Source organism: Kineosporia mesophila (assembly GCF_021129235.1).
Lineage (GTDB): Bacteria > Actinomycetota > Actinomycetes > Actinomycetales > Kineosporiaceae > Kineosporia > Kineosporia mesophila.
In genome coordinates this window covers 56,530-517,902 of record NZ_JAJOMA010000001.1, presented here as the reverse complement: position 1 = coordinate 517,902, position 461,373 = coordinate 56,530, and the positions used below count along the sequence as shown (strand labels likewise).

The window sequence follows — 461,373 nt, the reverse complement described above, 5'->3', positions numbered from 1 at the left end:
TCCGGCTCGGCGGTCTCCGTGGCCCTCGGCCAGGTCGACTTCGCCCTCGGCACCGACACGGCCGGCTCCGGCCGGGTACCCGCCGCCCTGAACGGCATCGTGGGCGTGAAGCCGACCCGCGGCCTGATCCCCGCCACGGGCGTCGTCCCCGCCTGCCGAAGCCTGGACTGCGTCACGGTTTTCGCCCGGCGCCTGGACCTGGCCCGTCTGGTGGCGGAACTGCTGTCCGGCCCGGACGAACAGGACCCCCTGGCTCGCGCCACCCCTCCCCCCGTGATCAGGCAAAGTTTCCCCGGGGACACTTTGCCTGATCACGAACGAAGTAGTGGTGGTGGCGAACGAGGTAGTGGCGATACTTCCTCCGTGATCATGCAGACCTTCCCCGGGGAAAGTTTGCATGATCACGAACAAGGTGGGGGCCTCCCCCGCTGGGCGGGGGTTTTGCGGGTTGCTGTTCCCACCGCCGAGCACCTCGAAGGGCTGGCCGAGGGGTGGGCGCAGCGCTTCGCCGTTGTCGTCGACGAACTTCGCCGGACAGGGGCACAGATCGTCGAGGTCGACATCGCACCGCTGCTGGAGGCCGCGACCCTGCTCTACGGCGGGGCTTTCGTGGCTGAGCGGACCGCGGCCGTGGGTGACCACCTCGCCGCGCACGCCGACCTGATCGGCGCCGACCTCGACCCGACCGTGGCCGGGATCATCAACGCCGGGCGGGACATCACCGCGGTGCAGGTGTTCCACGACCTGGAGAAGCTGGACCGGCTCGGGCAGGCCGGGCGGCGGCTCTTCGAAAACGTCGACGCGCTGCTCACCCCCACCACCACCTGGCACCCGACGCTGGAGGAGGTGGCGGCCGACCCGGTCGGGGCGAACAGCCGGATGGGGCGTTTCACCAATTTCGCCAACCTGCTCGACCTGGCCTCGCTGGCGGTTCCCGCCGGAGCGGTGAACGGTCTGCCGTTCGGCGTCATGTTCTCCGGCCCGGCGTTCAGCGACCAGCGGCTGGCGCAACTGGCCTCCCGTATCGGCGCGGACGACATCGACCTGCTCGTGGTCGGAGCGCACCTGTCCGGTCAGCCGCTCAACGGTGACCTGGTGCGCGCCGGTGGCTCCCTGGTCGGGCCGGTCACCACCGCGTCGTCCTACCGTCTCTACGCCCTCTCCACCACGCCGCCGAAACCGGGCCTGGTCCGGGATATTTCCGGCAAGTCGGTGATCGGTGAGGTGTGGCGCCTGCCGGCCGCCGGGTTCGGTGCGTTCGTCGCCGCCCTGCCCCGGCCGATGGTGATCGGCAAGGTCGACCTCGACGACGGGACCCAGGTGAGCGGGTTCCTCTGCGAACCCGCGGCGCTGGAGGGCGCGACGGAGATCACGCCCCACGGCGGCTGGCTCAGCTACCTGAATGCGCTCAAAGGGCACTGAAACTCATGGTGATCTAGCCGTGGCGGACCGTACAGTTACCTGATCGACTGTCCGTCACGACTAGGTTGACCAGGGGCAATGATCACCGAGTTGATCCTCGTGGGAGCGGCCACGGCACTGCGCGCACTGACACCATGGCGGCGGCGCAGCGACCTGGGCTGCCTGAACACCGACCCCTTCGAGGCCCTGCGGGTGCAGATGCGCCTCCAGGCCCTGGCCGACGAGATCCGCCGCCTGCACCACGACGAGTCGGTCTTCGCCCGCGCCGCCCGGCTGGAGGCCAGCGCCCGGGCCTACGACGACCTGCTCGGCTGCGCGTGCCGCCTGGCCGGGGTCAGCGAGACCCAGGAGACCACTGCGGTCAAGGGTTTCGCCACGCCCACCCCGGCCCGGCTGGCCGGGCGCGACCGGCGCGCCCGGCGGGAACTGCTGCTCGCCGAGCGCGGCTGGTCGTGGTGATCGCCTGACCGGTAGAACTTTTCAGTTCTGCTTGATCAGGTTCTTCCCCGGCCCACGGGACAGGGTGTCATTGCCCGGGCCGCCGTACAGCCGGTCGTTGCCGCTGTTGCCGTAGATCAGGTCGGCTCCCGCGTCGCCGTAGAGCCGGTCGTCACCCTTGCCGCCCCGGATCACGTCGATGCCGTCGCCGCCGTGGATCAGGTCGTCACCCTCACCGCCGTCGAACCGCTGCTCGCCGGCGCCGCCGGTCATGGTGTCGTCACCGGCACCGCCCAGGGTGGTGGCGAAGCCGTAACTGCCCTCCGAGAAGATCGTGTCGTCGCCGTTCCCCCCGTCGGTGAAACCGATGTCACCGGCCTGGTGCTTCACGCTGATCGTGTCCTTGCCGGTGCCGCCGTACACCCCGTTGCCGTCGATGTACTTGCTGGAGTAGGTGTCGTCGCCCGGGCCGAGGTAGACCCGGGCGTCCCAGTACACGTCGCCGGTGAGGTTGCGCCACCGGAACCGGTCGTTCTGGTCGCCCAGCCAGAAGTTCGCGTCGAAGAAGGGGTCCTGCCGCTCCAGGTAGGGCTGCCGGCAGACCACGACGGTACGGTCGCCGGAGTCGGGGTACACGCACCCCTCACCCGCCGAGATCGGCACGACGTCGTCGATCCGGAAGATCGCCTCGCCGGAGTCCGAATCGCTGGTCTTGGTCACCAGGACGTCGTTGACCTGCCCGGCGGACGCCGTGTAGGTCATCCCGTGGGCGGTGTCGGCCGTGGCCGGAGCCGGGGCCGCCTGCGCCGGGCCGGCCAGGAGAACCAGCGAGATTCCCACCGCCGGCAGCGACACCACGATCGTCGAACGGTACGGGGATGTGACCATGAGACCCGGCCTCCAGTGGTCGAGGTGCCTGCTGACACCAGCACACTGCCAGATCGTTCACACCCACGAAACAACCGAACGGCGGCCGCCTCTCGTCCGTACAGCCTCCCAACGACACCAAAAGACCGAGGACGCCGTAGAGACTGGGTCTCGGCGACGTCCTCAATTCTGTTCAAAAGGTCAGTAACCCCAGCGCTCGACCATCGGGCGCAGCTCGGCCGGCACGTCGGAGAGGTCCGGGAGAGGACGACCCTGCTGAATCGTCCCGGTCCGGATCTTGTCCTTCCAGTCCCCGATGCCCTTCACGAAGTCGCCGTGATCCTTCTTGCCGTACTCCAGCATCGCGGGTTCCCACTCCAGACCCAGGAACTCGCAGATCGCCTGGGTCTGCCTCACCGGGTCGGAGGTGAGGTCCTCGTAGCGAAGCGTGAGACCGGCCCGCTTGTTCCGGGCCTTCTCCAGGTACTCCATGTAGTTCAGGGTGTGGGTGATGGCCATCTTCACCGGCCGCCGCTCCGGATCGCCCTCGTGCCAGGACTGCGCGATCGACCAGGGATGACGGATCAGGTAGATGAACTTGCCCTTGGGCCACGCCGTGGCCAGCCGGTCGGCGACGAACACGTTGCTCGGAGTCTTCTCGACCAGCACCGACTTACCGCTCATCGTGAGCTCCCGGTGAAGCAGGCGGTCCCAGAGCAGGTGCTCCAGGTCGCGCTCGTTGAGGTCGACGTGCTCGAGGGCCTGCTGCACCGGGGTGGTGTACGCGATCACCTGAGTGCGCCGGAAGTGCATCTCGTGCGGCGCGTGGATCTGCGAATGACTGTTGAGAATAACCCGGAGGAGAGTCGAACCGGAACGCACCGACGAGAGCACGAAAACCGGCCGCTGGACCAGACGGTCACGCGGATCGGACGGCCGGCGCACGGGAACCCGGGCCGCCTTCGGCTCCTCGATGGCCTCGATGGCCTCGGCCTCGTCCTTGATCCGGACCACGCGGAACCCGAAGCGCTCCTCGAGTTCCCGGTTGACCGCTGCTACCACCTTGCGTCGCTGTGCCACGCGAGCAGAGGTTACGCAGTTTCTCTGTGCGTTGTACATGGAGAACCTGTGCCGAGACGGAATTGGCGCACAATTTGAACACTCCCTGAACGAACGCCGGTGCCGGCTGTCCGTTCGGTGGACGGGAGATGACGAGCGAACGGACGTCGGTGACGAGCGGGTGAACGCGTCACGAGGGGCCAGACGGGCCGACGACAGCGATGATTGGTCCCATGGAGCACCTCGACGTCCTGATCGTGGGGGCCGGACTGTCCGGGATCGGCACGGCGTGCCACCTGACGCGATCGTTGCCCGACCTGTCCCTCGCGGTGCTGGAGGCCCGGCCGGTGAGCGGCGGTACCTGGGACCTGTTCCGGTACCCGGGAGTTCGATCCGACTCGGACATGTTCACGCTGGGGTACGCGTTCCGGCCGTGGACCTCGCCCACCGCGATCGCCCAGGGACAGGCGGTGCTGCAGTACATCCGAGAGACAGCCGAGGAATACGGGATCGCCGCCGGTATCCGGTACGGGCACCGGGTGGTGTCGGCGTCGTGGTGCAGCGAGCGGGCCACCTGGGTCGTCCGGGTCGCAACGGACGCGGGTGAGCTGGTTCTCAGCTGCGGTTTCCTTTATCTGAACACGGGTTACTACGACTACGACGATCCACACCGTCCGTCTTTTCCGGGGCAGGAGGGATTCACCGGGCGTGTGGTGCACCCGCAGTTCTGGCCCGATAACCTGACCTGGGACGACCAGGACGTGGTGGTGATCGGCAGCGGCGCGACGGCCGTCTCCCTGGTGCCCGCGCTCGCTCCCCGGGCCCGCAGTGTGGTGATGCTGCAGCGCACGCCCGGTTACGTGATCTCCCTGGCCCGGCGCAACGCCGGGGCCCGGTTCGGCCGCTTGCCCCCGCCCTGGACCTTCCGCTGGGAACGGACCCGCCGGGCCACGGTGACGAGTCTCTTCTGGCACCTGTGCCGGCTGGCGCCCCGCAGCACGGCCGCGTGGCTGATCGGCCGGGTGCGGGCGCTGCTTCCGCCCGGCTATCCGGTGGAACGGCACTTCACGCCGCCGTACCGGCCGTGGGACCAGCGGCTGTGCGTAGTCCCGGACGGCGATCTGTTCACCGCGATCAGCGCCGGCGACGCCGAGGTGGTGACCGGGCGGATCGCCTCGTTCGGCGCGCGCTGCGTGGTGCTGGACGACGGCACGGTGCTGCCCGCGGATCTCGTGGTGACCGCGACCGGGCTGCGCGTAAGGCTGCTCGGTGGGATCGCCCTGGAGGTGGACGGCTCACCGGTGGACCCCGCGGCCGTCGTCATGCACCGGGGCACCATGCTGTCCGGTGTGCCCAATCTGGCCGTCTCGGTGGGCTATGCGAACAATTCCTGGACGCTGAAGACCGAGTTGTCGGCCCGCCTGATGGTGCGGACGCTGCACTACCTGCGCCGGAACGGGTACCGCACGGTGGTGGCCGCTCCCCCACCCACGGCGGACCGCACGCCCCTCATGCCCCTGAGATCCGGGTACCTCCAGCGGGCTCAGGGGGTACCCACCCAGGGGCGACGCTGGCCGTGGCGGCTGACCTCATCGTACTGGGTCGACGCCCTGCTGATGCGGGCCGGACGCACCGACGGTCGGGGCCTGAGCTTCAGGCCCTAGGGTCCCGGTGGGCACCGGGAGTCAAGACCAGCACCGAATCCGCCGACATTGCGCAGGTGAAGACGGGGGTTGACCGCAGCGGACCGGGTCTTTCGCTGCTGGTGTGCGGGACGGGTGATCAGACCTTCGCCGTTCCGCTGACGAGTGTGCGGGAGACGCTGCGACCGCTACCGGTAGCACCTTTTCCCGGGATGCCCCCTTTCGTACTGGGAGTCGCACGGATCCGGGGATCCGCGGTTCCGGTGGTCGATTCCGGGGTCCTGACCGGAGGGCCGCCGGTGTCCGCCGCCCGCTGGATCACCTTGCACACCGACGACAACCGCTCGGTGGCCCTGGCGGTGGAGAGCGTCACCGGGATCCGCACGGTGGACGAGGGTGAGCTGGAGGAGCTCCCGCCGCTGCTGGACGGCCAAGGCCCACAGCTGTTCTCGGCCCTGATCGCCCGCGACTCGCGTCTGCTGCTGGCCCTGGCGGCCTCTCACCTCCTGCCGGAGGAGACCTGGCAGCGGCTGACGGAGGTGACCTCATCCTGACCGACAACCGGCCGCGGGACGCGGTGGTGGACCGGTTCGCCGACCTGGTCTCACGCCGGCTGGGACTGACCTTCGGCCCGGGCGACCGGGACCGGCTGGGCCAGGCCCTGTCGCACCGTCTCCCGGCCCACCAGGACGGAACCCGCTACCTCGACGACCTGGAGAACAACTGCGAGGCCGGACGTTCCGGCGCCCGGGACGAACTGGCCGCACTGGCCTCCGAACTCACGGTGGGCGAGACCTACTTCCTGCGTCAGCCCGATCAGTTCGCCGTGCTGACCGGGACCGTGCTGCCCGACCGGATGTCCCGACCCGATCGGGCCCCGATCCCCGCCCGTCTGCTGTCGGCCGGCTGCGCCGGGGGCGAGGAGGCCTACTCCCTGGCCATCGCCCTGGCCGAGGCCGGTTACGAGGAAGCGCAGATCACCGCGATCGACGTGAACCCGACGGCTCTGGCGAAGGCCCGGGCCGGCCGGTACACCGAGTGGTCGATGCGGGCCGTGCCACCGGCGGTGCAGGACCGCTGGTTCCAGACCGTCGGGAAGCACTACGAGGTGGACCCGAACCTGCGCGCGAACCTGGACTTCCGCGCCGCCAACCTGGTGGATCCCGATCCCGGGCTCTGGCGGCCGGCCTTCGACGCCATCTTCTGCCGCAACGTGATGATGTACTTCTCCCCGCCGGTGATGGCCGCGGTGGTGCGCCGGCTGGCCTCGGCCCTGATGCCGGGCGGGTACCTGTTCCTCGGGTCGGCCGAGACGCTGCGCGGGGTGTCGGAGCAGTTCGACCTGCGCGAGACCAACGGGACCTTCTACTACCGTCTCACCGAATCGTCCTCTGCGCATGGCCTTTCGAAGACCGGGCCGCGGCCGGTGCCGTCCCCGCCCCCCGCGCCGGACCGGGAGTCGCTCGACCGGGTCCTGGACCTGATGCGGGCCGAGCGGTTCGGCGCCGCCCTCGGCGTGGTCGAGGTCATCGACGTGCCCACCTCACCTCCCGGAACCCCCTGGGAGACCGAAGTGGTTCTGGTGCGGGCCATTCTCCTGAGCCACGCCGGTGATCTGACCGCGGCCGCCCGCGACGCCCACCGCCTGCTCGGCCGGGGTCTGGTGTCGGCCGACGCCCACGCCGTGCTCGCGAACTGCCGGGAGGCGGACGCCGACAACCGCGGGGCCGTGCTGCACTGGCGGGCCGCCGCCGACGCCGACCCCCGGTTCGCCCTGGCCCATCTGCACCTGGGCCGGCTCAGCCGGACCACCGGCGACCGTTCCGGGGCCGGACGCGCCTACGACCGGGCCGTCGAGCTGCTCCCCTCCGAGAGCGACCGCCGCATGCTGCTCTTCGGCGGCGGCTTCGACCGGCAGGCGCTGCTCTCGGTGTGCCGCACGATGTCCCGCGACGACCGCAGCCTGCACGGTGGTGAAGCCCGATGAGCCCGAACCGGGGTGAGCTGGCGGACCGCGCCGCGGAACTGCGGGCCGAGTTCGACGCCTCCTTCGCCGAGAACCCGGCACCGGTGGTGCTCAACATCGAGGACGTCCTGGCTGTGCGGATCGGAGACGAGGAACGGGTGATCTTCCTGGACGAGGTGGCCCGGGTGATGTCCCGGCCGGTCCTCACCCCGCTGCCGACCGCGCACCCGGCCATGATCGGTGTGGTCAGCGACCGCGGATCGGTGGCGGCGGCCTGGGACCTCGGCCAACTGTCCGGGCTGCCCGCGCAGAACCCCTACTGGCTGGTGGTTCCCGCGGCGGAGCCGGGAGTGGCCATCACCTTCGAGCATTTCACCGGATTCCGCCGGGTCGACCCGGCCCAGATCGGTGACGACCAGAGGCTTCACCTGAGCGACCTGATCGAGACCATCCGTGGCCTCGTCGCGGGTGTCGCGGCGGACCGAGAGGGCTGACATGAATTCGAGCTGGACCTTTGGCCGGACCCTGGCGGTCGGCTTCGCCGTGGTGCTGCTGCTCAACGTGGTCGGCGGCGCGGTCGCGCTGTACGGCCTGGGTGAGGTGGTGCGGGCCAAGAACCGGGTGATCGAGGTGGACAACCGGCTGGAGCTCGTGGCCCAGAGCATGCTCGCGGCCCGGGCCGAGCGGGCCGCCGACGTGCGCGCCTACCTGCTCACCCGGGAACCCCAGTACCGGGCGGCGGCGCAGGACAGCACCGAGCGGTTCGAGGCGCTGATCGATCAGGCCGGCGGGCTGGTGTACACCGCCCGCGGCCGGACCCTGATCGCCACGATCAAGGCCGCCGAGACGGAGGCCCGCACGGCCCAGAACAATCTGATCGCCGTGCGCGCGGACGGCAGTGCGAACGACGCGGCCGAGGCCTTCCTCAACGCCAACCCCACGCGAATCGCCCTGCAGAGTTCCCTGACCGCGTTCGCCGACTACGAGCACCAGCTCGCCGTCGACGGGATCCGGGCCGCGGACTCGGCCGAGCGGCGCGACATCATCACCATCGTCTCGGTGATCGGCGGCGCCGTGCTGGCCACCGCCCTGATCGGCGTCTGGATCACCCGCCGGTTGCGGCAGCGCATCGGCACCGCGGTCGGTGAGGTGCAGACCTCCTCGGCCGAGCTCCAGACCACCGCGAACCAGCAGGCCGTGGGCTCGATGCAACAGGCCACCGCGATGAGCGAGATCTCCACCACCATCACCGAGCTACTGGCCACCTCCCGGCAGATCACCGAGAGCGCCCAGCGGGTCACGGTGGTCGCCGAGCAGACCAAGGACGCGGGCGGCACCGGGCGCGGCAACCTGGCCACGGCCCAGCAGTCGATGACCGAGATCCGCGATCAGGTGCAGGAGATCGTCACCCACATGATGGCGCTGGGCGAGAAGTCGCAGCAGATCGGCGCGGTGCTGGACATTGTCTCGGAACTGGCCGAGCAGACCAACATCCTGGCGATCAACTCGACCATCGAGGCGGCCGGCGCGGGCGAGTCGGGGCGGCGGTTCGGTGTGGTGGCCGACGAGATCCGCAAGCTGGCCGACCGGGTCGCGGAGTCGACCAAGGAGATCCGCTCGCTGATCGACGTGGTGCGCGACTCCGTGCACACCACCATGATGGCCACCGAGATCGGGGCCAAGTCGGTGGACGCCGGCAGCGCCCAGTTCGCCAGCGTCGCCTCCCAGTTCGAGCAGATCGTCGAGCTGGTGCAGACCACCACCGAGGCCGCCCGCGAGATCGAGCTCTCCACCAAGCAGCAGAGCACGGCCGTGGAGCAGGTGAACTTCGCCGTCGCCAACGTCACCCAGACCACCCGGGAGACCGAGGCCAGCTCCACCCAGACCCTGGCCACCGCGTCCCAGCTGGCCGAGTTGTCCGCCCGGCTGCGGCGTCTCATCGAGCCGGAGACGTCCGGTGTTCTGGCGCCCGCCGGTTCGGCGCACTACGGGGCCGCGTCGGGCTGGTCGACCGACCGGCCCGACCGTACGGACTCGGGCGACTGACCCGTGAGCGATCTCCTCCACTACTTCCGGATCGAGGCCCGCGAGCTCATCGACGAGCTCGCCGGAGCCCTGTCCGGCCTGGCCCGGGGCGGCCCGGCGGCCGGGCTGGCCGGCACCGGTCTGCGGCACGCCCACACCCTCAAGGGTGCGGCCCGGGTCGTGGGGTTCACCGGGATGGCCGACCGGGTGCACGAACTCGAGGAGATGCTCGGGCCGTACCGGACCTCGGCCGGACCGGTGCCGGGCGAGCTGGTGCAGCAGATGCAGGCCCTGGTGGACCTGCTGAGTGACGAGCTGGCAGCGGCCGAACCGGTGGCGCCGGAATCCGTTCTCGAGGCCGGCGGCGTGGTTCCGGCCCCCCGGGCCGAGACCGGGACGGTCGACCTCGTTTCTCTCTCAACGGTATCGGCCCCGTCCACCGCCGTCGAGGCGACCCGCACCGAGGAACCGGCCAACACCGTCCAGACCGCGCGGGCGTCGCTGCTGGAGATCGACAGCCTCATCGACGGGGTGGGCCAGACCCGCACCCAGCTGGGGACCGTGCGCGAGGGCGCCCGGCGGGCCCGGCGGCTGCGGACGACGGCGCAGGACCGTCTCACCGACGAGCAGGCCGACGAACTCTCCTGGCTGGCCCGGAATCTGGAGACCAGCGCGGACCGGATCGAGCGGGAGCTGCGCGAGGTGTACACCACCGCCGAGCGGCTGCGCCTGATCCCGGTCGAGACCATCGTGCCCGACCTGGAACGGGGCGTGCGGGACGTGACCGCGGCCCAGGGCAAGCGGGCCCGGCTGGAGGTGCACGGGGCCGAGCTCTCGGTGGACGCCACCGTGCTGGCCGGGGCACAGACCGCGCTGCGGCAGATCGTGCGCAACGCGGTGGCACACGGTGTGGAGACCCCCGAGCAGCGCACGGCCGCGGGCAAGGACCCCGTCGGAGTGGTACGGGTCGAGATCACGCACGGGGCGCACGGGGTGTGGTTCCGGTGCGCCGACGACGGGCGCGGTGTCGACCTGGCGGCGGTACGGAGCCAGCTGGTGCGGGCCGGGCGGGCGGCCGAGGCGACCCTCGACGACGAGGCCACGCTGCGGCTCCTGCTCGGCAGCGGCATCAGCACTGCGACCACCGTCAGCGAGATCTCCGGCCACGGCATCGGTCTCGACGTGGTGCAGGACGTGGTGCGGCGCATCGGCGGGCGGATCGAGATCAGCACCGTGCCGGGCGCGGGCACCACCATCGACCTGATCGCCCCGGCCTCGATGACCGCGCAGGAGGTCGTGCTGGTCCGGGCCACGAGCGACCCGCCCGGGGAACCGGCCGGGACCGGACACGGCGGGTCGGTGGTGGCGGTGCCGTTGCGCGCGGTCCGGCAGGCCCGGCGGATCGGCGCCCAGGACTTCTCCGGACCCCTCGCGGTGATGCACGAGGGCCGGCGGATCCCCTGGATGCCGCTGGTCGACGTGCTGGGACTGGCGGTGGCGCAGCCGGACGGATCCGGCCCGACGCGGACCGTGCTGGTGCTCGACGGCCAGGACGGACCGGTCGCGGTCGGGGTCGACCGGCTCGTCGGTACCGCCGAGGTGGCGGTACGCCCTCTTCCGGCCCTGGCTCCGGTACCGCCCCTGGTCTGCGGCATCTGGATCGACCTGGACGGCCGCCCCCGCCCGGTGCTCGATCCCGCCCACCTGGCCACCGCGGCGGCCGCGCGACGCGTGCGTCGTCCCGCTTCCCTCGCGCCCGTCGTGCCCCGGCGCACCAGCATTCTCATCGTGGACGACTCACTGACCAGCCGGATGCTCGAGCGCACCATCCTGGAGAGCGCGGGATACCAGGTGGACCAGGCCGGTTCGGCCGAGGAGGGCCTGGCCATGGCCACCCGCAAGCGGTACGCGGTGGCGGTGGTCGACGTCGAGATGCCCGGCATGGACGGCTTCGGATTCATCGAGCAGACCCGCACGCGACGCGAACTACGCCATATGCCCTGCATTCTCGTCACCACGAAGGCCTCCCCCGCCGACCGCGAGCGGGGCCGGGCGGCCGGGGCGCGGGGGCACATCGACAAGGGTCAGTTCCATCAGAGCGCCCTGCTGGACGCGGTGGGCGAACTGGTGTCCGAGGGAGACAAATGACTACGGGCAGAACCATCCGCGTGCTGGTGGTGGAGGACTCGCGCACGGTGCGGGCCCGGATCGTCGCCGCCCTGCGCTCGGACCCGGCGATCGAGGTGGTGGGCGAGGCCGCCGACGGCACCGCCGCGATCGACGAGTGCACCCGCCTGCGGCCCGATGTCGTGACGATGGACATGATGCTGCCCGGGATGACCGGCCTGGCGGCCACGGAACACCTGATGCAGCACTGCCCCACGCCGATCCTGGTGATCTCCAGCGCCGACAACCGGGCGGGGTTCATCGACACCATCGCGGCGCTGGACGCCGGGGCGGTGGACGTGCTGGAGAAACCGGTGGGACGGGACCCGGACGGCGGCAACGACGCCTGGGACCGGGAGTTCCTGCGCACGGTGAAACTGGTCTCGAAGATCAAGGTGATCCGGCGGGTCGGCCACCGGGGCCTCCCGGCGCCGCGCCCGGCCGAGGCCCCCACCCCGGATCCCGCTCACCCCTACACCGTGGCGGCGATCGGGGCGTCCACCGGTGGCCCGACCGCCGTGGCGACCGTACTGCGCACCCTGCCGGTCACTTTCGCTCTGCCGCTGCTACTGGTGCTGCACGTGCACGAGTCGTTCGGCGTGGCCTTCGCCAACTGGCTGCAGGAGGTCACGGAGCGTCCGGTGCACCTCGCCATCAGCGGTGAGCCGCTCAGCCGGGTCGGGCCCGGTGAAGTGGTGATGGCTCCGCCCGGGCAGCATCTACGGGTGCAGGGCAGCACGCTGATCCTCACCTCCGAGGCCGAGAGACATTCCTGCCGGCCCAGCGTCGACATCCTCTTCGAGTCGCTCGCGCTGTCGCACGGTCCGCGGGTGGCGGCGGTCCTGCTCACCGGCATGGGGCGGGACGGGGCCACCGGGCTGCTGGAGATCGACCGTCAGGGTGGTCTGACCATCGCCCAGGACGAGGCCACCTCGGCCGTGTTCGGCATGCCGGGCGAGGCGGTCCGGCTGGGCGCCGCGCAACACGTACTGGGCATCGACGCGATCGGGCCGGCGCTGGGCCGGCTCACCGTTCCCTCCGATCTGGCAGCCAGGGTGAGGTACCGATGACGACCAAGGAACGACAGGAGACTGTCGGCACGGTCCTGATCCTCGACGACAGCCTGACCGTGCGGATGGATCTGGTGCACGCGTTCGAGGAGGCCGGCTGGATCACGGTGCCCTGCGCCACCGTGGCCGCCGCCTGGGTGGAACTGGCCGCGCAGGAGGTGGACTGCGTGGTGCTCGACGTGGTGCTGCCCGACGGCGACGGGGTGGACGTGCTGCGGCAGTTGCGCACCCAGGCGGCCACCGAGTCGCTGCCGGTGCTCATGCTCAGTAGCGAGGCCGAGGTGAAGGACCGGATCCGGGGCCTGAGCACCGGCGCGAACGAGTACCTGGGCAAGCCCTACGACTCCGGGTACCTGGTGGCGCGCGCGCAGGAGCTGATCACCTCACCCGAGCCGGAGTCCGCCGATCACGTGGTGCGGGTGCTGGTCATCGACGACAACCCGCAGGTACGCGACCGGTTCGCGGACCTGTTGCAGCGCAGCGGTTACGAGGTGTTCCAGGCCGAATCCGGGCTGGCCGGGCTGCGGCACGCGGCGGTGCGCCGACCCGACGCGGTGCTGGTCGATGCCATGCTGCCGGACATCGACGGGGCCACCGTGATCCGCCGGATCCGGCTGGACTCGGCGCTGCGCGGAATCCCCTGCCTGCTGCTCGCGGCCTCCGACGACGCCGGGGCCGAGCTGACCGCCCTGGACGCCGGGGCGGACACGTTCGTGCAGGTCGGGACCGACGACGACGTGGTGCTGGCCAAGCTGACCGCGGCGCTGCGGCAGACGTCCATGGCCCTGCCGGCGGTGGACACGGCGAGCCTGCAGCGGCTCAAGAAGGTCGTCACGATCGGCGTCTCGGCACTGGCCGAGCACGCGGAACACCTGCGGGGTGAGGGTTTCGACGTGGTGCAGGCCCAGACCGGGCAGGAGGCACTGGAACTGCTGGCGTTCCAGCGGTGCGACTGCATCCTGATCGAGCTGGAGGACGACGGGGCCGACCGCCTGGACGTGTGCCGCCAGGTGAAGGCCGCGCCCGGGGTACGGGACGTCCCGCTGATCGTCATCGGTGACGACGATCAGCGCCAGACCATGATCGACGCGCTCGACTCGGGGGCCGACGACTACGTGAGCAGCACGGCCGACCCTCGGATGCTGCTGGCCCGGATCCGGGCTCAGCTCCAGCGCAAGCAGATCCAGGACGAGCACCGGCAGATCCGGGAGAGCTTGCTGCGTAAGGAGATCGAGGCCGCACAGGCCCGGGCCGACGCACAGATCGCGCAGACCCGGGCGGCGATGGTGGAAGAGCTGGAGCGCAAGAACCAGGAGCTGGAGTCGTTCAGCTACTCGGTCTCGCACGACCTGCGCAGTCCACTGCGGGCCATCGACGGTTTCACCACGATGCTCATCGAGGTGGTGGACGAGCACCTGGACGACTCGGGGCGCCACTACTCCGAGCGGATCCGGGCGTCGGTGAAGCGGATGAACGAGATGATCGACGACCTGATCGAGCTGTCCCGGGTGGGCCGGGCCGCGTTGTCGCGCCGTCCCACGGACGTCGGGGCGATGGCCGCCGAGATCCTCAGCGACCTGGCGGCCGGCTCGCCCGGCCGCACCGTGGAGACGGTGATCGAGGTGGACCTGAGTGCCTCGGCCGATCCCCGTCTGCTGCGCAACGTGCTGGAGAACCTGCTCGGGAACGCCTGGAAGTTCAGCGGCCAGGCCGACCGGGCGCGGGTCGAGGTGGGACGCGCCCCGAACGGGGATTTCTTCGTGCGGGACAACGGTTCCGGGTTCGACATGAGCCAGGCCGGCCGACTGTTCTCACCCTTCCAGCGGTTGCACAAGCAGAGCGAGTTCCCCGGCACCGGTGTCGGTCTGGCCACCGTGCACCGCATCGTCGAGCGGCACGGCGGGCGGATCTGGGCGGAGTCGGCGCCGGGCCAGGGAGCCACGTTCTGGTTCACGCTGCCGGAGTGAGTCGCGCCGGGGTACCGGGGCGACGAGCTCGGACGGGGCGTCCACGACGGTCACCGGCACCCCGAGCAGGGCCCCCAGACGAGCGGCGAAGTCACCCAGGCCGGCCTCCTGAGCACCCCCCGAGATCCGCTCCCCCGGAGCCGTGACGATCAGGACGGGCCGCTCGTGCAGCCCGGCGGCGAACAGGTCGAGCGCCATCTCCTCCGGCCGGATCCGGGCCGTGGCGCTCCAGGGCTGCCCGCACCAGCGGTGGGCCCAGACCGTCGTCGACCCGGGAGGGAAGGACCCGGCCCCGATGTTCGGGACGTACCGCAGCCCCAGGACCTGACCCGACCGGTACACCCGGGCCGGCTCGACCCGGCGCACCGCCGGCCCGGCCGTCACCCGCAGGCGACACGGCTCGACCGCCTCGTCCCGGATCCACACCGGCTGGCCGGGGCGGTTCAGGCCCGCGCCCAGCCATCCCCGCGGACGGTGGTGGGGCACCAGCATCGCCTCGGCCTCCGGGGGCAGGTCCACGATCTCCATCCGGCCCTGGTCGTCCCAGCGGCTGTGGGTCACCGACGTCACCCGCCGCACCTCACCCGCCGTCTGCAGACGCGCCGTCTCGGTCAGCACGGCGATCCAGGCCGCAGCCGGATCGGGCAGCGTGCGGATGATCGGGGCCACCTCGGTGAGGAAGAGGTTGCCCGGGCGGTTGATGAGCTGCCGGGCCAGGACGCTGACCGCGTCGACGAGCCGGTCCAGGATCTCCTGGGTCCCGGGGACCTCCACCACCTCGGGCAGCCGGCCCGGGGCCCAGGTGAGCTCGCTGCGGTGCTCGATCGACGGGGCGATCCGCACCAGGCGCTCGCGGTGCGGGGCCAGCCCCAGGGCACCGAGCATGTCGTGGTGCCGGCGACCGGAACGCAGCACGACCGAGTACCGCAGCAGGGAGGCCCGGGTCAGCACGAAGCGCTCGGTCATGCGCAGCTCACCGCCGTAGAGCTCGTGCTGGCCGATAAGGTAACGCAGCCGGGCAAACTCGCGCCACAGCAGCAGGGCGGGGTGCCGGGCCGGGGCCATGATGATGTCGTTGTTCACACCCCGGTCGCCGTCCTGCACGTTCAGCGTGAAGGCGGTCTCGGAGGCCGCGACCGCGTCGAAGACCTCGATCAGGGCGTCACCCGGGGCGAAGTGGTCGTCCCCGTCCGCGTAACTGCCGCCGAACGTGGTGACGAGCTGCACCCGCAGATGGTCGACGGCCGCACCGTAACCGAGGGGGGTGCGCTTGGCCCACTCGGTTACGGTCTGCGACCAGAGGGGGAAGTCCGCCTCCTCGTGGTACACCTCGCCGAGATCAACTACCAGGATGCCGTTCTCCCGGGCCCAGTCGAGCATCGACCGGACCCGCCAGATCCGTCCGCCGTACTCCGGGTCGGGGTCCGCCGCGGCGGCGGCCGCCTCGGCCCGGGTGACGTCGGTCCACAGCACGAAATCCACCCGGCCGGCGTACTCGCGCGCCGCACCGCCGAAGTTCGCCCGGAACCCGCCGGCCTCGGGCAGCGGGCCGCTGATCCAGATGCCGTGCACCAGGCGTGGAATCACCACCTCGGCGGGCAGCCGGGGGGTGTCCGGATCGGTCATGCCCCAGGTCCGGGCGCGGTGCGGCCGCCGGGCGGAGCTCACCGGCCCGCCGTCACCGCGCCGGCGGGCGGCGTCCAGCTCCTGCGAGTCCGGCGTCGTGCCGGGAGTGGCCTGAACCAGGTCGAGCCAGCGCAGGAACGGCGACACCTCGTGCGGAAGAAGGCCCAGCGGGTCGACGGTCTGCCAGGCCGGGCGCGGGGTGCGGGCGCGGCGCCGGTACGGGTCGGGACCGATGCGGCGCTCCATCTCGGCCTCGAAATCATCGGTGTAGAGCCGCTCGTCGGCGAGCCGTCGTAGCCAGGCCAGCGGCAGGCCGGACGGGGAGGGACGGGGTGCGGTGCCCGGCGCGGGCAGCCGTCCGGCCAGCTCCTGCGTCAACCGGGCGGCGGCCCGGAGCCGGTCCCGCTTCTGCGTCGCGAGACGCGAACGCAACGCGTCCGCGGTGGTGCCCACGTCGTCCTTCATCGGCTGCCCCGTCTCGTGGGCGACGGTCACCGGCCGGCCGAGCAAGCCGCTCAGACGGCGCGCGAACCAGGCCGTCCCGTTCTCGGGGCCACCCGACATCCGCAGGAGCACGGGTGCGCCGGCCGGACCGGAGCCGGACAGGCGCAGCGCGACCTGCTCGGCGGTGACCCGCCGCGAGTCGGCCCAGGCACTGCCCAGCCATCCCTGCAGCGTCACCCCGACGAACCCGGCGGGGAGCCAGGAGGCCCGCGTGACCACGGCCTGGGACGCCGGCCCGGCCACCGGCTCGGGCTCCGGGAGAAGGTGGGCCGGCACCACCATCTCGTCGAGGATCCAGGCGGGCATCCCGGGGAGGGCGGTGCTCTGGCCGAACCACGCGTCGGGATCGTCGGAGAACAGGTCGGGAACCGGGATGGTGTGCGAATCCGTCCGCGGTATCAGCAGACTCTCGGCCTGGGCGGGGAGCCCGACGTAGTCGGGAGTGCCGTCGTCGGACCAGCGGAACCGGGTGACGCTGGTGATCTGGGGCGCCTGCTTCCGGTCGGCCAGCACCGCGAGCATCCGCAGCGCGGCGATCCAGGCGGCGTCGGGATCGGGAAGTGCCCGCACGACCGGGGCGACGGCCGTGAGCTGGAGGTTGCCGGGGCGACTGTGCAGAAGGCCCAGCAGTGTCTGGATCACGGCGGCCACCCGATCGACGACGTCCGCGGGCCCGGACGTGAAGGTGTCCCGCGCCCAGCTGCGCACGTGCCGCCCGCGGATCGCCCCGGCCGCACGCACCAGCCGGCGGTCGGACGCCGTCAGCTCCAGCCGGCGCATCATCTCGCTGTGCACCAGCCCGGTGCGCTTGGACACGTCGTAGCGATGCCAGAACCGGCTGTCCGAGGCTCCGGCCCGGCGGATCGCCGTATCGACCTGGCCGAACAATCGGTCCTGGGTGAACGAGCAGGCCAGACGGTCGATCTCGCGCCACAGCAGGATGGCCGGGTGCCGCGCCGGGGCCACGATCACGTCGTTGTCGACGTGATCGGGATCGCTGACGTGCGGGGTGAAGGCGAACTCGGACGCCGCCACCGCCGAGAACAGTTCGGGAAGCCCGGCCAGGCCGTTGATCTCGTGCGGCAGACGCTCCTGACCGGGAAGCAGGAAGTGGTTGTCACCGTCGACGTAGGCACCCCCGAAGCGGGCCAGGATCTCCTGCCGCAACCGGTCGCTGGCCCCGGCGTAGCCGCGGGGCAGGAGTTTCGTCATCTCCGCCGTGTACTGCCACCACAGTCGCATGGGCGCGGCCGCGTGGAAGACCTCGGCCACCGACACCACGGCGATGTCGTGTTCCCGGGCCCAGTCGAGCATCTCGTGGATCGAGCCGGCCGGAGTGACCTGATTGACCTGGGCGCGGGTGATGTCGGTCCAGATCACGAACCGCACGCGGCCGGCGTAGTGCCGCGCCGCGGCCCCGAAACTTTCCCGGAGAACTCCGTTCTCGGGAGCCGGACCGCCCAGCCAGATACCGTGCACGAGATGCGGGATCGCGGCCCGGGACGGCAGGCGAGGAGCTCCCGGCACACCCCAGTCACCCCCCGGCCGCACCCGGCTGACCCGGCCGAGGGCCAGATCCCGCGGGTCCAGATCGCCGGGACGGGGGGTCCCGGGCCGGGTCAGGCTGATCCCGGCCAGGAACGAGGCCACCCGGTTGGCGGGCAGGCGGAGCTGGTCGATGCCGTGCAGGAAGTCCGGTTCGGGCAGCAGGCGGCGCAGGCCGAAGAGGTCGGGGGCGAGGCGGCCCAGCAGTCGCCGCTCGTGTTCGGGGTCACCGATCGGCACATCGAGGGTACGGCGCAGCCAGGCCAGCGTGGTCGCACCGGAGGTACCCCGCAGATCGGGAACGGCGACGGGCAGGGGAAGGTCGCGCTCCGGGCCGGCCGCCTCGAGGCGGCGGACCAGGACGGGCAGCAACTGCGCGGCCGCGTTCTCGGAAACCACCACCGCCCCGCGGATGTCGGGAACCCGGACCGGGCGGGCCGGAACCGGGCCGGTACCGAACCGGGCCGGTACCGTCAGTTCGCCCAGACGCCACACGCCGGTGGCCGGATCACCCCGGTACAGCAGCGCGTCGACCTCGGGCGGGAGCCGGACCTGACCGCCCTCCCCGGAGTCGGCGATACGCACCTCGGTCACCGTGGTGACAGCCGGAACACCTGGCTTCCCGGCCAGTTCCGCGATCCGGGCGATCAGCGCGACCCACAGCCGGCCGGGCTCGGGCTGCCCGGCGATCACCGGGGCGACCGCGGTGAGCTGCAGATCTCCCTCGCGGCTGATCAGCCGGCGCACGGTCGTGGCGACCAGGTCGTTCAGCACCTCGCCGGGCTCGGGCGCCACCCCGCCGGGGTTCACCGGACGGGTCTGCGCCCAGGAGCGCTCGTGGGCCGGGCGCACCGCGCCGTCGACCCTCACCAGGCGCTGGTCGTCCAGCCGGAATCCGATCACGGACAACGTCGTGCCCAGGTTCCGGCCGGCCCGGCGGGCCACGACGGAGCGCTGCCAGTGCTCCCGCTCCGGGATCCCCGGCCCGAGCGAGGCCATCACGTGATCACCACCGAACAGCTGCCGCTGGGTGAGGCCGTAGCTGGTGCGCGCGGTCTCCTGCCACAGCCGCAACACGGGATGACCGGCCGGGGCCACGATCAGGTCACCGTCGACGCCCTCCCCCTCGATCACGTGCACGGTGAATCCGGCCGGGCCCGCCGCCACGGCGTCGATGAGACCCGCGATCCGGCCCGGCTCACAGGCATTGTCACCGTCGAGGTAGAGGCCGCCGAACCGGTCCAGCACCTCCAGCCGCAGATGGTCGGAGGCGGCCGACAGGCCCCGGGTGAGGCGTTTGGCCACCTCGAGGCCGTACTCCTCGTGCAGGAGCATCGGGGCGTCCGCATGGAACACCTCGTCCACGTTGACCAGCAGCACGTCGTTCTCGGCGGCCCAGTGCACCCACTCCGTCGGGGCCCCGGCCCGGGGTACGTCCGTCCAGACGACGAACTGGACGTCCCGGTTGTGCCGGGCCGCCGCCGCGATGTTGGCCCGGAGAACGGCGTCTTGCGGGGCGGGGCCTCCCAGCCAGACGGTGTGGGCCAGGTAGGGGATGCCGGGCAACGAGGTCTCGGGGAAGGGCGGAGAAGTACGGACGCGGGTGGTCACCGGGCCGGTGCCGGTCAGGACGGCGTCGACGTCACCGGGGACCGGCGACGTCAGGCTGATCCGGCGCAGGAACGGCACGACCGACTCGGCGGGGAGCGCGGTCAGGTCGAGGTGACGGAGGAAGCCCGGGGCCGGGCGAGGTGCGCGGTGGCCGAGCAGACCGGGACCGAGAGCGGCCGACAGCCAGGCCTCGAAGTCGTCGCGGTACAGGTCGGCGACACAGTTGTCGCGAAGCCAGGTGAGCAGCGAGGCATTCTCCTTCACACCCGGATCCACGGCCCGGGGTGACGGGACGTTCACCCCGGGTCCCGCAGGGCCGGGCTCAGGCTCCGGCGGGGCGCACCGTGTTCACCGTGTTCACCGGACCGGTTCACCGAGGCCGGGCCAGCGCACGCGGGCGCTCTCCGGCAGCGGGGCGTCGACCGCCGTCACCAGCACCCCGAGCAGACGGGCCAGCTGCGCGGCGAACGACCCGAGACCGATCTCCGCGGTTCCACCGGCGTTCCGGCTCCCCGGCACGGTCACGATCATCACCGGCCGCTCGTGCAGCCCGGCCTCGATCAGGTCTTCCGCCATCTGCTCCGGGGTGATCCGGCCCGACCCGCCCCACGGCGATCCGCACCAGCGGCGCGCGCTGACCAGTGTCTGTCCCGGGGGAAGGACACCCTGGAGCCCGAGATCGGTTTCCTCGCCGTACCTCAGGCCCAGCGGTTCCCCGTCGGCCGGGGGTGCCGGGGTGACGGCGGCCGGGCGCTCCCGCGGTTCCCGGGCTCCGGGCAGCCGTAGCCGCGCGGGCTCGACCATCTCGTCCAGCAGCCAGACCGGCTGGCCGGGCCGGTTCAGGCCGTCGCCGAGCCAGGTGCCGGGGTCGGGGTCGGCGTCGCTCCGGATCAGGGCCTGGGCCTCGGGCGGCAGTGCGACGGTCTCCAGCTCACCGAGCTCGTTCCAGCGGTAGCTCGTGACCGAGCGGACCGGCGGCAGCCGCTCGGCGGCACCGAGCTGGGCGATCCGGGTGAGCACCGCGATCCAGGCCCCGTCGGGGTCGGGCAGGACACCGACCGCCGAGGCCACCTCGCACAGATGCAGGTCGCCCCGGCGGGCCACCAGTTCGTGGGAGAGCACCGTGATGATGTCGACCAGTCTTTCCGCCGGGTCGATCTCGTCCGGACCGGCGGGCAGCGGCACGGTCTCCCGGTACCGCTCCGGGGTCGGGAGGCACTCCACCGCGGGGGCCACCGGAACCAGCAGGCCGGGGTCCAGGTCGAGTGACTCCAGCAAGCGCGCGTGCAGGCCCTGCGCCCGCCGGGCCACCGGGTGCCGGCGCGGCCCGGCGGCCACACCCCGGAACCGCTCGGTCATCCGGTGCCGGCCGCCGTACAACGCGGGCTGGTCGGAGAGGTAACGCAGCCGGGCCGACTCCCGCCACAACCGCAGCGCGGGATGCCCGGCCGGGGCGACGATGACCCCGTCGTCCAATGCTTCGTCCAGCTCCTGCACGGTGAAACCCGCCGCCGACCAGGCAACCTCGCCGAACAGGCCGGGAAGCGTGGTGCCGCTGCCGAACCGGTGGCCGTCGGGCACGGCGGCCCCGCCGATCAGGGAGACGATCTCCGCGCGCAGGTAGCCGGCGGCCACGCAGTGGCCCAGCGGGGTGCGCCGCGCGCACTCGGCCGCGATCTGCTCCCCCAGCACCAGATCGGCCTGGCCGTGGAACACCTCCGCGACCGGCACCACCAGTACGCCGTTCCCCCGGGCCCAGGCGAGCATCGAGCGGATCCGGGCGGACCGGCCCGTCGGCTGCGAATCGGGGCCGGTGACGGGGCCGGTGAGGGCGGCGGCTGCCTCGGCGCGGCTGATGTCGGTCCAGAGCACGAACTCCACGCGCCCCAGGTACTGCCGGGCGGCGTCCCCGATCCGGGCGCGCAGGGGGTCGTGCTCGGGCACCGGGCCGTCCAGCCGCACGACGTGGACGAGATGGGGCACGGCCCCCTCGGCCGGTAGCAGGGGGGCTCCCGCGGGCTGTCCCCAGGCACGGGCGGCGCGGTCGCGGTTGACGGTACTCACCGGTCCGGTGGCGCCGAGCATCAGCCGGACCCCCAGCTCCCCGCCGTCCGGGTCGGTGCCGGCCGTCTCCGGGTCGAGGCGGGCCAGGTCGAGCCAGCGCAGGAACGGGGCCACGCCCTCCACCGGCAGGGTGGCCGGGTTCATCGTCAGCCAGGCCGGGCGGGCCGGGCGGGCGCGGCGCCGGTACGGGTCGGGGCCCATCTGCCGGGCCAGGTCGGCCTCCAGGGCGGTGGTGTGCAGCCGCGGTGTGGTCAGTCCGCGCAGCCAGGGCTGGATCTCGCGGACGGCCGCGGACACCGGAACGTCTTGCTCGGGACCGTCCGCCGGGCTGCTGCCCGGGCCCGGGGACGGCGGCAGCGGCGCGAGCCGTTCCAGATCGGCCAGGAGCCTCGCCCCGTGCCGGGTGCGCCGGGCCCGGGCGCTCTCCTCGCGCGCACGCAGTTCGCCGGCGGACCCCACCGGGGCCGGGGCCGGGGCGGGGCCCGCAGCGTGGGCCGCCACCACCTGCCGGTTCAGCAGGACGGACAGGCGGGCGGCGAACCAGGACCGCCCGTGCTCCGGGCCTCCGCTCATCCGCAGCAGCACCGGGCCGGTGAGGGCACCGACGCCGGACAGCCGCACGGCGATGTCCTCCGGGGTGACGCGGTGTTCGGCGCCGTCGCCGTCCAGGGCCCAGGCGGTGCCGTGGCGTCCGGTCAGCGTGACGCCGACGAAGCCCGGCGGCAGCCAGCCGGCCGAGGTGACGACGGCCCGGCCGGCCGCGGCGCGGCGCCCGCGCGAGCGCCCCCGGGCCTGTTCGGGGGCGAGAAGCCGGACCGGTGTCACGGTCTCGTCGAGGGCCCAGCCCGGGCGGCCGGGGACGGAGGTGTGTTTCAGGAACCACTGCGGGGCGTCCGGGGCGGGCTCCAGCACGGCCTCGGCCTCGCCGGGCAGACCGAGGTAGTCCGGGCTGCCGTCGTCGGCCCAGCGGAAGCGGGTCACCGAGGTCGTCACCAGAGCGGGGTGCCGCTCGCCCAGGAGCGAGAAGAACCGCAGCACGGCCACCCAGACGGCGTCCGGGTCGGCCATCGCGTTGATGACCGGCGCCACCGCGCTGAGATGCAGGTTGCCGGGGCGGGCGATCATCCGGCGGATCAGCGAGGCGATGACCGAGGCGGTGCGCACGGTGATGTTGCCGGTGGTCGCGGCCACCCGGCGGGGAGGACGGTCGGAGCCGGACCAGCTGCGGGTGCTCGTCTCCCGGATCGCCCCCAGCACCGGCACCAGCCGGGGGTCACCGGGGGCCACGCCCAGCAGGCCGAGCATGCTGTTGTGCACCGTCCCGACCCGCTGGGCCACGGTGTACCGGAGCCAGAGCCGGTCGGGCGAGGACCCGGCCCGGCGCTGGAGGAGCTCGTTCGTACCGAACAACTGCTGCTGCGGGAGCGAGCAGGCCACCCGGTCGAGCTCGCGCCACAGCAGCAGGGCGGGGTGCCGGGCCGGGGCCACGATCACGTCGCAGTTGATCCGATCGGGCGGGATGGAGTGCGGGGTGAAGGCGAGCTGTGACTGGGCGACCGCGGCGAACATCTCCGGAAGGGTCTGCACGGTCTCACTTTCCGGTGGCGTGCGCCGGTCGTCGTGCAGCAGGAAGCGGTTGTCACCGTCCACGTAGGCGCCGCCGAAACGGGTCATGATCTCCAGCCGCAGCCGGTCGCTGGCTCCGGAGTAGCCGCGCGGCAGCAGTTTCACCATGTCGGTGACGTACTGGTCCCACAGCCGCATCGGCGCGTCGGCGTGAAACACCTCGGTCACCGCGACCACCGAGATTCCCTGCTCACGGGCCCATTCCAGCATCGACACGATGCCGGCGGCGCGACCGGACGGGTTCGGGGCGGACAGCGCCCGGGCCGCCTCGGCCCGGGTCAGATCGGTCCAGACGACGAACCGCACCAGGTCGGCGTAGTGCTGGGCGGCCGACCCGAAACTGGCCCGCAGCAGGCCGTGCTCAGGGGCCGGCCCACCCAGCCAGATGCCGTGGACGAGGTGCGGCACGGCCGAGTCCGGGATCAGGCCGGGGGCGTCGGGCACGCCCCAGTCGCCCCCCGGTCGCAGAGCACTGACCGGGCCCGGGGCGAGCCGGTCCGGCGCCAGATCCTCCGGTGCGGGGGCCAGGAAGGAGCCGTCCAGACGGGTCAGGCTCAGGGCGTCCAGGAACGAGGCCACCCGGTCGGCGGGCACGGCGCGGCTGTCGATCCCTTCCAGGAACGCCGGCGCGGGCTCCGGACGGCGGAATCCGAACAGGTCCGGCCCGAGCTGGCCGATCAGCTCGTGCTCGTGCCCGCTCTCGCCGACCGAGGAGCCGAGAAGCTCGCGCAGCCAGCCGAGAACGCCTTTCCCCCAGTCGTCATCGAGGTCGCTGACCTCGGTGGACAGGGGTGCCACGGGCATCGTGCGGTGCTGCTGCACCATCTGCACGAGCCCGGCGACAATACTGGACGAGGTCTGCCCCGACACCCCGGCCACCAGCTGCGACCGTTCCACCGGGATCCGTACCGAACCGGAAACTTCGTCCTCCTCGTCGTGCGCCGGCAACGCCGCCGGCGACAGCAGCGCTGGTTCGACCAGCTCACCCAGCAGCCAGACCGGACCGTCATTCACCGCGATCCGCGCACCGAGCCATCCCTGGCCGTGTGGGCCGTGGCGCAGCATCTGCTCGACCGGGGCCGGCAGCCGCACCGTCACCGGAATCCCCTCGTCGTCCAGCCGGGCTCCGGTCACCGACCGTACCGGGCCGGGCCCGGGTGAGTCCGCCAGTTTCGCGACCTGGGTGATCACGGCCGACCAGAGTGCCCCGGGGTCCGACGCGGCCTCGATCACCGGCGCGAGGGCGGTGAGGTGCAGGTCGCCGTCGCGGTCGGCCGCCCGGCGGAGCGTCGCGGCGACCAGGTCGCGGGCCAGGGCCACGTCGTCCGGGGCCGGGGACCCGATCGGGAGACCGGCCGGCCGGCCCGGCACCGCCGGGGTGATCGTGGACCGTTCCGGGGTCAGGTCCAGGGTCTCCAGCAGCCGGCGCAGGACGAGCCCCGCCCGGTACTGCTCGGGGTGGCGGCCGGGACGATGTTCGGGCGGCAGGCCCGGGCCGAGCCCGGTCATGCGTTCCGGGCCGCCGAAAAGTTCTCGCTGCGGATTGATCTCGTGCACCCGGACGAGTTCGCGCCACAGTCGAAGCACCCGGTGCCGGGCCGGGGCCACGACCCGGGTGGGGGTGAGGTCCTCCGGGCCGTCGCCGGACACCTCGATCACGAACCCGGCCTCGCCGGTGCGGGGGGCCGGCATCGACGAGGCGGTCCAGGTCCCGCCGAACCGGGCCAGGACCTCCAGGGCCAGGTGACGCGAGGCCGCGGCCTCACCGGGCGCGGTGTGCTTGGCCAGTTCCAGCCGGAAGTGGCGGTGCAGCAGCATCGGGGCCCCGGCGTGGAAGACCTCGTCGACGTTCACCAGCAGGACGCCGTCCTCGGTGGCCCGGGCCAGGAAGGAGGCCACGACCGGGTCACCGGACCGGGCCCGCTCCCGGGTGATGCCGGTCCAGACCACGAACCGGAGCCCCTCACCCGGAGCGCCCGGATGCCGGGCATCCTGCGGGTCCGGCCACGGCACGTCGTTGGGGCCGCCCGCCGTCGGTCCGACGATGTGCACCAGGTGCCCGGGATCCGGTGCGTCCAGCAGGGCCCGCGGGGTCAGGCCGGCCGCGGTCGGGTCGGGGCCGGTCAGGCTGATGGCCCGCAGAAAGGGCGCGAGCGCCGCGACCGGGAGTTCATCCACGTCGAGGGCGGCGAGGAAGTCCGGGGCCCGCCGGGGAGCCGGGAGACCGAGGGGGCCGGGGACCGCGGCCAGGGACTGCTCGAGGTCATCCGTGTACAGCTGCGGGTGCGCGTGTTCCCGCAGCCAGGAGAGCAGTCCGGCCTCCGGGGCCGCGAAGCCGGGGACGGCGGGAACCGCGCTGTTCGTCGTCCGCAATTCCGCCCGGAGCCGCCGCAGAAGGTGAGCCGCCCGCCCGGCTGCGTCGCCCACCGGCCCCGCGGTCTGCGCCCCGGCGGCAGCCCCCTCCTCGGAAACGTTTTCCTTCACGACCGGTACCACGGCTGGAGCGTCGGCTGACGTTCACCCATCCCTCGCGGACGGCCCGCGCGCGAGCTAAGGTTCCGGCGAGATCCGCTCCCTTTCACCCCGGGTGAAAGGTCATGCGGTGCGCGGACGCACCGTGACGGAACGCGGACAGGACGGGAGTTCGATTGCCCCACCAGGCCGCCGGCCGCACGCCGCCGACCAGGCCGGCCGCGACACCCGACGCCCCTGCGACACCGTCGGCGATACCGGTCCTTCCCGAGCCGGAAGCGGTGGTCACGGCCCGGTCGGCCTACGCCGCCCTGGCCGGGTTCGACACCCGGCTTCCCGTCTCCCTGGCCCGGCGCGCACTACTGCGCCGGCTCGCCGAGGTCACCCGCGCCGGGCACGCGCGCCTCTGGCTGGCCGTGCCCGGTGATGCCGATCGACTGCGTTCGGTCATGTGCTGGCCGCCCGACGCCGCCCCCTCCGAGGACGAGGCGGTCGAGGAGTTCGTCCGGCGGCCCGACCTGCGGTCCCAGGTTCTGCTCCGCGACGGCGAGCAGGTGCACACCGCGCTGACCTTGGCCCCGGGGCGCCGCTCGACCCGGCGACAGCGCCGCGAGCTGAACGACACGGCCAACTGCCTGATGGTGCTCCACCGGCGCGAGCAACTGCAGACCGATCTACGCCGCCAGGTCGCCTACACCACACAGCTGGCCGGTGAGGTGCTCGATTCGTCCCGGCGGCTGGCGGGGGTGCGGGAACTGGAACGCCGGCGGGTGGCCGTCGAGGTGGTCTCGTTCAGCCAGGGCCGCCTCACCCCGCTGCAGGCCGCGATCGACCGGCTGGTGCAGCAACCCGACCTCACCAGCCGGCTCGACGACCTCCGGGCCCAGCTCGACCGGCTGGTCGCGGACTTCCGTTCACTGGTCCGCGGCATCCACCCGGAGGTGCTGCACCGCCGCGGTCTGCGCGCCGCCCTGGCCGAGGTGACGGCCGCCCACCCGGGACCGGTGCGGATCACCGGGTCGATCCCGGCCCGGGTGGACCAGGAGGTGGCCACCTCGCTCTACTACCTGATCGCCGCGGCCCTCAACGCCCTCGGTCAGACCGGGACCAACCTCCAGATCACTCTGGAACACCGCCTCCTGGAGACCCTTTCGTCCGGCCTACAGGTCACGATGACGGCTTCGGCCGGGCCCGAGCAGGCGGCGATGCAGGCCGCCCTGGCGGTGGACGCCGACCGGCTCGGCGTGCTCGGCGGATGGGTCCAGGTGGAGGCCTCCCCGCCGGGGATCCGGGTGATCGCCTGGGTCCCGGACCAACTGGAACCGGTGGCCCGGGCCACCCTGGTCGCCCATGTGAACCTGCATGCCCGGGTGCGCGCCCAGGCTCTCGGGCTGGTCGCCCGGTACGCCGAGGGGCCGGGCTCGGCGCGGGCCCGGCGCCTGCTCAGCCGCCTGGACGAACCGGTGCACGTGGCCGTCACCGGTCTCGAGCAGAGTAGCCGCCGGGCCGAGCGGATCACCGAAATCGTACGCACCCGGCCGGATCTGGTGCTGGTTCCGGTGCTGAGCGGGAACGACGCCACCCCGGCGGGCGGCCTGCCCGGCCTGCGCGGCGACCTCTCGATCGGCATCATCGACACGGTGCCCGACGTGGTGGTACGCCCCTCCCCCGACGCCCCCGACCAGAGGTTCGACGTGGTGCTGCCCGGAGCCGGTGTCCTCCTGGCCGGCACCGACTGGCGCGACCTGCCGGAGACCCTGACCACCGAGGTGGTGGCCCGGGCCGACCTGCTGCGCGCCCGCACCGCCCTGGGCACGATCCTGCGGCTGGCCCGGCTCTACCCGCCGCCGCCTCAGCGGCTGGGATCGCTCGAGCAGGACCTGGAGGAACTGCGGCTCGGGGCCACCGAGCTGGCTGATCTGGAGCAGCGTGTCTCCCGTCCGGCGGCGCTCAGAAGGGGATGAACCCGTGCACCGCGGTGCCCGCCCCGGGCGCCGAGCGCACCTGGAGGCGACCCCCGACAGCCACGATCCGCCGCCGGATGTTGGCCATGCCCGACGATCCCTGCAGATCGCCCGCCTCCAGGCCGGGACCGGTGTCGGTGACCGAGAAGGCCAGCCCGGCGGGCGAATTGGCCAGGCGCACCACCACCTCGGCGCCTCCGGCGTACTTGCGCGCGTTGTTCACCGCCTCCAGGCAAATGAAGTAGACCGCCAGCTCCACCGCGACCTCGTAGCGCCGGGTGGTGTCCCACTCCGACACCTCCAGCCGGATCTGGGCTCCCGCGTCGTTGAACTCGGCCGTCAGCGCCGGATAGACCCCGGCCTCCTGCAGCAGCGGGCTACCCCCGGTCGCGGTGAGGTAGAGCGCGTTCTCGGCCCGGTCCAGCCCTTTACGCAGACGCCGCAACTGGTTCTGCTGACCGGCCGGATCATTGTTGCGGGCGTACAGCTCCAGCAGCCCCAGCGTCATGCCGAGGGCGACCAGATGGTGCTGGGCACCGTCGTGCAGGTCCCGCTCGATCTCCCGGCGCTCGGCGACGCGCTCGCCGAAGGCCCGGCGGCGCACGGCGGCCACCCGCTCGGCGTGACCGCGGGCCGATTCCAGCGAGCGGTCGAGTTCGTTCTGCACCACCACCCCGCGCAGCATCGGGCCGAGCAGATCGCCCACCTCGGTCAGCAGCCGTTCGCGGCGCCGGCCGAGCGACCGGAACCGGTGCTCCAGGTACAGGTCACCGGCCTTCTCCCGGCCGGCCGTCAATCGCACCCAGCGCCGGTGCCGGCCGGCCGGGACGGCGTCACCGGGCCAGGCGAACTCGCTGCCGTCGGTCAGGACCAGCCGCACCCGGGCCACCCCGAGTCCCGAACGCAGCCACTGACACAGTTGTACGAGATGAACCCCACCGGGCCCCGGGCGGATCGCCGCGACCCCGGCCAGGAGGTCGTCGCGACCGGTGGGGAGAACACTCACCGTTCCCGCCGGGCCCGCAGATACGTGAGGACCGCCAGGACCCGGCGATGGTGTGACGTGGCGTCGGTGGGCAGGTTCAGCTTGGAGAAGATCGCCGCGACGTTCTTCTCCACGGCCTTCGGGGAGAGGAACAGCTCACGGGCGATCCCCGAGTTGGACCGGCCCTCGGCCATCAGGCGCAGCACCTCGGCCTCGCGGCCGGTCAGCGACCCGAGCTCGTCGGGCTGCCCGGCCGCCCGGCCGACCAGCTGACCGGCGACCAGCGGCTCGATCACGATCTCCCCGCGGGCCACCCGGTACACCGAGTCGCGCAGGGCGTCGGCACTGGAGATGCGATCTTTCAGGCGGTAGCCGATCGCCTCCGTGCCGATCTTCAGCACCTCCATCAGGTAGTGCGCCTCGGCATAGTGCGACAGCAGCAGCAGGCCGGTCTTCGGGTGCAGCTCTCGCAGCCGGCGGGCCGTGACCAGGCCGCCGTCCGGTTCGGGCGGCATCCGGATGTCGAGCACGGCCACGTCGACAGGGGTGTGCCCGAGCAGGGTCACCAGCTTGTCGCCGTCGTCCACCGCTCCCACGACCGTGTGGCCGGTGGCCTCGAGCAGGAGCACCAGCCCCTCGCGGAACAGCGCGCCGTCTTCCGCCACCGCCACTGTGAGCGGAGCGGACTCATCGTCGCCGGGGTCGGTCATGTGATCGCCATAGGTCTTGTCGATGAACCTTCGGGTAGCCGTAGCGGTACAGCCGGGCAGGTTACCGGTTTGGATTATCCTAAAGGCGACTAAATGATTCACGCATTGCACACGAGGGGCGTCCATTTGAGTTACGGCCTCGGCCTCGACCTCGGCACTGCGTTCACCGCCGCGGCGATACACCGCGCCGATCTCACTCAGATGGTACGACTGCGCTCGCACTCCGTCCTCCTGCCTTCCGTCGTGCGGGTCGCCCCGGACGGTTCACTCACCACCGCGAACACCGGCGGGCCCGAGATCGCCGCTCACCTCTTCCGCCGGCGACTCGGCGATTCCACGCCGATCCGGCTCGGCGGGCACGACTGCACGGCCGGCGAACTCCTCACGGCCCTGCTCGTCAGCGCCCTCGGCCGGGTGACGGCGAAGCACGGCGGAACCCCGCCCGGCCACGTGGTGGTGACGTTCCCCGCGGTCTGGGGTCCTTACCGGCGTGAGCAGTTCGCCGAGGTCACCCGCCGCGCCGGGCTCGCCCGGGGTCAGGTGACCCTGCTCGCCGAGGCCGAGGCGGTGACGGCCTGGCACCTGGGTCACCGGCCGCCCGCCGGCCCGGAGCCGATCGCCGTGTACGACGCCGGGGGCAGCACGTTCGACGCCACGGTGATCCGCACCTCACCGAACTCGATCGGGGTGCTCGGCGTGCCCGAGTCGCTGGAGTGGTTCGGCGGGGTGGACCTGGACGACGCGGTGATGGCACACCTGGACCTGGCGTCCGACGGGGCCGTCGGTCTGCTCGACTCCGGGCGGCCCGACGACTCGGCCGCCCTACGGCAGGTGCGGGACGCCTGTGTCCAGGCCAAGGAGACGCTCTCCACCGCCCGGCAGGTGGTGGTCGAGGCGGAGCTACCCGGAACCGGGCACCGACCGACTCTGGATCGTGACCAGCTGGAGCAGTGGATCCGCCCGCAGCTCACGGCCGGCCTGCCCGCGTTGCGCCGGGTCCTCGACTCCGCCGGGGTCCGGGCGGCCGACCTGGGCGCTGTCCTGCTCACCGGCGGTACCGCCCGGATCCCCCTGGTGTCGGCGATGCTGGCGGAAGACCTGGGCCGACCGGTGACGGTGCTGGCCGACCCGCAGTACAGCGCGGCGCTGGGGGCCGCGGCGCTGGCGGGGCGGATCATCTCGGGCGCCGGGCCCGGGCTCTGAGGCCCGGGCGCGGCGTCCGTCTCAGCGCCGGCCCAGCGCGGCCGTGATGTCGGCCTGGGTCAGCACCTGCATGTCCCGCAACGACGGGTTCGGGATGGTGCGCAGCCGGCTGGCCTGCCGGGTGATCGCCTTGTCCAGCAGCTGCCGCGCGTACCGCCCGTTGCCGAAGGTCTCGCCCCGGTCGACCTTGGCGAAGTGCCGGCGCAGCACCTGCATGGTGTCGCCGCCCGCCTCGTAACCACCCAGCGCCGCCAGCGACTGGAAGATCGCCACCAGCTCGTCCGGGCTGTACGAGGCGAAGTTGATCTGGTGACTGAACCGGGACGCCAGGCCCACGTTCGCGTCCAGGAACTGCTTCATGTCCCCGGTGTACCCGGCCACGATGACGACGATCTCGTCGCGGTGGTCTTCCATCAGCTTGACCAGGGTGTCGATGGCCTCCCGGCCGAAGTCGTTGCCGGCGCCGGGCGGGGCCAGCGTGTACGCCTCGTCGATGAAGAGCACACCACCACGGGCCCGGTTGAACACCTCCAGCGTCTTCTGCGCCGTGTGACCGACGTACTGACCGACCAGATCGGCCCGCGCCACCTCGACCATCTGACCGGTGTCCAGCACACCCATGGCATTCAGCAGCTGACCGTAAAGCCTTGCCACCGTGGTCTTACCGGTACCGGGCGGACCGGCGAAGACCAGGTGCCGGGACATCGACGGCGCGGGCAGCCCGGCCTCGACGCGGGCCTTCGCCGAGGCGATCAGGTCGACCACGTCGGCCACCTCGCGCTTCACCTCGGCCAGGCCGATCATGCCCTCGAGCCGGCGCATCAGGGTGTCGACCACGGAACCGGCCGCCGACTGCTCGCTCTGCGACTTCTCGGAGGAGTCGTTCAGGTCTTCGGGCAGCAGCCGGGCCAGTTCGATCTCGGCCACATCGGGTGTCGCGGCCAGACGGTAGGCCTGGCGCCCCAGCATCTCCTCGAACACCAGCCGCGCCGCCCGCGCGTTACCGAACGTCTCCGTCCGGGGCATCTTCTCGAAGACCCGGCGCAACGCCTCCTGCGTCTCGTACTCCAGCGCATAGTGGTTCTTGCGGCACAGCCGCTCCACGATCGTCACCAGTTCGTCACTGCTGTAACTCTCGAACTCGATCGTCTTCGAGAACCGGGAATCCAGACCGGGGTTCTGGCTCATGAACGCACGCATGTTCGGCGCATAACCGGCCACGATCACCACCAGCTCGTCCCGGTGGTCCTCCATCAGCTTCACCAACGTGTCGATCGCCTCACGACCGAAATCCTGACTACTACCGTCCGGCGGAGCCAGCGTGTACGCCTCGTCGATGAAAAGAACGCCACCGATGGCCTCCTCGATCTTCTTCGTGGTCTTCACCGCCGTACCACCGATGTGCTCGGCCACCAGATCCGCCCGGGCCACCTCGACCATCTGACCGGTCTTGAGCACGCCCAGCCCGGCCAGGATCTTTCCGTACAGCCGGGCCACCGTGGTCTTACCGGTACCGGGCGGGCCCGCGAACACCAGGTGCCGCGACATCTGCGGAGACTGTAGTCCGGCGTCGGCCCGGCGCTTGGCCACCTGGTGCAGCCCGACCAGCGTGCCCACCTCGCGCTTCACCGCGTCCAGCCCGACCAGCGCGCCGAGGTCCTCGAGCAACTGCTTCACCGGGTCGGCGCCGCCCTCGTCCTCCTGGGCGACAGTCTCCGGGGCCGGCTTGTCGTACGTCGACAGCTTCGGCTGGTCACCGGAAGACGTTTCCGGTGAACCATTTCCGGTGCCCGGAGAGGTGACGGGAGGACGCCCGCCGGCCGGCCTACGGGGTTCGGCCGGCTCAGTGGACTCAGTGGGATCGGTGGGTTCAGTGGGATCGGTGGGTTCAGTGGGACGCGCCGCCGGCGAAGGACGGACGCCGTTGTTGCCCAGGTCGACGTCCGAACTGTCCACGACGATGCCCGGGTTCGCGGTGGCCAGGCCCTCGCCGCCGTTGCCGCGCAGCGTGCAGCCGCGGATCGAGACCTGACGGTTGGTGTGCACCTCCACGCCGTCCCGCACGTTGGAGACCACTTCGCAGTCGGCCAGGGCCCCCTGGCTGCCCGTGGCCCAGACCACACCGCTGCCCTGGGTGTCCCGCACCCGGCAGCCGGTGAGCTCGGCGACCGCGCCGTCGCCGATCAGGACACCGGTGTGCCCGGACCCGGCGACGTCGGTGGCGCTCACCGTCGACCGCGATCCCGCCGCCAGGTCGAGACCGGCGCGGTTGCCGAGGATCCGGGAGTTGTTCATGACCAGCACCGACTCACCGGCCAGACGCACACCGGCCCGGGTGGCATTCTCGATCGTGCTGTCCTCGACCGTGACGACGCCACCGCCCAGGTGGAGACCGTAGTGGCCCCCGGTGATCGTCAGGCCCCGCAGAAGGGGCTGGGAGGCATCCTCCACCGACACCCCGACCCGGTTCCCGGTCAGGGTGAGGCCCTCCACCGTCGCACCCGAGGAGCCGAGCAGCAGCAGCCCGACACCCGCCGAACCGGAGACCGTTCCACCGCTGAGAACCGGTGCGGCCGAGTCGATCACCGCCAGACCCGGCGCCCCGGAGCCGATGAACGCGCAGTCCCGGAAAGTGCCGGTGGCCGAGCCCGAGACGTGCAGGCCGTGCCCGGCCGGGTCCTGGACGGTGCAGTCGGTCAGCAACGGGTCGGCGGTGTCACCCAGCACCACACCGTGGGCCCCGGCACTCCTGAAGATGCTGTTCTCGATCTCCGGCGAGGCCTCGCCCCCGACGTAGAGACCGATCTTGGCGTCGTCCACGGTGGTACGGACCAGCCGCAGTCGGGCCTCCTGCTGGACGACCACCCCGACGCCGTCCACCTCACTGATCCGGCAGTCGCGCAGCACCGCGGTGCTGGTGCCGCCGGCCATCACGGCGCTGCCCTTGATCCGGGTGAGGGTGCATTTCTCGAAAACCGGTGCGCCGTCACCGGCGAGCACCAGCCCGCCGTTGCCGACGTCCTCCAGAGTGACGCCGCGGAACTCGCCCCCGCCGTCCTCGACGATCACCCCGGCACCGGTCAGGTTTCGGACCGTGCCGCCGGCCATCCGGATCTGGCCACCCAGCACGTGCAGGGCGGCCACCCCGTCGACATCGATCTCGCAGTCGGCCAGCAGCAAATCCCCGCCGACCATCTGGACGGCGGGCAGGTCCGGATCGCCGCCGCGGATGGTCAGCCCGTTCAGCTCGACCTTCCCGTGGGCCACGAGAATGCCCTGCCCCCGGGGAACCTCGATCACGACCGAGCCGGGACCGTCCTCGGCGACCACCGTGACGTCATGGCGCAGGGTCAGCGACTCCCGGTAGGTCCCCGGCCGTACGGCGACGGTCGCCCCCGGCCGGGCGCGGGCCAGCGCCTTGGCGATCCCGCTGACGCATCCGGTGTCGGTCGCCGAGACCGACAGCACCGTGACGGTCATGGCCTGGCTCCCTCTGACGATTCGAGCGCGAAAAGATCGCCCTCGGAATGCATGCCGATCGGGTACCGCCACTGTTCCGGAACCCGGGTGATCGGCCTGGCAACGTTCTTGATCGACTCCCGCAACCGTTCCCGCATCCGCTCGTCCGCCGCCTCGTTCGGCGGCTGCCCGGCCGCCGAGGCCGGGATCTCACTGAGCAGCACGCGCAGCTGGTCGCCGTCCTCCGGCTGGAAGACGTCGAGAACGACGAACTGCGTACCGGGGGCGAACAGCACCCGGGGGGAACCTTCGTCGTCGATCCCCATCACCCGGTCGGTGCGGCGGGCCGTCCGCGACCAGATGGCGTATTCCACCGTGCTTTCGGACGCCGGTGTCGGCGCCAGCCGGGCCTCGGTGAAGGCCGGCTCCACCAGGCGCACCCCGGACCGGTAGCGCTCCAGCTGGCTGGTGTCCGGGCTGCCCGCCCGGAACACCGGACCGATCACCGCCGGCAGCCGACTCAGCCCGGACCGGGCGCACCGGGCCAGCAGGGCGGCCCCGGCCGCGTCGACCTCGGCGAAACCACCGTCGGAACGGATCTTCTCGCCCCGCAGCACGGCGTCCACCACCGTGCTCGCCCCGGCCAGGTGGGCCCGGACCGCGACCAGGCCGACCATCAGGTCGCCCCGGCCGGAGGCCGCGCGCAGGCCTGGTTGCAGGGCGAGGACGCCGGTGACGGCCCGGGAGTGCGCCTCGTAGCGCCAGCCGAGCAGGGCCCGGATCAGTTCCCGGTCCTCCCGGGTACCGTCGCCGGAGATCGAGGTCCAGGGGACGCGCCGGTGTTCCGGTTGCCCGGATCCGGCCGGCTGATCCTGCGCAGCTTCTTCCTCGGCTGCCGACCCGGCTGCGGCCAAGGCCTCCGCGGTGGCCGCCAGGTAGGCCTCGAGCGGGTCTTCGTCAGGGATGGACGAGGCCTCGGCGAGCGCGGGAATGTCCGGCTCGGAGAGCATTTCGAGTAGACCGGTGGCGAGGGGGGCCACCGCTGCGGGCAGGGTGGGCTCGGGCTCGGCGGGCGGGGTCGATGCGGTGGCCTGGTTCGATGTGGCCGGGGTGGTGGCAACGGCCGGGGCGGAGGACGATGTGGTGGCGGCGACATCAGTGGTACCAGCTGCTTCAGCGATACCCGCCGAGGGAATCATGGTTCCGGCGCGCTTCAGCCAGGACTTGGCCCGGGTGACACCAGAGGACGATCCAGTCGCCAGACCTTCTGGTGGACGGCTGCTTTCAGTCGTCTCAGGAACTTCGGCGAACCGCGGGTCGTCGACAGTTTCCGGCGTACTGCCCGAACCGGCATCCGGGATGCCCGGGGCCGGGCCGGAGGCGGCGGCCCGAACCGGTTCAGCGTCACGGACCGGCTCAGCGTCACGGACCGGCTCAGCGTCACGGACCGGCTCAGCGTCACGGACCGGCTCAGCGTCACGGACCGGCTCAGCGTCACGGACCGGCTCAGCGTCACGGACCGGCTCAGCATCGCGAACCGGCGTGGCCTCACCGGGCGGCACGGCGTTACTGGCCGACTCGGCGTCACCGACCGGCGCGGCGTTAGGCATCGGCGCGGCGTTCACGGCAGCACTGTCCGGCACGGCAGCACTGTCCGGCACGGCAGCACTGTCCGGCACGGCAGCACTGTCCGGCACGGCAGCACTGTCCGGCACGGCAGCACTGTCCGGCACGGCACCACTGGCCGACACGGCAGCACTGTCCGGCACGACGTTACCCACCGGCTCGGCGTCACCCACCCGCGCGGCGTCGCTCACCGGCGCGGTCTCACGGGCAGACTCAGTGTGGCCGACCGGCGCGGAGTCCCGGGTGGGGTCAGGGGCCTCGAACGACCCGGAAGATGTCACCACCGGTGGGATTCGGGTGAACTGCAGGGCACGGGCGATGCCCTCGATCTGCAGGAGGCTCGGATCGCTCAGGATCCGTACGGGCCGCATGCCAGAAGGGGATTCGGGGTACGCGGAGGTGGGATTCGGCGGTGCCGTACCGCCGGCACGAACAGGTTCCGCCGGCTCCGGGACCGTCCGGGGCGCTACCTCGTCCGGAAGGGACGGGTGTCGCCCGTCGGCGCTTCCGGCGACATCGTGCGCGGCGGTAACCCCGGCGGCGTCCTGCGCGGCGGATACCGAGGCAGCGTCGTGCGCAGCGGTTACCGAGGCAGCGTCGTGCGCGGCAGTGGTTTCGACGTCCTCGCGCGCGGCAGCGAACCCGGCGGCGTCCTGCGCGGCGGATACCGAGGCAGCGTCGTGCGCGGCGGTGGTCTCGACGGCGTCCTGCGCGACAGCAACCGAGGCAGCATCGTGCGCGGCAGTGGTTTCGACGGCGTCGTGCGCGACGGGGGCGTAGGTGGCCGCTGCGGCGTCGTGCGCTTCGGTGGCCGCGGGGGTGTCGGTGGCGGTGGGGGTGTTCTCCTCCTGCTCGGCGGCGTCCTGCTGCGCGGCGACCAGGCGGAGCATGTCCTCGAAGGAGTCGGACGCCCCGGTCTCCCGGCGGGCCGGACGGCGGCGCTGCGTGTGCGGGGATCCCCAGACCGACTTGGTCTGTCGTTCCGCCCCTCCCGCCGGTGTTCCCCACACCGGTCCCGTCGACTGCTCCGTCGACCCCGGCGTCTTGCTCGGCGTGGGTGCGCTTCCCCAGACGGGTTTTCCGGTGGCATCGGGATCACTGGCGGCAACGGCGTCCTGCGTCGTTTCCTTCTGCCCGGACGCCGGGGCGGCCCCAGGCCGGGCGCTCAGATCGGGGAGCGCGAGATCTGCCGCCGGGAGCCGGAACTGGTCGGCCGAGACGGAGGACGCCACCGGGGCGGACGGCTCGGCCGGAACCGGTTCCGCACGGGGCTCCGGCCACGGAGCCGCCTCCTCGGCGAGAAGGGACAGGGCCTCGGTGGCCGACGAAGCAGCAGCCTCGACCGGGCCGGAGGCGGGGGCCGGGGCGGACGCCGCCGCCGGGAGGGAGGCAGGTGCTGAGGCGGAGACGGGGGCCGGGGCGGACGCCGCCGCCGGCGCGGAATCCAGGGCCGCGCCTGCAGCGACCGGGGGCATTGACAGGGGCGGCGCCGGAACGGCCGCGGCCTCCCGGGCGGCCCGGGCCCTGTCGCGGACCGGGATCCGCGGGCGGCGCATGGCGGGCAGCACGCGTCCCAGATCGACCGACCCACTGCTGCCGGGCTGACGGGACACGAAACCCGCCTCGGCGAGCATGATCCGGGGTCCGAGCAGGATCGGGCCGGAGCTGCTGATCACCATCACCCCGAGCGCCGAGGAGAGGCTGCCCATCACGGGTGCCAGCAGGACGGCGGCGAAACGCCCGCTGACGGCCAGCACCACCGGACGACGGCCCCAGTCCGGGCTGCAATGGATGGCCTGGGCCAGCATCCGCACCGACACCGGGCGCCCGGCGACCCGGAAACCGCTGCGGCCGAACGGGATGTGCACGACGAAATAGGGGTCGGGGGCGGCCGGCAGCTCTTCCACCGGCACCGGCAGGGGCAGGAAGAACCAGCCGGCCCGGGTGGCGGTGCCGGAGGCCAGGACCCGCTCGGTCGCAGCGTCGGCCGGAACGTCCGGAGCGGCCGCTCGCACCCGGCTGGGCGGGGCCGGGCGGGTGGACGGCGCCAGTTCCCATCCGTCGGCCGGAGGCGTCACGGACGGCGCCCCGGTGAGGTCGAACCGCAGGTTCCCGCCGCCGCGCAACAGGGCCCAGCCGGGCCGGTTCAGCATCCACGGGCGGGACCGGCGACGGACCCGGCGCATCGGATCCGTCGCCGGGGACCGGTTCTCCATCAGGCGCTCACCTGGGGCACGGTCCAGACCGGCTCACCCTCGTCGGGACGCTGCAGGAAGCTCAGCACCCGGTGCAGGGCCACGTCCGACACCTCGGGCCCGGCGTCCTGCGTCAGCCGGAGGTAGGAGAGCAGTTCCGGCTCCGGGGCGAGACCGTAACGCTCGAGGTAGTAGCTGATCGTGTCGGTCCAGACCCAGTGGCCGTCGGTGCGGAAGGTCAGCGGCACCACGTCGGGCTGGTCCGGGTCGAGGATGTCCCCCATCGTCGCCGAGGTGGTGAGCACCGGCAGGCCGTTGCCCAGGTACTGCAGCAGCCGGGTCAGCTCGCCGAGGTCTTCGATGAGCGGGTGGTCCTCGGCGAACATCGGGCCGAACTTCGGGTCGACGGCGTCGAACACCCGCGCCATCCGGACCGGCACGGCCGGCTCCTCGGCCCAGACCAGGGCCGCGTGGGCGCAGGCACTGCTCTGGTAGCCGGGCACGGGTGTCCCCGGGCCGCAGACCTCGACCTGCGGGTCCCGTTCCCCGGCCCCGGCCAGGGCGTCCTGGATGCGCGCGGCGACCGCGACCAGGTTCTCCCCGGTCACCTCCGGGCCGGTCTGCACGACGAACACGCGACGCGGTGCGGGCCAGGGGGCGCCGTCGGCCGGGGTGCGCCAGGCCCGCCAGACCGCGACCAGCCCGGATTCCTGACCGGCGGCCAGACGGATCGCGTGGTCCACGTCGTCCGCCGTCGGGTCCAGGTCACCGGAGGTCAGGTCGATCGGGCCGGGATGATCGTGGAGGTCGTCACGACGCGGGTCGACCGGGGCGAAGACCCACGGCATGGGCAGGATCACCGACTCGTCCACCCGGTCGAGCGTGTCGACCAGCTCGGTGTCCTCACCGGCCTCCCGCAACTGCGCGGCCATCAGGTCGGCGTCCGAGGACAGCACCGGGACCCGGCCGGTGGCGGCCGCGAAGGCCACGGCCTGCGCCACGTCCACCTGCCCACCCTCGGCCAGCCAGCCCCGGGCCTCGGTGATCAGGTCGTCGGGCAGGACCCCGGCCAGGCGCAGCAGCATGTCGTGCCAGGCCTCGATGCCTTTCGCGACGGGCGCCGGGATCGGCAGGGTGGCGTCGTCGTCCGCCGACCCGAAAGACTCGAACCCTCCGCGCTGCCGATGGGCGGGCGGCCCCCACAACGTCTCGTCCGTCCCAGACTCTGACACTGCCGCCTCATTCCTCGTGCTCACGACGTCCGGCCGCGTCCGGCCGGCTTGCCTTACCCTTCACGGCTGCGCCCAAGGGCAGGGTTCACCGACCGGGAGGCCGGACCCCTGATCCGCTCAATCAGTTCAGACCCGGGCCAGGGCCCCGCTCACGTCCTGGGGCCCGAGCATCTGCATGTCCTCGATCGACGGGGAGGCGATGGTGCGCATCCGGCTGGCCTGACGGGTGATGGACTTGTCCAGCACCTGCCGGGCGTACCGCCCGTTACCGAAGTGCGAGCCGCGGTCCACCTGGGCGAAGTGCTGGCGCACGATCTGCAGGGCCTGCGGGGCGGGCTCGTAACCACCGGCCACGGCGAGCCGCTGGAAGATCGAGACCAGCTCGTCGGGCTCGTAGGAGGGGAACTCGATGCGATGGCTGAACCGCGAGGCCAGGCCCACGTTCGCGTTCAGGAACTGCTCCATGTCCCCGGTGTACCCCGCGGCGATGACGACGATCTCGTCCCGGTGGTCCTCCATCAGCTTGACCAGGGTGTCGATGGCCTCCCGGCCGAAGTCGTTCCCCGCGCCGGGCGGCGACAGGGTGTACGCCTCGTCGATGAAGAGCACACCGCCGCGGGCCCGGTTGAACACCTCCAGCGTCTTGCGCGCCGTGTGACCGACGTACTGACCGACCAGATCGGCCCGCGCCACCTCGATCATCTGACCGCTCGACAGCACCCCCATCGCGCTCAGCAGCTCGCCGTAGAGCCGGGCCACCGTGGTCTTGCCGGTGCCGGGCGGCCCGGAGAAGATCAGGTGCCGGGACATCGACGGCGCGGGCAGCCCGGCCTCGATCCGCGCCTTGGCCGAGGCGATCAGGTCGACCAGGTCGGACACCTCGCGCTTCACGTCGGCCAGGCCGATCATCGCCTCCAGCTGCTCCAGCAGGGCGTCGACCAGGCGGCGCCGGTTCACGGTCGCCTCCTGGCCGCCCACCTCGTCGGAGAGGTCCTCGGGCAGCAGCCGGGCCAGCTCGATCTCCGCGATGTGCGGCGTGGCGGCCAGACGGTAGGCCTGACGGCCCAGCATCTCCTCGAACACCAGCCGCGCCGCCCGCGCGTTACCGAACGTCTCCGTCCGGGGCATCTTCTCGAAGACCCGGCGCAACGCCTCCTGCGTCTCGTACTCCAGCGCATAGTGGTTCTTGCGGCACAGCCGCTCCACGATCGTCACCAGTTCGTCACTGCTGTAACTCTCGAACTCGATCGTCTTGGTGAAGCGCGAATCCAGACCGGGGTTCTGGCCCATGAAGGCACGCATGTTCGGCGCATAACCGGCCACGATCACCACCAGCTCGTCCCGGTGATCCTCCATCAGCTTCACCAGCGTGTCGATCGCCTCACGACCGAAATCCTGACTACTACCGTCCGGCGGAGCCAGCGTGTACGCCTCATCAATGAAAAGAACGCCCCCGATGGCCTCCTCGATCTTCTTCGTGGTCTTCACCGCCGTACCACCGATGTGCTCGGCCACCAGATCCGCCCGCGCCACCTCGACCATCTGACCGGTCTCGATCACGCCCAGGGCCGCCAGCACCCGGCCGTAGAGCCGGGCCACCGTGGTCTTACCGGTACCGGGCGGACCGGCGAAGACCAGGTGCCGCGACATCCGCGGTGACTCCAGGCCCGCGTTCGAGCGGCGCCGGGCGATCCGGTGCAGCCCGACCAGGGTGCCCACCTCACGCTTCACGGCGTCCAGGCCGACCAGCGCGTCCAGTTCGGCGAGCAGGGAGCTCACCGGGTCGTCCGGGGCTCCTCCCCCGCCGCCCGGAAGAGCTGACGGCCCCCGGGGCCCGGACGGCCCGGACCCGACCGCGCCGGGGCCCACCGGCGTCCCCTGTTCGAAGCCCCCCGGAGCACCGGACCGGGATCCGGGACCCGGCCCCGCCCCGAAGGATTCGGGTTCCGGTTCGGGGGCTGCCCCGGTGTCCACGTCGATCGCGGTGAACGCCTTCGCCGGGACCATGAGATTGACCGGCTCACCGCCGTTCCCGCGGATCGAGAGGCTGCGCAGCAGGATGTCCTTGGTACTGCTGACCACGATGCCGTCACCGCCGTTACCGACGATCTCACCGTGCTCGAACGTCCCGCCGGACCCGGGTTCGAAACGCACTCCGGCGCCGCCGCAGTCGATCACCCGGCCGCGCTCCACGGTGACCCGGGCCCCGATCTCCACCTGGAGGCCGGTGCCGGACACCTCCAGCACCTCGGAGGAGATGATGGACGGGGTGGCCGTCTCGGTGACCAGGATGCCGGTGCGGCCACCGCGGACCCGCGACCCCTGCACCGTGGTGGCCGCCGTACCGCCCAGCCGGATGCCGTACTGGGAGGCTCCGATCACCTCGGTCTGCTCGATCCGGCCGGCGCCCGCGGTCGCGTGCACACCGGTCTGGATCTCCTCGATCCGCAGGTCGCGCAGAGTCGGCGCGGAGGTCTCGTCGATCGCGACGCCCACCGGCGTCCGGCGGATCGTGACCCCGTCCAGCATCGGTGTGGACGAGCCGGTGCAGATCACCCCGGCCGCGTCGTTGTCGGAGATCTCGCCCCCGGACACGACGGTCACGGCGGTGCCGGACATCGCCACCGCGATGGCGCCGCCACCGGTGATCCGGGTGCGCCTCAGCTCGCCCCGGGCCCGTCCGTCCGCCCGTACCGCGTGCCCGGCCGGTGCGTCGATCACACAGTCGGTCAGGACCGGTGCGCCCTGGTCGAAGATCATCACGCCGTGTGCCTCAGCGCCCCGGAACTCGCAGGACTCCGCCGTCGGGGTGCCCTGCTCGCCGACGTAGAGCGACACCTGACAGCCCTCGGTCACCGTGCGCCGCAGCGTGATCCGGCTCGCGCCCTGGGCCACCACGGCGGGCCCGGTGGTGCCGGAGATGTGGCCGTTCTCGAACACCGCCCGGCTCTGCCCCGCCGAGGCCAGGCCGATGCCGCGCACGTTCGAGATCGTGCAGTCCCGGAACACCGGCGCGCAGTCGCCGGACAGCACGATCCCGTTGCCCTCGATGTCGTCCACCGTGGTACGGGTGATCTCGCCGGAGCCGTCCTCGACGATGATGCCCGCACCGGCGGAGTTACCGACCCGGCAGCGGTCCATCATCAGCCGGCCGCCCCGCAGGTGCACGGCCGCCACCCCGGAGGTGCGGATCGTGCAGCGTTCCAGGCGCAGCAGACCACCCGCCATCTGGATCATCGGCAGGTCGGCGTCGCCGCCCCGCAACTCCAGGTCCCGCAGCACCACCGCGCCCCGGGCCACGAGCAGACCGCCGCCCTCGGGGACCTCGATCGTCACCGTGCCCGGGCCCTCCTCGGCCACGACCGTGACGTTGGAGGTGATCACCAGCTTCTCCCGGTACACGCCGGGGCGCACCGCGATCGTCGAACCGGGGGTCGCCGTGGCCAGGGCCCGGGCGATCGTGGTCAGGCAGTCGGGCTCGGTCGCGGAGACCGAGATCACGGCCGCGGTCATGACCCGGCCCCTTCGACACGCTCGCCCACCAGGAACCGCGGCAGCACCAGACCGTCCTCCGTCATCCGTACACGGGGACGCCGGCCGGGGAGCGGGCGTCCTCTCATCGCAGACACGAGCAGGTCAGGCCGCAGGGTTCAGCCGCCCTTTAGGTTCGGCGGTCACTGCCAGGTCGGGTGCCCGGTCGGGGTGAAACCCGCCGGGCCCATGGACTGCGGCTGGAACGAGGCGGGCAGGCCGAGCCGCGCGGCGACGAGCCCACGGATGGCGGCGGCCAGCCCCCCGTTCTCCCGGGAGAGGGTACGGGCCTCGTCCGCGAGGTCGAACGCCTCCTGGGTCCAGTCCATCGCCATCCACATCAGGGTGTCCGAGGCCTCCATGCTGAAGAACGGGACGCTGACCTGGGTCCCGTTCCGGCCGGTCACCTGGTTGGTCGGCAGCAGACGGGACTCCTCGGCCGCCAGGGACCGGCCGTCCGGTGCCATCTCCAGGTCGACCAACGTCATCAGGCCGAACACCTTCTGCAACCCGATGGCACCATCCACGTTCTGCCTGAACGCCGAGGTGACGAAGTCGTACGGGGTGAAGTGCTCGGGGCCTCCGAGGATGCGGTACTGACCGTCGCTGAGCTGCATCCCCAGCCAGGCACCCGGATGGGCGCCCAGGTCCGGACGGCCGGTCAGGGCCTGCTCGCGTTGGCCCGCGAAGGCCCCCAGGTAGCGGGCCTCGAGGTCGGCGTTGCGCCGCAGGTAGTCCTGGGCCTGCGCCGGCAGCTGGCCGACCAGCGTCAGCAGCTCGTGCCGGCTCAGCTGCACGACCGAGTTCTTCCCGAGGATCTGCGCACCGTTCGTCGGCGAGGGCTGCACCTCGGTCCAGGCCGCGCCGGCAGCGTGCGTGTACGCGGTCAGGAGCACACCATGCGTCTCCAGGCTCTCCTCGAAGGCCCGGAAGTGGGTCAGCTCCTGCGCCGACAGGGTGAGCGCACCCGGCGCGTACACGCCGGGACCGGCCAGCTCGTCAACGGCGATGTTCACCTGATCCTGCAGGAAGCGGTTCACCCCCTCGTTCGCGTACTGGGCACCGTTCTCCACGCTGCGTACGGCGAACCGGACCTGCGAGACGTCTCCCGCCCTGGCCGCGGCGGCCATCTGGGCCAGCGCGGTGCGGCCCGCCAGCGGGACGCTCTCGGTGATCTGGAGCTGGTTGTCGTGCTCGTAGGCGGGCTGGGTGTAGACCAGCCGCTGGTTGGCGAAGGCCGGGCTGACCGTGACGTCGTCACCCGTCAGTTCCGCCCACAGACGCTGGGTGGCATCGGCCGCACCGCCCTGCTGACGCGCACCCCAGCTCTGGAAGTACCGCGCGGTGCCCTGGCTGAGCGGGGCGATCGTCTGGGCGACCGTCAGACCCTTGCTACCCGCGTACTGCAGCCACGACACCAGGGCCTTCTGGTTCTCGTGCAGTGTCCGCACCTGCGGGCGCGGCATCCCCTCCTCCTGGTCCGCCGCGGTGCCCGGGGCGGTCTTCACCTCGATGATGAAGGCGTCGCGCGTGCCCTGCGGCTGCTGGCCCGTGACCCGCCCCAGTACGTGCCGGTGCGGATAGGTCGTGCCGTCCGGCGCCAGTGCAATCCCGGGCCGCCAGTCGATCTTCATCGTCAGCCCGAGGCCGCTCAGCACCGCGACCTCCAGACCCTGCACACCCTGCCGGACAGACCCCGGAGGTGGCTGGATCCCGACGCCAGTCTCCGTCTCGAAGCCCATGAGCCCCGGTGTTCCCGAGCTGGGGTCGAGAACAGCGTCCGCCGTACTGCTCACCGCATCGCCGGAAACATCGCCCGTGGTCTCCGGACCGAGGTTCAGCACCAGGCCGTCGGGACCGACCACCAGAACCCGCGCGTCCACCGGGTACAGCGGGGCGTTGGACGCCGGCAGCCCGTCCGGGCCTGTCGTCCCGTCCACGGCCGGGGCGAGCCGGGCTCCGGGCGCGTTCTGCAGTTCCGCCCAGAACAGCTGCCCGCCGCGGTTCATCAGCGCGAATGCGTGCGGGGGCCGGCCCGGCTGCCGGGAGTACATGAACGCCGTCGAACCCGGGCCACCCGCACGCACGGCCCGGGCCACGGGAGCCCACGAGGAACCGGCCCGGTACCAGCCCTGCGCGCCCATCTGCTGCGCCGCCTGCATCTCCGGGGTCAGGGCGTCGTCCATCATCGCCGGCCTCTGCGACCGGGCCCCGTACAGGTTCCGGTGCAGGTACTGGATCCGGATCAGGCAGTCCGGCGTACCGTTCCAGGCCTGCGGGAAGAGCCGGTTCAGAAGCGTTTCCGTCGATTCCCGGACGCCGGACGGGGCCACGGCCGGATCGGTGCCGATCACCGGTGCCGTATCCGCGGGGTCTGTGGTCACCCCGGCCGGAACGGTGGACGAGCTGGTGGCCGGTGGGGCGGTCGCCCGGTCCGAGTAGGCCGGGGGGTCGGTCCGGTCCGAGTAGGCCGGCGGCTCGTCGGCGGGCCGGGTCTCGAGCTCGGCGACCGCCTCGGCGACATCGCCGCGCAGGGAGGCCAGTTCGCGATTGTCGTAGGCGTTCGCGTACATCCACTCCAGGCGGTCGGACAACCCCAGCCCGCGAGCCCGCTGGAACAGGTCGATCCCCAGCACCACCGGCAGCGCGGTCTGGGCGGAAGGACGCCGGTTCTCGTCGGTCCAGAGTGTGTAGAACCCCGGTTGCTCCTCCCGGGTGATCTCGAACGGGATGTCGACGGATTCCTGCGCCGGCAGGTCCCGGGCGGCGGCCGGGCCCAGCGCGGTGTTCCACTGCCGGGTCTCGAGCCGCACGACGACCCGGTCGAGAGCGACCGTGCCCGCGGTCCCTTCGCGCTGTTCCCGGGTGAGATGCAGCGTGCCCACGGTGGTCACCGTCTCCACCCGGCCCGACCGGGTGTAGCGCGACGTGGTCATGGGCGGCAGCTCGATGCTGCTGCGGCCTCCCTGGGCCAGACGGATCAGCCCGGGCACGGACACCGCGTCGCGCAGCCCCTGCTGGAAGGCCTGTACCTGGGCGGCGTTGAGCACCACCCGGCCGCCCGGGCGGGTCACGTCGGCCGTGGCGTTTGCGTCCGGCTGCTGGTCGTTAGGCGCGATCTCGCCGAAACCGGCTGTCGTCAGTTGTGTCCGGGCCAGGTCGAGCAGCCGTTCCTGGTCGCTGCGGCCGGCGTCGACACGGGCGGGCCAAGTCAGCCCCGCCGCTGCGGCCGACGGCGGGAAGCTCGGCTCGGCGATGCTGTGGTGCTGTTCGGCGTAGTGGGTGACCGTGCCATCCGCGAGCACCTCGGGCGCGGCGACCACACGCCGCCAGGAGCCGCCCCGGGTGCTCACCGGGAAACCATCCGTCTCCGGCCGGGTCAGCTCGCCCGGCGAGTACACCAGGTCCAGACCGTGCCGAATCGCGAGGTACTGGGCGGTGGCCGCCGAGAGCCCCGCCACCAGCAGCCACACCTGTCCCTGTCCCGGACGCGGCAACTGGCCGCGCATCCCCTCGAGCACCGCGTCGATGTCCGCCACGACGGCCGGGTCGGCCTCCGGACGGCCGGAACTGCCGACCCACTCCACGAAAACCGGCGTTTCGGTGGGAAGCTGGGTGGTCGAGGCCTCGGCGAGAGCCTTGGGCGACTCGGCGATCCGCACCCCTCGCCGGGCGCCCGGCACCCAGCCGACCCGGGAGGCGGCCGGTACGGGCAGCGGGGCGAGCGATGCCGTGCTCCGCCGGGCCTCGAGGTACGACTGCTCCCGGGCACCGTCGGTGGTCGGGTCCGAGACGGCGTGGCCCAGGGCCACCTCCGTCTGCACCTCGCCGCTGCGCCCCAGCCACTCGATGCTGCGCTGCACCGAGATCTCGTAACGGGCTGCCTGGCCCGGGTTCGGGGTGGTGCGGGCTAGGGACACGAATACGGCTTCCTGGACCCGCTGGTCGCCGCGGACGAGAGGCCGGCTGAAACTCGAGCGCCCGCCACCGGCCGCGACCTCGCCCAGCGACCTCGGGGAGAGCCAGGCGTGCAGGTCCATCTGCATCTGCTGGGCCTCCCGGAACGAGGTACCGGCCCGCGGCGGCAGAGCGGGCCGGCCGTTCGCGACGAAGTCCTCCCAGCCCTGGACGTCCGAGCGTTCCGGAAGCACCCAGTTCACACCGGCGTTCTCGAACGCGGCGCGCAGCAGGTGCAGTGCCCGTTCGTGGTCCGCCCAGGCGGGATCCGGCTGATAGCCGGCGTCCCACCACTGTGGCTCGCCCGTGGGATCGGTCCCTTCACCACGCATCGGCGGGAAGCTGCGCAGGTGGGTCTCGCCCTGCCGGAACACGTTCGCCCCCGGCCCGAACACCTGGGTCTGGACCCGGCGGAACCGGCCGCCGTCGGCCGGCTCGATCCAGTGACTGAGCCCGGAGACACGCAGTTCCAGACCGCCGGCCAGGTACAGCAGGTCCAGCCCGAAGTGCTCGGCCAGATGAGCCGCCATGGTCGGCGTGACGTTCGGGAAGGCCAGGGTCATCGGCAGAATCTGCCCGGCCGTGGTGCGCGGGGGCAGACTGTCGATATACGCCCGGATCTGCCCGCGCAACTGGTCAAGGTATCGGCCGGGACGACTCTCGAGCGCGGCCGGGTCACCGCTCCAGACCAGCAGGTGACGCCGTCCGGCCGGGAGGCTGCTCTGGAAGACATCATGTCCGGGCAAAGGTGAGTCGTCCCGGCCGGCGTGCACCACGGCGTAGCCGGGGGCGGTGTTGGTCATCCGCCACTGGCGGGCCTGGAGGGCAGCCAGGCCCCGGGCCACGATCCGCCCGCCCGATGCGGCGGCCGAGGACGGACCGGCGGCGCTGCTGCTCCCGGCTCCTTCCGTTCCCGGCACCGTTCCCGGCACCGTTCTCGGTTCCGGGCGGCCCCCACCCGGCAGCCAGAACTTCTGCCCGACGTGGGCCTCGGCGACCTCCTTGACGAAGTCCGCCATCGTCCGGCGCCCAGGCACGGACCGCAGCATCAGACGAGCGGCCAGCGCGTTCACCCGGTCCCGCGAAGGGACCGCCACGCCTGGGGCACTGTGATCGAGATACGTGTATACCCGGTTGTAGAAGTCGCTCGGCAGGCCGTCCCGGAAGACCCGCTGCTCCGAGGCCAACTCCTGGCCGGTCTGGGCCAGCCTCGACGGTTCCGGTGCCGCGAACGGGCGACCGCCGGCTTCGGTCAGTACCACCCGGGGAACGTCCAGGCTCAGCGGGTCACCGTCGGGAACCCGCATCCGCAGGGGCAGCTCACTCAGAGGACGCCAGACGGCACCACCCTCGGCACCCGCGTCGAACCATTCCGAAGCCGCGTCGTCACGCCTACGCACCCGGATCGCTGGGCTCCCCTCGACCGGAACCGGGGACACGGCAGGGCCGTTCCCGCTCGGGTGCGTGGGGACGGAGGGGAGGATCCAGGCGGACGAGCCAACTCCCAGCGCGGTCAGCAGAGAATTGAGACCGGTGAGCGACCAGACCGACGCCATCGACGTCACCTGGTCCTGCGTAACCCCGGCCGGGGCGGTCTGGAAGCCGGAAACCATCGTGAGAGATTCGGTTTCGGTCGGTCGCTTCTCACCGGGCGGGTTCGTCCCGGCCGTGACCCAGGGGGCGACAGCAGGCTTCACCTCAGACTCGAACGCGGGATTCACATCGGACTCGACCGCAGAATTCTCCGCCGCCGGTGCCAACTCTCCGGACTCGTCCTCCTCCGTGATCGTCGTCATCGGCGGGGCCGGGCGCTCCGGACGCGGGGCGAGCGCCGGGGCGTCGTGGAAGAAGCCGTCGAACTCGTCCATCGCCTTGAACCGCTCCACGTCGGCGGCCAGGAGCCGCCCGATGAAGCCCTGATTGACGTCCACAGCGAGATGGGCGTTGTCGGGGCCGTGCAGCGCGACAGTCACGTCGAACGCGTAGTACCCGAACTTCTGGGTCTGTTCCTCGTTGCGCTCCAGTACGTTCCGCGAGTCGGCGGCGTAGCCGGACGTGTGCTCGGTGTCCCGGGCGAAACCACCCTCGCCCTCGTCCGCCCGGTGGGCGTGATGGTTGTGGTAGCCGACCAGCGCGTCGATCTTGAAGTGGGTACCGGCCGAGCGTTCCCGTTCGTGCTCCTGATCGCGCGCCGTCTGGACATAGTTACGGGCCTTGATCTCCGCCTCGGTCAGCTTGACCGCCCGGTTCAGCCGCAGGCCGGTGATCACATTGCCCTTGGCCAGCGGGATCTTGTGCTCGTGCGTCAGCAGTCGCGGAACCCGCGCCCGCAGGCTGGTGCTGCCCGCGGCCTCCGCCAGCACCGCGCCGCGGGCCGTGGCCAGCTCGAACCCGGGCGGGGCGTTGTCCGGGTCGAGCGCCAGGTGCGCCTCCTTCACCGTGACCAGCGGTGCGTGCGTCGCGATGATCCGGTCGGCCGGCAGGTCCACCGGCTGAACGACGCGGGCGATCTGCCGGCCCCGGTCGTCGGCGGTGACGTTCTCCGCCCGTGAGTTCAGCGGTGTCACACCGAGCCGACCCGGCGCCGGACGCAGTCGTACGAGGTTCGGATTCTGCTGCCGGGTCACGTGTTCCGGAACCAGAAGGCTCACCGATCCGGTCGAGTTCACCGGAGCGGCACTCCAGAGGGCCCGGCCGGAGTACCAGAAGTCGGCTGCGTTCAGGCGCAGCGCGTCCTGGCCGGTGAGCGCGCTCATCGCCTCGGCCAGGCCGAGGAATCCCCGCCGGGTCCCCGACAGCAGGTGCCGGATCCCGGCCGGTAGCTCCAGCGTGCCGACCGCCGTGACCTTGAACCGCATCCCGTGCCGGAACTCGTAGGAGCGGTCCCGCATCGTGGCCCGGGCGATGTACTTGGCGTCGATCTTCTCCGAGTCCTGCTCGCCCCGGCCCCAGTGCGCGCCGGCCTCGACCGAGCCACCACCCAGCCAGCTCGGGGCGAAACCGGCCGCGTAGCCGATGCCCTCGACCCCCGCCGAGGTGTGCACCGAATGCTTCTCGGTAGCGCCTTCCAGCCCCTGGCTGCGCAGCATCAGTTTCACGTCACGACGGTGGTGCACCTCGTGGGCGGGGACCAGGTCCGCGGTCACCCGCACCCCGACGTACCGCACCGCCCCGAACCCGGCGTCCATCGGGATCCACGCCACCACACCGGTACCGAGCAGCAGCAGGTGCTGGCGCTCCAGGTTCTCCTCGGAGAACCGGGAGCGCAGGATCTTCATCGTCGCGGTACTGGTCAGATGCTCGTTCTTGGCCAGCACCTGCTTGTCCCGCAGCATTTTCACTGCCCCGGACAGCACGTCCGGCGCGCTCAGCGTCTCGGCGTGCGATGAACCGATGGCCAGGTTCGGGTGGACGTAGGTGCGGTCGTCCACCAGCGTGGCATCGGCGGGCCGGGCGTCGGCGGGCCGGGGCAGGCCCAGCTCCACGGCCACCCGGTCGGGCACCACGAAGTCCAGAGCCTGCTCCACGTGCAGGAATCCGGCGACGCCGGGACGCACTTGGTGACCACCCGGCTTGGACCGCACAATGCTCGTCTCGAACACGACCCCCGAGTTGTAGGAGTGGCTGACGCCGCCGTAGGTGGCCCGCGCGACGTCGGCGCCGCCGGCCCGCTCCTCACTCTCGTTCGTCCACTTCCTGATGGTCTGCGCGGCGGCCTGAAGCTTGACCGCGTCGGTACCGCGCCGGGCCTCGTCCTCGATCATCTCGCCGGTGTCGGTCCCGTCGTCCGGCGTCTTCTTCAGCCGCACCCGCGGGCCGACCGCCGCACCGGCCCCCAGGTTCCAGTTCGAGGACCGGCCCCGACTCACCTTGCTGATCGAGCTGGCGTAGAACTCCAGCTCCACGTCCTCACCGGAGCGTTCCCGGGTCAGGTCGACCACGTGCGCCTTCACGGTCAGCGTGTAGTCGTAGCCGTCGTGCGAGGGCAGGTCCGTGCTCGCGCCGTCCTTACCCGTGTACGCGCCGAACTGGGCCTCGATCGCGCTGGAACGGGTGGCGTCCAGAATCTCCTGGGGCACGTCCCACATGGCCTGCGGCTCCGGAAGTCCGGTGCGGCGCGCGTACTCCCGGCCGATGAACATGGCCAGATCGGGCATCGCGACGAGCTTCGGCATCACCGTCGGCGCCGACGCGCCGAGCCGGGTGACGCGGGAGACCGGCGGTGCGATCAGCAGCTCCCGGGTGCGGCCGACGTTCATGATCTGTCGCAGAGTCGGTGCCTGCGACGGCTGATGCGGTTCCGGCACCGCGACCCGGCCGGTCACACCGTCGCCCGACACCTGACGTCGGAAGATCGTGCCCTGGGTGCGCACCACGTCCGTCGCCGTGCGCCTGACCTTCGAGATCCGCACCGCCACCTCGAACGTCAGGCCCTTGACGATCTCAGCGACGGAACCCTCGGTCTCGGTGCGACGGTAGCCCTTGGCGGTCGTCCCCAGGCCCATCTTGCGAGAACTGTCCCAGCCACCCGCGAAGAGGACGCGGCCGAGCTCGACGCCGACGCTCTTGGGGCCCAGCCGGGCCCGGCCGTCCACGATGAACTCGAACCCGGCGCCGTCGCTGCGCTCGACCGACACGGTCTGGCCCGAGGTCACCCGGGAGTTGACGGTGAGGTCGTGCTCCTCCACACCGAGCGTCGGCCCCTGATGGCCCCGGACGAAGACGTCGATCTCGAACCCGTCGAACGTGGTCCGGTACACCACACCGGTCAGCGTGTGCGTGTAGTCGTCCTCCAGACCGGGAACCCCGAAGCTGAAGTCGAGTTCCCGGTCGATCTGGGCCCATTGGTCGGTACGGGTCAGCTTGTCGCCGAACCGCCTGAGAATCGAGGAGTGGATGAGGGGCAGCACGCCCTCGCCGCCGGTGATCCGGGTGCTGTGCCCCAGGCCGGTACCGAGCCCCGAGGCCACTGCGGCGGGCTCGCGCGGGTCGGGCGTACGCATCACCCGGTCGGCCGGGAAGAGCCCGGCCACCGAGCCGTCCGCGGCCACGACCACCTGGAAACGCGGTGTGATGTTCGCGAACTCGTACTCGGCCGGAGTGAAGCCACCGTTCTTGGCCCGGATCAGCGACCGGTCGGCGGCGTACAGCTTCGCCCGGCCGTGGGCGGCCATCTCCTCCGCCAGCCGCCAGGCCGCCGAGGTCTCCGCCGTCACCGAGTCGTCCAGGCGCTGGACCACGATCGGCTCGCCCAGCGTGGCCACGGCGAGCCGCAACTCCTCGAGCGTGTACAGGTTCTGACTCAGACGGCCGCTGGCCGGGCGCCATCCCGACGGCGACTCGGTGCCGTAGCGCACCCGGTCGAGAGCCGCTCGGGTGAGACCGTTCTCGATGGGATTCAGCGGGTGCACCGGGCGGGATCCGGCGGACACCTCGATCGTGGGCAGCTCCGACACCGTCCGGCCGAACAGGGCCTGCTCGAACGCGGCCATCTCCGACACCGGCACGGCCATCTCAGCGACCGCCGGCACCACCAGGGCCGGGATGTCGTGCAGCGTTCCCGAGAACTTGATCGTCATCTCACCGAACGCCCGGTACCGGGCCAGGTTCACCGTGCGCGTCAGCGTGGACTTGGGCATCAGCCCGAGGTCGTGGCCGACGTTGTGGGACCGGGAGAACGGAATCGTGAATCCCCCGTGCAGGTAGCCCTTACCGCTCAGGTCGCCCGCCTCGATACCGCCGAGCTGCGCACCGTAGCCCTGCCGGAAAGAGCTCTTGAAAGACTCCCCCCGCAGGGTACTCTGGCTCATCCCCCGGTCGTCGCGGATCGTGCCCTCGACGAAACCCTCGAACTCCATCTGCCGGAGCTGCCAGCCGAGCCGGGGGTGTGACATAAGAGTCTGCCGCCAGCCCGTCCTGGCCGAGATCGGATCGCCGGCCAGAGTGCGGCTCGTCCACCAGGGTGCCCGGTTGATCAGTGCCGACTCACCGAGGTAGGTCGTGAGCACCTCGTCCATGATGGCCGCCACCCGCTGCGGCCTGACCCCGGTATCGAGCAGTAGCCGCGAAATCTCCAGGGCCATTTTCTCGATGTCGATGGCCGTGACCAGCGAGTGGAAATGACTGATCTTGCTCGCGTTCGCCTCCGGCACCAGGTGCCGTGGGGGCGCGACCGGCCCGTAGGGCTGCGCACCCTCCAGCGGCGGGCGCATCAGCGCGTCGGGCAGGTGGACGGTGACGAGGTCGGGCAGCACGTGGTGGACCGAGGGTAGCGGCTGCCCGTCTTGGTACACCCGGAACGCCAGGCCCGCCTGATACTCCGACTCGTCCATCAGAAGAAGTTTTCTACCGGCAACAATCTGAAACTTCGTGGTAACTTTAGAACCTGAGGAGGTGGACGACGAGAAACGCGGTGCGCCGAGCATTACGGTGCGCGCCGGAATCGACGCGGCCAGCCCGAACAAAATATTGACGAGCGCCTCGACCTGCTTGCTGGTGTCCCGATGCGCCATCCGGCTGCCTGACGTCCCGCCGAACGACACATGGTACTTCCGGGCCGCGCCTGGGGTGGCCGCGACCTTGCTGAAGCCCGTCAGTTGTGGGCGCACCCAGAACAGATGCCCACCGGCCTCGAAAGAAATACCCCGATGCAGGATCTCGGTCCAGCGGTCGATGTCGGAGTCGGGGTTCGTCATCAGCTCGGCGGCGCTGCCGCGGCGCAGCTGCGCCGCCAGACGGCCCACGGCCTCGGTCCGCACGCCGGGGGGAAGCTCCACCCCTGAGAGTGCCCGCGTGGCCATCGCCAACGCGACCAGCTCACTGCTGGGCAGAGCGGCCGAGTACACGGCCATATTTCCCATCGCCCCGAAATCCATGTACCAGGGGGCGATCTTCTCCGGCGAAGGCGCTTCGGTCTCGCGGTCTCCGGGGGCTTCATCGACGTTCGGGACGGCCTCGGTACCCGGGACGACCTCACCCGAGCGGGTGAGGACATCGAGCTGGATATCGTTCTGCGCCGCCAGTTCCCGGGTGAACGCGGCCGGGGCTTCGTCCATCTGCAGCACCATCGAGGCCCGCTGCTCCGGCTTCAGGCCGTCCACAACCAGCCGCACCAGGTCCTGCACCTCGAGGTCGCGGCCGCTGCCGATCACCGACAGCACCAGCTTTCCGGCCCGCGGGGCCGGCATCGCCACCGCACCGCTGTCGGCCGGTTCCAGCTGCATCACTCCGTTCTCCGCCCGTACCAGCCATTCCGGTCCGGACTCCAAGGCGATCCGCATGACCTCGGGAGCGGGATCGGTGACCGGCTCCGGCGTGAGCACCGACGGTCCGGCGAGCAGGGCGTCGAGCGACGCCACCGCGTCCTGGGTCACGTCGGCCGAGAACACCTCGCGATCCGCGACCGCGCGCACCGACGAATCGGTGACCACCTCGTCCGTACGCCCCGGCGGACCCGCCAGCACCCCATCAAGGGACGCCACCCCGTCCTCAGCCACATCCGCCGAGAACAGCACATCATCGACGGGCGGGGTGATCGGGGCCTGCTGCGCCCGCCGGGCCCCGTCGGCCGACGACTCGGCGATCGTCGTGTCCGGCGTCGTAACGTTCTCCCGGGCGCCACCGGGCAACCGGAACTCGCTCCCGGTGTGCTCGTTCGAGATCTCCTTCAGGAAGTCAGCCATCTGCGCGCGGGTCTGCCCCGGCCGCAGCAGCAGACGGGAGACGATGGCGTTCACCCGGTCGCGGGACGGCACCGCGGACGGGTCGGCGACCACTCCGCGCATCCAGGTGACCACGTTGTTCGGCAGCTCGTTCGGCACCACCCCGCCGGGGAACAGCCGCTGTCCCGAAGCCGCCTGCCCGGTGGCGAGATTGACCGCGGTGTCGAGCTCGGCCGGCGAAAGTAGCTGCCCGTCCGACCTCCGCACCTGGACCTCGATGCTCTCCAGGCTGACCGGCCCGTCCTCGGCCGGAATCGTGAGCGGCAGTTCGTGCAGCGGACGCCAGCGCGAGTCCTGGGCGTCGAGCCATTCCGCCGGCCGGCCCGCCTGGCCACGCACCGGGATCGCCGCACCGCCCTGGGCCGGGGTGATCTGGGCGAGTGAGTCGTCGCCCAGATCCCGCAGCACCGTGTCCAGGCCGTAGAGCGACCACGCCGTGCCCATCGGTACGGGTTCGTTCGGCGCATCGGTGGACGTCGTGCCCTGGGTCCCGGGAGCGGTGTCCGCCGGGATCGTGGAGGAACCGTCACCGGTCCGGGGAGCCGGGCCGGGCTCCGTCGACACCGGCCGGTCCGGATCGTCGGGCCGGGGCCGCGGCACGGACGGTTTGCCCAGAGCCTCGAAAGAGATTTCTGTGGAATAAGAATCACCATTAGGCAAGGTGACAGTGACACCAGTGGGGGCGGTACCGGCAAGCGCGGCCCGGACGTACACGGCCGAGGCCACGCCTTGTCCCGGCACGGCCACGAGCACACCTGAGTTCATCAGGCCAAGGACCGCCGGGCGACCGCCGGCAGTCTGCTCGGACGCCAGTTCGCTGAGCGGCCGCCAGCGCGGGCCGCCCCGGGCCTGCGCGTCCAGCCACTGCGGCGGGCGACCAGTTCGGCCGCGGACGACGATCGCCGGTCCTGCGGGTGAGGGGTCCGTGGTGACCGTCCTGGGAATGATCCAGGCGACGGCACCGTCCCCGAGACCGGTCATCAGGGTGTTCAGCCCGGACAGGTAGGACGGGTCGAACGGGACCAGGTCGTGCGAGGTGACTCCCGCCGGGACCGGCGGCGGCGTGACCGTCATCGAGCCGGGCAGAGGCACATTCGTGACCAGGGCCCGCACCAGCGGCTGCATCCGGGCACCCAGGGCCGGGGCGAGTGTCAGCAGCCGACGCGATGCCTTGCCCTTCCCCTTGCCCGCCGGGTCCGCCGGCAGCGCGCCCCGGTCGTCCGCAGTCGCCTCAATCACCGCGGCGGCGACCAACGGCACCATCCGGCTGCGCAGAACGGCACTGCGCAGGTCGGTTCCCGAGACCAGTGCCTCGGGCCCGTCCGTGTTCGCGCCGACCAGCTGAATCGCCAGGTCGGTCGCGTCCTCGACCAGCTGCGCGTCGGCGATCTGCGACAGGGCCCCGTCCGCCAGGTCCGCACCGGCGTCGAACCACTCCGCGGCCACCCCGTCGACCTCGGCCGGCGCGGTGGTTCGCAGCCGGGCGAGCTGTTCCAGCCCGCGCTCGATCTGGGCGGGAGCGAACCCGTGCGTGACCGAGACCTCCGGGGCGGTTTCGTTCGAACCCCTCTCGTCGACGATGTTTTGCGGATCCACCCAGCTCGGCGCGTCGACGGGCAGGATCCGGCTCAGCGGCAGCCGGGGGCGGGGCCGCAGAGCGCCGGTGGAACCCCGGCCCTGCCGGGAGTCCACCGCCGCGGCGCTCGCCTCGAAGACAGTGCCGTCCGTCACCAGGACCCGGTCGTACCCGGACCGGACGACCTCCCAGGTGTTGCGGGCATCGGTGACACTGCTGACCGGGTACTCGCCGCCGATCCCCTCCGGGCGCGGCACCCGGGTCGCGCCGGCCGGCGGTTGCAGGGGGCGGACCAGCCCGATCAGGAGGACGTCGTCCGGCATGGAGTCGGCGTTCGCCATCTCCAGAAGGGTGTCGCCGTGCGCGTCCAGGTTGCTGCTCACCAGGACGAAAGCCGCGAGCGAGGGCTCTTTCTCGCGGATCGGGACGATATAGCGGTCGACGAAGTCCTCGGGCGACATCACCTGGCCGTAAGCGATCACCGACTGCCGGTTCGTGGGCGAGGGGGCGAAACTCACGTGCAGGACCAGGGCGCCGGGTGTCGGCAGAGCAGGGAAGGCGGACACCGCGGCCAGTTCCCCCTCCCGCTGCTGCGGAGCCACGCCGCCGGTGAGATCGGGGAAGTACCAGCCCGAGGCGACATGGATCGGCACCTGTTCCCCGAGCCCGTCGGAGCGCATCAGGGCCTGGGGCGACAGCCGGCCCTCGAACAGGTTGCGGACCCGGAACGTCAGATCCAGTTCGGTCCCGCCGTAGGAGATCTTGTCGCGCTGGTTGCGCGTGTCCAGGCCGATCGTCACCACGGCGTCGAGATAGGCCGGGCCGTACCAGTCGGCCAGTAGCGATCGGGACGTCGGGATGTCGGTCGCCTGCCGGTACGCACCGCCGTTACCGGTGCGCAGATTGCTGCTGTAGTAACCGGACGGGATGCCCAGCGGCTGGGCCGGCGGGTTGGTCTGGGTGACGGCGGTGACCTCGGCGAGGGGCCTCTGCTCCAGGTTGAAGTTGAACCAGAGTTCCGGGCCGGTGCCCCGCCCGACACCGCGACCCACCGAACGACCGCTGAGCATCGTCCGCAGTTCCATCAGGTCGGCCTGGGCGGGCGTCTGCGCGTCGGCGAAGTTGGGGGTGACCGAGGGGGAGAACAGCCGGATGCTCACCGACAGCGCACCGGTCGTACTGGTGATCACGCTACCGAGAGCCCGCGCCGGGGGCGCGATCACGGTCTGGTCTCCGGTGGCCCCGGTGCCGGTGGCCTGCAGGTGGCTCTCCAGCATCGACGCGTCCATCAGCGTCCGCAGCTCGTCCTGGCCGAGCTGCCCCCGGGCCATCAGCAGACTCGGGGTGCCGCCGTGCTCGCTCACGGCCTTGGCCCAGGCGTCGAACAGCACGCGCAGTCGCGGCGGGTCGATCCTGAGCACCGCCAGCTGATCCTGCAGGTCCTGGGCCGTGAACGAGACCTCCAGCTCCCCGGCCGGGACCGATCCCGGGGCCATCGGCTGGAGGATCGGGCCACCGACCGGGAGCGGCATCGGCCGGGTCAGGTCGACCGTCGGCGTCATCATGGCCACCCCGAGCGGGATCGAGATGCGATCGAGCAGCCGCGACGTCGAGGGGTCGACGTTCGGGTCCGTGACCGACTGGACCGCCCGGGCCGCTGCCATCGGTACGCCGAGCAGCGTGGTGTTCACCATCCGCGACGGGTACCAGGTGCGGCGCAGGGTGACCTCGAGGCGTCGCCCACCGACCATCCCGCTCATCCCGCCACCGACGGAGAAGCCCTCGAACCGGTAGGGCCCGAATCCCAGGCTGCCTCCCTCGGCCTGGCTCCGCACCCGCCCGAGGTAGTTCACGAACTGCTGCTGTTGCAGGGTCGGGCGCGCCGGGCCGTCCGTGATCACCGCGAAAGAGCCCAGCAGCGACCAGGATCGCGCTGCGGACCAGCTCCGGCCGCTGCGGGTGTCCACCCGGTTGTACGGGTAGACGCTGCCGTTCTCGAGGTCCTCGACCGAGACGAACCCTGACTCCCAGTCCTCGGTCAGCCGGAACTCCAGCTCGTAGGTGGGGCGCATTCCGGCCTTGTTGACGGGCTGGAGGGTCAGCAGCAGCCCACCGGCTCGCATCACCGGCTCCTGGGTGCCGAGCATCCACGGCGTCAGCATCGCGTCGAGACCGTCGGTCAGGGTCGCGCCGTCGGCCTTCAGCTCCCACATGGCGCTGACGGCGTGCTTGTCACGCGCCCGGACCATGTCGATGGCCTGACGCACGGCGTTCTCCAGGAACTCCATCTGCGCGGCCCGTAGCGCCGCCTCGCTCAACCGAGGGTCGCTCATCGACGGGTCGTGAGCCGGAAGGAAGTGCTCGGCCACCGAGAAGAGCGACAGCGGTGGATATTCCGGCATCAGGGTGGGGTCGTCCGCGCTGACCGGGACCATCGGCACCAACCGCTCCGGACCGAGCTCACCGGACGGGAACAGCAACTGGGGCGACGAGGCCGGACCGGCATCGCCCCGGATCAGACGAGGCTGCCCCGGGCGCAGCGGCGGCAGGACCGGCGTCCGGCCGCCCAGTGCGGTATTGGTCCGCAGATGCTCGAGTTCGGTCAGGGTGATCCGCGTGCGCTGCGGCTCGAAGTAGTCGACGCCGTGCGGCACGTCCACCTCGAAGCCGTCGGCCTTCGGGGCGAGGTTCTCGTCCACGTGCCGGCTCTCGGTGATCCGCCGGTGCGACACCGCCACGACCCGCCAGCGGACGTCCGCGAACTTCTGCTGGTGCGGCAGGTTGAGGAACAGGAGCCAGCCGGGGTACTGGTTAACCGACGAGTACTCGCCCTGGGTGCTGGTCGAGGTGTACCCGGGGCCGAACCGGAAGTACCCGTTGGAGCCCTGAATGTTCCCGAACTCGTCGGTGTCCCGGACCTCGGCCGACCCCATCCGCCAGTTCGCGTCCACGGAGAAGCCGGCCGACGTCCATTCCGAGGTCGTCACCGAGGCCGCGTACTCCATCCGGAGCACGTTGTTCAGCGTCGTCGTGACCCCGGTTCCGTCCGCGTTGTAGAACGTCGGGAGCATCGCGAAGTGAACCTCGCGGTCTCCGAACGTGCGCTTGTGAAAAAGCCTCCCGGCCGTTGCCGTCGAGGTCCGCACCGGCACGGCCCGCAACTGCTCGTCGGTCGTGAGGGCCCGGGCCCAGAGCTTGGCCACCGGCGCGTCGACACCGACGTTCGTCAGCACCCGGATCAGGCCGTCCCGGATCTCCTTGCCCCCGTGGACGTTGGTCACCCGGTCACCGGGCTGGATCCGGAAGCTCCCCGGAAGCTGGGTGGCGGTCCCGAAATCCCACCGCGGGTCGAACTTCCACCACTGCGACGATCGCTGCGGGACGACCGTGGACGCCGGGTCGCTCGTTCCGGCGAGCACTGTCAGGCGTTGTTCGAGCAGATAGGCGACAGCGGCCCCGATCGCGGCCGGGTCCGGCGCGGGAACCGGGGGTGCGGGTAGCCGCACCGGGGTACTGGCGATCAGGACCGGTGGGGTGGCGGTCGTCATCGGCTCGGGAACCAGGGATACGGCGGTTGTCGGCTTCGTGACCGAGTACTCGGCGTACCGGTTGGGCTGCGAACGCCCCACCACCTTGCGGCCGGCCTTCTCGACCTGCTGCACCAACCGGGAGGCCAGATCCTTCGAGAGCACCCGCTCCACCGACACGCTCAGGATTCTCTCGGCCGGGTAGTGGAAGACCCAGGCCGGACCGTTGTACGACACCGGCTTGGCGAGGAATCCGTAGTGATAGATGTCCTTGTCGTCACCGTGGGTGCGGTTGGCGGCGGAGCCGGCGGCGAAACGGGCGGTGAACCGGCGGTCGGTGAACGGGATCGGAACGGCCAGGTACCAGCGGGTCCCGGCGGACAGGCCGAGCATCGTGGCGTCATCGCTGCTGACGGTGGAGTCGATGTAGGTGCTGGGGGCGATCCACAGCGTGGCCTGGCGCACGTACGTGGCCGACTCCGGCATCGTCTGTGTGCGGCGCATGGTCATCCGGAAGGTGATCAGCTCGGCGTCACCGGTGTTCAGCTCCTGGACGTAGGTCTCCTCCACCCCTCGCGAGCTCAGCAGCCTCTCCTGAAACATCAAGGAGTCGGGTTCGCTGAACCAGGTGTTGACCTTCTCCTCCAGGTCCAGCCGCTGCTGCCGGGTCCGGGCGTCCACCCGGACGGTCGGCGGCGCACCCGGAGCGGGGGCGGGGCCCTTCCGGGTGGTCTCGATCTGGTCGAGGATGTCCATGAACTCCGTGGTGAGGTTTTGCGCCCCGCTCAGACCGAGGTTCCCGGAGAAGGCGCTGGCGCCGGACGCACGGGTGAACGACATCGGCGGGTACCGCAGCAGCGGCTGTGGATCCGGCCGGACAGCCGTCGCCGGGTTCACCAGGTCCCGCAGGGCCTGCTCGAAATGGCCGGTCATCTCCTCGGGCACCCAGACCGTGGCCAGCAGGTCCTGTTCGACGGACGGCTCCGGTGACCTCAGCCGGCGGGCCTGCGCGTCCTGGTCCTGTTCCCGCCGGCGCAGGATCTCGCTGCCGGCGACCATTCGGGCCTGCACCTGATAGGGCACGCTCCGGCCGCCGAAGACCACCCGGTGCACGCCGCCCTGGCTGTTGCCCTGTGCCACCGAGACGCCCTGCGACGTGCCCATCGAGAATCCGGTCATCACGTACGGCAGCAACATGGGCAGTAGGCCGGGGCTGACCCAGATACCCGGGTTGAACGTGAACGACCCGGAGCCGCCGCTACCGGCCCAGTGGGTGCGCCAGGACAGCTTGTCCGTCTGCACCGGGATGTCGACGGCGGGCCCGATCCGGCGGGCCGCCAGCACCGAGACGCCCAGGTGGTGGAGCATCAGTTCCTGGTTCGGCAACGGCAGCGGGGGCGTAGGGACGCTGGTGCCGAGCATGCGGGGCAGCTCGGTCATCATCGAGACCTCGGAGAACCGCTTGCTCTCGGCCAGGTGCACGTCGGGGCTGGTGCGGGCGGGCAGCTGGCTACGGATCTGCTGCGAGACGGCGCCGAGGCCGCCCAGGTCGCTGACCACCGGGAAGACCGTCTCCAGCGCCGAGGTGAGCGGCGCGGCCGGGGTTCCGGTGATCCAGGCCTGGGGCTCGAACGGGACGGTGGCCAGGCTCTGCGGGAACGACACCCGCAGCAGCTGTCCCGCACCGGCCGGTGACTGTCCCCGGGAGACGACGGCCGGTGAGCCGGTGGCCCGGACCTCGGCGACCAGGTCGGCCGACAGGTCGAAGTAGGTGCGCCGGCCGCCGGTGCTGAGCAGTTGCACCGTGTCCGACTCCAGCACGGTGCCCTGGTTGCGCGTGCTCGTGGACCCGCCGGTGATCCCACCGCTCGGGTACAGGATCACGTTGCCCTTGGAGATCGAGATCCAGGCGGCCAGGTCGAGAGAACCACTCTTGGAGAGGGTCTGGGAGAAGCTGGCGAAACGGTTGGCGAGCGAGTCCAGAAGGTCGCTGTCGAGCTCGCCGGAGCGTTGCAGCGGCTGCTGGGTCGGCATGACCGGACGGGCACCGGCCCGGTCGGCGTTGCGCAGGGAGACCGTCAGGGTGTGACCGGCGGCCGCCACCTCGATCCCTCCCTCCAGCATCTGCTGGACGGCCGAGGCCGTGCCCAGATCGTCGATGCGAGCCGTCAGGGCCTGCTGCAACGCCGTCGCGACACCAGCCGTCGGCCTGGGCGTCGTCAGGGCCAGAGTCATTTCGGCGAAGGCGTTCTCGGCAAAATTGACGCCGTCGAAGCTGTGGGCGCGGCCCTGCTGCCCGAACGCGAAGTAGGTGACCTGGGCCGATCCCGAGGTGGGGGCGACCGGCAGCGTGACCGGCCGGGCGAACCCGGTCGGCAGCGTCGGGGCGACCGCACCCGGCTCGGGAGTGGCCGCCACCTCCTGAGCCAGGTTCACCGCCGCCACCGTGAGCGCCTGCGCCTCGAGCCGGTCCGCCTTCCGGGCGAGCTCGCTGGTGATGCGCACCATCGCCATCGCGCCGGCGAGGTCGGGCAGGGACAGCAACCGTTCCTGCGCCGCCCGGCTCACGGCCTCGGTCCACCCGGCCAGTTTGCGATCCGCGGCGGTGAGCGGTTCCGGATCCGCCCCGATCAGGTCCTCGAGCTGGTTCCGCAGCCCGTCCAGCTGCTGTTTCAGGACGGGGTCGAGGTCGGAGCGGTCCAGCGCCCGCTGGAGCTGGGCGGCCACGTACGGCGCGGCGGCGAGATCCTGCGCCAGCTCGAGCAGGTTGTCGATCCGGTCCGCGTCCGCCTCGGACAGCGGGTCGATCCCCTCCGTCGTCAGCACCTCCCGGTCGGCCAGGAACTGCTGCCGGGCCACGTCCCGCAGACCCTCGACCGTGTTGTGGTAACCCGGGTCCCCCAGCACCTCGGCCACCCGATGAAGACCGGCGAGTCGCGACAGGGCGCCGCTCTCCCCCAGCAGCGTGCTGACGAGCAGGCTGCCGACGAACTGCTCGGCGGCGGGCAGCTCCTGCTGGAACCATTGGCTGCCGGCCGGGGAGTCCGAGCCGGTGGGGAGCAGGTCGCCGAGCTCGCCGTCGAGCTCTACCAGCCCGTTGATCAGGGTCAGGGCCTGTTCCGGGCCGGCGGCGGAGATCTCGCCCAGCGAACGGGATGCCGGTGCAGGCCGGTTGGCGAGACCCGTCGCGCCGGTGAACGGCGCTGGGCGCCCCGAGCTGTCGAATCCCAGGCCCAGCCCGAAACCACCGTCCCCGAAGGAGAGCCCGAGACCCCCACCGAAACCGGCCGGGCTCGACGGGACAGCCGGCGAGCTGCCGCCGGAGGGCGGTGAGGTGCTCGCGCCGAACGGCAGGCCGAGAGAGAGCCCCAGGGGCGAGGTCGAGGCGAATCCACTGCTGAGGATGCCGAAGCCGAGGCGGTTGGCCAGCGGGTCGTGCGGCGGACGCGGGTCGGTCGGATCGGCCTGGCGGGACCAGGTGGTGCCCCGGCTGTGGTACTTGCCGCCGTCGCTGTAGACCGTCGACTGCTCCCGGAAGGCCGGTTGCAGAGCCCGGATCAGGTCGCGGAGGTTCTCCCGCTGACCGTCGTCCAACTGGTTGACGCCCGGCACGTGGATGCCGACCATGCCCGAGGTGATGTCCCGCCGGTGCGGGTCGTACCCGACATGGGGCAGTTTCGTGCTGCCGGGGAAGGCCACCGACACACCAGAGGCGACCACCTCCACCCGCAGGCCGCGCAAGGAGAAGACCGTGTCGCTACCCGGCTGCCGGGTCAGGGCTCCGGGGACGAACCAGTTCTGCGTCACGTCGAGCAGGACCGGCTGTGGGTTCCCGTCCGGGGCGACCTGAACCGCCCGGGCCATCGCGACGTCGTGGTACGAGGCCGGCCCCGGATGGGCGGCCGGGTGGAGCTCCATCGTCACCCGGGACCCGACGCCATCGGCCAGCTGGTCCAGGGTGCTCAGGGCCGGGCGACCGAGGATGCCGCCGTCCCAGGTCACCGCGTGGGCGCCCGAACCGTCGGGGGTCAGCCGCACGCCGTCGGGCGCCTCGATCACCGGGTGCCCGGCGGCCTTCGCGAAGCGCAGCACCTGCTGCCCGGCGAGTTCTCGCTCCTCGTTGAGCCTTTCCCGCTGCCGGACCAGACTGTTGCGGTCCGCCGGGGTCCGCGGTTCGGCGATCCGCGCGTCCAGGTCACTCACCAGCCGGTCGAGTGCCCGGATCTGGCCCTGCCAGGCCTCGTGCGCGTCCTGCGCTGCGATCCGCAGCCCGGCCGCCGTCGCCAGACCGTCGGCGACGTCCTGCTCAGCCTGACGGAAGCCCGCGACGCGGGGAGCGACCTGAGCGCGGTACCGCGCATTGGCCTCGACCACGGCCGGGGACGGGGCCCGGTCGCCGTCGTGCACGGCCTGGATGATCATGATCAGGTCGCGGGCGGTGGGCCGGATGCCCCCACTGGTCATCAGCGTGCCCGACGCGTCGAGATACGTGCCCGGCCGGGTCGCCGGACGGGTCGGCCCCTCCCCCTCGCGACGGATCCGGATCTCGGGACGTCGCAGCGGGTCGCTCGACTGCTTGGTCTTGGTCGTGTAGCGGTCGGGCAGTCCCAGATGGTGCCCGCGTTCGTGCTGAATCGTCCGGCCCGACGCGTCGGCCCGGATGTCGATCTCGTCCTGCTCGAGCATCTCCCGGCCGTCGGCACCGATCACCGGGCGCAGGTTGATGATGCGGTGGGCGTCGCCGTTGTTCTCCACCCGCTCCACCAGCACCCGCACGAAGACCGGCTCGCCCTCGAAGAGCACAGGGCCGGTGGTGTTCCAGTGCCGCTCCAGGGTGTCCTGGTCGCGCAGCAAAGCCGCCTCGACCTCGGCCTGGGTGACCGTACCCCGGGCCTGGTACTTGACCCGGGTGGTCACCTCGACGACCGACGGGCGGCCGTCGTCGAACCGGATGATCTGTGCGTCGTAGGCCGAGGACTGGTAGAACCCGAAGTGGTCACCCAGCGCCGATCGGGCCTCGGCCTGATCGACGAGCCGCTCGACGTCGTGTCCGGCGGTCCTGACGTCGTTCAGGACCGTGTCCAGCTCCGACCGCAAGTCCCTGGCCGCGTTCTCGTCGACCGGCCGGGGCCGCGTCACCCCGGGGGCGAGGACGGGAAGGTTCTGGATCAGGGCCCACGCCGTCGCCTGTTCCTCGACGCTCAGGACACCGGTGCCGGCGATCAGGGCACCCAGACCGGTGAACCACCTCAGGGTGCGGGGCTCCGGGTTGCTGCGGTTGGTCTCGGCGGAGCTGACCGGGATGACGCGGGCCTGGCGCCGGTCCTCGTCCGTGACCGCCGGCGTGTCACCCCTCCATCGGGGCAGCTGCGTCCGCAACGCGGTTCCGGAGGCGAACGGCTGACGCCCGGCCCGGGAGTACCCGGGGGTGTGGGGCCGGCTGACGTGGATCAGGCGCAGACCGGGTGACTGCCGCAGGAGGTGCGCGATCTGGTCGCTGGCGGTCCGGGCCAGACGCGGGTCCGCCATCTCGTAGACGACCTTCATCGCGTCCGCGGTGGGACGCACCTGGTCAGCGTGGGAGGTGCCTCCGGCCCGGTCGGACAGCAGCAGCCCGGACGGGGTACGGCGCACGTGGATGACGTGCTCCAGACCCTGCGCGTCGAGTACGTACAGCTTCGGGGTCACCGGGTTCTCGGCCAGCCAGTTCTCCCAGTGCACCGGCAGGAACACCGATCGTCCGGTCTCCGAGAGCCCGGCCGGGTCGCCGTCCCGCGGCGGGTACGCCTCCATCCACCCACGCATCCGGCCGGTGAGCGTCTCCGGCGCCACCGTGACCCACTGGTCGGGTGTGAAGGCCGAGGTCCCGCGGGCCGGTGTACCCGTGAGCAGCTGATCGGCGCTGAAGCCGAACTCGAACCCGTAGGTCTGCGCCAGGTGCTGCGCGAAGTACGTCGGCAGATTGCTGACGAGGAACATCGCTCCCGTGGCGACCAGGTCGGCCTGATTCGCCCGGACGTAGGTCTCCAGTTCGCGGCGCACCGAGAGCTGTGACCCGTCCGGCACGGTCAGCTGCCCCCGGTCGTCCACCCAGGCGACCTCGACCGAGTCCGGACGCCGCACGAATCCCCGGGCCGCCGGGGCCGGGGCCCAGCCGGTCAGACCCAGGGCGACGGGCTCGACCGGACGCGTCCCGCCGGGCCGGTCGACGAGTTCCGGGGCGGTTCCGGCCGGCCGGAAGCGGTACCAGCCGTCACCGTGACCGTCGCCGAGATCCGCGAGCACCGTCACCGGGGTCCGGCCGAGAACGGCGATCTGCTGGGCCAGGATCGCGGCCTCGGGCAGCACCGCCTGGTCTGCCGGGCGCTCGTCCGGAGTCCCCAGCACCAGGCCGCCGGTGTCGTCCCGGGAGATCTCCCAGCGCTGGTCCAGCCGGACCGGGATGCCGTCCGGGCCGGGCAGCAGATCGCCGGTCATTGTGTCCGGGGTGGACGAGCCGGACGTGATCAGCCGGTTCGCCTTGTCCAGCAGACCGTCGCGTCGGTCGATCCGGGCCTGGGCCGCGGCGATGTCCGGGGCCGCCCGCCAGGTCTGTGCCAGTCCGGTCAGGGCCGGGAACTTCGCCGCCGCCCGGCTGCGGGCGTCGAGCGACTGATGCACGGCGGCCAGGTCGTCCCGGGCCGTGTCGCGGGCGGTGGTCAGGTCGGTCAGCAGTGGCTGCGTCGCCAGAGAAAGGGCCCGGGCCGTCAGCGGGGACAGCTGATCCGGACGCCGTGGCATCGCCGACAGGATGGCGTCGGTGCGCGGAAGACTCTTGATCCGCGACAGGTTCGTCGAGCCCGGCCGGACCTGCCGGTCCAGCCAGGTCTGCAGGCTCGTGGTGCCGCGGCCCGGCTCGCGGATCATCAGGTCGGCCGACCGGTCGGCCGGGAGCAGGGCGAGCAGGTCCCGGACCCGCGGGAAGTCGGCGCCGGAATACCACGCGCCGAGTACAAGCTCGGCGCGCTGCCCTCTCGGGGTACTGCCTGTCGTGGCCTTCCAGGCCTGGAGGTAGCGACTGCCGAACTCGCGCATCGTGGCATCGAAAGCAGCTGTTTCGGTGAGGCCCTCGGCAGCCGCCGCCCGGGCGGCCCGGAAGCTGGTCACGATGTCGCCGAGTTGCTCCAGATAGGTCGTGTAAGCACCGCTGAGCTGACGGCCGGCCGCCTGGATCCGCTGGTCGTCGCCACTGTCCCGGGCCTCGTCCAGCTCGGTGATCGCGGAGCGCAGGAGGTTCTCGTACTCCTGGTCCGCCCACTGCAGGAAATCGGCCGGATCGGTGGACTCCGGCGCCGGCCGCCCGGTGACCGGCTGCTGGAAGGCGGTCTCGACGGACGAGGCTCCTGGGCTGTCCCAGTCCGGGCCGGAGAGACCGCTCTCGACGGCAGTATCCAGTCCCAGTCCCATTTCGAGGCCCGAATTTTCGAGACCGGCCGGCCGGTTGACCGGTCCCAGGGCGCGAGCCGGACCGGTCCCCGAAAGCACCTCCCGCAGTCCGGCCCCCGTCACCAACCGGCCCGCCGGGTCGGCCACGAGCACCCGGATCTCCCCGGCCCCGAAACTCTGGAGGCCGGCCGGCCGAAGGCGCGTGCCCGAGGGGCGTCCCTCGTCCCAGATGTGGGGCGCCTGGCCGTCGACGCCCCACAGGGTGGTCACCGGCGTTCCGGTCCCCGGCAGGAAGAGCCAGGCCACGCTGCCCGTACCCATCTCCCTGAGCACCCGGTCCAGCTGAGGCAGTGCCCGCTCGGCGGAGAAGGAGGTGAACGCGGCCGGAACCGTGCCGAGACGGCGGGCGATCCGGGCCTGCGGGTCGACCGGTTCCGCACCTGGGTGATGCGACGGCCGGCCCGAGCGCCGCAGCGTGTCGACGGCCGCCCGCTCGGCGCGCTCCTGGCCGGTGGTCGCGTTCCCCAGGTCGAACTGGGTCTGGAGGTACTCCTCCTGGATCGCCCGCGCGCCGGGGGCGTCGAGCAGTGCGGTAGGGACGGACTCCCCACCGGGGACCAGGTTCGCCCGCAGACCGATGTCGCCGGCCGTCCGCGCCAAGTCGGCCCACCGGCCACCGAGACCACGGGCCTGCTCGATCACCGCGTTCGAGGCATCGACCCGGGCCGACCAGGCGGCTTCCCGGTCCGGGCTGGCGATCCCTTCGGCATCAGCCGCATCGGTCGCGTCATTCGGCAGAACGAAATCGCTCTCGGGGGAGAGCATGTCGAGGCCCTCGAAGTTCAGCGGGCCCTGCGGGCCACCGGGGGCCGAATCTACGAAGAGCGGTCGGCCGACGCTGTCGAAGGCGAGTCGGCCCGGCATCCGCCGGCCGTCCGGCCGGAAAAAGGGGTCCCGCGCCCCGCCGGCCAGCAGGAGGGCATCGCTCTCGGGGTCCAGGTGCAGAATTTCCCAGGCCATGCCACGGGCGTCCGTGGGCGGGTCGGTGACCTGCGCCATCCGGTCGATCACGATGTCCAGGTCGAGGAACCGGACGCGTTCACCCGAGGCGGCCAGCTCACGCAGCAACTGGTTGGCCTCGTTGGTCACTTCCTGGGGCGAAAGTCCCTCGGCGACGCCCTGATCGGTGAACTCCAGGCCGACCTCGGCCTCGGACGAGGTGACGTTGGCGGGCACCCGGCGCCGGGTCATCAGTTCGGTGCGGTCGCGGAAGGAATCGAGGTTGTCGGTGCCCATCCGGTAGAACTCGGCCCCGCCCGATGCACCCACGCGATGCTGGAACAGGTACGGGATGTGGCTGTCGCCCATCCCGACGTACCGGGTTCCCCCGGCGATGGCGGCGCGGGCGGTGACCAGCAGCGAATGGTTGCGCCACTGCGCGAACATCGTGGCGTCGTCCATCGCGGCCAGCTGTTCCACGTCCGACGGGGACAGGTCCGGGTCCTTGGCCAGCCGGGCCCGCATGGCCTCGACGAAGGCCCCGGTGAACCTCTCCAGCTCGGGTAGGAAGCGGTTCTGGAACTGCTCGGGGCCGATCCGCCGGGCGTGCGCCTGCAGGCTGGCCCGCAGGAATCCCTGCGCCGTCAGCGAGTCCATGAAAGGTGCCAGCACGGAATTCGTCTCGGACCGCACCAGACGCAGGTTCACCTTGGTGGCCCGCACATCGGCCCGGCCTCCCCGCAGCAGCGCGTCACGGGCGCTGGCCTTCACCTCACCGGCGTAAGCCCAGCCGATCTTCAGCAGGTTCTGCCACGGGCCCTCGACGTAGGCGGCTCCGGCCGGGGTCGGGGTGATGTTGCCGTCGCGCACCAGGTTCTGCACGTCCAGCATCGCGACACCCAGCTTCGGGTAGATCGACTCACCGCCGAACTTACGGATCTCCCGGTCGCTCACCGCCCCCAGGACAGGCTGCCAGAGGTGCTGGTTCATCTGCCGGAAGGCCGCCAGCGTGGCCGGATGGCTGCTGAGGTCGTCCTTGGGGAACAGCTCGTAGACGAAGCTGCGCGAGCCGACCGCCTCGAGAATGTCGAAGAGGGTGACCCGGGTGTGGTTCTCACCGATGACGTTCGTGGTGCCGGGCGGGCTGAACCGCACCCAGACGCGGGACACCCGGGACTGACCACCGCGCGCCGCGAGGTTGCCGACGTTGTCGGTCCGGCCCGTCGCGTGGTCCCGGAACTCCCGCACGCTCTCGTAGTCGTGGAACATGCCGTCGGTCGCGAGAACTCGCATGTCGGCGGTCTCGCCCTCGGAGAGGGCACCGACGGTCGTCCACTGCTCGCCGGCCACCATGGTGACGCCCACATAGGCGTACGAGGGAGCCCCGCCACTGAGACCCCAGGTGGACGTCGCCGGTACCCGGGACGATCCCGCGGGCGTCCGGGACGTCCCGGACGGCTCCCCCGCCCTGGGCGTGTCCCCCGAGCCACTTCCGGGACCCTCACCGTGCAGCCCGAACCGGCCTCCGACGTGCTCGTTCGCGATCTCCCGGAGGAAGTCCGCCGGAGAGCGCCGACCCTGCACGTCCCGCAGCAGAAGCCGCGCGGCGATCGCGTTGACCCGCTCCCGCGAGGGCAACGCCGCGTCCTGTCCGCCGTTGACACCTCGCATCCACCGCCACACGCTGTTCGGCAGGTCGTCCGGCACCGCTCCTTCCGGGAACAGCTGCTGTCCCGCTGCCGCAACACCCCGCCGCACGTTGACGGCCGCGGCCACCTCGGACGCCGGAACCGGCTGCCGGTCCGGCGTCCTCACCTGGACGCGGGCATTCTCCAGGCCCACGGTGCCGGACTCGGCCGCCACCTCGAGCGGCATGTCGGCCAGCGGATGCCAGGCACCGTCCGGGTCCAGCCACTGCACCTGACCGGAGCGGTTCTGCGCCAGGACCGCCGGGCCGTCCGGACCCGTGTCCTCGGGCAGGATCCGGGCGGCCGCACCGTCTCCCAGTCCTGTCAGCAACGCGCTCAGCCCGTACAGGGACCACACCGAGGTCATCGCCACCGGCTGCGGGACCACACCGCCCGCCCAGGCCCGGTACAGGTCCCGGCTGTCGGGGACCACCGTGGACGTCGCCAGCGTCCGGGCCGCGTCCGCCATCTCCCGGACCGTCAGGTCATCGACGACCCGCCAGGCGGGCGTGCTGGCGCCGGCCGACCCGGTCTGCGGGAGCACGGCCACCTGACCGTTCGCCGCCAGCAACTGCAGGTGCCCGAACGCCACCGTGTGGTCGGGGGTCCGCAGCCCGGTCGCGCCCAGCAGCGTCGGATCACCGGCGACAATCTGATAAAGCACTGCGACGGAACGCATTTCCTCACGGCCGAAGTCCGGTCCGTAGACCTGCTCGGTCAGCACGGCGATGTCGAGCAGGTCCCGGGCCGGTGCGCCCACCTCGCCGGCCAGAACCTGCGCGGAGGCCCGGTCGGTCATCCCGAGCGCCCCCAGACGCCCCATCCCGCCGATGTGCTGCGGCAGGAACCGGCGTGCCTGTGCGGAGGCCCTCTCCCCGTCCGGGGCGGTCGGGCGGTCGAGCCACTGCACCGCGTCCTGCCGCAGTTCCTCCGCGCTGCGGGAGACGGCGGGGCCGTCCCCGGGGGCGCCACCTCGCCCACCGCCGGTGTTGTCCGCCTCCAGGTGCGCGATCGTCTCGGGCAGAAGCAGTTCCAGCTGACTCCGGACGGCCTGGTCGACCCGGCCGCCCGGGTAACCGCCGGACAGCAGAACGGCCGTGACCAGTGGCAGCACCTGCTCCCGCAGGACCTGCCCGCGCACACCGCGGACCTGGGACAGGTTCCGGGCACCGGCCACCGAGCCGACGAGGTCCCGCGCGTCCTGCTCCGCCCGGACCGCCTGCTGCCTCCACGGCCCGCCCAGCTCCCGCATGGTCTCCAGAGTGGTGCGGGCGGAATCGACCCGGGCGGTCAGCCACTCCGTGCGCAACCCCTGGTCGATCTCCCGGCTCAGCGAGCCCGTGGTGACACCGGTGAACAGCGGCCCGTCGGCCGGGACCGGCAGTACGGGGGCCTGGACCGGACGGCGCAGTTCCCCGAGCCGCCATTCCCCGGACGGCTGAGTGCTTTCCGGGTCGGCCGGCCAGAACCGCTGCCGGACGCTCGCCGGCAGGTCGATCGTGTCGATCCGGGCGAGCGGGACGTACTGCGTCAGCGGCCGGTACTCGGAGGGGTCGGCGTGACCGAACACCATCGTACGGTCGGTCACCGACCGCAGCTGGGCCACGATCACCGGGGACGAGAGCAGAAGGTCGGTGAGGGCCGCCCACCCGGCGGCCGGGGACGGCAGGGAATTGACGATCGGGGCGACCGAGACCAGGTGGAGATCTCCGCGACGACGCGGGAATTCGTCGATCAGCCGGTTTGCCGCGTCGTGCAGGGCCGCGGTGGCGCCCTCCGGGGTGGTCCACTTCCGCAGCGCCAGCGGGCTCGAGGTGCCCCAGCTGTTGGCGCTCGCGAACCCGGTCCCCCGCAGGAGACCGTAGTCCGCCTCCGGCGCCCGGCCCATGTCCTGGTTCAGGCGCTGCATGTCGAACGTACCGGTGAGCTTGATCACCAGCGGCCGCATGTTGTGGTTGCGACGGTCCGACCAGTACGTCTCGTTGCGGTCCCGGTCGGCGTGCTCCCAGGCCTCACCGTACAGCTGCTCCTCGGAACGCCCCAGGTGGTCTGCGATCTGGTCCAGGTAGCCCTGGCCCATCGGATGACCACGGCTCGTCAGGAACGCCGTGTTGCTCGGTGCGCCGGGAAGCGGCTGGGCCATCGCCAGGCCGTCCGGGAGCGCGGAGGCGAAGAACTGGTCGATGTCGTGGATCCGCATGTCCGGATCCGCGTAACCGGTTCCCAGCCGCGGGATCCAGAGCCGGGTCAGGTCACTCAGGGCGGCGTAGCCCTCACCGGTGCGCCAGTCCCGGAAGGCCTGTGCCTGAGCGTGCAGCTGACGATTGTCCCCCGGCGGGAACAACTCGCCCAGACTCACCAGGACGATGCCGTTCTCCAGGGCCCAGTTCCGCATGTCCCGGATCCGCGGGTCACCCTCGCCCCGGGCCGCGGCCTCGAACGCCGAGCGCGGCTGGTCGGTCAGCAGGACCGGCGGCAGCACCGGTCGCGACCCGGTGTTCTCGCCGCGGCCACGCGCCGCCTCGGCGGCGGAGTTGTGGGCGCGCAGGTAGGCGGCGCGGTCGGCCAGATTGTCGGCGAACCCGCGGGAGACCGGGTTGGCCGCGGAGACCGGGTCCCCGGCCCAGATCGAGAACACCGACCGCAGAAGCTCGCGACCGTCCCCCGTCGGCATGACGAACTCGGGGGTGTCGGTCAGTGCGGCGGTGTTCTGCGCCTGGTCCGGGTGGCGCAGGTCCAGTCGCTCGAACAGGCTCGGCAACTGAGCCGTGGGAATCGAGTCCAGACTCAGGCCCTGATGCCCCAGGGCGACGAGCACCGGCGGCGGGGGAACGTCGAAGACCCCGGTGTCCTCCCGGACGAAGGCCCCCTGTCCGACGACACCCGTGGGCGGGGCATCCACGGTGAGACGCAGTGCCTGCGTATAACTCTCACGAGCCCGGCCGATATCCCGCGGCGTCGAGAACACGCCCTCGAGCACCTGCCCCAGCGGCTTCACCGTGCCGTTCTGGTCGACGGTCGACAGCTCCAGGTAGTGCAGGCCGGCGTCTTCCAGCGCCACCTCGAACGCCTCGTGGTCGGCGAGGATGTCGTCCCGCACCTCCATCGCGATGTCACCGCGATTCGTGTACAGGAACGTGGCGGCCGGGGTCGACAGCGTCTCCTGGGCGCCGGCCCAGACGTCCGGGGGCAGCAGGAGATCGCCGTTGCGGTTCCGCTGGAATCCGGCTTCCACCCAGGAAGCCAGGCGGCTGTGCGTCCGGTTGACGAAAGCCACGACCTCCTGGGCAACTCCGGCGGACAGACCACGACCGGCGACCACCTGGCCGCCCACCCCGGGCAGCGGTGCCCCGTCGCTCTCCCGCGAGCTGTAGTCGCTGTCGGAGTCGTCCATCTCCACGTCGCTGCCCTCGGGGACAGCCCGGGACCCGGTGAGCGATGTCTGCACGGCCTGCGGATCGGCCAGGTAGGCGTCGTAGGTGGCCTGGGGAATGCCCAGCTCGGCGGCGGAGGGCAGAGCCGGGATCGTCGGGGTCGCAGCCGTCGAAGGGCCCGCCGTCGAGGGTCCGGCGGCCGAGGGGTCGAAGAACGGCTGCCGCGGCATCGGGGCGCCACCGAGCAAGTAACCGGACAGTCCCTCGTCCACCATCACCCGGCGTGCCACCGAGTTGATCGAACCCATGTCGGTGCCCCGGGGCCGCACCTTCAGGTAGCCGTCGATCAGATCCTTGATCCGGTCCTGGTCGGGCATCTTCCGCGGGGACGGCTGCTTCCCCGCCGCCTTCCGGCTGCGGGTCTGCTCGTGGGCCATCCGGTCACCGTGGCCGGCGTCGAACAGTTTCCTGACCTCGGCGTGCACCTCGCGCGGGGTCGGAACGCCGGGAACGACGCGGCGGATGATGATCTCGTCGGCGAGGTCGGTCACGTTGCTCACCCGCGCCACCACCTTGAGGGCGGCCGTGGCCACCTCACCCGGTCCCATCGGAGGCAGGCCGCGCAACTGCAGTGCCCGGTTCACCGCGGTGTGGAGCTCGGAGTTGGGAATCTCCTCGAGGTCAGCCGCGATGACCGGGGTGCCCTGGTCGTCCGCGACCGGCGGGGCGGACCCGTCGTCCGTGGTCGGGGCGAAGGTCGTGATCGTGCGCCGGCCGTCCGCGTGGAAGGCGACGAGCTCGACGCTCTGCCCCAGGTCGGTGGCGAGGAACTGGGCGAACCGGGTGTGCTCACCGGTGCCGTCGGTGAGGGTGGACAGGCGCACCGTCTCGTCCACCAGCTGGGCCCGGCCGCCCGGCACGTCCTGGAGCAGCCAGTCCCGCAGGGCCGGGAAGTCGACGGCCGCCTCGTGGTCGGGCGTGGTGTAGTCCATCACCTCGTCGAGGTGGAACGGGGGACGCTCGACCGCGTCGAACTCCTGGCTGAGGGCGTGCCCGTACGAGGCGGGCATGATGCCCTTCAGCCCGTCGGTCATCGTGCCGCGGACGCTCACCCCGCGCGGCCCGGTCAGGACGTAGTCGCCGTCCACCGCGTAGTAGTCGAAAAGGCCCTTGCGCTCACTGTTGTACTCGACGTAGGCGGCCGCCGAGGTGGTCAGCTGCTGCTTCTTCTCGGTGCCCCGGTCGGCGCTGGCGCTGCCGGTCATCAGCGTCGACTCGTGCGCCCCGAGAATCGGCCGGCCGGCGTTGTGCCCGGCGGCGACCCCGGCGTCGATCGAACTGCCCTGGAACGCCTCGGAGTCCGACTCCGGCTCCAGGGTGTTCTGCGGGAAGGTCAGGGCACTGCCGTAGTTCCCGCGGGTGATCCAGCGCAGTTTCGTGGGCAGGAACTCCAGCACACTCTTGGTGCCGTCGCGGTGGGTGATCTCGTAGCGGGTCGGCTCCACGACCTTCTGGCCGTCCCGGAAGACCTCGCTCTGCGCCGATCCCAGGATCGCACCGACGCTCGAGCCGATGCTCCGCGGCGACATCCGGGTCGTGGCCGTGCCGTGGTCGATCCCCCCGGGCGCGAAGTCGGACCCGAAGTTCGGCAGCGGCCGGTTCGGCGAACGGCCCATCAGGCCGGGCCGGTTGGCGGCCACCTGCACCCAGGGCGCCACCTCGTCCGTGCGATTGACGACATGCACCTGCATGATGTCGCCGACGGCCTTGCCCAGTTCCCGGGAGGCTGCGTCAGGAGCGGCCGGGAAGGGGTTCTCGCTGGTCCTGAACACCGTCGGGGTGAAGGCGGCCGCCGGTGTCACGGGAGTCGCCGGGGCCGCCGTGGTCAGGTGGTTCGGGACCAGGAACCGGTACGAGCCGTTGACGGTGTCCGAGCTCAGCTTCGTCGACGAGCCGATCTTCCCGGCCCACCAGTCACGTACCTCCTGGCTCCAGACGTCCGGCAGCCTCTTCTCGATCGCGGCGCTGAAGTCCCCGATGTTCTGCAGCACCTCCGGCCCCTCGGTGGACCGGTAGATGTCGATGGAGAACTGCAGATCCTTGCGGAACTCCTGCGAGGCATCGGCCGGCGTGGCCCGCCGGATGTCCCGGGAGGTCTGCTTCTCGCCCTTCTTCACCAGCGTGCCGGACATCTTGGCGCCGGCGATCTGGACCGGCACCCGGGCACCGTTGTCACCGCCCCAGCGGGCCTGGAAGTGCCCGCTGCGGTGGCGGATGCTGACTGTCTGCTGGGACTTCCCGTCCTGGACGAACAGCTGACCGCCGGTGGTGACCTTGGCGTCCTTGCGGTCGCGTACCCAGGCCGCCGGGGCGTGTCCCTCGTGGGCCTTCACCACGATGGTGGTGAAGGTGACCCCGCCCGGCTTCGTCGGGGTGGTGATCACATAGACCAGGCCGACGCTCTCGGCCGTGTGGTGGTTGGACTGAATCGCCTGCTCGTCGAAGAACGCTTCCAGGCCCCGCATCACGTCCGACGCGGCGCGATCGCGGCCGTCCCGCATCGGGTTCCGGTCGGCGACGATGCCGTGGAGCCAGGCCGCCGACCGGTCCCAGTAGCTGCCGGCCCGGTCATCGGCCGCCAGGTCGCGGAACCGGTCCAGGATCTGCGGCAGCACGTCCTGCGCGTCGTAGGTCTCGATCGGCTGATTGCTGCCCTGGAAGTCCTCGTCGATCAGCCGGAGCGGCACCCGCGGGTCGGCCGTCGGCGCCGGGGCGAAACCCGCCGGCACCGGCAGGCCCAGGTCCAGGGCGCGCACGTGTGGCACGTAGAGCTCCGCCCCGGCGTCCACCCGTACGTTCGTGGTGTCCGACTGCGTCACCTGGAAGCGCCGGAACGTCGGGTTCCGCCACTTCACGTGGTGCAGGCTCGCGATCAGATCGGCCTGGTAGACGTGCGTCGGGTACTGCGCGCTCCCGGCGTAGGTGATCAGGCTGAGCACGAGCGCACCGTCGAGGTGGCTCTTCGCCGAGCCCCGCGCCAGCTCGCCCCCGGCCCCCACAGCGCCGCCGGCCTGAGGGCCACTGGCCTTGTTGTCCGGCACACCCGACTGGGAGTGCTGGCTGTCCCCCGTCGTCGCGCCCGCGCCGGGCCGGACCACCACACCGGCCGAGGCCCCGATGTGACCGGCGACCGACCAGTCGTTCACGTAGGTGACCCGCAGATCGCCCTCGGTGTACTGCTCCAGTGCCACCGACGGCGAGGCGATGCGGTGCCGCAGGTCGTAGAGGCCGAACCGCACGACGACGGCGTGGTCGAACCCGTCGTTGCCACCGGGAACGTGGATGGTCAGCCCGCGCCCACCCAGTGCCCGGCGGGTCAGGGCCTCCAGGAAGGTCGGGGTGCCCGACCGGAGAATCTGTTCCGGGGTCCCGTACCGGGAGTTGGAGTCCGAGAACGCCGTCAGCTCACCGGGCGCCTGCGGTCGGCGGCGGTCCAGCAACGGCGTGCCGACCATGGCGTGCTTCAGCATCTCGACGAAACCGGGCTTCGGCACGGTGTTCTGCCGGGCCAGCTCGGAGATCTGGTCGGTGATCTCCTTGGTCCCGGCGATCGCCAGCATCATGCCGGTGTAGGCGCGGGGCGGGATGTCGACAAGGTTGGACGGCGCACCGTCCGGGGCGGTGAGGATCCCTTCGGCGGCCCCGTCGAGCTCGCCGACCATGACGGTGACCTGACCGGCCCGCAGAACGTCGTCGATACTCAGCGGTTCCGGGGACTTCAGGTGGTGGGACAGCGCCAGCACCGCGGTGGTGTCGTTGAACTGCCGGATACCGCCGGAGATGATGTTCCCGTTCCGGCTGGCCGCCCAGGTGGTGGTGACCAGGTACCGGGCCTCCATCCGGTCGACCTTCCCACCGGTCCGCATCCGGTGGTATTCCTTCGATGCGTGGGCGTTGAGGATCCCCTTGTCCCGGGATCCTCCGGCGCTCATCTCGGGCCCGCCGAAGTCGAAGTACAGGATGCTGAACATGTGGGCCCGCAGGTGCATGCCGGCCTCGGTCCCGGCCTTCCAGTCGTGGCCCTCCCCGGTGTCGACCGAGATCGTGCTCTTCGCCTGGACGTCCAGGCCGAGGCTGTCCTCGACGATCGGGTCGCCGAGCATCTCCTGACGCTGCCAGGCCATCGAGAACGTGAAGTTCACGTCTCCGATGTCGTACGAGTGGTCGATGCTGGAACCGGTCTCCAGAGTGCGGCCCTGGGCCTCGATGCCGGGCCGGCCGAACCGCAGGACCAGGGCCCGGTCGTGCCAGTTGTCCTGCCGGACGTTCGTCCGGTGCTCGACCCCGGCCACCCGGCGCATGTGGTCGGTCACGTTCCGGAAGTGCTGGAGGATCGGTGTCACCCCGACGAGGGCGTCGACCACGACCGGGCCCAGGCCCTTACCGGCCGCGAAGATCAGCGGTTCCCGGTTCTCCGGGCGGAACTCGCGGTTCCACGGGCTCTGCGGCGCCGAGGCGGTGACCACCCCCACCGCGTCCTGCGTCAGGGAGGCCAGCTGGGTGCGGAAGTCCAGCACGATGCGGTGCCGCGGGGCGATACCCGGATTGGAGAGGTTCTGGCCGTGCGGCTCGATCACCTGCACCACCGGGCTGTTGCTGAGCACCTCGTGCACGGCCGCCCACTGCCGACCCTGCGGGGTACCGGACTGCCGCAGGTCGTTGAACGCCTGGCTGTAGTGGATCTGCACCATTCCGTCCGCGCTCAGCTGCTGCTGAAGCACTCTCAGCTGCGGCTGAAGCCGGGGCGCGACCGCGACCAGGTCTCCGATCGTCTGTTCGAGAGCGGACGTGGCGGCGAGCGGGGCATCGGGCTGCACGTCCAGGGTGATGTGGCTGGGAGGGGTGATACCCGCCTGCGTGACCGGGGTCCCGTCCGCCGCCAGCAACTGCACCACCGGGCTGGCGCGCAGCACACGGTTCACCAGTGACCACTGCTGGCTCTCGAAACTGTTGCCGTTCAGCATCTCCCGGAACGCCGGGGAGTAGCTGACCTGCACCTGCCCGCCGGTGCGGATCGCCTGCCGGAGCCGGTCCAGCTGCGACAGCAGTCTGGGCGCAACCGTTTCCAGATCGTCGAATGCCCGGACGGAATCGGGAGTGGCAGCGGCCGGCGAGCCGTCGGGGTTGGGAGTGACCGTGGTGGAGACCGTGCTCGTCCTCTCCACGGACAGGGGCTCCCGCGGGATGCGCTGCACCTGGTTCAGCACGGCCCGGGACGGCCGGGCGGAGACCAGCCGCAGTGCGGGGTTGGCACTCCAGCCCGCCTGGGACCGCTGCTCCGTCGGCAGTACCCGGCCGTCCGGAAGGTAGATCCGCCCGGCGGAGACCCGCATGTCCCGCGCACCGTGGATCTTGCCGTCCGGCCCGACCACGTACCGGTCCACCACCGACGTCAGCCGGACGGCGTCCTGCGGGTTCAGCAGGGTCGGCGCCGCCGAGGCGCTGTCCACGAAAAGGACGTTGGGGGGTGGGTTCTCCCTCAGCTGGTTCCAGGCCCGGGCCGCCCCCGGCTCGAATTCGGCCGGCACCTCGATCTCGAAGGTGCTGCCCGGACGTCGGCCGGCCAGGCTCCGCAGATGGTCCGCGGTCAGCAGGGGCCCACGGGAGAACGGCGTGGTCCGGCCCAGGGCGATGCCCGGCCCGGAGACCGGCACACCGTCCTGGTCCAGGCGGTAGCGCAGATCGATGTTCGGGATCGGGCCGGGCTGGTTGATGAAGACGTTCTTGGCGTTCCGCAGTTTGCGCCACTGGTACGACGTGCGCGGGGACCCCCCGCGGTGGGACCTCAGGCTGTGCCCTTCGGGCACGGTCAGTTCGATCCGGACCTTGGGGCCGCCGGCCAGCTGGTGCCGGATCGTCCGCAGCGGCCCGGTGAAGGTTCGGGCCACCCGCGTGCTGAGCTTCTGGCCCGCGGTCGGGGGCGCCGGCGTCGGAGGGCTTTGAGGACGCCGTTGGCCACTCAGGCGGACCAGGTCACGGATGTTGCCGACCGGCTGCCCGATCAGCGGTCTTGCCTTGCCGAAGCGAGGTTTCACCGTGACCGGGGCGGGCAGGGTGGTGTCGGCCCGGCTCGCCGTCGGCTCGAACGAGAACGCGTGCGCCGGAACCGGCGGGGCCTGGCCGTCGCCCACCCGGACCCGGCCGGTCGCGGTCCCGTTCAGGGCCTGCGCCTCGAACCGGTCGGCGTGGTTCTGCCCGATGCCCAGCTCGAGCGCGTTGCTCACCTGGAACACCGGGATGTTGTGGGCCGACCGGATGTCCACCGTGAAGCGGAACATCGCCTTGTAGCGCACAAGATGGTCCGGCCGCATGGTGGCGACCTTGTTCTGCCCCTGCAGTCCCGCCGTGCGGTGGAACTTGCTGCTGGTCTCCAGGGTGGGCAGCGTCACCGTCGGGGCGAACAGGTTCTCCCCGACCTTGAAGCTGAAGTTCACGCCGATCGCCGCCCCGGCGTGCAACGACATGTCGTTGCCGTCCTTCTGAGTGTACGTGTCGGCCTTGTCGGCGCGGATGAAGACCTTGTCCGCCGTCGTGGCCACGTACTGGATCGTCTCCGGCACCGCACCGACGCGCAGGTACCCGGAGAAGTTCAGCTCGGCGTTGGTGAAGAGCGGTGAGACGTAGCTGTCCGACTGCCACCACTCGGTGCGGTCCTTACCCGTGGCCTCGCTGAGGAAGTGCTCCTCGATCTGCGTCATCAGGTCGTCCAGGGCGGCGGTGTGCCCGCCGAACGTCCGCTCCAGCTGGTTGCCGATCTCGTCCAGGACCGCCTGGAGGTTCACCGCGTTGACGGTGGACGTGAGTCCCTGCAGGACCTCAGGTTCCGCCACCGTGACGACCGGGTGCGGCGAAGCGATCGTCATACCGGGCAGCGTCGAGAACGTCTTGGCGAAATCGGCCTGCAGACCGGGCAGGTCGAGCGTTCCCGGAGGCGTCACGGCCGGGGCGGACCCATCTGCCGGTGGTGCCGGGATCACCACCGGGGCACCGTTCCTGGACACCTCCGCGCTGACCTGCAGCGAGACCCAGAACTCGTCCCGGGGATTGACCAGGGGCCGTAGGCCCGACTGGACCTCGCTGGTGGTGCCGTAGCGCATCGTGCCGCCGGAGCCGCCACTGATCCGCAGCATCGGCAGCACGTGGCCCAGCGGGCCGGCCGTCGCCAGGAAGATCAGCGGGTCGAGCACCAGGGACAACCCGGTCCTGTACTGCTTGGCCTGGCCCTGGGCCACGGTCAGGTCGCCGTAAGCGCTGATGTACCGGACGAGGAACTCCTCCAGCGGTTCCTGGGGGTTGTAGACCATGGTCGCGGGGTCGAACTTCAGCTTCACCGAGACGTCGCCCCGGGTGACCGTGACACCGCTCTGGATCAGCCTCTTCCAGGCCATCGGGTCGGGATCCGTCAGGGCCCTACGGATCTGTGCCCTCAGCTTGGCGGCGTCCCGCGGCCCCAGCCCGGCGGTGGCCACCACCTTGTTGACCCAGTCGGCCGTCTCACCCGTCCGGGCCGTAGTGCGGTCGAGCACCGCGTCCACGTTCAGGACACTACCGTCGCCGAAAGCCTTCATCTCGGCGAAGAACGACGGCGGCATCGGGTCTTCCGGCGTCGGCCGCAGCCCCGCCTGCATGACCATCTCCACGGCCTGGCGCAGATCGGTGTGCTGCACCAGGGCCCCGCGCACGAACTCGTGGATCTCGGCCAGGCTCAGGGAGGCCGGGTCCCGTGCGCCCAGCGACGTGTCCGGGATCGTCTGGGTGATTTCGCGGGCATTGACATCGCCAGAGGCGTTGAACCGGACCCGGGGGGCGCCGGAGGCTTCCGGCGCCTGGTTTGTCTGCGGCACGTCCGGCTGCGGCACGTCCGGCGCCGGGGCGCCCATGACGGTGAGAACGTCGCGCACCACCTGGCCCAGCGTGGTGCCGTTCCCGTTAGCCGTCGGGACCGGGAGATTGAGCACATTGCCGAGTCCGGCGTTCCTGTCGAGAATCCCGTCACTCAGGAGCCCTGGCAGGACGGGCGCGTTGGCCGCCAGCCAGGACCGGGTCTCCGGCAGCAGCGACGCACTCAGGTGCGGCAGGCCGGTCAGGGCCGAGACGTTCGGCCCGGCGGAACTGCCGGCCCGGACCACGGCCTGGCCGAATGCCGCGGAGAGGTCGGTCAGCACCGTCGACACCTCGGCGAGGGCGTCCGCCGGCAGGCCGGCGTCGTCGATGAGGTGGGCCACCGTCGGCGGGACCGGGGCACCGCCCTTGAGTCGACCGCCGAGGCCGATGTCCCGCATGATCTGCCGGGCTATCGAGTTGGCCGAGCCCAGGTTCATGCCCTGCGGCCGGTTCGCCCGATACTGCGTGAGCCGGTTCGTCACGTCGGTCAGCTCCGGCATCGGCGGCAACGCCGTCTGCTTGCCCGCCGCCTTCGCACTACGCGTCGGGGTCTGCGCCAGGCGGCTACCGGTCAGAGCGTCGTACAGCTTCTTGACCTCGCCGAGAACCTCCCGCGAGGTCGCCCCGGCCGTTGCGACGCGCCGGGCGATGATCTCCTCGGCCAGCTCTTGCGGGGTGCTGACCGCGGCCACCACCCCGCGGGCGGCGATGGTCACCTCGTCCGGCGACATCTCCGGCAGCCCCAGCCGGGCCAGCTCCTGGTTCACCAGGACCCGCAGATCAGCACGGGGGCCGTCGTTGATACCGGCCGTCCCGCGTCCGGTACCCCGGCCGTCGGTCACCGTGCCGTCCACCGCGGCCGGGGCGAAGTGCGTCATCAGACGCTGCCCGTCGGCGTGGAAGGCGACCAGGTCGACAGTCTGACCGAGATCGTCGGCGAGAAACTGGGCGAAGCGGGTGTACTCACCGGTGCCGTCAGTCATGGTGGACAGCCGCACGGTCTCGCCCGCCAGCGTCGACCGCCCGCCCGGCACGTCCTCGAGCAGCCAGTCGCGCAGGGCGCGGTAGTCCGTGGCCGCCTCGGTGTCGGAGTCCGGGGTGGGGTTCGGGTCGAGCACCGAGTCGAGATGGAACGGCGGCCGCTCGACGCCGTCGAACTCCTGGCTCAGGGCATGGCCGTAGGTGTGCGGCAGGATGCCCTTGAACCCGGAAATCATCGTGCCGCGGACGCTCACCCCGTGCGGTCCGGTGAGCACGTAGTCACCGTCCACGGCGTAGTAGTCGAAAACGCCCTTGCGCTCGGCGTTGTTCTCGACGTAGCTGGCCGCGCTGTTGGACTGCGTCGTCTTGGTCTGGGTGCCCCGGTGGATGCCCCCGCTGGCCGTCATCAGGGTTTCGTTCTCGGAGTGCAGCACCGGCTTCCCGGCGTTGTGCCCGGCCGCGACGTCGAACTCGTAGGTGGTGCCCTGGTACCGCTCCGAGTCCGACTCCGGCTCCACGGTGTTCTCGGGGAAGTTCAGGGCGCTGCCGTAGTTGCCCCGGGTGATCCAGCGCAGCCGGGTCGGCAGGAACTCCAGCTTGCTGCTGGTGCCGTCACTGTGGACGATCAGGTACTCGGTCGAGATCGTCTTACGGACACCGTCCTCGAACACCTCGGCCTGAGCCGACCCGAACACCGCGCCGACGTTCGACCCGAGGCTGCGCGGTGACAGCCGGGTGATCGCCGTGCCGTAGTCGTTGCCCCCGGGCGCGAAATCGGTGCCGAAGTCCGGCCGGTTCTCGTGCGGCCGACGTGTCATCATCCCCGGTCGGTTGGCCGATACCTGCACCCAGGTGGCGACCTCGCGGCTGCGCGGCGTCGCCTTGATCTCCATGATCCCGCCGACGGCCTTGCCCAGCGCCTTGGCGATGAGGTCCGGGGCGGCCGGGAACGGGTTGTCGCGGGTCCGGAAAACCTGTGGGACGAAAGGAGCCAGAGGCGCGGCCGGGGTCACCGGGGCCGTGGTGGTGAGGTGGCTGGGGACCAGGAAGGTGTACGAGCCGTCGACGGTCGTGCCATCGATAAGCGTCGAGGTGTGCCGTTTCTGGGCCCACCAGTCACGCACCTGCTGGCTCCAGAGGTCCGGCAGCCGCCTGGAGACCGCTTCGCTGAAGTCACCGATGTCCTGGAGCACCTCCGGCCCCTCGGTGGTGCGGTAGATGTCGATCGAGAACTGGAGGTTCTTGACGAACTCCTGGGAGGTGTCGGCCGGGGTGGAACGGGCGATGACGCGCTGCGTCTCCTTCTCCCCCGTCTTGACCTTCACGCCCGACGCATCCGAGCGGGTGATCTGGAACGGCGTCCGGGCGCCGTTGTCGCCGCCCCAGCGGCCCTGGAGATGGATGCTGCGGTTCCAGGCGGTAACGCTCTCCTGGGACCTCCCCTTCTGGATGAACAGCTGCCCACCGGTCGTGACCTTGGCGTCGGGGCGCGGCGCCACGTGGGGGGCAGCGGCGCCGTCCTCCACGGCCCGGACCACGACCGTGGTGTAGGTGGTGCCACCGACCTTCGTCGGCGTGGCCATGACGTAGACCAGGCCGACGCCCTCGGCGGTGGGATGATTGGCGCGGATCGACTCCTCGGCGAAATAGGCCTCCATGCCGCGCATCACGTCGGTTGCGGCCCGGTCTCGACCATCCCGCAACGGATTCCGGTCGGAGAAGATGCTCGCCAGCCAGGCCGCACTCCGGTCGGCGCCGCTGCCGGCCCGGCTGTCTGCCTCGATGTCCCGGAACAACGTCTTGATGGCGGGCAGCACCTGGTCGGCCGTGTAGGTCTCGATCGGGTGGTCGCTGCCCTGGAAGTCCTCGTCGATCAGGTGCCGGTCCGGATCGGCCCCGGGCAGCGCGGGGTAGTCGTAGGTGCCCGGGAGTCCCAGCCGCATCGCGGGAACGTGCGGGACGTAGAGCTCGACACCGTCGCTCACCTTGATCTGCGTCGTGTCCGACGGCACGGTGATGAAGGAGCGGAACGTCCGGTTGCGCCATTTCACGTGCTGCAGGCCGGCGAGCAGGTCACCCTGGAAGACGTGGGTCGGGTAGTCGGCGCTGGGGGTGTACGTGATCAGGGTGAGGGCCAGGGCACCCTCGAGCCGGGACGTGTCCCCGCCGATCTCCTTCTCGATGCCGAAGTTCGCGCCGCCACTGATCTGCGGACCGCTGCGGCGGTTGTTGGCCGCGCCGGACTGGGTGGCACCCTCCTGGTGCTCCTCCTCCTCGGACCTCGTCGCCACCGGCGGCCGGAGCACCACGCCGCCCCCGGCGCCGGTGTGACCGGCCACGGACCAGCTGTTCACCGAGGTGATCCGCATGTCCCCCTCGGTGTACTGCTCGAGAGGGATGTCCGGGGAGGCCAGCCGATGTTTCAGGTCGTAGATGCCGAACTTGACCACGACCGCGTGGTCGAAGCCGTCGTTCGCGCCCGGCAGGTGCACGGTCAGGCCGGTCCCGCCCAGCGCCCGCCGGCTCAGGGCCTCCAGGAAGGTCGGGGTCCCCGAGCGCAGAGCCTGCTCGGGCGCGCCGAAGCGGGATCCGGAGTCGGTGAACGCCGTCAGCTCACCGGGCACCATCGGCCGGCGCCTGTCCTTCACCGGGGTGCCGGTCAGCGCGCTCTTCAGCTGGGCGAGCAGGCCGGTCTTGGGAACCGTGTTCTGCCGGGCCAGTTCGATGATCTGGGCGGTGATCGAGTCGGTGCCGGCGACCATCATCATCATGCCGGTGTACAGCTGGGCCGGGATGTCGGTCCGCGTGGCCGGCTGCCCGTCGGGACCGAGCAGCATCGAGCTCGCGGCGCCGTTCAGGTCGCCGACCATGATCGTTACCTGCCCGGCCCGCAGCACCTCGTCGATGGTGAGCGGTGTCTGGGGCAGCAGGTGCTCGGACACCGACGTCACCGACGTCGCGTCGTCGAACTGCAGGGTCCCCCCGCTGAGGAAGTTCCCGTCCGGATCGGTGGCCATCCAGGTGGTGGTGACCAGCATCTGCTTCTCGAACCGGTGCACCTTCCCACCGGTCCGCATCCGGTGGTACTCCTTCGACGCGTGAGCGTTGACGATCTGCCGGCCCGAGGAGTAGTCGGCGCTGAAATCCGGTGCGGCGAGGTCGAAGTAGAACATCCCACCGGCATGGGCCCGCAGGTGCAGCCCCATGTCCGACCCCGCCTTCAAGTGGTCGGCCACGCCGGTGTCGATCGAGACGGTGCTCTTGGCCTGAAGGTCCAGGGAAACGCCGTCCTCCACCACGGGGGTCCCGAGCAGCCGCAGGGGCCGCCAGGCCATGGACAGTGAATAGGTGACGTCTCCGACCTGGAACGTGTGGTCGATGCTGGAACCGGAGAACAGGGTCTTTCCCTGGGGCAGGATGCCGGGAAGGCTGTACCGCACCGCGAGCGTCCGGTCGATCTGGTTGTCCTGCCGGGGTGTGGTCTTCCCCTGTGCCCCGGTGACATCCATCAGGTGCGGGAGGAACCGGTCGCGGAAGTTCTGCAGGACCCGGGTCATCCCGACGGCCTGGGTCAGCACCCCCGGCCCCAGCGCCTTACCGGCCGCGAAGAGCAGCGGCTCCCGGTGCTCCGGACGGAACTCGTGGGTCCACGGCTGCTGCGGCGCCGAGAGCGTCACCTGACCGGACGACGGGAAGTCCAGGACGATCCGGTGCTGCGGGCTGATGCCCGGGCTGGTCCGGGGACGGCCCTCCGGTTCGAGCAGCTGCACCACCGGACTGCCGCTCAGGACCTCGTCCACCCGCGCCCAGCGCCCGGCCTGCTGCGTTCCGGCCGTCAGCATGTCGCGGAACGCCGTGGTGTACTGCACCTGTACCTGGCCGTCGTTGCTGAGCTGGCGCTGCAGCACCTTCAGCTGCGGCTGGAGCGCCGGCGCCACCGCGATCAGGTCGTTGATCGTGTCTTCGAAGGCATTCGTGGTCGAGACCGGCGCGTCGGGCGCGACATCCAGAATGACGCGGTGGGCCGGCGGGTCAAGATCGGCCTGGGTGACCGGGGTGCCGTCTGCCGAGAGCACCTGCACGCCTGGGTGGTCCCGCAGCTGCGCGTCCACCTCGGCGAGCTGACGCCCCTGGATACTGTTGTGGCTCAGCATCTCCCGGAACGCCGGGGTGTAGTGCACCTGCACCGAACCGTCTGTGCGCAAGTGGTTCGACAGCGCCTCCAGCTGGGCCTGGAGTTCGGGCGTCGGTGCGGTCAGCGGAGCGCCGGACACCACGGGTGCCGGGGCCGGGGCCGGGGCCTGGGCCTGCGGATTGGCGATGCTGACCGCGGAGATCGCGACGGGCCGCTGGACGGCCAGCGGCTCGCGCTGTTGCTGCACCTGGTCCCGCACCGTCAGGGGCGGAGCCGGATCGGTGGACGACGTCAGAGTCAGGGAGGGGTTGGAGACGTACCCCACCGGCATGCGCTGCTGGACGTGGTGCCAGCTGCCGTCCGGCTGCTGGACGGTCCGGCGGGGTACCACCCGCATCTCCCGGGCGCCGTGGATCCGCCCGTCATCCCCGATGACGTAGCGGTCGACGATCGGGCTCAGGTCGGCCACGCCCCGCGCGTCCAGGTCCACCGCGGTCACGGACCCGCTGTCCACGAAGCGGATGTTGCGAGGTGCCCGGGCCTGCAGCAGGCGCCAGTCGCGGGCCGCCCCGGTCCGGAAGCCCGGCGGCAGCTCGATCTCGAACGTCACGCCCGGTCGCTTGACCGCCAGGTTCGCCAGATCCTTGGCCGCGACCAGCCTTCCGAGTCCCAGCGGGCTGGCGACGGGCAGCCTCCGGAGACCGAACGGCGTGTTCGGCGGCAGCTTCCCGAGACCGAACGGGGTCGCTACCGGCAGCGGACGCCCGGGGCCGGCGACCGGGTTGCCCTGGGTGTCGACCTCGAACCGCAGATCGGCGCCGCGCGTCGGGTCGCTCACCGGGATGATGCGAACGCTTCCCCCGGCCACGTACTTGCTCAGCCGGCGCCACTGGTAGGACGTCCGTAGCGGCTGACCGCGGCGCGGTGCCAGGTCCAGACCGGCGGGCGCCGTCAGCTCGATCCGGATCTTCTCGCCACCGGCTATCCGTTGTCTGGCCGACCGGAAGTGCCGGGAGAAAGGTTTCGCGAGACGGGTGCTCAGCTTCGACCGGACCGGTACCGGCGACGGCGCCGGCGGGGCCGCCGGGCGCCGCAGCTCGCTCAGGCGCACCAGATCCTTGAACGTTCCCACGGGCCGGACGATCGGCGGGCGGGCCTTGCCGAAGCGGGTCTTCACCATCAGCGCCGGCGGCACGGTGAACGAATCACGACTTGCGGTGGGGCCGTAGGTGAAGTTGTGCGCGGGGACAGCCGGCTTGTCCTCCGGCTTGCCGACCCAGGTGCGGCCGGTCGAGGTCCCGCCCAGGGCCAGCTTCTCGAACCGCTCGGCGTGGTTCTGCCCCATCCCCATCTCCAGGGCACTCGTCACCTGGAACGGCGGGATGTTCTGGGCCGAGCGGATGTTCACCGTGAACTGGTAAACCGCCTTGTAGCGCACGAGCTTGTCGAACCGCATCGTGGCGATCTTCTGCTGCCCCTGCAGACCGACCGTACGGTGGTCGGTGGTCCCGCTCTCGACGACCGGCAGCATCAGCGACGGGGAGAACAGGTACTTGTGGTGATCGACGTCGAAACTCCAGTCGATACCGATACCGACACCGGCGTCCCGTAGCCGGTCGTCACCGTCCTTCACGGTGAAGGTGTCGGCCATGTCGTCGCGGATCGGCACGTTGTCCGGCGTGGTCGAGATGTACTGCACCGAAACCGGTGTGGCCCCGACCCGGATGTGACCGGTGAAGTTCAGGTCGGCGTTGCTGAACAGGGGTGAGACATAGCTGTCCGAGGTCCAGTACTGGGTACGGTCCTTGGCCCGCGACTCCCCCAGGAGCTCCGTCTCGATCTGGGTCATCAGCTGGTCCAGCTCCGGCGGGTGGCTGCCGAACGCCTGCTCCAGCTGGTTACCGATCTCGTCCAGCACCGACTGCAGGTTCGCCGCGTTGATGGTGGGTTTCAGGCCGTGCAGCACCTCGGGTTCGGCGACCGGCACGACGGGGTGCGGCGAGCTGATCGTGGTGCCCGTGGTGACACCCGCCGAGGTGCGCGCGAACGCCGACCACAGGTCGGGGGCGGCTGCGAACGCCTTGGCGACCTCCGGCCACAGCTGAGGGTCCGTCGACAGCGCCCCGGTGAACTCGGTCCAGAACTCCGGCGTCGCCGAGAACGACTTCGCGAAAGCGGTCCACACCGGAGTGGTTCCGGGCGACGAAAGCGTGTTCAGGAGGCCCGGCGTGGCCGCGAAGTTCGCCCACGCCGTGGGCGTACCGGCCGCCGACGCCTGGACGAATGCGGAAATCACCGCCGGCGATCGCGAGAACATCTGCCTGATCGCGTCTTCCAGCTCCGGTGAGGGTGTGAACCCCTGGGCGAACTGGTTCAGCAACTGCGGGTTCGCCGTGAAGGCCTGGGCGAAGGCGGCGCTCAGCGCCGGAGTCGCCGTGAACGCCTGGACGAGTTGCTCCCACACCTGTGGCGTCTCGGAGAACACCCGGACGAACTCGGCCCGGGACTCCGGATCTGTCGACCATGCCCCCACGAACGTGTCCCAGGCCTGCGGCGTGGTCGAGCGGGCCTTCGCGAAGTCGGCCCGCACCTGCGGGGTCGTCGAGAAGGCCTTCGCGAACTCGGCCTGCAGGCCGGGCAGATTCAGGCTGGCCGGTGTCGTCGTCACGGCCGGCGGCGGCAACGGCACGCCGTTCCTGGTGGCCTGCGCGTCCACACGCAGGCCCACCCAGAACTCGTCCCGGGCGTTGACGAGCGGCCGGGTGCCCGACTGCACCTCGCTGGTGGTGCCGTAGTGCAGCTTCCCGCCGGCCCCGGCCTTGATCCTCAATATCGGCATGATGTGGCCCAGCGGCCCGGCCGTCGCCAGGAAGATCAGCGGGTCGATCATGACCGACGCCCCGGTCTTGTACTGCTTCGCCGTGCCCTGGGCCACCGTCATGTCGCCGTAGGCGCTGATGTACCGGACCAGGAACTCTTCCAGGGGTTCCTGCGGGTTGTAGACCATGGTGGACGGGGTGAAGTTCACCTTCACCGACACGTCGCCCTGGGTCACCGTGGCACCGGTCTGGATGAGTTGCTTCCAGGCGACGGGATCCTCGTTGGTCAGCGTCGTACGGATCTGGGCCCGCAGCTTCGCGGCGTCGCGCGGCCCCAGCCCGGAACCGGCCACCACCCAGTTGATCCAGTCGGTGGTCGGGCCGGTGTTCGGCCTGGTGTGGTCGAGCACCGAATCGACGTTCACCACGGCACCGTCGCCGAAGGCCTTCATCTGGGTGAAGAAGGACGGCGGCATCGGGTCGTCCGGGGTCGGCAGCACACCCGAGGCGATGATCGTCTCCAGCGCCGCGCGCAGATCCGGATGCGCCACCAGCGCACCACGCAGTTCCTGGCGGATCTCGTCCATCGTCATCGTGAGCGGGTCCGGGATGGTGTCCGGAGCGAGCTGCGCGAGATCGGCGTGGGTACCACCCCGCACTTTGTCCGCCCACCGGACCCGCTGCCCCGTTTCGCCAACCTCTTCGGTGACCGGCGGCGCCTGGTGGGTCTGGTGCGTGTCCAGGTCCCCGCCTCGCACAGGGGCCCGGTCGTCACCGGAATCCGCTGCGGAGCCGGACGAATCGGAGTCATTCACCGACGGCATCGCCTCATCGCTCATTCCCGGCCCCGCGATGGGTGACTCACCGGCGACGAGGGTCTGATGCAGAGCGGCCACGTTGAGCCCACGGACCCGGATCGCCCGGTTCCAGGCTTCGCGACCAAGGTTTCGCACCCGCGCGGCGTCGGCCGCGTACTGGCCGAAGGTCTCCGGGCGGTTCTTGCCCCAGGCCCGGAACTCCGAGACCATCAGGCCCAGCGGTAGCGCCCCGTTGTGTGTGTCCGGCCCGTCCAGTGTCGTGTGGACATCAAAATTCGGCGCCACTGAAACCAGATTGCCCGAATCATCGAAACTCACGACCGGCTGCAGATGACTCCAGCGGGTGACCGGTGCCCTCAGCAGTACCTGGTCCAGGCCGGCCCCCATCTGCCCTTCGAAGGTCTCCTGGTCCCACTCGGGCGCATTCGTCTCATCGTCAGAGTAGTCGGCGTCAACCTCCATGCCGTCCATGACGTCGTCCGCGATTTGGTCCTGCGCCTGGGCGAACAGCTGCTGGGCCTGCTCATGGGCCTCGATGAGGGCGGACCCGAACATGGTCCGGATGGACGCCGAGTGACGTTCCAGGAAATTCTGCTGCGGTTGACTCAGAAGGTCGTGGACGACAGTAAATTCCTGCCGATACACCAGCGGGGTGAAGTCCTTGAGGAGACCGTCGCCGCTTGAGGTTCCGTGCAGCGCCGCGAAATGGCTGAATGCCACGGCGAGGTAGTCGGCCAGCGTCTCCTTCTCGGCCGGGGACAAGGACAGATCGGCAGCACCCACCTGGGTCATGATCTGTGCGCCGAGAGCCCGGCCGTTCTCCAGATTCTGCAGTCCCTGGATGTAGTGGAACTCGTCCGTCAGCGACCAGTGACCGTCGTCCCGGTTGCCTTGTGCGTCGTGCAGCAACGCGTCCACTACCACCGGCAGCCCGTCGACCGGGTACCCGAGGGTGTGATGAGTCCATTCGTCCTGGACCTCGGAAGACGGGAACAAAACGAAATCTGCTGCGCCCTCCGCGATCTCCCATCCGTCAGAGGCGCGGAAGACATCGGCCAGCCGGGCACCCGAATCAGGCAACCCGTACAGCTTCTCCGAAACGGCGCGATCCTGCCGCTCCACCGCCCGCGGCTCCGGAAGTCCCACCTCCAGGGAGAGCACCTTCGACTTGTTCTGCACGATCTCGACGACCGCTTCGGTGTTGAAGTTCTCCACGTTCAGGCTGACCAGATGATTCCGGACGATCCAGCCGTCGTCGGGCTTCTCCCCCGCGGCCGTCTCGATCCGGGCCTTCGTCTCGCGTTCGCCGCCGTACGCCGCCAGCGCCGACATCAGCGAGATATCACCAGCGGCCACCCGGGTCGATCCCTGCGGTACTCCCAGACCGGGGGTGAACGGCAGGAACTCGACGCTCGCGATCTGCTCGGGCAGCGAGGGCAAACCGCCGCGCTGACCGTCCACGAACCACACCTGAGGCGGTGAGTCCTTGGGTGCATCGGGGTCTTTCACCTTCACCACGTTGAAGGCGTGCCCGTAGCGCGACCCCACACCCCGCACGATCACCGTGCCGCGCGCCCCGACCGGCGTGGCCGGGTCGTTCATCAGGGCCTCGACCGGCGCCAGATCCTGGGTCCGGAAAACCCGGGACCCATTCGGCCCCAGCTCGGCCTGACTCAGGAACTGCTTCTGATGCTCAATCAGATCCGACGTCGGCCGCGGATCCGACCCCGGCGCCTGGAATCCCTCGAACTGACCCAGCCGACCCCCGTTCGCCAGATTCGACGCCCGCAGCGACATGTCCGTCGTGATCACGGTAATGACGCAGTTCACCGCAATCTGACGCTCCAGCTCCAGCTGGATCGAGGGATCCTCGTCCCGGGTCACGCCGTGATACGGGTTCACCTCCGGCGCCCAGGGCATCATCCTCAGAAGCTGCGCCGACTGGAACGCCGAATACATCGGAACCGCGAACATGCTCCGGTTCACCGGGCGCAGGGTCTCGCCGGTCTGGGTGACCGGGGTGGATGGGGTGACCGGAGTCGGGGAGCTCATGTCCACCGGCTGCTGGGACGGCCTGACAGCCTCAGGCACAGCCAGTTCCGGGACCTCCTGGGTCCCGAGGCGACTCAGGACCGCACGGCCCAGATCAGGAGACGAACCGACCGGGCGAAGGTCACCGGTGCGGATGTCCTTCTGGACCGAGGCCAGCGCCTGGCCGATGTCCTGCGCCCGGGGCACCGGCAGCTGACCTGTCTTGAGGGCACCCGACTGCTCCAGCTGCGTCAGGACCTCGGTGTGCACCTGCTGCAGAACAGCTGGCGAGACAGCGATCTCGGGCAATGCGGTGACCGGTATCAGCTCGGTACCATCCGGCTTACCGATCCCAGGACTCAGCGGGATCAGGTCGACACTGCTCAGATTCCCCGGCACGAAAGGCAACCCGCCCCGCGTGCCATCCAGCTGACGCATCTTGCCCTGGTCGTCGACGACCACATTGAACACGTTCGCGGTCGGCTGACCAGTAACCTGGAACACCACCGCAGCCTGAGTCCCCGGGACCTTGCCCTGCAGTGACTGCTGGACAAAAGCCAGATCCTTGCCACGGAACACCGGCGCGACCTCGCCCGGCTTCAAATTCAGCTGCTGACCCTGCCACTCCAGCAAATTCTGCGTCGTCGCCGAGGCCGCCACCACCGAGCCAGGAGCCATCGGCGGCACCACCACCGAGGGCAACTTGCCCTGGTTGATCTGCAGCGTGCCGCTGATCGCAACCACCGACTCCACCGGCCCCGCCTGCGCGAACCTGGTTCCCGGGCCGGTGTTGACCAAACCCGTGAAGTCCTGACGCAGAGACGCATCGGGCGTCACGACCGAACCACCCAGCGGGACCCGGGACTCCAGGTCCGCCGCGGTGAAACCGTACGAGGCATCAATGTCGTACTTGGCCGGGCGCATCGCCGGCGACGTGCTCTGCAGCAGATCGGCGGTCTGATCCACGGTCAGGACCTGACCGTCCAGGTTAGGACGCAGGAACAAGGTCTTGCCCGTCACCTCCGGCGAGAAAACCGGTGCCGCGGCGACGAAGTCCCCGCCGGACTCCACCGAGATCTCACTGGCATCGGTCACAGACGCACTGTCGGACTCCAGATCCGTGAAAACCGAGTCGCTGCGCGTGAACTGGGTCGAAACCGTCTCGGACCGCATCTGCGGCTGCGCACCGTTCGCCGGGCCACCCGGCACCTGGCCCGGGTTCGCCGCTGCGGGCCGCACGACCGCACCGTCCGCAATCGCGACCGACGTCACCGGAACCACCGGCGACCCCGTGGCCAGCACCTCGGTCAAGGCCTGACCATACGTGATCTGACCCTGGTCGAACCGGTCGATGATGCCCTGGACCGCTACCGGAACCTGACCACTCGGCGGCGCGATCTGCGTCAACTCCGGCGAGACGGCCACATCGGTCTCGCGCACCGGCGGCGGGGTGGACGACTGACCTGAACTCCCCTCCAGCGGGGCGATCTCGGGCGAGGTCACCGGTACGTTCGTGCGCGCCGGCGGCGTGGCCGAGGTCTGGCCCGAAGTTCCGTCCACCTGCGCCATCTCGGGCGAGATCGTGGAGTCGATCGGACGCGACGGCGGCAGGGCCGACGACTGGACGCTCGCATCCCTCTCGATCTGCGTCATCTCCGGCGAAACCACCGGAACGTTCCCGCGCGACGGCGGCGGGGTCGAGGACTGACCCGAACTCCGATCCACCTGCGTCGTCTCGGGCGAGATCGTGGAGTCGATCGGACGCGACGGCGGCAGCACAGACGACTGGGCGCTTGAATTTCCCTCGACCTGAAGCATTTCCGGCGAGACCACCGGAACGTTCCCGCGCGGGGGCGGCGGGGCCGAGGACTGACCACTCGACTGCTGACCACTCGACTGCTGACTGCCGGCCAGGTCGGGAGCATTCACCGACGAGGAGTCCCGCAACGGCGGCACCGCCGAGGACTGCGCACTCGACTCCGAAACACCCTCGAACTCCGGTGTCTCCACCGTCGAATGCTCAATACCCAGAACATTCGTATCAATGACAGGGACATTGATGTCCGGCGCCGTGATGTTCGGAGCCGTGAACGACGGCGCGGTGAACGACGGCGCGGTGAACGACGGCGCGGTGAACGACGGCGCGGTGAACGACGGCGCCGTGAACGACGAGATCGGGACGTCCGGGAAATTCACCCCCGGCGCAGCGAACGACTGATTCGCCACGAACCCGTCCAGCGACTGGAACCCGATCGAGGGACCATCCGCCCCCAACGACGGAACCCGATCGAAATCAAAGCCCTCCGCACCGATCTCACCGTTCAGCGACCCGTCGATCGTCAGACCGCCATTACCGATGAAGTTCCCCGCCGCACTCGGCGAGAACGTGAACCGCGGCACCGCCCCCGGACCACCCGCCACGCCCGGCGTGTACTTGTTCTTCCCCGGAACTTCCGGACCCACCCTCGAGGTATCCGGCGCGAACTTACCACCCTTACCATCCGCATCCGTCCCCGGAGGCGTAATCTTCAAATCCTTGAAGTCCGGCAGACCATTCAGAACATCCGGGGTCAGGATGTTCTTCAGACCCTGACCACCCTTACGACCACCAATATCAGCAGCCGCCTCCGACCAACCCGACGTCGCATCGAAAATCGACACCGACGGCGGAGAACTCGGATCGGCGGCGAAACCACCCACCGCACCACCACCCACCTCACCCAGACCCTCGGAGGTGAAGTGCTCCATGATGCCGACCCACTTGGTCACGGTCTGCTTGTCCAGACCGGACTTGATCAAACCGTCTTTCAAACTGGCGAAACCGGCCCGCAAAGCCGGACCCATGATCGTCGCGATGAAAGCACCCGCGGCAGCGCCCATGACGGCCGCCTTACCCGTCGACTCCCCATCCCACTCATAATCACCCGGGTGTTCCAGCATCGTCCACAATTGCGAACCCACATCCAGTGCCACCTGGAACACCGTCATGTGGGCAATCATCTTGGCGGCGCCGATCACCTTCTCCACCAGCAACTTCAAAACGGTCTTGGCGGCCTGCTGCGCGGCCACCGCCTCCCCCGCCGAAGCCCCACCCGTGAAAAAGGCCATAATCGCAGCCTTGATCAGCTCAATCATCAGATAGATCAAGGTCAACTGAGCCATGTGCTTCATGTACTCGACCTTGTACGCCATCTGACGCAGACCCTTGGCGTTCCCGCGGTACAACTTCGCACCCACGTCCATGTACCGCGGGTTCTCAGCGATGAACTGATTCATCGCCCGCTCGATCGCCGCCCCGGTCTTCCCCCGGGTCGTCGCGCGCAGAGCCCGCAACGCATCAGCCATCGTCGTCGGGACCGGCCCCTCCAGCAGAGCGGCATCACGATCCACCGCATCAGCCTTCGACAGCATCTTCTTGCCGTTCGCCGACGGCCAGGGCACACCGGTCAGAACGAGATACAGCATCTTGACCCAATAGGGAACGCCGTCAGATCCCATGTCTCGTCCTCCTTTCGTGCCCTGGCCTCGGTTTCACCTCTTCCTGGATGTCACCGTGGGGATGTCAGTACCGGCCGCCGCCGTGGAAGTCGGCGGACGAGGTGTTCTCACTCTCGGCCGCCTCGTTGATGTCGTCCGTCAGCTTGAGCTGCTCGCCCTGGAGCCCGGACGCCAGACCGAGCCCCTGGGCGAACTTCATCTTCAGTTCGTCCTGCTCCCCGAACATCTTGCGCAGTTCCGGGGTGAAGTCACCGGGCACGTTGTGGTCGCTGTCCCACCAGGGCTCGTTCAGCGCGGCGCGCTGGGCGATGCCGAGACTCTCCTGCTGCAGCACTCCGAAGATGGGCAGCTTGTTGATGATTTCGCCGCTGTTCCATTCCATGCTGTCGTCGTAGCTCACAGCGACTCACCCCTCCAGCTCTTCTCGAACGCGTCGATCTCTTCCTGGCTGAACTCGTCGCCGGCCACCTTGAGCAGCCCGGTCATGAAATCGTCCATGTTCGAGGTGCTGGTCATGTTGTCGAAATTGCCCAGCGCCTCGGGGAAGACGTCGCCCAGAACCTTGGCCGCCTTCTCCTGGGCACCCTCCCGGGCGTCGGAGACCGTCTCCACGATGATCGCGGCCAGCTCGACCGGCGACAGCTTGCGGTACGCCTCGCCGTGGAAGGCCAGGCTCTGCAACTGCCCGGACAGCCCGACGGTCACGCTCAGCAGCTTGCGCTTCGAGACCTGGGTGTGACTCGTCTCGTTGAGGGACTGGGTGGCCTCGTCGGCCGCCAGCCGGACCTCACTGAGCCGGGTCAGCGCCGCCTGCATCTCTTCGTCCAGTGCCATCTGCTCTCCCTTTCGTGAGTGGTCCGTCAGTAGCCGCGGGCAGTGCGCCGCGCGCGCCGGGGTGCGCCGGGCTGGTCCGGAGTGACCTCCTGGCCGTACTCCTGCTCATCCTCGTCATCGGCTGCGTCACTGCGCCCGATGACGGCGGCTCCGACCAGCGGGTCGGTGCCCCAGACGTCGTCGTCCTCGGTGAGCCAGGTCTGGCGTTCCCGGTCCTGGCCGCCGCCCTGGCTGCCACCACCCTGGCCGCCCATGCCGCCACCCATCATTCCAGGCATCATCGGCATACCGCCCATACCAGAGGATGCCATGGAGCTGCTGCTGCCGTTGGTGAGGGGGTCGTCCGGACCACCGATGGCTCCGCTGCCGGCGGCGATCGGCGCGTTGGTGCCGAGGTCACCCTTGTCGAAGTCCGCGGGCATGTTCATACCGACGCCGGAGAATCCGGTCGTGCCGGAGCCACCCGGCACCCCACCGGAAAGCTTCTGGGTGATGTCACCGACAGAACCGGAGGGGTCGGTGCTCTCCGGGGTGATGTCCAGCCCGTCGATGTTGGTCGGGAAGGCGCTGCTCGGCGTGCTGGAGCCGAGACCGCCCAGGTTCATCCCGCTCGTGTCCAGCCCGCCCAGGCCACCGGCCCCGAGCGCCGAGCTCTGCTGACCGGTGAGCGGCACGTCGTCGAGCAGACCGGCATCGTCCAGGGCGTCCAGCTGGGCGGCGTTCAGGTCGCCCAGCGAGTCGATCCCCGCCGTGCTGGACAGCAGGCCCTGGTCCTTCAGGGAATCGAGCTGGGCCTGTGTGATCGGTGTGTCGTCGAGCAGGCCGTTCGTGTCGAGTGACGAGAGCTGGGTGGAGGTCAGGTCTCCCAGGCTGTCGGGTGACCCCAGGAGGCTGCTGGACTGGTCCTGGGTCAACGGCACGTCGTCCAGCAGGCCGGCCTGGTTCAGAGCGTCGAGCTGGTCGGAGTTCAGGTCGCCCAGCGAGTCGATCCCCGCCGTGCTGGACAGCAGGCCCTGGTCCTTCAGGGAATCGAGCTGGGCCTGTGTGATCGGCGTGTCGTCGAGCAGGCCGTTGGTGTCCAGAGCCGAGAGCTGGGTGGAGCTGAGGTCTCCCAGGCTGTCGGCCGACCCGAGCAGGCTGGTCGACTGGTCCTGGGTCACCGGCACGTCGTCCAGCAGGCCGGCCTGGTTCAGGGCGTCGAGCTGGTCGGTGTTCAGGTCCCCCAGCGAGTCGATACCGCTGAGGTCGGAGCCCAGCAGGCCCTGGTTCTGCAGCAGTTCGATCTGGTCGCGGGTGATGGGGTTGTCGTCCAGCAGCCCGCTGGAGTCCAGACCGGCGAGCTGGTCGGAGCTGAGGTCGCCGAGACTCTGCGACAGGTTGTCCGGCGAGCCGAGCAGGCCGGCCGAGTCCAGGTCGGACAGCTGGTCGGTGGTGACCGGCACGGAGTCGAGAAGGCCGTGCTGGCGCAGGTCGTCGAGCTGGGCCGAGCTCAGGTCACCGAGCGAGTCGATACCCGTGGTGTTCTGGCCGAGCAGGCCGTCCTGCTGAAGCTGCTGAATCTGGTCCTGCGTGATCGGGGTGTCGTCGAGCAGCCCAGCCGAGTCCAGCTCGGACAGCTGGGCGGGGCTGAGGTCGCCGAGGTTCTGGATCGAGCCGTCGGTGGCCCCCAGCTGGCCGGCCGCGTCGAGCGCGCTGATCTGCTGCTGGGTGGTGGGGACGTCGTCGAGCAGACCGGCGTCCGCGAGCGACTGCAGCTGGTCGGCGTTCAGATCGCCCAGGTCGCTGAGCCCGGAGGTGTCGGAACCCAGCAGGCCGTCCTTCTGCAACTGCGCCAGGTCCTCGTCGGTGAGCTGGACGCCGTCCAGCAGACCGTCGTCCTGAAGGGTCTGCAGTTGCTGACGGCTCAGGTCGCCGAGGTCGTCCACGCCTTCACCGGGGTTGAGCAGCCCGGAGCTGATCAGGCCGGAAGTCTGGCCCGGGGTGATCGCCGTGTCGTCGAGAGCCCCCGACTCCAGCAGGGTCTGGAGCTGCTGATCGTCCAGGTCGCCGAGCGTGGTCCCGGCGCCGACGTCGAGACCGGCCTGGGACAGGATGTCCCGCTGCTCGTCGGTGAGGGGCGTGTTGTCGAGCAGCCCCTGGTCCGACAGGGCCTCCAGCTGGGTGCTGGTGAGGTCGCCGAGAGTCTGCGGGTCACCGGTCAGAGTGTCGCCGAGTCCGCCGAAACCAGTCTCGGTGTCGTTCTGGCTGTTCGGGTTGAGGCTGCGCATGAATGACGTCGTGGGCGTCAGCGTGCCGAGGTCACCCAGGCCGCCACCAGCATCACCGCCGGTGAGGGAGCTGAGCCCGTTCAGGCTGTCACTCGTGCTGGTGGCCAGATCGTTGAGCCCGTCACCGAAACCGGTGGACAGCGTGCTCATGTTCCCGCCGAGCTGGTTCAGGCCACCACCGAGCTGGTTCAGCCCGTCACCGAAGTTGCTCCCCAGCGAGTTCAGGTTGCCGTAAACGTCATTGAGGCCACCGCCGAAACTGTTGCCGAGCTGGTTGAGGCCGCTGCCGAAGCTGTTGCCGAGCTGGTTCAGGTTGCCGTAGACGTCGTTGAGATTCTTGCTGAACCCGTTGCCGAGCTCGTTCAGGTTGCCGCCGATGTTGTTGAACTGACCGCCGATGCCCCCGAAGGCGTCATTGATGTTGTTGAAGGCACCGCCAATGTTATTGAAGGCACCACCGATGTTATTGAAGGCACCACCGATGTTGTTGAACGCGCCCCCGACGTTGTTGAAGGCACCACCGATGTTATTGAACGCGCCGCCGATGTTGTTGAACTGGCCATTGATGTTGTTGAACTGGTTGTAGACGTCGTTCAGACCGCCGGTGCCCGGGGGCTTCGGGGTCTTGGCCGGCTCCATCTCCTTGAGCGAGGCGCCGAGACCGGCGGCACTGATGGCGTCGACCATCGCCTGCACCGCGTCGACGGAGGGCTGAAACACAGTTTTCACGCGGTTCACCCATGCAGCCTGGGTTTTCGTGTTCACGACGTCCCAGCTCGGTGGCTTGAGAACGTCGAAGCTGCCGTCCACACCCGACCACTTCGGGAACTCGATGATCATGACTTTGTAGCCGGCGATGCTGGTGCTGCTGGTGCCGTCGGAGTTGGTGGTGGTGTCATAGAGGACGCTCTGGTCACCCCTGATCCGGCCCGCCTCCCAGAGCCCACCGGAATGGTTGTTGTTGTTGTCGGCCGCGGCCGTCAACTCCGAGACCCGGGACTGATTGAACATGTGGATGATCAGGCGCAGCGGATGCAACCAGACGTCCGCCGGACTGCCGTTGTACGGGGCCCGCCAGTCGGTGACGCTCTGATTCAGGGCCTTCACGAAAGTCCAGGACTTGTCCACCGCGTTCTGCAGGTTCGTGTCCCAGCCGTCGTTGGACGCATTGAGGACGCCGGCCATCCCGCGCTGGGCGTCCATGACCAGGTCCCGGAATCCCTGGGCCGCGGTGCCCTCGAAGTTGGCCGCCTTGGAGTCGATACTGCTGATGTCGTTGTTGAGGTAACCCCAGACCTGGTTCGTCCACGATGCGATCGCGACCAGCGTGTCGTGCAGAAGCTGCAGCGTCCCGGGATCGAAAGGTGTGTTGGATCCGACCATTTTCGGGATCTGAAGGGCGATCGGCTGCCAGGCGTTCCCGATGGTGTTCACCGGGTCCGTGGTCTTGGTGTCCGTCCCGTCCGTCACTCCCGGGGCGGACTCGTTAACCCCTTTGTCGCCGTCCTTCTTCGTGGCCGTGATGCCGACCATGAGGTATTCCCAGTTGGCGAACGCGTCGCTACCCATCCGGCGCCAGAAGGTGAGAGCGCCGGTCTGGGTGCCCGGCTTGTTCCCCTGGTTGGCCGACCAGTACTCGTTGTGGTCGATCACCGTGAACCACCGCCCGGCCTTCCCTTCCAGGACACCGTTCAGGGTCAGGCCCTCTGCGACCTTCGGTACGGTCTTACCCGTGTAGTTGGTCGCGTTGGGATTGTTGTCACCGCTGGTGCTGGAGGATCCCTGCTCCCCCGTACCGACGGTGTAACCCACATACTGGGACAGGACTGTCTCAATGTCCTTGGGGACCGGCGCGTTCGCCATCGTTCGTCAGCTCTCCGTCGGCGCGAGGGAGGCGGAGCTCTTCTGGATGTAGGCCCCGAACTCGTCAGCGGTCATGCCGTTCAGTTCCTCCGCGAGGTCGGTCTCGGCGAGCAGCGACTTCAGCCCGACCGACAGACCGTCGGCGTCGCCGTAGGTCAGCTGGAACCGCTCCAGAAGGTTGCCCCGCACCTTCTCCAGCGCCTTGATCAGGCTCTTGGCCTCCTCGAACGAGGCGCCACCCATCTGGAGGTAGAACGGGTAGGCAATGGTCACGTTGCCCTTGTCACTCCACCCGTACTCACCGGCCCGCTTCTTGAACTCGGCTGCGAGGTCCGTGTACTCGGACTGCAGGCGCCTCAGGGCGCCTTCGTCGATCTTGATCGTTAACGTGCCGTCGTTGTACTTCTCGTTGGCCATTGCCGTCTCCCGTCATGGCTTGAAGATCATCGAGGGGCAGACACCCGATGCGCCCGGCACCGACATGGCGGTACCGGGCGTGGGTGTGAGGTGCTGGAGGCCCGGTCGCCGCCCGTTCCCGGGCGGCGACCGGCCACGATCAGAGGTTCGCCTGGAAGACCGAGGCGCCGCGGTTGTCGGCCAGCACGTACTGGGCGTGGATGTTGTCGAGAGCGGCGACACCCTTCGCCAGTGCCTGGTTCATCTCGGCCTGGCCCGCGTTCCAGGTCGCCTGAGCGGCGTTGTAGCTGTCCCGGCTGATGCTCTGGTTGGCAGCCAGGAACGCCTGGACGTAGCCCCAGAGTTCTTCCAGCTGGGCCTGCAGCTGACCGGTCACGAACTGCAGTTCGGCACCGGTGTCCAGTGCGGCGTTCGGGCTGAAGTTGTACGTAGCCATGGGGTTTTCCTTTCAGGAGGGAGTGGGGACGATCAGCTGACGGTGGCCCAGCCGGTACCCTGGACGACGTTGTCGTCTTCAGTGGTGCCGGTGATCTGGGCGTACTGCACCATCGACTCGTTGAGCATGTTCAGCGCGGAACGGACCTTGGTGAAGCCCTCTTTCCACTGGACCATGCTGTTGTCGTAGGCCCCGGCCGCGTTGCCGCCCCACTGCGCCATCAGGGCGCTGTGAGCACCGTCGACCAGCTTCTGGATCCGGTCGCAGTCGTCCTGCGTCTCCGCGAACGACTTGATCATGTTCGTCGTTGTGGCTTCATCAACGATCTTGGAGTCGCCTGTTGCCATGGCTGCTTCCTCTCAGAGGTGGTGACGCACCCGACCCCCTTTGGCCGGGCATCTTGGGTGGTGGCGCCTGCGTTGCCGTCCGCACGGGTCAGGGTGTGCGGCGGTGCTGTCACCCCTCTCCCGGTGTGGTGAGACGGGGCCCCTGAGGCAGCAACTGCAGCCACCCCGCCGGGATGTAGGCCGCCTGGTCGGCGGCGAACCCGAGGGCCGTGATCGCGTCCTCGGACAGCGAGTACGCCGTCCCGGTGTCGTCGACCAGGGTCTGAGGCTGGTCCCGGGCGGCCAGGGCCGCGGCGGTCCCCACCTGGGCACCGCCGCCGGAGACGACGCTCACCGAGACCGCGGCGGAGCCGGCCTCGGGGCGCTCGGTCTCCGCGACGGTCGCGCGGACCACCTCGGCGCTGCCGTCCTCGGACGTACCCGGGTACTCGAGGCAGGGCGAGGTGGTGGTCATCGACTGGTCGAGGGCCGGCGGCTGGGCCGGCACCTGCTGCTGGGCAGCGGGCAGGGTGTCACGCGGTACGGCAGCCAGGTCGGCGGCAGTGATCTGCCGCTGCTGGGGAGTGCCGGGGGCGGCCGAGGCCAGCGCATACTGGGTCTCGCTCAGCGCGGCCAGTCCCTTGGCCGTGACCATGTAGTGGGTCTCGGTACCGGCGCTCTGCACGGTGACGAGCTGCCCGATCACCATCCGGTCGGCGCCGATCTTCGGCCCGGCCCGGCCCGCATCCTTCAGGGACACCGGCCCCAGCGTCGGGCCCGCGGACATCAGCGCCAGCCAGCGCGCCGGAACCTTCAGCGGCGTCGCCGTGGCGTAGCCGAGAACGTCCGCCACCCAGGGTTTCTGGACCAGCAGATGCTGGTTCTTCCAGATCAGGTATTCCTTGCCACCCGAGGTGACGAGGAAACCGGTGTCGTCGCCGGGCCGGTCGGTCGCACGTTCGACGCCGATCTGGACGTTCAGACCGAGCTCGCCCGCACTGCCGACGGCGGTGCCCGAGAGCACGGCGGCCGCCGCCCCCTTGCCCCCGGTGGAACCGGTGGCGCCGGTCGTTCCGGTGGACACCGTTGTCGTCAGGCAGACACGCCAGACCCCGCTGTTCAGCAGACTCGCGTCGGGCAGCATGTCCGGCGCACCGGGAATCCCGACCGGGGTGCCGTGCGGGACCTCGTTCAGCTTGCTGGTCGAGACCGACGAGGTGGTCAGGTCAGACCCCACCAGCAACCGCGCCGAGGACGTGTTCAGCACCGGGTGCAGCTTGTCGTTGTTCATCAGGTACCGGCTGCCGGTGCTCTTGTCCACGATCAGTGTCCCGGGCTCTTTCCAGGCCAGGGAACCGCTGTCGAACAGGAGGGCCCACCCGGCCGTACCGCCGAGGGCGAGCGCCATCACCACCAGGCCGATGACGAAGGCCCGGGTGTCCCGTCGGCCGGGCGGCTCGATGGCGTCCGGATCGGCCCGCACCAGAGCACTGTTCAGCCGGGCCAGCAGATAGTTGTGCGCCTCGACCTGATCGCGACGGGCCAGCATCTCAGCCCACCGTCCGGCGGATCAGTTCGAAGAGACCCCAGATGCCCAGCGCCAGGCCCATCGCCACGATCACGCCGAGGGTCTGGACCCAGTCGCCGACCCGGCCCCACATCGGGGTCAGCCGCCGGTGTGGCAGGGTGTGCGCCGCCGTTCCGGCGGCCACCGCCATGAGCAGCAGTACGGCGACCACGAAGACGCGCCCGTCGATACCGGAGCGGGCGGTGATCGCGACCGCCGCGGTGGCCACCCCGGCGACGGCCGGGATGCCCAGGGCGAGGCGATGCCAGGTGCTGGTCATCGGGCGCACCCCGAGCAGCTGCGAGAGCGCGGCGAGCGCCAGGGTCAGGAGCACCAGGACACGGTCGGACAGGGCCATGGTGACCAGGGCGAAGCCCGAGACCGTGCCGTAGGCCAGGTAGAGGGCGGTCATGTGCCGGTCCGCGGCGGCGGTGCGGTCGAGTACCGCCTGGCCGGGCTCCGGCTCGATGTCCTTCTGCAGATCGTCGGCCTCGACCGGAAGGGCGGGCAGCGCCATCCCGGCGAGTTTGAAGGCGCTCAGCGGCACGGTCGGCCGCATGCCGATACTGATGAGCAACGCGGCCGTCGCGACCTGGGCCCAGTCCAGCCCGGCCAGGCGCAAGCCGGCCGAGATCGCGGCCCCGGCGGCCATGACCGTCATCGCCACGACGCCCGGCCCGGCGCCGGACCGGCCCGTCACCAGCATCACCGTCGCGGAGCCGAGGAGACCTCCGACACATGCGGCGACCAGCAGGCTCATCCCGCCCGAGGCGCCGGCGGGGCTCGCCCCGGAGGCACCGATCAGGGCCGCCTCCAGGGCGAAACCGACCGCTCCGGCAGCGACGATCCGCCCGGACTGCGGGTCTTTCAGCACGTGGACCACCAGTGCGGTGGCCCCCAGCAGGATCACGCCGCAGACCCCGGCGAGCACGGCCCGCGAGGAGTCCGACACACCGGTCAGCGCCGGCACGGCCAGGACCACCGCGATCCACAGGGCCAGCGCGCACAGCGAGACGAAGCGGGTGGTGGTCGCGCGCCACAGCCCGGACCGCCCACCGATCCCGTTGGCGATGCCGTCGACCAGGTCGTCGAAGTCCAGCGGGGGGATCTGCTCCGACCGTGGCCGCAGGTGCACCACGTCGCCGTCCACCAGACCGAGGTCGGCGGTGGTGGAGTCCTCGTCGAACGCCGGATGGCCGAGCCGCTGCAGGATCCAGCCGCTGTGCTCCAGCCCACGGTCGGCGAGATCGGTCCCGAGGCTGCGCAGCAGGGCGGGCATCAGGTCGGTCACCGGCACGTGCACCGGCACGGAAAGGTCGACCCGGCTGGTCGGTCCCACGACCACCAGCCGACAGACCTCGCCCAGGGACGTCTCGCTCATGCTCCGTACACGCATCTACCTTGAAGAGGGTTCACGATCGTTCGATCAGAAAGAAAGTGGAGAAAGAACGGGCCGGAGGCGACCCTTCCGGGGCCCTTCATCCGTGCTCAGAGGCATGAGCACGATTCCCTTCCGGCGGCCCGCCCGCCGCACCGGGCCGGAGATGCCGCACGGCGAGGTGACCCTGCAGGAGCCGCCTGGCCTGCCGGAACACCGCCCGGCCGGGATGCGGGTCCTCATCACCACGGTGCCGATGCTGCTGATGATGGGCGCGATGATGTTCATGTACCGCCAGCCCAGTGGCGGTAATAGTGGCGGAAGCCACAACTACATGATGATGGGCATGATGGGGGCCGGCATGGCCTTCATGGGGGTCGGCCAGATGCTCACCCAGGGCGGCGACCGCAAGTTCAAGGTCTCCGGAGACCGGCGTGACTACCTCCGGCACCTCTCTCAGATGCGCCGGCAGGTGCGCGGGTTCGCGGAGAAGCAGCGGCAGGCCCTGGCCTGGCGGCACCCCGACCCGGAGTCCCTGTGGTCGCTGGCGATGACCAGCCGTCTGTGGGAGCGCCGCCCCACCCATCCCGACTTCGGCGAACTGCGCATCGGCACCGGCCCGCAGCGCCTCGCGGTGCGGCTCTCCCCGATCTCGTCCAAGCCGGTCGAAGATCTGGAACCGGTCTCGGCCAAGGCGCTGCGCCGCTTCACCCGGGCCTACACCAGTGTTCCCGCCCAGCCGGTGGCCCTGTTCATCCGCGGCTTCGCGCACATCACCGTGGGCGGCGACCGCGAGCGCTCCCGGGCCCTGGTGCGGGCCATGGTCGCCCAGCTGGTCACCTTCCACGCCCCGGACGAACTGCGGCTGGCGATGTGTGTCTCGTCGGGGAACGAGAAGCACTGGGACTGGACGAAGTGGCTTCCGCACTCCCAGCACGAGAGTCAGCGGGACGCGGCCGGCGCGATGCGGCTGACCGGTGCCTCGCTGGAGGATCTGGAACGTCTGCTCGGCGCCGAGTTCGGGGGCCGGGCGCGGTACGACTCCTCGGCGACTCCCTCACGCGAGGAACCGTTCGTGGTGATCCTCAACGACGGCGGCCGGATCTCGCCCGGTTCCCGCATCCTGGACTCGGGTTTCAGTAACACGGTGCTGATCGACCTGGATGTCGTGAGCGGGATGACCGGCAAGGAGCTGCTCACCCTGGAGCTGGCCGACGACGGTGTCGAGATGGTCAAGAAGGACCGGGTCGGCCGGCCCGTGCGCAGTCGCCTGGCCGAGCCGGATTCGCTCTCGCAGCGCCGGGTCACGACCCTGGCCCGGTTGCTGGCCCAGTTCCACACCGGTGAGGGTGGTGACGGTGTCACCGACGGCCTGACCGCCGACCTCGACCTGCCGCGTCTGCTGGGGATCGGCGACCTGGAGAAGTTCGACGCCCGGGCCGAGTGGGCCGGGCGTTCCTCGCCGGACCGGCTGCGGGTGCCGGTGGGGGTGGCGGCCGACGGCTCGCCGATCATGCTGGACATCAAGGAGTCCGCCGAGGGCGGCATGGGTCCGCACGGGATGCTGATCGGTGCCACCGGTTCGGGCAAGAGCGAGCTGCTGCGCACCCTGGTGCTGGCCCTGGCCGCCACCCACTCCTCGGAGACCCTCAACTTCGTGCTGGTCGACTTCAAGGGTGGCGCCACCTTCGCCGGCCTGGACCGGCTGCCGCACGTCTCGGCGACCATCACCAACCTGGCCGACGAGGCCGCGCTGGTCGACCGGATGCGTGACGCGATCCGCGGCGAGCTCGTGCGTCGCCAGGAACTGCTGCGCGCAGCAGGCAATTTCAGCTCGGTGCGCGATTACGAGCAGGCCCGGGTGAAGGGTGCACCGCTGGACCCGCTGCCGACCCTGTTCGTGGTGGTCGACGAGTTCAGCGAGCTGATCGCGGCGCACAGCGACTTCATCGAGTTGTTCGTGATGATCGGCCGGCTCGGCCGGTCGCTGGCCGTGCACCTGCTGCTGGCCTCGCAGCGTCTGGACGACGGGCGCATCCACCAGCTCGAGGGTCACCTCTCGTACCGGATCGGTCTGCGGACGTTCTCCGCGATGGAATCACGGTCGGTGATCGGTGTCCCGGACGCCTACGAGCTCCCTTCCGCGCCGGGTAACGGCTATCTGCGCTCGGACGTCGCCACCATCACCCGGTTCAAGGCCGCCTACGTCTCCGGCGCCTACCGGCTGCGCTCGACGAGGGTGCACCAGGACATCATCCAGAGCCAGGTGGTGGCCTACTCGACCGATCACCTGCCGATCCCGAAGCAGGTGCGGCTCCAGGCCACGGAGAAGGAGGCCCCGGCCGAAGGGCCGGTGGCGACCTCGGTGATGGACGTGCTGATCTCCCGGCTGATCGACCAGGGACCGCCGGCTCACCAGGTGTGGCTGCCGCCTCTGGACCAGTCGCCCACGCTGGACCAGGTGCTGCCGCCTCTGCTGCCCGACCCGGAGCTGGGCCTGCGGCCGGTCGATGCGGGTCCGGCCGATCGCCTCAAGATACCGGTGGGGCTCATCGACAAGCCGTTCGAGCAGATCCGCGACCTGCTCACGCTCGACCTGGCCGGCGTCGGCGGTCACGTCGGCATCGCGGGCGGTCCGCAGAGCGGTAAGAGCACCCTGCTGCGATCGGTGATCAGCAGCCTGGCGCTGACCCATTCCCCGAAACAGGTGCAGTTCTACTGCCTCGACTTCGGTGGTGGAGGCCTGGCGGCGGTCGGTGACCTGCCGCACGTCGGTGGGGTGACCGGGCGCCACGACCCGGACCGGGTGAACCGGACGGTCGCCGAGATCGTCTCGGTGGTGGCGGCCCGTGAGCGCCGGTTCGCCGATCTGGACATCTCCAGCCTCGACATGTATCGAGAGAAGGTGGATGCCGGGGAGATCCCGGACGAGGAGTTCGGTGACATCTTCCTGGTGGTGGACGGCTGGTTCACCCTGCGCCAGGAGTTCGACGCGGCCGAGGCCGCGGTGCGGGACGTGGCCGCACGCGGTCTGGGCTACGGCGTGCACCTGCTGATGACCTGCGGTCGCTGGTCGGAGCTGCACCACACGATGCGCGACAAGATCGGCACCAAGCTGGAGCTGCGGCTCGGTGACCCGGTCGAGTCGGGTATCGACCTGCGGGCCGCGGCCCAGGTGCCGAAACTGCCGGGCCGTGGTCTCACCGACGGCAAGCTGCACTTCATCGCGGCGCTGCCCCGGATCGACGGGCTGCAGGAGATCACCGATATCGCGCACGGCACCCGTGACCTGGTCAGCACCGTGGTGGACTGCTGGCCCGGGCCCACGGTGCGTCCCGTCCGGACCCTGCCGGCGGAGCTGCCGGTGGAGGAACTGCCCGGGCCGACCGGAGAGATCCGCGTGGCCCTGGGGATCGACGAGACCCAGCTGCGGCCGGTCTGGCACGACTTCCGGTCGCTGCCGCACCTGACCGTGCTCGGGGACAACGAGAGCGGGAAGTCGAACCTGCTGCGTCTGGTCGCCCGGGCCGTGGTCGAGCGGTTCTCTCCGACCGAGGCCCGGATCATGGCGGTGGACTACCGGCGTCAGCTGTTCGACGTGATCCCGGAGGAGTACCGGCTGGGGTACGCGGTGTCGCTGGACAGCACCAAGGCGGCTGCGGCCGACGCCGTGAGCGGCCTGAAACCGCGGCTGCCCGGTGCCTCCATCACTCCCGACCAGCTGCGCCGCCGGGACTGGTGGAAGGGCCCCCTGCTCTTCATCCTGGTGGACGACTACGACCTGGTCGCCGGGCACGACAACCCGCTGGCCCCGGTCGCACCGCTGCTGCCGCAGGCCGCCGACATCGGGCTGACGATGGTGCTGGCCCGGGGCGCCTCCGGGGTGATGCGGATGTCGATGGATCCGCTGCTGCGCCGGTTGCAGGAGCTCAACACTCCGGACCTGGCGCTCTCCTGTCCTCCCTCGGAGGGACAGCTGCTGGGCGGTACCAAACCCCGGCACCTCCCGCCGGGGCGGGCCCTGCTGTGCACCCGCCGGGGCAGCCGGATGATCCAGACGGGGTTCGTCCCCCTGCCCGAGCGGGAAGACGCGGAGGCAGACGCGTACTGATCACCGATCCGGCCCCACCGAACCACGGTGCGTGACCGAAAGGGTCTCTGGAGCAGCGTAGATCGCCGATGCACCGGACTCGTCCCCGGGACAATAGGGTTCTCCCCCGTCTTGGACGGGGGAGCAACCCCCCGGGGAGGGGGCGCTCCCCATATCGAACCCGGCTCTGGTTTTGCGAATGTCGAAGCATGTCGCAGACAGCGGAACTGACCCGGCCCGCGAGCGCCCACCTGCGCGCCGTTCCCACCGCGAGCCGAAGTGACCAGGAACAGCGGTTCGCCGAGCTGGTCAGTACTCAGTGGCGTCCTCTGCTGGCATTCGTCACCCGCCTGGTCGGGGGTGACACCGGCCGGGCCGAGGACATCGTGCAGGAGACCTTCGTCCGGGCCTGGCGACGGATCGACCTGCTCACCCCGGAGTACGGCTCGGTGAACTCCTGGCTCCGCCGGGTCGCCTCGAACGTGGCGATCGACAGCCACCGGATGCGGCAGGTGCGGCCGACGGAGGTGGAGCTCCAGCACCACGACACCCCGATGCGGCCGGACGGGTCCGACGGCACCGACCAGATCCTGGTCGGGATGGTGGTGCAGGACATGCTCAGCTCGATCTGGCCGGAACACCGGGCCGTTCTCGAAGAGGTCTATCTGAGGGACCGCACGGCGGCAGAGGCCGCGGCGGTGCTCGGGATCCCGGTCGGCACAGTGAAGAGCCGGCTGTTCTACGCGCTGCGCACGCTGCGGGGCAATGCCCTCGAGAACGGGCTCCGGGCCAGCTGAATGATCACGGTCGCGATCATCCTGATCCTGGTCGGGATGGTGCTGATCGGCCTCGGCACCCGTCCCGGCCCGAAGCCCACCTATCAGCTCGTGGAGGAGACGGACCCCTCCCGGCCCACGACCGGTGAGGCGCCGGAAGCAGCGACCCCCGACCACCCGGCCGAGGCCGATGACCCCACCGAATTCACATACACCGACGACCTCACCTACCCGGACGACCCCGGCGACACGGACGACCCCGGCGACGCTGACGCCCTGGCGGATCCCGCCGACCCGCCGGAAGAGATCGCCGCCCCCACTCCCCCGCTCGTCATGGTGACGACCCGGCCGTTCGTGCCCCTGGTGCCCCCGGGCCACGAGAGCACGGCCGCCGAACGCCGGAAGTGCCGCGAGCAGGCGGGTTCCGAGCTGGACGCCGATCTGGCCGAGGTGGTCCGGCTGATCGAGAGCAAGCCACCGGAACTGCGCGGCATGCTGATGAACGCGTCGTCCTCGGTGGTGGCCCAGGAACTCTCGGTGCTGCGCGCCTATCTGCGCGGTGCCCTCACCGGGCTGGACGTCAGGCTGCGGACCGGTTCGCCGGACGACTTGCGGTACGACTCACAGCACGAGGAGGACCGGGCCACGATGGCCTGCCTGGTGTCCGGCCTGGGTCGACTGCCCACGCACCACGGGGTCTGCTTCCACCGCACCCACCGCGGTGAAGTGCCGATGCGCGCCTTCTTCCCCGGCAGCGTCCTCACCGAACCCGCCTTCACCCGCGCCGAACGCACCACCTTCCCCGCCGCCGGCGTCAGCCCCGGACCCCTCATCAACTACGTCATCTGGTCCGAATCCGGACGCCGCACACCCCTCCTCGTCGGCCACACCGACACCGTCCTCTTCCCCGCCGCCACCCGCTTCCGCGTCCTGGCCCTCGACCACCAACACGGCGACGCCACCGTCTACCTCGTCGAAGAAACCACCCGCCCCACCGCCCGCAACCGCCGCGAACACCAAGTCCTCGAACACCTCCGCAACCAAGCCCTCACCGCCGGCGTCGGACCCATCGACGGACCCACCCCGTCACCGGTGCCCCATCCCGGACTCGACAACCAGGGTCATCCCTTCGTCCTGTCCACCGGGAACGCCACCGGGAACACCGACGCCGAGGCACCGACCGTCGTGTAGGCCGACCGGCCCGGAACCGCCCCGTGCTCCCCCTCAGATCACGCTGGTGATCTTGTGCCCGGCGACCAGATTCGTCTCCAGCCGCGACTCGGCGTTGTTCGCGAAGTACTTCTCCACCCGCTCGTGCCAGATTCCGGGGTCACCCCAGGTTCCGTAGAACTTCATGCGCGACAGGCAGATCGGCTTCAGGCCGGCGGTGAACACCGCCTCCCAGGTCGCCGCACCCACCTGGGGCATCCAGAACGAATTGACGTCGTCGAGCGCGACCAGGCCGTTCTCGGGCAGCAACAGGTCCCGGGTGTTCCCGATGTCGGCCTTGACGTTGTGGTAGAGGTGCGAGGCGTCGATGTGCACGAACCGGCAGCTGCCCGCTTCCATCTCGTCCGGCAGCACACTCGTCGGGGCCTGAACGATGCGCGGGAGGTGATCGTAGAACTGCAGGAAGTTCGACTCGAACCCCTGACGCGTCAGTTCCTCGTACGTGGCCTTGTTCTCCGAGATGTTCATATCGTCACCGGGCGGTGACTCTCCGAACAGGTCGCAAACGGTCAGCCCTTCGCCCGTGGCCAGGTATCTCGCCATGAAGATGGTCGATCTCCCGAGGTACGAGCCCATCTCGAGAATGTCGCCGGTCACCCCGATCTCCCGCTGGGCCCCGAGCAGACAGTCGAACAACAGGGCGTCCTGGCGGTAGAACCAGCCCGGTACATCCTCAAGATCCATGCTTCCCCATCCGTGGTCCCGGTCGCCGACGATGACAGGCGTGGCGAAACAGGCTATCTCCAGATAGCTTTGATGACGGCCGCAGAACGGTCGGCATTGTTCGGGGAATGTTCACCTCGCCCCACCCGCACACCGGTACGACCTGCACGCGAACACGAACCGGTGACCCGGCGATCGCACCGGGTGACCTCGGTTCCGCGATCGACGCTCCCCCGGGCCCGCCCCGCGAGGCCGGCCGGTCAGGAACCGCAGCACCGTGACATCCCATGCGGCAAGATAGGACAGACGGGACAGATCAGATCCTCGTCGGGATGGTGGTAAACGTCATGCTCAGCTCCATCTGGCCGGAACACCGGCCAGCTCGCCCAGCGTTCCACGCGCCGCGGGGGAACACTCCCCCGAGCGGGCTCCGGGCCGGATAGATGTCCGCACAGCAGGTCGCGATCGTCGCCGCCATCACCCTGATCTTCCTCGGCGTGCTGCTGATCGGTCTCGGCACCCGCCCAGGCCCCCAGCCCGCCCCCGGCCCGGTGGACCACGCCGACCACGCCGATCAGGTGGAGTCGACCGACGAGATCCCCGAGCTCGACGCCCTGGATGCTCTCGCCGATCCGGCCGACCCGCCCGAAGACGTCGAGGACCCCACTCCCCCGCTGATCATGATCGAGACCCGGCCGTTCGTGCCCCTCGTGCTGCCCGGCCACCAGAGCACCCCGCAGGAACGCCAATGGTGCCGCGAGCAGGCCGGTTCCGAGCTGGACGCCGATCTGGCCGAGGTGATCCGGCTGATCGAGGGCAAACCGCCGGAACTGCGCGGCATGCTGATGAACGCGCCCACCGCCGTGATCTCGCAAGAGCTTTCGGTGCTGCGCGCCTACCTGCGGGGCACCCTGACCGGCCTGGACACCAGGCTGCGCGACGGGCAGCCCCACCAGGCCGACCGGCCCACGGTGGCCTGCCTGGTGTCCGGCCTGGGCCGGCTGCCGGTGCACCCCGGGGCCTGTTTTCACCGGGCACCCCGCGACAACATGCCGCTGGACGCCTTTTTCCCCGGCAGCGTCCTCACCGAACCCGCCTTCACCCGCGCCGAACGCACCACCTTCCCCGCCGCCGGCGTCAGCCCCGGACCCCTCATCAACTACGTCATCTGGTCCGAATCCGGACGCCGCACACCCCTCCTCGTCGGCCACACCGACACCGTCCTCTTCCCCGCCGCCACCCGCTTCCGCGTCCTGGCCCTCGACCACCAACACGGCGACGCCACCGTCTACCTCGTCGAAGAAACCACCCGCCCCACCGCCCGCAACCGCCGCGAACACCAAGTCCTCGAACACCTCCGCAACCAAGCCCTCACCGCCGGCGTCGGACCCATCGACGGACCGGCCCCGTCACCAGTGCCCCACCCGGGGCTGGACGACGCGGGGCATCCCTACGCGCCGCTCACCGAGAACGCCGCCGCCGAGCCCGAGACCGTGGCCTGATCAGGGTGGGGCCGACGCCGGCCCCACCCTGAGTTCCGGCCTTGCTCAACTCCACCGCGACCTGTAGCGACTGCAGCAGCGCGTAGCCTTCGAGGCATCCGGCAGGGACAGGCCGGTGAGCTCGTCGAGCAGCTTCTCCTCCCGCAGCACGTTCGCGCGGCAGCAGCCAGTTCTGTTCGGAATTGGCGCAGAAAGACTTCCGCCGCGCAGGTCACGACGCCCCGCCGGGGCCCCCGCCGAACACTGCCCGAAGATACTCCCGGAATTGCCCGGAACCGGACCGTGGATCACGAAGTGACGAAGTTCCAGATGTGGTCGTCGGTCGGCGAGCACGGGAACAGGGTCAGCACCTGCTCCAACTTGTCGTTGCCACCCGCGTTCGAAATGTCAAGACATAGGCCGCTCTTGACGTTGACGAGATAGAAGCCGTTGCCCTGCGCCTGCTTCTTGAACATCTGGTTGTCCTGCGCACCGAGCAGGCAGTCGCTGATACCGATCTCGGTGCCGGAAGCGTCCGCGCCCCGGCCCGGTACGTCCAGGCAGTAGTGAGACTTGACGTTACGCAGCAGGAACGTGCCGTTCGCCTGCGTGATGGTCTCGTACTCCTGGTTGTCCGTGCTGCCCGGGTAACAGACCAGCGACACCGGCTTGGTGCCCAGGGCCACCCCGTCGACACCGGCCAGGTCGATGCACCGGTCGGCGACCACCTCGTTCTTGACCAGGCCGACCCACTGCACGGTGGTGTTCGGCGACGCCTCAGCCTTCTTCGCGGCGGTCACGGCCTTCTTCTTCGCGGCCGACGACTGCTTCTTCGCCGTGGCCGTGCCGGTCGGCGCGGCGGTCTCGGTCACCGTCCGGGTGCGCACCGGAACCGCTTCCTGCGTGGCTGTCTTCCGCTTGCGCGCCGTCGGCGTGGCGGTCGGGGTAACCGTCCCGTCGGCCGCGGTCGCCGAGCTGATCGGGGCTGCCGTCGACTGCACGTTCGAGGCGGCCAGCGAGGCGTTCTGCGGCTCCTGACCACCGGAGTTCGCGACCGTGCTGACGGCCGCCACACCGCCGATCACGACGCCCGCCACCACCGCGAGCGACCCGGCGATCACGGCCACACCCTGCAGGCCCCGGGTGGGCACGGCAGCCATCGGGTGCCGACCCGTCACCGACCCCTTCCAGGAGCTCAGGAACTCCGGGCGGCTGCCGTTCTCGTCCTGTGCGGGTGGCCCGGTCGTCGGTTCGCGGTTCACGGTCTTCTCCTAAGGAGAGCGGATGCTGTCACGAGGCGAACAACATCCGAAAGTACCTCAGATCGAATGCGGCGGGATGTCCGCGGGATCGATGCGCTGCAGCAGCTCGTTCGACGATTCCGACAGGTCCGTGTCAGCCAGTCGCGACGCCTGACGCTCCGTCATCGACTGGAACAGCTGACGGGACACACGTCCGTTGCCGAAACCGGCGGTGCGCCCGATCGCGTCGAAATACTCCACCAGCGCCGTGCGGGTGCTGGCGGTGATGACGTACTCGTGATGCGCCGCCTGCATCTCGACGATCCGCGTGAGTTCTTCCGAGGTGTAGTCCACGAACTCCAGGGTGCGCGAGAACCGGGACTTCAGGCCGGGGTTCGAGCTGAGGAAGTGGTGCATCTCGCCCGAGTAACCGGCCACGATCACGACGATCTCGTCGCGGTAGTCCTCCATCAGCTTCATCAGCGTGACGATGGCCTCCTGACCGAAGTCGTTCGGCTGCCCGGGCGGCGACAGCGAGTACGCCTCGTCGAGGAACAGCACACCGCCCAGAGCCTTCCGGAACACCGCCTCGGTCTTCGGCGCCGTGTGACCGACGTACGAGCCGACCAGCGCACCCCGGTCGGCCTCGACCAGGTGCCCCTTCTCCAGCACCCCGAGCCGGGCCAGCAGACCGCCGTAGAGCCGCGCCACCGTGGTCTTGCCGGTGCCCGGGTTGCCGGCGAACACCAGATGCCGGTTCAGCGGTGGCGCCGCCAGTCCGGCCTCCTGCCGCCGCCGCACCATCTGCATGAGCTTGACCAGCGCGTTCACATCGTTCTTGACCAGCTCCAGGCCGACCAGCCCGCTCAGCTGGCCGCGCAGCTCGTCCAGCGATTCCTCCGGTTCGGCCGTCGCCGCCGCCCCCGCGCCCCGGTCGGCCCCGGAAGGCCCGTTGGCCGTAACCTTCTCGAGCCGCGCGCCGGTGCGCGCGGCCGCCGGGACCGTCGACGTCCGGACGTTCGCAATGGTGATCTTCGCGAAATCCGGCTGCGCGTCCTCGTCCTGGCTCAGGTCGGCCTCGGTGTCGTGGATCCGCCAGCCCGTCACCGTGGGCGTGGCCTTCTTGCCCACGTGCAGGGCCGGGAACCCGCTCGCCGAGACGTCGCAGTCCTCGTAGGTTCCCGAGGCGCCGTCGCCGACGAAGACGCCGTTCTTGGTGGTGTCCCGCACCGTCAGCCGGGTCACCGTGGGACTGGCACCGGTCCAGACCACCAGGCCCGAACCGCCCGCCCCCTCGATGTGGCACTCCTCGATCGTGCCCCGGGCGTCTTTCTCCAGCACGATCCCGGCCGTACCGGCCCGGCGCACGCGCACCTCGCGGATCGTGGCACCGGCTCCCGGCCCGATCTGCACGGCGGAGCGCTCACTCTCGCTGACAACGGTCTTCGCCACCGTCGCCCGCTCTCGCGACGTCAGCGAGACACCCACCCCGCAGCGCTCGAGATCCAGCCCGGACAGGTCAAGTTCGGCATCCCCCTCGGTCTGCACACCGCTCAGCCCGGCTGTACGGACGAAACCTCCCCGCACCCGGGCGCTCGCGCGTCCTTTGATGTGCAGGCCGTGCTCGGGAGTGCCGGCGACCACCAGGCCGGTGACCTCGATCTGCGCCGAGTCGCCCGCGCAGACCGCGCTGAAAGTGGCTTCCTCGATCCGCACGTCGTTCAGACGGGTACCGGAGCTGCCGGAGAGGTAGAACCCGTTCGCCCCGCTGCGGCGTACCGAGCCGTCACTGAACGAGAGCTGGGCCTGGTCTCGGGAGACCACGCCGGTGCCGGTCACCTTCTCGAGCACGCAGTTCTCCAGCGTGAGCACGCTCGTGCCCGCCGCGACCAGGCCGGAACGCCCGGTCCCGGCGATTCGGCAGTCGCTCAGGCGGGTCTGCCCCGCGCTCACCAGAACACCGTCGCCGACGGACTTTTCGATCACACAGTCGGACAGGAGGACGCCGGAGGTATCGGCCGGTGCGGTACCGACGCCGGATGCGGGCCCGCTGCCGAGGATGCGCAGGCCCTCGGTGCCCGCACGCTCGATCCGGCAGCCGCGCAGGATCACCGACGCGTCGTCCTCGATCAGCACCCCACTGCGGCCCGTGCGCGAGAACTCACTGCCCTCGGCCTGCACCCGGCCCTGGCCCCGCACCCGCAGGCCGGACCCCCGGGGGGAGCGGATCTGCGTGTCCTGCAACGTCAGCCGGGCGGAATCACTGACCACGACGCCGGTTCCGTCGACGGCCGTGATCACGCAGGTGTTCATCACGGCCTGGCTGGAGGCGGTCAGGTGCAGGCCGACCAGGGGCGCGCTGCTGATGCGGCACGTCCTCATCCGGATCGCGGCCTCGTTCTCCAGGTCGACCCGGCCGGCGATCACATCGCACTCCGACAGCTCTGCCACCCCGCCGATCACCCGCAGCTGCGGGTTGCCGTCGGTGGCCCCGGTGAGCACCAGCCCGTGGATCCGCACCGGCGCGGCCAGGGTGACCCCCGCCGGGCTGACGACCCGGACCGTGCCCGGCCCCTGCTCGGCCACGATCGCCACCGGCCGGGAGACCACCAGGTTCTCCGGGTACACCCCCGGCGCCACGGCGACGGTCTGCCCGTCCTGGGCCGCGGCGAGCGCCTCGGTGATCGTGCCGATCGCCCGGCGGTCACCGGGCCCGACCCGCACCACGGACGAGGCGCCCGGCGCGGGGCGGACGTTCGGCCGGAGCTCACGACCACCGAACTTCACAGTCGATCCTGCCCAGGCTGCCGGGCCGTGCCGTTCGGTCCGCCATCGGCCGGTGAGGTCATGATGCGTAGCTCTCCGTGATCTGTTCGTGGGGCCGGCCTTCATCTTCGCCCTTTCCGGCAATCGTCCGCACCTCCCGGAGAGGCGAAGTGCGGTCAGTCACCCGGGCCCGGTCGTGATGCCCACCAACCCGGGGTCCGGGTCAGGGCTGAGGCTCGGTGGCGGCCGGGGCGTTCTTGCGCACCGCCCGGGCCACGGCCTGGATCTCGTGCAGCACCACCCCCACCGCCGGCACCCGGGCCATGTCGGGCCAGAGCAGGGCGTAGGTACGGCGCAGGGGCCAGTCGCGCAGCGGGCGGTGGACCAGGTCGGGGCGGGTGTGGCCGAGCAGGCCGAGCTCGTTCATCAGGCTGATGCCCATACCGCTCGCCACCAGGGCCTGGGCGGTGAGCACGTCGTCGACGGTGGCCACGATGCGCGGGCTGAAACCGGCGTTGGTACAGGCTGCCATGAAGCGGTCGCGGAAACTCTCCATCACCCAGTCGTGGTCGGCCAGTTCGGTCAGATCGATGGTCTTGCGCCGGGCCAGGGCGTGCCCGGCCGGCATCACCACGCACCGCCGGTCGGTGATGAGTTCCCTCCGCAGCATGGTGCTCTCGCCCTCGGGCAGGTCTTCGTTGGCCCAGTTGCAGAGCAGGCCCAGCTCGACCTCACCGGAGCGGATGAGCCGCCGTGCCTGGACCGGCTCGGCCTGGGTCACACTGATGCGGATGTTCGGGTGCGACACCCGCAGCCGGTCGATCACCGGCGGGAGCAGACGAATGAGCCCGCTCTGGAAGGCCACCACCCGCACCAGTCCACCGCCCCGGGCCACGGCCGAGGACATGTCCTGCTCCACCGCGCGGATCACCGAGAACACGTTGTCGGCGTGCTGCAGCAGCACCTCGCCGAGCTCGGTGAGCTGCAGCCCCCGGCCCACCCGCACCACCACCGGGGCTCCCAGAGATTGCTGCAACCGCCGCATCTGGTAACTCACTGCCGGCTGGGTGTAACCCAGAGAAGCCGCCGCGGCGGTGTACGACCCCGTGCGGCTCACCTCCGCCAGCACCCTGAGCTGCTGAACATCCACCTGATCAGTATGTCCACCCGGCGTTTCGGCCGGACACCTTCGATCCATAAAGAGTCTTGATGGTTCCGCCAAAAAACTCTCGTTGGACGTCGGGATCCGATCTCGCTGTAATTGACCATATTGATCGACAATCCACCCTCGGGAGGTGACCGTGTTCGGCAGGACCAAGGCCCAGAACCGGCCGGAGGTAACGATCACGGCGCAGGAAGATTCGAACTCGAACTCTCTGATCAGGATTCGCAACCTGAACAAGTACTTCGACTCTTTCCATTGCCTTTTCGACATCAACCTTGATGTGGCGCTGGGCGAGGTGGTGGTCGTGATCGGCCCCTCCGGGTCGGGCAAGTCCACGCTCTGCCGGTGCATCAACCGGCTGGAGACCATCAGTTCCGGGGTGATCGAGGTCGCCGGGAAGCCGGTGCCGGCCGAGGGCCGCGAGCTGGCCCAGCTGCGGGCCCAGGCCGGCATGGTGTTCCAGTCGTTCAACCTGTTCTCCCACCTGACCGTCCGGCAGAACGTGGCCCTGGCCCCGATCAAGGTCCGCCGGCTGTCCAAGGACCGGGCCAACGCCCTGGCCATGGAGCTGCTCGGCCGGGTCGGGATGGCCGACCACGCCCACAAACATCCTGGTCAGCTCTCCGGCGGCCAGCAGCAGCGGGTGGCCATCGCCCGGGCGCTGGCGATGGAGCCCAGGGTACTGCTCTGCGACGAGCCGACCTCGGCGCTCGACCCGGAGATGATCCAGGAGGTACTCGACGTCCTCACCGGCCTGGCTGCCGAGGGGATGACGATGCTCGTGGTCACCCACGAGATGGGGTTCGCCCGCAAGGCGGCCGACCGGGTGGTGTTCATGGACGGCGGGCGTGTTCTCGACGTCGCGCCTCCCGAGCAGTTCTTCACCAACCCGCGTAACGACCGGGCCGCAGACTTTCTCGCCAAAGTGCTCACCCACTGAGCAGCTCTCATCCGGCGGCGCACCGAAGTACCTGGATCAACTCGCTATGCCCTCTCCCACCCACCTCTTCACCTGGAGATCCTGATGATGAGCATCATCCGCCGTACCGGCACCGTCGCAGCCGCCGGCACCGTCCTGGCCCTCGCCGCAGCCTGCTCCGGCGGCTCCTCCGACGCCGGCGCCGTGCCCGGTGGCGGCGCTCAGGCCACCTCGAACGCCGACAGCGACGCCATCGCCGCGCTGATCGAGGCCCAGCAGCCGGCCACCGACCTGCCCGCGGGCTCGACCGCCGCCAAGATCAAGGAGAAGGGCGAGCTCACCGTCGGCGGTGTACAGACCTCGGCCCTGTTCTCCCTACTGAACCCGACCACCGGCAAGGTGGAGGGCTTCGACGCCGCGATGTCGCAGCTGCTGGCCGACTACATCATCGGCGAGCCGAACACCAAGCTGGTCAACGTGACCTCGCAGACCCGTGAGGCACTGATCCAGAACGGCTCGGTGGACGTGGTTTTCGCCACCTACACGATCACCCCGGAGCGCGCCGAGAAGATCTCCTTCGCCGGCCCGTACTACCAGGACGGCCTCGGCATCGAGGTCAAGAAGGGCACCACGGGCATCAACACCCTGGCCGACCTGAACGGCAAGACCGTGGTGACGCAGTCGGCCTCGACCGCACCGAACAAGATCACCGAGGCCGCGCCGGACGCGAAGATCCAGCTGTTCGAGACCAACACCGAAGCGCTGCAGGCACTTCAGCAGGGCCGCGCCGACGCCTACGTGATCGACCAGTCCATCCTGGCCGGTAACGCCGTGACCAACGACGACGTCGAGGTGATCGGCGACAAGTTCACCGAAGACCCCTACGGCATCGGCCTGGCCAAGGACGACGCCGACTTCAAGAAGTTCGTGAACACCTGGCTGCAGGCGAAGATCGACGACGGCACCTGGGCCAGGGTGTGGCAGGCCACGGTCGGCACCGAGGTGCCGGGCGACGTCCCGACCCCGCCCACGATCGGCTGATCCGTGGACGTCATCGCCGGCAACCTCGATGTCTTTGGCCAGGGTCTGCTGATCTCGATCCAGATCAGCGTCTCCACGTTCGTCCTGGCGGGGGGCCTCGGCCTGCTGCTCACGGTGTGCCGGATCAGTCCGGTGCTGCCGCTGCGCCTGGCCGCCACCGCCTACGTGGAACTCGTCCGGAGCATCCCACTGCTCGTCCTGCTCATCCTGTTCGTCTTCGGCCTGCCGGAGATCGGTCTGGTCGGGCCGCTGCTGGGGACCGCGGTGGTGGCGATGAGTCTCTACTGGGCAACATTTTTCAGCGAAACCATGAGATCCGGGGTCCGGGCCGTCCCGCAAGGGCAGATCGAGGCGGCCCGGGCCCTGGGATTCACCTTCGGCCAGGTACTGCGGCTGGTGGTGCTCCCCCAGGCCCTGCGCACCATCATCCAGCCGCTGGCCTCGCTGCTCATCGCGATCGTCCTGAACTCCTCGCTCGCCGCGGCGGTCGGGGTGACGCAGGAGCTCACCGGGCAGACCCAGCTGCTGGACCAGCGATACGCCCAGCCCCTGGTCACGTTCGGCGCGGCCGCGATCTGTTATGTGGCCATGGCCTTCATCATCGGCCGGTCCGCCGGCTACCTGGACAGGCGATTGGCGGTGCAGCGATGAGCTCGACCACCGAGCAGCCGGCCCGGGACGGGGTCGGCGACCCGGAGATCAGCCTGGCCCCGGTCACGGTGGCATCCCCGGGGGGCCTCAGGGCCCGGTTCGCGGCCATCGGGGCCCAGGACGCCGCCCTGTTCGACGTCCCCGGGCCCCGCGGCCGGCAGCGCATCCGGATCGCCACGGTGGTCTCGATCGTCGTGCTGGCGGTGATGCTCGCCGCCGGCGTGCGGCAGTTCGCCGTCAACGGCCAGCTGGAATGGTCCAAATGGCAGCTGTTCACCCAGTGGCCGGTGATCCGGTACCTGCTGAACGCGCTCTGGGCCACCCTCCAGGTCACGCTGATCAGCGGCGCGATCGCCCTGCCGCTGGGGGCCCTGCTGGCCCTGGCCCGGCTGTCGCGCAGTCCGCTGCTGAGCAGGCCCGCGACGTTGTTCGTCGAGGTGCTGCGCGCGGTTCCGCTGCTGCTGCTGATCTACGCCCTCCTGCTCGGCCTGCCCAGCACCGGTATCCGGATCCCGCTGTTCTGGCTGCTGATCATCCCGATCGTGCTGACCAACGCCGCCGTGCTGGCCGAGATCTTCCGGGCCGCGGTGAAAGCCCTTCCGCGGGGTCAGACCGAGGCCGCCTACGCCCTCGGTCTGGGCTACTGGCCGGCGATGCGCCTGGTGGTGCTGCCCCAGGCCGTCCGCCTCGCCGCACCCGCCCTGATCAGCCAGATCATCCGCCTGCTCAAGGACAGCACCCTGGGCTACGTCGTGAGCTACCTCGAACTTCTCTACTCCGCAAGAGTTCTCGGCGAATTCAACCACACCGTGATCCAGAGCTTCGTGGTCGTCGCAGCCGTCTTCATCGTCGCGAACCTCACGCTGGCCGCTCTCGCCGGCCAGGTCGAGCGCCGCATCGGTGGCGCCGGCGGCCGAGCCTGATCCGCCATTCCCGACTTCTGGAGTGTGAACACCGTGTGCCGTCTTCTGGGCGTAGTCACCCGAAAATCCGCCCCCATCGCCGAACTACTGGCAGAAGACCTCGATCCCTTCCTGGAACTCGCCTGTGAGCACAAGGACGGGTGGGGAATCGCCTTCCGCGACGAGCTCGGCGCCGTCAGCATCGTCAAGGGCACCGACCGGGCGGACGACAGCGACCTGCTGCGCAGCCTGCTGAAGAGCTGTGTGACCGACATGGCCGTGCTGCACATCCGGATGGCGAGCCCCCATCTCGCGGTCTCGACGGACAACACGCACCCGTTCGGCGACGCCCGGGCGGCCTTCGCCCACAACGGCGAGATCCGGCCGGTGACCAGCCTCGACGCGCTGATCTCCCCCAGCCTCCTGGCCACGGCCGTCGGCACCACGGACAGCGAACGGTACTTCCTCGCCGTGCGTGAGCAGATGGACCAGGGCTCACCGGCCGCGCCGGCGATCACCCGTACGGCGCAGTCGATTCGCGAGCGAGCCGAGATGGTCGTCAGTCTGAACTGCATGATGCTCACCCCGGACGGGCTCTTCACCTATGCGGAGCACGACCCTCACTCCGAGGTGATCGGCCGTCGCGGCCCGGGCTACTTCGGCCTGAGCTACCGTCAGGAAGAACACAAGACAGTGGTCGCGTCGCAGGGTTGGCCGCAGCCCCGTCCGCAGTGGCGTGAGCTCCCCGCGAGCCACACGGCCCAGTTCACCACCACGGATCTTCAACCCCGGATTCACTGACCGCTTTCGCCTGATCACCGGATACGCAAGTGCATTCCGGCTTTTCGGCAAGGTCCCTTTATCAGAACTGGTGATCCAAAGAGGCCTTAACGTTTCATTCATGTCCTTGCGGGCCAAATTCGCGGTATACATTGACACCGCCTACCGTTCACCAGCGTCGCTCGAACATCCAGGCCCACACAGACAACCCTCGGCCGGAGGGGTGTGACTGAAGACCGACGACGCGGCCCGGTGGGTGGCAGACCAGAGAAGCACCATATGGAGGGACGGTTTCGACTATGAGCGTCGGCCCGCAGAGCGCCCGCACCTGGCCCGGCTCCAGCCGTCCGGCAGTGGTGACGGAACGGCAGCTACGACGGATCAGGATCGCGGTCGAGGCCGTGGACGTGTTCAGCCGGGCCGGGGTGGCCGGGCTGATCGGCCCCAGCCCCGACATCCAGCTACTGCCGACCCCCCAGCTCCCCCAGGCCGACGTGGTGGTCATTGTGGCCCCCCGACTCAGCGGCCGGGCCCTGCGGCGCCTACGGGGCCTGCGTGAGGTCTGCTCGGCCCCGTTCGTCCTCATCCTCGACAACCTCGGCGGCGGCGACTGGCTGGCCGCCGCCGAGGTCGGGGTCGCCGGCGCGATGTGGCGCTCCGAGGTCACCCCCGACCAGTTCACCGAGCTGATCCGGACCGTGATGAGCGGTGGCAGTCAGCTGCCGCCCGAGATCCAGGGCCAGTTGCTGAAAGACGTCGCCCACCTTCAGGAGACGGTGCTCGGCCCGCGTGGCCTGACCGCGTCCGGCCTGGAGACCCGCGAGGTGGACGTGCTGCGGCTGATCGCCGAGGGCCTCGACACCGCCGAGATCGCCGACCGGATGAAGTATTCCGAGCGCACCGTGAAGAACATCCTCTACGCGATGATGACCCGGCTGAACCTGCGCAACCGCTCGCACGCGGTCGCGTACGCGATGCGGTCGGGCATCATTTAAAAGCACCACTTGAGGACGAAACGGTAGCCGCGGTGGATCACCGCGGCTACCGCCGTGTTTCAGGAGGAGTGGGCGCGGAGCTCCGACAGCTGCGCCGCGCTCCAGCCGCTGTTGGCGGTGAAGGTCAGCCTCAGATAGCGCACCCGGGCCTGCGTGAATGATGTCGAGACCGCGTTCTGCGACGACGAATTCGCGTCGAAGGTATATCCCGCGGCACCCTTGAGCCGCGACCAGGACGAGCCGGTACGGCTGCCGCTGATCGCGATCGTCTGCGTGCGACTGTTCCAGTCCGAGACCGGGGGCAGGGCGAGCTGCAGCCGGCCGACCGTCTGCAGAGAGCCCAGATCCACCGTGACAGTCTGCGGGAAACCGGCTTCCGCCTCCCAGTAGGTGCTCGCGTCGCCGTCGGTGATGTTGCTCGCGACGTAGTCCTGGACGTGCCCACCGGTCTGCACCGACTTCGACGCGGCCAGGTTCACCGAGGGGTCCGCCACCTTCACCGAGGCCGCACTCGACGCCTTCGTGGCGCTGCTGGCCGCGGGAGCCTTCTTCGTGGTGGTGCTCGAACGTGCGGTGGAGGCGGCCCTGCGGGTGGGCACGGTGGTCTTCTCCCCCGAGGCCGCCCGGCTGGTGGGCTTCTTCGTCGGCTCCAGGGACTTCCTGGCGGTGGACGAGGCGGCCGCCGACGGGGCCGCCGTCCCGCTCACCGAATCGGTCGCATTCGGGGTCAGCGGGTCAGAGGCCAGGGACGCATTCCCCCCGGAGTCGTCCCGCTGGTTCAGCGACTGCACGGTCGCGATCCCACCCACGATCACCCCCGCCACGACGGCGACCGTCCCGGCGATCACGGCGACACCCCGAAGCCCCCGCAGAGGCACCCGCGCCGCGGCCCCCCGGCCCACCACCGACCCACCCCACGCGGCAACGACATCGCGCCGCCCCTCGCCGTCAGGCCCTTCACCACCCGGCTCCTCACCGCCGGACCGCGCAAACCCCGCCCTTCGCGGTTCCGCTCGTGGAACCGGGCCGGAGGAGGGAGAATCCGACGAAGTTCGCGCCACCGAACCTGGTGTTTCCGGTGCGTCGGCCGACGGATCCGATGTCCCCGAAACCCGCACGGCCGAGTCCTGGCCCACCGAGTCCGCGCCCCGTACCGCGGAATCCCGCGCACCCGGACCGCGCCCTTTCGAATCCTGTGTCTGCGAGCCCGGAGCCGAACGCTCCCCTGCCGTCCTGGACTCCTGGCTCCGCCCCGGCGGGCCCAGCAGCGGCCTGGCCTGCGGGCGATCCGGGTTCACCGGGCCGGGCCGGTCCGGCCGGATCCAGCCCGGGCGATCCGGCGGCCCGGCCTGAGCCGGCGGACTCGCCGGGTCCGGCTGACCTGGCTGATCCCGCTGATCCCGCTGATCCCGCTCGTCCCGCTGACCGGGCTGGTCCGGTTGTGTCCAGCCCGTCTTCCGGGCCTGCGCGCGCCGGGCCTCCGCACGGGTACGGGGCGCCGGCTCAGAGCTGTCCACAACCGCTGCCTCTCACATCTGCTTCCACGGCAACAAGGCACACGCCCGACGCCATTGACTCGCGGTGCAACGCGCAAAGAGGGGATTACCCTCGAAGGCGACTTTACCGCGTCCTCTGCAACCCGAAAATTACTGTTTGCCAACGACCCGCAGGTGCGGCGGCGATGCGCGCCCGCCTGGAAACCCTCGCCGACCGGTGGGAGACCCAACCACCCGGGTGGTGGCGGACGTCCACCATTCCGGTCTCGATCCAGCACGGCGACCTGCACGACGGCAACGTGGCGGTGGATGCCGACGGCCGGGCCCGGTTCTTCGACTTCGGTGACTCGACCGTGGCCCACCCGTTCAGCACGATGGATCTGCCGCTGATGTTGGCCCGCCGGGCCGGCGTGGACCAGGCCGGCACCGCACGCCTGGAAGACGCGTATCTGGATGCCTTCACCGACCTCGCACCCCGGGCCGAACTGCGCGCGGAACTGCACGGGGTGATCGAGCTGGCGCCCCTGCTGCGGGCCCACAACTGGCTCCGGGCCCTCACCCCCGACGAGCCGGGCGGCACCGTGCGGTGGGACCCGGTCGCCGCGGACGGGTGGGGCCGGCCGATCGAGCACTGGCTGGGTCAGCTGGGCAGCAGTCCGCGCACGTAGGCGGCCTGCCCGACGTGCTGGGCGTCGTCGTCGAGGATGCTGATGATCCGCACGCCGAGGGTCACGGGCGGGTCCCAGGCCTCGTCCACGACCTTGTCCAGATCGGCCTCGCTCAGCCCGGAGAAGTACTCGACCGTGCGGGCGTGGGCGGCGCCGTAGTAGTCCACGAGCAGCTGCGGGTCCTCGACCCGCACCCTGGCCACGTCGTCACCCGACATGCCGTACCCGTGGGCCTGGACGTCGAACGGCAACCCGAACCGCCCGAACCAGCCCTGCGCCGTCCACACCTGCTCGGTGCCCGCGACATCGGCGATCTGGGCGTCCTGCACCCGGGCCAGGTGCCACAACAGCCAGGCGATGGAGTTGCCTGTGCCACCGGGCCGGTAGGACAGCTGATCGGCGTTCAGGCCGTCCGCCGCCGCGGCCACGTTCTCCTTGATGCGCTCCAGCGAATCATTCAGCAGGTCGAAGGTGTTCATCCGCAGAATCTATGCCTGACCCGCGGCCGTGACCACCCGATGACATCGATGTTTCTCCCAGATGAATCATTGTTCGAATCGATTTCATTGACCGGACGATGCAGAACATCTGTTAGACCGGTACCTACGCGAGTCAGGAGAATTCCCCGATCGGCGGGGCCCCTCCTCATATCGGGAGACCCGGGCTCCCTCGGCAGAAAGGACGTCATGACCGTCATCCGAGCCGCGATCACCCAGACCACCTGGACCGGCGACAAAGAATCGATGATCAAGCGGCACGAGGACTTCGCCCGCGCCGCCGCGTCGCAGGGCGCCCAGGTCATCTGCTTCCAGGAACTTTTCTACGGTCCTTATTTCGGTATCGTCCAGGACAAGAAGTACTACGAGTTCGCCGAGCCGGCCGACGGGCCGGTGGTGCAGCGTTTCCAGGCACTGGCCAAGGAACTGTCCCTGGTCATGATCCTCCCGATCTACGAGGAGGCCATGCCGGGCGTCTACTACAACACCGCGGTGGTGGTCGACTCCGACGGCTCGGTGGTGGGCAAGTACCGCAAGAACCACATCCCCCACCTGGACCGGTTCTGGGAGAAGTTCTACTTCCGTCCGGGCAACCTGGGCTGGCCGGTGTTCGAGACCTCCATCGGCAAGGTCGGCGTAACCATCTGCTACGACCGGCACTTCCCCGAGGGCTGGCGCATGCTCGGCCTGGCCGGGGCGCAGATCGTGTTTAACCCCAACGCTTCCAAGCCCGGCCTGTCGAACCGGCTCTGGGAGCTGGAGCAGACCGGCGCCGCCGCCGCGAACGGCTACTACGTGCTGGTCCCGAACCGGGTCGGTACCGAGGACAACGAGTTCGGCGACGAGGCGGTGAACTTCTACGGCACCTCGTACGTGGCCGACCCGCAGGGCAACTACGTCGGCGAGGTCGGTTCCGGCAGCGAGGAGCAGCTGATCGTGCGGGATCTCGACCTGGACCGGATCCGCCAGGTGCGCGACGACTGGCAGTTCTACCGCGACCGTCGTCCCGACGCCTACGGCCTGATCGTGGAGCCGTGATCATGGCGAAAACACTGATCAAGAACGGCACGGTGGTCTCGGCGACCGGCCGGGCCCAGGCCGACGTGCTGATCGACGGCGACACCGTCGCCGCCGTGCTCCAGCCCGGTTCGACGCTGCTCGGTTTCGAGATCGAGCGGAACGTGGACCGGGTGATCGACGCGGCGGGCAAGTACGTCATCCCCGGCGGTGTCGACGCCCACACGCACATGGAGATGCCGTTCGGCGGCACCCAGGCGAGCGACACGTTCGAGACCGGTACCCGGGCCGCGGCCTGGGGCGGCACCACCAGCATCGTCGACTTCGTGGTGCAGTACCCCGAGCAGGACGTGCTCACCCAGCACCAGGTGTGGCAGGAGAAGGCGGCCGGGAACTGCGCCATCGACTACGGCTTCCACCAGATCCTCTCCGACGTCCAGGACTCCAGCCTCAAGGCGATGGACGAGCTGATCGACGAGGGCGTGACGAGCTTCAAGCTCTTCATGGCCTACAAGGGCGTCTTCCTCAGTGACGACGGCCAGATCCTGCGGGCCTTCCAGAAGGGCGCCGAGAACGGCGCCATGATGATGATGCACGCCGAGAACGGCGCCATGATCGACGTTCTCGTGCAGCAGGCGGTCGAGGCCGGCAACACCTCCCCGTACTACCACGGGCTCACCCGCCCCTGGCAGGCCGAGGAGGAGGCCACCCACCGGGCGATCATGATCGCCGATCTCACCGGCGCCCCGCTCTACGTGGTGCACGTCAGCGCCAAGCAGGCGGTCGAGCAGATCGCCGCCGCCCGCGACCGCGGCCTGAACGTGTTCGGCGAGACCTGTCCGCAGTACCTCTACCTCTCCCTCGAGGAACAGCTCGGGGCACCGGGTTTCGAGGGCGCCAAGTGGGTCTGCTCGACGCCGCTGCGTTCGCGCGCCGAGGGCCACCAGGACCACATGTGGCGGAGCCTGCGCACCAACGACATCCAGATGGTCTCCACCGACCACTGCCCCTTCTGCATGAAAGACCAGAAGGAGATGGGGATCGGCGACTTCTCGAAGATCCCCAACGGCATCGGTAGCGTCGAGCACCGGATGGACCTGATGTACCAGGGCGTCGTCAACGGGCAGATCAGCCTGGAGCGCTGGGTCGAGATCACCTCCACCACCCCGGCCCGGATGTTCGGGCTCTACGGGCGTAAGGGCGTGATCCAGCCGGGCGCCGACGCCGACGTCGTGGTCTACGACCCGAACGGCCACACGTCCATCGGCCTGGGCAAGACCCACCACATGAACATGGACTACTCGGCCTGGGAGGGTTTCGAGATCGACGGTCACGTCGACACCGTGATCAGCCGCGGCGAGGTCATCGTGGACGACGAGAAGTACCTCGGCCGGGCCGGCCACGGCCGCTACCTCAAGCGCGGCCTGAGCCAGTACCTGGCCTGAAAGGATCTGACCCATGGATTTCGGTGTCGTCGTACAGATCAATCCCCCTGCCACCCGTGTGGTGTCACTCGCCCGGCTGGCCGAGGACCACGGCTTCGACTACTTCTGGACCTACGACTCGCACGTGCTGTGGCTCGAGCCGTACGTGGTGCACTCGCAGATCCTGAGTCAGACCGCGCAGATCAAGGTCGGCCCGATGGTGACCAACCCGGCCACCCGGGACGCGACCGTCACCGCCTCCACCTTCGCCACCCTGAACTCGATGTTCGGCAACCGCACGATCTGCGGGATCGGCCGGGGCGACTCGGCGGTGCGGGTCACCAACGGGCGGCCGACCACACTCAAGCAGCTGCGCGAGGCCACCCACGTCATCCGGGAACTGGCCAACTCGCGGTCGGTCGAGATCGAGGGCTCGACCATTCGCTTCCCCTGGAGCCGCAATTCGCAGCTCGACGTGTGGGTGGCCGCCTACGGTCCGCTCGCGCTGAAGGCGGCCGGTGAGGTCGGCGACGGGTTCATCCTGCAGTGCGCCGACGTGGACATCGCCACCTGGATGATCTCCACGGTGCGCAAGGCCGCGGCGGATGCCGGGCGCGATCCCGACAGCCTGTCGTTCTGCGTGGCCGGGCCGATGTACGTCACCGACGGTACCGACGCGTCCTACCGGCACGCCCTCGACCAGTGCCGCTGGTTCGGCGGCATGGTGGGCAACCACGTCGCCGACATCGTCGCCAAGTACGGCACCGACGGCGACATCCCGAAGGCGCTCACCGACTACATCGCCGGCCGTACCGGGTACGACTACAACTCCCACGGCAAGACCGGCAACGACCACGTCGACTTCGTCCCGGACGAGATCGTCGACCGGTTCTGCCTGATCGGCACGCCCGAGCAGCACATCGCCAAGCTGGAGCAGCTGAAGGCCGCCGGGGCCACCCAGTTCGCCGGTTACCTCGACCACGACAACAAGGAAGAGACCCTGCGTCTGTACGGCGAGAGCATCATCCCCGCCGTGCGGGACCAGGTCGTGGCCAAGATCTGAGCCGCCGCCGTCGCCGCCGTCCGGGAACACCCGGCCGGCGGCACGGTGCTGCCCAGGCCGCGACCCCGAGGTGGCAGAACGGGCAATTCATTGCCGAGACACCCGAAAGCTATTGATAGCTGGGCAAATAAGTACGTACTGTGCGACGGCCAGGGATCTCAGGGCCCACCCGAAGGAACACATATGCTCTCGCTCCGCCGCGCCGCGGTACCCGGTGCACTCGTGCTCGCCACGTCGCTCACGGCGCTCGTCTCCCCCGCGGCCTCGGCCTCCACGACAGCTGCCCCCACGGCCCACGCCGGCACGGCGAAGCAGCTGCCGCTCGGCCCGTCCGGCCTGTCCGAGACCCGTACCACCACCACGATCGCCCCGGGTCTGACCATGACCACGATCACCCGGGGAAAGATGGACCCGGCCAAGGACTACTGGACGATCGGCATCAACCTGCCGATCGGTGACCCCACCGACGACAACGACCAGGACTCTCCGAAGGCCCTGCTCGGGACCAAGGCCGAGGCGACCGCCATCGCCGGCAGGCTCCTGGCCAACAGCGAGGTGGCCGCCCAGCTCGAGGCCAAGGGCTGGAAGCCGCGCGTCGAGGCGGTCGACTGGGTCCCGGAGATGAAGGACTTCAAGGGCGGGCTGATCGGCTACACCCTGCGGCTGGGCCGCTGGGACGCCGCCCCGACCTCCGCCGACCCGCTGTACGCCGCCGTGGTCGCCGCCGGCCTGTCCCCCGCGGTCGTCTTCACCGGCCAGGACGGCCGGCCGGACAACACCGGCCCGTGGGTCGTCCGGTCCCTGACCATCGACTTCAAGCGGTTCCAGGGCAACGTCTCCTCCACGCTCGGCTCCGCGGTCTCGGGCCGTGAGACCACCACGGCCCTGGCCCGGTCCAAGAACGCGATCTACGCCGTCAACGGTGGCTTCTTCGTCACCGCCGACGCCGACGGCGCCCAGGGCATCCCGGCCGGGCTGTCCGTCGTGGACGGCAAGGTGAAGAGCGCAGCGATCAACGGCAGGGCCGCGCTGCTGCTCGGTGACGGCGGCCGCGACACCGAGGTCTCGTACCTCCAGACCCATTTCTCGGTCAAGGCCGGCAAGAAGCGGCAACTGGTGGACGGTCTCAACCGCACGCCCGGCGTGATCCGTAACTGCGGTGGCGTGGGCGGCGACGTGCCGACCCAGCGCCCGGTGCAGGACTTCACCTGCACCGACGACAGCGAGATCATCGGCTTCACCGACGATTACGGCACGACGCTGCCGACCGGTGCGGGCGTCGAGGTCGTCGTCGGGGCCAGGGGCAAGGTCACGGCCGTGCAGGAGCGCACCGGCGGCACCGTCCCGAAGGGCTCGACCGTGCTCCAGGGCATCGGCACCGGAGCGACCTGGCTGAGCAAGCACGCCCCGGTCGGCACCAAGATCACGCTCGACACCAAGGTCACGGACGAGCGCGGCCGTCGCGTCAGTTTCGGCAAGAACGACTCGGTCGTCAACGGCGGTCCGGTGCTCGTGCACAAGGGCAAGGTCTCGGTCGACGTCCGGGCCGAGGGCATGATCCACGAAGACCCGGAGCTGAACCTGCCCGACTCCGCCCTCGGCGCGGCCTGGGGCTACAGCTGGGTCGTGCGGGACAACCCCCGCACCGGTGCCGGCGTCGACTCCCAGGGCCGGCTGCTGCTCGTGCAGGCCGACGGCCGGCAGTCGAAACTCAGCCAGGGCCTGAGCATCCCCGACTTCGCCGCGGTGATGAAGTCACTCGGCGCGGTGGAGGCCTTCAACCTGGACGGCGGCGGCTCCTCGGCCACCGTCGTGAACGGCACGCTGGTCAGCTCCCCCTCGGACACCAGTAATGGTGCCCAGGTGGAGCGTTCGGACGGCGACGCGCTCGTGGTAACCGCGCCGCGCCGCTGATCGGTGAACCACCCGGGTCGGCGCCCCTCCCGCCGACCCGGGTTTCCCACCAGCGGCAAGAACACCCCCAGCTTCCGTGATCATGCAAAACCTCCCCGGCGTTCTAGAACTCTCAGTGAGACTGTTCTAGAACTCCGGGGAGGTTTTGCATGATCACGGAGGGGGTTTCAGCCGATGGCCGACTCCAGGGCGGCCGCGTAGGCGGCGTGGCCCGTGGGGTTCGGGTGGAACCACTCGACCTGGGCCTGCACGTTCGTGCCGATGATCCACGGGTCGGCCGAGCAGGCCGCGTGACCCACGAAGTCGGGACGGACGTCCACCAGTTTCACCCGGGCCCGGTGGGCTGCCGTGCCGACCGCGGCGTCGAGAGCAGTGATCTGGTCGGCGATCAGGCCCCGCCGGTAGACGCTCGGGCTGATGACGCCACAGCTACCCGTGCCCTGGTCGATGAGCTGCGGGTAGTTCAGCACCACGATGCGTGCCCGCGGGGCCAGGTGCCGCACCTGGCGGTACAGCGCCTCGAGGTCCGCGACCAGCACGGTGCTCGCATACTCGGAACCGGCCGTGGTGGCGGCCTCGCAGTCGGCGTCCGTTCCCTGCAGGCAGGCCTGCAGTGAGCGGGAGAAGCCCTTGTTGTCGTTCCCGCCGATCGTCAGCGTGACCAGCCGGGTCTTGCGGCTGAGTGAGGACAGCTGCCCGGCCCGGACGTCGTCCGTCGTGGCACCGCTGCACGTGACGTCGGTCAGCATGACTCGAGCGTGGTCCGCGGCCCAGGTGTGGGAGTAATTCAGCGGGCTGCGCAGACAGTCACCACTGGCCGGGTCGTACGGCGGGGCACCCACCCCGGCCGCGTAGGAGTCGCCGAGCGCCACGTATTCGAGGCTCCGCCCGGTACCGGCCTCCGCCGGTCCCGCCTGAATTGCCGCCACACCGAGCACCGCGACCACCGCGGCCAACACCGATGCCATTTTCCTGCGCATGATGACCCCCCTTAGGTACTGGAACGCCACCCATGGTGCACAGCTCGGTACCAATAAAGGGTCGGATCCGGAAAAATAAGTACTTTGACCCCTCCCGTATCGTCCGGTGGCCCGCCCCTCTTTTCTCCCAGGGAGATCGGGAGGAACCCCGGGAAACTAAGGTGACTCGCGGAGCACCCCCTCATCGTCACTCTTGGTTAGGTAGAATGCAGAATGTCACGGAGCCGGGAGCCGGGAGCCGGGAGCCGGGAGCCGGGAGCCGGGAGCCGGGAGCCGGGAGCCGCGGGCGGTTCTCGCTGTGGCCCGCACCATCACCTCGGCCGTCCGTCTGCTCGACGAACTGGACGTGCTGCGGGGGGACGACCGGATCGCCGTTTCCTTCTGGCTCGACGAACGCTCCCGGTTCAGTCACGGGGCTCGAGACCTGCTGCTCCAAAGGGGAGTTCGGATTCTCACCGACGACGAGCAGCAGAAGCAGTCTTTCGACCTGATCCTGACGGCCAGTGAGAACACCGCCATACCGGAAGACATCGAGACCCCGATCCTGCTTCTCCCCCACGGCGTGGGTTTTCACAAGCACCTGCGCGACGTGGACGGAACGCCACGGCTCTCCGGGGTGACTCTCACCAACCGTCCCGGCCTTCGCGTGGCGATCGCCCACGAATCGCAGCGCACCCAGTTGAGCCACGTGGCACCGGAACTCGCCGGCAAAGCAGTGCTCACCCGGGACAGCTACTTCGACCGCCTGCGCGCCAGCCAGCCGCTGCGCACCCTCTACCGCGAAGCCCTGCACGTCGGCCCCCGGCGCCTGGTGCTGATCAGTTCGACCTGGGGTGAGCAGGCCCTGCTCACCCGGCAACCCGACCTCCCCTCCCGCCTGCTCGCCGCGCTGCCCGCCGACGAGTTCGCCGTGGCGCTGGCTCTTCACCCGAATCTGTGGTCCGCCCAGGGGGACTGGCAGATCCGCACCCGTCTGGCCGAGGCCCTCGACGCCGGGCTGCTGCTGGTGCCGGCCGGTCAGGGCTGGCCCGCGAGCGTGGTCGCGGCCGACCTGGTCGTCGGCGACCATGGCTCGGTCACGTTCTACTCGGCCGCGCTCGGCCGGCCGATCCTGCTCACCGGCGACGGCGGACCCGAGATGGTTCCGGAAACCCCGATGCACCGCCTGATCTCGTCGGCCACCCGCCTGCGGGGCACCGACCTGCGCGACCAGGTGTCAGACGCATCCCCCGTCTCCCCCGCGATCCGGGACGCGGCGTTCTCCGGTGACCACGACGTCCACCATTGGATTCTGGACGCCCTCGGCCTGCCCCCACGCGAACAGACACCGCACCGGGCCTGGCCGGCCGCGCACGTCGACGCGGCCGCGGTCGCGTCGTTCCAGGTGCACACCTCGTCCCGACCCGACGGGAGCCTACGGATCGAACGGTTCCCGGCCGCGGTCGGCGCCTACCTTCCCGAAGTCGTTCGCGCGTCAAGCCATCTGGCCACCTACGACGACGAGCTCGATCTCGGCCGCCGCGACAGCGCCTCGGTGATGCTGTCCCGGTCTGTCCGGGAACCCGCGCAGACCCGGGAATGGCTCGAAGAGCACTCCCGGCAACGATTCCTCGCAGCCGTGGCCGAACCGGGCAACACCGTGCTGGTCCGCCTGCGCGGACAGCTGTCACGAGTCACCGGGTCGGGCGACGCCGCCCTGGTCAGCGCCGCCCTGCACCATCTGGTTCAGCACGGAAGCCCACGGGGACCGGTGAGGGTCACCCTGGGCCCGATCACCGTGAAGCTCGAGATCTCCCCTCAGTGAGACCCTTCCAGCAGAGCACGGACGCGGACGGCCCGCTCGCGGTAGGCCGTCGCCAGTTCGGGGTGGCTCCGTTCCGACTCCAGCTCGGCCAGTTCGTCGAGGATGCTGACCTGGTACGACCACACCTGCGCCGCATCGAGTTCCGCGAGCGCTGTGCTCAATGCACCGGCCGCGGAATCCACATCACCCTGCCGCCGGAACACCGTACCCAGCGCCGCCCGGGCCCGGGCCTGCATGCGCACGTCGGGCCCACCCTTCACCGCGGTCGCGAAACTCTCCAGAGCCTGCGTCAGCACCGCTCCGGCCCGTTCCTGATCACCGGCGAAAGATAGGCACCGGCCGAGGAAGAACAGGGCCAGGGCCTCGCCCCGCTGCTCACCGATCTGCCGGTTGAGATCCCGTGAGTGCTCGTAGGCCGCCACCGCCGCCCCCGGATCGGTGCGCTCCAGCACCCGGCCGCGGAACTCCCAGACCGAGGCCTGGAGGTGCACCGAGCCCGAGGCCAGCGTGATCGCCCGGGCGGTGGCCAGTTCCGCCTCGTCGTGACGGCCCAGGTCGGTCATCGCGCGGGAGGTGAGGCTCCACAGCCGGGCCGCGGCGTCGGGCCGTCCCGCCCGCTCGGCCGCCCGCGCCCCCAGGGTGCCGGTCTCGTACCAGGCCGCCAGGTAACGGCGGTTCAGGAACAGCGCGGTCAGGCTCTCGGCCGTCATCCACGCGAGATCGTCCAGTTCGGAGCGGTTCTGGTCGGCCAGGGACCGGATCGTGGCGACCAGTCCGGTGCATTCGCGATCCAGCCAGTCCAGAGCGGTGGACGCGTTGAACGGCGCGGTGGTCACCTCACCCCGGGCGGGGAACTCCTGCGCGGACTCCGGCGTGAACCGCAGCCGGCTCGGGAACAGCAGCCGGTCGGCCCGGGCCGTCGCCGCCAGCTGGTAACCGGCAATCGCCCGGGCCACGTCGTCGGGTGAGGTACTGCCGTGCAGGTGCCAGGCGTGCGACCGCACCAGACCGTGCACCCGGTACCGGCCGGGCCGCTGCGGAACGGCTTCCACCAGACGCCGGACCCGCAGAGTCTCGACGGCGGCCCGGGTGTTCCCGGGGTTCAGCCCGGCGGCGACCGCGAGCAGACCGGTGTCGAACTCACCGGCCACGGGCAGCAGGCCGAGCGCCCGGTAGACGGTCCGGGCGGTGTCGGGCAGGTCGTCGTAGGCGGCGGTGAACACGGCCCCGACCACGGGCACGCCGTCGACCGAGAGCCCGGTCAGGCGGGCCCGTTCGTCACTGAGCTCGGCGACGAACGCGGGCACACTCAGCGACGGGTCTTCCGCCAGCCGGGCGGCCGCGGCCCCCAGGGCCAGGGGGATGCCCTCACAGAGCTCGACGAGCCGGGCGACGGCCGGTGCGTCGGTGAACCGGTCCGGCCCGGCGATGCGGCGGAGCAGGTCGGCCCCGGCGGTCTCGTCGAGGGCGTCGACCGTCAGGAACTCCGCACCGTCCATGACCAGTTCCCCCATCGAGACGTCCGTCGTGGCGAGCACGACGCAGTCGGACGTGTTCGGCAGGACCCAGCGCACCTGCTGGGCCTCGCGCACGTCGTCGAGCAGGATCAGCACCCGCCCGCGGTGGGCCAGCAGGCTGCGCAGCCGGTCGGCCCGCTCCGGGGTGGACGCCGGGATCGTCGCGTCGTCGACCCCGAGCTGACGCAGCAACCGGCCGAGCACGTCGGACATCGGCAGGCCGCCCCGGTGCTGCTGCGGGCCCAGCTCGGCGAACAGGTGGCCGCCGGGGAACTCCGCCCGGGTGCGGTCCACCGCGCGGAGCACCAGGGCACTCTTGCCGATGCCGCGCCGCCCCCGGCAGACGATGAGCCGGGGCCCGGACTCCGACGGGTCGGCGGGCCCGGTCTCCAGGCGCTCGTTCAGCCAGCCCAGTGCGGCCGTGCGGTTGATGAAGAACCGGGGCGCCGGCGGCACCGGGTACGGAGCGGGAGGGGCGGGCGGCACCTCGCGCAGCATGGTCAGGTTCACCGTCTGCGCCGAGCCCACCTGCACGACGTTGTTCGCCGTCGAGCCGGTCAGGACATTGCTGACGGCGTCGTCTTCCGGCATCGGCGAGATCCCCGTTCTCGGCACAGCATGTTCACGCTGCGTACCCTTGAGTCCACGTGCCGTCCTATCCTAGGGCCGGAAGATGGGCACAACTGGGATGATGAAGCCGATATCGCCTCCGGGAGTCTCGATGGACCCGCTCACCGTCACCGCGCTCTCCGGCCTCCTGACCACGCTGCTCGGCAGTGCGGCGGGCGAGGCGGGCAAGAGCGCGTGGAACTCCCTGACCGCCACTACGCAGCGTCTGCTGGGGCGTGAGGCTCCGGCCACGACCGCCCTGGAGGCGGCCGCCGGCGGGTCCCCCGCGGCGATCGAGGTGGCGGCGGGGCGCATGGTGGACGCGGCGGCGCACGATCCCGAGTTCGCCCGGACTTTGGGTCAGTGGCACGAGAAGACGACCGGTGACATCCAGATCGCCGGTGCCGGGGGCGTCAACAATTCCGTCTCGGGCGACGCCCAGGTGGGCCGGCTGATCCAGGCCCACACCGTCGGCGACATCACGTTCAACTGAAAGATCAGGTGGTCACGGGCTCCTCGTCGTCCGACGGAGTCGCCCCGACCCCCTCGAACCGCACGAGCACGGCGGCGGCGACCGCGGTGAGCACGAACCCGAAGATCGCGACCGGCCAGAAGCCGTCACGCACCTGGTCGCCGAGGAACACCACGCCGGCCACGGTGGGAGCCACGGTCTGCGTGCTGATCATGGCGGTGGTCGCGGCGGTGATCGAACCTCGCTGCAGGGCCAGGGAGTACAGGATGAACGCGAGAACGCCGGCGATCACCAGGGTGTAGGTCGAGGCCGAGGTGACCAGGTCGCCGATCTCGAAGTCGGGCAGCAGGCGGGAGGCGATCGCGACCACGGCGTAGCCCAGGCCCGAGATCAGACCGAGCACGGCCGCGGCGAAGGAGCCGTGGAACCGGATCGCGAAGAGCGCCACCACGACCATCCCGAACAGCACGGTGAAGAGTGACCCGGTGAGGGCCGAGGTGGCCCGGGTGGTGCCGGTGTCACCGGCGGCCGAGGAGAGCAGCACGAGCCCCACGACGACGGCGGTGATGGCGGCCCACTCCAGACGGCTGAGCGGGTCGTGGAAGTAGCGCACGGCCAGCAGGGCGGTGACCACGAGGCTCACCGCGATACCGGCCTGGGCGAGGAACAGCGGCACGTGGCGCACCGCGATCAGGTGGAACACGTAGCCGCACATCATCAGGGCGATGGCAGCCAGCAGCATGCGGCGGCGGAGGAGATCGATGACGGTGCGCGGGGTCAGACCCCCTTGGGGGATCTCCCGGGCGGCAATCGCCTGAAGAATCGCGGCCACCCCATACATGAGGGCAGCGACGAGGGCCGAACCGAGTCCGAGGAGCACAACGCCATTCTCCCAGGTCACTCTGGACGTTGGCAGGGAGGTGGCTGTGCGGGCGCGCCCCGCGCGCGGCCCCGGCGGGCCGGCACGTATTCCCGGGCCGATCGGTTCTGGCCGTTCTTGTTGGACAGATCTTGAACTGCCCTGGTGTGGGCTGGCTTTGAAGAATTGCTGAGTCCCGCTGGATGCTCCCTGCCCAGCGTCGGCCTCTCCGACCGCACCCGTCCCCCGCGAGAAAGCGAAAGGCCCGCCCGGGGGCATCCGGGCGGGCCTTTCAGTGTCTGCCGAGACTCAGGTGGCCTCGACCGTCTCCGGGGTGACCGTGCGCCGGCGTGACGTGCCCGTGAGGGTCAGGTACACGCTGCTGACCACGTAGTAAGCGATGTAGAGCAGCGACAGCCAGATGATGATGAAGTTCGGGTCGTCCGGCATCTGGGCCAGGATGACCGCGTACGCCACCAGCCAGAGCGCCGCGAAGAGCAGGTTGGCGCTGCGGAAGATCTTGGTGCGCGACGGGTAGATGTACTTGATCGGCACGAAGACCATCGCCGAGCAGATCACCAGGATGATGCCGGTGGTCATCGGGCTGAGGCTCGCGACGATCGCGTAGAAGGCGACCACGTTCCAGTAACTGGGGAAGCCCAGGAAGAAGTGGTCGTCGGTCTTCGCGTCCACCCGGCAGAACTGGTAGCTCGAGGCCAGCAGCGGCAGGGCAGCGAGCGTTCCGCCGACCCAGCCCTCGGGCAGGTAGCCACCGGTCCACAGCAGCACCACGGGCGCGAAGACGTACGTGATGTAGTCGACGATGTCGTCGAGCCGCGCGCCGTCGAACGACGGGATGGTCTCCTTCACCCGCAGACGCCGGGCGAGCATGCCGTCGGTGCCGTCGATGACGAGCGCCGCCAGACTGATCCACAGGGCCCTGATCGCGTCGCCGTCGAAGGCCGCGATCACCATGAGGAACGCAAGAACAGTGCCGCTCGCGGTGTAAAGGTGAACGGCCATACCGGCAAGTCGGAGTCGAGCCGATGCCTGGAAAGGCTCGAATGCGACGTCGTGAGTCGTCAGCGGAACCCCCGGGCGGCAGGATCAAGAATGGGACGGGCATCTCGCCCGAACAGGCTCGAGCGCTGAAAGTCTCTCACAGTCCCCATGAGCCCTGGCCCGCCCGACGTTGCCTGCTGGTCATATCTGCGTTACCCGTGGTCATCTCTCCTGTTCCCAGACCTCTGACCGGCCTCTCACGGGTACACATCCATCACCAGGGCAATTCAAAGACGCGGGTCGATCACGGCCACACCCCGCGGCGGACGCTCCGCCATGGCGGCCAGGGCCGGTCCGGCCTGCTCCAGCGTGAGGTGTGTGGTGATCATGGACGAGGGGTCCAGCCGACCGCTCGCCACCATCGCCAGCAACTGCGGGTAGGCGTGGGCGGCCAGTCCGTGACTACCGAGAACCTCCAGTTCCCGGGTGATCACCGTGTGCATCGGCACCGGTGGGAGCCCCAGCGACGGCGGGAGGAGACCGACCTGCACGTGCCTCCCCCTCGTCCTCAAACTCTGGATCGAGCTGACACAGGTCGCGTGACTGCCGAGGGCGTCGAGAGAGACGTGGGCGCCGCCTCCGGTCAGATCCCGAACGCGATGGTGGACGTCGGTGCTCACCTCGCGCGCGTCGACCACCTTCTCCGCCCCGAGCGAGAGGGCCAGCTCCAGCGCTCCGGGTGACACGTCGACCGCGACCACCCGGGCCCCGGCGGCGATCGCGACCGCGACGGCGGAGAGCCCGACGCCGCCACACCCGTGCACGGCCACCCACTCCCCCGCTCGCACCCGGCCGACCTGCGTCACCGCGCGGAAGGCGGTGCCGAACCGGCAGCCCAGAACGGCCGCCACTGCCATCGGCACCTCGTCGGGCAACGGCACCAGGTTCACGGCGGCCCGCTCGATCACGACGTACTGCGCGAACGAGCCCCAGCGGGTGAAGCCGGGCTGCCGCTGGTCCAGGCAGACCTGCCCGTCCCCCTGGCGGCACGGCTCACAGACCCCGCAGGCGTAGACGAACGGCGCGGTGACCCGCTGCCCCACCTCCACACCGGTCACGCCCTCGCCGATCGCGTGCACCCGACCGGCGAACTCGTGCCCGGGCACGTGCGGCAACCGCACGTCGTCGTCGTGACCGGCCAGGGCGTGCCAGTCCGAGCGACACAGCCCGGTCGCCTCCACGGCCACCACCACACCCCCGGCGGGGGCCTGGGGCTCCGGCACCTCCCGCACCCCGGGAACCTCGCCGAACGCCTCGAACACCACTGCCAGCATGTTTCGCTCCTTCTGAACCACGACCAGATGCCAGCATGCCCGCCGTCGTCCCACGGGTCACGGAGGGCCAGGCCCCACCGGTGCGGCTACTGCACGGCGCGCAGGGCCGGTGCCTCCCGGGCCTCGACGAGGATGCGGCTCGCGGTGCGACTGCTGGTGTCCCAGCCGAGTTTGGCCAGCTCGATGCACAGCTGGCCGCCGGTGACGTCGGGCTGGTCACGGACGATGCGGATGGCCGCGGCCAGGCGCTCCTCCTGCTGCTGCAGGGTCATCCGCCCTTTGCGGACGCGGGTGGGCGCCGTCGGGGACAGGTCCTCGTCCTCGCCCTCGGCGCCGTAGGCGTCCGGCAGGATGATGGTGTGGCTCTGGGTCGTCGCCGGGGTGGGGTCACGGTGTGTCGACGCCGATTGATGGACGCGCTGGGTCTCCTGAGTCGCCCGGCTCACCGGGAGGTCGGGGGCCTCGTAGTCGGGCACCTCGTCCCCCATGGCCTCGTAGTCGGGCGCCTGGTCACCGATGGCGTCGTAGTCGTAGTCGGCGGCCTCACCGTCGGACACCAGCCAGGAAGGTCGCTGCGACGGCTTCGGCGCGGGCCGGGGCTCCCGGACGACCGGGGGCTCCTCCGCCGCCGGCCAGGACGGCCGCTGCCCGGGCTCCGGAACCGGCCGGGTTCCCTCGTCGGCCCGGATGTCGGCCCGGATGTCGCCCTCGGCCGTCGCCGGACGTGAGGAACGCTGCGTCGGGGCGGACCCGGGGGTGTAAGAGCTCACCGGGACGGCCGTCCCGTCCACCGTGTAGGAGGCAGGCCGGAACGAACCGCGGGCCACGGCACCCGGCACCGGCCGGGTCGGTGCCCCACCGTTCTCGTCCACGCCCTGGTCGGAGGCCGGCCACGCCGAACCCGGTGCTTCCGCGTTCTCCGTCGGAGCACCGGTTCCACCGACGTGGACGCGGTCCGCCCGACCGGCGGCGTACGGCGAACCCGGCGCCGTCTGAGGGCTGGACTGCTGCGACGCCTGGGCGAACTGGGCCGTGCGCTGCGGCTCATACGCGAACCGGGCTCCCCGCGCGAACTGGGTCTGCTGCCCGAACTGAGGCTCCGGCACCCGCGGCGAGTGCTCCTGCACGACCTGACCGGCGGAGGACGACTCACCCGAGGCCGCCGGCTGAGCAGTTCCAGCGTGAGCAGTTCCAGCGTGAACGGCTCCGGCAGGCTGAGCGCCGACGGCAGCTGTGCGGCGCCCACCACGCTCACCCGGCTCCAGCCCGCTCCGGTCCCGGAACTCGCCCCGGGGCGGCACCACCACCGATCCGGCGTACCCGTTGGACTCGACGTACTCCCCCGGCCGAGATTCTGTCCGCCCGTACCGCTCCACCTGACCGGCCGGCCCCGCCACAACCGTCCCGGCATGACCACCCGGCCCAGGCACGAGCTGTCCGGGGTACTCACCCTGCTCCGCCCACGCCGGAACAGCGTTCCCGTCCGGCGGCGTCGCAGCGCCCGGCACCATGGCGTTCGACGGGCCCTCGTTCGACCCGGCGTACTCACCGGCCACACCCCGGCCCGCCCCGGAGAACCCGCCCGGCCCAGACGACTCATCCGAAGACTCGTCCGACCGGTCCCCCGGCCGAGCCGACCGGCCCCGGGTCATCCCTTTCGCACTCTCATCCTCGCCCCGCACGGTTCGTGAGCCGACCGCTGCGGTGTGCGGATCGTCCTCCATCTCGTGGTGACCGGGCCCCCGCAGAATGGTCTGCACCACCGCCCGCAGGATCGATTCAGGGCTCCGGTCGGGCAGTTTCTCGGGGTTGGTCCAGCCGACGGCGTCGAGCACCGCGGACGGCGGCAGGCTGCCCGCGCGTAGCTGGCGGTTGACGACCCGGCGGACGCGCTTGGCGTCCTTGCGCGGGCTGACGCGGCGCGGCAACGACAGGTTCAGCGCCTCGCGGGCGGCGGCCGCAGTGCCGACGCCGATCCGGGCCTGGTGGGCGTCGGCCACCCCGGTGCGGGCCATCAGCAGGCGCGTGCGCACCGACTCGACCGGGGCCGACAACCACAGTGACGGCGCGATCGACGCGGCCGGGCCGTGATGAACGGCCTTCCACTGCCCGAGCACCTGTTTGCCCGTGAGTTCCACCAGCACCGCCCACACCGCGGGGGCGGTGACATGCCACGGCACCTCGCCCAGCTCGCGCGCGGCCAGGGCGTTGAGCACCAGGGTCCCGGCGACACCGCAGTGCGCGGTCAGGCGCCATCCGGTCATCGGGCGGCCGATCTTGGCACCGGCCACGTACTGCAGCGACGCGCCGAGGATCAGCAGGTCGACCAGCAACGGGAAGCCCGCGGCCAGGTAGGGGCCGAACGTGGGCAGGGCCGCCTTGTACAGGCTCTGGTACGACAGAACCGCGCCGATGACGGCGACCGGTACCAGCACGACACGCGCCCACATGCTCAGGCGGCGTGCCTGCCGGGCCAGGTCGGCAGCATCGTTCGCGGCGTCACCCGTGAGCTCGTTCTCGGGCCGCAGGTCGGGGCTGGGCTGATTGAGCACGGCCCCATGCTGTCGGCTCGGCAGGGGCCCTGTCATCCGACGGCAGCCGCGGACTTCCCGCGTGTCCAGCCGAACACCCGGTGTGACACGGTGATTCGAACCGTAAAGGCTCTGTCCCCAGGGGAAAGGGACCACCGTGCGCTACCGCGAGCTCGGCCGCTCGGATCTCGAGGTGTCGGAGATCTCGCTCGGTTCCTGGCTCACGTTCGCCGGGGGCATCGCCCAGGAGCAGACCCGGCCCTGCACCGAGGCCGCCTTCGACGCGGGCATCGAGGTCGCCGGACCCGGCCTGTTCGTCTCCTGGCAGCCGCAGTCTCGGCCATCACCGGTGCCTCCCGCCCGGAACAGGTGCACGCCAACGCCAACGCCTCCGCCGTCGGCATCGACCTCACGCCCGACATCCTGAGCGCCGTCGACGAGGCCCTGGGTGACGCGCCGGTGCGCACGCCCGCGCTCGCCGTGTCAGCGACCGAAGGCGTACTGCGGAAGAGCTGAAATGAAGGACGCCCACCGGCCCCGCTCACGCGGGCGGCGGGCGTCTTCGGGCCGGCTTTTTCGGGTTATTTCCCGAGCAGCTTCTTGAACTGCGCGCCTGCGGTGGTGTGGGTCTCCAGCATGTGGGTGCCGCTGCTGCCCACGTTGAACTCGAAGTACGACTGGTAGCCCACGTTGTTGGACGGGTCGTAGATGAAGTCGAGCATCTGCTGGATGTAATAGGCGTTGTCACCACCGCCGTGACCGTCGGGACGCTCCCACAGGCCCCACTCCGGCAGCGCCATCGGTTTGCCCTTGCTCTTGGCGAAGTCCGACCAGAAGTTCAGGCCGAACGTGCCGTTGAGCGTGCTCTCCCAGGCCGCCTCGCGGCGCTCCTGTTTGCAGGCGGCGCCGCAGCTGCTCGGGAACGGGTAAGAACCCTCCACCCAGGAGATGTCGTAGGTGTCGATACCGATGTAGTCGACGTACGCGTTACCCGGGTAGTAGTTCGTCGAGTCGTAGACCTCGCCGCCGATGTTCGGGTTCCAGTCGAACGCGAGGTTGTCCGTGCCCGGCACCGAGCGCATCGCCTTGACGATGTGCTGCCAGTAGTTGATGAAGTTCGCCTTCGTGTCCGGGTGCCAGCGGGAGGCACTCAGGTTGAATTCCCAGCCCAGCCGCAGGATCGCGTCGCCCTGACCGGCCGCCACCAGGTTCTTCGCGAGCGTCTTGAAGTACTGGTCGTACTCCCCGTTCGCGCCGGCGGCCATGGTCGCCGAGTCGTCCTGGGTGGGCAGCATCGCGGTGGCGTAGATCATGCGGTAGCCGGACCCCTTCCAGGTGTCCAGCATGTAGCTCGGGTCGGAGATCTCGTCCCACGAGGTGCGACTGGAGAAGTCCATCGCGTAGTCGACGTCGTTCCCCAGCCATTTGCCGAACGACGCCACCTCGGACGGTGACGTTCCGCGGAACACACCAAGTTTCACCGAGGACGAGGCATAAGTGCCGGCCGCGGAAGTCGTGGTCGCGGCCTTCTTCCTGGTCACCGTCGCGACCTTCTCGGCCGCCTTGGTCTCGGCCTTCTTCACGACCTTCGCGGTCTTCTTCTTCGCGTGCGTGGCCTTCGCCGAAGGAGTGGCGGTGGGCGCGGTCTGACCGATGTCGAGTGACGCCGACGTCGAGGCACTGACCGTGGAGGCGAGCGCCGCGGCGTTCTCCGGTGTCTTGTCGCCGGGGATCCGGTCGATCGCGACCACCACACCACCCAGCACGGCCAGCACGGCGACCGCGCCACCGGCGATCTGGATCAGACGCGGCTTGCGGGAGCGCTCGGCCCGACGGCCCTGCTCGACATCACGACGCGACCGGCGACTCGGCGGACGGCTCACATTGCCCAGGGCGTGCACCTCACGGCGGGCACCACCGTCACGGGCCGCACCGCCCTCGAGCTCCGGATCGCCCACGGGCACCGTGTCACCCACGGGCCCTGACCGGCCACGCGCCGAACCCTGGCTGAGCGACTCGGCCGGACCCGCTGCCGCTGCCGCTACCGGACCGACCCGACCAGCCCGACCCTGACCAGCTCGATCCGCCTGCCCACCCGGGCCGGCCAGTTCGTCCTGACCGAGCAGCCCACCCTGACCGAGCGACTCGTCTTCAATGAACGACGCGCCCCGACCGAACGATCCACCCGGCCCGAACGACTCACCGCGACCCCGTGACCGACCCCGCGTGTCCACCGGCCCGCGCGTCGCACCCTCAGGCCGTGCCGAGCGCACATCGCTCTCCCCGGACCAATGGCCCGGCGGAGCCCAAACGTCGGTGGCTGCCTGATGTTCCGCCGGCGCCCCACCCGAACCCTGATCACGGTTGTGCAGGTCTTCCTGGATCCGCTGATTCTGCGCGGTCTCCGTCAGACGCTGCTGCGCCCGGGCCTCACGGCGGGACTGGGCCGGTCGCCCGGCCACTGCCGGAACCGGTCGCCCGGTCGACGCCGAGGAGGGCACCGGCCGGCGCGACCCGGTCTGCCGACGGGTGCGGGCCTCGGCGCGCGTCGCTTCGGGACGGGAGGAAGGAGCGTTCAGCTCCTCGTCGGGGGCCAGCCCGTACGGGTGCGAGGGACGATCAGGCATGAACGGGCACCGGCCTCCTGCTCCGGCTGCGCCACAAGAAGATCGCGAGAACGATCTTGCCTGCTGCCGGAACGACGAATGATTACGTACTGAAATCGTATCTGCCCGGAGAGCCCGATTCGCTTGCTTGAGGAAGATTTGACCTCGCTATCAGTAATCACCGAAGGACGACGCCGACCGGGCAGGTCAACGCCGTCCCTCTGGGTTAATTCATGCCCACCAGATGCCTCGATCAGCGCCTCACACGGCTGCACGGGCACCCGGATCGCCTCGGCGGCGGCACTCAGCGCCCTCACTTCACGCCAGGACACCGGTGAGCGCACGTAACCCTCCGGAACGGCGGGCCGCCGGAAGGTGGCGCCGGGAAGGCCGAGGAATGAATCCCGCACCGACGGCCGAACCATTCCAGATTTCCCATGCCCGACAATCAATGTTCAAACGTGCAATCGGTGCATCGTGAACGCGATCCGGGTCCTGCCCGTGGAGCACAGTGACAAGGGTGCACTCCCGCACCCTGCTCAGGGGCAGACCAGCGAAAGGGCTCGGAGGTTGCAGACGCATCGTGAGATGACGGCACAGTCCGTCATGGTGGACCCGGGCCGTGAGGCGCCGCCCTCGCAGGTCGTGGTGCTGGCTCCTGACCGCCTGGACGAGCTGGGCGTGATCGAGCTACTGCGGCAGGGCGAGGAGTTCAGCCTGATGCCGGCCCGGCGGGCCCGGCACGCAGATCTCCTGGTGGCGGTCGCCGGGGCGGCCTCGGAACTGCTGTTCCAGCAGGTCCAGCAACTGGAACTGAGACCCGGGACACCCGTCGTGCTGTTCCTCGACCAGATCGAGGGCGTCCGCCTGCCCGCCGGTATCAACCCGTCCAACTGCACCGTCGCACCCCGCGGCCGGCTCACCCAGGACCGCTTCGCCGCGACGCTCCGCTCCGCCACCTCGGCCGGCCGCGGCGTGCCGACGGCCGGGCCGGAGTACCCGGCGGACTTCGACCAGCGCGAGGTCGCGGTGCTCACCCTGGTCGCGCAGGGGTTCGAGAACGCCGAGATCGCCCGGCGGCTGAACTATTCCGAACGCACGATCAAGTACGTGCTGGCGGGCCTGATGACGCGTCACAGCCTGCGGAACCGGGCCCACGCCGTGGCCCAGGCCATCCGCACCGGGCTGATCTGACCGGCCCTCCCCCGATCGGCCCGCCGGGGCGCGGCGCTCACCCCCTCCGCCCGCGCCCCGGTGAGGCCCTCACGACACCGGGACGAACTTCTCCAGAGGGGCGAAATCCTCTGCCCGGATCGCTATTCTGACGGCGATGAGGGTCCTGTTCTCCGCCGCCCCACTGACGGGCCGGTCGTCGGCGCTCCTGCCGCTCGCCCGGGCCTTCGCCGCGCGCGGTGACCGGATCGCTTTTCTCTCTCCGTGTCTTCCGGGGCCGGCCGTACAGGAACTGGGTTTCGCCCATCTGCACAGCGGCCCGGCCGGCGACCTGTTGCAGGGTCCCGGGGCCGCCGCCTCCCGCCTGGAGGCCCACGGTGAGCGTTCGCTGCATCTGGCCCAGAACTGGCGCCCCGATCTGGTGATCAACGAACCCTACGACTTCACCGGCGTTTTCGTCGCCCAGGCGTTGCGTCGCCCGCTGGCGACGGTGGCCAACGGCCCGGCGGCCCCGGCCGACTACGTCAGTGCCCTCACGGGCAGCGTCACGAACTGGTTCACCCGCCACCGCCTCACTCCCCCGGGCACCGTTCCCGCCGGTCAGTGGATGATCAACACCCGCCCCGAGGCCCTGGGGGCGTGGCCGGTGCCGGCGGGGGTGACCGCGCTGACGCTCCGGGCCCCGCGCCGTGAGGGGCGCGAACCGCTCCCACCGGCGGGCCGGCGTCCTCGCGTGGTGGTGGCCCTCGGTGCGCACTTCGGCGACCGCAGCACCGTGCACCGGGTCCTGAACGGTCTCACCACCGGCCGGCATCCGGAGATCGTGGTGCGCAGCAACAGCCTCGCCACCACCTCACCCCTCTCGAAGTACGTCACCCGGGCGGCCTTCCGGCCCTCGTCCGACCGGATCGGTCAGGTCGGGGCAGCACTCGTGCACGGCGGGGGCGAGACCGTGCTGAACCTGCTCTCCCAGGGCATCCCGCTGGCCGTGCTGCCGCTGGGCCCGGGCCAGTTCGTCGAGGCGGTCCTGACCCAGCGGGCCGGCTGCGGCGTCGCGGTTCTGGTGCCGCCCGGTCAGCTGAAGCACCTCGACACCCTGAAGCTGCGGTCGGTCATGGCCGAGGTGATGGGCAACCCCTGGTACCGCGCGAACGCCGAGCGGGTGCAGCAGGAGATGGCCGCGATGCCGAGCGCGCCGGACGTGGCCGAGACGATCGCCCGCACCGTCGACCCGGGTCCTCGCATCCGCCCGGCCCGGATCCGGCTGACACCCCCGACCGGCACCGAAAAGATCGACCGGACAAGAATTTCCCGCCGGTCCCTCGGGGTCAGTACACCTAGCTGACGGTCCAGATGTGGTCGTCGTCCGGCGTGCAGGGGAACAGGGTCAGGGCCTGACCGGCGTTCTTGTTACCACCGTTGGTGTTCGAGACGTCCAGGCACAGACCGCTCTTCACGTTCACGAGGTAGTAGCCGCCACCCTGCGGCCGGGCCCGGAACATCTGGTTGTCCGACTCCCCGGCCTGGCAGGGGCTCGCCAGCACGCCGGTGCTCTCGCCGACCGCACCGGTACCGGGCAGGTCGAGGCAGTAGTTCGTCTTGAGGTTGCGGATCAGGTACTGCCCGTACTGCTCGACCAGCTGGAAGTCCTGGTTGTCGCCGACACCGGGGATGCAGTCGTACTGACTGACCGCGGCGCCGGCCTCCGGCACGTCCGCGCCCATCAGGTCGACGCAGAAGCCGGTGCTGAGGTTCTTGATGACGCCCATCTCGGCGAGCGGGGCGGCCTGACGGATCCTCGGGGTGGCCGGCTTCCGGTCGGCGACCTGATTCACCTGCTTGCGCTCGGTGCTCGCGCCGTTACCGGAATTCCCCCCGCTGCCGACCTTCTCACCGGACGCCGCCGCCTTCTTGGTAGCGGCCGGGGAACTCGGCGAGGCCTTGGGCGTGGGCGACGCCTTGTCGCTGTCGATCGTGGTGGTGTCGTCCGTGTCCGTCACCGGATCGGGCAGCTGGGCATCCAGCTGCTGGTTCTTGAGCAGGGCGGAGGCACCGTCGTTGCGCCCGTCGTCGAACCGGGCGACCGAGTCGACCGCCATCGAGCCACCGACGACGGCGCAGACCACGACGGTCACGAACCCGAGCACCGCCGCCGCGCCCCGCAGGCCGCGTGAGGAGACGCCGAGCGGAAGACGCCGGTCCGATTCCGGTTCCGGTCCGGGCGAAAGAGCTTCACCCAGATCAAGCTCACTCTCCGTGTGCTCTTCGGAACTCAGTTGACGGGTCTCCACGGAACCCACCTTTGCACCTCTCAGGGGGTTGTGGAAACGGCCTGATGTCACCATCTGTGAAAGGTGCGGTGCCAGGGTCCGTTCACGGCCGTTCCAGCACCGTCGGACCGCCTCACCGGAAGAGCCGCAGGGCACCGATCAGGTCGTTGTAGCCGTCCGGGGTCATCGACATCGGCAGCCGCACCGGACGCCGGCGCAGGTGCGCCACCCTCGGGATCAGCTCGGCCTTCCAGTAGCTCATGGTGCCGGGCTGGATCGCCGTCAGGTTGACACGCCAGTAGTCGTCCAGCTCGATCAGCACACTGCCGTCGCCCTGCACCACGCCGCTCTCCGACGGGACCGCCAGACGTGGACCACCGAAGTTGATGTCCCGGAACAGCACACACAGCACGCCACCCGGCGCCGGACGGTCGCTCGCGACCTCCGCGTGCTCCATCCGCCCGATCCCCGACAGCATCGAGTCGATGTCCGGCACGTCGGGTACCGCCAGGAACGCGTCCGACTCCCCGACCTCGTACTCCCGGCCGGCCCGGCGCCTCGCGACCCGCTGCTCCGGCCGCCGGGACTCTTCACGCCGTAGGGCCCGCTGCTCGTGATCCATGCGTGAAGCTCCGTCCGTGGGCGATCCTCACCCAGGGGTACGGACGACGGGGGCACTGGAGTTCATCGCGCCACCCCGGACCTTGCCACAGACCGCCCAGCCAACCGGCGCCCGGATCCGCTGAGCACAGAATCCCGCTGGCGACTGGCCGTTTCACCGCGCACGAAGGCCTTGTCGACCACCCACAGCACCCTGCCTCCGGGCCCGCCCCGAAGCTCGACCTGCATCAGCGCCACGTCTCGGACTTCCCTTAGATGGAAGATATATTCCATCTATGCGTAGTGAGGGCCCTCCTCTGTTGCCTGTGTTCCGGTCACAGCACCAAGCCGACCTGCTGATGTGTCTCATGCTGCATCCCGAGCAGGAGTACGGCCTGTCCGAACTCGCCCTGCGCCTCAACGTACCCCTGACCACTCTGCACCGAGAGGTAAAGCGCCTCGAGACGGCGGGACTCGTCATCAGCCGCACCCTGGGCCGCAACCGCGTGCTGAGAGCAGCCTCCGATCACCCCGCGGCCGAGCCGCTGGCCCGCCTGCTGGAGGTGACGTTCGGTCCACGCGTCGTGGTCGAGGAGGAGTTCTCCTCGATCGGCGCCGAGAAGGTCCTGATCTTCGGTTCCTGGGCGGCTCGCCATGCCGGGCAGAGCGGCCCACCCCCGCACGACGTCGACGTTCTCGTGGTCGGCCGGGTCCGGCGCGCAGACGTGTACGACGCCGCCGACCGCGCGCAGCACCGGATCGGGCTCGAGGTCAACCCGGTCATCCGCACCCGCGAGCAATGGGAAGATCGTGCCGATTTCCTGATCTCCCAGATCCGGGAATCTCCGTTCACAACATTGATCGACAACGGGGGAAGCAACGACGGCACGGTGGAAGTACGGTGAGGCCGAGATCGAGGGCTTCATCGCATCGGGGGAACTTCAGCAGTTGAGCGGTGGGGCCGCCGACGGCAGCGCGCTCATGGCCAAGGCTACGACGACCCTGAAAAGCGCCCGGACCTTGGCCGAACAGGATCCGGACTCGGCTTTCGTCCTGGCCTACGACGCCGCCCGGACTGCGGGCACGGCCTTACCCATCCAGCAAGGACTACGCCCCACCAGCAAGGGCGGACACTACGTGGTGGATCGCGCGCTCAGGGCCCAGTTCGGCTCCGGGTTCCGCAACTTCGGCGCAATACGGCGGCGGCGCAACGAACTTGAGTATCCAGAACGGCCGGGTGACGGTTCCTCCCTGGACGAAACGTTCGAATGCATAGCCACCGCGCAGGAGATCCTTGAATCGGCCGAGAAACTCATCGGCGAGCTGAGGCTCTTCGGGCGGGACTGACCCGTACAGCGGCCCCGAACCATACGAAAGCCTAGGCGATTTTTAACACTCCGCACTCACTCGGTTTTCTAGGTTCGGGGCCGTTACGGAGCATTCAGCCGGCGTACCGCACGCAGTGTGGTCGGTCCGGCACTGGTCGCCAGGGGTGAGCCCGAGGCGGGATGCTTCGCAGTGAGGAACGAAGAGCGAGCATGAGCATCAAGCGCACGAGCCGGCGTCGGGTGGCCGTGGCCTCCGCGAGCGCCCTGGTCGTCCTTCTCGGAGTCGGATCGTTCACGGTCGCGAGCGCGGCCAACCACGGGAACCGGAGCCACGAGCACCCGAAACGACACCCGAAACCCACGGCCACCGCGACGGCGTCGCCCAGCTCCACGCCCACCGGTGAGGCACCGGCGACGCAAGCGCCGGCCGTGACCTCGACCACCACCTCAGCGTCCGCCACGACGTCCACCTCCACCACCACGTCCACCACCACGGCCTCCGCGGCCGCCGGCGATGTCACCCTGCCGCCGGTGAACGGGCAGTTCGACTACCAGATCGGCGGGGCCTACACCCCGGTCTCGTCGGTGAAGATCGTGGACCGTGACCGCGAGTCGAAGCCGGTGAGCGGCAAGTACAACATCTGCTACGTCAACAGTTTCCAGACCCAGCCCAGTGAGGCCAGCTTCTGGACGGGTAGCCACGACGACCTGCTGCTGAAGAAGGACGGCGAGTACGTCGAGGACTCCGAGTGGGGCGAGTTCCTGCTCGACACCTCGACGGCGGCCAAGCGCACAGCGCTCGCAGACATTGTGGGCGGCTGGATCGATGGCTGCGCGGCAGCCGATTTCGACGCGGTGGAGCCCGACAACCTGGACACCTACACGCGTTCGGACGATCTGCTCACCAAGGCGGACAACCTCGCCTTCGCCAAGCTGCTCACCCAGCGGGCTCACGACAAGGGTCTGGCGATCGCCCAGAAGAACACCGCCGACATCACCAAGAGCGAAGCCACGACCGCCGGTTTCGACTTCGCGGTGGCCGAGGAGTGCCAGGTCTGGAGCGAGTGCGGCGCCTACACCAACATCTACGGTGACCAGGTGTACGAGGTCGAGTACACGGACAACGGCAAGTCGGCCTACACCAAGGCCTGCGCGGCCCAGGGCAAGAACATCTCGGTGATCCTGCGCGACCGCAACGTGGTGGCGTCGGGCAACTCGAAGTACTACTACGAGAACTGCTGACCCGATGACGTGGGCTGCCTCTGTTCCAGCGGCTACAGGGGCAGCCCACGTCCCTCCACCACGCTCTTCATCACCAGCGTGGAGTTCAGCCGCTGCACCCCGGGCAAGGTGGCCAGCTGGTCGTCGTAGAGCCGCTGGAACGCACTCAGGTCTTCGGCCACGACCCGCAGCAGGTAGTCGGGGCTGCCGAACAGCCGCTGGGCCAGCAGCACGTTCGGGATGCCGGCCAGCGCCTCCTCCAGCGCCGCCACGGTGCGGGCCCCGCTCTCGGTCATCGTGACGAACACCAGGGCCTCGAACCCCAGGCCGACGCTGGCCGGGTCGATCTGGGCGGTGTAACCGGTGATCACCCCGTCGCGCTCCAGCGCCCGTAGCCGTCGGTGGCACGGCGAGACGGTCAGGCCGACCCGATCGGCCAGCTCGGTGAGCGTCAGCCGGCCGTCGGCCTGGAGCTGCGCAACAATCTCGCGATCAAGAGCGTCCACGGCCTGATTCTTTCCCCATCCGGGCTCGAACAGGGCCAGATCCGGTCAGCACTTCCCGCGGAATTCTCTGTACTTTCCTCAGGTCGGCACAACGGTGCCGTCGTGACGTGGAAAGTCGAGGCACCACATGAGGTTCGGGATGATTGCCGGGTTCTGGGCAGTGTCGGCCCTGCTTGTGCTCACCCCGGGGGCCGACTGGGCCTACGCGATCTCGGCCGGGCTGCGCCACCGGTCGCTGGTGCCGGCGATCTCCGGGCTGCTCGCGGGCTACCTGGCCATCACCGTGGTCGTCGCCGCCGGGGCCGCCGCGCTGATCGCCGGCACCCCGGGCGCGCTACCGGCCCTGACCCTGGCCGGGGCCGCCTACCTGGGCTACCTGGGCGTCTCGACCGTGCTGGATCCGCCCACCCCGCAGGCCGGTTCCGGGTCGTCCGAGGGTTCGTGGCTGAACCAGGCCGGGCGCGGCGCGATGATCAGCGGTTCCAACCCCAAGGCCCTGCTGCTGTTCCTGGCCCTGCTGCCGCAGTTCACCGATCCCGGGGCCGGCTGGCCGCTGACCCTGCAACTGCTCACGCTCGGCTGCCTGCACATCCTGATGTGCGCGCTGGTCTACACCGGCGTGGGCACGGGATCGCGCGCGGTGCTGCGGGCCCGGCCCACGGCGGCCCGGATCGTGGCCCGGTGCTCGGGCGTGGCCATGACCGGGATCGCCATCGGGCTCCTGGTCGAGGCACTTCTCTAGAGGACAGCCCGGCGCTGGGCCCGGTCCACCGGCGCCCCCCGGACCGGCACCGCCGCGATCAATGATCGAAAGGTCAGCCACAGCTGTCTGGACGGCCACCCGGTGCTTGAAGACGTGGATCTCACCGTTCCGCCCGGCCACCGGATCGCGGTGGTCGGGGCGAGGAGGCCGGGCCGGCGCCCGGTTGCTGGAACGCTCGGCCCGGCAAGCCCTCACCGGACGCACCGCGGTCGTGGTCGCGCACCGGCTCACCCGGGCCGCCACCGCCGATCTGATCGTGGTGATGGAGGCGGGCCGGGTGGCCGGGCCGGGCACGCACGACGAACTTCTGGGCACGGGAGGCCTTTACGCCCGCTGATGGACGGCCTGGTCCCAGCCCCCCAACCCCTTCGTGATCGTGCGTATGAGGGAACCTAGGGATGGGACGTCAGGTAGCCGCCCATGGTCGTGAAGAAGTCCGTGGCCAGATGATCGACGCCGTCATCGGTCCGCACCCGCACCACCCGCAGGCCGTTCGCCCGGCCGGTGCGGGCGTTCGCCCCGGCAACGATCACCACACCGTCGCCCTCCCGGTAGAAGATGCGGCCCGGTGTGCCCCCGTAGTGCTCGGTGGAGACCTGGGCCCCGGTGATCCGCAGCCGCTCGCCCTTGTAGTAGCAGTAGGCATTCGGGTACGGATCGCTGAGCGCCCGCACCAGACGGTCAAGTTCGGCCGCCGACCAGGTCCAGTCGATGCGGCTGTCCTCGTCCGAGCGCTTGTGGAAGAAGCTGGCCCCCGAACGGTCCTGAGGGGTGAAGTCGGTGCGGCCCGCGGCAATGGTCTCCAGACTCTCCAGCAGGATCGGCTCGATCAGATCGAGCGTCTTGTGAAAGAGATCGGTGGTGGTGTCGCGCGGCCCCACCGGAACCGACCTCTGCACGACGACCGGCCCCGCGTCCAGCGTCTCGTTCATCATGTGGGCCGTCACCCCCACCTCCGGCTCACCGTTGATCAGTGCCCAGATGAGCGGCGAGAACCCGGCGTAGGCGGGCAGGAGCGAGTCGTGCACGTTCAGCGTGCCGTGCGCCGGCAGCGACCAGATCTCCTCCGGGATGTAGGTGCGCCAGTTGTTCGCCACGATCAGATCGGGCACAACCGCCCGCAACTGCTCGAGAAGCCCGGCATCGGGCCGGTTCCGGATCACCACCGGGATGCCGTTCTCGGCGGCCAGATCGGCCACGCTGTCGTTCCAGATCTTCTCGTAGGCGTGCTCGCTCCGCGGGTGGGTGACCACCAGGACCACCTCGTGCCCGGAGGCGATGAGGGCGCTGAGCGTGCGATGACCCCACGTCTGATAACCGAACATGACAATCCGCACGAAGCCTCCTGCAGAAGCGGTTTTTGTCTCGGTCTGGACTATGTCATCCCATCGTTCGTTAGGGTAGCCTCACCTAAGAAATTACGGCTTTGGTGCACTCATTGCGATGACGCGCACGATCGGTGCGTCCCGGAGGACATTCATGAGCTCCCTTCCATCTGGCGGATCGTCGGACGGACCCGACGGCGACACCTCGCCGCCGACCTCTCTGCCGACCCATGATCTGATCGGGATCGGGTTCGGACCCTCGAACCTGGCCCTCGCGATCGCGGCGGTGGAGCACAACGGCCAGGCTAACGACGCCGAGCGCGTGGCGGTACGTTTCTTCGAGCGTCAACCGGCATTCGGATGGCATCGGGGCATGCTGCTCGACGATGCCACGATGCAGGTCTCGTTTCTGAAAGACCTGGTCACCCTGAGAAATCCGGCCAGTAGCTTCAGCTTCCTGTCCTACCTGCACGACCGCGGCCGGCTCGTCGACTTCATCAACCACAAGACGCTCTTCCCGCTGCGCCTGGACTTCCACGCCTACCTGGAGTGGGCGGCCGCGCGGGTGGCCGACCTGGTCGACTGGGGTCATGAGGTCACGCGCATCGAGCCGGTGATGAGCGACGACGAGGTGGTGGCCGTCGACGTCACGGCCCGCGAGCTGACGCCCGACGGCACCGGTCGCGAGGTGACCTATCGCGCGCGCAACGTGGTCATCGGCACCGGCCTGCAACCCCGCTTCCCGCAAGGCATCTCGGGATCCGAGCACGTCTGGCACAACCAGCAGCTGCTGCACCGCGTCGAGGAGATCGACGGCCAGGCCGCCAAGCGTTTCGTGGTGGTCGGCGCCGGGCAGAGCGCGGCCGAGGTGACGGCGTTCCTGCACCAGCGGTTCGCCGATGCCGAGGTGGTGTCGGTGTTCTCCCGGTACGGCTACAGCCCGGCCGACGACAGCCCTTTCGCGAACCGGATTTTCGACCCGAACGCGGTGGACGACTTCTTCGAGGCACCGGCCTCGGTGAAGGAGATGCTGATGGGCTACCACGCCAACACCAACTACTCGGTGGTGGACGGCGAGCTCATCGAGGAGCTGTACCGGCGGCAGTACCAGGAGAAGGTCGTCGGTCGCGAGCGGCTCACCATGATGAACGTCGCCCGGGTCGAGGCGGTACGCGAACAGGGCGGCAGCGTGGCGGTCACCGTGCGGTCCCTGACCAGCGACCGCACGTTCGACCTGGACGCCGATCTGGCCGTTTTCGCCACCGGCTACGACCCGGTCGACCCGCTGCCGCTGCTCGGCGGGCTGGGTGCCTACTGCCCGCCGGACCACAACGGCCGGCTCAAGGTGCAGCGCGACTACCGGGTGGTGACCACGCCGGGCATCCGTTGCGGCATCTATCTGCAGGGTGGCACCGAACACACGCACGGGCTGTCCTCGTCGCTGCTCTCGACGATCGCCGTGCGGGCCGGGGAGATCCTGGCCTCCGTGGTCAGCGGGATCTCCACGGCGCGGCTGCCCCAGGGTGGTGCCAAGGCGCCCGTCGCCGCACTGCGCCACCTCATCTCCTGAAGGGCCAGGTGTGCTCATTCCCCCCGACGGCCTGACGGTCACCCCGGCGGCGTCGCTGACGCCCGCGCAGGAAGGGATCCTCTTCGAGGTCCTGAGCGGGCGTGAGCGCGGTGACGTCCCCGACGTGCACACCGCCCAGCTCGTGCTCGACCTGCAGGGTCCGGTCGATGCGAGCCGCTGGCGCGACGCCGCGCAGGCGCTGCTCGACCGGCATCCGGGCCTGCGGGCCGGGTTCGGCCAGCGGGAGAACGGCGAGTGCGTGGCGCTGGTCGCGGCGGGGGTGACCCTGCCCTGGCAGGAGATCGACCTGCGTCAGCTCCCGGCGCAGGGTTACGGCCGGGCGGCGGTCGAGCAGGAGCTGGCCGGGCTGCTGGAGCACGACCGGCTGCGCGGGTTCGACCCGGCCGCGCCGCCCTTGCTGCGGGCCACCCTGTACCGGCTGGGCCCCGAGCAGTACCGGTTCGTGCTGACCCATCACCGCCTGCTGCTCGACCGCTGGTCGATGCGGGCGGTGCTGGGTGAGTTGCTCGACCCGGCCTCGGCGGGGACGCCTTCCCCGGTCGGAACTGTGCGGGACTCCGGGGCGGCGCTCAGGGCCTGGAAAGAGGCTCTGAGCGGTCTGGAACGGGGGACGCTGATCACCCCGGCGGGTCCCCCACCCACTCAGTTGCCGGGTCACCTGGTGCGGGAACTGGATCCCGCGCTCACCGCGCGGTTGCACGCCCTCGCCCACGACGAGCAGGTCGATCTGGGCACCGTGGTGCAGGGTGCCTGGGCCCTCGTGCTGGCCACGCTGTCCGGCTCGGACGACGTGGTGTTCGGCGTCACCGGGGCCGGCCGCCCGCCGGGTGCGGCGGCGATCGGGGCGTTCGCGAGCACGGTTCCGGTGCGGATCCGGATCGAGCCGGCGCAATCCCCGGGAACGATGTTCCGCCGCCTGCGCGACGGCCGCGACGCCCTGCCCGAGCACCGTCACCTCGGGCTCGCCGCGATCCAGCAGGCTGCCGGGGTGGGTGAGCTGTTCGACACCGTCGTCCTTTTCGACGACGAATCACTGGGCGAGGGACTGTCCAGCGGTATGGACGATGTGGAGATCACTCATGTGGTCGTCCGCGACTCCTCGTCCAGCCCTCTCGGTCTCACCGTCCGTCCGGGCCAATCCCTGCGTCTGGAGCTGGAATTCGCCCCCGACCGGATAGACGCCGAGACCGCGGGATCGGTGCTGGACCGGCTCGGTGGTGCACTGCGGCAGCTTTCTCGCGGTACGATTTCCGCAGTCGGGCGGCTCGACCTGCTCCTGGAGGGGGAGCGGGCCGGGTTGCTCGGTGCTCGTTGTTCCGGTGAGAAGCCCGTTCAGGTGCCCACATCCGTGCTGGACGTCCTGCGGGAACAGGCCGGGACCGCCCCCGACGCGGTTGCCCTGGTCACATCGGAACAGCGCTGGACCTACTCCGAACTCCAGGAGTGGTCGGGCCGGGTCGCCGCCGGGCTGCGCGCCACCCATCCGCTGAACGGCGAGATCGTGGCTCTCTCCCTGCCCCGCGCCTGGATGCTGCCCGCGATGCTCGCCGTGATGAAGACCGGCGCCGCGGTGCTGCCCATCGACCCGGGCGCGCCCGCCGGGCGTACCTGTACCGTGCTCGCCGACGCCGCGCCCAGCATCGTCATCCGCTCTGTCGAGCAACTCGAGAATGCCTGGTTCGCGGCCACTTCCGTACTCCCTCCGGTCGTCCCCGCAGCACCCGCCCAGATCGTCTACACGTCCGGTTCGACCGGTCTGCCCAAGGGCGTGGTGACCACCCACGCGGCGTCGGCCAACCTCCTGGCCAGCCACCGGCGTCAGCTGACGTCCCGCCACACCGGGCGGCTGCGCCTGGGGCACGTGCAGTCGTTCAGCAGCGACGCCTCGTGGGACCCGGTTCTCTGGATGCTGGCCGGACATCAGCTGCACGTCATCGAGGAGAGCACCTACCAGGACCCGGACGCGCTGATCACCTACCTCGACCGTTACGGTGTCGACGGCATCGACGTGACCCCCACACAGCTGGGCGAACTACTTCCCGCCGGGCTGCTAGAGGGCCGGCTGAAGGTGCTCACGGTCGGCGGCGCCGCGATCGATCCGCAGCTCTGGCGTCAGGTCTGCGAAGATCCCGGGCTGCGCGTGTACGACCTGTACGGGCCGACCGAGACAACAGTGGACGCGTACGGCTGGGTCGGTGACACGGCCGGCGGGCGGGCGCCCCACCGGATCGACGGGGTGCGTACCTACCTGCTCGACAGCTCGCTGCGACCGGTGCCGACCGGGGTGACGGGTGAGGTGTACGTCGCCGGGCCCGGTCTCGCCCTCGGCTATCTGAACCGGCCCGGCCTGACGGCCGTCCACTTCGTGCCCGACCCCTTCGCCACCGGTGAGCAGGCCGGTGAGCGGATGTACCGCACCGGCGACCGGGCCCGCTGGAACAGCCGCGGGGCGCTGGAACTGCTCGGCCGGGCCGACCGGCAGGTGCAGTTCCGCGGTGTGCGCCTGGAGCCCGGCGAGATCGAGGCCGCCCTGCGCGACCTGCGGATGATCGACCGGGCCGCGGTGACCGTGCGGGAAGACACCCCGGGCGACCAGCAGCTCGTCGCCTACGTGACCACCCACCGCGAGGCCCGGCCGGACGAGATCCGGGCCGCCCTGACCGGGCGTCTGCACCGCGACCTGATCCCCTCCACCGTGGTCGTTCTCGACCGGCTGCCGCGGGGACCCGGGGGCGAGGTCGATCTGCGGGCGCTTGCGCCGGCCCGGAACCTGGTGCGACCTCGGACCGAGCCGGAGAAGACCCTGGCCGCTGCCTTCGCCGAGGTGCTGGGGCTGTCCGAGGTCGGGATCCACGACGACTTCTTCGAGCTGGGTGGGCATTCCCTGCTGGCCCTGCGTCTGGCCGGGCTCCTGCGGGGCGGGCCCGGGCTGAGAATCGGGGTGCGGGACATCTTCGAGGCCCCCACCGTGCACCAGCTGGCCCGGCGCCTGCCCGGCGCTCCGCGGGACGACCGGCCCCGGATGCGGACGATCCCCCAGCGGCCGGCGCGTGTGCCCCTGTCGGACTCCCAGCAGCGCCTCTGGGCCCACTACCGCGCCCACGGCCCCTCGGCCGACGGCAACGTGCCGATGACCTGGCGCCTGATCGGTGCGCTGGACGTCTACGCGCTCGAGGCCGCCCTCGGCGACGTGGCCCGACGACACCAGAGCTTGCGGACGCTCGTGGTCCCCGACCCGGGGTCACCGCACCAGGTGGTGCGGGACGAGATGCCCGCCCTGCGGGTGCTGGCGGTGGACGGGCGCCCAGAACTGGGCGCGGCCCTGCGGCGCGAGGCGGGGCACGGGTTCCGGCTGGACCAGGAGATCCCGCTGCGGGCCACACTCTTCCGGGTGGCGCCCGACGAGCACGTGCTGCTGGTGCTGTCCCACCGGATCGCGGCGGACGAGGAGTCGGCCACCGTCCTGCTGGGTGACCTGTCCACCGCCTACACCGCCCGCACCCTCGGGCAGGTGCCCGCTCCGGGGTCCGCGCCGGTGCAGTTCGCCGACGTCATGCTCTGGCGGACCGATCAGCTGGGCGACCCGGCCGATCCGTCGAGTCTATTCGCGCGGCAGGAGAATTGGTGGCGCGATCAACTCGCCGGGCTCTCGGGTGAGCTGGACCTGCCGGGCAACAACCCGATACGGCCGGGCAACGGCTCCGCACCGATGGGTGAAAGCTCCACGCTGCCGGGCGAATGTCCTTCCTTGCCAGACCGAAGCTCCACACTGTCCCACATTGGCTCCGCGCGGATCGGCGCCAATTCCACGCCGGACGGCGTCGGTTCCGCCCGGCCCGGCGACCGGTCCACCGCGGCCGGTGGCCGGGCTCCGGGAACCGGTCACGAGGGCGGGAGCGAGCCGTTCATGATCGGCGCGCCCCTGGCCGAGGGTTTGCGGGCCGTGGCGGTGACGCACGACGTCTCGATGGAGATGTTGTTGCAGGCGGCCGTGGCCGTGCTGCTGTCGAAGCTCGGCGCCGGGGAGGACGTCCCGCTGGGTTCACGGGTGACCGGCCGGGGCGATCCGGGTCTGGCACCCGTGGTCGGGCCCCTGAGCAACCTCCTGGTGCTGCGGGCCGACACCTCCGGCAATCCGGCCTTCGCCGACGTTCTGGCCCGGGTGCGCGACACCGGCTTGGCCTCGCTCGGGCGGCAGGACCTGCCGTACGAGCGGCTCGAGGCCGCACTGGGCGGTGGCCCGCTCTTCCGGGTGCGGGTCGGGTACCGGGCCGATACCGAGCGTCCGCTGGACCTTCCCGGCCTGAGCTGTCTTCCGGTGCGCATCGGACACGGGCCGGCCGGTTGCGACCTGTCCTTCGACGTCGTCGACCTCGGGCGCCCCGGACTGGACGGATCCGTCGGGTACCGCGCCGGGGCGTTCGGCGCCCGGACCGCCGCCGGCTTCGGCGCCCGGCTGGTGCGTCTGCTGCAACAGGTGGCACAGACGCCCGGGGCCCGGCTGAGCAAACTCGATGTGCTGCTGCCCGGCGAACGGGAGCAGGTGACCGGGGAATGGGCCGCCGGCGGCCCGGTTCCGCTCGATCTGCTGGACCTGACCGTCGTCGACCTCCTCTCCCGGCAGGCGCGGCTCACCCCGCACGCCACCGCCCTGGTGACGGAGCAGCACAGCTGGACCTTCGCCGAGCTCGAGGCCTGGAGCAACCGCGCCGCCCGGGTACTGCTCTGGGCCGGACCCCTGCGCGGCCGGGTGGTGGCCCTGGACCTCGACCGGGCCTGGACCCTGCCCGCGATCCTGGCCGTGCTGAAGTGCGGCGCCGCGTACGTGCTGGACCCCGAGCACTTTGCCGAGGCCTCCCCCGTGCTCACCCTGGACTCCGCGCTCCTGCTGGAGGGCGACGAGGACGACTCCCCGCTGACCGACCGGGAACGCGGTGGCCGGCTGGACGCGGACCTCCCGGCCCAGATCGTCCGGGACCTGGTGCTTCCGCACGCCGGCATCGTGCACCTCGCCGGCCCACGCCGCTCCGCCTCGACGGACCCGGACGGCGAACCACTCCGCGTGGCCCACATGACGTCGTTCGGGTCCGCCCGGGCGTGGGGGCCGGTGCTGTGGATGCTGGCCGGCCATCAGTTGCACGTGCTCCCGGAACCTCTGTGCCACAACCCTTCTGTCCTGGCCGGCTATCTGAAGGACGCATCCGTCGATGTGCTCGACGTGACCGCCGCACTCCTGGAACCGTTGATGGCCGCGGGGCTGCCCGAGGCCGGACTCTCTGAGCTGCTGATCGACGGACGGGCCGATCCCGATCTGTGGCGGAAGGCCTGTGCCGTGCCCGGTCTGACGGTGCGCGAGCTCTATCGGCCGGACGGCACCGTGAACGCGTACGGCTGGCAGGGAGATTCCTCCGGCGCCCGATCCGCGCACCGCTACCACGGCCTGCGCACCTACATACTCGACGGATACGCGCAGCCGGTGCCCGCGGGCGTGACCGGCGAGCTGTACGTGGCCGGCACCGGGCTGGCGTACGGCTACCCGAACCGTCCGGCCGGAACCGCCGGGCATTTCGTGGCCGACCCGTTCCAGACCGGGCGGCGGATGTACCGCACCGGTGACCGGGCCCGCTGGAGTGCAGACGGCGTACTCCAGCTCCTCCCGCGAACCGAGGTGCCGGAGGCACCGCGGGGGTGGAGGACGTCCACCATCGACCCGCCTCTGCCCTTGCCCCTGCCGGCGGACGAGGCCTGCCGGTCGATGGTGATCCAGCTTCCCGCCGACGTGGACCCCGAACGGCTGCAGGTCGCGCTGGACGCCGTGATCGCCGCGCACCCCCTGATGCAGTCGCGGCTGACGGCAACCGGTCTGGAGATCTCCCCCCGGCACCGGCCGTGTCGGGTGCGCACGGTGCTGGCGCGGGGTCTCGACCCGCAACAGCTCTGGGCCGAGATCGCCCGTCAGGCCGGGGTGGAGCAGGCCGAACTGCGCCCCCGCGACGGCGTGATGGTGCGCGCGACCCGCCTCGACCTGGGCCGGGGACGGCCCGGACGGCTGCTGATCCTGACCCACGCCCTGGTGGCGGATGGTGTCTCACACCGCATTCTTCTGTCCGACCTGGCTATTGCCTACAGCCAAACCCTCTCCGGTAGTATCGATCTCGCACCGGAGGGAATATCCTTCCAGTGCTGGGCCGATCTCTTCACCGGGTCGGTCCATGAATTGCCACAAAAGTCCGATGTTCTCGGTGAAACAGTTCGGCTTCCGGTCGGTCCGGCGGTCGATCGCACCACTTCCGTACTGGAGGTCGGTCGCGAGCTGTCCGCCGAGCACACGGCCCCACTGCTCACCGCCGTCCCGGCAGCCTACGGGGCGACGGTGACTGACATACTGCTTGCGGCGCTGGCCCTTTCGGTCAGCGATCAGCGTCGGCGGTACGAAGACGGCGGGGCTGGGCAGGGTCACGGGGGGAAAGCCCGCGACGAAGGGAGTGCTGGCCCTTCGTCGTCCCCCCGTGACCCCGCCCGGTCCCGCAGAACCGGCATTCTCGTGGCGCTCGAACGGTACGGCCGCGACGAGATGCCCGCGCTCGATCTCTCGCGCACGGTGGGCCAGTTCACCAGCCGATTCCCCGCGTTCCTCGACACTGGCGGCATCGATCTGGACGCGGTGCTCGACACCCGTGAGGCCGCGGCGTCAGCCGTCGCGCAGGTGCGGAAGAACCTGTCCCCCGGCGAGGACAGCACTCCGGATCTGAGTTTCACCTACCTGGGGCACATCGACTTTCCCGAGCCCGGCGACTGGTCGATCGCACCCGAGACCGAAGCAGCCGAGCTGACCCAGCCCGCCCCGTACGCCCTCACCATCACCGCCCAGATCGAGAACCGTCCGGCCGGGCCCTGCCTCACCGTACGATGGGCCTGGTGCGAGGGCGTTCTCACCACCGCGGCAGTAGAAGACCTCGCGGACACCTGGTTTCGCGCCCTGACCGGCCTCACCCGCGCAGCCCCCCAGTTCCGTCCCCCGAAGGAAGTTTCATGAGCAACCCGTTCGAGAACCCCGACGGAGTCTTCCTCGTTCTGGTGAACGACGAGAACCAGCACAGCCTCTGGCCCGAGTTCGTCGACGTACCCGCCGGCTGGCGCACCGTGTTCGGCCCCGACTCCCGCACCGCCTGCGTCCACTACATCGAGACCAACTGGACCGACCTGCGTCCGAAAAGCCTCGCCGATTTCCTGAGCAACAACCCCTGATCCTCTGTTCGTGATCTTGCAGGTCAGGCCTACGCCTCAGCGACAAGCCGAGGGCGCCGGGCCTGCGCATCGCCCCGATCCTCCATCGAGGCCGCGGCCCGCAGGAGCCGGTGCGCAATGTCGACGGCCTGCGGGCCGGTCATCTCGAAGAGCTCCCCCACCCCGATACGCGGTGGATGCGCCGTGGCGATGACGGGATCGGCCAGCAGGTCGAAATCCACACGCTGAGCGACGCGGATCCGCACGACATCCCCGATCACCGGGACTGCCCCGAACTCGCGTTCGTGGTCGACGGCCTCCTGATCCACGACCGACGACCTGGCCAGGCCGGCACGGAACTTCCCCGATGGATGGCTCGACCGTCAGCGGGAGATCGTGTGCATTCCTTGCGGGTCCGGCGCAAGGAATGCACACGATCGCCGGGTTCGGGGAGCAACCCTCGCTAGCGGTCCAGCGGGGGGACCGGGGCCGGGCGGCGGTTGCGGCTTGCCAGGAGGGCTCGGCGCACCACTGCGGGGGACGCCAGGTCGCTCGGGTGGCGCAGCATCTGGGTCACCTCGACGAACACGCGGTTCACGGACGCGTCGGTCAGGTTGGCGGCAACCACCCGGCCGATCAGCCAGCCCCGCACGCGTTGGGTCGGGGAGGGGCGAGCCTGACCGGCTCCGGCTCCGCTGGTCGCGATCGACCAGGCGGCGTCCACCACCACCTTCTGCCGGGCCAGGAAGTCCCGGGCCGGGGTGTTCAGGTCGGGGTTCGACTGGAGGTATCCGGCCAGGGCGGACGCCTGGAGCGCAGCCGAGCTGATGCCTTGGGCAAAGATCGGGTTGAACGAGGCCACGGCGTCGCCGACCGATATCAGACGGGCCGGAAGTCGTTCGCAGCCACCGTAGTCACGGCGTCGGCTGTCGCTCTGCCGGTAGGTGGCGACGTCACCGAGCATCTCGTTGTCGACCACGTGGCCGAAGGGTTCGGGGTAGTCGCGGCGGCAGCGGGCGATCATGTCCTCGTTGGTGTGGCCGGGCTTGAAATCGCCGTACCCGGCCTGGATCACCATCCAGCGGTCGTCTTCCGCCATCATGAAGATGGCCCCGCCCGTGACCGGGGAGCCGACCAGGGCCATGCCCATCCCGATCGGCTGGTCACCGGGCGGACGACGGAAGAAGGCCGTGGCGTAGTTCAGGCCGTTGGGCACCCGGACGAGCGCGGGCTTCTCCCAGCCGCCCTCCTCGAGCCAGTCGCCCACCCGGCTGCCCCGGCCCAGGGCGTCGACGACCAGGTCGGCCGGCTCGACCCCGGACTCGTACCTGACCCCGGTGACGGCGGTGTCGCCGAACTCCAGGCCGGTCACCCGCTCGGCCACGAACTTCACGTTCGGAACCCCCTGCAGCTCGGCCCGGATCAGCTGCTCCAGGAACGGCCGGGTCAGGGCCAGACGGTTCAGCTGCGATCCGCTGACCCGGGGAATGAAGTCGTCGTAGATCGCCACCTGGTCGCTGATCAGGGGCAGGGCCCCGGCCGCCACCGCCCGGTCGGTGAAGCCCGGAAACCAGCGCTCCAGGTGCCGGCCACCGGCGGCGAGCAGCACGTGCGCCTGATTGCCCTGCGGCACACCGTTTCTGTGCCCGTCCGCAGTGGCCAGGTCGTCACGGTCGACGATCAGCACGGTCTCGGCGTGGTCGGCCAGCACCCGCGCAGCCAGCATCCCGGCGATGCTCCCGCCGAGCACCACGGCCGCGCCCAGGCTCACCGTGGGAGAGGCTGGGGGCTCGGTGGCGCCGATCTCGGCGAACGTCTGCGCAGCACTCGTCATCGTTACAAAGTAGGCGAGGACGGTCAATCCTGGATATGTCCGGAAGGGCCCTTTCCGGTGCCCTCAGGCCGGCGGGATGAAGAAGTTGTCCCGGAACAGCCCGGTCGGGTCGTACTCCCCCTTGAGCGTGCGCAGCCGGGCCAGGTTGGCCGGCGGGAAGGCCCGGGCCAGCACATCCGCACCGAGCCCGGACTCGAAGCTCAGGTACAGCCCCTCCAGGTGCGGCAGCAGTCGCGGCCAGTACTGGTCCAGCCCGGACTGTTCCGACCCGAAGGCCAGGATCGAGAAATTGGCGTTGCGCCAGCCGTAAGCCGTTGCTTCAGAGGGAACGTCAGACACGGCTCCGCCGACGGCGCGGATCTGGAAGAAGTACGTCGCCCCGGCCTCCAGCATCGCCGCGACCTGACGGGCGAATCCCGGTGTCAGGTGTTCGACCATGCCCGAGTGGGCCAGCGGCTCGCCCTGCCCCTGCTGCGGCTCGTCACTGACGAACGCGGAGATCACCTCGTCGTACGCCGCCAGCGCCACCGACTGGTTCACCAGGGGCGCGATATCGGCGATCGGCTGCAACCTTTCGACGATCAGCTCGGGATCGTCCGACTCGACCACCAGCATGGCCTGGGCATACTGCTTCCCGCCCCGGGGCGGCCCGAGAATCACCTGCCCGGTCACGCTGCGATCGGCCGACTCGATCGCCGCACCCCACTTCTCCAGAAAAGAAACCAGATGGTGGACGTCGAACACCAGCTGCGCGAAGGCCACCTTCTTCACGTGCGATGCGGCGAACTCGAACGACACCGCCACCCCGAAATTGGCCCCGGCCCCGCGCATCGCCCAGAACAGGTCCGCATTCTCCTCGGCCGAGGCGTGTTTCAGCGCGCCGTCGGCCAGCACCACGTCCACCGACCGGAGGTGATCGATCGTCAGCCCGTGCGCGCGGGCGAACCAGCCGATCCCGCCGGCCGTGGCCAGACCCCCGACACCCACACCGCCGTGGTCCCCGCTGGTGATGGCCAGACCGTGCGGCGCCAGCGCCCGGGCCACGTCCACCCACCGCGCACCGGGACCGATCCGCACGACTCCAGCTGACGCGTCCACCATTTCGATGGTGTTCAGGGAGCTCACGTCGATGACCAGACCGTCGTGGTTGAGCGAACGCCCGGACAGCCCGTGCCCGGCACTCAAGATACCCAGCGGCACTTCCCGGTGCTTCGTCGCGAAAGCGACCGCGTCCTGCACCTGCTCGACGGTCTGCGGACGCAGCACCAGGCCGGGTGCACCACCGCGCAGATAGCCGGACAGGTAGCGCGCATACGCCGGGTCGGCCGGCTCGACGGCCCGGTCGACCAGCGACGCGGGCACGTCGTCGTAGGCGATACCGGGAACCCGCCGGGCCAGGTGCGCCGCGGTCCGGATCCGGCCCCGGGTGGACACGCCGCGCCGGGACCGTTCGGCCTCGACCCGCTCCCGCACCGCCGGGACGATCTCCTGAGCGAAACGCCGTAGCCCGCGGGCGTCGTCCCCCATCACGACGAACGTGCTGATGCCCTCGTCGACGGCCAGACCCACCAGATCGTCGGCGTTCTCCTGGGGCGTGATGTTCAGCAGGCGCACGATCTGCGCCGGTTCACGCCCGGCCGCCCGCGCCGCCTCGTCGATGACGGTGTTGCCGCGCGCCAGGTCGCCCGGCTTCAGGTACGGCAGCGAGGGCAGCCAGCCGTCACCCTTCTGGGCGGCCAGCCGCAGCATCCGGGGTTTGTAGGCGCCGATCCAGAGCGGGATGGCGTGGGCCGGGGCCGGACCCCGCTTGGCCCCGTTCACCCGGTGGTACTCGCCGCCCGCGTGCAGCGGACGGGTCTGCGCGACGTCCCAGATCCCCCGGATGACGTCGATGGCCTCGGACAGCGCGTCCACCCCCTGACCAGGCGTCAGGCGTCGTCCACCCATCGCCTCGATGCCGTCCCAGAAGGCTCCGCTGCCCAGCCCCAGGCTCAAGCGTCCATTGCTCAGAAGATCCAGGCTCGCGGCCGAACGAGCCAGCACCGCCGGCTGACGCAGCGGCAGGCTGAGCACGTTCCCGGCCAGATGGACGCGCTCGGTGCGGGCGGCGACCCAGGTCAGGAGGGTCCAGGTGTCGAGGAAGGACGCCTGGTAGGGGTGGTCCTGGAAGGTCACCAGGTCCAGGCCCAGCTCCTCGCTGAGCACGGCCAGCTCACCCGGGCGGGACGCCGGGGCGTTCGTGGGGGTGATGAACGATCCGAACCGCAGCGGATGACCGTAATCAGGCATGAGACCAGCGTCCGGCTCTCGACCGGAACTGCCAACCTGGGGGTTAGTCGCTTACTCTTGATAAGTGACCAATCGCCATACCCTGCCCGCGGGCGAGCCGATCAGCGACGACGAGTGCCGACGGGCCACGGCCGTCGTGAAGATCGTGACCAAGCGCTGGACCAGCGCCATCATGCTCGCCCTGGGGCGCGGCGCCACCCGCTTCGGTCAGATGGAGGCGCTGGTGGAGGGTATCTCCGCCCGCCTGCTCTCGGCCCGCCTGCGTGAACTCGAGCAGCACCACCTCCTCGAGCGTGTCGTCACCCCGACCGTCCCGGTCTCGGTGCGCTACCACCTCACGCCGCGAGGGCTCACGGTGCTGACCTCGATGCACAACCTCGCGGTGCCTGAGCAGCACCAGGACGTGGACCAGGACGTGGCCTAGCGGACGCGCGGCCCGAAGGTGGCGTGCACCCCCGATGAGAAGAGCACGCTGTCCGGAGTTCTCGCCGCCAGCTCACCGAAACCGGCGGCCGTGAGGATCTCGTCGTCGAACTCCGCGAGGGAAGCCCGGCGCAGCGGCCAGCTCTCGTGCTCGTTGGGCCAGTAGTACCGGGACAGGTGCAGGCCCCAGCGCGCCGACATCCAGTGCTCGAGCTCGCTGACCCGATCGGCCGGAATCTCCTCGCCCACCTCCACACCGATCCGGGAAGTGGCCGTGTGCTGCGGGAAATCGCTTTCGTCGCGGCTCACCACCGGGCTGGTCGAGAGCCGCTTCGCGTACGGACGTCGTCGGCAGGTGTACGTGATCCGGTCACCGTCGCGCTCGTACCCCATGGACGACCAGAGATACGGCAACCGCGGTCCGAGTCGCGCCACCAGCACCGGGGCCAGGCGCTCCGCGTCGAGACTGACGAAGACGACACCGCGCCGCCCTTTCTCGTCGACGGAGTAGAGCCGGACGTTGGTCTCCAGGAAGTCGCCGAAGTACGGCAGCCCCGGCGACCCGAGCAGGCCGATGCCCTGCATGCGGAAGGGCACCAGCCCGACGTAGGTCTTCCCCTCGAACGTGTCCGGGAGCACGCCCGGCGGCAGGTACGCCGCCACCCGTTCCGGTTCGACCGCCCAGTGCAGGAACGTCAGCTCGGCCCAGGTCTGGGTGAAGACGGTGCGCCCCACGGGGCGCGGGGCGAGCGGGGTGATCGGCTCCGGATCCACGGTCAGATGGTAACCAGACGCAAAAGGCCGCCCGGAATCGCGTACGCATTCAATCCGCGGGCCCTGGTTCGGCTCGGGCCAGACCGGAGGGGAGATGGTTCGTCATGTGTACACCTGGTACATCCGGTACCGGATGTACCAGGTGTACACATGACGAACCTGCCGCTCCGGGTGCCGGGCCCGCGCCAGACCCGCCGGCCACTCGCGGTGCCCGGCAAACCGCAGCGGCCGGAGCCGTCACGTCCTATACGGCGATCGTTCCCGAGATCACGGTGACGGCCTGCCCACCGACCCAGTTCTGCCCCTCGTCCAGCTTCACGCTGATGCGCCCGTCGCGGCCCCGGTGCCGCCCCTGGAAGGCGCGGTAGCCGCCGGCCAGGGCGGTGTCGAGGCCGGACAGCTGCACGTGCCGGGCCACACAGGCGTTCCCGCTGCCGCACACCGGGTCTTCCTCGATGCGGTTCTCCTCGCGGAAGAAGGACCGCACGTGCAGATCCCCGGAATCGTCCACGGCGTAGAGCGTGACGTCGGGAGTGATCTCGCTGATCTGCGCGTAGGCCTCCGCGTCCAGCTGCAGGGAGTTCAGCTCCTCCAGCGTCACCCGGCCGGTCAGCCAGCGCGGGCCGATCTCGATCACCGTCGGCTGGTCCGCCTTCACCCCGCCGAGGGCGCGCACCAGCAGCAGTTCGTCGTCCAGCGGCTCCTCGGCCACCGGAGCGGGGGCCGCGAAGGCCAGGGCGCCGTCGTCCAGGCGCCGCAGTTCGACCAGGCCCGCACCGCACTCCTGGGTCCACGACGAACCGGAGGGGAGCTGACCGGCGTCCAAAAGCGCCGTAGCCGTGCCGATCGTGGGGTGACCCGCGAACGGGAGCTCGCGACCGGGAGTGAAGATCCGCACCTGGTAATCCGCACCGGGCCGGGTCGTCGGGAGCACGAAAGTGGTTTCGGAGAGGTTGGTCCAGTGGGCCAGCCGCTGCATCTCCTCGTCGGTGAGCCCTTCCGCATCGAGCACCACGGCCACCGGGTTCCCCCGGCCGGGCTGCGACGTGAACACATCCACCTGGGCAAATCTGCGCATGGCCGCCACCGTGCCATCCGCGCCGGCGCCGCGACACGGCCAATCCCGGCCCGGTGGACCGGTCGGCGTACACGATCCCCGGTTTGTCCACAGGCGCGAATTCTGTGGACGATCCGGGGAGTCCGTCGCGGACGTCCGGCAGCCTTGGTCCTGCACGAATACCGAGAGCAGGGGGGCGTTTCAATGAAGGACGACGTGGGCACCGAACGCATTCGGGTCGAGGTGGTCGCGGGGCCCGGTGGGCGGGTGCGGCGGATTCACACGCGGGGGCTGGGGGCGAACGGGCGACCGGAACTGCTGGCCGATGTGCCGGAGGGTTTCCGCGGTCCGGCCGGCACCGACGAGCAGGCTCTGGTGTTCCTTCTGGCCTCGGCCCTGATCACGCTGGCCTACGAGCTGATCGATGCCGAAGGCCTGGATCTCCAGCCGCATCACGACCTGCTCGGCGCAGAGCCGGTGCACCTCTGGACGACCTCGCCGGAGCCGCCCGACGAAGAGCTGGCCGCAGCTCTGGGCCCACTTCCGGCGACGGTGATCCGGGTGGAGTGCTCACTCTGGACCGACCCCCGGGAGCAGGGTTGAGCACAGTTTGTGGTTGCCTGAACACGAACAGACTGGTACCTCCGTCCCCTTCGTGGCATATTCGGCGCTCTGTCGCTGCCGGGTCATCTGGGGGTTCGTCCGTGAGGTTCGCTGTCACGCTGCGGGACGGCCGGGCCGCCGGCACCCAGACCGAGGCGCTCGTCGACGCCCATCCCGACGCCGAGCTCGCGGTACTGATGCCCCAGCTGCTGCACGCCCTGGACGACGACACCGACCCGGCCCAGGCCGCCCGGGTCCAGGTCTGGGTGGACGGGCGGCGGGCGGTCACCGACTCCGACAAGGCCGACACGCTGCGCTCGGCGGGTATCCGGCCGGGCTGCGTCATCGAGCTGCACGCCCACGAGGAGCAGCCCACGCCCATTCCTTCCGGCGTCGCCGAGATCCGCGTGGTCAACGGTCCGGGCGCGGGCCGGGTGCACCGTCTGGGGCTCGGGCAGACCGTGATCGGTCATGAGGCACCGGGTCTCGACCTGCCTGATCCCGACCTCGCGGCCGATGCCCTCACCGTCAGCGCCCGGCCCGGTGGCCTGGTCGAGGTGATGCCCGGCCCGGGCGCGACCTTCCTGCTCGACGACGAGGAGCGCAGCGAGCGCCGCGCCTGGCCCCACAACAGCTACCTGCAGGCCGCCAACACCGTGCTGCAACTGGCCGAGATCAGCGAACCCGATGCCGACACACAGCCGTTCGAGGGCGGGCTGGGCCTGGAGCTGTTCCGCCACACCCGTTCGGCCCGGCCCCGCAGCGGAGCCCGGTTCGTGCTGCCGCCACGCCCTCCCGTGGTGCGGTCGATCCCGGGCGGGGAACAGCGCCGTCTGCTCTCCCAGTGGTTGCGCGACCGCGAGCAGGCGACCGAGGAGATTCAGCGGGCTCTCGACCGGGAGACCGAGGAACGGCGCGAGGCCACACCCGACCCGGCGCTGGCCCTGATGGCGGCGGTCGGTCCGGGACGCCGCCTGTGGGAACGACTTCCGCTCGACGACGACTGGCTGCAGCTGCGGCTCGGGCTGGCCTCGCAGCCTCCGCGCACGGTGATCGACGACCGCGACTCCGGCACCCCGCTGCGGGTGGGCCGGGCCCGCTGGCGCACCCAGCCGCCTGACGGACTGCCCACCCTGCTGCACAACGTGCCGGTCACGCTGAACCTTCAGGCGGTCGGGGTGCTCGGGCTGACCGGTAAGTCGTCGGTCGCCCACGCCACGGCGCGCTGGCTGGTGGCGCAGTGCGCGGCCTTCCACGCGCCCCGCGAGCTGCGTATCACCGTGCTCACGAGTCATGACTACGCGGCCCGCCGCCGCTGGGAATGGGTTTCGCGGCTGCCGCACGCCCGGCCGGACGAGGCCTCGGGGGTGTCGGTGCTGATCGGGAACGACCATGACTCGGTCGAGCGGCGCCTGCTGGAACTGGGCAGTCTCATCGACGAACGGCTGCGTCAGGTGCTCCCGCCGGGCCAGCGGGTGACCGCCTCGCCCGAGGTGGTGGTGGTCTTCGACGGCGTCCGGCGGCTCTCGAACATCCCGGGGGTGCGGGCCCTGCTCGAGGAGGGCGCGAACGCAGGCGTCCACTCGATCTGCCTGGACGACGACGAGCAGGCCCTGGCCGACGTCTGCCGGGCGGTGGTGACCTGCGCACCAGACGGCAGCATCGCCTTCCAGCGCGCGGAATCCGTGGTGCTGGACGGGATCCGGCCCGACCTGGTCGAGGCCGCCTGGGCCGACCGGCTGTCCCGCTCGATCGCGGCCGTGCGGATGGCCACGGCGCACCACCACCCCGACCCGACCCCGGTCGAAGACCCGCTGGCCTGGCCGATCAGCTGGGACGACGTCGGCTACCCCGCCCCCGTCGCCCGGGCCTGATCACGAACGAGAAACAACCTCGTTCGTGATCAGGCCATGGTTCCCGGGTGCGGCTCAGCGGTTCACGGCTTCACGATGTTCTGGACCTCGGCCACCGGGATGTTCGCGACGACGGTGTTGGTGAGGCCTTCCAGCGTGCCGCCGGTGTTGCCGGAGCCCCGCCAGGTCGCGCCCCAGTTGGTACTGGCCTCGACCGGATACCCGCCGGAATATCCGGTGGACGCCTTGGTGAACTCGACGGTGCAGGCGCCGTTCTCGCTCATGCCCGCGGAGAAGGGCTTGATCGCGATGGGCGGGTCGCAGTGTTTGCTGCCGCCGGGCCAGGACAGATCCAGGCCACCCGTCTTCGCGGTGACCTCGGCCCAGACCGCGGCACCGGCACCGACCACGTCGGCGCGGATCGAGCGGGTACCTCCGGCGCCACCGACCGAGGCCGGGTCGGTGACCCAGAAGAAGGTGGGCAGTCCGACCAGTGTGGCGTCGTCGGTGTTGTGGACGCGGGGGTTGCGGTCGATCTCCGGGTCGGCGATCTCCATGTTGTCGCGGGCCGCCTGAGCCAGTTCGTCGGGCGTCACCAGGGGCGCCGGGATCGGTTCACCGGCCCCGAAGGCCCGGTAGAGGTTGACCACGCCGGTGGTGCCGTCGCCCTCGATCGGATCGAGCACCTCGTCACCGCCCAGGCCGTAGTCCGCGTATTTCGCGGGATCCTTGCAGTAGGCCTTCCACCAGGCGACGTCCTGGCCGGCCTCCTCGCGCGCCACCGCGTCTTCCCACTGCTGACGAGAACCGTACTGCGCGTAGATGCCGGGGCTCTGCACCCCGCCGGTCACCTCGTCGTACCAGTCGAGCATGGCGGCGGCGTCCTGATAGGGGCCGGCCGCCGCCTCCCACCAGCAGACGGGGTGGAGGTTCACGGAGACCGTGGTGCCACCGCCGCCGCCCGGGGCCGCATCACCGGTGAGACGAATCTGCACCGATACCGAATAGCCGCCGGCCTCAACATTTCCCGGCCCCTGGTCGGCCCGGGCGCCGGACATCGACGAGAGCACGGCGAGGGGCACCGCGGCCGCGGCGAGCGCGAGAAACCCGTTGCGGGGTCTCATTTCTTCCATCCCGCACAGGTCGGGGCCTTGCTCGTGGGCCACGCGGTCACGCGCCAGACCCCCTGATCCTTCTTGGCTTTCATGCTGATCAGCATTCCTCCGGGAGGCGGAACGAGCACATAACCGTTCTCGTCGAGCTCGGACGTACCGTCGAAGTGGCAGCCGGTCACGACGAGGGCGTCGCCCTTGACCCGGACCGACGAGACGTTGACGACGAACCGGCCGACGGACCTGCGCCCGGCGGCCTGCTGACTGGCTGCGCGCTCGCGCGCGCTGGTCCGGGCCTGGCCGGAGGCGACGGCGGCGAGACCGGCCTCGTCCACGGTCCAGGTGTTGGAGATCTGGACGCGCTGCTGCATGTACCCGATCACCGCGTCCACGGCGTCCTTGGCGTTCTGCGTGCGGGCCCGGACCTTGCCCCGCTCCACCCAGGCACCCTCGCCCCGCGCGTCGGCGGGGGTGTAGGTGACAGCGGTGGACGCCGGGGAGGGTTCGCGGGAGATCTTGGGGATCGATCCGGTGCCGGAGGGGGTGGGGATGGACGTCGCTCCGCCCGCCGCCCCGGTGCGGTCGGGGCTGTCGGTACCGGGACTGCCGGACAGCTGGCCGGAAGCTTCGGTGGACCGGTATTCAGGCAGCTCGTAGGGGTTGTCGGAGCCACATCCGGCCAGGGCCGGACCCACGACGGCGACCACCACGACGGCCGCGGGAAACACGCCCGCTCGGCGCCTCATACCAGCTCCGGCTCCTCTAGTACTCACAAGTAGGGCCTAACGCCCACCGGCCCCGTACTGGTGCATCAAACGTTTCCTAACCATCGCACCTCGATTAGTGCATAAGGTGCGTCAAGGTGGCATTATCGTCACCCTTCGTTGATTACCTAGATCATTGCCGTCACGGGCGATCGCGAAGTGCATCAGACCATGTCGACTGCGTAATCGACATGCCCATCAGACCAGACTGGAAGATCAAGAACAAACCATCCGGAAACGACACCAGCACTGGGTGGCCCGAGGAGAGCTCTTGAGCACGCAGGAACGCACCGACGTCCGGTCCCGGGAGTCCGGCGGCCGGGGCTCCACGGCCGGCACATCGAAGGCCGCGCCCGGCACCGAGCGACTCCCCCGCCCACCCGGCACGCGCCGCCCCGGCCTGGCGGTACTCGCCGTGCTGCTCATCGTGCTCGGCGCCGCCGTGGCCGGGCTGCTCGCGCTCCGCCTCGACGACCGGCAGGACGTGCTGGTCGCCCGCAGCACCATCGTCGTCGGCCAGCAGATCACCGCCGAGAACCTGGCTGTGGCCAAGGTCGCCTCCGACGGCGTCGCGGTGATCGCCGCCGACCAGGCCGACGCCGTGATCGGCCGGTTCGCCGGCGCCGAGATCCCGCCCGGCCGCCTGCTCGACCCCGGGATGCTGGCGAGCACCAGCCTCCTGGGCGCCGACAAGGCCGGGGTCGGGGTGTCGCTGGGCGTGGGCCGATACCCGGCCGGTGGCCTGGAGACCGGTGACGTGGTGCAGGTCGTGCGCGCCGTCGAGGGTGAGGGCAAGGCGATCGCCGACCAGGCCACCGTCAGCTCGGTCAAGACCTCCGACGACAGCGTCTTCGCCTCCGGGGGCGAGAGCCAGGCCGTGGTGACCCTCATCGTCAGCCGCAACGAGGCCGTCCAGGTCGCCGCCGCGGCCGCCGCCGACCAGATCAGCCTCGTGCTTCTGGAACGCGGGGCCACCACGAAGGGCAACTGATGGCGCTCGTCGTCCTCGTCTCCGCCAAGGGCGCGCCGGGAGTCACCACGCTCACCGTCGCCCTTGCCGCCCTGACCCCGGGCGCGGTCGCCGCCGACCTCGATCCGGACGGCGGTGACCTGGGACTGCGCTACCGCCGTCCGGACGGTGCACCGCTCGACACCGACCTGGGCGTGCTCTCTCTCGCCACCGGTCTGCGCCGCGACCTGCCCGGCCACCGCTGGCTGCCACAGGTCGACGGCGGCCCCGGCGGTTTCGGCGGCACGAGCGGATCGGCGCCGGACGGCCCGACCCGGCTGGAAGACCATCTCCAGGTCACCGGCGGTGGGCTGGACCTGCTGCTGGGCGTCAACGGCCCGGAACAGGCCGCCGGCCTGGGGCCGCTGTGGAGCGCGCTGGCCCGGGCGCTGTCCGAGGAGGCCGGCCGCACGGTCTACGCCGACTGCGGACGCGTCGGGCCGGCCTCCCCCGCCATGCCGGTGCTGCACCAGGCCGACGCCGTGATCGTGGTGGCCCGGCCCGAGGTCGAGGAACTGGCCCATCTCCGCGAACGCCTGCGCTTCCTCAACAGTGCAGTGCCAGGGCGGTTTGCGGCCCGTGCGCAGATCGGCGTGGTGCTGGTGGCGCCCGAGCGTGACCGGGCTGTCGTCGGCCGCACCGAGCAGCTGCTGCACTCCTCCGGGGTCGGCGTGCCGGTGCTGGGGGCGATGGCGCTGGACGCCCGGGGCGCCGAGGCGTTGCGGGGCATGAACCGCAGCCGGCTCGCCCGGTCCACCCTCATCCGGTCGGTGCGTTCGCTGTTGCCGTCGGTGAGTCTGCTGGCGGGCACGATCCCGGAGCTGTCCGACCCACCGCGGCCGATCGACGCCCCCGCACGACCTCTGCCCCGGCCGGTGCCTCCCGTCCAGCCGGCCGGCCCGGCCGAACCCCCTCCGAGTGTGCCGTCGGGCGGGCGAAACTCGTTCGCCGAGGCCCGGCCACGGAGCCAGGACCATCCGTCGGGTCAGACCCAGCCATCGGGTCAGGCCCAGCCATCGGCCCGGTCCTCGGGCCGGCCATCGGGTCAGGCCGGCCCGTTCGACCAGGCCGAGCCGTTCAGCCACGCTCAGCAGGCCACCCGCGCCGAGTCGCTCAGCGACGCCGGGCCACCCCGGGGCGCAGGAGCCTTCAGCGACGTCGAATCTTTCCGCGGAACAGGTACTTTCGGCGACGCGGGATCCTTCGACGTCGAGGCGTTCAGTAATACCGGAACCTCCCGCCACGCCGAGGTCACCCGGGAGAACAGCCGGGAGAACACCTGGGAGACGACCCCCGAGACCCGGCGTCCCTCGGGCACCACGACCACCGCCCCGCAGGCCCCGGCCCCGGCCCCGGCCCCGGTGGCGGAACTCCCCCGCCGTAACTCGTTCTTCGGTGACGCACCCCCGGTCGACGAAGACCCGGACCTGAGCCACATCACCGTCGCCCCGGGCGTCTTCACCGCGAGAACCGATGGCCGACCAGAAGACGCATCCGGCCCGGCCACTCAGGCCGGTCCGGTCGGTCCGGTCGGTCCGGTCGGTCCGGTCCGCGGCTTCGCAGGACTCACCACTCCCCCGCAAGCCCCCACGCACCTGGCCGGGTCCCACCCCGAAGACTCGTCCGAGACCACGGACGAACTACGCCACAACCGCTCCCGCCGCGCCGCCACCGGCCGCGACCCAGGCGCCTTCACCACCTCCGAGCGCCGCCGGGCCAGGCGCCACGTGATGCCGTCGGAAGATTCCGAGACCGGCTACGGAATCGGCAGTTCCAGCAACGAAAATGAGGGCGCGCCGTCCGTCGGCACCTGGCTCCAGGACCGGCGCCCCGCAACCCCCGAGCCCACCGGCCGGTCCTCCGCGCCGACGCCGGACAAGCAGGCCTGGGGCACCCTGCACGACCGGACCCGCCGGGACGAAGACCCCCTGACCCCGGATCCGGCCACGGAGCCCCGCAGCAACACCGACCCCTTGACCGTCGACCCTCGCAACCACGCCGATGCGCCGGGTGCACCGGCCCGGAACACCGGCCCGTTCGGGGTCAACCCGCCGGAAAACGCCTCACCCGGCGAAGTCTCCCGGAACCCCCACCCGGCGGAGACAGGGCCGTCCGAAACCGGATTCCCGCAAACGGGTACCCGGGGCACCGACTCGTCCAGGACCGGGTCCCTGGACACCGGCTCACCGGGCGTAGGTGCTCAGGCCGCTCACCCGTTCGGGACAGATTCGCCGAAGGCGGGATCTACGGGTGCCGTGGGTTCCGGATCCCTCAGTGCACGGGCGCGGAGCACCGACGCGCTCGGTGGCGACCTGCGGGACACCGGATCACCGGCGACGCCTGCGTGGGGCACCGCTGCTCTGGGTCCGGATTCCCGGACCTCCGGCACCCGTGCCGACGAGACATCGGATGGCTCTCCGGCCGAGCTCGACCGGCGGGGTGGATCGTGGGACCGCGCCGAACTGGAGCGCGCCGAACTCAACCGTACGGAGCTGAACCGCGCCGACCTCCACGAGGTGGCGAACGCCCTGCGCGCGTCCCTCGAACGCGACAGCCGCGAGGCCGGGTGGGAGCGCTCAGGACCCGGCGCCCGGAACCGGACCGTACTGAGCCGGGCTGAACCGGACCGGACCGGACCGAGCCAGGCCGACCTCGGCCAGGCCGAACTGGGCCAGGCCGAACCGGGCCAGGCCGACCTCGGCCAGGCCGAACCGGGCCAGGCCGAACCGGGCCAGGGCGAACCGGGTCGGCGAGAAACCGAAACGGGCCAGAGCGAAACAGGTCAGAATGGTCTGGGCCCGGACGACCGGCCCGGCCCACTTGGCTGGGTGGAGCCCCTCCCCCGGCGGCGACCTCGTCCCGTCCCGGATCCTCCGGACCCCGTGGACCCCCGGGGCCTGGCCATCTCGTCCCCTCGCATCGAATTCCGCAGTCCCTACCGGACAACGGACCTGGAAGAACCGGCCGCCCCCTCCGACGGCGACGACGCGCGTCCCTCGCACGACGTGACCGAGGGCGATGAGCCCCAGAAACCGCAGAATGTGCTGGGCGACAACGCTTCCGCCGGGAACATCGTTCGCTCCGAGGGCACCGGGTGGATTGCGCCGGAGGTGGCGCCGTCGGAACTTCCGTCGATCCAGGACGCCGTCCCGACCGCGGTGGCCTCCCGACCGGACCAGGCGCCGGCTCGGTCTCTCGCCGACACCTCGCCCACCGGCCGCGGCCACCCGGGTATCGCTCCCACCGGGTCAACCACCGCGTCCTCTGATCAGCAGACTCACCGCACCGGGTTCACCGAACCGACCGGGGCGACCACCACGTCCCCCGATCGAACGACCCACCCCACCGAGCCCACCGAACCGACCCAGGCGACCACCACGTCCCCCGATCGAACGACCCACCCCACCGAGCCCACCGAACCGACCCAGGCGACCACCACGTCCTCCGACCCGATGACCGGCCGCGCCGATCTCTCGCCGGGGAGCGCTGTCAGCTCCGAACCGGGCGTCCCCGCGCCCTACCCGCCCGCTGACGGACCGACCACCGGCAGCCTGTCCTTCGACCGGGCCGCGATCCTGCGGGACATCCGCAATCGGGCCCGGCTCGGATCGGACGGGACCGGTACCTGGTCCGGGCACACCGGGTCGATCCCGGTCGGCCCGGCCACCGGTGAAAGTGCCGAGGCGGACGGCGAGGAGCCCGAGGAGCACGGGAAAACCCCGACCGGTCGGCCCGGGTCGATCGTCCAGGCGCTGCGGGCCCCCTACGAGCCCGCACCGTTCACGTCCGGAGATGGCCCCGGGCCTTCCGCCGGACCGTCGCAGGGAGCAGACTCGCCGCAGCACCCGGACGGCGACGAACCGGCAGGGGGTCGCTGATGGCCATCGACCAGCGCGTGGTGCGGCGGCTGCGGGAAGAGGTCGCCGACCTCCTCGCCCAGCAGCGCCGCGAGGACGCCCTGACCGGCGCCCCGGTGATGAGCGCGGAGGACGAGCGGCAGTACGCCCGCGCGGTGATCGGCCGGGTGCTGGATCTGCACGCCCGCTCGGAACTCTCGCTGGGACGTACACCGCCGGAGGCCGACGAGGAGACCGAGCTCGCCGAGGGTATTCACGCGGCGCTGTTCGGGGTCGGCCGGTTGCAGCCGCTGCTCGACGACCCGCTCGTGGAGAACATCGACATCAACGGCTGCGACCAGGTTTTCGTGGGTTACGCGGACGGCCGGGAACTGCCGATGCCGGCGGTGGCCGAGTCGGACGACGAGCTGATCGAGCTGGTGCAGCTGCTGGGTGCCTACTCCGGGCTGGCCAGCCGGTCGTTCGACGCGGCCAACCCGCAGCTGGACCTCCGGCTGCCGGACGGCTCCCGGTTGTCGGCGGTCATGGGAGTGACTCCCCGGCCCGCCATTTCGATCCGTCGTTCGCGGCTGAGCCGGGTCACGCTGGACCAGCTGGTGAAGAACGAGTCGGTGACGCCGGAGCTGGCGTCGTTCCTCTCGGCGGCGGTGCTGGCCCGCAAGAACATCATGATCGCGGGGGCCACGAACGCCGGGAAGACCACGCTGCTGCGCGCCCTGGCCCACGAGATCCCGCCGTACGAGCGGCTGATCACGGTGGAACGGTCACTGGAGCTGGGGCTGGGCGAGTTCCCCGACCTGCACCCGAACGTGGTGCCGATGGAGGAACGCCTCCCGAACTCCGAGGGGGCGGGCTCGATCGGGATGGCCGACCTGGTGCGCCGATCGCTGCGCATGAACCCGAGTCGGGTGATCGTCGGTGAGGTACTCGGCGACGAGATCGTCACCATGCTCAACGCGATGAGCCAGGGCAACGACGGCTCACTGTCGACGATCCACTCCAACTCGGCGCTCGAGGTGTTCAACCGGATCTGCACGTACGCGATCCAGTCGGCGGAACGGCTGCCGACCGAGGCCACGATGATGCTCATCGCCGGGGCCATCGACTTCGTGGTGTTCGTCGAGCGCCGTAACGACTACGCCGAGGGCGGCAAGCTGCGCCGCATCATCACCAGCGTGCGCGAGGTCAACGGGGTGGACGGCCGGGTGCTCTCGAGCGAGGTGTTCGAGGCGGGCGACGACGGCCGGGCGGTACCGGCGGCGCCGATCTCGTGCATCGACGAGCTGATCCTGAACGGTTACGACCCGGCCGTGGCAGCGGGGTGGACGGCATGATCTCGGAGTTCGGGGCGACCGGTCAGCTGGCCGGGATCATCGTGGGCGGAGCGGTGGCCGGGGGCGGTCTGGCCCTGCTCGGCAACGCGCTGATCCGGCGCGAACGCGACCTCGGCGGCGCCGACACCCGCTCGCTCAGTACCCGCACCGTGCGCCGGCTCAAGGGTTTCGGCACGCGCCTGCCGATCGCCGTGCTGGTGGGCGTGTTCATCCTGCTCATCACCGCCTGGCCGGTGGCCGCGATCGCCGCTTTCGTGATGATCCTGGCCTGGCCCGCGCTGATGGGCGGGGCCCGGGAGGAGCGGCGGCAGGCCGAGCGGCTGGAGGCCCTGGCCCTGTGGACCGAGTCGCTGCGCGACACCATCGCCGGGGCGGTGGGTCTGGAACAGGCCATCATCGCCACCTCGCGGGCCGCGCCCGGACCGATCTCCGACGACATCGTCACCCTGGCCGACCGGCTGCGGGTGCGCGTGCCGCTACCGACCGCGCTGCACCGGCTGGCCGACGACCTGAACGATGCCAGCGCCGACCTGGTGGTGGCCGCGCTGCTGCTGAACTCCCGCCTGCGGGGGCCCGGTCTGCGGCAGGTGCTGACGAGTCTGGCCGACTCGGTGCGCGCCGAGGTGGACATGCGCGGCCGGGTGACGGCCGGGCGGGCCGCGACCCGGCGCAGCGTGCAGATCGTGGTCACGGTGACCCTGCTCTTCGTGCTCGGGCTGCGCACGTTCAACCCCAGCTACGTGGAGCCCTACCGGCACCCGGCCGGTCAGGTCGTGCTGGCGATCGTGGTCGGGTTCTTCGCGGCCGGCTTCTTCTGGCTGAAACAGCTCTCCTCGTACGACCTTCCGGAACGATTCCTGCACCACTCGAGCCAGTCCGAGGGGGTGGCGCGGTGATTCCCATCATTCTTGCCGGGGCCCTGGCCGGAACCGGTCTGCTGCTGCTCGTCATCGCGCTCTCCCGCCCGGCCATGCGGGGCGCCGGGGCCCCGGCGACGCTGGCCGCGATGGACGCCGAGCGGCAGAAACTGCTGGCGCAGGGCCTGGCCTCGGACAGCAGCGCCCAGCGGGCGGTGCGCGACCGGGCCGTGTCGGGACGGACGTCCTCCATCGGGCGGTTCCTGCGGCAGCAACTGGAGCTCTCGGGTGTGCACCTGCCGGCCGGGCTGCGCTCCGACCTCTCCCTGATCGACCGCACGATCGAGTCCCACCTGGCCTACAGCCTGCTGGGCGCGGCGCTCGGGGCGGTGCTGCCGTTCCTCTTCGGCGGGCTGCTGGTCGGGCTGATCGGTGGCCTGCCGGTCGCCACACCGGTTTTCCTGGCCCTGTCCGGCGTGGTGGTCGGCAGCCTGCTCCCGACCATCCAGGCGAGTCAGCGGGCCACCGTGCGGCGCCGCGACTTCCGCCACGTGGTCGGCTCGTTCCTCGACCTCGTGGCCCTGAATCTCTCCGGTGGACGTGGCATTCCGGAGGCACTGAACTCAGCGGCGTCGGTCAGTGACGGCTGGGCGATGGTGCGGTTGCGCGACACCCTGGCCATCGCCCGGCTTCAGGGGGTCACGCCGTGGGCGGCTCTGAGCCGGCTCGGCGAGGAGACCGCGATCAGCGAACTGAGCGACCTGGGCGCTGCCCTCGAACTGGTCGCGGACGACGGCGCGAAGGTGCGCGAATCGCTGGCGGCCCGGGCGGCCTCGATGCGTCGCCGGGAGATGGCGGACACCGAAGGACGTGCCCAGGCCCGCTCGCAGTCCATGCTCATCGCCCAGCTCCTGCTGGCCGTGGGCTTCCTGATCTTCCTCATCTACCCGGCGATCGTCCGGGTACTGACCACGACCTGATCTGAAGTGTCCCGATGAAGGAGAAACGTGATGAAGAGCGGACCGTTCCGGTTCGACCCGGCCACGCTGCCCGGGTACGGAGAAATGATCGTCCGCGGGCGGGTCGACCGGGCCCGGGCCCGCGTCATCCGGGGGCCGGTCGACCGCGGCGCGTCGGTGGTGGAATGGGTGGTGATCTCGGCGCTGCTGGTCGGGATCGCGGCCGCCGTGGGCCTGCTGCTGGCGAACAAGCTCAAGGCCAAGGCCACCAGCATCAACCTGGACACCGGCGCCATCTGACCGTCCGGGGATTTCGCCGCGACCGGGGCGCCAGCACCATCGAACTGGCGCTCTACATGCCGATCCTGATCTTCGTGATCTTCGCGACCGTGCAGGCGGCGCTGTTGTTCCTCGGCAATCAGGCGGCCTCCGCGGCCGCCAGGGAGGCGGCCCGGGTGGCGCGCACCAACGGCGGTTCCGCGGCAATTGGCATGGCCGAGGCGCGCGGGCGCGCCTATGCGTCCCAGGTCGGTTCGGGTGTCATTGAGGACGTTTCGGTACAGGTGGCCGCGGTCGGCAACGACGAGGTTCGGGCTGTGGTGACGGGTAAGGGCGTTCAGGTGGTGCCGGGCATCCCGGGAATCCGGATCCGGCAGGTCGTGCAGGGGCCCATCGAGGAATTCAGGCCGGATCTATGACGAGGCAGCCGTTCTCGCAACGGACGCGGGACCGGGGTTCGATGAGCGTCGAGGTCGTGCTCATCACCCCGGTACTCGTGGCCTTCATGCTGCTCGTGATCGCGTTCGGCCGGTACGTGGCGGTACGCGGCGACGTCGAGGCGGCGAGCCGCGACGCGGTGCGCGCGGCGTCGCTGGAACGCGACATCGGGTCGGCCCGGGCGGCGGCGAGCGCCACCGCGAACGCCTCGCTGGGCGGTCGCTGGACATGCGAGACGGTCGGCCTGACCGGCAATTTCGTAGCCGGCGGGATGATCGAGACGGAACTGAGCTGCCGGGTACCGGTCGACGACCTGGGCCTGCTGGGACTGCCCGGCACGGTCACGGTGCGGGCCACCAGCTCGGCTCCGCTGGACATCTACCGCCGCACAGGTAACGGAGGTACGCCGTGAGAGCGCCGATCCGGCGGGACGACTCCGGCCAGGCCACGGTTTTCGTGGTGGCCTTCGCCGTGGTCCTGCTCGTGCTGGCCGGGCTCGTGGTGGACGGCGGCCTGGCGATCAACGCCCGGCAACGGGTGACGGACGACGTGGAGCAGGCCGCGCGCGCCGGAGCCCGGGAGATTCAGGTGGACACCCTCCGGGCCGACGGAACGGTGCTCGTCGATCCGGGGGCCGCTCAGCAGGCGGCCGCGAAATTCCTGGCCGCCCGCAGCTATCCGGCGTCCGGCGTGGAGATCGACGCGACCACCGAACAGGTCTCGGTGCGGGCGACGATCCAGCAGAAGACCACACTGCTTTCTCTGATCTTCTTCAACAGTTTCACCGTGACCGCCCAGGGCCAGGCCCGGCCGGCGGTGGGCATCACCGGGGAGGGCTTGCCATGACCGCGCATTCCGCGGACCGGCCGGCGACAGGGGCCGGCCGGTTCACCCAGCAGGAGCCGCTCGCACCACGCCGTTCGAAACTCGGGGCCCTGTTCGCGGGGCTGGGGCTGCTCGCGCTGGTCGTGGGCCTGCCCGCCGGGCTCTACGTGCTGGCCGAGCCGCTGCTGCAGAACGGCCGTCTCTCCCAGACCCTGACCCTGACCGGAACTCTCGGCATCGATCAGGTGCTCGCCGTGCTGGTGGTCGTGGCCGCGCTGGCCTGGCTGCAGTTCGTGATCTGTGTGCTGGTCGAGATCGGCGCGGCCCTGCGGGGCGGCGTGCTGGCCGCACCGGTGCCGTTGTCCGGGCCGAGCCAGCGTCTGGCCCGGTGGCTGGTCGGGTCGATGCTGCTGGTCGGGGTGATGGCCGGGCAGATGGGTATCGCGCAGGCCGCACCCCGGGCCGACCTGGGGCCCGCCCGGGCCGCGTCGTCCATCAGCGTGGCGGCCTCGTCCGACCCCGACACCCTCTACGTCTTCGACGCGAACACCGCGGCGCCTCAGGTGCAGACCGTCAGTCACGGCTCCTCCCGGCACCTGACCGCGCAGCAGGCCGCGGCCGAGGCGGCGACCGCGCGCCGCGCCGCCGCCCGGGCCGAGCGGGAGACCAGCGGCCTGACCAGCCGTGAGGAACTGGCCCTGGACGGGCACAAGGTCTACGTCGTGCAGCCCACCGCCGGGCGTCATCACGACACGCTCTGGGAGATCGCCGAGCGTCATCTCGGTGACGGGCGGCGCTACCACGAGATCTACCGCCTCAATGAGGGACGAACCCAGCCCGACGGGCGCTCGTTGCACCTTGCGCGATTGATCCAGCCGGGATGGCGGCTGATCATGCCCGAGGACGCGGTGGGGGTCTCCCGGTGGGTGGCTGATCGAAGTGCCGGGTCGGATGCGGATCCGGGTGCGGACGAGGGGGCCCGGCCACCGGGTGGGCAGGACAGCGGGGCGGGGAGCGGCGACCAGAGTGGCGCTCAGGGCTCGGGGGGCACCCAGGGTCAGAGTGGTCAGCAGGGCGGTGGGGCCGGGCAGAGTGCGGGACAAGGTTCTGGACAGGCTTCTGGACAGGGCTCCGGGCAAGGCTCCGGGCAGAGTTCGGGACCTGGTTCGGGGTCCGGGGCGTCCGTCGCACCGACTGCGGCGCCCACGCCGCGGCGGTCGGCCCCCGGTGGATCAGCGACGCCGGGTCGGTCGGCGGCACCGAGTGCTTCGGCTACGAGCGGATCGGCCTCCGGTGGATCGACCGCGGGTGGATCGGCGTCCGGTGGCTCCGCTTCCGGTGGCTCCGCTTCCGGTGGCTCCGCTTCCGGTGGCTCCGCTTCCGGTGGCTCCGCTTCCGGTGGCTCCGCTTCCGGTGGCTCCGCTTCCGGTGGGTCGGCATCCGGTGGGTCGGCATCCGGTGGATCGGCGGCCAGAGGTTCGGTGTACAGCGGGGTGCCGGAGCCCGGCGACCCGCGCTACGTCGCGTCGCAGCATCCGGACGTGGTCGGCCAGGGCATGGTTCTGCCGACCGACCCGACTCCTCCGCGCGGCACCACCCGCCCGGGTGGCGCGGCGGCCTCCTCCGGCTCGGCGACGTCCGGCGCCGCATCGTCCGGCGCCGCATCGTCCGGCGCCCATGTTCCCGGAGCCGGTGCTTCCGGAGCCGCGACTTCCGGCGCTTCCCCCAGCACCGCAAGGGTTTCACCGTCCACCGGGACCTCGACGGCGACGTCGACAACTGCGGCGACAACGACGTCCTCAAGCAGTGCCGCCCAGGCGCCCCCGAGCGCGAACGAGACCACCGCCCCTTCGGCGGCAGTGCCCCGGGACACCGCGCAGGGCGACGGTCAGGTGGTCGGGCAGCCGGAAGTCTCGGCGGACCAGGGTTCTTCGGACGGTCCCGGACTGCCGGCCGAACTGATCGGCGCCGGTCTGGTGACGGCCGCCCTGCTGGGCACCCTGCTGCTGATCCGGCGCCGCCGGCGCGGTGGGCCGGACGAGCCCGGCGAGGTCGACCGGGACACCGAGGTCTGGCTGCGCACGGGGGCGGACGCCGACCGCGGTGCCCTGCTCGACCTGGCGCTGCGCTCGCTGCCCCGGGCCTGCCGCGAGGCCCAGCTCCCGCTCCCCCAGGCCTACGGCGCGGTGGTCGACGACGAGGGCCTGGACCTGCTCCTGACCATGGCCCACCCGTCCGCACCGCCGCCCTGGGCCGGTCTCGACGACGGCCTGCGCTGGCGTCTGACCTACGCCGACGCCCAGCACCTGGTGGCGCACGGCGACAGTGCCTACCCGCTGCTCGCCTCGGTCGGGCGCGACCAGCTGGGCCGGGACGCCCTGATCAATCTGGGGGCCGCGGCCGGACCGGTCGCGGTGGTCGGCAGCCCGGCGATGTCCGCCGCGGTGGTGCGGGCCCTGGCGCTGGGCCTGGCCGGTAACCCCTGGTCGCGGGGCATCGAGGTGCTGACAGCCGATCTGCCTCCGGCGCTGCCGGCCATCGCGGCGGGCCGGCTGATTCCCTGCAACGGCGCGAAAGACCTTACCGAGCAACTGGAACAGGGCCAGAGCCGGATGCCGCGCACGGGTCCGGTGCAGATCCTGACCGGTGGCCCGGCCCCGGGCAGCCGCCCGGAACGCGTCGCGATCTACGGCGCCCCGCTGACCGTGCAGACCGCGTCCCGGCTGCAGGCCGTGGTCGGGCGCGGCGCGGACCTGGCCGTCGTGATCGCCGGCGACCTGCCCGGCGCCCGCTGGCGTCTGCAGGTGGACGACAACGGAGTGCTGACCTGCGAAGAGCTTTCGCTCCAGGTGACGGCGAACCGGCTGGGCGACGGCAGTATCGAGCGGCTGCACTCGCTGTTCGTCTCGGCCGGCACGCCCGACCTGCCCACCGCGAGCGGGCCGCAGGGCGAGCGGGTGGCCGAGCCGGACGGGGTGGTCGAGACCGACGACATCACCTGGGCCCAGGCCGCGGTGCGGGTGGCGATCCTCGGCGAGGTCGAGGTGCAGGCACCCGGCTCGATCGATCCGCGCCGCCAGATCGTGGCCGAGGAGATCCTGGCCTACCTGGCCCTGCACCCGGCCGGTACGCACCCGACCGTGCTGGGCTCGGCGATCTGGCCGCGCGGGGTGACGGCCGACGTGCGCGACGACATGCTGGCCGAGGTGCGCGACTGGCTGGGGACCGACGGTTCCGGCCATCCCCGGCTGCGCGAGGGCACGGACGGACGGCTGCGGCTGAGCTCGGACGTGCCCTGCGACTGGGACGTGCTGCGCACCCTGACCGCTCGCGCCGACCGCACGAAAGACCGCGCCCGCGAACGAGATCTGCTGGTTCGGGCGCTGCACCTGGTGCGTGGTCCGCTGATCGGGGGCATTGCCCACGGCACGTACACCTGGGTGCCGCGCACGGGTATCGAACGGCAGGCCGAGCACCTGGTGCTCGACGCCGCGAGCCGCCTGTGCAAGATCGCCTCGGAAGACGGTGACCAGCTGGCCGTCGAGCAGGCCGCGACCGCCGGGCTGCGGGCGGTGCCGCACGCGCAGCACCTGTGGCGCTACATCATCCGGGCCGAGTACGCGCTCGGTGGCCTGTCGCGGCTGAACGACGTGGCCGACCACGTGCGGTTCGTGCTGGCCTCGTCGGGCGTGGACATGGAACCGGAGACGACGACCCTGATCGATCACCTGGCGGGCAGCTCTCAGGTCCGGACGGGCAGCCACTAGGGCATTTTTCGAGGGCAGATCCCGCAGGTTCGCAGTTCATCTGCATACGCGGGCAAATCCTTCCGTCCGGCTGCGGGTCACCGCCGATGGAAGGATTTGCCCGCAGTCCAAGCCATCAGCCCTGTCGCCGCTCTCGCGGTTCGTCGAGAACTGGGCCCGGCCGATCAGGAAGACGTCCTGATCGACGCGATCACCGCGAGGGCCACCGAGAGCCTGAAGCACGACCTGGCCGGGACCGGGCTGAGCGACGACTTCGACCTGGAGATCTCACCAGCAAGGACAGCCCGGACGGGTGGGGGTGAGAAGAACGTCTCGCATCGTGATCGGACCGGATCGCCCGAGGGCTTCGTGGGTGCGGAGGACACCCGGGGCCGTGTGGTGTTAGGCCTGACCCGCTAAAACCCTCGTGATCATGCAAAACCTCCCCGGAGTTCTAGAACTCAGCTGTTCACAGTTCTAGAACACCGGGGAGGTTTTGCATGATCACGGAAGGGGGGCGGGTCAGCTGTAGCGGCCGTACTCGGTGGCCGGGCTGCTCGCCGGCACGAAGCCCGAGCAGGACACCCGGCCGCTGAATTTCGGGGTGGTGCGCCGGGTCAGGGCTCCCTTGACCGGGCGGCTGCTGTCGCCGGTGTTGCTGATCAGCTTCGGGAAGCCGGACAGCGCCGTGCTGACCACCTTGTTGCCGCTGCCGGTGACGTGGTTGCCGATCACGGCCGCGTTGTAGTTCTTCACGTACTGCGCGCCGGGCGGGGGCTTCATCAGCTGCTGGGCGATGAGGTTGTTCCGGACCTCGATCCGGCGGCTGGCGTACCCGATGATCACGCCGGCGGCGGAGCGGGTGATGGTGTTGCGGCGGATCCGGACGTCGGCGGCACCGGTGGCGGCGTCCGGGCCGGCCGCCTTGATCGCGGCGCCGTTCTCGGTGTCGAACAAGACGTTCCGCTCGATCACGCCCGGGCCCGAGTGGTACCCGGGCATCAGGTAGATGTTGTGGAAGTTCATGAACGCCCCGCCGGAGGCGTTGTTGTCGTGGATGCAGTTGCCCGCGATCCGGTAGTTCTTCGGGGTGCCGTTCTTCGGCGACGAGCTGACCATCACGTTGGACACGCCGATCGTGCCCCAGACCTCGGAATTGACGAACGACCAGCCGGTTCCGCCGTCGAACTTGACCAGGAACTCCTTGCGGCCGTCACCGGCGCCACGGGTGACGTTGATGCCGCTGACACGCCAGTAGTCCGCGTTCTCCAGCTGTAACGTGCCTTGGATGACGACCCGTTCACCCGGTGCGTTCTGAAGGCGGATCGGTGCGTCGGAACGGCCCGGGGTGGCCCCGTAACCGGCTGCCCCGACGTAGGTTCCACCCTTGACCACGATGGTGTCACCGGGCTGGGCCAGCTTGATCGCCTTGGTGATCGTGGCCAGCGGGTTCCTGGCGGCGGCCATCCGGGTGGTGCCGTCACTGCCCTGGGGCGAGACGTACAGCGTGCGGCCCAGCAACGAGTCGGCCGGCACCACGTCGGCGTGTGACGGGGCGGCCGCAGCGGCGGATGCGGCGGCGACACAGAGGCCGAGCATCGCGATGCGGTGGGTTCGTCGGGTCAGCACACACGGTGTCTCGACCCGGCCTGACCCCCGCTTGAGCGACGTTTCCGGAGGCGGGACCCGTTCGGAGCAATGCCCAGCCCATGACCTGCGGGTCTTCGATCAGGCTACCTGCCGGTCACGGCGCGGCGGATGATCACCAGGGCGCGGTCGTCACCCTCCTCGGTGCGGATGGCCCCGGTGATGCGGGCGGCGGCCCCCTCGACCCCGCGCGCGATCAGCGGGTCGGCGCGCCCGACGAGCCGGTCGATGCCCCGGCCCACGTCCAGCCGCCGGCTCTCCACCAGCCCGTCGGTGTAGAGCATGAGGGCGTCGCCCCGGTCCAGGCACCCGGTGATCGCCGGGTAGGCGGCACCGGCGAGCAGGCCCAGCGCCGGCCCCTGTTCACCGTCGAGCACGTCCCAGCGACCCGAACCCGCGTGGTAGTGCGCGACCGGCGGGTGCCCGGCGCCGTGCACCGCGAAACCGCCCCCGGCCAGGTCGAGGCTGATGTGCACCGCGGTGGCGAAACCCTCTTCGGTACCCAGGACCGTACTCAGCTGCACCACGTGGTGATTGGCGGCGGCGAGGAAGACCGACGGGGGCACCGTGTCGAGCAGGGCCCGCATCGCCCCGGCGAGCAGCAGCGCCCGGGCCCCGGCCTGGTAGCCGTTGCCGGACACGTCGACCAGGACCACCTCCAGCGAGTCCGGGCCGGACTGCTGGGTGACGAGGAAGTCACCGCTGAAGGTGTCGCCGTAGGCCGGGCGCAGATCGGTGTCGAACCGCCAGCCGGCCGGCAGGTCGGGACCGGCCGAGCGCAGCAGCATCTCGTTGCGCAGGTCGATGAGCACGGCATCGGCGGTGGTCGCGTCGCGCAGCCCGGAGTCGGTGGCCTCGCGCTCGCGGCGTTGCAGCCAGCCCAGCAGCACGGCGCCGAGCAGCACCAGAATGACGGGCAGGAGCGACCAGAACTGCTGACCGGTCAGGGCGAGCACGACCAGCACGACCACGCTGATCAGGGCGGCGTCACGCACCAGGTGCCGGGGCCGCACGACGGCCGAGCCGAGCACCAGGAAGAGACCCACGCAGGCGGCGGGCAGATAGTCGGAGGCATAGCGCGCGACGAGGGCGAACGAGACCGCCGCGGTGACGTTCAGACCGGCCCGGCGGTGACCGGGACGGCTGCCCTGGTCGACCCAGCGGCGCACGGCCCGCACACCACGACGCGAGACCCGGCCGGCCCGGCGCCGGTTCTTCTCGCTCAGTACCCGGCCGATCCGGCGGCCCAGCACCTGCCCGGCCCGGCGCAGGACGAAGCCGCCCAGGTCGCGGACCGTGGACACCGGCGGGGGTTCGGCCGGACCACGCCCCGATCGCGCCACCCGGGCCGGCCGCGGCCGGGGCACACGCACCGTGTGCCCCGGAGCCTGGCGATCCGCGTCCCCCGGATGCGGGGAGCGGGGCTCAGGCAGCCGCGACGGGCCGTGGTTCAACGTGACCATGCCCCGATCTTAGCCACACTGTAACTAAATAACCACGATGAGTAACCGTGAGGCGTCCGGGGCCAGATGGGCGATTTGGTGGCGAAGCGGCTTGCGGGACCTCAGGGAAGCGGCGGCAGGTCGCCCGTGGTCTCGTAACCGGTGAGCTGGTCGATGCGGCGGATGTGCCGCGGGTTCTCGCTGAACGGCTCGGCCAGGAATGCCTCGACGAAGGTCGTGGCCTCCTCGAGCGAGTGCATGCGGGCTCCGACGGCCATGACGTTCGCATTGTTGTGCTGACGGCCGAGCTTGGCGGTCTCCAGGCTCCAGGCCAGTGCGGCCCGGACCCCCTTCACCTTGTTGGCCGCGATCTGCTCACCGTTGCCGGACCCGCCGACCACGATGCCCAGGCTGCCCGGATCGGCGGCCACCGCCTCGCCGGCCCGCAGGCAGAACGGCGGGTAGTCGTCCTCCGGGTCGTACTGGTGCGGGCCGTGATCGACGATCTCGTGCCCGGCTTCGGCGAGGTGCTGGGCCAGATGCTGCTTCAGTTCCAGACCGGCGTGGTCGGAACCCAGATGGACGCGCATGGGACACAGTCTGGCACCCCCGGTGTCGGCCGGGGGTACCCACACCCTGATCAGACGAGAGATCAGACGTCGAACTGCGGCGATTCCGTCCGTGTGCGCTTCAGCTCGAAGAAGTACGGGTTGCTCGCGACCAGCAGCGTGCCGTCCCACAGCTTCCCGGCGTCCTCACCGGTGGGGACCCGGGTGATGACCGGCCCGAAGAAGGCGGTGTCGTTGAAGGCGACCACCGGCGTCCCCACGTCCTCGCCGACCTTGCCGATGCCCTCGGCGTGGCTGGCGCGCAGCTGCGGGTCGTACTCGTCGGAGTCCGCGTACTTCGCCAGGTCGGCCGGCAGGCCCACCTCGGCCAGCGCGGCGGCGATGACGGTCGGGCGGTCCTTCTCCTTCTTGTAGTGGATCTGCGAGCCCATCGCGTCGTACAGCGGCTTCACGTACTGCTCGCCATGCAGTTCCCGCGCGGCGATGATGACCCGGACCGGGCCCCAGCCGTTGTCCATCATCTTCCGGTAGTCGTCCGGCAGGTCGCGGCCCTCGTTCAGCACGGACAGGCTCATCACGTGCCACTTCACGTCCACCTCACGCACCTTCTCCACCTCGAGGATCCAGCGGGAGGTGGCCCAGGCGAAGGGGCACAGGGGGTCGAACCAGAAATCCGCGGTGTTGCGCTCACTCATCGGTATTACCTCTCGGTGAAGGTGTGGTTACTCCCGGACCGACAACACCACATCGTCCCGTGGTCATCCCCGCACACCGGGACGGCGTCCGCCCAGCGGTGGTGAGAGGATCCGGATTGAGCAATCCGCATCTGCGCCCGCCGGTGGGCAGGTGGGGCGCCGCGACCCGGCGCCCGTCCCGCCGACCGGACCCGGGCGCCACACCGAGGAGGACCCTGTGCCCGGTACGAACCTGACCCGAGACGAGGCGGCCGCCCGCGCCGCCGCGTTCACGGTGCAGTCGTATGACATCGATCTGGACCTGACCAGCGGTCCCGACATCTTCCGGTCCGTCACCACGGTGAAGTTCACGGCCTCCGCGTCGCCCGAGCTGTTCATCGACCTGATCGCACCGACCGTGCGCGAGGTCGTGCTCAACGGGACCCCTCTGAACGTCTCCGAGGTCGTCAGCACCGCGCGCATCGCCCTGCCGGGCGTCGTCACCGGCGAGAACGAACTGCGGGTGGTGGCCGACGCCGCCTACATGCAGACCGGCGAGGGCCTGCACCGTTTCGTCGACCCGGTCGACGGCGAGGTCTACCTCTACTCGCAGTTCGAGGTGGCCGACGCCCGCCGCGTCTTCGCCTGCTTCGACCAGCCCGACCTGAAGTCTGTCTACACCTGGACGGTGAAGGCACCCGCGCACTGGCAGGTCGTCACGGTCGCCTCCGCGGTCGAGCCCGAGCCCGCGGGTAGCGACGCCGCGGTGTGGCGTTTCGCGGAGACCGAGGTGATGAGCCCCTACGTCACCGCGCTGGTCGCCGGCCCGTACCACCGGGTCACGGACGAGCTGACCGTGCGCGACGGCCGCACCATCCCGCTGGGCGTGTTCTGCCGGGCCTCGCTGGCCGAGCACCTCGACGCCGAGAACGTCATCGCGATCACCAAGGCCGGGTTCACCTGGTTCGAGGAGACCTTCGACTGCGACTACCCGTTCCCCAAGTACGACCAGCTGTTCGTGCCGGAGTTCAACGCCGGGGCGATGGAGAACGCGGGCACGGTCACCATCACCGAGGTCTACGTGTTCCGCTCGCGGGTGCCGCAGGCCCTGATCGAGCGCCGCGCCCTGACCATCCTGCACGAGCTGGCGCACATGTGGTTCGGCGACCTGGTCACCATGCGCTGGTGGGACGACCTCTGGCTGAACGAGTCGTTCGCCGAGTACGCGAGCACCCGCTGCCAGGCCGAGGCCACGCAGTGGGCCACTTCCTGGACCACTTTCAGCAGCGCGGAGAAGTCCTGGGCGTACCGGCAGGATCAGCTCAGCTCGACCCACCCGATCGTGGCCGACATCCGCGACCTGGAGGACGTCGAGGTCAACTTCGACGGGATCACCTACGCCAAGGGCGCTTCCGTGCTGAAGCAGCTGGTGTACTGGGTGGGCCAGGAGGCCTTCGACGCCGGGCTGCGGCAGTACTTCAAGACCCACGCCTGGAAGAACACCACGCTGAAAGACCTGCTCGGGCACCTGGAAGAGACCAGCGGGCGCGATCTCGAGGCCTGGTCGGCGGCCTGGCTGCGCACCGCGGGCGTGAATACGCTGCGCCCGGTGATCGAGACCGGCCAGGACCGGGTGATCACCCGCTTCGCGATAGCCCAGGAGGCCGCGGCCGACTACCCCCACCTGCGTCCGCACCGCCTCGTCGTCGGTGGCTACGACCTGGTGGACGGCAAGCTGCGCCGCACCACGCGGATCGAGCTGGACGTGGCCGGTGAGCTCACCGAGGTACCGCAGCTGGTGGGCAGCGCCCGTCCCGACCTGATCCTGATCAACGACGAAGACCTGGCGTACGCCAAGATTCGCCTGGACGCCGGTTCGCTGGACGCCGCGATGGGCCACCTCGGCGACTTCGAGGACTCCCTGTCGCGCACCCTGATCTGGGGCGCGGCCTGGGACATGACCCGCGACGCGGAACTGCCCGCGCGCAGCTTCGTCGACCTGGTGCTGGCCAACATCGCCTCGGTCGACGACCCCAGCGTGGCCCAGACCCTGCTGCGTCAGCTCTCCGCGACGCTGGAGTCGTACGTGGCCCCCCAGTTCCGCGAGGAGACCTCGGCCAAGGCCGCCGACCAGCTGTTCGGTCTGCTGAAGTCCGCCGCGCCGGGCAGCGACAGCCAGCTGCTGCTGGCCCGTTCGTTCACCTCGCACGCGAGCACCAAGGAGCAGCTGGCCTCGGTCGAGGCACTGCTTTCCGGTGCCCTCGTCATCGAGGGTCTGGCGGTGGACACCGAGATGCGCTGGAGCCTGCTGACCGCCCTGGTCGCCGGTGGCGCCGCGGGCGAGACCGAGACCGCGGCCGAACTGGCCCGCGACGACACGGCCACCGGCCGGGTGCACGCCGCGGCCGCCCGCGCCGCGACGCCGACCCCCGAGGCCAAGGCCGCCGCGTTCAAGAGCGTGGTGGACGACGGCGACCTGCCGAACACCGTGCAGGCAGCCGTCATCGGCGGTTTCAACCGGGTGCACGACCGGTCGCTGCTGGCGCCCTACGTGGAGCCGTACTTCGCCGCTCTCACCCGGCTGTACGCCGAGCGCACCAGTGAGATGGCCGGCCAGATCGCGGTCGGTCTCTACCCGTCGGCCCAGCCGGTGGCGCCGGTGCTGGCGGCGACGCAGCAGTGGCTCGACACCACCGACGCCGAGCCGGCGCTGCGCCGCCAGGTGATCGAGGGCCGCGACGCGGTCGAGCGGGCCGGGCGGGCCCAGGAGCGCGACCTGCGGGGCTGATTCCCCGGTAAAGGGCGAGCCCAGACCGGATTCCGGTCTGGGCTCGCTTTTTTCAGTGGGTCAGACGCACTGCTCGGACACGCCCGAACCGCCGTAGTTACCGACCGCGGCGACGCGCTCGTTGCAGCTCCACACCCAGTGGTTGGCGATGTCCTTGTACACGTTCCAGTTGGACTGCTGGTGAAAACGGACCACGTAGGGCTCGCCCGGGTTGATACCGGTCCAGGTGGGGTTGCATTCGCCAGGCGACAGAACGAACGTCGAGAAGCCCCCACGCTGCGGGAAGATGGCCTCAGCCACGACCCCCGAGGCGTTGTTGCAGAACGTGAAGTTGACCGTGGCGGCGGATGCGGACGAGGCACCGGCCAGACCCAGACCTCCGAGTGCGAAGAGCGCAGCGGGAACGGCGGCCAGTCGGGCGAGGCGTCGCATGAGACTCCTTCCGGTTTCACAACAGGACAATCTGGACACGGTTCGGCGAGGCCGATCCGTTCAGCACCTGCCTATTCGCCTGCGAACAGTGCCCGAAAGTTCCGTCCTGAAGCCTTCAGCTCGGTCAGCCGGTGCGTGCCCTTCTCCCCCACGTCGTACTCGAAATAGGCCTGGTAGGCGACGTTGTTGGCCGGATCGGCGATGAAGTCGTGCATCTGCCCGATGAAGTAGGGGTCGTCGCCACCCCCGTGCCCGTCGGGACGCTGCGCCCACAGCCCCCATTCGGGTAGCGACATCGGTTTACCGTGCGCAGCGGCGAATTTTGACCAGGAAGCGAGACCGAACCGGGAGTTCAGGGTGTTGTCCCAGGCCGCCTTCTGCCGCCGGTGACGGCACTGCGCGGCGCACTTCGCGGGATAGGGGTAGGTGTTGTCCGCCCAGGAGATGTCGTATACGTCGACACCCACGTAGTCCACGTAGCCGTCACCGGGGTAGAACGTCGTCGAGTCGTAGGTGTCGCCGCCGTTGTGCACGTTCCAGTCGAACCGCAGGTTCTCGGCCCCCGGTACCGAGTGCATCACCGTCACCACCGAACGCCAGTAGCCGATGAAGTCGTCCGCGTCGTCCGGATGCCAGCGCCAGCTCCCGAGGTTGAACTCCCACCCCAGCCGCAGGATCGCGTCACCCTGGCCGTAGGCCACCAGGTTCTCCGCGAGCGTCCTGAAGTACTGGTCGTACTCACCCCTCGCCCCGGCGGCGAGACTGACATCCAGATCCTTGTTCTCGGGCAGCATGGCCAGGCCGTAGACCATCCGGTAGCCGGAGTCCTGCCACGCGCTCAGCTGGTAGGCCGGATCGGCGATGTCGTCCCAGGTGCGGCGCATCGAGAAATCCACCACGTAGTCGACGTCGCGGCCCAGCCAGTCGCTGAACTTCCGCACGTCTTCCGGTGAGGTACTGCGGAAGACACCTAGTGCAGGCGGTTTCTCGGCGATATCGGTCGGAGCAGAGGACGAGGTGGCCGGCGTGGCTGTCGCCGTGGGCTCCGGTGAACGGTCGCCTGCGAGCGCGTACGAGACACCCCCGGCGGCCAGCAGCAGGATCAGCGCGGCGGTCAGGAGCTTGAGCTTCAGGGGATCTCCGGTGGAGCCGTGTCGTCGATGGCCATCCCGAACTCGGCGGCGAGCAGGGGGGCGAGCAGGTCGAGCTGGACCGAGCTCACCGTGGTGCCGTTCAGCCGGGACAGCCCGGTGATGCGGTGCAGTTCGGCGCCCCGCAGGTCGAACGCCTTCAGCTGCGCGCGCTGCACGTCGAGGGTCGGCACCGAGCTGCCGATGAAGGCCACGCTCTGGGCGGTGGCCTCGGCCAGGTCGAGTTCCTCGATCGAGCAGCGGGTGAAGGCGACGTCCCGCAGGGTGGCCCCCCGCAGGTTCAGGTAGGTGATCTTGCAGTCGACGAAGTGGACGCTGCCCCAGTTCGTCTCGTACATCTCGGCCGACCCGATGCGGGCCCCCTCGATGCGGACGTCACGCCAGTCGCCGCGGCCCGCGCGCAGCGAGGGCAGCCGGGCGGCGCTGATCACGCAGTCGCGCACCCGGGTGCCCCGCAGGTCGGCCTCGTCGGCGCCGAGCCCGGTGAGGCTGCACTCCATCACCGAGGCGTCGGACAGGTCGAGCCGCTCCACCTCGACGCCCTCGAAGGCCAGCCCGTCCAGACGGGCGCCGGGCAGCAGGTCGGCCGGGTCGCCGGTTTCCAGTGCGGGCAGCCGGATCTCGTCGATCCGGACCGCCGGCTTGCGTCTAGCCACCGGTTCTCACTCCGGCTCGACCCAGTCGTTCGGGTGCAGGCGGGAGTCGACCGTGCGGATCAGGCTGAGCACGCGCACGGAGTCCATCAGGTCGTCGAGCAGGATCGGCTGGCCCACCCCGTCGGCCAGGGGCAGCCGCCAGTTCGGGTACTCGTCGTTGGTGCCGGGCTGGTTCATCGTGCGCCGGTCACCCACGGCGTCGGCCAGCTGCACGCCGATCAGCCGGGCCGGGGTCAGGGCGAGGAACGCGTGCAGCGCCTCCACCTTGTCGCGCTCGGTCGGGCCGACCTTGAGCAGGCCGAGCTCGGTGAGCTGGTCGAGCACGTCCTGCCGCTGCTCGGCGTCGACCGCGGCCTCCTGCTCGTAGCTGCGGGTGAGCAGCCCCAGCCGCTCGCGCAGTTCGATGTGCTCACCGGCGAGATAGCCCGCGGTGGGCGGCAGGTCGTGCGTGGTGACGGTGGCCAGGCACAGGTCGCGCCACTGCGAGGGCTCCAGCGGCTTGCCGTCGCCGTCGTAGTCGCGCTCGAACCAGAGGATCGACGTGCCGAGCACGCCGCGCTCCTTCAGGTACTCGCGGGTCGAGGGCTCGACGTTGCCCAGGTCTTCGCCGATCACGAAACAGCCCGCCCGCTGGGCCTCCAGGGCCAGCAGGCCGATCATCGCCTCGTGGTCGTACTTCACGTAGGTGCCGTCGGCCGGGGAGTTGCCCTCGGGCACCCACCAGAACCGGAAGAGCCCGAGGATGTGGTCGATCCGCAGGGCCCCGGCGTGCCGCAGCAGGGTGCGCAGCATGGCCCGGTAGGGCTCGTAGCCGAGCTCGGCCAGCCGGTCGGGACGCCACGGCGGCTGCGACCAGTCCTGGCCCTGCTGGTTGAACGCGTCCGGCGGGGCGCCGGCGGTGACGCCGAGGGCCAGCACGTCGGCCAGGGCCCAGGCGTCCGCACCGTCGGGGTGCACCCCGACGGCCAGGTCGTGCACCACGCCGACCGACATGCCGGCGTCCTGCGCGATCGCGGCGACCCGGGCGAGCTGCTGGTCCAGGCACCACTGGAGCCACATGTGGAACTCGACGCGGTCGACGAGTTCCTCGCGGACCTGCACCACCGCGTCGCTGTGCGGCTCGCGCAGGTGGTCGGGCCAGTTCGAGGTGGGCAGCCCGTACCGCTCGACCAGGGCGCTCCAGGTGGCGAAGTCTTCCAGGCCCTCGCCCTCGCGCAGGCAGAAGGCCTCGAACGCAGCCTGCCGCTCACGGCTGCGGGGGTGCTCGAAAACGGTCTGCAGCGAGGCCGACTTGGCCTCCCAGACGGCGTCGCGGTCGAGGTCGCGCGGGTCGGTGCTGAGGGCCCGCATGGCCTCGGCCTGCCACTCGATGATCGCGCGCTCGGTGGACGCCAGGTAGGCGACCTCCGGGATGTCCTCGACCCGCAGGTAGACCGGGTTGAAGAAGCGGCGGGTGGTGGGCAGGTACGGCGACGGCGTCATCGGGGCGACCGGCTCGGCCGCGTGCAGCGGGTTCACCAGCACGTAGTCGGCGCCCCCGGCCCGGGCGCTCCAGCCGGTGAGCTCGGCCAGGTCACCCAGGTCGCCCAGGCCCCACGACCGGGAGGAGCGCACCGAGTACAGCTGGGTCATGAAGCCCCAGGCGCGGCTCTGGGCCACCGAGGGCGGCAGCTCGATGCGCCGGGGCGTGACCACGTAGGGGCGGTACAGCTCGTCGGACTGCACCGGGTTCTCGCTGCCGGGGTGCCGGGCCTGCGGCAGGTGACGGGCGATCAGGGTGTGGTCGCCGATCGGGATGTCGCCCAGCACCATGTAGTTCACCCGGCGCCGGGTGCGGCCCTCGAAGGTGGCGCGGCCCTCGTCCGGGGCCGGCTGGTCGGCGGCGAGCGGCAGCTTCAGCAGCGTGCCGTCTTCCGTCTCGAGCCGGACGTCCAGCCGGTGCAGCGGCAGATCGGCCTCCACGTGCACCGGGATGATCGCCGAGTCGCCCTCGCGCACCACGGTGATGTCGGGCAGCAGCTTCTCCCAGGGCCGGCGCCGCAGCTCGGCCAGCGCCGCACGCACGTGCACCCCGGTGCGCACCGGCATGTCCAGCGCCGCCAGCACCCCGCAGAGCGTGTGCGTGGCGACCGGGACCAGGTTGCCCTGCCAGTCCTTGAACTCGGTCGAGACGCCCAGCCCGGTGGCCAGCTCGACCAGTTCCTCCGGGGCGGGAGCGTCGAGGTCGAGGTTCCCGTCCACCAATCGGGGACGTGTGAACGCCGCACTCGCGTCGTCGGGGTCGCGGTCGGGATGGTCGTCCGGTCCGCTCGACTTGGGGTCTTCCCAGAGCGCGCTGAGGGGAATGCCCGACGGTGGCGTCGGCGCACTGATGTCGTACACCGACCCCTCGTCGTCGGGGCCCACACTGAGGTCGCTGCGGTCGGGAAGGGGTCGCTGCTCGGTCACCGTTGTGCTTCCGTCGCGTTCGTTCAGGTCATCGCCAGATGTCTCCGCAAGATCCTGCCATGCTTCCGGCCGCTACGACGGGTGGACTGCCTCTGGGTCTTCACCTGCCTCATGGGCACCTCGGGCGTTCACCCTACTGTGTGTACATGCCCACCCCCTCCGGCGTGTCCGCCGAGCGCCTTGACCTGGTCGACGAGCTGCACGGACAGCCGGTGCCAGACCCTTACCGCTGGCTCGAGGACGCCTCCGACGACCGCACGCAGAAGTGGTCGCAGCAGCAGGACGAGCTGTTCACCACCGGATCGGCGCACTGGCCGGGTCGCGAGCGGATCGGCGCCCGTCTGGGTGAACTGATGGGCGCGGGCGTCACCGGGGTGCCGATCTGGCGGGGCCGGCGGGTGTTCTCGATGCGCCGAGAGCCCGGCCAGGAACACAGCGTGCTGTACGTGCAGGACTCCCCGGACTCCGAGCGCCGCGTGCTCGTCGACCCCGTCGCGATCGACCCGGGCGGCACCACCACGCTCGACGCCTGGCAGCCCGACCGGGAGGGCGCGCGACTGGCCTACCAGCTCTCCGAGGGTGGCACCGAGGAGAGCGTGCTGCGGGTCATCGACGTGACCACCGGTGAGCTGCTCGACGGCCCCATCGACCGGGCTCGCTACTCCCCCGTCTCCTGGATCCCGGGCGGCCTGCCCGCCCCGGGCACCCCGCAGGAGCGGGTGCCCGCGTTCTTCTACGTGCGCCGCCTGCCCGCTGGCCAGGTGCCGGCCGGCGAGGAGCAGTACCACCGGCGGATCTGGCTGCACCGCCTGGGTTCCGACCCCTCCACCGACGTGCGCGTGTTCGGTGACGGCCACGACCCGCGGACGTACTTCGGGGTCGGTCTGTCCCGCGACGGGCGCTGGCTGATCGTCTCCGCCGCCGTCGGCACGGCCCCGCGCAACGACGTCTGGATCGCCGACCTGACCGCCCCCGGCGGCCACGAGACCCCGCAGTTCACGCCGATCGCCACCGGGCTCGACGCCCAGTTCGGCGCGCACGTGGGACGGGACGGCCGGCTCTACGTCTTCACCGACCTGGACGCCCCGCGCGGCCGGCTGGCGGTCACCGACCCGAGCACGCCCTCGCCCGCGAACTGGCGCGACCTGATCCCCCAGCACGAGGAGTCGGTGCTGCAGGACTACACCGTGCTGGACGGCGAGCAGCTCATCGACAACCCACTGCTGCTGGCCAGGTGGACGCGTCACGCGGTCTCCGAGGTCACCGTGCACGACCTGGACTCCGGCTCGCGGTACCCGGGCCCCTCCGGCTCGGTGGAGCTGCCCGGCATCGGCACGGTCGGGGGTCTGGTGGCGCGGCCCGAGGGCGGCCACGAGTGCTGGTTCACCTACACCGACCACGTCACCCCGCCGCACGTGTACCGGCTGGACGGGCTGACCGGGAAGGTGGAGCTGTTCGCGGCCCCGCCCGGCAGCATTCAGGGAGCCGAGGTGCCGAAGGTGATCACCCGGCAGATCGAATATCCCTCGGCCGACGGCACGATCGTGCGGATGTTCGTGACCTCCCGCGCCGATCTGCTCTCCGAGGCCGGCGAGCCGCTCTCCCCGCGCCCGACGATCCTTTACGGCTACGGCGGTTTCGGGGTACCGATGACACCGGGCTACTCGGCCACGATCCTCGCCTGGGCCGAGGCCGGGGGCGTGTACGCGGTCGCCGGCCTGCGCGGCGGCAGCGAGGAGGGCGAGGACTGGCACCGGGCCGGGATGCTCGGGCACAAGCAGAACGTCTTCGACGACTTCCACGCAGCCGCGGAACACCTGATCTCCCAGCAGTGGACGTCCCCGGGCCGGCTGGCGATCAGTGGCGGCTCGAACGGTGGCCTGCTGGTCGGGGCCGCGCTCACGCAGCGCCCGGAGCTGTACCGGGCCGTGGTCTGCTCGGCGCCGCTGCTCGACATGATCCGCTACGAGAAGTTCGGCCTCGGGGCGACCTGGAACGTGGAGTACGGGTCGGCGGACGACGCGGAACAGTTCGGCCAGTTGCTCGCCTACTCGCCCTACCACCGGGTGAAGGAGGGCGTGAACTACCCGGCCACCCTGTTCACGGTCTTCGACGGCGACACCCGGGTCGACCCCCTGCACGCCCGCAAGCTCTGTGCGGCCCTGCAACACGCGAACTCCGGCGAGCACCCGATCCTGATCCGCCGCGAGAAGGACGTGGGCCACGGCGCCCGCTCCCTGTCCCGCACGATCACCCTGAGCACCGACACCATGACCTTCCTGGCCGCCCAGACCGGTCTGGAGCTCTAGGGACGTCGCGGGGAGGTTTTGCATGATCACGAACGGGTCAGGAGGCGCCCCCTTCACCCGTTCGTGATCATGCGAACCTTCCCCGGCGATCTTGCTCCCCGTGACCGAACCTCACGCTGACCTGTGAAACCGGGCCACTTCGTCCTCAATTCGCCCGATGCTGGTTTCACTCTCGTCACCTGACGCCGCTAGCCTCGGCCGAATGTTCGCCGCTCCACTTGCCGCCGCCCACACCCAGCTGTACGCGCTGCTCTCGACCTCGACGCCGGACCCGGGCGGGAGTTCGAGCCCGACGGCCACCGTCACCCCGACCCCGGTGCCGAGCGTCACCTCGATCGGGGAGAAGGCACTGGACAGCCTCCAGGGCGGCGCACAGAGCGTGACCTGCACCAAGGACGACTTCTCGATCTGCGGGCTCACCCTGCGGACCACCGGCAGTCTGCGGGTCGGTCAGTGGCTCGACTTCATCCTCGGCACCCCGCTGCGCGTCGCGTTCATCATCTTCATCGGCTGGCTGGTCCGGAAGATCGTGCACCGGCTGATCGGCCGGCTCGCGGCCCGGATCGCGGCCGGCACCACCGCCCCGGGCAAGAGCAGCGGCGGCGAGAAGTCGCAGGACGCGGACGCCACCCCGGCCCCGGTCACCCGCCCGATGATCACCCGGCGCAAGGCCCGCTCGAAGACCCTGGCCCAGGTGCTGCGCAGCGTCACCTCGGTGATCATCTTCATCGTCGTCGGCCTGATGGTGATGGACGAGATCGGCCTGCCGATCACCCCGCTGCTGGCCAGCTTCAGCGTGATCGGCGTGGCGCTGGGCCTGGGTGCGCAGAGCGTGGTGCGCGACGTGCTGGCCGGTATGTTCATGATCCTGGAAGACCAGTACGGCGTGGGCGACTCGGTGAACGTGGGCGAGGCCACCGGCACCGTCGAGGCGGTCGGGCTGCGCGTCACCCAGCTGCGCGACCTCAACGGCACGGTCTGGTACGTGCGCAACGGCGAGATCCTGTCGGTGGGTAACTCCTCGCAGGGCTGGTCGCGGGCCGTGGTCGACGTCAACGTGGGCTTCGAGGAAGACATCGAGCACGTCGAGGACCTGCTCGAGGAGATCGGCCGTCAGGTGCACGACGATCCCAAGTTCCGGGCGCTGATCATGGAAGACCCGGAGATCTGGGGCGTCGAGACGATGGCCGCCGACAGCGTGGTGGTGCGGATGGTGGTCAAGACCCTGCCCGACCAGTCCGCCCCGATCGCCCGCGAGATCCGGCGCCGGATCCGCCTGACCTTCCGCCGCGACCGCATCGTCATGCACTCCACGCCGCGCACCGTGATCGTGAACTCGGGTGATCCCACTCCCCCGATGAACCCCGCCCACGGATCGGCAGCGACCCCCGAAGGAACCCCGAGCGGTAATCCGACCGCCGACTCCAGCTCGAAGCGTCATCCGGAGGAACGCGAGCTCGGGAAGTAGAACCTGGGCGTGACGTACGCCGAGCGAGATCACCGGGGAGGTTGTGCATGATCACGAACCGGGAACCCCCTTACCTCCGTGATCATGCAAAACCTCCCCGGAGTTCCAGAACTCAGGGGAGCGGGGCGAAGAGGTCCACCTGGTTGCCGTCCGGGTCGCGGACCACGGCGTACCGCTGACCCCAGACGGCATCCCAGGGCTTGAGCTCGCCTTCGTACCCGGCGGCCGTGACGGCGGCATAGGCCTCGTCGACCTCGGCCGGGGACGCGGCCAGGAGGGCGATGGCGGACTGGGTGGTCCCCCTCGCCGGGCGCGCCCATTCCGGGTGGAACGACCTGATCGTGTCCTCGGTGTCGAAGGCGATCTGGACGCCGCCGAGGTCGGCCTGCACGTGGGGCTGCGCGCCGGCCTCGGACGGATCCGGCAGGTCCAGCCCCAGCAGCCGGTAGAAGGCCAGGGTGGCGGACATGTCCGAGACGACGAGTTCGATGACGGCCAGTCGAAGTTTCATGACGACCACGCTATGACCTGCCGCGATGCCGGGTCTTGGATTCTTCGGACAGGTCTGGCTGTGATGGTCGGGCGACGGTAGGCGAAACTGGGGGCATGGCGGAACAGGAACGACAGCCGACCACACTGGGGATCGTGCCGACAGGCGCCGCACCGGAGGCCGAGGAGAAGATCACCTTCTACGAGGCGGTCGGGGGCCGGCCGGCGTTCGCGCAGCTGGTGCACGTCTTCTACCAGGGCATCGCGCAGGACGAGGTGCTGCGGCCGATGTACCCGGAAGAAGACCTGGGGCCTGCCGAAGAGCGGCTGCTGATGTTCCTGGAGCAGTACTGGGGCGGGCCCACCACCTACAGCCAGCAGCGTGGGCACCCCCGGCTGCGCATGCGTCACGTGCCGTTCCGGGTGAACGCCGACGCCCGCGACCGCTGGCTCACGCACATGCGGGCGGGCGTCGACAGCCTCGACCTGCCGCCGGAGCTGGAGACCATGCTCTGGGACTACCTGGAGCGAGCCGCTTTCAGCCTGCAGAACACGCCCGGCTAGACCCGGCTAGATTCCCGAGGCGGGGCGCGCCAGGACGTGACCGCGGGTGGTGCTGAGGCGCCACCAGCGTCCGGCCGAGTGCAGCGTGGCGACGTCTTCCTCCGGCGGGGCCAAGAGGTCGACGTGTGAGGCCGTCCGCCCGAGGAACCCGAACGTCTCGGCCGCGAAAGCGGCCCCGGTCGGCAACCCGGCCGCGCCCTCCAGCAACGGGCGTCCCCACACGATGCCCCGCAACTTCGCGACCGCCGCGGCGCCCGACCCGGCCGGCACCCCGGCCGCGACCTCGTCGATCCCCGTTCGCGCGGCCCCGCGCAGCAGATCGAAAGGCACCACGCCCTCGACGTTCCAGCCGCTGCGCGGAGGTGCCATCCCCGCCCACGACGCGTTCGTCGCGGTGGTGGGAGGTACCGGCAGCCCGATCGGCCGGCCCACACTGCGGGGAGTGGGACGGGCCCCGGCCAGCAGCCGGTCGATGCGGGCGAACCGGTCGGCCATCGCCGCCAGCGGCACCGTGGCGTCGACCTGCACGGGCTCGGCCAGCGTGAGCACCCGCAGGGCCAGCACGGTCGGGCCCCCGGCCCCGTGCAGGGCACACGCGTACATGGCCAGCACCTGGCCCTGAGCGACCAGACGGATTGCCCCGCCGTCGTCGACCTTCCGGGCCCGGCCGACGAAAGTCTTCACGTCGGAGAGTGTTCCGAGATCGGGGAGCAGGAGGTTCACGGTGCGGTCACCGCCTTGTCGCGCCGGCGCCGCCACTGGATCGGCCCGTCGGCCCACTGCTGCAGGCGTTCCCGCTCAGAGGCACGGAGCCGCCGGGGCCGGTTCTTCCACTGGTCGAAGGCGAAGAGCGTGGTCTCGGCGTGGGCGTAGACCACGCGCTCGCCGTCCTGCTCGTCGAGCACCTCGTAGGCCATCTCGAAGTCGGCCGCGCCGATCCGGGTCACCCAGATGTCGACCGGCACCGGCGGGATGCGGAAGGTCAGCGGGAGCATGTACTCGATCTCCTGGCGCGCCACCAGCAGAGCGCCCCCGGTCTCGCGGGAGGTGCTCAGCAGATCGGTGCCGAGCGCGGCGATGCGCGCCTCTTCCAGGATGCGCACGAACATGACGTTGTTGACGTGGCCGTAGGCGTCGACGTCCGACCAGCGCAACGGGACCAGTACTCGGTGGCGGGGCACCCGCCCATGGTCCCCCATCCGTGGGGGTCCCGGAGAACAGAGGCTTTTGGACGCGTGGCACAGGTCACAGCGGCCCTGTCCCCTCAGGGGTCAAGGGGCGGTCCGGGTGACCGATGACAACACAGCACCCCGGACCGGGCGCCGGGACGGAGGAGGGGCCTGCCGGCGCCGGTCCGCGGGTTGCGGTTGTCGTTGTGGCCTTCGGCTCCGGGCTCAGCCCAGGGCGTTCACCGAGACGGTCAGACGTCCGGTGGTCTCCCCCGCCACGAGCCGGGCGATGCCCTGCGGGGCCTGATCGAACGGCAGGGTCTCGGCCAGCAACGGACGCAGCGCGCCGGCGTCGAGCAGCCGGATCAGATCGGCGTGGGCCCGCTGCACCAGCTCCGGCTCGCGCTCCCGGTAGAGCGCCGAGTTCACTCCCAGCACGGTGAAGTTCGCGGCCCGGACCTGTTCGGGCGCCACCGGCACGGCCTGCTGGGAGGCGAAACCGGCCACCACGATGCGGCCCTCGAACCCGATCAGGCGGCCGGACAGCTCGAACATCGGCCCACCCACCGGGTCGAAGACGACCTGCACACCCCGCCCCCGGGTCAGCTCGCGCACGGCCGCCTCGATGTCCTGCTGGTGGCGGTGCAGCACGACGTGCGCGCCCAGCGACCGGGCCGTCTTGTACTTCTCGTCCGAGCCCACCACCGCGATCACCTTGGCCCCGGCCGCCAGGGCCAGCTGCACGGCGGCACTGCCCAGTCCGCCCGCGGCTCCGAACACCAGCACCCACTCGCCGACGTGCACGGCGGCCCGCCGGTAGAGACCGAGCCAGGCCGTCAGGTAGGCCAGGTGGAACACCGAGGCGGGTTCGTCGTCCAGCGCCGTCGGGGCCGGGAAGACGTCCTGGGCCCGGGCGATCGCGTAGCGGGCCAGCGCACCGCTGGGCAGAGTGGTCTGGCCGACCACACGCTCGCCCAGCCGGTACTGCGAGACGCCCGGCCCGACCCCGACGATCTCACCGCACAGCTCCAGGCCGGGGGTGAACGGGGGTGGTGGGGCGTTCACCGAAAGCCCTTGTGCCAGCGTGGCATCGGTCAGGCCGAGCCCGGCCGCCGCGACCTGCACCAGCACCTGCCCGGGGCCCGGTGAGGGCAGCGGGACGTCTTCCCGGCGCATCACCTGCAACGGGTCCCCGGCGCCGATGATCCGCCAGGCCTGCATCGTGCTGCCGGTGTCCAGGGTCGCCGAGCGGTCCCCTGACTCGATGGACTCGATGGGCTCGATGGGCTCGATGGGCTCGATGGGCTCGGCCGATGCCTCGGTGCTCACTCGTACCTCCGCCTGCTGGTGAATCCCGGCTGACTCCCGGCATCATGCGGAACACACTGAACCGTTCAGTCACATGCCGGGTCAACCGGGACCACGGACCCTCACACCTCGTTCGTGATCATGCGAAGTTTCCCCGGGGAAGTTTGCCCGATCACGAACAGGGGATGTGGCCGGCGCTAGCCGATCGCACCGCCGAGCCCGACCCCACCGTCCAGGGTGAGGGTCTGCCCGGTGATCCACGAGGCGTCGTCACTGGCGAGGAAGGCCACCGCCGCGGCCACGTCGTCCGGGACGCCGAGCCGGCCGAGCGGGTACCCGGCGGCCAGCTCCCGCTCCCGGCCCTCGTAGAGCGCCGTGGCGAAGCGGGTCTTCACCACGGCCGGGGCCACCGCGTTGACCCGGATCCGCGGGGCCAGCTCGAGCGCCAGCTGGGAGGTGACGTGGATCAGCGCGGCCTTGCTGGCGCCGTACACCCCGATGCCCGGCGACGGCCGCAGCCCGGCGATGGACGCCACGTTCACGATCGCGGCCCCGCCGTGATGCCCCAGCCCGAGCTTGCGCACCTCGTCGGTCCAGGAGAGCGCCGCGATCACGTTGACGTCGAACACCTTGGCCGCGGCCCCGGTGTCCGTCTCCGTCATCGGCCCGTAGACGGGATTGATGCCGGTGTTGTTGACCAGCACGTCGATCCGCCCGAAGGCGTCGATGGTGGCCCGCACCGCATGGGCACGGTGCTCGGCGTCGTCGGCCCGGCCGGCCACCCCGACCGCGACCCCCGGGCCACCCAGCTGCTCCACCGCGTCCTCCAGCGGACCGGGTTTGCGGGCGGTGACGCACACCCGGGCACCCTCGGAGATCAGTCGCCGCGCGATCGCCAGCCCGATCCCCCGGCTGGCACCGGTGACCACGGCGACCCGCCCCTCGAACCGGCGATCAGCCGACGGTCCCTGCTCGACCTGAATGCCGGTCTCCTCGTCGAGACGCATCTGGCCCCTCCTCGTCCCGCCGGTGCTCCGTCGCACCGCGCCCGAGTTGCACGATTCCCCCGCCAGCCTGGCACATGATCACCGTCACATCACGGGCCGTTCGGCCTGCAACGATCCGGGCTCTGTTCTTGACGGAACGCCCGTTCGTGACATGCTCCCGCCATGGCGACCCGGTCGGCGATGAGCTGGACGGACGACGGCGACGAGCCGAACGACGACCCGGGCGGCGAAGCGGCCCCCACCAGGTCGGGTGATTCGTCGCGGCGGCTGATCGAGGCCGCGATCGAGGCCTTCGCCGATCGTGGCTTCCACGCCACCACCACCCGGGACATCGCGACCCGCGTCGGACTGAGCCCGGCCGCTCTCTACGTGCACTTCCCCTCGAAGCAGGCGCTGCTGGCCGAGATCAGCGTGGTCGGGCACGAGGCCGCACTGGACCTGGTCGAACGGTCCGCGGCCACGCAGACCGGGAGCGTGGACCGGCTGCGGGCGGTGATCCGCGACTTCACCGCCTGGCACGCCGAGCGCTACCGGGTGGCCCGGGTCGTGCACCACGAGATCGCCGCGCTGGCCGACACCGACCAGAGCCGGGTGCTCGACGTGCGCCGCAAGATCGAGGGTGTGGTGGAGGCCCAGCTCAGCGCCGGGAACGCGAGTGGTGAGATGGACGTACCCGACACCCGGGCGGTGGCGCGGGCCCTGCTCTCCCTGAGCGTCGACGTGGCCCGCTGGTACGACCCCCGGGGCAGCCGCACCGCCGCGCAGATCGGGGACCTGTACGCGGACCTGGCCACCCGGATGGTGAGTGCCCGGCCGCCGGCCCCGCCCGAAGGAGAACGTACGTGACCACCGGTTCAGACGTCCCGATCGACGAACTGATGCGGGTGCTCGCACTCGAGGAGGCCGGCGAGGACCAGTACGTGGGGCAGAACTACCACGCACCGCACGGCCGGATCTTCGGCGGGCAGGTCCTAGCGCAGGCTCTCGCCGCGGCCACCAAGACGGTCGGGGGCGACCGCCCACCGCATTCCTTCCACGGCTATTTCCTGCGCCCGGGCGACCCCTCGGTGCCGATCGAGCTGGCCGTGGAGCGGCTGCGGGACGGCCGGTCGTTCAGCGCCCGCCGGGTGCAGGCCGTGCAGCACGGCCAGCCGATCCTGTCGATGATCGCGTCGTTCCAGACCCCCGCGCAGGGCCTGGACCACCAGGCCCCCATGCCCGAGGTACCGCGTCCGCACGAGCTGCCCACGTTCAGCGAGCGCCTGGCCGAGGCCGGGCACCGTCCGGACGACCTGGGCCCGCTGCTGAGGTCGCAGCCGTTCGAGCTGCGGCACGTGCAGAGTCCGCTGTTCCTCGCCCCGGGCCCGGAGAAGGTCGCCGAGCAGGCCGTGTGGATCCGGCCCATCGCCCCGCTGCCGCCCGGCCCGCTGCTGCACGCCGTGGTGCTGGCCTACGTCAGTGACTACACCGTGCTCGAGCCCACCCTGCGCGCCCACGGCCTGGCCTGGACCACGCCGGGCATGAAGACCGCCAGCCTGGACCACGCCATGTGGTTCCACCGGCCGGTCACGTTCGACGACTGGTTCCTGTTCGTCGAGGAGAGCCCTTCGGCCTCGGGGGCGCGAGGTCTCGGCCTGGCCCGGATCTACTCCGCCGACGGCACGCTGGTCGCGACGGTCGGCCAGGAAGGCATGTTCCGAGTGCCGCAGTGACCCTGTTGCACCCCGACGTCCGGCTCGGCCTCGGTGTTCTCACGCTCATCGGCCTGACCTGGCTGGTGCTGCGGGTGGCCCGGGTGCCGCTGGGCTGGGGCCCGGCCTGGGCCGTCGTCCGGGGTGCCGCCCAGCTCGCCCTGGTGGGGCTGGCGTTGCGTGGCGTCTTCAACGCCCCACCGTTCGTGGCGCTGGCCCTGACGATGATGCTGACCGTGGCGATCCACACCGCGGCCCGGCGCCTGAAGGCGCTGCCGGGGGCGCTGAGCGCCGTGGCGCTGGCCTGCTCGAGCGCCGCCATCGGCACGCTGGTGGTGATCTTCGCCCTCGGCATGCTCGACCTCTCGGCCCGCTATCTCGTGGCCCTGGGCGGGATCGTCATCGGCGGCACCATGCTCGCGGCGACCCTGACCGGCCGTCGGCTGGCGGCCGGCCTGGAGTCCGAACGCGACGAGATCGAGGGTCTGCTCGCCCTCGGCGCCACGCCGCGCCAGGCCACAGCCCGGATCTGCCGCCGCAGCGTGGCCGAGGCGATGATGCCCGTCATCGACCAGACCCGCACCACCGGCCTGGTGACGCTGCCCGGCGCGTTCATCGGCGCCCTGCTCGGTGGCGCCGATCCGATGGACGCCGCCCGCTTCCAGCTCGTCGTGCTCTGCGCCCTGATCCACGCTCAGGCGATCAGTGGTGTCGTGGTGGCGTACCGCCTCGGCGCGCCCACCCAACTGCCGCCGACGGCGTCCTAAACTTCCTCCCAACTCGCCCCAAGGGAGACCAATGTCGCGCACCGAAGAAATCAGCTCAGAGGTCAAGGCGGTGAACGAGGCGGCCACCGAGGCCGGCACCCGCGCCGACGAGGCCCTGGAGTACGCCCGCGAGCAGATCGAGATCTCCATCGAGCACGGCTGGGACGGCATCGGCCAGTCCATCAGCATCACCAGCGAGGCTCTCGAGAAGATCTCCGCGGAACTGTCCGGCCTCGACGACTCCTTCGAGAGCGCCGCCTCCACGCTCGACCAGATCACCGAGCAGATGAGCCGCTCCGAGGTCAGTCAGCACCTCACCCTCAGCCTGACCGCGCTGGAGGGTACCCAGGAGGCCCTGGAGAGCACCGTCAACCTCGTCGACGAGGCGATGCAGGGCGCCGAGCAGGCCGAGCACGAGGCCCTCGCCAACCGCCTCCAGCTCCTGCGCGAGAACGTGGAGGGTCTCTTCGAGCGCCTGGCCCAGTCCCGCTCCGACATCGAGGCCGAGCACGAGGAGGCCCAGAGCATGGGCCAGGGCGAGGGCGACGAGACCCAGCGCGACCAGAAGCCCGACCAGGACCGCGACCATGACGGCCGGGACCCGGACGACGACCAGGACGAAGGACGCGCACCGGGAAACTGAGCGCGGGTGCTCCCCAGGGAGGGGGAGCACCCGGCCCGGGATATCCGTGGCCCCGGACGCCGGTGCCGGGAACGTGGGAGCACAGCCTCGGCCTCGATCCGCAGATCAAGAAGTTCCGTAAGGGTGAGTACCGCACGGCGATCCGTGTCATGGAAGAGCGGAACGTGCGACTCACCCGGGCGGGAGAGGACGACAGCTGGGACTGGGTCGACATGGACGGTCGTACGTACGACGCCGTCGGCGGGTTCCCCGGGCAGTACCTGGACGGGCAGTGGGACCATTTCTTCGGGCAGATCCGGCGTCACCTGGGTAAGGCCGAGCTGGTGCCGATCGATGTGTCGCAGTTCCGGGCGGACCAAATAGATCGGGTTCAGAGGTTCATCGCACCGCTGGGCCCTCGAGTCTTCATGGTGGGTGAGTAGTGGCTGGAACAATTTTTCTGCCCGACGGCCGTGGCTGGGACGCTCGGTCCGGAATCTTCTTCTGGACCCTCGACACCCTCGCCGAACAGGTCCAGGACCCGGATTTGGCAACCTGGCTCCAGGAGCTCTCCGAGAACAACGTCGGTCTTCTCGACGTGAAACAGCTCTCCGAGGCACAGCAACAGGATTTCGTGATCGCCGCCCGAAAACTCCCCGCCCTGGCGAGAACCGTGCTCCCGGAGGCCGGCGAGTCCTTCTACAGCCAGATGGAAGAACTCGCCGCGCTCCTCGCCGAAACATGATCGTGGCCAGACAGTGCGCTCCCACCGCACCATCTGCACACACACTCACGGTCCTGATCCGGTTCCGCGGCACGATCTGCCCCCACCAGCCGAGCGCGCGCTCACCCTGGTTCCACCCTGAACTTCTGCCCCTATTTTCCTGGCCGTGAGCACGCTGTGCGAAGGTGTGAGCGTGTCGTCCGCCCCCGAAACACCCGCCGCGCAGCCTCTACCTGCGCCGGAGCAGTCGCCGGCGCCTCGCTGGCGAGCTCTGGTCGGGCGGGTCCTGCTCGTCGTGGCCTCGGTCCTGGCCGTATACGTGCTCTCGCAGCAGGTCGATTTCGCCGATCTCTGGCAGCGCCTGCGCGGCGCCGACCCCCTCTGGCTGCTGCTGGCCGCCCTGGCCGCGGTGCTGCCGGTCGTCGGCAGCGCCCTCAGTTTTCTCGCGTTCGCCCCCGGGCGCGTCCCGTTCGGGCAGATGACGCTGGTCCAGCTGGCTACATCCTTCGTGAACCTGATCACCCCGGCCAGCGCCGGGGGCCTGGCCCTGAACGTGCGCTACCTGACCCGGCGGGACATTCCGCTGGCCGTCGCGGTGACGGTGGTGGGGCTGGTCCAGACCATGTCGATCGTGGTCACCGCGGTACTGGTGGTCGTGCTGCTGGGGGCCTCGGGGCGGTCGTTCAGCGACGCCCCGCACGTTCCCTGGCTGACCGTGCTGATCGCGGCCGGGATCTTCCTGATCGCGGTGGTGCTGCTGCGGTTCTGGCCGTGGGGCCGGGCCCTGGCCGTGCGGTACGTGGTGAAGCCGTTCCGCGACGCCGGCCCTCAGCTGCGGGACATCGTCACGAACCGCAAGCGCCTGGCCCTGGCCACGCTCGGGCATCTGACCGTGACGCTGGGGTTCATCGGGGTGCTCGGCGCCGCGCTGCACGCCTTCGACGCGGGTGTTCCCCTGGTGCTGCTGGCCGTCGTGGTGATCGCGGGGTCGGCGATCGCGGGGTCGGTGCCGGTGCCGGGTGGGATCGGCGCGGCCGAGGCCGCCCTCGCCGGCGGGCTGAAGGTCGCCGGCGTGGATGATTACGAAGTCGCCGTGTCCGCCGCCGTGCTGTTCCGCGTGTTCACCTTCTGGCTGCGGGTGCCCATCGGGTGGCTGGCTCTGGTAGCTCTCAGGCGTCAGGCAGCGGTGTAAAAGCCAGCAAAATTGAGGACGCGGTTGCGCACCCATGGGTGCGCAACCGCGTCTTCAATTTGTGTTCGGATCAGTCGCGCGTGAGCTTGCGGTGCGTGACCCGGTGCGGGCGCGCCGCGTCTTCACCGAGACGCTCGATCTTGTTCTTCTCGTACGACTCGAAGTTCCCTTCGAACCAGTACCAGTTGGCCGGGTCTTCCTCGGTGCCCTCGTAGGCGAGGATGTGCGTGGTGACCCGGTCGAGGAACCACCGGTCGTGGGAGATGACCACGGCGCAGCCGGGGAACTCCAGCAGGGCGTTCTCCAGCGAGCCCAGCGTCTCCACGTCGAGGTCGTTGGTCGGTTCGTCGAGGAGCAGCAGGTTTCCGCCCTGCTTCAGGGTCAGCGCCAGGTTGAGGCGGTTGCGCTCACCACCGGAGAGCACCCCCGTGGCCTTCTGCTGGTCGTGGCCCTTGAAGCCGAAGGCCGCCACGTAGGCCCGGGACGGCACCTCGACCTGCCCGACCTTGATGTAGTCGAGACCGTCGGAGACCGTCTCCCACAGGCTCTTCTTCGGGTCGAGCCCGCCGCGGTTCTGGTCGACGTACGACGTCAGCACGGTGTCACCGACCCGCACCGAGCCGGTGGTCGGCTCTTCCAGCCCGACAATGGTCTTGAACAGCGTGGTCTTACCCACACCGTTCGGGCCGATCACGCCGACGATGCCGTTGCGGGGCAGGTTGAACGAGAGGTCCTTGATCAGGTCGCGCTCGCCGAAGCTCTTGCCCAGCTTCTGCGTCTCGATCACCAGCGAGCCCAGACGCGGGCCCGGCGGGATCTGGATCTCCTCGAAGTCGAGCTTGCGGGTGCGCTCGGCCTCGGCCGCCATCTCCTCGTACCGGGCCAGACGCGCCTTGCTCTTCGTCTGCCGGCCCTTGGCGTTCTGCCGGACCCAGTCCAGCTCGTCGGCCAGGCGCTTGGCGAGCTTCACGTCTTTCTTGCCCTGCACCGCCAGACGCTGGGCCTTCTTCTCCAGGTAGGTGGAGTAGTTGCCCTCGTAGGGGTAGGCCCGGCCGCGGTCGAGCTCGAGGATCCACTCGGCGACGTTGTCGAGGAAGTACCGGTCGTGGGTCACGGCCAGGACGGCACCCGGGTAGGCCGCGAGGAACTGCTCCAGCCACTGCACGCTCTCGGCGTCCAGGTGGTTGGTGGGCTCGTCGAGCAGCAGCAGGTCAGGCTTGCTGAGCAGCAGCTTGCACAGGGCCACCCGGCGGCGCTCACCACCGGACAGGACGGTCACGTCGGCGTCCGGCGGGGGGCAGCGCAGCGCGTCCATCGCCTGCTCGAGCTGGGCGTCGAGGTCCCAGGCGTCGGCGTGGTCGAGCGCCTCCTGGAGATCGCCCATCTCGGCCAGCAACGCGTCGTAGTCGGCGTCGGGGCTCGCCATCTCCTCGGAGATGGCGTTGAACCGGTCGAGCTTGGCCTTGATCTCGCCGACCCCCTCCTCGACGTTGCCGAGGACGGTCTTGCTCTCGTTGAGTTCCGGCTCCTGCATCAGGATGCCGACGGTGGCGTCAGGGTCCAGACGGGTCTCCCCGTTGGACGGTTGGTCGATTCCGGCCATGATCTTGAGCACGCTCGACTTACCCGCGCCGTTCGGCCCGACCACGCCGATCTTGGCGCCGGGCAGGAACGACAGCGTCACATCATCGAGGATGACCTTGTCGCCGTGCGCCTTACGCGCCTTACGCATGGTGTAGATGTACTCAGCCACGGCCGACAGGCTATCCCAGAGACAGCCGTCCGCCGCTCGCGTCAACCGGTGACTGGCGGTTCCACGACCGTAACTGTGCAGGCCTTGGCCATGCCCTGTTGTCCCACACCTGGCGATCATGTCCTAGAGTCCGCGTCAAGGAGGACACTCAGCCATGTCAGCGCAGTTCGAACTGGGCTGGGTCTACGGCGTCTCACCAGTGGTGACGTTCCGGATGATGACCCGGCTCGAGCACCTCGCCGAGAAGGCGAGGCAGCTCAGCTACGAAGACTTCCACGTTCTCGAACTCCGGGAACGCGCGGGAGAGTTCCGTCAGGTCTCCGAACGCCAGGCGGCGGACATCATGCCCGCCCGGCGTTTCTTCGGCGGCAAGTCGATGCTGACCGAGTCCCTGGTCTGGCAGCAGCCGGAATGGAGCGGGGCGCGCTCGGGCGAGTACTCCGTCGAGCTGGCCGCCGCACCCCAGGTGACGATCGTGGGTCAGCTGGCCCTCGAGCCGGCCGGCACGGTGGGCACGCGCTTCTCCATCGCCGTCCAGCTGGAGACGCACGGCCGACTGGGCCGCAAGGGTGGGCCCGAGGTCGCCGAGTCGCTGAGCCAGCGTCTGCAGCAGGAACACGAGTTCCGGCTGCAGTGGCTCGACCGGCAGGTTCCCTACGGCAGCATCTGACTACTCCGATCCGGTAGAACCGGTGGACCTGCCGTCCGGCCCGATCTGCGGTGGTCCTGTCGGTGGGCGCCGGTAGCGTCCCTGACGTGACTAGCGCAGAGCCCACCGACTGGTACCGATCCGCCGTCACCTACCAGCTGTACATCAGGTCGTTCGCCGATTCCGACGGCGACGGCCTGGGAGACATCGGGGGTATCCGCTCCCGCCTGCCCTACCTGGCCGCGCTCGGCGCCGACGCGGTCTGGATCAACCCCTGGTACCCGTCGCCCCAGGCCGACGGCGGGTACGACGTCACCGACTACCGCGACGTGTACGCCCCGTTCGGCGACCTCGCCCAGGCCACGGCCCTCATCGACGAGGCGCACGCGGCCGGGCTGAAGGTCCTGCTCGACATCGTGCCCAACCACACCTCCGACGAGCACCCGTGGTTCGTCGCCGCGCTGGCCGACGAGCCCGGGGCACGCGAGCGCTTCGTCTTCCGGCCGGGTCAGGGTGAGAAGGGTGAGCTGCCGCCCAACGACTGGCAGTCCGTGTTCGGCGGCAGTGCCTGGCAGCAGGTCGCCGACGGCACCTGGTACCTGCACCTGTTCGACGTCCGCCAGCCCGACCTGAACTGGGACAACCCGCAGGTGAGGGCCGAGTTCGAGAGTGTGCTGAGGTTCTGGTTCGACCTCGGCGCCGACGGTTTCCGCATCGACGTGGCGCACGGCCTGATCAAAGACCCGGCCCTGCCGAACCTGAACCTCGATCAGGCCCAGATGCTCGACCGGGTGAAGGCGACCGGGCACCCGTACTGGGACCGGCCCGGCGTGCTCGAGATCTGGGAGCAGTGGCGGCACGTGGGCGACTCCTACGACCCGCCCAAGGTGTTCGTGGCCGAGGCCTGGGTGGAGAGCTCGACCCGCCTGGCCGAGTACCTGCGGCCGAACCGGCTGCACACGGCGTTCGACTTCGAGCTGATGCGCGCCCGGTGGAACGCGCGGGAGCTGCGCGAGACGGCCCGGCGGTCGCTCCAGGCCCACGACTCGGTCGGCGCCCCGGTGACCTGGACGATGTCGAACCACGACGTCACCCGGCACGTCACCCGGCTGGGGCGGCCCCAGCGGCGCACGCCCGGCGCCGATCCGCACGCCTGGCCGGAGGGCGAGAGCGACCTGGAGCTCGGCACCCGCCGGGCCCGGGCGGCGATCCTCTACGTGCTGGCGCTGCCCGGCGGCGTGTACCTCTACCAGGGTGAGGAACTCGGGCTGCCCGAGGTGGAAGACCTGCCCGACGAGCTGCTGCAGGACCCGACCTGGAAGCGCTCCGGCCACACCCAGCGCGGGCGGGACGGGTGCCGGGTGCCACTGCCCTGGCGCCGTACCGGCCCGTCGCTGGGCTTCGGCGATGTGGAGGGCTGGCTGCCCCAGCCGTCCACCTTCGCCGGGCTCTGCGTCGAGGCGGAGCAGGCCGACCCGGGCTCGATGCTCTCCCTCTACCGCGAGGCCCTGCGCCTGCGCCGTGAGCTGCCGCAGCTGGGTGCCGATGGCGGGCCGCTGGTCTGGACGGGCGAGGAGGAGCAGGTGCTCGGGCTGACCCGCGGCACCGGCTTCGTCTGTGTGCTGAACACGGGTGAGGTTGCGATCCCGCTGCCGCCCGGCAGGGTGGTCCTGTCGAGCTCACCGGTCGAGGGTGGGCTGCTGCCGCCCGACGCGGCGGCGTGGATCGTGACGGACTGAGCGTTCCCACCGGCTTCGCACCAACGAAAGGGGGAATGAAAATGACCGTTCCGAACGACGGGATCACCCTGCCCCCGGACGACACCGTCCTGCCGCGCCCCGGGCTGGCCCCGGGCGACAGCACCCTGCCGCCCGCCGAGCCGGAACCGCCGCTGGAACCGCCCCGTCCGGGGCCGGTTCCGGGGCCGCCGACCCCCACGCCTCCCATTCCGGGGCCGGGGACGGATCCGGCACCGGCGCCTCCGGGCAGACCGGAACCAACGTTCTGACTGTTTCACCCCGCTGAACAGGTGGCTACGGGCCGAGCCGCGGCACGGAAGAGCCCGCTGCCGAGCGCCGTGAACCGTAGGACAGCACCGTAGGCACGGGGCCCCTGACGCCGTAGGCGTCGGGGGCCCTTTCGGCGCGCCTGGGCATGCGCCCACCTCTTCCGGGTTTGGGGTCGTCGAGGAGGGCTCAACTAGGGTGACGGGGTGTCTACCGCTCCGCCGCCTGCCCCCGAACATCTCGTCGTCGTCGGGATCGGGGCGGACGGGTGGCCCGGTCTACCGCCCGCCGCCCAGAAAGTACTGCGACAGGCGGACGTGGTGTTCGGCGGGGATCGTCAGCTCGCGTTGCTGCCGGGTGAGGTCGCCGGGCAGCAGGTCGCGTGGCCCCCGGGGCTGGTCCGGGCGCTGCCGCTGTTGCTGGTGAAGACTCCCGGTGCGCGCAAGGTGGTGCTGGCCAGTGGCGATCCGACGTTCTTCGGCATTGCGACAACCATTGCCCGGGTGGCGCCCGGCTTCGAGCTGAGCGTGCTGCCGCATCCCTCGAGCGTGTCCCTGGCCTGCGCGGCGATGGGCTGGGCGCAGCAGGACACCGAGGTGATCAGCCTGGTCGGCCGGCACCTCGCGACGGTGCACCCCGTGGTCTCCCCCGGCCGGCGCCTGCTCGTGCTGGTGCCCGGCGAGGATTCACCCGCCCAGGTCGCGGCACTGCTGCGGGAGCGCGGGTTCGGTCCCAGCGAGCTGACGGCCCTGAGCAATCTGGGCGCGCAGGACGCCTCCCGGGTATCGGCTTCCGCCGGCGAATGGCCCGCCGCGGGGTATCCGCCGCACGCTCCCGAAGGGTCGGGGGCGCTGACCGTGCTCGCGGTGGTGTGCCGTCCCGGCCCTGCGGCGAAACGACTTTCGCGGGTTCCCGGGTTGCCCGACGACGCCTACGAGAACGACGGGCAGCTGACGAAACGCCACGTGCGCGCGGTCACGCTGTCGGCCCTCGCCCCCGAGCCCGGAGAATTGCTGTGGGACGTCGGTGGTGGCGCGGGGAGCGTCGGTATCGAATGGTTGCGGTCCCATCCGTCGTGCCGGGCCATCAGTATCGAGCGCGACGGGGAGCGGGCGGCCCGGATCACCCGCAATGCCGAGCTTCTGGGCGTCCCTCATGTGGATGTGCGCATCGGTGAGGCACCCGCCGAACTGGACGGGCTACCCACTCCCGACGCCATTTTCGTGGGCGGTGGGCTGACCGCGCCGGGCCTGGTGGACCTCTGCTGGGAGGCACTGGCGCCGGGTGGGCGGATGGTGGCGAACGTGACCACGCTGGAGTCGGAAATGGTTCTGGCCCAGGCCCGCTCGAACTACGGCGGAACCCTGACGAAGATCGACATCACGAAAGCCACGACGATCGGGCGATTCACCGGCTGGCGCCCCGCCATGCCGGTCACCCAGTGGGTCGCCTGGAAGGTTGCGCCATGACAGTCCATTTCATCGGAGCCGGTCCGGGGGCAGCTGACCTGCTGACCGTTCGCGGGCTGCGGATCATGCAGAAGAGCCCGGTCTGCCTCTACGCGGGATCGCTGGTTCCGGTCGAGTTGCTGAGTGAATGCCCGCCCGGGGCTCGGTTGATCGACACGGCGAACCTCGACCTCGACCAGATCAGCACCGAACTGCACCAGGCCCACGAACGAGGGGACGACGTGGCCCGGTTGCACTCCGGCGACCCGTCGGTGTTCAGCGCCGTGGCCGAGCAGATGCGGCGGCTCGACGAACTCGGCGTTCCGTACGAGATCGTACCCGGCGTACCTGCTTTCGCGGCCGCGGCCGCGGCTCTGAAGCGGGAGCTCACGGTGCCCGGCGTGGGCCAGTCGGTCATCCTCACCCGGATCTCCCGCCGGGCCACCGCGATGCCGCAGGGGCAGGACCTGGCGTCGCTGGCGGCCAGCCGCTCGACCCTGGTGCTGCACCTGGCCGTCCAGGAGATCGACGACGTGGTGACCACCCTCGTACCGTTCTACGGCCCCGCGGGTCCGGTCGCCGTGGTGGCCAGGGCCAGCCGCGACGACGAGGAGATCCTGCGCGGCACCCTGGCCACTATCGCCGCCCAGGTGCACGAGGCCGGAATCCGGCGCACGGCGGTTATTGTCGTCGGTCCGGTGCTGACCGCGAGCGAATTTCCCGACAGCCATCTCTATTCGACCGAAAGGGGCCGGCACTGATGCGGAAAGTACTGATCATCGGGGTGGGTGCCGGTGACCCGGACTACGTCACCGTGCAGGCGGTCAAGGCCCTGAACACCGTGGACGCCTTCTTCCTCATCGACAAGGGCAGCGCCAAGGACGATCTGGTGCAGTTGCGCCGGGACATCTGCGAGCAGCACATCACCGGGCACCCGTACCGATTCGTGCAGGCCACCGACCCGGAGCGGGACCGCACCGCCGACGCCTACGGCGACGCGGTGAAGGACTGGCACCACCGTCGAGCCGAGATCTTCGAGCGGATGATTGCGGACGAACTCACGGACGACGGTGTCGGCGCCATCCTGGTCTGGGGCGATCCCTCGCTGTACGACGGCACGATCCGCATCGTCGAGGAGCTGCTCGACCGCGGCAACGTGGCCTTCGACTACGACGTGATCCCGGGAGTGAGCAGCCTGCATTCCCTCACGGCCCGGCACCGCATCCCGCTCAACCGCATCGGCGAGCCCATCCACATCACGCCCGGCCGGCTGCTGGCCGACGGCATGCCCGCCGGCCAGGACAACGTGGTGGTCATGCTCGACGGCGACTGCGCCTTCCGGCACGTGAAAGATAACGACGTGGACATCTACTGGGGCGCTTACCTCGGAACGAAAGACGAGATCCTCTTCAGTGGGCCGGTGGTGGAGGTCGGGCCGCAGATCGAGAAGGCCCGGGCCCAGGCCCGTGAACGCAAAGGCTGGGTGATGGACACCTACCTCCTGCGCCGCCGCCGGGCGTGAGGGGCGCTAGGAGAGATCGTGTGCATTCGTTGCGGGTGGAGCGGAGAGAGTGCACACGATGACGAGGTCGGGTGCGGCCCACTGGAGCCGCCGTGTTCTGATTCTCGGTGGGACCGGTGAGGCGCGGGAGCTGGCCGCCGCCCTCGTTGCTCGTGGCATCCCGGCGATCTCGTCCTTGGCCGGCCGGGTCTCCTCGCCGCGGCTCCCGGTGGGCGAGGTGCGCGTCGGTGGGTTCGGCGGGGCTGCGGGTCTGGCCGAATACCTCCGGTCCGAGCGTATTTTCGCGGTCGTCGACGCCACGCACCCGTTCGCGGCGCGCATCACGGCCAATGCCGTCATCGCAACCCAGGCGACCACCCCACCCCCCGACCGGCCCTCCCTCGGGGAGATTCTGCATGATCACGGCGGGGTGGGGTTTCTGGTGCTGCGGCGGCCGGGGTGGCAGGCCCGGGCCGGTGATCGGTGGGTCCGGGTTGCGGATATGTCGTCTGCCGCGGCGCACCTTTCCCACTACCCAGCCGGTGCCCGGGTGCTCCTGACCACCGGCCGCCAGGAGACCGCCGCCTTCGCCGCACTCCCCCAGCGGTTCTGGCTGCGGGCCGTCGAAGCGCCCGACGGGCCCCTTCCGGAACGCTGCGACATCATCCTCGACCGGGGGCCCTTCACCCTCGACGCCGAGCGGGAACTTCTGCGGCACATGGATGTTCTCGTCACCAAGAACAGCGGGGGGCCGATGACGGCGGCCAAGCTGACCGCGGCGCGCGAGCGGGGCATCGAGGTGGTCATGGTCGAGCGCCCGCCCCTTCCCGGCGGCATTCCGGTCGTGCAGCAGGTGACCGAGGCCGTCGACTGGCTCGACGAACGGCTTGGCGCCTGAAGATCCCCACCGCCAGGCTTCACCCCGCAGGACGGCCCTCCATCGAGCGCCACCAAGCGGTGCCCGAAGGGTGGATGACCTGTATCCACCGGACCAGGAACGGCTCACGGACAACGAAAAGCCCTGAGCCGCAGCACTGAACAATCAGACCCCACCACCTCGACAACGTGAGACAGGGCACCGGAGGCCGACCGCGTCCCCCATTTATTACAAGTAAGTAACACCATGGGAGCGTTCCCACGGAACCCTTGACGGCTCATATCCCTGGGGCGCACCTTTGGGAGCGCTCCCATAACGCTCACCTCGGGTCGAAGAGGCCCCGAAAGGAGAAAGTCATGAGCCCCTCCATGCGCGGCACCCGGCGTATGATCGCCGTCGCCGCAGTCGCAGGAGTCGCGCTGTCGATGGCCGCCTGCGGCTCGGACGACGAAGGCGGATCCGGCTCGAACGAGAAGATCACGCTCAAGGTCTCGACCTTCGGCACGTTCGGGTACGACGCCCTCTACAAGAAGTACGAGGCGTCACACCCCAACATCAAGATCGTCGAGTCCAACGAGGGTGACCTCGGCAAGTACACGACCGCCCTGACCCAGCGGATCGCCGCCGGCAGCGGTGCCGGTGACGTGGTCGCGATCGAAGAGGGCGCGATCGTCAACTTCCTGAAGGCCCCGGACAAGTTCGTGAACCTCCAGGACGAGGGTTTCAACGAGATCAAGGGCAACTGGCTGGACTGGAAGAACGCCCAGGCCACCACCGCCGACGGGAAGACCACGATCGGTTTCGGTACCGATGTCGGTGGTCTGGCGATGTGCTACCGCACCGACCTGTTCAAGGCCGCGGGCCTGCCGACGGACCGCGAAGAGGTCTCGAAGCTGTGGCCCACCTGGGACGACTACATCGCCACCGGCAAGAAGTTCCAGGCCGGCACCAAGGGTGACGCCAAGTTCGTCGACTCGGCCACCAACACCTACAACTCGATCCTCATGCAGGAGGCCGGGGAAGCGCCCGGCTACACGTATTTCGACCGGGACAACAACCTGGTGTTCGACAGCAACCCGGCCGTCCGCAGCTCCTGGGACACCACGGCCAAGGTGCTCGACGCCGGTCTGTCGGCCAACCTGAAGAGCTTCACCGCCGAGTGGAGCGCGGCCATCAAGAACGGCGGCTTCGCCACGCTCGCCTGCCCCGCCTGGATGACCGCGAACATCAAGGGTGACGGCGGCGACGCCGGCGCGGGCAAGTGGGACATCGCCACGGTGCCCGGCGGCAGCGGCAGCTGGGGCGGCTCGTTCCTCGGCGTCCCGACCCAGGGTAAGCACCAGAAAGCGGCTGTCGAGCTGGCCAAGTTCCTGAGCAGCCCGGAGGGCCAGCTCTCGGCGTTCGACGAGGCGGGCAACCTTCCGTCCTCGCCGAAGGACTTCGACAACCCGGCGCTGAAGGACTTCAAGAACGAGTACTTCAGCGACGCCCCGGTGGCGGACATCTTCGTCGAGGGCGCCAAGAACCTGAAGCCGGTCTACCTGGGCGCCAAGAACCAGGCCGTGCGCGACGCGATCGAGAACGACCTGCGCTCGGTCGAGCAGGGCCAGCGCACCTCGGAAGAGGGCTGGCAGAACGCGATCAAGAGCGCCAAGGCCGCGGCGGGTGTCTGACATCACCGCCCCGGTGACACCGGCTCGGGCGCGCTCCCCCTGGCGGAGCCGCCTGAGCCGGTGGGACCAGAAGGGGTCGCCCTACGCCTTCGTCTCGCCGTTCTTCATCCTCTTCGGGATCTTCGGGGCCTTCCCTCTGCTCTACACCTTCTGGGTGTCGCTGCACTCCTGGCCCCTGCTCGGTGAGCACACCTTCACCGGGCTGGACAACTACCAGAAGCTCCTGCAGGACCCGCAGTTCTGGAACGCCGCCAAGAACACGCTGGGGCTGTTCCTGGTCTCGACCGTGCCGCAGTACGTGCTGGCCCTCTGGCTGGCCGTGACGCTGAACCGCAAGATCATGGCCCGCACCCTGTTCCGGGTCGGCGTGGTGATCCCGAACATCACCTCGGTGGCGGCGGTGACCCTGATCTTCAGCATGATCTTCGCCAAGGGCTTCGGCCTGGCCAACTGGATCATCGGCTGGTTCGGCCTGGAGGCGGTCGACTGGACCGCCCACACCTGGTCGTCGTGGCTGGCCATCTCGATGATGGTCGACTGGCGCTGGACCGGTTACAACGCGCTCATCTTCCTGGCCGCGATGCAGGCCATCTCGTCCGAGCTCTACGAGGCCGCCGCCATCGACGGAGCCACCCGGACCCGCCAGTTCTGGTCGATCACCCTGCCGATGCTGCGCCCGACGCTCCTCTTCACCACGATCACGTCGATCATCGGCGGCGTGCAGCTGTTCACCGAGCCGTTGCTGTTCGCACCGGGCGCCGGGGCCATCCAGGGCGGCACGCTGCGGCAGTTCCAGACACTGACCATGTACCTGATCGAGAACGGGTTCACCCGCTTCGAGTTCGGGTACGCCGGGGCCGTCGCCTGGATGATCTTCCTCCTGGTGCTGATCATCTCGCTCATCAACATCCTGCTCGTCCGCCGGATCAGCGGCGCCGACTGAGGACCGGGAGAAACCACCATGACCACAGTCATCGCTGATCCGGAGCCCGAAGCGCCCCGGAAACCGCTCCGCACCAAAGTCGTCGAGAGCAACAACCAGCTGTTCCGGGCCAGCCCGCTGAACTACCTGGTGCTGGTGCTCACGTTCTTCCTGTCGGTGTTCCCGCTGTACTGGATGCTCGTGATGGCCTCGCGCACCAACGACGAGATCGTCCAGATCCCGCCGAAACTCATCCCGGGCAGCCACCTCGGCGAACACGTCGGGGCGCTGTTCGACAACCCCGACGTGATGTTCGCCAAGGCCCTGCTCAACTCGTTCATCGTGGCCGGGTCGATCACGCTCTTCGTGGTGATCTTCTCGGCGCTGGCCGGCTTCGCCTTCGCCAAACTGCGCTTTCGTGGCAGCAATGTCTTGATCGGCCTGGTCGTCCTGACCATGATGGTCCCGGTACAGCTCGGCGCCGTGCCGCTCTACATGATGATGGACTGGTTCGGCATCCAAGGCACTCTGCCGACCGTGATCCTGCCCTACCTGGCCAGCGGATTCGGGGTGTTCCTGATGCGGCAGTACGCCAGCCAGGCGGTGCCCGACGAGCTGATCGAGGCGGCCCGGGTCGACGGTGCCACCACGATCCGGATCTTCTGGTCGGTCGTCCTGCCGGCGCTGCGCCCGGCGGCCGCGATCCTGGGCCTGTTCACCTTCATGACCTACTGGAACGACTTCCTCTGGCCCTACGTGGCCTTGAGCCCGGAGCACCCGACCGTGCAGGTCGCCCTGTCCCGGTTGTCCAGTGGTTACTACACCGACCAGTCCCTGGTGATGGCAGGTACTTTCATGGCTACGCTGCCGCTGCTGGTCGTCATTGTGCTGTTCGGCCGTCAGCTGATCAGCGGAATCATGGATGGAGCCGTGAAAGCATGACTTTCCCTGAGGATTTCGTCTTCGGCGGGGCCACCGCGGCCTACCAGATCGAGGGCGCCGCCGCCGCTGACGGCCGTGGCCTGTCGATCTGGGACGTCTTCTCCCACACCCCGGGCCGCACGGTGAACGGCGATTCCGGCGACGTGGCGATCGACCACTACCACCGCTACAAGGACGACGTGGCGATCATGGCCTCGCTGGGCCTGGAGGCCTACCGGTTCTCGGTCTCCTGGCCGCGGATCCAGCCCGACGGCCGCGGCCGGGGCCTGGAGGCCGGCCTGGACTTCTACTCCCGGCTGACCGACGAGCTGCTGAACGCCGATATCGACCCGTGGATCACGCTCTACCACTGGGACCTGCCGCAGGCCCTGCAGGAGGCCGGGGGCTGGCCGAACCGCGACACGGCCTACCGTTTCGCCGACTACTCAGCCATCGTGCACGAGCACCTCGGCGACCGGGTGAAGCACTGGATCACGCTGAACGAGCCGTTCTGCTCCAGCCTGATCGGGCACGCCTCGGGCCGGCACGCACCCGGCCTGGAAGACCCGTCGGCCGCGCTGGCCTCGGTGCACCACCTGCTGCTGGGCCACGGCCTGGCGGTGGACGCCCTGCGGGCGCAGAAGGTCGAGAACGTCGGCATCACGCTCAACCTGTACGCGGTGGAACCGGCCTCGGACGACCCCGTGGACACCGACGCCGCCCGTCGCGTGGACGGCTTCCACAACCGGCTGTTCCTCGACCCGGTACTGAAAGGCCGCTACCCGCAAGACATCCTGCACGACGTGGCGGAGTTCGGCGGCCTGGGTGACGTGCAGGACGGCGACCTGGAGATCATCAGCCGGCCGCTCGACCTGCTGGGCGTGAACTACTACACCCGGTACGTCATCACCGGCCGCGAGGACCATCCCGACCTGGTCGGCGAGCGCACCGGCCAGCTCCACTCGCCCTACCCGGGCGCGGCCGGCGCCCGCGAGGTGCGGCACGGCATGCCGCTGACCGACCTGGGCTGGGAGATCGACCCGGACGGCCTGGTCGACGTGCTCGCCCGGCTGAAGCGGGAGTACCCCGCCGTGCCGATCGTGATCACCGAGAACGGTGCGGCGTTCGCCGACCCGATCAGTGAGGACGGGGTGGTGCACGACGCCGACCGCATCGACTTCGTCTGGGGCCACCTCGCCGCCTGCGAGCGGGCGATCGCCGCGGGAGTGCCGCTGACGGGGTACTTCCTCTGGTCGATCTTCGACAACTACGAGTGGGCCGAGGGTTACGCCAAGCGCTTCGGTGCGGTGCACGTGGACTACGAGACCCAGGTCCGCACGCCGAAGGACAGCGCGCACTGGTATTCGTCGGTGATACGGACCCGTTCACTGGAACAGCAGTAATAATTCTCCAGATGAACAGGCGAAGCCCGAACCGGCCCCCGACGCTGGAAGAAGTGGCGGAGCGGGCCGGAGTCGGGCGGGGTACGGCCTCCCGGGTGATCAACGGCTCGGTGCAGGTGAGCGATGCCGCCCGGAATGCCGTACTGCAGGCCGTGGAAGAGCTCGGCTACGTGCCCAACCGGGCGGCCCGCTCCCTGGTCACGCAGCACACCGACGTGGTGGCACTGGTGGTCTCGGAGTCGGAAGACCGGCTGTTCGGCGAACCGTTCTTCGCGCAGGTGGTGCGAGGGGTCACCAACGCGATGGCGCGTACGCCGCGACAGCTCCTGCTCACCATGACCCACCGGGAGGCCGACCGGGGCCGGCTCAACGACTACCTGAGCCGGCAGCACGTCGACGGCGTGCTGCTGCTCTCGCTGCACGACGACGACCCGCTGCCGGGTCAGCTCACGGCCCGCGGGGTGCCCGCGGTGCTCGGGGGCCGGCCGCACTCCGAGGTCACGCTGCCCTTCGTGGACATGGACAACGAGGGCGGCGCGGCTCTCGCGGTGGAGCACCTGATCAGCAGTGGACGACGCCGGGTCGCCTCGATCACGGGTCCGGTGGACATGAGCGCCGGTCGCCAGCGGCTGGAGGGGTACCACCAGGCGCTGGTGGGCCACGACTTCCGGCCTCTGGTCGAGTCCGGGGACTTCAGCGAGAACAGTGGACGACGATCAGCCCGGGCCCTGCTGGAACGGGCTCCCGACCTGGACGCGATCTTCTGCGCCTCCGACCAGATGGCGATCGGCGCGATGACCGAACTGGCCGCCGCCGGGCGCCGGGTGCCGGACGACGTCGCCGTGATCGGCTTCGACGACTCCCCCATCAGCCGGCACACCGTGCCCAGCCTGACCACGGTGCACCAGCCGGTCGAGGACATGGGCGTCCGGATGGTGGAGATGCTCGGGCAATTGATCGAGAAGCCCGCCGAAGCGGTACCCGACGTGGTCCTCCCGACGCACCTCGTCGTCCGTAATTCTGCTTAGCTCTTGAAAGGCAGCCCGGCGTCGACATCTTCGATCAGGCCGGACTGCTCCGGCAGCCAGCCGGTCAGTTCCCGGGTGATGGCCGACGAAGCCGGCAGGTCCAGCGAGAGCAGCGGACCCAACCAGCCGAAGTGTTCCGGGGCAACGGATTCCACGGGCAGTCCGGTGCCCCTCCCGACCGCCTCGGCGATCTGTCGCACGGTCACCCCCTCATCCTGCACGGCGTGGAGAACGCTTCCGGCCGGGGCCTTCTCGAAGGCCAGGCGGTAGAGCACCGCGGCGTCCAGCACGTGCACGGCCGGCCAGCGGCTCGATCCGTCGCCGGGATATCCCGAAATGCCCTTCTCCCGCGCCAGACCGATGAGTATCGAGACGAAACCGGCGTTCCCGAAACCGTGCACCACGGTCGAGGGCCGGACAGACACCGCACGCACGTCCTTCTCGGCCAGCGCGAGGGTGTGGGCCTCGACAATCCCCCGGGCCTGGGGCGGGGTCGGGCGGAAGTCCTCGGTGAGCCGGTGCCCGGGGTTCAGCGCCGTGGTGCCGTAGGTGGTGACGAACGGCTTGCCGGCCAGTTCCTCGCCCAGCGCCTGCACCACGGCCAGGTCCTTGACAGCCGCGGCGGGCAGGTCGGCCATGTTGCTGTGGTCGAAGGCGGTGTGGATGACGCCGTCGCTCGTGCGGGCACCCTCCCGCAGGCCGTCCGGGTCGTCGATGGTGCCGCGGTAGGGCTCGATGCCGGCGGCCTCGAGCTTCGCCGCCCCGGCGTCGGAGCGGGTGAGGCCGAGCACCTGGTGACCGTGGGCCAGCAGTTCACGGGCGACGTGGCTGCCGATGAAGCCGGTGGCCCCGGTGACGAAGACGCGCATGATGCTCCTTCTGGTAGGTGCCTTCACTGTGGGTCCCGGGGCCGCCCGGGGTCCAAGGCCCATTCCTCATGGCGGCATGTAGATCAGGCATCACCGCAGGCCATCAGCCATCGAGTGGTCTGCCGGCCGATGCCGGGGCTTACTCTCACAGACATGACCGATCTCGACCTGCGCCTCGTGCGGTACTTCGTGACGGTGGCCGAGCATCGGCACTTCGGGCGGGCGGCACAAGAGCTGCGGGTGGGCCAGCCGTCACTGAGCCGCCAGATCCGGCGGCTCGAAGACTCCGTCGGCGCCCGGCTGCTCGACCGCACCCCGCAGGGCACCCAGCTCACCACGGCCGGCACCGCCTTCCTGCCCCGGGCCAGGTCGCTGCTGCGACTGGCCTCCCAGGCCGGCGGCGAGGCCCGGGCCGCCGCCGAACCGAGCCGCCTGGTGGTCGGTTACATCTCCGGCCTGATCGTCACGCCGGTCGTCGCGCAGATGCAGCGACGCCATCCGGACGCCGGGATCGAGACCCGCTTCGTGGCCTGGAACGCCGGGCGGGAGGCCTTGCTGGAACGCCAGGCGGACGTGGTGGTCACCCGGCTGCCCCTGATCACCGAGGGCCTGCACGTGACGGTGCTGTACGACCAGCCCCGCGCCGTGCTGTTGAGCACCGGCCACCGGCTGGCCGGGCGCGAGTCGCTGACCCTGGCCGACATCGCCGACGAGCCGATGCCCCGGCTCCGGGACGGCGGCGACCCGCAGTGGAGTGCCTACTGGCTCATCGACCCCCGCCCCGACGGGCGCCGCGCCCCCGACGGTCCGCTGATCAACAGCGTCGAGGACAAGTTCGAGATCGTCGCCTCCGGCCGGGCGATCGCGATCGTGCCCGCCGTCGGCAGCTACGGCCGCCCCGACCTCGTCGGCATCCCGCTGAGCGACGCCCCACCCAGCCACGTGGTCCTCGCCACCCGCGCCGGGGACAACGGCCGCCTGGTCACGGCCTTCCGCAAGTACGCCCAGGCAACCCTAAAACCCCCCAACCTTCCGTGATCATGCAAAACCTCCCCGGAGTTCTAGAACTGTAGGCTCGAGAGTTCTAGAACACTGGGGAGGTTTTGCATGATCACGAACAAAGGGATGGGGGCGCGCGTCGCGTTATTGCCAAGAGTCTGCAATTGAGCGAACCTGTCCTTCATGCATGCACCCGACGGCTTCATCGATGCCCCGGTCTCCATCGCGGCCGGCGTCGTCGCGGCCGGCGGCCTGGCCCTGTGCCTGCGGGGCGCCCGCCGTGAACTCGACGACCGCACCGCACCGCTGGCCGGGCTGGTCGCGGTCTACGTGTTCGCCGTGCAGATGCTGAACTTCCCCGTCGCCGGCGGCACCAGTGGTCACCTGCTCGGTGGCACCCTCGCCGCGGTGCTGGTCGGGCCCTACACCGGCGCCTTGTGCGTAGCGGTGGTGCTGCTGGTCCAGGGTCTGCTGTTCGCCGACGGCGGTCTCACCGCACTCGGTGTGAACATCACCGACATGTCCCTGGCCACGGTGCTCGTCGGCTTCCCACTGGCCCTGCTGCTGGTACGAGCGCTGCCCCGGGCGAAGGGCTGGCTGCCGGTCGCGGCCGGGATCGCCGCCGGGATCTCGGTGCCCGCCGCATCGCTGGTCTTCGTCGGCTTCTACGCGCTGGGCGGCACCACCGACGTGTCGCTCACCACCGTCGCCGCGGCCATGGTCGGCGTGCACGTGCTGATCGGCATCGGCGAGGGGCTGATCACCGCCATGACCGTCGCCGCCATTCTCTCGGCCCGGCCGGACCTGGTGTATCTCAACCGCTTCCGGAAGCGGGAAGCCGCTGCGGTCCCGGCCGCCCCGATGGTCCAGGAGGTCTGACCGTCATGCGCACCCGTAACCTCCTGATCGGCCTGTTCCTCGTCAGCCTGCTCTTCGCCGGCGTGGTCAGCTACTACGCCAGCAGCTCTCCCGACGGCCTGGAGAAGGTCAGCCAGGACCACGGCATCGCGGCCAACGCCAAGAACCACGACCTCGACGGCTCGCCCCTGGCCGGCTACGGGGTCAGCGGCGTCGGCAACGCCCGGCTCTCCGGTGGCCTGGCCGGGGTGATCGGTGTCGCCGTGGTCTTCCTGGCCGCCTCCTCCCTCGTGCTCGTGACCCGTCGCCGCAAGAGCAACCAGGCGACCGACGAGACCGTGTCGTCCTCTGCTCCCCGCCCGTGAGTGGCGGGCACGCACACCACACGCTCTACCTGCCGGGGACGTCGGTCCTGCACCGTCTGCCGGCCCAGGTGAAACTCGTGGCCGCGGTGCTGGCAGTGCTCGCGATTGTCGCCGCACCCCGTGAGCAGTTCTGGGCCTTCGGCGTTTTCGCGGTCGTGATCGTGATTCTGGCGGTCACCGCGGGGATTCCCCTGCTCCTGATCGCCCGGCGTCTCCTGATTGAGCTCCCGTTCATCGGTTTCGCCCTGCTGCTGCCCTTCGTGGCGAGCGGTGAGCGCACCGACGTGCTCGGGCTGCACCTGAGCACCGACGGCCTCTGGGGTGCCTGGGAACTGCTGGCCACGGCCACGCTCGGCGTGTCGGTCTCGATCCTGCTGGCCTCCACCACTCCCCTGCGCGAGGTGCTGACCGGCCTGGAACGGCTGCGGATGCCGACCCTGATCGTGCAGATCATGAGCTTCATGATCCGTTATGCCGACGTCGTCGCCGACGAGCTGCGGCGCATGCGGATCGCCCGGGAATCAAGAGGTTTCGTGGCGAGCAACATTCGCCACTGGCCGGTGCTGGGGCGCAGCGCGGGCGCGTTGTTCGTGCGCTGCTTCGAGCGCGGCGAGCGGGTGCACCTGGCCATGCTGTCGCGCGGGTACACCGGCCGCATGCCCCAGCCGGAGGGCGACGGCGCCACGATGACCACCTGGGGCCTGGCCCTCAGCCTGCCGGTACTGTTCGCTGCCGTGAGTCTGACAGCAGCAGTTCTGACATGAGCGACGCCTTACGGCTGCGGGGCCTGAGTTTCAGCTACCCCGACGGCCACCTGGCGCTGGACGGCGTGGACCTGACCGTGCAGCAGGGTGAGCGGGTGGCCCTGCTCGGCCCGAACGGCGCCGGCAAGACCACCCTGGCCCTGCACCTGAACGGCATCCACACGGCCACCTCGGGATCCGTCGAGATCAGCGGAATGCCGGTGGACAAGGGCAATCTCGCGGAGATCCGGCGCCGGGTCGGGATCGTCTTCCAGGATCCCGACGACCAGCTGTTCATGCCGACCGTGCGCGACGACGTGGCGTTCGGTCCCCGCAATCTCGGGCTGGGCCAGGCCGAGGTCGCGCAGCGGGTCGATCAGGCGCTGACCCAGGTACGGCTGCACGACGTGGCCGACCGGCCGCCGCACCACCTGTCGTTCGGCCAGCGGCGCCGCGCGGCCGTGGCGACCGTGCTGGCGATGGATCCGGACATCCTGGTGCTCGACGAGCCCTCCAGCAACCTCGACCCGGCTGCCCGCCGCGAGCTCGCCGAGGTGCTGCTGAGCCTGGACGTGACCATCCTGATGATCACCCACGACCTGCCCTACGCGTTACAGCTGTGCCCGCGCTCGGTGGTGCTCGCCGACCACCGCATCCAGGCCGACGCCCCGACCGCCCAGCTGCTCGCCGACGACGAGCAGCTGGCGAAGTACCGGCTGGAACTACCTTTCGGCTTCAGCGTGCCCACGGCCTGAGCAGCACATCAGTCGGCCGGGCAGACCCAGCCGCCGACGCGTTCCCCGATCGGCAGTGCGCACTGGTCCGACTGCTGGTCGAGGTCGACGGCGCCGGTTTTGGCCCGGTGCGACGTCACCAGCATGGTCGAGCCGATCACGATGGCCATGGCCGCGATCAGCGCGATCTTCACCCATCGACCTTCGCCCACCATCAGAGCACCCACGACAAGTCCCTCCAACTTGACAGGCCGCCCACCCTACGCGCTGATCCGGTTACAGAAGGAAAATACTGGGAAAATTAGTTGCTACCGGAAACCGGCCCGTCGCCCCCGCAGGCGCGGCACGGGCCGCCGGAACCCCAGTCGTACTGACGGTGGCAGGACGGGCAGAACACCCGGGCGTCCTCCTGGTCCCGGGCCACCTGCCAGCCGAGCAGGATCTGCAGGACGTCGTCACTGCTCAGACCCCAGGCGGAATTCTGGGCGGCCGCGCGCTCCTGGGCGTCGGCCAGGGTCGGGCCCCAGACCTCGTCGGTCCCGTCGACGACGAGGCGCGAGTACCGCACCTGCCCCTCGACGATGACCCGCGGGAAGTACCCGCCGTCCGTCGACGACGGAGTCATGACCATCCCGTTGGGACGCTCGATGACCGGGATGACGACGCACCGTCGTGCCCCCATCGAAGTCCTCACCCTCTTGCCGTCGGCGCACTGTCCGGCCAAGGGTCACCCGCCGGCCCCCGGGTGGGCGACCGCCGATCGGGTGAAGGGTGACGGGCCGTGCTCAAGTCCGCTCATCACCCGCCGATGCGGAGCGGCCCGAATGGAGGACGCGTCTGCGCACCTCAGGCGGTCGCGAACCCGGCCTGCTCGGCGTGCCGGGCTTGCTGAGGCACCTGAGGTGCCGTGGGAACAACGGCCCGGGAGGTCAGGCCGAGCAGGACGTCGGCGACCGTCCGGGCCACCAGCGCGGTGCCGACCCCGGTGATGCAGTGCGCGACGTCGCTGACGCAGGTGTCCTGGCACCCCGCCGCGGGCCGGGCCGGTCCCACCACCCGGGAGTCGGCCGACCACGGGCCGATCCGGTTCGGGGCATCGTCGTCCGCCGGGTTCCCGCCGGCCGGATGACAGGTCACCGCCACGCACGGGGTCGCCACCGCACAGGCCAGGTGCATCGCGTCGCCGATGCCCCCGAGATAGAGATCGCTGCTGGCCAGCAGGGCCAGGGTGGTGCGCAGCGGCGCCCGGCCGACGGCACTCACGATCGGTACCGACGGGTTCAGGGTGCGGATGAAGTCGTCCCCGAGCTGCTCGTCGTCCGGCCCACCGAGCAGCACCACGCGAATCCCGAGACGCTGGTGCACCTGGTTGACGGCCTCGGCGTAGCCCGGCCAGGACCCCCGGGCGTGCGGGCTGTTCAGCATCACCGCGACCAGCGGACCGGTGGCCGGGGCCGGCGCCGTCAAGGGCGAGAGCAGGGTGCGGGCCGCCGCGTGGTCGGACGGCCCGATCAGCGCCAGGCCGGGAGCGTCGTAGGCATCCGGCGTGATCGTCACCCCCAGTGCCGCGGCGAGCCGTTCTCCTTGCCGCAGAACATGAGTCAGTGGCTCGCCGGCACAGACCAGGTCGGAGACGAGGTCACGTTCGCGCTCCTGCCCGATCGACCCGATCGGCCCCAGCCGGTCGGCCGGGTCGAAGGCGGCCACCCGGTCGGCGGCCGCGGCGGCGACGTACCGGGCGCCGAAGTGCTCGGCGTCGCGGCGCGGCAGCACGGCCAGGTCGAAACGCCCCTGGGCGGGGCGCGCGCGGCGCAGCAGCCGGCGGGCGAACCGCCAGCACCGCAACTGCCCCGCCAGCGACTCCCGCCAGGGTCTCGCGGGCCAGGTGACCACGTCGTCCACCATCGAACCGCCGCGCATGACCTGGCCCCGCAGACCCCGGGTGACCAGGGTGACGCGGGCCTGCGGCCAGGCCACGCGCATCGCCGTCAGCAACGGCAGGGTCATCATCAGGTCGCCGACCTCGTCGGTGCGGATCATCAGCACCGTGCGCGGGGGTACCTCGCGCAGATCCGGCCGTGCTTCCACGACCGGCCGCAACGAGTCCGCCAGGCGCCGGAAGAGCCCGGGCGACAACCGGGTACGGGAGGGGAGCCGGGCCGGCCCGGATTCGTCGATCACGCGGGCCGGCCACAGGTTCTCCACCCCCAGTGCCCGGCGCGCCCGGGCCTGGGCGGTCGATTCCCCGGCCGTCGGCGACGTGCCCGCAACGGCCGGTCCGGTCACAGCTGCGCGGGCAGCTTCGTGCGCAGGTCGATGGTGCTCATGTCGGCGTCGACCATCAGCTTCGCCAGCTCCGGGGGCAGCACCTTCGGGGTCCAGCCGAGCACGTCGCGGGCCTTGGAGGCGTCACCGATCAGTGAGTCCACCTCGGTCGGGCGCAGGTAGCGCTCGTCGAAGCGCACGTACTTCTCCCAGTCCAGATTCACGTGCTCGAACGCGAACTGCAGAAAATCCTTGACCGTGTAGGCGGTTCCGGTCGCCACGACGAAGTCCTCGGCCTTGTCGGCCTGGAGCATCATCCACATCGCCTCGACGTAGTCCTTGGCGTAGCCCCAGTCGCGCACCGCGTCGAGGTTGCCCATGTAGAGGTAGTCCTGCTTACCCGCCACGATGTTCGCGACCGCCATCGAGATCTTGCGGGTCACGAACGTCTCACCGCGGCGCGGACTCTCGTGGTTGAACAGGATGCCGTTGGTGGCGAACATCCCGTACGCCTCACGGTAGTTGCGCGTCATCCAGTACGCGTACACCTTCGCGGCGCCGTACGGGCTGCGCGGCCAGAACGGCGTGGCCTCGTTCTGCGGCGGCGGGGTCGCGCCGAACATCTCCGAGCTGGAGGCCTGGTAGTAACGGCACTCCAGACCGATCATCCGGATCGCCTCGAGCAGACGCGTGCTGCCCACACCCGTCGAGAGACCGGTGAACTCCGGTTCGTCGAACGAGACCCGCACGTGCGACTGCGCGGCCAGGTTGTACACCTCGGCCGGCTGCACCTTCTCCAGCAGCGTGACCAGGCGCGAGCCGTCGGTCAGGTCGCCGTAGTGCAGGAACAGGCGCGCCCGCGGGTCGTGGGAGTCGACGTAGAGGTGGTCGATCCGGCCGGTGTTGAACTGGGACGACCGGCGCACGATGCCGTGCACCTCGTAGCCCTTCTGGAGCAGGAGCTCGGCCAGGTACGAGCCGTCCTGACCGGTGATCCCGGTGATCAGAGCCTTCTTAGGTGTCTCCAACGTGCCGCCCCCAGAAATGGTGGACGCAAGACCGCCCCTACCGTCGTCACTGACGGCAATGTGCCGGACTCGCTGAGTAGCCGATTCAGTCCGTACCGTAGCGTGATGGGACGATCACGGAGGGGCATTGTCGATCAGTTCCGGCAACCTCCGGCGTTTGCCCGATGCGTGACGGCCCCGCAAGGACGAGATGCACCGATAGTCACCGAACAGGCACGCAAGGTGCTCGTTCTGCAGTACCGTTCCGCGTCATGACCACGCTTCCGTCCTCCCCCACCGCGGCGGACCTCTCGGTCGAGCACACGCCCGCGCGTCTCACCCCCGATCTCAGCGTCTATGTCGCCGGCCACCGCGGCCTGGCCGGTTCCGCCGTCTGGCGCGCGCTGAGCAAGCGTGGATTCACCGGCCTGATCGGTGCCTCCTCCTCCGAGGTGGACCTGCGCGACCGGACGGCGACGATGGACTTCGTCTCCGCGAACCGGCCCGACGTGATGATCGTGGCCGCGGCCCGGGTCGGTGGGATCCTGGCCAACGACACCTACCCGGCCGACTTCCTCAGCGACAACCTGCGGATCCAGGTCAACCTGATGGACGCGGCCCGGCAGTTCGGCGTGCAGCGCCTGCTGTTCCTGGGCTCCTCGTGCATCTACCCCAAGTTCGCCGAGCAGCCGATCAAGGAGTCGTCGCTGCTCACCGGCGCCCTGGAGCCGACGAACGACGCCTACGCCATCGCCAAGATCGCCGGCATCATGCAGGTGCAGTCGATCCGCAGGCAGTTCGGCCTGCCCTACATCAGCGCCATGCCGACCAACCTCTACGGCCAGGGCGACAACTTCGACGCCACCAACTCGCACGTGATGCCGGCCCTGATCCGCCGCTTCCACGAGGCGAAACTGACCGGCGCGCAAGAGGTCACGATCTGGGGATCGGGCACGCCGCGGCGCGAGTTCCTGCACGTCGACGACCTGGCCTCGGCCCTGGTCTTCCTGCTGGAGAACTACGACTCACCCGACACCGTCAACGTGGGCACCGGCACCGACGTCACCATCCGCGAACTGGCCGAGACCATCGCCGATGTCGTGGGCTGGCAGGGCAACCTGCGGTTCGACACCTCCAAGCCCGACGGCACCCCGCGCAAGCTGCTCGACGTCTCACGCCTGCGCGGCCTGGGCTGGGCCCCGGAGGTCTCGCTGCGCGACGGTGTGGAGAGCACCTACCGCTGGTTCACGAGCAACCTGAACAGCATTCGCATCGAGGACGGCCTGGTCGGCCTCCCGGGGTAGTCGCCAAGAACCTTTCCGTGATCATGCAAAACCTCCCCGGCGTTCTAGAACTCTCGGTTCTGGAACGCCGGAGAGCGGGGGCACTTCCCGGCCGAAGGCCGGGGGATCGGCCTGATCACGGACGAATAATCGGGGTGCTCGCACTCGTGCCGGCTGCCAGGATCGTTCCCCATGGAGACTTCCGAACTACGGCGCCATCTCGAGACCGAGTACGCCCGTCTGCGGTCGGTGATCCCGGATGCGGAGGACCTGACCGGGATCACCGTGCCGTCCTGCCCGGAGTGGTCGTTCGCCGACCTGGTGCGGCACGTCGGTGAGGTGTACCTGCACAAGGTGGACTGCATCCGCCTGAACGCCCGCCCGACCCAGGTGCCGGACCGGACGGGCCTGAGCCCCCTCGACGTGCTCGAGCGCGGGTTCGCGCTGCTGAACCAGACTTTCGACGAGCACCAGCCGCAGGATCCGGCCTGGACCTGGTTCGCGCCCGACCAGAGCGTCGGCTTCTGGATCCGGCGGATGGCCCACGAGACCACCGTGCACCGCGTCGACGCCGAGCTGGCCGTGAACGACGCGAGCGAGATCGGGGCCGAGCTCGCCGAGGACGGCCTGGACGAGCTGCTCGCGGTCATGCTGGTGGCCGACATCGAGCCGCACGAGTACCGGATCGGCCGCCCCGACATCGAGCTGCGCTCCCCCGCCCGCTCCTGGTTCGTCCACTTCGAGCCCGAGAGTCTGCGGGTCAGTGACGAGGGCCGGGCCACCACGGTGATCCAGGGCCCGGCGTCGGACCTGGAGCTGTGGCTCTACAACCGCGCGGCGGGCGCGAACCTGAAGTACACCGGTGACCTGATGGGTGTGGGAGTGATCAAGGACCTCCTGACGGAAGCCACCCAGTAGGGCAACCCACGCGTCCCCGATCAGGGGCTGAGTGACCGCCGCCACAAACAGCCCGGGGACGACAAACCCCTCCAACTCGTTCCACCTTTCGATCCGTCGTACATCCACGACGGACGGCGATCGGGAGTGAGGACGAGCGGTGGCGACTGGCCAGGGACTTCGCGAGCGGAAGCGTGCGGCCTCCCGGGCGTTCACCGTGGAGGCGGCCCTGCGGTTGTTCGCGGAGCACGGCTACGAGAATGTGACGGTGGCCGACATCTGCGCCGCCGCCGACATCGCGCCCCGTACGTTCTTCCGGTACTTCGCCACCAAGGAAGAGCTGCTGGCCGAGCCGGCGCGGGTGATGGCCGCGCGCATCCGGGAGATCTTCGCCGTCGCGCCGCTGGAACTCGACGACGCCGCGGTGCTCTCCCTGGCCCTGCGCGATCTCGGCGACTACGTGCTCGAGCACCGCGAGCAGCTCGTCGTGCTGCAAGACGCTGCGGCCCAGGCCTCCCGGGTGAGTCCGCACCTGCGGCTGGCCGACCGCGAGCGCCGGCTGGCGACCGACCTGGTCAACCGCGCGATGTCCCCGGGCGGAAAGGTCCAGGAGCCGGACTGGCGCACCCGCCTGCTCGTCGCCCAGGGGCTGGCAGCCCTGCGGATCTGGATGCAGGACGTGCTGGATCCGCTGGAGGCGAGCTCTCCGCCCCCGGCCGCCGACCCGATGGCCCACCTGGGCGAGATCCTGGCGAGCTGACCGCGCCTCAACCTCACAGCCCACCCGGCTCAAGGCGCACGCCGCACGACTCGATCCTCTACCCGGTACCCCATCAAGCGGAGGCGGGAAGGCGTGTCGAAAGTTCTGGTCGTCGATGACGACGCTGACAACCGCAAGCTGCTCGAGATCCGGCTGTCGCAGATCGGGCACACCGTGATCAGTGTGTCGTCGGCCGACGACGCCCTGGAGGCCGTGCGGCTGTACGGGGTGCCCGACCTGGTGGTGCTGGACATCGTCATGCAGGGTGCGTCGGGCCTCGATCTGCTGCGGAGGTTCCGCGACGACCCGGCGTCCCGCGAGATGCCGGTGTTGCTGCTCACGGCCCGCGACCTGGAGGAAGACGACCAGGTCGCCCGCGAGCTGCACGCGCACCTGATGAAGAAGCCGATCGAGACGGCGATCCTGACCCGCACGCTCGACCGGGTGCTGGGCACCCCGGCCTAGGTCAGACCCCGGTCAGCGCCAGGTCGACCACCCGTGTGAGGTCGGCCGCGACCACCGGCTTGAGCAGGTACGCGGCGTTGAGGTCCTCGGCCGCCTGCTGATCGCCCACCATCTGCCGGGCGGTGAGCATGATCGCCGGCATCCGCACGGTGGTCGGCAGGCGGCGCAGGATCGTCAGCAGGTCCAGGCCGTCGAGGCCCTCCATCACGATGTCGAGGAGCGCCAGGTCGGGCACACCGTGCATCCCGATCAGGGCCAGGGCCTCACCCGCGTTGGCCGCGCTGCGTACGTCGTGACCCATGCGCTGCAGCCTCAGCTCGAGGAGCAGCCTGTTGTCCGGGTCGTCCTCGACGACGAGCACCTGTGCCATCCGCAAGCCTCAGTTCTGCCGTGTAGCGATGTAGCTGACAGTGAGGTTCATCGCCGGGAAAGAGACCCAGTTGAGTGATGAGTGCCGGGTGACCACCGTTCGGAGCAACGCAGAGCGACGTCAGTCCGACGTCAGTCGCGGCGGCTGAGGATCTGGCCGGCGGCTTCCTTGAGGTCGGACGTCAGGGCCTGCGAACCGATGCGGTTCAGGTGGTTGAAGTCCCAGTAGGCCAGCCGGCCGTCGATCAGCGGGCTGCACGTGCTCCCGGAGCAGAAGCGGTCCCAGGGATCGTAGATCGTGACCCCCGGGACGCTGCTGACCACGTCGTACTCGGCCTGCCGGGAGTCGGCCTGGTAGTCGAGGATGTCCTTCTCGCTCTTGTCGCAGACGAAGTTCAGGAACCCGCCGCTGCACGCGGTCTGGCGATTCATGTCCTGCGTGGCGTAGTTGGGCACGTCCATGGCGTAGATCACCGGGATCCCGGCGTCGGTGAGTTCCTTCAGCGCGGGCTTCAGCTGCGCGGGCCACTGGCCGTCGGTGTCGTACCGGGGCAGGGCCCACTCGCCGATCACCACGAGCGAGGGCGGGTCGTCGCTCTTGGTCGCGCGGTCGAGCAGGGCCGAGGCCAGGGGGCCGCAGTTCGAAACCTCTCGGCTGGCCGCGGCGGTGCGCATGAACGGGCAGCTGGCCCCGGTCAGCGCCATCGTGCTGTAGCCGAGCTCCTTGCCGGCCTCGATCAGGCCGGTCGAGAGGGCCTCGGCGTGCGAGTCACCGGCGAGCATCACCCAGCCCTTGGCATCGGGCACCGTGACGGTGCACTTGGCCAGGTCGGACTCGTCGAACGCGCGGTTGCGCACCAGACAGCCGTTCTCGCGGCCGTAGGTGAGCTCACCCCGCTGCCCGGCGTACGCGGCGGCGTTCGGGATCGCCCACGGGCCGGCCACCTGGAGGGTCACCGCCAGCAGCACGACCATCGCGGCCGCGACCACACCGCCCAGGTAGACCCGGGGCAGCCGCAGGGTGCCGTGGCGCAGCGGCTGTTCCACGAATCGGTAGCTCAGGTAGGCCGGGACCAGCGAGAACACCGCGGCGAACACCGGGGTCCAGGTGCCCGGCCACAGCAGGGTGGCCATCACGATGAGCGGCCAGTGCCACAGGTAGATGCTGTACGACAGATCTCCGGTCACCACGAAGGGTTTCGAGGAGAACAGCCGCTGAATCGGCCCGCCGCCCAGACTTCCGGCCAGGATGAGCAGGGTCGTCGCGGCCACCGGGATCAGTGCGGCGGCGCCGGGCCAGATGGTGGTGCTGTCCACGGTCAGATTGAGGACGACGAGGAGCGTCAGTCCCGCGGCTCCCAGTACGGTGGCAAGCCAGGTGGGAGAGGTGGTTTCACGCCTCGCGCGGGAGGCCACCCAGAGCGCGAGCAGGGCGCCGGCACCGAATTCCCAGGCCCGGGTCGGCGAGGAGTAGAACGCCACGTCGGCGGAGGGGTAGCTGTGGATGCGGAACAGGCCGAACGACAACCACATCGACGCCGCGAAGCTGACCGCGGTGAGCAGGCCCAGCGCGATCGCCTGGGCCCGGCCGCCGAACTTCCCGGCCAGGGCGATCAGCAGGGGGAAGACCAGGTAGAACTGCTCTTCGACGCTGAGTGACCAGACGTGCAGCAGCGGGTTCATCACCGCGCCGGCCGCGAAATAGTCGCCCGAGGTGCTGAGGATGTTGAAGTTCCCGACCAGCAGGATCGCCGCCCGGGCCGTGCCGGCCGTGGAGGACTGCGCCCCGATCGGTGACTGGAACAGGAAGGCCAGGAGCAGCACGACCAGCAGCATCACGACCATGGCCGGCAGCAGGCGCCGGATGCGGCGCGCGTAGAAGCCGGCGAACGAGAAGGTGCCGGTCTCGCGCAGCCGTCCGAGCTGCCCGGTGATCACGAACCCGGAGATCACGAAGAACACGTCGACACCGGCAAAGCCCGCCGGCAGCGGCAAATTCGCGTGATAGACGACCACCATGGCCACGGCGATCGCTCGCAGCCCCTGGATGTCTGCCCGCTGGGCCGACCCGGGCCGGGAAGGTGCGGACGCGTCGCCTACGGTGCGAGTGGTCCACCCGGCAGTGCTCGTCATGATGACCCATGGTGCCCAAGGACCCTATGAGCCGCCTCTCGAAGCGTGCGACCGTGAGTGTACGAATCATCACACCACGTCAGAAGAGCGAGGTCAGCCGCAGCACGCCGTCCCGGCAAGCCGTTTCGAGATCATCGTCCAGCCAGGCAACTTCGTGCCCGGCGCGCTCCAGTAGACCGGCCGCCACCGACGCCCGGGTGCCGTCGGCGCAGTGCACCCAGAGCCTCGTACCGGCGGTGGGCAGCGGCAGGGTCTTCCTGAGCGGACGGCGAATTCTGCCCGGAAGACCTTCTCTGATCATGGATGTCCCCGGCCGCAGCGGTGCGTGGACCGCGCCGCGCAGATGACCCCGCGCGTACTCGGCCGCGTCCCGCGCGTCGACCACCACGGCGCGCCGGACCGGCTCGTCGTCCCATCCCCGGCCGGCCGGGTCCTGCCGGCTGTTCGTCTCGCGGCGGGCCCGGACCAGGTCGCGGAACGTCACCCGGGGATAGGTGGCCAGTGCCGGGCCGAGGTCGGCGGGCCGGCCGACGGCAGTCTCCCGGGGAGTCAGCCCGAGCACCGCCAGCCGGTCCAGCGCCTCGTCCAGCTCGTGCGCGGTGCCGCCGATCACCGAGAACGGCGCGCCCGCGGGGAGCACCCCGACCAGATGGGTCAGCTGCGGCACGGTGACGTTCACCGTGCCGTAGAGGTGTTCCTCGGCGAAGGACCGCGGGTCCCGGACGTCGAAGACCCACTCCCCCACGTCCAGTCGCCGTCCCAGCTCGTGCGGGCGCATCGGGGTGCTCGTCGGCATCGGCCTACCGGTCCTGCTCGTGCCAGGCCGGGGCCCCGCCCTCGACGTGAACCACGTTGGTGAAACCGCGCGCGATCAGGCTCGCCGCGACCGGCCCCGACCCGGCGATCGAACCGCAGATCACCACGATCGGCGTGTCCAGGGCCTTCACCTCGGGGTGCCGCCCCGGGGAGTCGAAATCGAACTCGGCGTCGAGATTGTCGCGGTCGACGATGATCGCGCCGTCGATCGGCCCGCTCTTCTCCCGGCCACCCGGGCTGCGGGTGTCCAGCAGCACCGCCCCCGCCGCCACGCGCTCACGCGCCTGCGACGCGTCCACCAGGGGCGCCTCGGGCAAGGTCTCGCTCATCATCTCTCCTTGTGTGTTCGTGAAACTTCTTACCGGTCAGCCTGGTTCGCTGCCCGTGACCACCGGGGCGCCCGGCCGGGACGCCCACTGCGAGTACGAACCGGGATACAGGGCCACCCGGTCCGGATCGATACCGGCGACCGCCAGGGCGACCAGGTCGTGCGTGGCCGTGACGCCCGACCCGCAGTAGATGCCCAGCGGCCGGCCACTGTCCGCACCCAAGGTTGCGAACTTCCCGGCCAGCTCCGCCGCCGGGGCGAAACGCCCGTCCTCACCGAGATTCCCGGGAGCCGGGGCACTCACCGCACCGGGGATGTGGCCGGGCCGCGGATCGACCGACGCCACCTCACCGGTGTACCGGCCGGCCGGGCGGGCGTCGAGCAGCAGTCCGCCGCCGTCCACGAACGCCAGCACGTCGTCCACGTCGATCGTCGGAAGATGCCCCTGGCCGAGGGTCACGTTCCCCGGCTCCGGAGTCGGCGCGTCACCCTCGTCCAGCGACTGTCCGGCTTCCTTCCAGGCGCGCAGGCCGCCGTCGAGCAGTTTCACCTGGCCGTCGAACCCGGCCCAGCGCAACAGCCACCACACCCGGGCGGCCGACAGCAGCCCGGAGTCGTCATAGGCCACGACCGTGTCGCCGTCGTCCAGGCCCCAGCCGCGGGCGTCCCGCTGGAACTTCGCGGCGTCCGGCAGCGGGTGCCGCCCGAGCTCCGGCCCGCCGGGTGCGGCGAGTTGCTCGTCCAGGTCGACGTACACGGCGCCGGGCAGGTGCCCGGCCCGGAACTCCTGGTCGCCGGGCGGGCCACCCAGCTTCCAGCGCACGTCGAGCAGGCGGGGGCTCTCCAGGGCGAGCAGCTCGTCGACGGTGATCAGGGGGTTCATCGCGTTTCCTCACGGGTAGGCCGACAACGGTGCGCCACTACCCTTCACCCGGTCCGCGATCAGGCCAAGATTCCCCGGCCGGACGAAGTACTCCGCTCACGTCGTCGCCACCGCTCTGACGGTGCCGGGCTCCGGGACCAGCACGTCACCGACGTTGTTCGTGCCCGGCGGCAGACCGGCCGTCTCCTGGGCACCGAGCAGTCGCTGGAGCCGCTCGTTGACCGGCGCCGGGACGCCGTGACGCCGCCCGAGCTGCACCACCTCACCGTTCAGGTAGTCCACCTCGCCGGCGGCGCCGCGGGCGGAACCCGGCCAGGTCGAGAGCCGGCCGGCCTCGTGCCCGGGCACCGGCTCGACCACGAGCTGGGCCGGGACGGCCGGGGCCACCTCGATGCCGGCGGCCGCGAACACCGCGACCGTCTCCTCCACGAGCAGGGCCCGGGCCCGGCGGCGCTCATCGTCGGTGCCGATCAGCACATCCAGGCCGTCGGCCACGTTCACCAGCAGCTTGCGGGCCTTGTAGGCATGTACGTCACCGACCTGTTCCACCTCGTACCCGGCCTCGCGCAGGTCGTGGACGAACTGCTCGGCCGGCACGTCCCGACGCCCGAACCGCCCGTCCGGCCGGCCGGGAGCCGGGTGACGGCCGAGCCGGACCACGCCGATCACCGGGTAGGACGGGGAGACCACCTCACCCGGCGTCAGGTAGCTGGCGGCCACACCGATCGACACGCCGTACACCCGGCGGAACCGGCGCAGCGCGAGATCCTCGGTGGCCAGGCCGTTCTGGAAGGTGAGCACGGGCAGGTCGGCGGCCAGCAGGGTGGGCCGACCGGCCGCGTCCGAGACCGGCAGCCAGGCCCAGCGGCTCAGCGCCTCCTCCGCGTCCTGCGTCCTGGTCGCGAGTACCAGCACGTCGTCGTGGGTCAGCTGGAGCTCTTCCGGGCCCCCGACCACCGGCACGCGCACGGTCTCGGTGCTGCGCGGTCGGCGCACCACCACACCGTTCTCGCGGATCGCCGCCAGGTTCATCCCTCGCGCCACGAGAACCACCGATCTCCCGGCCAGTTCGAACTGCGCGGCGAGCAGGGCACCGATGGCTCCGGCGCCGATGATCACATACCGGTTCGTCATGGGCCCCACTTCGTTCGTGATCACGCAGAAGCTCCCCGAGGAGCATCGACTTCTGCGGGACGAGGGCGGACGAGGTGGCGGCCTCAACGGCCGGACCCGCCTGGCGACATTTACTCTATCTATTCGATAGAGATTGTCCAGGCCTGGAACGGGCGTCAGTTCGGGCGGGGGTTCAGACGCGGGTCGAGACCAGGGTTCAGGCGGGTTCGGGGACGACCTCGTCGTCCTTACGCATCTCGTTGGCCAGCGGGCCGGGCAGGCTCAGGTGGTACCCCTGGCCGAACTCGACCTTGAGACCCCGCAGCACACTCAGCTCGGCCGCGGTCTCGATGCCCTCGGCGATCACACTGCTGCCGATCTTCTGGGCGAATGCCGCGAGAGCCCCGGCCAGGGCGCGCTTGGCCGGGTCGGTGTCGACGCCCCGCACCAGCGAGATGTCGAGCTTGATGAAGTCCGGCACCAGGGTGAGCACGTGCCGCATGCTGGCGAAACCGGCACCGGCGTCGTCCACCGCGATCCGCATGCCCCGCTCGCGCCAGGGCCGCAGCACCTCGTTGAGCGCGTCGTAGTCGTCGACGGCCTCGTGCTCGGTGACCTCGATGACGATGCTCTTCAGCGGCAGGGACGTGACCAGGCGGCCGAACGCGGGCGAGACCAGCGTGCGCGGTGAGACGTTGATGCCGAGGAATCCCCGCAGCGCGGGCAGGATGGTGAGGGCGTTGCGCACGGCGGCCAGCTCCAGCTCCAGGCCGACACCGGCCCGGGTGGCGGAGGTGAACCACTCGTCGGGGCGGCCGCTGCCGATGGGGAACCGGCTCAGCGCCTCGACCCCGACCGTGTCCAGGCCGTCCAGCGAGTGCACGGCCTGGAACACCACGCCGGGCCCGCCGTTGGCCATCAGCCGGTCCATCCGGTCGAGCATCTTGTGCCGGTCGCGCTCGGTGCGGTCCTCCATGTCGACGAGGTCCATGACCACGTTGCCGATGGCGCGCAGCACGTCGGCGTCGCGATCGCGCAGCGCCTCGTCGGCGTCGGGCGACCAGGTGCAGAGGGTGCCGTAGAGGCGCCCGTCCCGGCGGTGCAGCGGGACCCCTACGTGCGAGCCGATGTTCAGGTCGCGGGTGACCTGCATGGCCCGGGCGTACGGGTCCTTGGTGGTGTCGGCGATGACGGCGGGCATGCGTCCGTCGGTGATGGCCTTGCAGTAGGTGTCGTCGACGGGCTGCAACTGGCCCGCCGTGAGCGGCACCGGGATCGAGGAGATCAGGTTGCGCACCCGCTGCTGGCCGGTGGTGCCCTCGAACGTGCTGAGGAAGGCCACCTGCATGCCGAGCTGGTCCCTCGCCAGCTGGAGCAGGGCGTCGACACTGGTGAGCCGGCGGCCGAGCACGGCCGCCGCGGCGACCACGGCGTCCTTGCCCTCCTTCTCCGCCTGGGCGTCGACATTGACGACCTTGGCCTGCGGGTCGAGGAACTCGGCCTCCGCGTCGGTCAGTTCGGTGACCGCGGCCTCGATCTCCTCGGGTCCCATCAGGTCGCCGTCGCGGCGGGGCCGGCCCTTGCGCCGCTCGGGACCGCTGTACGGCTCCCGGTCCTTCTGGTCGGCCGGGGCGGGACGTTCCTCGCCCTCCACCGGCACCGAGGTCTGGCGCGGGATCCGGCGGCCCGCGGCCTGGAGCTTGTCGGCGTACATCTCGACGTCGGCGGCCCGCCAGGCGGCCGGCAGCCCGGTGTTGCTGCGGCGCTGGCCGATGCCGAACGAGGCCGAGATACCCGCCGAGGTGAGCTGTTTGCGCAGGTCACCCATGACGGTGCCGGCCTCCTCGGCGGTGGTCTCGGGCATCAGCACCCCGAACTCGTCACCGCCGATCCGGGCGATGAAGTCCACCGAGCGCATCCGCCCGGAGAGCACGGCCGCGGTGGTGATCAGCAGGTCGTCACCGATGGTGTGCCCGGCCCCGGCGTTGACCCGGCGCAGGCCGTCGATGTCCAGCACCAGCACGGCGGCGGAGCTGGCGTAGCGGGCGGCCCGGGCGTCCTCCGAGCGCAGCGCGTCGTCCCAGGCGCGGCGGTTGGCCAGGCCGGTGAGCAGGTCGGTGAACTCGGCGTGCGGGGTGTGCTCACGGCGGTGGTCCTGCTGCGCGGACAGCTCGTGGCCGAGAAGGGCGCCGAGCAGGGCGGCCTGCCGTCGGACCGCGGGCAGGTGGCGTTCCAGGTCGGACACCGGGTCGGGGTGCATCCCGGCGATCGCGCCGAGCTGCTTCTTGCCGTCCGGTGACCGCAGCGGCACCAGGATCACGGAGCGCACCTCGGAGATCAGGCCCTCGGAGCCACGCGTCAGCATGAAGGAGTCCTTCGAGTCCGCCACGACCTCCGGGCGGCCCCACTCCACCACCTGGGAGCAGTACGAGTCCTCCCAGGGCAGCGTCAGGCCGTCGTACAGGCCGAACCGCTCGTCGTTCGTGAGCATCACGACGAGTTCCTCGTCGTCCTTGCGCAGGATCGCCCACGACTCAAGACCGATCCAGCCCTGAAGGTCCGAAAGAACGCCTCGCGCAGCGGTGACGAAGTCTGCTTCTCCGTCGCGTCCCGGATCCACCACCTGAGATGCCTTTCGCTCACTCGCCGCACACCGCCACCGGCCTCACCGGTGCGCAAGAAGGCGCGCAGGGAGCTGCCAGAGGGTTTCATCGGCCGGAACCGGTGCGGTCCTGAGGGATCCGGGCCCGCCCGGTGGACCGCCCGGTTCGGCGTCACCGGCGGCCGGTGGGCCCGGCTGGGCCGGACGGGTGGGCCGACCACGTTCGGGCGCGGGCCGCCGTCCGGCTCGTCGTGACCACGTTGGCCGCGATCACCATGACCACGCCGAGCCATTCGCGGGCCTCGAGCACCTCCCCGAGCAGCACGATGCCCACGAGGGAGGCCAGCACCGGATTGACGCTCATGAAGACCCCGAAGAACTGCGCCGGCACGCGCCGGAGCATCATCACGTCGCAGGCGTAGGGCACCACCGACGAGCAGATGCCCGCCCCGATCGCGGCCGCGAGGGCCGTGGCGGTGAACCTCCCCTGCACGCCCAGCGTGATCAGCACCGGCAGGCAGAGCACGACCGAGATGGTGGACGCGGCGGCCGGCGCCTGGAGTCCGGGGATCCGGGCACCCACCTCGGCGTTGAGCAGGATGTAGGCCGCCCAGCAGGCCGCCCCGACCAGCCCCGCCGCGATCCCGGGCCAGTCGGTGCTCGGCCCCGGGGCCATCAGCACCACCACCCCGGCCCCGGCGAACACCGCGCAGACCGCGTCCAGCCGGGTGCGCGAGCGCACCAGCGCCACGCCCAGCGGCCCGAGGAACTCCAGGGTGACGGCCAGGGCCAGCCCGAGCCGGTCGACGGCCGTGTAGAGCCCGAGGTTCATCACGGCGAACACCAGGCCGAGCAGCAGCGTGGGCCACCACTGCCGCCAGGTGAAGCGGTGCATCGGCGGCCGGGCCACGGGCAGCAGCACGCAGGCCGCCACCAGCTGGCGCACGGCGACCACCCCGACCGGCCCGATCGCGCTGAAGGCGTGGGCGCCCACCGCCGCGCCGACCTGGGTGCTCGTACCGCTGAAGAGCATGGTGGCGATCGAGGCGCCGAACCCGGTCGGGCGGACCTGCGGAACTGCCTCGAGCGTCGTCATACGGGTCAATGTGCGGCGCCGGCCGGTGATCCGGGAAATGCGGGGCCCGCGGGATTCATACGATCTGCTCATGAGTCTGGAGCTGCGTCAGCTGCGCCACCTGGTCGCCGTGGCCGACTGCGGCACGTTCACCGACGCCGCGATCGAGCTGGGGGTGTCGCAGGCCGCCGTGTCCCGGTCCGTCGCCGCCCTGGAGGCCGAGCTCGGCGTCACGCTGCTGCGGCGCACCACCCGCCGGGTCGACGTCTCCCCCGCCGGGGCCGCGGTGATCACCCGCGCGCGAAGGATCCTGGCCGAGGTGGCGGAGCTGCGCCGGGCCGTCGACGAGACCCGCCCGGAACTGCGCCTGGGCTACTCCTGGTCGGCCCTGGGCCGGCACACGACCGCCCTGCAGCGCGCCTGGGCCCGCGACCATCCCGCCACCCGTCTGCTGCTGATCCAGTTCAACACCCCGACGGCCGGGCTCAGCGAGGGCGCGGCCGACCTCGCCGTGGTGCGCCGCCCGCTGCACGACGCCCGGTTCTCCACCGAGCAGATCGCCACCGAGGCTCGCCACGTCGCGGTCCCGGCCGACGACCCCTGGGCCCGGCGCCGTTTCGTGCGCCTGGCCGACTTCGCCGGTCGTACCGTCTCGATCGACCACCGCACCGGCACCACCACCCCCGACCTCTGGCCGGACGGCACCGGGCCGGCCCGGTTCGTCGACTCCAACTCGGTGGACGACTGGCTCACGATGATCGCCGCGGGCCAGGCGATCGGCATGACCACCGAGGCCACGGTCGCCCAGTACCCCAGGCCCGGGGTCGTCTACCGCCCGGTGCGCGACGCCCCCCGGCTACCGGTGTGGCTGGCCTGGCGGAAGGACGAGGCTCCCCCACTGACGAGGGCCCTGACCGCCCTGGCCAAGAACCTCTACAACCTCCCGTGATCATGCAGAATCTCCCCGGCGTTCTAGAACTCCAGGCCGGAGAGTTCTAGAAGTCCGGGGAGGTTTTGCATGATCACGAACAGAAGGGTGGGGGAGCTCAGCTCAGGGGGCTGAGGTCTCGGGGACCGCCGCCGGCCCGCGGAGGGGCTCACCGACGTCCACCATTGACCGCGAGGCCCACCACCGCGCAACCAGCCACTGACCACCGATGACGACCAGCATGATCGCCGCCGCCACGATGCCGTCGAGCCACCAGTGGTTCGCGGTCGCCGCGACCACGAGCACCGTGAACACCAGGTGCACGGCGCCGATCACGCGCAGCGGGCCGCGCCCGAGCCTGGTGACGTACCAGCCGACGATCGCCGCCCAGGCCACGTGTACCGAGGGCATGGCCGTGAGCTGCGACGCGACCCCGGTGGCGTACTCGCCGTAGACCGACTGGCCGTAGAGCAGGGCGGTGTCGACGTAGCCGGAGTTCGGCAGCAGGCGCGGTGGGGCGACCGGGATGCTCTGCACGAGTAGGCAGATCAGCGTGGTTCCGACGACCGTGTTGCGCACGGAACGGAACGCGGGGCGGCGCCGCCACCAGACCCAGATCAGGAACAGCGCCATGCCGTTGAGGTGGGCGAAGGCGTAGTAGGAATTCATCGAGCGCACCAGCCACTCGTGCGGCAGGACGAGGTGCTGGAGCTTCAGCTCGTCGGGCAGGTGCAGCCAGGCCTGGGTGTCCTGCACCCAGGCCGCGTGCGAGTAGGCGCCCTCGACGTGGGTGCGCACGAACCGGCCGACGTACTGCCAGACCCCGAGCAGCGTCATCACCACGGCGAACTCACGGGCGAACGACCGCACCAGCTCGACCAGACCGGCCCGCGGGGCCAGCGACAGCGCGCCCCAGAGCAGGGCCAGGAGCACGGCGCCGGTCGCGGACAACTCCCAGCTGGGATGCAGGTAGGTCATCGGGGGCTCACGGGCATGACCGAAGACTACGGCGCGGTGTCCCGAGGACGACCAGCCGGCCAATTCGTCCTATGAATTTGATTTAGACTCGTGACACGTGACCACGACCGAGCCGACCCCGGCGATCCGTACCCCCGTACAGCGCGCGGCGATGCCCCTCGCGGTGCTGACCGGCCTGTTCGTCGTCGCCGTCACGATGCGCGGCCCGTTCGTGGCGGTGGCCCCGGCGATCGGCGAGATCCAGCGCGACCTGGACATCGGCAGCGGCACGGCGGGTCTGCTCACCAGCATCCCGGTGATCTGTTTCGGCCTGGCCACCCCGCTGGTACTGGTGCTCACCCGGCGATCAGGCATCAACGCGTCCGTGTACATCGCCCTGGCGATCATGGCCGCCGGCATCCTGCTGCGCTCGGCGGGCGGCCTGACCGCGGCCCTGACCGGGACGCTGGTGCTCGGGTTCGGCATCACGATCGGCAACATCGTCATCCCGGCGATCATCGGGCGGGACTTCCCCGGCCGCACCACCCAGGTCACCGGCTACTACACGGCCGCGATCAACATCGGCGCGCTGTCCGCCACCTCCCTCGGAGCACCCCTCACCGACCGGCTGACCTGGCGCGGCGCCCTCGCCGTCTGGGTGCTGATCGTGCTGATCGCGGCGGTGGCCTGGGCCTTCGCCGTCCCCCACACCCAGGAACGCCTGGTCCGCAACCCTCCTGCGCAGGAGACCGACACCACCCCGCTGTGGCGCCGCAAGCTGGTCGTGGGCATGGTGCTGGCGTTCGCCGGGCAGTCGTTCAGCTACTACGGCATCACCGCCTGGCTACCCACCCTGCTCTCCGACGAACAGGGGCTCACCGCGGCCCAGGCCGGTGGCAGCTCCGCGTTCTTCCAGGCCCTGGCCCTGGTCGCGGCGTTCGGGGTGCCCTTCCTGATCAACCGGGGGGTGTCCGGCCGGGCCGCTCTGCTGCTGGTCTGCGCCTGCTGGATCAGTCTGCCGCTGGGCCTGGCCTTCGCCCCCTCGCTGTGGGTGCTGTGGTCGTGCCTGGGCGGTTTCGCCCAGGGCGGCGGCTTCACAGTGATCTTCAGCGTGGTGGTGGCCCGGGCCGTCAGCACCGACGACGCGCGCCGGATGTCGGCCGCGGTCCAGGGCATCGGTTATGTCCTGGGCGCGCTCGGGCCGATGATGGTCGGGGCCGTGCACTCGGCGACCGGCACCTGGAACGTGCCGATTCTCGTCATCGCGGGAATGATCGTGCTGATGGCCGCCGGTGGGTCGGCGGCCATCGGAAGCCGCACATCGGACACACTGTCGGGGCGCCGGACCCCCTGGAAGTCCGGCACCCGCACCACCGACCGGAGGGGTCGATGAACCTCGAGAAAGTGATCTTCGGCTTCTTCGTACTACTGGCAGCCACGATGAACCTGGGTTTCTTCATCGGTGACATCGCCGACGCCAACCTGCACAGCGAGTACGAGCTCTACGCGGCCGTGGTGGTCAGCCTGATCACCACCGTGCTCAAGTTCGGCGACCGCACCCAGATCGGTGCCGTGCACCTGGCCACCAGCCTGGTCGCCGACCTGCAGCTGATCGCGGCCACGATCGTCTGGGTCTACGCCGACTACGTGTCCAGCTCCGGCCTGGACGCGCACGCGATGTCGAGCATCGTGTCGCTGTCCGGCGGAGCCCTGCTGGCCAACCTGGTCTCGGTGGTGCTCCTGGTGATCGAGACCGTGTCCTTCCACCGCCGCTGATGCACCCGCCCGAGAGACCCCGCTCCGACCAGGCGCTGTGGCACGAACGGCATCCGGGGCGGCGGCCCGGCAAGAGCCGCCCCGCCACCCGCATCCGCAAGCCCGGGGAGCCGCTCGACCCCCAGCTCACCGGGCAGGACCCGGCCGCCACGAACGCGCTCATCACCGGTGAACACCGCTGGGCCGCGGTCTCCCGGTTCCGGCAGGCCGGTGACGTGCCCGGCCCGGAGGGCGGCCCCCTCAGCTCCCGCGGGGCGGATACCGGCTCGGCCCCGATCTTCCTGATCATGCGGCGCATGCGCACGCCGCTGATCGTGCTCATCATCATCTTCGCGATCACCACGTTCGGTCTGGCGCTGGCCCCCGGCGAGACGCCCGAGGGCGAACCGCACCGGATGGGCCTGTTCAACGCCTTCTACGTGATGAGCTACACCGCCAGCACCATCGGCTTCGGCGAGATCCCGTTCCCGTTCACCCCCGCACAGCGGATGTGGATGACGGTCAGCATCTACCTGACCGTCATCGGCTGGGCGTACGCGCTCGGTACGTTGCTGTCGCTGCTCCAGGACCGCGGCTTCCGCAACGCCCTGGACATGCGCCGCTTCACCCGCCGCGTGCAGCGCATGCGCGACCCGTTCCTGCTGATCGCCGGTTACGGGCACACCGGGCAGCGCCTCGGCCGGGCCTGGGACCACCTGGGCCGCAACTTCGTGGCCGTCGACATCGAGCCCTCGCAGATCGAGTCGCTCGAGGTGGACCAGTACTTCGCCGACCCGCCGGGCCTGACCGCCGACGCGTCCAACCCGTTCAACCTCAAGCTGGCCGGGCTGAAGAACCCGCACTGCCAGGCCGTGCTGGCGATGACGGACGACGACGACGTGAACCTGGCCATCACCATGTCCGCCGCCCTGCTGCGCCCCGACCTGCCGGTGATCGCCCGCACCATCTCGGCGCCGGTGGAAGACCTGATGCTGGCCTGGGGCACGCCGACCGTGATCAACCCGTTCGACCGGTTCGGCGACCACCTGCGCATGGCCCTGCGCTCCCCCGCCTCGTTCCGCCTCTACTCCTGGCTGGAGGCCGGTCCGGGCTCGGAGCAGCCGCCGCCCGGATCGCCCCCGGCCAAGGGGCTGTGGGTGGTCTGCGGGTACGGCCGGTTCGGCCAGGAGGTGGTGGGCGACCTGCTCGCCGAGGGTCTCGACGTGGTGGTGATCGAGCCCGACCCGCCCTCGGACGAATTCCTCGCCGCCGAGCTCGACCTGCCGGTCAGGCAACTGCCCCAGGTGATCCACGGTGAGGGGTCCGAGCCGGAGGTGCTCGACGAGGCCCGCATCGAGCAGGCCGTGGGCTTCGTGGCCGGCACCGACAACGACACCACCAACCTGTCGCTGATCGCCGCCGCCCGCCGCCGCAACCCCGACCTCTACGTCGCCGGACGCCAGAACCTGCCCACCAACCGCTCGCTGTTCGCCGCGATGCACCTGGACATGCTGCTCGTGCCCGCCGACATCGTGGCCCGCGAGGCCTACGCCCGGCTCTCCACGCCGCTGCTGTGGCGCTTCCTCGAGGAGATGCCCCAGCGCGGTGAGGACGAGGCCATCGCCCTCGTCCACCGCATCAAGGACCGCTGCGGCCAGTACCTGAAAGACGTCTGGAACGTCGAGCTGACGGCCTGGCAGGCCCCGGCTCTGGCCGGTTACCTCGACCCGGAGTCGGTGTCACCACGGCAGCGGCAGCGCCGCCACGCCGGGCAGACCGGGCGGGTGGCCCTCACCATCGGTGATCTGTTCCGCGATCCCGACGACCGCGACGAGCGCCTGCCGGTGGTGCCCCTGATGCTGCTGCGTGACGGGGAGGCCACGATCGCCCCGTCCGACGACACCGAACTGCACCTCGACGACGAGCTCCTGGTCGCCGGCACCCGGGTGGCCCAGCGGGAGCTCCAGACCATCCTGCTCAGCGAGGGCACCGCGCAGTACGTGGTGACCGGCACGCGCATGCCCGAGAGCTGGGTCTGGCGGCACCTGGTGGGCCGCCGTCTTCCGAATACCTAGATCAACCATGGTGGACGTCGTTCTCGCCCGGTCCTGAGGGTCCGGTTCGCGGGAGAAGAGTCGCGGGCAAAAAATCGGGCACGGAGTGGCTGGCCCACACTCCGTGCCCGACTCAGGCTGCGCCGGTTCCGCTCAGGTCGTTCAGGCGGAGGGCAGCTTGGAGATCTTCTCGATGACCGCGGTGGTGGAGATGGAGGGCGTGCGCGGCAGGTAGACGACCTCGCAGTGTTCCTTGATCCAGTCGAAGCGACCGGTCCAGTCGTCACCCATCACCAGGATGTCGGCGCCGAACTTCTTCACGTAGTCGGCCTTCAGCTCCAGCGACTCCTCGATGAAGACCTCGTCCACGACCTCGAGCGCCTGGATCAGGGCGGTGCGCTCGTTCTCGCTGAAGATCGGGTTGCGGCCCTTCTTGCTCATGTTCAGTGCGTCCGACGACACCCCGACGACGAGCCGGTCGCCGTGCGCCTTCGCCCGCTCGAGAATGCGCAGGTGACCGATGTGCAGGACATCGAAGGTGCCGAAGGTGATCACTGTCGTCATTGAACTGAGCTCCGTAAGAGGGCAGGGGCAGCATCGGGCCAGGTCACGCCTCATGTTCGCCGCGAACGCCATCCGTGGCGGCGCGGTGAACGAGGTATGTCCGGTGAGCGAACTATTGTGCCCCACAGCCCGCACCAAGCTCACCAGTCTTTGTAGTTCCGGGACCTTTCGGACCAACGGCGGACGAGGTGGGTACCCCGGCTGGCGTCTTCGCCCAACCCGGCGACACTGGGCCCATGGCGAGAACAGTCCTGGTCACAGGCGCTTCCGGTTTCATCGGCTCCCATCTCGCGCAGCGGCTGGTGCGCGACGGGCACACCGTCAGGGCTATGACTCGACACCCGGAAAGTTATGTGGGAGCGGGTGAACCGGTCTTCGGCGAGGTCTCGGACACCGACAGTCTGGCCGCCGCGATGGCCGGCTGCGACGCCGCGTACTACCTCGTGCACTCCCTGGAGTCGGACGATTTCGAGGAGAAGGACGCCGAGGCCGCCCTCAACTTCGGCGAGGCGGCACACCGGGCCGGCCTGGAGCGCATCGTCTATCTGGGCGGCCTGGGCGTGGACGACGAGAATCTCTCGCCCCATCTGCGCTCCCGGCGCCAGGTCGAGCAGTTGCTGCCGCTGGCCGGGGTGCCGGTGACCGTGCTGCGCGCGGCCGTGGTGATCGGCCACGGCGGCATCAGCTGGGAGATCACCCGCCAGCTCGTCCACCACCTGCCGGCCATGGTGACCCCGCACTGGGTCAGCACCCGCACCCAGCCGATCGCCCTGCCCGACGTGATCCGCTACCTCGAGGGCGTGCTGGAGCCCGAGGCCGCGCGCGGCCGGGTGTTCGAGATCGGCGGCCCCGAGGTGCTGCGCTACAAGGACATGCTGGCCCGGGCCGCCGCGGTGATGGGCAAGCGGCTGCCGAACGTCACCGTCCCGCTGCTCACCCCGGGGCTGTCGTCGCACTGGCTGGCCCTGGTCACCGACGTGGACACCGCCACCGCCCGCAACCTGGTGGATTCGATGATCAACGAGGTGATCGTGCACGACCACGCGATCGAGGAGGTCGTACCCGGCCCGACGATCGGCTACGACGAGTCGGTGCGCCTGGCCCTGGCCGATCGGGAACGGGCCGAGGAGGAGAGCGCCGCGCAAGCGGCGGCTCCCGACGCCGGCGAGCACCCCGTCCGCTGATCCGATGACCGAACACCCCACCAGGACCGCTTTCGAGGCCCGGGCCAGCCGGCGGCTGGAGCGCTTCGCCGCGTCGACCCTGCGCCGCACCGCGACCGGCCGGGCGGTGGAGAACCTGCTGCGCTCGACCCTGATCGAACGGGTGCCGCGCGACCACACCGAGTCCGACGACCGGTTCCGGCGCCGACGCGTCGTCACCGCCGTCACGCTGGTGCTCGGCGCCGTGCTGCTCGGCATCTCCCTGTCGGTCGCACCCGGCGCCACCGTGTTCTACCCGCTCACGCTGCTCGTGGCGGCGGTCTGGATCGCCGGGGGCCTGGCCTCCGGCCCCCTGCACCTGGGCTGGACGCCGTACCGGGGAGCCCTGCGCCGTCCCCTGCTGCACGGGATCGCGCTGGGGCTCGCGGCCGGGGCGATCTTTGTCGTCGGGGCACTGATCGTGCGCGAGATCCCCCCGCTGCGGGATCTGGTGACGCACGTGCTGGCCCACCAGACGGAGGGTTCGGCCTGGCTCATCGCCGTCGTGACCCTGCTGAACGGCCTGGCCGAGGAGGTGTTCTTCCGCGGGGCCCTGTTCGCGGCGATCGGGCGGCGGCACCCGGTGCTGATCTCGACGGTCGTCTACGCCGTGGCCACGATCGCGACCCGCAACCCGATGCTGGTCTTCGCGGCCTTCCTGCTCGGCGCCGCCCTGGGGCTGGAACGCCGGGCCAGCGGCGGCATCCTGGCCCCGATCGCGACCCACGTGACCTGGTCGGCGATCATGCTGTTGACCCTGCCGCCCCTGTTCGCCCTCTGACCCGGCCGGCGCTGCGCTCATCTTTCCCGGTTCGTAATCAGGCAGGCCCGGGGAATGGGTGCACCGCCCGGCCGAAGGCCGGGGGATGACCTGATCACGAACGAAGAAGGGGTGAGCTCTCAGGCCGCACCCGCCTCGTGCTGGGCCGGCCGGGCCGGGTCCTCCACGAGCGGACGCAGGTGCTTCGTGGCGAACTCGTCGTGGGCCACGGCTTTTCCCCACAGCCAGCCCTGGCAGCGGGTGACGTCGAGGCCGGCCAGGACGTCACGCTGCTGCTCGGTCTCGACCCCCTCGGCGATCACGTTCAGGTGCAGCGCGGTCGACATGGCGACGATGGCCCGCACGATCGCCTCGTCCCCGGGGTCCACGCCGAGGCCGGTGACGAAGGCCCGGTCCACCTTCACCGTGGTCACCGGGAAGCGGCTGAGGTAGCTCAGGGACGAGTAGCCGGTGCCGAAGTCGTCGACCGACAGGCCGATGCCCAGGCCGCGCAGGCCGGTGAGCACCTCGATGACCTGCTGGTGATCGCCCATCAGGATGGACTCGGTGATCTCCATCGTGAGCCGGTCGCCGCCCAGCCGGTACACCCGCAGACCGTCGGAGATCGTACGGCCCAGGCTGTGGTCGCGCAGTTGCCGGGCCGAGGCGTTCACCGACACGTAGAAGTTCTCGGGCAGCAGGCCCTCGTCCCGCCAGAGGGCCATCTGCCGCAGGGCCTCCTCGAGCACGAAGGTGCCGATCTCCTCGATCAGGCCGGTCTCCTCGGCGACCGGGATGAACTCGACCGGTGAGATCGGTCCCCGCACCGGGTGGGTCCAGCGCACCAGGGCCTCGGCGCCCATCGCCCGGCCGGTGCGGGTGTCGACGATCGGCTGGTAGGAGACCCAGAGTTCGTTGCGCTGCACGGCGGCCCGCAGGGCGAGCTCGATCTCGACCCGCTCGTTCACCGTCTGGCGCATCCCGGAGTCGAACACCCGGACCCGGCCCTCGGCCTTGGCCCGGTACATCGCCAGATCGGCGTCCCGCAGCAGGGATTCGGCATCGCGCTGATCGGTGAGCAGGGCGATACCGATGGAGGCGACGGTCATCAGCTCGATGCCGGGCAGTTCGATCGGCCGGCTCAGCTCGGTCTGAATGCGCTCGGCCAGGGCGGCGGCGTGAATGGTCTGCCCGCTGTCGGCCACCGCGAACTCGTCCCCCGAGATCCGGGCGAACATCGCGCTGTCGCGGGTAAGTTCGCCCAGCCGCCGGGCCACCTCGACCAGCAGCAGGTCGCCGGCCTCGTGTCCCCAGTGGTCGTTGACCAGCTTGAAGCCGTTCAGGTCGAGGTACACCACCCAGACGCCGTCCGACCGCCGCGACGACATCATCTCGGCCATGTGCTGGGTGAGCGCGTCACGGTTGGGCAGGCCGGTGAGCGGGTCGTGGGTGGCGCGGTAGAGCAGGCCGCGCTGGATCTCGGCATTACTGCGCACGGCCGAGACCGAGCGGAACACCAGTGCCCCGATCAGGCCGGCGGTGGTCAGGGCGAGCGGGACGTTGTTGTGCGGGGTACCGCCGGTGGCGAGCAGGACCGCGACGGGCGTGGCCAGGGCGGGCACGATCAGGCTGAGGCGGGTTGCCGACCAGGACTGCACCGGCCGGGGCCGCACCGAGCTCATCTCGGCCATCGAGGGGTGCAGGGCGGCTGCCGCGAGCGCCGTGAAGCCGAGCAGGAACGGCAGGTCGAGCAGGGCGGAGCTGACGTTGTCACCCTGGGCGCCGATGATCGCGTAGCCGATGTCGCCGGCCAGCAGGCCGGTCATCGACAGGGCGATGAACCGGAAGCTCGCCAGGCCCGACGCGGTGGAGAAGCCGAGATTGAGCACGAGCAGCAGGAGGACGATGTCCCACAGCGGGTAGAGGCCGGCCAGCAGCGAGACCAGCTGCGGGCGTTCGCCGATCCGGACGGCGGGCAGTGCGAAGAACTCGGTGGCGATCAGTCCGGCCCCGAGCGCCACGATGATGCCGTCGACCACGGCGTGCCGCTGCGCGCCCACGCGCCGGCGCAGGATGACGCTGATCCCCAGACCGGCGAGCAGGTACCCGCCGATCGAGAACATGTCGCCGGTGAGGGTGGCCAGGCCGCTCTGCCGGGTGGCCCAGCCGCGAACACCCATACCGGTGCAGAAACTCAGGCTGGACAGGATCAGGAGGATCCAGGGCGTGCGGTCGGAGGGACGGTTGCGCCACACCCCCACGATCTGCGCGGCGACCGTGCCGAAACCCATCACGCCACTGATGCGGCTGTTCACGCCGGAACCCAGGTCCAGGGCGTAGATCCCCGACAGGACGACGCCGACCATGACGACGAGATACGAGGCACGACGGCCGGCCAGCACCGAATGTCCTCCTGTGAGCGTCGAGTTCTACCGGTCTTCTCGACGGGTGCGCAGAAAACCTGTAGCTGTGTCGCGAACACACAACGCCACGATCGAAATACCCAGAGCTATAGTCGCGGCGTGTCGGAGTACCCCGCGCCCGCTTCGGGTCCGCCCTATCAGCACCGCCGGGACCGTCGCGCCCTTCGCCGTCCGGAACCGATGCCCGGGCCGAACGGTGATGTCGCCTCCGGCGGGGGAATTGAGGACGCGTACGGGCACCCCGGCGCCCCGGTCGCCTACGGGCAGGCCACCTACGGTCAGGCCCCCTTCGATCAGGCCCCCTTCGGTCAGGCCGTTGTCGATCAGTTCGCCGACGACCCGGCCCCGGACGCCCACGGTTACGCCGCCGGCCCGGCCGAGGTGCCGGACCGGGGATACGCCCAGCAGTACGGGCAGGCGTACGAGGATCCGCAGCCGCAGTACGCCTATCCGTGGCCCACGGTGGAGCCCGAGGCCGAGTATGTGGGGGCCGGCGATGCCGAGGTGCTCTACGACGCCTACGGCTCCTACAGCCTGCGGGAGGACGAGCGGGCGGCGTACCAGGCCGACTTCCGGCGCACGGTGCAGCGCGACCAGAACGGGCCGGTGCGTCCGGGCCGCCCGGACCACCCGGACCGTCCGGACCACCCGGACCGTCCGGACCACCCAGACCGTCCGGACCTTCCGGTGGCCGGCGTGGTGGACGAGGACGAGTCCGGCGACTTCGCGGATTTCGACGAGGACGACTTCGGCGAGGACTTCGGGGAGGGTGAGTTCGAGGAGTTCGACGCCCTCGACGACGAACCTGAGGACGACCTGGAGGACGAACCGGCCCCCGGGCCGGAGCCGGTCCGGGCCGCCGGCTACGACACCGGCCTCCAGACCGGCCGGCGCAGTACCGCCCAGCAGGCCTACGCCCTGAACGGGATGAGCGACGACATCGCCCGGCCGGCCCCGGCGGCATCGCTCCAGCCGGCCGCGCCGTCCCGGCCTTCCTTACCCGGCAACCGGTTCCAGCCGCGGGAGGACACCGCGGCGGTTTCCTCGTCCATTGCTGGAAGCTCTTCGGGGACCCCGGGCGAGAACCCGGCCACCACCGCGAAGCGCCCCCGCACCTGGACTCCCCCACCGGCGGACCGCCCGACGTTCTCGGCGACCCAGGCACCGTTCACCGGGCCGATCCCGGCGCAGCGCCAGGTACCTCGTCCTTCATCGACGCCCCCGCCGACCGCCGCCCGCAAGCCGGCCCCGAAACCCGCCCGCGCCCCGTTCGGGGGGATCCCGCCGCGCCGCCAGGCGCAACGCCGGCCCACGGTCGCGGCCCGGGGGTTCGTGCCCAGCCAGGACCGGGTGAGCACGGCGCGCGAGGTGATGACCTATCTGGCCCGCCGGCCCTGGCTGCAGCTGGACGTCGTCGACATCATCCTGGGCACCCAGTTCGATCGCGACGACGTGGCGCACGCGCTGATCGTGCTGCAGCAGACCGGCCGGGTCCGGAGCCACCTGCGTGGTGACCGGGTCTGCTACTCGTACGCGGCGACCTGACGATGTCCAGCCGGCTCACCGACCTGGCCGACCTCCTCACCGATCTGGCCGGCTACCTGACCGCCGACGGGACGTTCTGGCTGGGGGTCGTGCCCGCCTGCGCCCTGCCGGTCTTCGCGGCGTGCGCCTTCGGGATCGGACGGCTGCGCCGGGCCCTCGCCGCCGACAGGATCAGGGCCGCGATCCGGCCCTACCGGCTGGCCGACCTCGACCCCGGCGCCGCGCTGGCCGGTGAGGTGATCAGCGAGCGCCACGTGCGGCGCGGGCGGCGCGGTTATGCGGTCGTCGTGCTCGACCTGCTCGCCTGGGTCGCCGCCCTGTCCGTGCTGACCAGCGCCGGGCTGTGGTGGCTGCGTTCGTCGCGCGGCACCGGGCCGGGCGCTCTCGCCCCGCTGGGCTGGCTGCCCTACGCGCCGGCCGTGGCCGTGGTCGGGGGGTTCGGGCTGTTGCTGTATCTGCTCGCCCACGATCCCGGGCGCCGTCCGCGCCTGCTGGTGGCCCGGATCGCGCGGTGGCTGCTGCCGTTGTCGTCGTACGCCATTCTCGATCCGGACTGCCCGTCGGAGTTCGAGATCCTGGACCGGGCACTGCTGATGCGTTCGCACGCCGGCCAGCAGGACGCGCGCGACCAGGTCGCGGACCTCGCGCACGCGTTGTTGCCGCAGGCCCGCCGGATGGCAGACGACGAGCTGAGGAGAACGATCGAGAGTGCGGTGGCATTCGTGCCGCGGCAGCACGGTCAGGGGCTCGACACCGACCGGTTCGCCGAGCTGCTGGCGCTTTTCGACGCTCTCTTCGGCCGGCTGCGCGACGACGCCGGGCACCAGGACATCTGGCGCATCGCAATCCTGCGGCAGCTGATCCGCTACACCGGACCGGGGGTGCTGCCGCAGATCTTCGGCGACCTGCGCCGGGGGCCGGGCGGGGTGGGCGTCGACGGGCTGAGCGTCTCCCGGCGCGAGGGCGATCCGGGGTCGGTGCTGCACACAGCGTTCGGGCGGAGCGCGGCCCTGGAGGAGGCCCAGGGGCTGGGCCTGATCGTCGACCTCACCCGGGCCCAGCGTGAAAGCGCCTCCGAGCGCCGCGAACCCGACGAGTACTGACTCTCCATGGACATCGTTCGAATGCCGGCGGCGGCTCCCGCGCACGAGACGGTCAGGGTCGTCGCGCGGACCGGAGCACGCCGCCGGCATCGTGAGTCGCGATGAAACCGGCCGAAGACAGTGGAATTCCGAGGCTGCGGAAACCCACTGATCGACCGCTTACCCGCGGACTCGGTGCTCATGTAATACCGCCGGACCGCCGCGGTCAATTCATGTGGAGACTTTATATATGCCGCCTGACGGGCTCTTAACACTCGCCCGTCAGACGGCCCGGAAATTCGGGTGATTTCAGACCTGGACGACCTTGCGCTCTTTCATCGCGGTGAGGGCGACCAGACGAATCTCCATCAGCTGGGCCACGGTGGCCGCGAGGTCGACGAGAAGGCTGATCTGCATCGGGTCGACCTGCGGGCGGCTCACCCGATCGATCACGTTGACCGTACCCAGTGAGTGGCCCTCCACCTCGATCGGCGCCGCGGCGTAGAAACGCAGCCCGAGATCTCCCCTGACCAGGGGATGCTCCGTCGTTCGCGGATCATGCTCGGCATCCTGCACGACATACGGACCGGCATGGCACACGACCGACGCGCAGAGGCCAGGCTCCGTACCCACCTGACGCACCCCGTCCAGTCCCTGGGTGGCAGCGAACCAGACCCGATCGTCGTCAACGATACTGACGGTCGCGATCGGCGTACCGAAAATTTTCGCCGCCATCTGAGCAATGCGGTCGAAGGCACCGTCTTCCGGCGCACCGAGCTCTTCGGTGTACTTGTGTACGGCGTCGAGTCGGGCCTTGCTCACGTCTGAACCAACGGTCAGGTCCGAGCTCTCGGCCTGATCGGCGCCCATGGTCGCGTCTGCGCTCATTTCGGTTGCTCTCCCCTGACAGGCGTCCGTTTTCTGGTCAATTGGTCTGGTCACCCTTTACGCGGCAATCCTAGACCACTAGGGGTAACCAGCACCGCACCCAGGGTCAGCCCTCTTCCGGGTCAGGCCCTCTGACCGCCCGGCCCCCGTCGACCGGGAGCACGGCGCCGGTGACGAACGAGGCGGCGTCGGAGAGCAGGTAGACCACGGCGTCGGCGACCTCGGCGGTCAGCCCGACGCGGCCCAGCGGATGCAGCTCGGCCATCTGCCGTGTCACCGCCGCCACCTCCTGGGCGTCCCGCCCGGCCAGGAAGGCCGCGTAGCGCTCGGTGTCGATCGAGCCCAGGGCCACCGCGTTGACCCGGATCCCGGCCGGGCCGTGGTCGACGGCCGCGGCCCGGGTCAGGCCCTCGATCGCGGCCTTGGCCGTGGCGTAGGGCAGCGCACCCCGCACCGGACGCTGCGCCTGGTGGCTCGACACATTGACGATCGCCCCACCGCGGCCGGCCGCCAGGTAGTGCTTGACCGCCACCGCGCAGCCGGTCACCGCGGCCGCGACGTTCGACGTGATCAGGTCGAGAATGGTTGCCGCGTCGTCGGTGTCGAGCGAGGCGTCACGGAAGAGCGCGGCGTTGTTGACCCAGCCGGTGAGCGGGGCGATCGCGGCGGCCAGCTTCGCGGCGTGCTCGGCGACATCCTCCAGCGCGGCGTCACCGCGCACCGCCACCACCCGCGACCCCGCCGGATGACCGGCCACCCAGGCCAGGGCCCGGGCATCCAGTTCGATCGCGACCACCGCCTGACCGTCCGCCAGCAGTCTCTCGGCGACCGCCCGCCCGACACCTCGTCCACCACCGGTGACAACGAAACTCCGCATGCCCCTCAGTGTCACGCGAGTGACGTGGGTCACGGAAGGGGCTTTAGACGGCCTTGCCCGGATTGAAGAGATTCAGGGGGTCGAGGGTCTGCTTGAGCGCGGCCTGCATGGCCTGCACCGGCGGCGGGAGTTCCTTGCGCAGGCCCTCCCGCTTGAGCAGCCCGATGCCGTGCTCACCGCTGACCGTGCCACCCATCCCGATCGCCGCGTCGAGGATCTCCTCGAAGGCGCCCTGGGCCGCGACCCGGGCCGCGTCGTCACCGGCCGGCACCAGGATCAGCGGGTGCAGGTTGCCGTCGCCGGCGTGGGCGATCGTGGCGATGGAGACGCCGTGCCGCTGCGCGATCTCGACCACCGCGGCGAGCATGGCCGGCACCTTCGAGCGGGGCACGCAGACGTCTTCGGTCAGCACCGGGCCGAGCCGCTCCAGCGCCGGGTAGGCCAGGCGGCGGGCGGCGAACAGGGCCTCGGCCTCCTGCTCGTCGGTGGAGACCGCCGCCCACAGCGCGCCGGCCTTCTCGAACACCTCGGCCATCGCCGCGGCCTCGACCTGCCCGGACTCCCCCGGGGTGTCGATCTGGGCCAGCAGCAGCGCCTCGGCGTCGGCCTCCAGACCCAGGTGCTTCCAGTCCTCGACGGCCTGGAGGCAGGCGCGGTCGAGCAGTTCCAGGGCGGTCGGCAGCAGTCCGGCCCGCGTCACCGCGGCGACCGCGTCACCGGCGGCGACCAGGCTCGGGAAGGCACCGACCACGGTGCGCGGGGCCTCCCGGCGGGCCGGGCGCAGGCGCAGCGTGACCTCGGTGACCACGCCGAACGTGCCCTCCGAGCCGACGAACAACCCGGTCAGGTCGTACCCGGCCACGCCCTTGGTGGTGCGCCGGCCCAGGCGCGTGACCGTGCCGTACTCCCCCGCCGGGCCGCCCACCACGACCTCGAGACCGAGCACGTAGTCACGGGTGACGCCGTACTTCAGGCAGCACAGACCGCCCGCGTTGGTGCTGACGTTGCCGCCGATCGTCGACCACGGGGAGCTGGCCGGGTCGGGTGGGTACCAGAGACCGTGCTCGGCCACCGCAGCCTTCAGGTCATCGTTCACCACGCCCGGCTGCACCACGCAGATCATGTTGTCCACATCGATCTCGAGCACCTGGTTCATCTGCGACAGGTCGACCACCAGGCAGCCGTCGATCGCGTTCGCGCCGCCCGACAGCCCGGTGCCCGCGCCCCGGCTCACCACCGGCACGTTCAGCTCGGCGCAGACCGCGACCGCCCGGCTGACCTCGTCCGTCGATTGTGCGCGCAGGGCTGCGAGCGGCTTTCCCACCGGCGCCCATTCCGCGTCGTCCTGACTCAGGCCGGCGAGTACCTCGGCGTCCACCACCAGCTTGGCCCCGGGAAGTGCGCGTTCCAGTGCTGCGAGCCGTCCGGCGGGTGACGTACTGATGACTGCCTCCTGGATGCGATGGTTCCGTCACCAGCATAGAAACCTGTTCGCGGGGCCTCCCGACCGCATCGTGCGCACCCCCGCCGGGCGGTGCGGCGTCACGGCAGTGGCGGCAGTCACTCCCTGGGAATAACGAGACAAGACTTTCCCGAGTTGAAGCCCGACAATTGATCGCCGCTCGCCTAGAGTGGTCCGCATGGTGGGGCATTCAGAACGTTTCGGCCCGGGTGTTCCGAAGGAACTGGACCGTTACCTCATCCCGAGCGAGCAGATCGTCTTCATGCTGCGCCGGCACTGGGTGGTGCTCGCCGAGCCGACCGCCACGGGCGTGCTCGGCCTGATCATCCTGGCCTGGGTGAGCAACCAGACCAGCGGCCTCTTCGTCCAGATCCTCACGGTGCTCTGGCTGCTGCTGCTCTCACGGCTGCTGCTCAAGGCCTGGGAGTGGTACGACGAGCTGTTCATCGCCACCGACCGCCGGCTCATGCTGGTGCACGGCATCGTCACCCGCCAGGTCGACATCATGCCGATGTCCAAGGTCACCGACATGCGGTACGACCGCACGGTGACCGGGCAGATCCTCGGCTACGGCAAGTTCGTGATGGAGTCCGCCGGTCAGGACCAGGCGCTGAGCACCATCAACTACATCCCCGACTCCGACCTGCACTACCAGCAGATCTCCCAGATCATCTTCGCGCCGTCCGAGCGCAAGCTCACGCAGAAGGCGACCGCGCCCGGTTCGCGGGTGCCGATCTCCGAGCCTGAGCAGGCCTGGTGGAGAAGGAAGAACTGAACCGGTAAAACGTGAATCGCCTGACCGCGTCCCGTAGGAGAACAACCGTGGTTGGGGGCTGAACGAACAGAAGCGGCCCGTGTCCTCGGACATCCGGGCCGCTTCCGTTTTACCGCCCGCTATTACGGATCACTGACATCGTCTGGTTGCCTACCGCTATTGGCCGCATACTCTGCGACGCGGGTCCAGGTTCGGAGACCAGAGACCTACGCCAGTTCACCCAGATGACCGACTTCGTTGCCTACAGCGCGTTCAGGCACCCCGACGAGAGGTTCATGGGGAACTGGTGTCCCGACCACCTGCACGACCTCGAGCTCGGCGGCAGCTGGATCTACCGACCCTGCGATGACTCCTTGCTCTCAAGAGCTGGGCGTCATCCGCGTCTACTTGTCCAGGGTCTTGAAACCGCCCGGCAGCTTCTTGCGCATGTTGCCGCGGAACTCGTCGAGGAAGAGCTCCCGGATCGCGTCGCTGTCGAGTGCGCCCGACACACCGGTGAGCTTGCCCTGGGACAGGCGTGAGCAAACCGTGGTCCAGGCCTGACCCACCGCCCAGGTGACGCTGGAGGCGACCACGGCCGCGATGCCGCCGCCCACCAGGGTTCCGGCGCCCGGCACCGTCTTGATCAGGCTGGTGACCAGGGAGCGGCCACCCGCCGTGGCCGCTGCCGTGGCCGCGAGCGCGGCGGCGGTGGCGCGGTCCACCCCGACGCCGTAGATGTGCGAGATCGTGGCCATCATCGTGAGCTGGATGGGGACCAGCACGGCGGCATCGGCGAACGGGATGGGGGTGGCGCCGGCTGCGGCGGCGGCTCCGACCGCGGCGCGGATCGCCTTGTCGGCGAGCTCGCGCTTGCGCTTCAGGTCGATCTTCTGCGCAGCCACGAGCGCTTCCTGAACTCCTGCCGGGGCAACGAGAAACGTGGCATCCAGCAGCTCCTGCAGGCCGTGGGCCTCCAGGCCGGCGAAGTCGTCGGACTTGGCGTTGGTCAGGAAGATCGACTGCGCGGCCAGGGGCAGATCGCGCTCGGCGATCACGTCGCGCAGGGCCAGGGCGTCGGGGTGGTGCCGGCCGTCGCGCATCGGAACCTGGGTGAGCACCAGCATCACCGGCAGGCCGAGTCGGTCCAGCCCCCGGATGAAGGCCTCTTCCGTCTCCTCGAACCGCCGGTCGCCCGCCCTCACGCAATACCAGGCCACGTGTACCTGCTCGGCCTGCGGCTGGCGGCGCATCTGCCGGATGTACTGCTCCAGCTCGGACAGGATGGTCTCGTCGTCCGTACCGATCTCCAGGCCACGGGTGTCGAGCACGCCGAAATGCCCGTCCGCGTGCATGTAGAGATGACTGCCCTGGGTCACCGGCTGCCCGATGCCCGTCTCAGCCACGTCCTCCCCGAAGATGGCGTTGACCAGCGTGCTCTTGCCCACACCGGTCTTGCCGAAGATGGCCAGGTTGAACCGGCCGATCTCGCGGGCCTTCTCGTCGAACGTGTCGCCGAACTGCTTGCTGAACCAGTCCCGGGGCGCGGGTGCCATGTCGTGATCCTCCCACCCGTTCCGTGGGCCGCCTCTTGGCAGCGCCGTGTGCTTGTGTACTGGCCTGATGACGCGTCAAACCCTGCGAACGTTCCTTCTTTCCTCGCGTGATCCGGGCCCGATTCCTTCCCACCGCACTGTTCGTGATCATGCCCGCTCCCGACGGGGGCGCGACCGCACGCGTCCCGGCTGGTTGTGTCTCAGGGCTCGGGCGGGAGTGTGTGCATTCGTCGCGCTGTACCCGCAACGAATGCACACACTCCGGGGATCCTCGCCCCACGCACGAAAGTCCCCGGCCCGCAGACGCGGACCGGGGACTTTCAGATGCCTGACTGCCCTGACGAGCGGCCCGGCTCGCGCCGGTCGACGAGCGGCCGTCGTGCCGGTGTCACAGCCGGCCTGTCAGTGCATGATCACCGGCTCGGCGTCTTCCGCGGGAGCACCGGTCGTGGCGGTGACCTGGGCATTGGCGCTACGGGAGCGGTACATGAGACCGGCGAGGACGGCACCGGCCACGAAGAACCCGCCGACCCAGGCGTAGGCCGTGCTGTAGCTCTGGATCTGGGCCTGCGCCAGGACCTGCTGCGTGGCGGGCTGGTGCGAGGCCAGGTAGGAGGTCGCAGCGGAGGCGGCCAGGGTGTTGATCAGCGCGGTACCGAGCGAACCACCCACCTGCTGGCCGGTGTTCACCAGCGCCGAGGCCACGCCGGCGAAGCGCGGGTCGACATTCAGCGTGGCGGTCTGGATCGCCGCGGGCATCATCTGGCCGAAGCCCATGCCCATCAGGACCAGCGGGACCACGATGCCGGGCCAGTACGAGCTGTTCAGGTCGAGCGCGGTCAGCCAGAACGCACCGGCCGCGGCGAAGATCATGCCCGAGGGCACCATGATGCGAGGGCCGAACCGCGGCAGCAGGAAGTTGCTGCCGATCTGCGCGGTGAACACCAGGGCCACGATCATCGGCAGGAACGCGAGACCGGTCTTGATCGGCGTGTACCCGAGCGTGAGCTGCAGGTAGTAGGTGAGGAACAGGAAGATGCCGAACATGCCGATGCCGGCCAGCAGCACCGAGAGGTAGGACGCCGAGCGGTTGCGGTCGAGCACGATCGACAGCGGCATCAGCGGGTGCTCGGCACGGGTCTGCCAGTACACGAAGGCGGTGCCGAGCACGACCGAGCCGATCAGCAGGCCGATGGTCACGGCGTTGGCCCAGCCGTGGGTCTCGGCGTGGGAGAAGCCGTAGACCAGGCCGAACAGGGAGCCGGAAACCAGGACAGTGCCGGGGACATCGAGCTTCGGGCGCGGACCGGTGCGGTGCACGTGCGGGAGGAAGAAGAGCGCCCCGATCACGGCGATGACCGCGATGACGCAGTTGACGTACAGGTTCCAGCGCCAGTTCAGGTTCTCGGTGAGGATGCCGCCGAGCAGCAGGCCGATGGCGCCGCCCATACCGGCGATGGCACCGAAGATGCCGAAGGCCCGGCGACGCTCCACCGGGTCGGTGAAGGTGGTGGCCAGCACGGCCAGAGCGGTGGGTGCGAGCAGCGCACCGAAGACACCCTGCAGGGCGCGCGCCGCGACGAGCAGGCCGAACGTCGGTGCGGCACCACCCAGCGCGGATGCCGCGGCGAAGCCGATGAGCGCGGTGATGAACGTGCGGCGGCGACCGATCAGGTCGGAGAGCCGGCCACCGAGCAGCAGCAGGCTGCCGAAGGTGAGCGAGTAGGCGGTGACGATCCACTGCCGGTCGCCGTCGGAGAAACCGAGGTCGAGCTGGGCGGACGGCAGTGCGATGTTCACGACGGTTGTGTCCAGCACAACCATCAGCTGAGCGAACGCGACCGTCGTCAGCGTCAGCCAGCGGGCTGAGGAGGCGGACGGCGTCGCCGGTGCGGTCTGGGACATGACGGCAACCATATACGAGACTCGACAGTTCCGAAACCAATAAGTTCCGGGAATAATCAGTTCCGGTACGTGTGAGTTCCGTAACCAGGTGAATCGCGCACCATCCGGGTACGATTTGCCGCAGGGCGTCGTTGTCCTCACCGAGGGCGACAACGTCCCGGACCGACAACGAGACAGAGGTGCCACGGCCATGACCACCGAGACCGCGAGAGATGCCGAACCTGCGCGGCTCGGTCGCAAGCGCGACCACTCCCGCGATCAGGACATCCTCGACGCGGCGCTCGACGTGCTCGCCGAGGTCGGTTACAACACCATGACCGTCGACATGGTGGCCACGCGCGCCAAGGCCGGTAAGGCCACGCTCTACCGCCGCTGGTCGTCCAAGGCCGAGCTGGTGGTCGACGCCATCGCCTGCATGAAACGGCCGCTGCCCCAGGAGCGGGACGGCACGTACGTCCCGCCGGACACCGGCACGCTACGCGGCGACCTGGTCGCGATGGTCAAGCCCAAGGCCGTGACCGACAGCAACCGCCACCTGAAGATCATGATCGGCGTGGCGTCGATGATGTCGCAGGAACCGCAGCTGTTCGAGGCCCTCACCGCCATCATGGTCAAGCCGCGGGTCGAGTCCTACCGCGTGGTCATGCAGCGGGCGATCGACCGCTGCGAGATCCGGCCCGATATCGATGTCGAGCTGCTGTCCTCGCTCGGCCCGGCGATGGCGATGTACCGGGCGATGTACGAGCAGCAGGCGCCGTCGCGGGAGTCGATCATCCACCTCATCGACACGGTGATCCTGCCCGCCGTGGGGCTGTCAGCGCCGCTGGAGAATGCGGACGAGTGAGTCCTTGATGCCGAGGGTGATCGCCTCGGCCTTGGCCCGGCCCTCGGCCGTGTCCGGGAACGGGCCCACGTAGACCACGTACCAGCCTTTGTTCATCGGGGCGTAGAGGTCCGACCGCAGCACCCCGGCGTCCAGCCCGGCCCGCCGCAGCTCCTGGGCCTCGGTCTGGGCCTGGGCCCGGGTGGGCCGGCTGGAGATCTGCACGACGACGAACGGGGCGTCGGCCTTCGGTGTCGGTGACGAGGCCCAGTCGGTGCGTGGGCTGCCCGCACCGACGGCGGCCATCGACGAGTGCGCGACCGTCGACACGACTATCACGAACGTGGTCAGCACCACAGCGAGGATCGGCCAGAAGATGTCGATACCCGGTGTCTGCAGCGACCAGCGGGACAGAAAGCCGGCTTCCCGAGTAACGGTCCCGCCTGATTCGACTGTGCCTTCAGCCTCGCCCGATGCAGACACTTCAGGGACTGGAGTGACCTGAGTGACGGTGGTGCCGTCAGAGGGCTGCCGTCGGTCTGCCCTCACCTGAGGGCTGCTGCTCAACTCCGTCACGATGCCCGCAGTCTAGGGCCTGTTGCCTCAGTTACCGCCGTAACGAGGAGATACCCGGTGGCCGGGCGGGGCTCGGCCCGGCGATGTGTCCACAGTGATGTGGCCGCAGTGATGTGGCCGCAGTGAAGTGGCCGCAGTGAAGTGGCCGCCCAACGTCGGCCTGAAGTCACCGCCCCCGACGGTCACCAAGCCCCAGCCAGTCCAACTGGCTCCGCCGCATCTGGGGTTCACCCCCGCTCAGAACGGCGCCGCCAGGAGCTCACGCTGGTACGTACCCGCGGCCAGCCAGGCCCGGGCCAGGTCGCCCCCGGTCTCGGTGGCGAGCCGGCCGAACACGTCACGCTCCGCGGGCTGGGCGGCATCGAGCAGTCGCTCCAGCAGGACGGACGCCGTGGCCAGCTGGTCACGGCGGAGCATCGCGGCCTCCGAGCGCACCTCCCGGGGAACACCGGGCACGGACAGCGTGCGTCTCCCTCCGGACACCACCCGTTCCAGTCGCCGCCGGTAGGCCAGGAGCGGATCGGTCACCTCGCCGGTCGCCGGGAACGGTGGCGGTGGCCCCGACGGACGCAGGAAACGTGACGACAGGCGGTCGAACCCGAGATCGGCGCGTCCTCCCAGGCCGGCCGGCAGCCGCAGGTCGCCACCTCCGACCGCGATCAGTTCCAGGGTGCCCGGGAGCCCGAGAAAGCGCGCCGGAGCGGCGAAACCGTTGACGTCTCCGGTCGGGGGCCGCGCGATCGCCAGCATCCGCAGGCCCGGCTTCGCGGCGAGCAGCCGGAGGTTGTCGCGGTGGATACGGTGCTGGTCACCCACCGGCCCGACGAGCCGCACCCCCTGACCCTGGTCGTCCACGGCCAGCAGGGCGTTCCGGTCGTCGCCGCACACCGTGAGCGCGAGCAGCCGCGGCCTGTGATCACCCGCGTTCGCCGCACCGGTATCCGCGTTCAGAGTACCGAACCGGTCCAGGAGCTGCGGTTCGGTCCATCCCACCCCGGCCGCCCGCACGGCCCGCACCCCGCTACCGCTGCCCAGCCGTCCGTCCGGATTCGCGGTGGCGGACGACATGATCATTCCCGCCCGTGACAGGTCCCGGTGCGACAGCCCGGTCTCCCCCACCGCCACCGGCCCCGCGGCCGACGACATGACCCGCTCCGCGTCACCGGGTTTGACGTCGGAGACCGACCACATCCGGCCCTCGGCGTCGGTCAGCCAGACCACCACCCCGGCGTACCCGGCGGAGCTGATCACCGGTTCCAGGCACAGCCCGGCCAGTCTCAGCCCACCCACCCCGGAGTAGACCGTGCGGGCCGTCCCCCGCCAGACAGAAGGATCACCCGTACCGGTCGACACCGCGTGCGCCACCGACAGAACTTCGAGTAGATCGGCCGTCAGTCCCGGCAGGGAGAACGAGGCGTCATCCGCCCGGGCCGCCCGCACCGCACTCACCACCCGGGTGGTCGCCGCGGCCAGGCGATTCAGCGCCCGGAGCCGCGCCTGATGCACCCCGGCCAGCAACTGCCCCTGCAGAGCCGCCCCGGCACCGGCGGTCCCGGCTTCGAGAAGGCGACCAGCCGCGTCCCAGATCATCTGGGCAGCAGCACGTTCTGGTGGTTTCCAAGCAACGGACGCCGTGGTCACCGAAGTCTCGGCCGCGGACCTGGTGGGAGTAGAGAAAATGGGTTTCGAAGCAGCGGGATTCGAGTGGGGAGTGGACGCGGCGGGGGTAGCCGCCGTCGGGTCGGGCACGGTCGGAGCGGACGCCCCGGGTGTGGGCTGCGCGGCAGCAGTAGCTCCGGTCCCGGCCGTGACCGACTCCGGCGCAACGAATCCAGCCACCACCGAACCCGGTTCCGCTACTTTCGAGGGATTCGCGGGCACCGGCGCCGCGGGACCATGCCCTCCTGTCGCCGCAGCCGGCGCCCCCGGCACGGTAGCCGCAGGACCCTGCACCGCGGTCTCACTCGTCGCCGGCCAGGAGGTTTCCGGATCCGGTGCCGCGCTGGCCCCGGAGACCTCCGGATCGCCGGACGCCGCCGACCATCCCCCTTCCGCCCGAGACCCTTCCCTGACCCGCCCCTCCTGCGCCGGATCGGCCACCGGGGCAACGCTCACAACCGCGGCCCGATGCAGACAGACCGGGGCGAGAAGGCAATCACAGATGACGTTCTCGGGCCTGCGGAGAGACCCGTCCTCGGGCGCCAGCGTGACCTTGGCGCCGCCGAGGTCGACGACACCGTCCGCGTAGTTCCATCCTGGAGATCCCGAAACCGTGGTGTCGAGACGTTTCTGCAACCGGTCGGGCAGGCCCGCGACAGTTGACGCCACCAGTTCCGGATCGGCCGGGGGGAGGTTCATCGCACCTGCTCCCCCACCCAGCGGGCCAGTTCGAGCGGACTGAGGGCGGCGACCGGCATACCGGCGCCGACCAGCTGACTCGCCACCGAGACGCTGTACCGCGCTGCTCCGGTCTCGTCCAGACCGGCACACCCGAGAACGTGCACACCCGCGTCCACCAGTAACCGCACCTGAGCCAGGAGCGGGCCGATCGATCCGCCCTCCTCGAAATCGCTCACCACCACGACCATCGTGCGACTGGGCACGGTGACGAGCTCACGGGCGGCGGCCAGGCCGGTCGCGATCGACGTGCCACCCCCGACCGAGACCTCCAGCAGCAGCGACAGCGGGTCGCTGACCACACCGGTGAAATCGATGACGTCGGTGGAGAAGGCGAGCAGGTGCGTGGTCAGAGAGGGCACGCCGGAGAGCACGGCGGCCGTGATGGCCGACCAGACGGTGGACGCCTCCATCGACCCGGAGACGTCGACGAGCAGGATGATGCGCCAGTCGGTGGTGCGTTTGCTGCGGGTACGGAACACCGGGTGCTCGGGGATGACGGTGGGCGTGCCGTCCGGAAGGTAACGGGCCGTCTTCAGATTCGCCCGGATCGTGCGGTGCAGGTCGATCGGGCCCCCGGGACGACGGGTCGGCCGGGACGAGGTGAGTCCGGTGAGCGCGGGGGTGAGCGTGCGCGACAGCTCCTGCGTGAGATCGGAGACCACCTTCGCCACCAGCGGACGCAGCCGGGCCACGGTGCGCTCGGGCAGCGCGCCGGCCAGCGAGAGCACACTGGTCAGCAGTTCGACCGAGGGCCGCGCCGAAGCCGGGTCGATGGCGAGTGCGGCGTCGACCCGACCACCGGCGGCCGCGGCCGCGAGCACCTCCTCGCGCACCGTGGCGCCGAACAGCTGGGTCAGGTCTTCCGACCACTCCCGCACGCCGGGGTAGGACGGACCGTCACCGGCGCCCGGTCCGCCCAGGTCACCGCCGGATCCCTCGCCCCGTCCCTGCCCGTAGAGCTCGTCCAGGGCCTGGCCGTACCGCTTGGCCTGTCCCTGCAACTGGTCCTGCTTCTGGCCGAGCACCAGCCGCCACCGGTCGGCCGGGGCCAGTGCGACGGCCGAGGCCAGCCCGCGCTCACGCAATGCTTCCAGGGCGTGGGCGTCGGCCTGCGCCCAGCGTCCGAGCAACACCGGATCGGTGGTCATGACCAGGTCGAGCCGGTCGTCCAGCCGGGCCTCGACCGCAGCCAGCAGACGGGCCCGCGCGGCCGGGGTGAGCACGTCGAAACCGCCTCGCACCGCCGGGAGACGGCGCAGGAACAGGTCGTCCGGCATCAGCTCGAGCCGGGCCAGCAGCGGGTCGATCACGTCACCCCCGGCCTCCAGCAACGGCCCGGCGACGATGAGCAGCCCGGACAGCCGGGCGGCCAGCTCCAGCGGGGTGTCCAGGTCGAGCCAGGCGGCGGCCCGGTCGCCGAGTCCGGCGGCGTCGTCCAGCCCGAGCAGCACCCGCACCGCCGACCCGGCGCCGCGCATGAGCGGACTGCCCTCGGTCGCAAGGCGTTTCAGCGCCGCATCCAGACGCATGCCGGTGCCCAGCCGGTCGTGGCGCACCACCAGGGCCAGGAGCGCGCGGGCGTCGGCCCGGTCGCTGGAACCGGCCAGGCCGTCGACCTGCCGGATCGCCGCCGTGTGCACCTCCTCCATGACCACGGCGAGATCGGGCAGGGCGTGGCCGGCCACCCCCGGCACGGTGTTCTGTTCCAGCCGGCTCAGCAGGTCGAGCCCGGCGAGCAGTTCGGGCAGGGTGGCCGTCGCGGGCAGCACCCGGGCGGTGTCGTCCAGCCGGTCGGCCGCCAGGCCCGGCAGCCCGCACCCGGCCGCGGCCAGGAGTCCGTCGAGCACCTGCTGGGCCGTACTGCCACCGTCGGCCCGTTCCCGTTCGCGCTGCCGGCGCAGTGTTCCCTCGGACGCCTGTTCCAGCGTCACCCCCAGCAGACCGGCGATCTCCGTCAGAGCAGCAGACGACGGGGTCCACTCGGCCAGCCACAGGGTGGTCAGCGCGGCCGCTGCCCCGACGCCCTGCACGTCGGCCGGGAGGGCGTAGTAGATGCCGCAGGCCTGGGTGCGCTGGAGGGCGACCTCGCGACGCCGGTCCAGCGGGCTGCGCAGCGGGTCGAGGCGCAGCTCCTTACGTTGCGGCTGATCGGGATTCGGCAGCTTCAGCTCTTTCAGCAAGGCTTCCAGCGACGGCCCGAGACCCGACCTGGGGGTGCCCGGGGCCAGGCGACCGCGGCGTTCCCCGACGAGTACTTTCTCCATCGCCTGGGCCACCACCCGCCCCCGGCCCAGCATCTCGCCCTGGGCCAGGACCGAGGTCAGTGCCTCCACGATCTCGCTGCGGCCCGGGGCGGGCAGCCCCCTCAGCCGCGCGAGATCTTCGGTCAGGCGCACGACCTCGCGCGCCTCACCCGGGCCGGCCGGGTGCCCTCCCTCGCGGACACCGGCGCAGACCTCCACCGCGATCCGCACCGCCGCCGACGAGACCCGCGCGGGATCGCCCCCGGCCCTCACCGTCTCGGCCTGCCACCGCGGGTCGCGGATACCCGCCGGATAACCGGAACGACTGTCCAGCAACGGATCCGCGTACGGAATCAGGCTCGTGGTCACGTCGGGCACCGGACGCGGCGCATCGAGCGGAGCCGCCCGCTTCCGCCCCGCCGGGTCGACCCCGTCCCCGTCCACCAGGGCCGGGGCGTGAAAAGCCCCGACCAGCAGAGCGATCCGCGCATCCGGCGTACGGCTCAGCTGATCGGCGACGACAGCCCGCATCTGGGCCTCACGCCGCAGGTCGACCCCGGCGACCCGGCCGTTCCTGGCTTCGTCGGCCCGCATCGCCCAGCCCACGGCGAGCGCCGCCCGCCGCACCTGTTCCGGCGTCGCCCCCGGAGCCGGTGCCTCGACGACGCGGTCCCACAGGTCGTCACCGTCACGGCCCGTCTGGGACCGGCGCAATGCCCGGGAGAAGAGATCCTCACGAGCAGGTTCCGGGACCGGTGGACCACCGTCGGCCATCGCGTTCTTCCGGGGCCCCCGGCTGCCCCGTTCTCCCCACCCGGCGTCGGCCAGGGGCAAGTCGCAGGGCACGATCTCCACGCCGTGCGCCACCGCCCACCGCACGGCCACCAGTTCCGGGGAGAAGTCGGCGAACGGGTAGAACGGCAATGGTTCCCCCGACCCCGCCAGCGCGACCGGTGCCACCGTGCGAGGGTGCCCCAGCCACGGCATCCACCGGGCGAACTGCGGTGGCATCTCGATCAGCAGGGCCTGCGGCCGGAACTCGTCGAGCAGCGCCGGGATCACCGCGGACAGAGCCGGCGAGTGGTGCCGCACCCCGATCAGATAGGGCCGCGCAGCAACCATTCCGGCCACCGCAGCCTGTGGTTCCGGCAGATCCGAACCAGGCGGGGCAGAGCCGGGCAGACGCGAACCAGGCAGCTCCGAGCTAGGCAGCTCCGAACCAGGCCGGGCCGAAACCGATGAGGACGATCCCGGCTCCACCGGTGTCTGCTTCTGGCGAGCCATCAGCTCACCCTTCGAGCCGGTCGCGCAGTTCCCAGACCTGACGCCAGAGCCGTCCGCCGCGCTCGGCCCGCCGCCGCACCGCGCCGTCCCAATATCCCAGGAGCCGGGCCGCGTCGGCCGGGTCGTCTTTACGCACCACCCCGAGCAGGTGGCCCGGCAGCAGGGAGAGCACGTCGCGCCCGGAGGGGAAGTACGCCGCGGCCAGCCCCAGCGCGGCCGCGACCGACACCGCCTCGGCCGTACTCATCACCGTGGACGGGCGCTCCACCTCCCAGCCCTCGACGGTGCTGCCGTTACGCAGATCGCGGAAGGCGGTGACCAGTACCTCGAGGACCGAGTCGTCGACCGTGAACGGCGCCTGCACCCGGTCCAGCACCGCCGCGGCCTGACGGCGCACCAGAGCGGTCTCCATCGCGATGTCGGCGATCGGATGCACCTGCTCGAAGTTGAAACGCCGCTTCAGGGCGGCCGACATCTCCGACACTCCCCGGTCGCGCAGGTTGGCCGTGGCGATCAGGCAGAACCCCGGTGCGGCGTGCACCGCCGAATCCGCGCCGGACAGCTCCGGCACCGCGATCCGCCGGTCGGACAGGATGCTGACCAGCGAGTCCTGCACCTCCGGCAGGCAGCGCGTGACCTCTTCGACCCGGGCCACGGCACCCGCCGACATCGCACTCATCACCGGGGACGGCACCAGCGCCGACCGGCTGGGCCCCTGTGCCAGCAGCGCCGCATAGTTCCAGCCGTACCGCAGCTGGTCTTCCGTGGTGCCCGCCGTGCCCTGCACGACCAGTCCGCTGGTGCCGCAAACTGCCGCCGAGAGTAACTCGGAAAGCATGGATTTCGCGGTGCCGGGCTCACCGACCAGCAGCAGGCCGCGTTCTCCCGCGAGTGTGACCACGCAGCGCTCGACCAGGGCCCGTTCCCCGACGAACTTCTCCGAGATCGTCCGACGCTGCGGCACCCCCTCGCGCTCACGGCCCTGCGGGAGCGACAGCGGACGCTCACTTCCGACCACGAACGTGACCACCGCCCGGGGCGTCAGCTTCCAGCCCGGTGGCCGTGCACCGTCGTCGAACGCGGCCAGGAACTCCAGCTCGGCGGCATACCGGTCTTCCGGCGGATCCACCTGCCGGGGAGCGGTGGCCACCGTCCTCCCGGTCGCGGCCGTTCCCGTCGTCTCGGTCATCGCCCTGCTCCTGCCCTGCTCGTCATCGTTCGCCGCTGCCCACGCCCGGCAGACACCCGGCCAGTCTCCCGGGCCCCGCTCACCACGCCGCACCCGACATGCGTCGCCGACCGGCCCGCCGGCCTCGGCACACCGTCAGACACACCGGCGCCCCTTCCGAATCTCATCGTCGCGCGTCCCGTCCGGTGCGGAGCGCATCCATCCTCGGCCCGTCCTCAGTGACCACCCGTTCCCACGCCGTGCCGTAGAGCTCCCGCACCGAGGTGACCGGAACCCCCAGGTCCAGCGGTGAAGTCCCGTCGGCCAGCAGCCCGAGCAGGGGCACCTTCCATGCCTCCACCGGCAGGCCCGGCGCCTTCACCGGAAGCCAGGCCGAGGGCAGGAACACTCCGCGACCGGCCCGGGCCCGCTGCCCCTCGACCACCAGCCCGGCCCCGAGCAGCGCCGTCGTGGCTGCCTTCAGCACGCGCGGTGTCCAGCCGTTCCAGAGCCTCACGTTCTTGTCCGTCGGATCGGGCAGCGCCAGCAGCTGCAGGTACAGCCGGGCCGCGTTCTCGTCCAGCCCCAGTCGGTTGCTCACCCGCTCCACCAGCTCGGGCACGCTGACCAGCGGATCCGGCAACCACCCCGAACCTTCCGGGGACTCCTGCCGGAGCTCGTCCACCAGCCGGGCCAGTCCGGCCCCGCGAGCGATCAGCAGGGCGGCCCCCGGCCGCCCGGCCGGTGTGCCCGCCAGTTCCAGCAGAGGCGCACCGCCGGAGTCCAGCGCGGTCGGCCGGACGTACACCTCCGTCGCCCACGGCCGGCTGACCAGATAGCCGGCGTCACCCAGCGCCAGGGTCTCCGTCGGACGCGGCTGGCCGGTCGGTGCCGGCGGCAGCCCGTAGACCTGACGCAACCCGTCCAGCCCGGCCTCCGGCTGCCCGGAGGCGAACGACAGCAGCAGGTCAGGGTTCTCGAGCCGTTGCCGCAGGGCCTCGTACACCCGGGGCAGGACCGCGCGGATCGGGGCACCCAGCGGCAACCGGTAGGCCAGCCAGAGCAGCCCGATGACGGTGTCGGCCAGGTGCGAATCCCGGAAACCGTGATTCTCTCCCTCGCCACCGTGCATCACCCGGTGCTCTTCCATCCGGCACCGCACGTCGGTGGTGAGCCAGGGCGTGGACTCCGGGGCCACCATTCCCTGCAGCACCGCGGACGCGTCACCCGCACCGCTGTAGGTGTTCTTCCGGGACGCGGCCAGATCGGCGACCAGGACGTCGGGCACCGGCACCCGGCGGCCGAACCGGGCGTTCCATTCCCGGGCCAGCCGCCCGACGTCGGGCCCCTGCTCCCAGAGATCGGCCGGCTCCTCGGGCATCGCCGCCCCGAGCAGGCGCAGCCGGTCGGCGGTCGTGAGCATCCGGTGCAGCGAATCGCGGGCCGCCTTCGCCTCGGCCACCTTCAGGCCCAGCTGCTCACGCACCGGCTTGGGCAGGAAGTTGTTCTCGTACGCGTCGATCCGCAGCAACCCGGTCAGCAGCAACGACGCCTCGACCCGGGTGAGCCCGGTCTCGCGCACCAGCTCGTCGACCGCCTCCGGCCTCCAGGGGGCCGGCCCGCGGGTCGCGACCAGCTCGAGCATCTGCCGCAGGCGGGCCTGGCCGCCCCAGCCCCACCCCTCGCGCGACCCGGCGATCGCGAAGCCCGCGACCGGGCCGAAATCTCCCCTCTCGGGCACGTACTCGATCGCGGTGAGCACCCCCCGGTAGGCCCCGTCGAGGTACTCGTTGCCCCAGCTCTGGGCGAACGCCTGGCCACCCCGGGTCGGCAGCAATGTGCCGATCTCGACGTCATTGGCCGAGGACGACTGCGAGGAGGTGAGTCTCAGCCGGCGCCAGTGCCCGTCCTGCTCGGCGAGCGGCGTCTGCGCCACGGCGGCAAGCAGCACCAGCAGCGCCGCCCGGTCTTCCGCCGGGGTGGTGGCCAGCCCCACCCTCAGGGCCAGGGCCCCCAGACCACCGATCACGGGGCTCCAGTCGACCGACGTCGACGGCACCTCGACCACCGCGGCCTGCTTGCGGCCCAGGCCGACCTTCGCCAGCAGGCCCTTCTTCGGCGGCCCGCCGGTGACCGCGGCGACCACGCCTTTCAGGTTCACGATCGTGTCGGGGGCCTCGTGGGAGCGGCTCCAGTAATAACTACGGACGTCGGTGAGCCCGCCGAGCGACCGTTGCAGATCCGTGTCGGTCGTCTTGGTTGGCACCGGAATGCCCTGCCCCGGAACCGGATCGACAGCCGTGGCCACCTCGGGAAGGATGACCTCCCCGGTGACGGGACGCGGCTTGATCTCCACGACGCCCGTGGTGACGGGCCGGGGCAGAGCGGTGATGCGCTGCACCTGCTCGGCCGCCGCCTCGGCCACGCCGGCCACGCCCAGAACCAGTCGCTCGTCACTGATCCCGGGCAGAACCGCACGAACGGCCTTGACCGCTTTTCCCTTCCGGGCGCCGTCGAGCAGAGCCCGGCCCTGCTCCCGGGTGATGACCCGCAGTGCCGCGGAACCGTTCTCGTCACGGGCGCGCAACGCGTGCCAGAACGCCACCGGCGGGATGTACGCCGTGCCCCGGGCGTAGACCGCCTCGGCCCCGCGCCGGCCCGTGACCAGCTCCGCGCCCCGGGCCTCACCGTCGGTGAAGGTGATACCGCCGGCCCGCCCACTGGCCAGCAGGGCCGCGGGCTCACCGCCGCCGGGCATCCGGATCGGGCCGATCGCCGCGGTCTGATGACTCATCCAGGCCGAGCCCGTCAGCCGCACGCTCAGCCGGGCCACCTCGCCGGTCACCGAGACAGCCTCCAGCGAGCCGTCTTCCCGTCGTACCGAACGCCAGCCGAGCAGACCGCCGGCCGCGCCGAACGGCGTGCTCGCCAGGCCGGGCCGCAGCGGGGCCAGCGCACACCAGTCATCGGCGAGTTCGGCCCCCTCGGCCTCCAGCCCGGCCTCGAAGAAGGCCGGACGCGATCGGCGCCCCGCATCCCCCGTCGCCGGGTCGTACTCACGCCACGACCGCCCGGAGTATCCCTCCCCCTCCAGCCGCCACCAGCCGGAGCCGTCGGTGGCCACGTCGCGGACCTTGCCCACGACCCGGTCACCGGGCAGCAGCGGACGGCCGCCGAAGGTGCGCCCGCCGCCGGGCAGCGGCAACGACGTGCCGAACCGGCTGAAGTAGTGGTGGGGCTGGTCGTTACCGGCCCGGAAGACCTCATCGGGCCGGTCGCTCCAGTACCCGTGCACCCCGTCACTGCTCTGCCAGGTCACCAGCAGCTGCCCGTCGACGTGGACGACGGACCGCGAGTAGTAGCCCGGTACGTCGGCCGGGATGCGGAAGGTGTGCCGCAGCAACACCTCGTGCGGGCCCACCACGACCGCCATCACCTTGTTGTGCAGGATCAGCTCGGGCCACGAGTCGGTGACCGAGAACGCCTCCTCGGTCCAGCCGTTCGGGTGCTGCTTCGGCTCGGGGAACTCGGTGACGGCCTGCTCGAGGGCCGGCCAGCCGAACTCGTCGAGCAGCCCGATGCGCAGGGTACGGGCCAGGACCTCGGCGACGTCGACCCCGGTGACCCGGGCATGGGTCTGCGGGCGCACCCCGAACACCTCGCCGTGCGCCGCGGGCCGCAACCGGTCGAGAGCGTCGCTCAGCGCGGGCAGCCCACCCTCGTCGACCTCGTCGGCCGCCTCTTCCAGCCAGGTGGCGAGCGCACCGCGGGTGCCCCGGGTCTCGTAGAACACCCGCACGTGGTCGAGGGGCAGACGCCCGGCACCGTCGCGGCCCACGCCGTAACCACCACGCAGGGCGTCGTTCAGGCCCAGCCGCATCGGCTGCCGGGCCCAGTCGACATCGGCCAGGGCGGCCAGGTCACGCCGACCGGGTGAGTCGTCGCGGCGCCAGCGCTGCAACGGGAACATCGGCACCGCCTGGCCTTCGGGCAGCTCGACGCTCAGGCCGAGATGAAGCACCAGGTCGAGCAGGTCGAGGTCGATCCCGGCCCCGAGCAACCGCAGCGGCTGGTTCTCGGTCTTCAGCCGGGCCTCCATGTGCTGCACCAGGTCGAGCAGACGGGCCGACCGCCGGGCGTTGCGCCAGCCCCGGGCCCGCCAGGCCGCGGCCCGGCCCAGCCAGCCGGACGAACCGTCGTCGGGACGGGCCTTCGGGTCGACGCCGTCGGTCTCGATCAGCCCGGCGAGCGCGCCGGTCTCGTGCAGCAGGCCGAACCAGAACTCCTCGGTGCCGCCCTGCTCGGCGCGAGGGAAGAGGGCGAGCAGCCGGCCGCGGATCGCGGGGTCGTGCCCGGCGAGCCGTCGGAGGGCGGGTGCGTAGGACTTCCAGAACGGCAACGGAGCGTGCGGCAGGGCCGGCGACTCGAGCAGGTCGGCGATGACGCGCTCTTCCTGCTGCTCCTGGTCGAGTTTCGCGGCCTTGACCAGGCGGCGCAGGTCGTCGGCCATCCCGGCGTAGGGCGGCAGGCCACCCGCGACCCGCTCGGCGCAGACCTGGCGGAACAGCTCGTACGCGGCCACCGGATCGGTGCGACCGGCGAGGTCCTTGGCGTACTGGGTGAGGGATTTGGCGTTCAGCGCGCCGTTGAACGCGAACTCCAGGAAAACATCTCGCTGACGGTTCTCGTCGATCGGCAGGGCGTAGACCCGCTCGGCCTCGCGCGCCTTGCCGAACATGGTGGCGGCACCCTGCTTGTTGTCGACCGCGATGAACGACCGCCCGGCCTGCTCGTAGAAGGTGGGCAGGAAGTGCGGCACCGAGGCCCCGAGCCGGGCGGCGAGTTCGACGAAACCGTCTTTCGCGGCCCCGGGGCGGCTCTTGGCCTGCCGGGCGAGCCGCTCGATGTCTTTCACCAGGGCCAGGGCGTGGTGCCCGTTGGCCGGGTCGTTGATCAGCGCCCAGGCCGGGAACCCGAGGGCCTGACGCCGGCCGGTACCGACGGGAACCGGCGGCCGGGCGACCTCGAACCCGAGGAACTCCAGCGCCAGGTCTTCGGCCTGGCCCAGGGTTTCGGGCACCAGCCGCACCACGACGCGGTCGTCCAGCGCCGGATGGCGATAGGCCCGGGCCGTCACCGTGTCGGTGGCCCCGGGCTCCCCGGCCACCGGGGAGCCCGAGGGCTCCGGGGACACGATCGCCCCGGCCTCGACCAGCCGGTCGCGCAGTGCTCTGCTCATGCCTGAACGCCCTTCACGCATCTTCGTCGTCGGTCTTGCGGCCCGCGTGGATGCGCGCGGCCATGCGGGCTCCCTCGGACCAGGCCACCGGGCCGATCCCGGTCAGGGGCACCGGCCGGGACTGCTCGTCCACCCAGCCGAGTTCGCCCGTCCAGGCGGGGGACTCGGGGTCGTCGGAGCCGAGCCAGTAGCGGGCGTCCAGCGCGTGCCCGTCTTCCCAGATGCGCAGACAGGCGTAGCCACCGCGCACGGCGTAACCCTGGGAGGTGGCCCGGCCGGTGAGGTGCCGCAACTGGGCGAACTCGCCGTTGGCCCAGTCACTGACCGAGGTGTCACGGGCCCGGAGCCCGGCCGGGCGTGGCGCGATCTCCCGGAAAAGCTGCGAGACAGCCTGTTCCACCTGGAGATCGGCGACGAACTCGCGCAGCTCGTCAAGATCGGCCAGCAGCACCGGATGCGGCACCACGACGGCCCGGGCGGGCACGAACACCGTGTCACCGTCGAGCGTGACCAGCCCGATGCCCTTCTCCCGGTCGACCGCCCGCAGCAGGCCGACCTCACCGGTGGAGGACGGGTCGGCCGCCGAGGCCAGAGGACGCACGACCAGGTCGCGCAGGGCCCGCTGCCAGGACTCGTCCGGCCAGACCTCGGCCAGCACCCCCAGCGGCACCGGCAGCGATCGGACCATCCAGGTCTCGACCTGGACGAGGCAGCTCGCCTCGTGCCGGGCGAGCCACTCGACAGTCTGGCGCAGCTGCACCACGACCGGATCGTCTTTCAGAGAGGCCGGGACACCCTTCAGCAGGCGCCCGGCCTGGTTACGGCACCTGACCCGGCCCTCGACAAGAGCCACTTCGTGCCCGCTCGCGGTCTTCGTCCAACTCACGTCACGGACGCTACCAACGCCCACCGACAATTTGATGAGCCGGACCGGTGAAGCCCGGACGAAGCGGAGCGGGCCGGGCCCCGAAGGACCCGGCCCGCTCCAGGAACAACCCCTTAGGCCGCAACCTTGCCGTAGGTGCTCCAGCGGGCCGTCGCATCTCCCCTCCGGAGGCTGTCGACCCGGAACCGCCACTGCGGGCGCAACCCGGGGTTCGCCGCCAGCACCGGCAGCACGCTGGTGACCAGCTGCAGCTCACGCAGCCGGCGCAGCACCGGGAACCCCGCCCAGGACTGCACGTCCTGCCCGTAGGCCCGGGCGAAGCGCGCGGCGAGATCGCCGCCGTAGTCGAACCGCAGCGCGCCGACCGCGATCGGGGTCAGGTCCCATTCCCGTGGACCCCAGCAGGTGGAGTCGAAATCGCACAGCACCGGACCATTCTCGCCGACGATGACGTTTCCGAGGAACGAGTCGCCGTGGATCAGGCCGGCCGGCAGCAACGGTTCCAGATCGTTCAGCGCGGCCAGTTCCGTTGCCACCGCGTCGGTCTCGGCCTGGAGGAACGTCAGGTCGTCGAGCGCCAACGGACCGGCCGAGGCGATGCGGCGGCGGATACCCGCCACCGGGCCCCACCGCACCAGGGTCACGGAGGGCGACTGCACCGGCATCGGGCCGGTGTTCTGTCCCGGCACCGAGGGACGCTTGCGGCTACGGCCCCGCCGGGCGGGGACGACCGGGGCGGCCGGAGCCCGGAGCGGTACGGCGTGCACCGCCCGCAACAGGGTCGCGAGGTCGTCGGGCACCGGCTCGCGCACCGGCCGGACGTCGTGCCAGACCGTCACCTCGTGCCCGCGGATCATCAGTGGCTGGTCGTCGGGCAGACCGGGCGCCGTGAACAACCGCACCGCGGGCACCCCGTGCTGTTCGAGCAGCCGGGCGACGTGCACCACCCGCCGGGCCCGCTCCCCCACGGCGGCGGACCCGGCGATACGGAGCACCACCCCGGAGTGGGGCAGGCGCAGCACGGCGTTGTTGGTGAACTTCAGGACGGTGTGGCCCCGGGGATCCAGGTCCAGCAGCCGGCAGGCGGCACTCACCGTCGCGGTGATCTCCGCCGGATCCATCGCAGGGCGATCGAGCCCGGGACTGGGGTCGGCCGGGTTCACGAGGCGAGAACCTGCTCGATCCGCAGGCCCAGATCACGGACCGCGTCCGCGTTCGGGCCCCGGTCGGCCACGCCGACAGCCAGCCGCCCCAGCGGGGCCAGCCGGTCGGTGACCCGGCGCGAGCGCAGCCGGTGGGCCTGCTCCAGGGCCTGACCGCCGTACTCCAGCGCGGCCTGGGTGTCTTTGGTCAGAAGACAGGCCGTGGCCAGCGCACCCTGCTCGAAGGCCAGGCTGCGGGCCATGCCGTCGGTGCGCCGGGTCACGCTGCTCTCCAGCGCCTGGCGGGCCGGGGCCGCGTAGGCGTCGTTGTGCCGGGCCATCGCGAGCTTGGTCATGCCGTCGAGAGCCAGGACGTCGAGCTCGGCGAAGAACTGCACCCACGGCTCCTGGTCGGCGTCCCCGGCCCGGTCGAACTCGTCCTGGGCCCGGTTGAGGTGGGTGATGGCCTGGGCCTCGTCGCCCATCTCGGCGTAGGTCCAGGCGATGTTGGCGCACAGCATGGCCACGGTGCGCCGTGAGCCGGAGTCCTGCGCGGCGAGCTGACCGAGCTGGAAGAAGCGCAGTGCCTCGCCGACCCGCTTGCGGTGCAGGTAGACCCGGCCGGCGCGGTACAGCACGTTGGCCGTCAGCGAGGGCACCTTGGCCTGGCGGGCGAAGTCGAGGGCCAGGGCGAGGTGCCGCCCGGCGACGTTGTAGAGACCGACGTCGAAAGCGGTCCAGCCGGCCAGGTTGTGCACGTCGGCGGCGGCCACCAGCAGCTGGGTCTGGGTCGCCGGCCGGGAGGGCAGCTCGCACAGCTTGTCCACCCAGCGGGCGTGGGCGGCCACGGCGTCGCGGCAGGCCCCGCCGCCGAACCGGTAGTCGAGGTGGCGCAGCTGCGCCGTGACCGCCTCGGCCTGCTCGACGTCTTCGGGACCGATCTGGCCGGGCAGCGGTGTGGCCGCGGCCGGGACCGAGGCCCACTCCGAGGACAGTTCGCCGGCCGTCCCCACCGTGACCTCGGCCGCGTAGGCCAGGAGGGCGTGCCCACGGGTGTCGTCCTCGTGGTCGGTGCGGGTCTGGGCCGGCACGAGGTTCTGGTCCAGCCAGGACGCCGTGTCGGTGTCGTAGGCGAGGCCGAGATATCCGCGCGGTACGCCGAAGCCGTCAGCGACCCGGCAGAGCACCTCGTACGCCATCACCCGGCGGCCCCGGAGCACCTCGTAGACCTCGGACGACGACATCCCGGTGAGGGCCGCGATGGTTCGCTGCGAGGTGCCGTGCTTCTGGAGCAACCGGAAGACTGTGCCCAGATCACGGGCCGCGAGCGCGCGGCGCATGTCCAGACGCTCCCAGACCTCGTCGGCGGGCAGTGGACTTCTTGGTTCCACGTTCATCGCTCGACTCCTGTTTCCCCGTTTTCCCCGTCTTGACCGACGGTAGGGGATCCGTCACGGATTGGCTAACGACTCGAAAAGAATGTAGCCAAGCCGACTAGCGCGACTAGGCACCCCACGAGGACATCCCGTTTGTCCTCATTGAAGGCTTATGCACGCCTGCCTTGCCGAGCCGCCTAGCCCGACGAGTCACCGGAGATAGGCGGCGCCCAGAAGCCGAGCCGTTCCCCCCGGCGGCTGTACGCCGGAGCCGGGCAGACGCAATGCTCTTGGAACAGCGCCGGGACGGGTGACAGTCACCCGCCGACACCCTCCACCCGTCCCGGCGCCGGCTCGTTCCCACTCGCTCGCCAGATCTCGCACCACCGGGCCGCCAGCGGGAACAAGGGGGGCCGCCACACTGCCATCCATCAGTGCAAGTGGATAGGCGCGGTGGCCACATCGGTGCATTCCGGCGACACCCCCCGGTACCCCGTCACCCGGAATCCCGGGATCTAAATCCGTACAGATACCAACACAAAGAACTGCATCAAAAGTGTGGTGAACCGGGAAATCTGCCGGTGACTTACCGGGCCCTCACGGAAACACTGAGTCCAATCTTCATACGTCCGGACGAGGCATTAGCCGTCCGTACGGGCCAATAAATCGCGGCTCGTAACGCGAGGTGGTCCTTCACCGATAGCGCCCGCAGTGACTCTTTGACGGGAGTGACGGCAGCAGTGCAAAGCACCACCGATACACAGGTCATGGAGGTCTGGTCATGAGCGAGGTCAGCAGGAGCACGAGCACCGTCGGGGGCGTCTCGACCAGTTACAGCCCGGTCCGCGAGAGCGCGGTGATGATCAACCTCGAGGCCTGGACCGGACGGCTCAGTTTCGATGCGAAGAACGGCCGCGGCTGGCGCGTCGGCACGGTGGTCGTCGACGTCGCCCTGTCCGAGCTGACGATCATCTACGGCACCCGCAAGCGCGCCGTCATCGACCGCGGCGACTTCCGCGACTGGCTGCTGCGCCCGGGCACCCCGCTTCCCGTGGACGACGTGGTGTGGCGGAGCGAGGCCGACGGCATCTACATCGTCATCGGGGGCCTCACCTACGCAGTGCCGGACTTCGTCCTGCAGCGACTCGACAACCTCATCTAACCCGGGCATCTCCCCCACCGGCCGTGGGGGACATCTGGACGGGCCGGATCACCTCACGGGGTTCAGGATTCAACGCGTGGGAGTGCTGACAGATCCGACCCTGACCGCACCCCCGGGCCGGGCTGCAACGAACCTTTTCTCGTGGCTTGGCGCCGGGCCGAACACCTTGCTCTCCGTCGTCGAGGGGCAAGCTGTCGACCGCTCCGCCCCGGACGCGGCCGACCGGGTCGCCGACGCCGTCCGCACCGTGGTGCTGACGCTCGGGGACGAACTGCCGACCGGCCCGCTGCTGCCGCTCTGGCAGACGCTGGCCGCGCTCGGCCACGCCGACCTGACGGTGGCCCGGCTGGCCGAGGGACACATCGACGCTGTCCGGATCCTGCACGAGGCCGGCCGCGCGCCGGTGCCGGACGCGGTCTACGGAGTCTGGGCCTCCGCCTCCGGCGGAACCGGCCTGACCGCATCGACCACCACCGGCGAAACCGGCGAAACCGGCGAAACCGGCTGGACTGTCAACGGCACCATGCGGTTCTGCTCCGGCGCCTGGTTCATCGACCGCGCCCTCACGGTGGTCTCCACCGACGAGGGCAAGGTCCTCGTGGACATCGATGTCCGCTCCCGTCACCTGGCCCGCCTCGACGACACCTGGCCGTCGCTGGGCATGGACGCCAGCCGCAGCGTCGACATCGAGGTGCACGACCTGCCCGTCCCCCGGGACGCGGCGGTCGGCGGCCCCGGCTTCTACCTCGACCGGCCCGGCTTCACCCTCGGCGGTGCCGGGGTGGCCGCGGTCTGGCTGGGCGGTGCCCACGGTCTGCTCCACAGCCTGCTCCGGAACCAGACCCGGGCGGCGAACCCCCATCAGCTCGCCCACCTGGGCGCCATGGCCGTGGCGATCAGCTCGGCCGACGCCCTGCTGACCAGTCTGGCCGGCCAGCCGCTGAGCCTGGCCGACATGACCGCGGCCCGCACCGCGGTGGAACTGGCGGTGCTGGAGGTACTCACCCGCGCCCCTCGGGTCACCGGCCCGAACGGCCTCTGCCGTAACGGCGAGATCGCCCACCGCCTGGCCGATCTGGAGATCTACGTGCGCCAGCACCACGGTGAGGCGGACTACGAGCAGATCGGCGCCCACCTGGTCGAGACCGGAACACTGCTCGGGAGGACGTTCCGGTGACCGATCAGATGGAGGTCCATACCGAGGTCACCGCCCGCGGGCTGCCGGCGAGCCTGTGGCGGCCCAAGCTGGAGGCGGCCCCCACTCCCCGGTTGCTGCCGATCGTCGCGGGCCGCCCGGTGACGGTGATCGCCCCGCACCCCGACGACGAGTCACTCGGGGCGGGCGGCCTGCTGCACCGGCTCACGACCGCCGGCTGCACCCCCACCGTCGTGATCGTGACCGACGGCGCCGCCGGCTACCCCGGCGCCGACCCGGCGCAACGGCACGACCTGGCGCGCACCCGCCGCCGGGAGACCTGGGCCGCGATCCGCGAGCTGTGTCAGAAGGGCGCCCAGCCGATCTTTCTCGACATCCCCGACGGCGAGGCGGCCGCGCACGAGGACGAGCTGACCGACCGGTTCACCGATCTCCTGCCCGCGGACGGCCTGGTGCTGGCGCCCTGGCCCGACGATCCGCACCCCGATCACCAGGCGGTCGGCCGGGCGGCCCGGATCGCCGCGACCCGCGCCGGGCGCGAACTGTGGCAGTACCCGATCTGGATGCGGCACTCGGTCCAGCCCGACGACGCCCGGGTGGACGACGCCACGCTGACCGTGGTGTGCCTGTCGGCCGCGGAACGTCAGGCCAAGCGCCGGGCGATCCTCGCGCACGAGAGCCAGATCCGTTCCCCGTTCAGCGGTTACGGTCCGGTCCTGCCTGACCACGTGCTCGAGCTTTTCGCCGACGGCCTGGAGCCGTTCTTCGTGCCGAGGATCCCGTAGACGCCATGCGTGAGACCGATTTCGAGAAGCGCTATCAGGAAGACATCGATCCCTGGGGTTACCGCGATTCCTGGTACGAACAGCGCAAGTACGCGATCACCCTGGCCTGCCTGCCCCGTGAGAGATACCGGCTGGCCTGGGAACCCGCGTGCTCGATCGGTGTGCTCACCCGGGGTCTGGCCACCCGCGCCGACCGGGTGGTCGCCTCCGACGCCAGCCCGACCGCGATCGCCGCCGCGCGCTCCGGTGACGTTCCCCCGAACGCCGAGTGGAACGTCCATCAATTACCCGCCGAACCACCTCCCCCGTCCGCCGACCTCGTGGTTCTCTCCGAGATCCTCTACTACCTGCCCCTTCCCGACCGGGAACGCACGCTGTCGCAGGCCTGGACCGCCCTCGACCCCGGGGGTGACCTGATCGTCGTGCACTGGCGTCACGCGTCCGACGACACTCATCTGTCCGGGGAGGACACCCACGTCTGGTTACGCTCCCAGCCAGGGTGGCGGCACCTGATCTCCCACCGGGACGAGGAATTCGTCCTCGATGTCTTCAGAAAGCCATGAAACCCGAAGCTCTCGCCGTCATCATTCCTGCCATGAACGAAGCCGACCTGGTCGGCGACTGTCTCGACGCGGTCATCACCGCGGTCTCCGGCAACCGCGTGCCGGTGGCGATCGTCCTGGTCGCCCACCACTGCTCGGACGACACCGAAACCGTCGTCCGGAAACGTTTTTCGAAGCTGAGTGGCCTGGTCGAAGGTATGGTGGTCCGCCTCGACCGGGGCAGCGTGGCCACCGCGCGATCGACCGGCACGATGGCCGGGCTCTACCTGCTCGCGGCCTACGGCGTGCCCTTCGACCGCACCTGGCTGCTCTCCACCGACGCCGACAGCCGGGTGCCGGCCGACTGGATCGACCGCTACCGCCGGCGGATGGACCGGCGCACCGCCGCCCTCACCGGCCTGGTGCACGTCTCCGGATGTGAGAACGAGAACACCCAGGACGACGCCCACGAGGCCTACCACCACCTGATGCGCACCACCGGCCCGCACGCCTACGCGGCCAACCTCGCGGTCCGCGCCGACGCCTACCTCGACGTGGGCGGCTGGCCCGACCAGGTGCCCGGCGAGGAGCATGCCCTGCTCGAGGCCCTGCGCCACAACCACTGGCCCGTCGTGCCGGTCCCGGACAACGTGGTCACCACCAGCGGTCGCGACACCCCTCGCGCCCCCGGCGGTCTCGGCGAACTGCTCGGCCGGCTGCGGGCGACGCACGCCGGGGTTCCGAGGCAGGCACTACGCTCACGCCCATGAAGTCCCCCGGGTTCCTGATCGGCCTGGCCCTCCTGACCCTGACGGCCTGCAGCAACACCGGTGACGAGACCCCGCCGGCCCCCACCCCGTCGGCCGGGGTGATCCCGACCGACTGCGTGACCGGCACCGATCTGGCCGAGACGATGAGTGACCCGAGGGTGACCCAGATCGAGGTTCTGCCCGACTGCTCCGGCGTCTCGGTGAATACCGCGCTGAACGAGGACGAGGCCGATCTGGCCCTCCTGGTCTGCGATTCCGCCGCCGACCTGACCTACCCGGCGCAGCCGACCGTCACCGGGATCACCGTGATCAGTGAGAACGGCAACGACATCGCCACGGGCGTACGCGATCAGGCTTGCGCACCCGTGCAAGGACGGGCCACCAGCCGCAGATCCGGCCCGGAGCGGGCGATGTCGAGCAGTTCCAGGCGCAGGATGTCGTCCATCGTGCCGATACCGGCGTCGAGCAGACCACTCTTGCCCGACCCGAGCAGCGCCGGCGCCACGTAGTTGATCACGCGATCGACCAGCCGGGCGGCGATGAACGAGCCGGCCAGCGTGGGCCCGCCCTCCAGGAAGAGCCCCCGAACTCCCTTCGCGTAGAGCGCCTCCAGCAGTGCCGGCACCGAAAGCCCCTGCGAGGATCGGGGAATCCGCAGGACCTCGGCGGACGATCCGGTCAGGTGATCGGTCGAGGCGTCCGGGGCCACTGCGATCAGGGTGGGCGCCGAGGAGTCGAGAACTCGCGCTTCAGAAGTGGTCCGGGCGTTGGTGTCCACCACCACCCGGTACGGCTGCTCGGCCGTCGGCACCGACGACAGGTCGAGCCGGGGATCGTCACGACCCCGCACCGCCAGATGCGGGTCGTCGGCCTGCTGGGTGCCCGAGCCCACCACGGTCGCGTGGCACCCGGCCCGCAGCAGGTGCACCTCGGCCCGGCTGGCGGCACTGGTGATCCACTGACTGGTGCCGTCGGCCGCCGCGATGCGCCCGTCGAGCGTGGCCGCGAACTTGTAGACCACGAAGGGGCGACCCTGCTCGTTCACCGCCGCCCACTCGTCGCGGCCGACCAGCTCGTCGATCGACACCGCGAGCGTCGTCATCGCGCCCCCGCCTGCACGGCCCCCACCAGCGACTCGCCGAACTCGATCACCCGGCGGTCGGCGATGTCCTGGTCGGCCGCCACGTCGGTCATCGCCTGGAGCTCGTCGAGCGTGCGCCGCGAGCCGGTGTCCACGCCGATCTCCAGGGCCTGGCTGCCCACGTCCACGGCCTCGTCGATGCGGCGCAGCATGGCCAGGGCCTTGGACTTACGGGCCATGTGCAGCCCCCGCTCCCGCCGGTACTCCTGCGGCCACTCGGTGAGCGCCCGGTCGTAGGAGTCCACGGCCTCCTGCGCCTTGCCCAGGGTGATCAGCACGTTCGCCCGCTGCGCGGTCACGTAGTCGGTGGTGCACCACTCGGCCAGCGACCAGGGGTCGCCCGGCTCCGGGCCGGGATCGTCCTGCACCAGCTCGAGCGCGTCGTCCATCGCGCTCAGGGCACCGGTGCCGTCGCCCTCGATGGCCAGGCCCACGGCCCGCTGCTGGGCGGCCGCGGCGCGGATGCGGGGGGCCGACCCGGCCCGCCGCTCGGCCGCCTCACTCAGCCCGATCGCCAGTGACGACTCCTGCTGGGCGGCTGCCTGCTGGGCCCGGCGCATCAGCGTGTACGCGGCCAGGTCGGTGTTCTCGCTGGCCTGGGCCCACTCGACGGAGCGCCCGGTCCAGACGACGCTGCGCACGGACTGCCCGGCGTCCTCGAACAACCAGCCCTGGAACTCCGCGTAGAGGGTCGCGAGGTCGAACACGCGGTGTCTGAGGTCCCCCCGTGCGGAACCCAGCATGTCCTGCACGTTCGACATCTGCTCCCCCACCGTCGCGATCAGGCGACCCGGGCCCAGCATGGAGTCGGAGCGGACCAGGGAGGCCCGCAGAGTGGTGAGCTCGTCGATGACCTGGGCGCTGACCGGCAGGGACGGCCGCACGGAACCGCGGCGCCCCTCCGGCAGCGGCAGGGCGTCGAAGTCGGCCGGCTCACCGGTGCCGAGGAAGGCCTGGAAGCGGTGCACCGACTCCCGGCTGGCCCGGCTCAGCGCGGTGTCCAGCGCGGCCTGCATCTCCGGCAGCGGCTCGATGTCGGCGCCGCGCGACTCCCAGTTGCTCACCGTCCGCACGGCGACGCCCAGGTGGTCGGCGAACCCGATGACCGTCATCCGCAGAGCCCGGCGAAGTGCCCGGGTCTCCCGTCCTGTCCAACGCTCCACCGCGATCACACGACCACCCTTTTCCGCACGGACCGGCTGCTGCTTCGTGGGCACGAGCCGGTTCCCGAAATCCCGAATCAGGTTAAGTCGGCTTTGATCGATTCCCCATAGCCGTTGCATTGCCACTGCCATATCCGTAACGACACGTGACTGACGGTTACTTAGAGGGACGTTTGAGGCCGCATGCCAGCTCGAGTCCCCCGCTCTCCGCAACCGTTTGTGCTTTGGATCACCCCAGGTCAAACCGATGTTCAACGACCCGTAGGGATCGGCGTCAAGAAGCTGTCGGGATCTCTGCAAGATCCGTCAAGAAACCGTCAACGCATCTGCTCTTCCCGATCGTGCGGAGATGTGCTTGCACCAGTCCGGCAGGAAGCCGGACGGAGCGAGCCAAGTGAGGGATAGCAGTGCTTGACCTGGTGTACCTGGTGGTGACCGTGGCGCTCTTCGGCGCCCTGGCCCTGATCGTCCGAGGGGTGGAACGACTGTGACCCTCGTGAACCTGGCCGGCCTCGTGATCGCCGTCGGCCTGACCGTCTTCCTGCTGGCGGCCCTGCTCTTCCCGGAGAAGTTCTGATGAGCGCGACCACAGCGGGCGTCCTCTTCGTGGTGTCGCTCGTCGTCGTGCTGGCCGCGGCGTACCGGCCGGCCGGCGACCACCTGTACCGCGTGTTCACCGGGACCCGGCACTCCCGGGTGGAACGCGGCGTCTACCGCGTGATCGGGGTCGACCCCGCCGCGGAACAGCCCTGGGGCATCTACGCCCGCAGCGTGCTCGCCTTCTCCGCGATCTCGCTGCTCCTCCTCTACGCCTTCCTGCGGCTCCAGGGGCACCTGCTGCTGTCCCTGGGCTTCGACGACGTGCCGCCCGAGCTGTCCTGGAACACCGCCGTCAGCTTCATGACCAACACGAACTGGCAGGCCTACAGCGGTGAGTCCACGCTCGGTCACCTGGTGCAGATGGCCGGCCTGGCGGTGCAGAACTTCCTCTCCGCCGCCGTCGGCATCGCCGTCTGCGTGGCCCTGGTGCGCGGGTTCGCCCGCAGCCGCACCGAGCACCTGGGCAACTTCTGGGTCGACCTGGTGCGGATCTGTTTCCGCGTCCTGCTGCCCGTCGCCGTGGTAGCCGCGATCGTCTTCGTCGCCGCCGGGGCCGCGCAGAACTTCTCCTCGGGCCAGGAGATCAGCACGCTGACCGGCGGCACCCAGACGATCCCGGGCGGGCCCGCAGCCAGCCAGGAGGCGATCAAGCTGCTGGGCACGAACGGCGGTGGCTTCTGGAACGTCAACAGCGCCCACCCGCTGTCCAACCCCACCGGCTGGACCAACTGGATCCAGATCTTCCTGATCCTGCTGATCCCCGTCTCCCTGCCGCGCGCCTTCGGCCGGATGGTGGGCAGCAACAAGCAGGGGTACGCGATCCTCGCCGCGATGGGCACCATCGCGATCGCCAGTGTCGCGCTGCTGAACCTGAGCAACGGCCTGGCCCTGGGCACCGTGCCGACCGCGGTCGGCGCCGCCACCGAGGGCACCGAGACCCGCTTCGGCGTGCTCCAGTCGGCCACCTTCGGCGCGGCCACCACCCTGACCTCGACCGGTGCGGTCGACTCGTTCCACTCCTCGTACACCTCGTTCGGTGGCGGGCTCACGATGCTCAACATGATGCTCGGCGAGATCGCTCCCGGCGGAACCGGCTCTGGTCTCTACGGGATGCTGGTGATCGCCGTGATCACGGTGTTCGTGGCCGGCCTGATGGTCGGTCGCACGCCGGAGTACCTGGGCAAGAAGATCGGCTCCCGCGAGATCAAGTTCGCCTCGTTGTACCTGCTGACGACCCCGGCCCTGGTCCTGGTCGGCACCGCGGTCGCGATGGCCACGCCCGGTGCCCGCGACTCCATGCTGAGTTCCGGCTCCCACGGCTTCTCCGAGGTGCTGTACGCCTTCACCTCCGCCAGCAACAACAACGGCTCGGCATTCGCCGGTCTGTCGGCCAACACCGGCTTCTACAACACGGCCCTGGGCATCTGCATGCTGCTCGGCCGGCTGCTACCGATCATCTTCGTGCTCGGCCTGGCCGGATCGCTGGCCCGGCAGCGACCCGTGCCCGAGTCGGCCGGGACGCTGAAGACCTACCAGCCCCTGTTCGTCGGGATGCTCGTCGGCGTGGTCGTCATCGTCGTGGCCCTGACCTTCCTCCCGGCGCTGGCCCTCGGGCCGATCGCCGAGGGCCTGAGCTGAACCGGGAAGGTTCGCACGATCACGAACCAAGGTTCCGTGATCAGGCCAGCCCTCCCCGGTGATCATGAAACTTTCCTCCCCCGAAGGACCCCCGGTGACAACCACGTCCATCATTGACACCCCAGCACCCCCCGAACCCACGAAACCCACGATCAAGGGCGGGCTTCTCGACCCGAAGCAGCTCTGGGCCTCGCTGCCCGACGCCCTGCGCAAGCTCGACCCCCGCACCCTGTGGCGCAACCCGGTCATGTTCATCGTCGAGATCGGCTCGGTGTTCACCACCGTCCTGGCGATCACCGACCCGTCCGTCTTCTCCTGGGTCATCACCGTCTGGCTCTGGCTCACCGTGCTCTTCGCCAACCTGGCCGAGGCGGTGGCCGAGGGGCGGGGCAAGGCGCAGGCCGACACCCTGCGAAAGGCCAAGCAGGACACGGTCGGTCGCAAGCTCCGCAACTGGAATCCCGACTCCCCGGAAATCGACGAGCACACCGTCGGGGCACCGGAACTCCAACTCGGTGACTTCGTCGTGGTCGACGCCGGCGAGGTGATCCCCGGCGACGGCGAAGTGGTACAGGGCATCGCCAGCGTCGACGAGTCGGCGATCACCGGCGAGTCCGCGCCCGTCATCCGCGAGTCCGGCGGTGACCGGTCCGCGGTCACCGGTGGCACGCGCGTGCTGTCGGACCGGATCATCGTGCGGATCACGCAGAAGCCCGGTGAGAGCTTCGTCGACCGGATGATCGCCCTGGTCGAGGGCGCGAACCGGCAGAAGACGCCGAACGAGATCGCGCTGAACATCCTGCTGGCCTCGCTCACCGTGATCTTCCTGATGGCGGTGGCGACCCTTCAGCCGATGGCCGTGTTCGCCGTCCGGGAGCAGGGTTTCGGCCCGGACGACGCGGTGCTCAACAACGACGGGGTCACCGGCATCGTGCTGGTCTCCCTGCTCGTCTGCCTGATCCCGACCACGATCGGCGCCCTGCTCTCGGCCATCGGCATCGCCGGCATGGACCGGCTGGTGCAGCGCAACGTCCTGGCCATGTCCGGGCGTGCGGTCGAGGCGGCCGGCGACGTGAGCACCCTGCTGCTGGACAAGACCGGCACCATCACCCTGGGAAACCGCCAGGCCAGCGAGTTCGTCCCCGTGCACGGTGTCTCGGTGGCCGAGATCGCAGACGCCGCGCAGCTTTCCAGCCTGTCCGACGAGACGCCCGAGGGCCGCTCGATCGTGACCCACGCCCAGCAGGCGCACCAGCTGCCGGAACGGTCGCCGGGCGAACTGCGCGACGCCACCTGGATCGAGTTCACCGCCCAGACCCGGATGTCGGGTGTCGACCTCGGCGACCGGCAGCTGCGCAAGGGCGCGGCCGCCTCGGTCATCGAGTGGGTCCGCGCGAACGGCGGTCACGTGCCGGACGACGTGAAGGACATCGTCGAGGAGATCTCCTCCTCCGGCGGTACCCCGCTGGTGGTGGCCGAACACACCCGGGTGCTCGGTGTCATCCATCTCAAGGACGTCGTGAAGCCCGGCATGCGAGAGCGTTTCGACGAGATGCGGCGGATGGGCATCCGCACGGTGATGATCACCGGTGACAACCCGCGCACCGCCGAGGCGATCGCCAGGGAGGCCGGCGTCGACGACTTCCTCGCCGAGGCCACCCCCGAGGACAAGCTCGCGCTGATCAAGCGGGAGCAGGAGGGCGGCAAGCTGGTCGCGATGACCGGCGACGGCACGAACGACGCGCCCGCCCTGGCCCAGGCCGACGTCGGCGTGGCGATGAACACCGGCACCTCGGCCGCGAAAGAGGCTGGGAACATGGTGGACCTAGACTCCGACCCGACGAAACTCATCGAGATCGTCGAGATCGGCAAGCAGCTCCTGATCACCCGCGGCGCCCTGACCACGTTCTCGATCGCCAACGACATCGCCAAGTACTTCGCCATCATCCCGGCCATCTTCGCGGCGGTCTACCCGGGTCTGGACACGCTGAACATCATGCGCCTGGACAGCCCCACCTCGGCGATCCTGTCCGCGGTCGTGTTCAACGCGATCATCATCGTCGCGCTGATCCCGCTGGCCCTGCGCGGTGTGCGCTACCGGCCCTCCGACGCCGCCACGATGCTGCGCCGCAACCTGCTGGTCTACGGCGTCGGCGGCATCGTCACCCCCTTCATCGGGATCAAGGTCATCGACCTGCTGATCTCGAACATCCCCGGAATCTCCTGAGGAACCAGAACAATGCGACTCCCCTCGTGGATCGGCCAGCACCTCGCCGCCCTTCGCGTCCTGCTGGTCATGACCGTGGTGCTCGGTCTGGCCTACCCCCTGCTGATCACGGCGGTGGGACAGCTGCCCGGCCTGAAGCACGACCTGCTCGCGAAGAACGGCAGGGCCGTCGGCTCGGCGCTGATCGGCCAGTCCTTCACCGACACCGACGGCCAGGCCCTGCCGCAGTACTTCCAGTCCCGCCCGTCCGCCGCCGGAGACGGCTACGACCCGCTGTCCACCAGCGCGTCCAACCTCGGGCCGGAAGACATCGTCGACACCCTGAGTACGGACGAGGAGACCGCCTCCCAGAGTCTGCTCACCCAGGTCTGCTCCCGCAGTCTCGCCGTCGGCGAGCTGGAGGGTGTGGACGGGTCCCGGCCCTACTGCACCTCCGACGGGGTCGGCGCCGTGCTCGGGGTCTGGCGGGCCGACGGCGCCACCGGCCGGATCACCCAGGTGGTCAGCCTGAACCAGGCCGCACCGGCCCGGCCGTTCGTGAGTGAGTACGAGGGCGTCGAGGTCGAGCCGGCCGAACCGGACACCGAGTACAGCGGCTACGTGGCCACGCCAATCCGGGGCGACGCCCCGGACCACCCGGCCGTGCCGGCCGACGCCGTCACCGCGAGCGCCAGTGGCCTGGACCCGCAGATCAGCGTGGCCTACGCCGATCTGCAGGTCGCGCGCGTGGCCCGGGAGCGGGGGATGGACACTGCTGCCGTGAGGAAACTGATCGGCGAGTACACCGACGGCCGGACCCTGGGCTTCATCGGTGAGCCGGGTGTCGACGTGCTGGAACTCAACCTGGCCCTGGACGAGGCGTAGGGCATGGCCGGCCGGCTGCGGGTGCACCTCGGGGCGGCTCCCGGCGTGGGGAAGACGTACAAGATGCTCGAGGAGGGACAACGGCGTCGCGAACGCGGCACCGATGTCGTGATCGGCTACGTCGAGACCCACGGCCGGGAGCAGACCGAGGCGATGATCGGCGACCTCGAGGTGCTCCCGCGCCGCACGGTGACCTACCGGGGTGCCACGTTCACCGAGATGGACGTGGACGCGGTGATCGCCCGGGCCCCCGAGGTGGTGCTCGTGGACGAGCTGGCGCACACCAACGTGCCCGGCTCGCGCAACACCAAACGCTGGCAGGACATCGAGGAACTGCTCGACGCCGGCCTGACCGTGATGACCACGGTCAACGTGCAGCACCTGGAGTCGATCAACGACATCGTCCGGCAGATCACCGGGGTACCGCAGCGCGAGAGCGTGCCCGACGAGGTGGTGCGCCGGGCCGACACGATCGAGCTGGTGGACATGGCACCCGAGGCCATCCGGCGCCGGATGGCCCACGGCAACATCTACGGGGCGGAGAAGATCGACGCCGCCCTGGGCAACTACTTCCGGGTCGGCAACCTGACCGCGCTGCGTGAGCTGGCGCTGCTCTGGCTGGCCGACAAGGTGGACGACGAGCTCGAGAGTTACCGTGCCTCGCAGGGCATCTCGGACACCTGGGAGGCCCGGGAGCGGGTCGTCGTGGCGCTCACCGGGGGCCCGGAGGGAGAGACGCTCATCCGCCGGGCCGCCCGGCTGGCCAGCCGCTCGCGCGGGGCCGACCTGCTGGCCGTGCACGTGGCCCGCAACGACGGCCTGAGCGGGGGCAGTCACGCCCACCTGGTGGCCCAGAGGACGCTGACGGAAGACCTGGGAGGGACGTACCACCAGGTCGTGGGCAACGACGTACCCAAGGCGCTGCTCGACTTCGCCCGCGGGGTGAACGCGACGGAGCTGGTGCTGGGGGTCTCCCGGCGGGGACGGCTGTCCGGCCTCCTCTCCCCCGGTGTCGGCGTGACCACGACCAACGGCGCGGGCACCATCGACGTGCACCTGGTCACGCACTCCCAGGCCCACCAGGGCCGGGTGGTACCCAAGGCCGAGAGTGCCCTGAGCCGGAACCGGCGGCTGGCCGGGCTTCTCGTCGCGACCCTGGGCCTGGCCCTGCTCACGGCGCTGCTGACCCAGCTGCGGGGTCAGGTCTCGCTGGGCAGTGACCTGCTGCTCTACCTGGCCGCGGTGGTGATCGTGGCCCTGGTCGGCGGGCTCTGGCCGGCCCTGATCGGGGCGGTGGCCGGGTCGATACTGCTCAACTACTTCTTCGCCCCGCCGTTCCACACGATCACCATCGCGACCCGCGAGAACGTGCTGGCACTGGCGGTTTTCCTGGTGGTGGCGGTGGCGGTGAGCGCCACGGTGGACCGCGCGGCGCGGCGCACGCGTGAGGCCGCGAGCGCGCGGGCCGAGGCGGAGACGCTGTCCACCCTGGCGGGCAGCGTGCTGCGCGGCGCCCAGCCGCTCCCGGCCCTGCTCGACCAGGTGCGCGAGACCTTCCGGTTCAACGGCGCGACGCTGTTGCAGCGCACGCCCGACTCGGGTCCGAGCCCGGACCTGCAGCACGACCCGGGCGCCTGGCAGGTGGTCGCGTCGGTGGGCCGGCCGCTGTCCACGCCCGGCGAGGGCGATGCCGAGGTTCTGGTCGACGAGGAGATCTCCCTGGTGCTCTGCGGTCATCCGCTCGCGGCCGAGGACCGGCGCGTGGTGCAGGCTTTCGCCGCCCAGGCGGTGGTCGCGATGCGTCAGCAGCAGTTGCGGGAGCAGGCCGCCGCGGCGGGGCCGCTGGCGGAGGTGGACCGAATGCGGACGGCACTGCTGTCGGCGGTCAGTCACGATCTCCGGACGCCTCTCGCGTCGGCGAAGGCGGCGGTGGGGGGATTGAGGACGCCGGGGATCCGGTTCAGTGACGACGATCAGGAGGAGCTCCTGGCCAGTGTCGAGGAGTCGCTGGACCGGCTGACCCGGCTGGTGGACAACCTGCTGGACATGAGTCGTCTGCAGGCCGGGGCGCTGGCCATGCACCCGGAGCCGACCAGCATCGCCGAGACCGTGGCCATGGCCCTGGACGAGCTCGGCCCGGACGGGCGGGAGATCGCGGTGCACCTGCCGGAGGAGTTCCTGGAGGTGACCGGCGACCCGGTACTGATCGAGAGAGTGCTGGTGAACCTGCTGCGCAACGCGTTACGGCACAGTCCGGCGGGCAGCCCCCCGATGATCGTGGTGAGCGCGCACGCCGGTGAGGTGGAGACCCGGGTGATCGACCGGGGTCCGGGGATCCCGACCGAATTGTGGGACGACGTCTTCCTTCCCTTCCAGCGGCTGGGCGACCGGGACAACGGCACCGGGGTCGGGCTGGGCCTGGCCCTGTCCCGCGGCCTGACCGAGGCGATGGGTGGCAGGCTGACCCCCGACACGACGCCGGGAGGCGGGCTGACCATGATCATGACCCTCGTGCAGGTGACCGCGCCGTGACCCGGATCCTGGTGGTGGACGACGAGCCGCAGATGATCCGCGTGCTGCGGATCAACCTGCTGGCCCGGCAGTACGAGGTGATCACGGCGGGCACCGGGCAGACGGCCCTGGACGCCGCGCGCCAGGACCGGCCCGACATCGTGGTGCTCGACCTGGGTCTGCCCGACCTGGACGGCGTCGAGGTGATCCGGCAGCTGCGCGAGTGGACCCAGGTGCCGGTGATCGTGCTGTCCGGCCGCTCCGACAGCCACGACAAGGTGCACGCCCTGGACGCCGGGGCCGACGACTACGTGACCAAGCCGTTCAGTGTGGACGAGCTGCTGGCCCGGATCCGGGTGGTGGCCCGCCGCCAGGGCGCCGGCCAGACGCCGGGCGAGGTCCGGATCGGCCGGCACACGGTCGACCTGGCGCGGCACGTGATCTCCCCGGAGGACGTGCACCTCACCCGCACCGAGTGGCAGCTGCTGGCCGCGGTGGTGGCCGAGCCGGGCAAGCTGCTCAGCCAGCGCTACCTGCTGGAGCAGGTGTGGGGCCCGACCTACCGGGCGGAGACCCAGAACGTGCGGCAGTACATGGCCCAGCTGCGCCGCAAGCTGGAGGACGACCCGACCCGCCCGGCGCACCTGCTCACCGAGCCCGGGATGGGGTACCGGTTCCAGCCGTAGGCCCGGAAAGATCTCTACCTGATCACGAAATGGATCTTTGTCAGCAAGTTAGGGCTTCCTCACCATCGGGCATTCAGACGATCTGGCTAGCATGCGCCAATGGGCGTCAGCGGGAACCAGCAGCACAACGATCGCATCGGCTACGACGTGGTCGTGGTCGGCGCGGGACCGGCCGGCAGCAGTGCGGCCGCGGCGGCGGCGCGGATGGGCGCCCGCACCCTGATCGTCGACCGTGCGCAGTTCCCCCGGTACAAGACCTGTGGCGGCGGGCTGATCGGTGTCAGCCTGGCCGAGCTGGCCGGGTTCGACGTGCCGGTGAAGCAGGAGATCAGGCGGGCGTCGTTCACCGCCGACGGCGAGAAGGCGGCCGGGCGCTCGTCCCGCGGGCGCCTGCTCAGCCTGGTCGACCGCAGCGAGTTCGACGCCGCCCTGCTCGAGCACGCCGTGTCACTGGGGGCGCAGGTGCGCTCGGGGGTCACGGTGACGGCGGTGACCCAGGACATCGACGGCGCCCTGCTGTCCACCTCGGTCGGGCCGATCCGGGCCCGCTATGTGGTCGGCGCGGACGGCAGCGCCAGCCGCATCGCCCGTCACGTCGGCGTGACGCTCGGGCAGGTCGACCTCGGGCTGGAGTACGAGCTGAGGGCCACCGAGGAGCACACCCGCGCCTGGGCCGGGCGCATCCACATGGACTGGGGCCCGATCCCCGGCTCGTACGGCTGGGTCTTCCCGAAGGGCGACACGATCACCGTCGGCGTCATCGCGCGCCGCGGCACGTCCGACGAAGCCCGCTCTTACCTCAAGGATTTCGTTCGGAAACAGGGTCTCGACGACGCCGAGGTGATCCACGAATCCGGCCACCTGACCCGCTGCCGCACCACCGACTCCCCGCTCGGCCAGGGCCGGGTACTGGTTGCCGGCGATGCCGCCGGCCTGCTGGAACCCTGGACCCGGGAAGGCATTTCCTTCGCCCTGCGGTCCGGCCGGATCGCCGGCGAGTGTGCCGCGAAGGCCGCCGGTCCGACCGGGATGCCGCCCAGCATGGGCGATCTCAGCCGGATGGTGCGCGACTACACGGTGCGCATCACGGAAGAACTGGGGCCGGAGATGGAGGCGGGCCGGGTGTTTCTGCAGGCATTCGAACGACACCCGTCGGTCATGCACGCCCTGCTGACCCGTACCCCCCTGGGCTGGCGCGAGTTCCAGCGCCTGACGCGCGGCCAGACGAACGTCGCCCGGGTACTGCGTTTCGCCCCTGCCCGCTGGCTGCTTCGCTCGCTCAGCGGGGCGCCGGTGCCCCGGACCGCCTGATTCCGATCCAAGAGGACAGTCCCGCTGTCCTCTTCTCGTCACTGCCGATGTCGCCCCGTAACGCACTGCGACTGACAGTATCTCCGTGTCGGCAGGCACCCCGACACTGCCCCCTGCTGCCGGCGGGGCCGCGATGACGGACAGCTTCGAGCCCCATCACGGCCCCGCCCACCAAGTTCCGGCCCGCGAACCGCACTTAGCGTCGACACGCCTGGCAATCAAGGCTTTGCCGGACTACTCGCGAGGAACCCGGTAGGAATTTCCTTGGACGGGTGGCCAGAGGAGACGTCGGAGGGGTCACGGTTTCACGAAAAAGGGCCAATTCGGACTTACCCTTTGGTGCGGGGTTGCATATTGTGATGACAGCAGCGTGCGCACGCTGACACAGCGGACTGCATGGCTGCGACTGGACCTTTGATGGGAGGCCAGCCATGCCACAGCCGTTGCGCGACCTCGACCCCGATGCCTCCCGGCTTGCCCGGTTCGGTGCGCGTCTGCGCGCCTACCGCACCCAGGCCGGTATGGCACAGTCCCAGCTCGGCCGCACCGTTCACGTCAGCGGCACCCTGATCGCGAAGATGGAACGCGCCGAGCGGCGACCGCAGCCCGACGTCGCGCGCCGTCTCGACGACGTGCTCGGCGCCGAGGGCGAACTGGTGCGGCTGGCGACCGCGGCCCTGGAGTTCGACCTGGCCGAACGCCGCATCGAGGCCCGGCCCCGGCGGCTGGACACCGGGCTCGGCCTGGTCACCGCCGACGGCCCGGGCATCGGCGCCCTGCACCGGCTGGCCGACCTGTACGACCTGCCCGACGACGGCCCGGTCCGGGATGTCGGCGCATTACGTTCCGCCACACACACTCTCATCGACGAACGGCTCAACTCGGAGTACCGGCAACTGCTCAGCACCCTGCCCGCCCTGATCCCCGAGCTGACCCGGGCCCTGGAGAAGCAGCGCACCGACGAGGAACGCCAGCGGGTGGCCCGCATGCTGGTCCAGGCCTGGCGCGCCGCCGACGCGGTGGCGGCCAAGCTCGGGCTGCACGACCTGTCCGGCCGGCTCATTCACATCATGGGCTGGGCCGCGGGGCAGACCGGCGAGCCGTTCAGCGTGGCCGCCACCTCGTACGTGCGCGCCGAGTCGTTCTTCCTCGGCCGCGAGCCACGGGCCGGGCGCGTCATGCTGGAGCGTGCGGCCGACGCGGTGAAGGCGCGCGACCACGGCCGCCCGGAGGAGATGCTGGCGCAGTACGGCTCCCTGCACATGCGGGCCGCGATCGCCGCCGCCCGGGCCGGACTCCCGGAGAAGGCCTGGGACCACCTGGACGAGGCCCGGACCACCGCCGCCCAGGTCCCCGAGGGCATCTGGGCCGGCACCGCGTTCGGCCCGGAGTCGGTGCGCATCCACGAGGTGTCCACCGCCGTCGAGCTGGACGCCCCGCAGGTGGCGCTCGACACGGCCGAGGGCTGGGCACCCCCGGAGACGCTGCCGGCCGAGCGCCGGTCGCACTTCTACGTCGACCTGGCCCGCGCCCAGTTCGCGATCGGGCGTCACGACGACGTTCTGGAGACGCTGCGCTCCGCGCAGCGGATCGCTCCCCAGAACGTGCGCGTGGACCCTGACGTGCACAGCACCCTCACCGCTCTGGCCGGCACCAGCCCGGTGCGGGCCGCGGCGGTGGAGGGCTTCACCCGTGAGGTACTGGCTCCGGCCCGGCCGGTTCCCGCGGTCCGAGCAACGGTCCGAGCAACGCGGGCAGTTCCGTCAGCGACCCGAGCACCCAGTCCACCGTCCGCTTGACCTCCTCGTCGTCCGCCCACAGGTGCCCCCACGGGCCGCGCCGCACCAGTGCGGCCCGAAAACCCTGAGCCCGAGCGGGAATCGCATCGAAATCGCGATGATCGCCGACATACAGAATCTCGTCCCGATCGCCGGGGGCCCACCCGGCGAGCCAGTCGAAGTAGGCCGGTGACGGCTTGATCAGCCCGAGCTCACCCGACACCGTCACCGCGTCGGCCGGCAGGTCGAGCGCGCGCAGCAGCTCTCCCGTCCGGGCCGACTGGTTGCCCGACACACCCACCCAGTAACCGGCCTCCCGCAGCGCCGCGAGCGCAGGCCTCACGTCCGGGTAGAGGTCGGTCTCGCTGATGTTCTCCCCGCATCCGGCCTCTTCCCGACGCTGTCGTTCCGCCGGCAGGTCGAAGCCCGGGCGGAAGTACTCGAAGGTCTCACCGTTGTCGCGGCCGTCCCACACCACGGCCCCCATCACGGCGGAGAAGGTGTGCCGGGGCACACCGATCCAGTCCGCCCACCGGCCCCACTCCGACGTGTCGTCCAGAAGCGTCTCGCCGACGTCGAACACCACTGAACGGATCATGTTGCTCGTTCCTCCCAGGTTGTTGCCGCTGTTTCCACCGAGCCCACCGAGCCTTGGATCTGCCGGTGGGACAGCATTGCCCGCCCACAAAGGTGCAATGAGGACATTCGTCCTGTCCTCATCGAACAGATGACTTCGCCCATCATCCGTATGACCCTGGTGATGTGGCCGAGCAAACGGGGGTCGGCCACCTAGATCGGCGAGGCCAGCGGTTGGGGACCATCACCCGTCGCTGGTCTCGCCCTCCCAGGAGTCCTTCGCGCCGGGGTTCCTGGTGGCCGAGTTCAAGGGATTGCTCGTCGCGAGGGGGCTGATCACGAGCATGAACGAAGGTCGCGCGAACAGTCAGGCCGAGATGGAGATGCGGGCCGAGCTGCTGGGCCGCGAGCTGCGCAGCCGGGGGCTGGCGCTGCTGGACATCAGCGAAGACGTCATCGAACCCGACGTGCTGGTGGTCTACCTGCACGCCAATGCCGACCAGTGGCAAGACGGAACGGCCGGCCGGATGATCCGGGCGCTGCCCGGCATCGTCGCGGTGACCCCGAGCGAGCAGTCGCCGGCCATTCTCCGGGTCCAGGTCGCCCGGGGGCAGCCTTCCCGCGGCGGTCTGCACCGCTCGGACCGCTGGGTGGACTGGGTAGATCACGGCCACTCCCAGCGCAAGAGCCGGCACCGGCACTGACACGGCTGTTGCTCAGCTGTGCAGCTCGGGCGATCCGGTCACCTTCATGTTCTCCCCATTAGCGGACGCCGCACCACCGGTCTCCCGGATCCCGAACCAGACGGTGAGCGTCAGGAGGGCGAGCAGGAAGAAGCCGCTCATCAGGGCGGCCATCGGCAGCAGGGTGTCGTAGCCGATCAGGCCGGTCAGCGGCGTCACGGCCGCACCGCAGAAGAACGCCAGACCGCCCTGGAGGGCGGCGGCCGTGCCCCGGGCCCGGCGACCGGCCTCCTGGCCGAGCGCGGTGGCGGAGGGGATGGTCAGGCCCATCCCGCCGACCAGCACCGACAGCAGCACCCAGACGATCGCCAGCGGGGGCGGTGAGCCCGCCACCCGCTCGGCCCCGGCGCACGCCAGCACCCCGACGGCGGCGGAGGTCGAGACGGCCATCCCGATGACGCGCAGCCGGGCCGGTGACACCCGGCCGATCGCGAACCGGAAGAGCATGCTGGTGGCGGCCATCGCGCAGGCGTTCACGGCGAACACCAGCGCATAGGTGCTCTCGGAGATGCCGTAGACCTCCTGGAGCACGAACGACGAGCCCCCGATGTAGGTGAAGAACCCGCAGATGGTCAGGCACTGCAGGCAGACGTGGCGCATGAACGACCACTCGCCGCCCAGGTCGCGCATCCGGCGGACCGCCGCGCCGAGACCACCGCCGTGGCGCTGCTCCGGCGGCAGGGTCTCGGGCAGGCCCAGCCCGGCGGCCAGGATCATCAGGACCCCGAAGAACGTGAGGACGACGAATACGGTGCGCCAGTCGCCCACCGTGAGGATCAGCCCGCCCGCGGCCGGGGCCAGCACCGGCCCCAGGAAGACGATGGACGCGAGCGTGCCGTAGCGCCGGGCAGCCTCCGCCGGCGGATAGGCGTCGCCCACCACGGCCCGGCCGATCGCGATGCCGGAGCCCGCCGCCAGCCCCTGCACGAGCCGGGCCGCCACCAGCAGCGCACCGGTCGGCGCCACCGCGCACAGCGCCGAGGCCAGGGTGAACACGATCGCCCCGCCCACCAGCAGCCGGCGCCGCCCCCGGCCGTCACTGACCGGGCCGAACAGGATCTGGCCGGCGGCCATGCCGACGATGAACGCGGTGAGGGTCAGCTGCGCGACCGCGGCCGAGGTGTCCAGCGAGTCCTGCACCGCGGGCAGGGCGGCCACGTAGGAGTCGGTGGCGATCGGGCCGACCCCGGTGACGACGACCAGGGCCACGGTGGACGGAACGGCGGCGACACGAAGAAGGGAAGAGGGGCGCGGCACCGGACGAATCTACCGAACGCCCTGGACGGGGACGATGCAGCAGCGGTTCACCGGTGGAACATCGCTGTCCAGAACCTGGTCACGGATTCTGGTGACATGGCGCATTCCCTCGCGGTCGGGCTGTTCCGCGTCCCACCCGGGTCGTCGGACCAGCTGCGCCGCCGGGCCCGCATCGAGATAGCCCTGTGCGCCGGCTCCGAGGGGTACGCCCTGCTGGACACCTTCGACCTGGACGACAGCCTGCGGGCCGAGGACGAGACCCTTCAGGTCGTGAGGGCCCTCGGCGAGCGGCATCCGCTGCACGCGCTGATCGTGGCCGGGCCGGTGCAGCGGGAGGGGATCGACGACCTGGCCGACGACCTGCGGCTGATCACGGTGCGGGTGCCCACCACCCGGCTCTGAGTACTACGGTTACGCAACTACGGAACCTCGGACGGTGATTGATCCGCACCTGCGGTTATGCTCACGAACGTGACCAGGTTCCGGATCCGGCAGGCCGCCGAGTTGCTCGGCGTCAGTGACGACACCATGCGCCGGTGGGCCGATTCCGGGCGCCTGCCCACGACGACCGACGACTCCGGGCGCCGCGCGGTGGAGGGCGCCGACCTGGCGGTGTTCGCCGAGAAACTGGCGGCCGAGACCCCGGGCCCCGACCAGGACGGCCTCGGCCTCTCCTCGGCGCGCAACCGGTTCACCGGGCTCGTCACCCGAGTGGTGCGTGACACCGTGATGGCCCAGGTCGAGATCCAGGCCGGGCCGTTCCGCGTAGTCAGCCTGATGAGCCGCGAGGCCGCCGACGAGCTGGGCCTGCAGCCCGGTTCGCTCGCCGTGGCCTCGATCAAGTCGACGAACGTCGTGGTCGAGGTCCCCGACCCGTCCTGACCCAACCTCTCGATTCCCGGAGAAAACTCTTGCGCAGAAACACGTTCAGCGCGGTCGCCGTGCTGGCCGCCGCCACCCTGTCCCTCGCCGCCTGCGGCGGGTCGTCGTCCTCGGGCACGCCGTCGGCGTCGTCGTCCTCGGGTCCGTCCGGTGAGATCACCGTGTTCGCGGCCGCCTCCCTGACCGGTTCGTTCACCAACCTGGGCAAGGCCTTCGAGGCCGAGAACCCAGGCACGAAAGTCACTTTCAGCTTCGGTCCGAGCTCCGGACTGGCCGAGCAGATCGACCAGGGCGCCCCGGCCGACGTGTTCGCCTCGGCCGCCACGAAGAACATGGACCAGGTCGTCGAGGCCGGAAATGCCTCCAACCCGGTTGCCTTCGCGAACAACACGATGGAGATCGCGGTCCCGGCCGACAACCCGGCCGGAGTCGACTCCCTCGACGACCTGACGAACAAGGACGTCAAGGTGGTGCTCTGCGCGCAGGACGTGCCCTGTGGCGTGAGCGCCCGTGCGGTGTTCAAGAACGCCGGTATCACCGTCACCCCGGTCAGCAACGAGGTCGACGTGAAGTCCACCCTGTCGAAGATCACGCTGGGCGAGGCGGACGCGGGCCTGGTCTACGTCACCGACGTCAAGGCCGCGGGCGACAAGGTCTCGGGCATCGAGATCCCGGCCGACGACAACGCCACCACCACCTACCCGATCGCCTCCCTCAAGAACAGCAAGAACGCCGACCTGGCCCAGGCTTTCGTCGACTACGTGCTCTCCGACAAGGGCACGGCCGAACTGGGGACAGCCGGCTTCAGCAAGCCCTGACCCCGATCTCGACCCACAACCCCCACAACCCCTTGTTCGTGATCATGCAAAACCTCCCCGGAGTTCTAGAACTCCTCCTCGAAGAGTTCTAGAACACTGGGGAGGTTTTGCATGATCACGGTGAAAAGAGAGTGGCGGGAAAGAGAAAGGAGGAAGGGGACGCATGATGGCCCTCGACCGCGGCGACCGGCCCGGCCGCCGGGACCGGGATCTGCGGATCACCACGCGGACGCCGTGGCCGATGATGCTGCCCGCGCTGGTCGCGGTGCTGTTCCTGCTGCTGCCGCTGGCCGGGCTTCTGGTCCGGGCCCCCTGGACCGATCTGCCGCAGTTGCTGTCCGAGCCGGAAGCGTTTCAGGCGCTGCGTCTCTCGCTGGTCTGTGCGACGGCGGCGACCGGCCTGTCGTTGTTCTTCGGCATCCCACTGGCCTGGATCCTGGCGCGGAGCCGACGGCCGGGGATCAGTGTGCTGCGGGCCCTGGTGACGCTGCCGCTGGTGCTGCCGCCGGTGGTCGGCGGTGTGGCCCTGCTGGTGGCGCTCGGCCGGCGCGGACTGGTGGGGCGGTACCTGGACGAATGGTTCGGCTACTCGCTGCCGTTCACCACCACCGCCGTGATCCTGGCCGAGACCTTCGTCGCCATGCCCTTTCTCGTGATCACGGTGGAGGGCGCGCTGCGCACCGCGAATCAAGGGCTGGAAGAGGCCGCGGCCACGCTCGGGTCGAAGCCGTTCGCCACGTTCCGCCGGGTCACGCTGCCACTGATCGCGCCCAGCCTGGTCGCGGGCAGCGTGCTGACCTGGGCCCGGGCGCTGGGTGAGTTCGGCGCCACCATCACCTTCGCCGGCAACTTCCCCGGCACCACCCAGACCATGCCGCTGAAGATCTACCTGCTGATCCAGAACGACCCGGACGCCGGCATCGCCCTGAGCCTGGTGATGCTACTGGTCTCGGTGGCCGCGCTGGCCCTCCTGCGTGATCGCTGGCTCAGCAGTGGAGCACGGTTGTGACCGGCGCGAGCCCGCCCGAGGCGACAGTCGGCGCGTCCACCATCGGACTGGACGCGAACATCGTGGTGGGCCGCGAGGACTTCGAACTGCGCGCGCAGGTGCGCGTCGGGCCGGGCGAGGTGCTGGCCGTGCTCGGGCCCAACGGGGCCGGGAAGACCACCCTGCTGCGGGCTCTCGCCGGGCTGCTGGCCCTGCGCGAGGGGCACGTCGAGGTCGGGGGCGCGCGCTGGGACGACCCGGCGGCGAACCTGTTCGTGCCCACCACCGATCGCCGCGTCGGGCTGGTGTTCCAGGACTACCGGCTGTTCCCGCACCTGTCGGTGCTCGACAACGTGGCGTTCGCGGCCCGCGCCCGCGGGGCCCGCCGGGGCGTGGCCCGCACCGGCGCCGCGCAGGTGCTGGAGCGGCTCGGCCTGGATTCCCTGGCCGCGCGCCGCCCGGACCAGCTCTCCGGTGGGCAGGCCCAGCGGGTGGCACTGGCCCGGGCCCTGGCCAGCGAACCCGCCATGGTGCTGCTCGACGAGCCGCTGGCCGCGCTGGACGCCCGCACCCGCCTGGAGATCCGCACCGAGCTGCGCCGGCACCTGAGCGCCTTCGCGGGGCCGAGCATCGTGGTCACCCACGACCCGCTGGAGGCGCTGGTGCTGGCCGACCGCATCCTGGTGCTGGAGGAGGGCCGCATCGCCCAGACCGGGACGCCCTCGGAGGTGGCCCGGCGGCCGGTCACCGAATACGTGGCCCGGCTGATGGGTCTCAACCTTTACAGCGGGTGCCTGGCCGGTCCGGGACGCATCGTGCTGGACGGCGGGGGCGAGCTGCGGACCGCGACCCGCAGTGTCGAGGATCTGGCCGAGGGCTCCCGGGTTCTGGCCGTGCTCTCCCCCGGCGCCATCTCCCTGCATCTGGGTGAACTGCCCCAGGGCTCGCCCCGCAACGTCTGGACCGGCACGGTGAGTGGGGTCGAGCTGCTCACCGACCGGGTGCGGGTGGCCGTGACCGGCGCTCCCGACGCACTGGTGGACGTCACCGCGGCGGCGGTCGCCGAGCTCCAGCTGTCACCCGGTCAGGAGGTGCGCCTGTCGGCCAAGGCGACCGAGGTCACCGCCTACCCGGCTCCCTGACCGCTTCCCCGCCCGCCCGCGTCCTCACCTCGTCCCAACTGCGGACATGACCGGGTGCATCCGGACACCTACAGAAACCCGGTCCCCACCGAAGCGGGCCGCGTCAACTACCCTGACTGACCGGTCAGTAGAGTCCAGGGCCCCGCCCACCTGCCGATTGGGCGAATGGGCCGACAGCGTCGAACATGGTGGACGCCGGTCGGTAATTCAAGATCGTACGGACGCGGCGGGATCACGAGACCTGATGGGCGGGATGAGGGACGGGATGCAGGAGGGACCGGATCACGACCACCTCCCGGGCGAACAGCCGGACGACCGCCTCATGCCGCCTGGCCAGAGGGGCCGCCTGGACCGCCCGGTGCGCCACTACGGACCCGTTCCCAAGGTCCGGGACCGCGACACCTGGTCGATGAGCTTCGGCGGGGCGACGAAGAGCGACGAGAGCTTCGTGGTCACGCTGGGCGAGCTGGAGCAGCTGCCGAAGTCCTCGCTGACGGCCGACATGCACTGCGCCGGCAAGTTCACCACCCTCGACAACCGGTGGGAGGGCGTGCTGGCCCGCGACGTCGTCGAGGCCTACCCGCCCCTGCCCGGGATCACCAACGTCATCGTCTACGGGCAGTACGGCTACAGCGCCAACGTGCGGCTGGACGACCTGATCGCCGACAACGCCATCCTCGCGACCCGCCAGGACGGGACCGACCTGGCGCCCGAACACGGTTACCCCGTTCGGCTGATCATTCCGCACCTGTACTCGTGGAAGGGCCCGAAGTGGTTCCGCGGCTGGGAGTACCTGCTGCAGCCGCGCCGGGGCTTCTGGGAGGAACGCGGGTACCACCTGCGCGGGCAGGTGTGGGCCGAGGAGCGCTGGTCGTACCAGGAGACCCATCCGGGGCGCCTGCCGTCGCAGTCACCCGGCTCCGAGGGGCCGGGCGGGCAGGACGTCGAGGGCTGAACTGCCTTTCAGGACGATGTGATCGACACGGTGCGGGTCTGGCGGTACGTCTCGCGAGGTCCCCGGCGGCGCCACACGGCCTGGCCGATCAGCCAGAGCACGACCGAGATCGTCACCACCACGGGGACGAGCAGATCGGCCTCGGTGAGGCCGTGCTCGTACGAGAAGGTGTAGAGGATCACGCCCTCGCGCACATGGCTCACCTGGAGCCACACGTAACTGGTGACGCCGAGCGCGAGGACGCCGATCAGGGTCGGGATCAGGCGCCGGGTCAGGGCCAGGCCCACCCCGGCCGCGATCAGGGCGATGCACGACCAGCGCATGGCCGGCTCTGCCGCCAGGACCGACATCGCGTGGTCGAACGTGGCGTGGAACTGCTCGGGGTTGCGCGGCATCACGCCGAGCACCCGGCTCGCTATCAGGTGGAGTTCCACGATCGGCCTCCGCTGCGGGGTTGCTGGGAGTTAGGCGGATCGGCGATGACCCCTGGAGTCCTGGTGAACCCATCATCGACGAGGACGGCGGAACACGCCAAGGTGACCGGTACCCGACGTGCCGATGGCGGGGAGGTAATCGACCGGGACCGGGCGGCGCTGTAGAGGCGCCGCCGGTCAGAACCCGAATCCATCGCCGAACCCGTCTCCGAACCCGTCTCCGAAGCCGCCCGGGCCACCGGGGCCGCCTGGACCACCTGGGCCACCGCCGAAGCCGTGGCCGCCGAAGCCGTGGCCGTGACCGCCGAAGCCGTGGTCGCCGAAGAGGGCATCGAGCACCAGCATCGACCCGATACCCGCGGCGCCGGCGACCATGGCCGTCTTCCACCAGGGCCGGCTGTACCAGCCGGCCGGCACGGTCCGGCCCTGCACCTGGCCGCCGGGGTAGTAGTACGGGGTCGCGTTGCCGGGACCGGACGAGGCCACGTACTCCTCGTTGTTGACGGTGACCCGGCGGGTGCCCTCGACCGTCGGGACCGCGCTCTCCTGCGGCACCGCCGGACCGGGGTCGAGACCGAGCGCGGTCCGGGCCGAGCGCAGGTAGTGCAGACCCTCGATTGCGGTGCGGCCGGCGAGCTGGATCTGTTTGGCCGAGACCGCCTCGGCCAGCTGACGGCGGGCGGAGGCGTGCCGTTCGCCGGCCTCGGCCATCGACTGCCGGGCCGCGGCGTTGGTGCCGTCGTTCGTGCCCTCCAGCGCGGTGATGCCGCCACCGAGACGTTCCACCCAGTGCGAGGCCTCGGCGCGGGCGTCGGAGAGGTCCGGGCCGGCGGTCGGGGTGTAGCCGTAGGTGGGCGTGCCGTAGTCGGGCTGCTGGTTGGGCTGGTCGGGTCGGTCGGGCTGGTAGCGCGGTTGGTAACCGTTCTGCGGGTCGACCGGGCGGCCCTGGGCCGGTACCGGCGTGCGCCGGTTCATGAACCAGCCCACCGCACCGGCGATGAGCAACGCGGTGAAGATGAACATCAGCATGAGTGAAGGTTCGCCCGGACAACCGGGCGCCCGCCCCGAACAGCCTGGGAAGCGGCTGGGACCGGCCCTGCGCCAGGAGGGGACCCAGAGCCATCCCTTCGTCCGTGATCATGCAATCCCCCAGCCTTCGGCCGGGAGGTGCCCCCACTTCCGTGGGGAAAGGTTGCATGATCACGAACGGAGAGCGGGACGACCGTTCCCAGCCGTCCAGCTACCTCGATCACCTCAGCTGTCTGGTCGCCGCCCTGGTTCTGGGCATGGCTCCTGGCCGGGTGCTCCGGTCGACGTGACCGGGGCACCCAGCGCAGGTTCGGCTACCCGGCCAGGTAGTGCTCCACGCGGGCCGCGAGTTCTTCCGAACCCTCGACCCGCACCGGTTTGCTCGCCGTCATCACGCGGATGCGACGGGCGATGGCGCGGGTACGGGCCGAGCGGACGCCCGACATCGCATCCAGCGCCTGGGACCAGGTCACGACGGCCTGGTCGTGTCGGCCGAGCCGGGCCTGGACATCACCCAGGTCGCCCAGGGTGATGGCGTGGGCCCGCGCGAACTTCGACCGCTGCCGGATCTGGACCGCCCGCTCGAAAGCCTCGAGCGCGCCCCGCAGGTCTCCGAAGTCACGCAGCACGCAACCGCTCTGGTGAGCCAGCGAGGCCTCACCGACGAAGAACACCCGGTCGGGCTCGATGTCGGACGCCGAGGCCGAGGCCAGTTCCGCCTCCGCCTGTTTGACCGCCACCGTAGCGGCCTGCCGGTCACCCGCCATGGCGAGCGCCCGGGCCTGCCCCAGACAGAGCAGAGCCCGTTCCCGGGGTACGGCCCGCCGGTAGCGCTCACCGTTGACCGAGGCCGCGGCCAGGTCGAGTGCCCGCTCGGGCTGGCCGAGGTCGAGCACCTGCCGGGACATGGCCCGCAGGGCGAACCCGGCGAGCGGTGCGTCGTCCGCCTCGGCGGCCAGCTTGACCGCGATCGAGTAGGCCCACTGCGCCGTCGGGTGTTCTGCGTCGTCGTACGACATCCACCCGGCCAGGCACGCGAGTTCCCCGGCCGCGGCGAACATCTGCCGCCGCACCGAGTCGTCGGTGAACCGGCCGTTCAGGAACGCGGACACGTCGGAGGTGAGGTACTGCAGCACCGCTGTCCGGGCGTGACCACCGCCCCGGCGCTGGTCGACACGGCTGAAGAACGAGACGGTCTCCTGCACCGCCTCGACATCGCTGCGCCCGACCGCGAGAAGGCCGCCCGGTGGCTCGGTGGCGTTCTGCCCCCGGGCCTCCTGCCAGCTCGTCTCCCAGCTCTCGGGCGGAGCGCAGGCCAGGGACGGCGCGACCGAGGGCGCACCGCCTTCCGGCACCGAGTCGACCGCACGCAGCTGGACCAGAGGGTCGGTCAGCCAGTCGTGGACGGCCACACCTCTCGGACTGCCCTGGACCCCGGCACCACCCAGCGCGATCGGTCCTGTCACCGGAGCCACCGGTGAGAGGTCCGAGGGCGCGCCGGGACGCCGCCTGGGCCGGATCCGGCCGGGCACCGTCGTGCGGTCGCGCACCGAGGTACGCGCCACACGGCCGGCCGCATCGGCCAGGTTCTGGTTGGCACGGGCAGCCCGGACCGAACGTCCGGGACCCACCGCCCTCGTCACCGGGGACACCGGAGCCACCGGTGCCGGTGAGGAGGGCGATTTCTCCACCGTGCCACGCCGTCTGCCCGCGGCGGCCCTTGCGGCCGTACCCGCCTGGATCAGCAGCCGGAATCTCTCGGCACTGGCCCGGTCTGCCCGGGCCAGGGCGGTGTCGAGCACCGCCTGTAGTTCTGGCATCGGTTCGATGTCAGCACCACGTGCCTCCCACTTGCTCACCGTGCGGGTGCCGACACCGAGATATTCGGCAAATCCCACCACGGTCATTCTCAGAGCCCGACGCAAAGCCCACGCCTCATGCCCTGTCCAGCGTTCCACCGTCATCACGATGACCCCCGTCAATCGCGCAAATATGGTCCGCCGACACCTACTGCGCGTGCAGCAATTGTCAGCATAGGCGCGAATTCACCGCTTTCTCCAGAGGCTGACGAGATTGATTTGCAAGTGCACTGTGGGTGCAGTACCCCTGCGTATCTCCACGCACACCCGACGCACACTTGCACTGCAGCGTGCCATTTCAGGCCAGAATTCGTGCGCACATTTCTGAAAAATTTCCACCGCACCATCAGGAGTGCGAGCATCCAGCATTCCATACTCCGGGATTTGCCTTGACCGAAATACCTACTCCGGCATCGGTCGAACGGATTGCCGCAAGGCCGGTCCCGGCCATTCGGCGTCGATAGCATGAAGACCGTTCAGCGATGGACAGATGCCCGACACTGCCCTTGGGGGGTCACGCGTGACCATCGTTCAGTACCTGCATGTGTTGCGCCGGCAGTGGCTCGTGGTGTTACTGCTCGCCGCTCTCGGCACCGGCGCCGCGTACGCCTACACCGACCGTCAGGTGCGCACCTACTCGGCCACCACCGAGATGTTCGTCGGGATCACCGGCGAGAACCAGGACAGCGTCATGCAGATGAGCCAGGGCAGTACGTTCATCCAGCAGCGCATCAAGTCGTACGCCGACGTGGTGACCAGTCCGTCGGTGCTCGAAAAGGTCTCCGCGGCCTACGGGGTACCGATCTCGGCGGGCCAGATCAGCGTGACCGCCCCGGCCGACACGGTGCTGCTCGACATCACCGTCACCGACACCGACCCGAAACGGGCCGCGGTCATCGCCAACGGCATCGCCGACAAGTTCCCCGACTACGTCTCCCAGCTGGAAAAGCTTCCGCAGCAGGAGTCCTCACCGGTACGCCTGTCGGTCGTGGAGAGTGCCACCGAGTCCTCCACCCCGGTCGCCCCGCGGGTGCCGCTGAACCTCGCCCTCGGCCTGCTGGTCGGCCTCGGCCTGGGCATCGGTGCGGCCGTGCTGCGCGACGCCCTGAACACCTCGGTCTCCAGCATCTCCGACATCGAGAAACTCACCGGGGCAGTGCCTCTCGGCGTGGTTCCGTTCGACGCGAGCACCTCGAAGCAACCGCTGGTCGACTCCGACGAGCACGGTGCGCGAGCCGAGGCCTTCCGCACGCTGCGCACCAACCTGCAGTTCGCCGACGTCGACTCGCCGCCCCGCGTCATCGTGGTCACCTCACCCCTTCCGGACGAGGGAAAGAGCACCTCGGCCTGCAATCTCGCGCTCACCCTGGCCCTGGGCGGTGCCCGCGTGGTGCTGGTGGACGGCGACCTGCGCAAGCCCAGCGTCGGGCGCTACCTGGGCATCAGCAGCGGAGCGGGCCTGACCACCGTGCTCGCCGGCCGCCACGACCTGCGCGACGTGGTCACGGTCTACGGCCGCGACACCCTGGCCGTTCTCCCCTCCGGCCCTACTCCCCCGAACCCCTCGGAGCTCCTCGGTTCCCAGCAGATGGCTGATCTCCTCGCCACCCTGGCCGAGCACTACGACGTGGTCGTGGTCGACGCCCCGCCCCTGCTACCCGTCACCGACGCGGCCGTGCTCGCCGCCGCGGCCGACGGCGCCGTGCTGGTGCTGCGCCACGGGAAGACCCGCAAGGAAGACGCCAACCGCGCCCTGCAGGCCCTCGCCGCCGTCAACGCCAAGCTGCTCGGATCGGTGCTGAACTTCGCCCCCAAGAAGAAGAACCGGAGCGGCTACGACGGGTACGGATACGGCTATGGGTACGGCAACGTCTCCCAGGCCAAGCCCCTCCCCCAGATCGTGCGCTCGGCCGCCGTCACTCTCCCCGAGCCCGAGAGCACCCCAGCCACACCCCCTGAGCACAGGCCTCCGCAAGCCCCTGTGACGAAATGGTTACGCACGGTGCACCTAGCGTGCCATGTCGCGTCATGGTGAGGTTCAATGCCCTGACCGACGCTGAGAGCATGGCCGGCCTGGGAATCGATCTGCGTGACACCGCAGGCAGCGCAGTCACCCTGGAACTGCGCATCTTCCGGGCGTATGTGGAGTGCTGGGTCGGCGACAGCTGCTACGCCGTCTTCGACCGTGAGGCCCTGCGCCACTGGCTGGCCCGCCCCGGCACGGTGCTGAGCTACGAGGGCATCAGCTGGGCGCGCGCCGGCCAGGGAGCCGTAGCGGTCACCGTCGACGGAGTGGTGCCCCGCTGGCCCCTCGCCGACCACGTGCTGGACGGACTGCGTTCGCGGATATGACGAAGGGCGCGACCCCAGGAGGTCGCGCCCTTCGTAACGGTCGAGAACCGATTACTGCTTCGGAGCCGTCACAGTGACGTCTTTCAGGGTGAAGTCGTACCGGCCGCTGCGGCTGGAGTCGGTGCTCGGAGCCAGGCTCGTCACCCAGACCATCCAGTAGCGATGCTTGCCGGCCTTGCTCCCATCGAGCGTGACGTTCCCCGTGGACTTCTTCTGGGAGACCGCCTTGTCGTAAGCGCTCAGGTCAGAGGTGGAGAGTTCATCGGACGACCGCAACCCGACTGTGATCGGGGCAGCGCCGACGTTCACCTTCACCTCGCTGATCTCACGGGCCTCGCCCAGGTCGAGCACCAGGCCGAGGCCCTTCTTCAGGTTCCCGAAAGCAGCCGAGTTGTAGCCGGCTCCCGCGCGGTAGGTGCCGTTGCCCTGATCCGTGACACCGCTACCGGACGGGTCGGGGTCGAAGGACTTCCAGGTGAACTTCACCTTCTCGGTCGCCGCCTGCGTGGCTGTCACCGTGGGCGTGGCCGTGGTGTTGTTCTCGGCGGCGTTCGGATCCTTGTTGTCGGGGCCCAGGCTGATCATGACGCCGGCGATGATGCCACCGATCACCAGGCAGACCACCGCGAACATGGCCCAGCGAGCACCCGCGGAGGGCAGCTTCTGGTTCGGCTGCCGCGGCGGGTGACCCTGGTAGAGCTGCTGCTGCGGCGGGGCGGTGGGCACGCCCACCGAACCCATCGCACTCACCGGCATCGAGCCGGTCGGCACCTGCTGCTGGTAACCCTGCTGCTGGTAGCCCTGGGGTGCGTACGCCTGCGGCGCATAGGTCTGCGGGTAGCCCTGCGGGGCGTAGCCCTGGGGCGCATACCCCTGGGGATAGCCCTGCGGAGCATAACCCTGCGGGTTGCTGTAACCGATCGGGACCGAGCCGGTGCCGGGAGCGGTCGGCAGCTGGCCGGTGGGCGGCTGCACCTGCTGGTTGGCACCGGTGTTCAGCGGGATGCCGGCGGTGTGGGCCCCCTGCTTGCGGCCCTTGCGCTTGCGGTTCTTGGCGCCGGGCTGGACCTGGGCCCGGGCCGCGGCGGCCGGGTCGACCTGGGTCTCAGGGCCACCGGGCTGCGTGATCGGGCCGCTGGCCGGGTTCTGCACCCCCGGCATCGGCTGGGAACCGGTCATCATCGACGGCGGGAGGGGCGGCGCCATCACGATGGCACGCGTCATCGCCTCGGCGGCGCGGCGCCGGGCGACCATCTCCCGCGGCACGAACGCACCGGTGTCGGGCGAACGGCGACCGGGACGGCCACCACCCTGACCGCCCTGCGCCGGCTGACCGGACGGGCCCGACGACTCGGACGAGCCCGACGAGGCCGAGGCCCGGGACGGCTGCTGCGGCGGCTGGCCACCACGACCCGACCCGGACGCCCCCGACCCGGATGCTCCCGACCCGGCCGAGGCCGAGGCACCGAACGACGAGCCACCCGCCGCCACGGAGGCCGGTTCGGGCTGGACCGTGTAGGGCTCGGTCGAGGGACCCAGTTCGGGATCGGCCGTCGGCAGTGCGCCGGAGGCCGGTGAGCTGGAGGGGACAGCAGCCACGTCGAGAGGGGCTCCGGTGGCCCTGAGGGCTGCCCCCACGGAGGCGGCGCTGAGGGAGAGGCCACCGCTGTCGGGGCCACCTCCCACGACGGCCGGCAGGTTGGAGGTGGAGAACAAGTCCGCCCTACCCGCGTCGGAGTCCGGGGCGAGCGACATCGCGCCCGCCTCCGCCATCTGCATCGCTTCGGAGGTCTCGTCTCCGCCGATCAGTCGCACTGGCCCAGAACCACCCGATGTGCTGGAAGAAGAGGTGTCAAAAGAAGAGGAAAGATCAACAGGGCCGACAGCTCTCGTAGCTGCCAACGGGCTGAGCTCCTGTGCGGTCTCCGCAGACGCCGAGGCGTACTCCAGAGTCCCGGTCGTCGGGTCAGCCGTGTTCACACCATCGATGAGCTGGTTGCCCGTTTCCTGCGACAGGCGCGCCGGGTCCGACAAGGCAACGCTCCTTCCCTCTACCGGGTACTACGGTACGCGACAGCGGCGACTCACCCGAACCGGATCGCCCTATACGTGTGGCTTTTGTCCGAACAATTCATAGCTCGCCGTGGGTAGGCCCACGGCAGGCAGAGACTCTGACGCACGAGACCCCTGTGCCGGTTGCGTCACGGGGGACTCAGTTTCCCAGTCCCCCGTCCCGGGGGCGACGCTGCCATCCCGGGCCGGTACCGCCACCGGAGAGGTTCGCGCCAAGGCCGGCCACGAACACTGCGACGGGTGGAAGTACTGCGGCGACGATGCCCATGACCACGGCCGCACCGGTGGAGATCGGTCTCACCACGGTCCAGGCCGCAATCACGAGCAGTACGCAGGTTCCCATGATCAGGAGATACCGGCGGACGCGGGTGCCCTCGTCGACCGGCCGACGCTCCCGTGGGGGCCGCGGCGGTGGGTCGACGGGAGGGTAGGGCGGCACCTGGGAGCCCGGCTGGAAGTGCGGGCCCTGCCGTATCCGGCGCACCACGACCAGCAGGTCGACGGCCGCGCTCACCGCCACCGCGGCGAACACCAGCACGATGGCTGTGGACTCCCGGCCGGCCAGGACGACGGCCGCGATCGTGGAGGAGACGAGACCGGTCAGTGCGAGTCCCAGACGCAGCCGGAGCGGGCTGCGCGCGCTGTTCGGCTCGTTACCGGTGCGCCGCATGCCCTCACCACCCCTCGTCCGCAACCAGGCTATGCCCGGCCGGGGTCGGGTCGCACGCAGAGGACCGATCATGCCCGATCCGCCCCCTTCACGGCATCCCTCCAGCGGCGGGAGGGACAAAGGAGTGAGGACGCCGGCGGTCAGGGCTCACCGGCGTCCTCACGTTCGCCCCCTCAGGGGACGAACCCCTTAGTAAATGCTGACCCCGTAGACGCTGAGCGCCTCCGTGACCGGCTGGAAGTACGTGACGCCACCGGAGGTGCAGTTACCACTGCCACCCGACGTCAGGCCGTACGCCACCGTGCCCGCGTAGAGCGAGCCACCACTGTCGCCACCCTCGGCGCAGACCGTGGTGCGGATGAGACCCGAGACGCTGCCCTCGGCGTAGTTGACGGTGGAGTTGAGCGCGGTCACCCGGCCACTGTGGACACCGGTGGTGCTACCGCTGCGGTAGACGGTCTGGCCCACGGTCGGCGTGCCGGCGCTGGAGATCTCCTGCGAGCCGCTGTAGGTGTAGACCGTGCCCGGGTGGGCAGTGGTGGAGCTGCTGTACCGCACCAGGGCGTAGTCGTTGCCCGGGAACGAGTAGCCCACCGTCGGCCCGAGGACCGTGGTCTGACCGGAGTTCGAGTACCAGGTGCTCGCCACCTCACCGCAGTGCCCGGCGGTCAGGAAGTAGTACGTCGAGCCGCTGACCACGTTGAAGCCCAGCGAGCAGCGATAGCCACCGCCGTAGATGGCCTGCCCACCGGCGATCTTGGTGCTGAACACGCCGGAGGTCTTCTCCAGCGTGGCCTTGGTGCCGAGCTTGGCCACCGCGGCCTCGACCTTGGCCAGCTTCGCGCCCTTGACCGTGCTGTCCACGGTGACCAGCACCTTGTTCGACGCCGGGTCGACGCCATAGGAGGTACCCGACAGCTTCACCGTCGAGTCGAGCGTCTTGAACGCGGCGTTGAGCTGGGCCGTGGTGTGCTTCACCAGGTGCGCGCTGGCACCCTCGGCCTTGGCCTCCTTCAGCGCGGCCTTGGTGGTGACCGCGGCCGTCAGCGTGCTGCCCTCGTAGTAGACGCCGGCGCTCTCCTTCCCGAGCTTCTTGGCGAGCGCGTCGGCCGCCTTGTCCTGCTTCACGGACTCCTTCTGCGCGGCGGTGACGGCCACCAGCTGACTGGTGGGAGAAGCGCCGACGCCGACGGCGGCACCCGCGGAAGCTGCGGGTGCGGCGAGGCAGACGGCGACGACACTGGAAGTGGCCAGGCCAATAAGCAGACGGCTGGGTTTCACGGTGGTTCCTCTCGACAGACGTGATGGGCGATGCCCTGTCAGGGACACGTCCGGGCGACCCGGAAGCGCCCTAATAGTCCGATTTGTCCGCAGCGATGACAAGACCTGAACGCCAGAAAGTAACCCGACGGTCACAAAGCGCAGAGAATTTGACCGGCATGTGACCCCGGTCACTCCCGGGACGCGCCCGGACGTCACATCGGGACCTGCGCGCGGCTCGCGCGAGAAGGCCACTAACGTGTATGGACATGCCTGGTCATTACGACGTCATCGTTCTGGGAGCCGGCCCCGGCGGCTATGTCGCCGCCATCCGAGCAGCGCAACTCGGCAAGCGGGTGGCCATCGTCGAGAGCAAGTACTGGGGCGGTGTGTGCCTCAACGTCGGGTGCATCCCCTCCAAGGCCCTGCTCCGCAACGCCGATCTGGCGCACACCGTGCAGCACGAGGCCAAGACCTTCGGCATCCAGATCGAGGGTCAGGTGACCTTCGACTTCAAGGCCGCCTTCTCGCGCAGCCGTTCCGTGGCCGACGGCCGCGTCAAGGGCGTGCACTTCCTGATGAAGAAGAACGGCATCGACGAGCTGAACGGCTGGGGCACGTTTGTCGACGCCCACACCCTGCAGGTCAAGCTCAACGACGGTGGCGAGGAGACGGTCACCTTCGACAACGCCATCATCGCGGCGGGCGCCACCACCCGCCTGCTGCCGGGCACGACCCTCTCCGAGCGGGTCGTGACCTACGAAGAGCAGATCATGACGTCCGAGCTGCCGAAGAGCATCATCATCGCCGGCGCCGGTGCCATCGGCATCGAGTTCGCCTACGTGCTGAGCAATTACGGCGTGGACGTGACGATCGTCGAGTTCCTCGACCGGATCCTGCCGCTGGAGGACGTCGACGTCTCGACCGAGCTCGCCAAGCGGTACAAGAAGGCCGGGATCAAGCTCCTCACCGGCACCCGCGTGGACTCGATCGAGGACGGCTCCGGCCCGGTCCGCGTGACCGTCACCAAAGACGGCAAGCAGCAGGTCCTGGAAACCGAGAAGGTCATGCAGGCCATTGGTTTCGTGCCGCGTACGAAGGGCTACGGCCTGGAGAACACCGGCGTGAAGCTGACCGAGCGCGGCGCCGTCGAGGTGGACGGCAACCTGCGCACCAACGTGCCGGGCATCTACGCCATCGGTGACGTCACGTCCAAGCTGATGCTGGCCCACGTGGCCGAGTCGCAGGGCATCATCGCGGCCGAGACCATTGCCGGCGCCGAGACCATGACGCTCGACTACGCGATGATCCCGCGCGCCACGTTCTGCAACCCGCAGGTCGCCAGCTTCGGCTACACCGAGGCTCAGGCCCGCGAAAAGGGTTACGACGTCAAGGTGTCCAAGTTCCCGTTCACCGCGAACGGCAAGGCGCACGGCCTGGCCGAGCCGGTCGGCTTCGTCAAGCTGATCGCCGACGCCAAGTACGGCGAGCTGATCGGTGGGCACCTGATCGGCCCCGAGGTCACCGAGCTGCTGCCCGAGCTGACCCTGGCCCAGCAGTGGGACCTCACCGTGCACGAGATCGCCCGTAACGTGCACGCCCACCCGACTCTGAGCGAGGCCGTGAAGGAAGCGGTGCACGGCCTGGCCGGGCACATGATCAACTTCTGATCGGCCCGTTCACCCGGAACGGCCGCGCCCCTCTGGGGGCGCGGCCGTTCCGCATGTATGGACAGGGCTTCGCCCATGACCCAGCGGTCGACCGGTACGAGCGACCGGGAACTGGCCGCCTTCAACGCGAAGGCCACGGGGGCGGACGACGAGAACGGTGAGCCGGTGGGCGGACTCACCGGCTGGACGTGGGGCGGCACCTGCGGGGTGAGCATGCTCTGGGTGCACGCCGACCACCGGGCCGGCGGCTGGGGCGGCAAGCTCCTGGCGGCCGCGGAGGACCAGGCCAGACGGCGGGGCTGCGCCCGGATGGTGCTGTCGTCGTTCACGTTCCAGGCGCCGGACTTCTACCGGCGCCACGGGTACGTCGAGACCGGGCGGGCCGAGGGTTATCCGGCCGGGAACGCCCAGGTCCACTTCCTCAGGACCCTCTGAAAAACCTCTGCCAAAACAACAACGGCGACACGTCTTCGTGTCGCCGCATCATCATGGGCGCTGCGTCTCTGGCGCGCCTCGAAAAGTTGGTGTTACAGGTGAACTGCCCGGGTGGCCGCCTGCTGGTTGAGCACGGCCTCCAGTTCGGCGATCTCGGACTCGGTGTGGCGACCCATGATCGCGTCGAGCTCCTGACGCTCGGCCGGGGTGCTGTAGCTCGCCAGCTCATGAGCGAGCTTGCGGTTACGCTGACGGACGACTCGACGCTCGGCCAGGTGGGTACGCAGTTCGGTGATCATCAGTGCCTTTCGGTCGACTTCCTCCGCGGGTTCGCGGGGCGGCGGTTGCGCCGCCACTCCCATTAACGGTCACTTCGACGAGAGCGTTACCCCTTTGGGGGTGTGACCTGCCCCTCACCTCGAGTTGTCCGGACAGGCGTACAGGTGAAAGAAAACCTTCATCAAGGGTTTTCGTATTTTGCTCGAAAACCGATCAAAAAATGGTGGACGTCGTCGGCCTCCTTGGGTGCCCGACGGCGTCCACCATTCGTGGTCTTGACGAAGAACTACCCGGCGACCGACTCCCGCCAGACCCGGATCTGGCCGCGCAGCCAGTGCGCACTGTCCTTCAGGGTGCGCTCCTGGGTCTTGTAGTCGACCCGGACGATGCCGAAGCGCTTGTCGTACCCGTACGACCACTCGAAGTTGTCCAGGAGCGACCAGACGAAGTAGCCCCGCACGTCCGCCCCCTGGGCCACCGCGTCCTGCACCGCGTGGATGTGCGACTCCAGGTAGGCCTGGCGCTCCGGGTCGGGCACCGACCCGTCCGCGGCGACGACGTCGTCGAAGGCCGCGCCGTTCTCGGTGATGAACAGCGGCACGCCCGGGTACTCCCGGGACAGGCGCACGAGCAGCTCGGTGAAGACCTCGGGCACGATCTCCCAGCCCATTGCCGTCACCGGGCGGCCCCGGCCCACGGATCGCGCTACCAGGGCCCCGTCGGAGTCCGTGCTCGAGCCGTCCTCGTCCACATGGGAGATCAGCCAGCCGGTGTAGTAGTTCACCCCGAGCACGTCGATCGGCGTCGAGATGATCTCCAGGTCGCCCTCCTGCACCGGCAGCTCGGCGTGCCGCAGGGCCAGGTCGTCCACGACGTCGGCCGGGTAGGCCCCCTTGAGAAGCGGGTCGAGATAGAGCCGGTTGTTCAGGCCGTCGGCGCGGCGGGCGGCGTCGCGGTCCTCGTCGGTGTCGGTGGCCGGGTGCCCGGGGCCGAGGTTGAGCGTGATGCCCAGGTGCACCGGACGGTCGAGCCCTGAGGCCGCCTCACGCATCCGCTGCGTCGCCAGACCGTGCCCGAGCAGCAGGTGGTGCACGGCCCGGATGCCCGCGGGGAAGTCCTGATGGCCGGGCGCCTGATGCCCGTAGGCGTACCCGAGCATGGCCGAGCACCACGGTTCGTTGAGCGTGGTCCAGTTCGCCACCCGGTCGCTCAGCCGGTCGAACATCAGCGCCGCGTAGTCCGCGAACCGGTGGGCGGTGTCGCGGGCGGGCCAGCCGCCCGCGTCCTCCAGTTCCTGGGGCAGGTCCCAGTGGTAGAGCGTGACCCACGGGTCGATGCCGTTGGCCAGCAGCTCGTCCACCAGCCGCGAGTAGAAGTCGACGCCCTGGGGGTTCAGCGCCCCGCTGCCACCCGGCTGCACCCGCGGCCAGGAGATCGAGAACCGGTAGGTGTCCACCCCCAGCCCTTTGATCAGCGCCACGTCGTCGGGCATGCGGTGGTAGTGGTCGCACGCCACGTCGCCGTTGTCGTCACCGTGCACCCGGCCCGGAGTATGCGAGTAGGTGTCCCAGATCGACGGCGTCCGGCCGTCCTCGGCCGCCGCCCCCTCGATCTGGTAGGCGGCCGTGGCTACGCCCCAGCGGAATCCGGGCGGCAGGCTCAGGGGCGTACCGGAACTGGGCTGGGTCAGCGTGGTGTCCATGTCTCTCCATCGGGTCGAGGACTCTGCCGCGAGTGCGAAACCCGGCATACCGGGCCGGGGGTGCACCCAAGCATGCGTCCTGGAGGCCCGCTGCGGAACCACCGTTCCCCGGCCCCCGAACCCTGGCGGGCGTCCACCATCCGGACAGAAAACCGCCGGATACACCCGGCCCGGAATTCAACCCGATCGGCCCCGCCCCGCCGTCTGTCCGGACATCTTCGCCGGAAGATCACACAGTGTTCACGGGTCGCCACTAAAGCGCGCCGTCATTCCCGGGAAACGCCCGGACAACGGCTTCCTGTGAAATGCGCTTCGGTTTTCCGGGGACAAAAGGCTGTCCGGACAGATATCTGCCCGGACAGTCCCTCAGGTGTGCTCGCGCCGGTTCCTAGGCTGCCGGCCCCGGTGCCCGGACGTGCGGGGAGAGCGCCGCGGGGGCCGCCCCCGTTCCCGCGCAGACCTCGGAGAGAGTGCGCATGAACTGCGGGTGCAGACGTGCCGCCTGATCCATACTCAGCTTGAGATCGGCTGCGGCCCGGACATTCTCGGGATCTGCGACCAGGCGGTCGATGGCCACCTTGGCCCAGCCGTCAAGCTTGGCGAGGTGCTGAAAGACAGCTGCGAGAGCATCGGCGCCCGGCTGTGCGGCCCCGGTCGAGTCACCGGAGTTCGCGGCGATCTGCCGGGCGGTGAAACGGCGCAGTGCCTCGTCGACCAACTGTGTCGGGTCCATCGCGGGTTGACCCCCATCTCCTTCTCTGTCGTCACGGCCTGGCCGGAGAACACGAAGGTAAATTCTGGTCCCGCGCATCTCCATTGACCGCAGTTCAACCCTACGCCCGGCGATCGGGTTTCGCTGGAGACCTGGTTGTGGAAGCGCGAATGTTGCCCACAAGTGATAGATCGCTTTCATGCGGATCACTGACACAGCGGACATGTGGTGGAAAACAGCGGTGGTCTATTGCCTCGATGTCGAGACATTCATGGACTGGAACGACGACGGGACCGGAGACCTGGCCGGGCTCGCCCAGCGGATCGACTACCTGTCCGAGCTCGGCGTGACCTGCCTCTGGCTCATGCCCTTCTACCCGAGCCCGGATCGCGACGACGGCTACGACATCACCGACTTCTACGGGGTGGACCCGCGCCTGGGCACCCACGGCGACCTGGTCGAGGCGATCCGGACGGCCCACGACCGGGGGATGCGGGTGATCGTGGACCTGGTGGTGAACCACACCTCGGACCAGCACCCGTGGTTCGTCGCCTCCCGGGAGAGCAAGGACTCGCCCTACCGGGACTGGTATGTGTGGGTCGACGAGCCGCCGGCGGGCCAGCAGCCCGAGCCGGTGTTCCCCGACCAGGAGAGCAGCGTCTGGACGCTCGACGAGAAGACCGGGCAGTACTACCTGCACCACTTCTACAAGTACCAGCCCGACCTCAACGTGACGAACCCCGCCGTGCGGGACGAGATCGCGCGCATCGTCGGGTTCTGGCTGGCTCTGGGCGTCAGCGGGTTCCGGGTCGACGCGGTGCCGTTCTTCATCGACACCATCGGTGAGTCCCCCACCGCCCTGCCCGACCCGCACCAGGTGGTGCGTGACCTGCGGGCGTTCATCAACCGGCGCTCCGGCGACGCGATCCTGCTCGGCGAGGTGAACGTGCCCTTCAAGCAGCAGCTGGAGTTCTTCGGCGGTTCCGAGGGCGACGAACTCACGCTGCAGTTCGACTTCATCACGATGCAGAACATGTACCTGGCGCTGGCCCGGCAGAACGCCGGGCCGCTGCAGCGGGCGCTCGAGCAGCGCCCGGAGATCCCCCGCGAGTGCCAGTGGGGCACCTTCGTGCGGAACCACGACGAGCTGACGCTGGACAAGCTCTCCGACTCCGAGCGGCAGGAGGTGTTCGACGCGTTCGGGCCCCAGAAGCGCATGCAGGTGTACGGCCGCGGCCTGATCCGGCGGCTGCCCCCGATGCTCGACGGTGACGCCGACCGCATCCGCATGGTCTACAGCCTGCTCTTCTCGCTACCGGGCACCCCGGTGCTCTTCTACGGCGAGGAGATCGGGATGGGCGAGAACCTGGAGATCGGTGACCGCACCGCTGTGCGCACGCCGATGCAGTGGACGAGCGAGCCGGGGGCCGGTTTCTCCCGCAACGACGACGCCGAGACGTTCCCGGCGCCGCTGGTGACCGGGGAGTTCGGGCCCGAGCACGTGAATGTGCAGGCGCAGCGGGCCGATCCGGACTCACTGCTGAACTTCGTGCGGCTGCTGATCGCGCGCTACCGCAGCAGCCCGGAACTGGGCTGGGGTGACTTCGAGGTCCTGCCGCAGTCGAGCGAGCAGGTGTTCGTGCACCGGTCGACCTGGGAGGACGCCGTCATCATCGCCATGCACAACTTCGGCCCCGACCCGGTGACCGTGCCCCTGGAGCTGGAGCCCGGCAGCACTGCCATCGATCTGCTCAGTCCTCACGACGAGGAGATCAAGGGCGAGGTGGATCTGGGACGGTACGGCTACCGCTGGCTGCGGGTGATCACTCCGACCACCCGCCGCCTGCGGTAGTCCTGCGGGAACGGTGACTCAGGGCGCGTTCTGGAAGTCGCTCTTGACCGCGCGCCATTCCTCGTCGTTGGCGCCGATCCGCCAGTAACCCGAGATCGAGAGCTGTGACTGCTTCACACCGCGCTCACGCTTGAGGAACCGGCGCAGGTCACGCATCGCCGCGGCCTCACCGTGCACAAAGGCGTGCACGGTGCCGGCCGGGAACTCCAGCGCAGTGACGGCCTCGACCAGCACCGTGCCGGCCGGGCGCCCGGTGTCAAGCAGCCATCGGACCTCGACCCCGGCCGGAGCGGTGAGCTTGAGCTCCGAGGCCGGGTCGTGGATCTCCAGGAGCACGATGCCCTTCGCGTCGTCGGGCATCGCCTCGAGCGAGGCCGCGACGGCGGGCAGGGCGCTCTCGTCGCCGACCAGGAGGTGCCAGTCGGCGCCCGGCTCGGGCCGGTAGCCCCCGCCCGGACCGGCCAGCCAGATCTCGTCGCCCGGTTTCGCGTCGCGCGCCCAGGGACCGGCCAGGCCCTCGTCCCCGTGCACGACGAAGTCGATGGACAGTTCGCGGGCCTGCTCGTCCCAGCGCCGCACCGTGTACGTGCGGTTCTGCGGCCACTGCGACTGTGGGAGCTGGGTTCGGATCGCCTTCATGTCGATCGGCCGGTCGTACTCGATGCCCGCTCGCGGGTAGATCAGCTTCACGTAGGCGTCGCTGAACTCGTTCATCGTGAACTGCGCCAGGTCGTCGCCGGTCAGGACGACGCGGACCATGGTCGGGCTGAGCTGCTCGGTCCTGGCGACCGTGAGCACCAGGGTCGCGCCGCCACGTCCTTCGCCGCGGCCACCGACCCGCCCACGGCCGTCGCGTGCGCCTTCTGCGCGGGGAGAGACGGACATGCGTCTACCACCTTCCAAAGTGAGGTATGCCTAACCTACAACGGAAGACTGTGCGGAACCGGGGAGATCAGGCGGCGGTACGCCACCGGGCCCGGTCGTCGTCGCCCTTGATGCTGCAGGTCAGGGTGTCGCCGTCGGAGTCCTTGGCCTTCGCTCCCTCGTCGGGACAGAACGCGCCCGGGGTCTCCTTGTTGCCATTGTCGCTGTCGGCGTCCGACTTCTTGTCCTGGCCCCCGGACGACGTGGCGGCGGACTCCTTCGAGTCGGCCTTGGTGCTGGACTTCGAGGTGGGTACGCGCTCGTCGGGGCAGCTCTCGAGCACACCACTCATGGCCTTCTTCTCGGCCTTGGTCACCCAGTTGCCGTACTTCGCCTTCACCGCGATCTGCCGGGCCACGTAGTCGCAGCGGAACGACTTGTTCGCGGGCAGCCAGGTGGCGGCGTCGCCCGAGCCCTTGGACGAGTTCGTCGGGCCGTCGGCGGCCAGCAGGTTCAGCGGGTCGTTGGCGAGCTCGGTGCGCTTCTCCTTCGTCCACTGGAAGGCACCGGTGACCCAGGCGTTCTCCAGCGCGACGACGTGGTCGATCTGCACCGCGGAGGCGTCCTCCTTGGTGAACTTGATCGCCTTGCCGGTGTACCGGTCCTTCAGCGTGCCGCTGACCACGATGCAGTCCTTGGTGCCCGAGCGGAACTTCTCACCGCTCAGGTCCCGCTTGAGGACGTCGTTGCGGGTGTCGCAGCCGTTCTTGTCGACGTCCTTCCAGGCGCTGCCGAACTCGTCGCGGTCGTAGCCGGTACCCGCGGCCCGGCCCTTCACCGAGAGCGTGGCCAGTACCTTCGTGGCTTTCTGACCGCTGTTGTCGTCGCTCGTGGTGCCGTCGGAGGAGTCCGAACCCGACACGGTAGATCCACCGATGTCGTTGGTGACCTCGCACCCGGCGAGACCGAAGGACAGCATCAGGGCGAGGAGGGCTGCTCCAGAGCGACCAATTTTCACTCCAGAACCGTATCCTCGCCCGGAACGCACCGCTCGCCCACGTCTCGTACGCATCGTCCGTCATCTGGATGAGGCAGTGCCGAAGATCTGATCGACAATGGTGTTCCACGAGTAAAGGGGGACGAAATGGGCGACAACACCACCGTCACGGTCGTGGTGGCTTTCGTCGTGGTGCTGCTGCTGGTGGCTGTGGCACTGCTCGTGGTCGGGCTCTACGTGATCTACCGCTACCGCCTGCCGCTGCGCGGTATCGCGGCGATGGTCGCGTCGTTCGCCTACTTGATCAGCCCGATCGACGCCGCCCCCGAGGCCGTGCTCGGCCCGTTCGGCATGGTCGACGACGCCGGGGTGCTCACGATCGTCGCGTTCTACGTCTTCCACCTGATCAAGGCCCGGCGCACGAACATGCCGATGGGTAAGGCCGCGGGCATCGCCCTGCGCGACACCGCCCGCAACTACCCGCGTAACCGGCCGGGCCGCGACCACGATCCGCGCCGCTAAACCTTTTCCCGCTGCCCGCCCACTGCACCACATTCCCTCCTGACCTGGCAGAACGTGAGCAATTACGGCGCATGCGACCAAGCGTCTGACATGCCGTGATCAAGCAAGTACGCTCTGTGGTCATGGAGGAGCTCATTCTGTCCGGATTCGTCGTCCTGCTCGCCGCCGGCCATCTGGCCGCAGGGCGGCTCAGCCGGGCGGCCCGCCGCCGACGCGACGCGAAGGCACTTCGCCATCACGTCCTGCGCGAGGTCGAGGCCGGGCGCCGCTCCCTGGACGACGAGATCGTCTCCCGCGTGCTCAGCTGGTGCGACGAGGTGGCCCGGTCGGGTCGAGACCTCCCTCTGACCGTTCGGTAGACCCGCCCAATCAGGTGTAACTCCCCGAAATACCTTGACTGCTCCCGGCCCACATGACCCAGAGCAATCATTCGACCCCACTCTGTAGCCAGATATGGGTACGGTAGGGCCCTCAGGCCGGTGGAGGAGTGCAATGACAAGGCGGCACATTCGGTGACACTGACCCAGTACCTGCGAGTGCTCCGGCAGCACTGGCTGATCGTTCTGATCATGGCGGTGCTCGGCGTCGCCGCCGCCGCGTACACGAGCCGGCAGACGCCCGTTTACCAGGCGCAGACCCAGGTCTTCGTCTCCGCCCAGAACCCGGGCAAGAACTCCTCGCTCAGTTCCCTCTCCGAGAGCAGTACCTTCAGCCAGCAACGGGTGAAGTCGTACGCGAGCATGGTGACCAGCAGCGCCGTCACCGAGCCGGTGGTGAAGCAGCTGCGGCTGCCCTACACCGCCGGTGAACTGGCCGGGAAGATCGACGCCAGCCCGAAGCTCGACACGGTGCTGATCGACATCAGCGTGTCCGACCCGGACCCCGACCGGGCCGCGGCCATCGGCCGGGCGGTGACGACCCAGCTGCAAGACGTCGTGCGCAGTCTGGAGATGGCCGGCCAATCCACCGCGGATTCCTCGGTGATGCTGACCGTCACCCGCCCGGCGATCGCCCCGACAGCGCCGGTCTCGCCACGGGTGCCGCTGAACATCGCGCTCGGGCTGCTGCTCGGGCTCGGCCTCGGCATCGGTGCGGCCATGCTGCGCGACCAGCTCAACACCACCGTGCGCGGCAGCTCCGACCTCGAACTGCTCACCGGTTCGGTGCCTCTGGGAGTGGTGCCGTTCGACGCCTCCGCACCGAAGCAGCCGCTGGTCACCGCCGACGCGTTCGGCGGACGGGCCGAGGCATTCCGCACGCTGCGCACCAACCTGCAGTTCGCCGACGTGGACAACCCCCCGCGGGTCATCGCCGTTACATCCGCCCTGCCCGACGAGGGCAAGACCACCACGGCCTGCAACATCGCCCTGATCCTGGCCCAGAGCGGCGCCCGGGTGGTGCTTGTCGAGGGTGATCTGCGCAAGCCCGCCGTCAGTAAGTACCTGGGTATCAGCAACGGGGCCGGACTCACCAACGTGCTCGCCGGTCAGCACGACCTGCGCGACGTGGTGGTCGGTTACGAGCGCGACCTGCTCGCGGTGCTGCCGTCGGGCCCCACTCCCCCGAACCCCTCGGAGCTGCTCGGTTCCCAGCAGATGCGTCATCTGCTCGACACCCTGGCCGAGCACTACGACGTGGTGATCATCGACGCGCCGCCCCTGCTGCCCGTCACCGACGCGGCTCTCATCTCCACCGCCGCGGACGGCGCGATCCTGGTGGTCCGTCACGGTCGCAGCCGGCGTGAAGAGACCGTGCGGGCGCTGAAGTCGCTGGAGTCCGTCAGCGCCAAGATGCTCGGTACGGTGCTGAACTTCGCCCCGCGCAAGAAGGGCAACGGTTACGACGGTTACGGATACGGGCAGGCCCCTTCCCCGGTCGCCACTCCGGCGGCCGAGGAGAAGGTGGAGAAGCGTGCCCGTCGCAGCCGGAAGAAGGCCACCGAGATCACGCTCCCAGCCTCGTCGCTCCCCCTGGAACCCTTCGAGAACGAGGGCCCGCGCCTGCTGGAACCCCTCGACCTGAGCCGGGCCGAGGCATCCGACCAGGCCGGGCCGAACCCCTGGCCCGAACCCGGGAACCAGGGGCGGCCCGCAGCTCGGGGTGGTGCGGGAGCGCCTGCCGCCGATCCAATTTCGGGTCATGGCGTTTCCGGTAACGGGGTTTCGGGCAGTACGGCTCCGGGCAGCCCTCAATGGGGGACGCAGATCACCACGGGGGTCTCTGGTGGCGGTGGTTCGGTTGCCGGGTCGGTGAGGTCGACCGGTTCCGGGCCGGCGACCGGATCCGGACGGCCGGCCACTTCGGCCGCCTCCGATGCGGGTGGTTCAGGATCCACAGGTTCCGAGGCGCCCGCAGGGCACCACGGCCCAGAGGGCCACCCCGTTGAAGGTCAGCCGGCCTCATGGGCCGCCGCTGACATGGGGTGGGCGCCGAGTCCGTCGGACGGCTGGGCGCCGATTGCCGAGTCCGCTGCACCTCACCAGCCGGAAGGTCCGGCTACGGGGAGTATCTCGGTGTTCGGGGGGCTGTCCTCCACCGGGCCGCTGCCGATCGTCACCACGCCGCAGAGCGACGGTCTCACCGTGATCTCCCGTGCGGACGGTGTCGAGGTCTCGCGCACGGTGCGCGAGGTCCCGCACGACGCTCCTCGCCGGGCGGAGGGGCTGGAGGTGAACCGGCTCACGGTCGAGCACCATCCGGCCGCCGAGGTGCCCCGGGAACTGCGCCTGCACCCCCTCCCCCCGGATCCGGGCACGCAGAACAAGCCCTGGCCCGCACCGGACACCTCGCCCTCGGGCCTGCGGATGGGCACTCCGCTCAGCGGTATCCCCACGCAGGGCTCACGGGCTGAAAACACCGACGAGGAAACGGGATCAGCGCCGCCCGCCGAACCTCACAGGCCCCCGGCGGCGTATACCCGGACCTGGTTCGACGGCCCCGACCTGCCGGCCTCCCAGAGCCCTCAGAGCCTCCGAAACCCTCAGGGCTTCCAGCATCCCCCGACCGCCCCAGACCCCCGGGCCACCCACAACCTCCAGAATGGCCAGAGCAACCCGGTGGCCCCGGACCACCAGGCCGGCCGCAACCCACGGGGCGCCCAGGACTCGGGGGCCACCTGGGACAGTCGGGCCGCTCACAACACCCATAGCGTCCACAACCCGCAGGCCATCCAGGAACCACGGAATACTCAGAGCCGCCGCAGCTACTCCCCGGACCCACGGAATGTCCAGGACCCACGGAACGCCCAGGCACCTCAGGCGGCCCAGGACCCACGAGTGGCCCAGGACCCACGGGCGGCTCAAGATCCACGGGCGGCTCAAGATCCACGAATGGCTCAGGACCCACGGGTGGGGCAGAACTCAGGGGTGAGTCAGGACCCACGGGTGGGGCAGGACCCACGGGTGGGGCAGGACCCACGGGTGGGGCAGGACCCACGGGTGAGTCAGGACCCACGGGTGAGTCAGGACCCACGGGTGGGCCAGAACTCACAGGCGGTCCAAGCCCCTCAGTCGGACCAGAACCCACGGGTGAGCCAGAACCCACGGACGGCCCAGAACCTACGGGCCGATCAGGCCGGAACGATCACGCCGGAGAATGGCCAGGCCGGGGCCCCGTGGTTCCGGGGCCCGCGGAATTCTGCGGTGGCTCAGAACTCCTCGGTCCCCGGGAACTCCTCGGCCCCAGGGAGTTCCTCGGTGCCCCCGAATTCCTCAGCACTCCCGAATTCCTCAGCGCCCCCGAATTCCTTGCTGCCGCAGAATCCCTCAGCGCCCGAGAACCCTTCGGGGCCCTGGAATCCTTCGGAGCCGCAGGACGATCCCGCCTGGGCCGAGCCCACCACCGGTTACGGGTACCTTCGGGCCGGGGGCTACATCCAGGACGTCCCGTCGGGGTACGAACACCTCGATGACCACCACCACGGGCCTGGGGTGAGCGGCCCGGGTGGGGTGACCAGGTCGTCCTCAATGGACGGGCCGACCCCGCCCGTCGGTGACCCGCAGGAGAACCGGCTGCCGGCGGCAGACCTGTTCCAGGAGATCCCGCCGCTGACGGTGGACCTCTCGGCACCGGACCTGGAGCTGCTCGAGGACGAGCGGGAACTGCTCATCCCGCCGCAGTCGGTGATGCCGCACGTGCCCACGGGTGTTCCCCGGCACCACCGGTCGCGGCGCTCCATCTGAGCCCGTCCGAAGCAGGAAGATCGCGGTGGGGCACTCGGTGCCGCACCGCGATTTTCATTCCCGGCGAACGGGCCGCGAGCCAAGATCGCCTGAGGCGCCGCTGAGAGGCGTTGCGCGACAATCCTGGTTCGCCCTTCCACACCGCGTTTGCCACCCCTAGGATGACTCGCGACAGGCGGAGCTTTACGCTCTGGTTGCACCCGGCTCGCCGATGAGCGCGTCGGTCTGTGGCTGGGCGCGAGGCGACCGCGAACGCCGACCGGAATCCCCGGAAGGAGCGACGTGAACGCCGTATTCGGGGCCCTGCTGGCGATTGGGGCCTCCGGCCTGTACGCCGGAAACCTTCTTCTGGGCGACTACGACATGCTCTGGCTGCCGTCCCTGCTGCTCGCGGCCGGCCTGGCCCTGCTGCTGCGCAACCGCCGCGACGACGAGCAGGAGCAGGCCGGGCTCGACGACTGCTCGACCTGCAAGGGCGCGGGCACGGTCTACACCGACGAGTGGAACGACTGGCGCCGCTCCGGCCCGATCACGACCATCCGCGAGCTGTGCCCGACCTGTGAGGGCACTCTCTGATCAGCCAGAAGCTTTATGCCGCAAGCGGGCCCGGTCTCGACGGAGCACCGGGCCACGGAAGAGCAGCGGGGCGCAGAGATCCTCGACGGCCGCCTGCAGGCGGCTGAACACCTGGGGATGCCGCCCGCCGCGGTGCGGGTCGGGCAACTCGTCGTCGTCATCGATGCCCCGAGGCGCCGCCCCCCGGTTCGCGTCGAGCTCCTCGACCAGCCACAGCACGCGGTGCGCCAGGTCTGAGCCCGGCGGCGGGGTACGGCCGGCGGAGGCCAGCCACTGCGCGGTGCGGGCGGCGTGCAGCAGGGTGAAGGTGCGGACCTGGGCCGAGGGCCGCATCTCGATGACCCGGCCGCGCTGGGTCTGGGTGGCGGTGAGAATCATGGTGGAGGCCCGGATGTCGGCCACCTCCAGCGGGCGGGACGTGTGATCACGCACCACCCCTGAGTGATCACGCACCCATTCCGCGGAGTACTCACAACTTCCCGCCCCGGCCACGGATCGCGTGCCGCGGCTGAAGAAATCGACCTCGCCACCGAGCCGCCCGGCCAGAAGCCCCTCGGCCCCGGGCGATCGGCAGATGTTGGCGGTGCACACCAGCAACACCCGGGGGCCCATGAACCACACCTTTCGCTCACCATGCCGTGGCCACCGGTCCGAATCGTTACCCGGCAGTCTTACAGGGCCCTGACCACGGCCTTGAGGCGCAGGGTAGGCAAGAGATTACTCCAAGTAGGGTATTCGCATGCCGAGAACGCCCTCAGCCGCCCGGAGGGGGTGGCGCGGCATCATGCCGCCTCGCCCGATGCGTGCCAGACTTCCCGACATGGCACAGTCTCCGACTTCGCAGAGCCCCCTCGAAGCGAGCACCGCCGCGCTTTCGACCACAGACATCGTGGTGACGTCGACGGTGAAACCCGTTGACTCGGACGTGCTGGCGAAGGTTGCCGCCGGGGCCTACTACAACCCGCACTCGGTGCTCGGGGCCCACCTCCACAGCGGCCGGGTCACGGTGCGCACGCTGCGCCCCCTGGCCACCGAGGTCGCGGTCGTCACGGATGACGGCGAGCGGCACCCCCTGACCCACGAGCAGGACGGGATCTGGGTGGCGGTGCTCGACCGCGCGACCGTCGGCGACTACCGCATCGCCGTCCGGTACGAGGGTGACGAGCTACTGCTCGACGACCCGTACCGCTTCCTGCCCAGCCTGGGTGAAATCGACCTGCATCTGATCGCCGAGGGCCGGCACGAGGAACTGTGGCGTGCACTCGGTGCCCACCCCCGGCGTTTCCCCGGCCTGATCGGTGACGTCGAGGGCACATCGTTCGCGGTGTGGGCGCCCAATGCCCAGGCCGTGCGCGTGGTGTCGGACGCGAACGGCTGGGACGGCCGCAATCACGCGATGCGCAGTCTCGGCGGCTCCGGCATCTGGGAGCTGTTCGTGCCGGGCATCGGGGCGGGCAGCCGGTACAAGTACGAGATCCTCGCGCGGGACGGCCAGTGGCGTCAGAAGGCCGACCCGATGGCGTTCGCCACCGAGGTCCCGCCGCTGACGGCCTCGGTCATCACCGAGTCGTCCTACGAGTGGCAGGACGGCGCCTGGCTCGCCGAGCGCGCCGGCCACGAGGCCCTGAACCGGCCGATGAGCACGTACGAGGTGCACCTGGGCTCGTGGCGGCAGGGTCTGTCCTACGTCGACCTCGCCGACCAGCTCGTCGGTTACGTGAAGGACATGGGTTTCACCCACGTCGAGTTCCTGCCGGTGGCCGAGCACCCCTTCGGCGGCTCCTGGGGCTACCAGGTCACCGGTTACTACGCCCCCACCTCGCGTTTCGGCAGCCCGGACGAGTTCCGGTACCTGGTCGACCAGCTGCACGCGGCCGGGATCGGCGTGATCGTCGACTGGGTGCCCGCGCACTTCCCCAAAGACGAGTTCGCGCTGGCCAAGTTCGACGGTGTGCCGCTCTACGAGCACGGTGATCCGCACCGCGGTGAGCACCCCGAGTGGGGCACGCTGATCTTCGACTTCGGCCGTACCGAGGTGCGCAACTTCCTGGTCGCGAACGCCCTGTACTGGCTGGAGGAGTTCCACGTCGACGGCCTGCGGGTCGACGCCGTGGCCTCGATGCTCTACCTGGACTACTCCCGCGAGGCCGGGGAGTGGACGCCGAACAAGTACGGCGGCCGGGAGAACCTGGAGGCCGTGGCCTTCCTCCAGGAGGTCAACGCCACCGCCTACAAGCGGCACCCGGGCGTCGTGATGATCGCCGAGGAGAGCACTGCGTGGCCGGGCGTCACGCGCCCCACGCACCTGGGCGGTCTGGGCTTCGGCCACAAGTGGAACATGGGCTGGATGCACGACTCCCTGGGCTACGTGCAGAAAGACCCGATCCACCGGCAGTACCACCACCACCAGATGACGTTCTCGCTGATGTACGCGTACAACGAGCATTTCGTGCTGCCGATCAGCCACGACGAAGTCGTGCACGGCAAGGGCTCGCTGCTGGGCAAGATGCCCGGCGACCGCTGGCAGCAGCTCGCCAACGTGCGCGCCTACCTGGCCTTCATGTGGTCGCACCCGGGCAAGCAGCTGCTGTTCATGGGCCAGGAACTGGGTCAGGAACGGGAGTGGTCCGAGGAGCGCAGCCTGGACTGGTGGCTGGAGGACGCGCCCTGGCACGCCGGCCTGCAGCAGCTGGTGCGTGACCTGAACCGGGTCTACCAAGACCGGCCCGAGCTCTGGCAGGCCGACAGCGACCCCGCCGGGTTCCAGTGGATCGACGCGAACGACACGCAGCACAACACGTTCTCGTTCATCCGCCGCGACGCGGCCGGCAACCCGCTGGTGGCCGTGGTCAACTTCTCCGCCCAGCCGCAGGAGGTCTACCACCTCGGTGTGCCGAACGGGGGCCGCTGGCTGGAGGTGCTCAACACCGACGCCGAGCAGTACGGCGGTTCCGGGGTGGGCAACATGGGCTCGGTCGATTCCGTGCCGGTGCCGTGGCACGGTCAGCCGTCGTCCGTCACGCTGCGCGTGCCGCCGCTGGGTGCCGTCTGGCTGGTGCCGGAGTCGGCGCCGGAGACCGGATGGGGCTCGTCCGGCCAGGCCCACGAGGTGCACCACGAGAGCGGCCCGGGCTTCCAGCCCGATTCCCAGCCGGATTCGGCGGAGGGCTGAACTTCTGATCCTGTCCTGATCGAGGGGTAGCTGGTTAGGCTCGGACCATGAGGTCCGGTATCGAAATCGATCAGCTGAGCCCCTCGATCAGGCCGCAGGACGACCTGTTCCGGCATGTGAACGGGACGTGGCTGGACACAGCCGAGATCCCTCCGGACAAGTCGGTGTACGGCACCTTCCACCGGTTGCGGGACGAGGCCGAGGCCCAGTTACGGGTGATCGTGGAAAGCGCTGCCGGTAGCACCGGCACGGCCGAGCCGGGCAGCGAGGCGCAGAAGGTCGGAGACCTCTACGCCAGCTTCATGGACGAGGAGGCCATCGAGCGCCTCGGCATCGCGCCGATCGCCACCGATCTGGCCCTGGTGGAAGAGGTCACCAACCTCGCCGGGCTGATCCACGCCTTCGGTGTGCTGGAGCGTTCGGGCAGCGGCAGCCCGTTCGGCTACTTCGTCAACAACGACGCGATGGCGTCCGACCGCTACGTCATGTACCTCTCCCAGGGCGGGCTCAGCCTGCCCGACGAGTCGTACTACCGCGACGAGAAGTTCGCCGAGATCCGCACCGAGTTCCTTGGGCACGTCGCGCGCATGTTCACCAAGGCCGGCATCACGAACGAAGAGGGCGCGGCCGACGCCGCCCGGCGCATCCTGGCACTGGAGACCCGCCTGGCGAGCTCGCACTGGGACCGCGTCACCAACCGCGACGCCACGAAGACCTACAACAAGGTCGACCGCACGGCGCTGGAAGAGCTCATCCCGGAGTTCGACTGGACGGCCTGGATCGACGCGCTCAAGGTGCCGCAGAGCGCCTTCGGCGAGGTCGTGGTGCGCCAGCCCAGCTTCTTCACCGAGCTCGGCAAGTCCTTCAGTGAGCTCCCGATCGCCGACTGGAAGACCTGGCTGACCTGGCGCACGCTGCACGGCTCGGCCACGCTGCTGAACACCGAGCTGGTGGAGGAGAACTTCTCCTTCTACGGCAAGACCCTCACCGGCGCCACGCAGCTGCGCGAGCGGTGGAAGCGCGGGGTCTCGATGGTCGAGTCCGCGCTCGGCGAGGCCGTGGGCAAGCTCTACGTGGACGAGCACTTCTCCCCCACCGCCAAGGCCCGCATGGTCGAGCTGGTGGCCAACCTGGTCGAGGCCTACCGGCAGAGCATCGTGAAGCTCGACTGGATGAGCGAGGAGACCCGGGGCCGCGCCCTGGAGAAGCTGGACTCGTTCACACCGAAGATCGGCTACCCCGACGCGTGGCGCGACTACTCCTCGCTGGAGATCCGCGCCGGCGACCTGGTGGGCAACGTGCGCCGCGCCGGTGACTACGAGATTGCCCGGGAGATCGAGAAACTCGGCAAGCCGGTCGACCGCGACGAGTGGTTCATGACCCCGCAGACAGTCAACGCGTACTACAACCCGCTGATGAACGAGATCGTCTTCCCGGCCGCGATCCTGCAGCCGCCGTTCTTCGACGCGGAGGCCGACGACGCCGCCAACTACGGGGCGATCGGCGCGGTCATCGGGCACGAGATCGGCCACGGTTTCGACGACCAGGGCTCGAAGTACGACGGCTCGGGCAACCTGAACGACTGGTGGACCGACGCCGACCGCACCGAGTTCGAGAAGCGCACCAAGGCCCTGATCGCGCAGTACGACGCCCTGGAGCCCGCGCAGACGCCGGGCCACCACGTCAACGGCGCGCTCACGGTCGGCGAGAACATCGGTGACCTGGGTGGCCTTTCGATCGCGCACAAGGCCTACCGCATCGCCCTCGACGGTCAGGAACCGCCCGCGCTGGACGGTCTCACCGGCCCGCAGCGCTTCTTCATCTCCTGGGCGCAGGGCTGGCGCAGCAAGGGCCGCGACACCGAGGTGATCCGCCGCCTCTCGCTCGACCCGCACTCCCCCGAGGAGTTCCGCTGCAACGCGGTCGTGGCCAACATCGACGAGTTCCACACGGCGTTCGAGGTGAAGGACGGCGACGGGCTCTGGCTGGACGAGAACAAGCGCGTGCGCATCTGGTGATGCGCTGAAAAGGCCCGGCCACCCATCGGTGGCCGGGCTTTTTTCATCGGCCGAGCTGCCGCGGGATCCAGGGCCGGCGGCCGGTGCGGCGGCGCGAGGGGTGGTTCGCGCTCGGGTCGACCTGCACCTCGCCACCGGCCAGCCCACTGCGCCGGTCCTGGTCCGCCTGGGCCTGCGGCGGCGGTGCCTCGTCCACGTCCGGCTTCACCTCCAGCACCGGCACCGGTTCGATCGGCGGAGCGAAATCCGAGATCCGGCAGGGAATCTGGTCGTAGAACTCGGGGTCGTCCGGCTGACCGTAGTCCGGCGCGTAGTAGTGGGGCCCGCTGGCCAGCATGCTGAGCGCCTCCATCTCGGCGCCCAGACGCTGCTCGAAGCCGGAGTTCACGCCCACCACCGCGGACAGGAGCGGCATCGGCAGCCCGATCTCCTCGGCGAAGCCCAGGAAACCCTGGGTGTCGCCGGGCAACTGCTTCCCGCTGAACGGGGCGCCGCCCCAGATGCCGTACTCCGGGTTGAGCGATCCCTCGGCCGAGGTGGCCACGGCACTCGCGACGTCGTCCGGGTCCAGGCCCAGCCGGTCGCAGACCCGCCAGATCTCGTTCCAGAAGCTGATCTTCGTGGCGTTGAACAGGCTGTGCACGCACTTGATCATCTCGGCCTCGGCCGGGTCGTCGAGCAGGCGCAGCTGCCCTCCCCCGAGCGCCAGGGCGCCGAGCAGGTCGCGCACCGAGGCGAGAACCCGCTCGGTGTCGGCGCCGATCACCGTCATCGGGGGGCGGACGGTGTCACCCGGATGCCGTCCGGAGCGCGAGGCACTGGTCCGGGAGTCGAAGTGCGGGCTCGCGGCGATCTGGAACCCGGCACCCTGACGTCGTCCCGAATGCAGTTCGACCAGAGGACGCACGAGGTCATGGGTGGTGCCCGGCGGCACGGTCGAGCGCACCACCACGGTGTGGGAACTGTCCGACCGGGCCAGGGCCCGGCCGATGCTCTCGGCGCCCGCCGCCACGTCGGCCAGGTGGTGCCGGCCCGCCACGATCCGGGTGGGCGTGCAGAGGAAGACGAACGACTCCGGCTCACCGGCCAGGTCGAGGTCACGACGGGCGTCGAGCCCCTCGTTCACCAGCACCGCTACACGACGCGGATCGATGTCCACGAAGGTCACTCGATGCCCGGCATGCCCCAGGGCCCGGCCGGTGGCTGTGCCTACCGTTCCGGCACCCACAATGAAGACGCGCGACATGGTTCCCCTCCAGGCCGGGCCCGGGGGCCCGCGAGCATGACGATGACAACCGCTGAAAGTCATCGGCCGATAACAAGGAGTCACGGCACGGCGTCATTCAACCCCTCCACGCTGCCTGCGGACGCACGGCAGGCGCGACATCCGTCAGAATCCGGCAAACGGAGGGGCGCTCGGTCGCCCAACTTCTCCCGAAGGGACCACAACCGACATCGGGTACGGCGCCGGGCCCGAGCCCGGCGCCCTACCCGATGTATCTAGAACAGCGCGTTGGCCAGCGAGATGCGGGCCTTGCCCACGCGCGGGTCTTCCTTGCCGACCACCTCGAACAGCTCGACCAGGTGCGCGCGTACCTTGTCGCGGTCGTCCCCGACCGTGACCCGCACCGTGTCGATCAGGCGCGCGAACGCGTCCTCAATGTGGCCGCCCAGCACGTCCAGGTCGGCGACCACGATCTGCGCGTCGGGGTCGGCCGGGTTCTGGGCCGCGGTCTGACGGGCCTCGTGGAGGTCCACGCCGTTGGTGCGCTTCATCAGCTGCACCTGCGCCAGGCCCACCTTGGCCAGGTCGTCGGCCGGGCTCTCCCGCAGGGCCTGCTCGTAGGCGGCGATGGCGCCGTCCAGGTCGTCCTTCTCGATCGCGTCGTAGGCGGCCTGGTGCAGCGGAGGCAAAGGCTCTTCCTCCGGCTCGGTCTCCTCGGCATCGTCGGTCTCGCCCGCCGACAGCCGTCCGGTGACACCGTTGGCCTCGGCCACGCGCAGCAGTTCGTCGAACACCGCACGCACCTGGGCCTCCGGCTGGGCGCCCTGGAACAGCGGAACCGGCTGGCCCTTGATCACCGCGAAGACGCTGGGGATCGACTGCACCTGGAACGCCTGCACCAACTGCGGATTCGCGTCCACCTCGACCCGGGCCAGCAACACCCGCCCGGCGAGCTCCGCGACCAGTGCTTCCAGCGTCTGCGACAGCTGCCGGCCCTGATCGGACCAGGATGCCCAGAAGTCGAGCACCACCGGAACGGTCTGCGACAGCTGGATGACCTCGGTCGCGAACGACGCATCGCTCGCATCGATGACGAAGGCGCCCGGCGTTCCCGCCGGACTGCCCGGGGCACCACTGTTACCGGCGCCCGAGGAAGCCGCCGGCCGTGAGGCCAGCGCTCCCAGATCCACCGCACCGCGCAGGTTGAGCGAAGGCCTTCCGGCTCGCATACCCGGCTGGTTCGTCATCGAGGGTTCCTTTCTCCGTGCCCCGATATTTGAGTCACTACTTCACCTCGGCCTTGACGTCGCCCTTCTCGGCGGCGACGACACGGACTCGTTCCTTCGAGTCCTGGGCCGGGACGTGCAGCACCACGACCTCCACGGCGGTACGGGTGAAGGACTTGCTGAACTGCAGCGCATCCTTGCTCCCGGCGAGCGCGGCGAGGTCGGCGTCCTTGACCTTCACCTTGCCCGACCCGGATTTCACCTTCACCGTGTAGGTCTGGCGGAGCCGGCCGATGACCAGGGCCCCGCCGTCGTCCGTGCGCATGGCGAGAGGGTTCTCGTCGACGGCGACGTGCTTGCTGCTCACGGTCGCCACCTCCTTCAAAGCCTTCTCGTCAGCCTCCAGCCGCTGCAGCAGCTGGTCGCTGTACTCGCTGCGGCGGAAGTTCTCGGCACCCTTCCCCTTGCCCTTGCCGTTCAGGTAACCCGCGAACCCCTCGATCGCTTCCTTCGGCGCGAGCAGCAGGCCGTCCGCGTCCTGAGTCAGCATCGAGGGGTCTGTCGTGGTCTCCGGCAGGCTGGCGCCGGGCAGCATCATGGTCTCGGCCCAGAGGCCGTACGGGTCGCGGGCCGAGTCCGACCGCAGCACCCGCACCAGGTAGGTCGAGGCCTGCCGGCTGCGGCCCACCGCCAGGAAGAACCGGGGCCAGTCGGTCGTGCGGGGCACGATCAGCGCCTCGCGGGTGACCTCGTCCGGGGTGCCGGCCTTCTTCTTCCGCCTGGCCGCCACCTCGGCCTCGGCTAGGCGGATCTCCAGGTAGGGCCCGAGCAGCCGGGCGTCGGCGGTCTCGGTCGTGTCCTTCGGGCTGACACCCGCGCTCACGGCCTTGTCCACCGCGTCGAGGATCGAGCGGGCCTGGCCGGACTCGACCACCGGGTACGCCTGGGTGTCGGCCTGCGGTGCGACGACCGTGAGCGTCTCTTCTCCACAGCCCGCCACCACCAGGGGTGTGAGCAGCAGACCCAAGGCGGCGCGCCTCGTGAACGGCGGGGTCATGCCTTCCTCCGATCACGGACGCGGACCATCACCGAGATGACCACCCCGACCACCAGCAGCGCGACGCCGGTCGCGATGTACGTCGGGGCCGGGTTCGAGATCTGGGCGCCCGTCCAGGTCAGCGTGACGTTCTGCGGCGCCACCTCGGTGCCGTCGGTCGCAATGACCAGACGCCACTGCCCGGAGGCCGGGTCGGGCCAGGTCACGCTCGCCTTACCCTGCCCGAGCGAACTCACCGACCAGACGTCGACGGCCGCGGGGTCCGGGGTCTCGCCGGTGTCACTGCCCTCGACCCGGCTGATCAGCGTGGACGTGTCCTGGTCGAGCCCGATGATCCGGTCGCTCTCGGCATCGGCCAGGTACGCGTCCACGTCCCCGGCGCGGCCGATCCCGACGAACACCGGATTGCTGCCCGCACCGGAGACCGTGATCTCCAGCCGGGGCCCGCCCAGCGCCAGGGATCCGATCTCGCTGGTCACGAACTTCTGCGAGTGCGCGCCGAGCGTGGCCGTGACGGTGTCGGAAGGAGCCCAGACCGTCGCCTTCATCGTCCCCACCACCAGCAGGGCAACGCCGCCCAGCGCCACGAGGGCCGCTATCACCCGCAACACCCATGAGCCGTGGGCCCTTTCGGGAACAATGGACGAGGAACCCCTCCCCTTCCCACCGCCCTCAACCGCCCTGGCCCCGCGCCGGGAGAAGCCCTTGCGGGTTTCCCCTTCGGACGAGGCGGCATCCGCGGCCTGGCCGCCGGGCGTCTGGTGGGTGGCGGAGGGAACGCCGCCGGGCGCAGTGACCGGAGCAGCGCCTGTGCGCGCCGGAGTATCTGTTCCCGCACCGGCACCGGAGGCAGGACCCGTTCGCGCGGTCAGGCCTCTTCTGGAAGCTTCTTCGGTGGCCGAACCGGGCGTCGTGTTCAGGCGGCCCGGGTCAGCGGCGCCGTTGGCATCGGTCGCCGAACGTCGGCCCGCGCCGGTAGGCATACCGATGGTCCCGGTCTCGTAGAGCTTTCGCTCACGCCGCGAGGCGAACTGCCCGGTGGGCGGCGCGACCGGCCTGGCGGGCCTGGAAGATGGCCTGAGTGCAGCGGATTCGGCCTGAGATGTAGCCGGGCCGGAAGTCGTGACCGGCTCAGCAGACGACGTACGTCCGTCAGGTGCGGTGGGCACGGCCCGTGCGGCCGACCCGGCCGGATCAGAAGGCACCGAACGTCCGGCCGGCGCGGTGGTCGGTGCGGTGGACAAAGCACGCGCAGACGACCCCACCGGTGATGCGGCCGCATCAGAAGGCACCACGCGCCCGGCCGACGTGGTGGGGACTGCCGACTCCGTAGATGAAGAAGCAAGCGCAGCAGACGGTTTCGCAGAACCGTCAGACATCGGCCAACCAGTAGGCACGGAGCCTGCGGCAGGTCCCGCCGACCTGGCCGACCCAGTCGGCGTGACCGATCCAGCCAACCCTGCCGACGTGACGGACGCACCGGCCACGGTCGGTGCGATGGGCGCACCCGACGTGGAGGACCCGGCCGTACCAACAGGTCCAGTCGGTGCCGCCGCCCCAGGGGGTGGCGTGGCAGGACCGGCGGGTATCGCACTTCCGGCCGACTCCGCCCGCCCAGCGGAAGCGGCAGACGCAGCGGGTTCCGCCGCCCCAGCAGATCCGGCAGACGTGGTGGCCTGAGTCACATGCCAGGCAGGCATGGCCGTTTCCGCATCCTCGGCAGTGGCGGTAGAACCGCCCGGTGCGGCGGCCCTTCCCGCCCGGCTGCCGCCCTCGCCAGTCGCGACCGGCGCGGTTGGCCTGACGAACCCGGCAGGCGGTGTGGCCAACGCATCGGTCCCGGCAGGCGTGCCCGATGCGACAGGCGCCATGTCTCCGGCCGATGGGCCCCGCACGGCGGGACCCGCAGAAGTGGCTGGACCGGAGGACATTTCAGCGTCAGCAGGTCCGCCAGCGGGGGCCGTTGTTGCAGGCCCGGCAGGCCCGGCAGGCCCAGCAGGCCCGGCAGACAGGGCAGGCCCAGCAGGCGTAACAGGTCTAGTCGGTCCTGCGGAAGGGACAGGGCCCGCAGACGTGGCAGGGCCACCAGACGGGGCAGACCCGGCAGGCGTGGCAGTTGTGGGAGGTATAGCCGGGCCATCAGGTTCGGTGGGGTCGGGGGGCCTGGTGGTGTTCCTGACGGCGGAGCGTGCGGCATGAGTGTCCGGGAGGACGATTGCCCCGGTCAGAGGTCCCTGCGGTGCGCGCTGGCCAGGTCGGGAAACCTGCTCGTCCGGGTGGGGCCGGTCGCCACCGGCCGAAGGGGTGCGGGCTTGCTGGTCACCGGACGGCCGGGATGTCGGCCGCGGCGTCCGGGCCTCCGGTTGCCGAACGGCAGCGTCAGACTGGGCCGAATTCTGGTCGACCGCATTCTGGTCGACCGCGGACCGGGACACCGGTGAGACCGGATCGGTCGCCGAGGCCGAAGCTGCGAAGCCGAGCCGCGTCGCTGCGCCATCCCGCGTCGCTGCGCCATCCCGCGTCGCTGCGCCATCCCGCGTCGCTGCGCCATCCCGCGTCGCTGCGCCATCCCGCGTCGCTGCGCCATCCCGCGTCGCTGCGCCATCCCGCGTCGCTGCGCCATACCGCGTCGCCGGGGCGTCCTTACTCGTGGACTGCCGGCCCTTGAGCCACGACGACAGCCCCCTCCTGGGGCCCAGGCTCCGCATCGCACCGACAACCGAACCTATGGCCGAGATGCCCATCCCGGCGGCACTTGCGGCAGACATGGCGGTGTCCGGGGCCGCAGCACCCGAAGCACGGCCAGCGCCCGTGCCCCCTGCACGCCCAGCCGCATCGGCCGTATTTGAGGCTGCGTCATTAGATGCTGCGTCCGGACCCGCCGAATCTGTACCCGCTGAGTTCGAAACCGCTCCCGCACCAACGCCGCTCACACTTGAGGGGTTTCCGCTCGCAGCGTTCGCGACGGCTCCTGCACTGGGGCCGCTCTCACGCGGCGCACCTTCGAGGGCCTGGCCGGCGCGTTCGGGGTCGATACCGGATGTCGCCGGTCGGGCCCATTCTGCGCCGGGCTGCGGGGAGGCAGAGCCGACGCTACGGCGGGCCGCGTCCGTGTCCGGAAGCGCGATCGAGGAGGTGGACGGGCGTCGTGAGCTCTCGTCCTCTCCCCGACGTTGGTTCACGGTCAGGGGCCACGCTACGCCGGTGGGAACGGGGTCATGCGGCGCTTCGGGCACCACCGGCATCTCCCAGCCCGACTTCACGGCGCCCGGGTCCGGAGTACCGCGGTCAGACGTCCCACTGCCCGGCTGCTCACCGTTCTTCGTCCCGCTGCCCGGCTCCCGGCTGACCGAGAGGTCCGAGCCTTCGGACGGAGTGTCCGTGCCGACCCGGCGGCCGGACCGGGGCAGCCCGGAAGGATTGGTGTCGCTGTCTGACATGGGCGCTCCGGGGTCAGTCGGTCGCCACCGGCGGAGTGCCGGTGACCGGGCCGTCCTGGCCTTGAGAGTTGGCCTGCTGCTCCAGAGCAGACTCGAGGCGCTCGAGCTTGGCGGTCATCTCGCCGGAGTACCCGGCCCGGATGTCGGCCTTGAGCACCAGGGAGACGCGATTGCCATGTTTACCCACGGCTTCGCAGGCACGCTTGATCACATCCATGCACTCGTCCCACTCACCTTCGATCGTGGTGAACATGGAGTCGGTGCGATTGGGCAGGCCGGAGGCACGGACGATGGCGACCGCGTCTGCCACCGCCTCGGAGACCGACTCGCCACTTCCGCTGGGGGCAACCGAGAACGCGAACAACACGTTGTCCACCCTAGCCGCAGTTGTCGGAGAAAGATTTCACATCCATAACAACTGCCACCTGAGCTGCGAAGACGGCTCCTTCGGCAGCCGGGCCGGAACGGCCGCCGACCTCCCCCGGGAGGGCCGGGACGACGAAGTGCGGCGAAAAACGGCGAGTGCCGTGAGAGTGCAGATCAGGAGGCTTGCAGCGCCCATCGGGGCAGCGGTCATGCAGTTCGTGTGGACGCGTGGATAGGCTGATCGTCCGGCGCGGCTGACGGATCAGCCGGTAAGGGGCAGAGACATCACGATGGCACTTCGCTTCAATCCCGCCCCGGGATGGCCCGCGCCACCGGAGGGCTTCGACCCCGCCCCCGACTGGCGCCCCGACCCGGCCTGGCCCGGCGCCCCGGAGGGCTGGCAGTTCTGGATCGACGACGCCGCCCCCACCCCCGTGACCCAGGTCGGGCAGTCCGGAACCACGTCACCCCGGACCAGCTCGCACCAGACCGAGTCCGGACCGGCCGACCCGAGCCAGACCGAGTCCAGCTCCAGCTCCAGCTCCAGCTCCAGCTCCAGCTCCAGCTCCAGCCAGACCATCGCCGACCAGGCAGTCCCGAACCAGGCCGTCCCCGACCAGGCCGTCCCCGACCAGGCAGAGTCCAGCTCAGACACCATGAGCCCGAGCGACTCCGGACGAGTTGATCCGGGCTTAGCAGACCCCAGCCCCGCCAATGCATCCAGCCGGCGCGGGGCCGCTTCTAAAGCCTCCGACCAGACCGACTTGCCCTCGATCAATCAGGATCAAGCTGTCCTCGCAGAATCCGAGCCGGCTCCCCTCGACCCGGGCCACGCCTCACCCAGCGAGGCCACCGCAGGGCTGGCCACCTCAGGTGCTCACACCAGTACCGACAAAGCCGCGCCCGGCTCCCACTCCTCCGGCCTGACCGGGTCCAGTACGGACGAGCCGCTTCGTCCCGAACCCAGCAGCACCGCACCGACGGACGAGGCCAAGCCTTCCGCGACCGCCTCTCCGGAACCCCACCCCACGCCACAGAATGAGCCGGCCCCGGTCATCCACTGGAGCAATCCCGAACCGCCCACGACCTGGGCCCCACAGAATCCTGACGGTGCACCCGTCCAGCCCGGCGGAACCGACAGCCGCGGACCGTGGGGCAAGCGGAGGCAGTTCGGTCAGACTCCCGGGCCCGGCGGACCCACCGGCGGACCCTGGCCGTCCGGACCAGCACAGCCAGCCACCCGGGAACCGGCGGGCACGACCTGGCAGCCCGTCCCCGGAAACGCCGGTCAACCCGGACAACCAAGCCGGCCCGGCCAGTTCGGTCAGCCGGGCCAGCCGGGCCAGCCGGGCCAGCCGGGCCAGTTCGGCCAAGCAGGCCAGTTCGGACAGCCAGGCCAGTTCGGTCAGCCTGGCCAGTTCGGACAGGCAGGCCAGTTCGGACAGGCAGGGCAGCCCGGCCAGTTCGGACAGGCAGGGAAACCCGGCCAGTTCGGCCAGCCCGGTCAGACCACCACCCAGCCGGGCCCGTTCACCGTGGGCCCCTTCAGCACGTTCCGCCGCGTGCACTGGGTCACGCTGGTCGCGACCCTGGCCGTGATGCTGGGATCGGTGATCCCGTTCGCCAGCTACGACACCCCCACGTTGTTCGGGGTCAGCGTCGAGTGGCGGGTGACGCCGGCAGCGCTGGCGATGTCGTTCGTCTACGGCATGGTGCTCACCGGCCTGGTGCTGCTGAGCCGCCTGCCCCGGTTCGTCCTGGTCGCCTCCCTGAGCCTGCTGACCCTCGGGCTACTCGGGTTCTCCGGTTACACGATCTTCGCCGTCGTGGGCCTGACCAGCGGCTACACCCCGGAGGGGAGCTTCGTCACGCAGCCCGTGCACTGGTCGCCCGGCCCGGGTCTCGTGCTGTGCATCGTCGGTACCGCCGTGGCCTCGTTCCAGTCCCTGCTGCTCCTGCGTGACGGCGACGTCGGCCCAGTCGCCGCATACCCGCCGCAGTAGGGCGTCCGCCGCGGCATAGGGATCGTCCGCCGGCACCGGGCCACCCAGAGCCGCGAGCCGGCGCCGCACCCGGGCGATCACGAGCGCCTCGATCTCCGCCGCCGCCCGGGCCCGGCGCCGGCTCTCCAGCTCACCCGACCCCCGCAGCCAGGTGCGATGAGCCCCGAGAGCCTCTACGACGTCCGCCATTCCGCGACCCGTCGTGGCCACCACCGACACCACCGGCGGCCGCCAGGCCCGATCCGACAGGGCCAGCATCTGCCGCAGGTCACGGGCGGTCGCGGCGGCCCCGTCGCGGTCGGCCTTGTTCACCACGAAAACATCACCCACCTCGAGAATCCCGGCCTTGGCCGCCTGCACCCCGTCACCGGACCCGGGAGCCATCAGCACCACCGTGGTGTCGGCGAGCGCCGCGACCTCCACCTCGCTCTGCCCCACGCCGACGGTCTCGATCAGCACCACGTCGAACCCGGCCGCGTCCAGCACACGCACCGCCTGCGGGGTCGCGACCGAGAGTCCGCCCAGATGGCCCCGACTCGCCATCGACCGGATGAAGACGCCCCGGTCCCCGGCATGGTCGTGCATCCGGACCCGATCGCCGAGCAACGCCCCGCCGGAGAACGGCGACGACGGATCGACCGCGAGAACTCCGACCCGGTAACCGTTCTGGCGGTACCGGGAGATCAGGGCCGACGTGGTCGTCGACTTTCCCACCCCCGGCGGCCCGGTCAGCCCGATCACCACGGCGTGCCCGGTGTGCGGGGCGAGCGCCGCCATCACCCCGGGCAGCAACGCACTCTCGTGCTCGACGAGCGAGAGCAACCTCCCCAGGGCCCGGGGCTCCTGGCGACGGGCCCCGGCAACCAGCTCACCGACGTCCACTGCTCGAAAAGGGAATCAGCGCACGTGCAACAGCAGCGCGTCTCCCTGACCGCCGCCCCCGCACAGGGCCGCCGCCCCGGTGCCGCCACCCCGGCGTCCCAGCTCGAGAGCCAGGTGCAGCACCAGCCGGGCGCCGGACATCCCGATCGGGTGGCCGGTTGCGATCGCCCCACCGTTCACGTTCACCCGGGCCGGGTCCAGGCCGAGTTCCCTCGTCGAGGCCAGCCCGACCGCTGCGAAGGCCTCGTTGATCTCCACCAGATCCAGGTCGGCCACGCTCAGCCCTTCCCGGGCGAGCGCGGCGCGGATGGCGTTGGCGGGCTGCGACTGGAGGGTGGAGTCGGGACCCGCCACCTGACCGTGCGCACCGATCTCGGCGATCCAGGTCAAGCCCAGTTCCTGGGCCCGGCGACGGGACATCACCACGACCGCGGCGGCCCCGTCGGAGATCGGTGAGGCCGATCCGGCCGTGATGGTGCCGTCCTTACGGAACGCCGGGCGCAGCCGCGACAGCACCTCCAGCGAGGTGTCGCCCCGCACGCCCTCATCGATGGTGAAGGCCAGCGGATCACCCTTGCGCTGCGGGATCGCCACCGGAACGATCTCGTCGTCGAACACGCCGTTCTTCTGTGCCGCAGCGGCTTTCTGGTGCGATGCGACGGCGAAGGCGTCCATCTCCTCGCGGCTGAACTTCCGGTCGTCCACGTTCGCGGCCTCGGTCAGGGCGCCCATGGCCTGCTCGGTGTACGCGTCGTAGAGCCCGTCGAGGTCCATGTGGTCCTTCAGGGTGACATCGCCGTACTTGAAGCCCCCGCGACTGCCGGGCAGCAGGTGCGGCGCCTGTGTCATCGACTCCATCCCCCCGGCCACGATCACGTCGAACTCACCGGCCCGGATCAGGGCGTCGGCGGTCGCGATGGCATTGAGGCCGGACAGACAGATCTTGTTGATGGTGACGGCGGGAACGTCCAGCGGGATGCCCGCCTTCGCCGCGGCGATGCGGGCAGGCCCCTGGCCGACACCGGCCTGGAGCACCTCGCCCATGATCACGTACTGCACGGTGGCCGGATCGACGTGGGCCTTCTCGAGTGCGCCCCGGATCGCGATCGCCCCCAGCTCGGGGGCGGAGAACCCCTGGAGCGAGCCGAGCAGCCGGCCCACGGGCGTGCGGGCCCCGGCGATGATGACGGACGTCGGGCGTTGCGTCTGGTCGGTCACGGCATCCTCGCAGTTCGACAGTGAAGTTCCCCGGCAAGCCAACGTAACAACGCCATCCTGGTCCCTGATATCCCTCCCGGGTGTCGGGCGCCACATCCGCGATGGCCGGTCCCCGGGGAATCTGCTGTACTCCCAGGCAAGTTGAAATATCTGCAAGTACTTCCAACGCTGCACCCGCACTGCACCTGAGCACCGGAGACCACACTGCCCGAGGGTCACACCATCCACCGGCTCGCCAGCGACCTGGACGAGCTCTTCACCGGCACCGTGATCCGCGCGAGCGCCGTGCAGGACAAGTTCGCGGCGGGCGTCGCCCTGCTCGACGGCGGCACGGTCACGAGCACGGACGCCTGGGGCAAGCACCTCTTCGTGCACGTCGCCCCGGCGGGCGACCGGCCTCCGGTCTGGCTGCACGTGCACCTCGGTCTGTACGGGAAGTTCCAGCACGGGCCGGGGTCACCGGCCGCGCCCTGGGGTCAGCTGCGTCTGCGGCTGGAGAGCGAGCGGGGCTGGGCCGACCTGCGGGGAGCCACTGCCAGCGAGCTTTTGGACGAAGAAGGGCGCCGGCACATCATCGGTCGCCTGGGTGCCGATCCGCTGCGCAAGCACGCGGACGGCGACGCGCCCTTCGAGCGGATCAGCCGGTCGAGGACGGCGGTGGGTGCCCTGCTGATGGACCAGAAGGTCATCGCCGGTATCGGGAACGTCTATCGCGCCGAGATCCTGTTCCGGCACGGCATCGACCCGCACCGGCCCGGCCGCGACGTGACCGCCGGGGAGTGGACGGCCCTGTGGTCCGACCTGCAGGTCCTCATGCGGGCCGGGGTGCGCACGAAGAAGATCATCACGACCCGCCCGGAAGACCGGCCCCCCGGGCGGCGCTCGGCCTCGACCGTGCGGCGCGAGGACTCGCACTACGTCTACCGGCGCACGGGTGAGCCCTGCCGGACCTGCGGTACCCCGGTGCGTACCGAGGAGATGGTGGCGCGCAACCTCTACTGGTGCCCGAAAGATCAGGCTGACTAGAGAAATACGTGGGACTGCTCACGGTTGTCGTCCATTGTTCCGGGAACCGGCCGCCTACCCTGACCTGCATGACCGAGGTGAGCACCCCCGCAAACCAGCTCTTCACGACGATCGATCACGTCGGGGTGGCCGTGCCCGATCTGGACACCGCCATCGCCTACTACCGCGACGTGCTCGGCATGCGGCTGGCCCACCGTGAGGTCAACGAGGAGCAGGGGGTGCAGGAAGCCATGATGGCCGTCGGCGATTCCGGCAGCCACGTGCAGCTTCTGGCCCCGCTGGACGAGACCTCGACGATCGCGAAGTTCATCGGCCGCTCGGGCCCCGGCCTGCAGCAGGTCGCCTACCGGGTCGAGGACATCGACACGGTCTGCGCGACCCTGCGGGAGCGGGGCGCCCGGCTGCTCTACGAGACGCCGAAGCGGGGCACCGCGGGCAGTCGCGTCAACTTCATCCACCCCAGGAGCGCAGGTGGCGTGCTGGTCGAACTGGTCGAACCCGCACACCACTGAAGTGAGGACGCACCACCGCACCTCCCACGGGGAGGTGCGGTTCTCGTTTGTCCCCCGGGAACCGCAAAACCGGTGAGCTGCATCACCGCTCACCACCTACAAGCCTTCTGACCTGCTCGTTAACGTCGTAGGCAGAACGACTTCCCGAGCTGTCCGGACCGGCTGTGAACCGGGGTCCCGGACCTCTCCGGCGGGCTCCACGCCCTTCCGCCGGCACCCGCGTCCCCCATTTCTTCGTGCCCGCCGGAGGCCCATCGTGCAGAAGATTCTCGAGGCGATCCTGTCCGGCACGGCGACCCGCGATGACTACCTCGCCATCGACGTGCCCGAGTTCTACCGCGGCGTCACCGTGCACGCCGACGAGGTGGACATGTTCGAGGGACTGCCCACCCGGGAGAAGGATCCGCGCCGCTCACTGCACCTGGACGAGATCCCGGTGCCGGAGCTCGGGCCGGGTGAGGCGCTGGTCGCCGTGATGGCCAGCGCCGTCAACTACAACACGGTCTGGACCTCGATCTTCGAACCGGTCCCGACCTTCGCGTTCCTGCGCCGGTACGGCCGCACCGGCCCCCTCGGCGCCCGGCACGACCTGCCCTACCACGTCATCGGCTCGGACCTGGCCGGCGTGGTGCTGCGGACCGGCGCCGGGGTGCAGGCCTGGAAGCCGGGTGACGAGGTGGTGGCGCACTGTCTGTCGGTCGAGCTGGAGGCCCCCGAAGGGCACAACGACACCATGCTCGACCCCGAACAGCGTATTTGGGGCTTCGAGACGAACTTCGGCGGCCTGGCCGAGCTGGCCCTGGTGAAGACGAACCAGCTGATGCCCAAGCCGGCCCACCTCACCTGGGAGGAAGCGGCCTGCCCGGGCCTGGTGAACTCGACCGCCTACCGACAACTCGTCTCGCGCAACGGCGCCGGCCTGAAGCTCGGGGACCACGTCCTGATCTGGGGCGCCTCGGGCGGCCTGGGCTCGTACGCCACACAGTTCGCACTGGCCGCAGGAGCCACTCCGGTCTGTGTGGTGTCCAGTCCGGGGAAGGCCGAGCTGTGCCGGCGGATGGGCGCTGACCTGGTCATCGACCGCAGCGCCGAGGGCTACCGGTTCTGGCGCGACGAACACACCCAGGACCAGAAGGAGTGGCGGCGGTTCGGCAGCCGCATCCGGGAGCTGACCGGTGGGCGGGACGTCGACGTGGTGTTCGAGCACCCCGGGCGCGAGACGTTCGGGGCCAGTGTCTACGCCGCGAAGAAAGGGGGAACGGTGGTCACCTGTGCATCAACATCTGGTTACATGCACGAATATGACAATCGCTATCTGTGGATGAACCTGAAACGCATCGTAGGATCGCACTTCGCGAACTATGCCGAGGCATGGTCGGCCAACGACCTCGTGTCGAGAGGGCTGATCCATCCGACGCTGTCCCGGACTTACCCGCTCGACCAGGCTGGACAGGCTGCATTCGACGTTCACGGCAACCGTCATCAGGGCAAGGTGGGAGTACGCTGCCTGGCACCTGATGAAGGTCTCGGCGTGCGCAACGCAGCCCAACGCGAGCGGCATAGTAAAGCAATCATGAGGTTCAGGAACGTCTAGGCCCGGGCGGCGGGCCGTCAGGGAGGACTGAGTAGTGGCCGGCGAACAGAGCCCCCATGGATTCCAGATCGTCATGCGTGGTTTCGATCGCGCGCAGGTGGAGGAAAGAATTGCCTCCCTGGAATCCTCCCTGCGTGACGCCAGAGCCCGCGTCGAGGAGCTCGACACCCGCGCGCTGAAACTCTCCGGTGAGGTGGCCGAGGCGCACCGCCAGCTGCGCGAGGTGGAGCGCCCGTCGTACAGCGGCCTGGGTTCCCGCATCGAGCAGTTGCTGCGCCTGGCCGAGGAGCAGGCCAGCGACGTGATCGCGGCCGCCACCAAGGAGGCCGAGGAAGCAGTCGCGCAGGCCCGGGTCGAGGCGGCCCAGCACCGCGCGGCCGCCCAGAACGAGGCGGCCGAGACCACGGCCGTGGCCCAGCGGGAGACCGCCGAGCTGCGCAACCAGGCGAGCACCGAGGCCGAGGACATTGTCGGCACCGCCACCCGTAAGTCCGAGGAGATGCTGGCCGTCGCCGAGCGCGAGGCCTCCAAGCTGAAATCGGTCACCGAGCACGAGACCTCGGAGAAGCGCAGCACCGTCGACCGCGAGCTGGCCCGGCTGCGGGCCACGGCCGAGCGCGAGGTCACCGAGCTGCGGGCCGGCACCAAGCGCGAGACCGACGAGGCCCGGGGTCACGCCAAGCGTGATGCCGAGGAGATGCGGTCGACCGCCAAGCGCGAGTCCGAAGAGATGCGCTCGTCCGCGGCCGCGGCCCTGGAAGAGGCCCGCAGCCGCGCCGAGCAGATGAGCACCGACCTCGAGGTCAAGCTCGCCGCCCGCCGCGAAGAGGCCGAGCGTCTCGACGCCGAGCGTCACGAGCAGGCCGTGGCTCAGGCCACCCAGCTGGTGGCCGAGGCCGAGCAGCGCGCGTCCGCCGCGGAGACCCGCGCCGGAAAGGCGGTGGCCCAGGCCGAAGCCGTGCGCCGCGACGCCGACGAACACGCCAAGACCCTGGTGGGCAACGCCCGCCGCAACGCCGACCAGGTCATGGCCGAAGCCCGGGCGCACGCCGACAAGGTGCTCTCCGAGGCGAAGGGCGAGGCCGACCGCAACCGCCGGGCCGCCCAGCGCCAGGTCGACGAGCTGATCCGTCAGCGCGACAGCATCACCGGTCACCTCGACCAGCTGCGGGCCCTGCTCGGCAACAGCATGCCGATGAACGCCGGCTCGCTGGACAAGGTGGCCCAGGCCGCCTCGCACAACCCGCAGGACGACCCCTCCGGTGACAACGGTCAGGACAGCGAACAGCGCACGATCGTGCTGCCCGACGCCGCACCCGCCGGCTCCAAGCGGTAACCGAACGATCACTCAGCGACGCCGCCCGGTTCTGGCCGGGCGGCGTCGCTGTGTTCTGGGCAGAATGCTCTTCGCGATCTTTACCGGCCCGCGACCCTCCACCGAAACGGAGCCCTTGCTGTGTCCCAGCAGTCGGACCCCGACACCACGACCACCCTGGGTTCCGAGCACCCCGGCGATGAACCGGCCAAGGTGTCGGCCCCCACCCCTGAGCACCCCGCCGGAGAACCCCGCATCTCCGAGGAGGGCGAACCGGTGAAGGGCGACCCGAAGTTCGGCCGCCCGGGCCCCCCGATCAACCGGAACAGCCCGTTCTACTTCGGTTTTCTCGCCACGATCGGCGCGCTGCTGGCCTTCCAGCTGATGAAGATCGTGGCCGACCTGTCGCAGACCATCACCCTGGTGGTGATCGCGGCGTTCCTGGCGGTGGGCCTGGACCCGGTGGTGCGCTACCTGCAGCGCCAGGGGCTGAGCCGGGGCTGGTCGGTCGGCATCGTGTTCGTCGCGGTCATCGGCATCTTCGGCGGGTTCGCCGCGATCATCATCCCGGACATGGTCGACCAGGCCACCGAGCTGATCGACTCGGCCCCCGACCAGATCGACAACCTGACCAAGACCCGCTGGATCAACGACCTGAACGCGCAGTACGGCGTGATCGACAACATGAGCAAGCAACTGCGCGACCGGGCCAGCAACGGCACGACCGTGATGCAGGTGTTCGGCGGGGTGCTCGGCGCCGGCAAGGCCGTGCTGTCCGGCCTGGCCAGCACCTTCACCGTGCTGATCCTGACCCTGTACTTCCTGGCCTCGCTGAACAACATCGCCGAGGCCGGCTACCGCCTGGTGCCGCGCAGCCGCCGCACCCGGGTGCGTGCCCTGGGCGACGAAATCATCAAGCGCATCGGCGGTTACGTGGCCGGGCAGGTCGCGATCGCGACGATCAACGGTATCTGCAGCTTCATCATGATGACGATCATCGGCATCCCCTACGCCGCCGTGCTCGCCTTCGTGGTCGGCGTGCTGGGCGTGATCCCGCTCGTGGGTGCCACTCTCGGCGCTGTCCTGGTGGTGCTCGTCGGGCTGTTCCAGTCGGTGCAGATCGCGATCATCGCCGCCGTGTACTACCTGATCTACCAGCAGGTGGAGAACTACCTGATCGCGCCGCGCATCATGTCGCGCACGGTGGCCGTGCCCGGCGCCGTGGCCCTGATCGCGGCCTTCGGCGGCGGTGCGCTGCTCGGTGTTCTGGGGGCGCTCATCGCGATCCCGATCGCCGCCGCGATCCTGCTGATCATCCAGGAAGTCGTCATCCCGCGACAGGAGGAAGCATGACCCGCGTCCTGCACATCGCCCTGGCCCCCGAGTGGACCGAGGCCGAGGCCCTGGGCCGCTACGAGAAGTCCAGCCGGGGCGTCACTCTGGCGCAGGAGGGCTTCATCCACGCCAGCACCGTCAGCCAGGCCGCGGTGGTGCTGGGCAAGTTCTACGGCGACCTGCCTCCCGCCGGCCTGCGCCTGCTGGTCGTCGACGAGGAGAAATGCGCGGAGCAGGGCACGCCGATGCGCTGGGACGACGTCCCCGGCTCGGACAGCCCGTTTCCCCACTTCTACGGGCCGATCCCGGTGGACGCGGTGGTGGCGGTGCTGGAGTTCACCGGCCCGGAACTGCCCGACGTGAGCAGCTACGACGTAGCTCGCTAGACCGGGTCTGTCGTCAGCATGTCGCGCAGCTTCGCCAGGCCGCGGTGGGCGTTGCTGCGCACCGTGACCTCGGAGCACTTCATCAGCACGGCGATCTCGCTGTCGGGCAGGCCCTCGTAGTGCCGCAGCACCAGCACGGCCTGCTGCTTGGCCGGCAGCCGGCGCAACAGGGCGACGAGCTGTTCGCGATCGGCCCGGTTCTCCGCGCCGTCGCCCGACGGGGTGTCGAGCACCAGCACCGAGTCGGTCGCCCGCTCGCGCCGGGCGGCCCGCCGGAACCATGAGGTGCAGGCGTTGACCACCATGCGCCGCACGTAGGCGTCGACGTCGTTCGCGGAACTGACCCGATCCCACTGCAGCAGGGCCTTGCCGAGTACGTCCTGGACCACGTCCTCGGCCAGGTAGGGATCACGCAGCAGACCACGCGCCAACCGCACCAGCGCCGGGCCGCGGCTCGCCACGAACTCTTCGAACACCAGCCGGCCCGGAGTGTCCTGACCGATCATCTGATCGGGGACAGACCGGTGCACATCGTCTGCCGACGCATCGACAGGCTGCTGCACCACCACGTTCCCCTCGCAGATCTGGCTCATTCACCGACGTTGTGCCGCGCCCCCGTGAACGGCTTCCCACAGCCGCGTTCGCGCAATCCGGCGCCAGCCTAACCGGACCTTGCGACTGCCTGTGCATAGTTCTAGCCGTAAGTACGGAATCCTCGACCAGTTTTCCGGCCCAGATAACCCGCAGTGACCAGATGCTCCAGCATGGGTGACGGAGCGAAGCCAGGTTCACGGAACTCGTGAAAGAGAACCCTCTCGATCGCCAGTGATACATCCAGGCCGACAACATCCAGAAGCTCGAAGGGCCCCATCGGATACCCGCAGCCCAGGCGCATGGCCCGATCGATGTCCGGGGCCTGGGCGTAGTGCGCGCCGAGCATCTTCACGGCGTCATTCAGGTACGGGAACAGCAGCGCGTTGACGATGAACCCGGCCCGGTCGCCACACGTGACCGGATGCTGACGAATACGCCGGCAGAGTTTCAATGCGGTCAGAGTCACATCCTCCGCCGTCGAAATCGTGCTGATCACCTCGACCAGTCGCATCGCCGGGGCGGGGTTGAAGAAATGGATTCCGATGACGTCCTGTGGTCTTTCCGTCACCGCGGCACATTCGATGACGGGAAGTGAGGACGTCGTGGTCGCCAGCACGGCGCCCGGCCGGCAGATCCGGTCGAGGTCGCGGAACAGGGCCTGCTTCACCTCCAGGTCTTCCACCACCGCCTCCAGCACCAGGTCGGACTCCCGCAGGTCGGCGAGCGCCGTGGTGCCGCGGACCTTCCCCAGGGCGGCGTCGCGCTGCTGCGCCGTCAGCCGCCCCTTCGACACCGAGCGGTCCAGGCTCCGCCGCAGACCCGCGTGCACCGCCTCGGCCCTCTGCGGCGTCCGGGCCACGAAAAGCACGTCCAGACCGGCCTTGGCCAGCACCTCGACGATCCCGGTGGCCATCGTGCCGGAGCCGACCACCCCCACGACCTGTACGTCTCTCCCCCGGTCGGCGACCGGCCCACCCGCGGGCGGGAGGGCGTCCTCAAGCACCACCGACGAGCCGGGAGCCGCGTAACGGTAGAAGCCCCGCCCGGTCTTGCGCCCCGTGAGCCCGGCGGAGACCATCTGCTTGATCAACGGCGCCGGGGCGTGCAGACGATCGCGGGTCTGGCGATACATCGAGTCGAGGATCTCGTAGGCCGTGTCCAGCCCGATCAGGTCCATCAGGGCGAGCGGACCCATCGGCAGACCGCACCCCAGTCGCATCGCGTCGTCGATGTCCTCGCGCCGGGCGTACTTCGCCTCGAACATCGACACGGCGTGGTTCAGATAGCCGAACAACAGCGCGTTGGCGATGAAACCGGCCTGGTCGCCGACCACCACCGGTTCCTTGCCCAGGGCCCGCACCAGGAGTGCGGCGTCGTCCACCACATCCTCGTCGCTCACCACCGTGCGCACCACCTCGACGAGCTCCTGCACCGGCGCCGGGTTGAAGAAGTGCAGCCCGATCACCCGCCGCGGATTGCCTGTGGCCACGGCGATTTCGGTGACCGGAAGGCTGGAGGTGTTGGTGGCCAGGATGGCGTCGGGGGCGACGACGGCGTCGAGTGCGGCCAGGATCTCCCGCTTCCGGCCGAGTACCTCGGGCACCGCCTCGATCACCAGCCCGGCGCCGGCGACCCGCGCCACCTCGGTGGAGAACTCGATCCGGGCCAGCAGTTCCGCGCGGTCGGCGGGCGGTAGCTTGCCGCGTTCGACCGCCCTCGCGGTGGACGCCTCGATCCGCGCCCGCGCCCGGCCAACGGCAACCGCGTCGATCTCGACGCCGATCACGCCGAACCCGTGGCGGGCCAGCACCTCGGCGATGCCCGATCCCATCGTGCCGAGCCCGATCACTCCCACGGTCCGTATCTGCCGCGCCATCGCGAGCCTCCTCGTGGCCGATCACTGTCGATCACTCATGGTGACCTGGGTGAAAGCCCTTCAGCAGGGATGAATCTGTCGCCCACGCCACGCCCCGGACGGAGGTTGCCCGCGTCAAGAAAAAGTATTCTCCGCCACCCTCCGGCAGAAAAACGTTCGGTTTGCGTTCAATCCGGACGGAAGAACATGTATAAGTCATCCGGTATGCGAACTGCTTTGCCGGTCGGGGGCCCGACTGCCGCAGGTCCGGCGAGTGCGCATACCGAGCAGCGTCCGGCAGTCACGTTCCACCCGCGAACATCCGCGACGAAGGGACCGATTCGATGCGACAACTTGGCGTCTGCCTGGTGACAGCGATGTTCGCCGTCACCGGCACCGCGCTCGTGGCCAGTTCCCCGGCCTCGGCGAGCACCTTCCAGAAGGCCACGACGACCGCCCCGACCGAGTACGTCGTTCTGCAGAACGCGAACTCCGGCGCTCTGGCGGCCAAGGCGGCCGTGGAGAAGGCCGGGGGCACCGTGGTCTCGGAGAACTCCGCGCTCGGCTACGTGGTGGCCACCAGCACGAAGTCCGACTTCCAGGCGAAGATCAACGCGGACAGGACCGTGCTCGGCGCCGCCGGCAACCAGATCATCGGTCAGGCGCCGGAGGAGAAGCAGGCCAGCCAGTTCCAGATCGAGCAGCTGCGCAAGAGCACCTCCAGGTCGTCGAAGCCCGGCGGGCACAAGGGTTCTGCCGTGAGCAGCGAACCGCTGGCCGATCTGCAGTGGGACATGAAGCAGATCGACGCCACCAAGAAGGGCTCGTACGCCTCGCAGCCCGGCAGCCGCAAGGTGCTGGTCGGGGTGATCGACACCGGCGTCGACGGCAGTCACCCGGACATCGCGCCGAACTTCAGCAAGAAGCTGTCGCGCAACTTCGTCACCGACATCCCCGAGATCGACGGCGAGTGCGAGGTGGCCAGCTGTAAGGACGCCGCCGACGTGGACGACGGTGGTCACGGCACGCACGTCGCCAGCACCATCGGGTCCCCGATCAACGGCATCGGCATCGCGGGCGTCGCGCCGAACGTGACGCTCGTGAACATCCGGGCCGGCCAGGACTCGGGCTACTTCTTCCTCCAGCCCACCCTGGACGCCCTGACCTACGCCGGTGACATCGGTGTCGACGTGGTGAACATGAGCTACTACGTCGACCCGTGGCTGTTCAACTGCACGAACAACCCGGCCGACTCGCCCGCGGAACAGCGTGAGCAGCAGGTCATCCGCACCGCCACGCAGCGGGCCCTGACCTACGCCCGCAACAAGGGCGTGCTGCCGGTCTCCGCCGAGGGCAACGAGGCCACCGACCTCAACAACCCGACCACGGACAGCACCTCGCCGGACTACCCGGAGGGCGCTGCGAAGGACCGCACGATCGACAACTCGTGCATCAACGTGCCGGCCGAGAGCAAGGGCGTGCTGACCGTCAGCTCGACCGGGCCGAGCAAGCGCAAGGCCTACTACTCCAACTACGGCACGGAGGAGACCGACGTCTCCGCGCCCGGTGGTGACGCCTACGACACCGCCGACGGTTCAAGGGATCTCAGCGGCACCGTGCTCGCTGCCTTCCCGAAGCACCTGGCGATCGAAGAGGGCCTCATCGACGAGAACGGTGAACCCCTCACGCCGGCCGTGGTGAAGTCGTGCAAGGGCTCGGTCTGCGGCTACTACCAGTACCTGCAGGGCACCTCGATGGCGTCCCCGCACGCCGCGGGTGTGGCCGCGCTGGTGGTCAGCGAGTTCGGCCACAAGGACAAGAGCGGCCTGGGCCTGGACCCGGCCAAGACCGAGGCCAAGGTGCTGAAGTCGGCCACCGAGACCGCCTGCCCGAACCCCCGCACGTTCAAGTACCACCGGATCCTGACGACCGGTGCGATCGTGGACTCGGAGGCCACGTGTGAGGGCCCGAAGTCGGACAACGGCTTCTACGGTCACGGCATCGTCAACGCCAAGGCCGCGGTGAGCGGCAGGCTGTAACCGAAGACGAGGCGGCGGCGGGCCTTTCGGGAACCGCCGCCGCTTCTGCGTTCAGGAGCCCCAGTACAGGTCGACCGGCACGACGAGCAGGACCAGGACCACCAGCCAGATGTTCAGCAGGACGACGCCCAGACCCACGAGCGCGGGCCACCGGCGCCGGCCGAACGGAGTTCCGCGGCATAGGCCTCGGGCGGCCCGAACACCTCGACCGGTGAACCGTTCTCCGCCAGCGACTCGGCCAGATCGGCCTCAAGCCCTCCGGTCAGCTCGTCCACCTCGTCGGCGGGCAGATCGGCCAGGGCGGTGCGTACCGCAGCCAGGTAATCGGCGATCGGACGGTGGTTCTCCAGGACCGCGCTCATCCCTCGTCACCGTCCGCCGGGGTTTCGGTCAATTCTGCTGACGGCGTGGGATCGCCCGGTTCAGTAGGGGTCGGCTCCGCGGTTTCGGTCAGGGTCGGCGTCGGTCCGGCCGTGGCTGTCGCGGTCGGCTGCGGGTCATCCTGGCCCACCGGGTACTGCAGGCGGCTGGAAGCCTTGGCGTCACGGGTCGTGGCCGGGATCTCGTTCCCGTCCTCGTCCCACCCCGACAGCGTCTCCTTCAGCGGGTAGACGTTGAAGAGGTCACGACCGTCACGGCCCTTCGCCGGATTCACGCTGACGTCCGACATACCCTCCGAGTATGTCTTTTCCGACGGCACCAGCATCCGCCCCTGGTCGTCGAACAACTGCACGCCCTGCAGCGGGTTGCCCTCGGAGTCGTACGGGAAGATGTTGTGCACCAACCGCCCACCGTTGGTCACACCCTCGACCGGACCCGATTCCGGCATGCTGGACGCATTCGTGTATCCGTCGATGCCCACCGGCACCAGTCCCACGACGGAATAGTTCGGGATGACGAACAGCCAGGCGGCCAGCACCAGCGAGCCGACGGCCAGCAGATCCGCCGCACCGACCAGACCGCGCCGGAATCGGTCGGACGAGAACCACTTCCGGCGTTCGAGTTCGATACCCCCGATCACCAGCACGACGAGCAGCAGCCACTGCACCTCGGACTCCGGGGCTCTCTGACGGGTGCCGCTCAGCGTCTGCACGATGAGCTGGTAGAGCACGTAGGAGCGAAAAGCCCACCACAGTGGACGAGCCGTCTCACCGAACGCCTTCACTCCCGGACCCCACGGCTGCCGGTCCAGCCAGGCCTTCGCCGCGGCGATCCGCGGCCTGATGTCCAGCTGCGGAACCCGTTTCGCACCCCTCGGCGAGAGGCCGGCCGCGGCGCGCAGCTCGGCGGCATAGGCCTCCGGCGGACCGAACATCCCCTCCGGTGTCCGGTCGCTGCCGTCGAGGGCATCGGCCAGGTCGGCCTCGAGCCCCCCGGTCAGCTCGTCGACCTCGTCCGCACCGAGATCACCGAGCTCCCGCCGCACCGCCGCCAGATAGTTCGCCAGGTCCGGGGTCTCCGTCACCGTGTTCATCGCGTTCCCTCCGAGCCCGTCCGCCGCCGGCGCTCCAGCGGCACCGTGTTACCCGTCGACCCGGCCAGCAGACCGGACATCGTGTCGGCGAACGCGGCCCAGGTCTGCCGCTGCTCCCCGAGTTCCTGCCGCCCGAGCGGCGTGATGCCGTAGTACTTGCGGTGCGGCCCCTCGTCGGAGGGCACCACGTACGACGTCAGCGACCCACCGGCGTAAAGACGCCGCAGCGTGCCGTACACCGACGCGTCCCCGACATCCTCCAGACCGGCGGCCCGCAGACGACGCACCACGTCGTACCCGTACCCGTCCTCCTGCGCGACCACCGCCAGCACCGCGACGTCGAGCACGCCCTTCAGTAACTGCGTCGTATCCATACGTCTCCCCAACCCGATCCACTGCCGCGTTACAGAAGGTACCGCGCAATGCGCAGTAGCGTCCATGGTGCGGGAGCGGGCGTGTCGAGGTGCGCCCCCCAGGGGACGCGAGGCCCCCCTAGTTCGTGATCATGCAAAACCTCCCCGGCGTTCTAGAACTGTTCGCGCGAGAGTTCTAGAACTCCGGGGAGGTTTTGCATGATCACGGAGGGTTGGGGGGCGCGGTTGGGGCAACCTGGGCGAGGTGGTCGCCCACCTTGTGTCCTCGTTCAGGCTAGGCTCGTCGACCGTGCGTCTGGTTATCGCTCGTTGTTCTGTTGACTACGCCGGGCGGTTGACCGCCCACCTGCCGCTGGCGAATCGCCTGCTCATGGTGAAGGCCGACGGCAGTGTGCTGGTGCATTCGGACGGTGGCTCCTACAAGCCGCTGAACTGGATGAGCCCGCCCGCCAAGCTCACCGTCGGCAAGCCCGACGAGACGGCGGCCGAGGTGGGCGTGACCGAGGTCTGGACGGTGCAGAGCGCCAAGACCGACGATCGGCTGATCGTGAATCTGCACGAGGTGCTGCACGACAGCAACCACGAGCTCGGGGTCGATCCCGGGCTGGTGAAGGACGGCGTCGAGGCCCACCTGCAGAAGCTGCTGGCCGAGCAGGTGAACCGGCTCGGCGACGGCTGGCAGCTGGTGAGGCGCGAGTACATGACCGCCATCGGCCCGGTCGACCTGCTGGTCAAGGACGCCTCCGGGGGTTCGGTGGCGGTCGAGATCAAGCGGCGTGGTGAGATCGACGGCGTCGAGCAGCTCACCCGCTACCTGGAGCTGATGAACCGCGACCCGCTGCTCTCGCCCGTCGCCGGTATCTACGCCGCCCAGGAGATCAAGCCGCAGGCCCGGGTGCTGGCCGAGGATCGCGGCATTCGCTGCGTGATCCTGGACTACAACGAGATGCGGGGCCTGGACGACGTGGAGACCCGACTCTTCTGATGCTGTATCAACTCGTTTTCAAGCACCTGCTGGTGCGGGTGCCGGCCGAGACCGCGCACCACGCGGCGTTCACGGCGATCCGCCTGGTCGAGCGGGTGCCCGCGCTACGGGCGCAGCTCTCGAAGCTGCTGGCTCCGAACGATCCCGTGCTGCGCACCCGCGCGCTAGGTCTCGACCTGCCCGGGCCGCTGGGTCTGGCCGCGGGTTTCGACAAGGACGCCCTGGCTCCCGACGCGCTGGCCGCGATGGGGTTCGGGTACGTCGAGATCGGTACGGTCACGGCCCGCCCGCAGCCGGGCAACCCCAAGCCCCGGATGTTCCGCCTGCCCGCGGACCGGGCGCTGATCAACCGGATGGGCTTCAACAACCACGGCTCCACCGCGGCCGCGATCCGGCTGAAAGACCGCACCGGTCCGGCCGTCGTGGGCGCGAACATCGGCAAGTCCAAAGTGGTCGGCCCGGCCGACGCGATCGAGGACTACGTCGCCAGCACGGCCCGGCTCGGCCCCGTCGCCGACTACCTGGTGGTCAACGTCAGCTCCCCGAACACCCCCGGGCTGCGTGACCTCCAGGCGGTCTCGTCGCTGCGGCCACTGCTGAGCGCGGTTCGGCGCACTCTTGACGCATCCGGCCCGACCGGCCGGGGCACCGGGACCCGACGCGTCCCCCTGCTGGTGAAGATCGCACCCGACCTGTCCGACGACGACGTGGACGCCGTCGCCGACCTGGCCGTGGAACTGGGGCTGGACGGCATCATCGCGACGAACACCACCATCACCCGCATCGGCCTGCGCACCTCCGCGGCCGAGGTCGAGGCGATGGGCGCCGGTGGGCTCTCCGGTGCGCCGGTGGCCGGGCGGTCGCTCGAGGTGCTGCGCCGGCTGCGGGCCCGGGTCGGCGACGAGATGGTGCTGGTCGCGGCCGGTGGCATCCAGGACGGGGACGACGCCTACGAGCGCATCCGGGCCGGAGCCACGCTGGTGCAGGCGTACACGGGCTTCATCTACGGCGGTCTGTTCTGGCCCCGCCAGGTGCAGCGTCGCATCGCCGAACGCCTCCGCGCCGACGGCTTCACGTCGATCCACCAGGCCGTGGGCACGGCCGGGAACTGAAACAAGGGGACGAGCGGCGAGCGTTCCCCTGGAACAGGCCCTAATGGTGGACGTCGAGTAGCAGCCTGGCACCAAGTCACGGCACCATCGCTCATATGGCTGTACGGATCACCGTCATCGGCGCGGGCGTCATCGGTCTGTCCTGCGCCGTGCGGCTGGCCGAGGCGGGTCATCAGGTCGACGTGATGGCCCGCGAGATGCCCCTGGAGACCACCTCGGCGGTGGCCGGTGGACTGTGGATGCCCTTTCTGGCCGAGCCCGCCGACCTGGTGTCCCGCTGGTCACGTGCCACCTACCAGGCGCTGACCGAGCTGTCCGAGGACAACGATGCCCGCGTCACCGGCGTGGTCCAGCGACCGGGGTACATCGTCGGGGCCGACACGCGCCCGGTCTTCGCGGACGGTCTTCCGGCGGTCGGCCTGACCCACGTCAACCACCCGCACCCGGACCACCGCAACGGCTGGCACCTGGTCGTTCCGGTCGTCGACATGACCGTGCACCTGCCCTATCTCGTACGCCGGCTGGAAGCGGCCGGCGGCACGCTGACCCGGATCGCACTGGGCGCCCTGCCCGCCCGCGGGGTGGTGATCAACTGCACCGGCCTGGCCAGCCGGGCCCTGGCCGCCGACTCCACGGTCTATCCGGTGCGCGGTCAGGTGCTGCGGGTGTCGAACCCGGGTGTCGGCGAATGGTGGGCCGACGAGAGCGACCCGGACGTTCTCACCTACGTGCTGCCCCAGACCCGCCACATCGTGGTCGGGGGCACGGCCCAGGTGAACGACTTCGAGACCACCCCCGACCCGGTGATCGCGGAGCGGATCCTCGAGCGGGCGCGGAAACTCGTGCCCGCCCTGAGCCGCGCCACGGTGCTCTCGCACCGCGTCGGCCTGCGCCCGGCCCGCCCCTCGGTGCGGCTCGAGACCGTTCACACCGCCGAGGGCACGACGGTGCACTGCTACGGGCACGGCGGCAGCGGGGTCACGCTGGCCTGGGGATGTGCGGACGACGTGCTCGCCGAGGTCTCCCGGCTTCCGTAGAGCTGCCGGGGAACACGAAAAGCCACCACCGATCCACTCAGTGTTCCCGCGATCCGGGTCGCCGAGCATCCGGCAGATTAATTTTTCGGACCTCTCACTGCCCTCGTATTCCGGGGGAAATACCCATTCCCATTAACCCTTCTTAAGGCTGCCGAAGCACTCCCTGAAGCTTAGGTGGGTCTGTTGAGTGTTTCTTGACCTTCGTTTCACTCACCCCCTGATGTGGCTCTCACCAGCGGGTTTCACCAGCTCCGACGATCGGTCGGGCCCGGCGTCGGGATGGTTGCCCGCTTACCCGGAAAACTTGTAAGTTCCCTGCGACTTCACCCGACACCTCGCCTCGGGGGCGCGGCTCGCAGGAGGAATGCAACGGATGGCAGACGGCTTTCCGCCGGCCGGGAACGATTCCGGCCGCAGCGGTTCCCCCTCGGAATCCACACCGGATTTCCACACCCGCCGCACCCTGCGGGAGAACGGGCCGGGCGTCACCGCCGGGTTCTCCCGGCGCGGCCTGATCGTCAGTGGCGCCACCGCCGTGGCCGCCGCCGGGGGCACCGGATACCTGCTGATGCGGGGCGGCGGCGCCGAGTCCGCGACGGCCTCGCTGTCGGGCGGCAGCGCCGCCTCGGCCACCACGAACCAGACCGCCGCCGACGCGCTGGCGAGCGCAACCGCGTCCTCAAGCAGTGCGACCTCGACCAGCGCCGCCGCCAAGGCGAGCACCGCGACCAAAGCGAGCACCGCGACCAAGGCGGCCACCACGACCACCGCGGCCGGTACCACCACCGCGGCCGCGAAGAAGGTCAAGGCCGACCCCGACCTGCTGCTCGGCCGGGCCTCCTACGGGCGCACCGCCGCGAGTGACCGCCTGATCGGCAAGATCGGCGCCTCGGCCTGGCTGGAACGCCAGCTGCGCCCGGCGAAGATCAAAGACCCACGGGGCCAGGCCGTCGACGCCCAGTTCCCCGACCTGAAGTGGAGCATCGCCCAGGCCCGCCAGGGGCTGAAGGTCGGCGCCTGGGACCTGATGCAAGACACCAGCGCGAATCACCTCGGCCGGGCGCTGTTCTCGAGCCGTGAGCTGTACGAGGTGATGGTCGACCTCTGGTCCAACCACCTCAACATCACCTGCCCGGGCGGTGACGTCTGGGACACCCGACACCGCTACCAGCGCGACGTGATCCGTAAGCACGCCCTGACCTCCTTCGAGGATCTGCTGCTGGCCAGCGCTTTTCACCCCTCGATGCTGGTGTTCCTGAACGGCGCCCAGTCCACCGGCCAGGCACCCAACGAGAACTACGCCCGCGAGGTGCTGGAACTGCACACCGTCGGCGTGAACGGCGGGTACACCGAGAAAGACATCCAGCACTCGGCCCTGCTGCTCACCGGCTGGACCTTCAACGAGGGCAAGCGCGCCTACGACCCCTCTCGCCACTACACCGGCGGGATCAAGGCTTTCGGGTTCAAGAGCGCGAACTCCACGGGTGCGGGCGGCCCGGCCGCGCAGCGCCGGTACCTGCGCTACCTGGCCCACCACCCGAAGACGGCCCGCAACATCGCCACCAAGCTGGCCCGGCACTTCGTCTCCGACAGCCCGCCGAAGTCGCTGATCACCGCGCTGGCCAAGGTCTACACGAAGAACGACACGGCGATCGTGCCGGTGCTGCGTGCCCTGTTCACCTCCCCCGAGTTCGCGGCCTCCAGCGGCGAGAAGGTCCGCCGGCCGATGGAGCAGGTGGTCGCCTCGGCCCGCGCGATCGGGGTCAGGAACGGGTCCAGCTCCAAGGCGCTGATGGACATGTACTACATCGTCAAGGACGCCGGCCACGGGCCGCTGAGCTGGACGATGCCGAACGGCTACGCCGACACCGCGGACTCGTGGCAGTCGCCGGCCGGGGCGCTGCAGGTGTTCAACTCCACCACCGCGATGGTGCACGGCTGGTGGCCGACGAAGATGTCGCTGCCCGGGCCGGAGAAGATCCTGGCCACGAAGCCCACCACCCGCTCCGGCGTGATCACCGCCGTGGGCAAGAAGGTGTTCGGCCGGGCCCCGACCAAGCGTGAGCGCGCGGCCGCGACGAACCTGCTGGCCGGCACCAAGCTGCCCACCGCGCTGAAGGCCAGTTCCTGGGAGCAGCACGAGACGATCGCGCTGACCACCACCCTGTTCCTCGCGGCCCCGGCCCACCTCTCCGTCTAGATCGGTATTTTCATGACGACGATGATCCCGCAGACGCCGGAGCAGATGCTGGACTGCGGCTGCCCGGAGAACCGCGGCGTCTCGCGACGCACCCTGTTCCGGATGGCCGCGGTCGGTGGGCTGACCACCGCCACCACCCTCTCCGGCGCCACCCTGGCCTTCGGCGCCCCGACCGGTACCGGCACGATGGTGGTGCTGTCGCTGCGCGGCGGGTTCGACGGCCTCTCCGCCGTGATCCCGCTCGGTGACGCCGCCTATGCCAAGGCCCGGCCCGGCATCAAGGTGGCCGCGGGGCAGGCGCACCAGCTCGACTCGATGTTCGGCCTGCACCCGGCCCTGGAGCCGGTGTTCAAGCTGTTCGAGAACGGCACGATGGCAGCGGTTCACGCCGTGGGTCAGGCCGATCCGACGCGATCGCACTTCGAGGCGATGGAAGAGATGGAGCGCGCGGCGCCCGACTCCAACCTGCGCACCGGCTGGATCGACCGCACCCTGGGCAGCCTCGGCAATCCCGGCGGTTTCGGCGGCACCCAGGTCGGGTCGGGGGCGATGCCCGACGCGATGATCGGGCCGAACATGAAGTTCGCGATGAACTCGATCGCCGGCGTGAAGCTCTCGGTCGGCGAGGACCTGGTGCCGCTGGCCCGGTGGCGCTCGGCGATGAAGACCCTGCACACCGGAGCCGCGCCGGAGCTGAAGGCGCCTCTCACCAACGCTCTCGGGGCCGTCGGCAAGATGGGCCCGCTGCAGAAGGCCACGAGCAAGACCGCCAAGGAGCTCGGCTACCCCGACACCGGCCTGGGCAACGCCCTGCACGACGTCGCCCGGCTGATCAAGGCCGACCTGGGCCTGCGGGTCGCGACCGTCGACTACGGCAACTGGGACATGCACGTGAACCTCGGCCGCTCCGACAGCGGGTGGATGTTCAACCAGCTGAAAGAGATGAGCACGGCCCTGGCCGCGTTCGCCGCCGAGCTGGGCACCGCGGGAATGGCGAAGACCAACCTGATCACCCTCAGCGAGTTCGGGCGGCGCCTGGAGGAGAACGGCTCCGGCGGCCTGGATCACGGGCACGGCAACGTGGTGCTGGCCCTCGGCGGCGGCCTGAAGAAGGGCGTGCACGGACGCTGGCCCGGGCTGGGTGCCTCGGCCCTGGTGGACGGCGACCTGGCCGGCACCACCGACTACCGGTCGATCGTGTCCGAGGTTTTGAAAAAGCGTGTCGGCGTGGACTCCACGACCGACATCTTCCCGGGCTACAAGGCCAAGACGGTTGGCTTGGTCGCGTAGTTACCGGAAGAGGAGACGGCGCCGGGCTGTGAGGAGCTCGGCGCCGTCTCTTTGGTAGGGCCGGACGTGTGGGGCCGGTCACCCCGGCACCCCTGATGTGCCCGCTGACCTGCTGCCTATCGTCGAATCCATGAGTGAGCGCGACCGGCCGTGGGTGATGCGGACCTACGCGGGCCATTCCAGCCCGGCGGAGTCCAACGCGCTGTACCGGCGCAACCTCGACAAGGGGCAGACCGGGCTGTCGGTGGCCTTCGACCTGCCCACCCAGACCGGTTACGACGCCGATGACGAGCTGGCGCGCGGCGAGGTCGGCAAGGTCGGGGTGCCGATCCAGCATCTCGGCGACCTGACGGCGCTTTTCGACGGAATTCCGCTGACCCGGATGAACACGTCGATGACGATCAATGCCCCGGCGATGTGGTTGCTGGCGTTGTACCAGGAGGTGGCGCTCGCCCAGAACAGCTCTCCGGAAGGGGTTCTGGAGGCGCTGACCGGGACCACCCAGAACGACATCGTCAAGGAGTACCTGAGCCGCGGCACCTACATCTTCCCGCCCGGCCCGAGCCTGCGCCTGACCACCGACACGATCGCCTACACGGTCTCGGCGATGCCGCGGTGGAACCCGGTGAACATCTGCAGCTATCACCTCCAGGAGGCCGGGGCCACGCCGGTGCAGGAGGTGGCGTTCGCCCTGAGCACGGCGATCGCGGTGCTCGACGCGGTGCGCGACAGCGGCCAGGTGCCCCCGGAGCGGTTCGGCGACGTGGTGCAGCGCATCTCCTTCTTCGTCAACGCCGGTGTGCGGTTCGTCGAGGAGATGTGCAAGATGCGGGCCTTCGTCTCGCTCTGGGACACCCTGACTCTCGAGCGATACGGAATTGAGGACGCGCGCCGGCGCCGGTTTCGGTACGGCGTCCAGGTCAATTCGCTCGGCCTGACCGAGGCCCAGCCCGAGAACAACGTTCAGCGGATCGTTCTCGAGATGCTGGCGGTGACCCTGTCGAAGGGTGCCCGGGCGCGGGCGGTCCAGCTGCCGGCCTGGAACGAGGCACTGGGCCTGCCCCGGCCGTGGGACCAGCAGTGGTCGCTCCGTCTGCAGCAGGTACTGGCCCACGAGTCCGATCTGCTCGAGTACGACGACCTTTTCGATGGCAGCCCGGTGGTCTCGGCCAAGGTCGCCGAGATCGTCGAGGGGGCCCGTCTCGAGATGGCCCGGGTGGCGGAGATGGGCGGGGCGATCGCGGCGGTCGAGTCCGGCTACCTGAAGTCGTCGCTGGTCTCCTCGCACGCGGCCCGACGGGCACGTATCGAGGCCGGTGACGACGTGGTGGTCGGCGTGAACCGGTTCACCAGCACCGAGCCCAGCCCCCTCACTGCCGACCTCGAAACCGCCGTGCAGGCGGTGGATCCGGCGGTGGAGAGCGCCGCTGTGCGAGCCGTCCGGGAATGGCGGGCGGCACGGGACCCGGAGGCCGTCGCGGCGGCCCTGCACCATCTGCGTGAAGATGCCTCCGGCTCGGCCAATCTCATGACCGCCAGCCTGGAATGCGCCCGGGCGGGCGTCACCACCGGCGAATGGTCGTCCACCCTGCGCGCAGTGTTCGGCGAGTACCGGGCACCGACGGGAGTCTCGTCCGCCGTCTCCCCCTCGGGAACCGGAACCCTCCTGACCCAGGTGCGGGAACGCGTCCTCAAGACCGGCTCGGAGATCGGCGCCCACCTGCGCCTGCTGATCGGAAAACCCGGACTGGACGGTCATTCCAACGGCGCCGAGCAGGTGGCGGTGCGGGCCCGCGACGCCGGTTTCGAGGTGATCTACCAGGGCATCCGCCTCACACCGGCCCAGATCGTCGACGCCGCCGTGGCCGAGGACGTCCACGCCATCGGCCTCTCGGTACTCTCCGGCTCACATCTGGAGGTGGTCCCGGAAGTCCTCCGCGGCCTCGCCGAGGCCGGGGCCGGTGACATCCCCGTGATCGTCGGCGGCATCATCCCCGAAGCCGACCGGCAAAAGCTCATCTCCGAAGGCGTTTCCGAGGTCTTCACGCCCAAGGACATAGACCTCACCGCCATGATGAACCACTTCGTCACCCACATCCGCAAGGCCCACCACCTCCCCACGTAGAGAAAACCCCCTTGTTCGTGATCATGCAAAACCTCCCCGGAGTTCTAGAACTCCCAGATCAACTTATCCACAGCCACCACCTCCTGTGGACAACCAAATCCGCCCCGGGAGCAAGATGGGCATGCTCACCCCATGCCTCCTACCCATCCGCCGACCCTCGTCTGGAGACGCCAACTCGAGACCTGCTTCGGCGCCGATCCCTTCACGTCAGGAGCGGCACTGACGCTGGGTATCACCTACTCCCGCCTGAACAGGCTTCTGGCATCGGGGCTTCTCGCCCGAGGCCGGCACGGTGTATATCGGCTGCACGAGATGCCGTCACTCCTGATGGCCCGGGCGCAGGAAGCCACCACCCGGATTCCCGGCGCCGTGATCGCCCGGCGAACGAGCGCCTGGTTCCTGGGCGAAGATGCGAGACCCCCGGCCGAGAAGACTGAGCTACCGATCGATTGCCTTGTCCCCCGGGGACGAATACCCAGCCGAAGCAATGACATCAACTGCTATCAGTCAGATCTGGCACCGGAGGACATCACCCGCATCGGCACGGTTCCCTGCACGACGCCGGCCCGGACCGCAGCCGACCTGCTCCGCTGGTCACCACCCCACATGGCACTGGCCTGCGTCGACCAGATGGCGCGCTCGGGCAGTGTCACTCCCACCGAGCTCACAGACGTACTGGCCCGCTGGCCGGGTGAGCGAAACGTACGTCGCGCCCGCCGGCTGGTCTCGTTCCTGGATCCGCGGTCGGAGTCGTACGGCGAGAGCTGGCTACGACTTCGCATAATCGACGCAGGCTTTCCGGCTCCAGAGACCCAGATCCCGGTCCTGGACGACCACGGCAGGGTTGTCTACCGCCTCGATCTCGGCTGGCGCCGATTGCGGCTGGCGATCGAGTACGACGGCGAGGAATTCCATACGAGCCCTCGTCAGGTCGCCGCCGACCTGCGCCGTCGTGAAGATCTGCGAGTGCGGTTCGGCTGGGAGGTCATCGGGGTGGGGCGGGGCGAGGTGCTCGGTCCAAGCCTTGCCCTGGAGCGTGGTGTCGGGGAACTGCTCAGCCTGGAGCCCCTGATCCGGCGGCGGTCATGGTGACATCACGCCGGACAGTTCTAGAACTCCGGGGAGGTTTTGCATGATCACGAACAGAGGGAGCGGCGACCTAACGATCCCCGCCCGGCACCCACAGCACATCCCCACCCGCGTCCACATTCACCACGCGGCACAGGATGAACAGCAGATCGCTCAGGCGGTTGAGGTACTTCGCGGTCAGGGGGTTGACCCCGCCGTCGGCCGAGGTGCCGTGGGCCTCCAGCGCCGCCCACACCGAGCGTTCGGCGCGCCTGGTCACCGTGCGGGCGACGTGCAGGTAGGCCGAGGCCGGGGAACCGCCGGGCAGGATGAACGAGCGCAGGGCGGGCAGGTTCTCGTTCCACTCGTCGCAGGCGGCCTCGATGCGGTCGACGTAGTCGGCGGTCACCCTCAGGGGCGGGTACTTCGGGGCCTGGGCCAGGGGCACGCACAGGTCGGAGCCCACGTCGAACAGCTCGTTCTGCACCCTCAGCAGCAGGGCGGCGATCCGGTCGTCCAGGGCACCGACCGCCAGCGCCACGCCGAGAGCGCTGTTCGCCTCGTCGCAATCGGCGTAGGCGATCAGCCGCGGATCGTTCTTCGACGTTCGGCTGAAGTCGCCCAGCGCGGTCGTGCCGTCGTCGCCGGTCCGCGTGTAGATCCGGGTCAGGTTCACCATCGGCCCAGCCTACGAGGGGCTCGGCACGACCACAGAAGAAACTTTGCGTAACGCGATGAACACACTCAGCGATAGGACCACCGAGGCCATACCGGTGCGTACGGAGCCGATCCGATGACGTACTGGCGGTGACGCCTGCCCGGATGTGGTTCGCGGCTCAGGAATCAGCCATACGATTCCGTTCCGTGGAAGCCTTCCGGATCGTTGGTGGATCGCCGCTGAAAGGCGGCGTGCGGGTTGCAGGCGCGAAGAACAGCGTGCTCAAGCTGATGTCGGCGGCCTTGCTGACCGAGGGGACGACGACGCTGTCGGACGTACCCGACATCCTCGACGTCCGGATCATGGTCAAACTCCTGACCAGACTCGGCTGCGGGGTGGACTACGTCGACGGCAGCGGCATGCTGTCGATCACCACACCGCACATGCCGGGGCACAAGGCCGACTACGACCTGGTGCGGGCGATGCGCGCGTCGATCAGCGTGCTCGGCCCGCTGCTCGCCCGGTGCGGCGCGGCCCAGGTCGCACTGCCCGGCGGTGACGCGATCGGCTCGCGGGGTCTGGACATGCACGTCTCCGGGCTGGAGACGCTCGGGGCCCGGATCGAGGTGCAGCACGGCTTTCTCGTGGCGAACGCACCGACCGGCCTGCACGGGGCGGAGATCCGGCTGGACTTCCCCAGCGTCGGGGCGACCGAGAACCTGCTGATGGCAGCCGTGCTCGCCGAGGGCCGGACGGTGCTCGACAACGTGGCCCGCGAGCCCGAGGTCGTGGACCTGTGCCGCATGCTGCGGCGGATGGGCGCCAAGATCGACGGGGTGGCCGGCTCGACGCTGGAGATCATCGGCACCGACAGCCTGTCCCCGGTCGAGCACCGCGTGGTGCCCGACCGGATCGTGGCCGGCACCTGGGCCTTCGCCGCGGCCATCACCGGCGGCGACGTGATCGTGCACAACGGCGAGCCGGGTCACCTGGAACTGGTCATCGACAAATTGGTGGACGCGGGGGCCGAGGTGATCACGCTGGCCGACGGTTTCCGGGTCAAGGGGCCCGAGCGGCCCAGGGCCGTGGACGTCGCGACCCTGCCCTACCCCGGCTTCCCGACCGACCTCCAGCCGTTCATGGTCACCCTCTGCGCGCTGGCCGACGGCGCGGCCATGATCACCGAGAATCTTTTCGAGGCACGGTTCCGGTTCGTGCAGGAGATCGCCCGGCTCGGCGCCCACGTGCGGATGGACGGCCACCACGCCTTCGTGCGCGGTGTGCCGCGGCTGTCCGGTGCGCCGGTCGAGGCCAGCGACATCCGGGCCGGAGCCGCGCTGGTGCTGGCCGGTCTGGTGGCCGACGGCGAGACGATCGTCTACGAGGCCGGGCACGTCGACCGTGGTTACGACCGCTTCGACCACGCCCTGCGCACACTCGGGGCCGACGTCCGCCGGTTCGAGGTCTCCCCGGACTCAGGCCCGACGGCCGGTTAGCGCAAACGGTCGGGCGGGGGCGGCGGCGCGGCCAGGATCGAGCGGGCGATCTTCTCGTCCTGCTCGAACACCATCAGCCGCGGCCCGTCGGTGGTCTGCACGAGCTTGCCGCGGATCTCGTTGGCGATCAGACGCAGCCGCAACTGCTCGCCCTCGATCATCGTGGCCGGCGTCGCGACCGGCACGAACAGCCCGTACTCCCGCTCGCCCCCCTGCTTCGGGCGGCGAGCGACGACCGACTTGCCCGAACTGAACGTCCAGCGCAGGAACAGCACCATCACGCCGAAACCGAGCAGGACGGTCAGGATCGACAGCAGGTAGGAGGTGCCGTCCCCGTACAACATGGGACCAGTCTCCCTGGGCACCCCCGGTGCCTGCCAGTGGGGCGCTCCGGTTGCCCGGTAATCGGCGCATGATAGAGCCGCGGCGGGTCGGTACTGGGCGCAACACGAATTCCGTGTCACAGTTAGTGAACGCCCTGTGACGTCGTACATCGACGCGGTCCGGGGCGGGGGTGACTTGGGGGGCACGCATGGGAGCACTGACGGGACCGCCAGATCCGCGGAAGCCGGCGGATCCGGAGATGTCCGCTGCCCCGAGACCCGGGCCCTCCGCGTCCAGCTCCTCGCTGACCACCTCGTCCAAAATCATCATCGAGGTGGTCACCCCAGGGGCACTGGTGCGGGTCGCGGGCCGTCTCGACGCCCGTTCGGCCCCCACCACCCGGTCGGTGCTGCACGAGGCGGTCGACTCCGGTGACGGCGAGCTCGTCATCGAGATGAACAAGCTGGAGATCTGGGACGGCACCGGCCTGGGTGTCATCGTCGGCACCAGCCGGCGTGCGCGTCAGTCGGGTCGCCAGCTCGTGCTCACCGGTGTGCAGGCGCGTGAGCTCCGGCTGCTGCGGGTCGCGCGGGTCACCTGGACCTCCTCGGTGCGCCCGGCGGCCCTCGTCGGCTGATCCTGCTTGTGGACGTCGGTGAGCCTCCGGCGCGCCCGTCACCCTGGGTGGCACTTGCCTGAAACAGACCTCGTCAACGCGCCGTGAGATGATCCGGCCGTGTCCCTGGCGATCGAGCTCGTCATCATCCTCGCCATCGCCGCCGGAACCGCTGGTCTTGCCAGCCGGTTCTCCCTGTCGGCCCCGCTCCTACTGACCGCCTTCGGGCTGGTGCTGTCGTTCGTCCCCGGCATGCCCACGCTGCCCCTCGAACCCGATGTGGTGCTCGAGGGTCTGCTCCCACCGCTGCTCTACGCCACCGCCCTGCGCACGCCGTGGGTCGACCTGCGCCGTAACAAACAGCCGATCGCCCTGCTCTCGGTCGGGCTGGTGCTGTTCACCGCGTTCGCCGTGGCGTTCGTGGTCAAGCTCGTGCTTCCCGAGGTGTCGTTCGCGATCGCCCTCGCCCTCGGCGCCGTGGTCGCGCCGCCCGATGCCGTGGCCGCGAGCGCCGTGGCCCGCCGGGTGTCCATGCCCCGTCGGGTGGTGACGTTGCTGGAGGGTGAGAGCCTGCTCAACGACGCGACCGCCCTGGTGCTGCTGCGCACCGCGATCGCCGCCATCTCGGGCACCGTCGGCGTGCTCTCCACCGGCGCGGACTTCGTCTGGGCGGTCGCCGGGGGCGCGCTGACCGGCTGGCTGCTGGCCCTGGTCGTGGCGTTCGTGCGGCACCGGGTGGAAGATCCGGTCCTGGACACGACCGTCTCGCTGCTCGTGCCGTTCATCGCCTACCTCGGGGCGGAGCAGCTGCACGGCTCCGGGGTGATCGCGGTGGTCGTCGCCGGGATCATGCTGGGGCACCGGTCGATCGAGATGCAGTCGGCGATGTCCCGGGTGACCGAACGGGTGATCTGGCGCACCGTGCAGTTCATGCTCGAGAGTGCGGTCTTCCTGCTCATCGGCCTGCAGCTGCAAGACCTGGTCACGGCCGCCCTGGAAGACGAGTCGACGCCCAACACCGATGTGCTGGTGCTCTGCGGCGCGGTGCTGCTGACGGTGATCGGGGCGCGGGCACTGTGGGTGTATCCCTCGGCCTACCTGCCCGGGCTCCTGGTCGGGCGGATCCGCCGCAACGAGACCCCACAGTCGCCCCGCAGCGTGGCCCTGGTCGGCTGGGCGGGCATGCGCGGCGTGGTCACCCTGGCCGCGGCCCTGACCATCCCCGAAGAGGTCCCCGGCCGCCCCGCGCTGGTCGTCGCCGCCTTCGCGGTGGTCGCGGGAACACTGCTCATCCAGGGCACGACACTGCCCTGGATGGTGCGCCGGCTGCGGGTCGTGGGCCCGGACCCGGCCCAGGACGCGCTGCAGGAAGCCCTGCTCCAGCAGCAGGCCGCCCACGCCGGGCTGGACCGGCTGGCCACCTCGAAGCGTTCCGGTGACGCGCCGGATGTGGTGGAAGGGCTGGAGTCGTGGGGCGAACGGGTGGCGAACGCGGCCTGGGAGCGCCTGGGCTCGACCGACGCCGAACGCGAGACCCCGGCGGCGGCCTTCCACCGGCTGCGGGTGAACATGCTCGAGGCCGAGCGGGAGGTGGTCGCGGCCGTGCGCAGTGACGGCTCGGTGCCCCACGACCTGGTCGAGCGGGTGCTGGAACGGATCGACCAGGAAGAGGCCATGCTCGACGGCTTCTCCACCGGCACGGGCCCCTCCGCCACCGAGCGCTCGTCGATGCTGACCAGCCCGAAGCCCGGGGCCTGCGAGCACCTGAAGGAACGCCCCCTCACCCGGGCCCCCGCGTCCCGCCCCGACGCCTGCCCGGACTGCGTGGCCCTGGGCGAGCGCACCTGGGTACACCTGCGCATGTGCCTGGACTGCGGCCACGTCGGTTGCTGCGACTCCTCCCCCCACCGCCACGCCGACGCCCACTACCGCGAGACCGGTCATCCGGTGATGCGCAGCATCGAGCTGGGCGAATCCTGGCGCTGGTGCTTCGAAGACGCCGAACTGGGCTGATCCCCTTTCCCCCTATTTTGTTCGTGATCATGCAAAACCTCCCCAGAGTTCTAGAACTCCAGGTCGGACAGTTCTAGAACTCCGGGGAGGTTTTGCATGATCACGAACAAGGTTTGACGGGCGCCTACACCTATCGGGTCAGCAGGGGCCCAGGTCTTTCCACTGGGCCGTCAGGCCCGGCTCGGAGCCCTGGGTCCACCAGTTCGCCTGCCAGAGATGGTTGCCGTGCTTGACCTTTGAGCCCTCCAGATAGACCTTCGACCACTCCCAGGCCGCGGCCTGGTTGCAGTTCGCCGGGTTTCCGGGGGTGGCAGTGGTGGTCGGGGTCACCGGCGGAGTGGTGGGGGGTGTGGTCACCGGCGGGGTGGTCGAGCACGGACCGGTGCCGACCGTGTCTTCGAAAGCCTTTCCGGCGCTGCGGTATCCGGCGGTGGCGCCGGCGACCTGGGCCGGGGTGAGCTCGGTGTCCTTGCTGTGGAAGAACCAGTCCACCTGCTCCTGGTACACGCTGTTGCCGCTGGTGTGAGCGGCCGTGTCGATGAACCAGAGGTTGAAGTTCACCGACATGTTCGCGCGCGGCCAGACCGGGAAGGTGCCGGTCGCGTCGTCGTAGGACTGGTCACCTACGAGAGTGCCGTCGATGTAGTACTTCACCTGCGAACCGGTCACCGTGGCCATCACGTCGTGCCAGCCGTCGATGCTGGTGCGCTGCTGATCGTGCGCGTTGTGGGCGACCCAGGGATCGTCCTGGTACCCGTTCCAGCTGGTCTGGTAATTGATCGGACCCTGCTCGCCCCAGCCACCGTTCGGCAGGTACTCGGAGAAGTCGAGCTCGGAGTAGGTGGGGTCGAAGGTCTGGTTCTGGGCCGGGCCGATCGCGAAGAACGTCTCGTTGACGTGATCACCGTCGGTGCCGGAGACCGGGGAGTCGTGGAACTTGATCCGCGCGGCGTACGTGCCGTTCTTGAACTTGCGCTCGGCGGTGAGAAATTCGGACTGCACGGTGCCGGACGAAGTGCCGTCGGTGCTGCTCTCCAGCTGGGCCACCTTCTGGCCGTCAACCGTCGGGAAGGTGATGTTCGAGGCCTTCCAGGTCGCCCCGGGCACGCCCGGGCCGCCGGCGTTGCCTCGGGCCGTCCAGCCGTTCGCGGTGAACTTCGTATCGGTGGCCGAGCTGTAGCTGAAATCGTCGAACAGCACGCCGCAGGTGTTCCCGGCGGCGTTCGCGGCGCCGCCTCCACCGATGACGGCCGCCAGCACGCCGCCGGCGAGCACTGCCGAGGCCGCTGACGCGACGAATCTTCTCTGGTGTTTCCCGGACATCACAGATCTCCTTCAGGGGGCGGGGATCTCGCGGAACAGAAACGCTCAAAACGGATGAACCGTTGGCAGAACGGTGAACTAACCAGTGGTAAATGTCAAGGGTCCTTACATTTCCCACTGGTCAGTTTGAGCGGCCGGATCCGGGCCCGGGTAGGTCATGATGAGGAGCCCACGTCGGCACGAGCGCAGGAGGAACCCCGATGAAGCGGGTCTGGGTCCGCGACCAGCTTCGCCAGCTCATCGACGACAACCCGCCGGGTGCGCTGATCCCGTCCGAGCGGGAACTGAGCGAACAGTTCGGGGTCTCCCGCCCGACCCTGCGCGCCGCGATCGAGGAGCTCGCGCGCGACGGCCTGCTGGTGCGGCACCCGGGGCGCGGCACCTTCACCAAGGTCCGGCCGGTGTCCCAGCCCCTGACGGTCAGACCGCCGGAGTTCGCCGTCCCACCCGCCGAGGGCACCTGGCTGAGCCGGGTCGAGGAGTTCACCGTGGCCGCGGCCGGTCCGAGACTCGGTGCCCGCCTGAATATCTCACCAGCGAGCGAAGCCCTCACAGTGCGCCGGCTCCGGATCACCGACGACGAGCCGATGGCGATCGAGCACATCAGCCTGCCCGCCGCCCTGGTGCCGGGCATCCGGCCCGACGACTTCGAGACCGGCTCGCTCTACCAGGTGCTGCGGCAGCGTTTCGGGGTCGCCGTCGCCACCGCCGTGCAGACCACCGAGGCCACGGTCACCGACGCCACCGAGTCGGCACTGCTCGAGGTGCCGGTCTACGCCCCGGCCCTGTTGTTCGAGCGAACCACGAAAGACGCCGACGGACGGGTGGTCGAGTACACCCGCTCGATCTACCGCGGCGACCGCTACCGGATCACCGCCCAACTCCGCCTCGACGACTCCAGCGGCTGACCCGCGTCCCCAAAGCCACCCACCCACTCCTTCGTGATCATGCAAAACCTCCCCAGAGTTCTAGAACTGTCCAGGAAGGAGTTCTAGAACGCCGGGGAGGTTTTGCATGATCACGAAGGAGTGGGCGGGGTCAGCGCATCCAAGGGCTAGTGAATAGTGGGCACCCACCGTGGCTTACGGTGTGCCCGCTCCCCCAGTGTCGCCAGCACCGCCGGCAGCAGGATCCCCCGCACCACGGTGGCGTCGATGAACACCGCGGTGGCCAGGCCCACGCCGAGCTGCTTCATCTCCAGCACCGACATCGTGGCGAAGATGGCGAACACCGCGACCATCACGGCGGCCGCACTCGTCACCGTGCCGGCACTGCGGGCCACGCCGATACGCACCGCGTCCCGCGCAGATGCGCCGCCCTGCCAGGCCTCCCGCACCCGGGAGACCACGAACACGTGGTAGTCCATCGACAGGCCGAACAGGATCACGAACATCAGTAACGGCAGCCAGGACGCGATCGAGCCGATCGAGGTGAAGTCGAGAAGGCCTTCGGCCCAGGTGTTCTGGAAGATCGAGGTGATCACGCCGTAGCCCGCGCCGACGGACAGCAGGTTCAGCAGCACGGTGGCCAGGGCCAGCCAGAGCGAGCCGAACGACAGCACCATCACCACGAAGGTCAGCACCAGCACGAACCCGACGACGGGCAGCAGACGGGAATCCATCCAGGCGGACAGTTCGGTGCCCATGGCCACACCGGCGAGGTGCACCTGCGAACCCTCGGGCAGCGAGCGCTGCACCGCCGGAACCACCGTGTCCCGTACCTCTTCCACTGCCAGAGCGGCCCGCTCGTCCGAATCGTCGTACCGGATCGGCAGATCCAGCACCGAGACGGTTCCGTCGAGCGAGGTCCGCACCACCGCCTCGTCCCCCACGACCTCACCGGTACCGACCGCCACCGGCCAGGCCTCCCGCAGGGCCGTGCGCACCTGCGCGGCACTCCCGGCCGGGGCTCCCACCACCACCTCGATGCTGGAACCCTGCTGCGGGAAGGCCTCGACCATCGTCGTCGTGGCCTTCACCGGGGGCAGGTCCTGCGGTAGCGACTCGACGCCCGGCAGCGAGGTGTGCATCCCGGCGGCCGGAACCGCCAGCGCGATCAGCAGGGCCGTCGCGGCGAGGGTCCAGATCAGGGGACGACGCGAGACCGCACCGGCCAGGCGGCCCCACGGGCCGTCGACACTGGCCTCGCGCCCCACGCGCCGGCCGATCAGCGGCAGCCGCAGCCACTCGATCCGGTCGCCGAGCAGCGACAACAGGGCCGGAAGCACCGTGGCCGAGGCGATCACGGCGATGGCGACGACGATCATGGCCCCGATCGCGAGCGAGGTGTAGAGCCCACCGGCGACGAGCATCCCGGCCATCGACACGACCACGGTGATTCCGGAGATGATCACGGCCCGGCCCGCGGTCAGCCCGGCCACCCGGATGGTGTCGCGGACGGCCAGACCGTGGGCGCGTTCCTGGCGGGAACGGCGGATCACGAAGAGCGCGTAGTCCACCCCGACCGCCAGACCGATGAGCAGCACGATGCTCTGGGTGTTCTGGTCGACCTCGTACCAGCGCGAGATCAGCGCGGTCAGCCCGAGGGCCGTGCCCACCGCCGCGACGCCCAGCAGCACCGGCACGAAGGCCGCCACCACCGATCCGAAGGCCAGCAGCAGGATCGCGAGAGTGACCGGCAGGCTGATCAGTTCGGCCTTGCGGAAGTCGCTCTCGATCTGCTCGCCGACCCCCGCGTTCAGCGATCCCTCACCGGTCTGGCCCACCTCCAGGTCCGGATGCGCGGCCGCGACCCGATCGGTGACCGGGAACAGCCGCTTCGCGGTGGCCTCGATCGCCTCGTCATCGTTCTTGCCCGCTGCCAGGTCGATCGGGACGAGCGCGGTGCGCGCGTCCGCCGAGACGACCGGCCGCCCCACCGCGGCCACTCCCTCCACGCCGCCGAACGCGTCCTTCATCTCCTGCCCGATCCGTGCGACCTGCCCGTCGCTCAGCGTTCCCCTCCGTGCGCTGATCACCACGTGCTCGGCCGGCTTCTCCCCGAAATCAGCTCCCTCCAGCAGTTTCGAGGCCTTGCGGGAGTCGCCGACGAGTTGCCCGGCACCCGTCGACGTGTGCAGCCCGCCCCCGAGCAGCACGACGCCGACGGCCACCACGATCAGCGCGGCGAGAAGGGTGCTCCAGCGGTGCCGGGCGCACCAGGAGGCGAGAGATCTTCGGGGTGCCCCGGGTTCGGGGCTCACGAGACGGTGACGCTCCGGGTCGGTCGTTGTGGTCATGGTGATCAAGCTTGAGGACGAAGCGACTGGCGATCATTGGTGCGTACCCCTCAGGTGGGGGTGGGGTTAACCCCACCCCCACCCGGGTGGCTCCGGTATGCCCGGGGACTCAAGATCACGCCTAACGTTGAGGGGTGAGCGAAACCTTTCGGCGGACGACGCCGTTCCCGAGCGGGCGTACCACCCTGACCTGGTGGTTACGCGGTTTCCCGGCGGTCTGTCACCTGGCGATCGACATCCTGGTCGCGGTCCTCTACCTGATCATCACCATTCTGCTGGTGGTGTTCCTGGTGCTGGTGCCGGTCTTCGGCATCGGTGTGCCCCTGGTGTTCGCGCTGCTGGCGATCGCCCGGGCCACCGCCCGGCTGGACCTGCTGCGACTGGAGGCGACGACGGGAGTTCCCCTGAGCTGGCGGCAACCCTCTCCCGAGACCGCGGAACGTCCTCTCCTGCGCCGGTATCTGCTCGACAACCGGTCCTGGGGGGCGGTCGCCTGGGTGGCGATCCAGGCGGTGTGGGGCCTGGTGACCGGCACCCTGGCGATCTGCCTGGCCTCGGTGACCCTCGGCCTGGTGAGCGCGCCGCTGTACATCTGGGCGCTGCCCGGCCGGCAGATGTACTGGCCCTGGGGTTCGGCCTCGTCGGGACCGTGGTGGCTGCTGCTCGTCTTCGGGGTCGGTGTGGTCGGCATGATGCTCACCCCGCTGGTCGCCTCCGGCCTGATCACGCTGAACGTGCTGATCGCCCGGGCCCTGCTCACCCGGGAGAGGTCCAGCGCCGAGCAGGTGAAGACCCTGAACCAGCGGGTGCAGACGCTGACCGCAACCCGCGCCGCCACGGTCGACTCGGTCGAGGCCGAGCGCCGGCGCATCGAGCGCGACCTGCACGACGGCCCGCAGCAGCGCCTGGTCGCGATCGCGATGGACCTGGGCATGGCCCGGGAACGACTGGAACGTGATCCGGAGGGCGCGCGCGACCTGATGAACAAGGCGCACAGCGCGGCGAAGGAGGCCGTGGTCGAAATGCGCCAGGTGGCACGGGGGATCCACCCGCCCATTCTGACCGACCGGGGACTGGACGCCGCCCTCTCCGCGCTTGCCGCCGCGTCCCCGGTTCCCGTCTCGGTCCGGACCGACCTACCCGCGCGCCCCGCCCCCACGGTCGAGGCCATCGCCTACTTCTGTGTGAGCGAGGGGCTGACCAATGTGGCCAAGCACGCCCGGGCCACCCGGGCCCGGGTGCTGGTGAACGGGGTCGACGACTGGCTGCGGATCGAAATTGAGGACGACGGTGTCGGCGGGGCGGCGACCGACGGTACGGGCACAGGGCTGCGGGGGCTGGCCGATCGTGTCGCCGCGATCGACGGCGCCGTGCACCTGTCCTCACCCGCCGGCGGACCGACCGTGCTCACCATCCACCTACCGATCAACCCCTCCGACTCTTCCGGGAGCTCTTCGTGACCGCCGTTCGTGTCGTACTCGCCGAGGACTCGGTGCTGCTGCGGGAAGGCCTGCTGCGCCTGCTCTCCGAGACCGGGTTCGAGGTGGCGGAGGCCTGCCCCGACGCCGAGAGCTTTCTCAAGGCGGTCGAGAAGCACCGGCCCGACCTGGTGATCGTTGATGTGCGGATGCCCCCGACCTTCACCGACGAGGGGGTGCGGGCCGCCCTGGTGGTGCGCCACCAGTACCCGCAGATCGCCGTGGTGGTGCTCAGCCAGTACGTGGAGGAGAACTACGCCACCGAACTGTTCGCCGCCCGCTCGAAGGGCATCGGGTACCTGCTGAAAGACCGGGTGGCAGACGTCGGTGAGTTCGCCGAGACGCTGCGCCGGGTCACCGGGGGCGGCACCGCACTCGACCCGGAGGTGGTCGCGCAGCTGTTCTCCCGCGCCACCCGGAAAGACCCGCTGAGCCGCCTCACCCCGCGCGAGCGGGAGGTGCTCGGCCTGATGGCCGAGGGCCGCTCCAACACCGCCATCGCCAGGGAACTGGTGATCGGCGAGGGAGCCGTGGAGAAACACGTCTCCAGCATCTTCGGAAAGCTCGACCTTCCCCCGGACGCCCAGGACCACCGCCGCGTCCTCGCCGTTCTTCGCTGGCTCGGCCAGGAGGCCTGACACATCATGACCACACTCACCACGCGGGAACCCGGCGCCCCGGCCCAGCCTCCCCGCCGGCCCAGTCCCTGGCTGGGGCCGATCCGCATCCTCGGAATCGCCCTGGGCGCCTGTCTCATCGGCGGCGGTGCGCTCACCGTGGTGGCACAGTTCGCCACCCGGGTGGAGAACGAGACCTTCTCCGTCGCCGACCCGATCACGGATTTGAAGGTGGACGTCGGCTCCGGCGATGTGCGGGTGTACGCCGATCCCTCCCTCACCTCCGTCCATGTCGACGTGACCACCCGCTCAGGCCTGGAGAAGGCCACCTACGCGCGGTCGGTGAGCGACGGGGTGCTGAACCTGACGGGGACCTGCGAGAGCAGCTGGCTGACGGCCGGGAACTGCTCCGTGACCTTCCAGATCACCGTGCCCGACGACATCACGGTGACGACGCGCACCGGCTCGGGACATCAGATCGTCACGGACGTCACCAAGGCGGTCACGGCGCGAGCCGGCTCGGGAGACATTCATCTCGACGGTCTGAGCGGTGACGTACAGGCCCGGACCGGTTCGGGCCGGATCAGCGTCTCCCGGCTCACCTCACCGAAGGCTCAGCTGCGCACCGGATCCGGTGACATCGATGCCGTCTTCGCCACCGGCGCCGGTGTGCTGAACGCCCGGGCCGCTTCCGGGGACATCACCGCCTGGTTCGGTGGCGCCCCCACCTCGGTGACCACGGCGACCGGATCGGGCGACGTGAAGATCTTCGTTCCCGACGACGGCACGAGCTACGACGTGAGTGGATCGTCGGGCTCCGGTGACCGGCACATCGAGGTCCCGACCGGTGGTTCGGACCGGCAGCTGGTCGCCCGGACCGGGTCCGGCGACGTGTGGATCAAGCACGGCGGCTGAGCGCCAAAAAGCGCCTGGACCCGTTCTGCCTGCAGTTTTACGGCCCATTCAGGAAATAGCGGAATGGTTGACCCTGAAAGCACCGAATTGGCCGTAAGAAATGGCGTGGAACGGGTTTCATGGATCGCCACCGGGGTATCACTATGAGCGAGGAGCAGCCGAAACCACTGCGACTCGGCCCTACGCCGGGAAGTGCGGCCGCCGAGAGGGAACATTCGCTACCCGGCGAATGAGGCGGCTGTACCGAACCCTGCGGAAAACATATGGAGGCCAGGTCGTCCACGCCGGATCAGGTGGGTCGAGTGCGTGGGCGACCCGGTTCAGAGAGGATCAGGCGCTGAACGGGGCGATACCCGGCGGTGTGGCTTCCAGCCAGGTGATGAAACCGGTGTAGTCAGACCTGGTCATGGCCATTTCCAGGTGCTCTTCGCCGTTGTACGTACATCTCACGATCACCGAGCCCGGCAGGATGGAGTTGATTTCCTGTTCAGCGGGCTGTTTCCACTCGACCAGAAAGAGCTGGGAGCGAACGAACACGCGGCTGGGGCGCGGGTTGACGGTGAAGATGCGGAACCACTCGAGAGTGTCTTCGCCGTACCGCGCGACGCCCAGGATCCAGGCGCTCGCGCGGCGCGGGTACTCGTGTCTGACCGAGCAGTCGAACGTGGCGCCGTTACGGGACAACAGGTAACGGCGCAGGATGAACAGTGCGAGGACCAGACCGAAGAGAACGAGGAGCGCGCCGAGAATCTCGAGCGGTGCGACCAGGTCTCCCAACTACGGCCGGGCCCTGGCTCAGACGGCCGAGTCGGCGAGGGCCGCGGTATCGGCCACCACGGTGACCCGGTCGTGGTCGATGGAGAGGAACCCACCGTCCTCGACCTCGGCGACCACCGTCGAGCCGTCTTCACCGCGGATCGTGACCTTGCCGGGAGCGAGCAGCGCGAGCGTCGGCTCGTGACCGGTGAGCACACCGATCTCGCCTTCGCTCGTCCTGGCGATCACCATGCGGGCGGTGCCGGACCAGACCTTCGCCTCGGCACTCACCAGTTCTACCTGGAGTGTCACGCCGGTTCCTCCGTGCTCTTGGACCCGTCGCACGCGCGACGTGGGGAAACAATATCGGTTCGGCGAGGCGGGTGCCGGGGGCCGGTACGAGAAGTGCCGACCCCCGGCACCGCGTCTGCGTGAATCAGGCGCCGGTCTTGCTCTGGATCTCGGCCCACTTGCGCTCGACGTCGTCGAGGCCACCGCACATGAAGAAGGCCTGCTCGGCGATGTGGTCGAACTCGCCGTCACAGATGCGGGAGAACGCGTCCACCGTCTCGTCGACCGGAACGGTCGAACCCTCGATGCCCGTGAACTGCTTGGCCACGTAGGTGTTCTGCGACAGGAACCGCTGGATCCGGCGGGCCCGGTTGACGACGATCTTGTCCTCTTCGGAGAGCTCGTCGATACCCAGGATCGCGATGATGTCCTGCAGCTCCTTGTTGCGCTGGAGGATCTGCTTCACCCGGACCGCGGTGTTGTAGTGCGCCTCACCGATGTATCGCGGGTCGAGGATGCGCGACGTCGAGGTCAGCGGGTCCACGGCGGGGTAGATACCCATCGACGCGATCTCGCGGGAGAGCTCGGTGGTCGCGTCCAGGTGCGCGAACGTGGTGGCCGGCGCCGGGTCGGTGTAGTCGTCGGCCGGCACGTAGATCGCCTGCATCGAGGTGATCGAGTGACCACGCGTCGAGGTGATGCGCTCCTGGAGGAGGCCCATCTCGTCGGCCAGGTTCGGCTGGTAACCCACGGCGGACGGCATCCGGCCGAGCAGTGTGGAGACCTCGGAACCGGCCTGCGTGAACCGGAAGATGTTGTCGATGAAGAGCAGCACGTCCTGGCTCTGCACGTCGCGGAAGTACTCCGCCATCGTGAGGGCCGAGAGGGCCACGCGAAGACGCGTGCCCGGCGGCTCGTCCATCTGACCGAAGACGAGCGCGGTGTTCGGGAGAACGCCGGCCTCTTCCATCTCGACGATGAGGTCGTTGCCCTCACGGGTGCGCTCACCGACACCGGCGAACACGGAGACACCACCGTGGTCGCGGGCGACCCGGGCGATCATCTCCTGGATCAGCACGGTCTTGCCGACACCGGCACCACCGAACAGGCCGATCTTTCCACCCTGCACGTACGGGGTGAGCAGGTCGATGACCTTGATGCCGGTCTGGAACATCTCGGTCTTGGACTCGAGCTGGTCGAAGGCCGGGGCCTTGCGGTGGATCGGCCAGCGCTCGGTCACCTCGAAGCGCTCGCCCTCTTCGAGGTTGAGCACCTCACCGATCGCGTTGAAGACGCGGCCCTTGGTGACGTCGCCGACCGGAACACTGATCGGGTTGCCGCTGTCGGACACGGACATGCCGCGCACGAGGCCGTCGGTGGGCTTCAGGGCGATGGCGCGGACCAGGTTGTCGCCGATGAACTGGGCGACCTCCAGCCAGAGCCGGATGTCCTCCCCGTTCAGCGCGTAGTCGATGTACAGAGCGTTGTACATCGCGGGCAGCTGGCCCTGCGGGAACTCGATGTCGACAACGGGGCCGATGACCCGGGCCACGCGGCCGACGCCGGCCTGGCCGCTGGTCGCACCCGTCTCGGTGACGGTGGCGGTCATTTCGCTCTTCTTTCTGTCATGGCTCGTGGCTCGGGCTGGAGGTCAGCTGCTGAATCAGCTGGCAAGGGCGTCGGCGCCGCCGACGATCTCACTGATCTCCTGGGTGATCTCGGCCTGACGCGCCTGGTTGGCCAGTCGCGTGTAGGTCCGGATCAGTTCCTTGGCATTGTCCGAGGCGGACTTCATCGCGCGCTGACGGGAGGCCAGCTCGGAGGCCGACGACTGCAGCAGCGCGTTGTAGATCCGGCTGTTCACGTACTTCGGCAGCAGCGCATCGAGCACCTCCGCCGGGTTCGGCTCGAACGCGTAGAGCGGCAGCAACTCGTCGGGAGCCGGGGGCTCGGTGCCCTCGACGACCTCGAGCGGCAGCAACCGCACGATCTCCGGCTGCTGCGTCACCATGCTGACGAACCGCGTGTAGACGATGTGGATCTCGTCGACGCCGCCGTCCTCGTAGTCCTGGAGGAAGGCATCGACCAGCGTGTCGCCGATCGTCCGCGCGTCCTCGTACTTCGGGGCATCCGAGAAACCGGTCCACTCCGCAGCGATGTCGCGCTTGCGGAAGCGGAGGAAGCCGACACCCTTACGTCCGGTGACGTACGTGGCGACCTGCTTCCCCTCGTCCTCCAGGCGCTCGCGCAGCTGCTCGCTCGCCTTGAGCGCGTTCGAGGAGTAGGCGCCTGCCATGCCGCGGTCGGCCGTGATGACCAGAACCGCCGCCCGGCGAACGCTTTCCTTCTCCGTCGTGAGGATGTGATCCACGTCGGAGTAGGTCGCGACCGCCGAGACCGCCCGGCTGATGGCCCGGGCGTACGGCGTCGACGAAGCCACGGACTGCCGCGCCTTGGAGATCCGGGACGAGGCGATGAGTTCCATCGCCCGGAAGATCTTCTCCAGGGAAGCGGTAGACCGGATGCGGGCCCGGTAGACCCTCTGCTGGCCTGCCATATCGCTTAGTTCTCCTTAGATCCGCGCGGGTGCGTCAGCGCTGCTGCCGGACGATCTGCTCCTGCGAGATGTCATCGTCGCCGGACGCCTCGTACTCCTCGGAACCCGCCACGATGCCCTCGTCGGAGCCGGCCTGGAAGAACTGCTTGAAGGACTCGATCTCCTTCTCCAGGCTGGCGCTCGTGTCGTCGTTGAACTGCAGCGTCTCGCCGATCGTGGTGAGCACGTCGGTGTTACGGCGCAGGTGGTCGAGGAACTCCTGCTCGAAACGACGCACGTCGCTGACCTCGACCGCGTCCAGCGCGCCGGTGGTACCGAGCCAGATCGAGACGACCTGCTCCTCGGTCGCGTACGGCGAGTACTGCGGCTGCTTGAACAGCTCCATCAGACGCTGACCGCGGGCCAGCTGCTGCTTGGAGGCAGCGTCCAGGTCGGAGGCGAAAAGTGCGAAGGCCTCGAGGGCGCGGTACTGCGCCAGCTCGATCTTCAGCGAACCGGTGACCTTCTTCATCGCCTTGGTCATGGCCGAGCCACCGACGCGGGAGACGGAGATACCGACGTCGACCGCGGGACGCTGGTTGGCGTTGAACAGGTCGGACTGCAGGAACAGCTGACCGTCGGTGATCGAGATGACGTTGGTCGGGATGTACGCCGAGACGTCGTTGGCCTTGGTCTCGACGATCGGCAGACCGGTCATCGAGCCGTGGCCCAGCTCGTCGGACAGCTTCGCGCAACGCTCCAGCAGGCGGGAGTGCAGGTAGAAGACGTCACCCGGGTAGGCCTCACGGCCCGGCGGGCGGCGCAGCAGCAGCGACACGGCGCGGTACGCCTCGGCCTGCTTGGACAGGTCGTCGAAGACGATCAGCACGTGCTTGCCGGCGTACATCCAGTGCTGACCGATGGCCGAGCCGGTGTACGGGGCGAGGTACTTGAAGCCGGCCGGGTCGGACGCCGGAGCGGCGACGATGGTCGTGTACTCCAGCGCGCCGGACTCTTCGAGCGAGCCCCGGATCGCCGCGATGGTCGAGCCCTTCTGACCGATCGCGACGTAGATGCAGCGAACCTGCTTGTCCGGGTCGCCGGACTCCCAGTTGCGCTTCTGGTTGATGATCGTGTCGATCGCGATCGTGGTCTTACCGGTCTTGCGGTCGCCGATGATCAGCTGGCGCTGGCCGCGGCCGATCGGGGTCAGCGAGTCGATCGCCTTGATCCCGGTCTGCATCGGCTCGTGCACCGACTTACGCTGCATCACGCCCGGAGCCTGGAGCTCCAGGGCGCGGCGGCCCTCGGCCTCGATGTCGCCGAGACCGTCGATCGGGGCGCCCAGCGGGTCCACCACGCGACCGAGGAAGGCATCGCCGACGGGCACGGAGAGAACCTCTCCGGTCCGCTTGACCTCCTGGCCCTCTTCGAGGCCGCTGAACTCACCGAGAACGACGACGCCGATCTCGTTGACGTCCAGGTTCTGGGCCAGACCCAGCGTGCCGTCCTCGAACTGCAGCAGCTCGTTGGCCATCACGCTCGGAAGGCCCTCGACCCGAGCGATGCCGTCAGCAGCCTCGGAAATGGTGCCGACCTCTTCGCGCGTCGCCGCGCTGGGGTCGTAAGACTGAACGAAGGCGTCCAGCGCGTCCCGGATCTCGTCCGGACGGATCGTCAGTTCCGCCATCTGGATCCCCTGCTCTCTCGTCGTTGTCCGGCGTGAGCCGGGCCGTGGGTCGTCATTCTTCGTTGCCACTTACTTTTGTTGCTACGTACCTAAGCTTCTACGCGTCCATCATCGCGCGCCGCGGCGGCTGCACCTGCCGATGGGAGATGCAGCCGGCCGCGGTCAGCCTGCGATGGTTCGCTTAGCGGTGTTCAGCCGGCTCAGGACCGTGCTGTCGATGAGCTCACCGGCCACCATGATGCGCAGCCCACCGATCACCTCGGGGTCGACGTCCAGGTTCACCCGGATGTCGCGACCGTAGAGCCGGCGCAGCGCGGTGCTGAGCCGGGCCCGCTGGCCCTCGGTGAGCGGTGAGGCGGCGACGACCTCGGCCACCAGCTGGCGGCGTCGGGCGGCGGCGGCCTCGAGGAACTTCTCCAGCACCTGCTCGACCCGGCGACCGCGCGGGGCAATCGCCGCCTGCTCGGCCAGACGGAGTGTCTCGGGCGCCACCTTGCTGCTCAGCAAGGCGTTGACCAGCTCGCGCTTGCGTTCGCCACCGGGGGTCCGGATCGCGAAGGCGTCACGCAGCGAGACGTCACCGGCGACCGTACGGCCGAACCGGAACAGCTCGTCCTCGACCTGGTCGAGACGCCCGGCCTTCTCGGCGCCGGACAGCGCGGCGGAGACCGCCAGGCCTTCCAGCGCCTCGGTGAGGTCGGCGGAGTTCGACCAGTGCGAGCGGACCAGTCCGGAGACCAGATCCTGGGCGGGTCCGGAGACCTTGCCCTCGAGCAGCCGCGCCACCAGGGCGGCGCGGTTGTCGGCCTCGCGGGACGACTCGGTCAGGGCCCGGCGCAGGGCGGCGTTGGAGGCCACCAGGTTCGTGACCCCGAACAGGTCCTCCGCGAGCCGGGCCGCGTCGGTACCGGCCGAGCTCAGCAGCAGCTCCAGCCGGTCCTGCCCGGCGGCGAGCGCCACCCGGCTCGGCCCCTGCATCCGCACCTGCGCCGCCATCAGGAGATCCTGCTGGTCGTTGCCGTGTCGGACTGCTCGAGTTCGTCCAGGAAACGGTCAATCACGCGCGACTGACGGGCCGAGTCCTGAAGGGACTCGCCGACGATGCGCGACGCGAGATCCGTTGCCAGGGCGCCGACATCGGACCGCAGCTGAACGACAGCCTGCTGCCGCTCGGCAGCAATCTGCGCCTCCGCCGAGGCAATGATCCGGGCCGCCTCGTTCTGGGCCTGCTCGCGCAGTTCCGCAACGATCTGCGTGCCCTGGACCCGGGCTTCCTCACGGATACGCCCGGCCTCGGCCCGTGCCTCGGCCAGCTGCGCCTGGTACTCGTCCAGGGCAGCGGCGGCTTCGGCCTGAGCCTGGGCCGCCTTCTCGATACCGCCCTCGATCTCGGCGGTGCGCTCGGCGTACACGGCTTCGAGCCGCGGCACGACGTACTTCCACATCACCCAGAAGACGATGGCGAAGAAGACAAGGCTGACGACAACTTCCGACGGGTGCGGAATCAGCGGGAGATATGTTCCCCAGCCGGTCGCCTGCTCGGGCTCGGTCTCAGCAGCGATGAGTACTAGCGAATTCATGGTCACCCTCCTTCCCGGTCAGACCGTGGGTGGAGGGGTCAGGACTTGAAGAGGAAGGCGAAGACCAGGCCCAGGATGGCCAGCGCCTCGGTGAGGGCGAAGCCGGTGAAGGCGATGGTCTGAAGAACGCTGCGGGACTCCGGCTGGCGGGCCACACCGTTGATGTACGCGGCGAAGATCAGGCCGATACCGATACCCGGACCGATAGCAGCGATGCCGTAGCCAAGGAAGGCGATGTTGCCGGTCATTGCAGTTTCCTGCCTTTCGGTTGATGCCTGAGGGGCTCAGGCAATTGTCAGTGCGCGTCCGACGACGAGCACCGGCGGAAGATCAGTGCTCGTCGGCGACGGCACCGGCGATGTACACACAGGTCAGGAGCACGAAGACGTACGCCTGGAGGAACTGGACAACAACCTCGAAGCCGTACATGACGAGGGTGAAGACGTAGGCCAGGGCGCCAGTGACAGGCAGGAAGCCCGAAGCGTGGAAGAGCAGGTACTCGCCGCCGAAGGTGAAGATCAGCAGCATGAAGTGACCGGCGAACATGTTGCCGAAGAGTCGCAGCGCGAGCGTCAGCGGCCGGGTGATCACGTAGGTCATGAACTCCAGGACCCACATGAACGGAACGATCCAGCCCGGAAGACCCGGCGGCACGAAGCTCTTCAGCCAGCCGATGACGCCCAGCCGCGCGATCCACACACCGTGGTAGGTGAAGTAGACGATCGCGGTCAGGACGATCGCGTAGCCGATCCGGCTGAACGTCGGGAAGGTGATGAACGGCGTGACGCCCATCAGGTTGTTCACCAGGATCACGGTGAACAGCGCGAAGAGCAGCGGCAGGAACGGCTTGAACTTCTCCGCGCCGATGATGTCGCGCGCCAGGCCGTTACGGACCAGCCCGTAGGTGCCCTCGACCAGGAACTGCGCCTTGCCCGGCACCACCTTGAGCTTCGACGTGATGCTCAGCAGCACGACCGAGATGACAATGGCGACGACAGCGAACACGACCATTGAACGGGTGAGGGCGAATGCGCCGTCACCGACCAGTGGCTGCCAGAACTCGGCGATGGTCGGAGCCTCGTAGCTCTCGCCGCCGCCGGCGGCCAGTTGAATCACGGTCGCTCCTCCAGGACTCAGGTGCTTCATTGCGGGGTTGCAGCCAACCGCTCGCTTGCAGGCGCTGGCAGCAGGGTCACGGGTGTAACAGGTTCAGGGGGAGGACGGGCTCGGGCGTTACAGCTCGTAGCCGGCGGGTTCCTTCAACAGGCACACCGCAGTTATGGCGGGTGCCCTCAGCAGGGTCGACTCGTCATCCATCTGGATTGACACTATCAGTCATGTAGGGCGGTTCTGTCGGCACCCCCTCACAAGGGGCCAGCAGCACATCCTCGAAGGTCTGTGGTCACACACCCGATCGGGTTAATCGCGTGCCTCTTTCTCGTCGTACACCGGCTCGCGAAGCTTGAGCGCTCCGCGCATCAGACCTCCGGCCCAGCCCAGAACACCGGCCAGCAGACCGAACGCCGTACTGGGGCCATTGACCCAATCCACGTCGTCGAGCGAGAGGTAGACAGCCCACATCAGGGCCATGACCAGGCCGTACGTGGTGAGGGCGAAGATCATCCCGAAGGTCGGGTCGGTCATCCGGATCTGCCAGTGCAACATCGACGTGAGAGTCAGTGCTACCAGTGCGAGGCCGAGCCCCAGGAGGGCCGAAAGCCCTTCGTCGTGGCCCACCACCCAGGCCACCACGGTGGTCAGGCCGCCCAGCGCAAGGGAGGGCAGAAGTGCTGCAAGCCACAGCGCGGACACAGGTTCAGGCTGGCGCGAGACCTTGATCAGGCTGTTTTTCGGGTCGGACATGTTCACGATCCGTTCATTGCAGAGTTCACGGTGCCGGCCCCGTCACGGTGGGTGTCGGAACGGTCGTCCCCGGCGGGGTCTTGAGCCGCCCCCGGTGAACGAACCTGGCGCGCGCTCGGTTTCGCCGCCCCCCGGGGCTCGGTGGTGAGGTCCGGGTCGTCCGCCGCCCGCGGCAGACCCGGCTCGGCCGGGATCACCACGGTCGCGGTGCGGGGCCCGGCCCCCGGGACGGCGGTGGCCGCCATCCGGCGCCAGCGGCGCGGGCCGACCGTGAGGAAGAGGGCGAAGACCACGGCCGTGCCCCCGACCAGGATCGCCTTGCGCGGGCTGACCAGTGCGAACAGGGCCACTCCGAAACCGACGGTGGCGGTCCAGAAGTAGAGGATGAGCACGGCGCCGGCGTGGCTGTGGCCCAGGCTGAGCATGCGGTGGTGCAGGTGCAATTTGTCCGGCTGCCAAGGCATCTTGCCCGCCCGGGTGCGCCGGATGATCGCCAGCATCAGATCGATGAGCGGTAGCGCGAGCACGGCGAGCGGCAGCAGCAACGGCAGGAAGGCCGGCATGATCCGGGCCTCTTCCAGCGTCGAGGGCTCGACCGTGCCGGTGATCGCCACCGTGGAGGTGGCCATCAGCAGGCCCAGCAGCATGGAGCCGCTGTCACCCATGAAGATCCGGGCCGGGTTGAAGTTGTGCGGCAGGAAGCCCAGGCACGCGCCGACGAGCGCGGCGGTGAGCACGGACGCCAGCGAGGCGTAGTCGTTCGGCGAGGAGTCGCGGGCGAGCAGGTACGAATAGACGAAGAACGCCGATCCGGCGATCGCCACCATGCCGGCCGCGAGCCCGTCCAGCCCGTCGACGAAGTTGACCGCATTGATCGTCACCATGATCGCCACCACGGTGACGAAGATCAGGAGCATGCGACTCGGGATGAAGGTGCCGAAGATCGGCAGGGAGACCAGCTGGATGCCCTGCCAGGCCATGATTCCCGCGGCGAGCATCTGCCCGGCCGCCTTCGTCACAGCGTCCAGCTCCCAGAGGTCGTCGAAGACCCCCAGAAGACAGACCGCGCCGGCCGACAACAGGGCCACGTAGGCCGTGCGACCGTCGAAGACCCCCTCGAAGAACTTCACCTGCGACGCGGTGAGCATCGCGATGGCGATGCCGGCATAGATGGCGGCGCCGCCCAGGCGCGGGATCGGCACGGTGTGCACGTCGCGCTCACGCGGGGCGGTGACCGCGCCCATCCGGCGGGACAGGCGCCGGACCGCCGGGGTGGTCAGGTAGGTGACCGTCGCGGCGATCAGGAGGACGAAGAGGTAACCCCTCACTGCGTCTGTTCCACCTCTTCGTCGGGGGCCTCGCCGAGACCGAGCGTGGAGGGCACGACCGAGCGCAGGTCTTCCAGCGCCACCGCACCCTGCCGGACCACCCGGGGGGTGCCCGAGGTGCAGTCGACGATGGTCGAGGCGACCCCCAGCTCGGCCTCTCCCCCGTCGAGGTAGACCGCCACCGAGTCACCGAGCATGTCCTGCGCCTGCTGCGCGGTCAGTGCGGCGTCATGACCGGTGAGGTTGGCACTGGACACCGCCATCGGCCCGGTGCGCTCGAGCAGTTCCAGCGCCACCGGGTGCAGCGGCATGCGCAGCGCCACGGTGCCGTTGGTCTCGCCCAGGTCCCAGCGCAGCGTGGGCTGCGCGCGGGTGATGATCGTCAGGGCGCCGGGCCAGAACGCCTCGGCCAGCGCCCGGATGTCGGGGGTGATGCCCGCGGCGATGCCGTCCAGCGTGCGCACGTGCGGCACCAGCACGGGCGGGGGCATGGCCCGCCCCCGGCCCTTGGCCGCGAGCAGGGCTGACACCGCCTCGGCGTCGAAGGCGTCGCAGCCGATGCCGTACACGGTGTCGGTCGGCAGGACGACGAGATCACCTTCCGCGACGACGTCGGCGGCTTTGGCGATCCCGCGCGAACGCTGAACTTCCAGGGCGCAGTCGTAACGCACACTCACCCCCCGAGTGTGGCACTACCGGGGCCCGGGGCGCGCATTTCGGCGGTGCACCCCCGGCCCGCGAGACATCACGAACCGGCTTCACGACGCAGAGAGCGCACCTCGTAGCGCTCCGCCACGGCCGGGCCGGAGCCACGGACCACGACCGCCCAGCGCCTCAACTGCTCCGGCGGGCCACCAGCGCCCGGTCGCGGCCCGTCAGGTCACGCTGGGTGCTCACGTCCACCCAGTCCGGGGCCTTGGTCAGGGCCCGGCCCCCGGAGCCCTGGACATCGGCGTGCTCCATCACCAGGAGCCCGCCCGGACGCAGGAGGCGGGCGGCGGTCGCGACCACCCCGCGCGGGACGGCGAGGCCGTCGTCCCCTCCCCCGTACAGCGCCAGCACCGGGTCGTGGTCACGGACCTCGGGCTCGGTGGGCTCGGCGTCGGGCGGGATGTAGGGCGGGTTGGCGACCACCACGTCCACCAGGCCCACCAGGTCGGCGAGCAGGCGCTCGTCGGCGCGCACCGCGTCCCCTGCTCGCAGGTCCACCCGGGAACCCAGCGCCTCGATGTTGCGGCGCGCCCACTCCACCGCGGGCGGGTCCAGCTCGACGGCGACCACCCGGGCCGAGGGCACCTCGTCGGCGACCGCGAGGGCGATCGCGCCGGAACCGGTGCACAGGTCGACGACGAGCGGGTCTTCCAGGGCGGAGGCGGCCTCGACGGCCAGGCCGGCCACCCATTCGGTCTCCACTCGCGGAATGAAGACGCCCGGCCCGACCAGGAGTTCGAGCCGACGGAAACCGGTCGAACCGATTAAATGCTGCAGCGGAACACGTTTCGCGCGCTGGTCAAGAAGTTCTGCGACCTGGGTGGTTTCGTCGGACCGGAGCTCGTAGCCGAGGATCACCCGGCGGGCCAGGTCGCGCCGTTCGACCCCGAGGGCGTGGGCCACCAGGATGTTCGCGTCGGCCGAGGGCGAGGGCACCCCGGCCTCGGACAGCAGGGTGGTGGCCGAGGCGAGAACGTGCTTCAGCTCGGGCATCTCAGCCGCCGTAGGTCTGGAGGGCGGCCAGCTGGGCACTTTCGTCGGCATCCAGGCAGGACTGGATCACCGGGCCCAGGTCACCGTCGAGCACCTGGTCGAGGTTGTAGGCCTTGTAACCGGTTCGGTGGTCGGCGATCCGGTTCTCCGGGTAGTTGTAGGTGCGGATCCGCTCGGAACGGTCCACGGTGCGCACCTGCGAACGCCGGGCCTGGGACGCCTCGGCCTGGGCGGCCTCGGCCTGGAGGGCGTGCAGCCGGGCCCGCAGGATGCGCAGGGCCTGTTCCTTGTTCTGCAGCTGCGACTTCTCGTTCTGGCAGGACACCACCACGCCGGTGGGCAGGTGGGTGATGCGCACGGCGGAGTCGGTGGTGTTGACGCTCTGGCCACCGGGGCCGGAGGAACGGAAAACGTCGATGCGCAGGTCGTTGTGGTCGATCTCGATCTCGACGGTCTCGTCCGGCTCGGGCAGCGCGAGCACGCCGGCGGCCGAGGTGTGGATGCGCCCCTGCGACTCGGTCACGGGCACCCGCTGCACGCGGTGCACGCCGCCCTCGTACTTCAGCTTCGAGAACACGCCCTCGCCGGGGGCCGGGTTGCCGCGGGTCTTGACCGCGACCGAGATGTCCTTGTACCCGCCCAGGTCGCTCTCGGTGGAGTCGAGAACCTCGGTGCGCCAGCCGTTGCGCTCGGCGAACCGAAGGTACATGCGCAGCAGGTCGCCGGCGAACAGGGCCGACTCCTCGCCGCCCTCCCCCGCCTTGATCTCCAGGATCACGTCACGCGAGTCGTCCGGGTCGCGCGGGATCAGCAGACGGTGCAGCCGCTCGCGGGCCTCGACCAGCGTGGCGTCCAGGGCGGGCAGCTCCTCGGCGAACGAGGAGTCCTCGGCGGCCAGCTCACGGGCGGCCTCCAGATCGTCGAGCGCACCGCGCCAGACCACGTACCCGGCGTGCACGGCCCCCAGCTCTGCGTAACGGCGGCCGAGCTTGCGGGCGGCTCCGGCGTCGGCGTGGATCGACGGGTCGGCGAGCTGACGCTCCAGCTCCTCGTACTCGTCGAGCAGCGGCCCGACAGCAGCCTGGGCGGACTCGTCGGGGGTGAGCTGGGTCATCTCTGCCTTCTTCTACGTCATCAAGAGAAAACACGGCCGTGGTCAGGCAGTCCCCGGAGCGGGGAGGGCTGCCTGGTCACGAACGAGGAGGGAGTGCAAGGCACTCGGGTGGGGACAAACGACGACGCCGGTCGTCGCCCTCGATGAGGGCTACGACCGGCGTCGGCTCGGCTACTTCTCGGCGTCGGCGGTCTTCTCCGCGTCGGCCGGCTTCTTGCCGTAGCGCGCCTGGAAGCGGGCAACCCGGCCACCGGTGTCCAGGATGCGCTGCTTGCCCGTGTAGAACGGGTGGCAGGCGCTGCAGGTCTCGGTGGAGATCGTGCCGCTCTTCGCGGTGCTACGGGTCTCGAAAGTCTCGCCGCAGGCGCACTTGACCGTGGTGGTCACGTACTGCGGGTGAATGTCGGCCTTCATGATTCTCCTCGTTTGTCGCCGCCGGGTCGTGCGGCGCGGGCGCGTCGCTCGTGAACCGGAGCTTGAGTCAGTCTGCCAGATCTGCAGACGGGAGCCATAACCGCGTTCACCCCGGGAGCATTCCCGGGGTGAACGCGGTGACGACTATTCGCCGGAGGGCGAGGTCTTCTGCACCTGCATGAGGAACTCGGCGTTGCTCGAGCTCTTCTTGGTGCGGTCGAGCAGCAGCTCGATGGCCTGCTGAGCCTCGAGGGCGCCCATGACCCGGCGCAGCCGGTAGATGACGCCCAGCTCTTCCTTGCCCATCAGAATTTCTTCGCGACGGGTGCTGGAGGCGTTGACGTCGACCGCCGGGAAGATGCGCTTGTCGGCCAGCTGGCGCGACAGGCGGACCTCCATGTTGCCGGTGCCCTTGAACTCCTCGAAGATCACCTCGTCCATCTTCGAGCCGGTCTCGACCAGCGCGGTCGCCAGGATGGTCAGCGAGCCGCCGTGCTCGATGTTGCGCGCCGCGCCGAAGAACCGCTTCGGCGGGTAGAGCGCGCTGGAGTCGACGCCACCGGAGAGGATGCGCCCGCTGGCCGGGGCGGCCAGGTTGTAGGCGCGGCCCAGACGGGTGATCGAGTCGAGCAGCACGACCACGTCGTGACCCAGCTCGACCAGGCGCTTGGCCCGCTCGATGGACAGCTCGGCGACGGCCGTGTGGTCGTCGGCCGGACGGTCGAAGGTGGAGGCGATGACCTCACCCTTCACCGTGCGCTGCATGTCGGTGACCTCTTCGGGCCGCTCGTCCACGAGCACGACCATCAGGTGGCACTCGGGGTTGTTCTGCGTGATCGCGTTGGCGATCGCCTGCAGGATGAGCGTCTTACCGGCCTTCGGCGGGGAGACGATCAGGCCTCGCTGGCCCTTACCGATCGGCGCCACCAGATCGATGATCCGGGTGGAGATGATGTTCGGCTCGGTCTCCAGCCGCAGGCGCTCCTGCGGGTAGAGCGGCGTGAGCTTGTTGAACTCGGGCCGGTTGCGCGCCTCTTCGGGTGCACTGCCGTTGATGGTGTCCAGCCGGACCAGCGCGTTGAACTTCTGGCGCTGGTTGGCCTGCTCACCCTCGCGCGGCTGGCGCACGGCGCCGGTGACGGCGTCACCCTTGCGCAGGTTGTACTTCTTCACCTGGCCGAGCGAGACGTAGACGTCGTTCGGGCCCGGCAGGTAGCCGGAAGTCCGCAGGAACGCGTACGAGTCGAGCACATCGAGGATGCCGGCGACGGGCACGACCACGTCGTCGTCGCTGACCTCGACATCATCGACCTGACCGGGCTCGCCCTCGCGGCCGCGACCACGCTTGCGGTCACGGAAGCGGCGACCCCGGCGACGGCCGCGGCCGTCCTCGTCATCGTCGTCGTCGTTGCTGACGTTGACCGGGACCGGGTTGCGGCGGGCCTGGGAGTTGTTGCGGCCCTGACTGTCCCGGCTGCCACCGTCACGGCTGTCGGTGCGGCTGCCGCCGTCCCGGTTGCCGTCGCGGGTGTTCTCCCGGCTGCCGTCGCGGTTGTCCGAACGGGACTCGGACCGGTCGCCCCCGGACCGGTCCGGGCGCTCAGCGCGCTCGGTGCGGTCGGGACGCTCGGCGCGATCTGCACGGTTGTTCCGGCCTCGGCCACGGGTGGGGCGCTCAGCGGGCTCGGCCTCGGCGGCGGGCGGCTCGGCGGGGGCCTCGACGGCCTTGGCCGACGCGGCCTCGACCGGAGCGGCGGCCGCGGCGGCCCGGCTGCGACGGCCGCTGGTGCCGGTCGCGCTGCTCTTCGGAGCCGGCGCCTCGATCAGCGCTTCCTGCGCGGGGGCAGCGACTTCGGCCACGGGCTCAGCAGCCGCGGCAGAGGTGCGGCGCGTGCGGGCCGGGGCCCCGGCGGGCGCGGTTGCGGCCCTGCGGGAACGGGTTGCCGGTGGGGCAGCTGCGGCGCCACCACTCTGGTGGCTCCGGATCGCCTCGAGGAGCTCGGCCTTGCGCATGCGCGCCGTGCCGTTGATGTTCAGTTGCGAGGCGACCGCCTGGAGCTGCGGCAGGCGGAGCGTCGAGAGGTCGACGGCGGCCGACATCTCGGTGGTATCTGTCACGAAAGGTCTTCCCCCTCCTCGGCCGCGACATGGTCACGGCCAGCGGGTTTTCACACCCGGAGAGTCCGGGTGGTGGTACGCCGCGACGACCACGCGCATGCGCGGAAACCTGGAATGAGCGGCGGAGTACAGCACGTGTGCCTGGTACTACGGCATCCAGCGGCTGCACACGTACTGTAACACCGGTGCGGCCCAGAACGAAGAACCCGAATCCGGCCAAGCAACAGATCTCACGGTAAAACGATGTTGGATCCGTCACTCGGCGCCCGGACATTCTTGCACCGTGCCGCCCCGCAGACTACTCGGACGGATCATTCACCTTCTGTAGCAAGAATTGATCCGACCGTATCAATTCCCGGTCGCAGCACGGTCCAGCGGTGCGCGACCGAACCGCCCAGCGCCGAATTCACGGCGGCGGCCGCCTCGCCCCGGGCCCCCAGGACGAGCACCGACGGGCCGGCCCCGGAGACGACGGCGGCCGCACCGAGCTCACGTACCCGGTGGACGAGCTCGGCGGTCTCCGGCATGGCGGGCGCCCGCTGCGCCTGGTGCAGACGGTCTTCGGTGGCCTCGAGCAACAGATCGGGGCGCCGGGTCAGGGCGTGCACCAGCAGTGCGGCCCGCCCGGCGTTGAACGACGCGTCCGGGTGCGGGACGAGCGCGGGCAGCATCGCCCGCGCGGTGCTGGTGGACAGCTCGCCGGACGGCACGCAGACCACCGGGTCGAGATCGGCCCGGACCTCGACCCGTTCGGCGCGCGGAACGCCGCTCGGCGAGAGCCAGGAGATCGTGCAGCCACCCAGCAGTGCGGCCGCGGCGTTGTCCGGGTGCCCCTCGAGCGACGTGGCCAGGGCCAGCACCGTGGCGTCGTCCAGGACCTCGGGCTCGGCCAGGCAGCCGCGGGCGGCGACCAGACCGGCCACCACGGCGGCGGCGGACGAGCCCAGGCCGCGGCCGTGCGGGATCGAGTTGACGCAGTGCAGGCGGATACCCGGCTGCGGCACGCCGGCGTGGTCGAAACCGGCGCGGACGGCCCGGACGACCAGGTGGTCCTCGGTCAGGGGCACGCCGCCGGCCCCCTCCCCCTCGACCGTCACCTCCAGCCCGGACGCGGCCGGGCTGAGGGTGACGACGTCGTGGAGCGCCAGTGCCAGGCCCAGGCTGTCGAAGCCGGGGCCCAGGTTGGCGCTGGTGGCGGGAACGCGCACGGTGGCGCGGCGGTCGGCCAGCAGTCCCGGGCCGGCCACCGGGACGGAATCGAGCGACATCAGCCGAGCCCGAGCGCCGAGGCGATGCTGACCACATCGACCTGGATCCGGGTCGGCTGCACGTCGTCGCCGTCGGCGTTCTTCAGGGCCCACTGCGGGTCTTTCAGCCCGTGCCCGGTGACCGTGCAGACCACCCTCTGGCCCGGCTCCAGCTCACCGGCGGCGTGCACCTGGAGCAGACCGGCGACCGAGGCGGCCGACCCGGGCTCGACGAAGACGCCCTCCTTCGAGGACAGCCAGCGGTGCGCGGCCAGGATCGCCGGGTCGTCGACAGCGTCGATCCGCCCGCCCGAGGCGTCCCGGGCCTCGATGGCCTGCGACCAGGACGCGGGGTTGCCGATCCGGATCGCGGTCGCCACGGTCTCCGGGTGGTCGACCGGGTGGCCGAGCACGATCGGAGCGGCCCCGGCGGCCTGGAAACCCCACATCTTCGGGGTCTTCGACGCCGGGCCGTCGGCCTGGTACTCGGTGTAGCCCCGCCAGTAGGCGGTGATGTTGCCGGCGTTGCCGACGGGCAGGCAGTGAATGTCCGGGGCGTCGCCGAGCACGTCGACGATCTCGAACGCGGCGGTCTTCTGGCCCTCGATACGGGCCGGGTTCACCGAGTTCACCAGTTCGACCGGGTACGCGTCGGCCAGCTTGCGGGCCACCGTCAGGCAGTCGTCGAAGTTGCCGTCGACCTGCAGCAACTCGGCGCCGTGGGCGATCGCCTGGGCCAGCTTGCCCATCGCGATCTTGCCGTCCGGCACCAGCACCGCGCACTTCATCCCGGCCGCGGTGGCGTAGGCGGCCGCGCTCGCCGAGGTGTTACCCGTGGAGGCACACACGACGACCTTCGCGCCGGCCGCGGCCGCCGCCGTCATCGCGGCCGTCATCCCGCGGTCCTTGAACGAGCCTGTGGGGTTGACGCCCTCACACTTCAGCCAGACCTCGCAGCCGGTGTGCTCGGAGAGCTTGTGGGCCCGCACCAGCGGCGTACCCCCCTCGCCCAGGGTCACCGCCGGGGCATCCCCCAGGAGCGGAAGCCGGTCCCGGTACTCGTCAACGACGCCACGCCACAGATGTGCCATCAGTTCTCACCCTCGACCCGCATGACGCCGACCACGGCGGCCACGCTGTCCAACCCGGCCAGCGCCGAGACCGTTGCTTCCAATGCCGCGTCGGTCGCGGAGTGGGTGACCACCACCAGCGATGCGCGGTCCTGGCCACCGGCGTCCGTGCCGGCCGCCGGGAACTGCTGCTGCCGCACCGTCTCGATCGAGACGCCATGTTCGGCAATAACTTTGGAGACCGTAGCGAGTACGCCCGGGCGATCGGCCACCTCGAGGCTGATGTGGTAGCGGGTGATCACCTCACCCATCGGCCGCAACGGCAGCTGGGCATAGGTCGACTCACCCGGGCCGCGACTGCCGCCGACCCGGTTCCGGGCGGCGGAGACCAGGTCTCCGAGCACGGCGCTCGCGGTCGGCAGGCCACCGGCGCCGCGGCCGTAGAACATCAGCTCACCGGCCGCCTCGGCCTCGACGAACACGGCGTTGAACGCTTCCCGCACGCTGGCCAGCGGGTGCGAGAGCGGCACCATCGCCGGGTGCACGCGCACCGAGACGCCCTCGCTGCCGTCGGCCGCGACCACGCGCTCGCAGATCGCGAGCATCTTCACCACGGCGCCGATCGCCTTGGCCGACGCCACGTCGGCGGCGGTGACCGAGGTGATGCCCTCGCGGTGCACGTCGTCGGCGCTGACCCGGGTGTGGAACGCCAGCGAGGCGAGGATCGCGGCCTTGGCGGCGGCGTCGTAACCCTCGACGTCGGCGGTCGGGTCGGCCTCGGCGTAGCCCAGCGCCTGGGCCTGGGCCACCGCCTCGGCGAAGCCCAGCCCGGCGGTGTCCATCTTGTCCAGCACGTAGTTCGTGGTGCCGTTGACGATGCCGAGCACCCGCTGCACCCGGTCACCGGCCAGCGACTCGCGAATCGGGCGCAGCAGCGGGATCGCCCCGGCCACCGCGGCCTCGTAGTACAGCTCCACGCCACCGCGGTCGGCGGCCTCGTACAGCTCCGGGCCGTGCTCGGCCAGAAGCGCCTTGTTGCCCGTGACCACCGACGCGCCGGAGGCCAGGGCGTCGAGGATCAGCGTGCGGGCGGGCTCGATGCCGCCGATCAGCTCGATCACCAGATCGGCGCGCTTGAGGAGTTCGGGCGCATCGGTCGTGAACAGGGACGGGTCGATGCCCGCCCCGCGGTCCACCTCCAGCCGGCGCACGGCGATCCCGATCAGTTCGAGAGGCGCGCCGACCCGCAGGGCCAGCTCCTCCGCATGCGCCGTCAGGAGGCGGGCGACCTGCGTCCCCACCGACCCGCTACCCAGCAGCGCAACCTTCAGCGGCTCCACCGTGACTCCCTGACTCGTGATTTGTCTCGACATGTGAGAATGGCGGCCCATCTGCGACCTGAGAACCTGCTGAGTTCACCCGCTCGGCCACCGTCCTGGCAAGTATCTTTGCAGGTCTGACGAAGGAGAACCGTGCGGGTACTGATCGTCGACGACGAACGTCCACTGGCTGAGACGATCCGGCGTGGGCTCACCGATGAGGGTTTCGTGGTCGAGATGGCCCACAACGGGCAGGACGCCCTCTGGGCCGCGACCGAAAAGCGCTTTGACGCCATCGTTCTGGACATCATGCTGCCGCGGGGCAACGGTTATCAGGTGCTCACCGAGCTGCGGCGCCGCGAGATCTGGACGCCGGTGCTGATGCTCACCGCGAAAGACGGCGATTACGACCAGACCGACGCATTCGACCTCGGGGCCGACGACTACCTGACCAAGCCCTTCAGTTTCATCGTGCTCGTGGCCCGCCTGCGCGCGCTGATCCGGCGCGGCGCCCCGGAACGCCCGGTGGTGCTGGCCTGTGGCGACCTGACGCTCGACCCGGTCCGACGGCGTGTCGAGCGCGCGGGCCAGGAGGTCAGCCTGACGCCGCGCGAGTACGGCCTGCTCGAGTTCCTGATGCGGCACAAGGGCGACGTCGTCACGAAGAGCGAGATCCTGGAGGGAGTCTGGGACCCGGCCTTCGAGGGTGACCCGAACGTGGTCGAGGTCTACGTGCGGTATCTGCGCCGGAAGATCGACGCTCCGTTCGAGCGCCGCGCCATCGAGACGGTCCGCGGCATGGGCTACCGGCTTTCGATCACCGGCGGCTGATCAGGAGCCCAGTACGGGGATCTCGCCGGTCTCGCCCGGCAGCAGCCCCGCCGCCTGGTCGATGGAGATCGGCAGCTGCACCTGGAACCGGGCCCCGCCGTAGGGCGAGACCCCGACCGCGACGTCACCCTGGTGGCCCCGCACCACCTCCCGCACGATCGGCAGCCCCAGACCTGCTCCCCCGCTGGCCCGGTCGCGGCTCTCGTCCAGCCGCACGAAACGCTCGAACACCCGGTCCCGGTCGCCCGGAGCGATACCCGGGCCGTCGTCGTCCACCATGATCAGCGCCGTCGGGCCGGCCGTCGTGACGGTCAGCGCGACCGTGGACTGCGCGTACCGGGTGGCGTTGTCGACGAGGTTCCGCAGCACCTGGCCGAGCTTGTAGGGGTCGCCGAGGATGCGCACCGGCACCACCGAGAGGGGCACCTCCAGGGCGGAGGAGGAACGCAGGCGCCGGGCCTCCTCCATCACCAGGTCGTCCAGGTCCACCTCGACCGACATGATCTTCAGGCCCTGGTCGTCGGCGCGGGCCAGCAGCAGCAGGTTCGCCACCAGCACACCCATCCGCTCGGTCTCGTTCTGCAGCACCGGGCGCAGCTCGGCCCAGGCCCGGCCGCTGACGTCGGAATCGACCACCTCGAGCGTGGCCGAGAGGGTCGCCAGGGGGCTGCGCAACTCGTGGCTGGCGTCCGAGACGAACTGCCGCTGGGCCTTCTGCGCCGCCTGGAGCCGGTCGAGCATCTCGTTCATCGTGACCGCCAGCCGGGCGATCTCGTCGCGGGTCGGCGGCACGGGGACCCGGTCGTCCAGGTCGCGCTCGTCGACCCGGGACACCCGCGCGCGGATCTCCTCCACCGGGCGCAGCGCCCGGCCGAGCATCACCCAGACCAGCACCCCGAGGCCGGCCAGCAGCAACGGGAACGAGACACCCAGCACCAGCAGCATCTTGAGCACGGTCTCGCGCTGCCCGGAGTAGAACGTGGCCACGATGATCGTGTCCCGGTTGCCGTCGTAGTCCACCCCCCGGGTGACCACGAGGAACGGCCGGGTGGTGTCGAGGATCTTGAGCAGCCCGGCCTCCTCCCGGATCGTCTGCCCGACCTTCGGCCGCAGACCGGTGATCGGCCCCTGGTCGGAGTCCCAGGTGGAGGCCGACACCACCGCATCGCCCCGGAGCACCTGCACCCACTGGCCGTCGCGCTGGTTCTGCTCCTTCTTTAGCTGGGTGTCCAGATCTCCCTCACCGATCAGTTCCAGCTGCCCGGCGACCTCGCTGACCCGTGCGTCCGCCGCCCGGTTCAGCCCGCCGATCAGACTGCGCTGCAACACGTAGAAGATCAGCCCGCCCGCCAGCGTCAGGCCCAGCCCGACCACCAGCACGGCCGAGACCGTGGAGCGCGCCCGCACCGAGGGCAGGAGTCGGCGCGGGGCCGCCGCGGCGTCGAACCGCCAGCCGTACTCGGTGCTCATGCCCGCATTCTCACAGGTACCGGCTGTGACGAAGATGAGAGAACGACTGGAGGAGGCCGACCGGGTGACGGATGGCCACCACCGACGGGCAGACCGAGGTGGCCGAAGTCCTGACCTACGTCTTCGGGCGGGCGACCGGCCCGGCCTGCGAGGCGAACTTCCTGATACCCGAGGCGCTGGAAGGCTGACCCGGACAGCGGGAGCTCAGCCTCGTCCTCAATTCTGGTCTTTGAGAGCCCGCAGGATCTGCTCGGCGGCGGCCGCGGGGGTCAGCTCACCGGCCAGCACCTGCCCCTCGACGACGGGGGTGAGCTCGCGCACGGCGGAGGACTCGCGCAACTGGTCGATCAGGGTGTCGCGCACCATCGACCAGGTCCAGCCGATGAGCTGCCGCCGGCGCCGGGCCTCCAGCTCCTCACCCAGTTCCGACCGGTGTCTGAGCACCTGGGCCCACACCTCGTCCAGCCCGGTGCCCTCCAGGGCCGAGCAAGTGAGAACCGGTGTCTCGTCGCCGGTTCCGAGAAGACGCAGCGCCCCGCTGAGTTCCCGGGCGGCCCGCCACGCCTCCGCCTGGTGCGGACCGTCGGCCTTGTTCACCGCGATCACGTCGGCGAGCTCCAGCACACCTTTCTTGATGCCCTGCAACTGATCTCCGGAACGGGCCAGGGTGAGCAGCAGAAAAGTGTCGACCATCTGGGCGACGGTGGTCTCGGACTGCCCCACGCCGACCGTCTCGACGATGACCACGTCGTACCCGGCCGCCTCCAGCACGACCATCGCTTCCCGGGTCGCCCGGGCGACCCCACCCAGGGTGCCCGCGCTCGGTGAGGGACGCACGAACGCCTTCGGATCGGTTGCCAGCCGGGGCATCCGGGTCTTGTCACCGAGAATGCTGCCGCCGTGACGCGACGACGACGGGTCGACCGCGAGCACCGCGACCGCGTGCCCGGCGTCGAGGAGCCGGCCCCCGAGGGCGTCGATCAGCGTCGACTTACCCGCCCCCGGCACCCCTGTGACGCCCACCCGGATGGTGCGGGGGACATCCTGGGCCAGCAAGGACAGCAGGTGCTGGGCCGACCGCCGGTGGTCGGGCCGGGTGGACTCGACCAGGGTGATCGCCCGGGCGATCCAGGCACGCGACCCGGCGCGGACGTGCCGGGCCGCCTCCTGGGGATCGAATGGTGGCCTCATCCCAGCTCGAAGGCCACTTCGTCGCGGAAGCACCAGAGCCAGTCCTCACCGGGCTCGGCGGACTGGACGATCGGGTGCCCGGTGGAGTGGAAGTGCGCAGTCGCGTGCTTCGAGGGCGAGGAGTCGCAGCAGCCCATATGGCCGCACTCGCGACACAGGCGCAGGTGGACCCAGGTGCCGCCGGACTTCAGGCAGTCCTCGCAGCCGGTGGCACTGGGGGTGACCTCGTGGATCGTGTCGAGATGGGTGCATACGTCAGCCATGCCGAGCACTTTAGTTCTCGGCCAGGGTCTTGAGCAGGTCAAGGGCCGCGTCGGCGATCACGGTGCCCGGCCCGAAGATGGCCGTGGCGCCGTCGGCGTACAGCCGTTCGTAGTCACCCGGCGGGATCACCCCGCCGCAGACGATGAGGATGTCGGCCCGGCCCATCGCCTCCAGCTGCTCGCGCAGCGCCGGCACCAGGGTGAGATGCCCCGCCGCCAGCGAGGAGACGCCGACAATGTGCACGTCGGCCTCGACGGCCTGGCGCGCCACTTCTTCCGGGGTCTGGAACAGCGGGCCGACGTCCACGTCGAAGCCCAGGTCGGCGAACGCCGAGGCGATCACCTTCTGGCCCCGGTCATGGCCGTCCTGGCCCATTTTCGCCACCAGGATCCGGGGGCGGCGGCCTTCGGCCAGCTCGAACTCCGCGGTCGCCGCGCGCACCGCGTCCACATTGCCGGCCCCTGCCGCCTCGTCCCGGTACACCCCCGAGATCGTACGGATCTGGCCGGTATGGCGCCCGTAGACCTTCTCCAGCGCGTCGGAGATCTCGCCGACCGTGGCCTTCGCCCGGGCTGCTTTGATGGCTAGATCGAGAAGATTGCTTGTGGACGCCTGTGAGGCCGCGTTCGTGAGGGCGTCCAGAGCCGCCGTGGTCACCTCGGGGTCGCGCTCCTCCCGCAGCCGGCGCAGCTTCTCGAACTGTTCGGCCCTCACCTGGGCGTTGTCCACCGCCCGGACGTCGATCAGCTCGTCGGCCGGGGGCCGGAAGGTGTTCACCCCGATCACCGGCTGACGCCCGGAGTCGATGCGGGCCTGGGTGCGCGCCGCGGCCTCCTCGATCCGCAGCTTGGGAATGCCCTCGTCGATCGCCCGGGCCATGCCCCCGGCCTTCTCGACCTCCTCGATGTGCTGCCAGGCCTTGCGGGCCAGGTCGTGGGTGAGTTTCTCGACGTAGGCGCTGCCGCCCCAGGGGTCGGCCACCCGCGTGGTGCCCGATTCCTGCTGCAACAGCAGCTGGGTGTTGCGGGCGATCCGGGCGGAGAACTCGGTGGGCAGCGCCAGGGCCTCGTCCAGGGCGTTGGTGTGCAGCGACTGGGTGTGCCCCTGGGTGGCCGCCATTGCCTCGATACACGTACGGACGACGTTGTTGTACACGTCCTGGGCGGTCAGCGACCAGCCACTGGTCTGGGAATGCGTGCGCAGGCTCAGCGATTTCGCGCTCTTCGGATGGAACTCCCGCACCAGCCGGGCCCACAGCAGCCGGGCGGCGCGAAGCTTGGCCACCTCCATGAAGAAGTTCATGCCGATAGCCCAGAAGAACGACAGGCGGGGCGCGAATGCGTCGATGTCCAGGCCCGCCGCGGTGCCGGCCCGTAGGTACTCCACCCCGTCGGCCAGTGTGTAGGCCAGCTCCAGATCGGCCGTGGCCCCGGCCTCCTGGATGTGGTAGCCGGAGATCGAGATGGAGTTGAACTTGGGCATGTTCGCCGAGGTGTAGCTGAAGATGTCGCTGATGATCTTCATTGACGGGGCCGGCGGGTAGATGTAGGTGTTGCGCACCATGAACTCTTTGAGGATGTCGTTCTGGATGGTGCCGGTCAGCTGCGCCGGCGCCACTCCTTGTTCCTCGGCCGCGACCACGTAGAGCGCCAGTACCGGCAGCACCGCGCCGTTCATCGTCATCGACACGCTCATCTTGTCCAGCGGAATGCCGTCGAACAGCTGCCGCATGTCCAGGATCGAGTCGATCGCCACCCCCGCCATCCCGACATCGCCCGGCACGCGCGGGTTGTCGGAGTCGTAGCCACGGTGGGTGGGCAGGTCGAAGGCCACGCTCAGGCCCTTCTGACCCGCCGCGAGATTGCGCCGGTAGAACGCGTTCGACTCGGTCGCGGTGGAGAATCCGGCGTACTGCCGCACCGTCCAGGGCTGGGTCACGTACATCGCCGGGTAGGGGCCCCGCAGGTAGGGGGCGATCCCGGGGTACGTCTCCAGGAAGTCCAGGTTCTTCAGATCTTCCTGCGTGTAGAAGCTTTTCACGTCGATACCCTCAGGCGTGCGCCAGGGAGGGCCGTCGGGTCCGTGGCGGTGGTCGGGTTGCGGTTCTCCCAGGGGGACGTCCGCGAAATTAGGGACGATCATGTCGGCTCAGCTCCCGATCCCGATTCGCCGGTGCACATCGCGCAGCACGGCCAGAGCATCCACCCCGGCGAACACGTACGCGTCGACACCCGCGTGGTCCGCCGGTTTCCCGGCGAGCAGGACGTATTGCGCCCCGGCTTCTTTCAGTTCCCTCGCGACCGGTTCGGCGTGCTCGGCGTAGAACTTGTCGCTGGAGGCCAGGCAGGCGACGGTCGCGCCGCTCTCCCGGAATCCCCGGGCCCCCTCCCCCGTCGGGGTCTGGAGGCCGCCGGCCTGGAAGAGGTTGGCGGCGAACGAGGCCCGAGCGGTATGCACGGCGACCGGGCCGATGGTGGCGATGAAGATCCGGGCGTCGCCCGCTGCGTCGCGCAGCGCCTCGTACTCCTCGGCGTAACGGTGCCCGGGCAGCCCGCCGCCCGGCTGTTTCGGCAGGGGTTTGCGGACGACCTCGGGCTCACCGAGGTGGGGGAACTCGCTCACCCCGGTCAGCGGGTCCTTCCGCAGCGCCAGATTCCGCGCCCGCCGCTGCCAGACCTCGCCGATTTCCGCCGCGAACCGGCCCTTCCTGAGCGCGGCGAGCATCCCGCCCTCCCGTTCGAGGGCCGTGAACTCGCTCCACGCCGCCTGAGCCAGCTCGTCGGTGAGCTGCTCGACGTACCAGGAGCCCCCGGCCGGGTCGGTGACCCGGGCCAGGTGCGACTCCATCACCAGCAGCGAGGAGGTGTTGCGGGCGATGCGCCGGGAGAACGCGTCGGGCAGCCCGATCGCGGCGTCGAACGGCTGCACGGTGACCGCCCCGGCCCCGCCGACCCCGGCGCCGAACGCGGCCAGGGTGGTGCGCAGCAGGTTCACCCAGGGGTCGCGGCGGGTCATCATGGCCGACGAGGTGACGGCGTGCTGCCGCTGGCCGGTGGCCTGCCCGGCTCCGCAGACCTCGGCCATCCGCGACCAGAGTCGGCGTGCGGCCCGTAGTTTGGCGATGACCAGGAACTGGTCGGCGTTCGCCGCGTAACGGAACTCGAGCTGGTCGAAGGCCTGCGCGAGGTCCAGCCCGGCATCGGTCAGGGCCCGCAGGTAAGCCACCCCGGTGGCCAGGGAGGCGCCCAGCTCCTGGGCGTCGCTCGCCCCCGCGTCGTGATAGATCGTGGCGTCCACGGTGGCGACCGGCACCGGCGAGCGCCGGGCCAGAGCGGCGAGTTCGGTCAGGTCCGGCTCGTAGGAGGGGCCGAGCCGGGCCCGCAGGCCGATCGGGTCGGCACCGAGATTGCCACCGGGCGGCTGGACGTCACCGAGAAGCGCCAGGAACTCGTCCGCCGTCTCGCGGGTGGCGGTACCGGCGTCGAGCACCACCGGCGCCAGGTCGAGCAGCACCCCGTCGAGCACCTGCTTCAGGCTGCCCGGCGGCATTCCCGCCAGCCAGAGCGAGGTGACGCCGTTCTCCAGATCGGCCATCACCGCCTCGTGGGTGACCGCCGGGTCGGGGTCGAGGTGACGTTGACGCACGTCCCAGCCGTCTGCCGAGGTGATCCGCGGGCCCCGGGTGAAGGGCGCCCGGCCCGGCACCCCGACCACGTCGTCGCCGATCGCGTCGTCCTGCGTGTAGAGCGGGCGCACCCCGATGCCGTCGTAGGTGAAGCTGGTGAGCAGACGTTCTGCCTCGGCCGGGTCTTGATCGGGCGTCATCCGGCCGGCCTTGACCAGGGCCGAGGCCACCAGCTTGAGCCAGGAGGCGCGCTCGGCCGGATCGAACAGCGCGGCGAGCGACAGATCGTCCATGGGCCTCAGCTTAGGAAGGCCAGGCCCTCCCGCACAGGGCCCATACTTGAACTACGCCACAGAAAAGGGGGCTGACAGCCCCGTCCACCAGGCTTTCTGCGGGTACGTGGTCAGGCTTTAGGGGGACTCTTGGGCGCCGGAGGGTTCCGGGACGTCACCGGGGTGCTGCGCGCCAGCACATTGCGCGGTGTCAGAGCCGTGGCCAGTACCTCCCCGACGCCCAGCGCGGCCGCCACCCGCATCACGTGCTCCAGCGGTGCGCCCTGCCCGCCTTCCAGACGGGTGATCGTCGCGACCCCGACCCCCGAGCGCTGCGACAGCTCCTCGACCGTCAGCCGCCGGATCCGCCGCCACGTGGCCAGGTCGGTACCCAGCCTGCGCATCGCCCGGGGTACCCCGGCGGGGGTTCGGCTCATCGACTCAGTATCAGGGCAAAAGGAAGACGGCACCGAGCTCGATGCATGCTCGGCGCCGTCCGCCTACTTCCCCTGCTGACCAACTGTCAGCCGACATCCAGGGCAAGCAGGTCGTCCTCAGTTTCCCGACGGACGATCACACGGGCCTGGCCGTCACGCACGGCGATCACCGGCGGGCGGGGCACGTGGTTGTACTGGCTGGCCATGCTGCGGCAGTAGGCGCCGGTGCCGGGGACGGCGAGCAGGTCGCCGGGGGCCACGTCGCCGGGCAGGAACTCGTCGCGCACCACGATGTCGCCGCTCTCGCAGTGCTTGCCCACCACGCGGCAGAGCGCGGCCGGGGCGTCGGAGGAGCGGGAGGCCAGGGTGCACGAGTAGTCGGCGTCGTAGAGCGCGGTGCGGATGTTGTCGCTCATGCCGCCGTCCACCGACACGTAACGGCGCACGCCGCCGTGGTCGATGGTGACGTCTTTCAGCGTGCCGACCCGGTAGAGCGTGAACGTGCTGGGCCCGGCGATCGCCCGGCCCGGCTCGATCGAGACCCGCGGCACCGAGATGCCCAGGCCCCGGCACTCGCGGATGACGAGCTCGGCGAGCTGGTCGGCCAGGGCCTTCGGCTCGAGCGGGTCGTGCTGGCTGGTGTAGGCGATGCCGAAGCCGCCGCCCAGGTCGATCTCGGGCAACACCACGCCGTGGTTCTTCTCCACCGCGGCGTGCAGGCCGAGCAGGCGGCGCGCGGCCACCTCGAAGCCCTGGGTGTCGAAGATCTGCGACCCGATGTGGCTGTGCAGGCCGAGCAGACGCAGCGACGGGGTGTTCATGACCTTCGCGATCGCCTCGGCCGCGACACCACCCGCGAGGGAGAGACCGAACTTCTGGTCTTCGTGCGCGGTCGAGACGTATTCGTGGGTATGGGCCTCGACACCGACCGTGACCCGGACGAACACCGGCTGCACCACGCCGTGCCGGGCCGCGGCCTCGGCGACGCGGTCGATCTCGATCATCGAGTCGATGACGATGCGGCCGACGCCGGCCGCGACCGCCCGGTCGATCTCGCTCTCGAGCTTGTTGTTGCCGTGCAGGGCGATCCGCTCGCCGGGCACACCGGCCCGGAGCGCGACGGCGAGTTCGCCGCCGGAGCAGGTGTCGAGGAAGAGACCGTCTTCGGCGATCCAGCGGGCGACCGCCGTGCAGAGGAAGGCCTTGCCCGCGTAGTAGACGTCCGCGCCGCCGACCTCGGCGAAGGCCGAGTCGAAGGCATCACGGAAACCCGTTGCGCGAGCGCGGAAGTCGACCTCGTCGAGCACGAAGGCGGGCGTGCCGAACTCGGCCGCCAGATCGGCGACGCTCACGCCGCCGATCTTCAGCGCACCGTCGTCCGCCCGGTGGACGGTCTGGGACCACAGCCCCGCCTGCAGGTCGTTGACGTCGTCCGGCGGCCTCAGCCAGGCCGGAACCGTCGCCACGCCGCCGTACCCCGGGCTGTGCAGCTCGCCCGCCTCATGCGCACCCATGATGCTTCCGCTCTTCCTCACGTCTGATGGTTCACATTCGCTCGGGCGCGCCCACGCCCAGCAGGTTCAGACCGTTGGCCAGCACCTGCCGGCTGGCCTCGGCCAGCCAGAGCCGGGTGCGGTGCACGTCTTCCACCGGGTCGTCACCGCGCGGCGTGACCCGGCACTCGTCGTACCACTTGTGGAATGCACCGGCCACGACCTCGAGATGCCGCGCCACCCGGTGCGGTTCACGCAGTTCGGCCGACTGGGCCACGATCGCCGGGAATTGGGCGAGCGCGGCGATCAGGGCGTTCTCGGTGACGTGGTCGAGCAGCGACGGCTCGAACACCGAGCGGTCCACCCCGTGCTCGCGGGCCTGGTTGGCCAGCGAGCAGAGCCGGGCGTGGGCGTACTGCACGTAGAAGACCGGGTTGTCGTTCGTCTTCTTCTGCAGCACCTCACCGTCGAGCGTGAGCGGCGAGTCGGCCGGGTAGCGGGCCAGGCTGTATCGCACGGCGTCGGCACCCAGCCAGTCGACCAGGTCTTTCAGCTCGATGATGTTGCCGGCCCGCTTGCTCAGCCGGGCGCCGCCCACGCTGACCAGCTGACCGATCAGCACCTCGATCGAGGTCTCCGGGTCGTCGCCGGCGCAGGCCGCGATCGCCTTGAGCCGCTGTACGTAGCCGTGGTGGTCGGCACCGAGCATGTAGATCTTCTTCGGGAAGCCCCGGTCACGCACCGACAGCCAGTAGGCGGCGTCGGCGGCGAAATAGGTCTTCTCCCCGTCGGCCTTGATCAGCACCCGGTCTTTGTCGTCACCGAAGTCGGTGGTGCGCAGCCAGACAGCACCGTCACGGTCGTCCACGTGGCCCTGCTCGCGCAGCCGTGCCACGGCCTGCTCGACGGCACCGGACTCGTGCAGCGTGCGCTCGGAGAACCAGACGTCGAACTCGACACCGAAATTGCTGAGTGTCTGCCGGTTCTCGGCCAGCTGAATAGCATAGCCGACCTCCCGCGCGACGATCAGGGCCTCGGCCTCGGGCAGGTCGTCGACATCGGGACGCTGCTCGCGCACCTTGGCGGCCAGCTCGGCGACGTACTCACCGTGGTAGCCGCCCTCGGGGATGTCGGTGCCCCGCAGCCGGGCCAGGATCGAGCCGCCGAAACGGTCCATCTGGGCCCCGGCGTCGTTCACGTAGTACTCGCGGGTGACCTGCGCGCCGCTGGCCGTGAGCACCCGGGCCAGGGCGTCGCCGAGCGCCGCCCACCGGGTGTGGCCGATGTGCAGCGGGCCGGTGGGGTTGGCCGAGACGAATTCCAGGTTCAGCACGGTGCCGGCAAGCTGCTGGTTCTGCCCGTAGGCGGTGCCGGCGCCGACGATGGTGCGCACCAGCTCGGCCGCCGAGGCGGTGTCGACCACGATGTTGAGGAAGCCCGGCCCGGCGATGTCGACGCTCTTCACACCCGGCAGGTCGACCAGACGGGCCGACAGCAGCTCGGCGACCGCGCGCGGCGGCCTGCCGGCCGGCTTGGCGAGCTGAAGAGCGATGTTGGTGGACCAGTCGCCGTGCTCGCGCTGCCTCGGTCGCTCCACGCGGATCTCGTCGGGGACGCTGACGGTCAGTTCACCGGCAGCGACGGCGGCCTCCAGGCACGCCCGGATCGCGGAGGACAGTTCGTCGGGAGTCACACGGTCAAGGGTATCCGCTGGTGGAGGTGGAACTCGCAGGCATTGAACGGTGCCGGGTTCAATGCCACGGTAGGCCGAGCAGAGCCTCCTCACCTGGGGACTCCTCCACGCGCATCATCCGGGCGCGGCCGTCGGCGACCACGGCCACCGTGTCGTCGGACAGGCCGGTCAGCACGTCGGGGGTCAACTCGCCCACCAGACGGGTGGCGCACAGCCGCGCCGCGTCCTGCGCGCCGAGCCGGCCGGTGACCAGCAGCCCGCCCAGACGCAGGGCGGTGAGCACCTCGGGGCTGATCCGGGGGGTCAGCACCGCGTCGCAGCGCCAGCCCTCCTGGGACATCTCCTCGAAGGCGGTCGCCGGGTCCTCGTCGGCCGAGTGCAGCACGAACAGCGGCTCCGTCCCCGACCCACCCATCAGGAACGGGGCCTCGGCCGGCAGCACGGTGGTGCCGGTCCCGGTCTGCCCCAGCCGGGCGGCGAACTCCTCCCAGGCGCCGAGCGCGTCGGCCAGCACCACCGGGCGCGCCCCGGCGGCCGCGGCCCGCAGCAGCAGGAGACGGCCCAGCCGGTGCTGTCCGATGACGATCAGGCGGGCCGGGGTGGACCGGAACAGCGAGGCCCGCATCTGCGTGCCGTCGGTGCCCCGACCGATCAGGACGCCGGTGGGGGCGATCCGCCGGGTGAGCCCGGTGAGAGCTGCGGGGGTGGCGTCGTGCCAGTCCACACGTAAACGGTGGACGCGGGACCCGGGTCCCCGGCGTCGGCGGGCGTCGTTCGGGCGGTCCTGCAGTTCGGCTCGGCCGGTCGGCTGCGGCAGGTCGGGGACGGCACTCGGGATGCCACGCCGCCCGGCCTCGATCAGCTGCTCGGCGACCGCCCGGCTGACCCGCTGGGCGGAGGCGCGTCCCTCCTCCGTGGTGGCCCCGCGGGCCACCACGGAGGTCTCCGGCCGGCCGGAGACCTCCACCTCGGCCTCGGCCGGACGGGGCCGGCGAAGAGCGCGGCCGTTGCCCTCGTGCTCGCTCATCGGGGACCCGCCCCGTCGACGGCGCCGATCACGTCGAACAGGTCCTGCTCGTTCAGGGAACGCAGGTCGTCGAGCGTGGGCCGGACGGTGGCCCGGCGCAGGCGCTGCGCCTGGGCCTTGCGCATGCTCTCGAAGAGCTTGCGGGCCTCCCGGGCGTTACCGAAGTTGGGGTCGTGCGCGAGCCCCGCGAAGTAGCGGTGCAGCAGCGGCTGGGTGCCGGGGGTGAGCTGGTAGTCACCGGACGCGGTGATGCGTTCCATGATCAGCAACAGATCGTCAGGGGCATAGTTGGTGAACTCTACGGCCTTCGAGAACCGGGACGCCAGACCGGGGTTGGCATCCAGGAAGTCGGCCATCTCCTTGGTGTAACCGGCCACGATCACGGCGATCTCGTGGCGGTGGTCTTCCATCAGCTTGACCAGGGTGTCGATCGACTCCTGGCCGAAGTCGTTACTGCCGGCCGAGCGGGAGAGGGTGTACGCCTCGTCGATGAAGAGCACCCCGCCCATGGCCGCGTCGAACACCGAGGCGGTCTTCTCGGCGGTGTGCCCCAGGTACTGACCCACCAGGTCCCGCCGACTGACCTCCCGGAAACCGCCGCCCGGCAGTACCTTCAAGGCGCCGAGCAGCTTTCCGTAGATCCGCGCCACGGTGGTCTTACCGGTACCCGGAGCACCGGTGAAGATCAGGTTGTTGCTGCCCGCCGCGACGGAAAGACCTGCACTGCGGCGCCACTCGTTCACCTGGAGCTCGTCGATCAGGCCCCGCACCTCGGCCTTCACCTCGGTCAGGCCGACCATCGTGTCGAGCTCGGCGAGCAGCTTCTCGACGCCCTCGTCGGACTCCCCCGGGTCGCCGTAACCGCCACCGAGGCCGGACATGCCCTCGGCGCGCTCGCGGACCACCGGGTTGGCGTCCTCGTCGATGTCCAGTGCCGGACTGCCCGTGTTCTCCAGCGAGCACTCCTCCACCAGGCCGCCGCAGCCCTTGCCGAACGCGATGCCCGGGCCCTGGGTGTCGTGCACCTTGCAGCGGCGCAGGGTCGGCTCGCTGCGGTAGGCCACCGAGATGCCCTCTCCGCCGGTGCCGGAGATCTCGCAGCCCTCAATCGTCGGGCGGGCGAACTGGTAGACGTAGATCCCGCGGCTCCCGCAGCCACTCACCGTCGTCGCCCGGATCACCGGAGCGGCGCCGATCCTCACCAGCACACCGTCTTCCGCGATGTCAGTGATCGTGCAGTCGGTGACCGAGCCGTCCGCGTCCTCGATCAGCAAACCGAACAACGCATTCTCGACCGTGCACTTACGCAGATCGACGCGTCCACCATTGATGCTCACCCCCGCCGCCTGACGCGAACTGAGCGTGCAGCGCTCGACGCGCACCTGCGAACGCTCCGTCGAGAGAGCCGCCCCCTCACCGCCCCGCAGCGTCAGTCCTTCCAGCTGCACCCCTCCGTCGCGGCAGCTGATCGCCGGATGCGGCGCCCCGTCCGCGTCGATGACGACCGGGCCGCCGCCGGGCAGCGGGCGGATGGTCACGGTCTTGCCGTCCAGATGCAGCGCTTCCCGATAGGTGCCCTCGGCCACCTCGATGACCGCGTCCGTCGGGGCATCGCTCAGGGCGTCACCGATCGTGGTGTACGCGCCACGCCGGCCGGGGGCCACCTGGATCGTCCGTGCCATGTCTGCCGCTGCTCCGTCGCCGTTTCGGGGTTGCTACTGCTCATGCGCTTTCAGGAACCCGGAGTGCTGGGTCGCCGGTTCTCGGCCGCCAGGGCGTGTCCCCGATGCTGCGCCGCCTCTTCCTGCGCCGCGACGATCCGGTCGGGCACGTCGACCTGCCACTGCTCGGCCTCGATGTTCTCACCCCGCCGGGTAGTACGCCGAGCCCCTTCGGGCGCCAGCACCTCGGGAGCTGCGTGACCGCCCTTCAGCAGCTCGGGCAGGCCCGCCGGAGCAGCCTTCTCGGTCTCGATTCCCCCGAACGCCCGCCGCCCGGTCAGGTCCGGCTTGCGCTCGGCCGGGATCACGATCAGCTCATCACCGGTCTGCGGCCGTGAACGACGTCCTTCGAGCTCTTCCTCGACCCGGCGCTTCTTGCCCGGCCGGCCAAGACTGAACCCCGCACGACGACCAGGCTCCACCTTCGGACGCACCGGACCCAGCAACTGCTGAGGCATCTCCGGCATGTCACCCAGATACTCGGCACTGTCCTCGCGGTAACTCGGGCCCTTCTCGGCATCATCGTCGTCCTCGAGCCGACGGCCGTCCTTACGACCTGCGCCAAAACCGTTTTTCCCCTTAGCTTTTTGACCAGGACTACCAGGCATGCCACGACCGTTCGGGCTGCCACCGGAACCCGACATCCCACGGTCCGTGCCACCACCAGCGCCAGGAACTCCTCGACTGCCGGCACCACCACCGGGGTTACCACCCGAACCGATGCCACCGCGCATCGAATTGATGCCCCGAGTGCCTCCACCTCCGGACGGGAACGACGACGAACCGCCACCACCTCCGCCACCGAGACGCCCCAGCAACGAGTTACGCATGCCGGCACCACCGGGCAATCCCGACCGGCCACCCGGATCACCGGGAAAACCACTACCCCCGCCCGCGCCCCGGCCGAGCGGTGAACCCGGCACCCCACTGGCCGGATTCGACGGGAACGCGGACGGACGCCCGGCCCCACCATCGGGATCGAAGGCCGTGGGAGCGCCGAAACGCGTGGTGGGATTGCTGCTGGGCGAAGCTACCGGACCCGTCGGGGTATCCGTAGATGCTGGATTAGCCCGGATCACCGTGGGATTGGATGCCTGCGGCGTGCCGGTTCCCGTACCGGTGTTGCTGCCGGCACTCGCACCGGTATCGGTTCCAGTGCCTGTACCGGAGTTAGTGCCGGTGCCGTCGCCATTATTGACTGGGCGACCGACAACAGTTCCAGGAGTGGTCGTCCCGCCCGTACCCCCGGTTCCCTCGGAGCCACCATTGCCACCCGTCCCGCCGGTACCCCCGGTGCCGCCAGTGCCTTTCGGGTCGTCGCCCTTGGAGGTATCAGTGCCGTCATCAGTGGACGACCGCGGCCGATCCCTCGGGTCGGAGCTACGGTTCTTGGTATCATTGGGGGTGTTGTTCACGGTACGGCGAGTGTTGGTGCCGCCGTTATTGCGGTTGCTACCACCGCCGTTTCCGTTACCACCGGAACCATTGCTGTCCGACGAACTGGAGTTGTTCGAGGTTGAGTTCGGTACGGTCTTGGACGTAATGGGCCCCTGGTACTTATGGCCTTCATTCAACTGATGTGCATTGGCGACATAGCTATCACCGAGCGCATTCATGACAACTGCGGCTTGTTTCGTATAATTTTCAATGATTCGATTTAGTTCATTATTCAGCGCGTCAGCTTGACTCTGACCATCGGAACCGCTGGTCGTGGAGACAGCAGAGTCGTCGAGGAGGAGGCTCGCCCGCTCAATCTCCAACAACTTACTGTCAGATTCCTTCTGGTAATTTCTGTAGATCGTCTCGACGCGCTTCTTCGCATCATTCACCTCCTCCGCCATGATCTCTAGCGCGGTCTGGTTTCCTTGGGCATAGGTAATCCAGTCAGCCATTGACCAAGCGCTGGCGCCGACATGATAGAAGAAGTTTGCCGCCGCCTGTGTAACGGATGGATCCCAACCTCCTTCCATGGTGGCACCGGCTGCACGAAGTCCCGATCTCATTCCCTCAAGCATGGTGATGATCTGGCCCCACGAAGCCGCCGCTTGGGTGTATGTGGCCGAGTTCTGGGCGTCAGCAGCCGCTTTGATTTCTTCGATTTCAGAAAATGACCAGTCCGTGCGGCCCCAGTCCAGCCCGGACAAAGAAGTCGCGTTGCTGTAGAACTGGCCCCTCCTCTGGACATCGTCCTTCCCCAGTTGCTCTAGCTGGTAGCCCCAGTCGTCGCTCTGACCCGGCATACGCCACCTGCCTCAGTTGCCAGCGGGAGTGCCCGGTTCGGGCACCACTTCGATCGTCCTGCCGCTATTGGTCTCAAGCTCGAAGCCGTCGTCGCCGTACCCGGAGTCTTTTGTCGCAGGCATTAGATGCTGCCTGTTGTAAATATCCTCCTTACGGATAAGAATCTCTTCGGGGCTATTTCCAGGAGCGACATAATTATTTTCCTGAATCGGACCCAGGGCGTCGTCGATATTGCGCTGAGTGGCAGCATTTCCTTGGTCGCTGTTCACATAGGTCGCCGCACAATACTCGGCACCATTCCCTAAGCTTTCCAAGCCCACCACCGCGTCCGCCAACATTGACTGAACTGAGCCGGCCAGCTGCGCATGATAATCCGCGAATGTTCGGGCCTCGCGAAAGTTGGGTGCTTCGTTGAACATTGCCCCCGTGTATGCACTGAGATCCTCGGGGTGAACCCCCGCTGCTTCAGTGTGCTCCGCCGCCAGAGCCTTGACCGCTTTCGCGAACGTAGTCAGAGACTTCGGATCAACCTCAACTGCTCCGCCCATCCTGTTTCCCTCCCTCAGCGTACGACCATATGCCGGTCGATTTTCGATCTCTGGATTGCCCTTGCCGGGCCATCCAGAATTGAACCAATTTCCATATGAAGAGAACCAGCCAGCATGGCCCGTTCCCGCCCCCATGCCCTTCGCCCAGTCGCGCGCCCTTGCTCTAACGTATGTCCGAGGTTCTAATAGATCGATTCATGAATGGCCGCCAATCGGAAACCGAGTCCAGATCAGCTTGTGTCAATGTATGGACCTCCCCCACAGACGAAAGATCTGCTGGGTCCAAATCCGGGGTGAAGTTGGCATAACCAAGGTCAGTGAGCGAACGAGCAGTGATCAGGAAGTAGGCCAACCTGTTGTTCCGCTCCTCCCAAGTCGGTACAACGACAAGGTAGGTCACCCCCTCCAGCTCTTCGTCGGTGAACCACTTGATCCGCTTGGTCAGGACACTCGACTTCGTGACCTTCGCATATTGGACAGGACCGCGCATGGACCGGAAAAGCAATATCTCCCCGGCCAACGATGACATGACATCGCTCGGCGTCTTCTGTATGGCCTCGCTCGCCCCAGCGAGGACCTCGTCTGCCGGGGCACCGGTACGGGCGAAAACAGTGACCGTCGGCGATGCGCCCTTGGTACCCCCAGCGGCCGAAGTTTCTTCGGTTCCAGGAGTGGACGGCGCAGTGGTCGTCGTCGCCGAGCTGGTCGCTTTCGTATCGGCATCCGTCCCCGACGAACCCCCGCAAGCCGAAACCCCAAGCACCACGACCATCGTCACTGCGGCAGCATTCAACGCCCCCCGGTATCCAGCCCTCCGCCACGCAGCCACTGTCTCCGCACGATCGACGTCAAACACGTCGCCACCACACCGAGCCCACGTCAATCCTGGCGCTCAAGACTCTCCCCTCCCAGGACGTCGCGACCGCACTACAGGCCCCACCCTTACAACACTACCCAAAGCACCTGCGCCAGGTGATAAGTCTTTAATCACTCCACCGGCGGCAGCCAGGCCAGTTGCACCAGCTCCGTGCCCCTTTCCCGGTCCACCAGCCAGCCCCGCCCCGGCGGCTGCGCCGACGGGCGGACATTGCCGAGCAGGGCCCCCTCGTCACGCTGGCCGTTCAGGATCACCCCGGCCGATCCGATCTCCCGCAGGGCCATCGTCACCGGCTCGTACAGGGCCCGACCGGCACCACCGGCACGCCTCGCGATGATCAGGTGCAGGCCTACATCCCGGGCCTGGCCGACGAACTCCTGCAGCACTGCGAGCGGGTTGCCGCTGGCAGTGGCCACCAGCTCGTAGTCGTCGACGAGGACGAACAGTTCGGGGCCTCGCCACCAGCTGCGGTCACGCAGTTGTTCGGCCGTGACGTCGGGGCCGGGCAAGCGGGTGCGCAGGGCCTGGCCCACCTCGGCGAGGATCTCCTCGCTGCGGGCTGCTCCGGTGCCGTAGCCGATCAGGTGCGGCTCGGTGATGGCACCCAGCAGGCTGCGACGGTGGTCGATCACCACGATGCGCGCCTGCTCCGAGTCGTAGCGCTCGGTCAGTGCCTTGCCGAAGGCCCTCAGGAACGAGGTCTTGCCCGAGCGTGAGTCGCCGTAGAGCAGGAAGTGGGGGTCGGAGTCGAGGTCGAGGCGCACCACTTCGAGGTCGCTCTCGGCCACACCGATCGGGATTCCGCCCGGGACGCCCAGGTCCATTTCCTTGTAGGGGAACTCGGCGGGCAGCAGTCGGACGGGAGGTGCGGAGGGGCTGGACCAGTGCCGGGCGATCGAGGTCACCGTGTCGTTCACCGCGCTGGCCAGGTCGTCGGTGGTGTGGGCACCGTCGATCCGGGGCAGGGCGGCGAGGAAGTGGAAACGGTCGGGGGTGATGCCGCGACCCGGCGTGCCCTCCGGCACGTTCATCGCGGTGCGGCGGTCGAGCATGGAGTCGGCGATGTCACCCAGGCGCAGTTCCAGCCGGCTGCCGAACATGTCCCGGGCGGCGGGCCGCATCTCCATCCAGCGGCTGGCGGCGACCACCAGGTGCACGCCGTAGGTCAGACCTCGCGCGGCGACCTGCGTGATTACGGCTTCGAGGTCCTCGAAATCGCTGCGCAGGGTTGCCCAGCCATCGACGATCAGGAAAACATCGCCGAACACATCGTCCGTCATCTCACCGGACGCCCGCAGGCGCCGGTACTCCGTCATCGATTCGATGCCGCGCCGCGCGAACAGCTGTTCGCGCGCGGTCAGCACGGTCATCACCTCGGACACCGTGCGGCGGACCTTGCTGACGTCGAGACGACCGGCCACCCCACCCACGTGCGGCAGCCCGTTCATCGCGGAGAACGCACTACCGCCGAAGTCCAGCACGTAGAACTGGGTCTCGGCCGGTGTGTGGGTCAGGGCCAGGGAGAGCACCAGGTCACGCAGTACCGTGCTCTTACCGCTGCGCGGGCCACCGACCACCACCATGTGCCCACCACTGCCGGCCAGGTCCACCTCGAGCACGTCACGACGCTGCTCGAACGGCCGGTCGACGATGCCGATCCGGGCGACCAGCCCGGACGCCGCCCCGGAGGCGACCAGGCCCCGTCCGGGCTGGACCTCCAGCGGCGGCAGCAACTCGGCCAGGGACGGCGAATCGCCCAGCGGCGGCAGCCAGACCTGGTGCGCGGGATCGCCGTGACCTTCGAGGCGTCCCACCATGACGTCGAGAAGCGTTTCACCACCGGCGGACTCGTCGGACTCCAGCGGGACGTCCGGTTCCTGCCCGACGGCCGTCGTCGCGGGCGTGTACTGCGAGGTGAAGTCGATGATCGCCTGGGCCGCGACCGAGACCGGCCCGGTGTGGTCGTGCCGGTAGGTGCCCGACACGTAGGCGGCGCGGAAACGCACCAGCGGCTCGGTACCGAACTTGATGTACCCGTGACCGGGAGAGCGGGGCAGCTCGAACGCGTCCGAGGTTCCCAGCGCGATCCGGCTCTCCATCGCCGAGAACGTCCGCAGCGCGATCCGGTACGACAGGTGGGTGTCCAGGCCGCGCAGGCGGCCCTCCTCCAGACGCTGCGAGGCCAGCAGCAGATGCACACCGAGTGACCGGCCGAGCCGGCCGATCTGCACGAACATCTCGATGAAGTCGGGCTTGGCCGAGAGCAGTTCGGAGAACTCGTCACAGACGATCAGCAGGCTGGGCAACGGCGGCAGGGGTGCACCGGACACCCGCACCCGTTCGTAGTCGCGCTGCGAAGCGAAATTACCGGCCGCGCGGAGCAGTTCCTGGCGGCGCAGCAGCTCACCGTTGATCGCGTCGGTCATGCGGTCGACCAACGGCAGCTCGTCGGCCAGGTTGGTGATCACCGCGCTGGTGTGCGGGAGCCGGTCCAGCTTGGTGAAGGTCGCCCCACCCTTGAAGTCGATGAGGACGAAGTTGAGCACCTGGGAGTCGTGGGTGGCGGCGAGGGCCAGCACCAGGGTGCGCAGCAGCTCGGACTTGCCCGAGCCGGTCGCCCCGACGAGCAGTCCGTGCGGGCCCATGCCCTCCAGCGCCGATTCCTTCAGGTCCAGATCGATCTGCATACCCTCGGGCGAGACACCGATCGGCACCCGCAGACGGTCGCGGCTGGGCCGGGGCAACCAGGTGACGGAGGTGTCGAGCCGGGCGGCGTCACCGATACCGAGCAACTCGGTCAGGCCGAGGTCGGCGGACAGGCCGATGTCGCCGCGGGCCGCCAGCGTCATCCGCAACGGGGCGAGCTGCATCGCCAGTGCCTCGGCCTCGTGCGGGCTGAAGGTGTCGGCGGTGCCCATCTCACTGGTGGCGTTGAGCGTGGTGCTGCGCAGCTTGCCGTCGGCCTCGACGTCGAGCACCAGCGTGGCGTAGTCGAGCACCCGCGGCACCCCCCCGCGGAGGTCGAAGACCGTGACGCCCTCGATGCCCCCGTCGGTCATCAGGTGGTCGGAACCGGCCACGGCACCGCCGTCGAGCACGACCAGCACGTGCTGGCCGACCCGGCCGGACGCGGTGGAGGGGTCGAATCTCGGCCTGCGGCCGACGACATCGTCGAGCATGGCTTCGAGGCCTGTAACGCTGTCGGCGATCAAGCGCAAGGGACCAAGGGCATCAGTGCGGTCCGGGTGCTGTGCGTGCGGCAGCCACTTCGCGAATTCCCAGTCGGCGCGGCGATCTGGGGCCACGCACACGGCCACGATCAGGTCGTCCGGAGCGTGAAGCGCTACGGCCTGCGCAAGCAGCGCCCGCACCATCGACCGGGCCCGGTCACCGTCACCACGCACGTGGATACGGGAGAAGCCGTCGAGCGCCATCACCACCGGCAGGTCGGGGACCACCGCGTACGAGCGGATGAAACGGCGCAGTGCGGCTGCACACATCGGCTCGAGCTGATCAAGAGGCTTGGTCTGCGGCGGAATCAGTGCGGTGGCTAGTTCCTGGGGACCGAGACCGATCCGGATCATGCCGAAATCCCCGTCCGCGGGACGCCTCTCCCACAGCCGGGGGCCATCGGGGAACGACCACAGCGAATCCGGTGCCGGGTAGCGGTAGTGCAGGGCACTGCGCTGCTGCACGATGATGCGCCGGACCCGGGCCCGCTGATGCGAGAGATACCGCATGTACTCCGCGCGCGCGGCCCGCATCGTCTGCTTGTTGCGCCCACCGCTGTACAGCATCTGGGCGCCGATCATGCCGATCGCCGAGAGCCCGAACAGGCCACCGGCGACATACATCAGCGGGCTGCTACTACTGCGGTTGGACGTGTACATCAGCGCCATCGCCGCCGAGCCGGCCAGCATCGGCATGACCATGAGCATCTGCATCCAGGCGCGACCCTCCGACTGGAGGATCTCCGGCGGCGCCTCAAGAACGATCTCCCCGGACGGGTACTCCGGTTCTGGGCGCCGCGCGGCACGCTTCATCACCACGGTCGCCATGCCCTGCCCCCTCCCTCAGCCGAATACGCGCGCCCCACACCGACGAGGGGACGCGGGGCACGGCCATCATGTTGCACGACGACGGACGGGAGTTGCACCGAACGCGTCGTTCTCGAGTCACGAAAGAAACTAGAGGCCCAGACCAGGCCTCCAGATACGCTGTCACCCCAATGTGTTCCAGTGCACGTACATTTCAGTAAACCTAACCGAAAATTGATGCATCCCTAAGGAACTGCCCCTTGCATTAACTGTATTCAAGTAGTTCAGTGATGCGTCCGGGGTGGGGGGCACCGCGGCACACGTCAGACCGACCCAGGGGCGGAAGTAAGCAGCATGACAGCCATCACGGACCGCCTCGGCCTCGCCCGCGTGGTGGTGATGACACCGAAGCGTCGCCTGACTGTGGCTCTACCAGAACAGGTTCCGGTGTCCTCCCTACTGCCCGGCCTGCTCCGGCAGGGCGGTGACGACCTGGCGATCGATGGCCTCACCACCGGCGGATGGACATTACGCCGCGTCGACGGTACGCCACTCGACGTAACCGTAGGACTCGCGCCGCAAGGTATTCACGACGGCGAGATGCTCTGCCTGGTTCCCGTCCACCAGGAATGGCCCGAGCCCGACTTCGACGACGTCGTGGACGCCATCGCGGACGGCGCCCGGCGGGCCCAGCGGGTCTGGACCCCCTCAGCCACCCGCACCTGTGGACTTGCTGTGACCGTCGGCACCGTTCTGCTGATCACGGCCCTGCTTCTGCTCACTCCCGGTGCGGCCTACGGATCGGGTCTGGTCCTGATCGGTCTGGCCATCGTCCTGACCGCGGGCGGCACCTTCCTGTCCCGGGCCCTTTCCGACGCCGGCGCGGGTGCCGTCGTCGCGGCCCCGGCCACACTCGTCGCCCTGGCCGGCGGGGTCCTGCTCACCCAGGGCGAGGACCGGCCCTGGTTCAGCCCGGCCCACCTGATGATCGGCTCGGCGGCGATGCTCCTCATCGCCGTGGCGGCCATGATCGGCGTCGCCGATGTGCGCCGGGTCTTCGTCGGGGCGATCTTCGCCGCGCTCGGTGGCATCGCCGGTGCGGCCCTGGCCATGAACTCCCCCGGCACCGTCGGTGCGGCCGCTCTGCTCGGCACCGCGGTCCTGCTCATCAGCCCGGCCTACCCGATACTTTCGGTGCGGATGGGCCAGGTTCCGCTACCGTCCGTGCCCCGCGACATCCATGACCTGCGCACGGCCGACACCGGTCCCTCGTTCCAGGACACCGTCGACCGCGTGACCCGCGCCACCGACATCCTCACCGGTCTGCTGCTCGGCACCGCGGTCATCACCCTGGCCTGCATCGTGGTGCTGTCCGTGGACGGATCGACGGTCCCGTTGATCCTGGCGGGTGTCATCTCGGCCGCCCACCTGCTGCGCGCCCGCATGCTCGTCTCCGCTCAGCAGCGGTTACTGCCGCTCGTCAGCGGCCTGGTCGGTCTCGCGATCACCACGACCGGTCTGACGATGGGTATGGACGATCAGAAGCGGCTCTTCTCGGTGGTGCCGGTACTGATCGTCTTCGCCGTCGGCTCCTGCGTGGTGGCGCTCGTCCACAGCCGGCGGGCCCCGTCGCCCCGCCTCGGGCGGTGGGCCGACATCTTCGACATCGTGCTGACCCTCGCGGCCGCGCCGCTCGCGGCCAGCGCGCTCGGCCTGTTCTCGTACATGCGCGGGCTGGCCGGCTAATGGTTTCCCGACGAGACCTTCTCGACAGCTACCAGTTTGCCGCCCGGCGGGTGGTCAGCGCCACCGTGGCGCAGGAGACCGACCCCACCGAGTGGCCCTACCGGAGGCTCGGCGGCGCCGGTTTCGCCGCCGTGCTGATCACTGTCGTGGCGCTGGCCGGGGCCGGGGTCTGGGGCCTGATCCGCCCGGGCGGCAAGACCTCCTGGGAAGACGGCAAGTCCGTGGTCGTGGTCAAGGAGACCGGCGCCACCTACTACTACGACGCGACCGCCCAGCGTCTCTACCCGACGCCGAACTTCGCGTCCGCCGCTCTGCTCGCCGGCACCAGTACCAAGACCTCCACCTCCACCAAGTCACTCACCAAGGCATCGCGCGGGCCGGAACTCGGCATTGTCGGTGCACCCAGCAACCTGCCCTCGAGCTCAGATCTGGTCAGCCCTCCGTGGTCGCAGTGCACGCAGCAGGTGAGTATCAGTGGGCACGAGGTCAGCCGGACCTGGATGGTGGTCGGCAAACGACCGGGCACCGGCGACGCCCTCACCGACAACGCCATCCTGGTGCGTGACACCACCGACAACGGGCTTTCCCTGATCTGGCACAACACCCGCTACCAGATCCGCGACGCCGACGTCGTCACCAGCGTGCTGGGCACGGCCGACGGCTCCTACGCGCTCGCGGGTGACTCCTGGTTGCAGTCACTTCCGGCCGGCAAGCCGATCGCTCCCATCACCCTGTCCGGCACGAAGTCGGCCAGTAGGGCCATGAGCGGGGCACGCGTCGGAGAGGTTCGATCGGTCGACAACGGTTCGAGGACACAGCATTACCTCGTCACCGCGAACCACCTCGTGCCGATCACCGAGCTCCAGGCCAAGATTCAGGAAGCCTCCACCGGTGACGCACCCAGGGCCGCTACGGCCGGCGCTGTCGCCGCGGCCGACAGGTCTGAGGGTGCTCTGCCCAGTTCGACCGATCCGCCGGCCACGATCCCGACCCTCATCAGTCCCGGCCAGGCGAGCAGCGTCATGTGCGCCACCTGGGACGACGGCGATTTCACTCCGACGGTGTACCTGAACAGCGAGGTCCCGGTCGAGAGCGGTATCGACACCAAGGCAGTCTCCGGCTCGTCCACTGCTCTCGCCGACCGGGTCTGGGTGCAGCCGGGCAAGGCGACGCTGGTGCACTCTCAGCCCTCGCCTGAGACGCCGGCTGACAGTGGACCCCTGTATCTGGTCACGGATCAGGGTCTGCGATATGCCATTCCCACGAGCACTGCGCAGTCGGCCCTGGGTCTTGGCGGAGTCGAAACCTATTCACTTCCGGCCTCGCTCGTGGCCCGCGTCCCCGAAGGCCCGTCTCTGGACCCGGACGTGGCCCGGGCCGCGTTGCAGCGACAAGAGGAGATGAACGACATGGTCGCCGGATCGTGATGTCCGGACTGACCTGCGATTACGATCTTCTGGGGAAAGGCTTTTCACCCCAGAGCGCGTTTGTTCGCTCAGAACAGGCGACGGTCAACGAGATATAACGGATGGAGACAAGGCATGAGCGTAGGCTCCGGTCAGCTGAAGGCCGATCTTGACGTCCTGGGTGGCGTCTCCTCGAAGATGGTGGGTGACTACGAAAGCCTGCGGTCAGCCATCCAGACCCTGCGCGGCGAGGCCGACTCCCACTCCGCGAGCTGGAGTGGTGAGGCCAAGAACGCCTGGGTCACCGCCATGGAAGGCGTGAACACCGCCTGGGACAAGCTCAACGTGGTCCTCGACGAGATTGCCACCAACATCAACACCTCGAGCGGCGAGTACGGCAACACCGACACCACGGGTGCGGCTGCTCAGAAGCAGATTCCGACGAGCGACATCACGTCGGCCCTGATCCGCTGATCCACTTTTCCTAGGAGGGGGAAATACCAATGATTGCTTACAACTTCGGCGACCTGCAGGAGCTCTCAGGAGCCATCGGCAAGGCGCACTCCAGCGTCGACTCGCTCAAGGGTGACGTGAAGTCGTCGTCCGGGCAGCTCGCTGCGGACTGGAGCGGTTCGGCCAGCGAGAGCTGGGACACCGTGCAGACGAAGTGGGATTCGGCCTGTGACAACCTGGTCTCGGCGCTGAACCAGCTCTCGCGCACTGTTCTCGCGAACTCCGACGACATGTCGGCCACCGAGGCCCGTAACGCTGGGCTGTTCGGCGGCGCCTGATCTACACGTCAGTTGCGGCGGTCCCGGAGGTTCCGGGGCCGCCGCTTCTGCTGTGGGCCGGAGGTCAGCTGCGATTCGCCTCGGGCAGGGCGAACGGCGACTCCTCCTCGAGCGGGATCTCGGGCCGGGGGCGGGTGGTGGCAGCTGGTTCGGCCCGGCCCGGCACCCATGAACGGCGGCGTCCCCGGGGCAGTGCCAGGGCGATGATCGCCAGTAGCACCACGGTCCCGACCACGAGCCCCGCCAGCTTGAACGCCTGGTTCTGGGCCTGTTCACGAGCCTTCTCGGTGCGTACGGCGACCGGGTCGACCGTGGGCACCGCCGCACCGGCGATCTGCTGTGCTGAAGCCACCGACGCGCGCTCGGTGATCGCTCGATACGGGTTGACCAGCCCGGCCCCGTAGGCCAGGTCCGACGATCCCGTCGGCATCGGATCGGCCGTCGCGGCAAGGCGCCTGGCGATCTCGTCGGGCGTCATCGCGGGAGAGGTCTGGCGCACCAGGGCAACCGTCCCGGCCACCACCCCGGCTGCCAGGCTGGTTCCGCTGTACTGCTGCTGCCCACTGGCCAGAGCACTGGCGATCACTGCCTCGCCGGGTGCCACCACGTCCACTGCTGAACTGACCGCGGAAGTGCCTGCCACGGTGAAGTCCTGGGCGAGCGAACCGACTCCGATGACGCCGGGGTAGGCCGCCGGGTAGGTGAGCGGGTCGGACGGCAGGTCGGCGTTGTGGATGTCGCCTACGGCCGCGACTACCGGAATGCCACGCCGTAGCGCGTACTGCACGGCCTTCTTCAGGTTCTTGTCCGCGTCGTCGCCCCGGAAGGAGGACGAGACCTCAATGACCGTGGCCCCGTTCTGCGCCGCCCAGATGATGCCCTTCGCCACCCGGACCGGGTTGGTGCCTTCCGTGCCCTCGGGACCGGTTGCCGGAACCGCCGGCGTCACTCGCACCGGCATGATCTCGGCCTGGGGCGCCATCCCCCGGAAGCCAGCTGTTTTTGACTGATCGGCAACGATCATCGAGGCCACTCCGGTGCCGTGCGGGAGACAGTCCGCGTACCCGCCGAGCACCCCTCCGCCCCGGGTCACGTCGTAACCGCTCTGCACCCGGCCCTTCAGCTGGCTGTTACCGATGTCGACCCCGGAGTCGACGATCGCCACGACCTGTCCACTGCCGTTCGCCAGCGGAGCCAGCCGTTCGGGCGAGATCCACTTCTGCTGCCAGGGAACGGCGCTGATGTCCGAACCAGGTTTTCCCACATTCGTGCACGGCGGTTTCGTGGGCCTGGCAGGCTTCTTCTTTTTCGCAGACTTCTGGCTGGGCTTCTTCTTCGCCGTCTTCCTGTTGTCGTTATCGGCGGTCTGCACCGCACCGGTCGCCGTCTGACCGACGAAGGCCTGCTGTCCGGTGGAGGCCAGGGCCACTCCGGAAGGGCCTGCCATCACGGCGGAGACACCGAGAACCGCGGCGGCGCACACCCCCGCCCATCGAACCGAACGCGTCCTGTTCACGGCCCCCCTCAACGACCCGGACAACCCCACTACGCTACGACATCGCCTGGTAGGCGAAACCTCTCACCCGATGCCGCCACCGCTGGGCGCGCTGGCGTAGGCGGCCGGACCCTGCTCGGCGTCCAGCCGCTGCAGTTCGGCCTGGAGCTGGTCGGACACCTGGTAGACCGTGTCCACGACGCTCTCGAACTCGGTGATCTCCGCGGAGATCCGCACCAGGCAACGCATCCGCGTCGTCTTCGGCCCCGGCTCCAGCAGGATGCTCACGTTGGTGAACGCGGCCGGCACCAGGGCGAGAGCGTCGAGCAGCAGGCGGGGTTCACCCTCGGCCGGCCAGGAGCGCACCCAGAACGTCACGTGGTTGAGCCGGCCTGTGCGCAGTCGTTCCCAGTCCTCCACCGGCTCGATCGCGCCGTCCACCCCGCACGAACGCGTCAGGGCCTCGACCACGCCCTCGGTGTCGAGAACCCGCCACGACACGCGGGTCGTGCGCTTCAGCAGGCTCTCGATCCGGCGGACCAGGGTGAGCAGGACGTCAGGGGGCGAGACCTCGGCGCTGCGGGCCTGTTCGGCCAGCGCGGTGGCGTCCAGCCGGACAGCGACCCAGGTGGTGACCTGCCGGGCCGTAGGACCGAACTCGGGCGCGCCCAGGGCCTGGGCGCGGGCGGCACCGACGGACGAGGGCACGGTGCGGGTGACCACCTGGACCCGCACACCGGGGATGTCGGACTCGGCGACCAGCTGGGCCATCCGGTCGAGCGGCGGGCCGGGCACGGTGTCGGCGAGATGTTCGGACGAACCGACGCACTCGAGCACGACGAACCAGCCCGCCCGGTCCCCGGCAATACCGACCGGGAGACCGTCGGCGGTCTCTCCCGGGGCCACATCGAGACCGGGAGCGACCGCCCGCAGCGCGGTGACGCGGGGGTCGGGGTGCTTGGGACTACGGCCCCGGATGCGGCGTTTCAGGCCCCAGCTGAGCATCTGCCACTCGGCGGCCCAGCGGCGCTGCTGGCGGCGGAAGGTGAGCAGCACGACAGCCAGGCCGGCGACAGCCACACCCGCCATCGGCATCGGGCCGAGACCGTACGCCGCTGCCACGCCGATCAGCACCACCTCGAGTACCAGAAGCTGGGCGAGATGCAGCCGGCCGACGCGGTGTGGACGGTTGTGGAGCGGCAAGCCTTCCAGGACAGCATCCTGCGGCTGCTCCGACGGCACTGCTGATGAAACCATGCTCACCTGCCACATCGTACGAGGTCAGGGCTCAGCTGGATGACGGACGAATAACGTTCTGGCCGCCGAGGACCCCCAACGACGCCTTTCGCGTTACACATCCATCTACGTCGGAGCAGCCTCATGCTCACCATGAGTCTTCCAGCGCCCACTTTGAGACACCGAAGAACTCCGGCCCCCAAAACACCTGCGTAACCGCATTCGGCCGGTGCGCGAAATCCCCGGAGCAGCGGCGGCATCCGGACGACGCGGCACGGGAGCGCCCGTCTCCCCACCCAGCCGAACCGCGAACCGGCCGATAGGCCGGGCGGCGACCGGAACGTCCTTCATCGGCGACGGGCACCCCCGGAACGTGGCAGTCTTGAGGCACCAGCAGGTCTCCCGCGTCAAGTACCGGCGGGAAGTGACCGGCCTGTTCCGACCTGGACGGCGTTCGGCACGGCACCACGACAGGTATTACCCGGTTATCAGCGATGGGTAGGTTCCAAGCGATGTCAGCCCCGGTGAGTGAGGCTCCCAGTTCGCTGCGCACCACCCGGCGAGCCGGTCTCATCGACCAGGTCATCGAGCAGCTCCGCACCCAGATCACTTCGGGCGCCTGGGCCGTCGGCGAACGCATCCCGACCGAGACCGAGCTCTCCCAGCTCACCGCCACCAGTCGCAACACGGTCCGTGAGGCCGTGCAGTCCCTGGTCCACGCCGGACTGCTGGAGCGACGCCAGGGCTCGGGCACTTATGTCCTGGCCGCGAGCGAGCTTGCGGGGGCCGTCAGCCGGCGGGTGGCCGGAGCGCGACGGCTCGACGTGCTCGAGGTCCGCCGCACGCTGGAGGTCGGCGCAGCCCGGCTCGCCGCCTCCCGACGCACCCCGGCCGACATCACCCTGCTGCGTGAGCTCCATGCCGACCGGCAGAAGGCCCGCGACTCGGGTGACGTGGACGAGCTCGTGGTCAGCGACGTCAGCCTGCACCGCGCGATCGTGCAGGCCTCACACAACCCGGTGATGATCGATCTCTACGAGAACCTGGTCGACGCCCTGCAGGAGAACGTCCGGTTCAATGTCGCGGTGATCGCTCCCGGCGACGACGACCACCACGCCCTGGTCGATGCCGTGATCGTGGGTGACGCCGAGGCGGCGGCCGCCGAGGCCGCGGCCTTCCTCGACGCCCTGATCGCGGGCAGCGACAAGGAGGACGGGGTGGTCACCCCGGATCTCGACGGCCGGCGGGGCGCCGAGTAAGCCCCAGACGCTCCAGCGGCAACGCATTGGCGGTCGGGGGCGCCGGACTGCTAGTCTCGGGAACACCCGAGCCCCCGTAGCTCAGGGGATAGAGCGTCGCCCTCCGGAGGCGAAAGCGCAGGTTCGAATCCTGCCGGGGGCACCACCGCAAGACCGGCCAAAACAAGCCGCTGACCAGGCAGTATCCCGGTCAGCGGCTTTCGTTTTGAGTCCGGCCGTGTCCGGCCGTAGGCAGCTGCTAACTAGCGTTTGTCCCCAATGCGTTCCCACGTCCTCCCCAATGCGTTCCCAAGTTTTTGGGCGCCGGCGGCCCCTCCGAGGGCTGTCTCGACTCGGCGTTGCAGCTCGGCCTCTCCCCCGTCCAAGCACTTGGCGTAGATCTTCAGCAGCACCTCGACCGAGTGGCCGGCCCACTCGGCGACCTGGGTCGGCGGCACCCCGCCGTTGAGCCACGTGGACACCGCCGCGTGCCTCAGGTCGTACGGAACCGCCGCCAGCGGCGAGGCAGCCACCTCGGCCGTGAAAGCGTCCTTACGAGCCCAACTCCACACCCGGTGGACCGTTCCCACCGGCAGCTCGCTCCGGTTCCTCTCGCCCCAGAACAGCCGCCCGCCGGTGCCCTTGCCGTAGAGCTTGACGTGCTCGTGGATCAGGAGGGTCAGCTGAGGCGGGATCGGCACCGTGCGCGTCTCTCCCCGATCCCGTTGCTTCAGGTGCCGGCGGTCGCGGTTCTCGCCGCTGTTGGTCCAGCCCTTGCCCGCGTAGGGCTCCGCCGACTCGATCGTCATCGAGCCCCAGCCTTCCGAGGGCAGAGTCAGGTTCGACAGCTTGAGCGCCACGGCCTCTTCCGGCCGCAGAGCGGCGTAGTACAGGCATCCGTAGAAGGCGACCATGTGCCGGCCCCAACGCCCCTGCCTACGAACGCTGTCGAGCAGCGTCGCGGCCTGCCTCGGGTTGGCCACCCGCCGGCGGTCGACCGATCCCGCCGACTTGGGCGCCGTCCACTTCAGCTTCGGAATCGGATTAGTGGCGAGTAGCTTTCGCTCCACCGCGTATTCCAGGGACGTCCCGAAGATCTTCCGCCGACGGGTGACAACGCTGGTCGCCATCGGCTCACCGTCGAGCTTGAGCGTGAGCCCGTTGAGCACTCCTCGGAGCGTTTCCGGCATGGCCAGGGCTGCAACCGGCCGACTGTTCCGCTTCACCCAGGCCAGGGCCGCGCGGCTCTCCTCCGGCATCTCCGGGTCGGCACGCTTCACCGTGTTGAACGCCCAGACCCGCAGAGCGGTACGGATCACCTTCGGATCAGGTCCGTCCGCCGTCTTCAGCATGAGCATGGTGATGGCAGTCATTGCCTCGGCGTGCGTGCGCCTTGTCGTCGCCGCGACATGCGGCCACTTCAGGTCGACGAATTGACAGGCGTGGTCGTACCACTTCTCATCCGCGCTCACTCGGTCCATCGAAAGCGGCCGACCACTGAGGACGCTGAATGCCTCTCCCTTGCGGGCAGCTGACATGAGGTCCGATCGGAAGCTCTCGGCCAGGGCCGAGGTACGGAAGGGTTCCTTCCACCGGCGACCCGCCACAGCCCACAGCACCCGATAGGTGGTGACCCGCGTTCCCCGGTAGACGTCGATCTTCCAGATCCGGACGTCGTAGGTCGTTTCCATCAGGCAGCCTCTTCCAGGGATTCGAGCCAATCGGCGAAATCAACTCGGCGAATGCGCAATTCGCCGTTAGGGAGCTTGATGCAGCGGGGCCCGCGACGCTTCGCGCGCCATTCATAGAAGGTCGAGCGGCCGATACCAAGCTCTTGACAGAGCTCGAACACGGTGAGGGTTGGGCGTCCTGCCACGGGTGGCTCCTTCGGTTCACCTGCGGATGGTGCGGTGCCGGATGGGGACAGTTGTCGAGGGGTGTCCCCGCTTGGATCAGCGTTTCTCCTGGTCAGATCGATTCGGGGACACCGGGGACAGGAGGGACACCCCCACCCGGGGTGTCCCCGTCGATCCCGGGGAACGGGGTCGATCCCGGCATCGGAGCGGTGTACTTGCCACCGGTGGCCGGCCAGATCTGCCCGGCGTCACTCATGCGCTGCATCGTCTTCTTGACCGTCTCGACCTTCGCACCCGTGATCTCAGCAACCGCGGTGGGGCCGAGCGGTTTAGCGCTCTCTCGGAGGGTTTTCAGGATCGCGGCGCGGGTGTCGCCGAGCTTGACCTCATCGGCCGGCCGGTCGATCTTCAGCCAATGCCCGGTGTTCTGGTCATGGGTGAGAGCGATCTCGGTCTCTTCGACGTCTCGCCCCGTGATCGAAAGCGTGCCGTCAGCCTGGCCTCTCGGTCGCTTGAGAATCAGAGTGGCGTCAGCGGCACCGGCGATCCCGTTGGTGCCGCTCACCTCCTGGAGGAAGTCGTCGCTTCCAGCCTTACGCACGTGATGAATCAGGACGATGGCAATGCCGTAGCGGTCGGCGATCTTCTTGATCCGGCCCACGGCGGCGTAGTCCGCGTCATAGGCCGACAGAGACGGCGAGGCCGGGCCTCGGACCTTGGCGAACACATCGATGCCGATCATCCGGGCGTCGGGGTGCTCGTCGAGCCAGGCGGCGATCGCCACGTCACCGCCGGCGGGCATGGTGGGCCACTCGGTCGCCAGGTGCAGATCGGGCGGGGCCGGCTGATCGCCGAGCAGCTGCCCCATCCGGGCCTTGAGCCGACGCGGGGTGTCTTCCAGCGCCAGGTAGAGCACCGGCCCCTTGCGGACCGGGATCGTGCCGAGGGCCTTGCCACCCGAGGCGACAGCCAGGCACGTAGACAGCAGCCACCACGACTTCGCCACCTTCGGGGGTCCGGCCAGCAGCGAGACGCCTTCGCAGATGATCCCGGGAATGGCCCACTTCGGGGGCGGGAACTCGGTGTCCATCACCTCCGAGGCGGTCCACAGCCGAGGGCGCCAGACCTGCGGATGCTTGGGGTCTACGGCCTGGAGGTGACGGCCGGACGAGTTCGTGAATGTCTCGGGCGCCTCCGGCGCGTTGTCGGGGATCTGGTCGTTCATGCGACGGCTCCGTGGCTCAAGGTGGTTCCGGGCAGGGTGCGGGGGCGATCGGCGCCAGCGCTCAGGCCGGAGGTGATGGTGCGGTGGGCCTCGGCCTCGCTCTGCCCCACGGCGATGGCAGCAGGCAGCAGCTCGGCCCGGACTGTTTCAGCCGTTAGAGCCCCGCCGGCCACAAGCTGACCGAGCTGAACAGCGGCCCCGTACAACGCCCGGTTGTGCTGGCCCGGACCCGAAGTCTGGATCGCCTCGGCGGCTCGGCTGAGAGCGGCTTCCAGGTAGGCGCGTACCCGGCCGGTGCCGGCCAGCAGACGAACCGGGGTCGGTCCTTGGACCGGCAGGGGCCGAGGGGTCAGCGCCTCGCCCAACCACTCCGGCAGTGGTTCGGCTTGGCTCTGGCCGTACTCGGTCACGTACTCCCGGCCGGCCACAGTCGTGGGCGGAGCTACGACGTAGCCGCCGTGGGCACGGGTGTCGATCAGCCACCCCAGACTCCCGGCGGTGCATCGCAACCGAGCCCCGGTCGGCGGGGTGAAGTACAGGTGCAGACCACCGGAACCGGTACGGACCGTGTGGGTATCCCAAGGCACCGGTTGCCCGGCCCGCCGGCACAGCAGGGCGAACACGTCGGCGCCGTCGGCGATCCCGGGCTCTTCCCACTCGACCGGCGGCCGGGCGGCTCCGGGCCGGCCGGTCTTGGGCTGGTCCAGATCGATCACCAGCAGCCCGGAGGGGCCGGTGGCAATCCCGATCCCGTATGTCGCCGAGGTCCAGGCCGCGGTGATCCTCGCGGGGTCGGTAGTGGCGCGTTCCTCCCACGACACGTGCCGCTCCGCCCGGCGGCAACGCGGGTCGCGTCCGGTGCAGCGGGCCTCGGCGTGGTCGGGGAACGCCGGGCGCTTGTCCCTCGGCCGTAGCGGGAAGACGTGCCAACCGCGTTCGGCGTACTCCAGCGCGGCGGCGAGCAACCGACCTCGGTCGCCCGGGATGCGGTTCATGAGCTGGTCGGTACCGTCCGCCTTATGAGCGATGACCGATCCGAGGTGAGCCCCCGACTGTGGCGTTGGATGCTCATCAGCGCCGTTACGGGCGAACTGGGGATCGTGCTGATCGCCTTGGACCGTTTCCTCAGCGGCGACACCAGCGCCGGCCTCTGGCGCCTGCTGACCTTCCTTGGTCTCGGCGTTGTGTTCGCTAGCGTGCTGCGCCGGAGTCGGCCCGGCGGTTCGTGACCCGCTCATCGTGATTCCTTGTGGTGTCTGGGTGGTTTGGGTCTGGCAGATCGGCCGGGTCACCACCGGCGCCTCCGGCGGGGAGTCAGGGGACGCGGGTCGCCAGGAATGTTGGACCACCGGTTGTGCGGGTCGGTGTTGAAGAATTCCAAGACCTTTCGGCCCGGGCGGACGGCGCGGCCGGTGCCGGCGCATCGAGTGCACTGGCGAAACCCGCCACCCGTGATCCGGTTGTGCCGCACGCCTCGGCCCCCGCAGCGCTTGCAGGGCCGGAACGGGAAGATCAACACGACCAGGACGTACAACAGCGCGTAACCGATCGCGGCGAGGATGACGAACGCGGCGAGGGTGCTCACGACTACCTCCGAACCCCATCAGCAGGGGCGTTGGGCGGTTCTGGGCAGGGTTAGCCGCACCGGTGGCGAGTTAGGTTTCTAACCCGCCACCCGTGAGCGGCGATATCTGGTCTGAGCTGCGAGAAGTTCGGAGTTAACCCGGTTAGATCGGTGCTGGTCAGTGCCCCGAAACCGGCTCCTGAGGGGGCGTCACGCCCGGGCAGTGGGTCTAACTGGCCAGCAGGGCGGGGCCATCGCCGTCCTCCTCGTCCGAGGCCGTGTCCGGATCGGGCCGGCGGTCCAGGGCGTCACGGACGGTGGCCGGGTCGAGTGGGTAGCGGTTCCCGGTCGAGGGCACCTTGATCCCGTGATCCGTCGCCAGAATGCTGCGCAGTTCCTTGCCCGTGAGATCGCGGTAGGGCTTCCAGGCCGGGAACGCCCGGGCCAGTAGCGCTGGCACATCGGCCACCCGCACCGGGTCGGCGCCGAGCACCTGATCGAGGTCGATCAGCAGATCCCTTACCACCGGCCGAATCTCGGTCGGTCGAGCCTTGCCGGTGCCGGGAACGGCTCGGCCTCGGTCGCTGATGAGCTTCAGGGATCGATTGATGATCGGGGTGATCTGGTCGTTCGCCTTGTCGATCTCGATGAAGTACACCTGCACGATATCGGAGCGCTGGCCCGAGAACCCCTTGACCACAGCAGTTCCCCGGTCGGTGCCCGGGATCAGCTCGGTCGCCCGATGCCCGCCCCGATAGGCGCCCTGCCCCAGCAGAGCATCGTTTGCGACGTGATCACCGACAGCGAAAGCGATTCCGTTGGAACAGTTGCGGGTCACGTCCCGCGGAATCGAGTCCTTCGTGGGCGCCTGAGTGGACACGAAGAGATGGATGCCGCGCTTACGGCCGAGCCGAACGATGTCGATCGCGAGCTTCTGAGCTTCCTTACCGAGTTCGGGGTGCTGGAACAGCACGTGTGCCTCTTCCAGCAGGCAGAGCAACGGGTGCAGGCCAACGTCCTTGCTGGCCAGTTCCCGGGTGACCGAGGGCACCTGGAACTTGATCAGCAACTCGCCCCGGGACTGGACTTCGGCATGCAGATCGCGCAGATCCTGCACGATGGCCTCGAGCTTTTCATCTTCGGCGCCCATCACGTACCGGGAGCAGCGGGGCGCGAACGCCTCGAAGTCGAAGTTGGCATCAGGGACCCAGATCCGAAGCTCGGCCGTCGGGTCCAGTGCGGCGCCGGCGAACGACACCCGCGCCGAGGACGACTTGCCCTGACCGGGCATGCCACCGCCGATGGTGTTCCGCTCCATGACCGGCATCGTCACCGGGATACCCCGCAGGGTCTTACCGAACGGGACCCCCTTGAACACGTCGCACTTGCCCTCGGCCAGCAGCGGGTACTCCCCCGCGCCTTCAGCCAGTGCGCCTTTGTCAGCAACCCAGAGGTCCAGGATGCCGGCCTCGCTCCCCGTGGTGGGCCAGACCTCTTTGGCCTGTCGGTATAGGCCACCGGCCAGCGGTGCGCGGCGGGTGGCGATCTGCTCCGCCGTGACGCCGGCGGGGAGACGGACGACCGCGTGGGTGCCTCGGCCGTCGCGGCGGGCGGGGGTGATGAACTGCAAGGGGGCGACCTTCAGCGCGTCCTTGATCTGCGGAATCCGCAGCGCCAACAGCGCTTGAGCGATGGTGTGCTCGTCGATCGCCACGTCGATATCGGCATCGGACGCCGTGGCCAGCCAGGACGGCAGCGGCGCCCGACGACGTCCCTCGTTCCACAACGCGACCAGCACGATCCACGGCGCCGCCATGACCAGTGGGGTCCAGGCGACCGTGACCGCGATCGCCACGAAGTTCACCAGGGCCAGGAATCCATTCACCGGCGCCAGAAGCTCCCCGGCGTCCTTGCGGGCCAGGGCCAGCAGCACACCGAGGCCGAGCAGACCGAAAAACAGCGAGAACGTCCCCACGATCAGCCCTTTGGCCAGGACGAACGGTGCAGCGATCCAATCCATAGTCCGCTTGTGCCGGGCGTTCCGGAACGCCTCGACGCGGGTCTCCCACTCCGACAGCAGTTCGGCGTTGCCGGACAACTCGGCCTGACGCATCATCCGTTGATGACGCGACGTCGTCCCCGCTTCCCATAGCCGTCGAGTGACGCTCAGCGCCCCACCGGGGACGTAGAGAGCATGACGAGCAACCACTTTCGTCGCGGACATGCTCCGCTCGCTCGTGATGACCGCCCGGACCACCTTCACACCGGACACCGAGGCGGACATCGCACCGGACACCCGACCGGACGCGGAAGCGTCCCGGATGGGTGACAACACGCGTCCCTCAAGCACTTCCCTGCCGGACACTCCGGCCGAGGTACCGGAGCCCGGAGTGTCCGACTCCATGTCCGGGCCGTTGTCCGCCTCGGGTGCGGTCGACAGGTGCCGCACCCGCGCCAACTCTGCCGACGACGCAGTGCCATAGTCCGGCGTCTCCTGGTGCCCGGCGTTGCGGGCGGGGTCGTTCGATTCAGCCGCGATGCTCATCGGATGTTCCCCTTCCGTGGGCGGATTCTCAGGCCGCGATGTCTGGTGTCTGGTCGACCTCGGCCGGGGCCAGTGTCGGCGCCCCGGTGGCCGTCGGTGCGATGGAGTTGGTGGCGTTGAGGTGCCTACGGACCGTCCGATCGGTGACACCGGCCTTGGCTGCGATCCGGTCAACGGTCCAGTCCGGGTGCTTGGCCCGAAGCTCGGCCACCTTCGCACCGGTCCCCCGAGTGCTACGTCCGCTGGTCGCCTTGCTCCGACTCGTCTTGCGCTCGGTCCGCGACGGATCCTCCGGGGCCTCAGCCGCGTTCAGATCGCTGTCAGCCTCGGCGGACAGCGTCCGGCGTGCCGGCGTCGGCAGGTCTCCGGCCGAGGCCAGGGCCTCGGCGACCTCGGTCACGGTCTCGGCCGGCCAATCCGTGTGTCGCTCCCGCATCGCGTTCACGATCACGGCACGCTCGGTCCGCGCCTCGGCGGTGTCGAGAGTCGGCACTTGATCGGAGACACGGTCCGGCGCCTCGATCTCATTCACGAGGTGATGCAGCGCGGCCCCCATACCGAGCACGGCCACGGGCAGGCAAGCGACAACGGCCGTGATCCACCACGGAGCATGGACGATGCCAGCCGCTTTCATCAGGTGATAGGCGATCTGACCACCGGCACCGAGGGCCAGGGAACCAAGAGCTGAGGTACGGGCGAACCGAGTCGCCCGCTCGGAATTCCCACCGGAGAGCCACACGTTCAGCGCGTACGCGGCGTAGGTCTCCACGCCGATGGGCAACGTGATCGCCGTATTGATGACGAACGCGTCCGCGATCCCGGGCAGCGGCTTCACCTCGCCGAACCCCGTCATCCCACCCAGCTCAACCCAGCCCGACCAGATCGCAACGAACGCCGGCAGCGCCAGCAACAGAACCGGCCACGCGCGTCCCCTGCGCCGGACACTCTGGACAGCTTCCTCAGCGGACCCGCTCGACAGCTCGATCTCCTTGGCGCTCATCAGCACGTCTCCCCGGTGTCATGAGCCAGAAGCGCCCCGTCGGCGCGACCCGTGTCGATCCCCTGCTGAATCCGGCCGTTCAGACAGCGGGACTCGACCACCCGCGACACCAGAACACCGGTTTCCGGGGTGTTGTCCCTGGTCAGAGCCTGGACTGCGACTGTGACCGGAGGTGCCGCGACCAGCGCGATCAGGTAACCGATGACCACCCGACGCCCCAGCCGGCCCAACGGCCGACGTGCCTCGATCGCCTTCCGAGTAGCGGCCAGGCGATCCGCCTGCACCGCACTCACGCCGCACCATCCAGCGGCCCCGCACTGGCCGAGAAGTACCCACACATCCGGCGAGTGACCTCAGCCTCGGCACGCCGGAGACGTCGCCAGTCCAGGTCATCCGGTCGCGAGTCATGCACTGCAATAACGATTTCCGCGTCGACCACGGCCAGTTCGGCCTCGATCAGAGGCCACTCGGCTTCAATGGCCCGAAGTTCAGCCTTCGTTGGCTCTTCCCGTACCGCCCGCATCTCGATGTCCCCTCGTGATGTTCGGTGAAGCGATGACAGGAAGCTAACAACTGAATGGGACATAGGTCAACTGTTAGGAACAACTGGACTGGAAGATTGCGTTCTACCTGCGACGATGCAACCAATCAGACTGTTAGCATCTGAATGGACGGCGGACGACCGCACCAGACAGGAGGCGCGAAGCATGACCACGGACGGGCACGCCCTGACCCGCGGCGAGGCACTGCACCAGCAGATCGCCCGCAGCATTCGCAACCAGATCCAGGCCGGTCGCCTACGCGACGGAGAGACGCTGAGGTCATCGCGTCAGCTGGCCGAGGACTGGAAGGTCAGCGTCTTCACGATCAACGAAGCCATGAAGGTCCTGGCCGAGGAGGGGCTGGTCGAGAACGTCTCCCGCTCCCGCCGGCTGGTCCGCTTCCAGGGCGAGACCAAGGCGACCCCGTGGCGTCCGTCCACCCCGCAGGTCCTCATGGTTGGAGGCTTCCCCGGATCGGGAAAGACCGAGCTAGCGCGCGTCCTGGCCCGGCTCACCGGATGGCCGATGCTCGACAAAGACACCCTGACGCGTCCCGTGGTCGAGGCAGCGCTAGAGATCTTGGAGCACTCCCCTCACGACCGGGAGTCGTCGGAGTATCAGCAGCTCATCCGGCCTCGGGAGTACGAAGCGACCGAGGCGACCTACCTGGAGAACATCGAGTGCGGGAACAGCGCCATCGTCGCGGCCCCGTTCATCCGAGAGTTCCGGGATAAGGCATGGGTCGACCGCGCTACCGCGTCGATCGCGACGCGAGGCGGTCAGACGACGTTCTTGTGGGTCTACTGCGACCCCGAGACCATGCACCGCTACATGCGCCAACGCGGAGCAGCCCGGGACGCGACCAAGCTCGCCGATTGGCCGGCCTACCTGGAAAGCATCGACCTGGACATGCGGCCTCAGGGCCCGTTCGAGCTGATCGATAACTCGGCCTCTAGCTCCCCCTTGCAGGTCCAGGCGTCGGCACTGGTAGACAAGGTGCTCAGAGCATCAGCCTAGGACGGCTGAAACACCCTGAGCAGGAGGCGTTGTGACGTCAGTTGAAGCGTTGACCGTCGGCATTCTCCACCCTGGGCGGATGGGCGGCGGCATCGCAGCTCAGGCACGCCGCAATGTCGAGACGGTGCTGTGGTGCTCGGCTGGCCGAAGCGAGGCAACGACCCAACGCGCCGAGGCCGGCGGGCTCACAGCCGTCCCCGACCTCGACACCCTGGTCGAACGCTCCGACGTCATTCTGAGCATCTGCCCACCGATGTTCGCCGAATCCGTGGCGACCGAGGTCGGTAAGCACGACGTCAGCGGCCGCATCTTCGTTGAGGCTAATCCGGTCACGAGCCAGCAGCTCAGCCGGATCGCCGAGGCTCTGCCCGGAGCGACCGTGGTGGACGGGGCCGTCATCGGCTCTGTCCCGGGCACGGGCAAGCAGCCGGCGCTCTACGTCGCCGGCCCCCGCGAGGCAACGACCACCCTTGAGTCCCTGTTCGAGGGGACGGATGTACTGGTCAAGGTGATCGGCGAGGAACCGGGCAAGGCGTCAGCACTCAAGTCCGCTTACTCGATCTACCAGAAGGGCGCCCGGGTACTGACAGCCCTGGCTCACGCCCTGGGCGATGAGCACGGGGTCCGGGATGAGCTGATGGCTCTGGCTCAGCAGCGCAGCGGGAGCTACCTCAGCGAACCGGACTACGTGGCCGAGATGGCGGCTATTGCGTGGCGTTGGGCGCCGGACATGGAGGTCGCTGCAGCTGAACTGGACGAAGCTGGATTTCCTGGAGGAGCCATCGCGGCGCTAGGTGATGTTCTCGATACATGGGGCGAGACTCGTAACAACTGGCATCTAACGCCCACCGAGGCCGCCAACATGCTTCGCCGCTGACCGGCACGAAATCCGCACTTGATCAGGTTTAGACACCATCGAAGGCACCTCTTCGCACAAGTCTTCTCCTCTGACACCGTAACCGCATTGGACCAAATCAGCTCATAAATGCTTCGCGCCAAGTAGCATCTCATTCATGGCAATCATCGAGGGACTACTGCTTGACATCGGCACTGAAGTGCTTATGCGCATGGTGGAGGTCCGAGGAAGCAAATACATCAAATCGGGAAAAATAGCGGACCTGCTTTCCCAGGGTTTAAGCATCCGGGACGGCCGCAAGGCCGAGAGGCAACTACAGATGGTTGCCGAAGAAGTCACTGAAAAGCTAGAGCATTTCATTGAAGTAGAAGCGCGAGGAGTCCCTGAAAACGAACTGGAAGCCATGCTTCAGTGCGTGTTATCGAGCTTCCGAAACGAAGATCTCGATCTTCAGGCAATGATAAAGAGCGATCTCGATGCAGTTACAATTGAAAAATTAGTTCTTTCCAGCGCTGACCCAATTCTCAAAAGCGCCACTCTCGATCCGCGAGCAGAGGCGGTCTTTACTCTAGTGGTTCGCGAATGTTCGAACTACTTAATTGAATTGGCCACTGCGCTTCCTAGCCTTCAGGGGCCAGCCTTTCGAGAAGTGCTACAACGCGAGACTCAACTTCTTGAAATGAGTAGGGAGATCTTAAATCGCCTTCCAGAATCGGAAGCCGACAACCAGAACGATCTAGACGATGAGTTTGAACTAAAATACCGTCGTGCCATCGCACGCAAATGGGATCATCTACTCCTTTTCGGTATACAGCTTGACGAGTATACGAGCTCACGATACCCACTTACAGTTGCATACATATCTCTTTCCGGAACCACAGAGTCTGACCTCGCAGTTGAAGGCAGCGGAGGCCCCGAAGGAGAAACTTGCACCACGAGTGCATCCACCGAAACAAACCCTCAGAATCTTGCTGGTGACGAAGCCGACCGTTTGGAGTACTCGATTGCAGAAAGTCCCAGATTTCTAATCAAAGGCGAAGCGGGATCTGGAAAGACAACCTTGCTTCAGTGGCTGGCGGTAGGCTGCGTCCGCCGAAGCTTCGAAGAGGAGAAGCTATCCTCTCTGAATAATCTGATACCTGTGCTTTTACAGCTCAGACTGTTCGTAGGAAAGCAGCTTCCAAATGCCGAGGAGCTGGTGAAATCCACGCTGCCCATGCTCGCAAATCATGAGCCAGCAGGATGGATGAAGCGGCAGCTCGATCGTTCACGCGTTATCTTCCTGATCGACGGCCTCGACGAATTCCCCGAAACGCAGCGTCATGATTTCGAAGACTGGATATCCGAGATCGACGGCCTGTATCCAGATTGCCGCATTGTCATCACATCACGACCAGCCGCTGTCATAAATGGCTGGCGTGAGAGATTAGGGTACTCTGAAACAGAGTTGCTCCCCATGACACCAACCGATATTGATTCATTTATCAGCCACTGGCATGAAGCGGTCCGCGTGCAAGGAGCTAACGAAGAGGAGTCCAAAGAACTTCGGGAGTACGAGAACGAACTAAAACGTCGAGTTGCCACCACTCCTAGCATCCGCAGTCTGGCAACCAGCCCCCTGCTCTGCGCCATGCTGTGCGCCTTGAACCGAGACCGGAAGACACAACTTCCAGAAGATCGGCTGGAACTTTATCGCATATCATTAGAGACTCTTCTTGACAGGCGAGATGTCGAGCGCAAGATCTCTACGAATTCTGTCAAACTTAACTACCAACAGAAGCTCCTGATACTCCAAGATTTGGCCCTCTGGATGGCTCAGTCAGATCAGAGTGATGCCGACATACCTTCAGCCCAAGCTAGACTGGCTGTGAAATTAGCTGTTATCCGCAAAATATCGTACTCACCCTCTCAACTACTCCAATACTTGATCTTGCGTAGCGGCGTCATCCGGGAGCCCTCGGCGGGACGGATTGACTTTATTCACAGGACATTCCTCGAATACCTGGCTGCGCGAGAAATTGTCGAGCAGGAGCAGGTCCCTCTGCTACTTCACAAGAGTGGTGATGATCAGTGGCGGGAAGTCATCGTTCTGGCCTCCGGCCACTCGAATGGGCGACAGCGCGCCGACCTCATCAATGGCTTACTCGATTTGGGAAACAAAGATGAGAAGAGTCGTCATAGGCTTCACTTGCTTGCCGTCGCTTGTCTGGAAACGGCTACCGAACTAGATAAGAACGTCGAACGTGCCGTAAATAAGGTAATGCGCTCACTGGTGCCGCCACAAAACTATACGGACGCAAGGGCTCTGGCATCTGCAGGGGACCTAGCAAGCTCTCTACTTTCAAAAACACCGACTATGACCGCAACCGTCGCTGCGGCCTGCATCCGTGCGCTTGGTCTAATAGGCACCCCCAAAGCGCTAGAAAAACTGGCAGCTTTCGGAAATGACAATCGCAAGACGGTTTCAAAGGAACTCGTTCGCGCATGGTCCAACTTTCCGTTGGATTCCTACGCAGACCAGGTGATGTCCAAGTTCAGATCTGATTTTGAAGTATCAGACATTGACCAAGTAGGTGCTCTTAAAGATCACGCCACCAGCGGCAAGCTAAAATTCTTGGCGCCCTTCGGACAGAGCATCGATTTCTCGGTGATCGAAGGATACCGAGGACGGATCGAGATTAATGCACGACATGTCCAAGTCTCGAATGCCGACGTACTGTGTTCGCTTGGTCAGCTGGAAGCCTTAGATCTCACGCGCACGTCAGGAATTGAAGACTTCGCTTTCCTTGAGGGGCTCGAAAGACTTACGAGGCTTAGGCTATCCAACTTAAACGTTTCCAACGTAGAGAATCTACCCCCAGCCCTAAGAAATCTTGTTCTCCTCGCTACCAATAGTTTGTCTTCTTTGAATGGGCTAGAAAAGGTGCCCAATCTGAATTTTCTACAGATTGCTTCCCACGCGCTGACTGATGCTGCAAGCGTGAGCTCATTAAGAAATTTGCGTGGGGTAGTCATCCTGGCCAGCCCGGACCACTGTCCAGAGGTCTCATTTACGACACAGCAGCTCACATCCTGGGTGCATCTAAACTACATCACAATGAACAACTGGGACTGGCTCAGGGCGCGCCCCCGAGTCATTTCATTGAATAACGTCAAGGGCGAGGCTCCCAGCTGGCCAGAAGAAACCCATAGATTGGGATCCCTAACGCTAATGCGTTCCCCTTGGGATTTACAGACTCTCCAGATACCAAATCACATCGAAAACCTTCGAATCGAACGAACCCCCGTTTCTGATCTTAGCTGGCTGCCTTCTCGAGTTACGAGCTTGACATTGGCGTATTGCTCCGACCTTAGGGATCTCGATGGACTTGAACGAATCCAAGGACTGAGGGAATTGGCTATAGGTCCGCATGACGACCTAGTTTCATTGGCTGCCGTTAATAACGTTGAGGGCCTTCGCTCATTGCGCATCGACTCCGATCTGCTTGACCGACTAGGCGAGGTGCTGCGGGACGATCTAGTCGTTCGAAGAGTGCGTACGCGAAAGCCAGAGCAAGCGGCCCAGACATCAACGTGACCGCCGATTCGAGAATGTCAGACGAGACTCGCAGCGCTAACCAGTGCAGCTCAGGCAACTACAGAATGTCTAAACGCACTGCCGCCCCGGCCGACGGAGGGATGTCAGACCGGGGCGGCAGCGGCCCCGGCTGTGCTTTACGTGCGACTCGTCAGCCGCACCACACCGGGCGCTTGGGTGGCACCGCCCAACCAGGACGTACACCCCGTTCTCCGGAGGAGCGGTGCCATCACCAACAGTACGGCAAGTTCTCTTTGGATTGGAGTGTTTGCCGAATTTGACGTGACTTTATCCATTCACTGGATCGGCGGTACGCCCCGCCGGGAGTCTCTCCTTAGCGTTCCTACGTGGCCGATCTTCAGACGGTGATCGCGGCGAACGTGCGGAGCGAACGCGCGCGCCTCAAGCTGACCCAGCGGCAGCTCGGCGAACGTCTCGGCGTCTCCGGGGACACGGTGTCCGACATCGAATCCGGGCAGCGCACCACCACGGCTAACGACATCCCGCGGTTCTGCGAGGCGTTGGGCATCACCATCACCGAGCTGTTCGCCCGGGCCGAGCCCGACGACCTCGGAGTCATGGGACTTCAATAGGTCGGCCGCGCCTCAGACCTCGGGGTGTCCCTTCGGTCCCCGCTGTCCCCGAACTGCCCTGACCAGCGGTGACTCTCTCAGGTATGGGGACAGCCGACGGGTAGGTGTCCCCACTCAGCTACTCCGCAGCGTTCGGCGGAGCGATCCGGTTGACGGCCTCGGCCAGGTCCCCGACCTGAACCACAAGACCACCGACCGCCGCAGCAATCGTCTCAAGCGTGCGCCCGTGCGCAGCGAGAACCTTGCTCTGCTCTAGCTGCGTCTCCCGCAGCGCGTTCAGCGTCTGTACGTTAGCGCTCTGCACCCCACGGAACTCGCTCACGTCCCGGTCGGCCAGGCTGGCAACGGTCCGCGTCACGGCGTTCTCCTCCCGGAGGCGAGACAGCTCGCTCTCAACAGCAGCCATCCGCGTCCGCAGCTCGTCCAGGTCACTCACGAGACCGAGTTTCCCACGGCCTACCGCCGGCCGTCTGCCCATCGTGGTCAACCTGTGGATAAGAGCGGCTGAAACAGTCGGGGTTACTGTTTCAGCTGCTTGTTCCCAATCCCTTCCAAAGTATGCCGGGGGAGATCGACTCAGACGGGCATCAGAGCAGGTCAGAGACGTATTGGGCCCAAGACTTGAGCCTCCCTCCGGAGGCGAAAGCGCAGGTTCGAATCCTGCCGGGGGCACCACAGAGTGATCAGTACGATGGCCTGCTGACCAGGTAATATCCTGATCGCGGGCCATAGTTGTCTGTCGGGCCGTCGGCGGCCCCGTACTCGACCCCTGGAGTTCGCTGCATGCCGGTCTTGGTGGCTCTTACCTGGGACCGCCCCAGATGAACGACCTGCGCTATGCCAGAGTCGACAGGTAGGACCTCCGTCGATACTGGAAGAAGATCCTCATCAAGGAGACGGCAGAGCAGTGACCGAGCCGAAGGGGTTCTTCGAGCTCGCTGGGTAAGACGATCCTAGACTTCCAATAGTTCTCGATCTTCTGATACTGGACCGCTACAACTTGGGCAGGAAACGAGCAGCATGGCCGACCCGGCGATGGGTCGGACTGGTACTCCTCGTCAATTTGCCCCTCACTCTGCTCTGGACCGGCCCGATGGATGTGAAAATCGCCGCCTTCTGCACCGGCTGGTTGATGTCCTTCACATACTTCCTCTGCTCGTTACCCGGAGTCTTGGCCTACCGGCAACGAGTCTGCGAAAACGGCCTGGTACTTGGTTTCCGCAGTCGCTCGATCGTTCGCTGGGAAACAGTTGATCCGGGGCGGGTATACATCTTCGAGAACTTTCTCTCCGCCGACTTCGCCCTAAGTTCAACTCGCTCACCCACCACGCCGGCTTGGCCGATCGGGGCATCGTCGTCTGCGGGTTCAACCAAGACCGGAACCCGCCCTTCGTGTACTGGCTCATCGGCCCAGCCCACCCGGAGAAGATGGTGGCCGAGATCGAAAAAGTCATGTGCGCATCATGAATCAACACACAAAGCCTGACCGCCAACGCCCAGCGAACCGTCGTCCGGGCCCACCGCGGACGAGACCCCCTCCTGCCCCCGGTACGCGGCCACTTCGATCCCGGCATCGGCCTCCCCGAACAGCAGACCAGGGAGCACCCCGAGACCATGCCCTAGATTGTGGCGATGCGTTCCGTCCGGCCAACAATCCTGCTCGGCCTCATCGCGCTCCTGGCGGGCTGCGGAGAAGTCTCCGCGGACGCAGGTACACCCCCGCCAATCCTGATCCCCGCGACAACAGCCCCGACGACCACCTCGTCCGTACCCCCGACCCAGCCCTGGTACACCACAGAACCAGCGCCGTACGTGGGCGGTTACACCACCCCGGAGACGCCGTACAGCACCGTCACCGACACCACCTGTCCACCCGACGGCTTGACCTTCGAAGTCGGTTTTGGCGATGCGGCAATGGGTTTGCGCGTCACCGGGCTGACCGTGAAGAACTGTAGCTCGACCGTCCGGACGGTGAAGGGCTACCCCGATCTGACCGTGGTCGACGAGTTCCAGCGCCCGCTGGACGTGACGGTCGAACCCGGCGAGGCGGCTGTGACCGGCATGCCGACGCCCCGGCCGAGCTCCTTCGAACTGAAGCCGGGCCAGGAGCTTTCGTCGGTCCTTTCCTGGCGCAGCATCATCACTCTCACTGAGGACGACCGGTCGGTGAAGGCGGGTGGCGTGCGGCTGACGTCCGGAGAGACGGAGCAGGTGTTCATGGCGTATCTGGACATCGGCTCGACCGGCGATGTCTACGTCAGCGCGTGGACCCGGCCCACCACGCAGTAGAGATCGACGATCTGGCCAACTTAGGCTAGCCTAACTTCCGCCGTGATCGTGCACCGCCCCCCGCCGGGGCAGGTGCATGGTCACGGACCAGGAAGGGCGGCGCGGATGGGCGAGCAGGTTCCGGGTGTGGCGCACCTGAAAGACGGCCGCGACCTCTTCTACCTGCGGCGCGAGGGCCCCGCCGACCGTCCCGTGGTCGCGTTCGAGGCCGGGCTGGGCTGGGCGGCAGCCGCAGCTACTGGGCCCATGTGAAGGCGGAGCTCCCCGCAGACCTGGCCACCGTGGCCTACGACCGCTCCGGGCGGGGACGCAGCCCGGCCGCCCGAAGACCACGCGATCTGGCCCGCTGCGCCTCCGAACACGAAAACGATTCCGGTGAACGTCATATGAACAGGGATGACATCACCTGGGATCAACCCGCCATGACTGGCCGCGCTCCAGGCCGCCCACCGCGAGCGCGTTCAGCCCACCGATGCCCGGCCCGTGCTGGCGGACAACACACCTCCCCGCGAAATTCAGCGCACCCTTGGCACTTCCTGCCAGGACCAGTGACCTGGGGCAATCATCGGTAACGGCATCGAAGTGCGGGGCCAGACCTTGGCCACAACCAGCCTGAACGGATGTCCGGACAACCGGATTGCTTGTCCGGCAAGGAAAGTTGACCGTTCTGCCCGGTGGGGGCCACTTGCCGCCGGAGGTGGTGCCGAGTGGCCACCCCGGCCCCGACGAAAGTCCTGTTGGCACTCGCCCGAAGGTTCGGGAAGATCGAACCGGATCAAACAATCCGAGAGGAGCGGTCCAGGCGATGACCGAAGCCATGACCGACGTAACCCCGACCCGTACGGCCCCGGCGGCCGGCGAAAAGCCCCTCACCGATGAGGAGCTCACCGCAATCGACGCCTACTGGCGCGCCGCCAACTACCTGTCGGTTGGCCAGATCTACCTGCTCGACAACCCGCTGTTGCACGAGCCACTGGTAGCTGAGCACATCAAGCCCCGTCTACTGGGCCACTGGGGCACGACCCCGGGCCTGAACCTGATCTACGCGCACATGAACCGCGTGATCAAGCAGCGCGACCTGGACGCGATCTACATCACCGGCCCGGGCCACGGCGGCCCCGGCCTGGTGGCGAACGCGTACCTCGAAGGCACGTACAGCGAGGTCTACTCGCACATCACCGAGGACGAGACCGGCCTGCGAAAGCTGTTCCGTCAGTTCTCCTTCCCCGGTGGTATCCCGAGCCATGTGGCACCCGAGACGCCTGGATCGATCCACGAGGGCGGCGAGCTGGGATACGCCCTGGTTCACGGGTACGGCGCGATCTTCGACAACCCCGACCTGATCGCCCTGACGGTGGTCGGTGACGGTGAGGCCGAGACCGGCCCGCTGGCAGCGAGCTGGCACTCCAACAAGTTCGTCGACCCGCGGCGTGACGGCGCGGTGCTGCCGGTGCTGCACCTGAACGGCTACAAGATCGCCAACCCCACCCTGCTCGCCCGGATCCCGGAGAAGCAGCTGGTGGCGTTGATGGAGGGCTACGGCCACAAGCCGTACCTGGTCACCGGTGACGACCCGGCGCAGGTTCACCAGGCGTTCGCCGCGGCGCTCGAGGCCGCGCTCGACGACATCGAGCGCATCCAGACCGACGCCCGCACCGGCGTCACCCACGAAGAGCCTCCGGCCTGGCCGATGATCGTGCTGCGCACCCCCAAGGGCTGGACCGGCCCCAAGGTCGTGGACGGCCATCAGGTCGAGGGCTCGTGGCGGTCGCACCAGGTGCCGCTGTCCGGCACCCGGAAGGACGACGCCCACCGCGCCCAGCTCGAGGAGTGGCTGCGTAGCTACCGCCCCGAGGAACTGTTCGGCCCGGACGGCTCGCTCCTGCCGGAGCTGGCCGCGCTGGCCCCCGAGGGCAACCGGCGGATGAGCGCCAACCCGCACGCCAACGGCGGTCTGCTCACCAAGGCCCTGCGTCTGCCCGACTTCCGTGACTACGCGGTCGACGTGAAGACGCCGGCCGTCACGTCGAGCGAGGCCACCCGCCAGATGGGCATCTGGCTGCGTGACGTGATGAAGGCGAACCCGACCAACTTCCGGCTGATGGGCCCGGACGAGGTCGCCTCGAACCGGCTCTCCCCGGTCTTCGAGGTCACGGACCGGGCCTGGAACACCGGCACGGTCGAGGGTGACGATCACCTCGACCCGAGTGGTCAGGTGATGGAGGTCCTCTCCGAGCACCTCTGCCAAGGCTGGCTCGAGGGCTACAACCTGACCGGCCGGCACGGCCTGTTCACCTGCTACGAAGCCTTCATCCACATCATCGACGCGATGTTCAACCAGCACGCGAAGTGGCTGAAGACGACGTCGGAGATCCCCTGGCGGCGCCCGATCCCGTCGCTCAACTACCTGCTGACGAGCCACGTCTGGCGCCAGGACCACAACGGGTTCTCACACCAGGACCCGGGATTCATCGACCACGTGGTGCAGAAGAAGGCCGAGGTCGTCCGGGTCTACCTGCCGCCGGACGCGAACACCCTGCTGTCGGTGACCGACCACGCCCTGCGCAGCACCAACTACGTCAACGTGATCGTGGCGGGCAAGCAGCCGGCCCTGAACTACCTGACGATGGACGAGGCGATCGCGCACTGCACGCGCGGTCTGGGTATCTGGCAGTGGGCGTCGAACTGCGACGGCGAGCCCGACGTGGTGCTGGCCTGCGCCGGTGACATCCCGACCCTCGAGACCCTGGCCGCGGTCGACCTGCTGCGTCAGTACGTGCCGGACCTGAAGGTCCGCGTGATCAACGTGGTCGACCTGATGCGTCTGCAGTCGGAGTCGGAGCACCCGCACGGCCTGTCGGACAACGAGTTCGACGCGCTCTTCACCGAGGACAAGCCGGTGGTGTTCGCGTACCACGGCTACCCGACCCTGATCCACCGGCTCACCTACCGGCGGCGCAACCACAACAACATCCACGTCCGCGGGTACAAGGAGGAGGGCACCACCACGACGCCCTTCGACATGGTGATGCTCAACGACCTGGACCGGTTCCGCCTGGCCATGGACGTCATCGACCGGGTGCCCTCGCTCGGCAGCAGCCGGGCCGTGCTCCGGCAGAAGCTCGACGACTTCCGGATCGCCGCCCGGGCCTACACCCGGGAACACGGTGAGGACGCCCCCGAGATCGCCGACTGGTCCTGGCCCTACAGTGACAGCGACGCAAGCGGTAGCACGGAGCAGGAGTAACAACGATGCACGTACTGGTGGTCAACGCGGGCTCGTCGAGCCTCAAGGTCCGTCTCCTCGGGGATGCGGACGAAGTGATCGGCACGGTCGACCTGCCGGCCGACACCTCGGGCTTCGATGTGGCCGAACTGTCTGCGGCACTCGATGATTGGCCGAGACCGCAGGCCGTTGGCCACCGGTTCGTGCACGGCGGCACGCAGTTCAGCGGGCCCGCCCTCATCGACGACGAGGTGATGGAGCAACTGCGGGCCATCACCCCGCTCGCCCCGCTGCACCAGCCGAAGGCGATCGCCGGGCTCGAGGCGATTCGTCAGCTGCTGCCCGACGTACCGCACGTGGCCTGTTTCGACACGGCGTTCCACACCACGCTCGCCCCGGGCGCCTACACCTACGCGGTGCCGGCGCAATGGCGGGAGACTTACGGCATCCGCCGTTACGGGTTCCACGGTCTCTCCCACGCCTACGCGTCGGCCCGGGCCGCGGACCTGGCCGGGCGGCCGGTGTCGGAACTGCGCACGGTGGTGTGTCATCTGGGCGCCGGCGCCTCGCTCTGCGCGGTCGCCGGTGGCAACAGCGTGGACACCACCATGGGGTTCACCCCGCTCGAGGGGCTGGTCATGGCCACTCGCTCGGGCACGGTCGACCCGAACATCGTGCTCTGGCTGCAACAGCAGGCCGGCCTGTCCGCGCAGGACGTGGCCAAGGGCCTCGAGCGCGAGGGCGGCCTGATCGCCCTGTCCGGCAGCAACGACATGCGCGACGTGGAGGCCGGTGTCGAAAAGGGTGACGAGCGCTCGATCCTGGCGCTCGACACCTACGTGCACCGGCTGATCAGCAGCATCGGCTCGATGATCGCCTCGGCCGGCGGTATCGACGCGCTCGTCTTCACCGGTGGTGTCGGCGAGCACTCGCCGATCATCCGCGAGCGGGTCGCTGTCGCTCTCGGCTGGGCCGGGATCACGGTCGACGGTGCCCTGAACAGCCAGGCCCACAGCGACCTGGAGATCAGTTCCGAGAACGCAACGGCGCGCACCTTCGTCATCACCGCCCGCGAAGACCTGCAGATCTCCGGTGAGGTCCGCAGCCTCCTCGGCTGATCCACCACCGCTCACCCGTTCGTGATCAGGCAAGGTGTCCCCGGGACACTTTGCCTGATCACGAACTTTTTATTGCTTGAGGACGCGGATGCGCACCGATAGTGGTCGGCTCACCTTCCAGCCCGCGCGTCCCAGCTGTTCAGCCGAATCTCCCCAGTAACAGAAGTTCAGGGCGTGTCGCTCGGACCATGGTCACTGTGTGTCGAGAGAATGGGCCCCTCATGATTGCTGGGAGTAGCTGAACGCCTGAGGGGGCCACCGCCGTGATCGACGTGGATGTGCTGTCGACCGCGGCAGGACTGCAGGAGTTCGACGCCGCGACCGTGGCCGCGTACTGCCAGACCGACGAGGCCCGGGTGCTGATCGTCCTGGACGAGCACGGTGATCTCTTCACCAAGCGGATCCCCCGCCACCAGGCCCACCCCGCCTCGCCGCGCTACCGGGTACTGCATCCCGACGCCCTGGCCCACCGCATCACCTCCGTCTCCTCGCCGGTCCTCCCGCCGTCGCTGGACCTCACCGACCCCGCCCTCGATGACTTCGGTGACCAGCCGCCCAGTCCTCGGCCCCCTCAGCCGACCGTGACCGCGCCGCCCCAGGAACCTCGTCCTCAAGCATCTCCGCCTCCGGAACCACTGCCTCCGGAGGAACCGCTGCCCGCCGAACCGACGCGTTCCCGCCCGCGGCCGCCGCGCTCCACGCCCCGGGCACGTCGTCCCGAACGCGGTGACCAGGCCCACAACCGCCCTGCCCCGAGCGGTTTCACCAGTGGCGGCTACACCAGCGGCGGCTACACGTCGTCCGGTACGAGCGCTCCGCGCCCGGCGCTGGACCGGAGGCAGGCGCCCGGCCGGAATCCGGCACCCGGCAAGAATCCGGCGCAGCACGAAAACTCCACACCGGCAATGAATCTGCGGACCGAACCAGACCTCCCGACCGGCGAGACCCCGCTTCCCGAGGGCACCTCCGCGACCAGCGATAAGCCCGACCAGGCCCGCGCATCCGGAAAGGCGCGGCCCACTGGCGCTTCCCCGCGCACCCGGCAGTCCCGCAGCTCGGCCGACCGGGCCCCCTGGCAGCCGCCGGCACCGACGTCAGCGGACGACCCGCGCAACGATGCCCCTCGGACACCCGGCTCCGGCCAGACCTTCCGCTCCGACGCCGAAGCCTCTGCCTTCCAGCGTGATTCGCTCCCGTCGCCGATCTCTTCGCCCAGCCCCGAGGCCCCCGCTCCATTCCCCCCGGCTGCGCCGAGCCCGTCCCGCTCAGCACCGCCCCGCTCAGCACCGTCCCGTTCCGTCCACTCACACGTGGCCTCACCGGAGCCGGCCCGACCGCCCTCGTTCCCGCCGCACGTCCCTCCTCACCCCTTCCCCGAGACGCGCCGATCCGGCTCCGGTCCTCAGGACCCGCTCTCCCCGGACACGTATCCGCCGGACCTGTCCCTCTCGGGCCCACCCGCACAGGACCGCGCCTGGGACTCCCCCGCGCCGGACGCACCCCCGTCCCTTCCTTTCGCTCCACCCCCACAGGCGCCGTTCCACGCCGCTTCGTTCCCGCAGATCTCACTCTCACCGACCCCCGCGACCCGCTCTCCACGCAGCGATCCGCCCTCGGACCCGTCGCTCCGCCGGGCGCGCACCCCTCGTGCCCGGCCTCCCCAGCCCGGGTCGGCAGGGCCAGCGCCCCGCCCCTCGCACTCCGCGCCGTCGTCCCGTGCGTCCCAGATCAACCGCGGCCCCTGGGCCACCCGGGCATCACAACCGACCCGGCAGCCGCCCACCGCACCAGGTGAGCCGGGCGCGTCCGGCGCTCCGATCGTCCGCAGTATCCACAGCGGCCACGAGGGACTCGACCGGCTGGAGGTGATTCACTCCCGCGACCCGGAACCCGAGCCCGATCCGCGCATCGCCACCGCCGAGAACTCGCTGCTGGCCTGCGCCCGGGAGGACGATCCGGAGGCCCGGCACGCCCTGGCCTCAGCGGCGATGAGCCATCTCGGCGAGTGCGTGCCCAGCATTCCGCGGGACGGCGCACTGCACACGGCCGCACTTCCGCCCCGGCTGCGATTCGCCCTCACTCTGGCAACACTCACGTTGATCGAGAGCACCGGACAACCCATTGCCCGGAAACTCCTGATCTCCGCCTACGACGATGCGACAGCTCTGGCTCAGGAGTTTCTTCCGTCCCGCCAGGCCGATCTGATCTCCCGCTTCCGGGCATTGGCGTCGGGCCGTTCGGCGGATTTACCGCTGGCCTGAACGGAACCGAAAGCCCACTGGCATCGTTACACCCGCGAAGATACTCGCGAGTCATTTCCGGCCCCCGGCGGAAAGTTCTCACAACCCCCCTGATCAGGCATTCTGTTATCTGGAAGAGTGTCCGCCAGAAGTATTCAGCGAGGACGGATCCGCTATTATCGACCACCTCGCGCACCTGACGACGAGAAGGATGCGACTGCTGTGGCGACAGGAAAGATCTTGCGGTTCGACGAAATTCGTGGGTACGGCTTCATTGCGCCGGACTCGGGTGGGGAAGACGTCTTTCTTCACGCGAATGCGTTGCTTGCGGAAAAACACCAGTACCAGCCGGGCGTTCCGGTCGAGTTCGACGTGATCGAGGGTGAGCGCGGCCTCAAGGCGACGGCTGTGCGGGTGGTCAAGGGCCGTGCGGGAGTTCCCGCGCCGGTCACGAAACCGGCTCCCGTGCCCTCTCCGGCGATGCAGGCTGCGGCCACGCACGGCCCGGCCACCCCGGCCCCGTCGCCACCGGCGCCGACTCCACCGCAGCCGCATCCCTCGTCCTCTGTTCCGGCTGCCCAGCCACACACCAGCGCGGCCAACGGCTCGGTGGCCACTGCCGCCCCACCGATGGTGACCCCGGCCACCGTGGCCGCCGCGTCCCACGCCCCGGCAACGATCGCCCCCCAACGCACGGCGAACGGCGCGAGCCCGGCCCAGGTGCTGAGTGTGATCAACGGTGCTGCTCCGGTCAACGGCGCCGGCCTGGCCCCGCTCACGCCCGACGCCCTCGGTGTCGAGGTGGTGGAGCTGTGCCTGGAATCGGTGCCCAGCCTGACCGGTGAGCAGATCTCCCAGCTGCGCCGGGCGGTGCTCACGATGGCCCGGCGGCACGGCTGGGTGGGCGAGTAACTACTTCAGCCGGAGCTTCTCGCCGAGGATGGGTGCCAGGAACTTGGCGTAGACCTGGGTGACGTGGCTGTCGTCCTGGTAGACGAGCATGTCGCCGACCACGGTCGGGCAGCCCTTCTTCGCGCAGAACCAGGGCATCGTGTCGATGACCGTGCCACCGATGTCCTCGAACATCTCCCGGAGCAGCTTGCGCCGGTCGGGGGCGGTGGTGGCCTGGCGCTCACTGGCGGCGCACTCGGAGATATTGGTGGGCTTGGTCGAAAGGCATTCCGGCACGTTCACCTTCGGCCAGGCACTGTCGTCCAGGTAGACCACCTGGGCGCCCGAGGCCTGGATCGCCTCGGCGTTGCGACGCCAGCCGTCCACCCAGCGCTCGTCCTGTGATCCGTCACCGTTGAGGGCCTCGCCGCCATCGGCGTTCGACGACATCACCACCATGGCCGGCTTCATCTGGTTGATGCGGGCAATGGTGTTCTTCCGCCACTGGACGCACTCGGTGTAGTTACGCTTCACCAGTTCCAGGTAGATCGTGACATCGGCCGCGGTGCAGGCGCTCTTGGTGAAGCTCGCCAGGCGCCACTTCTTCTGCTTCGAGATCTGGTTCATCGCCGGCCACCACTGCGCGGCGTGCGAGTCTCCGAACAGCACCACCTTCTTCTTCGAGGAGGAGTCGCCGAAGTTCTCGCACGAACGCGGGGCGGTCACCCCCTTGAGCTCGCGGTGGCAGCCGTCGAAGTAGACCGGCGGCAGGTCGTGGGCCGCGTTCTCCAGGCTCGGTGTGAGGTTCTTCGGCAGCGCGTCGTTCTCCATGGCCGCGGTGAGCCGGCGCTCCAGCTGCTTCTCGCGGGCCGTCGTGCTGCCGGTCAGCTCCACCCGGCCCGCGTTCACCGTGCCGTGCGGGGTGCGGTCGGGAAGAACCGGCAGCAGCAGCGCCAGCACTGCGGCGACGGCCATCAGGCACAGCCCGGTGATGGCGTTGCGGCCCCAGCCGGAGCGTTCGCGCCCCACCTCGTGCATAGGCCGCTCGACCATCGCGAAGCTGATCACGGCCATCAGGTAGGCGCAGCCGGCGGCGGCGAGCTTCTTGCCGGTGCCGAAGTCCTCGTCCAGCGCGTAGGGGCCGATGAGCAGCACCGGCCAGTGCCAGAGGTACCAGGAGTAGGAGCGGGCACCGACGGCCCGCATCGCGCCGTGGCAGAGAAGACGACCGCTCGTGGCCCGGCCCGCGGCGATGACCAGGAACGCGCCCATCACCGGCAGCCCGGCGTGATAGCCGGGGAACGGGGTGCGCTCGTCGAAGTTCACGGCCGCGGCCACGATCATGATCAGTCCGACCAGCCGCAGCAGGGTGGCCAGGGGGTCGGGCAGCCGGGGCGTGTGGGGCAGGGCGAGGGCGAGCAGAGCGCCGGCCCCGAGTTCCCAGGCCCGGGTCGGCGCGCCGAAGTAGGCCCAGTTGGCGAGCTGGCCGGTGGAGATCACCGACCAGGCGAACGAGGCCGCGGTGATCAGCGCGATCACCGCGACGAAGGCCCAGCGGCGCTTCGCCAGCACCGCCGTGATCACCAGCAGCAGCGGGATGACCAGGTAGAACTGCTCTTCCACGCCGAGCGACCAGAAGTGCTGCAGCGGGGAGGGGAGGTCGCCCTCGCCGCGGTACTGCGTGCCGGTCGCGGCCAGGCGGTAGTTCAGCACGTAGCCGGTGGCCGCCAGACCGTCGGTGGCGATGTCCTTCAGGCGCACCGAGGGCAGCCACCACCAGGCCGCGAGCAGCGTGGCGACGGTCGTCAGCGTGGCCGCGGGCAGCAGCCGCATCGCGCGGCGGGCGTAGAACCGGCCGATGTGCAGGTGTCCCGTCGACTCCACCTCACGGGCCAGATGGCCGGTGATGAGGAAGCCGGAGATGACGAAGAAGACGTCGACGCCCACGTAGCCGCCGCTGAACGCGCTGACACCGCAGTGGTAGAGCACCACCAGGATGATCGCGATCGCCCGCAGGCCCTCGATGTCCGGCCGGAACTCGGGCCGGGCCGCACGAGGCTGGGGATCGATCTTCCCGGGCGAGAGTGTGGTTCCGAGAACCGTCGATGCGAGAGGCACGCACCGGTTATCGACACATCGGGCCCCGGCCTGAGCCCCCACGCGCAGGGCATCCCTGATCCGTTCGGGTGATCCAGGTAGTCAACGCTTCAAGTTCGCGCTGACCCGGACGGGTGGTCAGGGCGCGAGGGTGAGGGTGCTCTTGCGGACCTCGATGTGGGCTCCCTGCGACGTCAGCGAGCGCGACCCGTCGGCCCGGCTCACGCCCACGCGCGCCGCGAAGCCGGCGTCGTGCTTCACCACGGTGCCGGTGAAGCTGACGGAGTCACCGGCCCGCACCTGGTACGGGGACTCCGGCGGCGGGCCGACGAGCTGCACCCAGACCCGGTCGCCCTCGCTACCGACCCAGAACCCCTCGTCCGCGTCCACCGACTGCACCGGCACGGCGCGGGCCGTGGCGCGGTCGCCGACGTAGGTGCCCAGGTCCTTGGTGTTGCCCTCGATCGGCAAGACCTGCTCACCGGTCGAGTAGATGCTGCCGACCGGCTGGCGGCCGTTGCG

At 69.8% G+C, this 461,373-nt stretch carries 328 protein-coding genes, 1 tRNA gene and 5 pseudogenes (2 of these 334 cut by a window edge); 169 read left to right on the top strand and 165 right to left on the bottom strand.

Annotation, left to right across the window (positions count from 1 at the left end; translation table 11 throughout):
• Both LR393_RS01935 and LR393_RS01930 read left to right on the top strand, forming a co-directional pair.
• Positions 1-1,422, top strand: the 3' portion of a protein-coding gene (locus LR393_RS01935; protein WP_231481110.1) for an allophanate hydrolase. The gene continues 396 nt to the left of window position 1, outside the view; only the last 1,422 of its 1,818 coding nucleotides appear in the window; its start codon lies beyond the left edge, outside the window; it ends in the stop codon at positions 1,420-1,422.
• Positions 1,423-1,500: 78 nt separating this feature from the next.
• Positions 1,501-1,881 (top strand): hypothetical protein, encoded by a 381-nt coding sequence (locus tag LR393_RS01930; protein WP_231481109.1) that lies wholly within the window; start codon positions 1,501-1,503, stop codon positions 1,879-1,881.
• 21 nt (positions 1,882-1,902) lie between these two features.
• On the opposite strand, the gene LR393_RS01925 is transcribed toward LR393_RS01930, so the two are convergent.
• Together LR393_RS01925 and LR393_RS01920 are read right to left on the bottom strand one after the other, a co-directional pair.
• On the bottom strand, positions 1,903-2,748 hold the full coding sequence (locus LR393_RS01925) for a calcium-binding protein (protein WP_231481108.1): 846 nt from the start codon (positions 2,746-2,748) through the stop codon (positions 1,903-1,905).
• 180 nt (positions 2,749-2,928) lie between these two features.
• Positions 2,929-3,807 (bottom strand): sulfotransferase family protein, encoded by an 879-nt coding sequence (locus tag LR393_RS01920; protein ID WP_231481107.1) that lies wholly within the window; start codon positions 3,805-3,807, stop codon positions 2,929-2,931.
• Positions 3,808-4,019: 212 nt separating this feature from the next.
• Here LR393_RS01920 and LR393_RS01915 point away from each other — a divergent pair, with 212 nt between their 5' ends.
• From LR393_RS01915 to cheB, 7 genes are read left to right on the top strand one after another with little or no spacing between them, the layout of a single operon-like run.
• Positions 4,020-5,450, top strand: coding sequence for a flavin-containing monooxygenase (locus LR393_RS01915; RefSeq protein ID WP_231481106.1), 1,431 nt, complete (start codon positions 4,020-4,022; stop codon positions 5,448-5,450).
• A gap of 56 nt (positions 5,451-5,506) precedes the next feature.
• A complete protein-coding gene (locus tag LR393_RS01910) occupies positions 5,507-5,983 on the top strand; it encodes a chemotaxis protein CheW (protein ID WP_231481105.1) in 477 nt (158 codons plus the stop codon).
• Between the two features lie 26 nt (positions 5,984-6,009).
• Complete coding sequence (locus tag LR393_RS01905; protein ID WP_231481104.1) at positions 6,010-7,416, top strand: CheR family methyltransferase; 1,407 nt, start codon at positions 6,010-6,012, stop codon at positions 7,414-7,416.
• Positions 7,413-7,889, top strand: coding sequence for a chemotaxis protein CheW (locus LR393_RS01900; protein WP_231481103.1), 477 nt, complete (start codon positions 7,413-7,415; stop codon positions 7,887-7,889). The genes LR393_RS01905 and LR393_RS01900 overlap by 4 nt, the downstream gene beginning before the upstream one ends.
• Before the next feature lies 1 nt (position 7,890).
• Entirely contained in the window at positions 7,891-9,441 is a 1,551-nt protein-coding gene (locus LR393_RS01895; RefSeq protein WP_231481102.1) for a HAMP domain-containing methyl-accepting chemotaxis protein, read from the top strand.
• Positions 9,442-9,444: 3 nt separating this feature from the next.
• Positions 9,445-11,568 (top strand): hybrid sensor histidine kinase/response regulator, encoded by a 2,124-nt coding sequence (locus LR393_RS01890; RefSeq protein ID WP_231481101.1) that lies wholly within the window; start codon positions 9,445-9,447, stop codon positions 11,566-11,568.
• On the top strand, positions 11,565-12,656 hold the full coding sequence (gene cheB, locus LR393_RS01885; RefSeq protein ID WP_231481100.1) for a chemotaxis-specific protein-glutamate methyltransferase CheB: 1,092 nt from the start codon (positions 11,565-11,567) through the stop codon (positions 12,654-12,656). The genes LR393_RS01890 and cheB overlap by 4 nt, the downstream gene beginning before the upstream one ends.
• A gap of 1,811 nt (positions 12,657-14,467) precedes the next feature.
• Here the strand turns inward: cheB and LR393_RS36095 are convergent.
• Complete coding sequence (locus tag LR393_RS36095) at positions 14,468-20,173, bottom strand: hypothetical protein (protein ID WP_331282894.1); 5,706 nt, start codon at positions 20,171-20,173, stop codon at positions 14,468-14,470.
• A gap of 93 nt (positions 20,174-20,266) precedes the next feature.
• A complete protein-coding gene (locus tag LR393_RS01870; RefSeq protein WP_231481098.1) occupies positions 20,267-26,083 on the bottom strand; it encodes a hypothetical protein in 5,817 nt (1,938 codons plus the stop codon).
• Between the two features lie 164 nt (positions 26,084-26,247).
• On the opposite strand from LR393_RS01870, the gene LR393_RS01865 reads away from it, so the two are divergent.
• Positions 26,248-28,035: a hypothetical protein gene (locus tag LR393_RS01865; protein WP_231481097.1), complete on the top strand. Its 1,788-nt coding sequence runs from the start codon at positions 26,248-26,250 to the stop codon at positions 28,033-28,035.
• Here LR393_RS01865 and LR393_RS01860 read toward each other — a convergent pair.
• Both LR393_RS01860 and LR393_RS01855 read right to left on the bottom strand, forming a co-directional pair.
• Positions 28,022-29,041 carry a sensor histidine kinase gene (locus tag LR393_RS01860; RefSeq protein ID WP_231481096.1) on the bottom strand — a complete coding sequence of 340 codons (1,020 nt, stop codon included), beginning with the start codon at positions 29,039-29,041 and terminating at the stop codon, positions 28,022-28,024. The two genes, LR393_RS01865 and LR393_RS01860, sit on opposite strands and share 14 nt — an antisense overlap.
• Positions 29,038-29,730, bottom strand: a complete 693-nt coding sequence (locus LR393_RS01855; protein ID WP_231481095.1) for a response regulator transcription factor — start codon at positions 29,728-29,730, stop codon at positions 29,038-29,040. Before LR393_RS01855 ends, LR393_RS01860 begins: the two co-directional genes overlap by 4 nt.
• Before the next feature lie 126 nt (positions 29,731-29,856).
• Here LR393_RS01855 and LR393_RS01850 point away from each other — a divergent pair, with 126 nt between their 5' ends.
• The gene (locus LR393_RS01850; protein WP_231481094.1) at positions 29,857-30,933 is read left to right on the top strand and encodes an Hsp70 family protein; all 1,077 of its coding nucleotides are present in this window, start codon (positions 29,857-29,859) and stop codon (positions 30,931-30,933) included.
• Positions 30,934-30,954: 21 nt separating this feature from the next.
• Here LR393_RS01850 and LR393_RS01845 read toward each other — a convergent pair whose 3' ends face one another.
• The 13 genes from LR393_RS01845 to eccD (LR393_RS01785) form a co-directional block, all read right to left on the bottom strand.
• Positions 30,955-34,413 carry a right-handed parallel beta-helix repeat-containing protein gene (locus tag LR393_RS01845; RefSeq protein WP_231481093.1) on the bottom strand — a complete coding sequence of 1,153 codons (3,459 nt, stop codon included), beginning with the start codon at positions 34,411-34,413 and terminating at the stop codon, positions 30,955-30,957.
• On the bottom strand, positions 34,410-38,234 hold the full coding sequence (locus LR393_RS01840; RefSeq protein WP_231481092.1) for a hypothetical protein: 3,825 nt from the start codon (positions 38,232-38,234) through the stop codon (positions 34,410-34,412). The genes LR393_RS01845 and LR393_RS01840 overlap by 4 nt, the downstream gene beginning before the upstream one ends.
• The gene (locus LR393_RS01835; protein ID WP_231481091.1) at positions 38,234-39,445 is read right to left on the bottom strand and encodes a hypothetical protein; all 1,212 of its coding nucleotides are present in this window, start codon (positions 39,443-39,445) and stop codon (positions 38,234-38,236) included. Before LR393_RS01835 ends, LR393_RS01840 begins: the two co-directional genes overlap by 1 nt.
• A gap of 126 nt (positions 39,446-39,571) precedes the next feature.
• Positions 39,572-42,958 carry a right-handed parallel beta-helix repeat-containing protein gene (locus tag LR393_RS01830; RefSeq protein ID WP_231481090.1) on the bottom strand — a complete coding sequence of 1,129 codons (3,387 nt, stop codon included), beginning with the start codon at positions 42,956-42,958 and terminating at the stop codon, positions 39,572-39,574.
• Positions 42,959-43,119: 161 nt separating this feature from the next.
• On the bottom strand, positions 43,120-95,469 hold the full coding sequence (locus tag LR393_RS01825) for a hypothetical protein (protein ID WP_231481089.1): 52,350 nt from the start codon (positions 95,467-95,469) through the stop codon (positions 43,120-43,122).
• A gap of 64 nt (positions 95,470-95,533) precedes the next feature.
• Positions 95,534-95,869 carry a hypothetical protein gene (locus tag LR393_RS01820; protein ID WP_231481088.1) on the bottom strand — a complete coding sequence of 112 codons (336 nt, stop codon included), beginning with the start codon at positions 95,867-95,869 and terminating at the stop codon, positions 95,534-95,536.
• Complete coding sequence (locus LR393_RS01815; protein ID WP_231481087.1) at positions 95,866-96,303, bottom strand: YbaB/EbfC family nucleoid-associated protein; 438 nt, start codon at positions 96,301-96,303, stop codon at positions 95,866-95,868. Before LR393_RS01815 ends, LR393_RS01820 begins: the two co-directional genes overlap by 4 nt.
• Before the next feature lie 26 nt (positions 96,304-96,329).
• Positions 96,330-100,433: a beta strand repeat-containing protein gene (locus LR393_RS01810; RefSeq protein ID WP_231481086.1), complete on the bottom strand. Its 4,104-nt coding sequence runs from the start codon at positions 100,431-100,433 to the stop codon at positions 96,330-96,332.
• Positions 100,434-100,439: 6 nt separating this feature from the next.
• Entirely contained in the window at positions 100,440-100,850 is a 411-nt protein-coding gene (locus LR393_RS01805) for a hypothetical protein (protein WP_231481085.1), read from the bottom strand.
• Between the two features lie 139 nt (positions 100,851-100,989).
• Positions 100,990-101,286, bottom strand: a complete 297-nt coding sequence (locus tag LR393_RS01800; protein ID WP_231481084.1) for a WXG100 family type VII secretion target — start codon at positions 101,284-101,286, stop codon at positions 100,990-100,992.
• A 32-nt stretch (positions 101,287-101,318) separates the two neighbouring features.
• Positions 101,319-101,633, bottom strand: a complete 315-nt coding sequence (locus LR393_RS01795) for a WXG100 family type VII secretion target (protein ID WP_231481083.1) — start codon at positions 101,631-101,633, stop codon at positions 101,319-101,321.
• A 109-nt stretch (positions 101,634-101,742) separates the two neighbouring features.
• Positions 101,743-103,161, bottom strand: a complete 1,419-nt coding sequence (eccB, locus tag LR393_RS01790) for a type VII secretion protein EccB (protein WP_231481082.1) — start codon at positions 103,159-103,161, stop codon at positions 101,743-101,745.
• Position 103,162: 1 nt separating this feature from the next.
• Positions 103,163-104,560: a type VII secretion integral membrane protein EccD gene (gene eccD, locus LR393_RS01785; protein WP_231481081.1), complete on the bottom strand. Its 1,398-nt coding sequence runs from the start codon at positions 104,558-104,560 to the stop codon at positions 103,163-103,165.
• A 115-nt stretch (positions 104,561-104,675) separates the two neighbouring features.
• Between eccD (LR393_RS01785) and eccCa (LR393_RS01780) the strand changes: the two genes are divergently transcribed.
• The 3 genes from eccCa (LR393_RS01780) (at position 104,676) to LR393_RS01770 (ending at position 110,614) form a co-directional block, all read left to right on the top strand.
• Complete coding sequence (eccCa, locus tag LR393_RS01780) at positions 104,676-108,668, top strand: type VII secretion protein EccCa (protein ID WP_231481080.1); 3,993 nt, start codon at positions 104,676-104,678, stop codon at positions 108,666-108,668.
• Between the two features lie 188 nt (positions 108,669-108,856).
• Complete coding sequence (locus tag LR393_RS01775) at positions 108,857-109,444, top strand: sigma-70 family RNA polymerase sigma factor (RefSeq protein ID WP_231481079.1); 588 nt, start codon at positions 108,857-108,859, stop codon at positions 109,442-109,444.
• Positions 109,445-110,614 (top strand): hypothetical protein, encoded by a 1,170-nt coding sequence (locus LR393_RS01770; protein WP_231481078.1) that lies wholly within the window; start codon positions 109,445-109,447, stop codon positions 110,612-110,614.
• A gap of 33 nt (positions 110,615-110,647) precedes the next feature.
• Here LR393_RS01770 and LR393_RS01765 read toward each other — a convergent pair whose 3' ends face one another.
• Positions 110,648-111,337, bottom strand: coding sequence for a class I SAM-dependent methyltransferase (locus tag LR393_RS01765; RefSeq protein WP_231481077.1), 690 nt, complete (start codon positions 111,335-111,337; stop codon positions 110,648-110,650).
• A gap of 422 nt (positions 111,338-111,759) precedes the next feature.
• Here LR393_RS01765 and LR393_RS01760 point away from each other — a divergent pair, with 422 nt between their 5' ends.
• The gene (locus LR393_RS01760; protein WP_231481076.1) at positions 111,760-112,818 is read left to right on the top strand and encodes a hypothetical protein; all 1,059 of its coding nucleotides are present in this window, start codon (positions 111,760-111,762) and stop codon (positions 112,816-112,818) included.
• 287 nt (positions 112,819-113,105) lie between these two features.
• Here LR393_RS01760 and LR393_RS01755 read toward each other — a convergent pair whose 3' ends face one another.
• The 3 genes from LR393_RS01755 to LR393_RS01740 all read right to left on the bottom strand — a co-directional run bounded on the left by LR393_RS01755 (position 113,106) and on the right by LR393_RS01740 (position 117,954).
• The gene (locus tag LR393_RS01755) at positions 113,106-114,059 is read right to left on the bottom strand and encodes an RICIN domain-containing protein (protein ID WP_231481075.1); all 954 of its coding nucleotides are present in this window, start codon (positions 114,057-114,059) and stop codon (positions 113,106-113,108) included.
• Positions 114,060-114,116: 57 nt separating this feature from the next.
• Entirely contained in the window at positions 114,117-116,825 is a 2,709-nt protein-coding gene (locus tag LR393_RS01750) for a right-handed parallel beta-helix repeat-containing protein (RefSeq protein WP_331282893.1), read from the bottom strand.
• A 202-nt stretch (positions 116,826-117,027) separates the two neighbouring features.
• Positions 117,028-117,954: a LysR family transcriptional regulator gene (locus tag LR393_RS01740; protein ID WP_231481074.1), complete on the bottom strand. Its 927-nt coding sequence runs from the start codon at positions 117,952-117,954 to the stop codon at positions 117,028-117,030.
• A gap of 193 nt (positions 117,955-118,147) precedes the next feature.
• Here LR393_RS01740 and LR393_RS01735 point away from each other — a divergent pair, with 193 nt between their 5' ends.
• From LR393_RS01735 to LR393_RS01710, 6 genes are all read left to right on the top strand, one after another.
• On the top strand, positions 118,148-118,909 hold the full coding sequence (locus LR393_RS01735; protein WP_407937285.1) for an amino acid ABC transporter ATP-binding protein: 762 nt from the start codon (positions 118,148-118,150) through the stop codon (positions 118,907-118,909).
• Positions 118,910-118,993: 84 nt separating this feature from the next.
• Positions 118,994-119,929 (top strand): glutamate ABC transporter substrate-binding protein, encoded by a 936-nt coding sequence (locus LR393_RS01730; protein WP_231481073.1) that lies wholly within the window; start codon positions 118,994-118,996, stop codon positions 119,927-119,929.
• 3 nt (positions 119,930-119,932) lie between these two features.
• The gene (locus tag LR393_RS01725; protein ID WP_231481072.1) at positions 119,933-120,580 is read left to right on the top strand and encodes an amino acid ABC transporter permease; all 648 of its coding nucleotides are present in this window, start codon (positions 119,933-119,935) and stop codon (positions 120,578-120,580) included.
• Positions 120,577-121,503 carry an amino acid ABC transporter permease gene (locus LR393_RS01720; protein WP_231481071.1) on the top strand — a complete coding sequence of 309 codons (927 nt, stop codon included), beginning with the start codon at positions 120,577-120,579 and terminating at the stop codon, positions 121,501-121,503. The genes LR393_RS01725 and LR393_RS01720 overlap by 4 nt, the downstream gene beginning before the upstream one ends.
• 33 nt (positions 121,504-121,536) lie before the next feature.
• On the top strand, positions 121,537-122,283 hold the full coding sequence (locus LR393_RS01715) for a class II glutamine amidotransferase (RefSeq protein ID WP_231481070.1): 747 nt from the start codon (positions 121,537-121,539) through the stop codon (positions 122,281-122,283).
• A gap of 278 nt (positions 122,284-122,561) precedes the next feature.
• Positions 122,562-123,257 (top strand): helix-turn-helix transcriptional regulator, encoded by a 696-nt coding sequence (locus tag LR393_RS01710; protein ID WP_231481069.1) that lies wholly within the window; start codon positions 122,562-122,564, stop codon positions 123,255-123,257.
• Between the two features lie 59 nt (positions 123,258-123,316).
• Here the strand turns inward: LR393_RS01710 and LR393_RS36090 are convergent, their stop codons facing one another.
• Entirely contained in the window at positions 123,317-124,162 is an 846-nt protein-coding gene (locus LR393_RS36090) for a discoidin domain-containing protein (protein WP_231481068.1), read from the bottom strand.
• 194 nt (positions 124,163-124,356) lie between these two features.
• On the opposite strand from LR393_RS36090, the gene LR393_RS01700 reads away from it, so the two are divergent.
• Positions 124,357-125,421: a phosphotransferase gene (locus LR393_RS01700; protein ID WP_231481067.1), complete on the top strand. Its 1,065-nt coding sequence runs from the start codon at positions 124,357-124,359 to the stop codon at positions 125,419-125,421.
• On the opposite strand, the gene LR393_RS01695 is transcribed toward LR393_RS01700, so the two are convergent.
• A complete protein-coding gene (locus LR393_RS01695; protein ID WP_231481066.1) occupies positions 125,394-125,900 on the bottom strand; it encodes a mycothiol transferase in 507 nt (168 codons plus the stop codon). The two genes, LR393_RS01700 and LR393_RS01695, sit on opposite strands and share 28 nt — an antisense overlap.
• Before the next feature lie 207 nt (positions 125,901-126,107).
• Here LR393_RS01695 and LR393_RS01690 point away from each other — a divergent pair, with 207 nt between their 5' ends.
• The 4 genes from LR393_RS01690 (at position 126,108) to LR393_RS01675 (ending at position 131,336) form a co-directional block, all read left to right on the top strand.
• On the top strand, positions 126,108-126,956 hold the full coding sequence (locus LR393_RS01690) for a nitrilase-related carbon-nitrogen hydrolase (protein WP_231481065.1): 849 nt from the start codon (positions 126,108-126,110) through the stop codon (positions 126,954-126,956).
• Between the two features lie 2 nt (positions 126,957-126,958).
• Positions 126,959-128,380 (top strand): dihydropyrimidinase, encoded by a 1,422-nt coding sequence (gene hydA / locus LR393_RS01685; RefSeq protein WP_231481064.1) that lies wholly within the window; start codon positions 126,959-126,961, stop codon positions 128,378-128,380.
• Positions 128,381-128,393: 13 nt separating this feature from the next.
• Positions 128,394-129,422: a TIGR03842 family LLM class F420-dependent oxidoreductase gene (locus LR393_RS01680; protein WP_231481063.1), complete on the top strand. Its 1,029-nt coding sequence runs from the start codon at positions 128,394-128,396 to the stop codon at positions 129,420-129,422.
• A 183-nt stretch (positions 129,423-129,605) separates the two neighbouring features.
• Positions 129,606-131,336 (top strand): phosphodiester glycosidase family protein, encoded by a 1,731-nt coding sequence (locus LR393_RS01675; protein ID WP_231481062.1) that lies wholly within the window; start codon positions 129,606-129,608, stop codon positions 131,334-131,336.
• A 167-nt stretch (positions 131,337-131,503) separates the two neighbouring features.
• Here LR393_RS01675 and LR393_RS01670 read toward each other — a convergent pair whose 3' ends face one another.
• The gene (locus LR393_RS01670) at positions 131,504-132,304 is read right to left on the bottom strand and encodes an SGNH/GDSL hydrolase family protein (protein ID WP_231481061.1); all 801 of its coding nucleotides are present in this window, start codon (positions 132,302-132,304) and stop codon (positions 131,504-131,506) included.
• Positions 132,305-132,614: 310 nt separating this feature from the next.
• Here LR393_RS01670 and LR393_RS01665 point away from each other — a divergent pair, with 310 nt between their 5' ends.
• Positions 132,615-134,120 (top strand): hypothetical protein, encoded by a 1,506-nt coding sequence (locus LR393_RS01665; RefSeq protein WP_231481060.1) that lies wholly within the window; start codon positions 132,615-132,617, stop codon positions 134,118-134,120.
• On the opposite strand, the gene LR393_RS01660 is transcribed toward LR393_RS01665, so the two are convergent.
• Positions 134,114-136,228, bottom strand: a complete 2,115-nt coding sequence (locus tag LR393_RS01660) for a tetratricopeptide repeat protein (RefSeq protein ID WP_231481059.1) — start codon at positions 136,226-136,228, stop codon at positions 134,114-134,116. The genes LR393_RS01665 and LR393_RS01660 overlap by 7 nt on opposite strands.
• A 130-nt stretch (positions 136,229-136,358) precedes the next feature.
• Between LR393_RS01660 and LR393_RS01655 the strand changes: the two genes are divergently transcribed.
• Positions 136,359-136,739 carry a hypothetical protein gene (locus LR393_RS01655; RefSeq protein ID WP_231481058.1) on the top strand — a complete coding sequence of 127 codons (381 nt, stop codon included), beginning with the start codon at positions 136,359-136,361 and terminating at the stop codon, positions 136,737-136,739.
• A 4-nt stretch (positions 136,740-136,743) separates the two neighbouring features.
• Here the strand turns inward: LR393_RS01655 and LR393_RS01650 are convergent, their stop codons facing one another.
• The 4 genes from LR393_RS01650 to LR393_RS01635 form a co-directional block, all read right to left on the bottom strand.
• Positions 136,744-137,598: a DMT family transporter gene (locus LR393_RS01650; protein WP_231481057.1), complete on the bottom strand. Its 855-nt coding sequence runs from the start codon at positions 137,596-137,598 to the stop codon at positions 136,744-136,746.
• A 288-nt stretch (positions 137,599-137,886) separates the two neighbouring features.
• Entirely contained in the window at positions 137,887-138,600 is a 714-nt protein-coding gene (locus tag LR393_RS01645) for a CDP-alcohol phosphatidyltransferase family protein (protein WP_231481056.1), read from the bottom strand.
• A 266-nt stretch (positions 138,601-138,866) separates the two neighbouring features.
• Complete coding sequence (locus tag LR393_RS01640) at positions 138,867-139,913, bottom strand: zinc-binding dehydrogenase (RefSeq protein ID WP_231481055.1); 1,047 nt, start codon at positions 139,911-139,913, stop codon at positions 138,867-138,869.
• An 86-nt stretch (positions 139,914-139,999) separates the two neighbouring features.
• Positions 140,000-142,465, bottom strand: a complete 2,466-nt coding sequence (locus LR393_RS01635; protein ID WP_231481054.1) for a DUF2637 domain-containing protein — start codon at positions 142,463-142,465, stop codon at positions 140,000-140,002.
• A 348-nt stretch (positions 142,466-142,813) separates the two neighbouring features.
• Here LR393_RS01635 and LR393_RS01630 point away from each other — a divergent pair, with 348 nt between their 5' ends.
• Positions 142,814-142,960 (top strand): hypothetical protein, encoded by a 147-nt coding sequence (locus tag LR393_RS01630; RefSeq protein WP_231481053.1) that lies wholly within the window; start codon positions 142,814-142,816, stop codon positions 142,958-142,960.
• 65 nt (positions 142,961-143,025) lie between these two features.
• Here the strand turns inward: LR393_RS01630 and LR393_RS01625 are convergent, their stop codons facing one another.
• Complete coding sequence (locus LR393_RS01625; protein WP_231481052.1) at positions 143,026-145,071, bottom strand: glycosyl hydrolase; 2,046 nt, start codon at positions 145,069-145,071, stop codon at positions 143,026-143,028.
• Between the two features lie 567 nt (positions 145,072-145,638).
• Between LR393_RS01625 and LR393_RS01620 the strand changes: the two genes are divergently transcribed.
• Both LR393_RS01620 and LR393_RS01615 read left to right on the top strand, forming a co-directional pair.
• Entirely contained in the window at positions 145,639-146,244 is a 606-nt protein-coding gene (locus LR393_RS01620) for a helix-turn-helix transcriptional regulator (protein WP_231481051.1), read from the top strand.
• A gap of 136 nt (positions 146,245-146,380) precedes the next feature.
• Positions 146,381-147,568: a glycosyltransferase gene (locus LR393_RS01615; RefSeq protein WP_231481050.1), complete on the top strand. Its 1,188-nt coding sequence runs from the start codon at positions 146,381-146,383 to the stop codon at positions 147,566-147,568.
• On the opposite strand, the gene LR393_RS36085 is transcribed toward LR393_RS01615, so the two are convergent.
• Both LR393_RS36085 and LR393_RS01605 read right to left on the bottom strand, forming a co-directional pair.
• Entirely contained in the window at positions 147,561-148,514 is a 954-nt protein-coding gene (locus LR393_RS36085) for an RICIN domain-containing protein (protein WP_231481049.1), read from the bottom strand. The two genes, LR393_RS01615 and LR393_RS36085, sit on opposite strands and share 8 nt — an antisense overlap.
• A gap of 112 nt (positions 148,515-148,626) precedes the next feature.
• Positions 148,627-149,115: a hypothetical protein gene (locus LR393_RS01605; protein ID WP_231481048.1), complete on the bottom strand. Its 489-nt coding sequence runs from the start codon at positions 149,113-149,115 to the stop codon at positions 148,627-148,629.
• A gap of 346 nt (positions 149,116-149,461) precedes the next feature.
• Between LR393_RS01605 and LR393_RS01600 the strand changes: the two genes are divergently transcribed.
• The 3 genes from LR393_RS01600 (at position 149,462) to LR393_RS01590 (ending at position 151,663) form a co-directional block, all read left to right on the top strand.
• Entirely contained in the window at positions 149,462-149,998 is a 537-nt protein-coding gene (locus LR393_RS01600; RefSeq protein WP_231481047.1) for a winged helix-turn-helix domain-containing protein, read from the top strand.
• A 43-nt stretch (positions 149,999-150,041) separates the two neighbouring features.
• Positions 150,042-150,440, top strand: a complete 399-nt coding sequence (locus LR393_RS01595) for a hypothetical protein (RefSeq protein WP_231481046.1) — start codon at positions 150,042-150,044, stop codon at positions 150,438-150,440.
• 191 nt (positions 150,441-150,631) lie between these two features.
• Positions 150,632-151,663, top strand: a complete 1,032-nt coding sequence (locus tag LR393_RS01590) for an endo alpha-1,4 polygalactosaminidase (RefSeq protein ID WP_231481045.1) — start codon at positions 150,632-150,634, stop codon at positions 151,661-151,663.
• Between the two features lie 32 nt (positions 151,664-151,695).
• Here the strand turns inward: LR393_RS01590 and LR393_RS01585 are convergent, their stop codons facing one another.
• Positions 151,696-152,148, bottom strand: a complete 453-nt coding sequence (locus LR393_RS01585) for an Lrp/AsnC family transcriptional regulator (RefSeq protein ID WP_231481044.1) — start codon at positions 152,146-152,148, stop codon at positions 151,696-151,698.
• Positions 152,149-152,275: 127 nt separating this feature from the next.
• Between LR393_RS01585 and LR393_RS01580 the strand changes: the two genes are divergently transcribed.
• Together LR393_RS01580 and LR393_RS01575 are read left to right on the top strand one after the other, a co-directional pair.
• Complete coding sequence (locus LR393_RS01580) at positions 152,276-152,890, top strand: LysE family translocator (RefSeq protein ID WP_345718749.1); 615 nt, start codon at positions 152,276-152,278, stop codon at positions 152,888-152,890.
• A gap of 106 nt (positions 152,891-152,996) precedes the next feature.
• Positions 152,997-153,248, top strand: a complete 252-nt coding sequence (locus LR393_RS01575) for a hypothetical protein (RefSeq protein WP_231481042.1) — start codon at positions 152,997-152,999, stop codon at positions 153,246-153,248.
• 55 nt (positions 153,249-153,303) lie between these two features.
• Here LR393_RS01575 and LR393_RS01570 read toward each other — a convergent pair whose 3' ends face one another.
• Positions 153,304-154,248 carry a methionyl-tRNA formyltransferase gene (locus LR393_RS01570; RefSeq protein WP_231481041.1) on the bottom strand — a complete coding sequence of 315 codons (945 nt, stop codon included), beginning with the start codon at positions 154,246-154,248 and terminating at the stop codon, positions 153,304-153,306.
• Between the two features lie 142 nt (positions 154,249-154,390).
• Between LR393_RS01570 and LR393_RS01565 the strand changes: the two genes are divergently transcribed.
• From LR393_RS01565 to LR393_RS01555, 3 genes are read left to right on the top strand one after another with little or no spacing between them, the layout of a single operon-like run.
• Positions 154,391-155,806 (top strand): lysine N(6)-hydroxylase/L-ornithine N(5)-oxygenase family protein, encoded by a 1,416-nt coding sequence (locus tag LR393_RS01565; RefSeq protein ID WP_231481040.1) that lies wholly within the window; start codon positions 154,391-154,393, stop codon positions 155,804-155,806.
• Between the two features lie 10 nt (positions 155,807-155,816).
• On the top strand, positions 155,817-162,863 hold the full coding sequence (locus tag LR393_RS01560) for a condensation domain-containing protein (protein WP_231481039.1): 7,047 nt from the start codon (positions 155,817-155,819) through the stop codon (positions 162,861-162,863).
• Positions 162,860-163,075: an MbtH family protein gene (locus LR393_RS01555; protein ID WP_231481038.1), complete on the top strand. Its 216-nt coding sequence runs from the start codon at positions 162,860-162,862 to the stop codon at positions 163,073-163,075. The genes LR393_RS01560 and LR393_RS01555 overlap by 4 nt, the downstream gene beginning before the upstream one ends.
• A 29-nt stretch (positions 163,076-163,104) precedes the next feature.
• Here the strand turns inward: LR393_RS01555 and LR393_RS01550 are convergent, their stop codons facing one another.
• The 3 genes from LR393_RS01550 to LR393_RS01540 all read right to left on the bottom strand — a co-directional run bounded on the left by LR393_RS01550 (position 163,105) and on the right by LR393_RS01540 (position 167,177).
• Positions 163,105-163,383 (bottom strand): hypothetical protein, encoded by a 279-nt coding sequence (locus tag LR393_RS01550; RefSeq protein ID WP_231481037.1) that lies wholly within the window; start codon positions 163,381-163,383, stop codon positions 163,105-163,107.
• Positions 163,384-163,517: 134 nt separating this feature from the next.
• The gene (locus LR393_RS01545) at positions 163,518-164,888 is read right to left on the bottom strand and encodes an FAD-dependent oxidoreductase (protein WP_231481036.1); all 1,371 of its coding nucleotides are present in this window, start codon (positions 164,886-164,888) and stop codon (positions 163,518-163,520) included.
• A gap of 63 nt (positions 164,889-164,951) precedes the next feature.
• A complete protein-coding gene (locus tag LR393_RS01540) occupies positions 164,952-167,177 on the bottom strand; it encodes an LLM class flavin-dependent oxidoreductase (RefSeq protein WP_231481035.1) in 2,226 nt (741 codons plus the stop codon).
• A 64-nt stretch (positions 167,178-167,241) separates the two neighbouring features.
• Between LR393_RS01540 and LR393_RS01535 the strand changes: the two genes are divergently transcribed.
• Complete coding sequence (locus tag LR393_RS01535) at positions 167,242-167,601, top strand: winged helix-turn-helix transcriptional regulator (RefSeq protein ID WP_231481034.1); 360 nt, start codon at positions 167,242-167,244, stop codon at positions 167,599-167,601.
• Here LR393_RS01535 and LR393_RS01530 read toward each other — a convergent pair.
• A complete protein-coding gene (locus tag LR393_RS01530) occupies positions 167,598-168,374 on the bottom strand; it encodes a YqjF family protein (protein ID WP_231481033.1) in 777 nt (258 codons plus the stop codon). The genes LR393_RS01535 and LR393_RS01530 overlap by 4 nt on opposite strands.
• Positions 168,375-168,618: 244 nt before the next feature.
• The gene (locus LR393_RS01525) at positions 168,619-169,452 is read right to left on the bottom strand and encodes a PhzF family phenazine biosynthesis protein (RefSeq protein WP_231481032.1); all 834 of its coding nucleotides are present in this window, start codon (positions 169,450-169,452) and stop codon (positions 168,619-168,621) included.
• A gap of 183 nt (positions 169,453-169,635) precedes the next feature.
• On the opposite strand from LR393_RS01525, the gene LR393_RS01520 reads away from it, so the two are divergent.
• Positions 169,636-170,034: a hypothetical protein gene (locus tag LR393_RS01520; RefSeq protein ID WP_231481031.1), complete on the top strand. Its 399-nt coding sequence runs from the start codon at positions 169,636-169,638 to the stop codon at positions 170,032-170,034.
• 101 nt (positions 170,035-170,135) lie between these two features.
• Complete coding sequence (locus LR393_RS01515) at positions 170,136-171,908, top strand: hypothetical protein (RefSeq protein ID WP_231481030.1); 1,773 nt, start codon at positions 170,136-170,138, stop codon at positions 171,906-171,908.
• A 62-nt stretch (positions 171,909-171,970) separates the two neighbouring features.
• Here LR393_RS01515 and LR393_RS01510 read toward each other — a convergent pair whose 3' ends face one another.
• Both LR393_RS01510 and LR393_RS01505 read right to left on the bottom strand, forming a co-directional pair.
• Positions 171,971-173,011 (bottom strand): hypothetical protein, encoded by a 1,041-nt coding sequence (locus LR393_RS01510; RefSeq protein ID WP_231481029.1) that lies wholly within the window; start codon positions 173,009-173,011, stop codon positions 171,971-171,973.
• Complete coding sequence (locus LR393_RS01505) at positions 173,008-173,745, bottom strand: hypothetical protein (protein WP_231481028.1); 738 nt, start codon at positions 173,743-173,745, stop codon at positions 173,008-173,010. The genes LR393_RS01510 and LR393_RS01505 overlap by 4 nt, the downstream gene beginning before the upstream one ends.
• Before the next feature lie 289 nt (positions 173,746-174,034).
• Here LR393_RS01505 and LR393_RS01500 point away from each other — a divergent pair, with 289 nt between their 5' ends.
• The 11 genes from LR393_RS01500 to LR393_RS01450 all read left to right on the top strand — a co-directional run bounded on the left by LR393_RS01500 (position 174,035) and on the right by LR393_RS01450 (position 187,487).
• Positions 174,035-174,754, top strand: a complete 720-nt coding sequence (locus tag LR393_RS01500; RefSeq protein ID WP_231481027.1) for an SAF domain-containing protein — start codon at positions 174,035-174,037, stop codon at positions 174,752-174,754.
• Positions 174,754-178,650 carry a hypothetical protein gene (locus LR393_RS01495; RefSeq protein ID WP_231481026.1) on the top strand — a complete coding sequence of 1,299 codons (3,897 nt, stop codon included), beginning with the start codon at positions 174,754-174,756 and terminating at the stop codon, positions 178,648-178,650. Before LR393_RS01500 ends, LR393_RS01495 begins: the two co-directional genes overlap by 1 nt.
• Complete coding sequence (locus tag LR393_RS01490) at positions 178,650-179,963, top strand: CpaF family protein (protein ID WP_231481025.1); 1,314 nt, start codon at positions 178,650-178,652, stop codon at positions 179,961-179,963. Before LR393_RS01495 ends, LR393_RS01490 begins: the two co-directional genes overlap by 1 nt.
• Positions 179,960-180,859 carry a type II secretion system F family protein gene (locus LR393_RS01485; RefSeq protein WP_231481024.1) on the top strand — a complete coding sequence of 300 codons (900 nt, stop codon included), beginning with the start codon at positions 179,960-179,962 and terminating at the stop codon, positions 180,857-180,859. Before LR393_RS01490 ends, LR393_RS01485 begins: the two co-directional genes overlap by 4 nt.
• Positions 180,856-181,800, top strand: coding sequence for a type II secretion system F family protein (locus LR393_RS01480; RefSeq protein ID WP_231481023.1), 945 nt, complete (start codon positions 180,856-180,858; stop codon positions 181,798-181,800). The genes LR393_RS01485 and LR393_RS01480 overlap by 4 nt, the downstream gene beginning before the upstream one ends.
• Positions 181,801-181,830: 30 nt before the next feature.
• Entirely contained in the window at positions 181,831-182,079 is a 249-nt protein-coding gene (locus LR393_RS01475) for a hypothetical protein (RefSeq protein ID WP_231481022.1), read from the top strand.
• Complete coding sequence (locus LR393_RS01470; protein WP_345718770.1) at positions 182,076-182,477, top strand: TadE/TadG family type IV pilus assembly protein; 402 nt, start codon at positions 182,076-182,078, stop codon at positions 182,475-182,477. The genes LR393_RS01475 and LR393_RS01470 overlap by 4 nt, the downstream gene beginning before the upstream one ends.
• A 41-nt stretch (positions 182,478-182,518) precedes the next feature.
• Positions 182,519-182,908 (top strand): TadE/TadG family type IV pilus assembly protein, encoded by a 390-nt coding sequence (locus tag LR393_RS01465; RefSeq protein ID WP_231481020.1) that lies wholly within the window; start codon positions 182,519-182,521, stop codon positions 182,906-182,908.
• The gene (locus tag LR393_RS01460; RefSeq protein WP_231481019.1) at positions 182,905-183,342 is read left to right on the top strand and encodes a pilus assembly protein TadG-related protein; all 438 of its coding nucleotides are present in this window, start codon (positions 182,905-182,907) and stop codon (positions 183,340-183,342) included. The genes LR393_RS01465 and LR393_RS01460 overlap by 4 nt, the downstream gene beginning before the upstream one ends.
• Positions 183,339-187,088: a BTAD domain-containing putative transcriptional regulator gene (locus LR393_RS01455; RefSeq protein ID WP_231481018.1), complete on the top strand. Its 3,750-nt coding sequence runs from the start codon at positions 183,339-183,341 to the stop codon at positions 187,086-187,088. The genes LR393_RS01460 and LR393_RS01455 overlap by 4 nt, the downstream gene beginning before the upstream one ends.
• 96 nt (positions 187,089-187,184) lie before the next feature.
• Positions 187,185-187,487 carry a hypothetical protein gene (locus tag LR393_RS01450; protein WP_231481017.1) on the top strand — a complete coding sequence of 101 codons (303 nt, stop codon included), beginning with the start codon at positions 187,185-187,187 and terminating at the stop codon, positions 187,485-187,487.
• A gap of 102 nt (positions 187,488-187,589) precedes the next feature.
• Here LR393_RS01450 and LR393_RS01445 read toward each other — a convergent pair whose 3' ends face one another.
• The 4 genes from LR393_RS01445 to LR393_RS01430 form a co-directional block, all read right to left on the bottom strand.
• A complete protein-coding gene (locus LR393_RS01445; RefSeq protein WP_231481016.1) occupies positions 187,590-188,696 on the bottom strand; it encodes a right-handed parallel beta-helix repeat-containing protein in 1,107 nt (368 codons plus the stop codon).
• A 104-nt stretch (positions 188,697-188,800) separates the two neighbouring features.
• Positions 188,801-190,177, bottom strand: a complete 1,377-nt coding sequence (locus LR393_RS01440) for a PP2C family protein-serine/threonine phosphatase (RefSeq protein WP_231481015.1) — start codon at positions 190,175-190,177, stop codon at positions 188,801-188,803.
• 101 nt (positions 190,178-190,278) lie between these two features.
• Positions 190,279-190,746, bottom strand: coding sequence for a ribose-5-phosphate isomerase (locus tag LR393_RS01435; protein WP_231481014.1), 468 nt, complete (start codon positions 190,744-190,746; stop codon positions 190,279-190,281).
• A gap of 62 nt (positions 190,747-190,808) precedes the next feature.
• Positions 190,809-191,420, bottom strand: a complete 612-nt coding sequence (locus LR393_RS01430; protein ID WP_231481013.1) for a mycothiol-dependent nitroreductase Rv2466c family protein — start codon at positions 191,418-191,420, stop codon at positions 190,809-190,811.
• A gap of 217 nt (positions 191,421-191,637) precedes the next feature.
• Between LR393_RS01430 and pepN the strand changes: the two genes are divergently transcribed.
• Positions 191,638-194,187: an aminopeptidase N gene (gene pepN, locus LR393_RS01425; RefSeq protein WP_231481012.1), complete on the top strand. Its 2,550-nt coding sequence runs from the start codon at positions 191,638-191,640 to the stop codon at positions 194,185-194,187.
• A gap of 60 nt (positions 194,188-194,247) precedes the next feature.
• Here pepN and LR393_RS01420 read toward each other — a convergent pair whose 3' ends face one another.
• From LR393_RS01420 to malQ, 4 genes are all read right to left on the bottom strand, one after another.
• Positions 194,248-194,619 carry a hypothetical protein gene (locus LR393_RS01420; protein ID WP_231481011.1) on the bottom strand — a complete coding sequence of 124 codons (372 nt, stop codon included), beginning with the start codon at positions 194,617-194,619 and terminating at the stop codon, positions 194,248-194,250.
• Positions 194,620-194,690: 71 nt separating this feature from the next.
• Positions 194,691-195,560, bottom strand: a complete 870-nt coding sequence (locus LR393_RS01415; protein WP_231481010.1) for a glycoside hydrolase family 26 protein — start codon at positions 195,558-195,560, stop codon at positions 194,691-194,693.
• A 188-nt stretch (positions 195,561-195,748) separates the two neighbouring features.
• Positions 195,749-196,426 carry a pentapeptide repeat-containing protein gene (locus LR393_RS01410; RefSeq protein WP_231481009.1) on the bottom strand — a complete coding sequence of 226 codons (678 nt, stop codon included), beginning with the start codon at positions 196,424-196,426 and terminating at the stop codon, positions 195,749-195,751.
• 6 nt (positions 196,427-196,432) lie between these two features.
• The gene (gene malQ, locus LR393_RS01405; protein WP_231481008.1) at positions 196,433-198,874 is read right to left on the bottom strand and encodes a 4-alpha-glucanotransferase; all 2,442 of its coding nucleotides are present in this window, start codon (positions 198,872-198,874) and stop codon (positions 196,433-196,435) included.
• Positions 198,875-199,020: 146 nt separating this feature from the next.
• Between malQ and LR393_RS01400 the strand changes: the two genes are divergently transcribed.
• Together LR393_RS01400 and LR393_RS01395 are read left to right on the top strand one after the other, a co-directional pair.
• Positions 199,021-201,183, top strand: coding sequence for a prolyl oligopeptidase family serine peptidase (locus LR393_RS01400; RefSeq protein WP_231481007.1), 2,163 nt, complete (start codon positions 199,021-199,023; stop codon positions 201,181-201,183).
• 202 nt (positions 201,184-201,385) lie between these two features.
• Positions 201,386-202,651, top strand: a complete 1,266-nt coding sequence (locus LR393_RS01395) for a mechanosensitive ion channel family protein (protein WP_231481006.1) — start codon at positions 201,386-201,388, stop codon at positions 202,649-202,651.
• Between the two features lie 112 nt (positions 202,652-202,763).
• On the opposite strand, the gene LR393_RS01390 is transcribed toward LR393_RS01395, so the two are convergent.
• Positions 202,764-203,162 carry a VOC family protein gene (locus LR393_RS01390; protein WP_231481005.1) on the bottom strand — a complete coding sequence of 133 codons (399 nt, stop codon included), beginning with the start codon at positions 203,160-203,162 and terminating at the stop codon, positions 202,764-202,766.
• Between the two features lie 95 nt (positions 203,163-203,257).
• On the opposite strand from LR393_RS01390, the gene LR393_RS01385 reads away from it, so the two are divergent.
• On the top strand, positions 203,258-203,704 hold the full coding sequence (locus LR393_RS01385; RefSeq protein WP_231481004.1) for a globin: 447 nt from the start codon (positions 203,258-203,260) through the stop codon (positions 203,702-203,704).
• Between the two features lie 6 nt (positions 203,705-203,710).
• On the opposite strand, the gene LR393_RS01380 is transcribed toward LR393_RS01385, so the two are convergent.
• The 4 genes from LR393_RS01380 to LR393_RS01365 all read right to left on the bottom strand — a co-directional run bounded on the left by LR393_RS01380 (position 203,711) and on the right by LR393_RS01365 (position 207,188).
• Positions 203,711-204,388, bottom strand: coding sequence for a hypothetical protein (locus tag LR393_RS01380; RefSeq protein ID WP_231481003.1), 678 nt, complete (start codon positions 204,386-204,388; stop codon positions 203,711-203,713).
• Between the two features lie 35 nt (positions 204,389-204,423).
• Positions 204,424-204,885: an acyl-CoA thioesterase gene (locus tag LR393_RS01375; protein ID WP_231481002.1), complete on the bottom strand. Its 462-nt coding sequence runs from the start codon at positions 204,883-204,885 to the stop codon at positions 204,424-204,426.
• A gap of 213 nt (positions 204,886-205,098) precedes the next feature.
• Positions 205,099-206,202, bottom strand: coding sequence for an NADPH:quinone oxidoreductase family protein (locus LR393_RS01370; protein ID WP_231481001.1), 1,104 nt, complete (start codon positions 206,200-206,202; stop codon positions 205,099-205,101).
• A gap of 176 nt (positions 206,203-206,378) precedes the next feature.
• Complete coding sequence (locus tag LR393_RS01365) at positions 206,379-207,188, bottom strand: SDR family oxidoreductase (protein ID WP_231481000.1); 810 nt, start codon at positions 207,186-207,188, stop codon at positions 206,379-206,381.
• A 162-nt stretch (positions 207,189-207,350) separates the two neighbouring features.
• Here LR393_RS01365 and LR393_RS01360 point away from each other — a divergent pair, with 162 nt between their 5' ends.
• The 7 genes from LR393_RS01360 (at position 207,351) to LR393_RS01330 (ending at position 212,184) form a co-directional block, all read left to right on the top strand.
• Complete coding sequence (locus LR393_RS01360) at positions 207,351-208,034, top strand: TetR/AcrR family transcriptional regulator (protein ID WP_231480999.1); 684 nt, start codon at positions 207,351-207,353, stop codon at positions 208,032-208,034.
• Positions 208,031-208,900, top strand: coding sequence for an acyl-CoA thioesterase (locus tag LR393_RS01355; RefSeq protein WP_231480998.1), 870 nt, complete (start codon positions 208,031-208,033; stop codon positions 208,898-208,900). The genes LR393_RS01360 and LR393_RS01355 overlap by 4 nt, the downstream gene beginning before the upstream one ends.
• Positions 208,897-209,646 carry an ABC transporter permease gene (locus tag LR393_RS01350; RefSeq protein WP_231480997.1) on the top strand — a complete coding sequence of 250 codons (750 nt, stop codon included), beginning with the start codon at positions 208,897-208,899 and terminating at the stop codon, positions 209,644-209,646. The genes LR393_RS01355 and LR393_RS01350 overlap by 4 nt, the downstream gene beginning before the upstream one ends.
• Before the next feature lie 31 nt (positions 209,647-209,677).
• Complete coding sequence (locus tag LR393_RS01345) at positions 209,678-210,289, top strand: hypothetical protein (RefSeq protein WP_231480996.1); 612 nt, start codon at positions 209,678-209,680, stop codon at positions 210,287-210,289.
• Positions 210,290-210,351: 62 nt separating this feature from the next.
• Positions 210,352-210,711, top strand: coding sequence for a hypothetical protein (locus LR393_RS01340; RefSeq protein ID WP_231480995.1), 360 nt, complete (start codon positions 210,352-210,354; stop codon positions 210,709-210,711).
• Positions 210,711-211,013: a hypothetical protein gene (locus tag LR393_RS01335; RefSeq protein WP_231480994.1), complete on the top strand. Its 303-nt coding sequence runs from the start codon at positions 210,711-210,713 to the stop codon at positions 211,011-211,013. Before LR393_RS01340 ends, LR393_RS01335 begins: the two co-directional genes overlap by 1 nt.
• 172 nt (positions 211,014-211,185) lie before the next feature.
• Positions 211,186-212,184: a lysylphosphatidylglycerol synthase transmembrane domain-containing protein gene (locus LR393_RS01330; protein WP_231480993.1), complete on the top strand. Its 999-nt coding sequence runs from the start codon at positions 211,186-211,188 to the stop codon at positions 212,182-212,184.
• A gap of 70 nt (positions 212,185-212,254) precedes the next feature.
• Here the strand turns inward: LR393_RS01330 and ettA are convergent, their stop codons facing one another.
• The gene (gene ettA / locus LR393_RS01325; protein ID WP_231480992.1) at positions 212,255-213,937 is read right to left on the bottom strand and encodes an energy-dependent translational throttle protein EttA; all 1,683 of its coding nucleotides are present in this window, start codon (positions 213,935-213,937) and stop codon (positions 212,255-212,257) included.
• A 154-nt stretch (positions 213,938-214,091) separates the two neighbouring features.
• Between ettA and LR393_RS01320 the strand changes: the two genes are divergently transcribed.
• From LR393_RS01320 to LR393_RS01265, 12 genes are all read left to right on the top strand, one after another.
• Positions 214,092-214,607, top strand: a complete 516-nt coding sequence (locus LR393_RS01320; protein WP_231480991.1) for a DUF2505 family protein — start codon at positions 214,092-214,094, stop codon at positions 214,605-214,607.
• A gap of 86 nt (positions 214,608-214,693) precedes the next feature.
• Complete coding sequence (locus LR393_RS01315) at positions 214,694-216,325, top strand: glycoside hydrolase family 13 protein (protein ID WP_231480990.1); 1,632 nt, start codon at positions 214,694-214,696, stop codon at positions 216,323-216,325.
• A 41-nt stretch (positions 216,326-216,366) separates the two neighbouring features.
• A complete protein-coding gene (locus LR393_RS01310; RefSeq protein WP_231480989.1) occupies positions 216,367-216,594 on the top strand; it encodes a hypothetical protein in 228 nt (75 codons plus the stop codon).
• Between the two features lie 204 nt (positions 216,595-216,798).
• Positions 216,799-218,061, top strand: coding sequence for a precorrin-6y C5,15-methyltransferase (decarboxylating) subunit CbiE (gene cbiE / locus LR393_RS36080; RefSeq protein WP_231480988.1), 1,263 nt, complete (start codon positions 216,799-216,801; stop codon positions 218,059-218,061).
• Entirely contained in the window at positions 218,058-218,801 is a 744-nt protein-coding gene (cobM, locus tag LR393_RS01300) for a precorrin-4 C(11)-methyltransferase (protein ID WP_231480987.1), read from the top strand. Before cbiE ends, cobM begins: the two co-directional genes overlap by 4 nt.
• The gene (gene cobF / locus LR393_RS01295) at positions 218,801-219,562 is read left to right on the top strand and encodes a precorrin-6A synthase (deacetylating) (protein WP_231480986.1); all 762 of its coding nucleotides are present in this window, start codon (positions 218,801-218,803) and stop codon (positions 219,560-219,562) included. The genes cobM and cobF overlap by 1 nt, the downstream gene beginning before the upstream one ends.
• Before the next feature lie 58 nt (positions 219,563-219,620).
• A complete protein-coding gene (locus LR393_RS01290; RefSeq protein WP_231480985.1) occupies positions 219,621-220,439 on the top strand; it encodes a precorrin-6A/cobalt-precorrin-6A reductase in 819 nt (272 codons plus the stop codon).
• A 335-nt stretch (positions 220,440-220,774) separates the two neighbouring features.
• Positions 220,775-222,091, top strand: a complete 1,317-nt coding sequence (locus LR393_RS01285; protein WP_231480984.1) for an ABC transporter substrate-binding protein — start codon at positions 220,775-220,777, stop codon at positions 222,089-222,091.
• Entirely contained in the window at positions 222,084-223,034 is a 951-nt protein-coding gene (locus LR393_RS01280; RefSeq protein WP_231480983.1) for a carbohydrate ABC transporter permease, read from the top strand. Before LR393_RS01285 ends, LR393_RS01280 begins: the two co-directional genes overlap by 8 nt.
• A gap of 18 nt (positions 223,035-223,052) precedes the next feature.
• The gene (locus LR393_RS01275; protein ID WP_231480982.1) at positions 223,053-223,955 is read left to right on the top strand and encodes a carbohydrate ABC transporter permease; all 903 of its coding nucleotides are present in this window, start codon (positions 223,053-223,055) and stop codon (positions 223,953-223,955) included.
• Positions 223,952-225,337: a GH1 family beta-glucosidase gene (locus LR393_RS01270; protein ID WP_231480981.1), complete on the top strand. Its 1,386-nt coding sequence runs from the start codon at positions 223,952-223,954 to the stop codon at positions 225,335-225,337. The genes LR393_RS01275 and LR393_RS01270 overlap by 4 nt, the downstream gene beginning before the upstream one ends.
• A gap of 11 nt (positions 225,338-225,348) precedes the next feature.
• Complete coding sequence (locus LR393_RS01265; RefSeq protein WP_231480980.1) at positions 225,349-226,365, top strand: LacI family DNA-binding transcriptional regulator; 1,017 nt, start codon at positions 225,349-225,351, stop codon at positions 226,363-226,365.
• Here the strand turns inward: LR393_RS01265 and LR393_RS01260 are convergent.
• A complete protein-coding gene (locus LR393_RS01260) occupies positions 226,362-227,234 on the bottom strand; it encodes an SDR family oxidoreductase (RefSeq protein WP_231480979.1) in 873 nt (290 codons plus the stop codon). The two genes, LR393_RS01265 and LR393_RS01260, sit on opposite strands and share 4 nt — an antisense overlap.
• A gap of 153 nt (positions 227,235-227,387) precedes the next feature.
• Between LR393_RS01260 and LR393_RS01255 the strand changes: the two genes are divergently transcribed.
• The 4 genes and pseudogenes from LR393_RS01255 (at position 227,388) to LR393_RS01235 (ending at position 230,954) form a co-directional block, all read left to right on the top strand.
• Positions 227,388-228,272 (top strand): LysR family transcriptional regulator, encoded by an 885-nt coding sequence (locus tag LR393_RS01255; RefSeq protein WP_231480978.1) that lies wholly within the window; start codon positions 227,388-227,390, stop codon positions 228,270-228,272.
• 144 nt (positions 228,273-228,416) lie between these two features.
• Positions 228,417-229,456: pseudogene (locus LR393_RS01250) on the top strand (energy-coupling factor ABC transporter permease).
• Positions 229,453-230,220, top strand: coding sequence for a cobalt ECF transporter T component CbiQ (gene cbiQ / locus LR393_RS01240; protein WP_231480975.1), 768 nt, complete (start codon positions 229,453-229,455; stop codon positions 230,218-230,220). Before LR393_RS01250 ends, cbiQ begins: the two are co-directional and overlap by 4 nt.
• The gene (locus LR393_RS01235) at positions 230,217-230,954 is read left to right on the top strand and encodes an energy-coupling factor ABC transporter ATP-binding protein (protein ID WP_231480974.1); all 738 of its coding nucleotides are present in this window, start codon (positions 230,217-230,219) and stop codon (positions 230,952-230,954) included. The genes cbiQ and LR393_RS01235 overlap by 4 nt, the downstream gene beginning before the upstream one ends.
• 8 nt (positions 230,955-230,962) lie before the next feature.
• Here the strand turns inward: LR393_RS01235 and LR393_RS01230 are convergent, their stop codons facing one another.
• From LR393_RS01230 to gmd, 4 genes are all read right to left on the bottom strand, one after another.
• Positions 230,963-231,160, bottom strand: a complete 198-nt coding sequence (locus LR393_RS01230) for a hypothetical protein (RefSeq protein ID WP_231480973.1) — start codon at positions 231,158-231,160, stop codon at positions 230,963-230,965.
• A gap of 74 nt (positions 231,161-231,234) precedes the next feature.
• Positions 231,235-231,615 carry a hypothetical protein gene (locus LR393_RS01225; RefSeq protein WP_231480972.1) on the bottom strand — a complete coding sequence of 127 codons (381 nt, stop codon included), beginning with the start codon at positions 231,613-231,615 and terminating at the stop codon, positions 231,235-231,237.
• 164 nt (positions 231,616-231,779) lie between these two features.
• Positions 231,780-233,219: a glycosyltransferase family 9 protein gene (locus LR393_RS01220; RefSeq protein WP_231480971.1), complete on the bottom strand. Its 1,440-nt coding sequence runs from the start codon at positions 233,217-233,219 to the stop codon at positions 231,780-231,782.
• The gene (gmd, locus tag LR393_RS01215) at positions 233,216-234,226 is read right to left on the bottom strand and encodes a GDP-mannose 4,6-dehydratase (RefSeq protein WP_231480970.1); all 1,011 of its coding nucleotides are present in this window, start codon (positions 234,224-234,226) and stop codon (positions 233,216-233,218) included. The genes LR393_RS01220 and gmd overlap by 4 nt, the downstream gene beginning before the upstream one ends.
• Positions 234,227-234,477: 251 nt before the next feature.
• Here gmd and LR393_RS01210 point away from each other — a divergent pair, with 251 nt between their 5' ends.
• From LR393_RS01210 to LR393_RS01195, 4 genes are all read left to right on the top strand, one after another.
• Positions 234,478-235,509 carry a GDP-L-fucose synthase family protein gene (locus LR393_RS01210; RefSeq protein WP_231480969.1) on the top strand — a complete coding sequence of 344 codons (1,032 nt, stop codon included), beginning with the start codon at positions 234,478-234,480 and terminating at the stop codon, positions 235,507-235,509.
• A 171-nt stretch (positions 235,510-235,680) separates the two neighbouring features.
• Positions 235,681-236,406 carry a maleylpyruvate isomerase family mycothiol-dependent enzyme gene (locus tag LR393_RS01205; RefSeq protein WP_231480968.1) on the top strand — a complete coding sequence of 242 codons (726 nt, stop codon included), beginning with the start codon at positions 235,681-235,683 and terminating at the stop codon, positions 236,404-236,406.
• 139 nt (positions 236,407-236,545) lie between these two features.
• On the top strand, positions 236,546-237,145 hold the full coding sequence (locus LR393_RS01200) for a TetR/AcrR family transcriptional regulator (RefSeq protein ID WP_231480967.1): 600 nt from the start codon (positions 236,546-236,548) through the stop codon (positions 237,143-237,145).
• A gap of 93 nt (positions 237,146-237,238) precedes the next feature.
• Entirely contained in the window at positions 237,239-237,610 is a 372-nt protein-coding gene (locus tag LR393_RS01195) for a response regulator (protein WP_231480966.1), read from the top strand.
• A gap of 1 nt (position 237,611) precedes the next feature.
• On the opposite strand, the gene LR393_RS01190 is transcribed toward LR393_RS01195, so the two are convergent.
• The 8 genes from LR393_RS01190 to LR393_RS01155 all read right to left on the bottom strand — a co-directional run bounded on the left by LR393_RS01190 (position 237,612) and on the right by LR393_RS01155 (position 246,950).
• Positions 237,612-237,980: a response regulator gene (locus LR393_RS01190; protein ID WP_231480965.1), complete on the bottom strand. Its 369-nt coding sequence runs from the start codon at positions 237,978-237,980 to the stop codon at positions 237,612-237,614.
• Between the two features lie 131 nt (positions 237,981-238,111).
• On the bottom strand, positions 238,112-240,112 hold the full coding sequence (locus LR393_RS01185) for an acyltransferase family protein (protein ID WP_231480964.1): 2,001 nt from the start codon (positions 240,110-240,112) through the stop codon (positions 238,112-238,114).
• Between the two features lie 79 nt (positions 240,113-240,191).
• Positions 240,192-240,908, bottom strand: coding sequence for a rhodanese-like domain-containing protein (locus LR393_RS01180; protein WP_231480963.1), 717 nt, complete (start codon positions 240,906-240,908; stop codon positions 240,192-240,194).
• 4 nt (positions 240,909-240,912) lie between these two features.
• Positions 240,913-241,257 carry a rhodanese-like domain-containing protein gene (locus tag LR393_RS01175; RefSeq protein ID WP_231480962.1) on the bottom strand — a complete coding sequence of 115 codons (345 nt, stop codon included), beginning with the start codon at positions 241,255-241,257 and terminating at the stop codon, positions 240,913-240,915.
• Positions 241,258-241,293: 36 nt separating this feature from the next.
• A complete protein-coding gene (locus tag LR393_RS01170) occupies positions 241,294-242,139 on the bottom strand; it encodes a sulfurtransferase (protein ID WP_231480961.1) in 846 nt (281 codons plus the stop codon).
• 96 nt (positions 242,140-242,235) lie between these two features.
• A complete protein-coding gene (locus LR393_RS01165; protein WP_231480960.1) occupies positions 242,236-243,273 on the bottom strand; it encodes a ketopantoate reductase family protein in 1,038 nt (345 codons plus the stop codon).
• A gap of 196 nt (positions 243,274-243,469) precedes the next feature.
• Entirely contained in the window at positions 243,470-245,875 is a 2,406-nt protein-coding gene (locus LR393_RS01160) for an EAL domain-containing protein (RefSeq protein ID WP_231480959.1), read from the bottom strand.
• A gap of 151 nt (positions 245,876-246,026) precedes the next feature.
• A complete protein-coding gene (locus LR393_RS01155; protein WP_231480958.1) occupies positions 246,027-246,950 on the bottom strand; it encodes an EamA family transporter in 924 nt (307 codons plus the stop codon).
• Positions 246,951-247,020: 70 nt separating this feature from the next.
• Here LR393_RS01155 and LR393_RS01150 point away from each other — a divergent pair, with 70 nt between their 5' ends.
• Positions 247,021-247,878 carry a LysR family transcriptional regulator gene (locus LR393_RS01150; protein WP_231480957.1) on the top strand — a complete coding sequence of 286 codons (858 nt, stop codon included), beginning with the start codon at positions 247,021-247,023 and terminating at the stop codon, positions 247,876-247,878.
• Positions 247,879-247,980: 102 nt separating this feature from the next.
• On the opposite strand, the gene LR393_RS01145 is transcribed toward LR393_RS01150, so the two are convergent.
• Positions 247,981-248,835 carry a phosphatase PAP2 family protein gene (locus LR393_RS01145; protein WP_231480956.1) on the bottom strand — a complete coding sequence of 285 codons (855 nt, stop codon included), beginning with the start codon at positions 248,833-248,835 and terminating at the stop codon, positions 247,981-247,983.
• Between the two features lie 97 nt (positions 248,836-248,932).
• Here LR393_RS01145 and LR393_RS01140 point away from each other — a divergent pair, with 97 nt between their 5' ends.
• From LR393_RS01140 to LR393_RS01130, 3 genes are read left to right on the top strand one after another with little or no spacing between them, the layout of a single operon-like run.
• Positions 248,933-250,207, top strand: coding sequence for an MFS transporter (locus LR393_RS01140; protein ID WP_231480955.1), 1,275 nt, complete (start codon positions 248,933-248,935; stop codon positions 250,205-250,207).
• On the top strand, positions 250,204-250,590 hold the full coding sequence (locus LR393_RS01135) for a DUF6394 family protein (RefSeq protein ID WP_231480954.1): 387 nt from the start codon (positions 250,204-250,206) through the stop codon (positions 250,588-250,590). The genes LR393_RS01140 and LR393_RS01135 overlap by 4 nt, the downstream gene beginning before the upstream one ends.
• The gene (locus tag LR393_RS01130; RefSeq protein ID WP_231480953.1) at positions 250,590-252,644 is read left to right on the top strand and encodes a potassium channel family protein; all 2,055 of its coding nucleotides are present in this window, start codon (positions 250,590-250,592) and stop codon (positions 252,642-252,644) included. The genes LR393_RS01135 and LR393_RS01130 overlap by 1 nt, the downstream gene beginning before the upstream one ends.
• A 141-nt stretch (positions 252,645-252,785) precedes the next feature.
• Here LR393_RS01130 and LR393_RS01125 read toward each other — a convergent pair whose 3' ends face one another.
• Positions 252,786-253,187, bottom strand: coding sequence for an adenylyltransferase/cytidyltransferase family protein (locus tag LR393_RS01125; protein ID WP_231480952.1), 402 nt, complete (start codon positions 253,185-253,187; stop codon positions 252,786-252,788).
• 236 nt (positions 253,188-253,423) lie between these two features.
• Between LR393_RS01125 and LR393_RS01120 the strand changes: the two genes are divergently transcribed.
• Positions 253,424-254,371: an NAD(P)H-binding protein gene (locus LR393_RS01120; protein WP_231480951.1), complete on the top strand. Its 948-nt coding sequence runs from the start codon at positions 253,424-253,426 to the stop codon at positions 254,369-254,371.
• A 4-nt stretch (positions 254,372-254,375) separates the two neighbouring features.
• Entirely contained in the window at positions 254,376-255,170 is a 795-nt protein-coding gene (locus tag LR393_RS01115) for a CPBP family intramembrane glutamic endopeptidase (RefSeq protein WP_231480950.1), read from the top strand.
• Between the two features lie 119 nt (positions 255,171-255,289).
• Here the strand turns inward: LR393_RS01115 and LR393_RS01110 are convergent, their stop codons facing one another.
• Positions 255,290-257,551: a putative bifunctional diguanylate cyclase/phosphodiesterase gene (locus LR393_RS01110; RefSeq protein WP_231480949.1), complete on the bottom strand. Its 2,262-nt coding sequence runs from the start codon at positions 257,549-257,551 to the stop codon at positions 255,290-255,292.
• 120 nt (positions 257,552-257,671) lie between these two features.
• Here LR393_RS01110 and LR393_RS01105 point away from each other — a divergent pair, with 120 nt between their 5' ends.
• Entirely contained in the window at positions 257,672-259,117 is a 1,446-nt protein-coding gene (locus tag LR393_RS01105) for a hypothetical protein (protein WP_231480948.1), read from the top strand.
• A 2-nt stretch (positions 259,118-259,119) separates the two neighbouring features.
• Positions 259,120-260,220 (top strand): hypothetical protein, encoded by a 1,101-nt coding sequence (locus LR393_RS01100; RefSeq protein ID WP_231480947.1) that lies wholly within the window; start codon positions 259,120-259,122, stop codon positions 260,218-260,220.
• A gap of 288 nt (positions 260,221-260,508) precedes the next feature.
• Here LR393_RS01100 and LR393_RS01095 read toward each other — a convergent pair whose 3' ends face one another.
• The 3 genes from LR393_RS01095 to LR393_RS01085 form a co-directional block, all read right to left on the bottom strand.
• Positions 260,509-261,069, bottom strand: a complete 561-nt coding sequence (locus LR393_RS01095; protein WP_231480946.1) for a GAF domain-containing protein — start codon at positions 261,067-261,069, stop codon at positions 260,509-260,511.
• A gap of 124 nt (positions 261,070-261,193) precedes the next feature.
• Positions 261,194-261,964, bottom strand: a complete 771-nt coding sequence (locus LR393_RS01090; protein ID WP_231480945.1) for an SDR family NAD(P)-dependent oxidoreductase — start codon at positions 261,962-261,964, stop codon at positions 261,194-261,196.
• A gap of 43 nt (positions 261,965-262,007) precedes the next feature.
• Positions 262,008-263,348, bottom strand: a complete 1,341-nt coding sequence (locus LR393_RS01085; RefSeq protein WP_345718769.1) for an FAD-binding oxidoreductase — start codon at positions 263,346-263,348, stop codon at positions 262,008-262,010.
• Positions 263,349-263,604: 256 nt separating this feature from the next.
• On the opposite strand from LR393_RS01085, the gene LR393_RS01080 reads away from it, so the two are divergent.
• Positions 263,605-264,201, top strand: a complete 597-nt coding sequence (locus LR393_RS01080; protein ID WP_231480943.1) for a PH domain-containing protein — start codon at positions 263,605-263,607, stop codon at positions 264,199-264,201.
• A gap of 383 nt (positions 264,202-264,584) precedes the next feature.
• Here the strand turns inward: LR393_RS01080 and LR393_RS01075 are convergent, their stop codons facing one another.
• Both LR393_RS01075 and LR393_RS01070 read right to left on the bottom strand, forming a co-directional pair.
• A complete protein-coding gene (locus LR393_RS01075) occupies positions 264,585-265,736 on the bottom strand; it encodes a GTPase family protein (protein ID WP_231480942.1) in 1,152 nt (383 codons plus the stop codon).
• Between the two features lie 402 nt (positions 265,737-266,138).
• The gene (locus tag LR393_RS01070; protein WP_231480941.1) at positions 266,139-267,641 is read right to left on the bottom strand and encodes an MFS transporter; all 1,503 of its coding nucleotides are present in this window, start codon (positions 267,639-267,641) and stop codon (positions 266,139-266,141) included.
• Positions 267,642-267,831: 190 nt separating this feature from the next.
• Between LR393_RS01070 and LR393_RS01065 the strand changes: the two genes are divergently transcribed.
• Positions 267,832-268,485 carry a TetR/AcrR family transcriptional regulator gene (locus LR393_RS01065; protein WP_231480940.1) on the top strand — a complete coding sequence of 218 codons (654 nt, stop codon included), beginning with the start codon at positions 267,832-267,834 and terminating at the stop codon, positions 268,483-268,485.
• Here LR393_RS01065 and LR393_RS01060 read toward each other — a convergent pair.
• From LR393_RS01060 to LR393_RS01020, 8 genes are all read right to left on the bottom strand, one after another.
• Positions 268,456-268,818, bottom strand: coding sequence for an SPOR domain-containing protein (locus LR393_RS01060; protein WP_231480939.1), 363 nt, complete (start codon positions 268,816-268,818; stop codon positions 268,456-268,458). The genes LR393_RS01065 and LR393_RS01060 overlap by 30 nt on opposite strands.
• Positions 268,819-269,277: 459 nt before the next feature.
• Positions 269,278-270,630: a hypothetical protein gene (locus tag LR393_RS01055; protein ID WP_231480938.1), complete on the bottom strand. Its 1,353-nt coding sequence runs from the start codon at positions 270,628-270,630 to the stop codon at positions 269,278-269,280.
• Positions 270,631-271,394: 764 nt separating this feature from the next.
• Entirely contained in the window at positions 271,395-274,805 is a 3,411-nt protein-coding gene (locus LR393_RS01050; protein ID WP_231480937.1) for a DUF5682 family protein, read from the bottom strand.
• A 166-nt stretch (positions 274,806-274,971) separates the two neighbouring features.
• Positions 274,972-276,156, bottom strand: coding sequence for an ATP-binding protein (locus LR393_RS01045; RefSeq protein ID WP_231480936.1), 1,185 nt, complete (start codon positions 276,154-276,156; stop codon positions 274,972-274,974).
• A 163-nt stretch (positions 276,157-276,319) separates the two neighbouring features.
• Positions 276,320-281,374 carry a hypothetical protein gene (locus LR393_RS01040; RefSeq protein WP_269326455.1) on the bottom strand — a complete coding sequence of 1,685 codons (5,055 nt, stop codon included), beginning with the start codon at positions 281,372-281,374 and terminating at the stop codon, positions 276,320-276,322.
• A 13-nt stretch (positions 281,375-281,387) separates the two neighbouring features.
• Positions 281,388-282,260 (bottom strand): DUF4132 domain-containing protein, encoded by an 873-nt coding sequence (locus LR393_RS34835; protein WP_331282891.1) that lies wholly within the window; start codon positions 282,258-282,260, stop codon positions 281,388-281,390.
• Positions 282,261-282,373: 113 nt separating this feature from the next.
• Positions 282,374-283,381 carry an aminoglycoside phosphotransferase family protein gene (locus tag LR393_RS01025; protein WP_231480934.1) on the bottom strand — a complete coding sequence of 336 codons (1,008 nt, stop codon included), beginning with the start codon at positions 283,379-283,381 and terminating at the stop codon, positions 282,374-282,376.
• 38 nt (positions 283,382-283,419) lie between these two features.
• Entirely contained in the window at positions 283,420-284,799 is a 1,380-nt protein-coding gene (locus tag LR393_RS01020; protein ID WP_231480933.1) for a helix-turn-helix domain-containing protein, read from the bottom strand.
• A 760-nt stretch (positions 284,800-285,559) separates the two neighbouring features.
• Here LR393_RS01020 and LR393_RS01015 point away from each other — a divergent pair.
• From LR393_RS01015 to LR393_RS00995, 5 genes are all read left to right on the top strand, one after another.
• Positions 285,560-285,940, top strand: coding sequence for a hypothetical protein (locus LR393_RS01015; protein WP_231480932.1), 381 nt, complete (start codon positions 285,560-285,562; stop codon positions 285,938-285,940).
• A gap of 76 nt (positions 285,941-286,016) precedes the next feature.
• Positions 286,017-287,117: an acyl-CoA dehydrogenase family protein gene (locus LR393_RS01010; RefSeq protein WP_231480931.1), complete on the top strand. Its 1,101-nt coding sequence runs from the start codon at positions 286,017-286,019 to the stop codon at positions 287,115-287,117.
• Positions 287,114-287,881, top strand: coding sequence for a PIG-L deacetylase family protein (locus LR393_RS01005; protein WP_231480930.1), 768 nt, complete (start codon positions 287,114-287,116; stop codon positions 287,879-287,881). The genes LR393_RS01010 and LR393_RS01005 overlap by 4 nt, the downstream gene beginning before the upstream one ends.
• A 5-nt stretch (positions 287,882-287,886) precedes the next feature.
• Positions 287,887-288,444 (top strand): class I SAM-dependent methyltransferase, encoded by a 558-nt coding sequence (locus LR393_RS01000; RefSeq protein ID WP_231480929.1) that lies wholly within the window; start codon positions 287,887-287,889, stop codon positions 288,442-288,444.
• Complete coding sequence (locus tag LR393_RS00995; protein ID WP_269326453.1) at positions 288,441-289,193, top strand: glycosyltransferase; 753 nt, start codon at positions 288,441-288,443, stop codon at positions 289,191-289,193. Before LR393_RS01000 ends, LR393_RS00995 begins: the two co-directional genes overlap by 4 nt.
• Positions 289,194-289,542: 349 nt before the next feature.
• Here LR393_RS00995 and LR393_RS00990 read toward each other — a convergent pair whose 3' ends face one another.
• Positions 289,543-290,295 (bottom strand): RibD family protein, encoded by a 753-nt coding sequence (locus tag LR393_RS00990; RefSeq protein ID WP_231480927.1) that lies wholly within the window; start codon positions 290,293-290,295, stop codon positions 289,543-289,545.
• Entirely contained in the window at positions 290,292-291,551 is a 1,260-nt protein-coding gene (locus LR393_RS00985; RefSeq protein WP_231480926.1) for a helix-turn-helix domain-containing protein, read from the bottom strand. Before LR393_RS00985 ends, LR393_RS00990 begins: the two co-directional genes overlap by 4 nt.
• A 433-nt stretch (positions 291,552-291,984) precedes the next feature.
• Between LR393_RS00985 and kdpF the strand changes: the two genes are divergently transcribed.
• The 8 genes from kdpF (at position 291,985) to LR393_RS00945 (ending at position 303,133) form a co-directional block, all read left to right on the top strand.
• A complete protein-coding gene (kdpF, locus tag LR393_RS00980; RefSeq protein ID WP_231480925.1) occupies positions 291,985-292,074 on the top strand; it encodes a K(+)-transporting ATPase subunit F in 90 nt (29 codons plus the stop codon).
• Entirely contained in the window at positions 292,074-293,735 is a 1,662-nt protein-coding gene (kdpA, locus tag LR393_RS00975; RefSeq protein WP_231480924.1) for a potassium-transporting ATPase subunit KdpA, read from the top strand. The genes kdpF and kdpA overlap by 1 nt, the downstream gene beginning before the upstream one ends.
• 64 nt (positions 293,736-293,799) lie before the next feature.
• A complete protein-coding gene (gene kdpB, locus LR393_RS00970; RefSeq protein WP_269326518.1) occupies positions 293,800-295,962 on the top strand; it encodes a potassium-transporting ATPase subunit KdpB in 2,163 nt (720 codons plus the stop codon).
• A gap of 12 nt (positions 295,963-295,974) precedes the next feature.
• Entirely contained in the window at positions 295,975-296,826 is an 852-nt protein-coding gene (locus LR393_RS00965) for a potassium-transporting ATPase subunit C (protein WP_231480922.1), read from the top strand.
• A gap of 3 nt (positions 296,827-296,829) precedes the next feature.
• Complete coding sequence (locus LR393_RS00960) at positions 296,830-299,358, top strand: DUF4118 domain-containing protein (RefSeq protein WP_231480921.1); 2,529 nt, start codon at positions 296,830-296,832, stop codon at positions 299,356-299,358.
• On the top strand, positions 299,355-300,023 hold the full coding sequence (locus LR393_RS00955; protein ID WP_231480920.1) for a response regulator: 669 nt from the start codon (positions 299,355-299,357) through the stop codon (positions 300,021-300,023). Before LR393_RS00960 ends, LR393_RS00955 begins: the two co-directional genes overlap by 4 nt.
• A 99-nt stretch (positions 300,024-300,122) precedes the next feature.
• Entirely contained in the window at positions 300,123-301,334 is a 1,212-nt protein-coding gene (locus LR393_RS00950; protein WP_231480919.1) for a geranylgeranyl reductase family protein, read from the top strand.
• A gap of 431 nt (positions 301,335-301,765) precedes the next feature.
• On the top strand, positions 301,766-303,133 hold the full coding sequence (locus tag LR393_RS00945; RefSeq protein WP_231480918.1) for a helix-turn-helix domain-containing protein: 1,368 nt from the start codon (positions 301,766-301,768) through the stop codon (positions 303,131-303,133).
• On the opposite strand, the gene LR393_RS00940 is transcribed toward LR393_RS00945, so the two are convergent.
• On the bottom strand, positions 303,021-303,710 hold the full coding sequence (locus LR393_RS00940; RefSeq protein WP_231480917.1) for an HAD family hydrolase: 690 nt from the start codon (positions 303,708-303,710) through the stop codon (positions 303,021-303,023). The two genes, LR393_RS00945 and LR393_RS00940, sit on opposite strands and share 113 nt — an antisense overlap.
• Positions 303,711-304,032: 322 nt before the next feature.
• Between LR393_RS00940 and LR393_RS00935 the strand changes: the two genes are divergently transcribed.
• Positions 304,033-304,392 (top strand): hypothetical protein, encoded by a 360-nt coding sequence (locus LR393_RS00935; protein WP_231480916.1) that lies wholly within the window; start codon positions 304,033-304,035, stop codon positions 304,390-304,392.
• A gap of 12 nt (positions 304,393-304,404) precedes the next feature.
• Here LR393_RS00935 and LR393_RS00930 read toward each other — a convergent pair whose 3' ends face one another.
• Positions 304,405-305,688, bottom strand: a complete 1,284-nt coding sequence (locus LR393_RS00930) for a multidrug effflux MFS transporter (RefSeq protein WP_231480915.1) — start codon at positions 305,686-305,688, stop codon at positions 304,405-304,407.
• 96 nt (positions 305,689-305,784) lie between these two features.
• Between LR393_RS00930 and LR393_RS00925 the strand changes: the two genes are divergently transcribed.
• The 7 genes and pseudogenes from LR393_RS00925 to LR393_RS00900 all read left to right on the top strand — a co-directional run bounded on the left by LR393_RS00925 (position 305,785) and on the right by LR393_RS00900 (position 310,473).
• Complete coding sequence (locus LR393_RS00925; protein ID WP_231480914.1) at positions 305,785-306,090, top strand: hypothetical protein; 306 nt, start codon at positions 305,785-305,787, stop codon at positions 306,088-306,090.
• Between the two features lie 69 nt (positions 306,091-306,159).
• Positions 306,160-306,570 (top strand): TOBE domain-containing protein, encoded by a 411-nt coding sequence (locus tag LR393_RS00920; protein ID WP_231480913.1) that lies wholly within the window; start codon positions 306,160-306,162, stop codon positions 306,568-306,570.
• A gap of 29 nt (positions 306,571-306,599) precedes the next feature.
• Positions 306,600-307,388 carry a molybdate ABC transporter substrate-binding protein gene (gene modA / locus LR393_RS00915; RefSeq protein ID WP_231480912.1) on the top strand — a complete coding sequence of 263 codons (789 nt, stop codon included), beginning with the start codon at positions 306,600-306,602 and terminating at the stop codon, positions 307,386-307,388.
• A gap of 163 nt (positions 307,389-307,551) precedes the next feature.
• Complete coding sequence (locus tag LR393_RS00910; RefSeq protein WP_231480911.1) at positions 307,552-308,397, top strand: ABC transporter permease; 846 nt, start codon at positions 307,552-307,554, stop codon at positions 308,395-308,397.
• A gap of 104 nt (positions 308,398-308,501) precedes the next feature.
• A pseudogene (locus LR393_RS36865) lies at positions 308,502-308,918 on the top strand (ATP-binding cassette domain-containing protein); the annotation flags it as partial.
• On the top strand, positions 308,904-309,518 hold the full coding sequence (locus tag LR393_RS36860; protein ID WP_407937284.1) for a TOBE domain-containing protein: 615 nt from the start codon (positions 308,904-308,906) through the stop codon (positions 309,516-309,518). The pseudogene LR393_RS36865 and the gene LR393_RS36860, both read left to right, overlap by 15 nt.
• Positions 309,519-309,783: 265 nt before the next feature.
• On the top strand, positions 309,784-310,473 hold the full coding sequence (locus tag LR393_RS00900; RefSeq protein WP_231480909.1) for a molybdopterin-dependent oxidoreductase: 690 nt from the start codon (positions 309,784-309,786) through the stop codon (positions 310,471-310,473).
• Between the two features lie 8 nt (positions 310,474-310,481).
• On the opposite strand, the gene LR393_RS00895 is transcribed toward LR393_RS00900, so the two are convergent.
• Positions 310,482-310,907, bottom strand: coding sequence for a hypothetical protein (locus LR393_RS00895; protein WP_231480908.1), 426 nt, complete (start codon positions 310,905-310,907; stop codon positions 310,482-310,484).
• A 177-nt stretch (positions 310,908-311,084) separates the two neighbouring features.
• The gene (locus LR393_RS00890; RefSeq protein ID WP_231480907.1) at positions 311,085-311,936 is read right to left on the bottom strand and encodes a DUF1542 domain-containing protein; all 852 of its coding nucleotides are present in this window, start codon (positions 311,934-311,936) and stop codon (positions 311,085-311,087) included.
• A gap of 167 nt (positions 311,937-312,103) precedes the next feature.
• Between LR393_RS00890 and LR393_RS34830 the strand changes: the two genes are divergently transcribed.
• Entirely contained in the window at positions 312,104-312,226 is a 123-nt protein-coding gene (locus LR393_RS34830) for a hypothetical protein (RefSeq protein WP_269326451.1), read from the top strand.
• Between the two features lie 24 nt (positions 312,227-312,250).
• On the opposite strand, the gene LR393_RS00885 is transcribed toward LR393_RS34830, so the two are convergent.
• Complete coding sequence (locus tag LR393_RS00885; protein WP_231480906.1) at positions 312,251-313,756, bottom strand: tetratricopeptide repeat protein; 1,506 nt, start codon at positions 313,754-313,756, stop codon at positions 312,251-312,253.
• 559 nt (positions 313,757-314,315) lie between these two features.
• Between LR393_RS00885 and LR393_RS00880 the strand changes: the two genes are divergently transcribed.
• A complete protein-coding gene (locus LR393_RS00880; RefSeq protein ID WP_231480905.1) occupies positions 314,316-315,830 on the top strand; it encodes a polysaccharide biosynthesis tyrosine autokinase in 1,515 nt (504 codons plus the stop codon).
• Complete coding sequence (locus tag LR393_RS00875; RefSeq protein WP_231480904.1) at positions 315,824-316,147, top strand: hypothetical protein; 324 nt, start codon at positions 315,824-315,826, stop codon at positions 316,145-316,147. Before LR393_RS00880 ends, LR393_RS00875 begins: the two co-directional genes overlap by 7 nt.
• A gap of 51 nt (positions 316,148-316,198) precedes the next feature.
• On the opposite strand, the gene LR393_RS00870 is transcribed toward LR393_RS00875, so the two are convergent.
• The 3 genes from LR393_RS00870 to LR393_RS00860 form a co-directional block, all read right to left on the bottom strand.
• The gene (locus LR393_RS00870; RefSeq protein WP_231480903.1) at positions 316,199-317,962 is read right to left on the bottom strand and encodes a YML083C domain-containing protein; all 1,764 of its coding nucleotides are present in this window, start codon (positions 317,960-317,962) and stop codon (positions 316,199-316,201) included.
• 397 nt (positions 317,963-318,359) lie between these two features.
• Complete coding sequence (locus LR393_RS00865) at positions 318,360-318,890, bottom strand: DUF6343 family protein (protein ID WP_231480902.1); 531 nt, start codon at positions 318,888-318,890, stop codon at positions 318,360-318,362.
• Positions 318,891-319,079: 189 nt separating this feature from the next.
• Entirely contained in the window at positions 319,080-320,171 is a 1,092-nt protein-coding gene (locus tag LR393_RS00860) for a S1 family peptidase (RefSeq protein WP_231480901.1), read from the bottom strand.
• A gap of 248 nt (positions 320,172-320,419) precedes the next feature.
• Here LR393_RS00860 and lpdA point away from each other — a divergent pair, with 248 nt between their 5' ends.
• Complete coding sequence (lpdA, locus tag LR393_RS00855) at positions 320,420-321,820, top strand: dihydrolipoyl dehydrogenase (RefSeq protein WP_231480900.1); 1,401 nt, start codon at positions 320,420-320,422, stop codon at positions 321,818-321,820.
• Between the two features lie 75 nt (positions 321,821-321,895).
• Positions 321,896-322,255: a GNAT family N-acetyltransferase gene (locus LR393_RS00850; protein ID WP_231480899.1), complete on the top strand. Its 360-nt coding sequence runs from the start codon at positions 321,896-321,898 to the stop codon at positions 322,253-322,255.
• A 92-nt stretch (positions 322,256-322,347) separates the two neighbouring features.
• Here the strand turns inward: LR393_RS00850 and LR393_RS00845 are convergent, their stop codons facing one another.
• The 3 genes from LR393_RS00845 to LR393_RS00835 form a co-directional block, all read right to left on the bottom strand.
• Complete coding sequence (locus tag LR393_RS00845) at positions 322,348-322,554, bottom strand: hypothetical protein (protein WP_231480898.1); 207 nt, start codon at positions 322,552-322,554, stop codon at positions 322,348-322,350.
• Positions 322,555-322,820: 266 nt separating this feature from the next.
• Positions 322,821-324,236, bottom strand: a complete 1,416-nt coding sequence (locus tag LR393_RS00840; protein WP_231480897.1) for a GH1 family beta-glucosidase — start codon at positions 324,234-324,236, stop codon at positions 322,821-322,823.
• Between the two features lie 388 nt (positions 324,237-324,624).
• Complete coding sequence (locus LR393_RS00835) at positions 324,625-324,969, bottom strand: hypothetical protein (RefSeq protein ID WP_231480896.1); 345 nt, start codon at positions 324,967-324,969, stop codon at positions 324,625-324,627.
• 178 nt (positions 324,970-325,147) lie between these two features.
• Here LR393_RS00835 and LR393_RS00830 point away from each other — a divergent pair, with 178 nt between their 5' ends.
• On the top strand, positions 325,148-326,800 hold the full coding sequence (locus LR393_RS00830) for an alpha-amylase family protein (protein ID WP_231480895.1): 1,653 nt from the start codon (positions 325,148-325,150) through the stop codon (positions 326,798-326,800).
• A gap of 18 nt (positions 326,801-326,818) precedes the next feature.
• Here the strand turns inward: LR393_RS00830 and LR393_RS00825 are convergent, their stop codons facing one another.
• On the bottom strand, positions 326,819-327,685 hold the full coding sequence (locus LR393_RS00825) for a siderophore-interacting protein (protein WP_231480894.1): 867 nt from the start codon (positions 327,683-327,685) through the stop codon (positions 326,819-326,821).
• 67 nt (positions 327,686-327,752) lie between these two features.
• On the bottom strand, positions 327,753-328,643 hold the full coding sequence (locus LR393_RS00820; RefSeq protein ID WP_231480893.1) for an HNH endonuclease family protein: 891 nt from the start codon (positions 328,641-328,643) through the stop codon (positions 327,753-327,755).
• 165 nt (positions 328,644-328,808) lie between these two features.
• Between LR393_RS00820 and LR393_RS00815 the strand changes: the two genes are divergently transcribed.
• From LR393_RS00815 to LR393_RS00800, 4 genes are all read left to right on the top strand, one after another.
• Positions 328,809-329,183: a YkvA family protein gene (locus tag LR393_RS00815; RefSeq protein ID WP_231480892.1), complete on the top strand. Its 375-nt coding sequence runs from the start codon at positions 328,809-328,811 to the stop codon at positions 329,181-329,183.
• A 122-nt stretch (positions 329,184-329,305) separates the two neighbouring features.
• Entirely contained in the window at positions 329,306-329,542 is a 237-nt protein-coding gene (locus tag LR393_RS00810; RefSeq protein WP_231480891.1) for a hypothetical protein, read from the top strand.
• Between the two features lie 153 nt (positions 329,543-329,695).
• Entirely contained in the window at positions 329,696-333,364 is a 3,669-nt protein-coding gene (locus LR393_RS00805; protein ID WP_231480890.1) for a polysaccharide biosynthesis tyrosine autokinase, read from the top strand.
• 282 nt (positions 333,365-333,646) lie between these two features.
• Complete coding sequence (locus tag LR393_RS00800; protein ID WP_231480889.1) at positions 333,647-333,940, top strand: zinc finger-like domain-containing protein; 294 nt, start codon at positions 333,647-333,649, stop codon at positions 333,938-333,940.
• Here LR393_RS00800 and LR393_RS00795 read toward each other — a convergent pair whose 3' ends face one another.
• A complete protein-coding gene (locus tag LR393_RS00795) occupies positions 333,941-334,552 on the bottom strand; it encodes an arsenate reductase/protein-tyrosine-phosphatase family protein (RefSeq protein WP_231480888.1) in 612 nt (203 codons plus the stop codon).
• 208 nt (positions 334,553-334,760) lie between these two features.
• On the opposite strand from LR393_RS00795, the gene glgB reads away from it, so the two are divergent.
• Together glgB and LR393_RS00785 are read left to right on the top strand one after the other, a co-directional pair.
• On the top strand, positions 334,761-337,112 hold the full coding sequence (gene glgB / locus LR393_RS00790; RefSeq protein WP_231480887.1) for a 1,4-alpha-glucan branching protein GlgB: 2,352 nt from the start codon (positions 334,761-334,763) through the stop codon (positions 337,110-337,112).
• Between the two features lie 47 nt (positions 337,113-337,159).
• Positions 337,160-339,130, top strand: a complete 1,971-nt coding sequence (locus LR393_RS00785; RefSeq protein ID WP_231480886.1) for a M13 family metallopeptidase — start codon at positions 337,160-337,162, stop codon at positions 339,128-339,130.
• A 43-nt stretch (positions 339,131-339,173) separates the two neighbouring features.
• On the opposite strand, the gene LR393_RS00780 is transcribed toward LR393_RS00785, so the two are convergent.
• The 4 genes from LR393_RS00780 to LR393_RS00765 all read right to left on the bottom strand — a co-directional run bounded on the left by LR393_RS00780 (position 339,174) and on the right by LR393_RS00765 (position 343,240).
• Complete coding sequence (locus LR393_RS00780; protein WP_231480885.1) at positions 339,174-340,376, bottom strand: 2-dehydropantoate 2-reductase N-terminal domain-containing protein; 1,203 nt, start codon at positions 340,374-340,376, stop codon at positions 339,174-339,176.
• 254 nt (positions 340,377-340,630) lie between these two features.
• A complete protein-coding gene (locus LR393_RS00775) occupies positions 340,631-341,602 on the bottom strand; it encodes a tetratricopeptide repeat protein (RefSeq protein WP_231480884.1) in 972 nt (323 codons plus the stop codon).
• A 37-nt stretch (positions 341,603-341,639) separates the two neighbouring features.
• Positions 341,640-342,638, bottom strand: a complete 999-nt coding sequence (locus LR393_RS00770; RefSeq protein ID WP_231480883.1) for a hypothetical protein — start codon at positions 342,636-342,638, stop codon at positions 341,640-341,642.
• A complete protein-coding gene (locus LR393_RS00765) occupies positions 342,635-343,240 on the bottom strand; it encodes a hypothetical protein (protein ID WP_231480882.1) in 606 nt (201 codons plus the stop codon). The genes LR393_RS00770 and LR393_RS00765 overlap by 4 nt, the downstream gene beginning before the upstream one ends.
• Before the next feature lie 1,280 nt (positions 343,241-344,520).
• Here LR393_RS00765 and LR393_RS00760 point away from each other — a divergent pair.
• Entirely contained in the window at positions 344,521-344,670 is a 150-nt protein-coding gene (locus tag LR393_RS00760) for a hypothetical protein (RefSeq protein WP_231480881.1), read from the top strand.
• A gap of 1,421 nt (positions 344,671-346,091) precedes the next feature.
• On the opposite strand, the gene LR393_RS00755 is transcribed toward LR393_RS00760, so the two are convergent.
• A complete protein-coding gene (locus tag LR393_RS00755) occupies positions 346,092-346,445 on the bottom strand; it encodes a thiamine-binding protein (protein ID WP_231480880.1) in 354 nt (117 codons plus the stop codon).
• 289 nt (positions 346,446-346,734) lie between these two features.
• Here LR393_RS00755 and LR393_RS36855 point away from each other — a divergent pair, with 289 nt between their 5' ends.
• Complete coding sequence (locus tag LR393_RS36855; RefSeq protein WP_269326448.1) at positions 346,735-348,447, top strand: hypothetical protein; 1,713 nt, start codon at positions 346,735-346,737, stop codon at positions 348,445-348,447.
• Here the strand turns inward: LR393_RS36855 and meaB (LR393_RS00750) are convergent.
• A pseudogene (meaB, locus tag LR393_RS00750) lies at positions 348,442-349,329 on the bottom strand (methylmalonyl Co-A mutase-associated GTPase MeaB); the annotation flags it as partial. The gene LR393_RS36855 and the pseudogene meaB (LR393_RS00750) overlap by 6 nt on opposite strands.
• Positions 349,330-349,344: 15 nt before the next feature.
• The gene (locus LR393_RS00745) at positions 349,345-350,547 is read right to left on the bottom strand and encodes an acetyl-CoA C-acetyltransferase (RefSeq protein ID WP_231480878.1); all 1,203 of its coding nucleotides are present in this window, start codon (positions 350,545-350,547) and stop codon (positions 349,345-349,347) included.
• Positions 350,548-350,751: 204 nt separating this feature from the next.
• On the opposite strand from LR393_RS00745, the gene LR393_RS00740 reads away from it, so the two are divergent.
• From LR393_RS00740 to LR393_RS00715, 6 genes are all read left to right on the top strand, one after another.
• Positions 350,752-351,573: an Fpg/Nei family DNA glycosylase gene (locus LR393_RS00740; protein ID WP_269326512.1), complete on the top strand. Its 822-nt coding sequence runs from the start codon at positions 350,752-350,754 to the stop codon at positions 351,571-351,573.
• Between the two features lie 68 nt (positions 351,574-351,641).
• On the top strand, positions 351,642-352,085 hold the full coding sequence (gene mce, locus LR393_RS00735) for a methylmalonyl-CoA epimerase (protein WP_231480876.1): 444 nt from the start codon (positions 351,642-351,644) through the stop codon (positions 352,083-352,085).
• Between the two features lie 256 nt (positions 352,086-352,341).
• Positions 352,342-353,679: a crotonyl-CoA carboxylase/reductase gene (gene ccrA / locus LR393_RS00730; RefSeq protein ID WP_231480875.1), complete on the top strand. Its 1,338-nt coding sequence runs from the start codon at positions 352,342-352,344 to the stop codon at positions 353,677-353,679.
• 34 nt (positions 353,680-353,713) lie between these two features.
• Positions 353,714-355,015 (top strand): coiled-coil domain-containing protein, encoded by a 1,302-nt coding sequence (locus LR393_RS00725; RefSeq protein WP_231480874.1) that lies wholly within the window; start codon positions 353,714-353,716, stop codon positions 355,013-355,015.
• A gap of 120 nt (positions 355,016-355,135) precedes the next feature.
• Positions 355,136-356,347, top strand: a complete 1,212-nt coding sequence (locus LR393_RS00720) for an AI-2E family transporter (protein WP_231480873.1) — start codon at positions 355,136-355,138, stop codon at positions 356,345-356,347.
• Entirely contained in the window at positions 356,344-356,715 is a 372-nt protein-coding gene (locus LR393_RS00715; protein ID WP_231480872.1) for a DUF952 domain-containing protein, read from the top strand. The genes LR393_RS00720 and LR393_RS00715 overlap by 4 nt, the downstream gene beginning before the upstream one ends.
• Here the strand turns inward: LR393_RS00715 and LR393_RS00710 are convergent.
• Positions 356,712-357,308: a SigE family RNA polymerase sigma factor gene (locus tag LR393_RS00710; RefSeq protein ID WP_231480871.1), complete on the bottom strand. Its 597-nt coding sequence runs from the start codon at positions 357,306-357,308 to the stop codon at positions 356,712-356,714. The two genes, LR393_RS00715 and LR393_RS00710, sit on opposite strands and share 4 nt — an antisense overlap.
• Before the next feature lie 101 nt (positions 357,309-357,409).
• The gene (locus LR393_RS00705; RefSeq protein ID WP_231480870.1) at positions 357,410-359,185 is read right to left on the bottom strand and encodes a 3-hydroxyacyl-CoA dehydrogenase family protein; all 1,776 of its coding nucleotides are present in this window, start codon (positions 359,183-359,185) and stop codon (positions 357,410-357,412) included.
• A 323-nt stretch (positions 359,186-359,508) separates the two neighbouring features.
• On the opposite strand from LR393_RS00705, the gene LR393_RS00700 reads away from it, so the two are divergent.
• A complete protein-coding gene (locus LR393_RS00700) occupies positions 359,509-361,203 on the top strand; it encodes a S8 family peptidase (protein WP_231480869.1) in 1,695 nt (564 codons plus the stop codon).
• A gap of 113 nt (positions 361,204-361,316) precedes the next feature.
• Here LR393_RS00700 and LR393_RS00695 read toward each other — a convergent pair whose 3' ends face one another.
• The 3 genes from LR393_RS00695 to LR393_RS00685 are packed head-to-tail and all read right to left on the bottom strand — an operon-like array spanning position 361,317 to position 363,051.
• The gene (locus LR393_RS00695; protein ID WP_231480868.1) at positions 361,317-361,565 is read right to left on the bottom strand and encodes an HAAS signaling domain-containing protein; all 249 of its coding nucleotides are present in this window, start codon (positions 361,563-361,565) and stop codon (positions 361,317-361,319) included.
• The gene (locus tag LR393_RS00690; protein WP_231480867.1) at positions 361,562-362,677 is read right to left on the bottom strand and encodes a hypothetical protein; all 1,116 of its coding nucleotides are present in this window, start codon (positions 362,675-362,677) and stop codon (positions 361,562-361,564) included. Before LR393_RS00690 ends, LR393_RS00695 begins: the two co-directional genes overlap by 4 nt.
• Positions 362,674-363,051 (bottom strand): PadR family transcriptional regulator, encoded by a 378-nt coding sequence (locus tag LR393_RS00685; protein WP_231480866.1) that lies wholly within the window; start codon positions 363,049-363,051, stop codon positions 362,674-362,676. Before LR393_RS00685 ends, LR393_RS00690 begins: the two co-directional genes overlap by 4 nt.
• Before the next feature lie 289 nt (positions 363,052-363,340).
• Between LR393_RS00685 and nucS the strand changes: the two genes are divergently transcribed.
• The 8 genes and pseudogenes from nucS to LR393_RS00650 all read left to right on the top strand — a co-directional run bounded on the left by nucS (position 363,341) and on the right by LR393_RS00650 (position 372,892).
• Positions 363,341-364,036, top strand: coding sequence for an endonuclease NucS (nucS, locus tag LR393_RS00680; protein ID WP_231480865.1), 696 nt, complete (start codon positions 363,341-363,343; stop codon positions 364,034-364,036).
• A gap of 2 nt (positions 364,037-364,038) precedes the next feature.
• The gene (locus tag LR393_RS00675) at positions 364,039-365,148 is read left to right on the top strand and encodes a quinone-dependent dihydroorotate dehydrogenase (protein ID WP_345718766.1); all 1,110 of its coding nucleotides are present in this window, start codon (positions 364,039-364,041) and stop codon (positions 365,146-365,148) included.
• A 95-nt stretch (positions 365,149-365,243) separates the two neighbouring features.
• Entirely contained in the window at positions 365,244-366,185 is a 942-nt protein-coding gene (locus LR393_RS00670; protein ID WP_231480863.1) for an FAD-dependent oxidoreductase, read from the top strand.
• Between the two features lie 373 nt (positions 366,186-366,558).
• Positions 366,559-368,385 carry a DUF1800 domain-containing protein gene (locus tag LR393_RS00665; RefSeq protein ID WP_231480862.1) on the top strand — a complete coding sequence of 609 codons (1,827 nt, stop codon included), beginning with the start codon at positions 366,559-366,561 and terminating at the stop codon, positions 368,383-368,385.
• Positions 368,386-368,397: 12 nt separating this feature from the next.
• Positions 368,398-369,675, top strand: a complete 1,278-nt coding sequence (locus LR393_RS00660; RefSeq protein WP_231480861.1) for a DUF1501 domain-containing protein — start codon at positions 368,398-368,400, stop codon at positions 369,673-369,675.
• Between the two features lie 130 nt (positions 369,676-369,805).
• Positions 369,806-371,800 (top strand): protein meaA, encoded by a 1,995-nt coding sequence (locus LR393_RS00655; protein ID WP_231480860.1) that lies wholly within the window; start codon positions 369,806-369,808, stop codon positions 371,798-371,800.
• Positions 371,801-371,932: 132 nt separating this feature from the next.
• Positions 371,933-372,094, top strand: a pseudogene (locus LR393_RS36850) (type IV toxin-antitoxin system AbiEi family antitoxin domain-containing protein); the annotation flags it as partial.
• An 18-nt stretch (positions 372,095-372,112) separates the two neighbouring features.
• Positions 372,113-372,892: a hypothetical protein gene (locus tag LR393_RS00650; RefSeq protein WP_231480859.1), complete on the top strand. Its 780-nt coding sequence runs from the start codon at positions 372,113-372,115 to the stop codon at positions 372,890-372,892.
• Between the two features lie 67 nt (positions 372,893-372,959).
• Here the strand turns inward: LR393_RS00650 and LR393_RS00645 are convergent, their stop codons facing one another.
• The gene (locus LR393_RS00645) at positions 372,960-373,547 is read right to left on the bottom strand and encodes a cob(I)yrinic acid a,c-diamide adenosyltransferase (protein WP_231480858.1); all 588 of its coding nucleotides are present in this window, start codon (positions 373,545-373,547) and stop codon (positions 372,960-372,962) included.
• Between the two features lie 185 nt (positions 373,548-373,732).
• On the opposite strand from LR393_RS00645, the gene murA reads away from it, so the two are divergent.
• Entirely contained in the window at positions 373,733-375,022 is a 1,290-nt protein-coding gene (murA, locus tag LR393_RS00640; RefSeq protein WP_345718746.1) for a UDP-N-acetylglucosamine 1-carboxyvinyltransferase, read from the top strand.
• Here the strand turns inward: murA and LR393_RS00635 are convergent.
• Positions 375,019-375,366, bottom strand: coding sequence for a hypothetical protein (locus tag LR393_RS00635; protein WP_231480856.1), 348 nt, complete (start codon positions 375,364-375,366; stop codon positions 375,019-375,021). The two genes, murA and LR393_RS00635, sit on opposite strands and share 4 nt — an antisense overlap.
• Before the next feature lie 239 nt (positions 375,367-375,605).
• Between LR393_RS00635 and LR393_RS00630 the strand changes: the two genes are divergently transcribed.
• Both LR393_RS00630 and LR393_RS00625 read left to right on the top strand, forming a co-directional pair.
• Entirely contained in the window at positions 375,606-375,983 is a 378-nt protein-coding gene (locus LR393_RS00630) for an STAS domain-containing protein (RefSeq protein WP_231480855.1), read from the top strand.
• A gap of 99 nt (positions 375,984-376,082) precedes the next feature.
• Positions 376,083-377,975, top strand: coding sequence for a Na+/H+ antiporter (locus tag LR393_RS00625; protein WP_231480854.1), 1,893 nt, complete (start codon positions 376,083-376,085; stop codon positions 377,973-377,975).
• 138 nt (positions 377,976-378,113) lie between these two features.
• Here the strand turns inward: LR393_RS00625 and LR393_RS00620 are convergent, their stop codons facing one another.
• On the bottom strand, positions 378,114-379,298 hold the full coding sequence (locus tag LR393_RS00620; RefSeq protein WP_231480853.1) for a hypothetical protein: 1,185 nt from the start codon (positions 379,296-379,298) through the stop codon (positions 378,114-378,116).
• A gap of 200 nt (positions 379,299-379,498) precedes the next feature.
• Here LR393_RS00620 and LR393_RS00610 point away from each other — a divergent pair, with 200 nt between their 5' ends.
• Complete coding sequence (locus LR393_RS00610; protein WP_269326446.1) at positions 379,499-380,206, top strand: GntR family transcriptional regulator; 708 nt, start codon at positions 379,499-379,501, stop codon at positions 380,204-380,206.
• A gap of 146 nt (positions 380,207-380,352) precedes the next feature.
• On the opposite strand, the gene LR393_RS00605 is transcribed toward LR393_RS00610, so the two are convergent.
• Entirely contained in the window at positions 380,353-382,536 is a 2,184-nt protein-coding gene (locus tag LR393_RS00605) for an MMPL family transporter (protein WP_231480852.1), read from the bottom strand.
• 134 nt (positions 382,537-382,670) lie between these two features.
• Here LR393_RS00605 and LR393_RS00600 point away from each other — a divergent pair, with 134 nt between their 5' ends.
• The 3 genes from LR393_RS00600 to LR393_RS00590 are packed head-to-tail and all read left to right on the top strand — an operon-like array spanning position 382,671 to position 385,546.
• Entirely contained in the window at positions 382,671-383,996 is a 1,326-nt protein-coding gene (locus LR393_RS00600; protein WP_231480851.1) for a sensor histidine kinase, read from the top strand.
• The gene (locus LR393_RS36075) at positions 383,993-384,652 is read left to right on the top strand and encodes a response regulator (RefSeq protein ID WP_231480850.1); all 660 of its coding nucleotides are present in this window, start codon (positions 383,993-383,995) and stop codon (positions 384,650-384,652) included. The genes LR393_RS00600 and LR393_RS36075 overlap by 4 nt, the downstream gene beginning before the upstream one ends.
• Positions 384,653-384,658: 6 nt before the next feature.
• Positions 384,659-385,546, top strand: coding sequence for a DUF4097 family beta strand repeat-containing protein (locus tag LR393_RS00590; protein WP_231480849.1), 888 nt, complete (start codon positions 384,659-384,661; stop codon positions 385,544-385,546).
• 330 nt (positions 385,547-385,876) lie between these two features.
• Here LR393_RS00590 and LR393_RS00585 read toward each other — a convergent pair whose 3' ends face one another.
• The 19 genes from LR393_RS00585 to LR393_RS00495 form a co-directional block, all read right to left on the bottom strand.
• Positions 385,877-386,323, bottom strand: a complete 447-nt coding sequence (locus LR393_RS00585) for a DUF2550 domain-containing protein (protein ID WP_231480848.1) — start codon at positions 386,321-386,323, stop codon at positions 385,877-385,879.
• Between the two features lie 18 nt (positions 386,324-386,341).
• Complete coding sequence (locus LR393_RS00580; RefSeq protein WP_231480847.1) at positions 386,342-386,614, bottom strand: F0F1 ATP synthase subunit epsilon; 273 nt, start codon at positions 386,612-386,614, stop codon at positions 386,342-386,344.
• A gap of 124 nt (positions 386,615-386,738) precedes the next feature.
• On the bottom strand, positions 386,739-388,202 hold the full coding sequence (gene atpD / locus LR393_RS00575) for a F0F1 ATP synthase subunit beta (protein ID WP_231480846.1): 1,464 nt from the start codon (positions 388,200-388,202) through the stop codon (positions 386,739-386,741).
• Positions 388,203-388,256: 54 nt separating this feature from the next.
• On the bottom strand, positions 388,257-389,150 hold the full coding sequence (locus LR393_RS00570) for a F0F1 ATP synthase subunit gamma (protein WP_231480845.1): 894 nt from the start codon (positions 389,148-389,150) through the stop codon (positions 388,257-388,259).
• A gap of 34 nt (positions 389,151-389,184) precedes the next feature.
• Positions 389,185-390,819 (bottom strand): F0F1 ATP synthase subunit alpha, encoded by a 1,635-nt coding sequence (atpA, locus tag LR393_RS00565; protein ID WP_231480844.1) that lies wholly within the window; start codon positions 390,817-390,819, stop codon positions 389,185-389,187.
• Positions 390,820-390,981: 162 nt separating this feature from the next.
• Complete coding sequence (locus LR393_RS00560; protein ID WP_231480843.1) at positions 390,982-391,815, bottom strand: F0F1 ATP synthase subunit delta; 834 nt, start codon at positions 391,813-391,815, stop codon at positions 390,982-390,984.
• Positions 391,815-392,399: a F0F1 ATP synthase subunit B gene (locus tag LR393_RS00555; RefSeq protein WP_231480842.1), complete on the bottom strand. Its 585-nt coding sequence runs from the start codon at positions 392,397-392,399 to the stop codon at positions 391,815-391,817. The genes LR393_RS00560 and LR393_RS00555 overlap by 1 nt, the downstream gene beginning before the upstream one ends.
• Positions 392,400-392,437: 38 nt before the next feature.
• A complete protein-coding gene (gene atpE, locus LR393_RS00550; protein WP_214158441.1) occupies positions 392,438-392,647 on the bottom strand; it encodes an ATP synthase F0 subunit C in 210 nt (69 codons plus the stop codon).
• Positions 392,648-392,729: 82 nt separating this feature from the next.
• Positions 392,730-393,515 carry a F0F1 ATP synthase subunit A gene (atpB, locus tag LR393_RS00545; RefSeq protein WP_231480841.1) on the bottom strand — a complete coding sequence of 262 codons (786 nt, stop codon included), beginning with the start codon at positions 393,513-393,515 and terminating at the stop codon, positions 392,730-392,732.
• A 303-nt stretch (positions 393,516-393,818) separates the two neighbouring features.
• Positions 393,819-394,268: a hypothetical protein gene (locus tag LR393_RS00540; protein WP_231480840.1), complete on the bottom strand. Its 450-nt coding sequence runs from the start codon at positions 394,266-394,268 to the stop codon at positions 393,819-393,821.
• A complete protein-coding gene (locus tag LR393_RS00535) occupies positions 394,265-395,590 on the bottom strand; it encodes a glycosyltransferase family 4 protein (protein WP_231480839.1) in 1,326 nt (441 codons plus the stop codon). The genes LR393_RS00540 and LR393_RS00535 overlap by 4 nt, the downstream gene beginning before the upstream one ends.
• Positions 395,587-396,267, bottom strand: a complete 681-nt coding sequence (locus LR393_RS00530) for an L-threonylcarbamoyladenylate synthase (RefSeq protein ID WP_231480838.1) — start codon at positions 396,265-396,267, stop codon at positions 395,587-395,589. Before LR393_RS00530 ends, LR393_RS00535 begins: the two co-directional genes overlap by 4 nt.
• Positions 396,268-396,424: 157 nt before the next feature.
• Positions 396,425-397,294, bottom strand: coding sequence for a peptide chain release factor N(5)-glutamine methyltransferase (prmC, locus tag LR393_RS00525; protein ID WP_231480837.1), 870 nt, complete (start codon positions 397,292-397,294; stop codon positions 396,425-396,427).
• 1 nt (position 397,295) lies between these two features.
• Entirely contained in the window at positions 397,296-398,408 is a 1,113-nt protein-coding gene (gene prfA / locus LR393_RS00520; protein ID WP_231480836.1) for a peptide chain release factor 1, read from the bottom strand.
• A 171-nt stretch (positions 398,409-398,579) separates the two neighbouring features.
• Complete coding sequence (gene rpmE, locus LR393_RS00515) at positions 398,580-398,822, bottom strand: 50S ribosomal protein L31 (protein WP_231480835.1); 243 nt, start codon at positions 398,820-398,822, stop codon at positions 398,580-398,582.
• Positions 398,823-398,966: 144 nt separating this feature from the next.
• A complete protein-coding gene (gene rho / locus LR393_RS00510; RefSeq protein ID WP_269326501.1) occupies positions 398,967-400,922 on the bottom strand; it encodes a transcription termination factor Rho in 1,956 nt (651 codons plus the stop codon).
• Between the two features lie 329 nt (positions 400,923-401,251).
• Positions 401,252-402,208, bottom strand: coding sequence for a homoserine kinase (gene thrB / locus LR393_RS00505; protein WP_231480833.1), 957 nt, complete (start codon positions 402,206-402,208; stop codon positions 401,252-401,254).
• Positions 402,208-403,278, bottom strand: a complete 1,071-nt coding sequence (gene thrC, locus LR393_RS00500; RefSeq protein ID WP_231480832.1) for a threonine synthase — start codon at positions 403,276-403,278, stop codon at positions 402,208-402,210. The genes thrB and thrC overlap by 1 nt, the downstream gene beginning before the upstream one ends.
• The gene (locus tag LR393_RS00495) at positions 403,278-404,630 is read right to left on the bottom strand and encodes a homoserine dehydrogenase (protein ID WP_269326445.1); all 1,353 of its coding nucleotides are present in this window, start codon (positions 404,628-404,630) and stop codon (positions 403,278-403,280) included. The genes thrC and LR393_RS00495 overlap by 1 nt, the downstream gene beginning before the upstream one ends.
• 99 nt (positions 404,631-404,729) lie before the next feature.
• On the opposite strand from LR393_RS00495, the gene LR393_RS00490 reads away from it, so the two are divergent.
• The gene (locus LR393_RS00490; RefSeq protein ID WP_231480830.1) at positions 404,730-405,407 is read left to right on the top strand and encodes a response regulator transcription factor; all 678 of its coding nucleotides are present in this window, start codon (positions 404,730-404,732) and stop codon (positions 405,405-405,407) included.
• Here LR393_RS00490 and LR393_RS00485 read toward each other — a convergent pair whose 3' ends face one another.
• The 14 genes from LR393_RS00485 to eccCa (LR393_RS00420) form a co-directional block, all read right to left on the bottom strand.
• Positions 405,408-406,877: a sensor histidine kinase gene (locus tag LR393_RS00485; protein ID WP_231480829.1), complete on the bottom strand. Its 1,470-nt coding sequence runs from the start codon at positions 406,875-406,877 to the stop codon at positions 405,408-405,410.
• A 216-nt stretch (positions 406,878-407,093) separates the two neighbouring features.
• Complete coding sequence (meaB, locus tag LR393_RS00480; protein ID WP_231480828.1) at positions 407,094-408,068, bottom strand: methylmalonyl Co-A mutase-associated GTPase MeaB; 975 nt, start codon at positions 408,066-408,068, stop codon at positions 407,094-407,096.
• Positions 408,065-408,331 carry a UBP-type zinc finger domain-containing protein gene (locus tag LR393_RS00475; RefSeq protein ID WP_231480827.1) on the bottom strand — a complete coding sequence of 89 codons (267 nt, stop codon included), beginning with the start codon at positions 408,329-408,331 and terminating at the stop codon, positions 408,065-408,067. The genes meaB (LR393_RS00480) and LR393_RS00475 overlap by 4 nt, the downstream gene beginning before the upstream one ends.
• Positions 408,332-408,341: 10 nt before the next feature.
• Positions 408,342-410,474, bottom strand: a complete 2,133-nt coding sequence (gene scpA / locus LR393_RS00470) for a methylmalonyl-CoA mutase (protein WP_269326444.1) — start codon at positions 410,472-410,474, stop codon at positions 408,342-408,344.
• 6 nt (positions 410,475-410,480) lie between these two features.
• Entirely contained in the window at positions 410,481-412,250 is a 1,770-nt protein-coding gene (locus LR393_RS00465) for a methylmalonyl-CoA mutase subunit beta (RefSeq protein ID WP_231480825.1), read from the bottom strand.
• Between the two features lie 110 nt (positions 412,251-412,360).
• Positions 412,361-412,666, bottom strand: a complete 306-nt coding sequence (locus tag LR393_RS00460) for a helix-turn-helix domain-containing protein (protein WP_231480824.1) — start codon at positions 412,664-412,666, stop codon at positions 412,361-412,363.
• An 86-nt stretch (positions 412,667-412,752) separates the two neighbouring features.
• Positions 412,753-414,180, bottom strand: coding sequence for a diaminopimelate decarboxylase (lysA, locus tag LR393_RS00455; protein ID WP_231480823.1), 1,428 nt, complete (start codon positions 414,178-414,180; stop codon positions 412,753-412,755).
• 31 nt (positions 414,181-414,211) lie between these two features.
• A complete protein-coding gene (argS, locus tag LR393_RS00450; protein ID WP_231480822.1) occupies positions 414,212-415,852 on the bottom strand; it encodes an arginine--tRNA ligase in 1,641 nt (546 codons plus the stop codon).
• 58 nt (positions 415,853-415,910) lie between these two features.
• Positions 415,911-416,879 carry a hypothetical protein gene (locus tag LR393_RS00445; RefSeq protein ID WP_231480821.1) on the bottom strand — a complete coding sequence of 323 codons (969 nt, stop codon included), beginning with the start codon at positions 416,877-416,879 and terminating at the stop codon, positions 415,911-415,913.
• Positions 416,876-418,561, bottom strand: coding sequence for a right-handed parallel beta-helix repeat-containing protein (locus tag LR393_RS00440; RefSeq protein WP_231480820.1), 1,686 nt, complete (start codon positions 418,559-418,561; stop codon positions 416,876-416,878). The genes LR393_RS00445 and LR393_RS00440 overlap by 4 nt, the downstream gene beginning before the upstream one ends.
• Positions 418,562-418,611: 50 nt before the next feature.
• On the bottom strand, positions 418,612-420,840 hold the full coding sequence (locus tag LR393_RS34810) for a hypothetical protein (protein ID WP_269326443.1): 2,229 nt from the start codon (positions 420,838-420,840) through the stop codon (positions 418,612-418,614).
• A gap of 12 nt (positions 420,841-420,852) precedes the next feature.
• Positions 420,853-421,389: a hypothetical protein gene (locus LR393_RS00430; RefSeq protein ID WP_231480819.1), complete on the bottom strand. Its 537-nt coding sequence runs from the start codon at positions 421,387-421,389 to the stop codon at positions 420,853-420,855.
• Positions 421,390-421,552: 163 nt separating this feature from the next.
• Entirely contained in the window at positions 421,553-422,167 is a 615-nt protein-coding gene (locus LR393_RS00425; RefSeq protein WP_231480818.1) for a hypothetical protein, read from the bottom strand.
• Between the two features lie 209 nt (positions 422,168-422,376).
• Positions 422,377-426,324, bottom strand: coding sequence for a type VII secretion protein EccCa (gene eccCa, locus LR393_RS00420; protein WP_231480817.1), 3,948 nt, complete (start codon positions 426,322-426,324; stop codon positions 422,377-422,379).
• 333 nt (positions 426,325-426,657) lie between these two features.
• Between eccCa (LR393_RS00420) and eccD (LR393_RS00415) the strand changes: the two genes are divergently transcribed.
• The 4 genes from eccD (LR393_RS00415) (at position 426,658) to LR393_RS00400 (ending at position 430,246) form a co-directional block, all read left to right on the top strand.
• Positions 426,658-428,049, top strand: coding sequence for a type VII secretion integral membrane protein EccD (gene eccD, locus LR393_RS00415; RefSeq protein ID WP_231480816.1), 1,392 nt, complete (start codon positions 426,658-426,660; stop codon positions 428,047-428,049).
• Complete coding sequence (eccB, locus tag LR393_RS00410) at positions 428,049-429,476, top strand: type VII secretion protein EccB (protein WP_231480815.1); 1,428 nt, start codon at positions 428,049-428,051, stop codon at positions 429,474-429,476. Before eccD (LR393_RS00415) ends, eccB (LR393_RS00410) begins: the two co-directional genes overlap by 1 nt.
• Before the next feature lie 114 nt (positions 429,477-429,590).
• Positions 429,591-429,929 carry a WXG100 family type VII secretion target gene (locus LR393_RS00405; RefSeq protein WP_231480814.1) on the top strand — a complete coding sequence of 113 codons (339 nt, stop codon included), beginning with the start codon at positions 429,591-429,593 and terminating at the stop codon, positions 429,927-429,929.
• A gap of 29 nt (positions 429,930-429,958) precedes the next feature.
• The gene (locus LR393_RS00400) at positions 429,959-430,246 is read left to right on the top strand and encodes a WXG100 family type VII secretion target (protein ID WP_231480813.1); all 288 of its coding nucleotides are present in this window, start codon (positions 429,959-429,961) and stop codon (positions 430,244-430,246) included.
• 64 nt (positions 430,247-430,310) lie between these two features.
• Here LR393_RS00400 and LR393_RS00395 read toward each other — a convergent pair whose 3' ends face one another.
• Together LR393_RS00395 and LR393_RS00390 are read right to left on the bottom strand one after the other, a co-directional pair.
• Entirely contained in the window at positions 430,311-431,762 is a 1,452-nt protein-coding gene (locus LR393_RS00395) for a S8 family serine peptidase (RefSeq protein ID WP_231480812.1), read from the bottom strand.
• Between the two features lie 63 nt (positions 431,763-431,825).
• Complete coding sequence (locus tag LR393_RS00390; RefSeq protein ID WP_231481415.1) at positions 431,826-432,998, bottom strand: type VII secretion protein EccE; 1,173 nt, start codon at positions 432,996-432,998, stop codon at positions 431,826-431,828.
• Between the two features lie 491 nt (positions 432,999-433,489).
• Here LR393_RS00390 and LR393_RS00385 point away from each other — a divergent pair, with 491 nt between their 5' ends.
• Both LR393_RS00385 and LR393_RS00380 read left to right on the top strand, forming a co-directional pair.
• Positions 433,490-434,236, top strand: coding sequence for a FadR/GntR family transcriptional regulator (locus tag LR393_RS00385; RefSeq protein ID WP_231480811.1), 747 nt, complete (start codon positions 433,490-433,492; stop codon positions 434,234-434,236).
• A gap of 70 nt (positions 434,237-434,306) precedes the next feature.
• A tRNA-Arg gene (locus LR393_RS00380) sits at positions 434,307-434,381 on the top strand.
• Positions 434,382-434,478: 97 nt separating this feature from the next.
• Here the strand turns inward: LR393_RS00380 and LR393_RS00375 are convergent.
• The 4 genes from LR393_RS00375 to LR393_RS00360 form a co-directional block, all read right to left on the bottom strand.
• Positions 434,479-435,906, bottom strand: a complete 1,428-nt coding sequence (locus LR393_RS00375; RefSeq protein ID WP_231480810.1) for a tyrosine-type recombinase/integrase — start codon at positions 435,904-435,906, stop codon at positions 434,479-434,481.
• Positions 435,906-436,091 carry a helix-turn-helix transcriptional regulator gene (locus LR393_RS00370; protein ID WP_231480809.1) on the bottom strand — a complete coding sequence of 62 codons (186 nt, stop codon included), beginning with the start codon at positions 436,089-436,091 and terminating at the stop codon, positions 435,906-435,908. The genes LR393_RS00375 and LR393_RS00370 overlap by 1 nt, the downstream gene beginning before the upstream one ends.
• A 92-nt stretch (positions 436,092-436,183) precedes the next feature.
• Entirely contained in the window at positions 436,184-437,296 is a 1,113-nt protein-coding gene (locus LR393_RS00365) for an AAA family ATPase (RefSeq protein WP_231480808.1), read from the bottom strand.
• Positions 437,293-438,291, bottom strand: coding sequence for a bifunctional DNA primase/polymerase (locus LR393_RS00360; protein WP_231480807.1), 999 nt, complete (start codon positions 438,289-438,291; stop codon positions 437,293-437,295). The genes LR393_RS00365 and LR393_RS00360 overlap by 4 nt, the downstream gene beginning before the upstream one ends.
• Positions 438,292-438,315: 24 nt before the next feature.
• Here LR393_RS00360 and LR393_RS00355 point away from each other — a divergent pair, with 24 nt between their 5' ends.
• Positions 438,316-438,525, top strand: a complete 210-nt coding sequence (locus tag LR393_RS00355) for a hypothetical protein (RefSeq protein ID WP_231480806.1) — start codon at positions 438,316-438,318, stop codon at positions 438,523-438,525.
• A 59-nt stretch (positions 438,526-438,584) separates the two neighbouring features.
• Here LR393_RS00355 and LR393_RS00350 read toward each other — a convergent pair whose 3' ends face one another.
• The 5 genes and pseudogenes from LR393_RS00350 to LR393_RS36840 form a co-directional block, all read right to left on the bottom strand.
• On the bottom strand, positions 438,585-438,881 hold the full coding sequence (locus LR393_RS00350) for a DnaJ-like cysteine-rich domain-containing protein (protein ID WP_231480805.1): 297 nt from the start codon (positions 438,879-438,881) through the stop codon (positions 438,585-438,587).
• A 208-nt stretch (positions 438,882-439,089) separates the two neighbouring features.
• Entirely contained in the window at positions 439,090-441,405 is a 2,316-nt protein-coding gene (locus LR393_RS00345) for a hypothetical protein (protein WP_231480804.1), read from the bottom strand.
• 529 nt (positions 441,406-441,934) lie between these two features.
• A pseudogene (locus tag LR393_RS36845) lies at positions 441,935-442,342 on the bottom strand (ABC transporter permease); the annotation flags it as partial.
• Positions 442,343-442,404: 62 nt separating this feature from the next.
• Positions 442,405-442,698, bottom strand: a complete 294-nt coding sequence (locus LR393_RS00335; RefSeq protein ID WP_231480802.1) for a hypothetical protein — start codon at positions 442,696-442,698, stop codon at positions 442,405-442,407.
• Positions 442,695-442,928, bottom strand: coding sequence for a DUF6284 family protein (locus LR393_RS36840; RefSeq protein ID WP_345718764.1), 234 nt, complete (start codon positions 442,926-442,928; stop codon positions 442,695-442,697). Before LR393_RS36840 ends, LR393_RS00335 begins: the two co-directional genes overlap by 4 nt.
• 184 nt (positions 442,929-443,112) lie before the next feature.
• On the opposite strand from LR393_RS36840, the gene LR393_RS00330 reads away from it, so the two are divergent.
• From LR393_RS00330 to LR393_RS00315, 4 genes are all read left to right on the top strand, one after another.
• Positions 443,113-443,964, top strand: a complete 852-nt coding sequence (locus LR393_RS00330; protein WP_231480801.1) for an AAA family ATPase — start codon at positions 443,113-443,115, stop codon at positions 443,962-443,964.
• Positions 443,965-443,995: 31 nt separating this feature from the next.
• Positions 443,996-444,841, top strand: coding sequence for an NAD(P)-dependent oxidoreductase (locus LR393_RS00325; protein WP_231480800.1), 846 nt, complete (start codon positions 443,996-443,998; stop codon positions 444,839-444,841).
• A 136-nt stretch (positions 444,842-444,977) separates the two neighbouring features.
• On the top strand, positions 444,978-448,397 hold the full coding sequence (locus tag LR393_RS00320) for an NACHT domain-containing protein (protein ID WP_231480799.1): 3,420 nt from the start codon (positions 444,978-444,980) through the stop codon (positions 448,395-448,397).
• A gap of 347 nt (positions 448,398-448,744) precedes the next feature.
• Positions 448,745-448,990, top strand: a complete 246-nt coding sequence (locus tag LR393_RS00315) for a helix-turn-helix domain-containing protein (protein WP_231480798.1) — start codon at positions 448,745-448,747, stop codon at positions 448,988-448,990.
• Between the two features lie 118 nt (positions 448,991-449,108).
• On the opposite strand, the gene LR393_RS00310 is transcribed toward LR393_RS00315, so the two are convergent.
• Positions 449,109-449,348, bottom strand: coding sequence for a hypothetical protein (locus LR393_RS00310; protein WP_231480797.1), 240 nt, complete (start codon positions 449,346-449,348; stop codon positions 449,109-449,111).
• A 1,454-nt stretch (positions 449,349-450,802) separates the two neighbouring features.
• On the opposite strand from LR393_RS00310, the gene LR393_RS00305 reads away from it, so the two are divergent.
• From LR393_RS00305 to LR393_RS34805, 6 genes are all read left to right on the top strand, one after another.
• Complete coding sequence (locus LR393_RS00305) at positions 450,803-451,279, top strand: DUF4232 domain-containing protein (RefSeq protein WP_231480796.1); 477 nt, start codon at positions 450,803-450,805, stop codon at positions 451,277-451,279.
• A 105-nt stretch (positions 451,280-451,384) separates the two neighbouring features.
• Positions 451,385-451,531 carry a hypothetical protein gene (locus tag LR393_RS00300; protein ID WP_231480795.1) on the top strand — a complete coding sequence of 49 codons (147 nt, stop codon included), beginning with the start codon at positions 451,385-451,387 and terminating at the stop codon, positions 451,529-451,531.
• Positions 451,532-452,084: 553 nt separating this feature from the next.
• Positions 452,085-454,526 carry a phosphoketolase family protein gene (locus tag LR393_RS00295; protein WP_231480794.1) on the top strand — a complete coding sequence of 814 codons (2,442 nt, stop codon included), beginning with the start codon at positions 452,085-452,087 and terminating at the stop codon, positions 454,524-454,526.
• Positions 454,527-454,531: 5 nt separating this feature from the next.
• Positions 454,532-455,623 carry an acetate/propionate family kinase gene (locus LR393_RS00290; protein WP_231480793.1) on the top strand — a complete coding sequence of 364 codons (1,092 nt, stop codon included), beginning with the start codon at positions 454,532-454,534 and terminating at the stop codon, positions 455,621-455,623.
• 263 nt (positions 455,624-455,886) lie between these two features.
• Positions 455,887-457,884 (top strand): hypothetical protein, encoded by a 1,998-nt coding sequence (locus LR393_RS00285; protein ID WP_231480792.1) that lies wholly within the window; start codon positions 455,887-455,889, stop codon positions 457,882-457,884.
• A 201-nt stretch (positions 457,885-458,085) separates the two neighbouring features.
• Positions 458,086-458,775: a cold-shock protein gene (locus tag LR393_RS34805; protein WP_331282890.1), complete on the top strand. Its 690-nt coding sequence runs from the start codon at positions 458,086-458,088 to the stop codon at positions 458,773-458,775.
• On the opposite strand, the gene LR393_RS00275 is transcribed toward LR393_RS34805, so the two are convergent.
• Entirely contained in the window at positions 458,776-460,872 is a 2,097-nt protein-coding gene (locus LR393_RS00275) for an acyltransferase family protein (RefSeq protein ID WP_231480791.1), read from the bottom strand.
• A gap of 117 nt (positions 460,873-460,989) precedes the next feature.
• Positions 460,990-461,373, bottom strand: partial view of a hypothetical protein gene (locus tag LR393_RS00270; protein WP_231480790.1) — the 3' portion only. 216 nt of this gene lie beyond the right edge of the window; the window shows 384 of its 600 coding nt (coding positions 217-600); its start codon lies beyond the right edge, outside the window; its stop codon occupies positions 460,990-460,992.

Excerpts from the sequence above, each read along its gene's own strand:
- LR393_RS01930 (WP_231481109.1), top strand. The coding sequence starts at position 1,501 with ATGATCACCGAGTTGATCCTCGTGGGAGCGGCCACGGCACTGCGCGCA.
- LR393_RS01925 (WP_231481108.1), bottom strand. The coding sequence starts at position 2,748 with ATGGTCACATCCCCGTACCGTTCGACGATCGTGGTGTCGCTGCCGGCG.
- LR393_RS01915 (WP_231481106.1), top strand. The coding sequence starts at position 4,020 with ATGGAGCACCTCGACGTCCTGATCGTGGGGGCCGGACTGTCCGGGATC.
- LR393_RS01900 (WP_231481103.1), top strand. The coding sequence starts at position 7,413 with ATGAGCCCGAACCGGGGTGAGCTGGCGGACCGCGCCGCGGAACTGCGG.
- LR393_RS01895 (WP_231481102.1), top strand. The coding sequence starts at position 7,891 with ATGAATTCGAGCTGGACCTTTGGCCGGACCCTGGCGGTCGGCTTCGCC.
- cheB (WP_231481100.1), top strand. The coding sequence starts at position 11,565 with ATGACTACGGGCAGAACCATCCGCGTGCTGGTGGTGGAGGACTCGCGC.
- LR393_RS01855 (WP_231481095.1), bottom strand. The coding sequence starts at position 29,730 with ATGACCGACCCCGGCGACGATGAGTCCGCTCCGCTCACAGTGGCGGTG.
- LR393_RS01845 (WP_231481093.1), bottom strand. The coding sequence starts at position 34,413 with ATGACCGTCACGGTGCTGTCGGTCTCGGCGACCGACACCGGATGCGTC.
- LR393_RS01840 (WP_231481092.1), bottom strand. The coding sequence starts at position 38,234 with ATGGAGAACCGGTCCCCGGCGACGGATCCGATGCGCCGGGTCCGTCGC.
- LR393_RS01830 (WP_231481090.1), bottom strand. The coding sequence starts at position 42,958 with ATGACCGCGGCCGTGATCTCGGTCTCCGCGACCGAGCCCGACTGCCTG.
- LR393_RS01825 (WP_231481089.1), bottom strand. The coding sequence starts at position 95,469 with ATGGGATCTGACGGCGTTCCCTATTGGGTCAAGATGCTGTATCTCGTT.
- LR393_RS01815 (WP_231481087.1), bottom strand. The coding sequence starts at position 96,303 with ATGGCACTGGACGAAGAGATGCAGGCGGCGCTGACCCGGCTCAGTGAG.
- LR393_RS01810 (WP_231481086.1), bottom strand. The coding sequence starts at position 100,433 with ATGGCGAACGCGCCGGTCCCCAAGGACATTGAGACAGTCCTGTCCCAG.
- LR393_RS01805 (WP_231481085.1), bottom strand. The coding sequence starts at position 100,850 with ATGGCCAACGAGAAGTACAACGACGGCACGTTAACGATCAAGATCGAC.
- LR393_RS01800 (WP_231481084.1), bottom strand. The coding sequence starts at position 101,286 with ATGGCTACGTACAACTTCAGCCCGAACGCCGCACTGGACACCGGTGCC.
- LR393_RS01795 (WP_231481083.1), bottom strand. The coding sequence starts at position 101,633 with ATGGCAACAGGCGACTCCAAGATCGTTGATGAAGCCACAACGACGAAC.
- eccB (WP_231481082.1), bottom strand. The coding sequence starts at position 103,161 with ATGCTGGCCCGTCGCGATCAGGTCGAGGCGCACAACTATCTGCTGGCC.
- eccD (WP_231481081.1), bottom strand. The coding sequence starts at position 104,560 with ATGAGCGAGACGTCCCTGGGCGAGGTCTGTCGGCTGGTGGTCGTGGGA.
- eccCa (WP_231481080.1), top strand. The coding sequence starts at position 104,676 with ATGAGCACGATTCCCTTCCGGCGGCCCGCCCGCCGCACCGGGCCGGAG.
- LR393_RS01775 (WP_231481079.1), top strand. The coding sequence starts at position 108,857 with ATGTCGCAGACAGCGGAACTGACCCGGCCCGCGAGCGCCCACCTGCGC.
- LR393_RS01770 (WP_231481078.1), top strand. The coding sequence starts at position 109,445 with ATGATCACGGTCGCGATCATCCTGATCCTGGTCGGGATGGTGCTGATC.
- LR393_RS01765 (WP_231481077.1), bottom strand. The coding sequence starts at position 111,337 with ATGGATCTTGAGGATGTACCGGGCTGGTTCTACCGCCAGGACGCCCTG.
- LR393_RS01760 (WP_231481076.1), top strand. The coding sequence starts at position 111,760 with ATGTCCGCACAGCAGGTCGCGATCGTCGCCGCCATCACCCTGATCTTC.
- LR393_RS01730 (WP_231481073.1), top strand. The coding sequence starts at position 118,994 with ATGATGAGCATCATCCGCCGTACCGGCACCGTCGCAGCCGCCGGCACC.
- LR393_RS01720 (WP_231481071.1), top strand. The coding sequence starts at position 120,577 with ATGAGCTCGACCACCGAGCAGCCGGCCCGGGACGGGGTCGGCGACCCG.
- LR393_RS01710 (WP_231481069.1), top strand. The coding sequence starts at position 122,562 with ATGAGCGTCGGCCCGCAGAGCGCCCGCACCTGGCCCGGCTCCAGCCGT.
- LR393_RS01700 (WP_231481067.1), top strand. The coding sequence starts at position 124,357 with ATGTCCCCGAAACCCGCACGGCCGAGTCCTGGCCCACCGAGTCCGCGC.
- LR393_RS01695 (WP_231481066.1), bottom strand. The coding sequence starts at position 125,900 with ATGAACACCTTCGACCTGCTGAATGATTCGCTGGAGCGCATCAAGGAG.
- LR393_RS01690 (WP_231481065.1), top strand. The coding sequence starts at position 126,108 with ATGACCGTCATCCGAGCCGCGATCACCCAGACCACCTGGACCGGCGAC.
- hydA (WP_231481064.1), top strand. The coding sequence starts at position 126,959 with ATGGCGAAAACACTGATCAAGAACGGCACGGTGGTCTCGGCGACCGGC.
- LR393_RS01680 (WP_231481063.1), top strand. The coding sequence starts at position 128,394 with ATGGATTTCGGTGTCGTCGTACAGATCAATCCCCCTGCCACCCGTGTG.
- LR393_RS01675 (WP_231481062.1), top strand. The coding sequence starts at position 129,606 with ATGCTCTCGCTCCGCCGCGCCGCGGTACCCGGTGCACTCGTGCTCGCC.
- LR393_RS01670 (WP_231481061.1), bottom strand. The coding sequence starts at position 132,304 with ATGGCATCGGTGTTGGCCGCGGTGGTCGCGGTGCTCGGTGTGGCGGCA.
- LR393_RS01660 (WP_231481059.1), bottom strand. The coding sequence starts at position 136,228 with ATGCCGGAAGACGACGCCGTCAGCAATGTCCTGACCGGCTCGACGGCG.
- LR393_RS01655 (WP_231481058.1), top strand. The coding sequence starts at position 136,359 with ATGGACCCGCTCACCGTCACCGCGCTCTCCGGCCTCCTGACCACGCTG.
- LR393_RS01645 (WP_231481056.1), bottom strand. The coding sequence starts at position 138,600 with ATGGCCGTTCACCTTTACACCGCGAGCGGCACTGTTCTTGCGTTCCTC.
- LR393_RS01640 (WP_231481055.1), bottom strand. The coding sequence starts at position 139,913 with ATGCTGGCAGTGGTGTTCGAGGCGTTCGGCGAGGTTCCCGGGGTGCGG.
- LR393_RS01625 (WP_231481052.1), bottom strand. The coding sequence starts at position 145,071 with ATGCCTGATCGTCCCTCGCACCCGTACGGGCTGGCCCCCGACGAGGAG.
- LR393_RS01620 (WP_231481051.1), top strand. The coding sequence starts at position 145,639 with ATGACGGCACAGTCCGTCATGGTGGACCCGGGCCGTGAGGCGCCGCCC.
- LR393_RS01615 (WP_231481050.1), top strand. The coding sequence starts at position 146,381 with ATGAGGGTCCTGTTCTCCGCCGCCCCACTGACGGGCCGGTCGTCGGCG.
- LR393_RS01605 (WP_231481048.1), bottom strand. The coding sequence starts at position 149,115 with ATGGATCACGAGCAGCGGGCCCTACGGCGTGAAGAGTCCCGGCGGCCG.
- LR393_RS01600 (WP_231481047.1), top strand. The coding sequence starts at position 149,462 with ATGCTGCATCCCGAGCAGGAGTACGGCCTGTCCGAACTCGCCCTGCGC.
- LR393_RS01590 (WP_231481045.1), top strand. The coding sequence starts at position 150,632 with ATGAGCATCAAGCGCACGAGCCGGCGTCGGGTGGCCGTGGCCTCCGCG.
- LR393_RS01580 (WP_345718749.1), top strand. The coding sequence starts at position 152,276 with ATGAGGTTCGGGATGATTGCCGGGTTCTGGGCAGTGTCGGCCCTGCTT.
- LR393_RS01565 (WP_231481040.1), top strand. The coding sequence starts at position 154,391 with ATGAGCTCCCTTCCATCTGGCGGATCGTCGGACGGACCCGACGGCGAC.
- LR393_RS01555 (WP_231481038.1), top strand. The coding sequence starts at position 162,860 with ATGAGCAACCCGTTCGAGAACCCCGACGGAGTCTTCCTCGTTCTGGTG.
- LR393_RS01545 (WP_231481036.1), bottom strand. The coding sequence starts at position 164,888 with ATGACGAGTGCTGCGCAGACGTTCGCCGAGATCGGCGCCACCGAGCCC.
- LR393_RS01540 (WP_231481035.1), bottom strand. The coding sequence starts at position 167,177 with ATGCCTGATTACGGTCATCCGCTGCGGTTCGGATCGTTCATCACCCCC.
- LR393_RS01525 (WP_231481032.1), bottom strand. The coding sequence starts at position 169,452 with ATGCGCAGATTTGCCCAGGTGGATGTGTTCACGTCGCAGCCCGGCCGG.
- LR393_RS01520 (WP_231481031.1), top strand. The coding sequence starts at position 169,636 with ATGAAGGACGACGTGGGCACCGAACGCATTCGGGTCGAGGTGGTCGCG.
- LR393_RS01510 (WP_231481029.1), bottom strand. The coding sequence starts at position 173,011 with ATGAGACCCCGCAACGGGTTTCTCGCGCTCGCCGCGGCCGCGGTGCCC.
- LR393_RS01505 (WP_231481028.1), bottom strand. The coding sequence starts at position 173,745 with ATGAGGCGCCGAGCGGGCGTGTTTCCCGCGGCCGTCGTGGTGGTCGCC.
- LR393_RS01495 (WP_231481026.1), top strand. The coding sequence starts at position 174,754 with ATGGCGCTCGTCGTCCTCGTCTCCGCCAAGGGCGCGCCGGGAGTCACC.
- LR393_RS01490 (WP_231481025.1), top strand. The coding sequence starts at position 178,650 with ATGGCCATCGACCAGCGCGTGGTGCGGCGGCTGCGGGAAGAGGTCGCC.
- LR393_RS01485 (WP_231481024.1), top strand. The coding sequence starts at position 179,960 with ATGATCTCGGAGTTCGGGGCGACCGGTCAGCTGGCCGGGATCATCGTG.
- LR393_RS01475 (WP_231481022.1), top strand. The coding sequence starts at position 181,831 with ATGAAGAGCGGACCGTTCCGGTTCGACCCGGCCACGCTGCCCGGGTAC.
- LR393_RS01465 (WP_231481020.1), top strand. The coding sequence starts at position 182,519 with ATGAGCGTCGAGGTCGTGCTCATCACCCCGGTACTCGTGGCCTTCATG.
- LR393_RS01455 (WP_231481018.1), top strand. The coding sequence starts at position 183,339 with ATGACCGCGCATTCCGCGGACCGGCCGGCGACAGGGGCCGGCCGGTTC.
- LR393_RS01440 (WP_231481015.1), bottom strand. The coding sequence starts at position 190,177 with ATGGTCACGTTGAACCACGGCCCGTCGCGGCTGCCTGAGCCCCGCTCC.
- LR393_RS01435 (WP_231481014.1), bottom strand. The coding sequence starts at position 190,746 with ATGCGCGTCCATCTGGGTTCCGACCACGCCGGTCTGGAACTGAAGCAG.
- LR393_RS01430 (WP_231481013.1), bottom strand. The coding sequence starts at position 191,420 with ATGAGTGAGCGCAACACCGCGGATTTCTGGTTCGACCCCCTGTGCCCC.
- LR393_RS01420 (WP_231481011.1), bottom strand. The coding sequence starts at position 194,619 with ATGCGACGCCTCGCCCGACTGGCCGCCGTTCCCGCTGCGCTCTTCGCA.
- LR393_RS01400 (WP_231481007.1), top strand. The coding sequence starts at position 199,021 with ATGCCCACCCCCTCCGGCGTGTCCGCCGAGCGCCTTGACCTGGTCGAC.
- LR393_RS01395 (WP_231481006.1), top strand. The coding sequence starts at position 201,386 with ATGTTCGCCGCTCCACTTGCCGCCGCCCACACCCAGCTGTACGCGCTG.
- LR393_RS01390 (WP_231481005.1), bottom strand. The coding sequence starts at position 203,162 with ATGAAACTTCGACTGGCCGTCATCGAACTCGTCGTCTCGGACATGTCC.
- LR393_RS01385 (WP_231481004.1), top strand. The coding sequence starts at position 203,258 with ATGGCGGAACAGGAACGACAGCCGACCACACTGGGGATCGTGCCGACA.
- LR393_RS01365 (WP_231481000.1), bottom strand. The coding sequence starts at position 207,188 with ATGCGTCTCGACGAGGAGACCGGCATTCAGGTCGAGCAGGGACCGTCG.
- LR393_RS01360 (WP_231480999.1), top strand. The coding sequence starts at position 207,351 with ATGGCGACCCGGTCGGCGATGAGCTGGACGGACGACGGCGACGAGCCG.
- LR393_RS01345 (WP_231480996.1), top strand. The coding sequence starts at position 209,678 with ATGTCGCGCACCGAAGAAATCAGCTCAGAGGTCAAGGCGGTGAACGAG.
- LR393_RS01320 (WP_231480991.1), top strand. The coding sequence starts at position 214,092 with ATGTCAGCGCAGTTCGAACTGGGCTGGGTCTACGGCGTCTCACCAGTG.
- LR393_RS01310 (WP_231480989.1), top strand. The coding sequence starts at position 216,367 with ATGACCGTTCCGAACGACGGGATCACCCTGCCCCCGGACGACACCGTC.
- cobM (WP_231480987.1), top strand. The coding sequence starts at position 218,058 with ATGACAGTCCATTTCATCGGAGCCGGTCCGGGGGCAGCTGACCTGCTG.
- cobF (WP_231480986.1), top strand. The coding sequence starts at position 218,801 with ATGCGGAAAGTACTGATCATCGGGGTGGGTGCCGGTGACCCGGACTAC.
- LR393_RS01290 (WP_231480985.1), top strand. The coding sequence starts at position 219,621 with ATGACGAGGTCGGGTGCGGCCCACTGGAGCCGCCGTGTTCTGATTCTC.
- LR393_RS01285 (WP_231480984.1), top strand. The coding sequence starts at position 220,775 with ATGAGCCCCTCCATGCGCGGCACCCGGCGTATGATCGCCGTCGCCGCA.
- LR393_RS01275 (WP_231480982.1), top strand. The coding sequence starts at position 223,053 with ATGACCACAGTCATCGCTGATCCGGAGCCCGAAGCGCCCCGGAAACCG.
- LR393_RS01270 (WP_231480981.1), top strand. The coding sequence starts at position 223,952 with ATGACTTTCCCTGAGGATTTCGTCTTCGGCGGGGCCACCGCGGCCTAC.
- LR393_RS01265 (WP_231480980.1), top strand. The coding sequence starts at position 225,349 with ATGAACAGGCGAAGCCCGAACCGGCCCCCGACGCTGGAAGAAGTGGCG.
- LR393_RS01260 (WP_231480979.1), bottom strand. The coding sequence starts at position 227,234 with ATGCGCGTCTTCGTCACCGGGGCCACCGGCTTCATCGGCAGCCACGTC.
- LR393_RS01255 (WP_231480978.1), top strand. The coding sequence starts at position 227,388 with ATGACCGATCTCGACCTGCGCCTCGTGCGGTACTTCGTGACGGTGGCC.
- LR393_RS01235 (WP_231480974.1), top strand. The coding sequence starts at position 230,217 with ATGAGCGACGCCTTACGGCTGCGGGGCCTGAGTTTCAGCTACCCCGAC.
- LR393_RS01225 (WP_231480972.1), bottom strand. The coding sequence starts at position 231,615 with ATGGGGGCACGACGGTGCGTCGTCATCCCGGTCATCGAGCGTCCCAAC.
- LR393_RS01210 (WP_231480969.1), top strand. The coding sequence starts at position 234,478 with ATGACCACGCTTCCGTCCTCCCCCACCGCGGCGGACCTCTCGGTCGAG.
- LR393_RS01205 (WP_231480968.1), top strand. The coding sequence starts at position 235,681 with ATGGAGACTTCCGAACTACGGCGCCATCTCGAGACCGAGTACGCCCGT.
- LR393_RS01190 (WP_231480965.1), bottom strand. The coding sequence starts at position 237,980 with ATGGCACAGGTGCTCGTCGTCGAGGACGACCCGGACAACAGGCTGCTC.
- LR393_RS01185 (WP_231480964.1), bottom strand. The coding sequence starts at position 240,112 with ATGACGAGCACTGCCGGGTGGACCACTCGCACCGTAGGCGACGCGTCC.
- LR393_RS01180 (WP_231480963.1), bottom strand. The coding sequence starts at position 240,908 with ATGCCGACGAGCACCCCGATGCGCCCGCACGAGCTGGGACGGCGACTG.
- LR393_RS01175 (WP_231480962.1), bottom strand. The coding sequence starts at position 241,257 with ATGAGCGAGACCTTGCCCGAGGCGCCCCTGGTGGACGCGTCGCAGGCG.
- LR393_RS01170 (WP_231480961.1), bottom strand. The coding sequence starts at position 242,139 with ATGAACCCCCTGATCACCGTCGACGAGCTGCTCGCCCTGGAGAGCCCC.
- LR393_RS01165 (WP_231480960.1), bottom strand. The coding sequence starts at position 243,273 with ATGACGAACCGGTATGTGATCATCGGCGCCGGAGCCATCGGTGCCCTG.
- LR393_RS01155 (WP_231480958.1), bottom strand. The coding sequence starts at position 246,950 with ATGACGACGCTCGAGGCAGTTCCGCAGGTCCGCCCGACCGGGTTCGGC.
- LR393_RS01150 (WP_231480957.1), top strand. The coding sequence starts at position 247,021 with ATGAGTCTGGAGCTGCGTCAGCTGCGCCACCTGGTCGCCGTGGCCGAC.
- LR393_RS01145 (WP_231480956.1), bottom strand. The coding sequence starts at position 248,835 with ATGACCTACCTGCATCCCAGCTGGGAGTTGTCCGCGACCGGCGCCGTG.
- LR393_RS01135 (WP_231480954.1), top strand. The coding sequence starts at position 250,204 with ATGAACCTCGAGAAAGTGATCTTCGGCTTCTTCGTACTACTGGCAGCC.
- LR393_RS01130 (WP_231480953.1), top strand. The coding sequence starts at position 250,590 with ATGCACCCGCCCGAGAGACCCCGCTCCGACCAGGCGCTGTGGCACGAA.
- LR393_RS01125 (WP_231480952.1), bottom strand. The coding sequence starts at position 253,187 with ATGACGACAGTGATCACCTTCGGCACCTTCGATGTCCTGCACATCGGT.
- LR393_RS01120 (WP_231480951.1), top strand. The coding sequence starts at position 253,424 with ATGGCGAGAACAGTCCTGGTCACAGGCGCTTCCGGTTTCATCGGCTCC.
- LR393_RS01115 (WP_231480950.1), top strand. The coding sequence starts at position 254,376 with ATGACCGAACACCCCACCAGGACCGCTTTCGAGGCCCGGGCCAGCCGG.
- LR393_RS01100 (WP_231480947.1), top strand. The coding sequence starts at position 259,120 with ATGTCCAGCCGGCTCACCGACCTGGCCGACCTCCTCACCGATCTGGCC.
- LR393_RS01095 (WP_231480946.1), bottom strand. The coding sequence starts at position 261,069 with ATGGGCGCCGATCAGGCCGAGAGCTCGGACCTGACCGTTGGTTCAGAC.
- LR393_RS01090 (WP_231480945.1), bottom strand. The coding sequence starts at position 261,964 with ATGCGGAGTTTCGTTGTCACCGGTGGTGGACGAGGTGTCGGGCGGGCG.
- LR393_RS01080 (WP_231480943.1), top strand. The coding sequence starts at position 263,605 with ATGGTGGGGCATTCAGAACGTTTCGGCCCGGGTGTTCCGAAGGAACTG.
- LR393_RS01075 (WP_231480942.1), bottom strand. The coding sequence starts at position 265,736 with ATGGCACCCGCGCCCCGGGACTGGTTCAGCAAGCAGTTCGGCGACACG.
- LR393_RS01070 (WP_231480941.1), bottom strand. The coding sequence starts at position 267,641 with ATGTCCCAGACCGCACCGGCGACGCCGTCCGCCTCCTCAGCCCGCTGG.
- LR393_RS01065 (WP_231480940.1), top strand. The coding sequence starts at position 267,832 with ATGACCACCGAGACCGCGAGAGATGCCGAACCTGCGCGGCTCGGTCGC.
- LR393_RS01055 (WP_231480938.1), bottom strand. The coding sequence starts at position 270,630 with ATGATCTGGGACGCGGCTGGTCGCCTTCTCGAAGCCGGGACCGCCGGT.
- LR393_RS01050 (WP_231480937.1), bottom strand. The coding sequence starts at position 274,805 with ATGGTTGCTGCGCGGCCCTATCTGATCGGGGTGCGGCACCACTCGCCG.
- LR393_RS01045 (WP_231480936.1), bottom strand. The coding sequence starts at position 276,156 with ATGACCGAGACGACGGGAACGGCCGCGACCGGGAGGACGGTGGCCACC.
- LR393_RS01040 (WP_269326455.1), bottom strand. The coding sequence starts at position 281,374 with ATGAGCAGAGCACTGCGCGACCGGCTGGTCGAGGCCGGGGCGATCGTG.
- LR393_RS01025 (WP_231480934.1), bottom strand. The coding sequence starts at position 283,381 with ATGGATCCGGCGGAGATCACCGCGACGGTGAGTGCCGCCTGCCGGCTG.
- LR393_RS01020 (WP_231480933.1), bottom strand. The coding sequence starts at position 284,799 with ATGAACGTGGAACCAAGAAGTCCACTGCCCGCCGACGAGGTCTGGGAG.
- LR393_RS01015 (WP_231480932.1), top strand. The coding sequence starts at position 285,560 with ATGAGCGAGGTCAGCAGGAGCACGAGCACCGTCGGGGGCGTCTCGACC.
- LR393_RS01000 (WP_231480929.1), top strand. The coding sequence starts at position 287,887 with ATGCGTGAGACCGATTTCGAGAAGCGCTATCAGGAAGACATCGATCCC.
- LR393_RS00995 (WP_269326453.1), top strand. The coding sequence starts at position 288,441 with ATGAAACCCGAAGCTCTCGCCGTCATCATTCCTGCCATGAACGAAGCC.
- LR393_RS00990 (WP_231480927.1), bottom strand. The coding sequence starts at position 290,295 with ATGACGACGCTCGCGGTGTCGATCGACGAGCTGGTCGGCCGCGACGAG.
- kdpA (WP_231480924.1), top strand. The coding sequence starts at position 292,074 with ATGAGCGCGACCACAGCGGGCGTCCTCTTCGTGGTGTCGCTCGTCGTC.
- kdpB (WP_269326518.1), top strand. The coding sequence starts at position 293,800 with ATGAAACTTTCCTCCCCCGAAGGACCCCCGGTGACAACCACGTCCATC.
- LR393_RS00965 (WP_231480922.1), top strand. The coding sequence starts at position 295,975 with ATGCGACTCCCCTCGTGGATCGGCCAGCACCTCGCCGCCCTTCGCGTC.
- LR393_RS00960 (WP_231480921.1), top strand. The coding sequence starts at position 296,830 with ATGGCCGGCCGGCTGCGGGTGCACCTCGGGGCGGCTCCCGGCGTGGGG.
- LR393_RS00950 (WP_231480919.1), top strand. The coding sequence starts at position 300,123 with ATGGGCGTCAGCGGGAACCAGCAGCACAACGATCGCATCGGCTACGAC.
- LR393_RS00945 (WP_231480918.1), top strand. The coding sequence starts at position 301,766 with ATGCCACAGCCGTTGCGCGACCTCGACCCCGATGCCTCCCGGCTTGCC.
- LR393_RS00940 (WP_231480917.1), bottom strand. The coding sequence starts at position 303,710 with ATGATCCGTTCAGTGGTGTTCGACGTCGGCGAGACGCTTCTGGACGAC.
- LR393_RS00935 (WP_231480916.1), top strand. The coding sequence starts at position 304,033 with ATGAACGAAGGTCGCGCGAACAGTCAGGCCGAGATGGAGATGCGGGCC.
- LR393_RS00925 (WP_231480914.1), top strand. The coding sequence starts at position 305,785 with ATGGCGCATTCCCTCGCGGTCGGGCTGTTCCGCGTCCCACCCGGGTCG.
- LR393_RS00910 (WP_231480911.1), top strand. The coding sequence starts at position 307,552 with ATGATGGCCCTCGACCGCGGCGACCGGCCCGGCCGCCGGGACCGGGAT.
- LR393_RS36860 (WP_407937284.1), top strand. The coding sequence starts at position 308,904 with ATGGTGCTGCTCGACGAGCCGCTGGCCGCGCTGGACGCCCGCACCCGC.
- LR393_RS00900 (WP_231480909.1), top strand. The coding sequence starts at position 309,784 with ATGCAGGAGGGACCGGATCACGACCACCTCCCGGGCGAACAGCCGGAC.
- LR393_RS00890 (WP_231480907.1), bottom strand. The coding sequence starts at position 311,936 with ATGCTGATGTTCATCTTCACCGCGTTGCTCATCGCCGGTGCGGTGGGC.
- LR393_RS34830 (WP_269326451.1), top strand. The coding sequence starts at position 312,104 with ATGATCACGAACGGAGAGCGGGACGACCGTTCCCAGCCGTCCAGCTAC.
- LR393_RS00885 (WP_231480906.1), bottom strand. The coding sequence starts at position 313,756 with ATGCCAGAACTACAGGCGGTGCTCGACACCGCCCTGGCCCGGGCAGAC.
- LR393_RS00875 (WP_231480904.1), top strand. The coding sequence starts at position 315,824 with ATGGTGAGGTTCAATGCCCTGACCGACGCTGAGAGCATGGCCGGCCTG.
- LR393_RS00865 (WP_231480902.1), bottom strand. The coding sequence starts at position 318,890 with ATGCGGCGCACCGGTAACGAGCCGAACAGCGCGCGCAGCCCGCTCCGG.
- lpdA (WP_231480900.1), top strand. The coding sequence starts at position 320,420 with ATGCCTGGTCATTACGACGTCATCGTTCTGGGAGCCGGCCCCGGCGGC.
- LR393_RS00850 (WP_231480899.1), top strand. The coding sequence starts at position 321,896 with ATGACCCAGCGGTCGACCGGTACGAGCGACCGGGAACTGGCCGCCTTC.
- LR393_RS00845 (WP_231480898.1), bottom strand. The coding sequence starts at position 322,554 with ATGATCACCGAACTGCGTACCCACCTGGCCGAGCGTCGAGTCGTCCGT.
- LR393_RS00840 (WP_231480897.1), bottom strand. The coding sequence starts at position 324,236 with ATGGACACCACGCTGACCCAGCCCAGTTCCGGTACGCCCCTGAGCCTG.
- LR393_RS00835 (WP_231480896.1), bottom strand. The coding sequence starts at position 324,969 with ATGGACCCGACACAGTTGGTCGACGAGGCACTGCGCCGTTTCACCGCC.
- LR393_RS00830 (WP_231480895.1), top strand. The coding sequence starts at position 325,148 with ATGCGGATCACTGACACAGCGGACATGTGGTGGAAAACAGCGGTGGTC.
- LR393_RS00825 (WP_231480894.1), bottom strand. The coding sequence starts at position 327,685 with ATGTCCGTCTCTCCCCGCGCAGAAGGCGCACGCGACGGCCGTGGGCGG.
- LR393_RS00820 (WP_231480893.1), bottom strand. The coding sequence starts at position 328,643 with ATGCTGTCCTTCGGTCTCGCCGGGTGCGAGGTCACCAACGACATCGGT.
- LR393_RS00815 (WP_231480892.1), top strand. The coding sequence starts at position 328,809 with ATGGGCGACAACACCACCGTCACGGTCGTGGTGGCTTTCGTCGTGGTG.
- LR393_RS00810 (WP_231480891.1), top strand. The coding sequence starts at position 329,306 with ATGGAGGAGCTCATTCTGTCCGGATTCGTCGTCCTGCTCGCCGCCGGC.
- LR393_RS00795 (WP_231480888.1), bottom strand. The coding sequence starts at position 334,552 with ATGGGCCCCCGGGTGTTGCTGGTGTGCACCGCCAACATCTGCCGATCG.
- glgB (WP_231480887.1), top strand. The coding sequence starts at position 334,761 with ATGGCACAGTCTCCGACTTCGCAGAGCCCCCTCGAAGCGAGCACCGCC.
- LR393_RS00785 (WP_231480886.1), top strand. The coding sequence starts at position 337,160 with ATGAGGTCCGGTATCGAAATCGATCAGCTGAGCCCCTCGATCAGGCCG.
- LR393_RS00780 (WP_231480885.1), bottom strand. The coding sequence starts at position 340,376 with ATGTCGCGCGTCTTCATTGTGGGTGCCGGAACGGTAGGCACAGCCACC.
- LR393_RS00775 (WP_231480884.1), bottom strand. The coding sequence starts at position 341,602 with ATGACGAACCAGCCGGGTATGCGAGCCGGAAGGCCTTCGCTCAACCTG.
- LR393_RS00770 (WP_231480883.1), bottom strand. The coding sequence starts at position 342,638 with ATGACCCCGCCGTTCACGAGGCGCGCCGCCTTGGGTCTGCTGCTCACA.
- LR393_RS00760 (WP_231480881.1), top strand. The coding sequence starts at position 344,521 with ATGGGCCCCGCACGGCGGGACCCGCAGAAGTGGCTGGACCGGAGGACA.
- LR393_RS36855 (WP_269326448.1), top strand. The coding sequence starts at position 346,735 with ATGGCACTTCGCTTCAATCCCGCCCCGGGATGGCCCGCGCCACCGGAG.
- mce (WP_231480876.1), top strand. The coding sequence starts at position 351,642 with ATGACCGAGGTGAGCACCCCCGCAAACCAGCTCTTCACGACGATCGAT.
- LR393_RS00715 (WP_231480872.1), top strand. The coding sequence starts at position 356,344 with ATGACCCGCGTCCTGCACATCGCCCTGGCCCCCGAGTGGACCGAGGCC.
- LR393_RS00710 (WP_231480871.1), bottom strand. The coding sequence starts at position 357,308 with ATGAGCCAGATCTGCGAGGGGAACGTGGTGGTGCAGCAGCCTGTCGAT.
- LR393_RS00705 (WP_231480870.1), bottom strand. The coding sequence starts at position 359,185 with ATGGCGCGGCAGATACGGACCGTGGGAGTGATCGGGCTCGGCACGATG.
- LR393_RS00700 (WP_231480869.1), top strand. The coding sequence starts at position 359,509 with ATGCGACAACTTGGCGTCTGCCTGGTGACAGCGATGTTCGCCGTCACC.
- LR393_RS00695 (WP_231480868.1), bottom strand. The coding sequence starts at position 361,565 with ATGAGCGCGGTCCTGGAGAACCACCGTCCGATCGCCGATTACCTGGCT.
- LR393_RS00690 (WP_231480867.1), bottom strand. The coding sequence starts at position 362,677 with ATGAACACGGTGACGGAGACCCCGGACCTGGCGAACTATCTGGCGGCG.
- LR393_RS00685 (WP_231480866.1), bottom strand. The coding sequence starts at position 363,051 with ATGGATACGACGCAGTTACTGAAGGGCGTGCTCGACGTCGCGGTGCTG.
- LR393_RS00670 (WP_231480863.1), top strand. The coding sequence starts at position 365,244 with ATGGCTGTACGGATCACCGTCATCGGCGCGGGCGTCATCGGTCTGTCC.
- LR393_RS00665 (WP_231480862.1), top strand. The coding sequence starts at position 366,559 with ATGGCAGACGGCTTTCCGCCGGCCGGGAACGATTCCGGCCGCAGCGGT.
- LR393_RS00660 (WP_231480861.1), top strand. The coding sequence starts at position 368,398 with ATGACGACGATGATCCCGCAGACGCCGGAGCAGATGCTGGACTGCGGC.
- LR393_RS00655 (WP_231480860.1), top strand. The coding sequence starts at position 369,806 with ATGAGTGAGCGCGACCGGCCGTGGGTGATGCGGACCTACGCGGGCCAT.
- LR393_RS00650 (WP_231480859.1), top strand. The coding sequence starts at position 372,113 with ATGCCGTCACTCCTGATGGCCCGGGCGCAGGAAGCCACCACCCGGATT.
- LR393_RS00645 (WP_231480858.1), bottom strand. The coding sequence starts at position 373,547 with ATGGTGAACCTGACCCGGATCTACACGCGGACCGGCGACGACGGCACG.
- LR393_RS00635 (WP_231480856.1), bottom strand. The coding sequence starts at position 375,366 with ATGTTGTACGGGGACGGCACCTCCTACCTGCTGTCGATCCTGACCGTC.
- LR393_RS00630 (WP_231480855.1), top strand. The coding sequence starts at position 375,606 with ATGTCCGCTGCCCCGAGACCCGGGCCCTCCGCGTCCAGCTCCTCGCTG.
- LR393_RS00620 (WP_231480853.1), bottom strand. The coding sequence starts at position 379,298 with ATGTCCGGGAAACACCAGAGAAGATTCGTCGCGTCAGCGGCCTCGGCA.
- LR393_RS00610 (WP_269326446.1), top strand. The coding sequence starts at position 379,499 with ATGAAGCGGGTCTGGGTCCGCGACCAGCTTCGCCAGCTCATCGACGAC.
- LR393_RS00605 (WP_231480852.1), bottom strand. The coding sequence starts at position 382,536 with ATGACCACAACGACCGACCCGGAGCGTCACCGTCTCGTGAGCCCCGAA.
- LR393_RS00590 (WP_231480849.1), top strand. The coding sequence starts at position 384,659 with ATGACCACACTCACCACGCGGGAACCCGGCGCCCCGGCCCAGCCTCCC.
- atpD (WP_231480846.1), bottom strand. The coding sequence starts at position 388,202 with ATGACCGCCACCGTCACCGAGACGGGTGCGACCAGCGGCCAGGCCGGC.
- LR393_RS00570 (WP_231480845.1), bottom strand. The coding sequence starts at position 389,150 with ATGGCAGGCCAGCAGAGGGTCTACCGGGCCCGCATCCGGTCTACCGCT.
- atpA (WP_231480844.1), bottom strand. The coding sequence starts at position 390,819 with ATGGCGGAACTGACGATCCGTCCGGACGAGATCCGGGACGCGCTGGAC.
- LR393_RS00560 (WP_231480843.1), bottom strand. The coding sequence starts at position 391,815 with ATGGCGGCGCAGGTGCGGATGCAGGGGCCGAGCCGGGTGGCGCTCGCC.
- LR393_RS00555 (WP_231480842.1), bottom strand. The coding sequence starts at position 392,399 with ATGAATTCGCTAGTACTCATCGCTGCTGAGACCGAGCCCGAGCAGGCG.
- atpE (WP_214158441.1), bottom strand. The coding sequence starts at position 392,647 with ATGACCGGCAACATCGCCTTCCTTGGCTACGGCATCGCTGCTATCGGT.
- prmC (WP_231480837.1), bottom strand. The coding sequence starts at position 397,294 with ATGCCCGAGCTGAAGCACGTTCTCGCCTCGGCCACCACCCTGCTGTCC.
- prfA (WP_231480836.1), bottom strand. The coding sequence starts at position 398,408 with ATGACCCAGCTCACCCCCGACGAGTCCGCCCAGGCTGCTGTCGGGCCG.
- rpmE (WP_231480835.1), bottom strand. The coding sequence starts at position 398,822 with ATGAAGGCCGACATTCACCCGCAGTACGTGACCACCACGGTCAAGTGC.
- rho (WP_269326501.1), bottom strand. The coding sequence starts at position 400,922 with ATGTCGGCCGCCGTCGACCTCTCGACGCTCCGCCTGCCGCAGCTCCAG.
- thrB (WP_231480833.1), bottom strand. The coding sequence starts at position 402,208 with ATGTCGCTCGATTCCGTCCCGGTGGCCGGCCCGGGACTGCTGGCCGAC.
- thrC (WP_231480832.1), bottom strand. The coding sequence starts at position 403,278 with ATGGCACATCTGTGGCGTGGCGTCGTTGACGAGTACCGGGACCGGCTT.
- LR393_RS00495 (WP_269326445.1), bottom strand. The coding sequence starts at position 404,630 with ATGTCGAGACAAATCACGAGTCAGGGAGTCACGGTGGAGCCGCTGAAG.
- LR393_RS00485 (WP_231480829.1), bottom strand. The coding sequence starts at position 406,877 with ATGAGCACCGAGTACGGCTGGCGGTTCGACGCCGCGGCGGCCCCGCGC.
- meaB (WP_231480828.1), bottom strand. The coding sequence starts at position 408,068 with ATGAGGCCACCATTCGATCCCCAGGAGGCGGCCCGGCACGTCCGCGCC.
- LR393_RS00475 (WP_231480827.1), bottom strand. The coding sequence starts at position 408,331 with ATGGCTGACGTATGCACCCATCTCGACACGATCCACGAGGTCACCCCC.
- scpA (WP_269326444.1), bottom strand. The coding sequence starts at position 410,474 with ATGATCGTCCCTAATTTCGCGGACGTCCCCCTGGGAGAACCGCAACCC.
- LR393_RS00465 (WP_231480825.1), bottom strand. The coding sequence starts at position 412,250 with ATGGACGATCTGTCGCTCGCCGCGCTGTTCGATCCGGCCGAGCGCGCC.
- LR393_RS00460 (WP_231480824.1), bottom strand. The coding sequence starts at position 412,666 with ATGAGCCGAACCCCCGCCGGGGTACCCCGGGCGATGCGCAGGCTGGGT.
- lysA (WP_231480823.1), bottom strand. The coding sequence starts at position 414,180 with ATGGGTGCGCATGAGGCGGGCGAGCTGCACAGCCCGGGGTACGGCGGC.
- LR393_RS00445 (WP_231480821.1), bottom strand. The coding sequence starts at position 416,879 with ATGAGCGAGCACGAGGGCAACGGCCGCGCTCTTCGCCGGCCCCGTCCG.
- LR393_RS00440 (WP_231480820.1), bottom strand. The coding sequence starts at position 418,561 with ATGGCACGGACGATCCAGGTGGCCCCCGGCCGGCGTGGCGCGTACACC.
- LR393_RS34810 (WP_269326443.1), bottom strand. The coding sequence starts at position 420,840 with ATGCCGGGTCAGAGCGACGACTGGGGCTACCAGCTAGAGCAACTGGGG.
- LR393_RS00430 (WP_231480819.1), bottom strand. The coding sequence starts at position 421,389 with ATGGGCGGAGCAGTTGAGGTTGATCCGAAGTCTCTGACTACGTTCGCG.
- eccCa (WP_231480817.1), bottom strand. The coding sequence starts at position 426,324 with ATGGCGACCGTGGTGATGAAGCGTGCCGCGCGGCGCCCAGAACCGGAG.
- eccD (WP_231480816.1), top strand. The coding sequence starts at position 426,658 with ATGACAGCCATCACGGACCGCCTCGGCCTCGCCCGCGTGGTGGTGATG.
- eccB (WP_231480815.1), top strand. The coding sequence starts at position 428,049 with ATGGTTTCCCGACGAGACCTTCTCGACAGCTACCAGTTTGCCGCCCGG.
- LR393_RS00405 (WP_231480814.1), top strand. The coding sequence starts at position 429,591 with ATGAGCGTAGGCTCCGGTCAGCTGAAGGCCGATCTTGACGTCCTGGGT.
- LR393_RS00400 (WP_231480813.1), top strand. The coding sequence starts at position 429,959 with ATGATTGCTTACAACTTCGGCGACCTGCAGGAGCTCTCAGGAGCCATC.
- LR393_RS00390 (WP_231481415.1), bottom strand. The coding sequence starts at position 432,998 with ATGGTTTCATCAGCAGTGCCGTCGGAGCAGCCGCAGGATGCTGTCCTG.
- LR393_RS00385 (WP_231480811.1), top strand. The coding sequence starts at position 433,490 with ATGTCAGCCCCGGTGAGTGAGGCTCCCAGTTCGCTGCGCACCACCCGG.
- LR393_RS00375 (WP_231480810.1), bottom strand. The coding sequence starts at position 435,906 with ATGGAAACGACCTACGACGTCCGGATCTGGAAGATCGACGTCTACCGG.
- LR393_RS00365 (WP_231480808.1), bottom strand. The coding sequence starts at position 437,296 with ATGAACGACCAGATCCCCGACAACGCGCCGGAGGCGCCCGAGACATTC.
- LR393_RS00360 (WP_231480807.1), bottom strand. The coding sequence starts at position 438,291 with ATGAACCGCATCCCGGGCGACCGAGGTCGGTTGCTCGCCGCCGCGCTG.
- LR393_RS00355 (WP_231480806.1), top strand. The coding sequence starts at position 438,316 with ATGAGCGATGACCGATCCGAGGTGAGCCCCCGACTGTGGCGTTGGATG.
- LR393_RS00345 (WP_231480804.1), bottom strand. The coding sequence starts at position 441,405 with ATGAGCATCGCGGCTGAATCGAACGACCCCGCCCGCAACGCCGGGCAC.
- LR393_RS36840 (WP_345718764.1), bottom strand. The coding sequence starts at position 442,928 with ATGCGGGCGGTACGGGAAGAGCCAACGAAGGCTGAACTTCGGGCCATT.
- LR393_RS00330 (WP_231480801.1), top strand. The coding sequence starts at position 443,113 with ATGACCACGGACGGGCACGCCCTGACCCGCGGCGAGGCACTGCACCAG.
- LR393_RS00320 (WP_231480799.1), top strand. The coding sequence starts at position 444,978 with ATGGCAATCATCGAGGGACTACTGCTTGACATCGGCACTGAAGTGCTT.
- LR393_RS00300 (WP_231480795.1), top strand. The coding sequence starts at position 451,385 with ATGGGCGAGCAGGTTCCGGGTGTGGCGCACCTGAAAGACGGCCGCGAC.
- LR393_RS00295 (WP_231480794.1), top strand. The coding sequence starts at position 452,085 with ATGACCGAAGCCATGACCGACGTAACCCCGACCCGTACGGCCCCGGCG.
- LR393_RS00290 (WP_231480793.1), top strand. The coding sequence starts at position 454,532 with ATGCACGTACTGGTGGTCAACGCGGGCTCGTCGAGCCTCAAGGTCCGT.